Annotated in this window: 368 protein-coding genes, 1 tRNA gene, 3 rRNA genes, 10 pseudogenes and 1 riboswitch (2 of these 383 cut by a window edge); of the genes and pseudogenes, 145 read left to right on the forward strand and 237 right to left on the reverse strand. The window is 70.8% G+C overall.

What is annotated here, in order from left to right; genetic code table 11:
* Positions 1-66, reverse strand: the start of a protein-coding gene (locus OG542_RS08945) for a GMC family oxidoreductase (RefSeq protein ID WP_328409730.1). It extends 1506 nt beyond the left edge of the window; the window shows 66 of its 1572 coding nt (coding positions 1-66); it begins with the start codon at positions 64-66; the stop codon falls past the left edge of the window.
* 97 nt (positions 67-163) lie between these two features.
* Positions 164-1630, reverse strand: a complete 1467-nt coding sequence (locus tag OG542_RS08950) for an aldehyde dehydrogenase family protein (protein WP_328344672.1) — start codon at positions 1628-1630, stop codon at positions 164-166.
* 384 nt (positions 1631-2014) lie between these two features.
* Here OG542_RS08950 and OG542_RS08955 point away from each other — a divergent pair, with 384 nt between their 5' ends.
* The 3 genes from OG542_RS08955 (at position 2015) to OG542_RS08965 (ending at position 5313) form a co-directional block, all read left to right on the forward strand.
* Entirely contained in the window at positions 2015-2731 is a 717-nt protein-coding gene (locus OG542_RS08955) for a DUF4142 domain-containing protein (RefSeq protein ID WP_328409732.1), read from the forward strand.
* An 86-nt stretch (positions 2732-2817) separates the two neighbouring features.
* Entirely contained in the window at positions 2818-3588 is a 771-nt protein-coding gene (locus tag OG542_RS08960) for a TIGR04222 domain-containing membrane protein (protein ID WP_328409734.1), read from the forward strand.
* Between the two features lie 114 nt (positions 3589-3702).
* A complete protein-coding gene (locus tag OG542_RS08965) occupies positions 3703-5313 on the forward strand; it encodes an alpha/beta hydrolase (RefSeq protein ID WP_328409736.1) in 1611 nt (536 codons plus the stop codon).
* Here the strand turns inward: OG542_RS08965 and hemQ are convergent, their stop codons facing one another.
* Both hemQ and hemG read right to left on the reverse strand, forming a co-directional pair.
* Entirely contained in the window at positions 5314-6045 is a 732-nt protein-coding gene (hemQ, locus tag OG542_RS08970) for a hydrogen peroxide-dependent heme synthase (protein WP_184589318.1), read from the reverse strand.
* A 4-nt stretch (positions 6046-6049) separates the two neighbouring features.
* Positions 6050-7562 (reverse strand): annotated as a pseudogene (gene hemG, locus OG542_RS08975) (protoporphyrinogen oxidase).
* Positions 7563-7720: 158 nt separating this feature from the next.
* On the opposite strand from hemG, the gene OG542_RS08980 reads away from it, so the two are divergent.
* Both OG542_RS08980 and OG542_RS08985 read left to right on the forward strand, forming a co-directional pair.
* On the forward strand, positions 7721-8722 hold the full coding sequence (locus OG542_RS08980) for a DUF4349 domain-containing protein (protein ID WP_328409740.1): 1002 nt from the start codon (positions 7721-7723) through the stop codon (positions 8720-8722).
* A gap of 27 nt (positions 8723-8749) precedes the next feature.
* Positions 8750-10147: an FAD-dependent oxidoreductase gene (locus OG542_RS08985; RefSeq protein WP_328409742.1), complete on the forward strand. Its 1398-nt coding sequence runs from the start codon at positions 8750-8752 to the stop codon at positions 10145-10147.
* A 105-nt stretch (positions 10148-10252) separates the two neighbouring features.
* On the opposite strand, the gene OG542_RS08990 is transcribed toward OG542_RS08985, so the two are convergent.
* Entirely contained in the window at positions 10253-10582 is a 330-nt protein-coding gene (locus tag OG542_RS08990; protein ID WP_261682668.1) for a hypothetical protein, read from the reverse strand.
* A 122-nt stretch (positions 10583-10704) separates the two neighbouring features.
* Between OG542_RS08990 and OG542_RS08995 the strand changes: the two genes are divergently transcribed.
* Positions 10705-11322 carry a DegT/DnrJ/EryC1/StrS family aminotransferase gene (locus tag OG542_RS08995; protein ID WP_328409745.1) on the forward strand — a complete coding sequence of 206 codons (618 nt, stop codon included), beginning with the start codon at positions 10705-10707 and terminating at the stop codon, positions 11320-11322.
* Positions 11323-11395: 73 nt separating this feature from the next.
* On the forward strand, positions 11396-11650 hold the full coding sequence (locus OG542_RS09000) for a hypothetical protein (RefSeq protein WP_328409747.1): 255 nt from the start codon (positions 11396-11398) through the stop codon (positions 11648-11650).
* Positions 11651-11660: 10 nt separating this feature from the next.
* On the opposite strand, the gene hemE is transcribed toward OG542_RS09000, so the two are convergent.
* Positions 11661-12728, reverse strand: coding sequence for a uroporphyrinogen decarboxylase (gene hemE / locus OG542_RS09005; protein WP_193476582.1), 1068 nt, complete (start codon positions 12726-12728; stop codon positions 11661-11663).
* A gap of 102 nt (positions 12729-12830) precedes the next feature.
* On the opposite strand from hemE, the gene OG542_RS09010 reads away from it, so the two are divergent.
* The 3 genes from OG542_RS09010 to OG542_RS09020 all read left to right on the forward strand — a co-directional run bounded on the left by OG542_RS09010 (position 12831) and on the right by OG542_RS09020 (position 15977).
* Positions 12831-13505: a DUF3000 domain-containing protein gene (locus OG542_RS09010; RefSeq protein WP_328409750.1), complete on the forward strand. Its 675-nt coding sequence runs from the start codon at positions 12831-12833 to the stop codon at positions 13503-13505.
* A gap of 333 nt (positions 13506-13838) precedes the next feature.
* On the forward strand, positions 13839-14501 hold the full coding sequence (locus OG542_RS09015; RefSeq protein WP_184589340.1) for a response regulator transcription factor: 663 nt from the start codon (positions 13839-13841) through the stop codon (positions 14499-14501).
* 186 nt (positions 14502-14687) lie between these two features.
* Entirely contained in the window at positions 14688-15977 is a 1290-nt protein-coding gene (locus OG542_RS09020) for a ribonuclease D (protein ID WP_328409752.1), read from the forward strand.
* A 144-nt stretch (positions 15978-16121) separates the two neighbouring features.
* On the opposite strand, the gene OG542_RS09025 is transcribed toward OG542_RS09020, so the two are convergent.
* Genes OG542_RS09025 through OG542_RS09035 form a run of 3 tightly spaced genes read right to left on the reverse strand, consistent with a single transcriptional unit; the run spans position 16122 to position 19140 of the window.
* Positions 16122-16952, reverse strand: a complete 831-nt coding sequence (locus tag OG542_RS09025) for a carbohydrate ABC transporter permease (protein WP_328409754.1) — start codon at positions 16950-16952, stop codon at positions 16122-16124.
* Entirely contained in the window at positions 16949-17827 is an 879-nt protein-coding gene (locus OG542_RS09030) for a carbohydrate ABC transporter permease (protein WP_328409756.1), read from the reverse strand. The genes OG542_RS09025 and OG542_RS09030 overlap by 4 nt, the downstream gene beginning before the upstream one ends.
* Positions 17827-19140: an ABC transporter substrate-binding protein gene (locus OG542_RS09035; protein ID WP_328409758.1), complete on the reverse strand. Its 1314-nt coding sequence runs from the start codon at positions 19138-19140 to the stop codon at positions 17827-17829. The genes OG542_RS09030 and OG542_RS09035 overlap by 1 nt, the downstream gene beginning before the upstream one ends.
* Before the next feature lie 165 nt (positions 19141-19305).
* On the opposite strand from OG542_RS09035, the gene OG542_RS09040 reads away from it, so the two are divergent.
* From OG542_RS09040 to OG542_RS09055, 4 genes are all read left to right on the forward strand, one after another.
* Entirely contained in the window at positions 19306-21696 is a 2391-nt protein-coding gene (locus OG542_RS09040) for a glycoside hydrolase family 2 protein (protein ID WP_328409760.1), read from the forward strand.
* Positions 21693-22727, forward strand: coding sequence for a LacI family DNA-binding transcriptional regulator (locus OG542_RS09045; protein ID WP_311128265.1), 1035 nt, complete (start codon positions 21693-21695; stop codon positions 22725-22727). The genes OG542_RS09040 and OG542_RS09045 overlap by 4 nt, the downstream gene beginning before the upstream one ends.
* Positions 22728-22849: 122 nt before the next feature.
* Positions 22850-24067 carry a thiolase family protein gene (locus tag OG542_RS09050; protein WP_193476570.1) on the forward strand — a complete coding sequence of 406 codons (1218 nt, stop codon included), beginning with the start codon at positions 22850-22852 and terminating at the stop codon, positions 24065-24067.
* Positions 24064-26193 carry a 3-hydroxyacyl-CoA dehydrogenase NAD-binding domain-containing protein gene (locus OG542_RS09055; RefSeq protein ID WP_328409762.1) on the forward strand — a complete coding sequence of 710 codons (2130 nt, stop codon included), beginning with the start codon at positions 24064-24066 and terminating at the stop codon, positions 26191-26193. The genes OG542_RS09050 and OG542_RS09055 overlap by 4 nt, the downstream gene beginning before the upstream one ends.
* Positions 26194-26247: 54 nt before the next feature.
* On the opposite strand, the gene OG542_RS09060 is transcribed toward OG542_RS09055, so the two are convergent.
* The 3 genes from OG542_RS09060 to OG542_RS09070 all read right to left on the reverse strand — a co-directional run bounded on the left by OG542_RS09060 (position 26248) and on the right by OG542_RS09070 (position 28182).
* The gene (locus tag OG542_RS09060; RefSeq protein ID WP_328409764.1) at positions 26248-26394 is read right to left on the reverse strand and encodes a hypothetical protein; all 147 of its coding nucleotides are present in this window, start codon (positions 26392-26394) and stop codon (positions 26248-26250) included.
* 10 nt (positions 26395-26404) lie between these two features.
* Positions 26405-27103 (reverse strand): hyaluronoglucosaminidase, encoded by a 699-nt coding sequence (locus OG542_RS09065; RefSeq protein ID WP_311128262.1) that lies wholly within the window; start codon positions 27101-27103, stop codon positions 26405-26407.
* Positions 27104-27165: 62 nt separating this feature from the next.
* Positions 27166-28182, reverse strand: a complete 1017-nt coding sequence (locus OG542_RS09070) for a PLL family lectin (protein ID WP_328409766.1) — start codon at positions 28180-28182, stop codon at positions 27166-27168.
* 82 nt (positions 28183-28264) lie between these two features.
* On the opposite strand from OG542_RS09070, the gene OG542_RS09075 reads away from it, so the two are divergent.
* Positions 28265-28636, forward strand: a complete 372-nt coding sequence (locus OG542_RS09075) for an NTP pyrophosphohydrolase (protein WP_328409768.1) — start codon at positions 28265-28267, stop codon at positions 28634-28636.
* A gap of 334 nt (positions 28637-28970) precedes the next feature.
* On the opposite strand, the gene OG542_RS09080 is transcribed toward OG542_RS09075, so the two are convergent.
* The 9 genes from OG542_RS09080 to ngcE all read right to left on the reverse strand — a co-directional run bounded on the left by OG542_RS09080 (position 28971) and on the right by ngcE (position 40971).
* Positions 28971-30464, reverse strand: coding sequence for an amino acid permease (locus OG542_RS09080; protein WP_311128259.1), 1494 nt, complete (start codon positions 30462-30464; stop codon positions 28971-28973).
* Between the two features lie 165 nt (positions 30465-30629).
* Positions 30630-32570, reverse strand: a complete 1941-nt coding sequence (gene dxs / locus OG542_RS09085; RefSeq protein ID WP_311128258.1) for a 1-deoxy-D-xylulose-5-phosphate synthase — start codon at positions 32568-32570, stop codon at positions 30630-30632.
* Between the two features lie 209 nt (positions 32571-32779).
* Positions 32780-34081, reverse strand: coding sequence for a sugar ABC transporter permease (locus OG542_RS09090; protein WP_193476561.1), 1302 nt, complete (start codon positions 34079-34081; stop codon positions 32780-32782).
* Complete coding sequence (locus tag OG542_RS09095) at positions 34078-34869, reverse strand: ATP-binding cassette domain-containing protein (RefSeq protein WP_193476560.1); 792 nt, start codon at positions 34867-34869, stop codon at positions 34078-34080. The genes OG542_RS09090 and OG542_RS09095 overlap by 4 nt, the downstream gene beginning before the upstream one ends.
* A 127-nt stretch (positions 34870-34996) precedes the next feature.
* Positions 34997-36097 carry a substrate-binding domain-containing protein gene (locus OG542_RS09100; RefSeq protein WP_328409774.1) on the reverse strand — a complete coding sequence of 367 codons (1101 nt, stop codon included), beginning with the start codon at positions 36095-36097 and terminating at the stop codon, positions 34997-34999.
* Between the two features lie 133 nt (positions 36098-36230).
* Complete coding sequence (locus OG542_RS09105) at positions 36231-37442, reverse strand: ROK family transcriptional regulator (RefSeq protein ID WP_328417844.1); 1212 nt, start codon at positions 37440-37442, stop codon at positions 36231-36233.
* Between the two features lie 183 nt (positions 37443-37625).
* Positions 37626-38549: a carbohydrate ABC transporter permease gene (locus OG542_RS09110; protein WP_261677951.1), complete on the reverse strand. Its 924-nt coding sequence runs from the start codon at positions 38547-38549 to the stop codon at positions 37626-37628.
* Entirely contained in the window at positions 38549-39475 is a 927-nt protein-coding gene (locus tag OG542_RS09115) for a carbohydrate ABC transporter permease (RefSeq protein WP_193476557.1), read from the reverse strand. Before OG542_RS09115 ends, OG542_RS09110 begins: the two co-directional genes overlap by 1 nt.
* A gap of 41 nt (positions 39476-39516) precedes the next feature.
* On the reverse strand, positions 39517-40971 hold the full coding sequence (ngcE, locus tag OG542_RS09120; protein ID WP_328409776.1) for an N-acetylglucosamine/diacetylchitobiose ABC transporter substrate-binding protein: 1455 nt from the start codon (positions 40969-40971) through the stop codon (positions 39517-39519).
* 367 nt (positions 40972-41338) lie between these two features.
* Between ngcE and OG542_RS09125 the strand changes: the two genes are divergently transcribed.
* Both OG542_RS09125 and OG542_RS09130 read left to right on the forward strand, forming a co-directional pair.
* A complete protein-coding gene (locus OG542_RS09125; protein ID WP_328409778.1) occupies positions 41339-45136 on the forward strand; it encodes a GH92 family glycosyl hydrolase in 3798 nt (1265 codons plus the stop codon).
* A 20-nt stretch (positions 45137-45156) separates the two neighbouring features.
* The gene (locus OG542_RS09130; protein ID WP_328409780.1) at positions 45157-47145 is read left to right on the forward strand and encodes an alpha-glucuronidase; all 1989 of its coding nucleotides are present in this window, start codon (positions 45157-45159) and stop codon (positions 47143-47145) included.
* On the opposite strand, the gene OG542_RS09135 is transcribed toward OG542_RS09130, so the two are convergent.
* The 5 genes from OG542_RS09135 to OG542_RS09155 all read right to left on the reverse strand — a co-directional run bounded on the left by OG542_RS09135 (position 47139) and on the right by OG542_RS09155 (position 53444).
* Positions 47139-49145, reverse strand: coding sequence for a beta-galactosidase (locus tag OG542_RS09135; RefSeq protein ID WP_328409782.1), 2007 nt, complete (start codon positions 49143-49145; stop codon positions 47139-47141). The genes OG542_RS09130 and OG542_RS09135 overlap by 7 nt on opposite strands.
* A complete protein-coding gene (locus OG542_RS09140) occupies positions 49142-49825 on the reverse strand; it encodes a hypothetical protein (protein ID WP_328409784.1) in 684 nt (227 codons plus the stop codon). Before OG542_RS09140 ends, OG542_RS09135 begins: the two co-directional genes overlap by 4 nt.
* Positions 49826-49889: 64 nt before the next feature.
* Positions 49890-51545, reverse strand: a complete 1656-nt coding sequence (locus OG542_RS09145) for an ABC transporter substrate-binding protein (protein ID WP_328409786.1) — start codon at positions 51543-51545, stop codon at positions 49890-49892.
* A gap of 40 nt (positions 51546-51585) precedes the next feature.
* Positions 51586-52458: a carbohydrate ABC transporter permease gene (locus OG542_RS09150; RefSeq protein ID WP_328409788.1), complete on the reverse strand. Its 873-nt coding sequence runs from the start codon at positions 52456-52458 to the stop codon at positions 51586-51588.
* Positions 52452-53444 (reverse strand): ABC transporter permease, encoded by a 993-nt coding sequence (locus OG542_RS09155; protein ID WP_328409790.1) that lies wholly within the window; start codon positions 53442-53444, stop codon positions 52452-52454. Before OG542_RS09155 ends, OG542_RS09150 begins: the two co-directional genes overlap by 7 nt.
* Before the next feature lie 230 nt (positions 53445-53674).
* Between OG542_RS09155 and OG542_RS09160 the strand changes: the two genes are divergently transcribed.
* Positions 53675-54688: an acetylxylan esterase gene (locus tag OG542_RS09160; protein ID WP_328409792.1), complete on the forward strand. Its 1014-nt coding sequence runs from the start codon at positions 53675-53677 to the stop codon at positions 54686-54688.
* 340 nt (positions 54689-55028) lie between these two features.
* Here OG542_RS09160 and OG542_RS09165 read toward each other — a convergent pair whose 3' ends face one another.
* The 5 genes from OG542_RS09165 to OG542_RS09185 all read right to left on the reverse strand — a co-directional run bounded on the left by OG542_RS09165 (position 55029) and on the right by OG542_RS09185 (position 58585).
* The gene (locus tag OG542_RS09165) at positions 55029-55280 is read right to left on the reverse strand and encodes a hypothetical protein (RefSeq protein ID WP_328409794.1); all 252 of its coding nucleotides are present in this window, start codon (positions 55278-55280) and stop codon (positions 55029-55031) included.
* A gap of 53 nt (positions 55281-55333) precedes the next feature.
* Positions 55334-55903, reverse strand: a complete 570-nt coding sequence (locus OG542_RS09170) for a TetR/AcrR family transcriptional regulator (protein WP_328409796.1) — start codon at positions 55901-55903, stop codon at positions 55334-55336.
* Positions 55904-55992: 89 nt separating this feature from the next.
* Positions 55993-57291, reverse strand: coding sequence for an SNG1 family protein (locus OG542_RS09175; protein WP_328409798.1), 1299 nt, complete (start codon positions 57289-57291; stop codon positions 55993-55995).
* On the reverse strand, positions 57288-58418 hold the full coding sequence (locus OG542_RS09180; protein ID WP_328409800.1) for a 4Fe-4S binding protein: 1131 nt from the start codon (positions 58416-58418) through the stop codon (positions 57288-57290). The genes OG542_RS09175 and OG542_RS09180 overlap by 4 nt, the downstream gene beginning before the upstream one ends.
* Before the next feature lie 35 nt (positions 58419-58453).
* On the reverse strand, positions 58454-58585 hold the full coding sequence (locus OG542_RS09185; protein WP_328409802.1) for a hypothetical protein: 132 nt from the start codon (positions 58583-58585) through the stop codon (positions 58454-58456).
* 484 nt (positions 58586-59069) lie between these two features.
* On the opposite strand from OG542_RS09185, the pseudogene OG542_RS09190 reads away from it, so the two are divergent.
* A pseudogene (locus OG542_RS09190) lies at positions 59070-59239 on the forward strand (alpha/beta fold hydrolase); the annotation flags it as partial.
* Positions 59240-59277: 38 nt separating this feature from the next.
* On the opposite strand, the gene OG542_RS09195 reads toward OG542_RS09190, so the two are convergent.
* Positions 59278-59919 (reverse strand): TetR/AcrR family transcriptional regulator, encoded by a 642-nt coding sequence (locus OG542_RS09195; protein WP_328409804.1) that lies wholly within the window; start codon positions 59917-59919, stop codon positions 59278-59280.
* Positions 59920-60075: 156 nt separating this feature from the next.
* On the opposite strand from OG542_RS09195, the gene OG542_RS09200 reads away from it, so the two are divergent.
* The 7 genes and pseudogenes from OG542_RS09200 to OG542_RS09230 all read left to right on the forward strand — a co-directional run bounded on the left by OG542_RS09200 (position 60076) and on the right by OG542_RS09230 (position 67221).
* Positions 60076-60987 (forward strand): SDR family oxidoreductase, encoded by a 912-nt coding sequence (locus OG542_RS09200; RefSeq protein WP_328409806.1) that lies wholly within the window; start codon positions 60076-60078, stop codon positions 60985-60987.
* 4 nt (positions 60988-60991) lie between these two features.
* Complete coding sequence (locus tag OG542_RS09205) at positions 60992-62128, forward strand: MBL fold metallo-hydrolase (RefSeq protein ID WP_328409808.1); 1137 nt, start codon at positions 60992-60994, stop codon at positions 62126-62128.
* Positions 62125-63054: an alpha/beta fold hydrolase gene (locus tag OG542_RS09210; protein WP_328409810.1), complete on the forward strand. Its 930-nt coding sequence runs from the start codon at positions 62125-62127 to the stop codon at positions 63052-63054. Before OG542_RS09205 ends, OG542_RS09210 begins: the two co-directional genes overlap by 4 nt.
* A 70-nt stretch (positions 63055-63124) precedes the next feature.
* The gene (locus tag OG542_RS09215) at positions 63125-64036 is read left to right on the forward strand and encodes a metal-dependent hydrolase (protein ID WP_328409812.1); all 912 of its coding nucleotides are present in this window, start codon (positions 63125-63127) and stop codon (positions 64034-64036) included.
* A gap of 23 nt (positions 64037-64059) precedes the next feature.
* Positions 64060-65160 carry a PDR/VanB family oxidoreductase gene (locus OG542_RS09220; RefSeq protein ID WP_328409814.1) on the forward strand — a complete coding sequence of 367 codons (1101 nt, stop codon included), beginning with the start codon at positions 64060-64062 and terminating at the stop codon, positions 65158-65160.
* Between the two features lie 15 nt (positions 65161-65175).
* A pseudogene (locus OG542_RS09225) lies at positions 65176-65762 on the forward strand (radical SAM protein); the annotation flags it as partial.
* Positions 65763-66129: 367 nt separating this feature from the next.
* Positions 66130-67221, forward strand: coding sequence for a lytic polysaccharide monooxygenase auxiliary activity family 9 protein (locus OG542_RS09230; RefSeq protein WP_408057738.1), 1092 nt, complete (start codon positions 66130-66132; stop codon positions 67219-67221).
* A 78-nt stretch (positions 67222-67299) separates the two neighbouring features.
* Here OG542_RS09230 and OG542_RS09235 read toward each other — a convergent pair whose 3' ends face one another.
* Positions 67300-68220: an aminoglycoside phosphotransferase family protein gene (locus OG542_RS09235; RefSeq protein WP_328409816.1), complete on the reverse strand. Its 921-nt coding sequence runs from the start codon at positions 68218-68220 to the stop codon at positions 67300-67302.
* Between the two features lie 779 nt (positions 68221-68999).
* Here OG542_RS09235 and OG542_RS09240 point away from each other — a divergent pair.
* From OG542_RS09240 to OG542_RS09260, 5 genes and pseudogenes are all read left to right on the forward strand, one after another.
* Positions 69000-71264: pseudogene (locus tag OG542_RS09240) on the forward strand (SpoIIE family protein phosphatase); the annotation flags it as partial.
* A gap of 563 nt (positions 71265-71827) precedes the next feature.
* Positions 71828-72910: a substrate-binding domain-containing protein gene (locus tag OG542_RS09245; protein ID WP_328409818.1), complete on the forward strand. Its 1083-nt coding sequence runs from the start codon at positions 71828-71830 to the stop codon at positions 72908-72910.
* A gap of 15 nt (positions 72911-72925) precedes the next feature.
* Positions 72926-73705: an ATP-binding cassette domain-containing protein gene (locus tag OG542_RS09250; protein WP_311128234.1), complete on the forward strand. Its 780-nt coding sequence runs from the start codon at positions 72926-72928 to the stop codon at positions 73703-73705.
* The gene (locus tag OG542_RS09255) at positions 73696-74988 is read left to right on the forward strand and encodes a sugar ABC transporter permease (RefSeq protein WP_408057856.1); all 1293 of its coding nucleotides are present in this window, start codon (positions 73696-73698) and stop codon (positions 74986-74988) included. Before OG542_RS09250 ends, OG542_RS09255 begins: the two co-directional genes overlap by 10 nt.
* Positions 74989-75050: 62 nt before the next feature.
* A complete protein-coding gene (locus OG542_RS09260) occupies positions 75051-76403 on the forward strand; it encodes an ABC transporter substrate-binding protein (protein WP_328409819.1) in 1353 nt (450 codons plus the stop codon).
* Between the two features lie 199 nt (positions 76404-76602).
* On the opposite strand, the gene acnA is transcribed toward OG542_RS09260, so the two are convergent.
* Entirely contained in the window at positions 76603-79320 is a 2718-nt protein-coding gene (gene acnA / locus OG542_RS09265) for an aconitate hydratase AcnA (RefSeq protein ID WP_311128232.1), read from the reverse strand.
* A gap of 398 nt (positions 79321-79718) precedes the next feature.
* On the opposite strand from acnA, the gene OG542_RS09270 reads away from it, so the two are divergent.
* The 3 genes from OG542_RS09270 to OG542_RS09280 all read left to right on the forward strand — a co-directional run bounded on the left by OG542_RS09270 (position 79719) and on the right by OG542_RS09280 (position 82835).
* Positions 79719-80924, forward strand: a complete 1206-nt coding sequence (locus OG542_RS09270) for an esterase/lipase family protein (RefSeq protein ID WP_328409822.1) — start codon at positions 79719-79721, stop codon at positions 80922-80924.
* A 96-nt stretch (positions 80925-81020) separates the two neighbouring features.
* Positions 81021-81221 carry a DUF4236 domain-containing protein gene (locus OG542_RS09275; protein WP_033308449.1) on the forward strand — a complete coding sequence of 67 codons (201 nt, stop codon included), beginning with the start codon at positions 81021-81023 and terminating at the stop codon, positions 81219-81221.
* An 84-nt stretch (positions 81222-81305) separates the two neighbouring features.
* Entirely contained in the window at positions 81306-82835 is a 1530-nt protein-coding gene (locus tag OG542_RS09280; protein ID WP_184589454.1) for a helix-turn-helix domain-containing protein, read from the forward strand.
* A 16-nt stretch (positions 82836-82851) separates the two neighbouring features.
* Here OG542_RS09280 and OG542_RS09285 read toward each other — a convergent pair whose 3' ends face one another.
* Entirely contained in the window at positions 82852-83481 is a 630-nt protein-coding gene (locus OG542_RS09285) for a hypothetical protein (RefSeq protein ID WP_328409824.1), read from the reverse strand.
* A 279-nt stretch (positions 83482-83760) separates the two neighbouring features.
* Here OG542_RS09285 and OG542_RS09290 point away from each other — a divergent pair, with 279 nt between their 5' ends.
* From OG542_RS09290 to OG542_RS09320, 7 genes are all read left to right on the forward strand, one after another.
* A complete protein-coding gene (locus tag OG542_RS09290; RefSeq protein WP_328409826.1) occupies positions 83761-85212 on the forward strand; it encodes a serine/threonine-protein kinase in 1452 nt (483 codons plus the stop codon).
* Positions 85213-85309: 97 nt separating this feature from the next.
* Positions 85310-86776, forward strand: coding sequence for a Y4yA family PLP-dependent enzyme (locus OG542_RS09295; protein WP_328409828.1), 1467 nt, complete (start codon positions 85310-85312; stop codon positions 86774-86776).
* A complete protein-coding gene (locus OG542_RS09300; RefSeq protein ID WP_328409830.1) occupies positions 86773-88092 on the forward strand; it encodes a pyridoxal-phosphate dependent enzyme in 1320 nt (439 codons plus the stop codon). The genes OG542_RS09295 and OG542_RS09300 overlap by 4 nt, the downstream gene beginning before the upstream one ends.
* Positions 88093-88097: 5 nt before the next feature.
* Positions 88098-89294, forward strand: coding sequence for an aminotransferase class V-fold PLP-dependent enzyme (locus tag OG542_RS09305; RefSeq protein ID WP_328409831.1), 1197 nt, complete (start codon positions 88098-88100; stop codon positions 89292-89294).
* An 88-nt stretch (positions 89295-89382) separates the two neighbouring features.
* A complete protein-coding gene (locus OG542_RS09310; protein ID WP_328409832.1) occupies positions 89383-90147 on the forward strand; it encodes a class I SAM-dependent methyltransferase in 765 nt (254 codons plus the stop codon).
* A gap of 149 nt (positions 90148-90296) precedes the next feature.
* Complete coding sequence (locus OG542_RS09315) at positions 90297-90596, forward strand: hypothetical protein (RefSeq protein WP_328409833.1); 300 nt, start codon at positions 90297-90299, stop codon at positions 90594-90596.
* Between the two features lie 65 nt (positions 90597-90661).
* Positions 90662-90973: an ArsR/SmtB family transcription factor gene (locus OG542_RS09320; protein ID WP_328409835.1), complete on the forward strand. Its 312-nt coding sequence runs from the start codon at positions 90662-90664 to the stop codon at positions 90971-90973.
* 6 nt (positions 90974-90979) lie between these two features.
* Here the strand turns inward: OG542_RS09320 and OG542_RS09325 are convergent, their stop codons facing one another.
* The 6 genes from OG542_RS09325 to OG542_RS09350 form a co-directional block, all read right to left on the reverse strand.
* On the reverse strand, positions 90980-91633 hold the full coding sequence (locus tag OG542_RS09325) for an ABC transporter ATP-binding protein (RefSeq protein ID WP_328409837.1): 654 nt from the start codon (positions 91631-91633) through the stop codon (positions 90980-90982).
* Positions 91626-92552, reverse strand: coding sequence for an ABC transporter ATP-binding protein (locus OG542_RS09330; protein ID WP_328417849.1), 927 nt, complete (start codon positions 92550-92552; stop codon positions 91626-91628). The genes OG542_RS09325 and OG542_RS09330 overlap by 8 nt, the downstream gene beginning before the upstream one ends.
* Before the next feature lie 95 nt (positions 92553-92647).
* Positions 92648-93547 (reverse strand): ABC transporter permease, encoded by a 900-nt coding sequence (locus OG542_RS09335; RefSeq protein ID WP_328409839.1) that lies wholly within the window; start codon positions 93545-93547, stop codon positions 92648-92650.
* Positions 93537-94505 (reverse strand): ABC transporter permease, encoded by a 969-nt coding sequence (locus OG542_RS09340; RefSeq protein ID WP_328409841.1) that lies wholly within the window; start codon positions 94503-94505, stop codon positions 93537-93539. Before OG542_RS09340 ends, OG542_RS09335 begins: the two co-directional genes overlap by 11 nt.
* Before the next feature lie 20 nt (positions 94506-94525).
* A complete protein-coding gene (locus tag OG542_RS09345) occupies positions 94526-96112 on the reverse strand; it encodes an ABC transporter substrate-binding protein (protein WP_328409843.1) in 1587 nt (528 codons plus the stop codon).
* Between the two features lie 117 nt (positions 96113-96229).
* A complete protein-coding gene (locus OG542_RS09350) occupies positions 96230-96670 on the reverse strand; it encodes a DUF6299 family protein (protein ID WP_328409845.1) in 441 nt (146 codons plus the stop codon).
* A 243-nt stretch (positions 96671-96913) separates the two neighbouring features.
* On the opposite strand from OG542_RS09350, the gene OG542_RS09355 reads away from it, so the two are divergent.
* Complete coding sequence (locus OG542_RS09355) at positions 96914-97108, forward strand: DUF5999 family protein (protein ID WP_193476516.1); 195 nt, start codon at positions 96914-96916, stop codon at positions 97106-97108.
* Between the two features lie 12 nt (positions 97109-97120).
* Here the strand turns inward: OG542_RS09355 and OG542_RS09360 are convergent, their stop codons facing one another.
* A complete protein-coding gene (locus tag OG542_RS09360) occupies positions 97121-97519 on the reverse strand; it encodes a RidA family protein (protein WP_328409849.1) in 399 nt (132 codons plus the stop codon).
* Complete coding sequence (locus tag OG542_RS09365) at positions 97516-98643, reverse strand: acyl-CoA dehydrogenase family protein (RefSeq protein ID WP_328409851.1); 1128 nt, start codon at positions 98641-98643, stop codon at positions 97516-97518. The genes OG542_RS09360 and OG542_RS09365 overlap by 4 nt, the downstream gene beginning before the upstream one ends.
* A gap of 127 nt (positions 98644-98770) precedes the next feature.
* On the opposite strand from OG542_RS09365, the gene OG542_RS09370 reads away from it, so the two are divergent.
* The 3 genes from OG542_RS09370 (at position 98771) to OG542_RS09380 (ending at position 101873) form a co-directional block, all read left to right on the forward strand.
* The gene (locus OG542_RS09370; protein ID WP_328409853.1) at positions 98771-100393 is read left to right on the forward strand and encodes an AMP-binding protein; all 1623 of its coding nucleotides are present in this window, start codon (positions 98771-98773) and stop codon (positions 100391-100393) included.
* 15 nt (positions 100394-100408) lie between these two features.
* On the forward strand, positions 100409-101221 hold the full coding sequence (locus OG542_RS09375) for a PaaX family transcriptional regulator (RefSeq protein WP_311128200.1): 813 nt from the start codon (positions 100409-100411) through the stop codon (positions 101219-101221).
* 82 nt (positions 101222-101303) lie between these two features.
* Positions 101304-101873 carry a cysteine hydrolase family protein gene (locus tag OG542_RS09380; RefSeq protein WP_328409856.1) on the forward strand — a complete coding sequence of 190 codons (570 nt, stop codon included), beginning with the start codon at positions 101304-101306 and terminating at the stop codon, positions 101871-101873.
* A 10-nt stretch (positions 101874-101883) separates the two neighbouring features.
* On the opposite strand, the gene OG542_RS09385 is transcribed toward OG542_RS09380, so the two are convergent.
* Positions 101884-104259 carry a bifunctional salicylyl-CoA 5-hydroxylase/oxidoreductase gene (locus OG542_RS09385; RefSeq protein WP_328409858.1) on the reverse strand — a complete coding sequence of 792 codons (2376 nt, stop codon included), beginning with the start codon at positions 104257-104259 and terminating at the stop codon, positions 101884-101886.
* Positions 104244-105071 (reverse strand): enoyl-CoA hydratase family protein, encoded by an 828-nt coding sequence (locus tag OG542_RS09390; protein WP_311128197.1) that lies wholly within the window; start codon positions 105069-105071, stop codon positions 104244-104246. The genes OG542_RS09385 and OG542_RS09390 overlap by 16 nt, the downstream gene beginning before the upstream one ends.
* 309 nt (positions 105072-105380) lie before the next feature.
* On the opposite strand from OG542_RS09390, the gene OG542_RS09395 reads away from it, so the two are divergent.
* Positions 105381-105848, forward strand: a complete 468-nt coding sequence (locus OG542_RS09395; protein ID WP_311128196.1) for an ATP-binding protein — start codon at positions 105381-105383, stop codon at positions 105846-105848.
* A 7-nt stretch (positions 105849-105855) separates the two neighbouring features.
* On the opposite strand, the gene argF is transcribed toward OG542_RS09395, so the two are convergent.
* The 12 genes and pseudogenes from argF to OG542_RS09455 form a co-directional block, all read right to left on the reverse strand.
* Positions 105856-106863: an ornithine carbamoyltransferase gene (argF, locus tag OG542_RS09400; protein ID WP_328409862.1), complete on the reverse strand. Its 1008-nt coding sequence runs from the start codon at positions 106861-106863 to the stop codon at positions 105856-105858.
* Positions 106864-106924: 61 nt separating this feature from the next.
* Positions 106925-108148 carry an arginine deiminase gene (locus tag OG542_RS09405; RefSeq protein ID WP_311128195.1) on the reverse strand — a complete coding sequence of 408 codons (1224 nt, stop codon included), beginning with the start codon at positions 108146-108148 and terminating at the stop codon, positions 106925-106927.
* Positions 108149-108267: 119 nt separating this feature from the next.
* Positions 108268-109977 (reverse strand): HEXXH motif domain-containing protein, encoded by a 1710-nt coding sequence (locus tag OG542_RS09410; RefSeq protein WP_328409864.1) that lies wholly within the window; start codon positions 109975-109977, stop codon positions 108268-108270.
* Between the two features lie 85 nt (positions 109978-110062).
* Positions 110063-110296, reverse strand: coding sequence for a hypothetical protein (locus OG542_RS09415; RefSeq protein ID WP_328409865.1), 234 nt, complete (start codon positions 110294-110296; stop codon positions 110063-110065).
* Between the two features lie 66 nt (positions 110297-110362).
* A complete protein-coding gene (locus tag OG542_RS09420) occupies positions 110363-111472 on the reverse strand; it encodes an effector-associated domain 2-containing protein (RefSeq protein WP_328409867.1) in 1110 nt (369 codons plus the stop codon).
* Positions 111473-111516: 44 nt separating this feature from the next.
* Positions 111517-112668, reverse strand: a complete 1152-nt coding sequence (locus OG542_RS09425) for a hypothetical protein (RefSeq protein ID WP_328409869.1) — start codon at positions 112666-112668, stop codon at positions 111517-111519.
* A 64-nt stretch (positions 112669-112732) separates the two neighbouring features.
* Positions 112733-116959, reverse strand: a complete 4227-nt coding sequence (gene fxsT, locus OG542_RS09430; protein ID WP_328409871.1) for an FxSxx-COOH system tetratricopeptide repeat protein — start codon at positions 116957-116959, stop codon at positions 112733-112735.
* Positions 116960-117049: 90 nt separating this feature from the next.
* On the reverse strand, positions 117050-118111 hold the full coding sequence (locus OG542_RS09435) for an AAA family ATPase (protein WP_328409873.1): 1062 nt from the start codon (positions 118109-118111) through the stop codon (positions 117050-117052).
* On the reverse strand, positions 118108-118980 hold the full coding sequence (locus tag OG542_RS09440) for a VMAP-C domain-containing protein (protein ID WP_328417851.1): 873 nt from the start codon (positions 118978-118980) through the stop codon (positions 118108-118110). The genes OG542_RS09435 and OG542_RS09440 overlap by 4 nt, the downstream gene beginning before the upstream one ends.
* Positions 118981-119088: 108 nt before the next feature.
* Positions 119089-119787 (reverse strand): annotated as a pseudogene (locus OG542_RS09445) (effector-associated domain 2-containing protein); the annotation flags it as partial.
* A 39-nt stretch (positions 119788-119826) separates the two neighbouring features.
* Positions 119827-122403, reverse strand: a complete 2577-nt coding sequence (locus tag OG542_RS09450) for a polynucleotide kinase-phosphatase (protein WP_328409875.1) — start codon at positions 122401-122403, stop codon at positions 119827-119829.
* Complete coding sequence (locus tag OG542_RS09455; protein WP_328409877.1) at positions 122400-123863, reverse strand: 3' terminal RNA ribose 2'-O-methyltransferase Hen1; 1464 nt, start codon at positions 123861-123863, stop codon at positions 122400-122402. Before OG542_RS09455 ends, OG542_RS09450 begins: the two co-directional genes overlap by 4 nt.
* Before the next feature lie 184 nt (positions 123864-124047).
* Here OG542_RS09455 and OG542_RS09460 point away from each other — a divergent pair, with 184 nt between their 5' ends.
* The gene (locus OG542_RS09460) at positions 124048-124860 is read left to right on the forward strand and encodes an SAM-dependent methyltransferase (protein ID WP_328409879.1); all 813 of its coding nucleotides are present in this window, start codon (positions 124048-124050) and stop codon (positions 124858-124860) included.
* 64 nt (positions 124861-124924) lie between these two features.
* Here OG542_RS09460 and OG542_RS09465 read toward each other — a convergent pair whose 3' ends face one another.
* Positions 124925-125848: an LLM class F420-dependent oxidoreductase gene (locus OG542_RS09465; RefSeq protein WP_328409880.1), complete on the reverse strand. Its 924-nt coding sequence runs from the start codon at positions 125846-125848 to the stop codon at positions 124925-124927.
* Between the two features lie 238 nt (positions 125849-126086).
* Between OG542_RS09465 and OG542_RS09470 the strand changes: the two genes are divergently transcribed.
* The gene (locus OG542_RS09470; RefSeq protein ID WP_184589512.1) at positions 126087-126260 is read left to right on the forward strand and encodes a hypothetical protein; all 174 of its coding nucleotides are present in this window, start codon (positions 126087-126089) and stop codon (positions 126258-126260) included.
* A gap of 359 nt (positions 126261-126619) precedes the next feature.
* Here the strand turns inward: OG542_RS09470 and OG542_RS09475 are convergent, their stop codons facing one another.
* From OG542_RS09475 to OG542_RS09490, 4 genes are all read right to left on the reverse strand, one after another.
* Entirely contained in the window at positions 126620-127090 is a 471-nt protein-coding gene (locus OG542_RS09475; protein WP_328409882.1) for a DUF6099 family protein, read from the reverse strand.
* Between the two features lie 173 nt (positions 127091-127263).
* Complete coding sequence (locus OG542_RS09480; RefSeq protein ID WP_261684231.1) at positions 127264-127593, reverse strand: nucleotide pyrophosphohydrolase; 330 nt, start codon at positions 127591-127593, stop codon at positions 127264-127266.
* On the reverse strand, positions 127586-128770 hold the full coding sequence (locus tag OG542_RS09485) for an AAA family ATPase (protein ID WP_328409884.1): 1185 nt from the start codon (positions 128768-128770) through the stop codon (positions 127586-127588). Before OG542_RS09485 ends, OG542_RS09480 begins: the two co-directional genes overlap by 8 nt.
* A 72-nt stretch (positions 128771-128842) precedes the next feature.
* On the reverse strand, positions 128843-129238 hold the full coding sequence (locus tag OG542_RS09490) for a cell division protein SepF (RefSeq protein WP_031134653.1): 396 nt from the start codon (positions 129236-129238) through the stop codon (positions 128843-128845).
* Between the two features lie 194 nt (positions 129239-129432).
* Here OG542_RS09490 and OG542_RS09495 point away from each other — a divergent pair, with 194 nt between their 5' ends.
* Positions 129433-133485 carry a bifunctional nitrate reductase/sulfite reductase flavoprotein subunit alpha gene (locus OG542_RS09495; protein ID WP_328409886.1) on the forward strand — a complete coding sequence of 1351 codons (4053 nt, stop codon included), beginning with the start codon at positions 129433-129435 and terminating at the stop codon, positions 133483-133485.
* 122 nt (positions 133486-133607) lie between these two features.
* Here OG542_RS09495 and OG542_RS09500 read toward each other — a convergent pair whose 3' ends face one another.
* Positions 133608-134123 carry a YceI family protein gene (locus OG542_RS09500; RefSeq protein ID WP_328409888.1) on the reverse strand — a complete coding sequence of 172 codons (516 nt, stop codon included), beginning with the start codon at positions 134121-134123 and terminating at the stop codon, positions 133608-133610.
* 119 nt (positions 134124-134242) lie between these two features.
* On the opposite strand from OG542_RS09500, the gene OG542_RS09505 reads away from it, so the two are divergent.
* From OG542_RS09505 to OG542_RS09525, 5 genes are all read left to right on the forward strand, one after another.
* Positions 134243-134746 carry a MarR family winged helix-turn-helix transcriptional regulator gene (locus OG542_RS09505; RefSeq protein WP_328409890.1) on the forward strand — a complete coding sequence of 168 codons (504 nt, stop codon included), beginning with the start codon at positions 134243-134245 and terminating at the stop codon, positions 134744-134746.
* A gap of 228 nt (positions 134747-134974) precedes the next feature.
* Positions 134975-136309: a hemolysin family protein gene (locus OG542_RS09510; RefSeq protein WP_328409892.1), complete on the forward strand. Its 1335-nt coding sequence runs from the start codon at positions 134975-134977 to the stop codon at positions 136307-136309.
* The gene (locus OG542_RS09515; protein ID WP_328409894.1) at positions 136306-137328 is read left to right on the forward strand and encodes a hemolysin family protein; all 1023 of its coding nucleotides are present in this window, start codon (positions 136306-136308) and stop codon (positions 137326-137328) included. The genes OG542_RS09510 and OG542_RS09515 overlap by 4 nt, the downstream gene beginning before the upstream one ends.
* Positions 137329-137728: 400 nt before the next feature.
* The gene (locus OG542_RS09520) at positions 137729-137956 is read left to right on the forward strand and encodes a hypothetical protein (RefSeq protein WP_184589531.1); all 228 of its coding nucleotides are present in this window, start codon (positions 137729-137731) and stop codon (positions 137954-137956) included.
* Between the two features lie 191 nt (positions 137957-138147).
* Positions 138148-138315 carry a hypothetical protein gene (locus OG542_RS09525; RefSeq protein WP_184590291.1) on the forward strand — a complete coding sequence of 56 codons (168 nt, stop codon included), beginning with the start codon at positions 138148-138150 and terminating at the stop codon, positions 138313-138315.
* Here OG542_RS09525 and OG542_RS09530 read toward each other — a convergent pair.
* The 13 genes and pseudogenes from OG542_RS09530 to OG542_RS09590 form a co-directional block, all read right to left on the reverse strand.
* Positions 138284-138370: pseudogene (locus OG542_RS09530) on the reverse strand (DUF3140 domain-containing protein); the annotation flags it as partial. The gene OG542_RS09525 and the pseudogene OG542_RS09530 sit on opposite strands and share 32 nt — an antisense overlap.
* Positions 138371-138438: 68 nt before the next feature.
* Complete coding sequence (locus tag OG542_RS09535; protein WP_328409896.1) at positions 138439-138672, reverse strand: hypervirulence associated TUDOR domain-containing protein; 234 nt, start codon at positions 138670-138672, stop codon at positions 138439-138441.
* 55 nt (positions 138673-138727) lie between these two features.
* Positions 138728-139819 (reverse strand): acyltransferase family protein, encoded by a 1092-nt coding sequence (locus OG542_RS09540; RefSeq protein WP_328409897.1) that lies wholly within the window; start codon positions 139817-139819, stop codon positions 138728-138730.
* A gap of 141 nt (positions 139820-139960) precedes the next feature.
* Positions 139961-141613, reverse strand: coding sequence for an ABC transporter ATP-binding protein (locus OG542_RS09545; RefSeq protein ID WP_328409899.1), 1653 nt, complete (start codon positions 141611-141613; stop codon positions 139961-139963).
* The gene (locus tag OG542_RS09550; protein WP_328409901.1) at positions 141610-142404 is read right to left on the reverse strand and encodes an ABC transporter permease; all 795 of its coding nucleotides are present in this window, start codon (positions 142402-142404) and stop codon (positions 141610-141612) included. The genes OG542_RS09545 and OG542_RS09550 overlap by 4 nt, the downstream gene beginning before the upstream one ends.
* On the reverse strand, positions 142401-143360 hold the full coding sequence (locus OG542_RS09555) for an ABC transporter permease (RefSeq protein ID WP_328409903.1): 960 nt from the start codon (positions 143358-143360) through the stop codon (positions 142401-142403). The genes OG542_RS09550 and OG542_RS09555 overlap by 4 nt, the downstream gene beginning before the upstream one ends.
* Positions 143357-144931, reverse strand: coding sequence for an ABC transporter substrate-binding protein (locus tag OG542_RS09560; RefSeq protein ID WP_328409905.1), 1575 nt, complete (start codon positions 144929-144931; stop codon positions 143357-143359). The genes OG542_RS09555 and OG542_RS09560 overlap by 4 nt, the downstream gene beginning before the upstream one ends.
* Positions 144932-144946: 15 nt before the next feature.
* A complete protein-coding gene (locus OG542_RS09565; protein WP_328409907.1) occupies positions 144947-145735 on the reverse strand; it encodes a class I SAM-dependent DNA methyltransferase in 789 nt (262 codons plus the stop codon).
* Positions 145732-146955, reverse strand: coding sequence for an MFS transporter (locus OG542_RS09570; protein WP_328409909.1), 1224 nt, complete (start codon positions 146953-146955; stop codon positions 145732-145734). The genes OG542_RS09565 and OG542_RS09570 overlap by 4 nt, the downstream gene beginning before the upstream one ends.
* Positions 146939-147991: a dipeptide epimerase gene (locus OG542_RS09575; protein ID WP_328409911.1), complete on the reverse strand. Its 1053-nt coding sequence runs from the start codon at positions 147989-147991 to the stop codon at positions 146939-146941. The genes OG542_RS09570 and OG542_RS09575 overlap by 17 nt, the downstream gene beginning before the upstream one ends.
* A complete protein-coding gene (locus OG542_RS09580) occupies positions 147988-149085 on the reverse strand; it encodes a PLP-dependent cysteine synthase family protein (protein WP_328409913.1) in 1098 nt (365 codons plus the stop codon). Before OG542_RS09580 ends, OG542_RS09575 begins: the two co-directional genes overlap by 4 nt.
* On the reverse strand, positions 149082-149921 hold the full coding sequence (locus OG542_RS09585) for a Rossmann-like domain-containing protein (protein ID WP_328409915.1): 840 nt from the start codon (positions 149919-149921) through the stop codon (positions 149082-149084). Before OG542_RS09585 ends, OG542_RS09580 begins: the two co-directional genes overlap by 4 nt.
* On the reverse strand, positions 149918-151174 hold the full coding sequence (locus OG542_RS09590; protein ID WP_328409916.1) for an ATP-grasp domain-containing protein: 1257 nt from the start codon (positions 151172-151174) through the stop codon (positions 149918-149920). The genes OG542_RS09585 and OG542_RS09590 overlap by 4 nt, the downstream gene beginning before the upstream one ends.
* Positions 151175-151321: 147 nt before the next feature.
* On the opposite strand from OG542_RS09590, the gene OG542_RS09595 reads away from it, so the two are divergent.
* Positions 151322-152812: an alpha/beta hydrolase gene (locus OG542_RS09595; RefSeq protein WP_328409918.1), complete on the forward strand. Its 1491-nt coding sequence runs from the start codon at positions 151322-151324 to the stop codon at positions 152810-152812.
* Positions 152813-152824: 12 nt separating this feature from the next.
* Here OG542_RS09595 and OG542_RS09600 read toward each other — a convergent pair whose 3' ends face one another.
* Entirely contained in the window at positions 152825-153886 is a 1062-nt protein-coding gene (locus OG542_RS09600) for a peptidoglycan recognition protein family protein (protein ID WP_328409920.1), read from the reverse strand.
* A gap of 249 nt (positions 153887-154135) precedes the next feature.
* Between OG542_RS09600 and OG542_RS09605 the strand changes: the two genes are divergently transcribed.
* Positions 154136-155863 carry a hypothetical protein gene (locus OG542_RS09605; protein ID WP_328409922.1) on the forward strand — a complete coding sequence of 576 codons (1728 nt, stop codon included), beginning with the start codon at positions 154136-154138 and terminating at the stop codon, positions 155861-155863.
* Here the strand turns inward: OG542_RS09605 and OG542_RS40705 are convergent.
* From OG542_RS40705 to OG542_RS09630, 6 genes and pseudogenes are all read right to left on the reverse strand, one after another.
* Positions 155753-156262 (reverse strand): LysR family substrate-binding domain-containing protein, encoded by a 510-nt coding sequence (locus OG542_RS40705; protein WP_408057857.1) that lies wholly within the window; start codon positions 156260-156262, stop codon positions 155753-155755. The genes OG542_RS09605 and OG542_RS40705 overlap by 111 nt on opposite strands.
* Positions 156217-156498, reverse strand: a pseudogene (locus tag OG542_RS40710) (LysR substrate-binding domain-containing protein); the annotation flags it as partial. The pseudogene OG542_RS40710 and the gene OG542_RS40705, both read right to left, overlap by 46 nt.
* Before the next feature lie 39 nt (positions 156499-156537).
* The gene (locus OG542_RS09615) at positions 156538-157002 is read right to left on the reverse strand and encodes a helix-turn-helix domain-containing protein (RefSeq protein ID WP_328409926.1); all 465 of its coding nucleotides are present in this window, start codon (positions 157000-157002) and stop codon (positions 156538-156540) included.
* Between the two features lie 219 nt (positions 157003-157221).
* Positions 157222-158496 carry a phosphatase PAP2 family protein gene (locus OG542_RS09620; protein WP_328409928.1) on the reverse strand — a complete coding sequence of 425 codons (1275 nt, stop codon included), beginning with the start codon at positions 158494-158496 and terminating at the stop codon, positions 157222-157224.
* 203 nt (positions 158497-158699) lie between these two features.
* The gene (locus OG542_RS09625; RefSeq protein WP_328409930.1) at positions 158700-158939 is read right to left on the reverse strand and encodes an isocitrate/isopropylmalate family dehydrogenase; all 240 of its coding nucleotides are present in this window, start codon (positions 158937-158939) and stop codon (positions 158700-158702) included.
* Between the two features lie 116 nt (positions 158940-159055).
* Positions 159056-159970 (reverse strand): SDR family NAD(P)-dependent oxidoreductase, encoded by a 915-nt coding sequence (locus OG542_RS09630; protein ID WP_328409932.1) that lies wholly within the window; start codon positions 159968-159970, stop codon positions 159056-159058.
* A gap of 149 nt (positions 159971-160119) precedes the next feature.
* Between OG542_RS09630 and OG542_RS09635 the strand changes: the two genes are divergently transcribed.
* Complete coding sequence (locus tag OG542_RS09635; protein WP_328409934.1) at positions 160120-160986, forward strand: helix-turn-helix transcriptional regulator; 867 nt, start codon at positions 160120-160122, stop codon at positions 160984-160986.
* Between the two features lie 172 nt (positions 160987-161158).
* Here the strand turns inward: OG542_RS09635 and OG542_RS09640 are convergent, their stop codons facing one another.
* Entirely contained in the window at positions 161159-162028 is an 870-nt protein-coding gene (locus OG542_RS09640; protein ID WP_328409936.1) for a helix-turn-helix domain-containing protein, read from the reverse strand.
* Between the two features lie 239 nt (positions 162029-162267).
* Between OG542_RS09640 and OG542_RS09645 the strand changes: the two are divergent.
* From OG542_RS09645 to OG542_RS09660, 4 genes and pseudogenes are all read left to right on the forward strand, one after another.
* Positions 162268-162432, forward strand: a pseudogene (locus OG542_RS09645) (IMP dehydrogenase); the annotation flags it as partial.
* Positions 162433-162458: 26 nt separating this feature from the next.
* Positions 162459-163124, forward strand: coding sequence for an SDR family NAD(P)-dependent oxidoreductase (locus tag OG542_RS09650; RefSeq protein WP_328409938.1), 666 nt, complete (start codon positions 162459-162461; stop codon positions 163122-163124).
* A 186-nt stretch (positions 163125-163310) separates the two neighbouring features.
* Positions 163311-163661 carry a cyclophilin-like fold protein gene (locus tag OG542_RS09655; protein WP_328409940.1) on the forward strand — a complete coding sequence of 117 codons (351 nt, stop codon included), beginning with the start codon at positions 163311-163313 and terminating at the stop codon, positions 163659-163661.
* Positions 163662-163686: 25 nt separating this feature from the next.
* A complete protein-coding gene (locus OG542_RS09660; protein ID WP_328409942.1) occupies positions 163687-164454 on the forward strand; it encodes an SDR family NAD(P)-dependent oxidoreductase in 768 nt (255 codons plus the stop codon).
* Positions 164455-164984: 530 nt separating this feature from the next.
* Here OG542_RS09660 and OG542_RS09665 read toward each other — a convergent pair.
* The 4 genes from OG542_RS09665 to OG542_RS09680 all read right to left on the reverse strand — a co-directional run bounded on the left by OG542_RS09665 (position 164985) and on the right by OG542_RS09680 (position 167688).
* Entirely contained in the window at positions 164985-165572 is a 588-nt protein-coding gene (locus tag OG542_RS09665; RefSeq protein WP_328409944.1) for a hypothetical protein, read from the reverse strand.
* A 150-nt stretch (positions 165573-165722) separates the two neighbouring features.
* Entirely contained in the window at positions 165723-166325 is a 603-nt protein-coding gene (locus OG542_RS09670) for a response regulator transcription factor (protein WP_328409946.1), read from the reverse strand.
* Positions 166322-167434 carry a sensor histidine kinase gene (locus OG542_RS09675; RefSeq protein ID WP_328409948.1) on the reverse strand — a complete coding sequence of 371 codons (1113 nt, stop codon included), beginning with the start codon at positions 167432-167434 and terminating at the stop codon, positions 166322-166324. The genes OG542_RS09670 and OG542_RS09675 overlap by 4 nt, the downstream gene beginning before the upstream one ends.
* Positions 167434-167688 (reverse strand): hypothetical protein, encoded by a 255-nt coding sequence (locus OG542_RS09680; RefSeq protein WP_328409950.1) that lies wholly within the window; start codon positions 167686-167688, stop codon positions 167434-167436. The genes OG542_RS09675 and OG542_RS09680 overlap by 1 nt, the downstream gene beginning before the upstream one ends.
* A 164-nt stretch (positions 167689-167852) precedes the next feature.
* Between OG542_RS09680 and OG542_RS09685 the strand changes: the two genes are divergently transcribed.
* The 6 genes from OG542_RS09685 (at position 167853) to OG542_RS09710 (ending at position 171993) form a co-directional block, all read left to right on the forward strand.
* Positions 167853-168737 (forward strand): ABC transporter ATP-binding protein, encoded by an 885-nt coding sequence (locus tag OG542_RS09685; protein WP_328409952.1) that lies wholly within the window; start codon positions 167853-167855, stop codon positions 168735-168737.
* Positions 168738-168804: 67 nt separating this feature from the next.
* The gene (locus OG542_RS09690; protein WP_328409954.1) at positions 168805-169524 is read left to right on the forward strand and encodes an ABC transporter permease; all 720 of its coding nucleotides are present in this window, start codon (positions 168805-168807) and stop codon (positions 169522-169524) included.
* Between the two features lie 455 nt (positions 169525-169979).
* Entirely contained in the window at positions 169980-170513 is a 534-nt protein-coding gene (locus OG542_RS09695) for a DUF4232 domain-containing protein (protein ID WP_328409956.1), read from the forward strand.
* Positions 170514-170716: 203 nt separating this feature from the next.
* Positions 170717-170935 (forward strand): hypothetical protein, encoded by a 219-nt coding sequence (locus OG542_RS09700; protein ID WP_328409958.1) that lies wholly within the window; start codon positions 170717-170719, stop codon positions 170933-170935.
* Between the two features lie 227 nt (positions 170936-171162).
* Complete coding sequence (locus OG542_RS09705; protein WP_328409960.1) at positions 171163-171444, forward strand: hypothetical protein; 282 nt, start codon at positions 171163-171165, stop codon at positions 171442-171444.
* A 57-nt stretch (positions 171445-171501) separates the two neighbouring features.
* Positions 171502-171993: a CinA family protein gene (locus OG542_RS09710; protein WP_328409962.1), complete on the forward strand. Its 492-nt coding sequence runs from the start codon at positions 171502-171504 to the stop codon at positions 171991-171993.
* A 208-nt stretch (positions 171994-172201) separates the two neighbouring features.
* Here the strand turns inward: OG542_RS09710 and OG542_RS09715 are convergent, their stop codons facing one another.
* Complete coding sequence (locus tag OG542_RS09715; protein ID WP_328409964.1) at positions 172202-173251, reverse strand: DUF6183 family protein; 1050 nt, start codon at positions 173249-173251, stop codon at positions 172202-172204.
* Between the two features lie 104 nt (positions 173252-173355).
* Here OG542_RS09715 and OG542_RS09720 point away from each other — a divergent pair.
* Positions 173356-173811: pseudogene (locus tag OG542_RS09720) on the forward strand (substrate-binding domain-containing protein); the annotation flags it as partial.
* Between the two features lie 103 nt (positions 173812-173914).
* Here OG542_RS09720 and OG542_RS09725 read toward each other — a convergent pair.
* Positions 173915-179995 carry a hypothetical protein gene (locus tag OG542_RS09725; RefSeq protein WP_328409965.1) on the reverse strand — a complete coding sequence of 2027 codons (6081 nt, stop codon included), beginning with the start codon at positions 179993-179995 and terminating at the stop codon, positions 173915-173917.
* Between the two features lie 89 nt (positions 179996-180084).
* Positions 180085-182316: a hypothetical protein gene (locus OG542_RS09730; RefSeq protein WP_328409966.1), complete on the reverse strand. Its 2232-nt coding sequence runs from the start codon at positions 182314-182316 to the stop codon at positions 180085-180087.
* A 251-nt stretch (positions 182317-182567) separates the two neighbouring features.
* On the opposite strand from OG542_RS09730, the gene OG542_RS09735 reads away from it, so the two are divergent.
* Positions 182568-183071 carry a hypothetical protein gene (locus tag OG542_RS09735; RefSeq protein ID WP_328409968.1) on the forward strand — a complete coding sequence of 168 codons (504 nt, stop codon included), beginning with the start codon at positions 182568-182570 and terminating at the stop codon, positions 183069-183071.
* 48 nt (positions 183072-183119) lie between these two features.
* Here the strand turns inward: OG542_RS09735 and OG542_RS09740 are convergent, their stop codons facing one another.
* The 7 genes from OG542_RS09740 to OG542_RS09770 all read right to left on the reverse strand — a co-directional run bounded on the left by OG542_RS09740 (position 183120) and on the right by OG542_RS09770 (position 193373).
* A complete protein-coding gene (locus tag OG542_RS09740; RefSeq protein ID WP_328409970.1) occupies positions 183120-183347 on the reverse strand; it encodes a hypothetical protein in 228 nt (75 codons plus the stop codon).
* A gap of 279 nt (positions 183348-183626) precedes the next feature.
* The gene (locus tag OG542_RS09745; protein ID WP_328409972.1) at positions 183627-184100 is read right to left on the reverse strand and encodes a hypothetical protein; all 474 of its coding nucleotides are present in this window, start codon (positions 184098-184100) and stop codon (positions 183627-183629) included.
* Positions 184101-184108: 8 nt separating this feature from the next.
* Entirely contained in the window at positions 184109-187900 is a 3792-nt protein-coding gene (locus OG542_RS09750) for an SGNH/GDSL hydrolase family protein (RefSeq protein WP_328409974.1), read from the reverse strand.
* Positions 187901-188973: 1073 nt separating this feature from the next.
* Positions 188974-190275 (reverse strand): MFS transporter, encoded by a 1302-nt coding sequence (locus OG542_RS09755; RefSeq protein ID WP_328409976.1) that lies wholly within the window; start codon positions 190273-190275, stop codon positions 188974-188976.
* A complete protein-coding gene (locus OG542_RS09760; RefSeq protein ID WP_328409978.1) occupies positions 190272-191408 on the reverse strand; it encodes a PLP-dependent cysteine synthase family protein in 1137 nt (378 codons plus the stop codon). The genes OG542_RS09755 and OG542_RS09760 overlap by 4 nt, the downstream gene beginning before the upstream one ends.
* A 139-nt stretch (positions 191409-191547) precedes the next feature.
* Positions 191548-191730, reverse strand: a complete 183-nt coding sequence (locus OG542_RS09765) for a hypothetical protein (protein WP_229845194.1) — start codon at positions 191728-191730, stop codon at positions 191548-191550.
* 1274 nt (positions 191731-193004) lie between these two features.
* A complete protein-coding gene (locus OG542_RS09770; protein WP_328409982.1) occupies positions 193005-193373 on the reverse strand; it encodes a VOC family protein in 369 nt (122 codons plus the stop codon).
* A gap of 63 nt (positions 193374-193436) precedes the next feature.
* On the opposite strand from OG542_RS09770, the gene OG542_RS09775 reads away from it, so the two are divergent.
* Positions 193437-193895, forward strand: a complete 459-nt coding sequence (locus tag OG542_RS09775) for a MarR family winged helix-turn-helix transcriptional regulator (RefSeq protein WP_311128132.1) — start codon at positions 193437-193439, stop codon at positions 193893-193895.
* Between the two features lie 218 nt (positions 193896-194113).
* Here the strand turns inward: OG542_RS09775 and OG542_RS09780 are convergent, their stop codons facing one another.
* Positions 194114-194491 (reverse strand): VOC family protein, encoded by a 378-nt coding sequence (locus tag OG542_RS09780; protein ID WP_311128131.1) that lies wholly within the window; start codon positions 194489-194491, stop codon positions 194114-194116.
* Positions 194488-195264 carry an arsenate reductase/protein-tyrosine-phosphatase family protein gene (locus tag OG542_RS09785; RefSeq protein WP_328409985.1) on the reverse strand — a complete coding sequence of 259 codons (777 nt, stop codon included), beginning with the start codon at positions 195262-195264 and terminating at the stop codon, positions 194488-194490. Before OG542_RS09785 ends, OG542_RS09780 begins: the two co-directional genes overlap by 4 nt.
* Positions 195265-195345: 81 nt before the next feature.
* Between OG542_RS09785 and OG542_RS09790 the strand changes: the two genes are divergently transcribed.
* On the forward strand, positions 195346-196617 hold the full coding sequence (locus OG542_RS09790; RefSeq protein ID WP_328409987.1) for an APC family permease: 1272 nt from the start codon (positions 195346-195348) through the stop codon (positions 196615-196617).
* A 29-nt stretch (positions 196618-196646) separates the two neighbouring features.
* Here OG542_RS09790 and OG542_RS09795 read toward each other — a convergent pair whose 3' ends face one another.
* On the reverse strand, positions 196647-197045 hold the full coding sequence (locus OG542_RS09795) for a DUF6223 family protein (protein ID WP_328409989.1): 399 nt from the start codon (positions 197043-197045) through the stop codon (positions 196647-196649).
* A 232-nt stretch (positions 197046-197277) separates the two neighbouring features.
* Here OG542_RS09795 and OG542_RS09800 point away from each other — a divergent pair, with 232 nt between their 5' ends.
* Together OG542_RS09800 and OG542_RS09805 are read left to right on the forward strand one after the other, a co-directional pair.
* Positions 197278-198405 (forward strand): sensor histidine kinase, encoded by a 1128-nt coding sequence (locus OG542_RS09800; protein ID WP_328409991.1) that lies wholly within the window; start codon positions 197278-197280, stop codon positions 198403-198405.
* On the forward strand, positions 198402-199061 hold the full coding sequence (locus OG542_RS09805; protein WP_328409993.1) for a response regulator transcription factor: 660 nt from the start codon (positions 198402-198404) through the stop codon (positions 199059-199061). The genes OG542_RS09800 and OG542_RS09805 overlap by 4 nt, the downstream gene beginning before the upstream one ends.
* A 177-nt stretch (positions 199062-199238) precedes the next feature.
* On the opposite strand, the gene OG542_RS09810 is transcribed toward OG542_RS09805, so the two are convergent.
* From OG542_RS09810 to OG542_RS09840, 6 genes are all read right to left on the reverse strand, one after another.
* Entirely contained in the window at positions 199239-200597 is a 1359-nt protein-coding gene (locus tag OG542_RS09810; RefSeq protein ID WP_328409995.1) for a TIGR02679 family protein, read from the reverse strand.
* On the reverse strand, positions 200588-204832 hold the full coding sequence (locus OG542_RS09815; RefSeq protein ID WP_328409998.1) for a TIGR02680 family protein: 4245 nt from the start codon (positions 204830-204832) through the stop codon (positions 200588-200590). The genes OG542_RS09810 and OG542_RS09815 overlap by 10 nt, the downstream gene beginning before the upstream one ends.
* 8 nt (positions 204833-204840) lie before the next feature.
* Positions 204841-206115 carry a TIGR02678 family protein gene (locus OG542_RS09820; RefSeq protein WP_328410000.1) on the reverse strand — a complete coding sequence of 425 codons (1275 nt, stop codon included), beginning with the start codon at positions 206113-206115 and terminating at the stop codon, positions 204841-204843.
* Positions 206112-207740: a TIGR02677 family protein gene (locus OG542_RS09825; protein ID WP_328410002.1), complete on the reverse strand. Its 1629-nt coding sequence runs from the start codon at positions 207738-207740 to the stop codon at positions 206112-206114. The genes OG542_RS09820 and OG542_RS09825 overlap by 4 nt, the downstream gene beginning before the upstream one ends.
* Before the next feature lie 295 nt (positions 207741-208035).
* Positions 208036-208692, reverse strand: coding sequence for a response regulator transcription factor (locus OG542_RS09835; RefSeq protein WP_328410004.1), 657 nt, complete (start codon positions 208690-208692; stop codon positions 208036-208038).
* Entirely contained in the window at positions 208689-209918 is a 1230-nt protein-coding gene (locus OG542_RS09840; protein WP_328410006.1) for a sensor histidine kinase, read from the reverse strand. The genes OG542_RS09835 and OG542_RS09840 overlap by 4 nt, the downstream gene beginning before the upstream one ends.
* 296 nt (positions 209919-210214) lie before the next feature.
* Here OG542_RS09840 and OG542_RS09845 point away from each other — a divergent pair, with 296 nt between their 5' ends.
* From OG542_RS09845 to OG542_RS09865, 5 genes are all read left to right on the forward strand, one after another.
* A complete protein-coding gene (locus OG542_RS09845; protein WP_328410008.1) occupies positions 210215-211201 on the forward strand; it encodes an ABC transporter ATP-binding protein in 987 nt (328 codons plus the stop codon).
* Entirely contained in the window at positions 211198-212232 is a 1035-nt protein-coding gene (locus OG542_RS09850) for an ABC transporter permease (RefSeq protein WP_328410010.1), read from the forward strand. Before OG542_RS09845 ends, OG542_RS09850 begins: the two co-directional genes overlap by 4 nt.
* A 551-nt stretch (positions 212233-212783) precedes the next feature.
* Positions 212784-213674, forward strand: coding sequence for a terpene synthase family protein (locus OG542_RS09855; RefSeq protein ID WP_328410012.1), 891 nt, complete (start codon positions 212784-212786; stop codon positions 213672-213674).
* Between the two features lie 71 nt (positions 213675-213745).
* On the forward strand, positions 213746-215557 hold the full coding sequence (locus OG542_RS09860; RefSeq protein WP_328410014.1) for a prenyltransferase/squalene oxidase repeat-containing protein: 1812 nt from the start codon (positions 213746-213748) through the stop codon (positions 215555-215557).
* A 46-nt stretch (positions 215558-215603) separates the two neighbouring features.
* Positions 215604-215918, forward strand: coding sequence for a hypothetical protein (locus OG542_RS09865; RefSeq protein ID WP_311128115.1), 315 nt, complete (start codon positions 215604-215606; stop codon positions 215916-215918).
* Positions 215919-216313: 395 nt separating this feature from the next.
* Here OG542_RS09865 and OG542_RS09870 read toward each other — a convergent pair whose 3' ends face one another.
* From OG542_RS09870 to OG542_RS09920, 11 genes are all read right to left on the reverse strand, one after another.
* The gene (locus OG542_RS09870) at positions 216314-216898 is read right to left on the reverse strand and encodes a hypothetical protein (protein WP_328410017.1); all 585 of its coding nucleotides are present in this window, start codon (positions 216896-216898) and stop codon (positions 216314-216316) included.
* Between the two features lie 202 nt (positions 216899-217100).
* Positions 217101-217814 (reverse strand): ABC transporter ATP-binding protein, encoded by a 714-nt coding sequence (locus OG542_RS09875; protein WP_328410019.1) that lies wholly within the window; start codon positions 217812-217814, stop codon positions 217101-217103.
* Positions 217815-218592: 778 nt separating this feature from the next.
* Positions 218593-220257, reverse strand: a complete 1665-nt coding sequence (locus OG542_RS09880) for a phytoene desaturase family protein (protein WP_328410021.1) — start codon at positions 220255-220257, stop codon at positions 218593-218595.
* A 339-nt stretch (positions 220258-220596) separates the two neighbouring features.
* Entirely contained in the window at positions 220597-222348 is a 1752-nt protein-coding gene (locus OG542_RS09885) for a class I adenylate-forming enzyme family protein (protein WP_328410023.1), read from the reverse strand.
* A complete protein-coding gene (locus OG542_RS09890; protein ID WP_328410025.1) occupies positions 222345-224168 on the reverse strand; it encodes a CoA transferase in 1824 nt (607 codons plus the stop codon). Before OG542_RS09890 ends, OG542_RS09885 begins: the two co-directional genes overlap by 4 nt.
* Positions 224165-224986, reverse strand: a complete 822-nt coding sequence (locus OG542_RS09895) for a class I SAM-dependent methyltransferase (RefSeq protein WP_328410027.1) — start codon at positions 224984-224986, stop codon at positions 224165-224167. Before OG542_RS09895 ends, OG542_RS09890 begins: the two co-directional genes overlap by 4 nt.
* A gap of 263 nt (positions 224987-225249) precedes the next feature.
* Complete coding sequence (locus OG542_RS09900) at positions 225250-226833, reverse strand: class I adenylate-forming enzyme family protein (RefSeq protein ID WP_328410029.1); 1584 nt, start codon at positions 226831-226833, stop codon at positions 225250-225252.
* Positions 226820-228190 carry a protoporphyrinogen/coproporphyrinogen oxidase gene (locus tag OG542_RS09905; protein ID WP_328410031.1) on the reverse strand — a complete coding sequence of 457 codons (1371 nt, stop codon included), beginning with the start codon at positions 228188-228190 and terminating at the stop codon, positions 226820-226822. Before OG542_RS09905 ends, OG542_RS09900 begins: the two co-directional genes overlap by 14 nt.
* Positions 228187-229161 (reverse strand): UbiA family prenyltransferase, encoded by a 975-nt coding sequence (locus OG542_RS09910; protein WP_328410033.1) that lies wholly within the window; start codon positions 229159-229161, stop codon positions 228187-228189. The genes OG542_RS09905 and OG542_RS09910 overlap by 4 nt, the downstream gene beginning before the upstream one ends.
* A 113-nt stretch (positions 229162-229274) precedes the next feature.
* Entirely contained in the window at positions 229275-230417 is a 1143-nt protein-coding gene (locus tag OG542_RS09915; RefSeq protein WP_328410035.1) for a DegT/DnrJ/EryC1/StrS family aminotransferase, read from the reverse strand.
* Entirely contained in the window at positions 230414-231508 is a 1095-nt protein-coding gene (locus tag OG542_RS09920; protein ID WP_328410037.1) for a DegT/DnrJ/EryC1/StrS family aminotransferase, read from the reverse strand. Before OG542_RS09920 ends, OG542_RS09915 begins: the two co-directional genes overlap by 4 nt.
* A gap of 356 nt (positions 231509-231864) precedes the next feature.
* Between OG542_RS09920 and OG542_RS09925 the strand changes: the two genes are divergently transcribed.
* The 6 genes from OG542_RS09925 (at position 231865) to OG542_RS09950 (ending at position 237715) form a co-directional block, all read left to right on the forward strand.
* Positions 231865-232941: a Gfo/Idh/MocA family oxidoreductase gene (locus OG542_RS09925; RefSeq protein ID WP_328410039.1), complete on the forward strand. Its 1077-nt coding sequence runs from the start codon at positions 231865-231867 to the stop codon at positions 232939-232941.
* A gap of 1 nt (position 232942) precedes the next feature.
* Entirely contained in the window at positions 232943-233848 is a 906-nt protein-coding gene (locus OG542_RS09930) for a sugar phosphate isomerase/epimerase family protein (protein WP_328410041.1), read from the forward strand.
* Positions 233845-235137: a M20/M25/M40 family metallo-hydrolase gene (locus tag OG542_RS09935; RefSeq protein WP_328410043.1), complete on the forward strand. Its 1293-nt coding sequence runs from the start codon at positions 233845-233847 to the stop codon at positions 235135-235137. The genes OG542_RS09930 and OG542_RS09935 overlap by 4 nt, the downstream gene beginning before the upstream one ends.
* Positions 235138-235200: 63 nt before the next feature.
* On the forward strand, positions 235201-236328 hold the full coding sequence (locus OG542_RS09940; protein WP_328410045.1) for an Ldh family oxidoreductase: 1128 nt from the start codon (positions 235201-235203) through the stop codon (positions 236326-236328).
* Positions 236325-237272, forward strand: a complete 948-nt coding sequence (locus OG542_RS09945; RefSeq protein ID WP_328410047.1) for a Gfo/Idh/MocA family protein — start codon at positions 236325-236327, stop codon at positions 237270-237272. Before OG542_RS09940 ends, OG542_RS09945 begins: the two co-directional genes overlap by 4 nt.
* Positions 237273-237298: 26 nt before the next feature.
* Positions 237299-237715, forward strand: coding sequence for a DUF6917 domain-containing protein (locus OG542_RS09950; protein ID WP_328410051.1), 417 nt, complete (start codon positions 237299-237301; stop codon positions 237713-237715).
* Between the two features lie 112 nt (positions 237716-237827).
* On the opposite strand, the gene OG542_RS09955 is transcribed toward OG542_RS09950, so the two are convergent.
* The 3 genes from OG542_RS09955 to OG542_RS09965 all read right to left on the reverse strand — a co-directional run bounded on the left by OG542_RS09955 (position 237828) and on the right by OG542_RS09965 (position 240175).
* A complete protein-coding gene (locus OG542_RS09955) occupies positions 237828-238358 on the reverse strand; it encodes an EF-hand domain-containing protein (protein ID WP_328410053.1) in 531 nt (176 codons plus the stop codon).
* 199 nt (positions 238359-238557) lie between these two features.
* Positions 238558-239817 carry a nucleotide sugar dehydrogenase gene (locus OG542_RS09960; RefSeq protein WP_328410055.1) on the reverse strand — a complete coding sequence of 420 codons (1260 nt, stop codon included), beginning with the start codon at positions 239815-239817 and terminating at the stop codon, positions 238558-238560.
* Between the two features lie 49 nt (positions 239818-239866).
* Positions 239867-240175: a hypothetical protein gene (locus tag OG542_RS09965; RefSeq protein WP_328410057.1), complete on the reverse strand. Its 309-nt coding sequence runs from the start codon at positions 240173-240175 to the stop codon at positions 239867-239869.
* 706 nt (positions 240176-240881) lie between these two features.
* Between OG542_RS09965 and OG542_RS09970 the strand changes: the two genes are divergently transcribed.
* Both OG542_RS09970 and OG542_RS09975 read left to right on the forward strand, forming a co-directional pair.
* Positions 240882-242111 (forward strand): flavin-containing monooxygenase, encoded by a 1230-nt coding sequence (locus OG542_RS09970; RefSeq protein ID WP_328410059.1) that lies wholly within the window; start codon positions 240882-240884, stop codon positions 242109-242111.
* Positions 242112-242892: 781 nt separating this feature from the next.
* A complete protein-coding gene (locus tag OG542_RS09975; RefSeq protein WP_328410061.1) occupies positions 242893-244632 on the forward strand; it encodes a SpoIIE family protein phosphatase in 1740 nt (579 codons plus the stop codon).
* A gap of 467 nt (positions 244633-245099) precedes the next feature.
* Here the strand turns inward: OG542_RS09975 and OG542_RS09980 are convergent, their stop codons facing one another.
* The 3 genes from OG542_RS09980 to OG542_RS09990 all read right to left on the reverse strand — a co-directional run bounded on the left by OG542_RS09980 (position 245100) and on the right by OG542_RS09990 (position 249811).
* Entirely contained in the window at positions 245100-246428 is a 1329-nt protein-coding gene (locus OG542_RS09980; protein WP_328410063.1) for a class I SAM-dependent RNA methyltransferase, read from the reverse strand.
* 151 nt (positions 246429-246579) lie between these two features.
* Entirely contained in the window at positions 246580-248631 is a 2052-nt protein-coding gene (locus OG542_RS09985) for an APC family permease (protein ID WP_328410065.1), read from the reverse strand.
* 265 nt (positions 248632-248896) lie between these two features.
* Positions 248897-249811, reverse strand: coding sequence for an adenosine kinase (locus OG542_RS09990; RefSeq protein WP_328410067.1), 915 nt, complete (start codon positions 249809-249811; stop codon positions 248897-248899).
* Positions 249812-250082: 271 nt separating this feature from the next.
* Between OG542_RS09990 and OG542_RS09995 the strand changes: the two genes are divergently transcribed.
* Together OG542_RS09995 and OG542_RS10000 are read left to right on the forward strand one after the other, a co-directional pair.
* A complete protein-coding gene (locus tag OG542_RS09995) occupies positions 250083-250754 on the forward strand; it encodes a potassium channel family protein (protein WP_114255765.1) in 672 nt (223 codons plus the stop codon).
* Positions 250754-251431 (forward strand): potassium channel family protein, encoded by a 678-nt coding sequence (locus OG542_RS10000; protein WP_189721784.1) that lies wholly within the window; start codon positions 250754-250756, stop codon positions 251429-251431. Before OG542_RS09995 ends, OG542_RS10000 begins: the two co-directional genes overlap by 1 nt.
* Before the next feature lie 87 nt (positions 251432-251518).
* Here OG542_RS10000 and OG542_RS10005 read toward each other — a convergent pair whose 3' ends face one another.
* The 8 genes from OG542_RS10005 to OG542_RS10040 form a co-directional block, all read right to left on the reverse strand.
* The gene (locus OG542_RS10005) at positions 251519-252250 is read right to left on the reverse strand and encodes a DUF3159 domain-containing protein (protein WP_189721785.1); all 732 of its coding nucleotides are present in this window, start codon (positions 252248-252250) and stop codon (positions 251519-251521) included.
* A gap of 3 nt (positions 252251-252253) precedes the next feature.
* On the reverse strand, positions 252254-252652 hold the full coding sequence (locus tag OG542_RS10010; RefSeq protein WP_078602751.1) for an OB-fold nucleic acid binding domain-containing protein: 399 nt from the start codon (positions 252650-252652) through the stop codon (positions 252254-252256).
* A 136-nt stretch (positions 252653-252788) separates the two neighbouring features.
* The gene (locus tag OG542_RS10015; RefSeq protein WP_328410071.1) at positions 252789-253472 is read right to left on the reverse strand and encodes a response regulator; all 684 of its coding nucleotides are present in this window, start codon (positions 253470-253472) and stop codon (positions 252789-252791) included.
* Complete coding sequence (locus OG542_RS10020) at positions 253469-256012, reverse strand: sensor histidine kinase (RefSeq protein WP_328410073.1); 2544 nt, start codon at positions 256010-256012, stop codon at positions 253469-253471. Before OG542_RS10020 ends, OG542_RS10015 begins: the two co-directional genes overlap by 4 nt.
* 131 nt (positions 256013-256143) lie before the next feature.
* Positions 256144-257310: an alginate lyase family protein gene (locus OG542_RS10025; RefSeq protein ID WP_328410075.1), complete on the reverse strand. Its 1167-nt coding sequence runs from the start codon at positions 257308-257310 to the stop codon at positions 256144-256146.
* Between the two features lie 159 nt (positions 257311-257469).
* Positions 257470-258219, reverse strand: coding sequence for a DUF3710 domain-containing protein (locus OG542_RS10030; protein WP_261683169.1), 750 nt, complete (start codon positions 258217-258219; stop codon positions 257470-257472).
* 1 nt (position 258220) lies between these two features.
* Entirely contained in the window at positions 258221-258790 is a 570-nt protein-coding gene (gene dut, locus OG542_RS10035) for a dUTP diphosphatase (RefSeq protein ID WP_193477476.1), read from the reverse strand.
* 68 nt (positions 258791-258858) lie between these two features.
* Positions 258859-259443, reverse strand: coding sequence for a PaaI family thioesterase (locus tag OG542_RS10040; RefSeq protein ID WP_328410077.1), 585 nt, complete (start codon positions 259441-259443; stop codon positions 258859-258861).
* A 58-nt stretch (positions 259444-259501) separates the two neighbouring features.
* Between OG542_RS10040 and OG542_RS10045 the strand changes: the two genes are divergently transcribed.
* Positions 259502-259960, forward strand: coding sequence for a DUF3093 domain-containing protein (locus OG542_RS10045; RefSeq protein ID WP_193476437.1), 459 nt, complete (start codon positions 259502-259504; stop codon positions 259958-259960).
* A 42-nt stretch (positions 259961-260002) separates the two neighbouring features.
* Here the strand turns inward: OG542_RS10045 and OG542_RS10050 are convergent, their stop codons facing one another.
* From OG542_RS10050 to OG542_RS10065, 4 genes are all read right to left on the reverse strand, one after another.
* Positions 260003-260986, reverse strand: a complete 984-nt coding sequence (locus OG542_RS10050; RefSeq protein ID WP_328410079.1) for a hypothetical protein — start codon at positions 260984-260986, stop codon at positions 260003-260005.
* Positions 260987-260999: 13 nt separating this feature from the next.
* Positions 261000-261296: a DUF4193 domain-containing protein gene (locus OG542_RS10055; protein ID WP_003993510.1), complete on the reverse strand. Its 297-nt coding sequence runs from the start codon at positions 261294-261296 to the stop codon at positions 261000-261002.
* A 406-nt stretch (positions 261297-261702) separates the two neighbouring features.
* Positions 261703-262935 carry a sensor histidine kinase gene (locus tag OG542_RS10060; protein WP_328410081.1) on the reverse strand — a complete coding sequence of 411 codons (1233 nt, stop codon included), beginning with the start codon at positions 262933-262935 and terminating at the stop codon, positions 261703-261705.
* Between the two features lie 6 nt (positions 262936-262941).
* Positions 262942-263595: a response regulator transcription factor gene (locus OG542_RS10065; protein WP_016432179.1), complete on the reverse strand. Its 654-nt coding sequence runs from the start codon at positions 263593-263595 to the stop codon at positions 262942-262944.
* Between the two features lie 426 nt (positions 263596-264021).
* Between OG542_RS10065 and OG542_RS10070 the strand changes: the two genes are divergently transcribed.
* The gene (locus OG542_RS10070) at positions 264022-264195 is read left to right on the forward strand and encodes a hypothetical protein (protein WP_167537460.1); all 174 of its coding nucleotides are present in this window, start codon (positions 264022-264024) and stop codon (positions 264193-264195) included.
* Between the two features lie 120 nt (positions 264196-264315).
* On the opposite strand, the gene OG542_RS10075 is transcribed toward OG542_RS10070, so the two are convergent.
* Positions 264316-265131, reverse strand: coding sequence for an inositol monophosphatase family protein (locus OG542_RS10075; protein WP_328410083.1), 816 nt, complete (start codon positions 265129-265131; stop codon positions 264316-264318).
* Positions 265132-265139: 8 nt separating this feature from the next.
* Complete coding sequence (locus tag OG542_RS10080; RefSeq protein WP_328410085.1) at positions 265140-266267, reverse strand: ferrochelatase; 1128 nt, start codon at positions 266265-266267, stop codon at positions 265140-265142.
* Positions 266268-266437: 170 nt separating this feature from the next.
* Between OG542_RS10080 and OG542_RS10085 the strand changes: the two genes are divergently transcribed.
* The 3 genes from OG542_RS10085 (at position 266438) to sepH (ending at position 270534) form a co-directional block, all read left to right on the forward strand.
* Positions 266438-267679 carry an MFS transporter gene (locus tag OG542_RS10085; protein ID WP_311128101.1) on the forward strand — a complete coding sequence of 414 codons (1242 nt, stop codon included), beginning with the start codon at positions 266438-266440 and terminating at the stop codon, positions 267677-267679.
* Positions 267639-268958, forward strand: a complete 1320-nt coding sequence (locus OG542_RS10090) for a D-arabinono-1,4-lactone oxidase (protein ID WP_328410087.1) — start codon at positions 267639-267641, stop codon at positions 268956-268958. Before OG542_RS10085 ends, OG542_RS10090 begins: the two co-directional genes overlap by 41 nt.
* A 529-nt stretch (positions 268959-269487) precedes the next feature.
* Positions 269488-270534, forward strand: coding sequence for a septation protein SepH (sepH, locus tag OG542_RS10095; RefSeq protein ID WP_311128099.1), 1047 nt, complete (start codon positions 269488-269490; stop codon positions 270532-270534).
* Positions 270535-270611: 77 nt separating this feature from the next.
* Here sepH and OG542_RS10100 read toward each other — a convergent pair whose 3' ends face one another.
* Positions 270612-271463, reverse strand: coding sequence for a sulfurtransferase (locus OG542_RS10100; protein WP_311128098.1), 852 nt, complete (start codon positions 271461-271463; stop codon positions 270612-270614).
* 252 nt (positions 271464-271715) lie between these two features.
* Between OG542_RS10100 and OG542_RS10105 the strand changes: the two genes are divergently transcribed.
* Positions 271716-272519, forward strand: coding sequence for a VOC family protein (locus OG542_RS10105; RefSeq protein WP_328410090.1), 804 nt, complete (start codon positions 271716-271718; stop codon positions 272517-272519).
* A gap of 47 nt (positions 272520-272566) precedes the next feature.
* On the opposite strand, the gene OG542_RS10110 is transcribed toward OG542_RS10105, so the two are convergent.
* The 4 genes from OG542_RS10110 to OG542_RS10125 are packed head-to-tail and all read right to left on the reverse strand — an operon-like array spanning position 272567 to position 277919.
* Positions 272567-273217: a thymidine kinase gene (locus tag OG542_RS10110; RefSeq protein WP_328410092.1), complete on the reverse strand. Its 651-nt coding sequence runs from the start codon at positions 273215-273217 to the stop codon at positions 272567-272569.
* Positions 273218-273261: 44 nt separating this feature from the next.
* On the reverse strand, positions 273262-274458 hold the full coding sequence (locus tag OG542_RS10115; RefSeq protein WP_328410094.1) for an alkaline phosphatase family protein: 1197 nt from the start codon (positions 274456-274458) through the stop codon (positions 273262-273264).
* Positions 274458-275045, reverse strand: coding sequence for a DUF5998 family protein (locus OG542_RS10120; protein WP_184589709.1), 588 nt, complete (start codon positions 275043-275045; stop codon positions 274458-274460). Before OG542_RS10120 ends, OG542_RS10115 begins: the two co-directional genes overlap by 1 nt.
* 51 nt (positions 275046-275096) lie before the next feature.
* The gene (locus tag OG542_RS10125) at positions 275097-277919 is read right to left on the reverse strand and encodes a bifunctional acetate--CoA ligase family protein/GNAT family N-acetyltransferase (protein WP_328410096.1); all 2823 of its coding nucleotides are present in this window, start codon (positions 277917-277919) and stop codon (positions 275097-275099) included.
* A 179-nt stretch (positions 277920-278098) separates the two neighbouring features.
* Here OG542_RS10125 and OG542_RS10130 point away from each other — a divergent pair, with 179 nt between their 5' ends.
* The gene (locus OG542_RS10130; protein ID WP_003993478.1) at positions 278099-278380 is read left to right on the forward strand and encodes an HPr family phosphocarrier protein; all 282 of its coding nucleotides are present in this window, start codon (positions 278099-278101) and stop codon (positions 278378-278380) included.
* A gap of 147 nt (positions 278381-278527) precedes the next feature.
* Here OG542_RS10130 and OG542_RS10135 read toward each other — a convergent pair whose 3' ends face one another.
* From OG542_RS10135 to OG542_RS10150, 4 genes are all read right to left on the reverse strand, one after another.
* The gene (locus tag OG542_RS10135; RefSeq protein WP_328410098.1) at positions 278528-279223 is read right to left on the reverse strand and encodes a GntR family transcriptional regulator; all 696 of its coding nucleotides are present in this window, start codon (positions 279221-279223) and stop codon (positions 278528-278530) included.
* A 192-nt stretch (positions 279224-279415) separates the two neighbouring features.
* Positions 279416-280201 (reverse strand): M23 family metallopeptidase, encoded by a 786-nt coding sequence (locus OG542_RS10140; protein WP_261677358.1) that lies wholly within the window; start codon positions 280199-280201, stop codon positions 279416-279418.
* Between the two features lie 12 nt (positions 280202-280213).
* Positions 280214-280378, reverse strand: a riboswitch (cyclic di-AMP (ydaO/yuaA leader).
* A gap of 203 nt (positions 280379-280581) precedes the next feature.
* Positions 280582-281970 (reverse strand): M16 family metallopeptidase, encoded by a 1389-nt coding sequence (locus OG542_RS10145; protein WP_328410100.1) that lies wholly within the window; start codon positions 281968-281970, stop codon positions 280582-280584.
* The gene (locus OG542_RS10150; RefSeq protein WP_193476422.1) at positions 281967-283349 is read right to left on the reverse strand and encodes a M16 family metallopeptidase; all 1383 of its coding nucleotides are present in this window, start codon (positions 283347-283349) and stop codon (positions 281967-281969) included. The genes OG542_RS10145 and OG542_RS10150 overlap by 4 nt, the downstream gene beginning before the upstream one ends.
* Positions 283350-283600: 251 nt before the next feature.
* On the opposite strand from OG542_RS10150, the gene OG542_RS10155 reads away from it, so the two are divergent.
* Positions 283601-286057 carry a DNA gyrase/topoisomerase IV subunit A gene (locus tag OG542_RS10155; RefSeq protein WP_311128090.1) on the forward strand — a complete coding sequence of 819 codons (2457 nt, stop codon included), beginning with the start codon at positions 283601-283603 and terminating at the stop codon, positions 286055-286057.
* Between the two features lie 59 nt (positions 286058-286116).
* On the opposite strand, the gene OG542_RS10160 is transcribed toward OG542_RS10155, so the two are convergent.
* Positions 286117-287175 carry a CobW family GTP-binding protein gene (locus tag OG542_RS10160; RefSeq protein ID WP_328410102.1) on the reverse strand — a complete coding sequence of 353 codons (1059 nt, stop codon included), beginning with the start codon at positions 287173-287175 and terminating at the stop codon, positions 286117-286119.
* Between the two features lie 321 nt (positions 287176-287496).
* Here OG542_RS10160 and OG542_RS10165 point away from each other — a divergent pair, with 321 nt between their 5' ends.
* Positions 287497-288054, forward strand: coding sequence for a DUF6082 family protein (locus OG542_RS10165; protein ID WP_311128088.1), 558 nt, complete (start codon positions 287497-287499; stop codon positions 288052-288054).
* 62 nt (positions 288055-288116) lie between these two features.
* On the opposite strand, the gene OG542_RS10170 is transcribed toward OG542_RS10165, so the two are convergent.
* A complete protein-coding gene (locus tag OG542_RS10170) occupies positions 288117-288356 on the reverse strand; it encodes a hypothetical protein (protein ID WP_193476418.1) in 240 nt (79 codons plus the stop codon).
* A gap of 279 nt (positions 288357-288635) precedes the next feature.
* The gene (locus OG542_RS10175) at positions 288636-289799 is read right to left on the reverse strand and encodes a citrate synthase/methylcitrate synthase (RefSeq protein WP_328410105.1); all 1164 of its coding nucleotides are present in this window, start codon (positions 289797-289799) and stop codon (positions 288636-288638) included.
* A gap of 110 nt (positions 289800-289909) precedes the next feature.
* Between OG542_RS10175 and OG542_RS10180 the strand changes: the two genes are divergently transcribed.
* The 4 genes from OG542_RS10180 to OG542_RS10195 all read left to right on the forward strand — a co-directional run bounded on the left by OG542_RS10180 (position 289910) and on the right by OG542_RS10195 (position 294655).
* A complete protein-coding gene (locus OG542_RS10180) occupies positions 289910-291166 on the forward strand; it encodes a citrate synthase (protein WP_328410107.1) in 1257 nt (418 codons plus the stop codon).
* A gap of 53 nt (positions 291167-291219) precedes the next feature.
* Entirely contained in the window at positions 291220-292164 is a 945-nt protein-coding gene (locus OG542_RS10185) for a sucrase ferredoxin (RefSeq protein WP_328410109.1), read from the forward strand.
* Between the two features lie 140 nt (positions 292165-292304).
* Positions 292305-293975: a sensor histidine kinase gene (locus OG542_RS10190; protein ID WP_328410111.1), complete on the forward strand. Its 1671-nt coding sequence runs from the start codon at positions 292305-292307 to the stop codon at positions 293973-293975.
* A complete protein-coding gene (locus OG542_RS10195) occupies positions 293975-294655 on the forward strand; it encodes a response regulator (protein ID WP_328410113.1) in 681 nt (226 codons plus the stop codon). Before OG542_RS10190 ends, OG542_RS10195 begins: the two co-directional genes overlap by 1 nt.
* Positions 294656-294692: 37 nt before the next feature.
* Here OG542_RS10195 and OG542_RS10200 read toward each other — a convergent pair whose 3' ends face one another.
* The 6 genes from OG542_RS10200 to OG542_RS10225 all read right to left on the reverse strand — a co-directional run bounded on the left by OG542_RS10200 (position 294693) and on the right by OG542_RS10225 (position 301716).
* Positions 294693-296285: a solute symporter family protein gene (locus tag OG542_RS10200; protein ID WP_328410115.1), complete on the reverse strand. Its 1593-nt coding sequence runs from the start codon at positions 296283-296285 to the stop codon at positions 294693-294695.
* Complete coding sequence (locus OG542_RS10205; protein WP_328410117.1) at positions 296282-296842, reverse strand: DUF485 domain-containing protein; 561 nt, start codon at positions 296840-296842, stop codon at positions 296282-296284. Before OG542_RS10205 ends, OG542_RS10200 begins: the two co-directional genes overlap by 4 nt.
* A 69-nt stretch (positions 296843-296911) precedes the next feature.
* A complete protein-coding gene (locus OG542_RS10210) occupies positions 296912-297589 on the reverse strand; it encodes a response regulator transcription factor (RefSeq protein WP_328410119.1) in 678 nt (225 codons plus the stop codon).
* Positions 297586-298737, reverse strand: coding sequence for a sensor histidine kinase (locus OG542_RS10215; RefSeq protein WP_311128080.1), 1152 nt, complete (start codon positions 298735-298737; stop codon positions 297586-297588). Before OG542_RS10215 ends, OG542_RS10210 begins: the two co-directional genes overlap by 4 nt.
* Positions 298734-299258 (reverse strand): DUF1453 domain-containing protein, encoded by a 525-nt coding sequence (locus OG542_RS10220; RefSeq protein WP_328410121.1) that lies wholly within the window; start codon positions 299256-299258, stop codon positions 298734-298736. The genes OG542_RS10215 and OG542_RS10220 overlap by 4 nt, the downstream gene beginning before the upstream one ends.
* Positions 299259-299592: 334 nt before the next feature.
* A complete protein-coding gene (locus OG542_RS10225; protein WP_193476407.1) occupies positions 299593-301716 on the reverse strand; it encodes a DNA gyrase/topoisomerase IV subunit B in 2124 nt (707 codons plus the stop codon).
* A 440-nt stretch (positions 301717-302156) separates the two neighbouring features.
* Between OG542_RS10225 and OG542_RS10230 the strand changes: the two genes are divergently transcribed.
* Positions 302157-302384 (forward strand): DUF7455 domain-containing protein, encoded by a 228-nt coding sequence (locus OG542_RS10230; RefSeq protein ID WP_193476406.1) that lies wholly within the window; start codon positions 302157-302159, stop codon positions 302382-302384.
* Between the two features lie 135 nt (positions 302385-302519).
* On the opposite strand, the gene OG542_RS10235 is transcribed toward OG542_RS10230, so the two are convergent.
* From OG542_RS10235 to OG542_RS10265, 7 genes are all read right to left on the reverse strand, one after another.
* Positions 302520-303356, reverse strand: coding sequence for a S1 family serine peptidase (locus OG542_RS10235; RefSeq protein ID WP_328410123.1), 837 nt, complete (start codon positions 303354-303356; stop codon positions 302520-302522).
* 140 nt (positions 303357-303496) lie between these two features.
* Positions 303497-305038, reverse strand: a complete 1542-nt coding sequence (locus tag OG542_RS10240; protein WP_261677345.1) for an RNA polymerase sigma factor — start codon at positions 305036-305038, stop codon at positions 303497-303499.
* A gap of 428 nt (positions 305039-305466) precedes the next feature.
* The gene (locus OG542_RS10245) at positions 305467-306354 is read right to left on the reverse strand and encodes a FadR/GntR family transcriptional regulator (RefSeq protein ID WP_193476403.1); all 888 of its coding nucleotides are present in this window, start codon (positions 306352-306354) and stop codon (positions 305467-305469) included.
* A 161-nt stretch (positions 306355-306515) separates the two neighbouring features.
* Positions 306516-308918 (reverse strand): ATP-binding cassette domain-containing protein, encoded by a 2403-nt coding sequence (locus tag OG542_RS10250; RefSeq protein WP_328410127.1) that lies wholly within the window; start codon positions 308916-308918, stop codon positions 306516-306518.
* Between the two features lie 110 nt (positions 308919-309028).
* Positions 309029-309787, reverse strand: a complete 759-nt coding sequence (locus OG542_RS10255) for an NUDIX hydrolase (RefSeq protein WP_184589838.1) — start codon at positions 309785-309787, stop codon at positions 309029-309031.
* A gap of 131 nt (positions 309788-309918) precedes the next feature.
* Entirely contained in the window at positions 309919-311838 is a 1920-nt protein-coding gene (locus OG542_RS10260; protein ID WP_328410129.1) for a glycogen debranching N-terminal domain-containing protein, read from the reverse strand.
* 632 nt (positions 311839-312470) lie between these two features.
* A complete protein-coding gene (locus OG542_RS10265) occupies positions 312471-314147 on the reverse strand; it encodes a DUF4192 domain-containing protein (RefSeq protein ID WP_328410131.1) in 1677 nt (558 codons plus the stop codon).
* Positions 314148-314290: 143 nt separating this feature from the next.
* Between OG542_RS10265 and OG542_RS10270 the strand changes: the two genes are divergently transcribed.
* Positions 314291-316456, forward strand: coding sequence for a RecQ family ATP-dependent DNA helicase (locus tag OG542_RS10270; RefSeq protein WP_328410133.1), 2166 nt, complete (start codon positions 314291-314293; stop codon positions 316454-316456).
* 344 nt (positions 316457-316800) lie between these two features.
* Positions 316801-317415 carry a hypothetical protein gene (locus OG542_RS10275; protein ID WP_193476398.1) on the forward strand — a complete coding sequence of 205 codons (615 nt, stop codon included), beginning with the start codon at positions 316801-316803 and terminating at the stop codon, positions 317413-317415.
* A 235-nt stretch (positions 317416-317650) separates the two neighbouring features.
* Here the strand turns inward: OG542_RS10275 and OG542_RS10280 are convergent, their stop codons facing one another.
* From OG542_RS10280 to OG542_RS10290, 3 genes are all read right to left on the reverse strand, one after another.
* On the reverse strand, positions 317651-318280 hold the full coding sequence (locus OG542_RS10280; RefSeq protein ID WP_193476397.1) for a hypothetical protein: 630 nt from the start codon (positions 318278-318280) through the stop codon (positions 317651-317653).
* 68 nt (positions 318281-318348) lie between these two features.
* On the reverse strand, positions 318349-319050 hold the full coding sequence (locus OG542_RS10285) for a ribonuclease HII (protein ID WP_193476396.1): 702 nt from the start codon (positions 319048-319050) through the stop codon (positions 318349-318351).
* Positions 319051-319132: 82 nt separating this feature from the next.
* Positions 319133-319753 (reverse strand): TetR/AcrR family transcriptional regulator, encoded by a 621-nt coding sequence (locus tag OG542_RS10290; protein WP_328410135.1) that lies wholly within the window; start codon positions 319751-319753, stop codon positions 319133-319135.
* A 187-nt stretch (positions 319754-319940) separates the two neighbouring features.
* On the opposite strand from OG542_RS10290, the gene OG542_RS10295 reads away from it, so the two are divergent.
* Positions 319941-321488, forward strand: coding sequence for an MFS transporter (locus OG542_RS10295; protein WP_328410137.1), 1548 nt, complete (start codon positions 319941-319943; stop codon positions 321486-321488).
* Positions 321489-321779: 291 nt separating this feature from the next.
* On the opposite strand, the gene OG542_RS10300 is transcribed toward OG542_RS10295, so the two are convergent.
* The 3 genes from OG542_RS10300 to OG542_RS10310 all read right to left on the reverse strand — a co-directional run bounded on the left by OG542_RS10300 (position 321780) and on the right by OG542_RS10310 (position 324190).
* Positions 321780-322685, reverse strand: coding sequence for an ADP-ribosylglycohydrolase family protein (locus OG542_RS10300; protein ID WP_328410138.1), 906 nt, complete (start codon positions 322683-322685; stop codon positions 321780-321782).
* 12 nt (positions 322686-322697) lie between these two features.
* Positions 322698-323357 (reverse strand): histidine phosphatase family protein, encoded by a 660-nt coding sequence (locus OG542_RS10305; RefSeq protein ID WP_189721838.1) that lies wholly within the window; start codon positions 323355-323357, stop codon positions 322698-322700.
* A 227-nt stretch (positions 323358-323584) separates the two neighbouring features.
* Positions 323585-324190 carry a YdbC family protein gene (locus tag OG542_RS10310; RefSeq protein WP_193476392.1) on the reverse strand — a complete coding sequence of 202 codons (606 nt, stop codon included), beginning with the start codon at positions 324188-324190 and terminating at the stop codon, positions 323585-323587.
* Positions 324191-324345: 155 nt separating this feature from the next.
* Between OG542_RS10310 and OG542_RS10315 the strand changes: the two genes are divergently transcribed.
* Entirely contained in the window at positions 324346-324879 is a 534-nt protein-coding gene (locus OG542_RS10315; RefSeq protein WP_328410140.1) for a TerD family protein, read from the forward strand.
* 100 nt (positions 324880-324979) lie between these two features.
* On the opposite strand, the gene OG542_RS10320 is transcribed toward OG542_RS10315, so the two are convergent.
* Positions 324980-327862: a vitamin B12-dependent ribonucleotide reductase gene (locus OG542_RS10320; RefSeq protein ID WP_311128069.1), complete on the reverse strand. Its 2883-nt coding sequence runs from the start codon at positions 327860-327862 to the stop codon at positions 324980-324982.
* Positions 327863-328026: 164 nt separating this feature from the next.
* Positions 328027-328587: a transcriptional regulator NrdR gene (nrdR, locus tag OG542_RS10325; protein ID WP_328410144.1), complete on the reverse strand. Its 561-nt coding sequence runs from the start codon at positions 328585-328587 to the stop codon at positions 328027-328029.
* A 631-nt stretch (positions 328588-329218) separates the two neighbouring features.
* On the opposite strand from nrdR, the gene lexA reads away from it, so the two are divergent.
* Entirely contained in the window at positions 329219-329998 is a 780-nt protein-coding gene (lexA, locus tag OG542_RS10330; RefSeq protein WP_184589888.1) for a transcriptional repressor LexA, read from the forward strand.
* A 173-nt stretch (positions 329999-330171) separates the two neighbouring features.
* Here lexA and OG542_RS10335 read toward each other — a convergent pair whose 3' ends face one another.
* The 4 genes from OG542_RS10335 to OG542_RS10350 form a co-directional block, all read right to left on the reverse strand.
* Positions 330172-332148: an ATP-dependent DNA helicase gene (locus OG542_RS10335; RefSeq protein WP_328410146.1), complete on the reverse strand. Its 1977-nt coding sequence runs from the start codon at positions 332146-332148 to the stop codon at positions 330172-330174.
* A 312-nt stretch (positions 332149-332460) separates the two neighbouring features.
* Positions 332461-333381 carry a GNAT family N-acetyltransferase gene (locus tag OG542_RS10340; protein ID WP_328410148.1) on the reverse strand — a complete coding sequence of 307 codons (921 nt, stop codon included), beginning with the start codon at positions 333379-333381 and terminating at the stop codon, positions 332461-332463.
* Between the two features lie 79 nt (positions 333382-333460).
* Positions 333461-335377 (reverse strand): IucA/IucC family protein, encoded by a 1917-nt coding sequence (locus OG542_RS10345; RefSeq protein ID WP_328417853.1) that lies wholly within the window; start codon positions 335375-335377, stop codon positions 333461-333463.
* A 186-nt stretch (positions 335378-335563) separates the two neighbouring features.
* The gene (locus OG542_RS10350; protein ID WP_328410149.1) at positions 335564-337099 is read right to left on the reverse strand and encodes an aminotransferase class III-fold pyridoxal phosphate-dependent enzyme; all 1536 of its coding nucleotides are present in this window, start codon (positions 337097-337099) and stop codon (positions 335564-335566) included.
* A 331-nt stretch (positions 337100-337430) separates the two neighbouring features.
* On the opposite strand from OG542_RS10350, the gene OG542_RS10355 reads away from it, so the two are divergent.
* Together OG542_RS10355 and OG542_RS10360 are read left to right on the forward strand one after the other, a co-directional pair.
* The gene (locus OG542_RS10355; RefSeq protein ID WP_328410151.1) at positions 337431-338654 is read left to right on the forward strand and encodes a trypsin-like serine peptidase; all 1224 of its coding nucleotides are present in this window, start codon (positions 337431-337433) and stop codon (positions 338652-338654) included.
* Between the two features lie 194 nt (positions 338655-338848).
* Positions 338849-340051: a trypsin-like serine peptidase gene (locus tag OG542_RS10360; protein ID WP_328410153.1), complete on the forward strand. Its 1203-nt coding sequence runs from the start codon at positions 338849-338851 to the stop codon at positions 340049-340051.
* 68 nt (positions 340052-340119) lie between these two features.
* Here OG542_RS10360 and hflX read toward each other — a convergent pair whose 3' ends face one another.
* The 6 genes from hflX to miaA form a co-directional block, all read right to left on the reverse strand.
* Positions 340120-341613 (reverse strand): GTPase HflX, encoded by a 1494-nt coding sequence (gene hflX / locus OG542_RS10365; protein ID WP_184589900.1) that lies wholly within the window; start codon positions 341611-341613, stop codon positions 340120-340122.
* A gap of 126 nt (positions 341614-341739) precedes the next feature.
* Complete coding sequence (locus tag OG542_RS10370) at positions 341740-343266, reverse strand: M1 family metallopeptidase (RefSeq protein ID WP_328410155.1); 1527 nt, start codon at positions 343264-343266, stop codon at positions 341740-341742.
* 93 nt (positions 343267-343359) lie between these two features.
* The gene (locus OG542_RS10375; protein WP_328410157.1) at positions 343360-345555 is read right to left on the reverse strand and encodes a RelA/SpoT family protein; all 2196 of its coding nucleotides are present in this window, start codon (positions 345553-345555) and stop codon (positions 343360-343362) included.
* Positions 345556-345849: 294 nt separating this feature from the next.
* Positions 345850-346728, reverse strand: coding sequence for a diaminopimelate epimerase (dapF, locus tag OG542_RS10380; RefSeq protein ID WP_328410159.1), 879 nt, complete (start codon positions 346726-346728; stop codon positions 345850-345852).
* A gap of 159 nt (positions 346729-346887) precedes the next feature.
* Complete coding sequence (locus tag OG542_RS10385; protein ID WP_328417855.1) at positions 346888-347421, reverse strand: hypothetical protein; 534 nt, start codon at positions 347419-347421, stop codon at positions 346888-346890.
* A gap of 107 nt (positions 347422-347528) precedes the next feature.
* Positions 347529-348467: a tRNA (adenosine(37)-N6)-dimethylallyltransferase MiaA gene (miaA, locus tag OG542_RS10390; protein WP_261677326.1), complete on the reverse strand. Its 939-nt coding sequence runs from the start codon at positions 348465-348467 to the stop codon at positions 347529-347531.
* Between the two features lie 182 nt (positions 348468-348649).
* On the opposite strand from miaA, the gene OG542_RS10395 reads away from it, so the two are divergent.
* Both OG542_RS10395 and OG542_RS10400 read left to right on the forward strand, forming a co-directional pair.
* Entirely contained in the window at positions 348650-348922 is a 273-nt protein-coding gene (locus tag OG542_RS10395) for a hypothetical protein (protein WP_328410161.1), read from the forward strand.
* Between the two features lie 27 nt (positions 348923-348949).
* Complete coding sequence (locus tag OG542_RS10400) at positions 348950-349273, forward strand: antitoxin (protein ID WP_328410163.1); 324 nt, start codon at positions 348950-348952, stop codon at positions 349271-349273.
* Between the two features lie 131 nt (positions 349274-349404).
* On the opposite strand, the gene OG542_RS10405 is transcribed toward OG542_RS10400, so the two are convergent.
* The 3 genes from OG542_RS10405 to OG542_RS10415 form a co-directional block, all read right to left on the reverse strand.
* Positions 349405-350118: a class III extradiol dioxygenase subunit B-like domain-containing protein gene (locus OG542_RS10405; protein WP_328410165.1), complete on the reverse strand. Its 714-nt coding sequence runs from the start codon at positions 350116-350118 to the stop codon at positions 349405-349407.
* Between the two features lie 83 nt (positions 350119-350201).
* Positions 350202-351737, reverse strand: coding sequence for a tRNA (N6-isopentenyl adenosine(37)-C2)-methylthiotransferase MiaB (gene miaB / locus OG542_RS10410; protein ID WP_261677322.1), 1536 nt, complete (start codon positions 351735-351737; stop codon positions 350202-350204).
* A 46-nt stretch (positions 351738-351783) separates the two neighbouring features.
* Complete coding sequence (locus OG542_RS10415) at positions 351784-352569, reverse strand: DeoR/GlpR family DNA-binding transcription regulator (RefSeq protein WP_328410168.1); 786 nt, start codon at positions 352567-352569, stop codon at positions 351784-351786.
* Positions 352570-352660: 91 nt separating this feature from the next.
* On the opposite strand from OG542_RS10415, the gene OG542_RS10420 reads away from it, so the two are divergent.
* From OG542_RS10420 to OG542_RS10430, 3 genes are all read left to right on the forward strand, one after another.
* A complete protein-coding gene (locus tag OG542_RS10420; protein ID WP_328410170.1) occupies positions 352661-353308 on the forward strand; it encodes a bifunctional 4-hydroxy-2-oxoglutarate aldolase/2-dehydro-3-deoxy-phosphogluconate aldolase in 648 nt (215 codons plus the stop codon).
* A 98-nt stretch (positions 353309-353406) separates the two neighbouring features.
* Entirely contained in the window at positions 353407-354717 is a 1311-nt protein-coding gene (locus OG542_RS10425; RefSeq protein WP_328410172.1) for an MFS transporter, read from the forward strand.
* Positions 354714-355331: an AAA family ATPase gene (locus OG542_RS10430; RefSeq protein ID WP_328410174.1), complete on the forward strand. Its 618-nt coding sequence runs from the start codon at positions 354714-354716 to the stop codon at positions 355329-355331. Before OG542_RS10425 ends, OG542_RS10430 begins: the two co-directional genes overlap by 4 nt.
* Here the strand turns inward: OG542_RS10430 and OG542_RS10435 are convergent.
* A complete protein-coding gene (locus OG542_RS10435; RefSeq protein WP_328410178.1) occupies positions 355318-355977 on the reverse strand; it encodes a response regulator transcription factor in 660 nt (219 codons plus the stop codon). The two genes, OG542_RS10430 and OG542_RS10435, sit on opposite strands and share 14 nt — an antisense overlap.
* A gap of 34 nt (positions 355978-356011) precedes the next feature.
* A complete protein-coding gene (locus OG542_RS10440; protein ID WP_328410180.1) occupies positions 356012-357055 on the reverse strand; it encodes a sensor histidine kinase in 1044 nt (347 codons plus the stop codon).
* A 141-nt stretch (positions 357056-357196) separates the two neighbouring features.
* Between OG542_RS10440 and OG542_RS10445 the strand changes: the two genes are divergently transcribed.
* Together OG542_RS10445 and OG542_RS10450 are read left to right on the forward strand one after the other, a co-directional pair.
* Positions 357197-357682 carry a cation:proton antiporter regulatory subunit gene (locus OG542_RS10445; protein WP_184589929.1) on the forward strand — a complete coding sequence of 162 codons (486 nt, stop codon included), beginning with the start codon at positions 357197-357199 and terminating at the stop codon, positions 357680-357682.
* A 4-nt stretch (positions 357683-357686) separates the two neighbouring features.
* Positions 357687-358910 (forward strand): cation:proton antiporter, encoded by a 1224-nt coding sequence (locus OG542_RS10450; protein ID WP_184589931.1) that lies wholly within the window; start codon positions 357687-357689, stop codon positions 358908-358910.
* Positions 358911-358939: 29 nt separating this feature from the next.
* Here OG542_RS10450 and OG542_RS10455 read toward each other — a convergent pair whose 3' ends face one another.
* The gene (locus OG542_RS10455; protein ID WP_328410183.1) at positions 358940-359347 is read right to left on the reverse strand and encodes a pyrophosphohydrolase domain-containing protein; all 408 of its coding nucleotides are present in this window, start codon (positions 359345-359347) and stop codon (positions 358940-358942) included.
* Positions 359348-359445: 98 nt separating this feature from the next.
* Here OG542_RS10455 and OG542_RS10460 point away from each other — a divergent pair, with 98 nt between their 5' ends.
* The gene (locus OG542_RS10460; RefSeq protein ID WP_311128051.1) at positions 359446-360447 is read left to right on the forward strand and encodes a TAXI family TRAP transporter solute-binding subunit; all 1002 of its coding nucleotides are present in this window, start codon (positions 359446-359448) and stop codon (positions 360445-360447) included.
* Here the strand turns inward: OG542_RS10460 and OG542_RS10465 are convergent.
* Both OG542_RS10465 and OG542_RS10470 read right to left on the reverse strand, forming a co-directional pair.
* Positions 360437-361843: a sensor histidine kinase gene (locus tag OG542_RS10465; protein ID WP_328410185.1), complete on the reverse strand. Its 1407-nt coding sequence runs from the start codon at positions 361841-361843 to the stop codon at positions 360437-360439. The two genes, OG542_RS10460 and OG542_RS10465, sit on opposite strands and share 11 nt — an antisense overlap.
* Positions 361844-361852: 9 nt before the next feature.
* Positions 361853-362539 (reverse strand): response regulator transcription factor, encoded by a 687-nt coding sequence (locus tag OG542_RS10470; protein WP_328410187.1) that lies wholly within the window; start codon positions 362537-362539, stop codon positions 361853-361855.
* Positions 362540-362827: 288 nt separating this feature from the next.
* Here OG542_RS10470 and OG542_RS10475 point away from each other — a divergent pair, with 288 nt between their 5' ends.
* The 8 genes from OG542_RS10475 to OG542_RS10510 all read left to right on the forward strand — a co-directional run bounded on the left by OG542_RS10475 (position 362828) and on the right by OG542_RS10510 (position 369205).
* On the forward strand, positions 362828-363604 hold the full coding sequence (locus OG542_RS10475) for an amino acid ABC transporter ATP-binding protein (protein WP_328410189.1): 777 nt from the start codon (positions 362828-362830) through the stop codon (positions 363602-363604).
* A 78-nt stretch (positions 363605-363682) separates the two neighbouring features.
* The gene (locus OG542_RS10480; RefSeq protein WP_328410191.1) at positions 363683-364522 is read left to right on the forward strand and encodes a glutamate ABC transporter substrate-binding protein; all 840 of its coding nucleotides are present in this window, start codon (positions 363683-363685) and stop codon (positions 364520-364522) included.
* 75 nt (positions 364523-364597) lie between these two features.
* Positions 364598-365263, forward strand: a complete 666-nt coding sequence (locus OG542_RS10485; RefSeq protein WP_193476363.1) for an amino acid ABC transporter permease — start codon at positions 364598-364600, stop codon at positions 365261-365263.
* A complete protein-coding gene (locus tag OG542_RS10490; RefSeq protein ID WP_193476362.1) occupies positions 365260-366156 on the forward strand; it encodes an amino acid ABC transporter permease in 897 nt (298 codons plus the stop codon). The genes OG542_RS10485 and OG542_RS10490 overlap by 4 nt, the downstream gene beginning before the upstream one ends.
* A gap of 176 nt (positions 366157-366332) precedes the next feature.
* The gene (locus OG542_RS10495) at positions 366333-367940 is read left to right on the forward strand and encodes an FAD-dependent monooxygenase (protein WP_328410195.1); all 1608 of its coding nucleotides are present in this window, start codon (positions 366333-366335) and stop codon (positions 367938-367940) included.
* A 110-nt stretch (positions 367941-368050) separates the two neighbouring features.
* Positions 368051-368122: a putative leader peptide gene (locus tag OG542_RS10500; RefSeq protein WP_310851512.1), complete on the forward strand. Its 72-nt coding sequence runs from the start codon at positions 368051-368053 to the stop codon at positions 368120-368122.
* A gap of 97 nt (positions 368123-368219) precedes the next feature.
* Positions 368220-368780: a cupin domain-containing protein gene (locus OG542_RS10505; RefSeq protein ID WP_328410197.1), complete on the forward strand. Its 561-nt coding sequence runs from the start codon at positions 368220-368222 to the stop codon at positions 368778-368780.
* A complete protein-coding gene (locus OG542_RS10510) occupies positions 368777-369205 on the forward strand; it encodes a rhodanese-like domain-containing protein (protein ID WP_408057743.1) in 429 nt (142 codons plus the stop codon). The genes OG542_RS10505 and OG542_RS10510 overlap by 4 nt, the downstream gene beginning before the upstream one ends.
* Before the next feature lie 43 nt (positions 369206-369248).
* Here the strand turns inward: OG542_RS10510 and recX are convergent, their stop codons facing one another.
* From recX to OG542_RS10530, 4 genes are all read right to left on the reverse strand, one after another.
* Entirely contained in the window at positions 369249-370085 is an 837-nt protein-coding gene (recX, locus tag OG542_RS10515; RefSeq protein WP_328410199.1) for a recombination regulator RecX, read from the reverse strand.
* Positions 370086-370088: 3 nt separating this feature from the next.
* The gene (gene recA / locus OG542_RS10520) at positions 370089-371216 is read right to left on the reverse strand and encodes a recombinase RecA (RefSeq protein ID WP_311128041.1); all 1128 of its coding nucleotides are present in this window, start codon (positions 371214-371216) and stop codon (positions 370089-370091) included.
* A gap of 236 nt (positions 371217-371452) precedes the next feature.
* A complete protein-coding gene (locus OG542_RS10525; RefSeq protein WP_311128040.1) occupies positions 371453-372724 on the reverse strand; it encodes an AI-2E family transporter in 1272 nt (423 codons plus the stop codon).
* Between the two features lie 125 nt (positions 372725-372849).
* Complete coding sequence (locus tag OG542_RS10530; protein ID WP_193476359.1) at positions 372850-373044, reverse strand: DUF3046 domain-containing protein; 195 nt, start codon at positions 373042-373044, stop codon at positions 372850-372852.
* An 80-nt stretch (positions 373045-373124) separates the two neighbouring features.
* Between OG542_RS10530 and OG542_RS10535 the strand changes: the two genes are divergently transcribed.
* Entirely contained in the window at positions 373125-374072 is a 948-nt protein-coding gene (locus OG542_RS10535; protein ID WP_328410202.1) for a hypothetical protein, read from the forward strand.
* Here the strand turns inward: OG542_RS10535 and OG542_RS10540 are convergent, their stop codons facing one another.
* The 3 genes and pseudogenes from OG542_RS10540 to OG542_RS10550 form a co-directional block, all read right to left on the reverse strand.
* On the reverse strand, positions 374073-374384 hold the full coding sequence (locus tag OG542_RS10540) for an AzlD domain-containing protein (protein ID WP_328410204.1): 312 nt from the start codon (positions 374382-374384) through the stop codon (positions 374073-374075). It lies immediately after the preceding gene.
* Positions 374381-375124, reverse strand: a complete 744-nt coding sequence (locus OG542_RS10545) for an AzlC family ABC transporter permease (protein WP_385867040.1) — start codon at positions 375122-375124, stop codon at positions 374381-374383. The genes OG542_RS10540 and OG542_RS10545 overlap by 4 nt, the downstream gene beginning before the upstream one ends.
* A gap of 23 nt (positions 375125-375147) precedes the next feature.
* Positions 375148-375969, reverse strand: a pseudogene (locus OG542_RS10550) (AraC family transcriptional regulator); the annotation flags it as partial.
* A gap of 129 nt (positions 375970-376098) precedes the next feature.
* On the opposite strand from OG542_RS10550, the gene OG542_RS10555 reads away from it, so the two are divergent.
* The 3 genes from OG542_RS10555 (at position 376099) to OG542_RS10565 (ending at position 382770) form a co-directional block, all read left to right on the forward strand.
* Positions 376099-381024 carry an ATP-dependent helicase gene (locus OG542_RS10555; RefSeq protein WP_328410207.1) on the forward strand — a complete coding sequence of 1642 codons (4926 nt, stop codon included), beginning with the start codon at positions 376099-376101 and terminating at the stop codon, positions 381022-381024.
* 118 nt (positions 381025-381142) lie between these two features.
* On the forward strand, positions 381143-381973 hold the full coding sequence (locus OG542_RS10560) for an Fpg/Nei family DNA glycosylase (protein WP_328410209.1): 831 nt from the start codon (positions 381143-381145) through the stop codon (positions 381971-381973).
* 32 nt (positions 381974-382005) lie between these two features.
* A complete protein-coding gene (locus tag OG542_RS10565) occupies positions 382006-382770 on the forward strand; it encodes an SDR family NAD(P)-dependent oxidoreductase (RefSeq protein WP_328410211.1) in 765 nt (254 codons plus the stop codon).
* A 395-nt stretch (positions 382771-383165) separates the two neighbouring features.
* On the opposite strand, the gene OG542_RS10575 is transcribed toward OG542_RS10565, so the two are convergent.
* The 9 genes from OG542_RS10575 to OG542_RS10615 all read right to left on the reverse strand — a co-directional run bounded on the left by OG542_RS10575 (position 383166) and on the right by OG542_RS10615 (position 397753).
* Positions 383166-383636: a Dps family protein gene (locus OG542_RS10575; protein ID WP_189721884.1), complete on the reverse strand. Its 471-nt coding sequence runs from the start codon at positions 383634-383636 to the stop codon at positions 383166-383168.
* Positions 383637-383860: 224 nt separating this feature from the next.
* Positions 383861-384241 (reverse strand): helix-turn-helix domain-containing protein, encoded by a 381-nt coding sequence (locus tag OG542_RS10580; protein WP_003993396.1) that lies wholly within the window; start codon positions 384239-384241, stop codon positions 383861-383863.
* Positions 384242-384350: 109 nt separating this feature from the next.
* The gene (locus tag OG542_RS10585; protein WP_328410215.1) at positions 384351-384896 is read right to left on the reverse strand and encodes a CinA family protein; all 546 of its coding nucleotides are present in this window, start codon (positions 384894-384896) and stop codon (positions 384351-384353) included.
* Complete coding sequence (gene pgsA, locus OG542_RS10590) at positions 384893-385741, reverse strand: CDP-diacylglycerol--glycerol-3-phosphate 3-phosphatidyltransferase (protein ID WP_311128031.1); 849 nt, start codon at positions 385739-385741, stop codon at positions 384893-384895. The genes OG542_RS10585 and pgsA overlap by 4 nt, the downstream gene beginning before the upstream one ends.
* Positions 385738-387216, reverse strand: a complete 1479-nt coding sequence (gene rimO / locus OG542_RS10595; RefSeq protein WP_328410218.1) for a 30S ribosomal protein S12 methylthiotransferase RimO — start codon at positions 387214-387216, stop codon at positions 385738-385740. Before rimO ends, pgsA begins: the two co-directional genes overlap by 4 nt.
* Positions 387217-387309: 93 nt before the next feature.
* On the reverse strand, positions 387310-388158 hold the full coding sequence (locus OG542_RS10600) for a helix-turn-helix domain-containing protein (protein WP_311128029.1): 849 nt from the start codon (positions 388156-388158) through the stop codon (positions 387310-387312).
* 257 nt (positions 388159-388415) lie between these two features.
* Entirely contained in the window at positions 388416-391172 is a 2757-nt protein-coding gene (locus OG542_RS10605) for a DNA translocase FtsK (RefSeq protein WP_311128028.1), read from the reverse strand.
* Between the two features lie 127 nt (positions 391173-391299).
* A complete protein-coding gene (locus OG542_RS10610) occupies positions 391300-391980 on the reverse strand; it encodes a response regulator (RefSeq protein WP_328410223.1) in 681 nt (226 codons plus the stop codon).
* 307 nt (positions 391981-392287) lie between these two features.
* The gene (locus OG542_RS10615) at positions 392288-397753 is read right to left on the reverse strand and encodes a HAMP domain-containing protein (protein WP_328410225.1); all 5466 of its coding nucleotides are present in this window, start codon (positions 397751-397753) and stop codon (positions 392288-392290) included.
* Positions 397754-398131: 378 nt separating this feature from the next.
* On the opposite strand from OG542_RS10615, the gene OG542_RS10620 reads away from it, so the two are divergent.
* Positions 398132-400885, forward strand: coding sequence for a SpoIIE family protein phosphatase (locus tag OG542_RS10620; protein WP_311128026.1), 2754 nt, complete (start codon positions 398132-398134; stop codon positions 400883-400885).
* A gap of 43 nt (positions 400886-400928) precedes the next feature.
* Here the strand turns inward: OG542_RS10620 and OG542_RS10625 are convergent.
* From OG542_RS10625 to thyX, 8 genes are all read right to left on the reverse strand, one after another.
* Positions 400929-401004: transfer RNA gene (locus tag OG542_RS10625), tRNA-Thr, on the reverse strand.
* Positions 401005-401076: 72 nt separating this feature from the next.
* Positions 401077-401739: a DegT/DnrJ/EryC1/StrS family aminotransferase gene (locus OG542_RS10630; RefSeq protein WP_328417860.1), complete on the reverse strand. Its 663-nt coding sequence runs from the start codon at positions 401737-401739 to the stop codon at positions 401077-401079.
* Positions 401740-401853: 114 nt separating this feature from the next.
* Positions 401854-401970 (reverse strand): 5S ribosomal RNA (rrf, locus tag OG542_RS10635).
* A gap of 91 nt (positions 401971-402061) precedes the next feature.
* Positions 402062-405183, reverse strand: a 23S ribosomal RNA gene (locus OG542_RS10640).
* A gap of 310 nt (positions 405184-405493) precedes the next feature.
* Positions 405494-407019 (reverse strand): 16S ribosomal RNA (locus tag OG542_RS10645).
* The 16S, 23S and 5S rRNA genes sit together here, the layout of an rRNA operon.
* Before the next feature lie 505 nt (positions 407020-407524).
* On the reverse strand, positions 407525-409210 hold the full coding sequence (locus tag OG542_RS10650) for a ribonuclease J (protein WP_193482035.1): 1686 nt from the start codon (positions 409208-409210) through the stop codon (positions 407525-407527).
* Between the two features lie 157 nt (positions 409211-409367).
* Positions 409368-410267 (reverse strand): 4-hydroxy-tetrahydrodipicolinate synthase, encoded by a 900-nt coding sequence (dapA, locus tag OG542_RS10655; protein ID WP_193482034.1) that lies wholly within the window; start codon positions 410265-410267, stop codon positions 409368-409370.
* 211 nt (positions 410268-410478) lie between these two features.
* The gene (thyX, locus tag OG542_RS10660; protein WP_184598358.1) at positions 410479-411219 is read right to left on the reverse strand and encodes an FAD-dependent thymidylate synthase; all 741 of its coding nucleotides are present in this window, start codon (positions 411217-411219) and stop codon (positions 410479-410481) included.
* A 176-nt stretch (positions 411220-411395) separates the two neighbouring features.
* Here thyX and OG542_RS10665 point away from each other — a divergent pair, with 176 nt between their 5' ends.
* Positions 411396-411635 carry a hypothetical protein gene (locus OG542_RS10665; protein WP_193482051.1) on the forward strand — a complete coding sequence of 80 codons (240 nt, stop codon included), beginning with the start codon at positions 411396-411398 and terminating at the stop codon, positions 411633-411635.
* 112 nt (positions 411636-411747) lie between these two features.
* Positions 411748-412302, forward strand: a complete 555-nt coding sequence (locus OG542_RS10670) for a hypothetical protein (protein WP_193482033.1) — start codon at positions 411748-411750, stop codon at positions 412300-412302.
* 70 nt (positions 412303-412372) lie between these two features.
* Here OG542_RS10670 and OG542_RS10675 read toward each other — a convergent pair whose 3' ends face one another.
* The 5 genes from OG542_RS10675 to rpsO form a co-directional block, all read right to left on the reverse strand.
* Positions 412373-412828, reverse strand: coding sequence for a tetratricopeptide repeat protein (locus OG542_RS10675; protein ID WP_193482032.1), 456 nt, complete (start codon positions 412826-412828; stop codon positions 412373-412375).
* 13 nt (positions 412829-412841) lie between these two features.
* Positions 412842-413594 carry a 4-hydroxy-tetrahydrodipicolinate reductase gene (gene dapB, locus OG542_RS10680; RefSeq protein WP_311128025.1) on the reverse strand — a complete coding sequence of 251 codons (753 nt, stop codon included), beginning with the start codon at positions 413592-413594 and terminating at the stop codon, positions 412842-412844.
* Positions 413595-413628: 34 nt separating this feature from the next.
* Positions 413629-415008 (reverse strand): M16 family metallopeptidase, encoded by a 1380-nt coding sequence (locus tag OG542_RS10685; RefSeq protein WP_261682804.1) that lies wholly within the window; start codon positions 415006-415008, stop codon positions 413629-413631.
* Positions 415005-417221 (reverse strand): polyribonucleotide nucleotidyltransferase, encoded by a 2217-nt coding sequence (locus OG542_RS10690; protein WP_193482029.1) that lies wholly within the window; start codon positions 417219-417221, stop codon positions 415005-415007. Before OG542_RS10690 ends, OG542_RS10685 begins: the two co-directional genes overlap by 4 nt.
* Before the next feature lie 294 nt (positions 417222-417515).
* Positions 417516-417803 (reverse strand): 30S ribosomal protein S15, encoded by a 288-nt coding sequence (rpsO, locus tag OG542_RS10695; protein ID WP_010042739.1) that lies wholly within the window; start codon positions 417801-417803, stop codon positions 417516-417518.
* A gap of 298 nt (positions 417804-418101) precedes the next feature.
* Between rpsO and OG542_RS10700 the strand changes: the two genes are divergently transcribed.
* From OG542_RS10700 to OG542_RS10730, 7 genes are all read left to right on the forward strand, one after another.
* On the forward strand, positions 418102-418404 hold the full coding sequence (locus OG542_RS10700; RefSeq protein ID WP_189728195.1) for a DUF397 domain-containing protein: 303 nt from the start codon (positions 418102-418104) through the stop codon (positions 418402-418404).
* Between the two features lie 411 nt (positions 418405-418815).
* Positions 418816-422616 carry an SCO5717 family growth-regulating ATPase gene (locus tag OG542_RS10705; protein WP_456243530.1) on the forward strand — a complete coding sequence of 1267 codons (3801 nt, stop codon included), beginning with the start codon at positions 418816-418818 and terminating at the stop codon, positions 422614-422616.
* 297 nt (positions 422617-422913) lie between these two features.
* Positions 422914-424764, forward strand: a complete 1851-nt coding sequence (locus OG542_RS10710) for an ABC transporter substrate-binding protein (protein WP_328410232.1) — start codon at positions 422914-422916, stop codon at positions 424762-424764.
* 19 nt (positions 424765-424783) lie between these two features.
* A complete protein-coding gene (locus OG542_RS10715; RefSeq protein ID WP_311128021.1) occupies positions 424784-425830 on the forward strand; it encodes an ABC transporter permease in 1047 nt (348 codons plus the stop codon).
* On the forward strand, positions 425827-426741 hold the full coding sequence (locus OG542_RS10720; protein WP_328410235.1) for an ABC transporter permease: 915 nt from the start codon (positions 425827-425829) through the stop codon (positions 426739-426741). Before OG542_RS10715 ends, OG542_RS10720 begins: the two co-directional genes overlap by 4 nt.
* Positions 426738-427757, forward strand: coding sequence for an ABC transporter ATP-binding protein (locus OG542_RS10725; protein ID WP_328410237.1), 1020 nt, complete (start codon positions 426738-426740; stop codon positions 427755-427757). Before OG542_RS10720 ends, OG542_RS10725 begins: the two co-directional genes overlap by 4 nt.
* Positions 427754-428785 (forward strand): ABC transporter ATP-binding protein, encoded by a 1032-nt coding sequence (locus tag OG542_RS10730; RefSeq protein WP_328410239.1) that lies wholly within the window; start codon positions 427754-427756, stop codon positions 428783-428785. Before OG542_RS10725 ends, OG542_RS10730 begins: the two co-directional genes overlap by 4 nt.
* Positions 428786-428848: 63 nt before the next feature.
* On the opposite strand, the gene OG542_RS10735 is transcribed toward OG542_RS10730, so the two are convergent.
* The 9 genes from OG542_RS10735 to rimP form a co-directional block, all read right to left on the reverse strand.
* Positions 428849-429802 (reverse strand): bifunctional riboflavin kinase/FAD synthetase, encoded by a 954-nt coding sequence (locus OG542_RS10735; protein WP_328410241.1) that lies wholly within the window; start codon positions 429800-429802, stop codon positions 428849-428851.
* Between the two features lie 164 nt (positions 429803-429966).
* A complete protein-coding gene (locus OG542_RS10740; protein ID WP_328410243.1) occupies positions 429967-433434 on the reverse strand; it encodes a serine protease in 3468 nt (1155 codons plus the stop codon).
* 260 nt (positions 433435-433694) lie between these two features.
* The gene (truB, locus tag OG542_RS10745; RefSeq protein WP_328410245.1) at positions 433695-434600 is read right to left on the reverse strand and encodes a tRNA pseudouridine(55) synthase TruB; all 906 of its coding nucleotides are present in this window, start codon (positions 434598-434600) and stop codon (positions 433695-433697) included.
* Entirely contained in the window at positions 434597-435049 is a 453-nt protein-coding gene (gene rbfA, locus OG542_RS10750; protein WP_189728170.1) for a 30S ribosome-binding factor RbfA, read from the reverse strand. The genes truB and rbfA overlap by 4 nt, the downstream gene beginning before the upstream one ends.
* 45 nt (positions 435050-435094) lie before the next feature.
* Positions 435095-435388, reverse strand: a complete 294-nt coding sequence (locus tag OG542_RS10755; protein WP_184598380.1) for a DUF503 domain-containing protein — start codon at positions 435386-435388, stop codon at positions 435095-435097.
* Positions 435389-435724: 336 nt separating this feature from the next.
* Positions 435725-438841, reverse strand: coding sequence for a translation initiation factor IF-2 (infB, locus tag OG542_RS10760; RefSeq protein ID WP_328410247.1), 3117 nt, complete (start codon positions 438839-438841; stop codon positions 435725-435727).
* A gap of 148 nt (positions 438842-438989) precedes the next feature.
* Complete coding sequence (locus OG542_RS10765) at positions 438990-439286, reverse strand: YlxR family protein (protein WP_261684166.1); 297 nt, start codon at positions 439284-439286, stop codon at positions 438990-438992.
* A gap of 115 nt (positions 439287-439401) precedes the next feature.
* Positions 439402-440400 carry a transcription termination factor NusA gene (nusA, locus tag OG542_RS10770; RefSeq protein ID WP_311128013.1) on the reverse strand — a complete coding sequence of 333 codons (999 nt, stop codon included), beginning with the start codon at positions 440398-440400 and terminating at the stop codon, positions 439402-439404.
* 2 nt (positions 440401-440402) lie between these two features.
* Positions 440403-440903 (reverse strand): ribosome maturation factor RimP, encoded by a 501-nt coding sequence (gene rimP / locus OG542_RS10775; protein WP_184598386.1) that lies wholly within the window; start codon positions 440901-440903, stop codon positions 440403-440405.
* Between the two features lie 206 nt (positions 440904-441109).
* On the opposite strand from rimP, the gene OG542_RS10780 reads away from it, so the two are divergent.
* From OG542_RS10780 to OG542_RS10790, 3 genes are read left to right on the forward strand one after another with little or no spacing between them, the layout of a single operon-like run.
* Positions 441110-441637, forward strand: a complete 528-nt coding sequence (locus tag OG542_RS10780; protein WP_328410250.1) for a hypothetical protein — start codon at positions 441110-441112, stop codon at positions 441635-441637.
* Positions 441634-442098, forward strand: coding sequence for a ferritin-like domain-containing protein (locus OG542_RS10785; RefSeq protein ID WP_193482015.1), 465 nt, complete (start codon positions 441634-441636; stop codon positions 442096-442098). Before OG542_RS10780 ends, OG542_RS10785 begins: the two co-directional genes overlap by 4 nt.
* A 47-nt stretch (positions 442099-442145) precedes the next feature.
* The gene (locus tag OG542_RS10790; RefSeq protein WP_328410252.1) at positions 442146-443048 is read left to right on the forward strand and encodes an aminoglycoside phosphotransferase family protein; all 903 of its coding nucleotides are present in this window, start codon (positions 442146-442148) and stop codon (positions 443046-443048) included.
* Positions 443049-443087: 39 nt separating this feature from the next.
* Here OG542_RS10790 and OG542_RS10795 read toward each other — a convergent pair whose 3' ends face one another.
* The 7 genes from OG542_RS10795 to OG542_RS10825 all read right to left on the reverse strand — a co-directional run bounded on the left by OG542_RS10795 (position 443088) and on the right by OG542_RS10825 (position 452677).
* Entirely contained in the window at positions 443088-444788 is a 1701-nt protein-coding gene (locus OG542_RS10795; RefSeq protein ID WP_328410254.1) for a proline--tRNA ligase, read from the reverse strand.
* A gap of 104 nt (positions 444789-444892) precedes the next feature.
* A complete protein-coding gene (locus tag OG542_RS10800) occupies positions 444893-445423 on the reverse strand; it encodes a GNAT family N-acetyltransferase (RefSeq protein WP_311128008.1) in 531 nt (176 codons plus the stop codon).
* 131 nt (positions 445424-445554) lie between these two features.
* Entirely contained in the window at positions 445555-446403 is an 849-nt protein-coding gene (locus tag OG542_RS10805) for a GNAT family N-acetyltransferase (RefSeq protein ID WP_328410257.1), read from the reverse strand.
* Between the two features lie 178 nt (positions 446404-446581).
* Positions 446582-447739 carry a flavodoxin-dependent (E)-4-hydroxy-3-methylbut-2-enyl-diphosphate synthase gene (gene ispG, locus OG542_RS10810; protein WP_193482010.1) on the reverse strand — a complete coding sequence of 386 codons (1158 nt, stop codon included), beginning with the start codon at positions 447737-447739 and terminating at the stop codon, positions 446582-446584.
* 168 nt (positions 447740-447907) lie between these two features.
* Positions 447908-449200, reverse strand: coding sequence for a M50 family metallopeptidase (locus tag OG542_RS10815; protein ID WP_193482050.1), 1293 nt, complete (start codon positions 449198-449200; stop codon positions 447908-447910).
* A gap of 8 nt (positions 449201-449208) precedes the next feature.
* Positions 449209-450462 carry a 1-deoxy-D-xylulose-5-phosphate reductoisomerase gene (dxr, locus tag OG542_RS10820; protein WP_230529583.1) on the reverse strand — a complete coding sequence of 418 codons (1254 nt, stop codon included), beginning with the start codon at positions 450460-450462 and terminating at the stop codon, positions 449209-449211.
* Between the two features lie 274 nt (positions 450463-450736).
* Positions 450737-452677: an acyl-CoA dehydrogenase family protein gene (locus OG542_RS10825; RefSeq protein ID WP_328410260.1), complete on the reverse strand. Its 1941-nt coding sequence runs from the start codon at positions 452675-452677 to the stop codon at positions 450737-450739.
* A 322-nt stretch (positions 452678-452999) separates the two neighbouring features.
* On the opposite strand from OG542_RS10825, the gene OG542_RS10830 reads away from it, so the two are divergent.
* From OG542_RS10830 to OG542_RS10840, 3 genes are all read left to right on the forward strand, one after another.
* A complete protein-coding gene (locus OG542_RS10830) occupies positions 453000-454049 on the forward strand; it encodes a LacI family DNA-binding transcriptional regulator (RefSeq protein WP_328410262.1) in 1050 nt (349 codons plus the stop codon).
* 70 nt (positions 454050-454119) lie between these two features.
* Positions 454120-456162, forward strand: a complete 2043-nt coding sequence (locus OG542_RS10835; RefSeq protein WP_328410264.1) for a glycoside hydrolase family 31 protein — start codon at positions 454120-454122, stop codon at positions 456160-456162.
* Positions 456163-456260: 98 nt separating this feature from the next.
* Entirely contained in the window at positions 456261-457448 is a 1188-nt protein-coding gene (locus tag OG542_RS10840) for a sulfotransferase family protein (protein ID WP_328410266.1), read from the forward strand.
* 29 nt (positions 457449-457477) lie between these two features.
* On the opposite strand, the gene OG542_RS10845 is transcribed toward OG542_RS10840, so the two are convergent.
* The 3 genes in view from OG542_RS10845 to OG542_RS10855 are tightly spaced (at most 35 nt apart) and all read right to left on the reverse strand, a layout consistent with a single transcriptional unit that may run on beyond the window.
* Positions 457478-458191, reverse strand: a complete 714-nt coding sequence (locus OG542_RS10845; RefSeq protein ID WP_328410268.1) for a glycoside hydrolase family 12 protein — start codon at positions 458189-458191, stop codon at positions 457478-457480.
* Positions 458192-458226: 35 nt separating this feature from the next.
* Positions 458227-460416, reverse strand: coding sequence for a glycosyl hydrolase family 95 catalytic domain-containing protein (locus OG542_RS10850; protein ID WP_328410270.1), 2190 nt, complete (start codon positions 460414-460416; stop codon positions 458227-458229).
* Positions 460413-461373, reverse strand: the 3' portion of a protein-coding gene (locus tag OG542_RS10855; RefSeq protein ID WP_328410272.1) for a beta-galactosidase. Its footprint extends 1019 nt past the window's final position; 961 of the gene's 1980 nt are visible here — the last part of the coding sequence; its start codon lies off the right edge, out of view; it ends in the stop codon at positions 460413-460415. Before OG542_RS10855 ends, OG542_RS10850 begins: the two co-directional genes overlap by 4 nt.

The following is a 461373-nucleotide window of genomic DNA, read 5'->3' on the forward strand; positions in this document are numbered from 1 at the left end:
GGTGCCACCGCCGACGATGACGTAGTCGTAGGCGGTCTCGGCGCCCTGCGCGGTGGTGGGGGCCATGCGGTGCCTTTCTTCGGTGGCCTTTGCGCCACGGGCGGGCGGGCGGCCGGTCTTCGGTGGTCGTCGCGCCACGGGCGGACGCTGTGCTGCCAGAAGGTCAGCCCTTGAACCAGCCGGAGGGGGCGGGGGCGAGGTTCTGGTAGATGTGCTTGGCCTCCTGGTACTCGCGCAGCCCGGTGGGGCCCAGTTCGCGCCCGACGCCGGAGCGGCCGAAGCCGCCCCACTCGGCCTGCGGCACATAGGGGTGGAAGTCGTTGATCCACACGGTGCCGTGCCGCAGCCGCTGGGCGACGCGCTGGGCGCGGCTCGCGTCGGAGGTCCACACGCCGCCGGCCAGGCCGTAGCGGGTGTCGTTGGCCAGTTCCACCGCCTCGTCCTCGGTGCGGAAGCGCTCGACGGTGACCACCGGGCCGAAGACCTCCTCCTGCACGATGCGCATGGACCGGTCGCAGTCGGCGAAGATCGTCGGCAGCAGGAAGAAGCCGCGGCTCAGGGCGGGGTCGTCGGGGCGGGTGCCGCCGGTGACGAGCCGGGCGCCCTCCTCCTTGGCGACGGCGATGTACCCCTCGACCTTCTCGCGATGCTCGGCGGAGCTGAGCGGGCCGCTCTCGGTGCCCTCCTCCAGGCCGTTGCCCAGCCGGATCGCCCGCGCGCGGGCGGCGTAGGCCTCGACGAACCGGTCGTGCAGCGAGTCTTGGACCAGCAGGCGCGAACCGGCCGAGCAGACCTGCCCGGAGTGCAGGAAGGCGGCGTCCAGGGCGAAATCCACGGCGGCGTCGAAGTCGGCGTCCGCGAACACGATGTTGGGGTTCTTGCCGCCCAGTTCCAGGGCGATGTTCCTCGGCCCCTCGGCGGCGCTGGCCATGATGGACCGTCCGGTGTTCAGGCCGCCGGTGAAGGACACCAGGTCCACGTCGGGGTGGCTGGTCAGGGCCGCGCCGACGGTCGCCCCGGAGCCCAGCACCAGGTTGGCGACGCCGGGCGGGGCGCCGGCCTCCTCGATGAGCTTGACCATGGCGATCGTGGTGAGCGGTGTGGTCTCGCTGGGCTTGAGGACGAAGGTGTTGCCGGCGGCCAGCGCCGGGGCCACCTTCCAGGAGGCCTGGAGCAGCGGGTAGTTCCAGGGGGCGATGAGCGCGCACACGCCGACCGGCTGGTAGACGACGCGGCTGAGGACGTCCGGGCCGACGTCCACGACCCGGCCGCCGTCCTTGCCCGCGAGTTCGGCGAAGTAGCGGAAGGCGTTGGCCACGTCCTCCACGTCGATACGGGCCTCGGTCAGCGTCTTGCCGGTGTCGAGCGTCTCGGTGCGCGCGATGTCCTCACGGTCGCGCAGCAGCAGGTCGTGGACGCGCAGCAGCAGGTCGGCGCGGCGGCGGGAGGGGGCGTTCGCCCAGTCCTCCTCGGCGAAGGCGCGCCGGGCGGCGCGTACGGCGCGGTCCACGTCAGCGGCGTCGGCCTCGTCGACGGTGGTGACGACGGAGGCGTCGTAGGGGTTGACCACCTCCCGCCGTCCACCGGCCGTGGCCTGTGTCCACTCGCCGTCGATGTACAGCTCACCCACCGCGGGGCCTCCTTCGCATCCGGCCGGTGCCGATCGGCTCGACGGTCAGCAACATGGCCCATCGGGAGGTCGGCGGCCACGGGGCACACCGCCGCGACGGCGTCCGGGCGGCCCAGAGGACCCGGGTGGGCTAGTCGCCCGGCCCCGCGCCTGCGCGCCCGAGTGTGCCGGGACTAACACCCGGGTCACGCCCGCCCGGAACCTGGGAATGTTTTGCGTCTCTTTGCCCCGGCGAGTCCTCCGTCACGACTCCCACAATCGCCCCTTCCCACCCCCGATGGAACCATTCGCCCCTGTACGGCACTTGGCGTAGACCCCGAAGTAACATGTCAACTCCGCACCCGAAGCGCACTAGCGTGCGGTGCCGTACCAGGAGGCACCACCATGCGACCCCGACCCCCCGTCAAGGGCCGAGGCATCGTCAGCGGCACGGGGCTCATCGTCACGTGCCTCGCGGCGACGCTCGCCGCGCTGGTCTTCTCGCTCTGGCCCTACACCGGCCGGCCGGAGACAGCGCCGGACGCGCTGAGCGCGCAGACGCTGCGGACGAGCTACGGCCCGCTGTCCGCCCTCGATCAGGACTTCCTCGTCAAGGTCCGGCTGGCCGGGCTGTGGGAGCCGGCCGCAGGGCGGCAGGCCCGGACGAAGGGGACCACCCCGGCCGTGCGGACCGCCGGCCGGCATCTCGTCGAGGGGCACCGCTTCCTGGACGAGCGGGTCCGCGGTGCCGCCGCCCAGCTGAATCTCACCCTGCCGGACACGCCCGGCGACCAGCAGAAGCAGTGGCTGGCCACCCTGAACGAGACGCGGGGCGCGGAGTACGACCGGCAGTTCGCGACCGTGCTGCGACTGGCCCAGGGCCAGATGCTCCCCGTGGTCGCCCAGGTCCGTGCGAGCACCCGCAACTCCCTGGTGCGCGCCCTCGCCGACGACGCCACCACGACCGTCCTCGACCACATCAAGGCCCTGGAGGCGACGGGGGACGTCGACTACGACGCCGTGGCCCGCGACATGGCCACCGGCAGCGGTTCCCCTGCCCCGACCTCGGCCCCGTCCCAGACGCTCCCGCCTCCCGCCTTCCGCCCACCACCGGGGCAGTGAAACGGAACGTCACATACCGACAACACTCCGTCCGGATTGTGAACAAGGCATGGTGTTTTCGGGACCGTGTCACATACAAACAACATATGCTCTGGGCTCTTTTCCTGCTGACGGCCTGGGCCGTGGCGGGCACGGCGTGCACGCGGCTGTGCCTGGCCGCCGTGCGCGCCGCGGCCGGCGACACGGACACCGGCCAGGTCCGTGAACTCACCCTGTACGAGGCCGCGTTCCTCTCCGGCGGACCGCGGCGGGTCGCCGACGTGACCCTCGTCGCCATGGCGCGTCAGCGGCGCCTGCTGCTGGCCCACACGGGCTGGGCGACGGTCGTCGACCCGCGCGGGCGGGACGCGATGGAGCGGTCGGTGATAGGAGCCATCGGCCCCGAGGGCCAGTCCCGGATCGCTCCGGTGCGGGCCACCGCCGCCACGGCGGACGCGGTGCGCGGGATCGCCGACGGGCTGGTGCGCGCGGGCCTCGCGGTGCCCGACAGCGCCCGTACGACGGTCGCGGCGGGGGTCCGGCAGGTGCGCGTGGCGGCGGTCGCGGTGCTCGGTCTCGGCGTCGCCGCCCTGCTGACGCCCGCCCCGCCGGACATGCCGCGCACCCTGGTCGCCCTGTGGTTCGCGCTGCCGCTCGCCCTGACCCTGAGCTGCCTCGCCATCGCACGGGTCGAGATCCACCCGTACTCGCGCTGGGCCTCCCCGGCGGGTCAGCGGCTGCTCGGCGCGCTGACCCGGAACGCGGACGGCGCCGCCGACGACCGTACGTACCTCACCTCCGTGGCCGTACGCGGTGTGCGCGCGGTCGGCGAACCGGATCTGCGCGCCGCCTTCGCGCACCGCGAGGCACACGACTGACAGGCCGGGGGCGCACGGGAGCATTGACGCCGACACCGGCGTACGGTGCTTGCCTTCCTCAATCGACGCACCAAACATCCCTTTTGTCGCCACCGTGCACCGAAGGGATACGCGATGAGAGCCGCCCTCCTCTACTCGGCCGCAGGGTCCTTGCTGTTGAGCGCCCTGACCGCGGCCCCGGACACCGAGGGCCGATCCGCGGCGCCCGAGCCGCACGGCACCGCGGTGGCCGCCGCGCGCGCGAAGGCGGCCGGTGTCCGGTTCGGCCGGTGCGGCGACGCACAGGACCTGCCGGGCAGCATGCAGTGCGGCACCGTGACCGTCCCACTGGACTACGCCCGGCCGAACGGCCGGCAGATCCGACTCGCCGTCAGCCGGACCCGGGCCACGCAGAAGGACCCGCACAACAGCAAGCGCAAGGTCCGCCGGCAGGGTGCCCTGGTCTACAACCCCGGCGGGCCCGGAGCCACCGGCCTGTACTTCCCGGTCGTCGGACTGCTCCCCGAGTGGAAGCGGATCGCGGCCGCCTACGACCTCGTCGGCTACGCCCCGCGCGGCGTCGGCCGTTCCGCGCCGCTGTCCTGCCAGGACCCCGAGCAGTTCTTCAAGGCGCCCACACAGGCGCAGACGCACCCCTCCACGGCGTTCAAGAAGGAACGCATCGCGCAGGCGAAGGCGTACGCGCGCGGCTGCGCCGAGCGGGCCGGCGGCACACTGCGGCACTACCACTCACTGAACAACGCCCGCGACCTGGACGTACTGCGCGCCGCGCTCGGCGAGACGCGCTTGACGTTCCTGGGCTCGTCGTACGGCACCTACCTCGGGGCCCTGTACGCGACGCTGTTCCCCGCACATGTACGGCGGATGGTGTTCGACTCGGTGGTCGATCCCGACCCGGCGGAGATCTGGTACCGCAACAACCTCGCCCAGTCGGCGGCGTTCGAGGGCCGCTGGCGGGACTTCCGGAGGTGGACCGCCCGGCACGACGGCGTGTACGGCCTGGGCAGGACCGCGCGGGAGGTACAGCGCGGCTACGAGCGGGCAAGCGCCCGGCTGGCCGCCGAGCCGGCCGGCGGGAAGGTCGGGCCGGGGCAGTTGCAGGAGGCGTTCCTGCAGGCCGGGTACTACGACGACCATTGGCCACTCCTCGCGCACGCGCTCTCGGCGTACCTCAAGGGCGATCCCAAGCCGCTGGTCGAGCAGGCGAGCCGGTATCCGGAAGCGGCCGCCGAGGCGGAGAACACCCGCGCGGTGTACCTGGCCGTCGAGTGCAACGACGCCCCCTGGCCGACGGACTGGAGGGTGTGGGACCGGGACAACACCCGGCTCGCGCGGACGGCGCCGTTCGAGACCTGGGACAACGTGTGGACGAACCTGCCGTGCGCCTACTGGCAGGGGCCGCGGCAGCGGCCGCTCGATGTCGGTACCTCGCCGGGCGAGCTGCCGCCCACGCTGATCCTGGCCGCCGAGCGGGACGCCGCCACGCCGTACGACGGCGCCCTGGAACTCCGCCGCCGTCTCGCGGGCTCGGTCCTGGTCACGGAGCGGAACGCGGGCGCGCACGGCTTGGCGGGCGGGCCGAACGCCTGCGTCAACGGCCACCTGGAGGCGTATCTGCTGGAGGGCCGGCTGCCGGGGCGGCGCGCGCAGTGCGCACCGCACGCCGAGCCCGAGCCGCGGTCGACGGCCCCGGAGAAGCCCGGGGCCGAGCGACGGCTGCGCTGATCAGGCCAGACCGGCGACCAGTTCGGCGACGTCCTTGCGGCGGCCCGTGAAGAACGGGACCTCCTCGCGGACGTGCATACGGGCCTCGGAGGCGCGCAGGTGACGCATGAGGTCGACGATGCGGTACAGCTCGTCGGCCTCGAAGGCGAGAAGCCACTCGTAGTCGCCGAGGGAGAACGAGGCGACGGTGTTGGCGCGCACGTCCGGGTAGCCGCGGGCCATCTTGCCGTGGTCGGCGAGCATGCGGCGGCGGTCCTCGTCGGGCAGCAGGTACCAGTCGTAGGAGCGCACGAAGGGGTAGACGCTCACGTAGTTGCGGGGCGTCTCGTCGGCGAGGAACGCCGGGATGTGCGCGCGGTTGAACTCGGCGGGGCGGTGCAGCGCCATGTTCGACCACACCGGTGTGAGCGCCCGGCCCAGCTTCGTGCGGCGGAAGAGGTTGTACGCCTCCTGCAGCGCGTCGCTGGTCTCCGCGTGCCACCAGATCATGAGGTCGGCGTCGGCGCGCAGGCCCGAGACGTCGTACGTGCCGCGGATCGTCACGTCCTTCGCGGCGAGCTGGTCGAACAGCTCCTGGACCTCGTCGGCGTACCCGGCGCGGTCCTCGGGGAGCACGTCCTTCAGCTTGAAGACGGACCAGAGCGTGTAGCGGATGACCTCGTTGAGGTCCTTGGCCAGCTTGCCCTTGTTCGGGATCCTGCCGGTCTCGGGGGTTGAGGCGTCGTTGCTCATGTCCTCATTCTCCTGCTCCGCCGTGCAGGCTCTGCACCGGGTGGGCGGTGAGCTCCTGCACGCCCGCCCGTCGCCCACCACCGCCCTCGAAGCGCTTCGCGCTGCTCCTTTCATTGCCGGTCACCGTGGATCTGGTCGACGGCGGCGTGCGCGCTCGCGATGCACGCCGGGATGCCGACGCCGTCGTACGGAGCGCCGCACACGGCGATCCCGGGCAGTGCGGCGATGTGCTCGCGGACGCGGGCCACGCGCGCGTGGTGGCCGACCGGGTACTGGGGCAGGCCGTCGTCCCAGCGGGTGACGCGGGTGGCGACGGGTGTGGCGACCAGGCCGGTCGCCGCCTTCAGGTCGTGCCGGGAGACGTCCACGAGCTCGGTGTCGTCACGGTCGAGGATCTCCCTCTCGGCGTACCGTCCGACGGAGGTGCGCAGGACGAACAGGTCGGGGTTCTCGTCGGCGATCCAGCCCCATTTCCGCGAGGCGAAGGTGGAGGCCTTGATGGTGCGCCCGTCGACCGGCGGCACCAGGAAGCCGCTGCCGTCGGGCAGGGCCGCCTCGGCACGGCGGTAGGCGAGGGTGACCAGGGCCATGGAGGCGTACTCGACGCCGCCGAGCTCGGCGGCGGCCCCGGGGCTCTCGGTGCGCAGCAGGCCGGCGGCTGCCGGGGCGGGGACGGCGACGACCACCGCGTCCGCGTGCCACACGCGCACACCGGAGACGACGCGCCACCCGCCGTCCGCCGGGGTGCGGCGCAGCTCCGTCACCGGCGTTCGAGTCAGGATCTCGCCGCCGCGGGCCCGGACCGACTCCGCCACCGCGAGGGGCAGGGTGCCCACGCCGCCCTGGAGGCCCATGAACACCGGGCCGGTCTGCTGGTCGGCGGCCGCCTTCGCCTGGATCTCGCGGACCCCCTCCGTCAGGGAGGTGTGGCTGCGGGCAGCCTGGAAGAGCTGGGGGACGGCCGAGCGCATCGAGATGCGGTACGCGTCGCCCGCGTACACGCCGCCCAGCAGGGGCTCCACCAGGCGGTCGACGACCTCGCGGCCCAGGCGCTCGGCCACGTACTCCCCGACGGCCACGTCGTCCCCGACCTCGGTGCGGGGCAGCTCTGCGTCACGCTCGATGCGGGCGAGGCCCTCGTCGGACAGCAGGCCGGACAGGGCGGCGGCGGTGCCGGGGACGCCCATCACATGCCCCTTGGGCATCGGACGCAGCGCGCCCCGGGTCCAGATCGAGGCCGTGGCGGTGGCCGGGGGCTGGAGACGGTCGGCGAGGCCCACCTCGCGCGCGAGCGCCACCGCCTCGGGGCGGCGGGCCAGCATCGACTCCGCGCCGAGGTCCACGCGCGCGCCCGCGATCTCGCCGGGCAGCAGCTTCCCGCCGACCCGGTCGGAGGCCTCCAGCACGGTCACCCTCGCCCCGCGCTCCAGCAGCCGGTGTGCCGCGGCCAGGCCCGCGATGCCCGCCCCGATGACGATGACCTGCCCCGTGCCCGCACGGGCTTGAACTTCGCGCATGCCCCCAGCCTCTCAGACCCCACTGACAGCGCCGCCGTGCCCCGGTGTCCTGCACGAGTCCCGACCGTGACCGCATCGGAACCGTCCCGGGCCAAACGTTCGGCACCGCCCGGACGTCGAAGAAGCGTCAGCAAAATCGAACCCCGGGGGAAGCCCGCATGCGCACACGACGACCCGCACGCCATCCCGTACCTGCCCTGGCCGCGCTTCTGCTGGCCGCGGCCCTCGCACTCACCGGGTGCAGCGGCGCGGGCGAGGACTCCGCCGGCAGCACCGCCGACCGCGGAGTCGCCGCCCCGCAGGCGGACGGCAAGGGCGCCGCGAACGAGGCCGCCCCCGGCGGTGCCGGAAGCGGAGCCCGGGCGACCGCCCCGCCGAAGCTCACCGCGAGCCACATCATCCGTACGGCCTCGCTGACCGTGCGGGTCAAGGACGTCCCGAAGGCCCTGGAGAAGGCCCGCACCGGCACGGAGAACGCGGGCGGCTACGTCGGCAACGAGACCACCACCACCCGGGACGAGGAGGGCCACGAGCGGACCCGGGTCGTGCTGCGCGTGCCCGTCGAGAAGTACGACGAGGTCCTCGCCGAGCTGGAGGGCGCCGGAAAACTCCTCGACCGCAGCGCCAAGGCCGAGGACGTCACCGATCAGGTCGTGGACGTGGAGAGCCGGATCAAGTCGCAGCGCGCCAGCGTGGCCCGGATCCGCGAGCTGATGGACCAGGCCACCAAGCTGAGCGACGTGGTGACCCTGGAGGGCGAGCTGAGCACACGCCAGGCCGACCTGGAGGCGCTGCTCGCCCGGCAGACGTCCCTGAAGGACCGCACGAGCCTGGCCACCATCACCCTCTCGCTCTCCGAGACCCCAGTGAAGAAGAAGGAGGCGAAGGACGACGACCCGGGGTTCGTGGACGCGCTCGCGGGCGGCTGGAACGCGTTCGTGACGATGCTGCGCTGGCTCGCGGTGGCCCTCGGCGCGGTCCTGCCGTTCGCCGCGGTGGCGGCACTGATCGCGCTGGTGTGGCTGCGTGTCGTACGGCCCCGCCTCCCGCGCCGCCCGCGGCCCGAGCCCGCACCCGTGGCGGGCGCGCTGGGCCCGCTGCCGACGGCCCGGCCGGCCCCGGAGTCCGCGCAGCCGCGCACGCCCGGCGAGCAGGACTGAAATGACCTGCTCCCGTAGCGTGTTCGCATGAGCATGAGCCGTACGCGGGGTACACGGGAACGACTGGTCGTGATCGGCGGCGACGCCGCGGGGATGTCCGCGGCGTCGCAGGCACGCCGTCTGAACAAGCCCGACGAGCTGGAGATCGTGGCGTTCGAGCGCGGCAACTTCACGTCGTACTCGGCGTGCGGCATCCCCTACTGGGTGGGCGGTGACGTCCCCGACCGGGACCGGCTCATCGCCCGCACCCCCGAGGAACACCGCGCGCGGGACATCGATCTGCGGCTGCGCACCGAGGTCACCGAGCTCGACCCCGACCTTCAGCGGGTACGCACCCGTGACGTGGACTCCGGCGCCGAGTCCTGGACGTCGTACGACAAGCTCGTGATCGCGACCGGCGCCCGGCCGATCCGGCCCGACCTGCCCGGAGTGGACGCGCCCGGGGTGCACGGGGTGCAGACGCTGGACGACGGCCAGGCGCTGCTCGACACGCTGGCACGCACGCCTGGCCGCCGCGCGGTGGTCGTGGGGGCCGGCTACATCGGCGTGGAGATGGCCGAGGCGCTCATCAACCGCGGCTACGAGGTGACGGTCGTCAACCGCGGCAGCGAGCCCATGTCGACCCTGGACCCCGACATGGGCCGTCTGGTGCACGAGGCCATGGAGGGCCTGGGCATCACGATGGTGAACGACGCCGAGGTCACCGGGATCCTGACGGATGACGGCGGCCGGGTGCGCGCGGTGAGAACGAAGGACCGGGACTTCCAGGCGGACGTCGTCGTGCTCGGCATCGGCGTACGCCCCGAGACGACGCTCGCGCGGGCGGCAGGCCTCCCGCTCGGCGCCCACGGCGGACTCCTCACGGACCGCTCGATGCGGGTGCGCGGGCACGAGAACATCTGGGCCGGCGGCGACTGCGTCGAGGTCCTCGACCTGGTCTCCGGCCAGCAACGGCACATCCCGCTCGGCACCCACGCCAACAAGCACGGCCAGGTCATCGGCACCAACGCCGGCGGCGGCTACGCCACCTTCCCGGGCGTGGTCGGCACGGCCGTCAGCAAGGTCTGCGACCTCGAGATCGCGCGCACGGGACTGCGCGAGAAGGACGCCCACCGCGTGGGCCTGCGCTTCGAGACGGTCACCATCGAGTCGACCAGCCGCGCCGGCTATTACCCGAACTCCTCACCCATGACGGTCAAGATGCTCGCCGAACACCGCACGGGCCGCCTCCTGGGCGTCCAGATCGTGGGCAGGGAGGGCGCGGGCAAACGCGTCGACATCGCGGCGGTCGCCCTCACGGCGGGCATGACGGCAGAACAGATGACCACCCTGGACCTGGGCTACGCCCCACCGTTCTCCCCCGTCTGGGACCCGGTGTTGGTAGCGGCCCGAAAGGCGGCGGCAAAGGTCCGCGAAACATCGTAGGGACGGCGGGGCGACGCCCTTCTTTCCAGGGGCGCGGGGAACCGCGCGAACGGCCACGCCGGCCCCGCACCCGGCAACGAACCCGCACCCCCTACGGCAATCCCCCTACGCGGTCCCAACAGTCCCGTTGATCCGGTCGATCGCCTGCCGAGCCTGCTCCGCCGGCGGCCGGGACGGCAACGACGACACCGACGCCGAAGCCGTCACAGCCGGCGGCTGCTCCCCCGCCGGCTTCGCGTGCGCAGCGGCCCGCGACGAACGCAACCGATGACTCACCGCCTCCTCCAGCGTCACGGGCCGGCGCATCTGGGAGGCCAGTCGCCCGGCCTCCTGGCCGAGACGGGCCACGTCCTCCCAGGGCAGCCGCACCACCAGCGTGAGCTCCGCCTCGCCGTCGGGCAGTGCGTGCATCGCGGGAGTAACTCGGTCGTTCATCGCCTGTTCCTCACGTCGGCCCCGCGACCCGCCTTCCCCGCGCCGCGGGCGGTTGCCGACACATACGCACGCCCCGACGGCAGCGTTCACCGAACTCACCGATTCACGGGCAGCACCAGGACATGGCGAAGCTCCTGCCGGTACGCGGGAAGCAGCACCTGCGAGGTGACGGTCAGGACGGGGCACCAGCGCGAAAGCAGGCAGCGCGAGGTACCGCGCGGCGTGCAGGGGCCAGTCCTCGATCTGCTCGCGGGCCACGGTCGTGGTCAGTGCCCAGCGCGTCAGGTTGGCGCCGGGCCCCAGGACCCAGGGGAACCAGCGGGCCATGGCCGCGTTGTGGTCGAGGAGGTTCCACGCCTGGTCGGTATCTCGCCCGGCGCTATGCGGAGGCGCTGCGGCCGCCGGCCGAGGAGGGCGTGATCGAGACGCCCGCCTTCGCTCCCGACCACTCCTGGCACCTGTTCCCCGTCCTCGCGGCCGGCGGTGCGGCGGTCCGTGACGCGCTGCTGGAGCGGCTGGCGGGGGCGAGCGGGGCGGAAACGGACGTCTACTACCCCGTCCTGACACACCGGCAGAAGACACCGGTGCGCGAGCGGTTCTTCGGGCAGGCGGACCTGCCGCGGAATCAGTGGCTGCACGACCGGGTGCTGCATCCGCCGTTGCACGCGGGGCTGCCCCTCGGCGAGCTGGACCGCGTGGTCGAGGCCCTGTACGCGGCGACGCGCCGGACGGCGGCATGACCAACACCCTGCCGTTCGGGCCGGCGGCGGCCGGGACCCCGGTCCGCCGCCCCGTCTGCGCCTGCCGGACCCGGTGGGCTGGGCCGCGTTCTCCGACTTCGACGAGACTTACCTGGCCCATGCCGCGACTCCCGGGCAGCGCGCCCACCTCACCGCGCTGGAGGCCGCCTCGATGATCGGCGGGGTCGCGGCCGGGCCGGTGCTGGGCAAGGGGATCGAACTGGCCGGTGTCGACGCCGTACCGGTGCTGCTGGCCCTGCCCACGGCCGGTTGTCTCGCGGCCACCTGGTGGCTGATCCGGGCGACCCGGGAGGGCCCGTCGTCCTGACGGAGTTCCGTCAGCGTGCCGTGTGCGTGTGGACGTACTCCACGAGCCGCGTCAGCGCGTCCGGGTCGGTGGACGGCATGACGCCGTGGCCGAGGTTGAAGACATGGCCCTCCAGGCCCGCCGCCGCTTCCAGGACCTCCCGGGTCTTCGCCTCGACGGCCTCCGTCGGGGCGAACAGCACGGTCGGGTCGAGGTTGCCCTGGAGCGCCTTGCCGGGGCCGACGCGGCGGACGGCCTCGTCCAGCGGGACGCGCCAGTCGACGCCGACGACGTCCGCGCCGGCCTCGCCCATGAGGCCCAGCAGCTCGCCGGTGCCGACGCCGAAGTGGATGCGCGGGACGCCGTAGCCGGCCACGGCCTCGAAGACCTTCGCCGAGGCGGGCAGCACCGAACGCCGGTAGTCGACGGGGGCCAGGGCGCCGGCCCAGGAGTCGAACAGCTGGACCGCGGAGGCGCCCGCCTCGATCTGCACCTTCAGGAAGGCGGTCGTGATGTCCGCGAGGCGGTCGAGCAGGTCGGCCCACAGCTCGGGGTCGCCGTACATCATCGCCTTGGCGTTCTCGTACGTGCGGGACGGGCCGCCCTCGACGAGGTAGCTGGCGAGGGTGAACGGGGCGCCGGCGAAGCCGATGAGGGGCGTGGCGCCGAGTTCGCGCGTCAGCAGGCCGATGGCCTCGGTGACGTAGGAGACGTCCTCGGGGGTCAGGTCGCGCAGCTGCGCGAGGTCCGCGCGGGTGCGGATCGGGCGCTCGACGACCGGGCCGACGCCGGGCTTGATGTCGAGGTCGACGCCGATGGCCTTGAGCGGGACGACGATGTCGCTGAAGTAGATCGCCGCATCCACGTCGTGCCGGCGCACCGGCTGGAGCGTGATCTCGGTGACCAGCTCGGGCCGCATGCAGGACTCGAGCATCGGAATGCCCTCGCGCACCTTGCGGTACTCCGGCAGTGAGCGCCCGGCCTGCCGCATGAACCACACCGGAGTGTGCGGCACGGGCTCGCGCCGGCAGGCCTTGAGGAAGGCCGATTCGTACGTGGCGGACGGCTGCTGGGCCCGGGGGGCGTCGTTGGCACTCACGGGGCCAAGTTTCGCACGCCGTCAAGGAGCGCGATTCAGCCCCTGGAGAGGCGCGGGGTGTCTAGCCCGGCGCCCGGGGCCCGGTCCCCGTAACCTTCCCGCATGGCTGCGGCTCAGGGACGACTGTCGGACGGCGCTGGCGGAATGGACGAAGGGAAGGACACCGAGAACGACCGGAGGGAGGCGGACACCGCCCCGCTGCCCTTCCGGTCCGCCGTCGACGCGCTCAGGACGGCGCGGCTGCGGCCCCAGATCGAGATCGAGCCGACGCGCCCGCCGCAGCGGCTCGCCCCCTACACCTACGCGCTGGAGGCGGCGGTCGTCGACGGCGACCAGGACCTGGCCGACGGCCGGCTGGTGCTGCTGCACGACCCCGCGGGGCACGAGGCCTGGCAAGGCACGTTCCGGCTGGTGACGCTGGTGCGCGCGGAACTGGAGCCGGAGATGGCGTCGGACCCGCTGCTGCCGGAGGTGTGCTGGTCCTGGCTGACCGGCGCGCTCCAGGCGCGCGGGCTGACGTGCGGGGAGCCGAGCGGCACCGTCACGCGCGCGAGCTCGCACTACTTCGGCGGTCTGTCCGCGCGGCCGGCCGCCTCGCAGATCGAGATCCGCGCGTCGTGGACGCCGCGCGAGGGCCTGGGCGGAGTTCCGGACACGGCCGCGCACCTGGCGGCCTGGTGCGATCTGCTCGCCCAGGTCGCGGGACTGCCGCCGGCCGGGCCGGGGGACGCGTCGGTGGTGACGCTGCCGCAACGGCGAGGGCCACAGTCCCGCTGATCGAACCCGCACCACCTGCACCGCCCCCGCACTGATCGACCCTGTGCGGGGGCGGTCGGCGTTGTCCTGTCGACGATCACACCCGCGTCCCCCTCTTGGCCGAATCACTTTGTCGATACGGCCACTTTCGACCGCGTATCGATGCAGAGTGAAACCGTTCGACCTTCGAATGATCGACCGCGTGTCCGAATTGCACGGATTGTTATCACCGAATCGTGATCATTCTCTAAAGGCGGACGGGTTCGGTGCCGAAGACGACTGTGACCTTGAAAGCACGGTTCGTCCCGGCTTCATCCCCACGAGCCGGCCCCGTCCCGCACCCCAGGAGGCCTGGTGTCCGTTCTCCTCGAGCAGCCCGCAAGCCTGGTCGCCTACCGCCCGAACAAGCCGACCGCCATGGTGGTCGTGGCCGACCCGCGCGTCCGCTCCACCGTCACCCGCCACCTGTGGGCGCTCGGTGTGCGCGACGTCATCGAGGCCTCGTCCATCGCGGAGGCTCGTCCCCGCATCGGCAACCCCCGCGACATCTGCGTCGCCGACGTCCATCTGCCGGACGGCTCCGGCCTCACCCTGCTGTCGGAGACCCGCGCCGCGGGCTGGCCCAACGGCCTCGCCCTCTCCGCCGCCGACGACATCGCCGCCGTGCGCAACGCGCTCGCCGGCGGGGTGAAGGGCTACGTCGTCACCGGCACCCGTACCAACGTCGGGCTCCCCACCCGGCCGGGCGCCGCCCCCATCGGCGCCGCCGCCGCGCGTCTGCACCGCCGCCCCCCGGGTGCCCCGAGTCACCCGGGCGGCTACCGCGAACTGTCCGGCCGCGAGGTCGAGGTGCTGCGACTGGTCGCGGAGGGCCAGTCGAACAAGGCGATCGGCGTCTCGATGGGCCTGTCCGCACTGACCGTCAAGAGCCACCTCGCCCGCATCGCCCGCAAGCTCGGCACGGGCGACCGCGCCGGCATGGTGGCGGTGGCGCTGCGGACCGGGATCATCCACTGATCCGCTCCGCCATGACCCTTTGTGATCATTCACTCACGTGAACGGGATCGGCCGCCGGTCCCCGTCACCCCACGCGCGGCTCGCGAACCCCGTACTTCCCCGACGTGACTGGTTTGCGACCCTCGGGCGCCCGCCGACGGAACGTTCCGTCGGCGGGCGCTGTCCATACATGGATACCCTTGACATGTGACCGACGCCCACGACACCGCAGCAGACAGCTCACTGCGAACCACCGGAGGCGCCCCTCCGGACGACGGCGGATCTTCTGCTACGGAGGCGCCGATCCCCTTGCTGGAACCGCGCGAGGGCATTCCGCCCGTGATCGCGGACGAGACCGCCCTGACCCGGATGATCGCCGCCTTCGAGGCGGGTACCGGCCCCGTCGCCGTCGACGCCGAGCGGGCGTCCGGCTACCGCTACGGCCAGCGTGCCTACCTGGTGCAGCTACGCCGCGAGGGCGCCGGCTCGGCTCTGATCGACCCCGTGGCCTGCCCCGACCTTTCCGCCCTGGGCGAGGCCCTCTCCGGCGTCGAGTGGGTGCTGCACGCCGCCACCCAGGACCTGCCCTGCCTGCGCGAGATAGGCATGGTGCCGACACGGCTGTTCGACACCGAGCTGGCCGGGCGGCTCGCCGGATTCCCCCGGGTCGGCCTCGGCGCGATGGTCGAGGGCGTGCTCGGTTTCGTCCTGGAGAAGGGACACTCCGCAGTCGACTGGTCCACCCGGCCGCTGCCCGAGCCCTGGCTGCGGTACGCGGCGCTGGACGTCGAGCTGCTCGTCGACCTGCGCGACGCGCTGGAGAAGGAGCTGGACCGGCAGGGCAAGCTGGAGTGGGCCCGCCAGGAGTTCGACGCGATCGCCTCGGCCCCGCCGCCCGAGCCCCGCAAGGATCCCTGGCGGCGTACGTCCGGCATGCACAAGGTGCGCCGGCGGCGGCAGCTGGCCGTCGTCCGGGAGCTGTGGCAGACCCGGGACCGGATCGCGCAGCGCAGGGACGTCTCGCCCGGCAAGGTGCTCGGGGACACGGCCATCGTGGAGGCCGCGCTGGCACTTCCGGCCAACGTGCACGCGCTCGCCGCGCTGAACGGCTTCGGACACCGGACGGGCAAGCGGCAGCTGGAGCAGTGGCAGGCTGCCGTGGATCGGGCGAAGGCGCTGACCGAGGCGCAGTTGCCGCAGCCGGGGCAGCCGGTTGCGGGGCCGCCGCCGCCGCGGGCCTGGGCCGACAAGGATCCGGTCGCCGCGGCGCGGTTGTCCGCGGCGCGGGCGGGGGTTTCGGCGCTGGCCGAGCAGATCAACATGCCGCAGGAGAATCTGATCACGCCGGATACCGTGAGGCGGGTTTGCTGGGAGCCGCCGGTGGCTGTGGATGCCGAGTCCGTAGAAGCCGCGCTTACGGGGCATGGTGCGCGGCCGTGGCAGGTGGAGTTGGTGACTCCGGTGCTGGTGGAGGCTCTGTCCGTCAAGGAGGCCTAGCCGCCGTAGGGCTTCGCGCGTACGGCGGCTGCGGGTGGTCTTCGGCTTGTCGCGCAGTTCCCCGCGCCCCTGGGGGGTGTCCGCAAAGTCCCGCTTCCCCGCGGGCGGACGACGGACTTTGCGGACACTCCCAGGGCATCGTCATCACTTGGTCGCTCCCCTGGTGAAGCCGTTGTAGATGAAGCGCTGCAGGAGCAGGAAGACGACCAGCGTCGGGGCGATGACCAGGATCGCGCCCGCCGAGATGGTCTCCCAGTGGGCACCGAACGGGCCCTTGAAGCGGAACAGGGACGTCGAGATCACGCCAAGATCTTCGGAGGGCATGTAGAGGAAGGGGATGTAGAAGTCGTTGTAGACGTTGATCCCCTTCACGATCACGACCGTCGCGATCGCCGGCTTCAGGAGCGGGAAGATGATCTTCCGGTAGACCGTGAAGGCGTTGGCGCCGTCCAGCCGGGCCGACTCGTCGAGCGAGACCGGGATCGATCGTACGAACTGCAGGAAGATGTAGATCGAGACGATGTCCGTGCCCATGTAGAGCGCGATCGGCGCCCAGAGGCTGTCGAACATGCCGACGCTGTTGACGATCTGGAAGGTGGCCACCTGGGTGGTCACCCCGGGGACCAGCGCGGCGACCAGGAACAGGGCCAGGACCAGCTTCCGGAAGCGGAACCGGAAACGGTCGATGGCGTACGCCGTCATCGAGCCGATCAGGACCGTGCCCCCGATGGCGACGACCAGGATGATCGCCGTGTTGCCGAAGGCCGAGAGCATCCGGCCGTCCTGGAACGCGGTCACGTAGTTGGAGAAGTTGAGCGGGTCGTCGGGCAGCGTGAGGGCGCCGCTGTCGTCGGCCATCTCCCCGGAGGTCTTCAGCGAGGTCAGGAAGACCACGGCCAGCGGCAGGAACACGACCAGTGTCGCGAGGATCAGGGACAGATGCACGAGGGCGCGGGCCACCGTACGGCGCGTCATACGAGGTCCACCTTGTCGTCCGGGACGAGGCGCCGCTGCACCCAGGTCACCGCCAGGATGATCAGCAGCAGTACGACGGCCGCCGCCGAGGCGAGGCCCGTCTTGTTGAACTGGAAGGCCAGCTTCACCGTCTGGATCACGAAGGTCTCGGTGCCGGTCGCGCCTCCGGTCATGATGTACGGGATCTCGAAGACCGACAGCGACCCGGAGACGGACAGGATCACCGACAGACTCAGCACGGGCCGGATGCCGGGGGCGATGATGTGGCGGAACTGCTGCCACCGGTTCGCCCCGTCGATCTCGGCCGCCTCGTACAACTCCCCCGGGATGGACTGGATCGCCCCGAGGAAGAGGACGAAGTTCAGGCCCATGTAGCGCCAGACCGAGACGCCGGCGAGGGAGACGTTGGCCGAGGCGGGTGTACCGAGCCAGGCGCGGTCTCCGTCGTAGCCGACGAGGCCCAGGATCGCGTCCAGGGTGCCGCCGTCCTGGAAGAAGTACAGGAAGACGAAGCCGATCGCGACGCCGTTGATCAGGTACGGGAAGAAGAGCACGCCCTTGAAGAAGTTGCGGAAGCGGACGTTGAAGCTCAGGACGGTGGCGAAGTAGAGCGCGGCAACGATCTGCACCACGGAGGCGGCGAGGTAGTACCCGCTGACGAAGAACACCTCGAACAGCTCGGAGCGGGTGAAGAGTTCGGCGTAGTTCTCGGCGCCCGTGTAGTGCAGCTCGGGGCTGACACCGTCCCAGTCGGTGAAGCTGTACGCGACCATGTTGACGATCGGCGCGTAGGTGAACGTGATCAGCAGGACGAGCGGGGCGAGGAGGAACAGCCAGGGAGTCACGCCCCGCCACCGCCGGGTGGGGTGGGCCATCAGGACCCCAGGTTCCGCTGCGCCTCGGTCCACTTGTCGCCGAGCCCGGCCAGGAAGTCGTCCAGGCTCCCCTTGCGCGCACCCCGGGCGAGATCGACGAGGTCCTGGCGGTAGTCGGGCTTGTAGATGCCGACCTCGGACTGGTTGTCGAGGGACTTGACCTCGGCGCCCTTGGTGTCGTCGATGTCGAGGAGCTTCACACCCGCCTCCTCGTACGGCTTCAGGACGTCGGGCAGCGGGGCGTCCTTGAGAGGCGAGAGGGCGAGGTTGGCGCCCGCGTAGCCGGACTTGTCGGTGAACCAGTCGATCCAGGCGCGGGCGGCGGCCTTGTGGTCGGAGTTGACGTTGACGGCCTGCTGGTAGTCGGGGGACGTCACCGCGCAGAACGTGCCGTTCTTCTGGGCGGGGAAGGGCATGAAGCCGATATCGGCCGGGTCGGTGCCGGCCTGCTTCGCCGCGGCCTGCATCTGCACGATCGCCCAGGATCCCAGCCACATCGTGGCGATCTCGCCCTTCGCCAGGCGGGGCTTGGACGCCTCCCAGTTGGTGGTCGTCGGGTCCTTCTCGATGAGGTCCGACTTCACGATGTCGTGGAGCAGCGTGTCGGCGACCCGCAGGTCGGCGCCGTCGGCCCACGGGTTGCCCTCGGCGAGGCGCGTGGTGGCCCCGGTGTCGCAGCCGACCGAGCCGTTGACGTTCGTCCACTGGGTCAGCGGCCACATGTCCTTGAAGTTGGTGTAGTACGGGACCGCCTCGGACTTGGACTTGATCGCCTTGAGGTCGTCGAGGAACTCGGCAGGTGTCGTGGGCCAGTCGGTGATGCCGGCCGCGCTCCAGACCTTCTTGTTGTAGACGAAGCCGGGGACCACGCCGATCGGGCTCTGCCCGTAGACCTTGCCCTGCACGGTGGTGTAGTCGGTGAAGCGGTACTTCTTGCTCCGCTCGGCCCGGGTGCCCAGCGAGGCGAAGAACTTCGGGTAGTCCTTCTTCTCGATCACGGCCGGGATCATGAGGACGTCGCCGTAGTTCTCCGTGTTCATACGGATCTTGACCTCGCCCTCGTAGTCGGTGAGGCCCTCGAACTCGACCTTCACCTTGGGGTAGGTCTTGTTGAACTCGGCGGCGTACTTCTTCATCGTCCCGTCCTGCACGAGGTCGGTCCGGTGGGTGAGGACGGTGATGGTCCCGCCGACCTTGGCGGGATCGTCGGGCGCCTCGGCATCAGCACCCTTGGAGGTGCCTCCGGTGCCGGTGCAGCCCGAGGCGAGCATGGCCGCGCCCACGGCGAGGGCGAGGACGGTACGGCGATTCATGTGCGTCAGCTCCGTTCGCGGAGAGGAACTCGGGACGGAAGAGCACGTGCGGTATGGCTGGTTCGGCACTCTGACAGCGCTTTCCTCAACCGGTAAAGTCCCATTCCCGCCAACGATGCGAAAACCTGAACACGACACTTCACTGGACCGGTTAAGGGAGTGCGCATGCTGGAGGCCACACCGCTCGGCGACGGATGGATCCTGCGGCACGAGTCGGACCCACTGCCGGCCTCCGTGCCGGGCTGCGTGCACACCGACCTGATGGCGGCCGGGGTGATCCCGGATCCGTTCCTGGGCCAGGGCGAGTCCGAGGTGGCGTGGGTGGGGCGCCGGGACTGGACGTACGAGCGGGAGCTCACGGGGTCGTCCGCGTCGTCCGCGCAGGAGCAGACGGACCTGGTCTTCGACGGGCTCGACACCATCGCCGAGATCTCCCTGGACGGGCGGCTGCTGGGCACGGTGCGGAACATGCACCGCTCGTACCGGTTCGATGTGACGGGGCTCTCCGGGCTGCTGTCGGTGCGGTTCGTCTCCGCCTACGCCGAGGCCGAGGCCGTGCGGGGACGGCTGGGCGAGCGGCCCGCCGCCTACGCCGAGCCGTACCAGTACCTCCGCAAGATGGCCTGCTCCTTCGGCTGGGACTGGGGGCCGACCCTGGTGACGGCCGGCATCTGGCGGCCGGTGCGCCTGGAGCGCTGGTCGACGGCCCGGATCGCCCGGGTGCGTCCACTGGTCACCCTTGAGGAGGGCGTGGGAGTCGTCGAGCTGGCCGTGGACGTCGAGCGGACCCGGGTCGAGGTGCCGCTGGCCGTGGAGGCGACGGTGGGCGGGGTGCGGGCCCGGGCGGAGCTGGACGGGGCGCGCGGGGTGGTACGGCTGCGGGTGCCGGACCCGGAGCTGTGGTGGCCGCGCGGGTATGGCGAACAGCCGCTGTACGACGTCGAGTTGAGCTTGCTGAGCGAGGACGCCGCCCTGGACGTGTGGCGGCGGCGGATCGGCTTCCGGACCGTCGAGCTGGACCAGCGGCCCGACGCGCACGGCACCGGGTTCACCCTCGTCGTCAACGGCGAGCGGCTCTTCGCACGCGGCGTCAACTGGATCCCCGACGACGTCTTCCCGTCCCGCGTCACCCGCGAGCGCTACCGGGAGCGGCTGGGGCAGGCCGCCGGGGCGGGCGTGGACCTCGTACGGATCTGGGGCGGCGGGCTCTACGAGAGCGAGGACTTCTACGACGCCTGCGACGAACTCGGGCTGCTGGTCTGGCAGGACTTCCCTTTCGCCTGCGCGGCCTACCCGGAGGAGCAGCCGCTGCGGGGCGAGGTGGAGGCCGAGGCGCGGGAGAACGTCGTACGGCTGATGCCGCATCCGTCGCTGGTGCTGTGGAACGGCAACAACGAGAACCTGTGGGGCTTCCGGGACTGGGAGTGGGAGCCGAGGCTGGCCGGGGACTCCTGGGGCGAGGGCTACTACCTGGGCGTGCTGCCGCGTGTGGTGGCCGAGTTGGACCCGACCCGGCCGTACACGGCGGGCAGCCCCTGGTCCGGGTCCTGGCGGCACCACCCGAACGACCCGGCGCACGGCACCCACCACTCGTGGGAGGTGTGGAACCGGGAGGACTACGCCGACTACCGGCTGAGCGTGCCGCGGTTCGTCGCCGAGTTCGGCTGGCAGGCGCCGCCCGCGTACGCCACCCTGCGCCGCGCGCTGCCCGGGGAGGAACTCGCGCCGGACTCCCCCGGCATGCTGCACCACCAGAAGGCCGACGACGGGAACGGCAAGCTGGAGCGGGGGCTGGCCCGTCATTTCGCCGTACCGGACGGGGACTTCGACCGCTGGCACTACCTGACGCAGGTCAACCAGGCGCGTGCGGTCGCCGCCGGGATCGAGCACTGGCGCTCGCACTGGCCGGTGTGCGCGGGCACGGTCGTCTGGCAGCTCAACGACTGCTGGCCGGTGACCTCGTGGGCGGCGGTCGACGGCGACGGCCGGGAGAAGCCGCTGTACCACGAGCTGAAGCGACTGTACGCGGACCGGTTGCTGACGCTCCAGGAGGAGGACGGCGGGCTGGTGCTGGCCGCCGTGAACCAGGGCGCGGAGGACTGGACCGGGACCCTGACCCTGCGCCGGATGTCCGTCGAGGGCGAGGTGCTGGGGCAGGCGGCCGTGCAACTGGCTGCCGATAGGCGGACCGTGGCCCGGGTCGGTGTCCCGCTCGAGCTGACGCCCGCCGGGCCCAAGGAGTTCCTGGTCGCGGACGCTGATCTCGGCGCGGACGGGCCGCGGGTGCTGCACTTCCCGGTGCCGGACCGCGAAGTCCTCTATCCCGCACCGCGGTTCGAGGTCGCGCTCGCCCCGGGCGGCATCACCGTGACCGCTCGCACCCTGGTCCGGGACCTGCTGCTCCAGGCCGACCGGCTGGATCCGGCGGCCCGGGCCGACCGAGGACTGGTCACGCTGCTGCCGGGTGAAGAGGTGACCATCGGGGTGCGCGGCTGGAAGACTCCGGACGCCCGGAGTGCCCGTTCGGCCCTGTACTGCGTGGAGCCCACCCGATGACGGCAACGCCGGCCTCCCGCGTCACCATCAAGGACGTCGCCGCGCGTGCCGGTGTGTCCAAGGGTGCCGTGTCGCTCGCCTTCAACCACAAACCGGGCCTGTCGGAGGCGACCCGGGACCGGATCTTCCGGGCGGCGCGGGAGCTGGGCTGGGCACCGAACCTCACGGCGCGGACGCTGGCCGGTTCGCGCGTGGACGTGGTGGGTCTCGCGGTGTGCAGGCCGGCGCGGGTGCTGGGGCTCGAGCCCTGGTACATGGAGTTCATCTCGGGTGTCGAGAGCGTGCTGGCCGAGCACTCCTGCTCCCTGCTGCTGAGGCTCGTACGGAATATGGACGAGGAGATCGGGGTCCAGGAGTCGTGGTGGCGGGGGCGGCAGATCGGCGGGTCGATCCTCGTCGACTTCCGCGCCGACGACCCCCGGGTGGGACTGGCGGAGCGGCTCGGGCTGCCGGTGGTCGCGGTCGGGCATCCCTCGCTGACCGGGGGGCTCACCTCGGTGTGGACGGACGACGCCACGGCCGTGACGGAGGCGGTGCGGTATCTGGCCGCGCTCGGGCACCGGCGGATCGCCCGGGTCGGCGGGGCGGCGGCCCTCGGGCACACGGCCATCCGGACGGCGGCGTTCGACGAGGCGGCGGGGGCGCTGGCCGGGGCGTGGCAGGTCGCGACGGACTTCTCCGGCGACGCGGGGGCGCGGGCGACGCGGTCGCTGTTGACCGCCTCGGCGCCGGATCGGCCGACCGCGATCGTCTACGACAACGACATCATGGCGGTGGCGGGATTGTCGGTCGCGGCGGAGATGGGGCTGCGGGTGCCGGACGATGTGTCGCTGCTGGCGTGGGACGACTCGCAGCTGTGCCGGCTGACGCATCCGACGCTGTCCGCGATGAGCCATGACGTGCACGGGTTCGGGGCGGAGGTGGCCCGGACGTTGTTCGGGGTGATCACCGGAGAGGGGACGGCCGGATCGCATCCCGTGCCTACGCCGGTGCTGACGCCTCGGGGGTCCACGGCACCCCCGAAGGTGTGACCTTCACCGCTCCGCCTGTCAGGGCTGTGCAGCTACGTTACCCATAAGTAGCATGGGCCTGAGCGCGCGCTCAGCGCCTCTCGCAGCAGCAATGCAGTTCCGGACCCTGGAGGAGAGCCATCGTGCCTCGTACCGTCAGGGACGTCGTCTTCGTCGACGGCGTCCGCACCCCATTCGGCAAGGCGGGACCGAAGGGCATCTACCACGAGACCCGTGCCGACGACCTCGTCGTGAAGGCGATCCGGGAGCTGCTGCGCCGCAACCCCGGTCTCGACCCGAAGAAGATCGACGAGGTCGCCATCGCCGCGACCACGCAGATCGGCGACCAGGGCCTCACCATCGGCCGTACCGCGGGGATCCTCGCCGGTCTGCCGCAGTCCGTGCCGGGTTACTCCATCGACCGCATGTGCGCGGGCGCCCTGACGGCCGTGACCGCGGTCGCCGGTTCCGTCGCCTTCGGTGCCTACGACGTCGCCATCGCCGGCGGTGTCGAGCACATGGGCCGCCACCCCATGGGCGAGGGCGTCGACCCGAACCCGCGGTTCGTGAGCGAGAAGCTGGTCGACGAGTCGGCCCTGTTCATGGGCATGACCGCGGAGAACCTGCACGACCGTTACCCGCAGATCACCAAGCAGCGCGCCGACGAGTACGCCGTGCGCTCCCAGGAGAAGGCCGCCAAGGCGTACGCCGACGGCAAGATCCAGGCCGACCTGGTGCCGGTCTCCGTACGCCGTACCTCCCCCGAGGCCGGCGAGACGGGCTGGGGCCTGGTCACCGCCGACGAGCCGATGCGCCCGGGCACGACCCTGGAGAACCTCTCCGGCCTGAAGACCCCGTTCCGTGTGCACGGCCGGGTCACCGCCGGTAACGCGGCCGGTCTGAACGACGGTGCCACCGCCTCGGTCATCGCCTCCGAGGAGTTCGCGCGGGAGCACGACCTCCCCGTCAAGATGCGCCTGGTCTCCTACTCCTTCGTGGGCGTCGAGCCGGAGGTCATGGGCTACGGCCCGATCCCGGCGACGGAGAAGGCGCTGGCCCAGGCGGGCCTGTCGATCTCCGACATCGGCCTGTTCGAGATCAACGAGGCCTTCGCCGTCCAGGTCCTGGCGTTCCTCGACCACTACGGCATCGCCGACGACGACGCGCGCGTCAACCAGTACGGCGGCGCCATCGCCTTCGGCCACCCGCTGGCCTCCTCCGGCGTCCGTCTGATGACGCAGCTGGCCCGCCAGTTCGAGGAGCAGCCGCACGTCCGCTACGGCCTGACCACCATGTGTGTCGGCTTCGGCATGGGCGCGACGGTCATCTGGGAGAACCCGCACTTCGAGGGGGACAAGTGAGCACCACCGCCGAGCTTCTGAAGCAGGCTTCCGAGCTGTTCCCGGACGAGGTCGTCACGCAGGCGCACGTCCGCCACTTCGACCTCCCCCTGGGTGCCGGGCGCTTCGCCCTGATCACCCTGGACAACGGCCTGGACCACACCAAGCCGACCACCTTCGGCCCGGCCTCGCTGGCGAATCTGAACGCCGCGATCGACCAGGTGGAGAAGGAGGCCGCGGACGGCGAGATCGTCGGCGCCGGCCTCACCGGCAAGCCGTTCATCTTCGCGGTCGGCGCCGACCTCAAGGGCGTGGAGATCCTCAAGGAGTACGAGCACGCCCTCGCCATCGGCAAGGGCGGCCACGAGGTCTTCAAGCGGCTGTCCAAGCTGGCGGTCCCGACCTTCGCGTACTACAACGGCGCCGCGATGGGCGGCGGTGTCGAGGTCGGTCTGCACTGCACCTACCGGACCGTCTCCGCGGCCCTCCCGGCGTTCTCACTCCCCGAGGTCTTCCTCGGTCTGGTCCCCGGCTGGGGCGGCTGCGCCCTGCTGCCGAACCTGATCGGCCCGGAGAAGGCCGTCTCGGTGATCATCGAGAACAGCCTCAACCAGAACAAGCAGCTCAAGGGCAAGCAGGTCTACGAGCTCGGGATCGCCGACGCCATCTTCGAGGGCGCGGACTTCCTGGAGCAGTCGCTGATCTGGACCGCGACCGTCCTCAAGGGCGAGATCGAGATCGAGCGCCCGGTGATCGACCGCGGCGAGGCCTGGGACCAGGCCGTCGCCAAGGGCCGTTTCATCGCGGACTCCAAGGTGCACGGCGCGGCCCCGGCCGCCTACCGCGCCCTGGACATCATCGCCGCCGCCAAGAACGGCGACCTCCAGCAGGGCTACGACGCCGAGGACAAGGCGCTCGCTGACCTGATCATGGGCGGTGAACTGCGCTCCGGCATCTACGCCTTCAACCTGGTGCAGAAGCGCGGCAAGCGCCCGGCCGGCGCCCCGGACAAGAACCTGGCCCGCCCGGTCACCAAGGTCGGTGTCGTCGGCGCCGGTCTGATGGCCAGCCAGCTCGCGCTGCTGTTCCTGCGCCGCCTCGAGGTGCCGGTCGTACTGACCGACATCGACCAGGAGCGCGTCGACAAGGGTGTGGGCTACGTCCACGCCGAGATCGACAAGCTGCTCGGCAAGGGCCGTATCAACCAGGACAAGGCCAACCGCCTCAAGGCGCTGGTGTCCGGTGTGCTGGACAAGGCCGAGGGCTTCGCGGACGCGGACTTCGTCATCGAGGCCGTGTTCGAGGAGATCGGCGTCAAGCAGCAGGTGTTCGCGGAGGTCGAGGCGGTCGCCCCGGCGCACGCCATCTTCGCGACGAACACCTCCTCCCTCTCCGTCTCGGAGATGGCGTCGAAGCTCAAGAACCCCGAGCGGGTCGTCGGCTTCCACTTCTTCAACCCGGTCGCGGTCCTCCCGCTCCTGGAGATCGTGCGCGGGGAGAAGACCGACGACGCCTCCCTGGCCACGGCGTTCGCCGTCGCCAAGAAGCTGAAGAAGACCGCGGTCCTCACCAAGGACGCCCCGGCGTTCGTCGTGAACCGCATCCTGACCCGCTTCATGGGCGAGATCCAGAGCGTCATCGACGAGGGCACCCCGGTCGCCGTCGCCGAGAAGGCCGTCGAGCCGCTCGGTCTGCCGATGTCGCCGCTGGTCCTGCTGGAGCTGGTCGGCCCGGCTATCGGTCTGCACGTCTCCGAGACGCTCAACAGGGCGTTCCCGGACCGCTTCACGGTCTCCCCGAACCTCGCGGCCGTCGTCAAGGCCGGCAAGCGCGGCTTCTACGTCTACGACAGCGGCAAGCCGGAGCTGGACCCGGAGGTCGCCGCGCTCCTCAAGCAGGGCGACAGCGTCCTGACGGAGGAGCAGGTCCGCACGCGCGTGCTGGACGCGGTGGCACAGGAGATCGGGATCATGCTCGACGAGGGCGTCGTCGCGGAGGCGCAGGACATCGACCTGTGCCTCATCACGGGCGCCGGCTGGCCGTTCCACCTGGGCGGCATCACGCCGTACCTGGACCGCGAGGGCGTCTCCGAGCGGGTCAACGGCAAGAGGTTCCTCGCGCAAGGTGTCGCGAGCGTCCCGGCGTGACTCCCCCCGTGGGGTGAGTGAGGAGGGCCTCCGCGGTGCGCGGAGGCCCTCCTCTCATGTGCCGCGCTGTTCGGCGGCTTCGAACCGTGTCCTCAACGCGGCGTTCTCCGCCTCCAGGACGGCGATGCGCTTACGAGCGAAGTACAGCTCCATCACGGCGTCCTGGAACTCCGCTACGAGCTGCTCGGGTGTCAGTTCCATCGCGGTCCCCCTAGGCCTGGGCCAGGAGGGTGACCTTGCCGTTGCCGCCCTTCCAGTACAGGGCACCGCCGCGTGCGAAGAGGGAGCCGCCGCCCTGCTCCTTGGCCGGTTCGGCGGCGACGTCGTCGAGGCGCGCCGTACCGTCGAGCCGCGTCGTGCCCTCGACGAGCAGGGCGGGCGCCTCGGACCGCTGGACCACGTGGAGCTGGCCGCCGGGAGTGGCTCCGATGCCGATGCCTATGCCGGTGCGTCCGCTGCCCTTGACGACGAAGTCCTCCAGGCCGGGGTTGTTGCGCAGCACTATCAGTGCGCCCTTGGTCGGGGCGTCGGTCGCGGTGACGAAGATGCCCTGGGCGGCCGTCCCCTCCGTCCTGAGGTTGATGGAGATCCCCGAGGCGCCGTGGTCCGAGCCGTCGGCATACCCGTTGTGGGTGATCTTCAGTGTGCCGCGCTGGGCCCGCTCTGCACCACTGAGGTACATCGCGGACGACTCCGGGTTGACCGACGTCACGTTCAACGCCGCCTTGTCGCCGGACGTTGCCGCGTAGTTGATCTTCACGGCGTACTCGGTCGGCGACGCGCCGTAGAACGCAGCGGGGGCGGCGTACTGGGTGTACCCGTCGTCGGCCGCTGCCGCCTCCGATCCGGTGGCGACGGTCACGGCGCCCGCGGTGAAGGCGCCAAGGAACAGTCTTCGTCCCACTGTCATCTGAACTCCCTTTGTCTGCAACGTGCAAAGTCGATCGACTGCTGGTGGAGCTCTGAGAAGTCTCAGAGCTCCTGCCACGCGGTGAGCGCCAGCCCCGGTTCGTCCTTGCGGCGGGCGAGCAGGAGCGTCCCGGTCATTGGGGACACACTCGCGGCAACGACCTGGTCGTGCTCGTCGAGCGCCAGCGACACCGTCGCCTCGACAGGCAGTCGGGGGCCCGACTCGGTCCACCAGGCGCCGGCCGACTCCTGCTCCGTGGGATAGGCGGCGAAGGCGACCCGGCCGCTCGCCGAGCGCTGGGCGAGGACGACGCAGTCGTGCCCCTCGATGTCACAGCGCACGGCGGACACCGGCCCGGGCCCGGCGGACGCGATGAGCGTCACCGGCTTCTTGCCCGGCCGCCAGGCGCACAGGTCGCCCGAGGTGTCCGTGAAGAAGAGGGTGGTGTGCTCGGCGGAGGTGGCGAGTGCGGCCAGGGTCCCCGGACGGACGGCCACGTCCACCCCCTCGGTCCGCACCGGCGTCTTCCCGTCCGCTTCCTGCCGCCAGTGCACGATCCCGCCGGGACCGGAAGCGTACACCTCGACCAGCCCCGACTCCCCCGTCACCGCGGCCAACTTCCCCTCGACACCGCTGCCTTCGAGATTCTGCCAGGCCCCCCAGCCGCCTTTCACCTTCTGGTTCCGCAGGCTCACCCCACCCATCCGGTTCCGGACAAAGACGTAACCCCGCCCCGCGGCGTCGACGGCGACGGCCGGTGGTCCCGTCCGGTCACCCTTCTTGTCCGGGTGCCCGATCGAGACCCAGTCCAGGGGCGCGAGCCGGGGCCGGAAGTGCGTCGAATGCACGAGCCCCGACTCGCCGGGCACCGTGGGCCGCCAGGCGGCCAGATGGGTGTACCCGTCGGCACCCTGGCCGATCGCCGGGCCCGGGTGCAGCTTCTGGCCGCCGCCGACGGTGCGGGGAGCGTCCCAGGAGCCGGCGGGGCCGCGTTCCGCACGGCACAGGACGGCGTCGCCGGAGGGGAGATAGACGGTGAGGCGGCCGTCGCGGCCGCGGATGAGCCAGTCGCCGTTCACCAGTTCACTTTATGCGGGTGGGACGGCTCCGTGCGCGGCCCGCCCCCTGCCTGGCCGACAACCGCCGTGCGACCCTGGCCGCATGAACGACAACACGCCCCTCCTCGTCGTCGTCGACGCCGCGAACGTCGTCGGATCGGTACCGGACGGCTGGTGGCGGGACCGACGGGGTGCCGCGGAGCGGCTGCGCGACCGGTTGGCGTCGGACGGGGTGCCGGGGGTTTCCGGGCCGGTGGAGATCCTGCTCGTGGTGGAGGGGGCCGCTCGGGGGGTGGAGTCGGTGCCGGGGGTGCGGGTGGAGTCGGCGCCGGGCAGCGGTGACGATCACATCACCGAGGTGGTCGCGGGGGCGGCGGAGCGGTCCGTACTGGTCGTCACGGCGGACCGGGAGCTGCGGCGGCGAGTCGGGGAGCTGGGGGCGGACGTGGCGGGGCCGCGTACGGTGCGTCCGTAGGAGCCGGGCGTTGTGCAACTCGGCGCGACGGAGCGCTCGGCGTCGGTGCTCAAGCCGGGTGGGTCCGCAGCTCGGCGCAACGAGGTGCCGCTGCGCCCACCCGTGCCGCCCCCAGCGGCACGCATGCCCGCAGCTGAGCGGACCCGCACCCGCCGACGCACGGAAGGGGACGTGTCGGGGGGTGTCCGCCCGCAGCTGGTTGGCGCGTCAACGGACAGCGAGTCGGCGTCCGACCCCATCGCGCCTTCCGAGGACGGACACCCCCCGACACGGCCCCGACCCACCACCCGGCATCAGGCGCGACGCGCACCCCGCCGCAGGCATCCGGCGGCGACTACGGCGTGTTCTCGGCTTCCTCTCCCTTCCCGAGGCGGCTGTGCGTGCGGCCGTAGAGGAAGTACACGATGAACCCGGCGGCCATCCAGATCCCGAACCGCACCCACGTCTCGGCGGGCAGGTTGATCATCAGCCACAGCGAGGCGCACACCGACAGGATGGGGATGACCGGCACCCACGGGGTCCGGAAGGCCCGCGGCAGGTCGGGACGCGTCTTGCGGAGGATGATCACACCGATGGCGACGACCACGAAGGCGAACAGCGTGCCGATGTTCACCAGCGCGGCGAGTTCGGTCAGCGGCGTGAAGCCCGCCAGCACCGCGATGATCACGCCGAGCAGGATCGTCGGCCGGTGCGGGGTCTTGAACCGCGGGTGGACGCGCGAGAAGAACCGAGGCAGCAGCCCGTCGCGGCTCATCGCGAAGAACACCCGGGTCTGGCCGAGGAGCAGGATCATGCACACCGTGGTCAGGCCGACCGCGGCCCCGAAGCTGATGAAGCCCGCGAACCACGGATGCCCGGTCGCCTTGAAGGCGTCGGCGAGCGGCGCGTCGACCGACAGTTCGCTGTAGTGCTGCATACCGGTGACGACGATCGACACGAGGACGTACAGCGTCGTGCAGATCACGAGGGAGCCGAGGATGCCGCGCGGCATGTCGCGCTGCGGGTTCTTGGTCTCCTCCGCGGCCGTGGCCACGACGTCGAAGCCGATGAAGGCGAAGAACACGACCGAGGCGGCGGTGAAGATGCCCATCACGCCGAAGTTGGAGGGCGCCCAGCCGAACATGAGCTGGATCAGCGGGGAATCGAGACTGGCCCCGGCCTCTACGGGCTGCTCCTTCGGGATGAACGGGTCGTAGTTGTCGCCCTTGATGAGGAACGCGCCCGCGATGATCACGACGAGGACAACCGTCACCTTGATGGCGACGACGATCGACGTGATGCGCGCGGACAGCTTCATACCGACCACGAGGATGCCGGTGAGGACGAGGACGAGCGCGGCGGCGAGGATGTCGAAGCCGAAGGCGTCGGCGCCCTCCCGGCTGCCCAGGGCCGCGGGCATCGTCCAGCCCGCGTTGTCCATGAGCGACTGGATGTAGCCCGACCAGCCGACGGCCACCACCGCCGTCCCGAGCGCGAATTCCAGGACCAGGTCCCAGCCGATGATCCAGGCGGGCAGCTCGCCGAGGGAGGCGTACGAGAACGTGTAGGCGGACCCGGCGACCGGGACCGTGGACGCGAACTCGGCGTAGCAGAGCGCGGCCAGCGCGCAGGCGACGCCGGCCGCGACGAACGCCAGAGCCGTCGCGGGCCCGGCGTTGTCCTTGGCGACGGTGCCGGTGAGGACGAAGATGCCGGTGCCGATGATGACGCCGACGCCGAAGACGGTCAGATCCAGCGCGGACAAGGATTTCTTGAGCGCGTGCTCTGGCTCCTCGGTGTCGAGGATGGACTGCTCGACCTTCTTCGTCCGGAAGAGGGTGCTGCTCACGGAGTACCTCCCACGCTTGTCGTCCTCGACATGATCGAGAGGGGGCAACCATCCGTATGCCCCGGCGGGGAAGATTTCACGCCAACGGGCCGGTTTCACCACCCTTCACGGTGGTGAAACCGGCCCATCCGAACCCGTTCGGCCGTGTCGGCCGCCTGAGCCGCGTCAGTCGCGCACGGACTCCACGGAGTCCACCGCGTCCACGGAGTCAACGGCAGCCCGCTCGTACCGCCCGTCCAGCTTGGCGACCAGCCCGGTCACCTGCCGGGCGATGTCCGGCGCGGTGAGGCCGATCTCGGCGAGGATCTCGGCACGCGTGGCGTGGTCGAGGAAGCGCGGCGGGATGCCGAAGTCACGCAGCGGCACATCCACACCCGCGTCACGCAGTGCCTGCGCGATCGCCGATCCCACACCACCGACCCGGCTGTTGTCCTCGACGGTGACGACCACGCGGTGCCGCTCGGCGAGCGGGGCCATGGCCTCGTCGACGGGCTTGACCCAGCGCGGGTCGACGACGGTGGCGGAGATGCCCTGCTTGTCGAGCAGACCGGCGATCTCCAGGCACATCGGGGCGAGGGCGCCGACCGAGACCAGCAGCACGTCCGGCCGGTCGGTGCCGGGCTCGCGCAGCACGTCCATGCCGCCGACGCGGCCGACTGCGGGTACGGCGGGACCTACGGCGCCCTTGGAGAAGCGGACCACGGTCGGCGCGTCGTCGACCGCGACGGCCTCGCGCAGCTGTGCGCGGACCTGGTCGGCGTCACGCGGCGCGGCCAGCCGCAGGCCCGGCACGACCTGCAGGATCGACATGTCCCACATGCCGTTGTGGGAGGCCCCGTCGGTGCCGGTGACACCGGCCCGGTCCAGCACGAAGGTGACACCGCACTTGTGCAGGGCCACATCCATCAGCACCTGGTCGAAGGCGCGGTTGAGGAAGGTGGCGTACACGGCGAACACCGGGTGCACTCCGCCGCTCGCCAGGCCGGCCGCCGACACGGCGCCGTGCTGCTCGGCGATGCCGACGTCGTAGACCCGGTCAGGGAAGCGCTTGGCGAACTTCTCCAGGCCCACCGGCTGGAGCATCGCGGCCGTGATGGCGACGATGTCCTCGCGCTCCTTGCCGAGTTCGACCATCTCGTCGCCGAAGACGGAGGTCCAGTCGGCGCCGGAGGTCTTGATCGGCAGGCCCGTGTCGGGGTGGATCTTGCCGACGGCGTGGAAGCGGTCGGCCTCGTCCTGGAGGGCGGGCTGGTAGCCGCGGCCCTTCTCGGTGAGGCAGTGCACGATGACCGGCCCGCCGAACCGCTTGGCCTTGGCGAGCGCGGACTCCAGGGCCTCGAGGTCGTGGCCGTCGATCGGGCCGACGTACTTCAGGCCGAGGTCCTCGAACATGCCCTGCGGCGCGATGAAGTCCTTCAGGCCCTTCTTGGCGCCGTGCAGGGTGTCGTAGAGCGCCTGGCCGACGACGGGCGTGCGCTCCAGCACCTCCTTGGTGCGGGCGAGGAAGCGCTCGTAGCCGTCCGTCGTCCGCAGCGTCGCGAGGTGGTTGGCGAGACCGCCGATGGTCGGCGCGTAGGACCGCTCGTTGTCGTTGACGACGATGACGAGGGGCCGGTCCTTGGCGTCGGCGATGTTGTTCAGCGCCTCCCAGGCCATGCCGCCGGTCAGGGCCCCGTCACCGATCACGGCGACCACGTGGTCGTCGCGGTCCATGATCTGGTTGGCCTTGGCGATGCCGTCGGCCCAGCCGAGGACGGTCGAGGCGTGCGAGTTCTCGATGACGTCGTGCTCGGACTCGGCCTGCGAGGGGTAGCCGGACAGGCCGCCCTTCATCTTGAGCTTGGAGAAGTCCTGACGGCCGGTGAGCAGCTTGTGGACGTAGGACTGGTGGCCGGTGTCCCAGAGCACCTTGTCCCTGGGCGAGTCGAAGACCCGGTGCAGGGCGATGGTGAGCTCCACCACGCCGAGATTGGGGCCGAGGTGACCGCCGGTCTTGGAGACCGCTTCGACGAGGAAGCTCCGGATCTCCTCCGCCAGCTGGTTCAGCTCCTCCAGGCTGAGCCGGTCCAGATCGCGCGGTCCCCTGATACGGGTCAGCAGCGGCACCCGTGCCTCCTTGCAGTAGAGCTGATCGAGCTGTTGCCGGGCGTGTCGAGTCTAATGTTCCGCTCCTGAGGGCTGCGCCGAGGCCGTGGGGCATACATCACGCTTTCGGCTGTACCCAAGTTGTGCCACACCTACGACACAACTGTGCCCGGCTACGACACAACTGTGCCCGGCACCTCTCGATGCCGGGCACAGGGGGTCGGTCAGCGCTACGCGCGCCCCGCGGTCTTCTGCGTCTTGCGCGTCACCGCGTCGATCACGACCGTGGCCAACAGCACACCACCGGTGATCATGTACTGCACCGGAGAGGCGATGCCCTCCAGGGCGAGCCCGTACTGGATCGACACGATCACCAGCACACCGAGCAGCGCGTTCCACGTCCGCCCGCGGCCGCCGAACAGCGACGTACCGCCGATCACCGCGGCGGCGATCGCGTTCATCAGCAGGTCACCGCCGCCCGCGCCCTGGTTCGCCGCGGCGATCTTCGACGCGATGAACAGACCGCCCACCGCGGCGAACGTCCCGGAGATCGCGAACACCGAGATCCGGACCAGCTCGACGTTGATACCGGCACGCCTCGACGCCTCGACGCTGCCGCCGAGCGCGAACACCTTCCGCCCGTACGCGGTCCGCCGCAGCACGAAGTCCGTGACCAGGAGCACCACGATGAAGATCACCACGGCCAGCGGCAGGCCCTTGTACTGGTTGAAGACGATCGCGACGGCGAAGGCCAGGACGGCGAGCAGGACCGTCCGCACCACCGTCTCGCTCAGCGGCCGCGACGGCACGCCCGCGGCCTCGCGCCGCCGGTTGCCGAGGAAGGAGCTGAGGAAGTACCCGGCGGTCACCACCGCGGCCAGACCGTAGGCGGCGGCCACGTCGGAGAAGTAGTAGCTGGTCAGCTGGGCCACGACCCCGTCCGGGTCGAGGTTGATCGTGCCGTTGTCGCCCAGGATCTGGAGCATGAAGCCGTTCCAGAACAGCAGGCCGGCCAGCGTGACGGCGAACGCGGGAACGCCGATCTTCGCGAAGAAGAAGCCGTGCAGCGCGCCGGCGACCGTGCCGGTGACGATGGCCAGCGCGAAGGCGAGCCACTCGTTCATGCCGTTGGTGACGTTGAGCACGGCGAAGCTCGCGCCCGCCACACCGCTGACCGAGCCGACCGACAGGTCGATCTCGCCGAGCAGCAGCACGAACACGATGCCGACGGCGATCATGCCGGTGCCGACCATGGCGACGGACATGTCGGACAGGTTGCCCGCGGTGAGGAAGTTGGAGTTCAGGCTCTGGAAGATGATCCAGATGATGGCCAGGCCGACGACCACCGGGATGGAGCCCAGGTCACCGGACTTCATCTTCCGCTTGAACTCGGTGACGTAGCCCGCGAAGCCCTGCTCGCGCACCAGCAGCCGGGGGTCGACCACCGTGGTGGCGGCCTTGGCCGCCTCGGGGTTCTCCACCACGTGGTCTTCGGGGGCTCCCGGAGTCGCGGAGGTCTTATCGATACTCACTTGGAAACCTCCCCGTTCGTGCGCGCCGCACGGCGGGTCACGGCGTTTTCGGTGGCGCCCGTAATGGCGGAGATGATCTCTTCCTGCGAGGTCGACTTGACCTCGAAGATGCCGTTGTTGCGACCGAGACGCAGCACGGCGACCTTGTCCGCGACGGCCTTGACGTCGGCCATGTTGTGGCTGATGAGGATGACGGCGTGGCCGCGCTCGCGCAGCCGCTCGACGAGGTCGAGGACCTGCGCGGTCTGCTCGACGCCGAGGGCGGCGGTGGGCTCGTCGAGGATGACCAGCTTGGGCTCGCCGAGCATGGACCGCGCGATGGCCACCGTCTGGCGCTGGCCGCCGGACAGCGAGGCGATCGGGATGCGCACGCTGGGGATGCGGATCGACAGCGTGTCGAGCAGCTCGCGGGAGCGGCGCTCCATCTCCACCTCGTCCAGGACACCGCGCTTGCGGATCTCCCGGCCCAGGTAGAGGTTGCCGACGACGTCGATGTTGTCGCACAGCGCGAGGTCCTGGTAGACGGTCGCGATGCCCAGGTTCTGGGCGTCGTGCGGCTTGTTGATCTGGACGGACCTGCCGTCCCATTCGATGACGCCCTCATCGATGGGGTGCACGCCGGCGATCGTCTTGACCAGCGTGGACTTTCCGGCGCCGTTGTCGCCGACCAGGGCGACCACCTCACCGGCATGGACCTCAAGCTCTACGTCGGTGAGCGCCTGTACGGCACCGAATCGCTTGGAGACCCCGCGCAACGCCAGCACGGGCGTAGCGGACACGTGAACCATCTCCTTCGCCGCCTGACCAGCGGGAGGTTGTGCAGAAGTGTGGGAGGAGTGATCACTCCGGCGCCCCGCGTAGCTTGCGGGGCTGGTGTGCGGGGCGCCGGAGGAACTCGGGGGAACCGACCGGCTGTTACTTGAGGCCGATCTTGTCGCACGCGGCCTTGTACTTGCCGGTGCAGATCTCGCTCACGGTGTAGATGCCGTCCTTGATGACGGTGTCCTTGATGTTGTCCTTGGTCAGCGACACGACCGGGACGAGGACGGAGGGGACGGCCTTGGTGGTCGGGCTGTCGACCTTGTCCTTGGCGATGGAGTCGAGCGACTCGCCCTGGGCGAGCGCGACGGCCATCTCGGCGGCGACGTCGGCCTCCTGCGGGTAGGGCTTGTAGACGCTCATGTACTGCTCGCCGGTCACGATGCGCTGCACACCCGCGAGTTCGGCGTCCTGGCCGGTGACCGGGATGTCGGCGATGCCGGCGGCCTTCAGGGCCGTGATGATGCCGCCCGCCATGCCGTCGTTGGCGGAGTAGACGCCGACGATCTTGTCCTTGCCGAGGGCGGAGATGGCGCCCTCCATGTTGGCGTTGGCGTTCTCCGGCTTCCACTCCTTGGTGTCGTACTCGCGGCCGACCTTCACCTTGCCGTCGAGGACGGAGTGCGCGCCCTCCTTGAACTGGGCGGCGTTCGGGTCGGTGGAGGACCCGTTCATCATGACGATCTGGCCGTCCTTGGCCTTGTCGCCCAGGGCCTTCAGCAGGGCCTCGCCCTGGGTCTTGCCGACCGTGACGTTGTCGAACGAGGTGTAGGCGTCGATCGGGCCCTCGGCCAGGCGGTCGTAGGCGACGACGGGAATGTTCGCGCCCTTGGCCTTCTTCACCGAGCCGGCGATGGCCTTGGAGTCCACCGCGTCCACGATCAGCACGTCGACCTTGTTGGACACCATCGTGTCGACCTGCTGGTTCTGCTTGGCCGCGTCCTGGTTGGCGTTGGCGTAGACGACCTCGCCCTTGCCGCCCGTGAGTTCCTTGACCTTCTTCTCGATGAGCACCCGGTCGAACTTCTCGTAGCGGGCGGTCGCGTTCTCCGGAAGGAGCAGACCGACCTTGATGTCGTCGCCCTTCTTGGCGGACCCGCTGGAATCGGCGTTGTCGCCGGACTCCTTGGCGCTGCCACAGGCAGCAAGCGAAACGGCCATCGCACCGGCGGCAATCGCAACAGCGGCGCGACGCATACGCGTATTCACTTCAGAAACCTCCCTGACGAGGCCGCGACATTGCGGCCGAGGTGGCTGGAAGTCAACTCGGCCGCACGTGCGACGTCAAGAAGTAAATCCTTAACGAGATGGCAACGGTGCCATCCGTTCTCTAAGTGAAGGCGGGCGTCGCTGTCTGTAGCACTCCAGGGGCAGTTCCGTCCAAAAGCGTCGAATCGCCCATCTCGCTGAGGGCGAGAGCGAGCGCTCCGAGGACCTCCGCACGGCCGCCGAGGGCACCCGGGAGAACGGACAACTGCCGGGCCGCGCTGGGGATCGCGTAGCGCCCCACGGACTCCCGGATCGGCCCGAGCACCAGCTCACCGGCCTCGGCGAGATCGCCGCCGAGGACCACGCGGCTGGGGTTCAGCAGATTGCAGAGGTTGGCCACTCCGCTGCCGATGTGGCGGCCGACGTCGGCGACCACCCGACGGCAGCCCGGGTCCCCGTCCCGCGCGAGCCGCACGACGCCTTCCATCGTCAGGTCGGTGCCGTGGCTGGACTGCAGGAGCGGGAGCACATAGCGCGCGGCCGCGAAGGTCTCCAGGCAGCCGCGGTTCCCGCAGCGGCAGACGGGGCCGGATTCATCGAGTGTGATGTGCCCGATCTCCCCGGCGGTACCGCCAGGACCTCGGTAGATCTTCCCATTGATCACCAGACCGGCGCCGACACCGCTGGCGACCTTGATGTACGCCAGATCGCGCACCCCGCGACCGCTGCCCCAGACCATCTCGCCGAGGGCGCCGAGGTTGGCGTCGTTGTCCACGTGCACGGGCACGCCGAGCCGCCCCCGCAGCTCCTCGGCGGGCTTGGTGCCGGTCCAGCCGGGCAGGATGGCGGTCGAGCCGAGGGTCCCCGACTCGACGTCGATGGGACCGGGCACGCCGAGTCCGACCCCGGCGATCTTGGACCGGTCGACCCCGGTGGCCTCGATCAGCCGGCTGACCAGCTGTTCCGCCCGGTCGAAGCCCTGCGTCGAGGAGGCGTCCACGTCCAGCGGCTCGGACTCCTCGGCGAGCACCTGGTGGGCGAGGTTCCCGACCGCGACGCGCAGATGGGTGTGCCCGAAGTCGACCCCTATGACGATCCCGGCGTCCCCGCTCAGCGACACGCTGCGGGCCCGGCGCCCGCCCGCCGACGTCGGCGTGACCTCGACGGTTCCGCCGTCCTTCAACTCCCGGACGATGTTGGAGACCGTCGCAGCGGACAGGCCTGTCGTCCGCGCGATCTCGGCCTGGGTGAGGGAGCCCGCCAGACGCACGGCTCGTACGACCCGCTCCAGGTTGGCTCGGTGCAGCGACGACTGCGACCCCGGAGTCTCCACGACGACCTCCTGCGCGCGGGGCCGCTTCGATGAGACCCCGTCCATGTCCAACTAGTGAACTCTAAGCTGAGCTGTTCGGGTCGCCTCCCGTCAAGAGGTTGAACCGTTTCCGGGTCCTTGGACACACGCCTGCACGCCGCCCCCGCGACCGGGGGCGGCGTGTACGCGAGCGAACGCGCAGCGTTATTTCAGCGCGCCGGCCGTCAGTCCCTGCACCACCTGCCGCTGGAAGACGATGTACGCGGCGAGCACCGGCAGCATCGCCATCACCAGGCCCGCGAAGAGCCCCGACCAGTCGCCCTTGTAGCCCTGGCTGACCGCCAGCTGCACGAGGCCCTGGGTGAGGACGCGCTTGTCCGGGTCCGTGTTGAGGACCGTGGGAAGCATGTACTGGTTCCACTGGCCCAGGAAGTTGAAGATGCCGACGCTGATCAGGCCCGGCTTGGCCATGGGCAGCATGATCTGGAAGAAGGTGCGGCTATGGGAGGCCCCGTCGACGAAGGCCGCCTCCGCGATGGACGTCGGCAGGGTCCGGAAGAACGCCGTCAGGAAGAACACCGTGAACGGCAGCGAGTAGGCGATGTAGACCAGGATCAGCCCGTGGATGGTGTTCAGCAGGCCCATGTTGTTCACGACGTAGAACAGCGGGACCAGCGCGAGCATGATCGGGAAGCTCATGCCGCCGATGAACAGGAAGTAGATGAAGCGGTTGCCCGGGAAGTCGAAGCGGGCCAGGACGTAGGCCGCCATCGAGCCCAGGACCAGCGTGCCGATGAGCGAACCGCCCACCACCAGGACGGTGTTGAGGAAGTAGTCGCTCATGTTGGCTTCGGTCCAGGCCCGCGACCAGTTGTCGAAATGCAGCGTGTCCGGCAGCGACCAGGGCGAGGAGAAGATGGACCGGTCGTCCTTGAAGGACGTCATCACCGCCCACAGCAGCGGCATCACCACCATGAACGCCCAGATGACGAGGACGCCGTGGGAGAAGACGTTGAGGACCGTGCCTTCCTTCTTCGGCTTCGGCGGCGGGCCCGGCGGGGTGTCCTCCTTGGTGACGGGCGCGCCGGACTCGGCCGGCACGGGCGCGGGGGTCTGCGTCGTCTTCATCAGTACTCCAGCCGCTCGCGACGGCCCAGCCGCATCACCACGGCGGCGAAGGCCAGCGTGACGACGAGCAGGGCGACACCGATGGTGGTGGCGTAGGCGGCCTGCCCGTCACGGAACGCCTTCTGGTACACGTACAGGACCATGACGGTGGTCGAGTAGTCGGGGCCGCCCGGCCCGGTCGTCATGATCTGCACGACCGCGAACGACTCGGCACCCAGGGCGAGGATGCCCATGTAGACCCAGCCGGACTGCACGGTGTCCCACAGCAGCGGCAGGGTGACGCGGAAGAAGGTCGTGGCGCGTCCCGCCCCGTCCAGCAGGGCCGCCTCGTACATCTCCGCCGGGATGGAGGCCATGCCGGCGGAGAAGAGAACCACGAAGAAGCCGACCGTGGACCAGACGAGCACCGCCATCACGGCCCACAGCGCGAGGTCGGGATCGCCCAGCCACAGCGGCTGGACGTCGTCGAGCCCGATCCCGCGCAGGATCGAGTTGATCGCACCGCTGTCCGGGTTGTACGCGAACGCGAACAGCAGCGCGACGATGGCGATGGACAGCACCTGCGGAAAGAAATAGACGATCTTGTAGAACGAGGAGCCCCGGACGCCGGTGACCACCGGTCCGTTCCTTCTCTTCCGTCCTCCGACATTGATCATGAAGGCGAAGAACAGCGCCAGGCTGATCGTCACGACCGGCAGCAGCAGCGCGAACAGCAGGCTGTGCTGCAACGACTTCCAGAAGATCTCGTCGTCGAGCATCCGGCTGTAGTTGTCGAAGCCGACCATCTTGAATTCTGGGCTCAGGCCGGTCCAGTCCGTGAACGAGTAATAGATGGACTGGATGAACGGCCAGACCACGAAGAGCGCGTACAGGCCGAGGGGCAGCGCGAGGAACCCCACGATGAACCGGTACTTGCCGTGCTGCATCGCCACTCCGGTGCCGTTGCGGAAATGAGTTTCCGGTGCCGTTACTGGTGCTTGTAGTGCTTGATCGAGGAGTCCTTGGCGGTTTCGTCCGCGTAGGCCTGGATCTTCTTGATGGCTTCGGCCGGAGTGAGCCGGCCGGCCATCATCTCGCCGAGGCCGGAGACCCCGATCTTCTCCTTCTGGAGCTGCACGTACCAGTCCTGCATCCGCGGATTCAGCACGTTGTCGCCGGCCTTCTCCAGCGCCGCGACCCCCGACTTGAGGCCCGGGGTGAGGGTGATGCCGTCAGTGCCGCCGTTGAACGCGGTGAGCGACTTGACCTTGCTGGTGAAGTTCTTCGAGGACGCCTCGCTGAGCATGATGCGCAGCTGCTCCATGCCACCCTCGGCGTTCTTCGCCTTGGCCGGGACGATGAAGGGCTCGCCGCCGGAGGCCCAGATGGTGCCGAAGGGCATCTTGTCGGAGGAGTCGATACCGGTGGGCGCGGAGACCGCCAGGTTGAAGTCCTTCGGGATGACGTTCGCCGACTCGTTCTCCACCCAGGAGCCGTTCGGGATGAACAGCGCCTTGCCCTGGGCCCAGGCGGTCTGCGACTGGATGTGGTCCAGGCCGGGGGTGCCCTTGAGGATGTAGCCCTTCTTGAAGAGCTCGTAGTAGGCATCGAAGCAGGCCTTGACGGCCGGGTGCTTCCAGGCGTTCGGCTCCAGGTTGTCGATGGCGTCGAGGACCTCGGCACCGCCGACCTTGCCGATCATCGGGTAGAGCGAGAAGGGGAGGTAGTACGGGTACTTGCCCGCGTACGTCCAGCCCGCCATGCCCTTCTTCTTGGCCTTCTCGCACACCGCGAGCATCTGGTCCCAGGTCTCGGGATAGGTGGCGTCGAGCGAGTCCAATGCCTTCTGCGAGTACCAGACGCCGTACACCGTGTAGGCGTAGTACATGATCCAGACCGGGTCGCCGTCGAGCTGGCCCATCTCCACGATGCCGGGGCGCAGCGTGTCACGGACCTTCTTGGCCGGGTCGTCGTAGGAGGGCGCGTCCAGCAGCGGAGTGAGGTCGGTGAGCTGCTTCTTTCCGGCCAGGACGCCCATGTCCATCTGCTCGGCGCCGGAGTTGTCGATGAGGTCCGGCGGGGTGCCCTGATTGAAGCGGGGCTGGAGCGTGGACTGGATCTTCTGCGTGGCGGAGAACTTCACCTTCACCTTGGGGAAGTTCTTCTCGTAGATCTTCACCGCGTCCTCGGCGTACTCCTTGCCGAAGCCGCCGTCGAACAGGACGAATTCCATGCCCGCGGTGTCGTTGACGCCGAGCGGGTTCTTCGCGGTCTTCTTGCCGGCCTTGGCCTTGTCGCCGCTGTCGTCGCCGCCGCTGCTGGCGCAGGCGGACAGGAAGCTCATCGTCGGTACGGAGATCAGCCCGAGCGCGGCCGACCTCTTGATCAGATCACGGCGGCCGACACCCTCGGTGCCGCGGTTCTCGGCGGAAGTGGATCCCATGCTCAAGTCCTCGCCTTCTCCAGGACTCAGGCGGTGAACCGGATCCTCCCGGCACCGCGATCGGGTCACGCTGGGTCGTGCAGGAAAGTGCGGGTGGTGATGTGCGGATGGTGTGAAGCGTCCGACAGGTATAGTCCACTTCCCGCCAGCGGATCAAGATCGAACACAGACTTGGCCGTGGGTCTTATCCGAGTTGAGACCTCGCGGAAAGACGAGCGGTCCGTGCACTCCTCAGCGGAAATACCCCGGCTGTCGCCCCTGAATGCCACAGCCAACACCCTTGACACTCCTCACTACTTGGGCAACTACTGGTCCTTGCGCCTCGAAGTTGACAACGTTGTCCACTGCGCAGGGAGGGTACCCGTTGATGCAGCGGAAAGCTCGGCACAGATGGGGTTCGGCGGTCGTGTCGGCGACCGCCTTCACTTTGGCCCTGAGCTCACAGGGCGTTGCGGTCGCACTGCCTCAAGCCCCCGAGACCCCCGACCGGAGGTTCGCTTCCTCCTTCGAGTCGGACGACCCGGTTCCGGACTGGTCGAACACCGTCGACACCGCCCCCGACGGCAGCAAGCGGGCCTCGGGTGTCGACGGCGGCTACAGCAGCGGCATACCGGGCAATGTGACCGACCAGGTCACCGATGTCCGGGCCAGTGACGAGAACACGGGCGGGGGCGAGGTGAAGGAGAACCTCGTCGACGGCGAGCCGAGCACCAAGTGGCTCACCTTCGAGCACACCGGCTGGGCCGAGTTCGATCTGAACAAACCAGTCAAACTGGTGCGTTACGCACTGACGTCTGCCAACGACCACGACGAGCGCGACCCGAAGGACTGGGCCCTGAAGGGCTCCGCCGACGGCAAGGACTGGAAGACCCTCGACACCCGCTCCGGCGAGTCCTTCTCCGAGCGGTTCCAGACCAAGACGTACGACCTGGCGGAGCCCGCCGAGTACCGGCACTTCCGGCTCGACATGACCGGGAACAACGGCGGCGACATCCTCCAGCTCGCCGACCTCCAGCTGTCCACGGGCGGCGGCGAAGGGCCCGTCCCGCAGGACATGCTCTCCCTCGTCGACCGCGGCCCGAGCGGCTCCCCCACCGCCAAGGCGGGCGCCGGGTTCACCGGAAAACGGGCCCTGCGTTACGCCGGCCGGCACACCGCCGACGGGCGTGCCTACTCGTACAACAAGGTCTTCGACGTGAACGTGGCCGTCGGCCGGAACACGCGGCTGGCCTACCGGATCTTCCCGTCGATGGCGGACGGCGACCTCGACTACGACGCCACCCACGTCTCCGTCGACCTCGCCTTCACCGACGGCACCCACCTGAGCGAGCTGCGCGCCTCCGACCAGCACGGCTTCCCGCTGACGCCGCGGGGGCAGGGTGCGGCGAAGATCCTCTACGTCAACCAGTGGAACAACGTGGCCTCGCGGATCGGGTCGGTGGCGGCCGGCAAGACCGTGGACCGGATCCTGGTGGCGTACGACTCCCCCAAGGGCCCGGCGAAGTTCCGGGGGTGGCTGGACGACGTGACCCTCGAGTCCGCCGCTCCCGAGCGGCCGAAGGCGCATCTGTCCGACTACGCGGTGACGACCCGCGGCACCAACTCCAGCGGCGGCTTCTCACGGGGCAACAACTTCCCGGCGACGGCGGTGCCGCACGGCTTCAACTTCTGGACGCCGGTGACCAACGCGGGCTCGCTGAGCTGGCTGTACGACTACGCGCGGGCGAACAACGCGGACAACCTGCCGACGATCCAGGCGTTCAGCGCGAGCCACGAGCCGAGCCCCTGGATGGGCGACCGGCAGACCTTCCAGGTGATGCCGTCCGTCGCCGCCGGCACTCCGGACCTCGGCCGGGAGGCCCGGGAGCTGGCCTTCCGGCACGAGAACGAGACGGCGCGGCCGTACTACTACGGGGTGCGGTTCGAGAACGGGCTGAAGGCCGAGATGGCGCCGACCGACCACGCGGCGGCCCTGCGCTTCACCTACCCCGGCGAAGACGCGAGCGTACTCTTCGACAACGTCACCGACCAGGCGGGCCTGACCCTGGACAAGGAGAACGGGATCGTCACCGGCTACTCGGACGTGAAGTCCGGGCTGTCGACGGGGGCGACCCGGCTGTTCGTGTACGGCACGTTCGACAAGCCCGTGACCGAGGGCTCGTCGTCCGGAGTGAAGGGCCACCTGCGCTTCAAGACCGACGACCGGACCGTCACCCTGCGCCTGGCGACCTCGCTCATCAGCGTCGACCAGGCGAAGGACAACCTCCGCCAGGAGATCCCGGCCGGCACCTCCTTCGAGGCCGTGAAGAGGAGCGCCCAGCGGCAGTGGGACCGGCTGCTCGGCAAGGTGGAGGTCGAGGGCGCGACACCGGACCAGCTGACGACGCTGTACTCCAGCCTGTACCGGCTGTACCTCTACCCGAACTCCGGTTTCGAGAAGGCCGGCGGGAAGCACCAGTACGCCTCGCCCTTCTCCCCCATGCCGAACCCCGACACTCCGACGCACACCGGCGCGAAGATCGTCGACGGAAAGGTGTACGTCAACAACGGCTTCTGGGACACCTACCGGACGACCTGGCCGGCCTACTCCTTCCTCACGCCGAGCAGGGCGGGCGAGCTGGTCGACGGGTTCGTGCAGCAGTACAAGGACGGCGGCTGGACCTCACGCTGGTCCTCCCCCGGCTACGCGGACCTCATGACGGGCACGTCCTCGGACGTGGCGTTCGCGGACGCGTACGTCAAGGGCGTCGACTTCGACGCGAAGGCGGCGTACGACGCGGCCGTGAAGAACGCGACGGTCGTCCCCCCGAACCCGGGCGTCGGCCGCAAGGGCATGACCACCTCCCCCTTCCTCGGCTACACGAGCACCGAGACGCACGAGGGCCTGTCGTGGGCGCTGGAGGGCTACCTCAACGACTACGGCATCTCCCGCATGGGCCGGAAGCTCTACGAGGAGACCGGCGAGCGGCGCTACAAGGAGGAGTCGGAGTACTTCCTGAACCGCGCCCAGGACTACGTGAACCTCTTCGACACGAAGGCCGGCTTCTTCCAGGGCAAGGACGCCAGGGGCGACTGGCGGGTCGAGTCCTCGAAGTACGACCCGCGCGTCTGGGGCCACGACTACACCGAGACCAACGGGTACGGCTACGCGTTCACCGCCCCGCAGGACAGCCGGGGCCTGGCCAACCTGTACGGCGGCCGGAAGGGTCTCGCCGACAAGCTCGACGACTACTTCTCCACGCCCGAGACGGCCTCCCCCGAGTTCGTCGGCTCCTACGGCGGTGTCATCCACGAGATGACGGAGGCGCGGGACGTGCGGATGGGCATGTACGGGCACTCCAACCAGGTCGCCCACCACGCGATCTACATGTACGACGCGGCCGGGCAGCCCTGGAAGGCGCAGGAGAAGGTCCGCGAGGTGCTGTCGCGCCTGTACACGGGCAGTGAGATCGGCCAGGGCTACCACGGCGACGAGGACAACGGCGAGCAGTCGGCCTGGTACCTGTTCTCCGCGCTCGGCTTCTACCCGCTGGTGATGGGCAGCGGCGAGTACGCGATCGGCTCACCGCTGTTCGAGAAGGCGACCGTGCACCTGGAGAACGGGCGCGAGCTGGTGGTGAAGGCGCCGCGGAACAGCGCGAAGAACGTGTACGTGCAGGGGCTGAAGGTCAACGGCCGGACCTGGGCCAAGACCTCCCTGCCGCACTCGGTGGTCGCCAAGGGCGGTGTCCTGGAGTTCGACATGGGCCCGCGGCCGTCGTCCTGGGGCACGGGGAAGCACGCCGCACCCGTGTCGATCACCCGAGGCGACAAGGTGCCGGCACCCCGCGCGGACGTGCTGGAGGGTGAAGGCGCCCTGTTCGACGACACGTCGGCGACGGACACGGCGGCTACCTCGGTGGATCTGCCGGTCCCCGAGCGTGCCGAGGCGGTCCAGTACACGCTGACGTCGTCGTCGGACCGGGCGAAGGCACCGACCGGCTGGACGCTCCAGGGCTCCCCCGACGGCACGACCTGGCGGACGCTGGACCGGCGCTCCGATGAGTCCTTCGCATGGGACAGGCAGACACGCGCGTTCACGGTGAGGTCACCGGGTACGTACGAGAAATACCGCCTGGTCCTCGACGGCGAGGGCACGCTGGCGGAGGTCGAACTGCTCTCCTGAGCAATCGAGTTGGGGGTCCCATGCCGCTTCCCGTGCCCGTCCTGCCCGAGGGTGTCGACCCGGCCTGGCTGCCGCCCGCCGCCTTCCGGGCGGTCGGCGGCCGGCGGACGCTGATCCGTGGATCGGGTCCGCTGGTGGAGACGGTGCACGGGGAGGTGGCTGAGGCCTGCCTGCGGTTCGGGGGCCGGGTCGTGCGCGACGCCGAGCCGGAGGGGGTCGCGTTCGACCTGGTCCTCGACCTCGGCGGTGCCGACGACCCGGAGCTTCTCGGTGAGGAGGGGTTCGCCTTTGCGCGTGAGGGCGGCACGACGACCGTCACCGCCTCCGGCGGACGTGGGCTGCTGTACGGCCTGTTCCATGTCGTACGGCTCGGGGAAGCGGCGTTCACCGGCGAGCGGGCACGGGAGAGCCATCACCCCGCTCTCGCCCTGCGCATGCTCGACCACTGGGACAACGTCGCCGTGCACCCGGTCATGGGCCAGGTGGAGCGCGGGTACGCGGGCGGCTCGCTGTTCTGGGAGGACGGGCGGGCGCGAGGGGACCTGGAGCGGGTGCGGGCGTACGGCAGGCTGCTGGCGGCGTGCGGGATCAACGCGGTCGCCGTCAACAACGTCAACGTGCACGAGGCCGAGGCGCGTCTGCTGACCGACCGGATCGGCGAGGTCGCCGCGATCGCCGATGTGCTGCGGCCCTATGGGGTCCGCACCCACCTGTCCGTGTCCTTCGCCGCGCCGGTGGTGCTCGGCGGGCTGCCCACGGCCGACCCGCTGGACGAGACCGTGCGCGACTGGTGGGCCACGACCACGGGAGCGGTGTACGAGGCGATACCCGACTTCGGCGGGTACGTGGTGAAGGCCGACTCGGAGGGCCGGCCGGGGCCGTTCGCCTACGGCCGCAGCCACGCCGACGGGGCGAACCTGCTGGCCGCCTCGCTGGAACCGTACGGCGGCTCCGTGCACTGGAGGGCGTTCGTCTACGACCACTGCCAGGACTGGCGGGACCGCGGGACGGACCGGGCCCGGGCCGCGTACGACCACTTCGTGCCGCTGGACGGGGCGTTCGCGGCCAACGCCGTGCTCCAGGTGAAGCACGGGCCGATGGACTTCCAGGTGCGCGAGCCGGTATCGCCGCTGATCGGGGCGATGCCGCGCACCCGGCTGGCGGTGGAGCTGCAGGCCACCCAGGAGTACACCGGGCAGCAGCGGCATGTGTGCTGGCTGGGGCCGATGTGGAGCGAGGTGCTGCGGTTCCGGCACCGGCCGGAGTCGTCCGTGGGGGAACTGGCGCGGGGCGGGCTGATCGCCGTGTCCAACGTGGGCGACGACCCGTTCTGGACCGGGCATCCACTCGCCCAGGCGAACCTCTACACCTTCGGGCGGCTGGCCTGGCGGCCCGATGCCGACCCGGGCGGAATCCTCGACGAGTGGATCCGGCTCACCTTCGGACCGGGGCCGGAGGCGGGACTGCACGCCGTGCTCGACGGCTCGTGGCGGACGTACGAGAAGTACACCGCTCCCCTCGGCGTGGGCTTCATGGTGCAGCCGGGGCACCACTACGGGCCGAGCGTGGACGGGTACGAGTACAGCCCGTGGGGGACGTATCACTTCGCCGACCGGGACGGCATCGGGGTGGACCGCAGCGTGGCGACCGGCACGGGCTACGCAGGGCAGTACGCCAAGCCGTGGGCCGAGCTGTACGAGTCGCCGGACACCTGTCCCGACGAGCTTCTGCTGTTCTTCCACCACGTGTCGTACGGGCACACCCTGCACAGTGGAAAGACGGTGATCCAGCACATCTACGACACGCACTTCGAAGGCGTGGAGGAGGTCGAGGAAGCCCGGGAGGTGTGGGACTCGCTGGCCGGGCTGGTGGATCCCGTGCGCCACGCGCGGGTGGCGGAGCGGTACGAGGAGCAGCTCCGCGGCGCCCGCGAGTGGCGCGACCAGATCAACAGCTACTTCTTGCGCAAGTCCGGGGTGCCGGACGAGCGGGGGCGGCGCATCTACTGAAGGATCGCCACGCCCAGGGGGTCGAGGACCAGGGGTTCGCCCTGGTCCACCCGCTTGCCGGTGAGCAGATCGGTGGCGGTGGTGTGGGCGGTGAGGTGGGCCGGTTCGGGGGCGTGGTTGAGGAGGAAGAGCAGGCGGGTGCCGTCGGGGGCGACACGGGTGGCCGTCTCGACCGCCGGGTGGCCGGCGTAGGGGCCGAGCAGGTCGTGGCGGGCCAGGATCCGGCGGACGACCTCGTCGACGCCCGGCTGGTCGAGGGCGGTGGCGATGTACCAGCCCTCGCCGTCGCCGTAGGGGTTGCGGGTGACCGCCGGGGTGCCCGCGTAGAAGTCGGTGCCGTAGGTGGCGATCGGTTCGGCACCGCGCGGCCGCACGATCTCGAAGACGAGTCGTGCCTCTGCCGCCAGCTCGGGGATGGTCTGGGTGAACTCCGGTGGCCGGGCGTCCCATTCGTCGACGCGGACGCCCATGAGGGGGGCGAGCGGGCCGGGGACGTCGGTGAGGAAGGCGCGGTCGTGTTCGTCGACGCGGCCGGAGAGGAAGGTGGTCAGGACCGTGCCGCCGCGTGCGGCCACGGCTTCGAGGCGAGTGGCGAGGTCACCCTTGACCATGTGCAGGGCCGGCGCGAGCACCACGTCGTAGGGCGTGAGGTCGGCGGTCTGCGGGACGACGTCCACGTCGGCCCCGGCCTCCCGGGCGGCCCGGTAGTAGGCGTGGACCACGTCCGGGTACTTGACCAGCCGGGACGGGCCGTCGGAGATCTCCAGGGCCCACCAGCTGTCCCAGTCGAAGAGAAGGGCGGTGCGGGCCGGGGTGCGGGCGCCGAGTGTCCGGTCGCCCAGAGACTCCAACTCCCGCCCCAGCTCGGCGACTTCACGGAAGACGCGGGTGTCGTCCCGGCCCGCCTGGCCGATGACCGCCCCGTGGTACTTCTCGCAGGCGCCCCGTGAGGCGCGCATCTGGAAGTAGAGGGCGGCGTCCGCGCCGTGGGCGACGGCCTGGAAGGTGGCGAGGCGGAGCTCGCCGGGCCGCCGGAGCGGGTTGACGTCACGGCAGGCGGTGGTCGACGGCGTCTGCTCCATCAGCCAGAAGGGGGCGCCGTCCTTCAGGCCGCGCATCAGGTCGTGGGCGAGGGCGGGCCGGGTCGGCGGGGCGTCGAGGGGCGGGTAGCTGTCCCAGGAGGCGAAGTCGAGGTGGGGCGCCCAGCGGTGGTAGTCGAGGGGGCGAAAGGTGCCCATGAAGTTGGTGGTGACGGGCGTGTCGGTGTCGTGGGCGCGGATCACCTCCTTCTCGGCCAGGAAGCAGCCGAGGAGGGCGTCGGTGGTGAAGCGGAAGTAGTCGAGGGTGATGCCCTGGAAGGCGGTGTGGTCGGGGCCGCGCCAGTGCTCGGTGAGGGCGTTCGGCGGCTCGATCTGGTCCCAGTCGGTGTAGCGGTGCGACCAGAAGGTGGTCCACCAGGCGTCGTTGAGGGCGTCGAGGGTGCCGTGCCGTTCGCGCAGCCACTCCCGGAACGCCTCGGCGCACAGGTCGCAGTAACAGGCGCCGCCGTACTCGTTGTTGATGTGCCAGGCGAGCAGGGCCGGGTGGTGCGCGTACCGTTCGGCGAGGCGGGAGGCCATCGCGGTGGCGTGCTCACGGTACGCCGGTGAGCTGGGGCAGAAGTTGTGGCGCTGGCCGTAGCGGTGGCGGCGGCCCTCGAAGTCGGTGCGGTTGACCTCGGGGTGCCGCTTGGCGAGCCAGGGCGGGAGGGCGGCGGTGCCGGTGGCCAGGCAGACCTGGCGGCCCTCGGCCGCGGCCCGGTCCAGGATGCGGTCCAGAACCGTGAAGTCGTAGGTGTCCGGGGCCGGTTGGGTGAGAGACCAGGTGAAGACGCCGACGGTGAGGGTGTCGATGCCGGCCCGGGTGAACAGGCGGTGGTCGTCGTCCCGGACGTCCTCGGGCCACTGCTCGGGGTTGTAGTCGCCGCCGTACGGGATCTTCGGGGTGCGGGGCGCGGTCATGCCGTGAACTCCTCCTGGGTCTCGGCGATCACCGTGCGGCTGCCGTGCAGCAGGGACAGCAGCAGCGGGGCGGCCAGCAGGGCGGGCAGGGCCTCGGTCAGCAGGGCGGTCAGCGTGGCCGTCAGGATCAGCAGGGAGGCGGCGGCGAGGGTGGCGCGGCGGTGCCGGAACAGGAAGTACCCGGCGAGGCGGGCGGTGTCCCGGGCGCGGAAGGCGAAGAGCGAGGTGAGGACGAGGGCGTGGGCGCCCCAGAGGAGGGCGCCTGCTCCGATCGCCGCGAGCAGCAGCGCCCACCAGCCGGGCAGGCCGGTGGCGGAGAAGTGGGTGAGGGTGAAGGTGATGACCGTCAGCCAGGCCAGCAGGGGCGTCCACAGCTTCAGCGCCGGTAGGGCGTTGAGCCGCCAGCCGCGCAGGAAAACCCGGGCCGGGTGCAGTTCGGTGAGGTCGCGGCTGCGGTGGTGGAGGGCGTAGAGCGCGGCGGACAACGCCGGGCCGAGGGGCAGCAGGCACAGGGCCGCGAGCGGGAGGTTGGCGGGGTCGGGGCCGAGCAGGAGCAGGCCTGCCAGGCCCGGGAAGGCGGTGAGGAGCAGCAGCGCCTCGACGGTCAGGACGGTGTGGATCAGGGCGGAGGCGCGGGAGAGGGCCCGGGTGCCGAAGTCCGACGTCCGTACGGTGCTCATGCCGTCACCTCCCGGCCGAGCGGCCGCCGCTCGTCCCACCAGGGCGGCGAGTCGGGGACGCGGATCACCCGTTCTCCTTCTTGAACCGCTCGTACGCCTTGTTGTGCAGGTCGACGAGCTGCTGCATGTTCTTCGACTTCAGCTCGGCGAGGTAGGCGTCCCACTGGGACAGCGGGCGTTTGCCGAGGACGAACTGCAGGGTGTTCTGGATGACGGTGTCCTTGAGCGGGGTGTCCCAGAGGGTCGCCTGTTCCTGCTCGAAGGACTGGAGCGGGTGAGCCGGGTCGATGGGCAGCTCCTTGCGCTGGGCCATGGCGGCCTGGAACTTCTTCTCGTCCGGGCTGAACATGGAGGAGACGAGCTCCCAGCTGCCGCCGTAGGCGAAGACGCCGTTGTAGAAGCCGTAGTCCTTCTGCATGTCCTTCGGGGCGTCCGGGTCGGACCCCATGAGACTGATGCCGGGCTTGAGCTTGTACTGGTTTCCGGAGCGGGTGTACGTGACGCCCTCGACACCCCAGCGGGCCAGCCGCTGGCCCTCGTCCGAGTACCAGAGCCAGTCCACGAACTGCATCATGGCGACGAAGCTGTCGCTCTTCAGCGCCTTGCTGGAGATCATCACGCCGTTCTCCAGGCGGCTGCCGCCCAGCACCACGGGACCGGCGGGCCCGACGGGCGCCGGGATCATCTCGATCTTCGCACCCTTGACCTGCTTCTCCAGGTTGTAGCGGTAGTTCTGCACCAGCTCCTGGGGGTTGGCGCTCATGGCGTAACACTTCTCGGCGAGCAGCTTCTGCACCGCCTGGTCGTCGGTCTGGCTGAAGCTCTCGGGGTCCATGAGCTTCTCGGCGACGAGTCTGCGCAGGTACTCGACCATCTGGCGGTAGCCGTCCTGGGCGCCGGTGAAGACGAACTTCCGCGCCTTGTGGTCGAAGCTGATGTTGTCGTACGCCCAGCCGGCTCTGACGCCGAAGGCCTGGCCGAGGTAGAGGAACAGGGCGCCGCAGGGGAACGGGGTGTTGGTGCTCCAGCGGTCGGAGAAGGGGTACTTGCCGGGGTACTCCTCCTTGAGCGCCTTGAGGACGTCGTACACCTCGTCCCAGGTGGTGGGCAGGCTCAGCCCGTGCTTGTCGAGGACGTCCGTGCGGAACGACAGCGAGTAGCCGGCCTTGACCTTCTCGTGCAGGCCGGGCAGCAGGTAGTACTTGCCGTCGGACTGGCGGATCGAGTCGAGCTCGGGCTCCAGCTTCCACTTGCGCACCTTGTCGCGGAAGTTGGGCATCAGCTTCACGTAGTCGCTGACCGCGAGGACCGCGCCCGACGAGACGAAGGCGACCTCGGAGGGGTGATACGTCTTCGGGATCAGGAACGGAGCGTCCCCGGCCCCGATGAGCACACTGCGCTTCTTCTCATAGTCGGCCAGCGGGACGTCGACCGGCTTGAGGGTCACCCCGGTGCGCTTGGTGAGCTCCTTCCAGAACAGCCAGCCGCCCTTCATGGGGTACACCGGGTTGTTGTTGTGCAGTACCGAGAAGGACAGCGGCTCGGCTGCCTTGAACTGCTGCCCGGCCCGGTAGTTCTTCATCGCGCCGTTCTGCTTCTTGGACAGGTCCTTGGAGTCGCCTCCGTCCTCGCCGCTGCCACAGCCGGTGAGCGTGGCGAGCCCGATGAAGCCGGCGGCGGCGAGGATCTGGCGCCGCGAGAGCTGTCCTGCGTTCTGCACGGAGACTCCTTTGTTCCGTAAGCGAGTTGAGGAGGCGGCGTCAGCCCTTGACCGCGCCGAGCATCACGCCCGAGACGAAGTAGCGCTGGACGAAGGGGTACACGCAGAGGATCGGCAGGGCGGTGAGGACGATGGTGACGGACTGGATGTTCGCGCCGACCTGGCTGAGCTGCTCCGTGCCGGCACCGGCGTTGCCGCCGCCGGTGGCGCCCTGGATGAGGTTGCGGAGGTAGACGGTGACCGGCATCAGATCGGTCTGGTCCATGTAGAGGAACGCGCTGAACCAGGAGTTCCAGAAGGACACCGAGTAGAAGAGCACCATCGTCGCCACGACCGCCTTGGACAGCGGCAGGACGATCCGGAGGAGGATGCCGTACGTGCTCAGGCCGTCGATCTGCGCGGCCTCCTCCAGGTCGGCCGGCAGGTTCTCGAAGAAGGCCTTCATCACCAGCAGGTTGAAGACACTGATCGCGTTCGGCAGCGCGATCGCCCAGACGCTGTTCTTCAGGCCGAGGCTGGTGACCAGGATGTAGTTCGGGATCAGGCCGCCGGTGAAGAACATGGTGAACACGGCGACACCGACGAGCACGCCGCGGCCCTTGAGGTGCTTCTTCGACAGCACATAGGCGTAACACGTCGTCAGCACCATGGCCACGGCCGTCGCCACGACGGTGTACAGCACGGTGTTGCCGTAGTTCCGCCAGAACATCTCGTCCTGGAACACGATCTTGTACGTGGTGAGGTTGAACCCCTTGGGCAGCAGGGTCACCTCACCGGCCCGGATCTGCCGCTCCCCGCTGAAGGACCGCGCCAGGATGTTGGTGAAGGGATACAGCGTCACCAGCACGACCAGGGTGAGGACCACCCCGTTGACGCCCTGGAAGACCCGGTAGGAACGACTCGGCTTCACCACAGACTCGTCCCCACTGTGCGACGCGAGAGCTGGTTGGCGGACGTGATGAGCACCAGGCCGATGATCGCCTCGAACAGTCCGATGGCGGCGGCGTAACTGAAGCTGTTGGACTCCACACCGGCCCGGTAGACATACGTCGAGATCACGTCGGCGGTCGGATAGGTCAGCGGGTTGTACAGCAGCAGCACCTTCTCGAACCCGACCGCCATGAACGTGCCGATGTTGAGGATCAGCAGCGTGACCATGGTGGGCCGGATGCCGGGCAGGGTGACGTGCCAGATCTGCTGCCAGCGGTTGGCACCGTCGATGCGCGCCGCCTCGTACAGGTCCTCGTCGATCGTGGTGAGGGCGGCGAGGTAGAGGATCGTGCCCCAGCCGGCGGTCTGCCAGATCTCAGAGCCGACGTAGATGGTGCGGAACCACTCGGGCTCCTGGATGAAACGGATCGGTTCGTGGCCCAGCCAGCCGAGGACGTGGTTGACGGGGCCGTCGCTGGCCAGCATCTGCATCGTGATGCCCGCGACGATCACGATCGACAGGAAGTGCGGAAGGTACGACACCGACTGCACGAACCGCTTCAGGGAGCGCCGGCGCACCTCGTTGAGCAGCAGCGCGAGCACGATCGGAATCGGGAAGCAGAAGACGAGCGTGAGCCCGCCCATCCACAGGGTGTTGCGGAACACCTGCCAGAAGGTGGGATCGCTGAGGAACATCCGCACATAGCGCAGCCCCACCCACTCCTCGCCGAAGATCGACCCTCCGGGCTCGAAGCGACGGAAGGCGATCACGTTGCCGATCATCGGCAGATAGCGGAAGACCAGGAAGAACAGCAGCGGCAGGATCGCCAGTGAGTACAACTGCCAGTCGCGGCGCAGCGCCCGCCGCCAGCCGGTCCGGGCGGAAACCCGTGTGCCGCGTCGGGGTGCGGCCCGTGCCGGAGGGGGGTCCTGGGTGCCCGGCGGGGCCGACGTGGTGGACGTGCTCATTGCTCGGGCCTCCCGTGGGCAGGGACGCGGAACCGAAACTTTCGAGCTCTTACCGGTAACTTCGCGGCAACCTAAGGGCACCAGAAAGCGCTGTCAATGGGTGCTGCGGCAGCCAGGTGGGGCGTCTGTGCCGCGTTGCAACCCAGTCGAACCTGGGTAGGCCCCTGGGGCTACCGCCCGTTGTCCGTCGCAAGTTTCTGGATGCCCACCGACTCCTGCGAGGTGCCGCCGTGCCCGCGTTCGACCTGCCGCTGACGGAACTGGAGCGCCATCACCCGGACTTGGAAGAGCCCGCCGACTTCGACGCGTTCTGGCTGAGCACGCTGAAGGAGGCCGGGCAGGCGGATCCGCTGGTGTCGGTGCGGCCGGTGGAGACGGGGCTCCGGCTGACGCGGACCTGGGACGTGACGTTCCGGGGTTTCGCGGGCGACCCGGTGCGGGCGTGGTTCAGCCGTCCCACCGGCGTCGACGAACCCCTTCCCGCCGTGGTCGAGTTCGCCGGGTACGGGCGCGGACGCGGGCTTCCGCATGAGCGTCTGACGTGGGTGAACGCCGGGTACGCGCATCTGCTCATGGACAACCGCGGCCAGGGCGACCAGTACGGGTGCGGCGGGGAGACCCCGGATCCGCACGCCGGGGCGCCTGGCGGGCCCGGGCCGGCCGTGCGCGGGCTGCTCACGCCCGAGGACTATCACTACCGGCGCCTGATCACCGACGCGGTGCGGGCGGTAGCGGCGGTGCGGGTACTGCCCGGCGTGGACGCCTGGCGGATCGTCGCGGCCGGCAACAGTCAGGGGGGTGGGGTGGCGTTGGCTGTCGCGGGGCTCGTTCCCGATGTGGCGGCGTTGCTGGTCACGGCTCCGCTGCTGTGCGGGATCCGACGGGCGCTGGACCTCACGGATGCGGGGCCGTACGGGGAGATCGCCGCGTATCTCTCCGTCCACCGGGGCGCTGAGCGCGAGGCGTATCGCACGCTGTCCTACATGGAGGGCATCTCCTTCGCCCGACGGGCCTCGGCCGCCGCCCACTTCGGCGTGGGGCTGCGGGACACGGTGTGTCCGCCGAGTGGGGTGTACGGGGCGTTCAATCGCTATGGGGAGTTGGCGGGGGCGGAGGCGGGGGCAGAGACGGAGGCGCGCAAGGAGATCCACGCGTATCCGTTCAATGGGCATGAGGGTGGGGACGCGGTGCATGTGCGGCGTCAGCTGGGGTGGTTGGCGGGGGTGATCGAGGGTGCTCCGTAGGGTGCGGTGGTGCGGTGCCGGTTCGGAGGCGACTTGAGACTTGGCCGACGCAGCAGGTAGAGACCTCGCGCACCCGGACGACCAGAACGGCCCGGACTCCGTGCCCTTCGACGAGCCGGTGACGCTTGGCGCGCTACGTGCCGCGGGGACCTTCCATCCTCCGCAGAGCCATCGCTACCTGGAGAGCGCTGACCTGCGTCAGGTATCAGAAGCCGGGCCGACCGTGGGCAGCGCGCTTCGCCGAGTACTGCCGGACAAGGTCCACGCGTAACAGGGCGGGGCTCCGGACGATCGATCGCTGGAGCTCCCGTTCTCGTTCTGCCCCGGACCGGTCAGCGGCTCAGGCAGCCGCCAGCTTCCGGATGCGCGGATGATTCTCCAACGCCCAGCGCACGGTCTTCGGCGGGCGTCCGAGCAGGGTTTCCAGCTGGTCGGTGGCGCCCCGGTAGCCGCCGCCCATCAGCCGGGTCAGGGTCTTCAGGTGCTCCGCGGTGAGGATCTGGGAAACCGTGCACCAGCCGCTGGGTGCTGATGCCGACAAGACCGCGAGCTTCTTCGCCTGCGGCATGCTGGGCAGCACGCTTACGGCCATCGGGCTTCCCGCGAGTGCCGGGAAGTGAGGGAGTTTCCTGAACGGGCGATGCGTCAGCGCACGCCCGCCGTGTCGAGCAGGGTGGTCAGTGTGGGCGCGACGAGCCCGGTCAGGTTGTCGGCCTGGATTCCCGCGCGGGCGCTCGCGCCGTCGAAGACCAGGCTGAGCTGCCGGGCCAGCAGATCGGGATCGCCCGCCCCGCCCTGCTCGGCCTCGGCGCGGAAGAAGCCGGTCAGGTTCGCCTTGACCTGATGGGCGACCCGGCTCGCGGGGTGACTCTGGTCCTTGAGCTCGATCTGCACGGCCAGGTACCGACAGCCTCGGAACTCGGGCGTCCCAGCCTGCGATTCCATCCGCTCGAAGACGTGCAGGATCCGCTCGCGGGGTGACCGGCCGTCGTCCGCCGCAGGCAGGAGGGTTGCCACGTAGGCGGAGGCGCGCTCCTTCAGGCTTACCGCCAGCAGTTCATCCTTGCTCTCGAACAGCTGATACATGGAGCGCTTCGACACCCCCGCCGCCTTGCACAGTGCCTCGACGCCGATGCTGACGCCGTCTCGGTAAGTGAGCGTGGCCGCCGCCTCCAGAAGTCGCTCTCTGGGGCTTGGTTTCACTTCGGTGGTCATACCGCGAGGTTAACCCGAAGCGGACGAAATGAAAACCGATCGGTTTCCGGGATCGCTCCGAGTAATGGCTCGTCTTGGGTGACCTGCCGTTACGCCGGGACGGCGGTCTTCTCGGGCTTCGTCTCCGCCGGGATGCGGTGCAGTCCCTCGCGGTCGTACCACCCCAGTACGCCGAAGCCGAACAGTCCGGCCGCCACGAGACCAACCGCCATCATGACCCAGCCCCGGGTCAGCCCCGCGTCGCCCTGGGCGTCGTAGTAGAGGATCGAGCGGATACCACCGGTGATCTGCCGCAGGGGCTCGAACTCCGCGAGGAAGCGGTAGAAGCCGGGCAACGCCTCGATCGGGGTGGTGGCGCCGGACGTGGGCACCGCCATGCCGATGAAGACCAGCGTGACCACCAGCATGCCGGGCGTGCCGAAGGCCGCGAGGAGGGTGAGTGCACCGATCCCGGAAACCGCGACGGCGCACACCGAGTACACCCACAGCAGCGGCAGGTGGGAGGCGTCCATGCCCATGAGGCCGACCGCGCCGGCCATGACCAGGGTTCCCATCAGCAGAGACAGACCGGCCATGAGGGTGATGCCGATGGTGAGGGTCTGCACCCGGGTCGCCCGGATCAGTGGACGGTGCAGGCGCACGGGGCCCATGTCGTTGTGGGTGTAGCCGAGGGCGTGGTCGACCTGGCCGCTGATGACGTTGGCGGAGAGCATGCCGACGACCACGAGGGTGAGCGCGTAATAGAACGCCGTCATGCCCAGGCCGCTGTGCGAGTCGAGGGGGTGGCCGTCCTCGACCGTGACGGCGGCCGGGTCGGTGAGCAGGACGCGTGCCGCGGCGGGCAGCTTCGCCTGCGCGGTCCCGGTCTGGGCGGCCAGCTCCTTGCCCACCTGGAGCGAGGCGTTCTCGGCCGCCTGGGTCGTCGCCGTTCGGGCCAGGCCGGAGCCCAGGCTGCCGGCGGACTGGTTGGTCAGCACCGTCAGTGTCGGGCGGGCCGGGGTCCCGGTGGGCGCGGTGCCGGTCAGTGCGGTGGTGGAGGAGGTGAAGTCGGCGGGCACGACGAGCGCGCCGAACAGCTTGCCCTTGCCGAGCTCGTCCTTCATCTCCTTCTCGTCCATCACCTTCCAGTCGATCTTGTCCCCGCTCGCGGTCGACTTCTTGATGGAGTCGGTGATCTGCGCCCCGAGGTTGACGTGCTTGCCGCCGGCAGCGGCTCCCTTGTCGGCGTTGACCAGACCGACGGGCAGTTTGGTCAGGTGATCGGCCGGATCGATGTTCGCGCCGACGTAGAACACGGCGAACAGCAGCGCGAGTACGCCCGTGATGACGCCGTTCGCGATCCACAGGGGCTTGGCGCGCAGGACCCGGGAGGGGTGAATGCCACTCATGGCGTACGTGTCTCTCGGTCGGTGGACGCGGAACGTTTCGCCGGGGGCTGCCAGCCGCCGGTGACTTCCTTGACGGGCTTGTGGGGGAAACGGCGCCGGGCATACTCCTGCGCGTGGGAGTCCGGCAGGACGTACAGGGTTTCCTTCTTGTCCTGGAGCGGCCGCAGGACGGTGTCCATGAAGTTCTTGCGGTCGTCCAGGTAGGGACCCAGGACGTCCTCGCCGGCGGGGCAGACGGCGAGGCAGTAGCCGGACTTGTAGCCGGGGGGTGAGCTCAGGCTCTGCCACATGGAGGCGCTCTCGGAATCGGTGACCCGGGAGCGGTAGTCGGCGGCGTCCTCGCTGTCGGCCACGGTCTGCGCCCAGTCGGTGAACCCGCTCATGAACTCGCGGTAGTTGTGCGTGGTGCAGGCGAGCGCGTCGAAGGCGCCGTCCTTGGCGATGGCGCCGACCGGACAGGCGGCGACGCACAACTTGCAGTCGATGCAGGGGTTGTAGTCCAGCGGCTGCCCGTACTCGCTCACCTCCGCGTCCACCAGGACGGTGACCAGCAGGATGAAGCTGCCGAACTTCGGGTGGATGACGTTGCGATGCAGGCCCATCACGCCGAGCCCGGCGGCCACCGCGACCGTCTTGTGCGCCACCACCCAGATCCGCTCACTGGGGAAGCGGTCCATCTCCTGGGGAAAGCCGACCGATGGATTGAGTGCGCGGTAACCGATGTCCTGGAGTGCCTGGGTGACGCTGCGGGCGGCGTGGTTGGCTTGCTCGTCGGTCTGGTGGTACTCCTGGTTGGCCACGCTGCGGGCCGGGGTGCGCAGGTTGTCGCGGTTCATCCGGACCGCCATCGCGATCAGGGTGCGGGTGCCGGGCAGCGCGGACTGTGCGTGCTCGCGCTCTCCGGCCAGGTCAGGGTGGTCCAGGCTGACCGCCGCGGCGTCGTCCGCACCGGCCGCCAGACACAGCTCGCGCAGCCATTCCGCGTCGATCACCGCCGGCGGACTCACCGCGTCACCGGCCCTGCGCCGGGCCAGTACAGCCTGTACCGAGGGGTGGGCGGCCAGCTTCGCCGGAAGCCTGGGAACGGGGGCCGTCGGTTGCCCTTCGGCGTCGCGCGCGGCAGTCATCCGTACTCCTCGGGATTCGGGTTCGAGACTCGCCTTCACGGCGAGAAACCGATCAGTTTCCCCACCGTAAACTGATCGGTTTCCGCACGCAAGCCCGAGCCGGAGAGGTTCAGGCGGAGACGAGTTGACCGGATGGCGCCTTCGCCTTTTCTGAGCTCGAAGATCACTTGAGGCAGGGCCTCCTGGCCCTGGCGTGGGGCCCGTGAACACGTCCGACGACACCGAGGAGCCGTCGGGGAGGGCCGGGGAATGACCGACCGGTCGCCCGACCTGTGTGGCGAGGCCATAGGACCCCACTACGTCCGGCCGACGAGAGGCCGCCACGCCGTTCCCCGTACGTCCGTGCCGATCCGCCTGCGCCTGCCGCTCGGGAAGGCTCTCGCACTGACCGCGCTGCCGACCGTCCTCGTCCTGGGAAGTCAGCGTCCGCCCTCCGCCTCCACCTCACGCCCGACACCGTCCCGGAGTGGCTCTACGACACTGTCGGGAAGCTGGGCCTCAGCTCCAACTCGACCTGGACGAAGCCGACATCGATCAGGCGGGACAGACAGGAGGAGAGCTCGTCATACCAGGGATCCACGGGTACGGAACGCCCCGGTGAAGCCGGGTGCTCTGGCGGGCTTGCGCCCGGAAACCGATCGGTTTACCGTACTGCGGGCGGACTACGCGGACGAGCTCCTCGAGGTGGGCAGCCGCCCCGGCTGACCGAACGTCGCCATGGCCGTGCGTACCAGAACCTGCCCAGCCTCATCGCTGCCCGCTCGCGCCATCCCGAAGTCAAGGGCCCCGTCCACCTCGTCTACGGAGAGAAGGACTGGTCCGGCGCGGAAAGCTCCTGAAGGAATCCGGGCCTGAGTGATCAGGGCTGATCGCTGACGGCTCGGTAGGCCGCGATGAACAGGGTGTGGCACAGGTCGACCAGTTCTTCGACGGTGGCGTTCTGGTGGCCGAGTGTCCAGTCCACGAGGAGTTCGTTGACTCCGCCGACCAGGCTCATCGCGGTCATGGTGAGCCGGTTGGAGGAGGCTTCCGGGCCAGGGAGCGGTGAGACGACGGCAGCGACCATTGCGGCGAATTCGTGCAGAACCTCGCGGCGGCGCACTTCGAGGCGAGGGCTGGCGCCCACGACCTCGATGAGCACCAGGCGGGCCTTGCGGGCGTCGCCGGCCAGTGTGCGGATGAACACCTCGAGGCCGGCGCGCAGCTGGGCGTCGACATCGGGTGCGGCAGCGGCTGCGGCCTGCGCGGTTTCGGCTGTGATCGTAGAGATCAGCTCGTTGTAGACCCCGGCGAGAAGGTCTTCGCGATCGCGGAACGACTCGTAGAAGTAACGCTCGGTCAGTCCGGCGTGCGAGCACACCTGCTTGACGGAGACCGAGGCGTACCCGGCCGTGCCGAACAGGTCGAGGCCCGCCTGGATGAGGCGGGTGCGGCGCTCCTGCTGTCGTTGCGCCGCATCGCGTCCGCCGTAGCGCCGCCCGGCGGTCTGTGTGCCGGTCATTTTTCCCCTTCGCAGAGGTGTTGACACCGGTGTGCTCTGAACTGACACTCTAGCTTGTCAGTTCATCTGACATAGCATCGTGTCAGAATGCGCTTGGGGGCCGCTTGCCGCTCAGCGTTCCGCTCATGCTCAGGGCAAGGAAGGGGCTCGACGACCGTGGCAGCACCGCCCAGGTACCCGTACACGTCCAGCCGGAGAGACCGCGACAGGCTCCCCCGCACGCAACCGCTGACCGGCCGAGTGATCGCGGTCACCGGGGCGGGCCGCGGAATCGGGCGTGCCGTCGCGGCCCGGCTCGCCGCGGCCGGAGCCGCCGTGGCGATCGGCGATCTCGACGCGGAGCTCGCCAGGGAGACGGCCGGCGCCCTCGGCGCGCGTCCCGGTGGCCGACTGCTCGGGCTGTCTCTCGACGTCACCGACACACATTCCTTCGAAGACTTCCTGCGCGCCGTCGAGACCCGGCTGGGGCCGATCGACGTACTGATCAACAACGCCGGAGTCATGTGGGTGGGCCCCTTCGAGGAGGAACCGGAGGAAGCCGCCCTGCGCCAGTTCGACGTCAACGTCCACGGCGTACTGCGTGGGATGAAACTCGTGGTCCCGGGGATGCGGAAACGCGGTCGCGGCCACGTCGTGAACATCGCCTCCGCCGCCAGCAAGGTCGCCCCGGCCGGCGAGGCGACCTACGCGGCGACGAAGCACGCCCTCCACGGCTACAGCACAGCCGTCCGCGCCGAACTGCGCGGCACCGGCGTGCACGTGTCCCTGGTGATGCCCGGCGTCGTGGACACCGAGCTGGCCGTGGGCACCGCGACCGGCCCCACCCGACGCCTGACGACGGATCAGGTGGCCGACGCGGTGCTCGGCGTCGTGCTGCGCCCGCGGTTCGAGGTCTTCATCCCACGTCAGGTGGCCGCCCTGACCCGGTTGGCCGCGCTACTGCCGGGCCGTGCCCGCGACGCCCTGCATCACCTCCTTGTCCCCGACCAGCTCGCCGCCCTGTCCGACCGGTCGGTCCGCGCGGCGTACGAGCAGCGCACCCGGACCGCCCGCCTGCCCGAAGGATGAGCCCGTGACCACCACGCCCAAGCCGGCGCCCAGCGCGACGAAGGCCCAGGACGTCGCCGCTCCGCGTCCCATCCCCGAATTCGAAGGTGTCCACGACGTATGGCCCCGCGGTGACCGGCTGCGCGCCGTGCGCGGCGCCGCGGCCACCTACCGCGAGCGGTTCGTCCAGCAGGGCCGCATCCACGCCGTCCGCAGTTTCGACATCGCCGCCGCCCCGTACCCGACCCGGTTCGGCTTCCACGGCGCCGCGCTCGCCGTCAACCCGTTCGTGAGCATCGTCAACCGGATGCTCGTCGTGCAGTTCGACGGCTTCGACGGTGAGCCGAGAACACTGGTGTGGGAGCCGACCGTCGCCGCCGGAACGGCTCAAGCGCCGTTCTACGCCCAGCTCAAGCGGCTGGCCGGGGACTTTCTCACCGAGCACGTCTTCGCCCGCTACTACCAGGACCCGAACACCGTCCTGCCCTCCTGCGGTCTACGACCCGAGGACGTCGACTTCGTCAGCTTCGACCACCTGCACGTCCAGGACGTGCGCATGATCACGGGAAGTACCAGCACGATTCCCGGCGAACGGGCGCCCCGCGAAGCGCTGTTCCCGCGCGCCCGGTTGTTGGTGCACCGCAAGGAGCTGGGAACTTTCGAGTCGATGCATCCGATGCAGTGGGCCTGGTACGTCGACGGAGGCATGGACGGGGTACCGCCCGAGCGCGTCACCGCCTTCGACGGCGATGTCGAACTCGGGGTCGGCGTCAGCCTGTTGTGGACCCCCGGCCACACGGACGGCAACCACTCCCTGGTGCTGAACACCCCCGACGGGGTGTGGGTCTCCTCCGAGAACGGCATCTCGGCCGACAACTGGCAGCCCGGGCTCTCCCGCATCCCCGGGGTGCGCCGCCACGCCGCGTTCTACGGCCATGAGGTGGTGCCCAACGCCAACACCCTGGAGGACTCCCTCGACCAGTACGACTCGATGGTCAAGGAGAAGACCCTCGCCGACCCCGGCCGGCGCGATCCGCGCTGGCTGCAGATCCTGCCCTCCTCGGAGCTGGCCCCCTTCAAGCGGCAGTGGCCGGTGCTGCCCAGCTTCTTCCACGGCGGCCTGAACTACGGCGAGTTGACCGCTGCCCGTGGTGGCCGGTGACCAGCCCGGCCGCCCGCCGGATCGCCGTGGACGGCGCGGACGGCGTGGAGTTGGCCGCCTACCAATGGGGAGCGTCGACGGCTCCTCCGGTGGTGCTGGTCCACGGCTATCCGGACACCAGCGCCGTGTGGCGCCCGGTCGCCGAGCGCCTGGCCGATCGCTTCCACGTCACCGCCTTCGACGTGCGGGGAGCCGGTGCCTCCCACCGGCCCAGGGGGCTGCGCGCCTACTGGATGTCCCGCCTGGAAGCCGACCTGGAGGCGGTTCTCGACGCCGTGAGCCCCGACCGCCCGGTGCACCTGGTCGGACACGACTGGGGATCGATCCACTCCTGGGAGTCGGTCACCGGCACGCGCCTGGCCGGGCGGATCGCCTCGTTCACCTCCCTCTCCGGGCCCTGCCTGGACCACGTCGGACACTTGATCCGGGCCCGCCTTCGCCCGCGGCATCCGGATCTGCCGAAGATGCTGCGGCAGGCCGCACGGTCCTGGTACATCGCCTACTTCCATCTCCCACTCCTGCCCGCCCTGACCTGGAGAGCACTGGGACATCGCTGGCGCGCCTTCCTCACCGGCTCCCAAGGCATGCCCGGGCACACCCCCTACCCCGCGCCGACGCTGGCCCGCGACGCCGTGTCCGGCACCGCGCTGTACCGCGCCAACATGCTGCCCCGCCTACTGCGTCCCCGGGACCGGCCGACCACCGTCCCGATCCAACTCGTCATCCCCACCCGCGACTTCTGCGTCACCCCGGTGCTGTCGTACGGAGTGGAGCACTGGACGCGCCGGATACAACGGCGCCCGATCGACGCCGGGCACTGGGTACAGCTCAGCCACCCCGAGGAGGTCGCGTCCCGGATCGCGGAATTCGCCCACCGCATCGAAGACGGCTCCCGCCGCAATCCGGACACAGCGCGCCCCATCTGACACACCGGCAGTACGGGACGACTGCCTGACCGCCCCTTCGCACACACTGATCGCTGATGGAGGACCTGCCATGTTCCGAGCCGCACATGCCCGCCCGCAGCATCCGTCCGAGCCCATCGACCACCACGACCTGGTGCTGCAACCCCGGGACGTCACCTTCGACTGGGGCACCACCCCCCTGCACTGGCTACCGGGCGAGCCCTTCGCGACCCACACCTTCGATGTGCTCCACCTCATGCTCCCCGAACTCGAACGCTGGTTCGTGCGTACCTTCGAGCAGGCGCTGCCACTGATCACCGATGACCGGCTGCGCGAGGACGTACGCGGCTTCATCGGCCAGGAAGCGGTGCACGCCGAGGCGCACCAGGAGGTCCTGGAGCACCTGCTCACCAAGGGGCTGGACCCGGCTCCGTACACCCTGCAGTCCGAATGGATCTTCCGAAGGGTGCTCGGAGACCGGCCGGAGCTGACGCCGGCCGCCACCCACGAGCACCTCCTCCAACGGCTCGCCCTCATAGCGGCCTTCGAGCACTTCACCGCGTACATGGGTCACTGGATTCTCAGCAACGGGCACTTGGACCAGGCCGGCGCGGACCCCGCGATGCTCGATCTGTTCCGCTGGCACGGCGCGGAGGAGGTCGAGCACCGTTCGGTCGCGTTCGACCTGCTGGTGCACCTCGATCCCCGGTACCGGCGCCGAGTGGTCGGCATGCTCGTCACCGCTCCGGTGCTGACCCGGCTGTGGATCCGCGGAGTCCGTTTCCTGATGAGCGCCGACCCCGAACTCGACGATCAGGTCAAGGTCCGCTTCCGCGACTACCTGGCCGCGGCCCGCAAGGACCTGTTGCCCCGGCCGGGCGCGTTCGCCCGCTCGGTGCTGCGCTACTTCCGCCCCGGCTACCACCCGACCCAGGAGGGCTCGACTCAGCAGGCGGTCGCCTACCTGGCGGCGTCCCCCGCTGCCCGAGCGGCCGCCCGATGACCCAGCAACCAGCGAGGCATCCCATGGACATCAGCACACCCCTCACTCGGCCGCCGGATCTGTACGGCAGGCCGCGCAGCGACTCCTTCATGCAGAAGCTGGCGGCTTTCAGCGACAACGCGGTCACGGCCCTCGCGCGGCGCAGCACTCCTCCCAGGCGCCCGCCGGCCACCGAGATGCCCTTGACCCGGGAACTGGTGGTCGCCACCAAGCACCAAGAGGCCGAGGATGTCGTCTCCCTGCGTCTGGCAGCACCCGACGGCGGGACACTCCCGCCCTGGCAGCCCGGCGCCCACATCGGACTGCACCTGCCCTCCGGCCGCAAGCGGCAGTACTCCCTGTGCGGCGACCCTGCCGACCGGTACGGGTACCGCATCGCGGTGCGCCGCATCGCCGACGGCGGGGGCGGTTCTGCCGAGGTACACGACGCCCTCGGAGAGGGTGTGCGGGTCGCCATCACCGGGCCCCGGAACGCCTTCCCCTTCGCCGCCGAAGCTCTCATCCTGCTCATCGCGGGCGGCATCGGAATCACGCCGATCCTGCCGATGGCTCGGGAAGCCGCCCGGCGCGGGCTGGACTGGAGGCTCGTGCACACCGGCCGCAGCCGCGGCTCGATGCCCTTCGCGGCAGAGCTGGCCGAACTCGCGGCCGCAGCCCCTGGCCGGGTCTCCATCCGTCCTGACGACGAGTCCGGCATGCCCGAAGCAGCCGGTCTGTTGAGCTTGAGCCCGGCGGCGGGTGCGGTGTACTGCTGCGGGCCCGCGCCCATGATCGACGGCGTCCGGCGCGCGTTCGGTGGCAGCCGCGCGTCAGCCCTGCACTTCGAGCGGTTCGCCCCGGCCCCCATCACGGACGGCCGTCCCTTCGAACTTCAGCTGGGCGACACCGGACGGGTTCTGCCCGTGCCGTACGACCGCTCCGCCCTGGATGTTCTCCACGAGGCCCTGCCGGACATGCCGTTCTCCTGCCGCCAGGGGTTCTGCGGCACCTGCCGGGTACGGGTGGCCCAGGGCAATGTCGATCACCGTGACCACAGGCTCACCGCCGCCGAACGCGCGGCCGGCGCCATGCTGCCCTGCGTCTCGCGTGCACCGGAGGGAGAGCGGTTGGTGCTGGAGGTGTGAGCGAGGGCTGAGGGCCACAACGAGGGAACACCCGTCGCCACGCCGGGCCGCTCCGGACGCGTCTCCAGCTATCTCCGCACCAACGGCGCCGACTTCCTGCCCGGCCGGATCGCCGCCGACGCCGACTTCGCCCTGGCCCTCGCCGCCGTCCGCGGCAGCCTGCCGAGGAATGAAGTGCGTTTCACGGGCGGTGAGCCGACCCCGCACCCCGACCTGCCCGGTCTGATCGCCATCGCCCGGCGCCTCGGACTCACGGTCGGACTCACTTCGAACGGCGAAAACGGCGCCGCGGTCCTGCCCGCCGCCGCGGCAGCCGGCCTCGACCGCATCAACCTGTCCGTGTTCGGCCCACCCCGGCCGAACTCGCTGCCGTACCGGCTCCGCGTTGTGCCTCGCCGAAGCTCGCCGAGCGCAAGCTGGCCGCCCTCGACGCGACGATCGAGACCGCGGTCACGCACGGCATCAAGATCTCCGCCAACGTCGTGGTCCCCGACCGTGGCCACGTCGACCGTGTGCTCCGCGTCATCGAGCGACACGGCCGGTCTGTCGTGGTCCGGATGCTCGCATCGCCGGACGAGAGCGCCCTGCCGCTGATCGCCATGGGGCAGGGGATCCAGTTGCCGCCGGACGCGACCCGCCGGCTCTACCCCCGCCACGGTGTCGCGTACGTCGACGTCACCGACCTCGAACCCTGGACCGCCGCGCTGGGCCGGCTGCCGAGGCGCCGGGACGAACCGCTCGTCGCGGCCCCGCTGCAGGCGGCCGAGCGCGTCCTGCGCCGGGCCTGACCGGCAGGTCCCGGTGTGACAACCGTTTACAAGCGCGCCCCTCGGCGCTAACTTCCGCAACAGGCGGAGTGGGAGCGCTCCCATCACGGTGGACCGGAACCCGCCCTTGAGTCGCTCCCACTCCGCGCATCCCCACACACGCATCCGCAGGCCCGTATCCCAAGGAACGGATGATGCTGTCATGATCCTGACAAAAGAGCCGGGAAGGCTCTCGATGACCCGATTAACGCTCCCCACCCGGGCCAGGGCCCTCTTCCTCGTCCTGCTCTCCCTGCTCGTCACGGTCCCGGCCCTCGGTCTGGTCATGACGGCCGGTGGTGAGGCGGAGGCCCACGGCACGCCCATGAAGCCCGGCAGCCGTACCTTCCTGTGCTGGCAGGACGGCCTGACCGACACCGGTGAGATCAAGCCGGTCAACCCGGCCTGCCGGAATGCCCAGCAGGTCAGCGGCACCACACCGTTCTACAACTGGTTCTCGGTGCTCCGCTCGGACGGTGCCGGCCGCACCCGGGGCTTCGTGCCGGACGGCGAGCTGTGCAGCGGCGGCAACACCAACTTCACCGGGTTCAACACGCCCAGCAAGGACTGGCCGCTCACGCACCTCACCTCGGGCGCGACGGTCGACTTCTCGTACAACGCCTGGGCGGCGCACCCGGGTTGGTTCTACGTCTACATCACCAAGGACGGCTTCGACCCGGCCAAGCCGCTCACCTGGAACGACATGGAGGAGCGGCCGTTCCTGAGCGTCGACCACCCGCCGCTGAACGGGTCCCCGGGCACGGTCGAGGCCAACTACTCCTGGACCGGCAAGCTCCCCGCCGACAAGGACGGCCGCCACATCATCTACATGGTCTGGCAGCGCTCCGACAGCCAGGAGACCTTCTACTCCTGCTCCGACATCGTCTTCGACGGCGGCAACGGCGAGGTGACCGGCATCAAGGAGCCAGGCAACCCGTCCGAGCCGGTGCCCGGCACGTGCACGGCCACCCGCAAGACGACCGGCAGCTGGAACGGCGGCTACCAGTCCGAGGTCACCGTCACCAACACCGGCACCGTCCCGATGCTCGGCTGGATGGTCGACTGGAACCTCCCCGCCGGCCACAAGATCGAGAGCTTGTGGAGCGGCAACGCGACCTACAACGGCCAGTCGGTGATGGTCCACAACGCCGGCTGGAACGGCTCCCTCGCTCCGGGCAAGAGCACGACCTTCGGCTATACCGCCTCCAGCCCAGGCGGTGACAGTACGACGAGCCTGCCCTGCCGGCTGGGCTGAACCGTCACTCCATGCGGGCCCGGTGACCGGTGAGCCTCGGTCGCCGGGCCCGTTGCCGGGTGACGGCACCGCCCCGGGTCACCAGGGGCCGGCCGTGTCCAGGAGGCGCCGCAGGGCGGCCTGGGCCGGTGGGCCCCAGGTGGGCTTGCCGCCGGGGCGGCCGTGGACTCCGGCGTCTCCGATGATCATGCAGACGAGGGCGCGCGCGACGGCCCAGCCCCGGGCGCGGCGCCGGGTCGCTGGGTCCGCGGCCGGGCGGTAGAGCTCGAAGAAGCGGTCCGCGGCGCCGTCCGGCAGCAGGTTCCAGGCGGCGGCGAGATCGCAGGCGGGGTCGCCGGCGCAGAGGTCGCCGAAGTCGATCACACCGCAGAAGGTGCCGTCGGCGGTGAGGACGTTGGCCGCGTGCAGGTCGGCGTGGAGCCAGACCGCGGGGCCCGTCCAGTCGGGCGCGGCGACGGCGTCGTCCAGGATCGCGCGGACCGTCTCCGGGTCCGCGACCAGGCCCAGCTCCGTGGCCGTGGCGAGCTGGTGGGCGAACCCCTCGGCGTGCTCGGACAACGGCCCGCCTCGGCTCCGGCCCACGGGTGCGTCCTCGGGGGCCGGGCGGTGCAGAGCCGTCAGGAAGGCGGCCAGGGCCTCGGCCGATTCCTCGGCGCGGGTGGCGGGGGCGCGGTCGGCGGGGGCGCCCTGCACCCAGGTGGTGACGATCCAGGCGTGCGGAAAGCGGTCGGAGGGCTCACCGAGGCGCTGCGGGACCGGCACCTCGAGGGGCAGCGTCGGGGCGAGTACGGGGAGCCAGGTGTGCTCCTTGCGCAGCAGCATGTCCACGGAACCCGTCGCCCAGGGCAGCCGCACGGCCAGGTCGTCACCGAGGCGCCAGAGCTGGTTGTCCCAGCCGCGTGCGCCGAGCCGCAGGGGGCGATCGGCCAGGTCGGGGTGCTGGTCGCGCAGCAGCTCCCGAATCAGTTCCGGCGTGATCTCGATCTCGGTGTGGGTCATGCGGCGCAACGGTAGCCGGGCGGCGGCACGGAGGGGCACGAGTGGCGGGAAGTCGCGGGGTGTGCCGACCAGGCCGGGCCACCCGCCCCATATGTCGCGGTTATCCAGGTGTGCGATTCTGTTGTGTGGGTGCCCTGCCGCTCATGCGCGGCGTGGATCCGCCGTGTCGTCGTCGCCTGAGTTCCGGGACTCCCACCTGCCGGTGGACGCGGCACGGACGGGAGGTGGATACGGAGATGCCCCATTACGGCGATGCCCGGGCCGCGGTCCCCGGTCTTCGGGCGCCGGGGAACGGGGGCACCGGTCCGCCTCGTCCCGCGCCGGAGCTCGCCGCGCGGGAGCGGGTCCTGGCGTTCGCCGGGGTGGCACTGGCGGCGGTGTACGTACGGAGCGAGGACGGTACGGAGCTCCGCTCGGTGGAATCGGCCGGCGCCGAGCCGGAACGGTACGGGTTGCCGGCTCGGGTGCCGGTTTCGGAGAGCTTGCCTGGGGTGGGGGGTGGAGGTTCGCCGGTGGCGGGGGGTGAGGTGCCCGGGGTCGGGGGCGAAGGTCCGGGACCTGACCCGACCGAGCCGGGACCAGGCGGCCCCGCCGAGCCGGGCGGTGACGACGCCTCCAGGCCGGAGCGAGGCAGCGCCCTATCCGGGCCGGAGCGAGGCAGCGCCCTATCCGGGCCGGAGCGAGGCAGCGCCCTATCCGGGCCGGAGGGAGGCAATTACCCATCCAGGCCGGGGGGAGGCAGCCCTCCATCCGGGCCGAAGGGAAGCAGCTCCCCACCCCTGTCCTCCCCCGGTGGCGCCCCAGGGGCGGAACGCGGAGGGGCGGCCGTCGCCAAGGCCTTCCGGAGTGGGCGGGCGCTGTGGCTCGGGGATGTGGTGTTCGCCGGCCGGGAGGAAGGCTCAGCCTTTGCCGCACCGCTCGGGGCGTTGCCGCTGGGGGCCGCGGGTGGGTGGCTGGGGTGTCTTGTCGTGGTGGGAGAGGCCGGGGAGGGCTTCGGGGCCGAGCAGCGGGAGTTTCTGGAGCGGTATGCCGAGGCGGTCGCCGGGCGGCTCCGGGGCGAGGCCGACCGGTGCGCCCCCTCACCCCTGCTGGATTCGGCGCTGCGCGCCATGGGCGTCGGTTCCTTCGCCCTGGCGCCGGGCACCGGCCTGGTCGAGACGGACCAGGCCCTGCTCGAACTCGTCGGCATCCCCGAGAACGGCTTCGACGGCAAGACCGACACCCTGCTCTCGTACAGCGTCCCGGAGGACGTCCCCGCCCTGATGTCGGTGATCGAACCGTCCGCGCAGACCCCTGGACGCCGCGAACTGGAGTTCCGGATCCGCCGGCCCACCGGTGAACTGTGCTGGCTGCGCCTGAACTGCCGTGTGCGCAAGGGGCCCGACGGCGCTCCGGAGCGGGTGCTCGGCGTGGTGACCGCCGCCCCCGTGCTGCGCCGGAGCGCCAGCGACGTCGCCCGGATCCAGTGGCTTACGGCCGCGCTCGACGACGCCGTGACGGTCCGGGACGTCAGCCGCGTGGTGGTCGCCGCGCTGCGCGAGCCGCTGGACGCCGACCGGGTGGCACTCGCCGAGCTGCTGGAGGACCGGCTGGCGGTCACCGTGCTCGATCCGCCGGGTGCCGGCGCGTGGCCGGAGCTGTGGCGTGCCGAGTGGCGCTCGGAGTGGCCCGACGCGCCGGTCGCCGCCCTGCCCACGCTCCAGGCGGCGCTGCGGGACGGGCGGATGAGCCTGTGGCCGGCGGGTGCCGTACTGGAACCCGGGCTCGAGGGGATCGGCCCCGGCGGGCTCGCGGTCCTGCCGCTGCCGGCCAAGAGCAGGGTGACCGGGGTGTGCCTGGTCGGCTGGGACGCACCGCACGAGTTCGCCCCCGAGGAGCGGGCCCTGCTGACGGCGACGGCGGGGCTGGTGGGGCAGGCCCTGAAACGCGCGCACGCCTACGACGCCGAGCAGGAGCTCGCGACGATGCTGCAGCGCAGCCTGCTGCCGCGCCGGCTCCCCCGGCTGCCCGGCGGCACGGCCGTGGCCCGCTATCTGCCCGCCCGGCGCGGGCTCCAGGTGGGCGGCGACTGGTACGACGTGATCGCGCTGTCGGAGGCCAAGGTGGCCCTGGTCATCGGTGATGTGCAGGGGCACAGCGCCGGGGCCGCGACGATCATGGGCCAGATGCGTACCGCGGTCCGGGCCTACGCCGTGGAGGGCCACCCTCCGGACGTGGTCGTCGGACACGCCAACCGGCTGCTCGTCGGCATGGAGACCGACCTGTTCGCCACCTGCTGCTACGTCGAACTGGACATGGAGGAGGGCAACGCCCTGTTCGTGCGGGCCGGGCACCTGTCCCCGCTGGTGCGTCTTCCGGACGGCGGCACCGAGGAGATCGCGGTGGAGGGCGGGCTCCCGCTGGGCGTCCTCGCGGACGCGGAGTTCCCGCTGACGGCGCTCGCCCTGGCCCCGGGCTCGGTGCTCGCGCTGGTGACGGACGGTCTGGTCGAGTCGGCCGATCTGCAGGTGGACGAGGGCATGCGGCTCGTGCGTGAGGCACTCGCCGCGGCCGACCCCTCCGACCCGGGGCGGATGGCCGACGAACTGCTGGGCGACGCCGGCCGCCGTGAGGACGACGTGGCGTTGCTGCTGCTGCGCTACGACGGGATGCGGATCCGGCCGGTGCGGGCGGGCTGGGTGGTGTGGCGGCTGCCGGACGCGGTCATGCACGCCCGCCGGTTCAGCGCGCGCACGCTGCGCTCGTGGGACGTCGTGGCCGAGGCCGACACCGTCCTGCTGGTGGTGTCGGAACTGGTCACCAACGCGCTGGTGCACACACAGGGCGCGGTCCGTGTCGACCTGACCCTGGCCGCGGACCGGCTGCGGGTGACCGTGAACGACTCCTCGCCGCGCGCGCCCGCCAAGCCGGTGGTGGTGGACTGGGAGGCGACGGGCGGCCGTGGGCTCTTCCTGGTCGAGGCGATGTCTACGGCCTGGGGCTCGGTGCCGGTCGGCGGCGGCAAGCAGGTGTGGAGCGAGATCGTCGTGTCCCGGCCGGATCCGGAAGAGGAACCGAAGTCGGCACCGGAACCGGAACCCGGGCAGGGAGCGGAACCGCCGCGGGTCGAGCCGGAGCGGGTGCCGGAGCCGGGCCGGACCTGGGAGCGCGGCTGGGGCCTGGTCCGCGACCGGAGCTGGGGCATGGGCCGCAACCGCGACCGGAACAAGGGCCGGAACCGCACTCCGGACCCGCCCCCAGGCCGCCGAATCCACGGCCGGCACAGAGACCGGGACCAGCCCCCAAACCCGCCCCCGAGCCGCCGAGACCACGGCCGAAACAAAGACCGGGACCGAACCCCGGACCCGAACCCAAGCCGGCCCCGCGACCACGACCACGACCACGACCACGACCACGACCACGACCACGACCACAAGCCTGACCGGAACAGGCCCAGCGACCAGACCCCTAGCCGGAACCCGGACTGGACGCCGGAGCCAACCCCGAGCCGGACCCCGGACCGAAACCCGGAGCCAACCCCGAGCCGGAACCCGGACCGGAGCCCCGACCGAAACCCCGGCCGAAACCCCGGCCAGGGCCGGACGCGGCCCGACGAAGGAGGTCCGCCGTGAGAGGGCGCAGATGGCGCGTGTTCGTCGCCCTGATGGCCGGTGTCCTGGCCACGTCCCTGGCCGGCTGCACCGAGAACGGCGAACAGGGCGACGACAACCTGACCGTCGGCCTGCTGCTGCCGAGCCGCGCGGTGCCCCGCTGGGAGCAGTCCGACAAGCCACTGATCGAGAAGCGGGTGAAGGAGCTGTGCCCCGACTGCACCGTGATGTACGCCAACGCCGAGAACGACGCGGCGAGCCAGCGGCAGCAGATGAACTCCATGATCACCAGGGGTGTCTCGGCCCTGATCCTGGACGTCGTGGACCCCAAGGCCCTGCGCTCCTCGGTCCGGGCGGCGGACCGCGAGGGCATCCCCGTGGTCGCCTACGACCGGCTCGCCGAGGGCCCGATCTCGGGTTTCGTCAGTTTCAACGGCGGCCAGGTCGGCCGGCTCCAGGGTGCGGCACTCCTGAAGGGCATGGGAGCCAGGGCCGACGACGGCGGCGTCGTCATGATGAACGGCGATCCCTCCAGCCCCAACGCCGCCTGGTACGAGGGCGGGTCCCGGGCCGTCCTCCAGGACAAGGTGCGGATCCTCAAGTCCTACAGCACCCTGGGGTGGCGCACGGAGAACGCGCACGACCACATGTCCGCCGCGATCAGCGACCTCGGCCCGAATCAGATCGACGGGGTGCTGGCGGCCAACGACTCGATCGCCGCCGGCGTCATCGCGGCGCTCAAGAGCGCCCGTATCTCGCCGCTGCCCCCGGTCACCGGCCAGGACGCCGATCTCGACGCCGTGCGACGCATCGTCGAGGGCGAGCAGTACATGACCGTCTACAAGCCCTTCCGGCTGGAGACCGAGGCGGCCGCCGCGATGGCCGTGGCCCTGGCGCGCGGCAACGACCTCGAATCCCTCGTCACGCGGAACGTGGACACTCCGACCACGAAGGACGTCCCGGCGGTGCTGCTCACCCCGATCGCCGTGACGGCCGAAACGATCGGGCGGACGCTCGTCCGGGACGGTGTCTACACGATCGACCAGATCTGTACCCCGAAGCTCCGGCCGGCCTGCGACCGGATCGGGCTCACCCGGTGAGGGGCGTGATTCTCCGTGGCCCATCCCCCTGTTCTGGCGTTGCGCGGCATCACCAAGCGGTTCGGCGGCGTGCAGGCGCTCGTGGATGTCGACCTTCAGGTCCGGGCCGGTGAGGTCGTGGCCCTGGCGGGCGACAACGGCGCCGGCAAGTCCACGCTGATCAAGGTGGTCTCCGGGGTCAGCCCCGCCGACCGGGGCGTCATCGAGTGGGAGGGGCGGCTCGTGCAGATCAAACGCCCGCACGACGCCCACGCCCTGGGCATCGCAACCGTTTACCAGGACCTCGCCATGTGCGACAACCTGGATGTCGTAGGCAACCTCTTCCTCGGCCGTGAGATCGACCGGGTCGGTGTCCTCGACGAGGTGGAGATGGAGCGCCGCTCCCGTGACCTGATGCGCACCCTGTCGATCCGGATCCCCGATGTGCGGGTGCCGGTCGCGGCGCTGTCCGCCGGTCAGCGGCAGGCCGTCGCGATCTCCCGCTCGCTCATGGGCGCGCCCAAGGTCCTGCTGCTCGACGAGCCCACCGCCGCCCTGGGCGTGGAGCAGACCAGCCATCTGCTCGACCTCATCGAGGAGGTGCGCGACCGCGGTATGGCGATCATCCTGATCAGTCACAACATGGGCGACATCAAGGCCGTCGCGGACCGGGTCGCCGTGCTGCGGCTCGGGCGCAACAACGGTCTGTTCGACGTGAGCACCGTGACGCAGGAGCAGATCATCTCCTCCGTCACCGGGGCGGCGGACAACGCCGTGGCCCACCGTTCGAAGGGCGACGAGGAGGCCTGGCCGTGAGCCGGAGCGGGCCGCACCGGGACGGCGGGCCGGGCAGCGCCGGGCCGGTCGCGCCCGACCGTGGGCCGCGCGCCCGGGGCTGGTCCGGCAACCTGCGCGACTACGCCCTGGAGGTGCGCGGCAGTGTGCGGGTCGGTGAGCGCGGGCCGCTCCTGGTCATCGCCGGGCTGATCGTGATCTGGTGCGTCTTCCAGGGTCTTGACGACAAGTTCCTCTCGCCACGCAACCTGTCCAACCTCGGCGTGGGCATCGTCGGGACCGGTCTGGTCGCCGTCGGTATCGTGTTCGTGCTGCTGATCCGGGAGATCGATCTGTCGGTCGGCTCCGTCAGCGGCCTGGCGGGGGCCTCGTTCGCCGTGCTGAACGTGAACCACGGGGTGCCGGAGTGGCTCGCGGTGGTCGTGGCGGTGGCGGTGGGCATGGCCGTGGGCGCCTTCCACGGGTTCTTCTTCGCCTCGCTGGGCGTGCCCGCGTTCGTCGTGACGCTGGCGGGCCTGCTGATCTGGAACGGCCTGACGCTCTACCTGCTGGGCGCGAGCGGCACGATCAACATCGACGAGGAGGGTCTGGTCGCCTCCCTGACCAGCCGCCATTTCGAGGACGACGCGGCGGCCTACACGGTGGCGGCACTCGGCACGGCCGGGTACTTCCTGGCCGCCCGCCGCAAGCACGCCCGCCATCTGGCCGCCGGGATGCCGCACCGGCCGACGGGCGACATCTGGCTGCGCACCGGTCTTCTCGCGGGGATCGCCTTCGCCGCGGCCTACACCCTCAACCGGTTCCAGGGGCTGCCGCTCGCGCTGCTGATCTTCCTGGTGGTCCTGGTCGTCTCGGACTACGTGCTGCGCCGCACCCGCTACGGGCGGCGGGTGTACGCGCTCGGCGGCGGGGTCGAGGCGGCGCGGCGGGCGGGGATCGGGGTGGCGCGGGTGCGGGTCGCGATGTTCATGGTGTCGGGGACGCTGGCCGCGTTCGGCGGGCTGTTCGTGGCCTCGGAGCTGACCTCGGCGAGCCCCACGACCGCCCGTGCCGCCGGTTCCGGGATGCTGCTGATCAACGCGATCGCGGCGGCCGTCATCGGCGGTACGAGTCTGTTCGGCGGGCGCGGCTCGCCCTGGTCGGTGCTGCTCGGGGTGCTGGTCATCCAGTCGATCGCCTCGGGCATGGGGTTGCTGGGGGTCGAGGACGCCGTGCAGTTCATGATCACCGGCGGGGTGCTGCTGGCCGCCGTGGCGGCCGACGCGCTCTCCAGACGCGGAGAGGCCCGCCGGGACCGTCCGTAGGCCTCCCCCTTTTGCCCTCATATGCCTAATAAAAGGCAAAGGTGGGTAGGGGCGGGGTTGTCATGAAACGCAGCCGCCTCGCCCAGATGGCCATGGCAGCCACGGCCGTCCTAGGCCTGGTTGTCGCCGGGTGCGGTGACACGGACCCGCCCGGTGGCGAGCAGGCCGACCTCAAGGTGCTCGCGATGGACGCCTCCCAGGTGCAGACCCTCAAGAAGCTCACCAAGGAGCACTTCACCGCGGAGACCGGCATCACGGTCGACTACACCCTGCTGCCGGAGAACGAGGCGCGGGAGCGGATGAACCGCGAGTTCGCGACCCAGGCCGGCACCTACGACGTCGCGAGCCTCAGCGCCTACGAGGTGCCGATCTACGCGGACAACGGCTGGCTCGCCCCGCTGGACTCCTATGTGAAGGCCGACGAGGACTTCGACCAGGGCGACGTCTTCCCCAACCTGGTGGCGTCGCTGACCGGAGAGGACGGCAAGATCTACGCCGAGCCCTTCTACGGCGAAGGCTCCTTCCTGATGTACCGCAAGGACCTCTTCCGCAAGGACGGGCTGGTCATGCCGCCGAACCCGACCTGGAAGCAGGTCGCCGACCTCGCCGCCCGGGTCGACGGGACCGACGGCACCAGCGGCGTCTGCCTGCGCGGCCTGCCCGGCTGGGGCCAGAACCTCGCCCCGATCAACACGGTCGTCAACACCTTCGGCGGCGCCTGGTACGACATGGACTGGAACGCGCGCCTGAACTCACCCGAGTTCAAGAAGGCCGTCGCGTTCTATGTCGACCTGCTCCGCTCCCACGGCCAGCCCGGCGCCGACCGGATGGGCGTGCTGGAGATCCTGGACCGCTTCGTCGAGGGCAAGTGCGCCATGATGTACGACGCCACGTCGCTGGCCTCGTCGATCGAGGCCGACGGATCCTCGGTCAAGGGCAAGGTGGGCTACGTCCCGGCCCCGCACGACAGGACCGGCAAGGCCGGCTGGCTGTGGACCTGGGCGTGGGGCGTCCAGAAGGCCTCCGACGACAAGGACGCCGCCTGGGAGTTCATCTCCTGGGCCTCCTCCAAGGAGTATCAGGAGCAGGTCGGCCAGGAAATGGGCTGGACCTCGGCGCCCGCCGGGAACCGCAAGTCGCTCTACGCCAACCCCGAGTACCAGCAGGCGGCCGGCGCCTGGTACCGGCAGGAGTACACGGCGGCGACGGACTCCGCCGACCCGAAGAGCCCCGGCGTCGGCCCCCGCCCCTACACCGGCATCGGCTTCCTGGGCATTCCCGAGTTCGCCGTGCTCGGTACGGCGGTCTCCCAGCAGATCGCCTCGGCCATCGCCGGCCAGCAGTCGGTGGACACGGCCCTGGACAAGGCGCAGGACCTCGCCCAGGCCGCGGCGGCGAAGTACCGGGGCGAGTGAGCCGTCGGTCAGCACTGCCCGGAGAGCCCCGACACCTCGGCAGGCAAGGGCAGTTCACCCTCCAGCTCCGATCCTGTCCCGGTCCGCTGGGGGAACCCTGTGTTCAGGCTGAGCACCGGCGATGTCCCCGCACGAACGGCGAAGGCCGCGCCCCCGGGTCACCCGGGAACGCGGCCCTCGAACTGCCCTACTGGTCCGCTTACTTGCGGATCAGGCTGCGCAGCACGTACTGCAGGATGCCGCCGTTGCGGTAGTAGTCCGCCTCACCGGGGGTGTCGATGCGGACGACCGCGTCGAACTCCACACCGGTGTCGGTGGTGACCTTGACCGTACGGGGGGTGGTGCCGTCGTTCAGCTCGGTGATGCCGGCGATGGAGAAGGACTCCTCGCCGGTCAGGCCGAGGGTCGCGGCGGACTGGCCCTCCGGGTACTGCAGCGGGATGACTCCCATGCCGATGAGGTTGGAGCGGTGGATGCGCTCGTAGGACTCGGCGACGACGGCCTTGACGCCGAGGAGTGCGGTGCCCTTGGCGGCCCAGTCACGGGACGAACCGGAGCCGTACTCCTTGCCGGCCAGGATGACCAGCGGGGTGCCCTGCTCGATGTAGTTGCGCGAGGCGTCGTAGATGAAGGCGACCGGGCCGCCGTCCTGCGTGAAGTCCCGGGTGTAGCCGCCCTCCGTGCCCGGCGCGATCTGGTTGCGCAGGCGGATGTTGGCGAAGGTGCCGCGGATCATGACCTCGTGGTTGCCTCGGCGCGAGCCGTAGGAGTTGAAGTCACGCCGCTCGATGCCGTGCTCGGTGAGGTACTTGCCGGCCGGGGTGTCGGCCTTGATGGCGCCGGCGGGCGAGATGTGGTCCGTCGTCACCGAGTCGCCGAGCTTGGCGAGCACGCGGGCGCCGGAGATGTCGGAGACCGGGGTGGTCTCCATCGTCATGCCCTCGAAGTACGGGGGCTTGCGGACGTAGGTCGACTCGGCGTCCCACTCGAAGGTGTTGCCGGTCGGGATCGGCAGCGCCTGCCACTGGGCGTCGCCCGCGAAGACGTCCGAGTAGGACTTGGCGAACATGTCCTCGCCGATGGCGTTGGCGACGACGTCGTTCACCTCGGCCTCGGAGGGCCAGATGTCCGCGAGGAAGACCGGCTTGCCGTCCTGGTCGACGCCCAGGGCGTCACGCGTGATGTCGACCTTCATGGAGCCGGCGATCGCGTAGGCCACGACCAGCGGCGGGGACGCCAGGTAGTTCATCTTGACGTCGGGGTTGATGCGGCCCTCGAAGTTCCGGTTGCCGGAGAGGACCGAGGTGACGGCGAGGTCGTGGTCGTTGACGGCCTTGGAGACCTCGTCCGGCAGCGGGCCGGAGTTGCCGATGCAGGTGGTGCAGCCGTAGCCGACGAGGTTGAAGCCGACCTTGTCGAGGTACGGGGTCAGGCCCGACTTCTCGAAGTAGTCGGTGACGACCTTGGAACCCGGGGCGAGGGTGGTCTTGACCCACGGCTTGCGGGTCAGGCCCTTCTCCACCGCCTTCTTGGCCACCAGGGCGGCGGCGACCATGACGTACGGGTTGGAGGTGTTGGTGCAGGAGGTGATGGCCGCGACCGTCACCGCACCGTGGTCGATCTCGTACGACGTGCCGTCGGGGGCGGTCACGGTGACCGGGTTGGACGGGGCGCCGTTCGGGGCGACGGCCGGGGAGTCGGAGGCCGGGAAGGACTCCTGGCCCGCCTCGTCCACGGAGTCGACGTAGTTGAGGACGTCCTGCTTGAACTGCTCGGCGGCGTTCGCGAGGACGATACGGTCCTGCGGGCGCTTCGGGCCGGCGATGGAGGGGACGACCGTCGACAGGTCGAGCTCGAGCTTCTCGGAGAAGTCGGGCTCGGCGGCCGGGTCGAGCCAGAGGCCCTGCTCCTTGGCGTACGCCTCGACGAGCGCGACCTGCTGCTCCGAGCGGCCGGTGAGCTTGAGGTAGTTCAGGGTCTCGCCGTCGATCGGGAAGATCGCCGCGGTGGAGCCGAACTCCGGCGACATGTTGCCGATGGTGGCGCGGTTGGCGAGCGACGTGGCGGCCACGCCCTCGCCGTAGAACTCGACGAACTTGCCGACGACGCCGTGCTTGCGCAGCATCTCGGTGATCGTGAGGACCAGGTCGGTGGCGGTGGTGCCCGGCTTCAGCTCGCCGGTCAGCTTGAAGCCGACGACGCGCGGGATGAGCATGGAGACCGGCTGGCCGAGCATGGCGGCCTCGGCCTCGATGCCGCCGACGCCCCAGCCGAGGACGCCCAGGCCGTTGACCATGGTGGTGTGCGAGTCGGTGCCGACGAGGGTGTCGGGGTACGCCTGGCCGTTGCGGACCATGACCGTGCGCGCCAGGTGCTCGATGTTCACCTGGTGGACGATGCCGGTGCCGGGCGGGACGACCTTGAACTCGTCGAACGCGGTCTGGCCCCAGCGCAGGAACTGGTAGCGCTCCTTGTTGCGGCCGTACTCCAGCTCGACGTTCTGCTTGAAGGCGTCGTTCGTGCCGAACTTGTCGGCGATGACGGAGTGGTCGATGACCAGCTCGGCCGGGGCCAGGGGGTTGATCTTCGCCGGGTCGCCGCCCAGCTCCTTGACGGCCTCACGCATGGTCGCGAGGTCCACGACACAGGGAACGCCGGTGAAGTCCTGCATGATCACGCGGGCCGGCGTGAACTGGATCTCCTGGGCCGGCTGGGCCTGCGAGTCCCAGCCACCAAGGGCGCGGATGTGGTCGGCGGTGATGTTCGCGCCGTCCTCGGTGCGGAGGAGGTTCTCCAGCAGCACCTTCAGGCTGTAAGGGAGGCGCGCGGCGCCCTCGACCTTGTCCAGCCGGAAGATCTCGTACGACTCGTCGCCCACCTGCAGCGTGCTGCGGGCGTCGAAGCTGTTCGCCGACACGACAGTCTCCTTCATTGATGTGCGCGTACCACCACGATCCTGCCGCCACGACTACTTGGCCGATCCGCTAAGGTAAGGCTAAGTTAGGTAGCCCTTACCGCCGGACCGGTGGTGCCGCGCGGCTGCGGTGTCACCTCGGCAGATATCTCGATGTCGAGATAACTCTAGTACACGAGGGCCGGATGGTCATGCCCGGACCCGGATGTCCTGTCGGCGGCCGCTCCGGGCGTGGCACAGGCGAGCGATGAGATCAGGCCAACGGCACATGCCGGGCTCACCAAACAATTCCGTGCACGCTCCATTAAATGGGGTGAACCTCGCAGCTCGGAAGCGCGATATGCCTGGATTGCCCACAGAATGACGTCGTCTCGTCCACCTCTCCCGCAAGGAGTCCCCACATGTCCGAGACGACCGAGCCCAACGTCGGTTCGTTCACCCTCGGCGGTCCGCTGACCGCCGAACCCGCCGGACCCATCGAGGTACCGGAGCACGACGAATGGCCCCTGCCCAACGGCTTCGCCTGGGTGTTTCCCGGCGAGGGCGACCACGAAGGTCTCGTCCGGCCCGTGATCATGGCCGACGGCTTCAGCCTCGGCCGCAGCAAGCTCGACCGGCTCTACCACGGACTGGAGAGCGGCTACCCGTTCATCAGTGAGCTGCGCCGGCGCGGCAGGGACGTGATCCTGCTCGGCTTCGACGAGCGCAGCGCCTCGATCCTGGACAACGCGCAGGCGGCCGAGGCCGCCATCATGCGGGCCATCGCCGAGCAGCGGAGCGAGGCCCGTCTGGTCGTCGGCGGCTTCAGCATGGGGGGCATCGTCACCCGCTACGCGCTCGCCGACCTGGAGAGCAGGCGGATCGATCATCGGACCGGGCTGTACTTCTCGTACGACAGCCCGCACCACGGCGCCTCCATCCCGGTCGGCGTACAGGCGTTCTCGCACTTCATCCCGTTCCCGAACGACTTCGCGAAGCAGATGAACAGCCCGGCCGCGCGCCAGATGCTGTGGCAGCACTACGACAAGGACACCGGCAAGATCGGCGTCGCCCCGGAACGCACGGAGTTCCTGGCCGCCCTGGACCGGGTCGGCGGATGGCCGCAGATCCCGATCAAGATCGCCGTGGCGAACGGTCGCGCCGACGGGGTCGGCCTGCCGGAGGTGAAGCCCGGCGATGTCGCGCTGCGGATCGAGCGGATCTACCCGGGCACCACCTTCTACACCCAGGCCCAGGGCGACGACGTCACCGTCGCCTACCTGAACCGCAGGCTCCCCAAGGCCGAGAAGACCATCACGACCAACGGCTTCCCGGAACTGGACGGCGCGCCGGGCGGAACCCTGCACACCTACCAGATCCTCGCCGAGACGCTGCGGAAGCTCGGGGGCAAGGCGGACCTGCGCCACGAGGACGTGTGCTTCGTCCCCTCGGTCAGCGCGGTGGCGATCCGCGGCATCGAGAAGCAGGACGATCTGTACGCGGACATCAACGCGCTGAACCCGGACGAGAGCGCGCTGGACGAGTTCCGCTGTTCGTCCACGACCACCGCGCACACGGCCATCACCGAAGAGCTGTGCACCTGGATCATGGACCGCCTCCACGACTGATCCCCGCCACGCGCCGGCCGCCTGCCATCAGAGGACGAAGCCGGGGTAACCGAACGGAGTCGGGGGAACCCGGCGCACCCCGAAAGGAGACCCTGAATGCCCCTCACATTCCGCAAGAGTTTCCGGATTCTTCCCGGCGTGCGGCTCAACATCAACAAGCGCTCCTGGTCCATCACCACCGGCGGCGGGAAGAACGGCCCGCGATACACCCGCAGCAGCACGGGACGTCGTACGACATCGATGGATTTGCCCGGACCTTTCGGGTGGCGGCGCACCACGAAGGCGCGGCGACACTGAGCCCACCGGGCGGGATTGACGTCCCGTCACCCGAATGGACCCCCCGGTCGGGCACCATCTCATATCTGAGATAACCTCAACCTCATGGCAGACGACTACCTCGTACGCATCGGCAAGCTCATCCGTGACGCTCGGCAGCACCGGGGCTGGACTCAGTCGCAACTGGCCGAGGCGCTCGGAACCAGCCAGAGCGCCGTCAACCGGATCGAGCGCGGCAACCAGAACATCAGCCTTGAGATGATCGCGCGCATCGGGGAGGCCCTCGACAGCGAGATCGTGTCGCTCGGCTACGCCGGTCCGATGCATCTGCGGGTGGTCGGCGGACGCCGGCTGTCCGGTGCCATCGACGTGAAGACGAGCAAGAACGCGTGCGTGGCGCTGCTGTGCGCCTCACTGCTCAACCAGGGGCGCACAGTGCTGCGTCGCGTCGCACGCATCGAAGAGGTGTACCGCCTCCTGGAGGTGCTGGGCTCCATCGGCGTCCGCACCCGGTGGATCAACGACGGCGTCGACCTGGAGATCGTGCCGTCGGCAGAGCTGGACCTGGCGGCGATCGACGCGGACGCGGCCCGCCGCACCCGCTCGATCATCATGTTCCTCGGCCCGCTGCTGCATCGCATGGACCACTTCAAGCTGCCGTACGCCGGCGGCTGCGACCTCGGCACGCGCACGGTCGAGCCGCACATGATCGCGCTGCGCCGGTTCGGGCTCGACATCGCCGCGACCGAGGGTCAGTACCACGGCATGGTGGACCGCTCGGTCCGCCCCGACCGGCCGATCGTGCTGACCGAGCGCGGCGACACCGTCACCGAGAACGCGCTGCTCGCCGCCGCCCGGCACGACGGCATCACCGTCATCCGCAACGCCTCGTCCAACTACATGGTCCAGGACCTGTGCTTCTTCCTGGAAGCGCTGGGCGTCAAGGTCGACGGCATCGGCACCACCACGCTCACCGTGCACGGCGTGCCCACCATCGACGTCGACGTGGACTACTCCCCCTCCGAGGACCCGGTCGAGGCGATGAGCCTGGTCGCCGCGGCCGTCGTCACCGAGTCGCATCTGACGGTGCGCAGGGTGCCGATCGAGTTCCTGGAGATCGAGCTGGCCGTGCTCGAGGAGATGGGCCTCGACCACGACCGCACACCCGAGTACTTCGCCGACAACGGCCGCACCCGGCTGGTGGACCTCACCGTCCGGCCCTCCAAGCTGGAGGCGCCGATCGACAAGATCCACCCCATGCCGTTCCCCGGCCTGAACATCGACAACGTCCCGTTCTTCGCGGCCATCGCGGCGGTCGCCCAGGGCCAGACCCTCATCCACGACTGGGTCTACGACAACCGCGCCATCTACCTGACCGACCTGAACCGCCTCGGCGGACGGCTGCAACTGCTGGACCCCCACCGCGTCCTGGTGGAGGGCCCGACCCGCTGGCGCGCCGCCGAGATGATGTGCCCGCCCGCCCTGCGCCCCGCCGTGGTCGTCCTCCTGGCGATGATGGCGGCCGAGGGCACGTCGGTGCTGCGCAACGTGTACGTCATCAACCGGGGTTACGAGGATCTGGCGGAGCGGCTGAACTCGATCGGGGCGCAGATCGAGACGTTCCGGGACATCTGAGACCGCCGGAGCGCGGTCAGTACAGCTTGTTGACCGCCGTGACGGTGGTCTTCTTGAAGTCGGCCACCTGGGCGTGCTGGAAGTTGCCCATCTGGCCCCACAGGACGACCGTCACGGTCCTGCCGTCGCGGCCGACCGAGAACAGGCCGATGTCGGAGGAGCCCCACGCCGAGGCGGTGTGGAGGCCGTAGACGTGGGCCCCCTCCTCGACGTTCAGCCGGCCGTAGGACTTCTGCGTCGCCGTCAGGTCGGGGTCCTGCTCCATCGGCTTCTTCGCGCAGCCGGCGATGTCCTTGCGCAGCAGCGCAGCGAAGTCCTTGGCTCGCTGCGCCGTGCGCTCCACGACCGTGATCTGCTGGGCGTTGGTGTCGAACTCGGTCCCGTACGAGCGGTGGGTGGCGATGGACGGCAGGGCCTCGCCCACGCAGACCGGCAGCGGGTCCGGCTGACCGGCCGTGACGGGACCGGCGTACCAGGGCGAGGTCGGGTGCGGCGGCAGTTCGGCCGGCTCCAGGAACCGGGGTGTGGCGGAGGCCGGTGTGGTGGCGGCGGCCGGTACGGCGACTGCGGCGACACCGGCCACGGCCGCCAGCGCGGCCACGGTGGTACGGATACCTCGGGCGCGAATCTGCATGATCTCCCCCATGTTTCCCCCATGGTTTCTTCGTCGAATGCGCGGGCTTCAGCCCTTGCACCCCCTACGCCCCGCCACCGCCCATATACGTTGCCCTGTCCGCCTGCTACGGGTCCGTCCCGAATGTCACCGGCGCGCTACAGAAGATCGACGTCAGGGGCGGGGACCAAGCCGATCATGAGAGGGCCGTGATCCCCCTCACTCCCCGCCCAGGTCGACCCAGGGTCGGCAGTTATGGTGACCAGGGCGCATCAAGGTGCCCAACACGGACAATGCGGCGGAGGGCACACGGTGTCGGACCAGGGGCGACTCGTCGCCGGGCGCTATCGGCTCGCCGAGCGGGTCGGCCGGGGCGGCATGGGCACGGTGTGGCTCGCCGACGACGAGGTACTGGGGCGCCGGGTCGCCCTGAAGCGGCTGCACGAGCGGCCGCACCTGTCGGCCGACGAGCTCGGCACGCGTGACGAGCGCATGCGCCGTGAGGCGCGCAGCGCCGCGCGCATCGTCCACCCCAACGTGATCGTCGTCCACGACGTCGTGGAGGACGAGGGCCGCCCCTGCGTCGTCATGGAGTACGTCCCCGGCCATACGCTCGCCGACCTCCTCCAGGAAGGCCGCACCCTCCCGCCCCACGAGGCGGCCCGGATCGGCCTGGCCATGGTGTCCGCCCTGCGCGCCGCGCACGAGGCCGGAGTCCTGCACCGCGACGTCAAGCCCGGCAACGTGCTGCTGAGCGCGGGCGACCGGGTCGTGCTCACCGACTTCGGCATCGCCACCACGGCCGGCTCGTCCACCCTGACCAGAACCGGAGAGATGGTCGGATCCATCGACTACATGGCCCCGGAACGGGTCAGGGGCCTCACCCCCGGCCCGGCCTCGGACCTGTGGGCCCTGGGCGCGACGCTGTACCAGGCGGTGGAAGGACGCCCCCCGTTCCGCCGCGCGACGGCGATGGAGACGGCGTACGCGATCGCCACGGACCCCGCGACCCCACCGACCCAGGCCGGCCCCCTGGCCCCCCTCATAGAGTCCCTCCTGGCCAGGGACCCGGAGGGACGCCCGTCGGCGGAGGAGACAGAACACTCCCTGCGGGCAGCAGTGAACGCCCGGAAGGGGCGCGGGGAACTGCGCGATCAACCACAGACAACCCGCACCCGCCGCCACCGCCGCATCACCACCATCGCCGCCGCGCTCACCGCCACCCTCGCCGCGGCCGCCACCCTCTACGCAACAGCCCCACCCCAATCCGACAAGCCACGCAAATCCGCAAGCCACCCTACAGCCACACCCAGCCCCGTCCCCCAGGGCTACCACCTCGTCCACGAGAAAGAGCTCGGCATCTCCTTCCCCATCCCGGACGACTGGACAGCCCGCACCCGCACCGCGGAACAGGTCACCTACGCCGACCCCACCGGCCTGGCCGGCATCACCATCGGCACGGTCACCCCGGCAGGGCCGAACCCGGCCGACCACTTCGCCGACATCGAGGCGAACACGAAGCTCAACTACCCCACGTACCGCCGGCTGCGCATGCAGCGGACGACCTTCCGCGAACAGCCCGCCGCCATATGGGAGTTCACCTTCCACGGCCGCGCCCGCCCGTTCCGCGCCATCGACCTCGGCTACGGCCGTGAAGGCGGACGCGAGTACGACATCTACCTCTCGGCGCCCGAGGCGGAGTGGGACAACCACCGCCCCGTCTTCGACCATGTCAGGGACGGCTTCAGGTCTTTCAGGGCGTAAAGCGACCGAAGAATGGATAGGGGCTATACGGCGAAACGCGGGGAGTGTCCGACGTGCCCGGATGCCGGGCGCAGCGGCTTCAGGGGAGGGAGCGCGCATGGACGGACGGCCCTTGTATCTCGAACCGCGGCTGGAGCCACGGCTGAGGTCGCTCGTGGCGGCGACCGGGACACTGCACACGCTCACCGACGCGCTCGGTTCACCGCTGCACGTCGTGGTGCCGGACCAGATCGCCGAGAACCTGGAGCGGTTCCGGTCCGTGTACCGCGCGCACCATCTGTCGGGCCAGGTCTTCTACGCCCACAAGGCCAACCGGTCCAGCGCGCTGCTGCGCCGCCTCGCGGCCACGGACGCGGGCGTGGACGTCGCGTCGCTGGGCGAGTTACAGCACGCGCTCGGTGCCGGTCTCACCGCCGACCGGATCACCGCCACCGGGCCCAAGAACCCCGAGTTCCTGTGGCTCGCGGCCCGTGCGGGGGTCACGGTCGGCGTGGACGGCGTGGCCGAGCTGGACCAGCTCGGCGCGCTGGTGCGGGGGCACGCGCTCGCCCCGGTGCGGGTGCTGCTGCGGCTGTCGGGGTTCGAGACGTCGGGGGTGAGAGTGCTCAGCCGGCGCAGCCGGTTCGGCACGCCCGTACGGGAGTTGGAGCTGCTGCTGAAGGCGGTCGAGCGGCACGGCGACGCGGTGGACCTCACCGGGGTGTCCTTCCACCTGGACACGACGAGCGTCGCGGAGAAGGCGACCGCGCTCGAAGGGTGTCTGGCGGCCCTGGAGGCGTGCCGGAGCCGGGGGCTGCGGCCCCGGGCCGTGGACATCGGCGGCGGGTTCGGCGTCAATTACCTCGCCGAGCGGGAGCAGTGGGAGGCGTACACGACGGCGCTCACGTCCGCCGTCCTGGGCCGCCGTCCGCCCCTGACGTGGGGCGGGCACGGCTACGGGCTGCGGAACGAGTCCGGCACCCTGCGCGGCACGCTCGGCCTCTACCCCGCGCACCGGTCCGTCGCCGGCGCGGCCTACCTGGACGAGCTGCTGGCCCAGCCCGCGGCCTCCCTGGGCGGCCGTCCACTGGCCGGACTGCTGCTGGAGCACCTGTACGACCTGCACACCGAGCCCGGCCGGGCCGTGCTGGACCAGTGCGGGCTGACGCTGGCGAAGGTGCTGGAGGTCCGCGACCAGGACACCGGCGGGGAACTGCTCGTACGGCTGGCCGCGAAGGCGGACGACATCGCTCTGGAGGACCACGGAGTGCTGATGGACCCGGTCGTCATCCCCAGAAGCGGGGCCGGGCCGGGCGAGGGGCCCGTCGCCGTCCACCTCTTCGGCAGCCTCTGCCTGGAGACCGACCTGATCACGAGGCGCACGGTGTTCCTGCCCTGCCGTCCGGTACCCGGCGACCTGCTGGCGTTCGCCAACACCGCCGGGTACGCCATGGACTTCCACGCCACCCGCGCCCAGCACCAGCCCGCCGCCCGCAAGGTCGCCGCCTGGCAGGACGGCGACGTGTGGCGCTGGTGCCTCGACGACCAGTTCTGGCCGATCACGCCCTCGGGGGGAGCCCAGTGAGGTACGACAGCATCACCGAGGCGATAGGCAACACTCCGCTGGTGCGGCTGGACCCGGCCGTGCACGGACTGCGGAACATCGACCTGTTCGCCAAGCTGGAGATGCTCAACCCCTGGGGCTCGGTCAAGGACCGGGCGGCCTGGAGCATGGCCCGCCCGCTGCTCTCCGAGGCCGTCGAACACGACAGCCAGGTCGTGGAGTTGTCCAGCGGGAACACGGCGAAAGCGCTGGCGGTCGTCGCGGGCATGCACGGGCTGGGCTTCAAGAGCGTCACCAACCGGATGCGGGTGCCGGAGATCAAGGATCTCCTGCTGCTGCTCGGCGCGGAGATCGAGGAGCTGCCGGGGCAGAGCGAGTGCCTGGACCCGTCCGCGACGGACGATCCGCTGACCCTCTTCCACCGGACGCTGTCCGCCTCCGGCAGCGCCTGTCTGCACACCGACCAGTACTTCAACCCGCGCAACACCGAGGCCCATCTGACCGGGACCGGCCCGGAGATCGTCAAGGACCTGGACGGCCGGGTGCCGGACTGGTTCGTGGCCTGTGTGGGCACGGCCGGTTCCTCCACGGGCGTGGCCCGCGCGCTGCGGGGGGAGGACCCCTCGGTGCGGGTGGTCGGGCTGGTCGCGGCCAAGTCCGACTTCATCCCCGGGATCCGCACGATCGACGAGGTGCAGGAGGTCGGCCTGTTCGACCCGGAGACGTACGACACGATGGAGCCGGTGAGCGCCGACGAGGCCATCGAGGGGATGCTGACCCTGAACCGCCGCTGCGGCATCCTGGGCGGCCCCACCGGAGGGGCGGCCTACTTCGGCGCGGTCCGTCATCTGCGCGCCCTCGACGAGGAGTCGAGCGAACGCCGGACGGCGGTGTTCATCGTCTGCGACCGGGTCGAGAGCTATCTGAGCTACGTCCGGCAGCGGCGGCCCGACCTGCTGGGCCGGCCGGCCCGGAAGAACTCCCCGGCCGACCTGACCGAGGCCGAGGTGCGCGGGGCGCCGTCGGTCACCGTGGCCGAAGCCCAGCGGTGGATCGAGAGCGACCGGCCGCTCGTGGTCGACCTGCGCAGTCCGTTCGCGTACGCGGCGCTGCACATCGACGGGTCGGTGAACATCGTCGACGAGCTGTTCGCCGAACTCCTGCGGGGCGGCCTGCCGTTCAGCCGGAGCCGGCCGGTGCTGCTGGCATGTCCGGTGGGCGAGCAGTCCGCGCGGTACGCGGCGCTGCTGACCCGGATGGGGCATGCCGATGTGCGCAGCCTGACCGGCGGCATCATCGCCTGGCGGGACGCGGGCGCGCCCCTGGTGCGGGACTGACGCCCATGTCCGCACCGATCACCCGCGAGGACCTGCCCCAGTGGCAGCGGGCGCTGCGCGCCCAGTTCCCCATCGTCACCGGGCACCCGGAGCTGGCGTACCTGGACAGCGCGGCCACGGCCCAGAAGCCGCAGGCCGTCCTGGACGCCGTGCAGACGTACCTCACCACCAGCAACGCCAACTCGGCGCGTGGCACCTACACCTGGGCCAACCGGACCACGGAGCTGGTGGAGCGGACCCGCGAGCGTGTCGCCCGGTTCCTCGGGGACGGCCGGCCGGAGCGATCCGCCGTCCACTTCACCAGCGGCACGACCGAGGGGCTGCGCACGATCGCCCGCGACTGGCTGCCGGGGTTCCTGCGCGACGGCGACGAGATCGTCGTACCCGACGCCGACCACCAGGCCAACATCACGCCCTGGCTGGAGGCCCAGCGGCTGCTCGCCCGGGAGGGCCTGCACGTCCGGGTGCTGCCGATGCCGTACCAGAGCGGCTCCGGGGACTACGACCACACCGCGCTGGCCGAACGGGCCGGGCCGCGCACCCGGTTCGTCGCCACGACCCATGTGCACCACGTGTACGGCGGCGACATGAATGTGCAGCGGATCCGCCAGGCGGTAGGACCGGACGCGGTCATCTGTCTGGACGCGGCCCAGAGCGTCGGGCATCTGCCGGTGTCCGTGGCCGAGTCGGACGTCGACTTCGTGGTCTTCTCCGGGCACAAGGCGCTGGCCCTGCCCGGCTCCGGGGCCGTGTGGGCCCGGCAGGAGCGCGGCCCGGCGTTCACGCCCGGCGGGTGGAGCGGCACGCCGAACACCGTGGGCATCGCCTCGCTCGAAGCGGCCCTGGACTGGCTGGACGCCGCCGGAGTGGAGCGCATCGAGCGGTGGACCGTCGCCCTGGCGGCCCGGCTCACCGACGGGCTGCGCCGTCTGGACGCCTACGACATCCTCGGCTGCCCGCTCAGCCTGGCGGCCGACTCGACCGTGCAGCGGCGCCAGAGCATCGTGACCCTGCGGCACCGCGCCATCGACTCGGGCGACCTGGGCTTCATCCTGTTCAGCCACGGTTTCATGGTCCGCTCAGACCACCACTGCCAGGGCGACGCGGGCGAGAAGACCGGTTCGGTGCGGGTGAGTCTGCATGTGTACAACACCGTTGAGGAGATCGACCGACTGTTGTCCGTTCTTGCGTCACTCCAGTGACTCCGCCGACTATGCGTAATGGGAACCGTTTCCACCTGTAGGCTCGGGCCGGCAGAGTCAGGTGCGAGACGGCAAGGTGGCGCGACCGGTGGGGCTGAGTCTGGCGACGGCGGAGCGATGGGTGGAGCGCTGGGAGCTCCAGCAACAGCGGTACGCCGTCGACCGCGAGGAGCGCTTCACGGTGATCGCCGATGTCGTCGAGCACGTGACGGTGGGGCGCACGGCCCGGCCGCTCGTCGTCGACCTGGGCTGCGGGCCCGGGTCCCTCGCGGCCCGGCTGATCCGGCGACTGCCGGACGCGGAGATCGTGGCCGTGGACCGGGACCCCGTCCTGCTGGAGCTGGGCCGGACCCACCACCCGGACGCGGCCCGCTACGTCGACACGGAGATCGGCACACCCGGCTGGACCTGGGCCCTGGACCTGGACCGGCCCCTCGACGCGGCCGTCTCCACGACGGCCCTGCACTACCTCGACCGCGAGACCCTCCTGCGCACCTACCGGCAGCTCGCCACACTGCTGCGGCCCGGCGGGGTCCTCGTCAACGGCGACCATCTCCCCCAGGGCGACGCGGGCCCGGCCGGGATCGCCGCCCATGTCGGGCGGTGCCGGGCCGACCGGCAGCGGGCGTTCGCCCACGAGGACTGGGGCTCCTGGTGGGCCGCCCTCGCAGACGACCCCGAGCTGGCCGACCTCCTCGCGGAGCGCCGCCGCCGCGAGGAGGCCCTCGACGGCGGCCGCCCCACGGAGCTGCCCCTCTCGGCCCATCTGGAGCTGTTGAGGCAGGCGGGATTCGACACAGCGGCGCCGGTCTGGCAGTACGGCGACAGCCACGTGGTCGTCGCGGTCCGTTAGGCCCGGCATCACCCCTTCGCACCCCGCCGGGTGGCGGGCACCTGCGGCCGCTCCGACAATACATGCAGGAATCGCTATATGTTAATGTCGCCATACCGCCCCGGCCGAAGAGCCAGGGGCGGCCACGAGTACACGCAAGGAGTCACCCCATGACCACCGCCGAGCACATCACCCACGAAGGCCACACGCACGCCCACGGCGACGACTGCGGGCACGTCGCCTTCACCCACGGCGATCACACCGACTACGCCCACGACGGCCACATCCACCGGATGCACGACGGTCACGTCGACGAGTGCGCGAACAGCGGTCACGCGGTGCACCAGAACCACGACCACCAGCACGGCGACGACTGCGGCCATCTGGCCGTGCGGCACGACGACCACACCGACTACGTGCACGACGGTCACCGTCACGCCGCGCACGAGGGACACTGGGACGACCACTGACGAGACCCGTCCGCGGCAACCGCTCCATCGAATTGGAAATCGTTGTCATATGCTAATATATGCATATGATGACGACGCCCTCTCCCCCGACGGACGAGCCTGACCAGACCCTGCAGGCGGCCAGCGAGCTGCTGCGCGCCCTGGCCTCGCCCGTACGGCTGGGCATCGTGCGGGAACTGGCCGGTGGCGGGAAGTACGTCCATGAACTCGTGACGGCCCTGGGCGTGAGTCAGCCGCTGGTCTCCCAGCACTTGAGGGTGCTGCGCACCTCCCGGATCGTCACCGCCCGGCGTCAGGCCCGCGAGACGCGGTACACCCTCGCCGACGACCATGTGGCGCACATCGTGCTGGACGCCATCCGGCACGCGCAGGAGTAGCGCCTCTCAGGACAAGCCATCCCAGTCGACCGTGCGGTCGCACCAGCGCCCGAGCAGCGTGCGGTCGTGGCCGACGGCCAGCAGGGCGGCGCCGGTCGCGGCCCGGTAGTCCTCGACGGCCGCGACCAGGGCGGCGGCGGTGGAGGCGTCGAGCATGGCGGTCATCTCATCGCACACCAGCAGGCGCGGGCGCAGCACGAGGGCGCGGGCGAGGCAGGCGCGTTGCAGCTGGCCGTCGCTGACCTCGTGCGGCCGTCGGGTCAACAGGTCCGGGGTGAGGCCGACGACGGGGGCCAACTCGGCCACGCGGTCCGGGATTTCCTTGCTCCGGCCGGTGGCGCGCAGGGGTTCGGCGATCAGGTCGGTGAGCGGCAGCCGGGGGTCGGCGGAGAGTCTGGCCTGCTGGAAGACGACCCCGAAGGCGGTGCGCAGGGCGCGCGGGGCACGGTGGCGCCAGTGCCGTACGGGGTCGCCGTCGAGGACGAGCGTTCCTGAGTCGGGCCGGTGCAGCAGCGCCGCGACCCGCGCCAGGGTGGACTTGCCGCAGCCGCTCGGGCCGAGCAGACCGACGGACTCGCCCGGTTCCACGGTCAGGGAGACATCCCGGACCACCGGCGCGTTCCTGATGTATCCGGCGGTGATGGAGCGCAGTTCAAGCACGGACGTCCTCCGGCGGGTGCGGGTGGTGGCAGGCGACCATGCCCGGGGGCGGCGGAGCGGCGCAGGTGCCGGTGGCCCGGTCACAGCGGGCGGCGAAGGCGCAGCCGTCGGGGAGGTCGCCGAGTTCGGGCGGCATGCCGGGGATGGACGTGAAGGCGCGGTCGGGAAGGGCTTGGAGCAGGCCCCGGCTGTAGGGGTGGCGGGGCCCCGGTGAGCCGAAGAAGTCCTCGGCGGCGGCCAGTTCGACGATCCGGCCCGCGTACATCACGGCGACCCGGTCGGCGATGCGCTCGGCTGCGACCAGGTCGTGGGTGATCATCAGCAGGCCCCGTGCGCTGCCGCCGGCCTCCCCCGGCTCGTCGACGTGCCGCCGCAGTTCGTCGACCGTACGGTCCACCAGGTCGCGATCGAGCCCGGTGGTCGGTTCGTCGGCGAGGAGCAGAGGCGCATCGCCGACGAGGGCGAGGGCGGTGGCGGCGCGCTGAGCGAGACCTCCGGAGAGCTGGTGAGGGTGGCGGTCGAGGTGGTCCGCGGGGAACGCGGCCCGTTCGGCGGCGGCCTCGGCGGCGGCGCGCAGGGCGGAGCGCCCCCGGGTCGCGGTCAACGCGGCGGCGGTCTCCTCCAGTTGGGAGCGGACGGTGCGCACGGGGGTGAGGTGGGCGGCCGGGCTCTGCGGTACGAGGCCGATGAGCCGGCCGCGTACGGCACGGGCGAGGGTCCGCTCGTCGGCCGCGAGCAGGTCCAGGTCGCCGAGGTGAGCCGCTCCCGCGGTCTGCGCGTTGCCGGGGAGCAGGCCGAGCAGGGCGGAGGCCAGCACGGACTTGCCGCAGCCGCTCTCCCCGATCAGGGCGAGACACTCACCGGCCGCCACATCGAACCGGGCATCGGTGACAGCGGCGACAGGACGCCCGCGCGGCATGAGGAACCGCACGGAGAGACCGCGCACGGACAGCACGGGCCGGCCTCCGGCCGCCACCGCGGCGACGTCGCCCGGCCCGGTTTCGACTCCGGTGCTCACAGCATCAGCTCCGATCGATGGCGGGGATGGATCCGCTCCCGCCATGCTCCGGCGAGGCCGGCGATCGCGAGGGTGGGGACGATGAGGAACAGGCCCGGGAACAGGGTCGGCCACCACTGCCCGGCGAGCAGGGAGCCGCGGGCCGTCTGGATCAGGGTGCCGAGGCTCGCCGTGTGGGTGGGCAGTCCGAGTCCGAGGAAGGACAGCGCCGACTCGTGCCACATGGCGTGCGGCACCATCAGCACGGCGGCCAAAGCCGCTTGGGGAAGGACGGCGGGCAGCAGATGCCGGACCGTCACCCGCCACCGGGACGCCCCGCCGGAGACCGCGGCGTCGACGTACGGCCTGGACCGCAGGGACAGCACCTCGGCGCGGACGATCCGCGCGGTGGACAGCCAGTGGGTGAGCGCGACGGAGATGACCACCGGCCAGACACCCGGGCGGAACATCGCGACGATGAAGATGCCGAGCAGCAGATGCGGCACGGACGAGAACGCGTCGACCACCCGCATCAGCGCACGGTCGGCCCAGCCGCCCAGGGCACCCGCCGTCGCGCCCACGGCGGTACCGACCACCGTCGCCGTCAGTGCCGCCGCCACTCCGACGAGCAGCGAGACGCGCAGGCCGTAGACACAGCGCAGCAACAGGTCACGGCCGACGTCGTCGGTGCCGAAGGGGTGGGCCCACGAGGGCGCTTGGAGCTTGGCGGCCAGGTCGACGGCCTGCTGGTCGAGCTGTACCAGCGGCGGTACGAGCAGCACGGCGAGGACGGTCGCGCCCACCAGCACGGCGGAGGTGCGCACGCGCAGCGTGCGGGTGGAGCGGCGTCTCGGGCCGTGCGAGCGCCACTCGGTCTCGGCCGGGGCGCCGACGGGCGCCGGTGCGTCACATGTCACTGAGCTTCACCCTCGGGTCGAACAGTCCGTAGAGCAGGTCGGCGAGCAGGTTCCCGGCGAGGACGGCGGCCGTGGCAAGGGTCGTCAGGGCGGCGAGCAGCGGGAAGTCGACAGCGGTGGCCGCCTCGACGGTCGCGGCGGCGATGCCCGGCCAGCTGAAGACGCTCTCCACCAGCAGGGCCCCGGTGATGAGTTCGGGCACGCGGGAGCCGATCAGGGTGAGCACCGGCAGCACCCCGGAGCGCAGGGCGTGGCCGAGCAGGACGGTGCCTTCGCTCAGGCCGCGTGCGCGGGCGCCGCGTACGGGGTCCTCCGCCAGGGCGTCCCCGACGCCCTGGCGGACGTAGAGCGTGAACCAGGGCAGTTGGGAGACCGCGAGGACCCCGGCCGGCAGGACGAGGTGGTTCGCGACCTGTCCCGCGGTGACCTGTTCGCTGGCGGTGTCCGTCAGACCGCCCGCCGGGAGGACGTCCCACTGGAGGGCGAACAGCCAGACGGCCAGCAGGGCGATCCAGAAGACCGGGGCCGCCTCCAGGGTGTAGGCGAGGGAGGTGACGATCCGGTCGAGGAGCGACCCTGGCCGACGGGCGGCGAGCACGCCGAGGAGCGTGCCCACCAGTACGGCGGCGGCGAATGCGACCGCGCACAGCAGCGAGGACCACACGAGCCGTTCGCCGATCACCTGGGCGACCGGCTGCCGCAGCACGCTGGAGTGGCCGAGATCGCCGGTGAGCGCGGAGGTCAGCCACTGCCACCAGCGGGCGGCGAAGGGCTGGTCCGCGCCGAGGTTCTCGCGCAGCCGGTCCAGGGTCTGCTGGTCGGCGCCGAGCGCGGCGGTTCCGGCGTACGCCTTGACGGGGTCGAACGGGGAGGCGGCGGCGATGGCGAAGACGCCGAAGGTGACGACGAGCAGGACGGGGACGGCGAACAGCGCCCGCCGTCCCGCCAGCCGTGCCATCGCTCCCCAGGGGAGACGGTTCACTGCTTCGGCTGCCAGTCCTCGATGTTCCACCAGGGGCCGCTGGCGAAGCCGTGCTCGTGTGGTTCGAGCTGGGTGCTCAGGCCGTCCCAGCGGTCGGCCAGGACGTAGAGGTGGTCGATGTGGGTGAGGAAGGTGTAGCCGGGGTCCTGCACCAGGGCGCGCTGGAGCTTGTCGTAGGCGGCCTCGCGCTCCGCCGGGTCCTGGCTGCGGCGGCCGTTGTCGAGGGCGCGGTCCACGGCCGGGTTCTCGTAGCGGGCCATGTTGTTGAACCCGTCGCCGGCGAGGGAGGAGTGCAGCAGGGTGTACAGGCCGAAGTCGGGGTCGCCGGTGCTGCCGAAGCCCGCGAGGACGGCGGTGTCCTTCATCCGCGGCTCGATGACCTCCCAGGTGGCGCTCTGCGCCCTCACTTCGATGCCGGCCTTCTTGGCGTCGGAGGCGTAGGCGAGGGCGTGGTCCTGGCGGACCTTGTCGCCGGAGGGGTAGAGGAGGGTGAAGGACGCCCGCTGTCCGTCCTTGGCGCGGATGCCGTCGGCGGTGGGCTTCCAGCCGGCCTCGTCCAGGATCCTCCTGGCCTTGCCGAGGTCCTGGGCGCGCTCGATGGCCTTGGTGAAGGCGGGGTCGTCGACGGGCAGCGGCCCGTACGCCGGGCGGCCGGCCCCGTCGAGGATCTTGCCGACCATGGCCTCGCGGTCCACGGCGGCGTCGAGCGCCTGCCGCACGGCGCGGTCGCCGGTGACCTTGTTCGGGGTGGGGAGGGTGACGGCCCGGAAGTCGTAGGACCTTGCGTCGTGGGTGCGCTTGCCGTCGTCGCTCTTGAACGTGGCGGCGAGGTTGGGCGGGAGGACCGCGCCGTCGAGGTCGCCGGAGCGCAGCCGGGTGGCGCGGACGTTGTCGTCGGCGATGACCGCCATGGTGAAGGTCCGCACCTTCGGTTTGGCGCCCCAGTACCGAGGGTTGGCCTTGAAGGTGAGCTTCTCGCCCTTGCTCCACTTCGAGAGGACGTACGGGCCGGTGCCGACCGGCTCGGTGTTGAAGGAGCCGGTGTTGGGGTCCTGCTCGCCGGCGAGGTGCTCGGGGACGATGGGCAGAACGGTGCGGGCGGCGAAGGCGGCGTAGGGGTACTTGAGGGTGAAGACGACCTTGTCGTCGCCGCTCACCCGGACCTCCTTGACGGCGTCCAGCTCGCTCTTGAAGGTGTTGTTGGTCTTGGTGTCGAGAGCGGTCCGGTACGTGTAGACGACGTCGGCGGCCGTCAGGGGCTCGCCGTCGCTGAACTCCACCCCGTCGCGCAGCGTGTAGGTGTACGTGCGGCCGCCGTCGGATATCTCGGGGAGCGCTGCCGCAAGGGCGGGCTTCAGCTTCAGATCGGCGTCGCGGGCGAGCAGCCCGTCGAAGATCTTGGAGTTGCCGTCCTTGCCGTAGCCGAGCAGCGGGCTGAGGGTGTCCGGCTCGGAAGCCACCCCGATGACGACGGACCCGGACTTGGCGTCGTCCCGGCCGCCGCTGCCGGGGGCCGAGCAGGCGGTGACCGCCGCGGCCAGCGCCGCCGTGACGGCGGCTCCTCGTATCCGACGGGTCGACATATGACCTCACCCCGTTGTTGCTGTAGTCATGCTCTTGCATAGACCTCGCAATTAAACAGTCAAGGAGGGCCTCCGCGCACCACCGCGGTGCGGGAGGCCCAGGTCACCGGCTCGTGCTCAGCGCCGGGTCAGGCTGATGTCCCGTCCGTGGACCGCGTGGAAGCTGGGCAGCGGCAGGCCGCTGAAGGTGCGCAGTTCCATCAGGGTGGCCTCGACGTGGGCCGCTCCGGGCGCGAGTACGCCCGGCGTGGGCCGGCCCGTGTTCACCCAGCGGTGCTTCACGCCGTCGCACACGGCCCGGGTACCACCGATGCCGTAGCGGGTGGTGGAGACGCCCTGGCTCACTGAGGAGCTGACGAAGACCGGGCCGATGGCGCTCCGGCAGCGGTAGGTGCCGGTGAGGGTGACGGTGCCGTCGGCGGTGATCCGGCCCACCGAGTCGACCGTCACGGTTTCGTACGGGGCCGCGGCGGACGCGGTGGCGGGTGCCGCGGTGGCACCGGTGAGCAGGAGCAGCGCGGCACCGGCCGTCGTGCCCAGCAGGGGACGTACACGCATGGGGGGAACCTCCCGGAAGGAGTGGTTTTTTGTTCCACTCGTACCCGGCACCCGGGCCCACGCCCGAGCCCCTCACTCCTTCGGCGGTGAGGCCGCACCGACCGTCGTGGAACCGTCCTGGGAATGTCCGGGGCGTGTCACGCTTCCCTGCGGGCCGTTCCGATGTGTTCGAGTCGGGAGCATGGTCTGTACGTAAGAGTCATACGAATCCTCCGGATGGCCCTACCGACGTGGAGGTGCGCCATGTGTGCCCACCAGACCCAGTGCCCCGCGACCGACTCCTTCGCGGCCCATGTCGTCGCCGCCCACCCCGAGCAGGGCTGGAGCCTGCTGTGCGACGGCGCGATCGTCTTCGACGACACCGGTGAGCTGCTGCCGGACGGGCGCGTGGTGGAGCCGCACCGGGTGACGGCGCAGCGGCTGGCCGTCGCGGCCTGACCGGGACCGTCCCTAGGGCAGCACCGCGAAGCCGTCGAGCTCGACCATCGCCTCTTCGTCCCACAGCCGGACGACCTCGACGACGGCCATGGCGGGGTAGTCGCGCCCGGCCGCCTCGCGCCACAGCCGGCCCAGTTCGGGGGCGTGGGCGCGGTACGCGGCGACGTCCGTGGCGTAGACGGTGACGCGGGCGAGGTCGGACGGTGTACCGCCGGCCGCCGTGAGAGCGGCCAGCAGGTTCGCCAGCGCCTTCGCGAACTGTTCCGGCAGGGTCCGCCCCACCACCTTGCCGTCGGCGTCGAGGGCGGTCTGACCCGCCAGGAACACCACCCTCGACCCGGAGGCCACGACGGCGTGGGAGAAGCCGGCGGGCGGGGACAGGTCGGGCGGGTTGACGCGCTCGGTGGTCACCGGGCCTCCTGGTGGGCGTACAACTCCTTGGCGATGATGCCGCGTTGCACCTCGCTGGCCCCCTCGTAGACGCGCGGCGCGCGCACCTCGCGGTAGAGGTGTTCGAGCAGATGACCGCGTTGCAGCGCCCGGGCGCCGTGCAACTGGACGGCCGTGTCGACGACGTACTGCGCGGTCTCGGTGGCGAGCAGTTTCGCCATGGCGGCGCGCTGGGGCACGTCCGGGGCGCCCGCGTCGTACGCCGTCGCCGCCGCGTAGACCATCAGGCGGGCCGCCTCCGTGCGCAGGGCCATCTCGGCGACCTGGTGGGAGACGGCCTGGAGGTCCTTCAGCTTGCCGCCGAAGGCGTCCCGCCCGGCGGTGTGGGCGAGGGTCGCGTCGAGGGCGGCCCGGGCCATGCCGACCGCGAAGGCGCCGACGCTGGGGCGGAACAGGTTGAGCGTCCCCATCGCGACCCGGAACCCCCGGTCCACCTCTCCGAGCACGTCCTCGGCCGTCACCGGTACGGCGTCGAAGTCGAGCGCGCCGATGGGGTGCGGGGAGAGCATGTCGAGGCCGGTGCCGGTCAGCCCCGGGCGGTCGGCGGGCACCAGGAAAGCCGTGACGCCCCGGGCCCCGGCATCGGGGGCCGTCCGGGCGAAGACGGTGTAGAAGTCGGCCTCGGGGGCGTTGGAGATCCAGCACTTCTCGCCGGTGAGGCGCCAGCGGGCCGGGCCGTCCCGTTCCGCTCGCAGGCTCAGCGCCGCCGCGTCCGACCCCGCCCCCGGCTCGCTCAGCGCGAACGCCGCGACCGCCGTTCCGTCGGCCACCCGGGGGAGCCAGCGGGCGCGCTGGGGGCCGGTGCCGTGGGCGTGGACCGGGTGGGCGCCGAGGCCCTGGAGGGCGAGGGCCGTCTCGGCCTCCGTGCAGCCGCGGGCCAGGGACTCGCGCATCAGGCACAAGTCGAGGGCGCCGGAGGTGAAGAGCCGTTCGAGCAGGCCCAGTCGGCCGAGTTCGGCGACCAGCGCGCGGTTCACATGCCCCGGTTCCCCCTTCTCGGCCAGCGGGCGGAGCCGCTCGGCGGCCAGGGTGCGCAGCTCGGCGCACCAGGCGAGTTGTGCCGGTTCGAGCGAGAATGCGGTCATCGCCGGTCCCTTCTCCGCCACCCTGCTTCCCGGCTGGGCCACTCCGAGGCTATCGCGGACCGTTGACTGTCGTCACCAACACGATACGCTCCAGGGGCGAGCCCACCACGCCAAGGGGGCGAACCGTATGAATCCACGGGACACGGCGCACGTCGACACCTTCGCCCGCGACCATCTGCCACCCCCGGACCACTGGCCCGAGCTCCGTTTCGACCTGCCGGAGCTGCGCTACCCCGAACGGCTCAACTGCGCCGCCGAACTGCTCCACGGACCTCCCGACGACCGGCCCGTGTTCCTCACCCCCACCGGTGAGCCATGGACGTACGGCGAGCTGCGCGCCCGGGTCGACCGCATCGCGCACCTGCTCACCGGTGACCTCGGCGTCGTCCCCGGCAACCGGGTGCTGCTGCGCGGCCCCACCACGCCGTGGCTCGCCGCCTGCTGGCTGGCCGTGCTGAAGGCGGGTGCCGTGGCGGTCACGGTGCTGGCCCAGCAGCGCCCGCACGAACTGGGCACGATGTGCGAGATCGCCCGGGTCCGGCACGCGCTGTGCGACATCCGGGCCGTCGACGACCTCGCCAAGGCCGAGATCCCGGACCTGCGGATCACCACGTACGGCGGTGACGCCCCGGACGACCTGCTCAACCGCCCGGCGCCCGGCACGCCGTACGAGGCCGTCGGGACGGCGGCCGACGACGTGGCGCTGATCGCCTTCACCTCCGGCACCACCGGCCGCCCCAAGGGCTGTATGCACTTCCACCGGGACGTGCTGGCGATCGCCGACACCTTCTCCCGTCATGTATTGAAGCCCCGCGCCGACGACGTCTTCGCCGGCAGTCCGCCCCTGGGCTTCACCTTCGGGCTCGGCGGGCTGGTGGTCTTCCCGCTGCGGGCCGGGGCGAGCGCCCTGCTGCTGGAGCAGGCCGGCCCCAGGCAGCTGCTGCCCGCCATCGCCCGGCACCGGGTCTCCGTCCTGTTCACCGCGCCGACGGCGTACCGCGCGATGCTCGACGAGCTCGACGGCCACGACGTCGCGTCCCTGCGCCGCTGCGTCTCCGCCGGCGAGAACCTGCCAGCGGCCACCTGGCGGGCCTGGCACGAACGCACCGGCGTGCGCGTCATCAACGGCATCGGCGCCACCGAGCTGCTGCACATCTTCATCTCAGCGGCCGACGAACGGATCCGGCCCGGGGCGACGGGCGTTCCCGTACCGGGCTGGCACGCGCGTGTGCAGGACGCGGACGGCCGGCCGGTGCCCGACGGGCAGCCGGGGCTGCTCGCCGTGCGCGGACCGGTCGGCTGCCGGTATCTCGCCGACCCGCGGCAACGGGAGTACGTGCGCGGCGGCTGGAACATCACGGGCGACACCTACGTCCGCGAACCCGACGGCTACTTCCGGTACGTCGCACGCGCCGACGACATGATCATCTCAGCCGGGTACAACATCGCCGGACCCGAGGTCGAGGACGCGCTGCTGCGGCACCCGGACGTGCTGGAGGCGGCGGTCGTCGGACGGCCCGACGAGGCGCGCGGGCAGGTCGTGGTGGCCTACGCCGTCCTCAAGGAGGGCGCGGAACGGGACGCCGGGGCGCTGCGCGGCTTCGTGAAGAGCGAGCTGGCGCCGTACAAGTGCCCGCGCGAGATCGTCTTCCTGGACGCGCTGCCGCGCACCGCCACCGGCAAGCTCCAGCGGTTCCGGCTGCGCGGCGCGGGAGTCCCGGACGGCGGCACCGCGGGCGACCAGGATTGATCCGTACGACCTAAGATGATCAACGTGTCCGACCAGCATGCACCACGGTCTCTCATCGTCACGCTCTACGGCGCGTACGGCCGCTTCGTACCGGGCCCCGTGCCGGTAGCCGAACTGATCCGGCTGCTGGCCGCGGTCGGTGTGGACGCCCCGTCCGTACGCTCCTCGGTGTCGCGGCTCAAGAGACGCGGACTGCTCGTGCCCGCCCGCACCGCGCAGGGTGCGGCCGGGTACGAACTGTCACCGGATGCCCGGCAGTTGCTCGACGACGGCGACCGGCGCATCTACGCCACGGCACCGCCCGAGGACGAGGGCTGGGTGCTCGCCGTGTTCTCCGTGCCGGAGTCGGAGCGGCAGAAGCGGCACGTGCTGCGCTCCCGGCTGGCCGGCCTCGGTTTCGGCACGGCCGCTCCGGGCGTGTGGATCGCGCCCGCGCGGCTGTACGAGGAGTCCCGGCACACCCTCCAGCGGCTGCGGCTCGACGCGTACGTCGACTTCTTCCGCGGCGGCCACCTCGGCTTCGCGCCGACCGCCGAGGCCGTCACCCGCTGGTGGGACCTGGCCGCCATCGCCAAGGAGCACGAGGCGTTCCTCGACCGCCACGGGCCCGTGCTGCACGGCTGGGAGAAGCGCGAGGACACCCCGCCCGAGGAGGCCTACCGCGACTACCTCCTCGCCCTGGACTCCTGGCGCCACCTCCCCTACACCGACCCCGGCCTGCCGTCCGCACTGCTCCCCCGGGACTGGCCCGGGGAGCGCTCGTCGGCGGTGTTCCGGGGGCTGCACGAGCGGCTGCGGGACGCGGGGGCGGGGTTCGCGGGGGTGTGAATCACGTTAGGCCCGCCAGACCACCGGGTACTCGGCAGGACCTTCCCCGAACCCGCACCACACGCTTCACTCGGGAGACGCCATGGAACGGCCGGCAGGCCCGACGCGGCCGGCTCTGATCGTGGTCGACATGATCAACACGTACGACCACGAGGACTCCGAGCTGCTCGTGCCGTCCGCCGAACGGGTCGTGCCCGTCATCGCCGAGCTGATCGGCCGGGCCCGCGAGGCGGACGTGCCGGTGGTCTACGCGAACGACAACTTCGGACTGTGGCGCTCGCACCACGGAGAGCTCGTGGACACCGCGCTGGCCCGGCCGCACGCCGACCTGATCGAGCCGATACGACCGGACGACCAGTCCCTCTTCGTGGTGAAGGCCCGCCATTCGGTCTTCTACGAGACACCCCTGGCCTACCTCCTGTGGAGCCTGGGCGTCGGACACGTCGTGCTGACCGGCCAGGTCACCGAGCAGTGCGTCCTCTACTCGGCCCTGGACGCGCACATCCGCCATCTGGAGGTCACGGTGCCCAGGGACGCCGTCGCCTCGATCCACCCGCATCTGGCGTCCGCCGCCCTGGAGATGATGGAACGCAACATGGGCGCCCGGATCACCTCTGCGAAGGAAACGGACTTCACGCTCAGCACTTCCTGAAAGCCGGGCCTCACAGGCTCAGCCGCGGCTTCGGGGCGTCCGTTCGGCCCGTCTGGGGCCGGCGGCTGCCCGCACGGTACGGGGCGGGCCAGGCGACACCCGGGCCCGTGTAGCCCTGTTCGGCCGCGGCGTGCAGGGTCCAGTGCGGGTCGTAGAGGTGCGGGCGGGCCAGGGCGCAAAGGTCCGTGCGGCCCGCCAGGATCAGCGAGTTGACGTCGTCCCAGGAGGAGATCGCGCCGACCGCGATCACCGGGACACCGGTGGCGCGGCGGATACGGTCCGCGAACGGCGTCTGGTACGACCGCCCGAACTCCGGCCGCTCGTCCGCCACGACCTGCCCCGTCGACACGTCGATCGCGTCGGCGCCGTGCGCGGCGAAGGCCCGGGCGATCTCGACGGCGTCCTCGGCCGTGGTCCCGCCCTCGGCCCAGTCGGTGGCGGAGATGCGCACGGTCAGGGGGCGCTCCCCCGGCCACACGTTCCGTACGGCGTCGAACACCTCCAGCGGGAAACGGAGCCGCTTCTCCGGCGAGCCGCCGTAGGCGTCGGTCCGCCGGTTGGTCAGCGGGGAGAGGAAACCGGAGAGCAGGTAGCCGTGGGCGCAGTGCAGTTCGAGCAGGTCGAAGCCGGCCCGGGCGGCACGGCAGGCGGCTGCCGTGAACTGCTCACGGATGTCGGTGAGCTGGGCTCGGGACAGCGCGCGCGGGGTCTGGCTGTACGGCTTGTACGGGAGCGCCGACGCGGCCACGAGCGGCCAGTTGCCCTCCTGGAGGGGCTCGTCCATGCCCTCCCACATCAGCTTCGTGGAGCCCTTGCGGCCACTGTGGCCGAGCTGCACGCCGATCGCGGTGCCGGGAGCCTGGGCGTGCACGAAGTCGGTGATACGCCGCCACACCTCGGCCTGCCGGCCGGTGTAGAGGCCGGCGCAGCCGGGCGTGATCCGGCCCTCCTCGCTGACACACACCATCTCGGTCATCACCAGCCCCGCCCCGCCCAGCGCCCGCGCGCCCAGATGGACGAGGTGGAAGTCGCCGGGGACGCCGTCGACCGCCGAGTACATGTCCATGGGCGAGACGACGACCCGGTTGCGCAGGGTCAGACCGCGCAGCCGGAACGGGGTGAACATCGGGGGCGTGCCGGGCGGGCAGCCGAACTCGCGCTCCACCGCCTCCGTGAAGCGCGCATCGCGCAGTCGCAGGTTGTCGTGGGTGACGCGGCGGCTGCGGGTGAGCAGGTTGAAGGCGAACTGGCGGGGCGGCTGGTCCAGGTACAGGCCGAGGTTCTCGAACCACTCCAGACTGGCGCGGGCCGCGCGCTGTGTGGAGGCGACGACGGGCCGCCGCTCCGCCTCGTACGCGGCGAGGGCCTCCTCCAGCGAGTCCCGCTCCTCCAGGCCGGCGGCCAGGGCCAGGGCGTCCTCGACGGCGAGCTTGGTGCCGGAGCCGATGGAGAAGTGGGCGGTGTGGGCGGCGTCGCCGAGCAGGACGACGTTGCCGTGCGACCAGCGGTCGTTGACGACCGTGCGGAAGGTCGTCCACGCCGAGTTGTTGGACCGCAGGGGGCGGCCGCGGAGTGCTTCCGCGAAGATCTTGCCGCAGCGTTCGATCGACTCGGCTTCGTCGAGCTCGTCGAAGCCGGCCTCGTGCCAGACCTCCTCGCGCATCTCGATGATCACGGTGGAAGCGCCGGGCGCGTAGGGGTAGCCGTGCAGCTGCATCACGCCGTGTTCGGTTTCGGCGATCTCGAAGCGGAAGGAGTCGAAGGGGAAGTCGGTGGCAAGCCAGATGTAACGGCAGCGGTGGGTGGTGACCTGGGGATGGAAGACGTCCGCGTGGGTCTCGCGGGTGGTGCTGTGGATGCCGTCCGCGGCGATGACCAGGTCGTGGGTCTGCGGGAGGTCCTTCGGGGCCTCGGTGTGGAAGCGGAGGGCCACGCCGAGTTCGCGGCAGCGGGTGTGGAGGATCTCGAGGAGCCGTTTGCGGCCGAGGGCGGCGAAACCGTGGCCTCCGGAGGTGTGGCGGGTGCTGCGGTGGACGACGTCGATGTCGTCCCAGCGCACGAAGTCCCGCTGGAGGGCCTCGTAGACCTGGGGGTCGGCGTGTTCTATGCCGCCGAGGGTTTCGTCGGAGAGGACCACGCCGAAGCCGAAGGTGTCGTCGGGGGCGTTGCGTTCCCAGACGGTGATGTCCCGGGTGGGGTCGAGGCGTTTGAGGAGGGCGGCGGCGTAGAGGCCGCCGGGGCCTCCGCCGATGATTGCCACGCGTAGGGGGTGGCTTGTGTCGTTGTGCGAGTGCGGGCCGGTTGTGGCCGGTCGCGCCCCGCGGCGGAGCCGCATATCGACACAGCCCCGCGCCCCTGAAGGCGAAGCGCTCACCGTCCGCTCCATTTCGGGGGGCGTTTTTCTGTGAATGCCGCGTGGAACTCCGCGTAGTCCTCCCCGGTCATCAGGAGGGCCTGAGTGGAGGCGTCCAGTTCCACTGATGCCGCCAGGGGCATGTCCAGCTCGGCCGTCAGCAGGGCCTTCGTCTGGGCGAAGGCCAGGGCCGGGCCGTCCGCCAGGCGGTGGGCCAGTTGTTGTGCGGCCTCGTCGGCTCCGCCCTCCTCCGTCAGTTCGCTGATCAGGCCGATGCGCTCGGCCTCGGGGGCCCGGACCGGGTCGCCCAGCATCAGGAGGCGGGTCGCGTGGCCAAGGCCCACGACCCTGGGCAGGAGGTAGGCCGCGCCCATGTCGCCGCCGGACAGGCCGACCCGGGTGAAGAGGAAGGCGAAGCGGGCCGAGGGGTCGGCGACACGGAAGTCCGCCGCCAGGGCGAGCACCGCTCCGGCGCCCGCCGCCACCCCGTGCACCGCCGCGATCACCGGGAAGGGGCACTCCCGGATGGCGCGCACCACCTGGCCCGTCATGCGGTTGAAGTCCAGGAGCCGGGCGGTGTCCATACCGAGCGTGGCGCCGATGATCTCGTCGACGTCGCCGCCGGAGCAGAAGCCGCGTCCCTCGCCGGCCAGCACCAAGGCCCGTACGGACCGTTCCCGGGACAGCTCCGCGAGCAGATCCCGCAGGTCGGCGTAGGCGCCGAAGGTGAGCGCGTTGAGCTTCTCGGGGCGGGCCAGGGTGACGGTGGCGACGCCGTCGGTGAGATCGACGCGCAGGTGCTCCCAGCGGGGGGTGCGGGCGGCGGAGCCGGTGAAGGGACTCATGACGTGCGGCCTCCTCGGGCGGGCACTGTCTCACTGAGCTCTACCCCACGAAGCTATCACTCATCCGTGACTGTCGTCATGAGTGCGCGATAGACCGTTCGGGTAGGACTTCTGTGTGGATCCGGGGTGACCCGGGCCGGTTACATCCGTCACAGATCATCCACACCGGCGTAACGGCGGGAGCAGCGGTGCGCGGCACCGCGTTCACCTGGGTAAGCCGTCCGGCAAGGGGGCGAAGGCGCCCCCGGCGACGGCCCCTCGGACGCCTCTGAAGAGCGGCGCCGTACCATTCATCAGGTTGAAAGCAGGATGTCCTGCTCCATGAACGGACCCGCCTTGTACGAACTCCCCTCAGCCCCCGCCTCCTGGCGCATCGCGCTGCCGCACACCGTCGCGGCCGTGCCCGTGGCCCGTGCCCTGGTCCGTACGGCGCTGGCCGAGCTGGAGTACGGGGCCGACTGCGACACCGCGGAGCTGCTCACGGCGGAGCTGGTGGCCAACGCCGTGGAGCACACCACCGGTGAGGCACCGATAGAGCTGGTGGTGGAGCTGATGCCGTCGGGATGTCAGGTCGAGGTACACGACACCGACCCGGCACCGCCCGGCGATCTCACCCGCCCGGCCGGCGGGCCGCCCGACCCCTGGCAGGAGCACGGGCGCGGGCTGCTGCTGATCCGCACGCTGAGCTCGTCGTGCGGGCACCGGCCGACCGAGTCGGGCAAGGCCGTCTGGTTCAGGCTGTCCGCGGTACCGGCTCAGCGGCGCCGGTCAGCGTAAGGCCCGTTCAGGCCAGGGTCGCGACCAGGACCGCCTTGATGGTGTGCATCCGGTTCTCCGCCTCGTCGAAGACCACCGAGTGGGCCGACTCGAAGACCTCGTCGGACACCTCGAGGTACGCCAGTCCGTGCGACGCGTGGATCTCGCGGCCGACCTTGGTGCCCAGGTCGTGGAAGGCGGGCAGGCAGTGCAGGAACCGCACGTCCGGGTTGCCGGTGGCGCGCAGGACGTCCATGGTCACGGCGTACGGGCCGAGGGCGGTGATGCGCTCGTCCCAGACCTCCTTCGGCTCGCCCATGGAGACCCAGACGTCCGTGGCGACGAAGTCGGCGCCACGGACGCCGTCGTCCAGGGTCTCGGTGAGCGTGATCCGGGCACCGCTGCTCTCGGCGAGCGCGCGGGCCCGGTCGATGACCTCCTCGGCGGGCCAGTAGGCCTTCGGCGCGACCAGACGCACGTCCATGCCGAGCAGAGCGCCGGTGACCAGGTAGGAGTTGCCCATGTTGAAGCGGGCGTCGCCCAGGTAGGCGAAGGAGATCTCGTTCAGCGGCTTGGCGCAGTGCTCCGTCATGGTCAGCACGTCGGCCAGCATCTGGGTGGGGTGCCAGTCGTCGGTGAGGCCGTTGAAGACGGGCACACCGGCGTGGGCCGCCAGCTCCTCGACCTTCTGCTGGCTGTCGCCCCGGTACTCGATCCCGTCGTACATCCGGCCCAGCACCCGCGCGGTGTCCCTGACCGACTCCTTGTGACCGATCTGCGAGCCGGACGGATCGAGGTACGTGGTCGAGGCGCCCTGGTCGGCGGCCGCGACCTCGAACGCGCAGCGGGTGCGGGTGGAGGTCTTCTCGAAGATCAGCGCGATGTTCCGGCCCCGCAGGTACTGGGCCTCGGTCCCGGCCTTCTTGGCGGCCTTCAGCTCGGCGGCCAGCTCGACCAGACCGCGGAACTCCTCCTCGGTGAAGTCCAGCTCCTTGAGGAAGTGGCGGCCGGCGAGGGCGCTCGGGGCTGTCGCCATGGGGGCGCTCCAGGGATACGGGGACACAGACTCCTGGAATACTATACGAAGCTCAGCATGTCTATACGGGCTCCCTCTCGACGGGACAGCTCATGCAGCGTGGCCCGCCCCTGCCCCGCCCCAGCTCGCTGCCCGGGATCTCTATCACCTCGATGCCCTGTTTGCGCAGGTGGGTGTTGGTGGTGGCGTTCCGTTCATAGGCGACCACGACGCCCGGTTCGACGGCCAGCACATTGCAGCCGTCGTCCCACTGCTCGCGCTCGGCTGCGTGCACGTCCTGGGTGGCGGTCAGCACCCGGATCTCGTTCAGGCCGAGAGCGGCGGCGATCGCGCGGTGCATGTGCTCCGCCGGATGGTCGGTGACCTTCAGCTCCTTCTCGCCGACGCCCGGCTCGATGGTGTACGAGCGGAGCATGCCGAGGCCCGCGTACTGGGTGAAGGTGTCGCCGTCGACCATCGTCATCACGGTGTCGAGGTGCATGAAGGCCCGCCGCTTGGGCATGTCGAGGGCCACGATCGTCTCGGCGGAACCGGCCGCGAACAGCTTGTGCGCCAGCATCTCGACGGCCTGCGGTGTGGTGCGCTCACTCATACCGATGAGGACGGCCCCGTTGCCGATGACCAGTACGTCCCCGCCCTCGATGGTCGACGGATAGTCGGCCTGTCCCTCGGACCACACACGGAAGGTCTCGTCCCGGAACAGCGGGTGGTACCGGTAGATCGCCTCGAAGTGCACGGTCTCGCGCTGCCGGGCGGGCCAGCGCATGGCGTTGATGGAGACGCCGTCGTAGATCCAGGCGGAGGTGTCGCGAGTGAAGAGGTGGTTGGGCAGGGGGTCCAGCAGGAAGTCGTCCAGGTCCATGACGTGGAAGCGCACCGAGGTCGGCTCCGGGTGCCCGTCCAGGAACTCGCGCTTCGTCATGCCGCCGACCAGGAGCTCGGCCAGTTCCCGCGCGGGCAGGTTCTCGAAGGCGGCTCTCAGGTGGTCGGTGGCCAGGGGGCCGTACTCCTTCTCGTCGAAGACCCGGTCCAGGACGAGGGTTCTGGCCGCCGGGACCTGAAGTGTCTCGGCCAGGAGGTCACCGAAGAGGTGGACGGCGACGCCCCGGTCGCGCAGCACGTCGGCGAATCCGTCGTGCTCGGCGCGGGCCCTGCGCACCCACAGCACGTCGTCGAAGAGCAGCGAGGTCTTGTTGCTGGGGGTGAGCCTTTTGAGCTCGAGATCGGGCCGGTGCAGGATGACGCGGCGCAGCCGCCCGGCCTCGGAGTTGACGTGGTATGCCATGCCTCCATCCTGACCATCGCAGCGCCGGTTGACGCGCTGCTCGCGCGTTTCCACGAACTCTTGTTTGTGTCTGCCTGACGACAATCAGCTGGGCCGGGACGCCCCCGCCCATCCCACGGTCAGCCGCTGGGCAGCGGCTGGAGCAGTTCCGGCCGGGCCAGCATGCGCCGCGTCGCCCGGCCCGGGTCGAGCACGGCCCGGGCCACGATCCAGCCGGCCAGGGCGTGCGGCTCGGCAGGGTCGGCGGCCAGCTGTCCGGCGTACCCGGCGAGCGCGGCTGCGGCGTCCCCGGCGGCGAGCTGCTCGTCGGCGGTGCGCGGGGCGACGGGGCGGGCGGCGAAGGCATGGGTGCGGACATCGGGCCAGGAGGCGCGGTCGGCGCGGAAGCGGGGGCCTTCGGAGCCGGAGGAGGGCGGGGCGACATTGCGCAGGCGCCACTCGGTGCGGTGCAGTGCCGCGGCCGTCCTGGCACGGGTGAGCGCGGCGTACGGGACCGGTTCGCGCAGCCAGCCGTCGAGCGTACGGGCGAGCCCCGCCACGAGGGCCCGGCCCTGTGGGGTGAGACACCCCTCCACCAGCAGAGTGCGTACGACGAGCCGGCTCTGCAGGCGGCGCAGCGCGAAGTGGTACCCGGCCGTGTCGGCCGCCTCCTCGTCCCGCGCCACGGCCATGCGGTCCCGCCAGAAGCCCGCGACACCGGTGAAGGCGTACGCCCCGTGCAGCAGACCGGTGAGATGCCGCGGGTCGGGCCGCCAGGGGGCGTAGTAGCACTCCTCCCGGTCGTCGTCGAGCAGCGGGAAGAGGTGCAGGAGGGCGGCCAGTTTGCTGTGCTGGAACTCGTGGACGAGGGTCTCGGCGAGCGCGAGCGGGCAGGAAGGGCGGGCGATGACCATGGCGCCGAAGGAGTCGCCGCTGGTGGCGGACACCCGCACGGTCGGCGGAGCGGGGGGCGTCGTGCTGGTGCGGCCCCAGGGCACGATGGCGCGGATCGAGGCCGGGTCCAGCCGTCCGGGCCCGGTACCGCCCGGCAGGGCGAGCAGGGCGACGGCCTCTTCGAACAGCCGTTGCCAGGTTTCCGCCTCCGCCGCGTCCAGCCTTGCCGGAGGCAGAGGGTCGTCGAGGTCGCGGTAAGGACCAAGATCGTCGAGAGGGATGGGGACGGGGCCCCCGGGACCGCTGTGGGTCAGAGTGCGCAGGGGGAGGAAGGACGTCGTGGGTGTCGGAGACGGCCCGGAGGTGCCGACCGGTAGTGGTAACGCGCTCGGGCGGGTCGTTGAGGACGTGGTACAACCGTCCCGATCCGTTCCCGTGAGTGTCAGTTCTCCGTCACTAGTACGTGCTCGACCGACCGACGATCCGGATGCTACGTCCGGGAGTCCGGCGAGCCCCAGGCCCGGCAGGTACAGCTGCCCGTCCGTGAGGGGTACTCGGAGGTCCGCCACCGTACCGGCATGCAGGGCCGCGGTGACAGCCAGCGCGCAGAGCTGTCCCGCTTCCGCCCACACCGGGGGACCGTCCGCGGTGCCGTGCAGCCGGCGCAGCAGGTGGGCGATCCAGCCTCCGGTGGCGGGCGCCAGCAGCATCCGGTCGACGGGCTCCGGCGCCAGCGCGGCCGACTCCTTGATGACGCGCCAGGCCTCGGCCGGCGGAGTCAGCGGCGACGGCAGTCCTTCGAGGCGGTCCAGCAGCGTGCGCAGGAGTAGCAACCGGCGTGCCCGCTCGGCCCGTTCGAGAAAGGCCACGGCCTGCTCGGAGCCGCCCCCCTCAGCCAGCTCCATGAGGAGCCGCACAGGCATGCGGAACGGCGACCCTGTCGGCTCGCTGGTCATGGGCAGAAACCTCCGGCAGGACAGGCGCACTTGGCCCGGTCAAGGTACTCGGGTCCGGTGAAGGGCCCAGCGCGGCGGGCGGGGGCTATTCGGCCCGGGCAGTCCCTTCGCCGCCACCTGTCATGCTGCTGCGCGCCCGCAGGACCTCGGTGAGAAGACGCGCATCGGACCGGAGCGGATCCAATGCGTCCACGGCGGTGAGGGGCAGACCCGACAGATCAACGAGATCCGATTCCCATTCATGGGCTTGGCCCGTACCGGAGGACGACGACTCGGGGACGGCGGTATCAGCCCTGTGGTGGGTGGTCGACTGCTCCACGGTGTCTCCCCCTTCTCGGTCCATGGTGGCACACAGGGCACCAGGGCCCGTGCGCAGTCCGCCAGATCATCGCACATGGTGCCCCCTGTCTCCGTGTCTGCTGCCCGACCGGGCGAGCAGGCGCAGCGCGGTGAACAGTTCGGACTGTCTGTCGGGGTCGTCATCAACGAGAGTCACGGCGTCGTACAAGTCCCAGAGCGCCTCAGGCCGTCGGCGGACGAGCGACGTGATGATGCCGACCGCGTCGGTCCGGGCCTTGCTGTGCCGAGGCAGCGTTCTGACGAGGGACGGGCTCAAAGCCGCGACCACGGCCTGCCGTTCGATCGGGTCCTCCATCAATGGGTAGGCGAGCAGCGCTTCCACCGCCCGGAGCAAAGCAGGGACGGACCGCTCCCCCGGCCCCGGGGCGTCGTCCGAGACGGCCAGATCCTCCGTGCGCCCTGGACCGCGGAGTTGTATCTCGGGGTGCTGGAGGGTTCGCCCGGCCTCCCGGAGCACCGCGATCCGCTCCCGGACCTCGTCGAACAGTTCCTCCGGGTCGGGCACAGCGGGCAGGACGTCCGCATGACGCACCAGGATGTCGAGGAGTCCGTCCGAGAAGAGACCGGTGGCCCGGACGGGATCATTGGCGGCTCTTCTGCCCCGGCCCGCCGCTCGTATCAGCGTCTGCCGGTGGGTGAGCGTGCGCCGTCCGGCCGGCAGAGCGTCGGACGGCAAAGGGTCGCGGAAGGCAAGAGCCTCCTCGAACGTTTCGCACGCGTCCACGATCCAGAGCTGCTCGGTGAATCCCGGCACGGCGTCACTGGCGTAACGGGCAAGCGCGGACTCCAGGTCGAGGCAGACCTTGTCGCTCGTGGTGGCATCCGAGCAGAACAGCCGAGTGTGCCCGGCCCGGTCGAGGACCCCGTGCCCACCCCACCACACCCAGAGGACCTCTCCGTGAGCTTGTGCCAGTTCCCGCACCAGGGTGCGGCGCAGCGTGGCATGGTCCGCGGGCCGGTATTCGACCTGTGGTTCATAGGACGGCAACGGCGCCAGGTGCAGGCGCAGCTGATGCTCGGGCACTCCCGCCGAACGCAGCATTCGATGGAAGGCGACGGCGTCACGGGCGGGCCCGGGCAGATCCCAGGCGGAGCCCGCCTCGTACGCCTCGATGCCTACGATCAAAGCGTGCACCCGGGCAGGGTCCACAGGCAGTACCGGCGGCCGGTCGCGGCCGGTCACGGGAGGCGCTCCGCGATGCTCCGGTACACATCCAGGTTGGTCCAGTAGGCGCTGTGGGCCGCCGGGAAGGGCTGGCCGTTGTCGACGGGCGTATCGGTGATCCGGCCGGGAAAGAGACGAGCCCCGACGTAACTCAGCAGGTCTCGGGGGTCGTACAGGTTCAGCCAGTCGGGGAACTGCGCGGGCAGTTCTTGGGGGTGAGTGAGAGACGGCAAGGAGCCGGATTCGTAGAGGAAGGGAGCCTGGGAACCGACGGTCACCAGGAGCCGGACCTGCGGCAGTGGAGCGGCGACGAGGGTGTCGAGGGCGATGATCCCGCCGAGACTGTGCCCGATGAGCGCTACCGGGGGGTGCAGGTCCGCGACCAGGTCGCGCAGTTCCGTGCGGACGCCCTCCCCTCGGCAGAGGTAGCGCAGCACGTCGCCCGCCGCCGGATGGGCGGCTTGGCTGAGCGCGTGACGGCGCGAAAGGACGACTCTCGAAGCCACGGCTCCCGCCGTCCCCAGCAGGATGGTGCGCAGGCCGCGTTCGAATCCCCTGGGTCCCGCGCCGAGGTACCGCGCGAGGCTGTCGAGGAGTTCATCACGGCTGCGGCCGTCCGGAACGAGGGGATGACCGGCGTCGAGGGCTGTGGTGACCGCCTCGGCGACGAGGGCCCGGGCCGCGAGGACGGCGAGTTCGTCAGCGGATACGGACGCCGCGGCGGGGCCGAGGAGTGGGTGCCCGTGCAGACGCGCGGCGGCGTCGGCCACCCCGGCGGCCAACTCGGGTGCGACGTCGCTGGCTTCGGCTCTCAGTGTGGTGAGGCGGTCCTGGAGCCGCTGTTCCGGGAGTACTGAGCCCGGTGGCCGCTCACCGGGCCGGTGCGCCGCCGCGAGACGCAGTTCGGCGTCTGGGTCGGCGTAGAGGGCGGCCCAGGCCGCCGCCGAGTCGTCAGGCAAGCCGCCGATCCCGCGGTCACCGCCTGCCTCCGGCGGGATGCTGGCTCCTCCGGCGGCGAGTTCGGCGCCGTGGGTATCACCCCAGTAGTAGGGCACGAAGCGCAGGTCGTCGCGCAGAGCGGTGAGCCCGGCGGTGACACGTCCGACCAGCACCGAAAAGCCTGTCCGGCGCACTCCTGTCCCGTGCACGAGCACCACTGTCGTCATGAGCCTTCTCTCTGCTCTTCCGGTGAGGAAGCAATTCCGGGGTGCGGGTGGTCGTCGGCAGCCTCTAGAGCGGCATGGGCGCCATGTCGCACTCGATGCGGCGGCGCTGTCCGGCCGCGAGTAGCCAGGGATGGTCGGCACGGAGCGCGCGGGAGAAGCCCTCCACCGCCTGCCGCTGCAGCTCTTCCGCCTCCGGCCCCCGGCCCAGCCCGCGTAGGTCGAGCGCGAGGTTCGCGGTGCCGGCGAGCGCCAGCGGATGTTCTTCGCCCAGAACCTCGGCCAGCAGCGGCACAGTCGCCCTGTCGATCTCGTGTGCCTCGTCGAAGTCGAGCCGGAGGTAGGCCGTGTTGGCCCGGCCGAGCGCCGCGGTCAGAGTGATCACGTGACCGGGCCCCACTGTCTCGCCGAGCCTGCGGGCCGCGTCGTCCTCCAGCTCCCGCGCCTGGTCGAGGCAGCCGAGCGCACGCAGGGTGGCGGCCAGGTTGGCCCTGGTCAGCAGGGAGTAGGCATGCTCCTCACCGAGGAGGTACGCATACCGTCCCAGCGTCTCCTCGGCCAGCCCCTGAGACTCCTCGAGCTGGCCGGCCAGGCGCCGGTCGACCGAAACGTTCGTCGCCGTCTGCAGCGTGTCGAAGTGGTCAGGTCCGTAGCGCGCGTTGAAGCGCCGCAAGGTGGCCTCCGACAGCCGGGCGGCCTCGGTGAGCGCACCGTCACGGCGTCGGCAGACCGCGAGGGTACGGGCGATACGCAGGCTGAGCGGGTTCTCCGCTCCGAGCGCTTCACGCACCCGGCGGTGCACGTCCTCCTGGAAGCCTCGTGCGCCCGCGTAGTCGCCGGCTTCCAGCATGTCCAGGGCAAGGGCGTTGAGGCTGTTGAGGGTGAAAAAATTCGCGGGACCGAACATCAGATCCCTCAGTCGGGCATTCTCCTGGTCAAGGCGCAGCGCCTCCTCGAACTGCCCGCACCAGCGCAACGTCACCCCCCAGCTGTGGGTGGCACGCAGGGTCATGGGGTCGTCCGGACCGAATTGCGACCGTGCCAGCTCGGCGGCTTCCCTGCACAAGTCTCTCGCCTCTTGGAATCTGGCCTGGTAGCCACAGGCGTCGGCCATCTCGCACAGGGAGTCGATCAGGTCCTCGGACTCGACCCGCATCCGCCGGGAGACCTCCAGCGCCCTCTCGGTGAGCGGGATGGACTCGGGAACCTGACCGATCTGGCGCAGCAGGAACCCGAAACTCTTCATCACGCGGATGACGTGGAAATTCTCCTCTCCCGAAGCCGCCAGCCAGGCGCTCCAAGCCTGCCGGGCCAGGTCCGCCGCGCCTTGGTGATCGCCCCAGGTGTAGAGGAACCAGACGGTGTCGAAGACCAGTTCGCGCACATAAGTGTCGATGCTGGTCACCGCTTGCGAGGTGAGTACGTGGGGAAGCAGCGCCTGGTAGGCACGCCATTCCAGGGCTGATCCGTACGGTCCCGGCTTCGCGGCCGACAGCAACTGGTGTGCCGCGTCCCGCATGTGCTCCCTTTCCTCAGGGCTCAGCTTGGCCAGGAGTACCGTCTGCAGCAGGCGGTGCATCTGCAGGGTGTCGGTCCGCGGGTCGACCTTGACCAAGGAGAACTGGCTGAGATCCCGGACTGCGCGGTTCAGCTTGATCGACTCCCGCAGCAGCGGGTCGATTTCGGGCGTGATGGTGACGCCGCGGCTGCCACGCAGGATGGACCTCGGAATGGGCTCAGGGGCCATGCTGGCGCAGATGTCGAGAAGCTGCCGGGCACCGGGGTTGCTCTGCCGGAGCCGTTCCAGTGAGATGTCCCAAGCAGCGGCGACGGAGACGGGGTAGTCAGGTGCCGGGTCGAGATCGAGGATCTCGGGGCTGCGCCGGTCGAGCAGGTCGAGATACTCATCGACCTGCATGCCCGTCACGGCGTGCCAGGTACCCGCCTGTTCCACGGCGAGGGGCAGATCGCCGAGAGCCTCGGCCAGCCGGTCGGCCTCCTCGGTCGACAGGTCGGGGGACCGTTTCTGGAGCAGCTCGACGGACTCCGCACGTTCGAAGACGTCCACCGGCAGGGGCGTGGCCACCCGCTCCCAGGTTCGGTTCCGGGAGGTGACGATGATCTTCCCGGGCCCGTTGGCAGGGAAGTAACTCCGCACCATTTCGACGTCCTCGGCATTGTCGAAGACAAGCAGCCAGTCGTCGTACGGCACTCCGGTGCGCAGCGCTTCCAGGGCCGCGGGGACGGCCGTGCCCGCGGCAGGGACGCCCACGCTGTCCTGATCCGTCGGGGCGACGCCCAGTTGAGCGGCGAGAGTCGCCAGTGCGGCGAGGACCAGACTCTCTCGCTCGGCCGCGATCCAGCAGATCACCTTGTAGTCGTACTGATGGGTGTAGACGTATTCCAGCACAAGCTGAGACTTGCCCACGCCACCTAACCCGTGCAGCGCATGAGGCAGTACGGCCGCAGTGTCCTGGGCAGCGAGTTGTTCCTCCACCGTCCGCAGCAGTGCCTGACGGCCGACGAACGTCGTGTTCCGCAACGGAACGTTCACCAGGAGGGCAGGCGATGCCGCCGAAGTCCTGTTCATTGCCTGCCGTGCCTCCGTCGGGTGCTGGTTGAGGTCGAACGGTCCTGCCGCCGTCTGCGCGGCCGGTCCCTCGTGTGCGGGCCCGTGCGTCAGCCCTGTGGAACGCTCTGCGGGCCGGTCGCCGACCATGCCCGGCGTGCCTCGCTCGGCCTCGATACGGCGGGCCCGTTCGGAGTACGAGCCGGCCAGCGCCCGCATGACCGCGAGCTCGGACTGCTGCCAGGCCGCTGCGTTCGAGTCGGGCAGAGCCGCGCCGTAGGGGTCACGCAGGGCGGCCCGCAGCGCGACGCCGCGTTCTCCTGCCGCGGGCAGTTCGCCGAGGATCTGGATGATGCGGGCCAACTGGGAGCGGGTCGTGGTGGCGAGCAGTGCTTCACGGATTCCTGCGGCGAACTCGGGAGGCTCCGTGTCGTGGCCGTCCCAGTCGATCAGGCCGCCCATGAGGATCTCGGCGAGGTGTTCAGGGCCGGCGGACGGCATGGTCCGCTTGCGCAACTGCTCGATGAGCTCGAACTCGAGGGGGATCGCGGCGATCTGCGTCGCGAGCCTACGGGCCGCTGGTGTGGCCAGAGTGAAGAAGCGGCCCACCGTGTCGCTCGCTCCTGATCGGCTAGGGGCGCGCAGTCCGGGCGCGGGAGTTCCCCGGTGCAGCGATCCCACGACTACGGCGGGCAGCGCACGGCGCACGCCCCGTTCTCCCATGACCAGGTCGGCCCAGGCAGCGAAGGAGCCAGCCTTCAACGACAGTACCGGGACGGGCACGGCTTCGTCGGACAGGTGAGGCAGGGGACGCATCGGGTCGGGCCCGCCCGCCGACGGCCCGAGGCCTAGGCGGTGGTTGGCCTCGCCGAAGCCTCCGGCCTCCAGCTCCGCGGGGTGGGGATACAGGGAGGAGCGGTGTCGCATGTGCGGCGGCAGCAGGTGCACGAGGGCGGTGGGGCCGGCCCGGCCGAGGCGATCGAGGAGGTGGTCGGCGCCGGATGCGGCCCAGCCATGGGCGAGCCCGTCGGTGACGACGAGGAAGACACGGTCTCTTCGGCCGTTGAGGATCTCCCCTGGGTCGAGTGCGGTCCCCGCCGCGCTCCATCGCAGTGTCGGTTCACCGCTCGGGGTCACCGCCATCCTCACTGTCCGTACGGCCCGGAAGGCACCGCTGTGTTCGGCTGCGGCGGCCACAGCGGCCGTCTCCTCACCCCAGATCGCCATGGTGGGGGCGTCGTCGACGAGGAGCACCAACTCGAACGCGGTGGCGTCGGCGGGCTGGAAGGTGGGGATCCAGAGCTCGTCGAAGACGCCCCGTTCGGCGGTGGCCTCTTCGTCCAGTCGCACGGCGTCGTGGGAGGGCACCTGGCGGGCGAGGCGGTGCAGGGCCCGGGCGAGCGCGGCGGCAGGGCGGTTCCGCTCCGATGTGCGGGACGCTGTCCGGGGGAGGACGGGTCTGCCGAGCTGCACCCGGTCGTAGCCGTCCGGGTCGGGCGTGAACAAGGAGGGTGGGGGTGTGCTCGTGTCGTCCCTCGGCGGATCCGCGGGCTCCTCGGGCGGCGGTGGGCTCGCAAGTCCCGCTGTCCCGCCTTCCCGCTGCTCCTTGTCCGGCGGGTTTGCGTCCGTGCGGACGGGGCGACCGGTGCGCGTCCAGTGGGCGCTCAGCCAGACGGCGTCCGCGAGGTCTTGCCAGCGGGGGGTGGGCGATTGCGGAGCGGACAATGAGGGTCCCGGCGGGGGCTGCGCCGCGGTTCTCGTGCCGGCGGCGCCCGCGTCGGGCCCCGGTGCGGGCTTGTCGGGCACCCCGTCCACTCAACGGCCCTTCGCCAGGTCACGCAGCAGCATCTCCAGGAGCTTGCGGCCACCCTCATCGGCCCGGAAGGTACCCGCGGAAGTGAGCTGGACAGCATTGAGCAGCTGGTCCAGGGAATGCATTCCTCCCGCCTCGATCCGTTTGACGAACAGGTCCACGAGGGCCTCGGCGTCCGGCGGCCGTGCCCTCAGGTGGCTTTCCACGATGGCGAGCAGTTGCTCGCGGCTGGGGGTGCGCATCGCAAGCGGAAGACAACGCCGACGGAATGCGGCCGGGAACTCCCGTTCCCCATTGCTGGTGATCACCACGACAGGGAACTCCCGGCATTCCACCCGGCCTCGCCGCACCACGGCGTGCACCCCTGGATCACTGGTGTGCACAGTCGCGCTTTCCTGCGTGTCCCGCACCAGCTCCGGGATGTCATAGCTGCCGTTCTCCAGCACGTGCAAGAGGTCGTTGGGCAGGTCGATGTCGCTCTTGTCGAGTTCGTCGACGAGCAACACGCGAGGACGCTCGTAGGGCAGCAGGGCTGTGCCGAGGGGGCCAAGCGTGATGAAGTCACCGATGGTGGGGGGTGGTGGTCCGTCGCCGGCTCCGGCGGCATCGCCGGCCGCTCCTGCCGAGCTCAGCCCGGCTCGCCATGCCGCGATGGCCTGAGCACGGCCAAGCGCGTCATGGGCGTACAGCCCGTCGCGCAGGGTGGTCCGGCTGACGATGTTCCACTCCAGCACGCGCCCGAGACCGAGCTCGCGAGCCATGAGGTAGGCGAGTGTCGACTTGCCCACGCCGGGTGAGCCGGTGACCAGCAGGGGCCTGCGCAGCAGCAGGGCGGCATTGACGATGTCGGTACTCTCGCCGTCGAGCTGTGGAACGGCATCGACCTGACCGAGGCGGCGCGTCGCGGACTCCTCGTCCTCGGGTGGTGGAGGCTGCGGTGGGTCGCCACGGAACCGGCGCCAGGGCGGCACCGGCGGCAGCGGGGGCAGCGTCCCTCGCGGGGCGGCTCCCGTGGCTCGGAAGACTCGCCAGTTTTCCGCCTCCGCCGGTTCCGACCCGCTCATACCGGGGCCTCCTCACTGTCGGTGGTGTTCTTGCTGTCGGGCTGACCGATGGCGGACTCGTCCGCCGGGTCGTGGTCGGCGGCTGTCTGGATGTCCACGAGCCTGTTCGGGTCGTCCCAGAAGAAGGCGATGTGCCGACCGAGCAGCAGGGGCCCGGCGGCGTCGAGTTCCGCCCTGCGCCGGAGTCGATGGATGACCAGGGGGAGCTGTGTCGGCCGCTGCACGGCGGCGAAGACGGCCGTGACCACCTCGCGGCGCTCCTCGAGGAACGTACCCCTGCGGTCCCAGACGGCGAGGGCGATCCCTTCGGCGATGGCCGCCTTGAGGGCTTCCGTGGCCGGGCCTCCGTCAGGAGCATCGAGCACCGCGGCCGTGCGGCCGGGTTCGGCGGCGAGGGCGGCCTGCCACTCGTCAAGTGCGTCGGTATCGGACACCCGCCAGCCGTGGACGGCGATGCCCTGGCTCTGCAGTCTGATCCACCGTTCCTGCCACTGAGCCCTGACCAGGACATCGTCGGTGCGCATCCGCTCCAGGCTGCGGAGGTGCACTGCGTACTTCAGCCCGAGGGGCAGCGGTTTACCGTCTCCCGAACGGATGGTCAGACCCGCCACGTTGTGATTCAGCAACGTGTACGGGAGGACGAACTCGACGTAGGGCGGCGAGGCTTCGGCGCCGTCCGGCGCGGTATCCGGAAGCCCTGAGGCGAGCCGCACCACCTGGCGCAGAGCACGCTCCACCGCGTCGCCGAGTCCGTCGAGGCTGATCGTCTCGGGCAGGGACGGCTGTGGTTGCCAGTAGCCGGGGACCGTGTTGAGCCAGGGACGGACCACGATGTCTCCGGATCCGTCGCCCGCTGGTTCCACGGTCACGACCAGGCTTCGGGGAATCGTCGGGTCGGGAGTGGCTCTCACCCGGTGAGCCCGGCGCCGTTCGAGTGCCGTGAGCAGGCCCGACCTCTCTGCCCAGCCCCGGGCCCAGGAGGACAGGGCGTGTTGCCAGCCTGGCGCCCGGATCAGCCCCGCCGCGTGCTCGATGAGAAGCACGGCCGGCGGTAAACCGTCCGGCTGCACGTTCAGCTCCGTGAGGTGCACGAAGAGCCGACCGGGGGTAAGCCGTGGTGGCATCTCGAGGTGCAGCTCTCTGGCGAGTCCGTCGCGAAGTGCTGCCCCGGGCAGCTGCCCGTCCACAGCGTCCAGAAGCGCGAGAGCCGCATCCGTGTCACGCCGGGTCAGCGGTCCGGGCAGAGGTAAGGAGAGACTCTGCTGATGTCTTCCGGAAGTCAGCAACTGCTCGAACTCGGCGGCGACCGACGAACCTTCGAAGAGCCGCACCACGTCGACCAGCGCACGCTCGCCGTCGGGTACGCTCAGCGAGGCTCGCACCAGAGCGATGACGTCTTCGCGCTGCCTGGTTCCGCGCAGATCGACGTGCACGTTCAACTGATCCGCGAGAACTCCGGCGAAGAAGACCCGCCCCGGCTGATCCTCGACACAGTTCAGTTCGCACAGCGCCTCTGTCAGGCGGAACAGCAGAGATCCTCCCGGCGCACGCCCGAACTCGCCTAATCCAGCCGCTGTCTCCACCGACCTTCCCCCACGAGCCGGTACACCTGACTGACCAGCGAACGTAGCACGTCGATCCCTCTCTAACCAGGGTCGCTCGGCATCGGGCGTCACAAAGCGCAGGTGGGCGACAGTAGTTCATCGCCCACCTGCTCACAGCCTCGGGTCCACCGGTTCCGATTCCAGGGCCAGCACGCCGAAGACCGCCTCGTGCACCCGCCACAGCGGTTCGCCGTCGGCCAGCCGGTCCAGGGCCTCCAGACCCAGGGCGTACTCGCGGATCGCCAGGGACCGCTTGTGGTTGAGGAACCGCGAGCGCAGACGGGCCAGGTTCTCCGGGCGGGTGTACTCGGGGCCGTAGATGATCCGCAGGTACTCGCGGCCGCGGCACTTGATGCCGGGCTGGACGAGACGGCCCTGGGGGTCGCGGACGAGTGCGCCAGCCGGCTTGACGACCATGCCCTCGCCGCCGCGGCCGGTCATCTCCAGCCACCAGTCGACACCGGCCTGGACGGACTCGGGGTCGGCCGTGTCGACGTACAGCCGCCGGGTGGTCCGGAGCAGGCCGCTGCCGTCGTGTTCGACGAGCCGGTCGAGCAGGGCGAGCTGCTCGTCGTGGGGCAGGGCCGTGAGGCTGCGGCCCTGCACCGCGAGGATCTGGAACGGTGCCAAGTGGACGCCGTCCAGGCCGTCCGTGGTCCAGCAGTAGCGGCGGTACGCCTCGGTGAACGCGGCGGCGTCGGCGGACCGTTCGCGGGTGCGGGCCAGCAGGCCGGTCACGTCCACGCCCCGCGCGGCCGCGCCCTCCAGCGCGGCCCGCGCTCCCGGCAGCACCGCGCCGGACGCGGCACCCACGGCGGCGTACTGCGACCGCAGCAGCCCGGACGCCTTCAGCGACCAGGGCATCAGCTCGGCGTCCAGCAGCAGCCAGTCGGTCGCCAGTTCGTCCCACAGGCCGGCCTCGCCGATCGCCGTGCGCACCCGGTCGAGGATCTCCGAGGTGAGGGCGTCGTCGTCGAGGAACCGGCGGCCGGTGCGGGTGTAGAGGGACCCGGTGGGGCCTCCCCCACTCCCGGCTGCGCTCGAGCGGGAGGTGCCTCCCACCCCGAAGCGCCTGCGGGCCGTCTCCGTGTCCCTGCACACCAGGACCACGGCCCGCGATCCCATGTGCTTCTCCTCGCACACGACCCGCTCGACACCGTCCGCCGCGTACTGCGCGAAGGCCTCCACCGGGTGTTCGAGGTAGCCGTCGACCTTGCTGGTCGCCGTCGGTGCCATCGTCGGCGGGAGGTACGGCAGCAGCCGTGGGTCCACCGCGAAGCGGCTCATGACCTCGAGGGCCGCCGCCGCGTTCTCCTCACGGATCGAGATACGGCCCTGGTGGCGGGTCTCCACGATCCTGCGGCCGTGCACGTCCGCCAGGTCCAGCGGGCGGCCGTCGTGCCCGCCGGGGGCCTCGGTGCGCAGCGGCTTCGCCGGCTCGTACCAGACGCGCTCCGCCGCTACGTCGACCAGCTCTCGCTCCGGCCAGCGCAGCGCGGTGAGCTTGCCGCCGAAGACGGCGCCGGTGTCCAGGCAGATGGTGTTGTTGAGCCAGGTGGCCTCCGGGACGGGGGTGTGGCCGTAGACGACGGCGGCCCGGCCTCGGTAGTCCTCCGCCCACGGGTAGCGCACCGGCAGCCCGAACTCGTCGGTCTCCCCGGTCGTGTCGCCGTACAGGGCGTGGCTGCGGACCCGGCCGGACGTGCGGCCGTGGTACTTCTCGGGCAGACCGGCGTGGCAGACGACCAGCCGGCCGCCGTCGAGGACGTAGTGGCTGACGAGGCCGTCGAGGAACTCCCGTACCTCGGCGACGAACTCCTCGCTCTCGCCCGCCATCTGCTCGATGGTCTCGGCGAGGCCGTGGGTGTGCTGGACCTTGCGGCCGCGCAGGTGGCGGCCGTACTTGTTCTCGTGGTTGCCGGGCACGCACAGGGCATTGCCGGACTTCACCATCGCCATGACTCGGCGCAGCACGCCCGGGCTGTCGGGGCCGCGGTCGACCAGGTCGCCGACGAAGACGGCGGTACGGCCCTCGGGGTGGACTCCGTCGGTGTAGCCCAGCTTGCCGAGCAGCGACTCCAGTTCGGCGGCGCAGCCGTGGATGTCGCCCACGATGTCGAAGGGGCCGGTGAGGTGGGTCAGGTCGTTGAAGCGCTTCTCGGTGACGATCGTGGCGTGCTCGACCTCGGCGGCGCCCCGCAGGACGTGCACCTTGCGGAAGCCCTCGCGCTCCAGGTGCCTGAGGGAGCGGCGCAGTTCCCGGGTGTGGCGGTGGATGACGCGGCGGGGCATGTCCGCGCGGTCGGTGCGGCCCGCGTTGCGCTCGGCGCACACCTCCTCGGGCACGTCGAGCACGATGGCTATCGGCAGGACGTCGTACTGCCTGGCCAGGTCGATCAGCTGGCGGCGGGCGTCGGGCTGCACGCTGGTCGCGTCCACGACGGTGCGGCGGCCGGCGGCGAGGCGCTTGCCCGCGATGTAGTGCAGGACGTCGAAGGCGTCCTTGGTGGCGCTCTGGTCGTTCTCGTCGTCCGAGACGAGGCCGCGGCAGAAGTCGGACGAGATGATCTCGGTGGGCTTGAAGTTCCTGCGGGCGAAGGTGGACTTGCCGGAGCCGGAGGCGCCGACGAGCACCACCAGGGAGAGGTCGGTGACGGGCAGGACGCGCCCCTCGCGTACGTCGGTCATGCCGCCTTCGCCTCCTTCGGGGTGGTCAGGGTGAACACGGCCATCTGGGTGGGCGGCCCCACCTCAGGGTCGTCGGGGCCGACAGGTACGAACTCCGCGCCGTACCCGTGCCGTTCGGCCACCGCCTCCGCCCAGGCCCGGAACTCGGCGCGGGTCCATTCGAAGCGGTGGTCGCCGTGCCGGACCTGGCCGGCCGGCAGGCTCTCCCAGCGCACGTTGTACTCGACGTTCGGGGTCGTCACGAGGACCGTACGCGGGCGGGCCGAGCCGAACACGGCGTACTCCAGGGCCGGCAGCCGGGGCAGGTCGAGGTGCTCGATCACCTCGCTGAGCACGGCGGCGTCGTAGCCCTTGATCCGCTGGTCGGTGTAGGCGAGCGAGCCCTGGAAGAGCTTGACGCGCGCGGCCTGCCGCTCCCCCATGCGGTCCAGCTTGAGCCGCCGGGAGGCGATGGTGAGCGCCCGCATCGACACGTCCACTCCCACGATTTCGGTGAACGCCGGGTCCTTGAGCAGCGTCTGCACCAACTGGCCCTGGCCGCAGCCGAGATCCAGGACACGGGCGGCCCCGGACGCCTTGAGTGCGGCGGTGATGGCCTCCCGGCGCTGCACGGCCAGCGGGGTCGGCCGTTCCTCGGTCTCGGTCTCCGCCCCGACCGCGTTGTCGATCTCCTCCACCTCGCTGTCGTCCGTCTCGGCCAGCCGTACCAGCTCCAGCCGCTCCGTCGCGGCACGGGTCAGCGACCAGCGGCGCGCGAGGTAGCGGCTGGTGATCAGCTTCTGCTCCGGGTGGCCGGGCAGCCAGCCCTCGCCGGCGCGCAGCAGCTTGTCCACCTCGTCGGGGGCGACCCAGTAGTGCTTGGCGTCGTCCAGGACCGGGAGCAGGACGTAGAGGTGGCGCAGGGCCTCGGCGAGGGTGCGGTCCGTGGACTCCAGTTCGAGGCGGACGTAGCGCGAGTCCCCCCACTGCGGGAACTCGGTGTCCAGGGGCACGGGCTCGGCGGTGACCGTCCAGCCCAGCGGCTCGAAGAGCCGCCGTACGAGCCCGGGGCCGCCGCGGGCGGGCAGCGCCAGCACCTCGATCCGCAACGGCCGGGGCAGGGCGGGCAGTTCGGGCCGGGCGTTGCAGACGCCCTTCATCGCGCTGGAGAAGACGCCGCTCAGTGCCACGGCGAGAAGGGAGGAGGCCGCGTACGGGCGGTCGTTGACGTACTGCGCGAGTGCCGCGTCCGGGGCTCCGCCCCGGCCCTTGCCCTTGCCACGCCTGACCAGTGCCACCGCGTCCACCTCCAGCAGCAGCGCCGCCGTGCAGCGCTCGGCGTCCGCCTCGGGGTAGAGGACGTGGGCCGTGCCGTAGGAGGTGGAGAACGCCTGGGCCTTCTCGGGGTGCTTGTGCAGCAGGTAGCCGAGATCGGTGGCGGGGCGCTCCGGGGTGCCGGTCGTGGTGATGGTCAGAAACACGGTAGGTCGACCTTTGATCAGTGGTCTGAACTGCGGATACGGCCACCGTACAGAGAGGGCGCCGACGGGACCCGGGAATTTTCGCTAGCCTCCCGGTCGACCGGGCGTTCGAGGGGATGCGGACATTGCGCGAGGGGCGCCCACGCACGTACAGATCACGCACGTACAGATGTGGAGGCCTCACGTGACAGACGCCGGGCGCAGCGCGGACGACATCGACACCGGAAAGCCCCACTCGGCGCGGATGTACGACTACTTCCTCGGCGGGAAGGACAACTACCCGGTCGACGCGGCAGCGGCCGAGCAGGTGACCTCCCTCTTCCCCGCCGTCAGCACGATGGCGCGGACCAACCGTTCGTTCATGCAACGCGCCTCCCGGCTGCTGGCCGAGCGAGGGCTCCGTCAGTTCCTCGACATAGGCACCGGCATACCGACCGAGCCGAACCTCCACCAGATCGTCCAAGGGGTCGCCCCGGAGGCCCGGGTGGTGTACGCGGACAACGATCCGATCGTCCTCCGGCACGCCGAGGCCCTGCTGCACAGCACGCGTGAAGGTAAGACCGCCTATGTCGCGGGCGATGTACGGGAACCGGGAAAGATCATCGCGGCGGCACGGGAGACCCTCGACTTCGGCCGGCCGGTCGCGCTGTCCCTCGTGGCTCTGCTGCACCTGGTGGCGGACGAGGACGAGCCCCGCCGGATCGTGCGCGAGCTTCTCGAACCCCTGGCGTCCGGGAGCTGCTTGACGCTGTCCCATGCGACGGGGGACTTCGACCCGGAGACCTGGGAGCGGGTCGTCGAGGTGTACCGCAAGGGCGGCACGGCGGCACAGGTGCGCAGCCTCGGAGAGTTCTCGGAGTTCTTCACTGGCCTCGAGCTGGTGGACCCCGGTGTGGTCCTGGCCGCGCGGTGGCACCCCGAACTCGGCGAACCGCGCGAAGGCGACGGCGGGGGCGAGGAGATCCCCCTCTACGTGGCGGTCGCACGCAAACCCTGACCCAGGCCCGGCGGATCGCGCTCCACGGCCCGATCCGCCGGACGGCCGACGTGCCGTGCCGGCCTTACGGCAGCTGCGACCGCACCTGCGAGGAGATCAGCTCCAGGTGGTCGAGGTCGTCCAGGTCGAGGATCTGGAGGTAGATCCGCCGGGCGCCGATCTCGGCGTAGCGGCCGATCTTGTCGACGACCTCGGACGGGGAGCCGGCCAGGCCGTTGAGCCTCAGCTCGTCGGCCTCACGGCCGATCGCGGCGGCCCGGCGGGCGACCTCCGCCTCGTCCCGGCCGACGCAGACGACGAGGGCGTTGGAGTAGGTCAGGTCGTCGCCGTCGCGGCCGGCCTCCTCGGCGGCGGCGCGTACCCGGCCGAACTGGCGCTCGCTGTCCTCGACGGAGGCGAAGGGGATGTTGAACTCGTCGGCGTACTGTGCGGCCAGCCGCGGGGTGCGGGTGGCGCCGTGTCCCCCGACGAGCACGGGGATCTTCTTCTGCGCGGGCTTGGGCAGCGCCGGAGAGTCCGTGAGGTCGTAGTGGGTGCCGTGGAAGTCGAAGGTCTTGCCGAGTTCCGTCGCCCAGAGGCCGGTGACGATCTCCAGCTGCTCCTCGAGGCGGGAGAACTTCTCCTTGGGGAACGGGATGCCGTAGGCCTTGTGCTCCTCCTCGAACCAGCCGGTGCCGAGGCCGAGCTCGACGCGGCCGCCGGACATCTGGTCGACCTGCGCGACCTGGATGGCGAGCACGCCGGGCAGCCGGAAGGTGCCGGCGGTCATCAGGGTGCCGAGCCGGATGCGCTTGGTCTCGCGGGCGAGTCCGGCCAGGGTGAGCCAGGCGTCGGTGGGGCCGGGCAGGCCGTCGCCGGAGCCCATGCGGAGATAGTGGTCGGAACGGAAGAAGGCGTCGAAGCCGAGGTCCTCGGTGGCCTTGGCGACGGCGAGCAGCGTGTCATAGGTGGCCCCCTGCTGGGGCTCGGTGAAGATGCGGAGATCCATGCTTCCATCCTGCACGCCGGGGTGCGGGGCGACGTGGTCGGTCCCCTGTCCCGCGCGGTCCCCGGTCGGGTGAAATTACGTGCATACCGCGGGTGCCGCCTGCCCCGGCCAGTGACCGGCCCCGGTGGTGATCGTTGGCTCGGGCGGAGCCGGAGCCCCCGGCTTCCGCACCGGCCGACGACCGCCGGGGCGTCACCCGCGTCGGCCTCCCCGGGGGCCATGGGCCGAGGAGGCCGTCATGTCCGAAGAGACCGTGCCGCAACAGGGCGGGACCGGGCAGCCGAAAGGGCTGTTGCAGCAGATGGAGGAGCTGATGGCGGCGTTGAACGCGGACCTGTCGGCGTTGGACGCGGATCTTCAGGCAGCGGGGGACGCCGGCCGGGGGCCGGGCGAGGAGGGCCCGGTCGGCTGAGGGCCGGGGTGGGGGTGTTCGGGGTGGGGGTGTCCGGGGTGGGGGTGTTCGGGCGGGGGTGTCCGGGGCGGGGGTGTCCGGGGCGGGGGTGTCCGGGGCGGGGGCGACGTTCGTCGGCGGGGCTTGTGCCGGGGCGTTCGGCCTGAGGCGGTGTCGTCCGGGATCGCTCTCAAGGGGCGCGGGGCTGTGTCGATATGCGGCTCCGCCGCGGGGCGCGCCCGGCCACAACGGCGCCGCGGCAAAGGCAGGGGCCCAGCAATGACCCGGCCCCAGGGGGCGCGGGGAACCGCGCGAACAACCCCCACCCGCCCGCACCGGGCACTCCCCCGCCGGCCGGCACGCCAGGAACGGTTCCTCTCCTAGCCCGCCTCCCTCTCCGGTACCACCTGCTCGCGGTCCGCGAGTCTGCGGAGCATTTCGAGGACGCGGTCGCGGGACTCGTCCGCCGCGTCGATGGCCTCCATGCACTGCCAGTACGTGCCCTCGTCGTCCGCGGCGCAGGCGAGGCCGACGAGGGCGATGCCGACCTCGCCGAGGAGGCCGCCGAGGAACATCAGGGTGTGGCGGGCGTCGCCCAACTCGGTGAGCTGGCCCGCCCGCAGCTCACCAGGGGCCAGTTCGGGCGGGTCGAGGACGCCGCAGCCTCGGCCCGCCAACTCCGTCAACCCCAGTGCCTCGCCTCGCAGTTCGGGCGGTCCGGCGACCGCGAGACGGCTGCCGATCGCCTGTGCGAGGGCCTGCGCCTGCCACACCTCGGCCAGGACCTCCCGCACGTCGCCGCCCGCGGCCAGGGACCGCCTGCTCGTCACGATGAGCCGCACCGCGTCCATGCGCTGCCCCCGTCTGTCCCGACGCGCTCCCGCGCGTACGCCTGCCCGAACTCCCTAGTTCACTACCCAGAGTGAAGGGGTGTGAGACCAAAAGCCAGAGGAAGACGGAAAATTGCGGACAACAATTCGGATTCGAACCGCATTTTGGTTACACAGCGTACAAACGGACTTGGCTACTCCTGGGCCGGGAACCTCCGCTCGTTCCGGTCGATCTTCGCATCCAGCGCCGCCAGTGGGTCGATGCCGAGCACCTCGCACAGCTGGAGCAGATACGCGAGGACGTCGGCGACCTCGTCGGTGACGCGGGGCGCGGTGTCGGGGTCGGTCATGACGCGGGCCGACTCCTCGGGGGTCAACCACTGGAAGATCTCGACCAGTTCGGAGGCCTCCACGCTGAGCGCGGCGACCAGGTTCTTGGGGGTGTGGTACTGCTGCCAGTTCCGCGCGGCCGCGAAATCGGCCAGGCGGCGTTGCAGTCCGGCCACGTCCAGGGGATCAGTCACGGTTCAGGTGTACCACCGTGACACCCTCCGTCCCGGCGGCCCATGAGGCGTCGCTGACGGCGCCGACGAGCCGGATGTGCCCTCGGTCGCACATCCGGGCCGCCAGTCGCAGCAGTTCCAGCCGCTGCCGTCCGTCCAGGCCCCGGTCGAAGCCGTCGGCGAGGACGGTGAGCGTCTGGAGCGCGGCGGGCACCTCGCCGGCCGGGTCGACCTCCAGCACGCCCGGTCCGGTGAGCAGGACCAACGCGAGTGCTACGTACCGCAGTTCGCCGTCGCCGAGCCGTCGCAGGTCGGTACGGACACCGTCACCCCGGTCGAGCGTCGCACGGACCGTTCCCGTTCCCTCCTCCGCCCGGGCGAGGACGTCGGCGACCGGCCCGGCGCAGCCAGCGCGTACCGCCGCCACGAACAGCGCGTGCCGCCGTCCGCACTCGGTGCGGGTGCGCTCCAGTACGTCGGCCAGATTGCCGCAGCCACCGAGCAGCCGGCCGGAGCCGGACGGTACGGTGCCGCGCATCCGGGCGGGCTGGGGGTCGCAGGCGAAGACGGCGCGCAGGGCGACCACCATCTGCTCGGCCGCGGCAAGCACCCTGCGCTGGCCGGGTGTCTTTCCTGCCACGCGCAGTGGCAGCAGGGCCGTGCCGAGCCGGTCGTCCGGCAGCGGGCCGCGGGTCACCGGCGTCGGCCCGGCCGTGTGCCAGGCGGCCTGTACGGCGCGTTTCCCGGGGTCGCGCAGGGCGGTTTCCAGGAGGATCAGACCGTCGGCCGTCAACCGCTCGCCCACGATCCGCAGTTCGGGTTCGGCCTGCACGGCCACGTCGAGCCGGACCGGGCCCGCGGGGCCGTCGGCCGTGCAGCCGATACGGAAGCCGCGGCGGCGCTGCGCGTCGGGCCGGGCCCGCTCCGGCACGCAGGCGACGGCGTCCGGGAACGCCTCGCCGAGCCCGGCGCCGCCGCCGAGCCGGGCGAGCGCCTCGTACGCCCGCAGTGCGCTGGTCTTGCCGCAGCCGCTGGGGCCGGCGAGGAGGGTGAGCGGCCCGAGCGGGAACGCGGCGCGGCGGTGGGTCGTGAAGGCGGCAAGGCGCAGTTCGGTAAGGCGGGGGCGGTCGGGATGCCTGAGGGGTGCGGAGGGCGTGGACGTGGGGGCGGGGGATGTGGGTGCGGGGGGCTGGCTCATATCCGGACCGTAGGGCTCCGGCGACAGGACGAACCGTTCCGTCTCCGGGGCGTTCCTACGATCGAGCTACCGTCACACCCCTGGAAGCCCGGCCCCCTCCATCAGCCCCGTCACCTCGGTGCCCGCCGGTGTCAGCAGGAACACGTTGCGGTCCACGCGGTGCATCCCGCTCGCCAGGCCGAAGACGACGCCCGTGCTGAAGTCGAGGACGCGTTTGGCGACCTCCGTCTCCGCGCCGGTCAGGTCGAGCAGCACGGGCACCCCCGCCATCAGCCTCTCGGCGACGTCGCGGGCGTCGGCGAAGACGTTCACCCGCAGGACGACGAAGCGGCGGCGCGTCTCCGTCTCGGCCTCGGGTATGGAACGGTGGCCGACGGAGGACGGCCAGGCGTCCCGGCCCCGCAGCGGCACGACCTGGGCGAGCCCCTCCCACTGTTCGTCGGTGACATCGTGGCTGTTCACCGGCATGCTCCGTCCTGGCTCGCGCTGACTGTCTGCATCGGGCAATTCTTGCGCAGAGTCACCCGTTCGGCCCAACAGCGACACGCTCCGCGACCTCAATGCACCTCACAACGGCCAGAAGGCGGCTGTGTGACGGGCGTAACCCCTGTTGATCAAGCGGTGTGACAGCGGCGTAACGGGCGATTCGTACCCTCAGGGGCATGACCACGACCCCTGAGACCCGGCAGGAGACGCGGCAGGTGCGCACCGTCTGCTCGTACTGCGGTGTGGGCTGCGGTCTCGTACTCGATGTCGGGGCGGGGCCGGACGGCCGGCGCACGATCTTGAAGGCGTCCGGCGACAAGGCGCATCCGGCCAACGCGGGGCGGCTCTGCACCAAGGGCGCGACCACGGCCGACATGCTCGCCGCTCCCGGGCGGCTGACCAGCGCGCTGGTGCGGGACGACCGGGGCGAGGAGGCGGTCCCGGCGCCGGTGGCCGGCGCGATCGCCGAGACCGCGGCGCGGCTGCGGGCGATCGTCGACGAGCACGGGCCGGACGCGGTCGCCTTCTACGTCTCGGGGCAGATGAGCCTCGAGGCGCAGTATCTGGCGAACAAGCTGGCCAAGGGGTTCGTGCGGACGAACCTGATCGAGTCGAACTCGCGGCTGTGCATGGCGAGCGCGGGCACCGGCTACAAGCTGTCACTGGGGGCGGACGGGCCGCCCGGGTCGTACGAGGACTTCGATCAGGCGGATGCCTTTCTCGTCATCGGGTCGAACATGGCCGACTGCCATCCGATCCTCTTCCTGCGGATGATGGAGCGGGTCAAGGCGGGCGCCAAGCTGATCGTCGTCGATCCGCGGCGGACCGCGACCGCGGCGAAGGCCGATCTGTTCCTGCAGGTCAGGCCGGGGACTGACCTGGCGTTGCTGAACGGTCTGCTGCATCTGCTGCACGAGGGCGGCCACACCGACCCGGAGTTCGTGGCCGCGCACACCGAGGGCTGGGAGGCCCTGCCCGGGTTCCTCGCCGACTACGCCCCGGCCGCGGTCGCGGAGATCACCGGGATCGCGGAGGACGAGCTGCGGACCGCCGCCCGGCTGATCGGCGAGGCCGGCCGGCGGTGGATGAGCTGCTGGACCATGGGGCTCAACCAGTCCACGCACGGCACCTGGAACACCAACGCCCTGGTCAATCTGCATCTGGCGACGGGGGCGATCTGCCGTCCCGGCGCCGGGCCGTTCTCCCTCACCGGTCAGCCCAACGCCATGGGCGGGCGCGAGATGGGGTACATGGGCCCGGGTCTGCCGGGGCAGCGGTCGGTGCTCGTGGACGAGGAGCGGGCGTTCGCCGAGGACGTGTGGGAGCTGCCGCCGGGGACACTGCGCAAGGACGGCGTCGGGAAGGGCACCGTCGAGATGTTCCGGAAGATGGCCGACGGGGAGATCAAGGCCTGCTGGATCATCTGCACCAACCCGGTCGCCTCGGTCGCCAACCGCCGTACGGTCATCGAGGGCCTCGAGGCAGCCGAGTTCGTCGTCACGCAGGACGTGTTCACCGACACCGAGACGAACGCCTACGCCGACGTCGTCCTGCCGGGCGCGATGTGGACGGAGGCGGAGGGCGTCTTCGTCAACAGCGAGCGCAACCTCACGCTGACCCGGCCGGCCGCGGACCCGCCCGGGGAGGCGATGGCCGACTGGCGGATCATCGCGGAGGTGGCGTGCGCGATGGGGTACGAGAAGGGGTTCTCGTACGACAGCGCCGAGCAGGTCTTCGAGGAGATCCGGCGGTTCTGGAACCCGAAGACCGGGTGGGACCTGCGCGGGGTGTCCTACGAGCGGCTTCGTGAGACGCCCGTGCAGTGGCCGGCCGCGCGTGAGGACGGGCCGGAGCGCAATCCCATCCGGTACGTCGGTGACGACGGGCTGCGTTTTCCGACGGCCTCCGGTCGGGGCGTCTTCTTCGCACGCCCGCATCTGCCCGCCGCCGAGATGCCGGACGACGACTATCCGTTCGTCCTCAACACCGGGCGGGTGCAGCACCAGTGGCACACGCTCACCAAGACCGGCAAGGTCGCGAAGCTCAACAAGCTGAACTCGGGGCCCTTCGTGGAGCTCCACCCGCAGGACGCGGAGGCGCTAGGCGTCGCGGAGGGCGATCTGGTCGAGGTCGCCTCGCGGCGCGGGCGGGCCGTGCTGCCGGCGGTGGTGACGGACCGGGTGCGGCCGGGGTGCTGCTTCGCGCCGTTCCACTGGAACGACCTGTTCGGCGAGTATCTGAGCATCAACGCGGTGACGAGCGACGCGGTGGATCCGCTGTCGTTCCAGCCGGAGTTCAAGGCGTGCGCCGTCTCACTGGCGAAGGTGGCCGCACCGGCACCGGCGCCGCCCGCAGAGGCGCTCGTACCGACGGAGGTGACCCCGGGCGCCGCCGATCCCTTCGGCCTGGAACCCTCCCCACCGCCGGTCCTCTCCTCCCAGGAACGCCGGTACCTCACCGGTTTCCTCGCCGGGCTCGGCTCGGGCACCCTCGGCGGTGTCCCGGTGCTGCCGCCCGACGCGCCCTTCTCCGCCGAGCACGCCCTGTGGGTCAACGGGGTCCTCGCCGGCATGTACTCCCGGACGTCCCGGACCCCGACCGCGGCGCCGCAGGAACCGGCCGGCCGCGAGATCGTCGTGCTGTGGGCCTCGCAGACCGGGAACGCCGAGGAGTTCGCCTCCGCCACCGCCGAGCGCCTGACCGCGACAGGGCACCACGCGACCCTCGTCGGCATGGACGAGGCCGACATCGGGACGCTCGCCCGCACGGCCGACCTGCTCTTCATCACCAGCACCTTCGGGGACGGCGACGCGCCCGACAACGGCAGCGGCCTCTGGGACGCGCTCTCCGGCGACCCCGCCCCGCGGCTGGACGGGGTGCGGTATGCCGTCCTCGCCTTCGGGGACTCCTCCTACGACGACTTCTGCGGGCACGGGCGGCGGCTGGACGCGCGGCTCGACGAGCTGGGCGGGGTGCGGCTGGCCCCGCGTACGGACTGCGAGCCGGACTACGAGCTCTCGGCCGGGGAGTGGCTCGACCAGGTGCTCTCGGCGCTGGGCGGCACGGGCACGGCCCCGGCACCTGCCCCGGCCGAGAAGCCGAGGACCAAGTCCAAGCCCGCCGCCACCGCCGCCCGGCTCGTCGGCAACCAGTTGCTCAGCCGGCCCGGCGCGGGCAAGGAGGTCCGCCGGTTCACGTTCGACACGAGCGGGACGGAGCTGGCGTACGAGGCCGGGGACGCGCTCGGTGTGCGGCCGGTCAACGCGCTTGCCCTCGTGGAGGAGTGGCTGGCGGTGACCGGCCTGGACGCGACAACACCCGTGCAGGTCAAGGGCGTTGGTGAGGTGCCGTTCGCCGAGGCCCTGCACCGGCACTTCGACATCACGAGGATCACGCCCGACCTGCTGCGCTTCGTCGCCGAACGCGCGCGGGACAAGCACGAGTTGCGCAGGCTGCTGCGGCCCGACAACAAGGACGGGCTGGCGCAGTGGAGCTGGGGCCGGCAGGCCGTGGACGTGGTCGCCGAGTACGCGGTGCGGGCGAGTGCCGAGGAGTGGGCCGGGGTGCTGCGGGGGCTTCAGCCGCGGCTGTACTCCATATCGTCCAGCCCGCTGGTCGACGCCGGGCGGGTGTCGCTGACGGTGTCCGTGGTGCGGTACGAGAACCTGCACGGCCGGGCGCGCGGCGGAGTCTGCTCGCCCTTCCTCGCGGATGCCGAAGCGGAGACGGAGGTACCCGTGTTCGTGCAGCGCTCGCCGCACTTCCGGCCCCCGGGAGACGCCTCGACGCCGATGGTCATGGTCGGCCCGGGCACCGGTGTCGCGCCCTTCGTCGGCTTCCTCCAGGAGCGGCGGGCGCTCGGCCACCGGGCTCCCAACTGGCTGTTCTTCGGCGAGCAGCACCGCGCGACGGACTTCTACTACGAGGACGAGCTGGCCGCGCTGCTCGACGAGGGCACCCTCACGCGTCTGGACACCGCCTTCTCCCGTGACCAGCGCAACAAGGTGTACGTGCAGGACCGGATGCGCGAGCACGGACCCGAGCTGTGGCACTGGCTGTGCGAGGGGGCCCGCTTCTACGTCTGCGGTGACGCCTCCCGTATGGCCAAGGACGTGGACCGGGCGCTCAGGGACATCGCGGTGACGCACGGCGGGCTGAGCGAGGCGGAGGCCACCGCGTACGTGAAGCAACTCGCGGCGGACAAGCGGTATGTGCGGGACGTGTACTGACCCACGGGCCCACGGGGAGTGACCCACGGGCCGACGGGTGCTGCCCCTGCTCGCCGGCATCAGTCTGCCGCACGGTACGAACTCCCCCCTCGGGCCGGTTCGTTCTGCCCCGGCCCAGCCTGTCAGCCCGTGGCGCGGACGAAGCGGAGGGCGGCGGTGACCGTGGTCCGGCCGCGGATCATGCCCAGCTGGTTCCAGCCCAGGCCGAACTGGTCACGGTCCACGCTGAACTCGGTGTCCAGCGTGAGCCCGGTGGCGTCCCCCTCCGTCAGGCGGGCGGTGAGCGACAGCGGCCTGCTGATGCCGCGCACGGTCAGCTGGCCGACGACATGCACCTGGTCGCCGTCGCGGAGCTCGGCGCCGCGGGCCGCGAAGGTGATCTCGGGGTGGTGGTCGGTGTCGAAGAAGTCGGCGGACCTCAGATGGGTGTCGCGCTTGGCGTTGCCGGTGTCGAGGGAGGCGGCGTCGAAGGTCAGGGTGCCGACGGCGGAGCCGTCGGGCCGGACCTCGCCCGTGCCGCTCAGTGCCCCGAAGCCGCCCTTCACGGTGACCAGGCCCCACATGGTCTTGTGCCGGATGCCGACGGTCGAGGCGGTCACGTCGAGCTGCCACAGTCCGGTTTCCACAGCGACGGTCATGATCCTTCTCCCACTCGTATGGTCCAAATTTGGATTACTGCAACGATTGCACGCTAGCCGCTAGTCCAAAATTGAACAACCCCCTGCTCCAAATTTGGACGACAGGTACGCTGTAACGCATGGCCGACCCCCAGGAGCACCCCGCCGACCTGCCCGGATGCCCGTCCGGCGAGGGCAGCGGGCTGCTGCCCGCCGAGCTGCGCGCCTGGATGCTGCTGCTCGCCGCGACAGGGGCGGTGGAGCAGCGGCTGCGCGCGGTCGTGAAGGAGAAGCTGGACATCTCGCACGACGAGTTCCTGATCCTGTGCCTGCTCGCCGAGCAGCCCGAGGGCGGCCTGCGCATGACGCGCGTCGCGGAACTCCTGGGCCGCCCCAAGACCCGCCTCACCTACCAGATCGCCTGCCTCCAGCACGCCGGCCTCGTCACGCGCAGGTCGGTGTGCGGCGACAAACGCGGTATCGAGGTCGCCCTCACGGACAAGGCCCGGGACCTCCTGACCGAGGCCTCCGGCCCGCTCGCCGAGACGGTCACGCGGGCGCTCACCCGATTCATGGGCCCTGACCAGCGCGCGGCGCTGTGCGGGCTGGTGCCGGATCTCGCCGAGGAGTCCCGCTCGGAGTGAGGGGCACTCGGAGAGGGTCACCGTTCTCTACAGCGCCTCTCTACAGCGTCGTAGAATTCGGGAACACGGGCGCGACGACGGTCGTTGACCCGAGTACACACCACACATGAGGAGCGAGTTCTTGTCCGCCAGACCGACGGACCCTCCGGGGCACAGTCCCCGACCATCCCGCCACGGAATCAGTGATCGCGGCACACGGCGGGGCGCCCCCTCCCGATCGATGCGCGGGTGAGTGTCGCCGAGGCCCTGCTGGGCCTGCTCGCCGTGTTCGTGCTGACCGCCGGCACCGGCTACTTCGTGGCCCAGGAGTTCGCCTACGTCTCCGCCGACCGGCTCGCCCTCGCGCGTGCGGCCGAGGCCGGGGACCGCAAGGCCGCCCGGGCCCTGAAGGTGCTGGAGCGGCTGTCGTTCATGCTGTCGGGCGCGCAGCTCGGCATCACCGTCACCGGCCTGGTCGTCGGCTTCATCGCCGAGCCGTCGGTGTCCGCGCTGCTCAGGCCCGCCCTGTCCGGACTCGGCCTGCCCGACGCGGCCGTCAGCGGTATCGCCGTCGTCCTCGCCTTCGTGCTGGCCACCGTCGTGCAGATGGTGCTGGGCGAGCTGGCCCCGAAGAACCTCGCGATCGCGGTTCCCGAGCGGCTGGCGAAGGCGCTGGCCCCGTCCACGCTGGCGTATCTGAAGGTCGTCGGCCCCATCGTGCACATCTTCGACAGCGCGGCGAACAAGCTGCTGCGCAAGGCCGGTATCGAGCCGGTCGAGGAACTGCACCACGGCGCCACGCTGGAGGAGCTGGGCCATCTGATCGGCGAGTCCCACGAGCGGGGCGCGCTGCCGAAGGACACCGCCGCCCTGTTGGACCACGCGCTGGAGTTCTCCGAGCGCACCCTCGACGAGGTGATGGTGCCGCGCGCCGACGCCGTCTTCGTCCGCAAGGACGCCGGTGCCGAGGAGGCGATCGGCCTGATCGCCGAGCACGGCCACTCCAACTACCCCGTCCTGGGCGACCACCCGGACGACATCGCCGGTGTGCTGGGCGTGCGCGAGCTGATGGCGCTGTCCGCCGCCCGCATCGCCGGCGCGAGGGCCGGTGAGGTGGCCCGGCGGCCCCTGCTGCTGCCCGACACGCTCGCGCTGCCCGACGCGGTGACACGGATGCGGGAGCAGGACGACGAGTTCGCGGTCGTCCTCGACGAGCACGGCGGCGTGGCGGGCATCGTCACCTACGAGGACATCGCCGAGGAACTGGTCGGTGACATCGCGGACGAGTCCGACACCGTCACCGTGCTCGCCGTCGCGGACGGCGACGGCTGGCTCGTGGACGCCGGCCGCCGGCTGGACGAGGTGGCCGAGGCCACCGGTGTCCGGCTGCCGGAGGACGACGACTACGACACGGTGGCCGGCCTGGTCGTGGACCGGCTCGGCCGCTTCCCCACGGTCGGCGACCGGGTCACGGTCGAGCTGCCCGAGGGCGGCCGGGCCGCGATCGACGTCCGCACGCTCGACCGGCACGTGGCCGACCGGGTGCGGATCAGCCCGCTCGTGGAAGCCGAGGAGATGGCGTGAGTTTCCCCATGGCGGTCTTCGTGACCGTACTGCTGCTGATCGGCAGCGGTTTCTTCGTGGCGGCCGAGTTCGCGCTGGTCGCCGCCAAACGGCACCGTTTGGAGAAGGCTGCGGCGGAGGGGCGGAGCGGGGCCGGGGCGGCACTGGCCGGAATTCGCGAGCTGTCGCTGATGCTGGCCGGCGCCCAGCTGGGCATCACCGTGTGCACGCTGGGCCTGGGCTCGGTGTCGAAGCCGGCGATCTCGCACGAACTCGACCCGCTGCTGCACAAGCTGGGCCTGCCCAGTGCCGTGAGCTACGGCGTCGCGTTCGCCGTGGCGATGGTCGTGGTGGTGTTCCTGCACATGGTGGTCGGCGAGATGGCGCCCAAGTCGTGGGCGATCGCCCACCCCGAGCGTTCGGCGATGCTTCTCTCCCCGCCCTTCCGGGCCGTGGTGCGGGCCGTGCACCCGCTGATCCGGCTGCTCAACGCGGTGAGCAACGCACTGGTACGGCTGTGCCGGGTGGCCCCGCGCGACGAACTTGCCTCGGTGCACGACCGGGAGCAGCTGACGCGGCTGGTGGAGGAGTCCGAGCGGCTGGGCCTGATCAGCGCGACCGACTCGGAGCTGCTGACCCGCTCGCTGACCGAGCCGGAGACGCCGGTCGCGGCGCTGCGGATCCCGGCCGCGGAGATCACCTGGGTCGAGGGCGGCGCGGACGTCGACGCGCTGTTGCGTTCCGCAGCCGAGCACGACCGCACCCGGCTGCTCGTCCGGGAGAACGGCATTGTCCTCGGCTCCGTCCATGCCCGTGACGCCCTGGTCGCCCGGGCCCGGGGGCGTGCCACGACCGCGCGCGAACTGGCCCGGCCGGTGCCCGAGCTGACGGAGTCGACCACGGTCGCGGACGCGATCGAGGTGCTGCGCCGCCGCCGCTCGTCCCTGGCCGTCGTCCGCGACCCCGCCGGCGGGCTCACAGGACTGGTCATCCTGGACGACCTGCTGGCCCGTCTGATGCAGCCGGCCGCGGCGGCCTGACGGGGCGACCTGACAGGGCGGGACCGAACATCCAGCACATCTGCACACCGCCCGCCGGGACGTCCTGGGGTGGCGCGCCCGGCGCCAAGTCCGTCCTGGGGCATGAGAACTTGGCACCGAAGTGCCCGCTTCGGAATTCGGGGCGCAATGCACCTGTGTGCCGCCGGGCGACGGGATGTGTGAAGGAGTGTGCGCAATTCGGCGACCCCGTGGTCATGGCGGTGAAGGCGGTCACCTAAATGCCGGGTGCGGCGACGGCATGCGGCTGGCCCTCCGCTCAGCGGAATGTTTTGATCCTGCGCACGGCGGCACCGCGGATGCGGGATCCCGGCCCCCGGAATCCCGCGATCACCCGCGCCGCTCCGCCATTGCGCACATTCACGCGAAGGGAAACACCCCCATGAACCTCACCCCCCGGGTCGACATCGCCGAGCTCTCCGACGCGGACCTGGAGCAGGTCTCCGGCGGCAACGCGGGTGGCGCTGCCTCCGCGGGCCTCGCGGGCGGCCTCTCCGCCGGCCTGGTCGGTCCGCTGACCGCCGAGGTCTGCGGGAACCTGCAGGCGGCGCTGTCGACGGAGGGCGCCGCGGCGGGCGCGAACGCGGGCGTTCACACGACCTCGCTCTGACGAACCCCCGCGAAGGGCCCCGGGCACGAATCCCGGGGCCCTTCGCGCTGTCCACGGTCGCAATGTTGGGGAATTCGCGAAGCACGTGACGGAAATATGAGCATGACGGGGGTGGGTAACACCGCAGAGGGTCATGACGCAGACTTACACGGGCCCCTCAGACCCGGCAGTAAAGCGATAGGACCAACCCTGTGAAAACCGACTCGATCCGGACCGAAGAACTTCCGATCTACGAGAGCCTCATCCGCGAACGCGGTGACGTCGTCGAGGAGGCCCGCGTGGTGGCCGAAGAGACGCAGCACCAGATGACGGAGGCGCTGAACGGTCTCACGCCGACGGGTCGTGGCCCCAGTTCATGAGTGAGGGGCGCCACCGGCTGTCCTCCACGTCGCCGGAGGGCCGCCGAGCCAGATGCGGGAAGCGTGCCCGGTGGACTCGCCCCGCCCTGCTGCTGGCCGGCGCTCCTCGCCGTCCACGCCGGCTCACTTCTTCCTCTTGAGCGCGGACGGCTTGTGCACGGCGGACCTGCCGGACTTGTCGCTGCGCACCTGGTACCGCGGATCGTCGGACGAGGCGTCGACGGTGCGGCCCGCTGCCCGGGTCCGCTCGGTGATCTCCTTCTCCACCTCGCCCTCGGTCCGGCTGCCGTGACTGCTCCAGGTGACCTTGTCGCCCTTCTTCTTCGGCTTCCCGCCCTCACTGCGGCGCCTCGCCATGCCCGTGCTCCCTCGCGGAGAAGTGTGCTGTCTCTCCAGCGTGCGGGCTCGACGCTCACCCCGCAGCTCGGCGGAAGGCCCCCTCCATCCCCGGTTCCGTCACGCAGCGGAAGAGACGCCGTACGGACGGCGTGCACAGCGCTGTCATGACCGCGGCGGCCACCAGGGTGGCCGTGAGCGCGCCGACGGGCCCCTGGACCCAGGCCGGTTCGTACCAGCCCCAGTGCTTGGCGGCCTGCGCGACGAAGCCGTGCAGCAGATAGCCGCACAGCGTGCCCGCGCCCAGCACGGTGAACCACATCCGGCGCCCCGGCACCCAGGCGAGGAAACAGACGACCAGGACGACCGAGCAGCCGAAGGCGGCCAGGGTCATCAGGGGCCCGTACCAGAAGGGCGCGGCCAGGGCCCGGGCGCTGTCGGCATGGAAGAACCAGGCGTAGTTCATCCGCGGAACCGCCCAGTACGCCACGGCGAGGGCGCAGAGGGCGACCGGCACGGCGAGGATGCGCACCTTGCGCCGGCGCACCAGCCGGAAGTGCTCCGGCCGCAGCAGCAGCCCGAAGACGAAGTACGGCAGGAACTGCAGGGTGCGTTGCAGGTCGAGGTCGTTGCCGAGGGACGGCGAGAGCGTCGCCAGCATCGCGATGACGAAGGCCAGCGGCAGCGGCCACCGCACATGCCGCCACACCGGCGTGGTCAGCCGCCAGATGAACAGCGCCGCGAGGAACCAGGTCAGGTAGAGCGGGTCCAGCAGGCTGATCGGCCGGTCCGGGTCCTGGCTGGTCCAGCGGGTGAACAGGGTGTACGCCGTCTCGAACACGACGTACGGGACGACGACGCCGGTGACCAGGCGCTTCAGCTTCCCCGGGCTTCCGTCGAAGGTGCGCGAGAAGTAGCCGGAGATGATGATGAACGCCGGCATGTGGAAGGCGTAGACGAGCATGTAGAGAGCGGTGACGGCCCTGCTGCCCGGCCGCAACGGCTCCCAGGCGTGCCCCACGGCCACCAGTACGATCGCCAGGTACTTGGCGTTGTCGAAGAACGCGTCCCGCTGCCGGACCGGTCGGGCCGGCGTGTCCTGCTCTTTCGTCCGGGTAGCCCGGGCCTCTTCGGCCGCCGGGCGGGCCGTTGCCACCGTGTCACTCACGGGCCCTCCCCCAGCGACTCGAAGCGGCTGTGCCTCGTCTGGCCCGGGGTAAAGGTGTGGTGTCTGCGCAGAACATCGCCCGCACCTTAATCACAGGGCCGTGCCCTCGTTCAACTCGTAACGGGTGTGACTCGCTTCGGTTCATGCCCGGGTATACGTATCGAGACGGGCGATCGTCTCCGCGAGGGCGGCGGTGAAGGGATGGCGCGGCTCGGTCAGGACCCTTCGGGCCGGGCCCTGTTCGACGACTTCGCCCGCGTCCAGCACGGCGATGCGGTGGGCGAGCGCCGCCGTGTCCAGGTCGTGGGTGATGAGCACGAGGGCGAGGTCGTCGCGGTCGCGGACGAGTGCGGTGAGCAGGTCCAGGATGCCGCGGCGGGTGACGGTGTCGAGGCCGGAGGTGATCTCGTCGCAGACCAGGACGCGGGGGCGGGCGAGGAGGGCGCGGGCGAGGGCGGCGCGCTGGAGTTCACCGCCGGAGAGCTCGCCGGGGCGGCGGCGGACGAGGCCGTCCGGGAGCCCGAGGCTCGCGAGCGTGGTCAGGGCCTCGTCCGTGGCCGTCTTCTCGTCGGTGCCGCGCAACCGGACGGCGGTGCGGGCGACCTGGGCGAGGACGGGCCGGTGCTCGTCGAAGGCGGCCCGGGCGTCCTGGAAGACGTACTGCACGGCCGCCAGTTGGGCACGGCTGCGCTGCCGCAGGCTGCGCGGCAGGGCGGTCCCGTCGAGCAGGATCTCGCCGTCGTGGTCCCGGTGGAGTCCGGCCAGGCAGCGGGCGAGGGTGGTCTTGCCGCTGCCCGAGCGGCCGACGACGGCGAGGCATTCGCCGGGGTGCAGGTCGAGGTGCGGGGCGCGCAGGACGGTGGTGGTGCCTCGACGGCCGCCGCCGTGGTGCCGGGCGATGAGGTGGCTTACGCGCAGGACGGGGGGACGGATCAGGTCGGGGGTGTGCTCGGCGGCCTGGGCACGGGCAGGGCGGTCGGGTACCGGCCGGGCGGGGGCGGGGCTGACGTCGTCCTGCGCCACGTCAGTGCCGCTCTCGTCAACGAGAGCTGTGCCGGGTTCGGTGAGGAGACGGCGGGTCCATGCGTGGCGAGGTGCGTGCCACAGGCGTTGGGCGGGGCCCGACTCGACGACGCGGCCCGTGTGCAGGACGAGGACCTCGTCGGCGAGGGCGCGGACCACGTCCAGGTCATGGCTGAGCAGGACGACCGCGATGCCGCGGGCCGCGACCGCCGCCAGCTGGTCGACGACGCCGCTCTTGGTGAGCGCGTCCTGGCCGGTGGTGGGTTCGTCCGCGACGATGACGCGGGCGCCGAGGAGGAGGGCCTGGGCGAGGACGACGCGTTGCTGCTGGCCGCCGGAGAGCTGGTGGGGATACCGACGCAACAGGGCGTCCGCGTGGGGGAGCTGGGCCGCTGTCAGGGCTTCGAGCACCCGTTCCCGGGCCGCCGTGCGGCGCTGCGCGCGGGGCAGGTGACGTACCTGGGCGCGGGCGATGTCGTCGAGCAGGGCGCTGACGCGGCGGGCCGGGTTGAGGACGGCGGCGGGATGCTGCGGCACGTACCCGACCGGGCCGTCCCCGGACCGGCGGACCTCCCCGGTGACCCGGGCCCCGGCCGGATACTCCCCCAGCAGCGCGAGGCCTGTGGTGGTCTTGCCGCTCCCGGAGGCGCCGACCAGGGCGGTCACCCGGCCGGGGACGACGCGCAGGTCCACCCCGTCGACGATGGCCCGGCCGGCGATCTCGACGCGCAGGTCACGGATCTCGGCGACCAGGTCGGTCTCATGGCTCACGGGCGTCGCCCTTTCTTGTCCAGTGCGGCGTCGAAGAGCAGGTTGGTGCCCGTCGTCAGCGCGACGATCAGCAGGGCGGGCACGACCACGGCCCAGGGCTGGATGAACAGGCCCGTGCGGTTGCGGTCGACCATGACGGCCCAGTCGGCGGCGTCCGGGGCGACGCCCACGCCGAGGAACGCGGCCGTCGACACCAGATACAGCACGCCGGTCAGCCGGATACCGGCGTCGGCGGCCAGGGTGCGCAGGGCGCAGCGGCCGACGTAGCCGACGGCGACGCGCCACCACGACTCGCCCTGCATACGCAGGGCCTCCACGGCGGGCCGGGCCGCCGCCTCGGCCGCGGCGGCCCGTACGATCCGGGCGGCGTCGGGCACGTTCACCAGCGCGACGAGCAGCGCGAGGCCGGACGTGCCCGGCGAGAACACGGACGCCACGAGCAGGATCAGCAGCAGCGACGGTACGGCGAGCAGCACGTCCAGCGGCCGCATCAGCAGCTCCTCCAGCCACCGTGCGCGGGTGACCGCTCCGGCGAGTCCGACCGGCAGGGCGACAAGGTAGGCGAGGGCCGTCGCGGCGAGCGCGGTCAGCACGACCGTTCGGCCGCCGTGCAGCACCTGCTGCCAGACGTCCCGGCCGACGAAGTCGGTGCCGAGCCAGTGGCCGCCGCCGAGGGTGAAGGAGACGGCGCGGGTGCCGGGGTCGTCGGCGAACAGGGGCCCCAGGAGGGCGAGAAGCAGGGGGACCGCGACGACGGCGAGGCCGAGCAGCAGTCGGCGCGGGGCCCTCACGCCGCCACCCCCGCCCGCGGCGTCAGCCGGTACGCCACCACGTCCGCGCCCAGGTTCAGTACGACGGTCAGCACGCCGAACACCACCGCCAGCCCCTGCACCACCGGCACGTCCCGCTCGGCGACCGCGTTGAGGAGGACCGTGCCCAGGCCGGGGATCACGAAGAGCGCCTCCACGACGATGACGCCGCACAGCAGCCAGTCGACGGTGCGGGCGAGTTGCTGCGCGGCCGGGGCCAGGGCGCCCGGCAGGGCGTGGGCGTAGCGGACACGGGCGCCGGAGACGCCGTAGCGGCGGGCGTGGGCCACGTAGGGCGAGGCGAGGGCGTCGACCATGCCGGCCCGGACCAGGCGGGACAGGGAGCAGACCGGGCGGGACAGCAGGACCAGCACCGGCAGGACGAGCACGGCCGGGTGGCCGAGCAGGTCCGTGCCGTAGCCCACCGCCGTCGGCGGCAGCCAGGCCAGCTTCAGCGCGACGACCGTCACCAGCAGCACCCCGAGGGCGAATTCGGGCACGGCGTACACGGCGAGCGTCACGGAGCTGACCAGCCGGTCGACCAGTCGTCCCTCGTGGTGGGCGGCGAGCACGCCGAGACCGAAGCCGAGCGGGACGAGCAGGGCGACGGTGAGCGCGGCCAGCAGCAGGCTCGGGCCGAAGCCGTCGGCGATGTAGTGGGCGACCGGGCGGCCTGAGGTCAGGGAGGTGCCGAAGTCGCCGTGCAGGAGGCCCGTCGCCCAGTCGGCCAGACGTGCGTAGGCGGGCCGGTCCAGCTCCAGGGTCTCGCGGATCGCCGCGATGCGCGCGGGGTCGGGCTGGTCGCCCGCGAGGGCCACGGCGGCGTCGCCCGGGAGGGCCTCGGTGAGCGCGAAGACCAGCAGCACCACGGCCACGGTCTGGACGAGGCCGAGGATGAGCCGCCGGACGACGAACGAGCCCAGGCCGCTCTCTTTCACGCGAGCCACACCTTGTCGAAGCGGGCCCAGTCAAGGGTGTTGGCCGGGGCCTTGGTCTCGACTCCCCTGACCTTGCGGGCCGTTCCGAGGATCCAGTCGGCGAAGCCCCAGACGAGGAAGCCGCCCTCGGCGTACAGGCGCCGCTGCATCCGCTCGTAGACGGCGGCCCGCCCGGTCTTGTCGCGGGTGGACTGCGCCTGCTGGTAGAGGGCGTCGAAGTCCTTGTGCCGCCACCGGGTGGCGTTGGTCGTGGAGTCGGTGAGCAGCCGCTGGGAGATGTGGGCCTCGATGGGCATGGCGCCGGAGCGGTAGCAGCACAGGGTGCCGCTGTCGAGGATGTCGCTCCAGTAGGAGTCCTTGCTGCCCATCCGCACGTCGATCGTGACGCCCGCCTTGGCGGCCTGGTCGCGGAAGATGCCGGCCGCCTCGGTGAAACCGGCGGCGACGGCCGAGGTGTCCAGGGTGACCTTCAGCTTCTCGGCGCCGGCCCGCTTCAGCAGGGCGCGGGCGCGGTCGAGGTCCTGCTCGCGCTGGGGCAGACCGTCGGCGTAGTACTCGTAGCCCTTGCCGAACAGGTCGTTGCCGGCCTCGCCCGCGCCGGACAGGGCACCGTCGACGAGTTCCTTGCGGTCGGCGATGAGGAAGAACGCCTCGCGCACCCGCTTGTCGTCGAAGGGCGGCCGGTCGGTCTTCATGCAGAACGCCTGCATGGCGCTGTTGCGCAGCCGGACGATCTCGATCTGGCCCCGGCCCTCGTGGGCGCGGGCGGTGGTGGGGTTGAGTTCGTGCGCGTACTCGACCTGGCCCGCGAGGAGGGCGTTGACGCGCGCGGACTCCTCGTTGGCGACCACGAATTCGAGCTCGTCGAGGTAGGGGGCACCGTCCCAGTAGTCCTCGTGGCGGCGGAAGACTGCGGAGCGGCCGGGCGCGAAGGAGACGAAGCGGAAGGGGCCGGAGCCGATCGGCCGCTGGTCGAAGTCTTTGCCCGTGGCGTTCTCGGGGACGATGTAGGCGCCGAACGCGGCCAGGACGTTGGGGAACTCGGCCGTGGGGCGCTTGAGGACGAACTCGACGGTCCGCTCGCCGGTGGCGCGGCTGGCGTCGAGGTCGATGGGTTCCAGGGACGCCTTGGCGCGGAACGCCTGCTTCGGGTCGGCGATACGGCGGTAGCTGTAGAGGACGTCCTTGGCGGTGACCGGCTTGCCGTCGTGGAAGGTGGCCTTGCGCAGGGTGACCTGCCAGCGGTCGAGGGCCTTGTTCGCCTGCCACGCGGCGGCGAGGCGGGGGCCGGCGGAGAGATCGGCGTCGTAGTCGGCGAGCTTGTCGTAGAGGGCCTTGGCGCGGGCGACGTCGGCGAACAGGTTGGCCAGATGCGGGTCGAGGGTCTCGCTCGCGCCGCCTCCGGCGAAGGCGGCGCGCAGCCGTCCGCCGCGCTTCGGCGTTCCCCCGCTGCCGCTGTCCGCCTTGTCGTCCGTGCCGCCGCCGCAGCCGACGAGGGCGAGGGCGGCGGCGCCGGTGGTCGCTGCGAGGAAGCCGCGTCGGCGCAGAGCGGGGAAGCGTTGGTCGTTCATGACTGGTCCTTCGTGTCAGTGGGTGTGGTGGCGCGCGACGACGTGCAGCCGGTCCCCGTCGGTGGCGGTACCGGGCAGTTCGCCCTGCCGCCACAGGGGTTCGGTGCGCGGCCCGGGGCCGTCGTGGAGTTCGAGCACCTCGAAGTCGTGCGCGGCGAGGAAGTGCCGTATCTCCTGCGGGAGGAGCAGCCGCCAGGCGGAGTGCTGTTCGACGGGCAGGGATCCGTCGTCGGTCGTCCACACCCGGGTGCGGCGGAGCAGTTGGGCGGTGCGATCGACGGTCAGCGTGGTGTGCGACCGGTAGGCCGTCCCCTGCCAGACGAACTCGTTGACGGCCGGCCGGTCGAGCAGGTCGGTGCGGCCGAGGAAGTACGCGCCGTTGCGCATCTCGGCGACCAGCAGCCCGCCCGGTGTGAGGGCGCGGCGGCAGGAGGCGAGGAAGCCGTCGAGCTGGTCGTTGGTGTGGCAGTACAGCAGGGAGCTGTCCAGGCAGACGACCGCGTCGAAGGTGTCACGGCCCAGGTCGAAGCCGTGCAGGTCGGCCCGGACGTACTCGGGGCCGGGATGGCGGGTGCGGGCGTGGGCCAGCATCGTCTCGGAGAGGTCGGCGCCGGTCACGGTCCGGCCGGACCGGTGCAGGGCGGCGGCGTCGCGGCCGGTGCCGCAGCCCAGGTCCAGCACGCGCGGCCCGGCCCCGTGGCGGCGCAGGCAGTCCTCCGTCCACCGGGCGGCCAGCCGTCCGGGGTCGGGGAAGCGGGCCTCGTACAGCTCCGGGTTGTCGGTGAGCAGGTTGGCGCTGGTCATGCGCTTCTCCGCTCACGCACCGGGTCCGTATGGACCGGCAGCGCACCGCGGCGGTACAGCCACGCGACCCCACCCGCCGAGGCCAGCCCGAACAGGGCACAGCAGACCCACGGCAGCCAGCTGTGCCCGCCGCTCTCGCCCGTGTCCATGGCCCAGCCGACGGCCGTGTTGCCGAGGGCGGCGGCGACGCCCGAGACGACGTAGAAGATCCCGAAGTACGTGCCGGTCAGCTCGGGCCGGCCGAAGCGAGGAATCAGCTCCATCACGAACGGTGACGCGATCATGATGCCGAGGTAGAGCAGCAACGCGCTCACCAGAACGGGTACCACACCCGCCGCGATCGTCGGCGGCAGGAACGCGAGACCCATCACCGCGAGCCCGACGGCTATCCAACGCGCCCTGTCGCCTCGCGACTTGAGCCGCTTGGTGATCCTCAGCTGGAGCGCCAGGTTGGCGACCGTGCCGACGAGGAAGACGATGCCCGCCGCCCCGTCCCAGCCGGTCGCCTCCCTGGCCCCGTCGGGCAGCAGCAGATACAGCTGGTTCTCCAGGGTGAACATGCCGACCATGGCGAGCGCGAAGGCCACGAAGGCCCGGTTGCCGAGCACCTCGCGCCAGTCCCCGAGGACGCCGCCGCCGCTCGGCTCGACCTTCCGGGCGGGCAGCACCAGGGCCTGCGCCACGGTGAGGACGGCGAAGATCCCGGCGGCGGTGAGGGCGGAGGTGCGGAAGTCGACGAGCAGCAGGGCGCTGCCCAGCAGTGGGCCGATCAGCGCGCCGGTCGTGGCGAACACGTTGAACAGCGCGAAGGCCTCCGCCTTGCGCTCCCCGGCCTCCTGCGCGAGATAGGCCCGCACGGCCGGGTTGAACAGCGCCCCCGCGAGCCCGCTCAGCACGGACGCGGCGAGCAGCACCGCCAGCCCGTCGCCGAGCGCGAACAGCGCGAACCCGAGGGTGCGCAGGGCACAGCCCGCGATGATGACGCCGCGTGCGCCGAGCCGATCGGAGGCGGAGCCGCCGATGATGAACAGGCCCTGCTGGCTGAGGTTGCGGACTCCGAGGACGATGCCGACGACTGCCGCCGACAGGCCCAGGTTCTCGGTGAGGTGGGTGGCGAGATAGGGGATGAGCAGGTAGAAGCCGGTGTTGACGCCGAGCTGGTTGACCAGCAGGAGCCGCACGGCGAGCGGGAAGCGCCGTATCTCATGCCACGTCCGCACGGACCGCCACCTCCTCGATGCCCAGGCCGGGGAGGCCACTGGCGCGGACGACGCCGTCGGCGCCGCCGATCCCGGTCCACGGGTCGTGGGCGAGCAGCAGATGCCCGTCGAGGTCCGCCCAGCGGGCCCGGTCGGCGAGGTGAACGGCGGGGGCGAGTCCGAGAGTGCTGGCGGTCAGACAGCCGAGCATCAACTCGGTGCCGCTGCCCTCGATCAGCTCGGCGATGCGCAGGGCCGCGTGGACGCCGCCGCACTTGGCGAGCTTGACGTTGACGCCCTGGACGCGTCCGGCGAGGCGGCGGACGTCCTCCAGGGTCGCGGCGTCCTCGTCGGCGATGACGGGCAGCGGTGCGCGCTGCGCGAGGGCGCCCAGGGCGTCCGGGTCGCCGGGCGGGACGGGCTGCTCGACAGCTGCCACGCCGAGGGCGGCGAAGCGCGGCAGCAGGACATCCGTCTGGGTGACGGACCAGGCGCCGTTGGGGTCGAGGAGCAGCCGGGCCCGGGGGGCGGCGTCGCGGATGACGCGCACGCGCTCGATGTCGTCCTCGGGGTCGGGGGCGCCCGCCTTGACCTTGATGACCTCGAAGCCGCTCGCGGCGAGGCGACGGGCCTCGGCCGCCGCACGGGCCAGGGCCGTGATGCCGATGGTGCGGGCGGTCGCGGCGACGGGCGGGGCGGTGGTCCCGAGGAGGCGGTGCACGGGGACGCCCGCGCGCTTGCCGGCCAGGTCGAGCAGCGCCGACTCGACGGCGGCGGTGACCGCGGGTGGCACGTCACTCGCGGTCAGCTCCCTCGCCCGCAGGGCCTCCAGGGCACTTTCCGGATCGGCGAAACGGCTCACGTCCACGGCGGTGAGGAGCCGTACGAGCGTCTCGGTGCCGAGCCCGTAGTACACGCTGGTGACGGCCTCGCCGTGGCCGCGCAGCCCGTCGTGCTCGACGGTGAGCCATACGGCGTCGCGTGCGGCCATGGTGGAACGGGAGATGCGCAACGGCTCGGTGAGTTCGAGGCGTACGGTGCGCAGGCTGGACTTCACGGGCTCTCTTTCTTCACGTTCTTCGAGGCAGGGGCGGCGAGCGGGTCGCTGACGCGGGTGCAGCGGACCCAGCCGGCGGCCTCCGCCGCGCAGGGGTGCGGTATCTCGACGGGCCGGGTGGCCGCGGCGGCCGGGTCGAGGCCGTGGGCGGCGGTGAAGTCGTCGTCGTAGACCGTGCCGAGGTAGCGGTGCGGGCCGTCGGGGAAGACGGTGGCGACGACCGCCCCGGGGTGGACGCGGGCGGCCCAGGCGGCGACCCGGGCCGCGGCGCCGGTGGACCAGCCGCCGCTGACGAAGGCGCCCCGCGCCAGTCGGCGGCAGCTGTCGACGGCCTCGGCGGGGCCGACCCAGTGGACCTCGTCGAAGGCGTCGTAGGCGACGTTGCGCGGGTGGATGCTGCTGCCCAAGCCGCGCATCAGCCGGGGCCTGGCCGGCTGGCCGAAGATGGTGGAGCCGGTGGCGTCGACGCCGATGAGCCGCAGAGCGGGCCAGTGCCGGCGCAGCGGCCCGATGATGCCCGCGCTGTGGCCGCCGGTGCCGACGCTGCACACCAGGATGTCCAGATGGTCGAGCTCGACGGCGATCTCGGCCGCCAGGGAGGCGTAGCCGGCGGTGTTGTCGGGGTTGTTGTACTGGTCGGGCCAGTAGGCGCCGGGTAGTTCGGCCAGCAGTTCCCGCAGCCGGGCCAGGCGCGCGGCCTGCCAGCCGCCCCGCTCCGCCGGACGGTCGGCGATCTCCAGCCGCACCCCGTGGGAGCGCAGCAACTGGCGCATGGACGACTCCAGTTCCCGGTCGCCGACCAGCACGACGGGATGGCCGAGGGCCTGTCCGGCGAAGGCGAGTCCGATGCCGAGGGTGCCTGAGGTGGACTCCACCACCGGGGCACCGGGCAGCAGTTCGCCGCGCTCGCGGGCACCCAGCAGCATCGACACGGCGGCCCGTGCCTTCATTCCCCCTGCGGCGAGCCCTTCGAGCTTGGCCCAGAAACCGGGGTGCGGGCCGGGCAGGTCGGCGGCGATGCGGGCCAGTGGGGTACGGCCGACCAGGGAGAGCAGTTCCCGTCGCGCGGCCGGACGGAGCACGGTCGCGGTCATCGCCCGCCTCCCGGACAGGAGCCGTCGTAGCGGTGCAGGACACCGGGGCCGCCGTCGAGCCAGAAGAACGGGTACGGCTCCGCGCACACCGCGCTGACGCCCTGCCCGAGGAAGCGGGGCAGCACGGCGCTCCCGGTCTGGGCGAACATCACCAGCTGCTTGCCGTGCGCCAGCGCGTGCCGCCGCAGCGGTTCGAAGGTGCCGTTGCCCAGGGTCATGCCGGAGACGAGCAGCGCGTCACACCGGCCGGCCGCGGCGAGCGCGTCGGCGACCACCGGCTCGTCCCACTCGGTCGCGCCGCCCTTGAGGTCACAGGGGATGTACCGCAGATCGCGCGAACGCAGCGCTTCGAGGAGGGAGTTGACCACGCCCACCACGAGCACCGTGGCACCGGGCGGCAGGTCGAGCAGGCCCACGACGGTCTTCGCGCGGGCCCGGGACTTCTCCAGCGACGAACCGGCGGGCACGGAGACGGGGCGGGCGCCGTTCGCCGGGGTGTGCGGCAGGACGTGCATCAGGTAGGCGTCGAGGGCCGCCACCCGCACCGGCAGCAAGGGATGCTCCAGCAGCCGGGCCACGTCCGCGCCCACGCACTCCTCGACCGCGCTGTCCGGCAGCGCCCCGGGCTCGACCGCGCAACTGCCCACGGCCTCGGCGAGGCGCAGGCTGAGCACCTCGTTGCGGTAGCCGGTGCCCCGTCCGTCGTGCCGGACGGCCTGCCGGGTGGTGAAGGCGACGGCGACGCGCAGCGTGCCCGGGTGCGGCCCGAGGGCCCCGGCGAGCACCAGGTCCACGAGGCCGTCGTACGAGGTGCGGGTGCCGGTGGGCGCGGTCATCGGATCACCAGTCCGGCCCGCAGCCCGTCCAGCAGGGTCTCGACGCGTGCGCGGGCGCCGAGTCCGTCTGCGTCGCCCGCCATGACGTGCCCCAGGTACTCGTTGTTGCTGCCCGCCGCCTTCACCGCCCGCCCGGGCTCGGCGAGTTGCACCTCCAGCACACCGGGCAGGTCGCGCACGCTCATGCCGTCCAGGGCTTCGAGGGTGCCCGAGGAGCCGGGCACCAGGAAGCCGACGGCCGCGCTGCGCAGCCCGGTGTCCGTGTGCCGCAGGTCGGGTGCGCGGCCCAGGGCGACCTCCACGAAGGCGGCGGCGAGGTCGATCCCGGTGACGTGCCGTACGAGTTCGGTGATGCGGTTCCCGGCGGGCCGGGGGTTGACCTCGACCACGCGCGGCCCGGCCGAGGTCAGTTTGATCTCCGTGTGCGCCACGACCCCGTCGGTCAGGCCGAGGGCCTTGAGGGCGGCCAGCGCGGTCTGTTCGGCGGCCTCGGCGTCGGCGAGGGGCAGCGCGGCCGGGAACATGTGCCCGGTCTCGACGAAGGCGGGCGCCCCGCCGACGCTCTTGTCGGTCACGCCCACCACCTGGACCGCACCCGCGTACGACACCGTCTCGACGCTCACCTCGGGACCGTCCAGCAGCTCTTCGAGCAGCACCACGGGGGTACGCCGCTGTCCGCGGGCGTTGACCGGGAAGTCGGCCAGTGCCCGGCAGGCGGCGGCGAGTTGGGCCTCGTCGTCGACTCGGCGCACGTACATGCCCGCGCACAGGTCGACGGGCTTGACGACCAGCGGGTAGCCGATGTCCCGCGCGGCCCGCGCGATGTCGGCCCACTCCTCCCGCACGGCGAAGCGCGGGCCCGGCGCCCCGGCGTCGTCGAGGACGCGGCGGGTGGTGTCCTTGCGGCAGGCGTTCTGGACCGCCTCGGGCCCGGGGCCGGGCAGACCGAGCCGCTCCGCGATCCGCGCCACGGTCGGCAGGTAGTAGTCGCAGGAGGTGACGACCCCGTCGAAGCCGAGCACCCCGCGCAGCCGCTCGACCTCGGGCAGCAGCGCCTCGATGTCGTTGGTGTCGGCGGTGATGACGTTGCGGGCGCCGAGCAGCGGATGGGCCGTCCCCTCGGGTGCCGAGCGCAGGTAGTGGTGCAGGTCACGGGTGAGGAACGTGAACGCGTGCCCGTTCTCCCGGATCGCCCGCGGCAGCAGTCGGCTCATGGAGCCGACCCAGCTCTCGACCACCAACAGATGAGCCACAACTCCCCCTTTCTTGCAGTGAGTCAGAGGCGTGCGGGCAGCCCGGCGAGCCCTCCGGGAGGAGGGTGCCGGGGGTTGCCCGCCAGAGACGTTATCGATAATCATTTTCATTGTCATCTGATTGGGCGAAGATTTTCTGGAGACCCCTTGACCCGTCCCGCACGCCGCACCGCACTGCTGTGCGCCCTCGCGGCCGCCACCGCCCTGCTCCCCGCCGCCCCCGTCCGGGCGGCCGAGCCGCGCTCCCCGCTCCGCTTCACCGACTGCCCCGACTCGGTCCCCCGGCCGGCCGCGCCGGAGCTCGTCGAGTGCGGGCGACTCAGCGTGCCGCTGGACTGGCACCGCCCCCGGGGGCCGCGCATCGAGGTGGCGGTCTCACGGGTCCGCGCCTCGGGAACCCCCGCCGAACGCCGCGGCATCCTGCTGGTCAACCCGGGCGGCCCGGGCGGCTCCGGGCTCCCCTACGCGGTCACCAAGCGGGCCAAACTCCCCGAGAGCGTGCGGCGTGCGTACGACGTGGTCGGCTTCGACCCACGCGGCGTCGGACGGAGCACCCCGGTCTCCTGCGGCCCGATGGGCGGCCTCTTCGACAGCCCGGGCAGCGACCCGGTGCCGGCCGGGGCTCCGGCGGAGCGGGCGCACCTGTCGTCCCTGCGCGCCCTGGCCGACGACTGCGCGACGCACGCCGGCCGCCTGCTGCCCCATCTGTCCACCGAGCAGACGGCGTACGACATGGACGCGATACGCGGGGCCCTCGGAGAACCGCGGACCAGCTTCCTCGGCGTCTCCTACGGCAGTTGGCTCGGCGCGGCGTACACCGCCCGCTTCCCGCACCGCGTCGGCCGGATGGTGCTGGACAGCGTGGTCGGGCCGTGGGACTGGTACGACTTCGATGTGATCCAGAGCCGGGCGCTGCTGCGTCAGCGCGGGACCTTCTTCGCCTGGACGGCGGACCACGGCGAGCGTTTCGGGCTGGGAGGGACACCGGGAGCGGTGCGGGAGGCGTATCTGCGGGTGCGCCGGGGTCTCACCGCGCGGTCGGTGGCGGGTTTCGGTCCGGCGGAGTTCGACCGCGCGGTGTACCGCGCGCTGGGCCGCACCGAACGCTGGGAGGGCCTCGCCGACGGTCTGCGGGGCTATTTGACCGACGGCGACCCGGACGGGCTGCGCCCGGCCGCCGCCTTCGACGGCCCGGACTCCCGCAACTACGAATCGGCCAACCGCGTCGTCAAGTGCGCCGACGGGCCGGGCCCCAGTGCCCGCGACATCGTCACGGACATCCGCCGCACCCGCCGTCTCGACCCGCACCCGGTCCTGACGGGCATGGAGGCGAGCACCTGCGCGTACTGGCACCACCGGCCCGGCCACCGCACCCCGCTCGGCAGCCCGGACGCGCCGCCGGTCCTCCTCGTCGCCTCCACGCACGACCCCGTCACGCCCGTCGAGGGGGCCCACGGTCTACGGCGCCTGCTGCCCGGCGCACGCCTGGTCACCATCGACAACGACTACTCCCACGGCGTGTTCGCGAGCCGCGGCGACGCGTGCGTGGACGACACCGTGGCGGCCTATCTGCTGCGCGGAACGGTGCCGTCGGCGGACGTGCGCTGCACGGGCCCGGGCCTGCCGACGGTTCGGTAGAGAGCGCCGGCCTCAGGTCTCCTTCCACACCAGCACGGTCAGCACCGCGTTCGCGACGGTGACGGGCACAGCGGCCTGGCTCAGCAGCCGCACCCGCATGCTGCGCCCCGAGGCGAGCCGCTTCGTCAGGGGCAGGACCACGAAGGAACCGCCCCCGGTCCCGGTGATCTCGTGGATCGGGTGGTCCGCACGGTGCTCGTCGCCCTCGTACTCCGACATGCGCGCCTGCACGACCGCCCCCGCCGGCAGACCGTCGATCTGGAGGCTGACGGTCCCGCTGAACCGGGCCGGGCCACGGGCGAACACGCTCCCGCCGGTGGCGTGGTGGCCGGTCTCGTCGGTCCACTCCGTGGTGAACTCGACCGAGTCCCAGGCGCCGGGCGCGAGCTCGTACTCCCCGGCGACACCTAAGTTGACGTACTGGGGCATGGGGTCCTCTCCTTCCCACCGGCCCGCCGGGAGGGCCAGGGCGTCGGCGACATCACGGCGGAAGTCGGCCATGCCGAATCCGCGCGGGTCGACTTTCCAGTCGCTCCATTCCAGGTGGCCGATCGCGCTCTTGTGGCCCCAGCCGTGCGCGCGGCAGACCGCGGCGGTGGCCTTGACCATGGCGAGGTACTGCTCGCGCGGCCACGGGTCCTTGCCGTCGCCCTTGTTCTCGCACTCCCAGCCGTAGAACCGGGCGTTGCCGTCGACCGCGCCGGCCGAGCCGTCGTGCTCGTGCGTGGCCGGCGGGTACGTGCCGTACGACTCTCCTATGACGGCGTTCAGCACGTCACCGTCACCGCCGCCGGCGTGGTTGGCCCGGCCGTTGCCGGTGAGGTGGACGACACCGTCCTTGGTGATGCACCCGGTGGCGAGCGGACCGGGCAGGGCGCTGTGGCCGTGGTAGATCAACTCGACGACGTCCGTGCCGGGCCCGGTGACGGTGTGGTGGATCATCACGCCGTGCACGGGGCCCCAGGGGCCCTTGTGATTACGGTTGTTGGTGCGCCAGCCGCCGACCTCGTGGACGGCGCAGCCCTCGGCCTTCAACGCGGCGACGAGCCGGGTGGCGGTGAGTGGTGTGGCCATGCTTCGGTCCTCCGTTTCGGCGCGCTCACGCCGGTCCGAAGACTGCGGGCCCGGCGGCGGAGCGTGCCTGCGGAACGCTTCGCCCGAACCTGCCCTGGAAACTCGCCAGGCCCTCACTCACCATTGTTCCGCCGCTTGCCTCCCCGCTCACCTCGCCGTGCCCCCGCACACAAATTCGGCGTGATTACGCCCCTGCCGCGGCAGGCGGGGCAGGGGCACTGTCAGTGGCCCGGCGTAGGGTCCGCTGCCATGAGCATCCCCGCCGTCGAGGAGTCCTGGGCCCGCATCGACGCCTGGCTGACCCGGCACGCTCCCCTCACCCACGCCACCCTGCGTCCACCGGCGGCCCAGGCCGACATCGAGGCGGCCGAGCGCACGCTCGGGGTGGCGTTCCATCCTGACCTGGTGGCGTCGCTGCGGTGCCATGACGGGGTGGAACTCGGTGGCGCCGCACTGGAGTTGACGTATCACGGGCCGCTGTCCGGAGTCGCGGGCATCGTGCGGAGCACGGCATTCCTCCGAAGCATCACAGAGGAGGGCCGTGAGGACGGCCTGCCCGTCACCCTGGGTATCGCCGGGAGGTCCTCGGACAGCCTGTTCCTCTGCTGCCGTCCCGGACCCCACCACGGCCAGGTGGGCCGCTCCTTCGACGAGGACATGCTTTCCTACGCGCACTGGCCCTCGCTGCGTCATGTTCTGGCCGACTTCGCGGACGCTCTGGAGCGGGCCCGCCCGTTCTTCGGCCGTATCCCTCTCGTCGTGGACGGAAAGCTGCTGTGGGAGGAGGGGAGGACCGTGCCCGCCGACCCGGTCTCCCCGCTCTCCCAAGCCACCACGCTCACCGAGCCGGAGTCGGAACCGCCCGCCCCGCGACACCCGGTCTTCGCGTACCCCGAGGGGGACTCCCCGCCGCAGGCCCCGGCCGCGCACGGATCGCAGCGCCTCTTCTTCATACGCACCGGCCGCCCGCGCCCCGAACCGCTCCCGGACCAGCCGGACGTGGCGTTCGCGGAGGGTCTGACACCGGCCGAGATGCTGCGCCGGCTCGGCGCGATCCCCGCCACCGTCCGGCCACGCGACCGCCGCCAGGCCCAGCGGGCGGTGGAGTCGCCGTGGGCCGCGCACCGGCCCCTGGTCCGTGCGGGCACGGCCGGCGGATGGGCGTACGCCACGATCGAGGGCGGCGCCGCGCAGTTCGCCCGGCCCGGGGTGCTGCGCGCCCTGTCCGCCGGCACGCGGGTGGTGGTCCTGACCAGGCAGGGTCCCGAGGTCGCTCTCGCCTTCGCGGAGGACGGCGTGCCGTGCCCGGCGGAGGACACCCGGCGCGTCATGTCACCACGCGAGGGCAACCACGCCGGCGGACCGTGGGCACGGCGCGCCGGTGTGGACCTCTGGCCCGGCTCCACCGCCGCCTACACCGACTTCCTGGCCGTCCTGGAAGAGGAGTTCGGGATCGCCTACGACCCGGACGAGGAGGGGCCGACGGAGCTGACCAGCGCTCTTGTGCTGCCCCTGCTGGACGACCTGCCGGAGCGGGAACCCGAGGCGTGCGTACGGGACTTCGACCTGGCCGGGCTCGTGGAACGCACGCCGCCGCGGCGGCTGCGTACCGCCGTCGCGGCCCAGCTGGCCCGACTGGCGGCCGAGACGCACCTCGACGCCCACCCGGAGGTGACCGAGGCCCTCGACAGGTTCCGGCACGGCCTGCCGGTCGACTGCGACCAGGACGATCCCCTGGCCGTGCGGATGCGGACCCTGGTCGCGGAAGTCCACGCGACCAGGACGATGCTGTACGGCGCCGACAGGGGACCCGTGTCCGAGGATGACCTCACCGCATGGGTCGCGCGCAGCGACGCGGCCGACGCTCTACGGGCCTTCCTCCGGCTCCCGTTGCCCGTCGCCGCGCAGGCGGTCCTCCAGCGGCGGATCTCCCTCCACTGGCGGGACGAACTCGCCGCCGACCTGCGCGGCACGTGAGCCGGCGGCGTGGCGCAGGAACTCCTCCACCAGCGGCTCGTGCCCGCCGTCCCGTGAGACCAGGGAGAGTTCGACGATGTCGGCGGTGTCGCTGAGGGGCCGGTAGGCGATCGGGCCCTGGATCGAGCGGACCGCCACGTTCGGTACGAGGGTGACGCCGAGGCCGCAGGCCACCATCGCCAGCTGGGTCAGGATGGAGTTGGCGACGTGCCGCGCCTCCGGGGTGAAACCGGCTCTGCGGCAGGTCGCCATGAGCTGGTCGTGGTAGTCGGGGGACGCCTCGCGGCGCAGCCACACCCAGGGCTCGTCCGCGAAGCCGGAGAGGTCGACGGGTCCGTGGTGTCGCCGGTCAGCGGGTGCCCGTCCGGCAGCGCGATCACGAACTGGTCGTGCCGCCAGGGCCGTACACGCAGGCCGCGCACCGGGGCGCTCGGCCGGATTACGGCGAGATCGATCTCGTGCCGGGCGACGGCCTCCTGTCCCTCCCCCGTGTCGACCTCCGTGAGGTGCAGGTAAACACGGGGCCGGGCGTCCCGGAAGGCCGCCAGGGTGCCCAGCAGCGGCTCGCTCAGCGCCGAGGTCACCACGCCGATCCGCAGTGTGCCCACCAGGCCGGCCTCGGCCTGGGTCGCCACCTCGTGGGCGTGCCGGGCGGCCGCGACCAGTCTGCGGCACTACTCGGCGAACGCGCGGCCGGTCTCGGTCAGCCGTACCCTGCGCTCACCGCGGTCGAACAGCCGCACACCCAGCTGTCGTTCGAGCTGGAGGATGGCCCGGCTGAGGGGCGGCTGGGACATCCGCAGTTGCTCGGCGGCCGACCAGGACAGCTCACGCTCCAGGACCTGGACGGGGCCGTCCTCGCCGGAGACGAGGCGCACCCGTAACGCGTCGGTCTCGGCGACGACCTGTCGCAGCGCCGCCTCGAAGAGGTCCGGATCGATCGGTCCGTGGATCTCCAGGTACTCGCCCAGGCGCAAGGCCGGGCGCAGGTCCGGGGAGTGCTGCTCGGCGAGCCAGACCTCGCGCTGGCCCGCGGTCACCGGAAGGATCTCGGCCGGCGTGCCGGGTCTCTGGTCCGGGGTCTGCGCCGGGTCATCGACATGCTGTGCGGGAAGCTCGGGAAGCTGACGACGGGACAACGAGGAACCTCCTGTGGTGCCGGCGCCCCCTGATCACGACCGGTCTTCGCCAGATCACCCATCGTGACAGCTACCAGGGCATTCTCCGCGTCCGGAGCAAAATAGCCACCCGGAGGAATGACGTCGGGATCACGTACCGGCATCAGCTGCGCTCGGCCCGCGGCAGGTGCCTCCCGGGTCACGGCGCCAGGAGATCAGGACGTGAACTCCTGGCCGCGCTCAGGCCATTTCGGGTTGCGGCTCCGGCTGGGGCGCCGGGGCGGTCTTCGGCTCCCACAGCCTGGTGGTCCGTACGTAGCCGTAGATCACCGAGGCCATCGCCAGCAGGAGAAGGGGCCCGAATATCCGCGGATGCGCGGCCATCTCCACCGGCAGATAGCGATAGGACACCAGGAGCGCGCCGAACACCGTCGTACCGTAGGCGACCAGCTGGATTCCCGGCCGGTCCCAGCCGCGTGCCTGGGCGCGCATGCCTGCCTCGATGGTGAGCGTGAACACCACGCCGGCGACGAGGTCCACGCCGTAGTGGTAGCCGAAGCCCAGCGTCGCGGTGAGCGTGGCGATCAGCCAGAACGTTCCCCCGATGCGCAGCACGCGCGGGCCCCGGCGGGAGTGGAGGAAGATCGCGGTGGCCCATGCCGTGTGCAGGCTGGGCATGCAGTTGCGCGGGGTGATCCCGTCGAACGGCATCGCCTGCGGGGCGCCGATCGGCGGGGGCAGGTCGGGCCACAGGTTGGCCAGCGCCCAGTGCCCGCCGTCGGCACCGTAGGCGTAGACCGGCCCGACCACCGGGAAGATCATGTAGATGCCCGGCCCGAGGAGGCCTATCACCAGGAACGTGCGCACCAGATGATGCTTCGGGAAGCGGCGCTCGGCCGCCACGTTGCGCAGCTGGTACAGCGCGACGACGACCGCGCCCACCGCGAGCTGTGCGTAGACGATGTCGAGCAGACGGGTGCCGACCGGGTCGGTCGCCGTGACGATACGGCCCACCAGCCACGACGGGTTGCCGAGCGCGTGATCGGCGGACGCCAGGTACTGGTCGAGAACCAGCGGGCGCGTCTTCGACGTGATGAGCAGCCAGGTGTCGCCGGTCTTACGGCCGGCCACCAGCAGCAGGCCGAGCCCGACGCCCTTCAGCAGCAGCACACGCTCCTGGCCGGTGCGGCGTGTGACGGCCATGACCGCGATGCCCAGGATCACCCACAACGCGCCGTTGCCGAAAGGGTGGCCGTCGGCCAGGAAGGGGGCACCGATCGCCCACCGCACCAACTGGAAGACGGCGTCGATGCCGACCGCGATACCGACCGCGATGAACCGTTGCCGCCGGTTGAGGACGATAAGCGCCATGGCCAGGCAGGCATACAGCAGCCAGCCCGATTTGGGAGGGAGTATCACCTCTTGCACCTGGCAGGTGATCGGCCCCGGCACTCCGTAGCGACGCGCGGCGATCTCCAGCGCGATGAGGAATCCGAGGGTGATCACCCCCGCCATGGCCCATAGCAGCACTCGCGGTTGACGCCATGCGGCGAACGTCGTTCTGCTGCTTATTCGCGCAAACAACCGCGATGCCATGGGTATCAATTTTTTAGTCTGTTTTCCGGTGAAGAAGGGCGATGAGGCAACTCGTCACAAGCTCGAACATGCTAGCGGAGCGATGCGGATGAGTCTCGCGATTACGGGTGATTCGAGCCGACTCAGATGGTCAGGGCATCGATGAGGGCCTTGGTGACGTCCTCCGTGGCGGCGGTGCCGCCGACGTCGCGGGTGAGGATGCCCGCGGCCGTGGTCGCCTCGATCGCCTTGTTCAGCCGGGCCGCTTGGTCCGGCAGGCCGAAGTGCTCCAGCATCAGGGCCGCGCTGCCGACCGCGCCGACCGGGTTGGCCAGGCCCTGGCCCGCGATGTCCGGGGCGGAGCCGTGCACCGGCTCGAACATGCTCGGGAGGCGGCGCTCCGGGTCAAGGTTGGGCGCTGGCCGCGAGGTGCGGGCTGCCGGCCAGGGCGCTGCCGAGGTCGGAGAGGATGTCGGTGTTCAGGTTCCGTCCTGTCCGGTCACGCCGCAGTGAACCGTTCGACGGCATCCCAGAGTTCGCCTTCGCGCCGTGGGTCGTAGGACTCCTCCGACGAGCGGTCCACGCGGCTGCGGTCGACGTAGGAGCCGGTCGGCGCCTGGGGCGTGCCGAGCACGACGTCAGCGAGGTAGCGACCCGCGGTGTCGCGGCTGGTGGCGAACGGGGTGAGGGTCATCACCGGCAGGATGCGCCGCATCGCGAACCGGGAGACGGGGTCGGCGTTGCGGGCGAGGCCGGTGCCGGGGACGAAGCCCGGGTTGTAGGCGACGGCGTCGATCCCGGCCGGCAGGCGGCGCGCGTACTCGTGCACGAGGTAGATGGCGGCCAGCTTGCTCGTCGAGTACGCCGTGCGCCCGGCGACCACGGTGTCCGGCTCGGGGAAGGCGCCGGTGCGGGCGAGGAGGTCCGGGGACTTCCAGTCCGGGCCGGGCACCATGCCCATGGTGTGCTTGAAGTCGCCGAAGTGGGTGTCGCTGGCGGTGATCACGATCCGGGCGGGAGCGGCGAAGCGGTCCTGGAGCAGGCGGACGAACAGGTGGTTGGCGAGCACGTTGACCGTGAAGGTGGACTCGAACCCGTCGGGTGTCTCGGTGAGCGCGTTCGTGTACTGGATGCCCGCGTTGCCCACGAAGCCGCGCAGCGGCGGAAGGTCACCCCGATCGAGCCGGTCACGGATCTCGGTGGCGGCCGAGCGGACGCTGTCCAGCGAGCCGAGGTCCGCCGAGACGTGCGAGACCGTGCGCCCGCGCGTGGCGAGTTCCGCGGCGAGCTGTGCGCCGGAGGATCCGCGGGTGACGACGAGGAGGCGCACGTCCGGCGACTGGCGCAGGATGTGCCTGGCGGCGACGCGGCCGATCCCGCGGCTCACGCCCGTCATCACGACGGTGTGCTTCATGGAAGGCTCCTTCACTGGTCAGCCGATGGCGTCCGGCTCGGGCACAGGTCCACGTTCGCCGGGCGGGCCACCGCCAGCCAGTGCCGTCCCCGTCAGTAGGACTGGCAGTACCCAGGCTCGTCCTGGGCCGCTCGGCGAGAATGACCCCCATGGCTTCCCCCCGCTCCGATTTCGGCGCCCTCGTGCGCGCCTGGCGAGACCGCCTCGCTCCGGCCGACGCCGGCTTCGCCGTGACGGACGGCCGTCGTGCCCCAGGACTGCGCCGCGAGGAGCTCGCGCAACTGGCCGGGCTTTCCGTCGACTACGTCCTGCGCCTGGAACAGGGACGCGCGAAGAACCCCTCGGCCCAGGTCGTCGGCGCCCTCGCACGGGCCCTTCAGCTCTCCCGCGCCGAGCGCGACCGGCTGTTCCGAAGCGCCGGGCTCCTGCCGCCGCGGGACGGGATGATCAGCACCCATGTGCCCGCGGGCATCCAACGGCTCGCCGCGCGTCTGGGCGACGTCCCGATCGGCGTGTTCAGCGCGGACTGGACCCTGGTGTGGTGGAACACCATGTGGACCGCCGTGTTCGGCGACGCCGCCGTCGCCCCGCCCGCCGAACGGAACCTCGCGCGTGCGCTCTTCGGCAACGGCCTCGCGCACGCCGCGATGCTGCCCGTCCGGTCCGAGCGCGGACCAGACGTCTTCGAGGCGTCGATCGTCGCCGACCTCAAGGACGCGGTGTCCCGCTACCCCGGTGACGCCCAGCTCGATCGTCTCGTGCAGGAACTGCGAGGCGTGTCCGACGCCTTCGCTCGGCACTGGGCCACGCAGACGACCGCCGCCCGACACACCACCGACCGCAAGACGATCCGGCATCCGGAGATCGGCGACATCCAGCTCGACTGCGACGTCCTCATCGTCCCCGGCGCCGACCTGCGCATGGTCACCTACACGGCAGCGACCGGAAGCAGCGACGCGGGGAAACTGGATCTTCTTGGCGTCACAGCTGTCCATAACGGCATCCCGCTCCCCTGACCGGCCTGACCAGCGCCATGGGCATCACCCCCCGCAAGGGCATGTACGCGGCCTTCGGAGCCGAGCGCCCTAGGTGCCCGCGCAAGCGTGTCGCGCCACCCGAAGCGCGGAACCGCACCCAAATCAGTGGCATCGCCCGTCTGCACAGGCCCGGTCGCCCGAGGCGGTGCCGTCAGCCGGGGGGTTGTGAGGCCGACAGGTCCTGGTCGGTGGCCCAAGAGGCGAGGATGCGCAGGCGCTCATGGGTCGGGGAGCCGGGCGCGGCGGTCCAGACGGTCAGGTGCTGGTCAGGGTCGGTGTTGGCGGTGAGAGTGTCCCAGTCGAGGACGAGTTCACCGACGACCGGATGATCGAGGGTCTTGGTGCCGACGGTGCGGGCGGCGACACGGTGGTCGCCCCACCACTGGGCGAACTGTTTGTCACGCAGGGACAGTTCACCGACCAGTTCGATCAGACGCGGGTCCTCGGGATACTTCGCGGCCTCCATCCGCAGCTGGGCCACGGAGATGTGCGCGGAGGCCTCCCAGTCGGCGTACAGGGTGCGCATGGCCGGATCCGTGAAGATGATCCGCGGGTAGTTGCGGTGCTTCTCCGGGATGCGGGAGAAGTCGGTGACCAGGGCGGCGGCCAGCGCGTTCCAGGCGAGGATGTCCCCGCGCCGGCCCTGCACGATGGCCGGGGTGGCGGTGAGGTCGTCCAGGACCCGTTGCAGTTGCGGCTGGACCGTCTGCCGGCCGCGGCGCCGGGTGCGGGTGGTGGTCTTGCCCGCGAGCTGGAAGAGATAGCCCCGCTCGTCGTCGTCCAGGTGGAGGACCCGGGCGAGGACGTCCAGCACGGGCGCCGATGCCTGCATACGGCCCTGTTCGAGGCGGGTGTAGTAGTCGGTGCTGATGCTGGCGAGCTGGGCGACCTCCTCGCGGCGCAGCCCGGCCACCCGGCGGGGCCTGCCGCTCTCGGGCAGGCCGACCGTGCGGGGGCTCAGCTCCGAGCGGCGCTTCTTGAGGAATTCTCCCAGCTCATTGAGGGGGACGTTGCCGGTCATGCTTCCCAGAATGACATCGATCGCGCCCGGGGAAGGGGGGAGAAAACACTCCCAGGATGTTCCTCTCCCAGGATGGATCTCTCCGCTTCCCGCGCGCGCCCCGCGGTGTGAGGCTCGACCGTGAGCAGCCGTGCCCGACCCCGGCTGCGGCACGTAGATCCTCGCGGTAAGGAAGGTCCACCCATGCGCGGAGCAGTCATCCACTCCCCGGCGACGTGCGCTTCGAGGAGCTCGACGACCCCGCACCCGTACGCCGCTATCTGCCCGGCCTGATCGACCGGTTCCTCTCCGGCCGGATCGAGCCGGGCAAGGTCTTCGACCTCACCCTGCCCCTGGAACAGGTCGCCGAGGGGTACAGGCCGATGGACGAGCGCCGCGCCATCAAGGCCCTCCTCAAGCCCTGACCCGTACGCCCCAGAAAGGACTCATCATGACCACCTTTGCCCTCGTCGGAGCCGGCCCCGGCCTCGGACTCGCCACCGCCCGCCGCTTCGGGACCGCCGGCCACTCCGTGGCCCTCGTCTCCCGCGACGCCCGGAAGCTGGAGGAGCTGGCCGCCGAGCTGGCCCGCGACGGCATCCGGGCCCACGGCTTCGCCGCCGATGTCCTGGACCCCGCTTCCCTCACCACTGCTCTTCGGGAGGCCTCCGAAACGCTGGGTCCCATCGAGATCCTCCAGTACAGCCCCGTGCCCCGCGCCGACTTCATGAAGCCGGTCCTCGACACGAGCGCCGACGACCTCGAAGCGCCCCTGTCCTTCTCCGTCAAGGGACCCGTCACAGCCGTGAACGCCGTGCTGCCCGGCATGCGCGCCCTTGGCCGCGGCACCCTGCTGTTCGTCAACGGCGGCAGCGCCGTACGCCCCCACCCCGACCGGGCCGGTACCTCGGTCGCCTTCGCCGCGGAGAGCGCCTACGCCCGCATGCTGCACGAGGCGCTCGCCCCGGAGAACATCCACGCCGCCCAGCTGATCATCCCCGGAGCCATCCGGCCCGACGCCGAGCACAGCAGCCCCGAGGTCCTGGCCCGGCGCCTGTACGACCTCCACGCAGAGCGCGACGGCTTCCGGCACTACGCCCAGCCGCTGCCCGACTGAGCTTCCCGGACGGCATCCATGATCCCGGCCACCCTCGCCCGTGCCGTACCGGCCGCCGCTCTGCTCCTGGCCGTGACCGCTTGCGCTCAGGACACGCGGGAGTCGTCCGGACCCACGTCGCCCGCACCGCGACAGCGGACAGCGACAGGCCCCGCACCCACCCAACCCTCCGGCAGGACCACCACCGTGACCATCCGGCTCACCCTCGACGGCCGTCCGGTCGACGCCACCCTGAACGACAGCGCCGCCGCCCGCGACTTCGCCGCGCTGCTCCCCCTCACCCTGGACCTGAGCGATTTCCACGGCACGGAACGGATCGCCGGCCTGCCCCGCGGGCTGGACACCTCCGGCGCGCCGGACGCTGCCCGGGCCAGGGCCGGTGACCTGGCGTACTACGCGCCCTGGGGCAATCTGGCCCTCTACTACCGCGACGGCGGCTCCAGCGACTCCGGCCTGGTCATCCTCGGCCACGTCGCCGACGGCGACACCGAGCGCCTCGCCACCGCCGAGCACGTCACCATCGAAGCCGGCTCCTGACCGGCCCTCAACGGAAGAACACCGCATGAACCCCACCTACGACTTCACCGGCCAGGTCGCCCTCGTCACCGGGGCCGGCTCCGGCATGGGCCTGGCCACCGCCCGCGCCTTCGCCGAGTCCGGTGCCGCCGTCGCCCTCACCGACATCGACGGGGCAGCGCTCGACGCGGCCGCGAAGGAACTCACCGACGCCGGCCACCAAGTCCTCGCCCTCCCTTGCGACGTCACCGACGAGGACCAGGTCGCCGCGGCCGTCGACCGCACCGTCGAGACCTTCGGCCGCCTGGACATGGCCTACAACAACGCCGGTATCCAGATCCCGCCGAGCGACGCCGCCGACGAACCCGCCGAACGGTTCGACCGCGTCAACGCCATCAACCTCCGCGGCGTCTGGGCCGCCATGAAGCACGAGCTGCGGCACATGCGCGCCCAGGGCAGCGGAGCCATCGTCAACTGCTCCTCGCTGGGCGGCCTCGTCGGCCTCCCCGGCCGTGCCTCCTACCACGCCTCCAAGCACGGCGTCATCGGCCTGACCACCAGCGCCGCCCTCGAGTACGCCCCGCGCGGCATCCGCGTCAACGCCGTCTGCCCCGGCACCATCGACACACCCATGGTCAGCGACATGATCGCCAAGGGAGAGCTCGACCGCGCCGAAGCCGAGGCCAACCAGCCCGTCAACCGGCTCGGCACCGCCGACGAGATCGCCCAGGCCGTCCTGTGGCTGTGCAGCCCGGGAGCCGGCTTCGTCGTCGGTGTCGCCCTTCCCGTCGACGGCGGCTACGTCGCCCGATAGCCGGCCCTCACCGCTACCGGTCCGCCGCTGCACAGTCACGACGCCGAGGAGCCGGTGCCCATCCTCGAGGGCGAGGCCACCGCCGGGATCGACGGCGAGTTCCTCGACCTGGAGGCCGGCCGGACGACCTGGGCCCCCGGCCGGGACGCCCCTCCGATCCACGCCTACTGTTCGGCGCCACCAAACGCGGCCGCTGCGGCCGGGAGCCGGCCGCCGCCGGCGCCCGCGAATTCATGCGCACCTACTGGGTCAGTCCGTTTGTTCAGGACGGGGATGCCGCTCGGTGGCCCGATCGCCCCGGCCACGGGGATGCCGCCGGCGGCCCGGGCCATCGCTCCGGCGTCGTACCGGTCGGCCATGGCGTCCTCGGTCGGCGTCCCCGGCGCGCCTGCCGCCGGGGGCCCCGGCCCGCCGGGCGGTCGTCCCCGCCGCGTGCCCGTCAGGCAGGCAGGGACCACCGGTCGGCATCGGCCGGAGAAGGGGCAGGACGAACGGACCGCGCCCGTGACGCGGAGGCGACCTGCCCTCGTTCAGCCGCACCGGCAGCGCCGGCACCGGCGGAGCGGCACTCGCGCGCCCCGCGACCCGGGGACCGTTTGCCGTGGCGGCCGCTCAGCAGTGGCCACAGGAACAGCAGCAGACGCCGTACGACCGCCCGGAGCGTCCTGCTCTGCCACAGCAGCCGCTCGGCGAGGGCCCAGCAGACGGGCGGCGAGCAGCAGCGTGACCGTCTGACCGGCCGACACCACCCCGGGCGACGGCCCGGCGACCGCGTCGTGTTCGACCAGCCGGGCCAAGCCGCCGACGGCGCCGCCCTGTTCCGCCACCGCCGCACACGCGCCGGGCAGGGAGTACGCGGCGTGGCAGGCCAGTTGCGCGGCGGCGAGCACGGCCAGCACCTGGGTGTCCGTCAGCCTCCGCCGCGTCAGCACCGTCGCGCCCGGCACCGCCACCGCGGCCGTCCCGGCCACGATGATCCACCGAGGAGCGTGGCACTGCGCCAGCACGTGCCCGGCCAGCGGCAGCAGCACACACAGCACGGCGAGCACACCCGCCCTGAGCCCGCGAAACACGCCGGCCGCCGGGGAGGCGAGTCCTCGCGGGCGGTGCGGTCGCATCAGGTTCGGCCTTCGGGAGCCGTCCGGGATCGGACGGACGGGTGTGGACGTCAGGCTGGATGCGGACATCGGGCGGCGAGGGTCGGGACTCCCCGCACGCCTCGGCAGCGGACCGGCCCACTGCTGACGCCCCTCTCGCAGTGCCCGCCGCTACAGCCAGTCGTGCTCCCGCGCGTAGCGCGCCGCCTCGTGCCGGGTCCGGGTCTGGGTCTTCTGCATGGCGTTCGAGAGGTAGTTGCGTACGGTGCCTTCCGCCAGGTGGAGACGGGCGGCGATGTCGGCGACGGAATAGCCGTCGCGCGTGACGCGCAGGACGTCGATCTCCCGGTCGGTGAGGGGGCAGTCGTCGACGACGGCGAGCGCGGAGACGTCCGGGTCGATCCAGCGTTTGCCGTCGTGCAGCATGTTGATGACCGACGTGATGTGCGCGGGTTCCGCCGACTTGCTGACGAAGCCCTGGACGCCCAGTTTCAGAGCCTTGCGGAGAATTCCGGGCCTGGCATGGCGGGTCAGCATGAGGATCACCTGCTCCGGCCGGGCACGGCGGATCTCCGCGACAGCGCCCAGTCCGTCCACACCGGGCATCTCCAGATCGATGACGAGCACGTCGGGCTGGTGCCGGAGCGTGGCCCGTACCGCCGATTCGCCGTCCTGCGCTTCGGCGAGCACGGTGATCTCGTCTTCGAGGCTCAGCAACGCCGCCAGCGCCTTGCGCAGCAGAGCCTCGTCGTCGGCGAGCACCACGGTGGTCATCGGTCGGTCCTCCCGTACGAAAACGCCGCGGCCGTGCGGAAACGCCCGTCCGTCCGCTCCACCGTCAGCTCACCGCCGTGGTCGCCCACCCGCTCCCTGAGCGTGGACAGTCCGCTGAGCCCGGAAAGGGGAGCCGTCCCCGCGCCGTCGTTGACGATGGTGATGCCCGCCTCCGCGAGAGTGATCCGCACCTGCGTGGCCTGCGCGTGGCGCAGGATGTTGGTCGTCGTCTCCCGCAGGACCTGGCCGAGCAGCTCGTTGACCCGCTCGTCGACGTCGGCCTCACGGTCGACCCGCACGCGGATGCCCGCGGCTTCGAAGAGGTTCTTCGCGTTCTCCAGCTCCACGGACAGATTGAGCCGCCGCTGTGCGTACGCCAGCTCCTTGGTCTGGGTGATGGTGTCGCCGACCAGGGCGCGCACCTCCCGCAGTTCCTCCTCCACCCGCCCGATGTCACTGCGCACCAGCTTCTCGGCCAGCGCGATCTTCAGCTTCACCACATGCAGTGTGTGGCCCTGGATATCGTGCAGATCACTGGCGAAGCGCACGCGTTCCCTGACGACGGCCAGCTCCGCTTCGCGCTCCCGTGACTGCTCCAGCTCTTCGACGAGGTCGTAGAAGACCTGCCCGGCGAACATGCCGCCGGTCACCACGACCATGACGCCTGCCGGGATGAGGACATAGAGGAGCAGGACCTCCGGCACATCCGCCGGTGCGACCAGCGGCCGGGCCGCGCCCACGGCGGCGACGAAGGCGATCAGCCCGACGGCGGCCACGATGCGGTGGCGCGGCAGCTTGGGCGCGTACAGCGGGCCCAGGACGGAGATGCCGTAGAACGCCGTATGGCCGCCCACCACCAGCACCCCGGCGATCCACACCATCGCGGTGATGATCAGGCACGGGAGGACGACCCGCGAAATGCCGTCCGCTGTCCACCGCGCGGAGGCGACCAGCGCCGCTGCCACGCCCAGGCTCAGGACGACGGCGTCCCACCACGTCCGGGCGTCGACCGCCACCAGCAGGGTTCCCACGGAGGCGTTCACGGCGACCATCGTGGTGACGTTCAGCCGGCGCAGCCGTTCCCTTGTTCCCCCGCGGTCCTCGGGCATCAGGTCCTGCCCCGCGGCGGCCTCACCGCTGAGTCCGCACACTGGGTCCGCACGCTGAGCAGCGGGATCGCCGAGGCGCTCGCCACGGTGAGGACCGCGGCCGTCCACATCAGCCACTGGTTGTTCTCGAGCCAGGACTCCATGTCGTCAGGGTAGAGACCGACGCCGAGGTGATGGACGAGGAAAACCACGCATACCAGGATGAAGGCGGCCGTATTGGCCGTCAGCAGTATGCGCAGGGGTCTGGTGTCCATGTACGGCGCTCCGGGGTCGAACAGCAGAGTCTCCCCGCAGTGTTCTGGCTGCTCACGGGCGGCACCAGTGACACCGCGTCATGAGTTCACCCCCCGAAATGTCACGCCGCGACGGTGACACCACGGCACTGCCGGACGAGCGTGACAACGGCTGAGATCGACGCATGACCTCGACACCAGTCATCGACGTTGAACGCCTCAACCTCAGCTACGGCGACTTCCACGCCGTGAAGGACCTGTCGTTCCAGGTGAGGAAGGGGGAGCTCTACGCACTGCTCGGCACGAACGGGGCCGGTAAGACCTCGGCCCTGGAGACCGTCGAAGGCCACCGCGCGGCCACCTCGGGCACCGTACGGGTCTTCGGCCAGAGCCCCCGCGACCGGCGGTCCGTGCGGCCCAGGATGGGCATCATGCTCCAGGAGAGCGGGTTTGCCCCGGACCTGACGGTGAAGGAATCCGTCCGGATGATCGGAACGCTCTCCCGGCGCGGGGACAGGGTCGAACGCGTCCTCGACGTCGTCGACCTCACGCACAAGGCCGGCACCAAGGTGTCCCAGCTCTCCGGCGGCGAGAAGCGGCGTCTGGACTTCGCCACGGCCGTGTACGGGAAGCCTGAGCTGATCTTCCTCGACGAGCCCACCACCGGATTGGACATCCAGTCCCGGGACGCCCTGTGGGAAGCCGTGGACAAACTGCGCGAAGACGGATCCACCATCGTGCTCACCACGCACTACCTGGAGGAGGCCCAGGCGCGCGCCGATCGCGTCGGGCTCATGCACAAGGGCGCCTTCCACCAGGAAGGGACCGTCGCCGAGCTGACGCGGACCCTGCCGGCCGTCATCCGCTTCTCCCTTCCGGCCGCCGCACCGGCGCTGCCGCTGCGGGCCGCGCGTGAGAGTGACGGACGGGTTCTCGTCGAGACCTTCGGCCTGCAGGAGACCCTCTACGCCCTGCTCGACTGGGCGCACGCCAACGGGCTGGAGCTGCGGGAACTCGAAGCCGGGCCGACCCGGCTCGACGACGTCTTCCGCGCCATCGGCGACGACTAGCCCCTCCCCCAACGGCAACCGGCCCCAAGCCCTCCCCCCGGAACCTCCCAGGAAAAGGCCTTTCACCATGCTCTCAATCGCTCTCGGCGAGCTGATCCAGATCTTCCGGAACCGGCTGGTTCTGGTCACCAGTTTCATCATGCCCACGGCGGTCAGCGCGTACTTCATCCGCCAGCACGAGGTCTTCGCGGACCTGGGCAGCCTCGGATACATCGCGGCGGTGGTGGTGTTCACCGTGGGGGCGTTCGGGCTCTACACGACCACGGTGACGACTCTGGCCTCGCGCCGTCAGAACCTCTTCCTCAAGCGGCTGCGCTCCACCCCGGCGGGCGACGCCGGCATCCTCTCCGGGCTGATGCTCCCGGTCACCGTCCTGGCGCTGATCCAGGTGGTGGCGATCCTGGTGGTGCTGGCCTCGGTCGCCGGCGAACCGGCCAACGTTCCCCTCCTGGCGGCGGCGGTCCTCTCCACGGTCGTCATGATGCTCGGCCTGGGACTGGCCACGGCCGGACTGACGAACTCCCCCGAGCACGCCCAGGTGACCACGCTGCCGGTCAGCCTCGGCACCATCGCCGTCGCCAGCTGGGTAGGGATCACCGGCACCGAGGAACTCACCCTGCTCAAGCGGCTGCTCCCCGGCGGCTCGGCCACCGAACTGGTCCTCAACGCCTGGAACGGCGGCGTCCCCGTGGCGGACTCCCTCCTCCTGCTGGCTCCCACACTGAGCTGGGTCGTCGTCGCCATCGCGCTTGCTTCCCGCCTGTTCCGCTGGGAGCCACGCCGGTGAGCGCGGACAGCGCGGAAGGGGATCAGGCCTCGCGGGATCAGGCCTCGCTTCCCCTGAGGCCGCTGCGTACCAGCCCGACCACCTCGTCCTCGGACAGGCCGAGGGCGTTCGCCTCGGACTCACTTCGCCGTCCACCGGACCGAGATGTGCGTTCCGTTCGGGAGAGGCGCTCGGCTCCGGCGGAGGAAAGGCCCGGGCGACCGTGCGTTGCCATCCGGCCGGGCCGGTGACGGCGCGTCACCGCGAACAGGACGGAACAATCCCGTATTGCGTCGGCCTCCCCCGTCCCAGCACACCGTTCCAGGCGGTCAGCGTCTCTGCTGGTCAGCACCCGTTCCAGCGTTCCGGCGTCCCATCATCACCGTGACTTGTGGCGGGCGGGACGGATCGCGGAACAAGCTGCGGTCGTCCCAGCAGCCCGCTGGGCGACCCACTTCTGCACGATGGAGATCTCGATGCGTTCGCGCTTTGCCGCCCGCCCCGCCCGCCTCGCCCTGGCCGCCGTCGCGGCGGTGGCCCTCACCGCCACCGCGACCGCCACCGCCACCGCCACCGCCACCGCCGACAGCCGAGGCAGCGCCGCGCGGGCCTGTGGAACCAAGGACCTGACCTTCAAGCTCACCACGGAGACGCAGGCGGGTGGCTACTTCCTCGTCACCGCCAAGGCCAAGTCGGGCGTCACCTGCTACCTGAAGGGCGTCTTCCCCTCCGCGTCCTTCGGCTCGGCCGCCGATACGGAGGTGGCACCGGCCGAGCACGCTGTCAGCGAGAACGTCGTCCTCTCCGGCTCCACCCGGGCCTACGCCGGCATCAACCCCAAGACCACCAACAACGACTACGGCAAGGAGTTCGACCGGCTCCACCTCTCCATCGCGGGCGACGAGGCCAACTCCATCAGCCTCGACCTCCCCGAGACCGCCCTGGTCGACAGGCCCGTCGCCACCAACTGGCACGCCGACCCGGCCGACGCCGTCCCCTTCTCCGACTGATGCGCACACCGGGCGCCTCCTACGGGGCGCCCCCGACCAGGTGATGACCACCGACGCGCACGCAGTGCCCGCGAAGCGATGAAGTGAGCCCGAGCTTGTGGAAGATGCTCGCTGAGCAGTTGGCTCAACGCTCTGAAGAAAAACAGCCGAGTAGCGCCGATTTGGCCTAGTTACGCATACGGCCCGTGATCGTTCAGCAGTACATGACCAACACGCGACGCACGCTCGCCGCCCTGGCTCTCGCGGGTGCTGCCCTGACCACCACCGGCACCGCTCATGCCGCCGCCCCCGGCGACAAGGGCGACCAGACCAGCAGCACTGCCGTGAGCACGAGCGAGAACAACCTTTTCCGCAGAGCAACCAACGCCCTCAGCCCGCTCACCAGTCTCCTTCCGGTGAACCTCAACGACCTTGGCCACTAGACGAATGTCTCGGCCGTGACTCCGGGCCCCGGGGATCTCATGGAGATTCCCGGGGCTGACCCATGGGGTGTTCGGCAACAGACCACGCACGGCACGGTCCACAAAGGGCGTTTTCCCACCGGCTCGGAATCCTCCGGGTCCTGGAAGCCCTGGAACGCGATTGCCGGTTCAAGGTCTATTACGCGGGTGAGCGGCGCCCGACCAAAGCCAGTTTCGAACGGCCGGATGTGGGGGCGCACCGCGACTCCGCCGCCCTGCGCGAAAGCGCGCGCTTCCTGCTGGTGATGCCGAAGGACCTGGTATCGAGTTCCTACGTCGAGGCCGGATACGCTTTGGCGCTCGGCATACCGTCCGTCTACTACCACCAGAGCGACATCCGGCTGCCGTTCATGCTCCGCCAGGCCGCGCAGTACAGCCCGGACTTCCCACGCTGCAAGGAGTACGAGTACCAGCGGATCGACGACATCGTGCGCGACATCGAGGAGAGCGGGACCTCCCGCTGCGACTGATTCAATGAGCACTCGCGCGACGGGCACCCCGGCGCAGCCCGCAACGGAGGAGTCTTTGTGACACTGCAGGACATCGCGGCACGGCTCGGTTCGCTGCTCCGCGCCGGCGGTCTGTCCGTCAGCACGGCGGAATCCCTCACCGGCGGCATGCTCGGCGCGACGATCACCGGCACGCCCGGCGCATCGGACTACTACCGCGGGGGCGCGATCACCTACGCGACGGACTCCAAGGCGACGGTCCTCTCCGTCGCCGAGGTGACCCTCGCCTCCGACGGCCCCGTGAGCCCGGCGACGGCCGAACAGATGGCGCGCGGTGTACGGGAGTTGTTCGGGAGTTCCCTCGGTGTCTCGACAACCGGCGTCGCCGGACCCACCGGCCAGGACGGCAAGCCCGTGGGACTCGTCTACATCGGCGTCTCCGACACGGAGCGCACGGTCAGCCACGAGTTCAGAAGCACCGGATCGACGCGCGACGAGGTGCGCCGCCAGGCCGTGGAGCGGGCACTGAGCCTGCTTGTCGACCATCTTGACCGGCCGGAGAAGAGCTGACGGAGCCGTGCGGCAATGTGTACGGCCGTAGCGATCATCCTTGAGACAACTGGCCGCCGAGCGCGCCCTCAAGCCCGGCTGGTACTACGGCGACGAGTTCACCACCCCCGAGAACGCCCTCTCCCCCACCCCACATAACCCGACCCACAAGGTGGCGTGAGCCCACGGCAGCTCCTCCTGACGAGGCGGGAGGAGCCGCTTGGTCACCTCACCCGAGGAAGTCGCGGTCGGCGTCAGTATCGGTCGCCGCCAGCACCGCGACCCGGGTCCGGGTGGGATCGAGTACGGCGAACGCCGCATCCGAGGTGTCGTGGTGGAACCAGTCCGTGAACGCCATGAAGCGCAGCCACCGGTAGTCCGCGGCGCGCCGCACTGCATCGACGAGCGGTGTGGCGACAGGCAGCCCCAGCAGCGCGTAGAAACTCCCCCAGGCGTACAACCGTGCGTACGCGCCGCCCTGCCCCTGGCCATTCGCTCCCCCATAGTACGAAGCCGAGAACAGTTCGTTGAGCACGTCGTCGGGTGTCGTCGCGCAGGCGAGCGCGCTGCCCCGGCGGGTGCCTTCTCCTCCCATGCAGTCCAAGGGCAGTCCCTTGATGAAGGAAATGTTGAAGTCCTCAGGGCTGAGCGGGCGCGACAGCGTGAAGAACCGTGCCTCGGGCTGACAGGCCCATCCGCCGGTCGTGAACGGCCGGGCAGCCTCCTTCTCCCGCCCGTCGTCACGTACGTCACCGGCCATGCGACCGGCGACGGCCCCGCTGTCGGTCGGGGGGACTTCCGGGAATCGCGACCGGAGCTGCTTCGCTGTCTTGATCGAACCCAGTCCCCGGACCCGAACCGTGAACCGATGCTCGATGTCGAGTCGCGTCCTGGGCAGCCGAGCCAGCGGGTGTCCCCTCTCACGCAGCCTTTCGGCGTAGGCGTCCAGGGGACGCCGCCCACTCCCCGAGCCGATCAGCGCCAACTCTCCGAGGAGGCAGGCCCGCAGCTCGAGCGCGGGGCCCTCGATTCCCTCCGGCAACTCGCCGAACAGAGGCTCGAGATCCGGCAGATGCTGAGTCCTGACCAGCTTCGCGGCCACCGAGCGCATGAGCGAATCAGCTTCATTGCGATCCAAGGCCTCAGGGGGCAGCAGCTGATCCACGATATCCACGGCAAACGCCGCACAGTCCCGCGAGCGCGTGTCGGCGAGAGTCTCGGCGATTCGCCGGACGGTCCTTGCCGCAGAGACGCCGGGCGTCACTTGGTTGTGGCTCACGCGCCGAGTCTACGAACAGGAGATCAAGTAACTTTGCTGAGGCATAAGTGCCTTGGTAGAGCAATGCGACGGGGGAAGCGCGTGCCATACCGGCCGACAGATACAGCATTGTCAGCTCCAACCGTGCCGGGGCCCAGGACGGTGTCGCCCATCTGATCGCCCACGGGCACCACCGCGTCGGATTCGTCGGCGACCTGCCCGTCAAGCTGTACACCCGCCGCGAACGCCTCGCCGGATACCGCGCCGCCCTGCGAGAAGCCGGCACCCCCCACGACCGCTCGCTCGTCGCCAACGCCCACGACCAGCCGGGCGCCGAGGCCGCGACCGCCCAACTCCTCGAACTGACCGATCCCCCCACCGCCCTGTTCGCCGGCAACAACATCATGGCGCTCGGCATCGTCGCCGAACTCGCCCGCGGCAAGCGCAAAGACGTGGCCGTCGTCGCGTTCGACGACGTATCACTCGCCGAGGCGCTCGAACCGGCCCTGACGGTCGTCGCGCAGGACCCCGAGGAACTCGGCCGCAGCGCCGCCGCCACCGCCCTGGCCCGGCTCGACGGCGCGGCCCAGCCGGAGGAGGCCGGGTCCGGACCGGCCTCCTCCTCGCACCGCGCTCGCCGACCGCTGGGCACGGAGCCGCACCCCCCGGTAAGACCGTCTGGGCCTACCCGCGGAGCGCCACGCACTCACGGAGCAACGGTTCCAAGCGCAACTGGGTGTCCTCGCGATCGAAGACCTGGAGAGCGTCGAGGCAGGTGACGATCCACTCGGCCTCGGCCTCGTCCTCGATCCTGGCCCGTACGGCGACGGCGGTCACCGCGCTCTCCATGTCGAACGGGTCCTCCTTGAACTCGTCGGCGAGGGCCCGGTAGCCCGTCGCGAGCACCGGGTCCGCGTACACACCGGTGGCCTCGGCGAAGGCGCGGGCCTCGGTCCGGTCCGCGCGCAGGCCTGCCAGGCGGCGCAATGCCTCTTCAGGGTCGCCGAGTTCGCCATGCAGTCGGTGCGACCGGTCGACCAGGAGCGGCCAGCCGCCGGTCAACTCGTGGAGCCGGTCCAACCGGTCCTCGCGCTGGAACATGTCGACGCGCTGGGCCCAGCCGCGCAGGCTGCGGCGGTCGTGGCGGCGCAGCACCACCGGGGCGGCCGAGGTCGGCTCGTCGCCGGTCAGCAGGGGGCGCCACAAGGCCAGCTGGGTGGTGTCGATGACGAGGACGACCGCGCGGGTCACGCCGGGGGTGAGAGGCAGCAGCGTCTCGGTGAGGTCGACGGCCTCCCGGCAGGTCTCGGGACGCACCGCGTCCCGGTAGTTGACGAAGTCACTGATGACGACGCGTCGTTCGCGGGGGCGGCCGCCGGTGAGTTCCTGCTTGTAGACGCTGGGTTTGCCGACGGGCGGCAGCGTCCAGTCGGCGATGCCCGCGGTGAGTGCCCGCAGGGCGTGGGTGACGTCGCCGACGCCGGTGGCGGGGGTGCCGAGGACGACCCTCGTCTGGTTGGACCGCCGGCCGAGGAGGTCGTCCAGCTGGGTGTTGGTGAGCGGTGCGGGCCGGCCGTCGGGCAGCTCGGGACGGCCTTCCTGCACGATGCTCTCCTGGAGTTCGCAGTCCTCTTCGGCCCTGAGCAGGCGGGCTTCCACCTCGTGGGAGGTGCCGATCATGCGCAGGGCATTGGGGCCGCGCAGGTGCCAGCCCAGGCCGTCGTGGTTGGGCGCGAGGATGCCGAGGCCGACCATCTCGGAGAGGTAGGCGCGGAAACCCTCGGTGTCCAGCTGTTCGAAGCCCTTCCGCCAGTACGTCTCGCACTCCTCGCGCAGCTCGGTGTCGCTCAGCCGCACCTCGAGGCCGCGGTGGCGGGCGTGGTACGCCAGCACGTTGGCGATCACGTCGTAGCGGTGGTCGAGGCTGAGAGTGTCCTTGAAGGCCGCCGAAATGCTGTCCCTGAGTCCGGCGTCCGACTCCACGATCTCGATGTCGGCGAGCTCCACCGGGTACGGAGGGCCCTCGGCGCCGCGCCGCGCCCGCTTGCGGTGCATCACCTCGACCAGCCTGTGCCCGAACATCTGGAGCAGGAAGGGCTGGTAGGAGCAGTAGCCGAGCACCCGGTTGACGAGATCCAGGTCCTGGATCTCGAAACCGAGTGCACGCATCGGCTCGAGCAGCAGATCGGCGGCGGACTGAGGGGCGAGCGGGCCGATCACCTTGGGGGTCTGCGCGAGATGGCCGAACGGCCCATTACTCGCGAGCTTTGAGAACCGCTGCACGGAGTGCAGACCGGCGAAGACGACCTTGGCACGGTCCTTGGTGTCGGAGCCGAGGCCCTTGAGCTTCTTGGTCTGGTCGAAGCGGGGAGCGTCCGCCTCGAAGAACTGGTCGCACTCGTCGAGCAGGATCAGCAGTCGTCGGCGCGAGTCCCCGTCGAGCCAGGCCCCGATGCCCGTGCGTACCCGTTCGGAGATGTCCTGTCCCGACTTGCGCCCCTGCGGCCGGCCGAGTACCTGCGCCTTGGTCAGCTCCCTGTGCAGGACGCTCCACAGGGCCTCCGGTCCCAGCGAGCTGCCCTTGCCGATGTTCTCCTGGTCGAGGTTGACGTACACCGTCTGGTGGTAGCCCGGGCGTTGCTCCTCGAACAGATCGCCGGCATCGCTGAGCAAGGCCGACTTGCCGAGGCCCCGGCCACCGAAGATGACCTGGGTGCCGCGCGGGTCGAGGATGCTCTTGCGTTCGGCGTCACGGCCGTAGAACATCTCGCCACCGATCCGGCCACGCTTCTCCCTGATGTAGGGGTTGACACCGGAGAACGGCAGCAGGGTGTGGGTGGTCGTGCTGACCTGACGGTTGCCGCGGGCCGCGAGGTAGGCGAGGGCGGCGTCGTCCACCACCAGCAGCGGCTGCGACAACCGGTCTGAGCCGACGGCGAGTTCGACGCGGGACTCACGGCTCAGCGTGCCGAAGTAGACGACGAGGAGACTCGCTCCGCTGGTGTCGCGCTCGGCCCAGCTCATGACGACCTTGGCGGGCGGCCGGCCCCAGACCATCAGCACCCGCAGGTTGCCGCCCTGCTCCCTGATCTGCGAGCCGAACGCGGGCGCCTTCGCCCTGCCGTTGATCTCCACTTCGGTCGCTTCGAAGAGTCGGTACTCACGTCGGCGCAGGTGCGGGGACCGCTCGTCGAGTGGCCTGGCGCTCTTGGCGTCGTAGCCGAGGAGCTTGAGGAGCGGCGGCACCCGCCGCGTCGGGGCCACCTGAAGCCGGTCTTTCGGCTCGGTGGCGCTCAGCACCCGCCACTCGTCGAGGGCGTCGGCCGCCAGTGCCGCCTCGTCGGTGGACAGAGCACTGTAGTCCAGGACGGGGATCGTCGGGTGCTTGCCGCCGGACCGGACGAGGTCGATGAGGTCGCGGTCGATACCCCTTGGCAGGCCGTCGGGTACGGCCGGGAAGAACTCGGTCAGATGGGACTCGCCGGTCTCGATCTCCGGGACGGGTTCGCCGATCTCCAGGAAGTAGACGAGGTCGGCGGCGGTGGCCAGGCCGCCGGTGTCCAGGTGCCGCAGAACCTGGGCGCGCTCCTCCGCAGTGGTGTCCAGGGCGTCGAGCCGCGCCCTGATCCGGTCATCCGCCTGCTGCCGGAAGGCGGGCAGGGCGCTGCGTACGGTGTCGAGCGCCCGTCGCACATCCACCAGGTCATGTGTGTGGGTGCCGTCGAGCCGCTCGCGGACATCGGCCAGCAACTCCTGGAGGCGCAGATCCTGGTCGTCGGTCACCGCGCCGTCGGCCTGTGCGCGGTGCAGCTCGGCGACGAGTTCGTCGTGTGCCGTGCGCAGTTCCGTACGCCTGTTGGCCTCCCGTTCCTCGATCTCGGCAAGCGTGGGCGGCGTGAACTCCTCGGCCTGTGCGGCAGGCAGCAAACCGCGTCCGGCCAGCTCGACGATGGTGCGGGCCGCGGTGAAGGCATCGTGGTCAAGCCGCTCGGCGAGGCCGTCCTGCCAGCTCCGGTCGACCGCGGTGAGCAGCCCGTCGAGTGATGGCCGTTCGTCCGGGGTGTCGCAGACCTTCAGCAGTTCCGCGTCCAGCACGAGCTCAGGGGCGAGCGAGCCGGTGGGGCGCGTGGTCGCGGTGTCACCGGTCAGCAGCGCGAACAGCTCCTCCATGGAGGCGCGTGCCGCCCACGCCGTCGCGTCGGCGACGGCGCCTGAGCGCCGTGCCGGCTGCTCCAGCTCAGCCAGTGCGGCCTCCTTGCCGTCCAGCAGGGAATGACGCAGGGAGGAGATCTCCTTGACCGCCCGGCCGCTGTCGGACCGGTCGCCGCGGCGGGTGCCGTCCACCGCCAGACACCACTCCCTGACCAGGCCGGCGGCGCGCTCCACGACGTGCACCAGGTCCTGGCGCCCGGAGCCCTGGAGCGGTTTGCCGCTGGGCGAACGGTGCTTGCGGTCCATGCGGTCGATCTCGTTGTTGACCTCGGCCGGTTTCGACAGGCGTTCGGCCTGCTCCCGCACATGCGGGAGCGCATCGCGGTTGTCGCGGACCACGGTGATGAGCAGCGATCCGAGCATCCCGTCGGGGGCCAGCCATCGCTTGGCGATCTCCGTCGCCCGCGCGAACCGCAGCCTCTGCGGGGCCAGCAGGGCACCGCACTGCTCGCGCAGCTCCCGCAGCCGGGCATCCCGCTCCGCGTCGTCGGCGATGACGACCAGTGGTGAGGCGAGCAGGGCGCCACTGAGGGCACGGTCAGCAACTGCGGTGGCCGCCTCGCCGAGACGGTCCGGGAGCCGGGGCACCAATGCCTTGAGCTGAGCGCCCGCCAGATGGTCACCGGTGATCAGCGCGGTGCGCAGCAGGGCGGGCAACAGCAGGAGTTCGCTGCCCTCCGTGTCACGGCCCGCGTATCCGCCGTAGCTCTGGAGCAGATCCGCGGTCAGCCGGGCTCCCTGACTGTCGCCTGAGGTGAGCAGCGCGGCGGCACCGGCCAGGCGGAGCGCCGCCGCCTGCGGCTCGGGGTGGCCGGCGGCGCTCGCCACGTGGTGGGCTAGTCCGAAGCGCCGCTCGACTACCAGCCGCGCCAGGGCCCGCTCCGCAGCGGTCTCGTCGGCACCCTCGTCCTCGTTCGCCTCGTCTTCCTGCTCGGACGTGGCCGGGGCGGAGGCCGTTACCGGGGCGGGTACGTGCTCGTCGCACGGTCCGGCGGAAGTGAGCCCGGGCGCGGAGGACGGGGCGGGCGCGGAGCCGGCGTCCGGGGGCGTGAGCGGTGCCTGGTCGCTGTCGGCGGGCGCCGTGGCCCGTGCGTCGTCGGTATCGAGCGGCTCGGAGGCCGTCGTGTCGGGCGCGGCGGCTTCCGGTTGGGGGGCGGGGTGGGCCGCGGACTCCTGGGTGGGGTGGCCTGAGGTCTCGCTCTCCGGGGTCCCGTCTGCCTGCTCGGTGGGCTGTATGCCTCCGTGTTCCCCGATCGTCGGACCGTCGGCAGGCTCCGCAGCCTCCGCCTCCGCCCCGAAGGGCTCGCGGCCGACGGCCTCCGGCTGCGGCAACGTCAGTTCGGGAGCCATGACCGCCGCCATGGCACACGCCGGCAGCACTCGCACGACCTGCTCCTGCAGAGCCAGGATCTCCGCCGCGGCGTCCGCCTGCCGCCCCAGCCGGATGAGCCGGGCCAAGGCGGCGAGCGCAGCGCTCTCCTCTCGTTGCGCCTGCTCCCACACCGGCGCGTCCAGCAGGCGGTGGGCCACACCTCGCACTGCCTCGGCGGCCGAGGCAGCGGGGCTGTCCGGGCGGCAAACGACATCCAGCAGTTCCCGCAGTGTCTCCCGTGCCCGGAGGTCATGTTCGTGTGCCGCCCGGTGCGCACCTGCGGCGCGTGCCATGTCCTCCAGGCGTCGGGGCACCCTCTCGATCCCCGCCGCACGGAACACCGCCTCGGCACCGTCGAACACAGAGGCCAGCGCAGTCAGCGGAGCCAGCGCCTCGTCCTGCGGAGGACAGCCGTCGGCGACCGCGCCTGCCACCTTCTCCACGGCTTGCCGGGCCAGGGAGAGAGCGGACTCCAGCTCTCGGCAGACCGCGTCCGGCTCCGTCACCCGGGCGTCCCGGGCGTCCTCGGACGCCGTCCCGGCCACGTCGTTCGAAGCTGCCGCGAGCGGCGGCTCCGGCTCCTCCGCCGCGCCGGGTGCGAAGCCCGGGTGCGCCACCACAATCGACCGCGCCGCGTCACCGGCAGCGGTGAGTCGTACCGCCTCATTCTCGTCGGCCGTGTCCGCGAACCAGTCCTGGTCCGCCGCCCAGGCAAGGATGCGGGCATCGGCGACGGAGGCGTTGCACCACGCGAACACCGTGGCCCGGACCAGCTTCGCTCCCCAGCGGGAAACCGGGTCGGAAGCCGTCTCACCGGCATGTGGGAAGACGAAACCGCCCACCTGATTCATCACTGTGACCGTGAGTCCCCTGACTCCGCACGTGCAGGTGTGCAGCCGTGCCTCGCGCTGCAACCTGGTGAGAACGTCCCGGCACAGGGACCTGCCCGCCCGTCGAGGAGCCGCCATGCGAATGCCCAGGCTGCCGAGCAACTTCTGTCGATCCCTGGGCGACAGTGAGTTGAAAGCGAGTTCCACCATGTCGACCGTGAGGTCGTTCAGGGCGGTGACGGCCGGGTTTGTCAAGGCGTTGAGCGCGTCGGCCAGGCCTTGGAGTTCCTCGGCCGAGACGCTCGGCGGGGACAACGGCGGCCCCGTGACGACGCGGTAGCAGTCCTGCATGTACGCGTACTCCTTTTCTTCGCTGTTCAGGGATTGGGCGCGTGATCGGCCCACTCGACGCCGAGGAGCCTGGATGAGGGAGGAAGGGATCAGTGACCGCGCGTGTGCTCGGTGACGAAGGTGTATCCGTAGGGCAGTTCCCAGCCGTCCGCCTTGCCGAGCCTGCGGCAGTGCTCCCGAAAGGCCATGCGCTGAAGCTCGCTGGGCGAGCACCCCGGCCGCAGGCGGCGCAGATGGCCGGGGACGAACTGGATACCGCGCAGCCCCCCGCCGCCCGGTTCCGTGCCGCCCCATGGACGTATCACCCGCCGCCGGGCGGGGCGGTAGCCGAGGAGGGGGATGGCCGACTGCCCGTCGAGTGCCGGGAAGTGCGGCTGGCCCCAGGCATCGCGGCTGCCGAGGGCCGGCTCCAGGACCCGCTCCGCAAGCAGTTCCGCGACCGCCGCTTCCAGGGCGGCTGTCTGTGACCGTGCCGGCCGGCTCCCGTAGGCCGCACTCGGCAGGACCGAACGGTCCAGCAGGGCATGGCCGTCGAGGGTGAGCAACCCGCAGCGGCGCAGGGTGCGCATCACCAGCTGCCGGGGGCCGAGCCCGACGGCTGAGTCACCGTCGCGGTCACTGCCGGGAGCATCCTCCCGAGTGAGCACACAGGGGTCGTAGCAGTGCCCGATGACACGGTCGCCGACCTGCACCGGCTCCTCGAGCCGTGTCGTGGTCACCCAGATCACCATGCTGCCGCGGGGCCGGCGCATCTCGAGCATCAGGCCCGGGAAGAAGGCATCGGGCCAGGAGACTCCGGTCAGCCGACCGGTGTCGTCGCCGAGTTCGGCGGTGACGAGCTGAACTACTTCGGTCTCGTCCGATACCTCGCCGACATGGTCGAGTTCGAGGCGTGTCGTGGGGCATCGGCCATGGGACCGGCGAAGTTCTCGCGCCACGTCCGGGTGCAGGGGTAACCAGCCGTCCATGAGCTGGACCAGCCGCAGGGTCGACCGCCAGACGATCTCCTTCGCGTCGCTGCGCACGAGTTCAATGGGGCCGAGGGAGGCATCGTCGGCGAGGGGCAGGTCGACCGGATGCAGCTCCGGCTCCGGCTCCGGTGGCGCGGGGAGCGTGGACGCCCAACCGCGTCCCGCCGGGACCAGCGGATCTTCCGGGGTCTCCGCCTCACCGGGATGATGGGACCGCCACACGCCCCCGCTCTCGAAGGCGTCGTCGAGCATGATCCGGGCGCCGTTCTGGAACAGGCCCTGGTCGCTGTCTCGCTGGACGACATCGGCTAGCGTCACATTGGCCCGGCACACCGCCGCGGCGTACCCCGTTCCCGTGAGCAGTTCCGTCGCCCCGGGAAACCCGCGAAGCCGCGGACCGACGGCCGTGTACACGGTGACCGGTGAGACGAGCCCGTAGCGCCGCTTCGCCGGGATGGCCGCGTGTTCCACCGCGGCCACGAGGGACTTGAGGTCATCACCGCCCAGCGGTCCGCTGTCACGCCAGCAGTTCGCGAGGGAGGTCCGGGTCATGGCGTAGTGGCCCCAAGTGCGCAACGTGTCACTGGAGTCGAGGGCACCCCGCACCGTGTCGAGGAGACCGAGCAGACCCGCCCGCAGGTCCTGGTCGTGTGTGCCGCCCACCAGTTCGGCCAGGGAAACGGGAACGAAGGGACTGAGCAGTTGTTCCCGTGCCGTCGTCAGGAGATGGTCCGCATATGCCGTCAGGTCGTCGCGCCGGGCGGCCTCCGGGGACGGATAGCAGACGTCGACGACGACATGGCCATCCCCGTTGATCCAGCGCTGGCGCGCACGTAAGCGGTGGAGCTGGGCCGGTGTCAGTCTCAGGGCCGGTCCGAAGGCCTGCAGATCCGGGACCAGGAGCTCCCTTCGCCGTGGAGCGGCCCCGCTGTCCGACTCACCCGGCCCTCCGGCCCCCGCCGGCGCCCCCGACACCCAGGCCGGCACATCGCCGTGGAGGCTCACCCCCGGGTGGGCGCCTTCCCGATAGACGATCTCGGCATAGAGCGGGTCCGACCCGGTGGCGACGCACACCATGGCGCCGACCGGCAGCACGGGCGCGCACTCACCGAAGGTGATCACGGGGAAGTCGTCGAGGCGCAGCGGGCTGCCGCCGTACCCCTCGCCGCCGAGGTCGTACCCGAAGTACACGGCGTTGAAGGCGACAGCGGTGTGCACCGGCGCCGAGCGGGCCGCGACAACGGCTTCGAGATAGCGCAGCAGCCGATCCCGCTCCTGCTCGGGCACCGCGTCGTACCCCCTTGTCATGGCGGAAGTCAGCAGGGCCCGGTCCCCGTAGGGATCAGGCACCTCCGTCCCCCCGCGCTCGCCGACCGTCGCTGACACAAAAGGGTCCCCACCCATGACACCTCCGCCGCACCGCGGGCCACCCCGGCCCGGCGTGGGGTAATCCCCGCAGATTAGGCCTACGTATGGCGTTCCAGTGGCACTTTCATCACTTTGCGTTGGTTGACGGTGACCTCACGCCGAGCCCACTGAACGTGCGGCTGCTGGTCCTGGCCCGCATCGACCACGACGCGTCTCAATGAATGAGATCGACGATGATGGATGCCCAGTCGCACCAGAACGACGACAAGGGGGGTGACGTGGCCAGTCTGATCAGGCGCCAGGAGTGTCCGGTGAACGTGGACCACAACGGGTGGGCCTTGCAGGACTTCGACGATACGCAGGTTCCTGTGCTGTTCCCGGAGGGCTTCGACGGCGGCACGTTCCTCACTGGCCACCCTGGGCGCCTTGATTTTTACAGTGCCGGTCACACCCACACCGCGTCTCTGACGGTGGAGATCTGGGACGGGGAGCCCGCGGTGCCCGCCGGGGAGTGGGACGAGGTAGCACTGGCCGGCATCGTTTGTTCCTCGGGCAAGTTGCGCGCCAGGGGGATGGCGGCAGGACCGATGCCAGGGGCGATCGAGTTGTCGGACGGGCCGGGCGTCTGGGCGGTTCGAGTGGTGTGCACTGGCCGTGAGGCGGTGTTCGCGCAGACGCAGCAGGGTGTAGTGCACGGTGCAGAGCGGTACGTCGCACAGTTCTGGCCGAACGCCTAGGTTGCTGAGGGGTGGCTCGCGATCTCGCGAGCCGTCATGGGCGCAGGGTCAGCACGAAGACGTCGGAACCGCTGTGGCGGAACCCTGGCCGTCGGCGCCGGGGACGGGCCGGGTGAAGCGGTAACACTGGTCGACTGCTGCCCCCGAACTCGAGACGAGGACGGAGACGGTCATCGTGTCGCCCTCACGCACCACGTTCTTGACGTCGAAGGAACGCCGTCCGGTGGGGTCGAGGGCATCCTGTACCCCGGCGCGCGTCAAGTCCTCGGCGTACATGCTCGAGATGCGCGTCAGCGCCAGACGGACCCGGCTGCCGATCTGGGTGCTCGGACGGCATACATCGTCGTCCCGTTCGGAAACCCTCGAAGTCCACGCCTGGCCCGGGCGATGGGTGTAGGTGACGACGAAACACCGGGTCACCTGTACGGACCGCCACCGGGGAGCACGACCGCGTGGTCGTACCGCCGGTTCTGTCAGGTCCCACTAGCTGCCTTTGCATCCGATGCCGGCCAGTGGAGCACGATCTGTGCGTACGGCACGGCATGGTCGGCTGGATCAGTCGGCATCGCACTTCTCAAGCCGGCTTGTCTTCGACTGCGGATCGCCTGCGGCGTCCTCACGAAACACGATGGAATAGCAGCGATAGGCACGGGAGTATGAGGTGCCGAACATGGTGGTGTCCTCGAACTCCCCGAAGAAGCGGACGGTGGTGGCCAGTCGGCCTTCCGACCGGGCGTAGGAGGTAAGCCTGCCGTCGTGCCGTTCGGCGATGCCGCGCACGACTTCGCGGCCGGGGAAGCCGTCTGGGGCCGCCGCCACGTCACGCGCGTACGACCGAGCCAGGGCTGCTGTCCTGTTCAGGGCTTCTGCCTCGTTCTGGTCGTTCGCGCGTTCCTGGCGGTAGAGCATGGTCATGAGAACCGCAGCGACGATCAGCACCGTGACAATGGGCACCATGATGGCGGCGAGACACCCTGGGGACGGCACCGTGACGCGGTCGTGCCGCGCCACGGTGCCGTGATCGGACATACTCGTCCTCACTGATCCTCTCGTGTGACGGCCGCCATCGGGCCGGCCGTCATGAATGCCTGTGCGTAAGCGCTGGTCCCCGTCTGGTTCGGGTGGTAGCTCTCCCGGCTGAGGCAGGTGTCTCCCGTGAACCACCAGCAGAGCTGGGTGTTCTTGTCGCCGTGGTGGAAATCGCCGTCGCCGTTCGGCCCTGCCACGACCCCGTTGATTCCTTCCGGCGAATCACAGATACGCTTTCCCTCGAACGCCGACTGCGGGGACCGGTACCTCACGTTGTCTGCGTTCATGGAGAGGGCCAGCTCACGCTGTTCGTTCTCGAAGTACTCGGCCATGTCGTTGAGAATGACACGCTGGGATGCGCTCACCAAGGTCGAGCACGCCTGAGTGCGGCTGAAGAGCAAGGGGTAGCCCATCAGCGAGATCGTAGCGTTCGACGCCTGGGCATGGATCTGTTCCAGCACCGTCCGAGTCTCGGCTACAGCAGAGTCGATGTCTGCCTTCATCGAGGCCTCCGACGGGCACCCATTCCTCACACACGTCTGAATCTTGTTGTCGAATCGCGCGTCGTTTCCACCGATGGTCAGCATGACCGAAGTGGTGTCCGCACTGAGCGCCCCCGAGTCGATCTGGGTCTTCTCGTGGAAGTTCCCGTCAAAGCCCCAGGCATTGGGGTTTCCCTGGGTCATCTGCTGCGTCTTGGCTCCGGAGCATGCGGTGAACTGGAAGTCCAGCGCCGGATCGAAGCTGTCCGCGAGCGTGCCGACGCTTTTCGTCTGGCCCGGGAGAATCACCTTGCGCGGCCAGGAGTTGTCGCTGCGCCGGCAGGCGTTCCAGCTGCTCTTGCCGTGGCCCCTGTCGGACTCGGGCGAATAGGCTCCGGCACCCTCGCCGGAGGTGTAGGAGTCGCCCATGGCGACGACCATGTGCTTCGGCTTGCCCGAGAGCGGCTGGAAGGCGACGGCGTCCCAGGCGACGTCCTCGTCCGCGGTGCCGTCGTCAGTGGTGTTCGTCAGCTCCACCCGTGGGGTGCCGGTGAAGCGGTAGACGCCGAGTTCGACCCAGGTGTTCTTGCTGAAGTGGGTGTTGACGTAGCGGTGGCGGTCACCGCCCGCGACTCCCTTGATCACATAGTGGGCCTGCTGGGTGTGCGCCCCGGTGTCCGGCATGTGCGCGAAGACGCGGGCCCACTCGACGCTGCGGCCGAGGGTCCAGGTGCCGTCGATGGTCATCCGTGCTTTGGGGCCGCCGAGATGAGCGGTGTCGCGGGTGTGGGTGTACCAGAAGTGGCCGCCGTGCCCACCGCCGATCTGGTGCAGGTCACCCTTTGCCTCGAACGGGCCCAGCCCCGGGCCGGTCGCCGCCGGGTTGGGATGGAACGTGAACTGGAAGTTCCCGGCGTCGGTGCCGGACGATCCGCAGTCGCTGTAGGTGTCGACGTTGTCGGGGAGGGAATCCACGATCAACGCCCCGGCGGGGGCAGCGCCGCACTCCGGCGTGCCGTACTTCAGCCGATAGCCGCGGCCCGGCTCCTCGCGCAGCGTGACGTACTTGATGCTCTCGTTGCCGCAGTCGGCGTCGCAGTTCGGCTTCCACGTCACGTTCGAGCCGCGCCACCAGTACCTCTCGTAGCACTTCGCGTCGGGACAGTCCGGCGGGTTGGCGGCGTCGCAGTTGTTGGTGGCGTTGCAGAACGCGTCCAGCGGCGGCTTGACCCGGTCGCGCTGCCCCGGGTTGATCCACCAGGCGGGCCGGAAACCGGCGGAGGAGAACCCGGACTCGCCGGGCCAGTCCTGCCGCCCGGAGGTTGCGTAGGAGAGGCCGGTGTCCATGGACCACGCGGACCAGCCCATCACCTTCTCCTGGTACGGCCAGTTCTGAGGCTTCGCGGCGTCACGCGGGTCGGACATGAACGGATCCCGCGAGGGCGGGTAGACGGGGTTCGCCGGGTTGTTGTACCAACCCAGGCCCCACGGCTTGCCGTCACCGTTGTTCTCGTTGAAGCCGAGGTTGTAGTTCCACAGCGCGGCGAACCAGTTCTCCGGCTTCGAGGGGTCGTCGTTGTTGACGGTGATGGTCTGCCCGGCGGTGTGCACCTGGTTCCACTTGTCCGCGAGGATGTACATCGACGCGGCGATGTTGACGGAGTAGTCCAGGGCCACGGCCTTCTGCTTGGCCGGAGACAGGGACGTCTCGCCGGGCTTCTCGAGTCCGGCCAGGCGCATGCCGTCGGTGACCTGGCCGACACCATAACCGCAGTCCGACAGGTGCCAGTTGATCCTCCAGTAGGCCTCGGAGGTCTCCCCCTTGTGCCCGTAGAACCCCGCGATCGCCGCCTGCGGGTTGCCCATCTGGCCGGGAATGGCACCCCCTTCGGCCTGCCACAGGTTCGACTCCTGGGCGAGTACGCCCAGCAGCACCTGCGCGGGGATACGCGCGCCGGCCTTCCCCTTCAACGTGGGGGCCGGGAACAGTCCCTGCGGGTCGACGGTGCCCAGGCCTGAGCGCCAGCCGCCCTGCTTGATCCACTTGGCGCGCAGTTCGCCGCGGATGGCCATGTTGACGGCCCACTCGACCTGGTTCGAGGTCGGCTGCAGCGCGAGCGCTTTGACGTCGTTTCGGGGAATGGAGCACCAGCGGTCCGTGTCGACCGGATTGTGCGGGTCGGCCGCCTGTGCCGCCCGCCCGCTCTTCCCGGGTGCCCGCCCGGCCCCGTCGGCCGCACGCAGGGCCGGAGAGAAGGCCCCCTTCCCTGTGCCGCTGGTTGTGTCGGTGACCGCCTGGGTGATCTTCTCACCGGTTGCCGTCGCGATACTGCTGATGGTCAGCGGCGCGGCATCCTCATCCGTGGGGTCCTGGGACGTGCGCGCCCGGGGCGAGGGTTCGGCCTTGGTGAAACCCTTCCCGGCATTCCCGATCCGGTCCAGGCCCGCACGCACGCCGGGCATCAGCACAGGGTCGACGGCCAGTCGGCCGTGGCTGGACACATCCGTATCCGACGGCACCTTCAGGCGGGCCACCGCTGTGCCCGTGAGCTTCGCGTTCGTGGTGTCCCCGGTGAGGAACGCCCGCCCACCGGCGCCCTGTTCGAGGGCCAGGTCTCCGAGCTTCCCCGACGCGAGCGTCGACGGCGTGCCCCGGCCCTTCCACAGCTTGGCACGGGCCGTGCTGCCACTGCGGTCGAGGAACGCGATTCCCGTGCGGGTGGGGCGGATGTCGAACGGCACCCCGTCCGCGGCAGCCAGCCTCTGGAGCTTGCTGTCCGCCGGGTCGACGTGCACCAGGTGACGGCCGTGTGCGGCGACGAGACCGTCCTTCGTCGGGACGGCCGAGGTCACCTGACCAGTGACGGTGGTATCGGTGGTCGTCTTGCCGCTGGTATTGACCGTGACGAGCCGGGTCTTGTGGTCGCGGAACGCGGTGAACGCGGCCGTCCGGGTCTCGGGGTTGCACGACGGGTCGAAGTAGGCCAGTGAGCCCGTGAAGGGCAGTTTCGTCACGCGGCCGGACTTCAGGTCGACGACCGCGGTGAACGCCCCACCCTGCATCAGATCCGGCTTGTTCGTGAACGTGCGCGGCGCATACACGACCGCGGCGTGGTCACGGTCCATGACGCAGGAGTTACCGATCCACGAGTCCGCCGGCATGCCGGGCTCCGCCAGCGTGGCAACAGTCCGCCACTGGTAGGCGTCCTTGCTGTCCGCCACGAGGACCTTGAACCCGCCGCTGTCCGCCGCGGTGGTCACCGCCCGGTCCACCGAGGTCTTCCAGTCCTTCCCGAGCCTCTTGCCGGGATTCGGCACACGCGTGGGCGGATCGGACGACGGACTGCCCGAGGGCTTCGGAGACGACTTCGGGCCGGGAGAGCTGGAGTCGGCGAACGCCGGCGCGACTTGTATGAGCCCGGCCAGGACCGCAGTGGCCGCAAGGCCCGCGATCCCGGTAAGGGCAGATCTGAGAACTCTCAACTGCTCTCCTCCAATGGGGAGCTTTCGAGCATGGGTGCCAGGACTGCTTGCGGGCCGGCCGTTGGGGGACGACGCCTTCGCAGTCGGCGAGGATGTCCTGCAGGATCACGAGCTGGTTCGGGAAGAACTCGCTGCACTGCCCGGAGGGGTAGCGGCAGGTCGGATCTGTACCGCAGCACCAGAGGCGAGGCTCGACTCCGCGAGCTCCTCAGGGAACTGCCGGGATGTCGGCATTGCCCATGCGGACCTGGACACCGTCGAGCAGGGGTGCCAGGGACAGAGCGGGGCCGGATGCTGCCGCCGCTCCTGTTGGTCACGTCCCCTGCGACGGCGCGGCGCTCCGGAAATGCCGCGAAGGCAGGAGAGTCTCTTCTGTCAGGGCCGAGCGATCTCGGGCACGCTGAGACAGATCGACCTTGAAGGCGACTGCTGGCATCGCGGCATGACGAACCCCCATTCCCCCGTAACGACGCTGGTTCCCGCGGTCGCTGGCCGAAATGCGCTTGAGTGGGTCGTCATGCCCCGCCCAGCACGACAGTCACTATAGGCACAGGCCAACAGCGGGTAACAAGCGGTAACTTCCGTATCACACACGCTGGTTGGCCAGATATGGCCGCCCGTCGCCACTCGCCATCCGTGAGTTACCTGAGTGGCTCCTGTGAAGCCATGGCGCAGGTCGACCGAAAATCAATTGCGGAAGAGGGGAATCCAAGGTCCTGTCGTCCAGAGTGACAGCCGTGACTCAGGGTCCGCAGTCGACGCCTGTGACACTCCTGCCTGACTGGGGCGGATGCCGCTGTTTTCCTTCTCGAGGCTCTGACCTCGCCCGGGGCACGTAGCGGTCGGCTCGAAAAGGAGCAGGGGTGGGGCGCCGTGTGGCGCCCCACCCCCAGGCCGAAGGGTCAGTGTCAGACGGTGGCGTGAAGCGGCTCGGAGCCGGAAGCCGCCGTCAGGCGGCCGGTCCGGTACAGGCCGTAGAGGGCGGCCGCACATGCCAGGCCGAGCGCGAACAGCGTGATCCATGGCAGCGCGGGAACCCCGGCTGCCCGTGCTGCATCGAGTGCGGCGCCCGTGCCCAGGTTCCCGACGGTGATGCCGACACCGCAGATCGTGTTGTACAGACCGTAGTGGGTGGCGACGAGGCGGTCACCGGAGAGGCGGACGATGGTGTCCATCTCGAACGGGTAGGCGATCATGGTGCCGATGGCCAGCAGCAGCGCGGCAAGCGTCGGTGGTACCGCCGCGAGCAGCCACAGGCCGACTCCGGATTCCGGTACCGGCACGGCGGTGGCGAGCAGTAGGGGCACGAAGGCCAGCCCCATCGCCGCCAGCCCGCGCACGAGCGCCTGTCCTGGCTCGTACCGCGCCTTGCACCACGCCGTCACGCGTGTCTGTCCGAGGATCGTGGTCAGCCCGGAGACGGCGAAAAGCATCGCCACCGCCGCCGTACCGAACTCCCCGTCGCCACCGAGCCGACGCACTTCCAGCGGAAGCGCCAGGTAGACCTGGAAGGACAAGACGTACGAACCGATCATGGCGACGGAGAAGAGGAGGAACGGCCGGTTGGCGAGAATGCCACGCCATTGCGCGAGCACACCTTGGCCGACGCCGTCCTCCTGCCGCTTGGCGTCCTCGGATCGCCGGGCGGGCAGCGCGCGGATCTGCACGACGCTCAGCACCGCGAAGATCGCGGCGGACACCAGGCAGGTGATGCGGAAGTCCACGCCGGTCAGCACCATGCCCGCCAGCGGGCCCAGCAGGATGCCTGCCTGGTAGAACACGTTGAACAGGGCGAACGCCTCGACCCTGCGCTCGCCGGCATCGGCCGCGAGGTAGGCCCGAACGGCCGGGTTGAACAGTGCTCCGGCCAGCCCCGTCGCCGCTGAGGCGGCGAGCAGCGCGGGCAGCGAGTTGACCAGTCCGAGGGTCGCGAAGCCGAGAGTGCGCAGCACGCATCCGGCGACGATCAGCGGCTTGTAGCCGAGGCGGTCGGCCAGCGTCCCGCCGACCAGGAACATGCCCTGCTGGCTGAAGTTGCGTACGCCGAGGATGAGTCCGACGAGCCAGCCGGCCAGCCCGAGCGTTCCGGAGAGGTGGGCGGCCAGATAGGGCATCAGCATGTAGAAGCCGAGGTTGATGGTGAACTGGTTGACCATCAACAGCTGGACGCTGCGTTCGTACGACCGGACCTGGGTGAGCAGCCCCTTCACCGGCCCACCTCCGAGGAGCCGGACTCGGCGCCGGGGACGTCCTCGGCGACGTCTTGCTCCGCGCCCTGCAGAGTGAGGGGATCGACCACGGTGGTGCACCGGGTCCAGCGAGCGGCCTCCTTCTCGTCCAGGCGGCCGATGAGCTCGGGTTCGGGCGCGGGTGGTGAGTTCAGCAGGCCGTGGGCGGCGCAGTAGTCGTCGTCGTAGACCGTCCCCAGGTAACGCTGCGGGCCGTCAGGGAAGATCGCGACGATCCGCGCGTCCGCGGGCATCGTCCGTGCCAGCCAGCCGGCCACCAGCGCGACCGCGCCCACGCTCCACCCTCCGGTGGCGTAGTGGGAGGCTGCCAGTTGACGGCACGTCCACACGGCCTCGTGCGGAGCCACCCAGTGAACCTCGGAGAACTGCTCGTAGGCGACGTTGCGGGGGTAGATGCTGGAGCCGAGTCCGCGCATCAGCCGAGGGCGGGCGGGCTGACCGAAGATCGTGGAACCGGTCGTGTCCACCCCTACGACGGTCACCTCCGGGTAGAGCTGTCGCAGAACTCGAGAGACGCCGGCCGAGTGGCCGCCGGTGCCGACGCTGCACACCAGCACGTCGATGTGGCCCATCTCCGAGGCGAGTTCGAGTGCCAGTGGGGTGTAGGCGGCGACGTTGTCCGGGTTGCTGTACTGGTCCGGGCACCAGGAGCCGGGGTGCTGTTCCAGCAGCCGCTGCACGCGCTCGCGGCGGGCCTGCTGCCAACCGCCGGTGGGATGAGGCTCGGAGACGACGTTGACCTGGGTACCGTACGCGGTCAGCAGCCGGGTCATGGACAACTCCAGCCCCGGGTCGGTGACCAGGGTGACCGGGTGGCCGTACACCATCCCGGCCAGAGCCAGCCCCAGGCCGAGGGTGCCGCTGGTGGACTCGATGATCCGTCCGCCGGGTCGCAGGTCGCCACGGGCCCGGGCCCGCTCCACCATGTGCAGCCCGGGGCGGTCCTTGATACCGCCGGGGTTGAACCCTTCAAGCTTCGCCCAGAAGCCACGTCCGGCCGGAGCCAGTGGCTCTGACACCCGCAGCAGCGGAGTGTTGCCCACCAGCCCGGACAGGGCGGGCTGGCCGGACTCGGCCTTGGTCAATGACTGCATGTCTGTGTTTTCACTCTCGCTCGATGAATGCACGGTGCAGGGTTCATCTCGCGCCCTGCGGCGACAGGGCGGACCGCGGTCCGCGTGCAGGCCTTGGGTGCGCGGCAGCGACGGGGTCCGTCAGCTGCGAGCGAGTGGTCTAGATCCGCCACCGGGACGTACGGGCGAGCGCCACGCGGCCGGTGCGTGTGCTGCGGCGTCTGCGCAGTTCATGCCGTGCCGGCGGTCTTCCCACCACCGCGGACGCGGCGACCAGGACGACCACGGCCATCGCGCCGAGGGGAAGCTTCTCCAGCGACTGGGCCGCCGCACGGACGACCATGTTCGACGCACAGTCCTCGGCTCCGTGGGGGCCGTGGGAGCCGTGGGGCTCACCACCCGCGGCAATCGTCGAAGCAGCGGCGGGAACGGGTCTCGAATCGTGCGTCTCCTCGGCCGTGCCATGAATGACGGCGCACATCATGAGCGCCATGACGAGGGCGCCGCGGATGGCCGAGACGAGTCGGCGTGGCCAGGATGAGCCACCTGGGGCCCATAGGGCATGAGCGGGGATACGGAAGCGTGTCGGCACAGGTCCTCCGCGCTGCTGCCTCATCTCCAAGGAGGATGGAGTGAGGCGCAGACATGGGTTGGGGGGCAGGACGGCATCGACGAGCGTGACGACCCATCAGGAGTACGGGACACGACGCTCGTCTCGTGGTACCAGCGGAACCGGCGACAACCGGCGGGCTGGTCGGAGAGTTCCGTCCTTCTAGACCTGCTGCACCACTGAGGCTGCTCTCAAAGCCGCGGGTGGGGCACCGTCCAGGGGCCTACCAGCCGCGGGAAAACGCGCGGTGGAAGCGTTATCCGCGCTGGCTGATTCGCGAACCGACGCTGCAAAGCAGGGCGATACGAACGCAGAACCCTGCTGAGGCTGCCCCGATGCACACTGCTCACCAGGATGTGACGGCTCATGACCGCCGTGGTCATCGTCGACTTCCCCGGCGATCAATGGTGACGGCTCCGCGGTTGCACGGCGGACGTCATTAACCGAGGGTGCAGCGGATGCGGTTGCACTGGCGGAGAGGTGTCCACTGACGCTTTCGACGTGCACGCCGTGCGTCACGACGACCCCGAACAGCAAAACGGCCAGGGCCAGCACGCGCAGCACCTGGCCCGCGGAGCGTACCCCGAGCATGCGCGAAGGCGACCAAGCCGTAATCATGCCGTGATCCTAACGGCTTGCCGGCAGTGCTCGACCACCACTCTTGAAACACCGGATTAACTCGTCAGACGAATGGCTTGTTTGCTGTGGCGAGCGCATTGGGGCCAGGTTGATGGCTGCACGGGTCAGGCGGCCTCTCCGACCTCCGGCGGTTCGGCCGGCTTCCGCCCATTCAAGACCTGCCGCACCCACCCCTCCGACAGGCACAACCGGGCCGCCAGGTCCGGCACCAGCACCCCACGCCGGTTTGTGTGTCCGACCGTGCCGCCTCGGCCGGCGCTTGCCCAACGGCGGTTATCGCCAGCCGTCTCAACCGGACAGCCGCGTCGGCTCCGAGAAGTCGAGCCTGGGGCGCAACCGCTGGTGATCGTCCGGTGGCGTTCGGTCGATCAAGCGCGGTCGTGGAGCGTGACCTGGTAACCGTCGGGGTCGGCGAAGGTGAAGGTCCGGCCGAAGGGACCGTCGACCGGTGCGGAGACGATGGTGTGACCGTCGGCGACGAACGCGTCGTGGATGGTCTGGACGTCGGTGGCGTGGAGCCAGATCGCGGCACCGATGCCGGGCTGAGCGACGGATGCGAGGTCGGTGCCGGGAATGACGTCGCGAAGTGCGAACGCGATCGGCTTCGTCTCGAAGACGACGGCGTGCGGAGGTCCGGCCGGCGAGCGGACGAGGCCCAGGTACTGCTCGTAGAACGCCTGCGAAGCGTCGAGGTCGCGTACTTGGAGCGAGATGAAGTCGGGGCCGGTGGCGGGCATGATGACGCTCCTTCTTTCCGTGTCAGTTTTCTGACACGCATCAAGCTATGTCAGAATACTGACATGGGTCAAGAAGGTGTCGGCGTCGACCTGGAGACGTCACTGGGCTACCTGCTCAAAGAATCGTCGAGCGCCCTCCGCGCGGCCATGGAGGAAGTGCTGCGGCCGCTCGGGATGAGCGTGACGCACTACTCCTGCCTCGAGCTGCTGGCGCAACGACCGGGCTTGTCGAACTCCGAGCTCGCGCGGGGCGCGTTCGTGACACGGCAGACGATGAACGTGCTGCTCCAGGCGCTGGAACGAGACGGCTACGTGACCAGGCCTGCGGAGGCACCCGTCGGGAAGGTGCTTCCCACGCGGCTCACGCCTCGCGGCCGACGAAGCCTCGAGCAGGCGAGCGCAGCCGTCCGGTCCGTCGAGGCCAGAATGCTGGCCGGCCTGACCGAGACCGAGCAGTCAGACGCGTTCCGGATCCTGCAGAGCATGATCCATTCCCTGCGCGGTGACAACGAGAGTGCATAGCTCGTTCCGCGGCGCACATCTCGTCGCGCTCGGACAGGAGTGCAGCCGAGACTGAAATCCGCGTCGGCGACCTCGAAAACCGACATACCGACAAAACCCTCTACTGCGATAGCGGAGGCCCGGTCGATCTCACGGGCGGTGAGGCGTTCGCCCTCAGAAGGGGACAACGGAGCGTTCAGCACGTCCGCGACGGCAGGCAACAGGTGAATGCGTTTCGCCTAGCGCGCAGGTTCGAACAGTTCGATGAGGTTGCCGGCGGGGTCGGTGAGCAGGATCTGACGCCCGCCGGGGCCCGAGACGACATCGCTGAGGAAGGTGAGTCCGGCGGTGCGTAGCCGGTCGGTCTCGGTGTCGAGGTCGTCGACGGTCAGGTGGATGCGGTTGCCCCCGGCGCCGAGGTCGCTGGGGGTGGCGCGGGCGCCGGAGCTGGCCGGGCCGGACAGCAGCAGCCGCAGCGGCCCGCGGGTCACGTCGGCGAAGGCGGGGGCGGGGTGGCTGCGGAGGGTGAAACCCAGGTGGCTGGTGTAGAAGTCGATGGCCGCCTGGACGTCGTCGACGAGGTAGCGGACGCTGGCGAACTGGTCGGGCGTGGTCACGGCTGAACCTCCTGTGGCGTGAGGGTGAGCAGCGGCAGCAGGTAGCGGATGCGGGTGTCGATCTCTGCTGCCGTGCGGACGAATGCGGGGTGGCCGACCGGGCCGGGGCTGGTGGCCGCGGCGGGGTCGGGGATGCTCCAGTGGACCAGCCGTGGCAGGTCGCCGAAGTCGGGGCAGACCTCGCGGACCTTGTCGCACAGGCTGATCACGTAGTCGAACCGGCGGCCGAGCACGGTGTCCAGGTGTCGTGGACGCTGCCCCGAGATGTCGATGCCGTGCTGCTCACGCAGGACTTGCACGGCGTCGGAATGGAGGCGGGGTTTGGGATGGCTGCCGGCGCTGGCCACCTCGACCCGACCGTCGGTGCGGTGGCGCAGCAGCGCCTCGGCGATCGGGGAGCGGGCGCTGTTGCCGGTGCAGACGAACAGGACGGCGGGCCGCCCTTCCGGCCGAGGCGAGGACGGCGGGGCGGGGGCGAAACCCAGCGCTGGGTGCAGGGCGCTACCGGCGTGGGCGAGCCCGTGGGCGCACTGCCGCAGGTCCAGGTGGTAGTAGCTGTCGCGGGCGTCGAAACTGCTGCGGCGGGCGGTGACCAGCCCGCCGCCGCGGAGCAGCCGCAGATGGTAGGAGACCAGGTTCTGTGGCTGGCCGACCCGCTCCACCAGTTCGCGGACCCGATAGTCACTCGCGGCGAGTTCCGTCAGCAGCTTCCACCGCAGCGGGTGGGCGGCCAGCTGCACGAACGCCGGGGCGGCGGGATCCGAGGCCCTCATGACGCCAGAATACATCAAACTGAATTGATGTACCTTGCTGTCGGGAGTCCGACGCTCAATGCCGGAAGACGGAGGCACGTCATGAGTCAGCCCGCCGAGACCGCGTCACCTCAGCTCCAGCGGCGGCTCGGCGTCGGCGACTCCGTCCTCATCGGACTGGGTTCGATGATCGGCGCGGGCATTTTCGCCGCGCTCGCCCCGGCCGCCCGCGCGGCCGGCTCCGGGCTGCTGGTCGCTCTGGCGTTGGCCGCGGTGGTGGCGTACTGCAACGCCACCTCCTCCGCCCGGCTGGCCGCCCGCTATCCGGCTTCGGGCGGCACCTACGTCTATGGCCGCGAACGCCTCGGCGACTTCTGGGGCTACCTGGCCGGCTGGGCCTTCGTCATCGGCAAGACGGCCTCCTGTGCGGCGATGGCGCTGACCGTCGGCTCGTACGTGTGGCCCGGTCATGCCCACGCGGTGGCGGTCGCCGCGGTGGTGGCGCTGACCGCCGTGAACTATGCCGGGATCCAGAAGTCCGCTTGGCTGACACGGGTTGTCGTCGTCGTCGTGCTGGCGGTGCTTGCGGCGGTCGTGGTCGCGAGCCTCACCTCGTCGGCAGCGGACACCGTCCGGCTGGATGTCGGCTCCGATGCCACCGTCACCGGCGTGCTGCAGGCGGCGGGCCTGCTGTTTTTCGCCTTCGCCGGGTACGCCCGCATCGCCACCCTCGGCGAGGAAGTCCGCGATCCCGCGCGCACCATCCCCCGCGCCATCCCGCTCGCCCTCGGCCTGACCCTGGTCGTGTACGCGGCCGTGGCCCTCGCCGTCCTGATGGTGCTCGGCCCCCGGGGGCTGGGCGAGGCGGCCGCGCCGCTGTCGGATGCGGTGCGGGCCGCGGGTGCGGACTGGCTGGCGCCCGTCGTGCGGGTCGGGGCGGCCGTCGCCGCGCTCGGCTCCTTGCTCGCTCTGATCCTGGGTGTCTCCCGCACCACCCTGGCGATGGCCCGCGACCGGCACCTGCCCCACGTCCTGGCCGCCGTTCATCCGCGCTTCCAGGTGCCGCACCGCGCCGAACTGCTGGTGGGCGCCGTCGTCGTCGTGTTCGCCGCCACCGCCGACGTACGTGGCGCGATCGGCTTCTCCTCCTTCGGCGTCCTGGTCTACTACGCCGTCGCCAACGCCTCCGCCTGGACGCTCACGCCGGACGAGAACCGCCCGCCCCGCATCGTCCCCGCGGTCGGCCTGGCCGGCTGCCTGCTGCTGGCCTTCACCCTGCCCGCCGACTCCGTCGGATGGGGGACCCTGGTCCTGGCCGTCGGCATCGCCGCCTACGGCATCCGCCGGGCCATCAGCGCCCGCCGGGCGACCTGAGCCGCTCACCTGCACGAGCGAGGTGTCGCCTAGGAGGTGGCCCCGAACTCCCGCTCATGTCCGACGCTCCCGGCGCTCCGCTCGGTGCGCCGGGAGCGGGCGAGAGCGCGCCGGCCGAGAGCCATGGCGATCAGCCCCAAGGGGATGGCCGCGATGGCTCCCACCATCCCGTTGCCCGTACCGGGGCCACCGCTGGAGGTGGCCAGATGCAGCGCCGCGAGGGCCGTGCCGACCAGGCCCACCGCCATCGCCGCCTTGGCGCCGGTGCGCGCGTTGCCGGTGCTGATACGGCCGGCGACGCGGGCCAGGGCCAGCCGGCCGATGGCCACGCCGATCAGCCCCACCCCGAGGGCCAGGTTGGCCCCTGTCCGCCCGTCGCCGATGACTCCGCCCTCGGCGGCCACCGTCAGGACATCTGTTGCGCTCATGCCGCTCTCCTCCTTCGTGCGTGGCGAATTCCGCGGTTTCCGTTGTGCCTCGAGATTGCCTGGCGACCGCCCTGCTGGTCGTCCGGCGGCTGCGGTCTTTTCGAGCTGCCGTCGGCATGGCAGTCGACTGCCGCGCGTGCGGCAGGCGGCGGGCGTGTACCGCGGATGCGGTAGCCGGCCGCTCGTCCGCGGGCGGGACTCGCCCGCAACGGGGTCCGGCTAGGGTGCGCGCATGGACACAGGGCGTTTTCGTGTCCCGGCCGGTGCCATGGACTGGGTGATTGCCGTCAGCGTGGCGGCACTGCTGCTGGGAACCGGGCTGTCGGGGCGGCACCCGGCCGGGGAGCGCGAGCTGATCGGTGCCGTGCTGCTGGCGGCGGGCGGTCTGGCGCTTGTCGCGCGTCGTAGGGCTCCGATTGCCGTGCTGGCTGTCACCGGCCTGTGCGCGGTGGGGTACGAGGCGGCGGGTTTTGAGGTGCTCGCCGTCTCGTACCTGGTTGCGGTGTACGGCGCCGTGCGGGCTGGGCACCGTGTCCTGACGGTGGCGGTATCCGTGTCCTTGCTCGTCGTTCTCCCTCTCACGGCGCTGGTCTTCCGCGACGGGCCGGCACGCGAGGCGTTCGCGCAGGCCCGGAACGTGCTGGAAATCGCCTGGCTGATTGCCGCCTTTGCCGCCGGGGAGGCGCTGCGGCAGGCCGAGCGGCGGGCGGACGAAGCCGAGCGCACCCGGGAGGAGACCGCTCGGCGCCGCGCGGATGAGGAGCGGCTGCACATCGCGCGGGAGCTGCACGACTCCCTCACCCACCAGATTTCGATCATCAAGGTGCAGTCCGAGGTCGCCGTCCACGTAGCCCGCAGGCGCGGCGAGCAGGTGCCCGAGACGCTGCTGGCGATCCAGACGGCCGGCCGGGAGGCGACCCGGGAGCTGCGCGCGACGCTGGAGGCCCTGCGCGACGACGACACGACCCCGCCGCAGAGCCTCGAGCAGGTACCGGAACTCGTGGAGCGCGCCCGTTCGATGGGCCTGGACGCGACGCTGACGATCGAAGGGCAACGGCACGACCTGCCGGCCGCGGTGGGCCGGACCGCCTACCGCATCGTCCAGGAAGCACTGACCAACACCGCCCGGCACGCCCGTGCCACCACCGCGACGGTCCTGATCGAATACCGGCCCGACGCCCTTGCCGTCCAGGTCGACGACGACGGCAAGGCCACCCCCGACGACACCCCGGCTCCCGGCCTCGGGCTGCTCGGCATGCGCGAACGCGTCACCGCCCTCGGGGGCCGGCTGCGCGCGCAGCCGCGCACCGAGCACGGCTTCACCGTCCAGGCCGAACTCCCTGTGGAACGAGCATCATGATCCGTGTCCTGCTGGTCGACGACCAGCCGCTCATCCGCAGCGGCTTCCGCGCGCTGCTCGACCTCGAAGACGACATCGAGGTGGTGGCCGAAGCCGCCGACGGCGACGAGGGGCTGGCGCTCATCAAGGATCATCTGCCCCACGTAGCGCTCATCGACATCCAGATGCCGGTCATGGACGGCATCGAGGCGACCCGGCGCATCGCCGCGGACCCGACCCTGGCCGGCGTCCACGTCGTCATGCTGACCAACTACGGCATGGACGAGTACGTCTTCGAAGCGCTGCGCGCCGGCGCCGCCGGGTTCCTGGTCAAGGACATCGTGCCGGAGGACCTCCTGCACGCCGTACGGGTAGCCGCCCGCGACGACGCTCTGCTCGCCCCGTCCATCACCCGCAAGCTGATCCACCGGTACGTCGCCCAGCCGCCCCCCGCCTCCAGTGCCGCGCTGGAGGAGCTGACCGGCCGCGAGCGCGAAGCGGTCGCCCTGGCCGCACAGGGCCTGTCCAACGACCAGATCGCCGGCCACATGGTGATCAGCCCGATGACCGCGAAGACCCACATCAACCGGGCCATGACCAAACTCCATGCCCGAGACCGGGCCCAACTCGTGGTTCTCGCCTACGAATCCGGCCTGGCCGCCCCGCGCAAGGGCTGACAGCCGGCAGTGGCGTCAAGATATCGCCCGTAACACCCACACCGCACATCACACGCACACACAAAGCCACAGGTCAGGGGCCCTCTGTCGCCGGTTCAAGGACAGGACGACAGCGCGCTGCTCACCAATGGTTCGGTCCTCGTCGGATCTGCGCCCACCGCGCTCTCGGGACGCGGCTCAGTGGGGACCCGATCCGAGGTCCGTGAGCAAGTCGTCCAGCACCATCTCCTCCTCGACCCGGACACCGCGCTCGGCGAGAGCGACGGCCAGGGCAGGGTCCCAGGGAGTTGCCGCGGGCGGGCCCATCAGGTCCGGGGCTTCGGCCGCTTCGGTCACGGCTGTTCGGTAATCGGCTGCCGTGTAGCGCCACGGCAGCCAAGGGACGCTTCGCGCCAGCGCTGCGGCGATGCGCACCCCGCCCCAGTCGAAATCGCCGTGGTAGAGGAGGCGGGCTCCCCGCATGGACAGGTCGCGCAGCAAGGTGAGCGCGGCGGCCGACGGTTGCCCCTGGAGGCACACCATGGGCGGGCACTCCGGGCCGAGGGCGTCGGCGGCGGCGGACAGCACGGCCGGGTTCTCGCAGATGTGCACGGTTCCCGCCGCCGCAACGGAGGCGACCGGTGCGAGACGGGTGAGGGAGCGGAGCGTCAGGACGGCCGGTTCCCCCGCGTCGGCCATCCAGTCGAGGGCGGGAGTACCGCGCAGGTTGAGGGTGAGGACGGTCGATGACAGGTCGTCCTTGAGCAAGCCCGCCGAGGCCCACGCCTCCCGCCGCCACTGCGCACCGGATCCGTCGGGGAAGCCGGTGAGGCAACGGATGCCGGACAGCACGAGAGTGGCGAGCGGCGTCCCCTCGTCCAGGGCATGGGCGCCCGAGAGGTTCCGTGCCGCGAACGTCGCCCGCGATGTCGGGGGTGACGCGGGCAGCGCACGCAACGCGCGCACGGCAGCTTCCACCAGGGGGGCCGCGGCCTCCGGTGTACGGGCGAGGCGCCGTACGAGACCGTCACGGCGGATCCGCTCGGCCCAGCGGGCCAGCTCCGCGTCGAGGTTGACGAGCGGGGCGTAAGCCTCCTCCCAGGCCTGTTCCTCCCTGTTCCGTGTCTCGGCGTGGAGTATGACCGGGCCGGTGAGGGCGATGACGGCCGCCGCCAGTCCGTCGGGGCTGACACCGGAGCGACGCAGGATCTCGTCCACGGTGGCGAGGCGCACGCTGAGGGAGCCGCCGGATCGTGGTGCCCGTCCCAGCAGGCGTTCGGCGGCGCGCCGTTGGGACTCGTCGGGGTCGGACAAGGTGACGGAGCCGGTGAGCGGCCGGCCGCGTGCCATGCGCTGCCGCAGGCGGTCCACGAACCAGGTGAGGCCGGAATCGCCGAGCAGACGTCCGAGGCGCTCGGCATCGACGTCGGTCCGGGCTTCTGCCGGTGACGGCCCGGTCTGCACCGCGTCCGCGGTGGCGTCGGGCGGTGTCGTGCGTCCGGCCGCCGCCCGGCCTCCGTCGCGGTCGGGCCAGGTCGCTGAACGGTCTACGTCCACAGGGAATCCTGTCCGCCGACGCTGTCGACCACGGCGGCCCGCTCTGGCTCACCGAAGGGACCCACCGGCCCGTCGGGCCCCTCGTCACAGTCACCGCCAGCGGCACCGGCAGCCGCCGCGAGCGCGTCCGGCCGGGCACCGGGCTGCGTGCCGCGCCGCCGCTCGCTGCCGTCCCATTCCCAACGCGTCACCAGTACGGCGTCGATGTCGTCGACGCGGGAGAGCTGGGCGATGGCGATGCCGGGCACCTGGGGGTAGCAGGCCCATTCGCGTTCGCTGGTCATCACGACGTCGAGGTCGAAGGCGCGCAGCAGACCGAGGCACTTGGCGCGCGAGTCGTCGTCGACGCCGGCGAACGCCTCGTCCAGGGTGACCAGGCGCGGGGCGTGCGCGCCGCCCGCACTCGCGTAGTGCGACGACGCGGCCGCGAACAGGGGCACGGACGCGGCCAGAACCCGCTCCCCGCCGGAGGCCGGTCCGGTGGCCGGAACCCACTTGCCGTGCTGGTGGCGTTCGACGCCGAACTCGTGCCAGGACCGGTAGTCGAGGGCGGCGGTGAGGTCCTCAAGCCAGCTGCCGGCGCTGTCGTCGGCCTGCCGGTGGGCGATCTGTTCCTGGAGGAACGCGCCGACCGCGGCCCGGTCCTCGGCCGACCACGCGTCGGCGGACTGACGCAGCCGTTCGCGGGCCTGGGCCAGTCCCTGCGGGGCCCGGCGGGACGCCCTCCACACCAGCCGCAGTTTCATGCCGGTGGAGGTCGGGCGCTCTTCCAGCTCCCTGTTCATGGCGGCCACCTGCCGTTCGGCCGCGCCGATCAGTTCCTGGAGCGTCCCGGCGACCTCGGTGATCAGATGGGTCTGGAGGACCTCGCGCTCGCGTGCGGACAGGATGCGGGTCAGTTCCGCGACCTCCACGGCCAGTGCCTCGGCGAGTTCGGGCACGGCCCGTTCCCGCCCCTGGTAGACGATGGCGACCCGCATGCCGTCCTCGCTCGGTCGGGCGGTGGCGGTGTGGCCGTGCCGCGACAGCGCGTCCTGGAGCCTGCCGAACTCCTCGCTCAGCCGCTTCTGCACGCGCTCCCAGGCCGCGTCGGTGTCGTCGATCGAGGAGAGCCGTGACTCCACGGCCCGCGCGAGGGCGATGGCGGGGGTCGCCGCCCACGTCCCTCCCCCGTCGTCCGGTACATCGACGTCGGGCAGCGCGACGGCGAGCAGTCCCGTCGCCGCGAACCGCTGGAGCGCCGCGACGGCCTCCTCACGCGCGGCGGTCGCTTCGGTGACGTCCTCGGCGAGCCGCTCGATGCGTCCCTCGGCGCGGCCGGCCCGCCGGTCGGCGTCACCGTACTCCGCCCGGGCCTGCCCCCGCTCCTGCTCGCAGACCCGGGCCGCCTCGGCCGTCTCCTCCAGTTGCCTCTGCAGCTCGGCGACGGCCGCTCCGACGGTGGAGCGCAGGGTCGTGAGGTGTTCGTCGGCCGCCGCGGCCATCCGAGCCGCCTCCGTGGCGCGCTCCGCGAGTTCGGACACGAGGCGTTCGGCCCGGTGGGTCTCCTCCTGTTCGCCGGTCACCGCGCGTTCGGCGTCGACGCGTTCACGCAGAGCGGGCCACAGGGCCGCCAGGAGAGCGGTGTGGTCGGCGAGCGCCTGGCGCACGGCGCCCAGTGCCGTGGGGTCGGTGGGGAGGTTCAGGGCGGCCGCCGTGTCGGCCAGTTCGGCCGCCGCGCGCTCGGCCCTCGACGTGGCCGGAGCGAGTTCCGCGGCCCGTTCGTCCCTCCGGGCGCGGACGCGGCGAACCGCCTCGGTCGCGGCGGTGACGCGGGCGTGGGCGTGCCGCAGGTCGTCGTCGTCCGGCAGTGCGGCGAGTTCGGCGTCCAGCACGGCACGGCGCCCGGCCACGGCGCGGGCCTCCTCGGCCAGCCGTTCCCGCTCCGCCGTCAAGCCGTCGACCTCGGCGCGCAGTTCCCCGATCCGGACGCGACGCGCCTGTTCCCGCGCTCCTTCCCCCACGTACTGGGCGCTGTCCTTGGCCCAGCTCCCGATGAGCGCCCCGACGCGGAAACGCCCGTCCGCGCAGATCCAGGTGTCGTGGCCGCCGTCCTCCCAGGCGGCTTCGCCGGGCCCGTCGGCGTCGCCCGCGGCCAGTCCGATCGAGGCGAGCAGGCGCGCGACTGTCTCCTCCCCCACGGCTGCGGCGCCCGCGTCGGCGGGGTCGACCGCCGGACACAGCGCGCGGTCGAGGCCGGTTCCGCCGAGCAGCCCGACCGGGTCGAGCAGCACGTCATGGCCGTCCGCCGCGACCGCGGAGCCGTCCGGCCGCACCCACGCGTCGAGGAGCCCCGATGCCTCCAGCGCGGCTTCCAGTCCCGCGCGTTCGGCCTCGGTGACGTGCGGGCGGAAGTCGACCAACCGCCACAGCGGAGCGCCGGGGCCCCTGTCCCGCACGCCGGGTGTGCGCGTCGGGGGAGCCGCGGGGCCGCGCTCCCCACCCGTTTCGAGGGCGGTCAGTTCCTCCGCCGCCAGCCGCTGCCGCTCCGCCGTCACCGCCGCGCGGTGGGCCAGTCCGGCCGCCTGTTCGGCCAGGCGGGAGGCGGCGGCGCGATGCGCCTCGCCCGCCGCCGTACGGGCCGGCGGCGGGCCGTCCAGACCGCCGACCCAGTCCTGTACGGCGTCCAGGACCCCGGGCAGCCCGGGCACCCGCAGCTCCACGCACCCGGAGAGGTGCTCCCGTACGGCCGTGACCAGCGCCCGCCCCGCCAGAGCGACGTCCTCCTCCGCCTCGGCCAGCCGCTCCTCGCCGTGCACGACCTCCTCATCGGCCTCGTCGGCGCGCAGCCGGGCCGCCCGGTGCTGCTCTTCGGCCTGCTCGGCGCGCGTGGCGAGTTCCGCCACGTGCTCGACGGCGCGCCGCCTGCTCGCGGTCGCCTCGTCCGCCTCCCGGCGCAGAACCGTCTCGGGGGCTCCCTCCGTCCTGGGGACATCGAGCCGGGCGGCCGCGGCGCTCTCGGCCACCCGGTCCCGGATGCCGTCCAGCGTCTTACGGGCGGCCGTGAGCCGGTTGTCCGCGGTGGCGAGCCGGCCCAGAGCACGGGTGTGCGCCTCGGCCGCCGTACGCCGGTCCGCCTCGGCCCGCTTCAGCTCTCCGGCCGTGCGGGAGGCGTCGTCCGCCGCTCGGTCGAGCGCACGGGCGTCGCGCATCTCGGGCCGGGACCGCAGTGCGGCTTCCTGGGCGGCCAGCCGCGCGGCGCGCTCGTCCAGGGCGCGGCCTCTCTCCCCGGCCTCCTCGCGGTCCGCCTCGGCCCGCTCCCGGTCCGCCTGCGCCCTGACGAGTTCCCTCTGCAGGTTCTCGTACCGGGCGTGTTCGCGGCGGGGCAGGCGGGCGCGCCGCCGGGAGGCGAGGCGGGCATAGCGGCGATAGTGGTCGAGGAACGCCGAGGATGCCTGTTCGGCCTCGCGGGCCGCCCGCAGTTCCTCCTTCTCCTCGTCCAGTGACCGGAACGCCTCCGCCGCGTCGGCGACGACCGCCTGGTCCATCGGCGGCAGCGCCTCGGTCAGTGCCCGGGACAGGGCGGCCTCGCTCGGGCGCTTGGACAGCTGGGGCTGGCGCAGCTGGATCAGGAGGTCGACGAGGGCGCCGTAGCGCCGCTCCCCGAGACCGAAGAGGGCTTCGTCGACCGCCCTGCGGTAGGCCTTCGCCGTGTCGTACACCATGCCGTGGTCGCCGACGGCCTCGGCGAGCCGGTCCCGGGACAGTGCCGTCCCGGTCGCGTCCAGCAGGTCGAGGCCGGCACCGATCCGCTGGTCGGTGACCGCGTACCAGTGGCGGGCGATGCCGCGTCCGGCGACCGCCTTCAGTCCGCACAGCAGCGTGCGGAAGTGCGCCTCGCCGGTGGCGGCGTCGAGTCGTCCGAACTCGATCCAGGTGTAGCCGAGCCGTTCGGGATGCGGGTGGGCGCCGCCCAGGAGCAGGTTCCACTCCATGCGCTTGCCCGGGTCTCCGTCGGGTTCGACACGGCGGGCGGAGAGGTCGCCGTCCAGGAGGAACGGCAGGGTGAGGGCGAGCACCTTCGACTTGCCGGTGCCGTTGTTGCCGCGCAGCAGCAGTCGGCCGTCGCGGAACCAGAACTCCTCGATGTCGTAGTGGAAGAGATCGACGAGTCCGATGCGCAGGGGTCGCCACCGGCCGGGCGCGGGAGCGGGGAGCGCGGGGCCCGGCGACTCGGGGCGGGAGGGCGCGGTCACGGAACGGTTCACCTTTCGTCCTGCACGGGCTGCACGTCCTGCATGGGCTGGACGGGCTGCGCGGTCGCGGCGGCGGGCCGCCGGGCCTGTCCGGGTTCCCTGACGACGGGCTCGCCGACCGCGTACCGGGCGAGGGCCGGCCGCGGTACGACACCCCGTTCGGTGCGCTCGGCCAGTCCCAGCGCCACCAGCTTGGTCAGTGCCCGCTCGACGAGTTCGGGCTCGGCTCCCGGTTCCCGCGCCGACTTGGACCAGAACCCGCCGTGCTCCACGGCCAGTTCCCGTACGAGGGCCGCCAGCTCCGCCGGTTCGACGGGCTTGGGCGCCCGTGCCAGGTGTCCCGCCAGCAGCAGGGTGATGTGACCGTGGGTGCCCTGCTCCGGCATGCGCACGTCTGTGAGGTCGTCCAACGGGTCGACCATGGCGATGCCCTCGGCCCGGACCTCCGGGACGAGTCCCGTCAGCTCGTTGATGCGGGCGGTGATGAAGCCGCGCTGCCGGGTGAGGTAGGCCAGTTCGTCGTCGGTCAGGTCGTCGTAGTACAGCACCGGGTCGTCCAGGAGGATGCGGGTCAGCTTCCAGCGGACCGCCCGGAACCTGAGCTCGTCGCTGTCGAGGGCGGTCCAGGCGGTCATCTCCACCAGGCGCTCCTCGCAGCCCTCGGCCTCGACCATGGACGGGCCCCGCAGGGACGCCGGCATCCCGGCCAGCACGCGCCGCCGCACGTCGTACAGCACGTCACCCGATCCGCTGACGTAGGCGTCCTCGTCGCCGGCCACCCGCCGCAGTACCCCGAGCCGCAGCAGCAGGCGGACGACGGCCGCGAGGTCGAGGCGTTCGTCGCGCCGCTCCAGAGTGAACGTGATCCCGGCGGCGACGAGTTCGGGATCGGCGGCGGCCAGGACGACCTGCTCGGCGAGGCGTCCGAGCGCCACCTGCGACTCGCCCCGCTCCAGCGCGGCCAGGGCCAGGCAGAGCAGGACGTAGCGGCGGCGGGTGAAGGGCAGGGCGCTGCGGCCGGCCTCGCGCGCCGGGTGCGTGGCGTCGGTGAGGGTGCCCGGCGTCTTGCGCAGCCGTACGGCGTCGGCGTCCGTGCGCAGTGTCCAGCCGACGTTGCGTTCGAACCACTCCCGCAGCTCGGCGGTGTGCCGGCGCACCAGCCGGAACTCGTCGGCGTACGGCCCGTCGACGGTGAGCAGCGGCTCCTTCAGCAGGGCGCGTGCGGCCTTCTGGAGGTCGGCCTGCCGCTGGCCGTCAAGGACCTCGGCGAGAGGGCCGCTCATCGGTCCTCCGTGAACTGGGGAGCGGTGTCCCGCCGCGGGACGGGGACGGGGACGGGGACGGGGACGGGAACGGGTGCCGATGCCGGTGCGGTGCGGTCGCCGTGCCCCGACGTGAGGTCGACGATGTCGACCAGGTGGTCGGGACCGCTGAACACACCGTCAACGGTGTGCACTTCGGCCGTCGATCCGTCGTCGAGGGCGGTCAACCGGATCTCCATCGATCCGTCCCCGCTGGTGGCCGCGGTGGTCGTCGTGCCCGGCCGCCAGGTGGCGAGCGCGTCACCGAGCAGCCGCAGGAACAACTGAAAGGCGAGCGGGTCGAGTTCGCCGAGCCGGGACAGCCGCACCGGTCCGCCCGTCACAAGCCGGTCCCTGGCCCGCCTGGTCTCCTCCGACTGCCGGGCCGCGACTTCGGCGAGCCTGCGCTTGGCCAAGCTCCGGTCGGCCACCTTGCGCGGCTTGCCACGCCGCTCGTAACTGCCCGTTCGGCGCAACTGAGGGCTGATCCTGAGCGGTCGGGCCTCGCCCCACGGGGTGGAGGCCGGCTCCGGGGAGGCCGTCCGCTCGACGAGGGTCTCGGCGTCGACGGTGAGGTGCCGGGAGGAGTGCAGCCCGAAGGCGACCCGCCACAGCCGGTGCCGCGCCTCGTCGTCCGGCGCCTGGGCGAACCAGCGCGCCAGCGTACGGAAGTCGGCCGACCGGTCCGAGCGTCCGGCCCGCCGCTCATTGAGCTGCCGTACGACGGCCAGGAGCTGCGGGATCGAGCCCAGCGCCCGCCCGCGCAGCAGCCTGGCCTGCGACTCCCGGCCCTCCCCCGACACGAACCACTCGGCGAGCCCGGACCACCGCGCGACCCACCGCTGGTACGCCACCGCCGCCGCCCGTTCGGCCTCCCCGGGGGCGGCGTCGGCGGCCTCGCGGGCGGCGGCCAGCCGCAGCAGCGGACCGACCCGCTCCTGCTCCTCCAGCCCCCCGATCAGCAGGGCGATCCGCCCGCCGAGGGTGATGAGATCCTGGATGAAACGCTCCAGGTACTGGATCAGCCGGTCCTTGTAGGCGAGGAACGCCTCGACCTCGATGTCGTGCAGGTCGATGGTGCGCTGCAGCGAGCCCATGAAGGCACGGGCGTTGTCCGCGAGGTCGGTGAAGCGCGCCGTCAGCACGGACAGCGCGACGTACGTCTTGGCCGGGTCGGGCTCGTCCTCCGCGGCGATCACCAGCAGCGCCCGCAGCTGCGTGACGATGTCGTGCAGCGCGACCGCCTGGAGTTCCCCGCGCCGCCCCAGCACCTCGTCGTACGTCCCCAGCGCCGCCTCGGCCGCCTCACCGGCCCGGGTGAGCTGGTAGATGAACCGCCTGCGGTAGAAGTCCTCGACCGCCGTCACCCGCGCGTGATCCGGGTCGGCCCGCAGGTTGCCCCACTCCACGAGCTTGTCCAGCGCCTGCGTCACCGCTTCGAGTTCGGCGGGCCGGCTCCCCGCGTCCAGGGCGGCGTACACGTCCTCGGGCCGCAGATGTACGGCGAACCGCTCCTTCGCGGCGAGGAAGGCCCGCATGACCTGGCGGTAGAGAGGGGCGTTGGGGGCGGTGAGGTGGGCGAACGGGCTGTAGTCGCTGGAGGTCATCTCGCCACATTCTTCCACCGCGGTCACGGGCTCACGTGAGAGTTGCGAACACCCACTCCGCCCAGACCGTCTTGCCCAGACCTCCGTGCCGGAGGTGCCAGCCCCAGCGGGTGGCGAGCGCGGCGACGAGAAGCAGCCCCCGGCCGCCGGTGTCCTCCGAGCCGGGGGCGGACAGCGCTTCCGGTTCGGGCGGCGTGCGTTCGCGATGCTCCGCGACGGCACCTTCTACGAACCCAGAACCCCACGCCTCGCTTGAATAAAGACATGGAGGCCCCCCCTAAGCGGGCCCACTTTCTCACCCTCGCCCGTCGACGACCCCGGATTCCCAGGCCCAAGCGGCGATCTCCACACGGTTGCGGGCTGAGAGCTTGATCTGCACGTTGGAGAGATGAGTCTTCACCGTGCCGACCGAGATGGTCAGTTCGGTGGCGATCTCGGCGTTGGTCAGTCCTCTGGCCACCAGGCGCACCAGGTCGTTCTCCCGTGCGGACAGTGCGGTGTGCGGTTCCCGGGGGGCGGGCACGGCGCTGTTGAGGCGCCGCAGCAGCCGGACGGTGATAGCCGGGCTGACCAGCGCCTCGCCGGAGGCGGCCGCCCTGATGGCCTCGACGAGGAGGGCGGGCCCCGAGTCTTTGATCAGGAATCCGGAGGCGCCTTCGCCCAGAGCGAGCTGGACGTACTCGTCGTCGTCGAACGTCGTCACCACGACGACCTTCGGCGGATCAACGGTGCCGGGGCGGGTCAGTCTGCGCAGTGCCTCCAGCCCGTCCATGCGGGGCATGCGGATGTCCATCAGCACCACGTCGGGCCGGTTGCGCTCGGCGAGTTCCACTGCGTGTACCCCGTCCGTGGCCTCGCCGACGACCTCGATGTCGTCCTGCGCGGCGAGGATCATCGCGAACCCGGCACGGACCATGGCCTGGTCGTCGGCGATCAGCACACGGATCGTCATGACGCCGCCGCCTTCGCCGGGGAGGCGGCCGGGGACACGGGGAGGGTCGCCTCGACGGCCCAGCCGCCGGCCGTCACCGGGCCGGCCTGGACGTCTCCGCCGATCAGGCCCACCCGCTCGGCCAGGCCCTTCAGCCCGAAGCCGCTCTGGGAGAGGTGACGCGGCCGTCCGTCATCGCTGACCCGTACGGTGAGCCGGTCTCCCGAGCGGTCCACACGCACCCGCACCTCGGTGCACCCGTGGGCGTGTTTGCGTACGTTGGTGAGGGCCTCCATCACCACCCGGTGCGCGGTGGTGGACACCTCGACCGGCAGGTCGTCGAGGTTCCCCTCCAGTTCGAGCCGAGCATGGGCGCCGCCGACGGCCGAGAACTCCTCGACGAGCGTACGCAGTTCACCGATGCCCGCCAGCGGCGTCAGTGTCACGTCGCCGTCGGCGTCACGCAGCATCCCCACCATGTGCCGCATCGAGGTCAGTGCCTCCGAGCCCGCCTGTTCGATCCGCTGCAGCGCGGGCGGTACGAGTTCGGGCCGCCGGCCGGCGATCGCCTGGGCCCCCTGCGCCTGCACGACGATGCCGGTCACGTGGTGGGCGACGAAGTCGTGCAGGTCCCTGGCGAACTCTGTCCGCTGCTCAAGGCGGAGGGCCGCCGCCTGCCGCCGCCGGTCCACCAGGAGCAGGCGCATGCCGAGGCCGATGCCCAGCGCCGTGACCGCTGCCAGGGCGAAGAGCAGCGCCATGATGGTGGTGGACTGCCGCACCGAGACCGACACCGGCCGCAGCACGATCGCCATGCCCAGCAGAGGGACGGCGAGCGCCACCCACGAGGGCTTCCCCCGTCGGGCGGCAAGCAGCAGGAGCCACACGAGCGCCGCCGGCTCGGCGAATCCCAACGGCTGCGAGGCGCCCACCATTTCCAGGTGTATCCAGACCGAGAGGCACAGCGACCCGACCGCGCTCACGCAGGCGGCCACCGGCAGCGCCCGGCTGTTGAGCCGGGGTGAGACGACGGCGAGAGCGACGATCACCAGGGCGCCGATCAGCTTGGCGGGGCCGTGGTAGGGGATCCAGTAGAGGCCGCCTGCCCAGTCGAGCACGACAAGGCCGACCAGGGCTCCGCCGAGCAACATCCACGCCGTGACGGGCACCGTGACGGGCAGTAACTGCGAACGTCCCGTCTCCCTTGTGGCCGTGGGTGTGGGCGCTTCGTCCGCCGCCTGCACCATCTCTCTCACCGTCCTTCCGGCGGACCGGCCGAAAGTCGGAGCCGGCCTCGCATGATCTGTCTTTCGCCCGATCCGCCGCGAGACGCCGCGGAGGAGAGTCGTGGTCACCGGGCGGCGTTCGCCATTCATCACGCAAGGACCACGTCATGATCACGGCCGACATCACCTTAGTGGGGAGCCCCGGAGGATCTGGAGCCCGCGTCGGCGGCTTCCCGGCAGTGGTCGACCGTACCCAGCCGGCCCTCTCCCCCACACGCACAGGGCCGACCCTCCTCCCACACGCACAGGAGCCACACATGGACCACCCAGGGACGCATCGCGGAAACGGAACGGGATTCGCACCCCTCGTCGGCGCATCGGCGATCGAGGCCCATGGGCTCGGCAAGCAGTACCGGCGCGGCTGGGCATTGCGGGACGTTTCCTTCCGGCTGCCGGCCGGGCGGGTCTGCGGCCTCGTCGGCCCCAACGGCGCCGGCAAGAGCACCCTGATGGGACTGGCCACCAACATGATCCGGCCGACGACCGGCAGCCTGCGGGTATTGGGCGCGGCACCGGGGTCGACGGAGTCGGTCCTGCGCACCGCGTTCCTCACCCAGGAGAAGCCGCTGTTCCGGCGCTTCACCGTGACCGAGACCTTGCGCCTGGGCCGTGAGCTCAACCCCCAGTGGGACCAGGAGGTCGCCGAGGGCATCGTCCACGCGGGCCGGGTGCCGCTGAAAGCGAGGATCGGCACGCTGTCCGGCGGGCAGCGCACCCGCGTCGCCTTCGCCCTGGCTTTCGGCAAGCGCCCCGACCTGCTCATCCTCGACGAGCCGATGTCCGATCTGGACCCGCTGGTGCGCCGAGAACTCATGGCCACGCTGACGGCGGAGGCCGCCGAGCACGGCACCACGGTCCTGGTGTCCTCGCACATGCTCGCCGAGCTGGAGTACATCTGCGACTACCTCCTCGTCGTCGCGAACGGAGGTCTGCGTCTCGCGGGCGAGGTGAACGAACTACGCGCCGCACACGCCCTTCTCGACATCCCCGGGGGCGGCTCGTTGCCCGCCGTCGCACCCCACACCGTCATCGAGCCCCACCGCGGCGAGGGCCGGCCGGGCGTCCTGGTGCGGCTGGGCGCTCCGATCACGTCCGGCGGGCCGGTCAGGCCTCCCACCCTGGAAGAGCTGCTGCTCGCCTATCTGCGTGCACCCGACGCGCCCTCGCTGATCGCCCCCAGCGCCCGCGTCGGCGACATCCACGACATCATCACCCGCGACCGGCAGAAGGCTGTGACCGCATGACCACGCTCACTGACGACCTGGCCCACACGGCGCCCGCCGGGCGCCCGCAGAACGCACCGGGCTCCCGGCAGGCCGGCCCGAGGCTCGGCGGTACGACCTGGCTCGTCTGGCGCCAGCACCGCGCCGCGTTCTGGACCCTCATCGCCCTCACCCTCCTGTGCGTGGTCGTGATGGTCTTTCTGCGCGGGCAGGTGGTGGACTACCTGGACGCGCACCCGCAGAAGTCCGGCGGCCTGCCGCCCGATTTCGAGAAGTACACGGCCCGCCTTTTCAGCTTCGGCGGATACCTGGGCTACGTCCCCCTCCTCACGGGTGTCCTGCTCGGCGCCCCGCTCATCGCGGGCGATCTGGAATCCGGCACCGCCAAGCTGGTGACCTCGCAGTCCGTCAGCCGGTTGCGCTGGCTCACCACGAAGCTCGCCATGCCCGCCGCACTGATCGCACTGTCCACCGCGGTACTCGCCGCCGTCTTCAACTGGTGGTGGAGCCCGGTCAAGGGGCGGTCCGGCACACTGGAGTGGACCAGCGGCGCGTTCTTCGACGTCACCTGGGTGATGCCGGTCGCATACGCCCTGATGACGTTCGTCGTGGGCGTAGCGGTCGGCATGCTCCTGCGCCGCACGCTGGTGTCGATGGTGGTCACGCTCGGCATCGTCGTGGCGATCGGGGTCGTCTGGGACCGATTCCGGCTGGACCTGGGCAACCTTCTGTCGGTCAGCACGGACAAGGGAGTCGGACCCGGCGCCGCACGGCCGAAGCTGCCCGCCGGGGCGGTGCAGCAGGGAGAGGGCACCTACTTCCTCACCAGCTCCGGAGCCCGTCTGGACTGGACCGCCTGCATCGACAAGATCGACAACGACCGGGCGCACACCGCCTGCCTGGAGTCCAAGCACGTCATCGGCTGGTCCATCGACTACCTCCCCATCTCCCAGATGCACTCGATGCAGTGGCTCGGAGCGGGCATCATGCTCGCCGTCGCCGCCGCCGTCGTCACCTTCATCATGGTCTGGGGCCGCAAGCGCCTGCTGTGACGTCCCGGCAGGAAGAAGTCAGGGGCCCGACTCCGAGGAGTCGGGCCCCGTCATTCCGATCACCAGCACCTGTCGGGGGGCGGACGGTGGAGATTTCGCTGTCGGTCACTACCGTGACGATGGCGCCCCGATCGAGGTCTCCAACACGCCGAGGTCGGTCCGCCGCGCCAATCCCTCGCAGCCCCGGGAACCACGCGGCTGATGCGCCCGCACCGGCATGCTGCACGCCGCACTGATCTGGCCGACCGATCAGAGCCCATTTCGCGGCCCGCTGTACCGCCCTGCGGGCGTCCAGAGCGTCATGACCAACAGCCCCTCCCCCTCTTCGAAATCCGGTCCTGCTACCGGGCCCTGGGGTGCCGTTCTTCTGCTGTCGCCTCCCGAAATGACGGATCGGGGTAGGCGGTGATCATCCATAGGGGTTAATTCAGGCGCCTGGCCTGCCGCCCAGGAAGCGGTTCGGTCACCGTGGGGGCATGGACGCCCCGCAGACAAGTTCGGTCAGTTCCGGGCCCGGGACGGTGCTGCGGTGGGCTCGGACAGTGGGACTGGTGGGGGATGAGGTTGAGCAGCGGCGGCTTGCCGCGATGAGGTTGGAGGCGCTCGCTGAAGGAGCTTTGCCGCGGGCCGGCGCCCAGGACGTGGCCCTGACGGCCCAGTGGGCGGTGTTCATCTGCTGGGTGGACGACATGATCGACCGGCGAGGCATGGGGCTGGTAGCCGGCGAGGTGGAGGAGTTCACTGCTCCTTTGCGCGAGGTCCTGGCCTCCGGCGGTGGTCTGATGCCCGCGGCAACGGCCGCCCCGCATGCCGCAGTGCTGAGAGGGCTGTGGGAGCGCACGACCGAGGGGATGTCCGCCCGATGGAGGGAGCGTTTCACCGCGGATTACACCGACTTCCTGGATGCGACCGAGGAGGAAGTGGCCCTGCGCCGCAACGGTGTCCGGCTGCCCCTTGAGCCGTATGTGCGGTTGCGCCGCCGAACGATCACCCTGCTTCCGCTTCTCGACGTGCTGGAACGCACCGGCAATGCCCCGCTGGTGGAGTGTCCGCAGGTCAGTGCCCTACTGGGCGAGCTACGGCAGGCGTTGGCCGATGTGGCGGGATGGGCGAATGATCTGGCCTCGGCGGCCGACGACGCCGCTGCCGGTCAGGACAACTTGGTGACAGTCCTCGCCCGGCAGGACGGCTGCTCCCTGCCTGCAGGCCGCGCACGGGCGGCTGGCATGGTCGCCGGCCGCCGCAGCGACTTCCACACCGCCGCCACCGCTCTGCGCATGGGCCACGGCGTGCCCCCTGAGCGGCAGGTAGACGTGTGCCGGTACGTGGACCTGACGCAGACGTTCATGGCCGCCACGCTGCGCTGGCTGGCCCGCACCGGGCGCTTCACCCCCGAACCCGGGCCGCCCGCACCCCCTCAGGTGTCAGGGCCGCAGCTCTGACCCGAAAGGACCATTCCACCGGACGCACCCAGTACAGGCCGGACACGACGAAGTGGAGGAACTGGCCCCCGATGAGAATCGCTGCCCCGGCCGCGTGCATGCCCCGCTGGCCACATTCCGCGCTGCCTGCCGAACTAGCCCCCGCCACCGCACGGCTGCGCTCTCAGGTCCTGGACCTGATCCGGCCGGACGGAACCCTGCACAGTCCGTGCCGCAGCCGCGTCCTGGAATCCGCACTGCTGTTGGCCCTCTTGGACCGCGCCCGCCTGGAACCCCCCGCCCGCAGCCGCCTGGCCGCCTACCTGTCCTTGCACTGCAACTCTCCCGAACCGCTGGACCGGCTCATGGCCCGGGCCGCCCTGCACCACAGGCCCGGCCCACCCGGCCTGTTGGATGTGGAACAGTTCCTCGCCCGGGCCCCGGACTTCACCGGCCCCCGCAAACGCGCCCTGTTGCATGCCGTCCTGACGCTCCTGGACGCCGCCCCCACCGCCGACGAGATCGCCACCGCCCCCGAGGCGTCCAGTCTGCACGGGCTGCACACCTGGGCGCGCGTCCAGGTCACCGCGGTCAAAGCCGTCCTCGCCCACGCCCGGGGACACCGCCTGATCGACAATGGCGACCTGGAACTGCTGCGCTCGACGCAGCGGCCCGGAACCGTCTGGGAGGCCAACCTGCTCATCCACCTCTCGGTACTGCACGCCCTGCTACCCGTCCCCGGCCAGTACCCGGTGGTCGTCGAGGGAGTGAAGACCGCACTGCAGCACCAGCGTCCCGATGGCGGGATGCCGTTCATCTGCGACGAGGACACCTGGGTCACCGCCACCGCCGGAGTCGCCCTGCACGCCGCCGGAGCCGCCGCATCGGTCATGGACCTCATCGCCCGGCGTCTGGTGGCCCTTCAGCACCCTGCAGGCGGCTGGTCCTACACCGACGGCGTCCAACTCCCCGACGTGGACTGCACCTCGGTGGCCGTCGAAGTCCTCCACCTCGCCGACCCCGACGCCTACCGCGCACCGCTGCGCCGCGCACTACGCGCGCTGCACGCCCTGCGCGGCAAGGACGGTGGCTTTCCGACCTACCTGACCGGCGCGCCATCGGAAGCCTGCATGACCGCCGCCGCGGCCAACGCCCTCAGCACCCAGGGCCCGGCCTACCACCATGAGTTCGAAACAGCCATGAGCTACCTCGCCTCCCAACAGCGCCCCGACGGCTCCTTCCCGCCGGACTGGAGCAGCAGCCGCCTGCACACCGTCTCGCGCGCCGTCCTGGCGGCCTCCCACCACCCCCGCAGAGGCCCCGACAGCCCCGCGCAGCACATCATCAGAAAGGCCGTGAGGTTGGTGGCAGACTGTCAGAACGCCGACGGCGGGTGGGGCCAGCAGGACGGCGACGCGAGCGACGCGCTGAGCACCGCCTACGCCCTGACGGCCCTCACGACGCAGAACACCCCCGGCCCCGCTACCCGGGGCGCCGCCTACCTGCTCACCCAGCAACAATCCGACGGATCGATCGCAAGTATCCCGGACTCGATCGGCCCCCGCCCGTTCGGTTTCACCGTTCCCGCGCTCGCCGATGTCTTCACCCTGCTCGCCCTCGGCCACCTCACCCCCCGCCTGGAACCCGCACCATGCCGAATACCCCCGGTGACCAATGCTGACAAGGGTGAAGGCGTCATTCGTTCATCTCCGGCCCGTCACGGGCCTGCGCAGGCCGTCCCTGAACGCGGCGTCAGAGGTGGCAGTGAGGGAACGAGGTCAGCTGTGGCGAACTCCGCAGCTGGCCGACGGCCACCCTGTTCGACCCCACCAGGCCGCCGGCTCGCCGATCGGGCTGCACACCCACCAGTAACTTTCCGACAGAAGACCGGCATGCGAAGGTGACGAAAGGGAAATATCCCCCCTTCTCCCGCAGTGAAGGAGATTCACCATGACCACGGTTGCAGAACTCCAGCCCGACCCGAATCGGGAGGTGCGCATCGTCAGCCACCGCCAGAGCAGCAACGGCGTGTACCACGACGGGATCGTGCGCACGGTCACCTGCGCGAACGCCGACGAGAACCTGTACGCCGTCACGCTGTACAGGCCGACGTACGGCAGTGAGTCCACGTGCTACGTCTACGGCACGGACCAGGTGACCGAGCCCACCCGGAGGGCAGCGCCCGCGGACACTGAGCGGTCCTACGCCGATCGCCAGCGGGCATTTGACCGGCAGAACTTCGGGTTGCCCCCGGAGGGCAACTAGCCGCTCACAGGTCGTTTTCTTCCTGCCGGGCCGCCGCCCGGGTCTGAGACCACATCGCAGGTGATTCCCTGTCAGGCGGCCGTGTCGTTTCCCAGCCGATCGGTCCAAACCCGTCACGGCCGTCTGTCGTCAAACATCGTTTGACGACAGACGGCCGGCGCGTCCGAGGAACACGGACAGACGGAGGCCAAGCTGGTCGGTCGGGACTGTTTGGCCGTCTGCGACCGGGCGGCGAACTGCGGCGCATCGGCGGTGAGCCATACCGCCGGTGGCCTGGGCCCCCAGCGGGCGCAGCGCAGCACGGCACTGACCTCAACAACCCTGTTCACACGGCTTGATTGGACAGCCTTGGGGCCAGCAAGCAGGGCCCGGCAGGAAGGCCGTCCTCACTGTGATCACCCTGCCTGGACTCTCGCCCTGCGGGGCCGCGGTGAGCGGGAAGTGCGGTGGGTGTGGAGGACGAGCAGCGCCAGGGCGCCGGTCGCTGCGGACCAGGTGAGGGAGAGCAGGCCGTGAGACCAGGGGATGTGCGGGGTCAGGGTTGAGCTCAGCGCCAGCTGGTTCACGCCGTACAGAGGAAGCGCGGACACGCCTGCCACATCCATGAGTGTGTTGAAGACGGGATTCTGCAGGCCGGTGTCTACCAGGCTGAGCATGATGATGAGGAAGAAGCCCTCCAGCTCGCCGCGGACAAGAGAACCGAGCAGAAGACCGATGCCGCCATAGGCGAGGCCGGCACCCGCAAGGGCCAGCGCCAGGGGTGCTGCGTGGCGGACGGGCAGAGAGATCCACAGCAGGATCGTGGTGTAGAAAGACAGCAGGGCGGCAGTAAGGGCGACGGCAGCAAGTTTGGCCAGCAGTATCGGCAGCCGGGGGTAGCCGGCCAGCAACAGACGGCGGTCCATCTCCCGCGATTGGAAGGTCTCGGTGAAGGCGATGAAGCCGGCGACCATGGTGATGGCGCCCAGCGCGCTGGCCACTGGCCCACCTGGCTGGCCGGAGCGGAGACGGGGCCGCTGATGGCGTCCAGCCGGATACGCACCACCTGGTCGGAGGTGCACAAGCGCGCCACGAAAATCCAGATGGGGATGAACGCGACCGCCAGAACCAGGGCCAGCCGGTTGCGCAGGTGGCCCCGAAGAGTGCAGCGCAGCAGTTCGATGAATGCCGTCCAGGAGAGCCTCAACGGTTCGACTCCTCGAAGTGCAGACGCCCTTGGCGCAGATGAGCGATCGCATCGAAGTGGTGCAGGTCGTGCAGCAGGTGCGACACCACGATGATCGACCGGCCCTGATCACGCAGATCGGCGGCCAGGGACCAGAACCGCTGATGGGTGTCCCAGTCGAAACCCTGGTAGGGCTCGTCCAGGACCAGCAACTGCGGATCGTGCATGAGAGCGATCAGCAGGTTCAGCTTCTGCCGCGTTCCGCCACTGAGCTCGCCGACCTGCTGTCGCCGGCAACTGGTCAGCGCCAGCAGCTCCATCAGCTCGTCGGCGCGCTCCAGCGTCGGCAGCCGGTAGGCCATCTGGAACAACCGCAGATGCTGTCCGACGGTGAACGCGTCGTTCAGTACCGCCCGTTGCGGGCAGTACCCGACCGCCCCGGTCCGTGTCACCGTTCCGCGATCGGGCGCAAGGTTTCCTACAGCGATCTGTAACAGAGTGCTTTTGCCCGCGCCGTTCTCGCCGACGACTCCCACCAGCGTCCCGGCGGGCACATCAAGGTCGACGTCGCACAGGACCTGCCTGCCGCCGAACGCCTTGCGGACTCCGCGGATCCGCAGCCGATGGCGCGTCGTTACTGCCTGCACATGAGCCCCTCGAAAGATCGGACAGAGGTAACGAGCAGGCCCGGAGGAAGGCCCGGCACGGAGGCCGGGGCCCCACAGGCGCATGCCTCCCTGACCCGTCCGCTGCACCCGGATCGCACGGTCCGGCCTGGGCGCACCCCTGCCCCGGGGGGCGCTGCCGCCCGGTGTCAAACGAGTCCGTACCGCCGGTGTAACGGCGGCCACCCGCTGTTCCGGTGACGGCCCCGGGACTGGTGGGCTTGCATGTTGAGGTGTCGCATTATTCGCGAGCCGCTCGATGCACTGGGCACGGTGGGTGATCGCCGTGGATCGTGGCGGTCGCGGGCAACTACCGGAGCCAGCGGTCGAGTAACTCGGCCCAGATGAACCCGTGGTAGCCGTCGAACGCAGGTGGATCGATCTTCTTGAGTTCGTCAGCGAGACGCGTGGCACCGTCGGGGACGACACACTCCTCAGTGGCCGCCGGGGCGTATCGGGTCCAGGAAACGCCTCTCAGGCGCCCTCACCCATGTCCGCGCAGGTCACACCCCAGATTCGCGACTTCAGGCGGCGGATTACGCGGAACGCAGCGGAGCGGGCGGGAGGCAGGGAGTACCTCGGGGGTCGGGCGCGCGCCGGCCCTCTCGCGCGGTCGTCGGGGCCGCCCGCGGCACAGGGGCGTCCCGGGCCCGAGCGGAAAGCAAGGTCAGCGACGAGTGACGACGATGCCGACGGCTGCCATGAGCACCCCCGCCACACCAGCTGCCACCGTGGGCTGAACCAGGGCGGGGTCAGGACGGGATGCCGATAGGTCACGTACATCGCAATGCCACTGATCAGCAGGATGACCAGGACGGCCACCAAGCCCAGCAACGCAAGCACATCACCGTTCCTGGACGGCCGGGGTACGCCCGGAACGGGTCGATCGGGGCCGCACGCCATGGCGCAACAGCCCTGCCCACAGGCGGGCCCGGCCGGCCCGGTCCAGGGCCTCGTGGGCGGCCAGCAGGCCGCTGGTGACCGCGCCGAGGAAGCCGCCGGCCAGGCAGTCCTGGCCCGAGAGGTACAGGCCCTTGGCCTCGGTTCGTGGGCGCAGCCAGTCCGCCAGGCCGGGGCGGTGGCCGTCGCCGAAGCCGGCCACGTCCTTGGCCAGCCCGTACAAGCTGCCGCCGGACCAGTCGGCGAAGTGCTCGGCCGTCAGCGGGGTGCCGAGCTCGTGGTAGGCCACCCGGCCTGTGGTGCGGGGCAGCTGGCGGTGGAGTTGGTCAAGGAGCTGTGCGGTCAGCTCGGCTTTCAAGGCCAGGTAGGCGGGGTCCCGGTGCTGCCATCGTGAGCCCTGGAATGGCTCGAACAGCTCTGGCCGTACGTAGGTCAGGATCTCTCCGGTCGACCGGCCGGGGTGGCGCGTGGTCCAGGTCGGGTCCTTGGCGCAGGAGAACGAGAAGAAGTAGCCGCTGGTCCGCCCGCCCGTTCCGTCGAAGAGGGCGTCGCAGTCCTCGTCGGTCACCATCAGGTTGTGCCGCGGCAGCCCGAGTTCCGCGGGGTCGCCGTCCAGTCCGAGGAAGAGCACCACGAACGGGAATCCGCGCCGCATGCCGTCCAGCCGGTCTGCGATGCGGTCGGGTTGGCGTGGCAGCAGGGTGCGGTACGTGTTCTGGGCGCCTGCCGCGCTCACCACCACCGGAGCCCGCACGCGGGTGCCGTTCGCCAGCACCACGCCCGTCGCGCGCGACCCGTCCAGCTCGATCCGGGCCACCGGCGCCCGCACGAAGACCTCGCCGCCGGCGGCGCGGATCGGTTCGAGCATCGCGCGTGCGATCGCGGCACTGCCACCCACCGGGTACCAGGCACCGGTCCGGAAGTGCTCGAACAGCACCGCGAGGAGGAAGAACGGCAGCCTTGCCGTGGAGTCGGCCAGCAGCAGCGCGCTCGGGGTGAGCACAGCCTGCCGCAGCCTCTCATCGCGAACCAGCCCTTCCACCACCTCCCGGGCCGGACACAGCGCCTGGGGCGGCACGGCCGTCGCCCGCAGGACCCGGGCCAGCCGTCGCACCACCGGGCCTGTCAGCCGTCCCAGTGCGAGCGCGGGCAGGACCGCCCGGCACCGCCCGATCAGCCCGAACAGCGCCTCGATGCCCGCTCGTTCGGCCGGGAAGCGCGCGATCAGACCGGACCGATAGGCCGAGAAGCCGACCGGCGCCTGGTACACCTCCCCCGCCAAGCGGTACTCGTCGTACGGGTCCCCCAGCGGGGCCCATTGCAGCGTGCCACCGGTCAGATAATCCGAGAGCACGCGGACCGGCTCTCGCTCCGTCAGCTGTCCCACGTAGTGGATTCCGACGTCCCACTCCCAGCCGCGCCGCCGGTAAGCGTGGGTGTAGCCGCCCGCGGTGTAGTGCTGCTCGAACACCGCCACCCGCCGGCCCTGGCGCGCCAGGCATACCGCGGTGGTCAGCCCGCCGGCCCCGGACCCAACCACCGCCGCGTCGTACTCGTCCGTCAGCCCGCCCGCCGCCAACGGCCGGCCCACCAACACGCGATCCGTCACAGCCACCACCTTCGCTGCAGTTCTACATGCCTACATACACCGGGAAAAACGAGCTGTTCGCCCCCAGTCACGCAACCGCATCGCTGCGGGCCACGGCCTGTGGCTGGCCGAGGCATCCGGCTCGAGCCATGGCCGGGAGGAGCTCGGTGCCGGCCATGTGGAGCCACGCACGCGGTGGTGCTCGCGGAAAGCCGCCGACCCCAGCTCCTCGCCGTGTACGCGCTGGTGCTCGCGCGGTATCTGACCTCCTTGTCGATGGTGGGCATCCCACCTGCCGAGAAGTCGCCCCCGACGACGGTGGCTGCGCTGCCGGGGTCTCCCATCCCCGGGAAGCCTCCCCTACGTCGGCTCCACAGGTGGCAATCTGGGGGATCTGCCCCGGCGGCTCTCATCAGCCTCGCGAGCGCCCTGCGGTCTTTCCCGGGCTGAGCGCGCGGTCGCTCGGGACATCAGGGTGCGGTAGCAGACCTTCCCGCTGTGCGCGAGAGGGATCTCGTCCACCACCAGGAGACGTTCGGGGTGTTTCCGGCGGGCCAGGCCACGGTCCCGCAAGTGGGTCGTGAGGTCGGACAGCGTGAGAACGGGTGTGCCCGGGACCGGGCGGATGCAGGCGCACAGTCGTTCCCCTAGGTCCGGATCGGGCACCGGGACGCAGACCGCCTCGGCCACCGCTGGATGGGTGCCCAGTTCGCGTTCGACCTCGGCGAGACTGATGTTGAGACCGCCGCGCACGGCGATGCGTTTGAGCCGGCCCAGGACGTGCAGCCTTCCGCGCTCGTCCAGCCGACCGAGGTCGCCCGAGCGCACCCAGCCGTCGGAGGTGCGGTAACGGGCGTCCAGTTCAGGCGCGTTGACGTAGCACAGCGGCGTCATGGGGCCCAGGGCCTCGATCTGACCGGTCCGCCCGGTGGGGAGCGGCGCGCCGTCGGGTCCGGTGATCCGGATGCGGGCCACCGCGGGGTCCGGAGTGCCGACGCTGTCGCCCGGCGGGGTGCGTTCTCCGGCCGTGTGGCAGTTCACGCCGTCCGACGAGCCGTACACGGTCACCACCGGGCGGCCGAACCGTTCACGGCATGCCTGGGCGGTGGCCGCCGGCAGAGGGGCGCCGCTGGCGACAACAGCACGCAACGACGATGTGTCCTCGTCCGGCCGCGCCGGGAGGTCGGCGATGCGGCGGAGCATGGTGGGCACCGCGAAGAGGTGGGTGGGACGATGCTCGGCGACCATCCGCAGCGCTCCGGCCGGGTCGAAGGCCGACTGCACGATGAGGGTGCCGCCGAGGGCGGCGAGGGTGACCGGTGTGCCCAGGGAACCGAAAGAGGAGGCCAGCGGGACGAGGACCAGGTGGCGGGGCGGCACCGTGGTGTCGGGGTGCAGGCTCCCGACGTACCGGGTACGGCCGCCGGCCAGGGCGTGATGGCTGTAGGCGACCATCTTCGGCTCGGCTTCGGAACCGGACGACACCAGGATGCGGGCGGGCCCGTACGGGTCGGCCTGCCGCGGCCGCCAGGGCCAGGCCGCGGTCGGCGAGGAGTGCAGCCCGTGCGTCCGTCCGTCACCCGGGCCGGGGGCGAACACGGTGCGCAGATGCGGAAGATCCGCGACGGCCTGTGCCCGGCAGGCCGATGTGAGGACGGCGCCGCGGGCCCGCGAGCGGGCGAGCAGCGCCCGGACGTCCCGGTCGTCGCCGCCCGCGGGGATCGGGAGGGCCACCGAGCCGATCGCGTAGACGGCTAGTTCCGCGGCCACGGCGTCGCCTCCGTTGGGCAGCAGGAGCGCCACCACGTCCCCGTCTCCCAGGTCCTCCTGGGCGAACAGGGCGGCGATCCGGCGCACTTCGGCGTCCAGCGCCGCGTAGGACAGCACTCCGGCGTCGTCCACCAGCGCCTGGTGGTCCGGGTGTTCGCGGACCCGGCCGGTGAACAGTGCGTAGAGGTCGGTGTCCGGGCACAGGCCCGCCGTCACCCAGGCACGTCGTTGGGCGCGGGGCACCAGATCCGGGAAGCGCACTCCGGCGCGTGAGATCCACACCGGCTGCCCGCCCCGGCTCGCGGGTGGGGCGGTACGCCGGGTCGTGGGGGCGGCGGTCATGCGAACTCCCAGGGAGCGTACGGGCGTGCGTGGCCGGTGGACAGATCAGGGGGTGCGACGGCCGCCCGGAAGGCCGGGGCGCGGGCCAGAGCCGTCAGGTCGGTGAGCACGGGGGTCGCGGTCAGACCGGCCTCGGCCAGCCGTACCGTCCACTCCTCGGTGGTGCGGCGGGCGAAGCGGGCCGCGAGGTCCTCGGTGGCCGTGGGGCCGGCGCCGTCCAGCAGGCGGAGCACCGCCTCGGGGCGCACCCGGGCCTCGGGACCGAGGCACAGCTGGCCGTCCGCTGTGCGCAGCGGCCGGTCCAGTGCCGTCCAGCGGGGCCGGTGCGCGGGACGGGGGACGAGAGCGGCCGCGGAGACCAGGGAGGAGTCGACGCGGCTGCCCCGGCCGGTCGCCTCCCGAGCAGCCAGCGCGGCCAGCGCCCCCTGGGCGCACACCAGCCCGCCGAGCACGTCGGTGAGGGTCATCAGGGAGGGGGCCGGGGGCTGGTCCGCCGGCCGTACCGCCGCGGCGAGGCCGCTGTGCACCTGGGCGAGGTAGTCGGTGCCCAGGGGCGGCGGCCGGTCGCCGAAGGCGTCCCCGAAGCCGGATGCCCAGGCGTACACCAGGGCGGGGTGGCCGGGCAGCAGGTCGGACGCGTCCAGGCCGAGCCGCGCGGCTTTTCCGGGGGCCCAGTTGTGCAGGAAGACGTCGGCCTCGGCGGCCAGCGCGCGGGCCATGTCCCGGCCCGGCGCGGTGGTGAGGTCGGCCTCGACCACCGGCTTGCCCGCGTTGAGAGCCGAGAACCGGGCCGAGCAGTCTCCCGCCAGCGGAGGGAGCCAGCGCATCGGATCGCCGCCGGGCGGTTCGATCCGGACCACCTCGGCACCCAGCATCCGCAGGACGTGCCCGGCGAGCGGGCCCTGCACCCTGCGGGTGGACTCCACCACCCGCAGGCCCGTCAGCGGCAGGACGGCACCGGAGAGCGGGACGGCCGGGCGTGGGCCGGGCACGGCGGTGCAAGGGTGCGCCCGGGCCCTGGGGAAAGGTGCCGGTCCCGGAGTGAGGCACCAGGCGGCCGGGCGAACCGCGGGGGCCGGGTCGGAACCGACGGTGAGGAGGCTGACGCCGGTATGGTGCGCGGCGGCCCGCAGCTCCGCCAGCGTGCGGCGGCGGGCGGCCCGGCGCAGTTCGTCGGGCAGCGGGCAGACGGCGGTGGCGAACCGCTGCTGGAACGGCAGCCAGCCACGGCCGGCGAGCACGGGGGCCACGCCGAGCCGGACCCAGAACTCCCGCCACGCCAGGGGGTCGAGGGTCTCGACCTCTACTCGGGCGTCGTCGGACGTCTCCAGGGTCGCCAGACCGCCCGTCGGCAGCGCGTCCGGTCCGGCCGTCGACGGAGCCGGCGAATCCGGCTCGGGCGGACCCGAGTTGTCGCGGGCCGTCTCGGCGGCGAGGTACTGACCGACCGCCAGAAGCGCCCCCTGCGCCACAGAGGTCCGCACCTCGCACAGGTCAAGGCCGCGGGCCCGCGCGAAGCGGAGAGCGGTGACGCCCTGGGCGGCGAGCACCCCCGCCACCACCGAGGCGTAGTCGACGGCCAGCGGGAGCGGCCCGCCCGTCGCCCGGCCGTGGACCTGCATGAGACCGCAGGCGGCCTGTACGGCGCGCTCGTCCGGCAGGTCCGCACCGACCGGCCCCGCCCAGTCGACGGTGTACCGCGGCGTATCCCGGCCTGGGCCGCTCGTCTCCGGCAGGTCCCGCGCGGCGTGCCGCAGCAGCCGGCCGGCGATCGCGGCAGCGACGTCCGGCCGGGCCGCGGCGCGCAGGTGTGGCGTCACGATCGCCCCCGGCCGGGCCGGCGGCCCTGCACCGAGTACAGGACGCTGGATGCGGCGCGGAAGGACGGGTCCTGCATCAGCCGCCCCACGCGGTCCAGGTCCTCCTGGGTCATGCCCTGTTCCGTCAGCCGGTCCCGGAGGTTGTGGGTGTGGTTCAACTGAAGTCCGAGGCCGGGGTCCTGGGCGTGCCGTACGCCGATGTGGAGGTGGACGTCGATGGCGGTCAGCCCCGCCGCCCGCACTGCCGCCGGCACCTTGCGTCCCCAGTGCGGATCGCCGCCCGCGGCGCGCAGCGCGCCAGTCTTGGCCCGCAGGAACCGGACATAGAGCGCCTCCGCCTCCGCGTCCGGGGTCAGCAGCGGCGGCTCGTAGGAGGCGTCGAGCTCGTCGATCTGCAGCAGGCCGCCGGGCTTGAGAGCGCGCACCAGCTTGTGCAGGACGGCGTCCCGGGTGGGTAGGTGCTGCAGGACCAGGCGGGCCACCACCAGGTCGTAGGCCGCCTCCGGCAGCGGGTCGCGGGCCACGTCAAGGGCGGCGACCTCCAGGCGCGGGCCGGGTGCCAGGTCGCGCGGGTCGAGGTCGGTGGCGAGCACCGAGCCGCCCGGTGCCACCCGGCCCGCCAGCCAGCGCGCGATGCTGCCGCCGCCGGCGCCGACCTCCAGGCAGTGCCAGCCCGGGCCGACACCGGCGGCCGCCAGGCGGGGCAGGGTCACCGGATCGTAGGCGGCAGCCAGGCAGGAGTGCTGGTCGCGGCTGTGCGCGGTGCCGTTTCCGAAGACCGCGTGGGTGCCCTCCCGGACGGGAGCGGGCTGGGACACGGTGTGGTTCCTCTCGTGAGAACGCTGCCCGGTCAGGCCCGGCGTCGTCAGGTGCGGCCCGGACGGGGCCCTGCGGCCGACACCGGCGGGTTCGACACCGTCGGCACGCGCCCGGTGGGCGAACGCCGGCCGGGGCGGGAGCCGGCCGCTCCGGCGAGACCTGTCATCGGAGCGGCCCGGACAGCCGCCGCCGGACAGCGGCCCCGGCAGGCCGACGCCGTCGAACGGCCCGGGCCGGCCGGCCGCGTCGAACGGCGCCCCGGTCACGTCCACCGGCCGGTGCCGGCAGGTGCGGCGCCGGTGAGCTGCCGGGCCAGGGCCGCGCGGCGGACCTTGCCGGTCCCGGTGCGGGGCACCTCGTCCCAGGTGAGGACGGTCGGGTCGCGCAGCGCGGGCAGTTCATGCGTGGCCTGCTTCCAGGCATCCGGGTCCAGTCGGCCGTCGGCGGTGACCACGACGGGCAGCGGGTCGCCGTCCGGGGCACCGAGGATCACGCATTCCAGGGCCTGCGGCAGTCGCTGCTCCAGTACGTCCTCGGTCCGCAGGCAGCTCATACCGGGCAGGGTGTCGGCGGCGCGGTCCAGGACGCTGACGCTGCCGTCACGGTGGTGGACGCCCATGTCGCCCGTGGACCACCAGTCGCCGACGCGTTTGGCGTCCCAGCGGTCCTCTTCGCCGACGTAGCCCAGGGCGAGGGCGGGGGTGCGGACGAGGAGCAGGCCGGGACGGCCGCGCGGCACCGGGCGCAGCGTGTCCGGGTCCACCGCGCGCAGCCGGGTCCGGCCCGGCACGGGACGGCCGAGCCGACGCGCCGTGGTCTCCGCGTCCGGTGCGAGCGCGGAACGCCGCGTGTGGAAGCGGAAGGTCAGCGGTCCGGTCTCGGTCTGGCCCCAGCCCTGCATCCACAGCGGGCGGGCGCGGCGGCTGGCGGTCAGGTACGCGCGCAGGGCGGGCGGGTGCACGGCGTCGTAGGTGCTGATGTACAGGCGGACGTCCCGGAAGGGGTTGTCCAGCCGGGTGGTGAGCGGCCGCAGCCGGATGTAGGAGGCGGGCAGGGCCTCGACGACGGTGGGCGGGTGGGCCCGCAGGAGCGGGTCGGCGGCCTCCGGGTCGTTTCCGGTGAGGATGAGGATTTCGGCGGGCGCGAGTGACACGACGACGGCCGTCCAGCAGAAGGTGCGCCCGTGGCCGTACGCGCTGGCGTTGGCCAGAACGTCGTCCCGGCGGATGCCGATGCCCGGGTAGCGCACCGCTTCGAAGCGGGCCAGCTTGTGCACGAGTGTCCGCGTGGAGTGGACCACCAGCTTGGGCACGCCGGTCGTCCCCGAGGTGTGATGGATGACCAGAGGTTCGTCGTCGTGGCGCCGCACCGGTACGCGAGGGCGGGACGCGTCCAGCGCGGCCAGGTGGACCGCGCCGGGCGCGGCGGAGTCGACGGTGACGAGGATCCGGGCCGGTTTGCGGGCGGCGGTGTCCCGGCAGCGGGCCAGCACCGCTGAGGTGGTGACCAGCGCGGCGGGCCGCAGCCGCTCCAGCAGGGTGACGAGGTTCGCGGTGTCGAGGCGGGCGGACAGCAGCGCCGGTACGGCGCCGAGACGGACCGCGGCGCAGGCGAGCAGGTCGTAGTCCCAGTGGTTGTCCTTCACGATCGCCACGCGGTCCCCGGGCCCGACACCGGCGTCGGCGAGGCGGGCCGCGGTGGCGCGGACCAGGCCGGCGAGTTCGGTGACGGTCCACCGGGTGCCGGCGTGCGGGGCGATGTCGAAGGGCCGGTCCAGGTGGACCACCGTCCGGGCGCCGCCTGCCGCCGCCTCGTCGAACAGGGTGCCCATGTCATGCGGTCGCATGGATCTCCTCCGCTCGGTCGTGGCCGGCCGGAGTGTTCCGTCCGAGCCTGCTCAGGACGCGGGACGCGGCCAGCGCGCCCGCCCGGACGGCGCCCTCGGAGGCGGGCCGCAGCATGAGCCAGTCACCGGCGTACTCCACCGCGCGCACCGGCCGGGACAGGAAGCCGGCGCGTTCCCGCAGGGCCTGAGGTGTGGCTTCCGGCAGGCCGTGGCGGAAGGCGTGCACGAGACGGTGGCGGCAGGCGTCGCCGATGCCCGGGACATAGCGTTCCGCCGCGCGGACGAGGAGGTCGGCGGCCTCTTCGGGAGGGCCTTCCAGCAGCTCGGGCACCCGGTGCGGACCGGCCACGAGGGTGACCAGGCCCCGGCCTGCGGGTGCCCGGCCGGGGTGCTTGGCGTGGTCGACGACGACGCCGGAGAGCACGTCCTCCTCGGCGGCCGGGGTGAGCAGGATGTGCACCGGCCGCCGGGCGGCCGGTGCGAGGGGGCGGTCCAGCAGACAGCTGACCTTCATCATGGGCGTGAAGGTGCACGCGGTGAGGAACGGCTGCTCGTCGGCGGGGGCGTCCGGGCGGAGCGCCACCGCGACGGGTGCCGGTACGGCGAGCACGGCGGCCCGCGCGGTGACCTGCCCGTCGTCGAACCGCAGTACGGCGTGCCCGCCCCCGTCGGTGACCTCGCGTACGGCCCGGTGGGTGACGACCTCGGTGCCGGTGGCCAGGCGGCGGGCCAGGAAGTCCATGCCGTCGCGGTAGGTGCGCCAGGAGGCGGTGGAACCGGCCTCCAGCAGCAGGCTGACCATGGGGGCGGCCGTGGACCGGGCGGTGTCCCAGCCGAAGAAGCAGCCGGCGACCGGCTGGAAGAGGTAGTCGTGCAGGTCGCGGTGGTAGCGGGCGGCCACCTCCCGCACGGTGGCGGCGCCCAGCGGACTGTGCTCGGGGCGGTCGCCGTCGAATTCGGCGCGGCGGCGGCCGGTCCATGCGGAGAAGGCGGCCAGGTCGAGCCGCGCCCGGGGGGACAGGCCCGCTCCGGTGACCACGGCCGTGCTCTCGCCGACGCCCAGGTGGGCGCGTCCGCCGCGCCAGACGGCGACCCCGCCGCCGACCCGGGGCACGTCCGCGGGGGCGACGCGCAGCCGGCGCAGCAGCTCCCAGGTCGCGCGGTAACCACGGGAGGGGACCTGCTCGGCGCCCGTGTCCACCGTCCAGCCCTCCTGGCGGATGCTGCGCATCCGGCCGCCGACGTCCGGCAGTTGCTCGTAGACCCGGACGGCCAGCCCGGCGCCGCGCAGCTCGTGGGCGGCGGTCAGACCGGCGATGCCCGCGCCGACGACGGCGACGTCGAGTTCGGGCTTCACTGGGCGGCTCCCGTTCCGACGACGACGTTGGCCACGGTCATCAGCACCACGCTGAGCCGGTGCACCGCGAAGCCCGTCCGGCGGGCGGTCATGATGTCGCCGCGGACGAACCCGGTCAGGTACTGACGGGCCCGCAGCGCGGTCGCCGGCAGCATCAACAGCACGAACCACCAGGGGGCCACCCCCGTGGCCGAGGCGACCGCGCCGATGAGGAGCTCGGCGACCGACAGGGCCCCGATGAAGACGGCGTTGCCCCGCTCGGAGACCAGGGCGGCCACGGTCGGGCGGCCCACGGCCCGGTCGCCGGCCACGTCGTTGGTGTTGGAGTAGACGCCGAACATCAGCGGCCCGAACCCGAACAGCACCGCCTGCACCATCAGGAATCCGGAGAAGCCCCCCGTCACCAGGCCGTACGGAACGATCACCAGCACGGCGCCGAGGGCGACCAGGAACACCTCCTGGAAACCGTGGTAACTGATCTTCAGGCCGTACGAGTACTGCAGCGACACCACGAACAGCGCGCCCGCCGTCAGCAGCGCCCACAGCGGATGGTGCGGCGCGAGCGCGGCGGCGCCCGCCCAGAGCACCGCCCCTGCCGCCGCGCAGGCCCAGGCGAAGCGCAGCGCCTGGGGCACCGTCAGTGCCCCGGCGACCAGGGGTTTGCGTGCCTTGTTGCGCAGCGGGTTGTCAGGGGCGTAGTTGGCGAGGTCGCTGCCGTCCCGGAACCCGGTGACGTCGTCCAGGGCGACCATCGCCATGAGAACCGCGACTTCGCCGGCCAGGAACATCGCCATCACCAGTGCCTGCCGGGCAGTGAAGGCGCCGGCCGGGAACAGGGCGGCGGTCAGGGCGAGGAAGATGCCGAGGTAGTAGTCGTACACGTCCAGCTTGCCGAGCCGCGCGTAGGCGCGCAGCCGACTCTGGCCGTGGACGGTGGCGGCCGGACGGCCGGCCGCGATGCTGTCCGTCATGGGTGACCTCTTGGGGGGTGTCTGCGTCCGAAGGGGGGTGCCGCTCGCCCGGGCAGTGGGATGGGCGAGGCGGGCGGTCGCGGGTCAACGGTTCCGAGGCGGGCGGGCGCGCGTCAGCGGTGCTCGGTGGCGAAGGCGCACACGAGGTCGGCGACGTGCTCGACCTGTGCGTCGGTCAGCAGGTGGTGCACCGGAAGGGCGAGATGGCGGCGGGCGGCTTGTTCGGCGCGCGGCCAGCTGTCACCGGGCGGCGCGTAGGGAGCGAAGGCACGGTGGGCGGGCAGGGGGTGCGGATAGTAGACGTGCGTGGCCACCCCCCACTCGGCCAGGTGGGCGCCGAGAGCCTCCCGGTCCTCGGCGAGGACCGTGTACACGTAGAAGCACCGGCCGTCCGGGCCGGGCGGCGGCGGTACTACACCACAGTCGGCCAGCGGCGTGAAGCGTTCGGTGTAGTACGCGGCGATCTCCGCCCGGCGCGCCAGCCGCGCCGGGAAGCCGGAGTAGCGATGCGTTTGGAAGGCGGCCTGGATCTCGTCGAAGCGGCTGTTGAGTCCGACGGCGTGGTGGACGAACCGCCGCCCGGCGTACTGGCCGTGGTTGCGCAGCATCCGCACTTTCTCGCCCAGTGCCGGGTCCCGGGTGACGACCACGCCGCCCTCTCCGGGCATGCCACAGGTCTTGACCTGCACGAAGGAGTAGAGCCCCGCGTCGCCCCACAGTCCGGCCGGGACGCCCCGCAGTACGCCGCCCTGGGCGACCGCCGAGTCCTCCAGCAGGCGCAGTCCGTGCCGCCGGGCCAGTTCGGCGAAGCGTGGCATGTCGGCCATGACGGAGAACATGTGGGCCGGCATCACCGCCTTGGTCCGCTCGGTGACGAGCCGCTCCGCCTCGTCCGGGGCCATGGTCATGGTGTCCGGCCGGATGTCGGCGAAGACCGGTGTGGCCCCGCAGTCGACCACCGAGGCGGCCAGGGGCGCGCAGCCGAACGCCGGCACGATCACCTCGTCACCGGGGCCTACGTCCATGGCCCGCAGCACCAGCGAGAGGGCCGACGTGCCGCTGGAGCAGGCGACCACGTCGGCCGCCCCCAGGTCCTCGCGCAGCAGGTCCTCGAAGGCGGCGGTGCGCCTGCCCAGGATGAACCGCTGCTCCGGGTCGAGGCCCACCTCGCGGACCAGCCCGATCAGTGCGGAGCGGTCGGCTTCGAAGAGGGCGGGAGGGAAGAACGGGACGGCGGGAGGGAGCGTCGCGGTCATGCGGTCGTCCTCGTTCCGGCGAGGAAGGAGCGGATGGTGTCGCAGACGAGGTCCAGGTCGTCGGACCGGAGATCGGGGTGGAAGGGCAGGGCGACGGCGTGCCGGGCCGCCGCCTCGGCGTGGGGGAACTCGCTCTGGCGGTGGCCCAGGTGCGCGAGGGCGGGCTGGTGGGGCAGCGGCAGCGGGTAGTAGACCTCGGTGCCGATGCCGTGCCGACCGAGGTGGTCGACGAGGGCGTCCCGGTGCTCGGTCTCGATCAGGTAGACGTAGTGCACGTCGCGGTCGTCCGGTGTTCCGGCGGTGGTCCGCGGCAGGCGGAGGATCCCCGGCGTGTCCCGCAGACGGGCGGTGTACGCGTCCGCCAGTTCGGCCCGGCGCGCGATGTGCTCCTCCAGGAGGGACAGCTTGACGAGCAGGACGGCCGCCTGCATGTCGTCCATCTTGCTGTTCGCGCCGGGCAGGGCGCTCTCGGTGGAGATGGCCGGGAAGTTGTTGAGCGTGCGGCCCGTCCTGCCGTGGTGGCGCAGCGCCGCGACGGTGGCCGCCACCTCCGGGTCGTCGGTGAGCACGGCTCCCGCGTCGCCGAGCGCGCCGAGCGTCTTGGAGGGGAAGAACGACAGGGCGCCGCCGGTCCCGTGCAGGCCCGCGTGCACTCCGTACCGGCGCATGCCGATCGCCTCGGCGCTGTCCTCGACGACTGTCAGGCCATGCCGCCGGGCGACGGCGGTGACGGCCGCCATGTCGGCCATCGTGTGGAACAGATGCACCGGCATCACGAACCGGCTCCGCTGGGTGACGGCCGCCTCCAGGGCCGCGGGGTCCATCGCGTACGTCTCCGGGTCGATGTCGACGAACTGCGGTGTCCCGCCTGCCAGTACGACAGCCGAGGCGGTGGCGAAGAACGAGTACGCCGGCACCAGGACACCGTCACCGGGGCGCACTCCGCAGGCGCGCAGCAGCAACACCAGCGCGTCGGTGCCGCTGTTGACGCCGATCACATGCCGGGCTCCGGTGTAGTCCGCGAGCGCCGCTTCGAGTTGCCCGACCTGTTTTCCGTGGGAGAACTTGCCGCTGTGGAAAACGTCATCCAACGCCTTTTCGATGGAAGGCCACAGTCGTTCGAAAGTCGCGGCCTGAGAGAAGAAGGGAATTCGATCGGCCGTTCCTGGCGCAGTCGGTAATGCATCCCCGGCGCGCGCCGGAATCTGTCCACTGGAAGGCAATCTCTCACCTGTCTCCGTCGTGTCAGTGGAATGCCCACGCTAATCGGACTTCCGGTCGACGGAGAAAGGAAAGGATCATCTTCACACGTTCTGGGGAATGACGTTCCGGACGTCTTGACCATTTCCACACGGGGCCGCAACAGTGGTGCGACGCACCGGAGTTGTGCGCGGCGCAGCGAATTGAGCACGCCCGTTTCCTTCCCGTTCCCCTCTCAGGAGGCCCTGTGCTGCAGCCCCTCGTGGTCGGGCTCGGCCGGTCCGGATCAGGACTGCATCTGAACACGCTCGTCCGTCTGGCCCGGCGGACCGCGGCCACGGGAGATCCGCTCGTCGCCCTGCCCGCGGTCGGCTGCGACCCGCGCGCCGGCGGTATGCGGCCCCTGGGCATGCCCGGCGAGGTCACGGCCGTCACCACGCTGGAACAGGCCCTGCGGTACGTGGACCCCGCCACCGCAGTGGTCCACGTGTGCACACCGCCCCGGCTGCGCTACGACCTCCTCGCGGAACTGGCCGGACACGGCTTCCGCCGGATGATCGTGGAGAAACCCCTCGCCGCGTCCGCGGACGAACTCGACGCCCTGATCCGGCTGCGTCAGGAGGCCGGGCTCGATCTCGTGGCCGTTGCCCACTGGATCACCTCCCGGCTCACCGACCGGTTGCGCCGGCTGGTGCGCGGTGGACGACTCGGCTCCCTGCGCCGTATCACCGTCGACCAGCACAAGCCCCGCTTCGTGCGGTCCCTGGCGACCGACGGACATCCGTCCGCCCTGGACGTGGAGATCCCCCACTCCCTGGCGCTCGCGCTCGATCTGGCCGGGCCGGCCGAACTCCGCGCCGCGCGCTGCTGGGACCTGCGCTGCGAAGACCGTGGATTGCCCCGCCTGGGCGGCGCGCACGTCGAACTGGAGCACCGTTCGGGCGTGGTGACGCTGCTGCGCTCCGACCTCGGCGCACCCGTCCGGCAACGCAGCGTCGTCTGCTCGTTCGAGGGCGGGACGGCCACGGCCCACTTCCCGCTCAGCGAGGACGACGACCACGCGCAGTTGGTCATCACCCCCTTCGGCCCCGGTACGGCGGCCCCGCCGGCCGGAGTCCTCGACGCGGACGGGGTGCCCGGAATCGGACACCACGTCTTCCGGGACGACGCCTTGACCGACTTCCTGGACGGCGCCTACCGCGGCTTCGTCTCCGGCGCCAGGGGCGTCGGGAACTTCCCGCTCGCCTGCGCGACCGCCCGGCTGCTGTGCGCGGCCCGTGAGCACTGCGCCGTCACACCGCACTCCCGCGCCGGGAGCCGCTGACATGTCCCGGCACAGCGCCGCCGGACCTCGCGCCCTTGGATTCGGGCCGCTCACCGGCATCGGCGACGAGGCGGCGCCCGGCACCGACGGGCAACTGGCCGCCCTGCGACGCCTGGGCTGGAACGCCATCGAACTGCGCACCGTCGACGGCACGGCCCTCGCCGACCTCTCCGCGGCCGCCTTCGGCACGCTGACCCGACAGCTCGCGGAGGCCGGCGTCACCGTGACCGCCGTCGCCTCCCGGATCGGCAACTGGTCCCGCCCCATCACCGGCGACCTCGGCCAGGACCTGGCGGAACTCGACGTCCTGGCCGAGCGCTGCGCCACCCTCGGCTGCCGTCTGGTGCGGATCATGTCGTACCCCAACGACGGTCTGACGGAGACCGAGTGGGCCGACCGCGTCCTGGCCCGCACGGCCGTCCTGGCGGACCGCGCCGAGCGCGCCGGCCTGGTGCTGGCGCACGAGAACTGCGCGGGCTGGGCCGGGGACCGGGCCGACCGCGTGCTACGACTGCTGCGCGCCGTGGACAGCCCCGCCCTGCGGCTGCTGTTCGACACCGGCAACGGCGTCCCGTACGGCTACAGCGCCCCGGACATGCTCCGCGACCTCGCCCCGTACGTCGTCCATGTGCACATCAAGGACGCCGTCCGCACGCCGGACGGCGGCACCGCCTACACCCTGCCCGGCGAGGGTGAGGCCGGCGTGGCGGAATGCCTGGGGCTGCTGACCGCCCACGGCTACACCGGAGCGCTCTCCCTGGAACCCCATCTCGCCGTGCGCCCCCACGAGGGACTGGCCCGGGCCGGTGAGGACGCCGCCGACCTGTTCGTACGGGCCGGACAGGCGCTGGCCGGGCTGCTGGGCGCCGGACAACTGGCCACTGGCCCGCTGGACGGCTCGGTGTGAGCGGCCTGTTCACCGACCGGCACCGGGAGCTGCTGCTGGACCTGCTGCGCCTGCCGAGCGTCAACCCCCTGGAGGCCGGCCCGGACGATCCGCCGTCCCGGCTGCCCGAGATCCTCCAGCGGTACGCGACGGCCGCCGCCGAAGCGGGGTTTCGCACCGTCCGCCTCGCCAGTCCGCCCGCCGCCTGCCTGGACCGTCCGGGCGTGCCGTCCACGGTCCGCGCCGCCGCCCGCGATCCGCGCTTCCTCGCGGACCAGCCCAGTCTGCTGCTGCGACTGGGACCCGAGCGTTCCCGTGCGCACACCGTGATGTTCAACGTCCATCTGGACACCGTCGCCGGACACGCCCCGCCCGCCTTCGACGGCGTGCGGTTCACCGGCCGGGGCGCGGTCGACGCCAAGGGGCCCGCCGTGGCCCTCCTCGCCGGGCTGCGGGCCGCCACGTCCCACCCCGCCGTCGGCCGGGACGTCACCGTCCTGCTCCAGGCCGTCGCCGGGGAGGAGGGCGGCGCCCTTGGCACCTACGGCACCCGCCCGCTGCTGGAGGCCGGGCACCACGGCCGACTCAACGTGTTCTGCGAACCGACGGGACTGCGCGCGCTGACCCGAGCCACCGCCGCGATGACCGCCCGGATCACCGTCGAGGGCGCGGACTCGGTGGACGACCATCCGGACGCCGGACACAACGCCACCGTGCTGCTGGGATTCCTGGCACAGCACCTCGCCGCCCGCCTGGACGGGGCCGTACCCGGTACGCGGGTGTGCGTCGCCGGACTGCACACGGGCCGCACGCACAACCGCGTTTACGGCACCGGCACCCTGCTGATGAACCTGTCGTACCGCCGCACCTCCGACGGCGACCGCCTGAAGACCGAGGTCACCCGGCACGTCGCCGAAGCCCTGCGCCACTTCACCGAACGGTTCGCCCGCACCCGGGAGTTCGCCCACACGGCGCGGAACGCGGAACGGATCATCCGGCTCGGCTGGGACAAACAGGGCCTGCCCGCGCTGGACGACTCCGATCCGTGGGCCGAGGAACTCCTGGCCCGCGCAGGGGCCCGGCCGGCGGCTGAGGACCCCGGCTTCACGTGCGACGCCATCTGGGCGGCCGACCTGGACGACGCCTTCACCACCGTGCTCGGCCCCGGCTGTCTAGCCGCCAACCGCGCCCACGCGCCCGGTGAGTTCGTCGACCTCGCCGACCTGGAGGAGTTCGCCGGCGTGGTCCGCCGGCTCGTCATGTTCTTCGCCGAAGCGGTGCCGGCGGCGTCAGTGCAGCGGCCTCCGTAGAGCACCACACCCCCAACCGAACGACCTACGAAGACAACTGGCCCGCCCTGTAAGGAATCCCGTATGACGGCACCCACCGCCCCGCGAGCGGCGGTCGAGCGCGCACCCGTCCTCGTCGACCACGCGGAGCTGCATGCCGCGCTCACCCACCTGTTCACCGGCCACGGCATCCCTCAGGCGCGGGCCCGGCTCGCCGCGGACGCGCTGTGCCACGGCGACCTGACCGGGCTCGACTCGCACGGCGTGTTCAACCTCACCCGGCTCTACCTGCCATTGCTGGAGTCCCGCCGCTGCGACCCCCGCGCCGAACCAGAGACGCTCACCGACCTGGGCGCCTGCGCGGCCGTCGACGCCCGCCGCGCCCTGGGCCTGTGGGCCGCGGCCGAGGCCATGGACGACGCCGTGGCACGGGCCGGCCGGCACGGGGTCGGACTGGTGTCGGTGCGCGGGGCCACCCACTTCGGGTGCGCAGGCTTCCACGCCGTACGCGCCGCGCACGCCGGGATGATCGGCGTGGTCGCGAGCAACTGCGGCGGCCAGCGCATCGCACGCCCCCCGGGCGGTGCGGTGGCGATGCTCGGCACCAACCCGCTGAGCGTCGCCGCGCCGGCCCTCGACGGACACCCGTTCCTGCTGGACATGAGCACCACCGTCGCGCCCACCGGACGGGTCCGCGTCGCCGCCCGCCGCGGCGCCTCGGTGCCCGCCGGCTGGCTGGAGAACGCGGCGGGCGACCCGGTGACCGACCCGTCCGCCTTCGACCGCGGCGAGGCCTTTTTGCGCTGGCTGGGCGGCACGGCCGAGACCGGCGTCCACAAGGGCTACGGGCTCGGCATCGCCGTGGAACTGCTGGCCGCCGTGGTGTCCGGCGCGGCCGTGGGGCCCGCGCCCGCCGCACTGGAAGGCGACGGCCGGGCACGCGGCACCGACGACGACATCGGCTTCTTCCTCCTCGCGATCGCCCCGGAGGTGCTGCGACCCGACGCGGACGTGGCCGCTGCGACCCGGTCCCTGTTCGGCACGCTCGTCGACTGCCCGCCGGTGCCCGGCGGCGAGCCGGTGCGCTATCCGGGCTGGCGGGAGGCGGAACTCGCCACCGAGCGCCGCCGCCACGGCATCCCCATGCCCCCGCACCTCCATGCGGAGCTGACCGCCCTCGGCCTCCTCGGCGGTCCCGGGAGCCCGCGATGACCGGGCCCTTGCGGCTCGGCCTCGTAGGTCTCGGCGCCATCTCCCCCTACTACCTGGCCGCCGCGGAGCGGCTGCCCGAGTGGCGGCTGACCGCCGTGTGCGACGCCCGTGCCGAGGTCCTGGAGCAGTTCCCCGGCCGGGCGGCACGCTTCAGCGACCTCCGCACGCTGCTGGACCGGGCGCGACCGGACGCCCTTGTCGTGGCCGTGCCCAACGACGTGCACCTGCCCCTGTGCCGGGATGCCCTGGCCGTCGGCGTCCCGGTCTGTGTCGAGAAGCCCCTCGCCCTGACCGCGGCCGAGGGGTCCCTGCTGGTGGAGCTGGCACAGCGCGGCGGGGTCCCGCTGATGACGGCGTTCCACCGCCGCTACAACGACGCCGTCCGCGCACTGGCACGCCGGACGACGGGCCGGGAGATCCGCTCCGTCCGGGTGCGCTATCTGGAGCGCATCGAGGAGCACCTCGGCGGCGAGGACTGGTATCTGGACCCGGCCCGCTGCGGCGGCTGTGTGGCGGACAACGGCCCCAACGCCCTCGACCTGGTGCGGCTGCTGCTCGGTGAACTCTCCGTCACCGGCTGCGACATCCGCCGCGACGGCTCCGGCATCGACCGTCAGGCGGTGATCCGCCTGCGTGGCCGCACGGGAACCACGGCCTCGGTCGAGCTGGACTGGTCGTACCCGGGGGAACTCAAGGACATCGAGGTGGAGCTGGCCGACGGAGAGGTCCTGCACGCCGACATGCTGGCCGTACACACCGGCTTCAAGGCGTCGCTGTGGCACGAGTACGAGGCGATCCTCACCGAGTTCGCCGCGCTGGTCCGTACCGGTGCCCCGGCCGGCCCGGGGGCGCACGGTGGCCTGCCCTCGCTGGAACTGGTCGAGGCGGCCTACCGCTGCGCCCGGCCCGCACCGCATGCGACGGCAGCAGAGGCGGACCGGTGAATCCGGCGGAGGACGGTCCGAAGCGCATGGTGCGCGGATCACTGGTCAAGGTGCTCGTGCACCGCCGCACGGACCGCGGCATGCGGTTGGAGGAGCACGCGGCACGCTGCGTACGCCAGGGCGAGGTGCACGAACTGGTCACCACCGACCAGTGGGACCCGCACCCCGGCGCACGGATCGACCGGGTCGGTTTCCTGGGCTTCACCGAGTTGCTGTGCGGCGGTGTGATCGACCGGGGTGATCTGGTCCGGATCGCGGACACGACGGTCGGCACGGTGCTCGGCTTCGACGCCTGCCACCTACCGAACCACTACAACATCCTGATCCACGCGGCGCGTCCGGTCAGCGGCAGGGATTTGGGCCTGCGGCCGGAGACCGCCGTCACCTTCGTCCAGGGCCGGGCCGGGGACCAGGGCACGGTTCCCGCGCCGCCCGGTGCCTGAAGGGCATCAGGTCGCGCACCGGATGGCCCCGGCCCGGTGAACGGGCGGCGCCATCCGGTGGCGGTGGAGCCCGGGTGGTTACCCACCCGGGTCACAGCTGCCGCTCGGCAGGTCAGCCGAGCAGATCGACCTCCAGGCTGCCGAAGTGGAAGTCACGGACGACCTGCAGCAGTTCGTCCTCGGACAGCCTTCCGTCGCCGTTCGTGTCCACCTTCTGGAACATCTTCCCGGCCTGGGAGGCCGGCACGCCGACGGCGGACAGCCACGCCTGGAACTCACGGGCGTCGATCTCACCGTCGTGGTTGTCGTCGCACAGGCGGACCAATGCCTTCACGATGGGAGAGAGCGCACGGTTGAAGCTCGCCTCACCCTCCTTGAACAGCAACTCCCCCGTGGCGTCGAGGAACTGCTCCCGGCTGATGGCGCCACCGGGGACGCCGGCCTTCTGGGCGAGGTGCTCGTACAGCCCCTGGAAGGCACTGTGGAGCTCCTGCACCTCAGGGGAGTCGGCGCTCTTGCCGAGGTTCTGGGCGATCCGGGCGGCCTCGCCCTGGAAGTCGCTCGCCTCCAGGACGCCGTTGCCGTCGGTGTCCCACTTCTCGAAGCGCTTCACCAGGCGGTCGTTGGCGACAGCGGTGCTCATGTGTCTCTCCTAGTCTCGGACGGTGTCCGATGATGTCGAGTGGTGTCGGGTGGATGACGGACCGCGGCACCTGGGCAGGGCCGCGACCGCGCAGGGCGGTACCGCCCTGCGCGGGCTCTGGGGCCGGCGACGGCCGGCAGGGGGGACGCCGGCTCAGGCGGGCGCGAGGAGGCACCGGCTCAAGCCGGAGCGAGGGGGGTCAGAGATGGGTGACCCGGCTGCCCACGGCCGTGCCGCGGGTGTCGAGCAGGGCGCAGCGAGCCTGGCCCAGTGCTTCCCTGGCGTAACAGGCGTGATCCTGCAACAGGATCGCCACATCGGCCTGGGCCATGGCTTCCTGGAGGTTCTCGGCGCGCCGCAGAGACCGGTCGCCGACAGTGAACTCGGCTATGTACGGGTCGTGGTAGTACACCTCGGCACCGGCGGCAAGCAATCCTGCCGCCACCGGGTGCGCCGGCGTCTCCCGGACGTCGGCCACATCCGCTTTGTAGGTGATTCCGAGGAGCAGGGCCCGTGCGCCCTCAGAGCGGCCCCGGGCATCGGTGAGCAGGGCCAGCGCCCGGTCCACGACATGGTTCGGCATGCGGCCGAGGACCTCGTGTGCGGCTGCCAGCGTGCGGAAGGCGAATCCCTGGGATTCGGCCCGCGCGGTGAGATAGCGGGGGTCGACGGGAATGCAGTGCCCACCGACGCCGGGCCCGGGCCTGAAGGGTGCGAAGCCGAACGGCTTGGACGCGGCACAGTGCAGCACGTCCCAGATGTCGATGCCGGTCTCGTGGCAGAACAGTGCCACTTCGTCGACCAGGGCCATGTTGACGTACCGGTAGGTGTTCTCGAGAAGCTTGGCCATCTCCGCCTCCCGCGTGCCGCGGGCGAGGACGAGGTGGTCCACGAACCGGGAGTAGAACGCGACGGCGTACTTGGCGCACAGAGAGCTGCAACCGCTCACGACCTTGGGCGTGTTGCGGATGGTCCACATCTCGTTGCCGGGGTCGATGCGCTGCGGCGAATACGCCAGGTGGAAATCCTCGCCCGCCCGCAGCCCGCTGCCGTGCTCCAGCAGCGGCCGCACGACGTCCTCCGTGGTGCCGGGATAGCTGGTGGACTCCAGGACGACGAGCATGCCGGGGCGCAGCCGGGCGGCGACGACCCGGGCTGCGTCCTCGACCGCGGACAGGTCGGGTAAGCCCTCCGGTGTGAGTCCGGTCGGCACACAGATCACCACGGTCTGCGCGCCGTCCAGGACCGCTGGGTCGGTCGTGGCATGAAAGCCCGCGTCCAGCATGACCGCGACCTCGCCGTCGAAGACTCCGCCGACATGGGAACGGCCTGCGGCGAGTCCCGACACCACCGTGCCGGACACGTCGTACCCCATGGTCGCCAGACCTGCCGAGACCGCGGCTCTGGAGAGCGGCAGCCCGACATGCCCCAGCCCGATGACGACGAGATCTGTGGCCATGTGCGTACGTTCTCCTGAGTGTGTGGGGGTGAACGGGAACAGCGGTGTCTCAGGCGGAGAAACTGCCGCTGCCGGGCGCCACGTGCGAGCCGTGTCCGGGCTCCACGGTGAGGCCGGGGGTCAGACAGAACGGGTCGGCGTGGACGGTGACCGGACGATCGGTGTGGTTCGTCAGCACATGCGCGTCGGGCGGAAGCTTCTGGCACCCTTGCGGATCGCGATAGACAGTCAGTGGCGTCGCTTCCGTAGTGAACACCACAACGTCGCCCTGCTCCGCCGCGGCAGCGGTGCCAGTGGCGGCGCTCGCCGCGAGCAGCGCACCGGCAGCGGCGAACATGAAGACCGTGGCGCAGCGCATGAATTGGCCCTTTCGGCAGTGTGTTGTCGAAATGATTCTTTTCGGGAGATGCACCCGCTAAGCACGGCCCAACCCTGATGCGCCCGAACCAGTGATGCAGTCAAATGAAATTGACGCCACGGTCGGTGATCCGCGCGCCCCGTCGGTGTCTGACGCGCACGGGGCCGGGCACCGGTTCACCGTCTCGGCGAGAAACCGGTTGTGGCTCAGGCGATCCCAAGTCGGCTGCCTACCAGCGGCCACCCGGGGAAGATCGTGCCCCCCGCACGGCAGCGTTGCCTGCGAACTCGGGTGCGCCGAAACACCGATCCGCCGTCCCTGTCCGTCTTTCGCATCTGACGCGAGATTTTCGCATCAGATGCGACTCGGGGCGTCTTCGCAGTTCAATCGCTCGCTGGAGTGAGGTCCGCAGATGTCCGCCAACAAGATCGCTACCGTGGCTCGGAGGCCAACGGCCCAGCTTGTCGACGTTCGGCTTCACCCGCCCGTCGTCCTGCACCTCAATGGAGACCTTCGCCGCCGACCCCGCCTCCTCGAGACGCTCGGCGAGCTGTTTCCACCCGGCGTCCATGCCCCGCACCGGCTCCGCCGGGTGCTCCTCGGCTGTTCCTTCAAGGCCGGGTGAACAGCCGACATCGCGACCCCACAGGCTTTGATGCCTTCCGTCGAGCGTGACGTGAGCCGCATTCCGCCGTTGTAAGAGGCGATGCTCCCGACACCACAGCGAGACCTCAGCGCTCCCACGATCGTGATCGGAGCGGGCCCCCACGGCCTGGCGGCCGCCGCACTACTGCGCCGCTCCGGGGTGCTGGCCGTGATCCTGGAACGGTCGGACCAAGTGGGAGCAAGCTGGGCGCAGCGCTACGACCATTTGCGCCTGCACACCACCCTCGGCGCCTCGAAACTCCCCGGCCTGTCGGTGCCGCGCCAAGCGGGCCCGTGGGTAGGCCGTGACGAGTACGTGCGATACCTGGAGAGCTACGTCGCCCATCACCGACTCGACGTCCGGCTGACTACCCTGGTGCAGCGCATCGAACGGGCCGAGCCGGGCTCAGGGGCACAGTGGCTGGTCCACACCCCCGACCGCCCAGTGACTGCTGGTGCGGTCGTGGTGTCCACCGGCCGCTGCCACACCCCGAACATCCCCGACTGGCCCGGACGTTCGACCTTCACCGGCACGCTGCTCCACTCGGCCCACTACCGATCTCCGGCCCCCTACCGCGGGCGGGACGTCCTGGTGGTCGGCGCCGGTAACAGCGGTACCGAGATCGCGAGTGTCCTCGCCGGGGCGGGAGCCGAACGGGTACGAATCGCGGTCCGTACCCCACCCAACATTCTTCCCCGCTCCAGCGCCCGATGGCACGCGGTCGGTCGGCTGACGGAGGTCCTCCCACTCACGTGGCGCGACCGCACCTCCCTGCTCACGCAACGTCTCGCGGTGCCCGACCTGACCTCCCGCGGACTGCCGCGGCCCCGCACGGGCCTGTACACCCGCAATGCCCGCGAAGGGGTCAACCCGGTGCTCGACCACGGCTTCGTGGACGCCGTCCGGTCCGGGCAGGTCGAGCCGGTCGCAGCCGTCCAGGCGTTCGAGGGCCCCGACGTGTTACTGGCCGACGGCACCCGGCTGCGACCCGACACGGTCATCGCCGCCACCGGGTACCAGCCCAACCTGCACAACCTGGTCGGGTCCCTGGGCGTACTCAACGAGGACGGGCAACCCCTCGCCGTAGGGCCAGAAACCCATCCCGCAGCCCCGCGCCTGTACTTCACCGGATACACCAATCCCCTCACGGGTGTCCTTCGCCAGGCCGGCATCGAAGCGCGCGCCATCACGCAGGCGTTACGGCGCGAGACGGCGCGGGTCCCCCTTCCCTCCCCCCGCGTCGGCGACCGCACGGCCGACACACTCCACAGAGGGCACGCTTCAAGTTGACGGGGCCTCGGAATCTCTGTCCTTCAGCGGCGTGCCCGGCAGGGCGAGTGGATGGCCTCGCGCCTACGGCGACACAGTCCCTGCCTCCTAGGCCGCCGGCAGGGGGCGGAACAGCAGGTGCGGTGACCCATAAGGCTCCCCCCAGGACCTGCCGGCCTCCTTCTCGTCAGCTGACGGCGCCGGGCCGCCGCCATGGAGGCGGCCGGTGGATCGCAACCCATGCCCTGCAGCGGGTGGAGGCCGTCCCGGCGAGGAGAAGGTGGCTGTCCCGACGTGGGAAAGAGTGCGGATGCTCCTCCCGTTTGATGTGAGCGTCAGGACGGTTTCCCATACGCCCCAATGGACGAGGAGAACGCGTCCATCACCTCGCGAGACGACCCACGAAGCCGCAGGTCAAACCCACACCCCGGCACCAGGACACATTCCACGCCGTGTATTTCGGGGAACACGTCCAGCGCACCCGGACGCGCCTGAGCAACCAGGAAAACTGCAGGTCAGAGCCCCTTTGTAGCAGGCTCGAGAATCGCCACGCACTCCACGTGCGACGTCATCGAAAAGAGGTCGTCCCGGACGAGTCACGAAGAACACCAACTCAGGGACCGTTTTCCGATAGTTCACTCCTCCTCATCACTCGCGACCGGCATTCGGAACTTCAAGGACGGCTTCCTCCGGCGCCACCAGGATGTGCTCGGGCAGTCGCAGCAGGGAAGACAAGCCTTCGATGCATGCCGGACTCCGGTTGGGGTACTCGGCTCGATTCGGACTTGAACAGAGGAGGGACATGGACGACGTCGCCCTTCCCGGCAGGGAAAGTGTTCCCCTGTCCGGGCATCAGCCGCGTTCTGGCGCCCTGCTCGACGGAACGCTGGAAAACCTGCGGGCGTCCGCCATCGCGGTCGATGACGATGGCCTCATCATCGCGGTCAACAGCGCGGCACAAAGCCTGCTGAGCAGGGAAGCCTCAGAACTCGTCGGTCAGGACTTCCACGACCTACTGCACCGGGACAGATACGGGCACTCGGTGCCGCGCACGCGCTGCCGGATGAGGAAGGCGCTCCTCACGGGGGACACCAAGCATGGCGACGCCGAGTGGTTCGCTCGCGGGGACGGCACTCTCGTCCAGTTGTCCTGGCTGGTCACGCCCTACTCACCCGGCCCGGGCGGGACAGGTGCGCTGGCGATGCTGTACGAGCCGAAGCCAGAGGACGTGCGCCACAGCGACGGCGGGCACTCCGCGCCGCTGACGGAACTGGACCGCCTGGCCCTGCTGGCGGAGACGACCACGCAGCTCACATCCACCCTGGACGTCGACGAGGCGCTGCACCGACTGGCGGCCCTGACCGTGCCCCGGCTCGCGGACTGGGCAGTGTTCGACCTGCTCACCGAACGTGACGAAGTACGACGCGTTCTCGTGATGGAGCACAAGGACGGCATTCTCGTCGAGCGGGACGACCTGCAAGGCCCGATGCCTCCGGTGCCGGCAGAGTCACCGATGCCCCTGTCACGGGCCCTGCGCGGCGCCGCCTCCTCCCTCGCCGGCCCCGCCACCTACCAAGGTCCGCCCGACTCCGGCATAGCGGTCGAGCAGCAGCGCCTGTTCACCGCGACAGGTATGCACTCCGCCGTCATCGCACCCATTCGCGGACTGCGCGACGTACTCGGCGCCCTGACCCTGGGCCGCGCCCAGCGTCACGACGCCTTCACCCCTGCCGACCTGCCGCTGCTGGAGGACCTCACCCGCCGGGCGGGCCTGGCGCTGGACAACGCGCGCCTGTACCAGCGCCAACGCAAAGTCGCCGAGACCATGCAACGCCACCTGCTGCCCCAGCTGCCCGTCCTGCCCGGGCTGGAGATGACCGCGCGCTACGTACCCGCTCCGGACGCCTCCTCCGTGGGCGGTGACTGGTACGACGCCTTCGCTCTGGCCGCCCACGCCCACGCACTGGCCATCGGCGACGTCGTCGGACACGATCTCGACGCCGCAGCCGGCATGGCGCAGGTCCGCAACATGCTGCGCGCCTTCGCCTGGTCCCACCCCGAGGCCGCACCCAGCGCCGTCGTCACACGGCTCGACGATGCCGTGATGCACATAGCCGAGGTACCCATGGCCACCATGATCCTCGCCAGGCTCACCCTCGGGAATGACACACTGTGGCGCCTACGCTGGACGAACGCCGGCCACCCGCCACCCCTGCTCATCACCCACGACGGCCAGACCCGCTACCTCGACGAGGCTCACGGCATACTCCTCGGAACCGGAGTCACCAGACCTCGCCCCGACGCCGTCACCGTCCTGCCACCCCAGGCCACGCTCCTGCTCTACACCGACGGACTGGTCGAATCCCCGCACCACTCCATCGATCACGGGCTTGACCGCCTGCGCCGACACGCGGCCTCCCTCGCCCACCGCCCCCTCGACTCCTTCTGCGACCTGCTGCTGGATCAGGTCCGCCCCAGCGACAACGACGACGACGTCGCCATGATCGCGCTGCGCACACCCCCTCACGTAGGACCCGCCTGACCGGGGCGTGGGGCAGATCGAGTGGGCGGAACGGGAGACGGTCGAAGCTCCTGAGCCGGTGGGCTGAGGCTTCGAACGCCTCGCTCCGCCGCGCGAGAACTTCGCGCGCTGCGGGCCCCGCACTGCTCCGCCGGGGAGCGGGGCCAGAACGCAGTCCTTGACGTCACCCGGGAAGTCGCCCTACCGACGAAGGCCGCCCCCGCGCTTCGCCTTCCCCTGCTCGTCGACCTCCGGACCACCCAGCGAAAGTCCCTGACATGCCATCAGAACGAGCGTCAGGTGAGCGTCACGAGTGGCACCGGACGTCCATGTGAATATCGCATTCCGGAGCCCGGGGCCCTCCTGGCAGCTGTCGACACCGCAGGTCGGAAGCCCTCCCGGACATACGGCAAGACTCCACACCATGCACCTTGGAGAACAGCTCGAGGAACCACCGGCGATCCTCAGGAATCCAGAGGAGCAGCAGGTCAGAGCCCCTTTGCTGCAGGCTCCAAGATGGCCACGCACTCCACATGCGAGGTCATGGGAAACAGATCAAACGCCCGAAGCGTCCGCACCCGATACCCCCCGTCCCGGAAATACCCCAAGTCCCGCGCCAACGCAGCGGGATCGCAAGCGACATACGCAATCCGCCGCGCCCCCAGCGACGACAGATGCTCCACCGTCTTCCGCCCCGCCCCGGCCCGCGGCGGGTCAAGCACAATCAGGTCGACCTCCGTGATGCCCGTGCGCGGCAGCACGCTCTCGACCTTGCCCTGCTCGATACGCACGCGGTCGAACTCGGCGAGATTGTGCCGCGCGTCCTCCACCGCCCGCTTGCCGGACTCGATACCGAGGACCGCCCCGCCGTCGCCGACCCGGTCGGCGAGGGCGCCCGCGAAGAGGCCGACGCCGCAGTACAGGTCGAGGGCCATGTCGCCCTTGCGCGGCAGCAGGCCCTGCATGACCGCCGTCACCAGGGTGTCGGCCGACTTCGGGTGGACCTGCCAGAAGCCGCCGTTGCCGACCCGGTGGGTCCGGCCGTCCGCGCGTTCGCGGACGAAGGGGCGGCCGTGGACGCGGTGGACGCCGCCGGTGCGTTCGTCCACCCTCAGGACGGACACGGGGCGGTCCAGTTCGACCAGCGGCAGGCGCGCGCCCGGCTTCGGCGTCAGGACCACCTGGCGGTCCTGCGAACCCGTCGCCGCGATCGCCTCGACGGAGTCCATGCCGGTCCAGTCGCGCTTCTCGATGCCCAGCTCGCTGACCTCCTCGGCGGCGATCATGCAGTGGTCGATCGGCTCGACCTCGTGGGAGCGGTGCCGGCGCAGGCCCGCCCGGCCGTCGGCGGTGACCGCGTACTGGACGCGGGTGCGCCACGCGGGGACCTGGCCCGCGGGCAGCTTGTCGCCCTCGGCGGGCAGCACCGTGCCGTCCCAGCCGGCCTCCTCCGGCGTGAGCCCGGCGAGCCGCTGGAGCTGTTCGGCGATCACGTCGGCCTTCAGGCGCCGCTGCGCGCCCGGCTTGGCGTGCTGCCAGTCGCAGCCGCCGCAGCGGCCGGGGCCGGCGAACGGGCAGGGCACGTCGATCCGGTCCTTGGAGGCGTCCAGGACGTCCACCGCGTCCGCGCGCAGGAACCGGGCGCCCTCCTCGCCGTCCGTCACCCGCGCCACGACCCGCTCACCGGGCAGCGCGTGCCGTACGAACAGCACCTGGCCCTCGGACGTACGGGCGATGCAGTGGCCGCCGTGGGCGACGGGGCCGACCTCGACCTCGTACTCCTCCCCCACCAGCGACTTCCTCGGTTCTGCCTGCATGGCGGGGTGACTCCAAAAGCGTGAGGGGAAACGACCAAAAGCGAACGGCCAAAGAGAATCGGCCGGACAACAGCCCACCAGTCTACGTGGGTGTCGTCCGGCCGATTCACGCCCGTTTCACACAAGCCTCAGGTCCGTCGGAGCCCTGGTCTCAGCCCTTCGGTTCGGAGGAGTCCTTCGACCGCACCTGCGCCGGCCCCCGCCGTACCGAACCCGGCGCGTTCCAGTCCTGCTGCCTGCGGGCCCGCCGCTTGGCCGCCTCGGAGGACTGGAGCTGGTACGGCACCGAGGTCACCATGATCCCCGGCGTGAACAGCAGCCGGCCCTTCAGCCGCAGTGCGCTCTGGTTGTGCAGCAGGTGCTCGTACCAGTGGCCGACGACGTACTCGGGGATGATCACGGACACCGCGTCCCGCGGCGACTCCTTGCGCAGTCCCTTGACGTACTCGATGATCGGCCGCGTGATCTCGCGGTAGGGCGAGTCCAGAACCTTCAGCGGTACGTCGATGCCGCGCCGCTCCCACTCGGCCCGCAGCGCCTTGGTCTCCTCCGGGTCGACGTTGACGCTCAGCGCCTCCAGGCTGTCCGAGCGCATCAGCTTGGCGTAGGCCAGGGCGCGCAGTGTCGGGCGGTGGATCTTGGAGATCAGGACGACGGAGTGGATGCGGGAGGGCCGCACGGTGTCGTCGTTCGGGCCGTCGGGGGCGGCGATCTCCTCGGCGACGCGGTCGTAGTGCTTCCGGATGGCCGTCATCACCGCGTAGAAGATCACCATGCCGAGCAGGGCGACCCACGCGCCGTGGGTGAACTTGGTGACGAGGACGACCACGAGCACCAGGCCGGTGAAGAAGGCGCCGAAGGCGTTGATCGCGCGCGAGCGGATCATGTGGCGGCGCTTGGCCTGGTCCCGCTCGGTGGCCAGGTGGCGGTTCCAGTGCCGGACCATGCCGGTCTGGCTGAGCGTGAAGGACACGAACACGCCGACGATGTACAGCTGGATAAGGCGCGTGGAGTCGGCGCCGTAGATCCCGACGAGCAGTCCGGCGGCGCCCGCGAGGAGCACGATGCCGTTGGAGAAGGCCAGGCGGTCGCCGCGGGTGTGCAACTGGCGGGGCAGGTAGCGGTCCTGGGCGAGGATCGAGCCCAGCAGCGGAAAGCCGTTGTAGGCGGTGTTCGCGGCGAGGAACAGCACCAGCGCGGTGGCCGCGGCCAGGATGATGAAGAGGAAGCTGCCCTTGCCAAAGACGGCCTCGGCGACCTGGGAGATCACCGGGTTCTGGACGTAGTCCGCGCCGAGCGGGACGCCGTTGTGGACGAGGTCGGTGGCCGGGTTCTCGGCCATGCGGACGTCGGTCGCCGCGGCCAGCGCGATGATGCCGCAGAACATGGTGACGGCCAGCAGGCCCATCGCCGCGAGGGTGGTCGCGGCGTTCTTGGACTTGGGCTTGCGGAAGGCCGGGACGCCGTTGGAGATCGCCTCGACGCCGGTGAGGGCGGCACAGCCGGAGGAGAAGGCGCGCAGCAGCAGGAAGACCAGGGCGAAGCCCGCGAGGCCCTGGTGCTCGGGCTTGATGACGTAGTCCGCCGTCGGGGCCCGCATGGTGTCGTCCAGGACCAGTCCCCGGAAGGCGCCCCAGGCGATCATGGTGAAGACGCCCGCGACGAAGATGTACGTCGGAATCGCGAACAGCGAGCCCGACTCCTTCACCCCGCGCAGGTTCATCAGCGTCAGCAGCACGATCACGCCGATCGCGCAGAGAACCTTGTGCTCGACCACGAACGGGATCGCCGAACCCAGGTTCTCGATCCCGGAGGAGATCGACACCGCGACGGTGAGGACGTAGTCGACGAGCAGCGCGCTGGCGACCGTGAGGCCCGCCTTGGGGCCGAGGTTGGTGTTCGCCACCTCGTAGTCGCCGCCGCCGCTGGGGTAGGCGTGCACGTTCTGCCGGTACGAGGCCACCACGGTGAACATCAGTACGACGACCGCGACGGCGATCCACGGACTGAAGTGGTACGCCGTCACGCCCGCGATGGACAGGACCAGCAGCACCTCCCCGGGCGCATACGCCACAGAGGACAGCGGGTCGGAGGCGAAGACGGGTAGAGCGATGCGCTTCGGCAGGAGAGTCTCCCCCAGCCGGTCACTGCGCAGTGCGCGCCCGATCAGGATCCGCTTGGGCACGTCGGTCAGTTTGGACACAACAGAGGATCGTAAGCGTTCGATTGCGGGCTCGCCCACCCGCCACCCCTCATCGGCCTCCCATCTGCTCTCCGAGTGAATTCAGAGGCCGCTGCGGCTGCGGATTCCGCAGGTCACCTGGTTCCCGTGCCTATATGACTAAGCCCCGTCCGTCTTCCGGCCGTTGTCGACCCTGGAGGCCCCATGCACACGCCCGCAGAACTGATCGGCGCCGCGGCCACCGTCATCGCCCTCGGAATCCTGACTCTCGCGAGCGTGCGCAGCATCAACCGCCGCTGACCAGGCCGGTGACCCGGGCACACAGTTCCGCCCGCCCGATGCTGTCGGCCCGGGTCGACGGCACCGTGCAGGCGTAGGCCCCCGCCACCGTGCCGTACAGGGCGCAGCGGCGGGGCGGCTCGGCGTTCAGCCAGGCGTAGAGGAACGCGGCGGCGAAGGCGTCGCCCGCGCCGTTGGAGTCGACGACCTGCGCCGGGGGTGCGGCGGCGGGTACGTGGGTCAGCCGGCCGTCGGCCAGCAGGTACGCCCCGTCGGCCCCGGCGGTGGCGACGACCGTCCGGGCCCGGCCCCGTTCGGTGATCCGCCGCATGGTGCGCTCCGGGTCGGCCAGGGCGGCGCTGGACAGGAAGACCAGGTCGGCCTGGTGGGCGAAGGTCTCGTGGTAGGGGTTGGACCCGTCCCAGTCGTGGAGATCGGTCGAGACCGTCACGCCGGCCTCGCGCAGGGCGGGCAGCGCGTGACCGCACGGCTGGGTGATGACGACGTGGGCGTGCCGGCTGACGGCGGCCAGTTCCCGCACCGTGGCCTCGGGCAGCCGGTCCGTCTCCGCCGCGCGCGTGGCGTCGTAGAGGGAGAGCCGCCTGCCGTCCGGGCCGACGAGGTTGACCGCTCGCTTGGTGCCGAGCGGCTGGGGGACGGCGGTGAGCGCGATCCCGCGGTCGCGGTGCAGGGCGCGGACCAGGTCGCCCTCGGGGTCGTCGCCCAGCATGTCGAGGTGGTGGGTGCGCAGGCCCAGCGCGCTCGTCCCCAGGGCGACGAAGTCTCCGCTCTGGCCCGCGCGCGTCACGATCCCGGGCTGGATCATGTGGCTGTCGGCGAGCGGCAGGGGCAACTCGGGCACGTGCACGATCGTGTCCACGCCCGCGCCGCCCAGGACCAGTACGTCGATCTCGGTACTCATGGTGTCTTCCTCCCCCGCCGAGGGCCGGGTCGAAGCCGGCTCCGGCCCGGGCAGGGCCGTCGGCAACCCCCTCGACTTTGCCGATACGTTGGAGTCGGGCAGTCGAACGCGGCACCGCCCCCGCAGGGCATCATGGCCTGATTCCACCGGCATGATGTTGCCCGGCGGCCCGCACGCAGGCCGCGTTTGTGATGCCCGGCGAGCCGAAAGAGAGACATGATCACGACATTCATGAAGGTCAGAGGGCCTGCAGGAAGCGCGGTGTGACGCGATGCATATTGTCATCATGGGTTGCGGGCGGGTGGGCTCCGCCCTGGCCCAGAACCTGGAGCAACAGGGCCACACGGTCGCCGTGGTCGACCAGGACCCCACCGCCTTCCGCCGACTGGGGTCCTCCTTCGGCGGCCGCCGGGTCACCGGGGTCGGCTTCGACCAGGACACCCTGCGGGAGGCCGGCATCGAGGAGGCCGGCGCCTTCGCCGCCGTCTCCAGCGGTGACAACTCCAACATCATCGCCGCCCGCGTGGCCCGCGAGATGTTCGGCATCGAGAACGTCGCCGCGCGCATCTACGACCCCCGCCGCGCCGAGGTCTACCAGCGCCTGGGCATCCCCACCGTCGCGACCGTCCGCTGGACGGCCGACCAGATGCTTCGCCGGCTGCTCCCGTCCGGCGCCGAGCCGCTGTGGCGCGACCCCACGGGCGGCGTCCAGCTCGCCGAGGTGCACGCCTCCACCGCCTGGGTCGGCCACAAGATCAGCCGGATCCAGGAGGAGACCGGCGTGCGCGTGGCGTTTCTGACCCGGCTCGGCGAGGCGGTCCTGCCCACCTCGCAGACGGTGTTGCAGGAGGGCGACCTGGTGCACGTGATGATGCGCACCGACGAGGTCGACACGGTCGAGGCGGCGTTCGCCAAGGGTCCCGAAGAGGAGGGCGGTCACTGATGAGGGTCGCCATTGCCGGAGCCGGCGCGGTCGGCCGCTCGATCGCGGGCGAGCTGCTGGAGAACGGCCACGAGGTCCTGCTCATCGACAAGGCGCCGACTGCCATCTCGGTCGAACGCGTCCCGCAGGCCGAGTGGCTGCTCGCCGACGCCTGCGAGATCACCTCCCTGGACGAGGCGGCGCTCCAGCGCTGCAACGTCGTCATCGCCGCGACCGGCGACGACAAGGTGAACCTGGTCGTCTCGCTGCTCGCCAAGACGGAGTACGGCGTGCCGCGGGTGGTCGCGCGGGTGAACAACCCGAAGAACGAGTGGCTCTTCAACGAGTCCTGGGGCGTGGACGTCGCCGTCTCCACCCCGCGTCTGATGTCGGCCCTGGTCGAGGAGGCGGTGAGCGTGGGCGACCTGGTCCGCCTGCTCCGCTTCAGCCACGGCGACGCCAACCTGGTCGAGCTGACCCTGCCGGAGGAGTCGGCCCTGGCCGGCACGCAGGTCGGTGACGTCGAGTGGCCCGAGGACACGTCCCTGGTCACGATCATCCGCGGCACCCGCGTCCTGACCCCGTCCCGGGAGGACTCCCTGGAGGCGGGCGACGAACTCCTCTTCGTGGCCGCGCAGGCGCGCGAGGAGCAGCTGGAGGACCTGCTGTCGGTGCGGCGGGACAGCGCGAAGAGCTGAGGCGGTGCCCTTCGGGGCAAGCAGGAGGGGGCGCCCTGGGCTACCAGGACGCCCCCTCTCTCAGCTCTCGAGGTCAGCTCTCGGAGATCACTGCTCGGCGGACCGGGCGGCGGCCTCCCGCTCCCTCTCCTCGGCGGCCTTCTCCTCGGCCTCCATCTCCGCGAACACATCGATCGGCGCGGGCGCCTTCGCCAGGAACACCCACGTCAGCCACACGGCGAGCAGGAACGGCGGGATCTTCAGGGCGATCAGGACCCAGCCCAGCTGTGTGGTGTCGGCCCACCAGTACAGCGGGAAGAGGATCGCGCACTTGGCGAGCAGGATCGCACCCCACGCGTAACTGGCCTTCGCGTACGCCTTCTTACGGCCGGGGTTCCGCGTACGCCAGGAGAGGTTCTCCTTGAAGACCGGGCCGAGGATCAGCCCGATCAGCGGGACACCGCACAGCGTGGTGACGATGTACGCGAGTCCAAGGCCCAGCGTGTAGAGCATGCCGGGCAGGTAGAAGTCCTTGGCGTTGCCGGTCATCATCGCGAAGACGACACCGAAGGCGACACCGAAGACACCGCTGAAGGCGTGTTTGACGGTGTCCTTCATCACCAGCCGGACCACGACCAGCACCAGCGACACGGCCAGTGCCGCGATCGCCGACAGATGCAGGTCCTTGTTGATCGTGTAGATGGTGACGAAGAGCAGGCCGGGCAGCACCGTCTCGACCATGCCCCGGACGCCGCCGAACGCTTCGAACAGGGCGGCCTCGGTCACCGCCCGGGCGTCGTCCGCAGATGTCTCTTCGGTCGGCTTGTCGAGCGACGTCACCGGCTACTCCCGTCCGAGGGGTCTCAGTTCGTACTTGGGGTTGAACAGCACCCGGCGGCCCCGGCTCATCGAGATCCGGCCCGATGCGATCAGCTTGCGCCCCGGCTCTATTCCGACGATGGAGCGCCTGCCGAGCCACACCACGTCCAGTGCGGCGGAGCCGTCGAACAGCTCGGCCTCCAGGGCCGGGACTCCCGCGCGCGGTCGCAGGGTGACCGTGCGCAAGGTACCAGTAACCGTCACTATCTGCCGGTCCTGACAGTCTCCGATCCGGATACAGCCGGTCGTCTCGGTGTCCTCGCGCAGCTCCTCGGACTCCAGGTCCTCCTGCGACGAGGAGAGCCGGTCGAGCATGCGCCGGAACCGGCCCGCCGGCTTCTGCGAACGAGGAACAGCACTCATGACTAGAGCGTACCGGGGCCCGCTGACAGCTACGCAGCCCTGGGGCACAGGCCCCGCTTCTCGAAGCGGTAGCCCATCCCCGGCTCCGTGATACCGCATCCCCCGGGGGCCGACGCCCGGCCGGGCGCCGCACCGCTCACTTCTCGAAGCGGTAGCCCATCCCCGGCTCCGTGATGAAGTGCTTCGGACGCGAGGGGTCCGCCTCCAGCTTCCGCCGCAGCTGTGCCATGTACACGCGCAGATAGTTCGTCTCCGTGCCGTACGACGGCCCCCACACCTCCTGGAGCAGCTGCTTCTGCCCGACCAGGCGGCCGCGGTGGCGCACCAGGACCTCGAGCAGATGCCACTCCGTCGGCGTCAGGCGTACGTCCTTCCCAGCACGGTTGACCTTCTTAGCGGCCAGGTCGACGGTGAACTCGTCGGTCTCCACGATCATGTCGTCCTCACCTCCTCCGGCCGGCTCGGCCCGGCGTACGGCGGCCCGCAGCCGGGCCAGCAGCTCGTCCATGCCGAACGGCTTGGTGACGTAGTCGTCGGCACCCGCGTCCAGCGCCTCGACCTTCTCGTCGGAGGAGTGCCGGGCGGACAGCACCAGGATCGGCACCCGCGTCCAGCCGCGCAGACCCCTGATCACCTCGACGCCGTCCATGTCGGGCAGCCCGAGGTCGAGGACGACCACGTCGGGGTGGCGGGCGGCGGCGAGCCGGAGGGCGGTGGCGCCGTCGTGGGCGGCGTCGACCTCGTACTTGCGTGCCTTGAGATTGATCACGAGAGCGCGCACGATCTGGGGCTCGTCGTCGACCACCAGCACGCGGGTCATGAGGCCTGCCTTTCGGGTTCCGCCGTGTGGAGCGGCTCCGGGCGTGTTCCCGCCGCGCGGAGGGTGAGGACCATGGTGAGCCCGCCGCCGGGCGTGTCCTCGGCGTTCAGGGTGCCGCTCATGGCCTCGGCGAAGCCGCGCGCCACCGCGAGCCCCAGACCCACGCCGGCGCCGCGCGGGGCGTCGCCGTAGCGCTGGAAGGGTTCGAATATGCGGTCCTTGGCCTCGTCGGGGACTCCCGGCCCCCGGTCGACCACCCGCACCTCCACCCGGTCGGCGAGCGCGCTGGCGGCGACCAGCACGGGCGACCCCGCCGGACTGTACTTGACGGCGTTCTCGACCAGGTTGGCCATCGCCCGCTCCAGCAGCCCCGGGTCCACGGCGACCATCGGCAGGCTCTCCGGCACGTCCAGGCCGGCGCTGCCCTCGGGCACCCCGCCGAGCGCCATCGGCACCACCTCGTCGAGGTCGATCTCCCGGATCAGCGGGGTGACCGTGCCGGTCTGGAGCCGGGACATGTCGAGCAGGTTGCCGACCAGGTGGTCGAGACGGTCGGCGCTCTCCTCGATGCCCTCCAGCAGTTCCGCCCGGTCCTCCTCGGACCACTCGACGTCCTCGGAGCGCAGGGAGGACACGGACGCCTTGATCCCGGCGAGCGGGGTGCGCAGATCATGGCTGACGGCGGCCAGCAGCGCCGTACGGATGCGGTTGCCCTCGGCGAGGGCGCGGGCTCGGTCGGCCTCCTCCTGGAGCCGGCGGCGGTCCAGTACGACGGCGGCCTGGGCGGCGAAGGCGGCCAGCACCCGGCGGTCCTCGGCGGGCAGGACACGGCCGGTCAGCGCGAGCGCCATGTGGTCCCCGACGGGCATGTCCACGTCCGCCTGCTCGGGCCGCTCCACGGGGTGCCCCTGCCCGACACGGCCCGCGCAGGTCCACGGCTCGACGTCGCTCGCCCTCTCCAGCAGGGCCGCCGACTCCATGCCGAAGGTCTCCCGGACCCGTTCGAGCAGCTCCTCCAGGCCGGTCTCGCCGCGCAGCACGTTGCCCGCGAGGAAGGACAGGATCTCGGACTCGGCCCGCAGCCTCGCCGCCTGGTGGGTGCGGCGGGCCGCGAGGTCGACCACGGAGGCCACCGCCACACCGACGGCCACGAAGATCACGATGGCGACGATGTTCTTCGGGTCGGCGATGGCCCACCGGTGCAGTGGCGGTGTGTAGAAGTAGTTCAGCAGCAGGGACCCCACCGCCGCCGAGGCCAGCGCGGGGAGCAGCCCGCCGAGCAGGGCCGCCGCCACCGTCAGCGCCAGGAACAGCAGCATGTCGTTGGCGAGGCCGAGGTCGACGGTGCTGAGCAGCACCGCCAGGACCGGCGGGCCGGCGACGCCGACGATCCAGCCCCACACCCGCCGGGAGCGCCCGAGGCGCGCCTCCCGTGCCACCGGAAGGCCACGGCCCTTGGCGACCTCGTCGTGGGTGACGATGTGCACGTCGAGGTCGGGCCCGGACTCCCGGGCGACCGTGGCGCCGACGCCGGGCCCGAAGACGTACTGCCAGGTCTTGCGGCGCGAGGAGCCCAGCACGATCTGGGTGGCGTTCACGCCCCGGGCGAAGGCGAGCAGCGCGGCCGGTATGTCGTCGCCCACGACATGGTGGAAGGTGCCTCCGAGATCTTCGGCCAGGGTCCGCTGCATCGCCAGTTCCTTCGGCGAGGCCGAGGTCAGCCCGTCACTGCCGGCTATGTAGACGGCCAGTACCTCGCCGCCGGCGCCCTTCTCGGCCAGACGTGCCGCCCGGCGGATCAGCGTCCGTCCCTCCGGACCTCCGGTCAGGCCGACGACGATCCGCTCGCGCGAGCCCCAGATCCTCGACACCCGGTGCTCGCTGCGGTACTGGGTGAGGTAGGCGTCGACCCGGTCGGCCACCCACAGCAGCGCCAGCTCGCGCAGGGCGGTCAGATTGCCGGGCCGGAAGTAGTTCGACAGGGCCGCGTCGACCTTGTCCGGCTGGTAGATGTTGCCGTGCGCCATCCGCCGCCGCAGCGCCTCGGGCGACATGTCGACAAGCTCGATCTGGTCGGCCCGCCGTACCACCTCGTCCGGCACGGTCTCCTGTTGCCGGACCCCGGTGATCGACTCGACGACGTCGCCGAGGGACTCCAGGTGCTGGATGTTGACGGTCGAGATCACGTCGATGCCCTCCGCCAGCAGCTCCTCCACGTCCTGCCAGCGCTTGGCGCTGCGGGAGCCGGGGACGTTCGTGTGGGCGAGTTCGTCCACCAGGGCGATCTGGGGGCGGCGGTCCAGGACGGCGTCGAGGTCCATCTCGGGGAAGACGCCCCCGCGGTACTCCAGCGTCCTGCGCGGCACCTGCTCAAGGCCGTGCAGCATCACCTCGGTACGGGGCCGGTCGTAGTGCTCGACGAAGGCCACCACGCAGTCGGTGCCCCGCTCGACACGGCGGTGCGCCTCGGACAGCATCGCGTACGTCTTGCCGACGCCCGGTGCCGCACCGAGGTAGATCCGAAGCTTGCCGCGTGCCATGGCCTCATTGTCTTCCGGTCTGCTGACTGCGCAGCGTCGACCCTACGACCAGCAACTGCGGCAAATGGGTGCCGGGCGCGGCTCCGGGTCCGTCTTTGACGGAACTCTGACGCGCCCGGCCGGTCAGGTGTTCACGCGGGGTTGTCGCCGTGGCTGAGGGTCTCCCAGGCGACGAAGAGGTTGTTGGTGCCGGCCGGGCGGCCCCGCATGGTCAGCGTCTCGGTGTTGGTCATGGCGTGTCCGAGGCGGTTGGCCAGGGCGTTGTGGCCGACCTCGGGGACGGGCCCGAGCCCGAGCTCGAGCGAGCCGCCGCACAGCCGGCCCGGGGCGGCGGCGCCGAGCTGGTACTTGGCGTGGAAGCCGAGCCCGTGCCGCAGCCGCGCGCCCACGTCGGTGCCGTAGAGGTCCTGGCCCTGTATCCGGCTGGTCTCGGCGATGTGCGAGATGGCGGAGAGTCCGTAGCCGGTGTGGGTGAAGTCCCGGCAGGTCTCCTGGCTGAGCCCGTCGACGAAGGTCGACTGCCCCTGCCAGTACCGGACGATCTTCTGCCGGGTGTTCAGGTTCTGGCTCGGCACGGTCTTGGGCAGCTCACCGTCGGAGGCCAGGTAGACGTAGGCGGCCGTACGTGTACGGAACGTGGCCATGGCCTTGTCGTACGACGACTTGTCCTCCAGGAAGACGGAGATGCCGACGGCGGCCTCCATCATCGACAGCTCCCAGTTCCCGTTGGAGTGGGAGCCGTTGATCACCTCGGGGAGGTAGACGTCGCGGAGCATGGTGGCGAAGCGGCCGGAGTTCGCCCAGGTCCCGGTGTACGTGTACTTGATGATCTCGGCGGCCTTGGGCCAGGAGGAGCCGGCCCAGCCGGTCTGCAAGGGCGCGTTGCTGTTGGTGTGGTCCCTGATCACGGCCGACCAGGCGTCCATCAGCTCGATGGCCTTGCGCGCGTGCCGTTCGTCGCGGGTGACGTACCAGGCGAGGGCCTGGGTGTAGGCGGCGATCGCGTCCTCGCGTTCGTCGGTGCAGCCGTGATTGGGATCGGAGTAGGAACCGCACTCGACGACAGCCCGGGGCTCGGGCCTGCGGTTCAGGTCGGCGTACTTGCTCGCGATCATCCGGTCGAAGGCGCCCTTCCAGGGCTGGGCACCGGAGTCGACCTTGGAGCGGGTGAAGTCCAGCTGCCCCTTGGAGACGGTGACTCCAGGGTGGACGAAGCTGCCGGGAGCGGCGTCGGCGGGCCAGGCGAGGACACCGGCGACCAGGGCCGCCGCGGCCGCTAACAGTGCGGTTCTGCGCATGCGTGAGGGGCCTTCCGTTCTCGTATATGAACGTGAAGCGCCTTTATGAACAGACGCGTGGATCGGAGACAGTAGGTACAGGCCAATGACTCGTCAAGGCGTCTCGCATGAGAAAGGGCCGCACCCACTGAGGGTGCGGCCCTGCTGTCTCTACGAGTCTCAGCGGACCTCGGTGATCTCCGGTCCGCGCTGGAGCTGGCCCATTCCGCCGGCGAAGCGGGAGCCCTCCTCCTGCTGGACGCCCTCGGGGACCATCTGGGCGTCGTTCGGCAGCTTCAGGACGATCGGGTCGCGAGGCGCCATCGGGCCCTCGCCGCGGACCACGACGGTGTCCCGGAAGATCTGCTCGAGCAGCCCGGCGGCCTGCGGCTGCACCGCGCCCTGACCCGAGATGACCCCGCGCAGGAACCACCGGGGGCCGTCCACGCCGATGAACCGCACGACCTGGAAGCCGCCGGTGCCGTCCGGCAGCTGCACCGGCACCTGGGCCCGCAACTCCCAGCCCAGCGGCCCCTCGACCTCGTCGACGATGCCGCCCTGCTGGGTGATGCCCGAGCCGATCTCCTCGCGCACCTCGCCCCAGATGCCCTCACGCTTGGGCGCGGCGAAGCCCTGCAGCTGGACGGCGCTGTCCCGCAGCACGACCGTCGCCGCCACGATCGCGTCGCCCGCGACCTCGACCCTGAGCTCCATGCCCTCGACGCCCGGCACGAACAGACCGCCCAGGTCGACCCGGCCCTCGGCCGGATCGTGCACCTCGGAGCTGTCCCAGGGCCCGTCGGGCCGCGGTGCCGGCTCGAGCCTCAGGCGCTCGCCCTCGGCCGCCTCACTGTCGACACCGTCGACGACCTGCTCGGCCTCGCCGGCCGCGTCCTCGGCGGCATCCCTATTCTTGCGACGTCCGAACACGTCACTGTCCTTCCCGGTCGGATACGACCGAAGCGTATCGATTCCCACCCGTCCGACCGCCCAGGGCGGCCTGACCGCTTGTGCCGCTCGTCCCGTCCACCGCCGCATGGCCTCCGGTGGACCCGAAGCCCCCCTCGGCCCGCGTCGAGTCGGGAAGTTTTGCCACCTCTTGGAAGCGAACCTTCTCGACCTGCTGGACTACCAGTTGGGCAATCCGGTCGAAGCGCTCGAACCGCACGGCCTCGCGCGGGTCGAGATTCACCACGATCACCTTGATCTCCCCACGGTACCCGGCATCAACCGTCCCCGGGGCATTCACCAGGGCGACGCCGCAGCGGGCGGCCAGACCGGATCGCGGGTGCACGAAGGCCGCGTACCCCTCCGGCAGCGCCACAGACACTCCTGTGGGAAGCACGGCCCGCTCGCCCGGCTCCAGTTGACACGCCTCGGTGGTGCGCAGATCGGCTCCCGCGTCACCGGGCTGCGCATACGACGGAAGGGGTACCTCCGGATCGACGCGCCGGATCAGCACGTCCACGGGCTGACGGCTCGCGGGGCTCGTGGGAGTCATGGGGCTTTCCGTGCTCGGGGGGTCGGTGGGGCTCATGGGGCCGGCTGGGCTCACGTGGCTTTCCAGGCTCACGGGTTCACCTCGAAGGCACGGGCGCGCCGGATCTGGTCCGGGTCGTTCATGGCCGCCTGGATCTCCTCCTGGCGGCCGTGGTCGACGAAGTGGTCGACCTTCACCTCGACGAAGAGCGCGTCGGCGCGCACGGCGACGGGCCCGTCGGGGCCTCCCACGCGTCCGGTCGCGGTCGAGTAGATCTTCCGCCCGGCCACCGCCGTCACCTCCGCCTGAAGGTGCAGCGTGGTGCCGACGGGCACGGGACCCACGAAGTCGGTCTCCAGCCGCCCGGTCACGGCGATCGTGCGCAGCAGCCAGTTCAGCGAGCCGAGGGCCTCGTCCAGGGCGGAGGCGAGCACCCCGCCGTGCGCGAGGCCCGGGGCGCCCTGGTGGGCGGGCTGCACGGTGAACTCGGCGGTGAGCGACACGCCCTCGCCGGCCCGCGCCTCCAGGTGCAGCCCGTGCGGCTGGTCACCGCCACAGCCGAAACACTGGCCGTAGTGCGCTCCGAGGAGCTCGCCGGGCGCCGGAGCGTCCGGGTGCCGCACCGGTCGCACGGCGTCGGCCGGAGGCTGAAGAGCTGCGGAAGTACGACTCACAGCCGGAGACCTTACCCGCGCGTCGGCCCGTTCCGGACACCGTGTCAAGCTTGGCTCCATGCAGCTCTCCGCCGCCCCGTACGAAGAACGCCTCACCGCCCCCCGGACCTGGTGGCTGATCTCGTTCCTCGTCGGCGTCTCGATGGCCCTGATCCTGCTTCCGTTCGGCACGCTGCCCATGCTCGGCGGCTTGGCCGGAGGCACCGCGGTCGCGGCTGTCGCCGCCAGTTCGTACGGCTCGGTCCGCATCCGTGTGGTGGGCGATGCGCTGATCGCGGGCGAGGCGAAGATCCCGCTGGCGGCGCTGGGCGAGGCGGAGATCCTGGACGCGGAGGAAACCCGTGCCTGGCGCACCCACAAGGCCGACCCGCGCGCCTTCATGCTGCTGCGCGCCTACATCCCCACGGCCCTGCGCGTGGAGGTCACGGACCCGGAGGACCCGACTCCGTACCTGTACCTCTCCACGCGCGAGCCGGAGCGTCTGGCGGAGGCGCTGAGGACCACGAAGTCGGCGTAGCACATCCGAGCGGCGCTTCACCCGGCGGGCGGCCGGGGGGCTTCAGCGCCCGTCGTGCTTGTCGTCGCCGTTGAATTCGTCGCCCTCGACGTCGTGTTTCGCGTCCGCACGGCGGCCCAGAGGGTCGTTGGTGATCTCGCCCATCTCCAGGGCGTCCGCCGGACGTTCCAGGGCGGGAAGCGCCTCGAGGGCCTCCCAGGGCACCTGGGTCCTGCGCAGGTCCTCACGGATCCGTGCGGCGAGCTTTCTCGTCTCGCTGCGGTTCATGGCCGCCCCCACGGCCGCGCCCACCAGGAACGGGATCAGGTTCGGCATGCTGCGGACCATCCGCTTCATGATCCGCTGTCGCAGCTCCCGCTTCATGCGGCTGTTCAGCGCCACGCTCAGCGTCGACGGCTTGGTCGCGTCGATCCCGCGCTCCCCCGACCACGAGTCGAGATACGCGGTGCTGCGCTGCTTGAGGTTGCCGGGCGGCCGTACGCCGTAGACCTCGTGGAGTTCGGCGATCAGCTTCAGCTCGATCATGGCGACGCCGGTGACCTCGGCGGCCAGTTCCGTCGGCAACGCGGGCGGCACGGGAAGCATCGCGGCCGCGCCGATGCCCGCTCCGACCGTCGCCGTCGCGCTCGCCGCGCCCGCCACGAGTTTGTCCGCGAGCTCTTCGGGCCCGAGACCCGGGAACTGCCTGCGGAGCGTCGCCAGGTCCCGTACGGGGACCCGTGGTGCCAGATCGATGATCCGGTCGGCGAGGTACGCAAGCCCCGCCCGGGCCCGGGCACCGCCCTTGCGGGCGCTCTCCCTGGCCCTCTCCCGGATCGTCCCCGCCCGCCGTCGGGCGACGGGCGCGGGGACATCCACGGACGCCGGGAGGTCAGCCCGGTCCGCGGCCGGTTCGAGCGAGGCCGCCCCCGTACCGGTTGGGCCTCGCTCGTCGTCACGCACGCCGTACTGCGGGCCGTCCATCGGCCCTTCGTCCGCTTTCCGCTTGGAGAAGCGGCGCTTCCAGGGAGGGGTCGAGCCAGTCACGGCCGACCCGTCCTCAGTCGCAGTCGCGGCAGATCGGCTGACCGTTCTTCTCCCGGGCCAGCTGGCTGCGGTGGTGCACCAGGAAGCAGCTCATGCAGGTGAACTCGTCCTGCTGCTTCGGGAGCACCCGGACGGCCAGCTCCTCGTTCGAGAGATCGGCTCCGGGCAGCTCAAGGCCTTCGGCGGCCTCGAACTCGTCGACGTCCACTGCGGAGGCCGACTTGTCGTTCCGCCGAGCCTTCAGTTCTTCGAGGCTGTCCGAGTCAACGTCGTCATCGGTCTTGCGTGGAGTGTCGTAATCGGTTGCCATGGTCGCTCTCCCCCTCTGGGTGTCTGCGGTGTCTCCAGCGCACGTAACGCGTGAGAGGCCGGACTTGTGCCCGACCTGAGGCGGAGATTTTGCCTCACATCAAGGTCTGTTACTCAATCGACACCCAACCGGACTCCTCACGAGTGATCGGCTTGGATGGCGATGGGGACCGTACACGGTCCGAATGCCGCACCTCAAAGGCGTCTCACCCTGTACTTCCCGTGATCAAGACCCCCGAAAACCGGGATTTTCCCGGCTTTACGACAGGACACATGATCACGGAGAGTAGATGACCGGAAAGGCGCCCCTGTGATCGATCCCACACGGGGTGCACGAGGTGAGGCCTCGGAAATTCCGCGTAAAGCGAACATCCCCGTGCACCGCCGAGTTGATCGGCGACATGATCTCAGATGGGCAGCGTGACCCGCATCACGAGCCCACCTCCCTCGCGTGGCTGGGCGTAGATGTGGCCGCCGTGCGCCCGGGCCACGGACCGGACGATGGACAGACCGAGTCCGACGCCCTTGTCGCTGCCCGTGCGCTCCGTGCGCAGCCGCCGGAACGGCTCGAAGAGATTGTCGATCTCGTACGCCGGCACGACCGGGCCCGTGTTCGAGACGACCAGGAGCGCCTGGCCGTGCTGGATCTCGGTGGTGACCTCGACCCAGCCGTCCTCGGCCACGTTGTAGCGCACGGCGTTCTGCACCAGGTTGAGCGCGATCCGCTCCAGCAGCACGCCGTTGCCCTGGACGACCGCGGGCTTCTTTTCGCCACGGATCCGCACGCCCTTGTCCTCGGCCTCGCCGTGCACCTGGTCGATGGCCTGCGAGGCGACCTCGGCGAGGTCCACCGGCCCCCGCTCCACGATCTGGTTGTCGCTGCGGGCGAGCAGCAGCAGGCCCTCGACGAGCTGCTCACTGCGCTCGTTGGTGGCCAGCAGCGTCTTGCCGAGCTGCTGGAGTTCCATCGGTGCGCCCGGGTCGGACAGATGCACCTCCAGGAGCGTGCGGTTGATCGCCAGCGGTGTCCTCAGTTCGTGCGAGGCGTTGCCGACGAAGCGCTGCTGGGCGGTGAAGGCGCGCTGCAGCCGCTCCAGCATGTCGTCGAAGGTGTCCGCCAGCTCCTTCAGCTCGTCGTCCGGGCCGTCCAGCTCGATCCGGCGGGACAGGTCGGAGCCCGCCACCGCGCGGGCGGTGCGGGTGATCCGGCCCAGCGGCGACAGGACCCGGCCGGCCATGGCGTAGCCGAAGGCGAAGGCGATGACCGCCAGGCCCAGCAGGGCCAGGAGCGAGCGACTGAGCAGGTTGTCCAGGGCGGCCTTGCGCTGGTCGTTCACGCACTGGTTCATTGCGTGGTTGAACTCGGCGGGCGAGGCCTGGCTGGGCAGGTTGCAGATGTCGCTGGTGACCTTGCCCTCGACGATCTTGAACGGCAGTTCGCTGCCCACGTTCAGCGCCTCCGCGGCCAGCAGGTAGATGATCGACAGCAACAGGATGCCGGCGATCAGGAACATGCCGCCGTACAGCAGCGTGAGCCGTATGCGGATGGTGGGGCGCAGCCACGGGAAGGGCGGCGCGGGCCTTCTGGGGTCCCAGGTGGGCTTCGGAGGCGCCTGCGGGGGCGCGGGAGTCGCTGCCACGGGGTATCAGATCCGGTAGCCGGAGCCGGGGACGGTGACGATGACGGGCGGCTCGCCGAGCTTGCGGCGCAGGGTCATCACCGTCACGCGCACCACGTTCGTGAACGGGTCGGTGTTCTCGTCCCAGGCCTTCTCCAGCAGCTGCTCCGCCGAGACGACGGCGCCCTCGCTGCGCATCAGCACCTCCAGGACGGCGAACTCCTTGGGCGCGAGCTGGACCTCCTTGCCGTCGCGGAAGACCTCGCGGCGGTTGGGGTCGAGCTTGATGCCGGAGCGCTCCAGGACAGGCGGCAGGGGCACGCTGGTGCGCCGGCCGAGGGCCCGCACGCGCGCGATGAGCTCGCTGAACGCGAAGGGCTTGGGCAGATAGTCGTCGGCACCGATCTCCAGGCCCTCCACACGGTCGCTGACGTCACCGGAGGCCGTGAGCATCAGCACGCGCGTGGGCATGCCCAGCTCGACGATCTTGCGGCAGACGTCGTCGCCGTGCACGAGCGGGAGGTCGCGGTCGAGGACGACCACGTCGTAGTCGTTGACGCCGATACGCTCCAAGGCGGCCGCACCGTCGTACACGACGTCGACGGCCATGGCCTCCCGGCGCAGTCCGGTGGCCACCGCATCGGCGAGCAGTTGCTCGTCCTCGACGACGAGTACGCGCACGTTCCTGGTCCTTCCTCATGTCCACCCGCACGGCGCTTCACGGGCGCATGCGGGCAGGGGCCTTCGACGGTCTGTTGGTGTGTTGCCCTCCATCCTGCCCTTTTCGGCCATAAGTCGGAGGTAAGGCGGGTGAGGAAGAGGTCGGGCGCGGGTGTGGGTGCGGGGAATAGGAGATTTTCTCCTCCGGTTAGGTTTCCCCGGAAGGGAGCTTGGGGAGGACGGCTTTACATCCCACGATCACACTCTGCTGGTACCGCACCACCATGCGGTGCGCATCAATCCGCTTTTCCGCAGGGCGGGCGTGGGTGTCCGGCACCGCCGCCGCCCAGCAGAGCGGCGCTGGGCATCCACCGGAGACGTGATCGTCCCTTCCGAACGGCACACCCCCGTGCCATCGACCCACGACCCAGGACGAGGGGGCGCAGCATGGACGCATTCACCGCAGGACTTCTGCAGCGCATAAGGGCGACCGAGTCCGATCTCGACCGGGCTCGCGACGAGGGCGACGACTTCCTCGTCGAGGTGGAGCAGGGCGAGCTCGACGACCTGCGCCGCCTCGCCGCCGAGCACGGTGTGGAGGTCGGCGCGACGAGCGTCTGATCAGGCCGTACGAAGCGGGCCCCGGCGAATCCAGCGCCGGGGCCCGCTTCGTCGTCGTGCGGGCCCGTTCACGTGGTGTTCAGCGTGCCGCCGGCCGTCGTACGCCGGGCCGGGGCGTCCTCAGTCGTGCCAGGCGCCGAAGTCCTCCAGGAGGCGCTGGAGGGGTTCGAACACACCGGGGGTCCCCGCGACTGCCAGATCACCGGACGGACGCTCTCCGGGGCGTCCACCGGTCAGGACGCCCGCTTCCCGGGCGATCAGGTCACCCGCCGCCAGGTCCCAGGCGTGCAGACCTCGCTCGTAGTAGCCGTCCAGGCGTCCCGCGGCCAGGTCGCACAGGTCGACCGCGGCCGAGCCGCCGCGCCGGATGTCGCGCAGCAGCGGGATCAGCCGCTGGGCGACCTCGGCCTGGTGGGCGCGGACCTGGGCGACGTAGTTGAAGCCCGTCGAGACCAGCGCCTGGTCCAGGGGCGGCGCGGGGCGGCAGGCCAGCCGGCGCTCACCGTCCCAGGCGCCCGTGGCCCAGGCACCGCCGCCGAGCACGGCGTGGAACGTCTCGCCGCGCATCGGGGCCGTGACGACGCCGACGACGGTCTCTCCGTCCTGCTCGGCGGCGATGGAGACGGCCCAGGTGGGGAGCCCGTACAGGTAGTTGACCGTGCCGTCGAGCGGGTCGATCACCCAGCGGATGCCGCTCGTGCCGTCGCTGGAAGCGCCCTCCTCGCCGAGGAAGCCGTCGTCCGGGCGGCGCTCGGCGATCAGGCCGGTGATCAGCTTCTCGGCCGCGATGTCCATCTCCGTGACGACGTCGATGGGGCTGGACTTGGTCGCGGCGACCGCCAGGTCGGCCGGGCGCCCGTCCCGCAGCAGCGCGCCCGCGCGGGAGGCGGCCTCCTGGGCGAGTTCGAGCAGGTCCGTGTGCAGGGGGTCGGTCACGGGGCTCCTCACGCGTAGGTGCTGTCGGCGCCCGCCGCGGCGGGCCGGGGGGCGCGGGCCGGGCAGCAGCCGACCGGGCAGAGGTCGTGGCTCGCCCCGAGGGCTCCGAGGGCACAGGGGGTGACCTCCTGCCCGCGCTCGGCGGCCGCGCGCTCCGCGACGAGTTCGCGGATCGCGGCGGCGAACCTCGGGTCGGCGCCGACGGTGGCCGAGCGGCGCATGGGCAGCCCCAGCTCCTCGGCCTTCGCCTTGGCCTCCGTGTCGAGGTCGTACAGGACCTCCATGTGGTCGGAGACGAACCCGATGGGCGCGATCACGACGGCCGGGACACCGGCCGCGTGCCGCTCCTCCAGGTGGTCGCAGATGTCGGGCTCCAGCCACGGGATGTGCGGGGCGCCGGAGCGGGACTGGTAGACGAGCTGCCAGGGGTGGTCGACGCCGGTGCGCTCGCGGACGGCGTCCGCGATCAGCTTCGCCACGTCCAGGTGCTGCCTGACGTAGGCGCCGCCGTCGCCGTGGTCCTCGACAGGCCCGGAGGTGTCGGCGGAGGCCGTCGGGATCGAGTGGGTCGAGAAGGCGAGGTGCGCGCCGTCCCGGACGTCCTCGTCGAGCTCGGCGAGGGACCGGAGCACACCGTCGATCATGGGCTCGAGGAAGCCCGGGTGGTTGAAGTAATGCCGCAACTTGTCGACCTCGGGCGGCTCCAGGCCCTCGCTCTGCACGGCCGCGAGCGCGTCGGCGAGGTTCTCGCGGTACTGGCGGCAGCCCGAGTAGGAGGCGTAGGCGCTGGTGGCGAGGACCAGAATGCGGCGGCGGCCGTCGCGGACCATCTCGCGCAGCGTGTCCGTCAGGTACGGCGCCCAGTTGCGGTTGCCCCAGTAGACCGGCAGGTCGAGGCCGTGGTCGGCGAAGTCCTTGCGCAGGGCGTCCAGCAGGGCGCGGTTCTGGTCGTTGATGGGGCTGACCCCGCCGAACAGGAAGTAGTGCTGCCCGACTTCCTTGAGGCGTTCCTTGGGGATGCCACGCCCGCGCGTCACGTTCTCCAGGAACGGGACCACGTCGTCCGGGCCTTCCGGGCCGCCGAAGGAGAGCAGCAGCAGGGCGTCGTAGGGGGTGACATCGCGCGCGTCTGGCATGGGTCGATCCTGCCACCCTGCACTGACACCCGGGAAACGGCGGGGTGACACCCGCGCGGCAGCCGGGTCGGGGCGGATCCGTGGCTGGGCCGAACGGGTACCGCGGGGCGTTCCGGGCCGTAAGCTGTGTCGACTGCGTTAGCAACTTACTGAGCCCTACGGAGACCCCGCTGCCCAGCCCCTACCGCGCTCTGTTCGCAGCCCCCGGCTCCAAGGGTTTCTCCACCGCGGGCTTCCTCGGTCGCATCCCCGTGTCGATGATGGGCATCGGCGTGGTCACGATGATCTCCCAGCTCACCGGGAGGTACGGCCTGGCCGGTGCTCTGTCGGCCACCATCGCGCTGTCCGCCGCGGTGGCCGGTCCGCAGGTCTCGCGGCTGGTCGACCAGTACGGACAGCGGCGGGTGCTGCGCCCGGCCACCCTGATCTCGCTGACCGCAGCGGCCGTGCTGCTGTTCGCCGCGCACTACCGGTGGCCGGACTGGGTGCTGTTCGCGGCGTGCGCCGGCATCGGGTGCGTACCGAGCGTCGGCGCGATGATCCGGGCCCGCTGGGCGGCCCTGTACCGGGGCACGCCGCAGCTGCACACCGCGTACTCCTTCGAGTCCGTGGTGGACGAGGTGTGCTTCGTCATCGGGCCGATCATCTCCATCGGCCTGTCCACGGCCTGGTTCCCCGAGGCCGGTCCGCTGCTCGCCGCCTGCTTCCTGGCGGCCGGCGTCTTCTGGCTGACCGCGCAGCGCGCCACCGAGCCCGAGCCGCACCCGCGCGAGCGACACGGCGGCGGCGGTACGGCGATCCGCGCGCGGGGTCTTCAGGTCCTGGTGGCCACCTTCGTGGCGACCGGGGCGATCTTCGGGGCGGTCGACGTGGTCACCGTGGCCTTCGCCGACGAGGAGGGGCACAAGGCCGCCGCGAGCATCGTCCTCGCGCTGTACGCGGCGGGTTCCTGCGTGGCGGGCATGATCTTCGGGCTCCTGCACTTCGCCGGGGCGCCGGAACGTCGGTGGTTGCTGGGCGTGTGCGCCATGGCCGTGAGTATGATCCCCCTCCTACTGGTCGGAAACTTGCCGTTTCTGGCCGTGGCGCTGTTCGTTGCGGGACTGTCCATCGCTCCGACGATGATCACGACGATGTCCCTCATCGAAGAGCACGTACCACGTGCGCAGCTCACCGAGGGCATGACCTGGGTGAGCACCGGGCTCGCGGTGGGGGTCGCACTCGGCTCCTCCGCGGCCGGCTGGGTGATCGACGCGGCCGGGGCGCGTGCCGGGTACGGGGTTCCGGCGGTGGCCGGGGCCGTCGCGGTCGCGGTGGGTTTCCTGGGATTCCGTCGGCTCAAGCGGCCGGCTACGGGTCGGGGAGGCTCCGTTGAGCAGCACAGCGAACGGAAAGAACGGCACGTGGCGTAACTGGGGCGGCAATGTCTCCGCGCGTCCCGCGCGGGAGGTCACCCCGGCCTCCGTCGACGAGCTGGCGGCCGCCGTGCGGCGGGCCGCCGAGGACGGCCTGAAGGTGAAGGCCGTCGGCACCGGGCACTCCTTCACGTCCATAGCCGCGACAGACGGTGTGTTGATCCGCCCTCAACTGTTGACCGGCATACGCGGCATTGATCGCGACGCCATGACGGTCACGGTGGAGGCAGGCACCCCGCTCAAGAGGCTCAACATGGCCCTGGCACGTGAGGGCCTGTCGCTGACGAACATGGGCGACATCATGGAGCAGACGGTCTCCGGGGCCACCAGTACCGGCACGCACGGCACGGGCCGCGACTCCGGCTCGATCGCCGCCCAGATCCGGGGTCTGGAACTGGTCACTGCTGACGGCTCGGTGCTCGTGTGCTCCGAGAAGGAGAACCCGGAGGTCTTCGCCGCCGCCCGCCTCGGCCTCGGCGCGCTGGGCATCGTCACCGCGATCACGTTCGCCGTCGAGCCCGTCTTCCTGCTCACGGCCCGCGAGGAACCGATGCCGTTCGACAAGGTCCTCGCCGACTTCGAGGAACTCTGGGCGGAGAACGAGCACTTCGAGTTCTACTGGTTCCCGCACACCGGCAGCACCAACACCAAGCGCAACAACCGCAGCGCGGGCCCGGAGAAGCCCGTGCCGCAGCTCAAGAGCTGGTTCGAGGACGAGTTCCTCTCCAACGGCGTCTTCCAGGTGGCCAACTGGGTGGGCCGCGCGGTGCCCGCCACGATCCCCGCGATCGCGCAGATCTCCAGCAAGGCCCTGTCGGCGCGGAGCTACACCGACATCCCTTACAAGGTCTTCACGTCACCGCGCCGGGTGCGCTTCGTGGAGATGGAGTACGCCGTTCCGCGCGCGGCCGTCGGCGACGCACTGCGCGAGCTGAAGGCCATGGTCGACCGCTCCGGCCTGAGGGTCAGCTTCCCCGTCGAGGTGCGCACCGCCCCCGCCGACGACATCACACTGTCCACCGCCTCCGGCCGCGACACCGCGTACATCGCCGTCCACATGTTCCAGGGCACGCCCTACCAGCGGTACTTCACCGCGGCCGAACGCATCTTCACCGCTCACGAGGGCCGTCCGCACTGGGGCAAGGTCCACACCAGGGACGCCGAGTACTTCTCCCGGGTGTATCCACGCTTCGGCGAGTTCACGGCGCTGCGGGACCGTCTCGACCCTGATCGGCGGTTCCAGAACGACTACTTGCGGCGGGCTCTGGGGGCGTAGGCCACGCGCTGAGGGTCGCTCGGAGTCCCCCGAACCCCGGGCGGGTAGACGGTTCCCCAAGGAACTCGCCGGGCACCAAAGGTGCTTGTTCCGCAGGCCCGGCCGCTGGCCTGCCCCCTGACCGAAACCAATAGTTCCGTTTCTGGCGATTACGTGAACTTCCCCACGTTCAAGATCACGAATTGCGGGCATGGGGCGACCGAGTCCTCACTCTTGCCAGAAGTTGGACGGCGCGCCAATCCACGCACGTGGCCCAAATGGAGTACTGTGGCGAGCCCTGGGTCCGGTCTCCCACCAGGGTGTACGGGGCCTTTAAGGACCGCCGGGAGGGGGCTAGTTGCACAGGGTGACAGAGTTCGTCACTTAGCGTTGCGAATAGGTAACCGTGCCATAACGGCGATCCAGGGCCTGTGCCCGACACGCCGGGCAACTCGGCAAGGTTGTGGCAGGCTGCACCCGGGCAGGCCACACTCGACTAGCGGAAGCAGCGACGCACGTGACGTCGGCAGGCACCACCCGGGAGGTCCCCATGCCCGAACTGCGTGTCGTGGCCGTCTCGAATGACGGCACACGGCTGGTGCTGAAGGCTGCGGACAGCACGGAGTACACGCTTCCGATCGACGAACGGCTCCGCGCCGCCGTGCGCGGCGACCGTCCCCGCCTCGGCCAGATCGAGATCGAGGTGGAGAGCCACCTCCGCCCCCGCGACATCCAGGCGCGTATACGAGCCGGCGCGACCGCGGAAGAGGTCGCGCAAATGGCAGGCATCCCCGTCGACCGGGTGCGCCGCTTCGAGGGTCCGGTGCTCGCCGAGCGTGCGTTCATGGCCGAGCGGGCCCGCAAGACCCCGGTCCGCCGCCCCGGCGAGAACTCAGGTCCACCGCTGGGCGAGGCCGTGCAGGAGCGGCTGATGGTGCGCGGCGTCGACAAGGACACCGTCCAGTGGGACTCGTGGCGTCGCGACGACGGCACGTGGGAGGTCCTGCTGGTCTACCGCGTCGCCAGCGAGCCGCACTCGGCGAGCTGGACCTACGACCCGCCCCGGCGGCTCGTCCAGGCCGTCGACGACGAGGCGCGCATGCTCATCGGCGAGTCCGACGACCTGGCCGCGCCCGAGCCCAGCTTCCCGTTCGTCCCGCGGATCGCCCGGCTGCCGCGCGACCGGCCGCTGGACCGGCCCGCCGATCGCGAGCGGCCCAGCCTGCCCGCCCAGGCGTCCGAACCGCTCGAGGAGAGCACGGCCACGGGCGAACGGGACTCGCTGACCAGCCTGCTGGAGGCGGTACCGAGCTTCCGTGGCGACCTGGTGGTGCCGGAGCGCCCGGCGCCGGAGCCCGAGGAGGAGGAGCCCCTCGTCGTCGAACCCGAGGAGGAGGAGCCCCCGGCCCCTGCCGCCTCGGCCGGTTCCGCCTACGCGGACGTCCTCATGCCGCGCTCCGTCGGCAGCCACCGCGACCGGCTCATCGGTTCCACCGACCGCCAAGCCGAGGCCGACGGCGTCCGTCCGGGTCGCAGAGCCGCCGTCCCGAGCTGGGACGAGATCGTGTTCGGGACGCGGCGCAAGAAGCAGGAGTAGCCGGGACACACGGCGTTGATCGACCGTACGGACATGAGGGCCGCGCCTTTAGGACGCGGCCCTCTGTGTACGCCGGGCTACTGAGGATCCGGCCCCACCGCGACCGGCCGGTCCGGGTCCGAGGACCACTCCGACCACGACCCCACGTACAGCTCCGCCGGAAGGCCCGCGACCGCCAGCGCCAGGACCTCATGGGCCGCTGACACCCCCGATCCGCAGTACACGCCGACCCGCGAACCTTCGGACACCCCGAGCCCCTTGAAGCGCTCCCGCAGCTCCTGCGCGGGGAGGTAGCGTCCGTCCGCCCTCACGTTCTCGGTGGTGGGCGCCGACACCGCGCCCGGAATGTGCCCGGCTACCGGATCGATCGGCTCCACCTCGCCCCGGTACCGCTCCCCCGCCCGCGCGTCCAGGAGCACCCCGGACCGCGCCAACTCCGCGGCGGCGTCGGCGTCGAGCAGACCCGCCGCCCCGGGCTCGGGCACGAAGTCGCCCTCCGCCGGTGCGGGCACGGACTTCTCCAGCGGCCCTTCCCAGGCCGGCAACCCGCCGTCCAGGACCCGCACGTCCGGGTGACCCGTCCAGCGCAGCATCCACCACGCCCGGGCGGCCGCCCAGCCCTGGCCGCCGTCATAGACGACCACCGGCGTTCCGGACGACACACCCGCCCTGCGCATCGCGGCACCGAAGTGCGCGAGGTCGGGCAGTGGATGCCGGCCGCCCTCACCCGGCGCGGAGGCCAACTCCCGGTCCAGGTCGACGTAGACGGCCCCGGGCAGGTGCCCCGTCTCGTAGTCGGCCCGGCCGTCGTACGGCGGCTCACCGGCCGCCTTGGCCGCGGTGAGCTGCCAGCGGACATCGAGCAGGACCGGAGGGTTGGCACCCGCCAGATCGTTCGCGAGGTCGGATGCGGAGATGATGGCGTTCATGGCCCCATCCTCGCGCACGGGGGTGGCCGAGCCGTCCGTGTCCGGCTACTCTGCTCGGCCGGACCAGGACGATCACGTGGCGTACGGGAACGAGCACATGCTGTACAGCTGAACGACACGTGCCGATAAGCGCGCCGCCAGGGACAGCGCCCAGCACATCGGGCATTCTCCCGGACACGGGTCGCCCCACAGGGCGGGCCCCACAAGGGCTGCGGAGAGCACGGCCACCGCGAGGCCGAGAAGAGAGTGACAATGACCGACGCACGGGAGTCCGCCGGCCCGAACGGCGAAACGCCCGCACGGCACGCGCCCGGCACGCCCTGCTGGGTGAGCCTGATGGTGCACGGACTGGCCTCGACCGAGGAGTTCTACGGGGCGCTGTTCGGCTGGGAGTTCCGGCCCGGCCCTCAGCAACTCGGCCCGTATGTGCGTGCGCTGCTCGACGGGCGCGAGGTCGCGGGCCTCGGCCAGCTGCCGCCCGACCGTCAGCTGCCCATCGCCTGGACCCCCTACTTCGCCTCCCGGAACGCGGACTTGACGGCCGAGACGGTGCGCAGCCGCGGCGGCACGATCGGCGTCGGCCCGCTCGACGCCTCCGACGCCGGCCGCCTCGCCATCTGCTCCGACCCCTCGGGCGCGGTCTTCGGCATCTGGCAGGCCGCCGAGCACCTCGGCACGGCCGTCTCGGGCGTCCCCGGGACGCCCGCCTGGAACGAGCTGCTGACCTTCGAGTCAGCGAGCGTCGCCAAGTTCTACCAGACGGTGTTCGGCTACGAGGAGGAGCCGGTGGTCTCCGCCGACTTCGACTACGTGACCCTGCTCCGCGGCGGCAGGCCCGTCGCCGGCATCCACGGCCTGGGGCAGGCCCTGCCCCGCGATCAAGGCCCGCACTGGGTGACGTACTTCGAAGTCGCCGATGTCGACGACGCGCTGGATCACCTGGTGCATCTGGGCGGGCATGTCCTCAAGCCGGCCCACGACACCGCCCACGGCCGGGTGGCGACGGTGGCGGATCCGGAGGGAGCGCGGTTCGCGCTACTGCAACGGAAGCGCTGACGTGCTGCCGAGCGGTCAGGCGGTCAGGCGGTCAGGCGGTCAGGCGGTCAGGCGGACGACATCGGCAGTACGTCCGGTGACAGAGCCGCCGCGCGGGCCGTCGCCGCGGTCATCCGGCGGCGGTGGTGGCGTCGGCACAGGACCTCGTATCCGACCTCGTCGGCGGAGTGGGTGACGTCGCCCACGACCACCTGGGCACCCTCGACGACCATGGCGCCGCCTATGGTGCGGGCGTTGTGCGTGGCGCGGGCGCCGCACCAGCACAGGGCCTCGACCTGGAGCACCTCGACCCGGTCGGCCAGTTCGACCAGCCGCTGGGAGCCGGGAAACAGCTTGGAGCGGAAGTCCGTCGTGATGCCGAAGGCATAGACGTCGAGGCCCAGGTCGTCGACCACGCGCGCGAGTTGGTCGATCTGCTCCGGCGCGAGGAACTGCGCCTCGTCGGCGATCACGTAGTCCGCCCGGCCGCCCTGCGAGAGGTGGTCGACGAGATAGGCGTAGAGGTCCTGCCCGTCCCCGACCTCCACCGCGTCCGTGACGAGGCCCAGGCGCGAGGACAACTTGCCCTCGCCGGCGCGGTCGTCGCGCGAGAAGATCATGCCCTGGAGGCCTCGCGCCGAGCGGTTGTGCTCGATCTGGAGAGCCAGCGTCGACTTCCCGCAGTCCATCGTTCCGGAGAAGAACACCAGCTCGGGCATGGGAAAGTGAGCACCTTTCGGTGAAGCGGGGATGGGGCGGGACGTCAGGAGCGTACTTCGAGCAGGGGGACCAGCTGCTCGGCAGGGGTCATCGAACCGTGGTTGCCGACCATCGCCGACTCGTTCGGCTCCCGCTCGGAGGCGATGATCAGGACATCGTCCCGGGCGGCGGCGACCACGTCGCCGATCCGGCCGTACACCCGCTCGTCGACCTTCGGGCCGAACCAGCCCGCCGCGATGGCCTCGTCGCGTGAGGCGACCCAGAACTGCTCGCCGAGCACCTCGCGCCAGCAGGTCAGGACGTCGTTCGCGGCACCGGGTACCGCGTAGACATGCCGGGCGCGGCCCTCGCCGCCGAGCAGGGCGACTCCGGCGCTCAGCTCCCAGTCCTCGTCGAAGTCGATGCGGTGCTCCTCGTCGAAGGGCACGTCGATCATGCCGTGGTCGGCGGTGATGTAGAGGGCGCTGCGGGGCGGCAGTTGCTCGGCGAGACGCTGGACCAGGCGGTCGGTGTACATGAGCTGGCCGCGCCAGGTGTCGGAGTCGACGCCGAAGCGGTGGCCTGCGCCGTCGACCTCGGCGAAGTACGTGTAGACCAGGGAGCGGTCGCCCGCGGCCAGTTGCTCGGCCGCCAGGTCCATGCGGTCCTCGCCGGTCAGCCGCCCGAGGAACCTTCCGCCGCTGAGCGCGACCTTGGTCAGCGGGGTGTTCTCGAAGGTCGGGGACGACACCTGCGCGGCGTGCACGCCCGCCTCGTGCGCCAGCTGGAACACCGTCGGGTACGGCTGCCAGGGGCCGGGCGGGGCCCACGGCTGCCAGCGCAGCTGGTTCATCAGCTCGCCGGTGTCCGGATTGCGCACGGTGTAGCCGGGCAGGCCGTGCGCGCCGGGCGGCAGGCCGGTGCCGACGGAGGCGAGGGAGGTCGCGGTCGTCGCCGGGTAGCCGGCGGTGAGCGGGCGCCCGGTGCCGCCGCGCGAGGTGGCGAGCAGGGACGTCATGAACGGGGCGTCCTCGGGGTGCGACCTCAGCTGCTCCCAGCCGAGGCCGTCGATCAGGAAGACGCAGTTCCGGTCGGCGGGGGTCAGCTCGGAGATCGCGGCGCTCATCCCCGGCACGCCGAGGCCGGCGGCCAGGGTGGGCAGCAGGTCGGCGAGGGAGCCGCTGCCGTACTCGGGGACCGGTGCGGAGGCGACGGCGAGCGGTTCGGGATGGTGGTCCCAGGCCGTGTCGGGCAGTGCCATCAGCGGGTGGTGTCCGCGGTCGCCTCGGAGAGGGCCTGCGCGAAGGCGAGTGCCTGGCGCACGGTCTCCGGTCCGTCCCCGGCCTCGCTGACGCGCAGGCTGAGGTCGTCCGCCGTCGAGTTGCCGGTGTAGCCGTGGTCCGCCTCGCAGTTGGGGTCGCCGCAGGCGGCCGGCTCCAGGTCGATTCGGGAGACGGCGCCCCAGCCGATGGTGAGGACGACCTCGCGGGGCAGGGTGCCCGGCTTGTACGACTCCGGGTTGGCTACGACACGGCTGACCACGATCGACGAGATGCGGCCGATCTTCACGGACTCCGTCGACGTCGTGGCGTACGGCGTCGGGGAGGTGCTGTCGGCGGCCTGTTCGTCGGTGTGGCTGACGATGAAGCGGTTGTCGGTGAGGACGAGCACCGTCACGTGCCGCCGCACCTCGTTCTGGTCGAACGTCGTTTCCTGGTGGACCAGGTACGACCGCATGGGCTCGCCGCCCACGGCGGCCTCCACCGCCTCGGCCACGAGAGCCGGGTAGTAGCCGCTGCGCTCGATCGCCGCCCGCAGCCCCTGGGTCGTCGTACTGGTCTTGGCCATGACGCCCATCCTACGGGGGCCCACTGACTGCGAGGCACAGCTCGCCCCCTGTCAGTACGCGGGGAGGGTCCGTGGGCCGAGGTCGTCGCGGGCCGGCGGTGTCGCCAGGCGGACGGAGGCGCCCAGGACACTCAGGCCGTGCGCGGCGACGACGACCGGCTCCAGGGTGACGGCGACGACCTCGGGGTGGTCGTCCACCAGCCGGGACACCCGCAGCAGCAGCTCCTCCAGGGCACGGGTGTCGGCCGGTGCGGAGCCGCGCCAGCCGAACAGCAGGGGTGCGGTGCGGATCGACCGCACCAGCGAGCCCGCCTCCCGGTCGGTGACCGGGATCAGCCGGTGTGCCGTGTCCCCGAGCAGCTGTGAGGCGGCACCGGCGAGCCCGAAGGAGAGCACGGCCCCGGCCGCGGGGTCGATCACGGCCCGTACGACGACGTCCACGCCGCGTGGCGCCATCCGCTGCACCACGGGGCGCAGCTCGTCCGGTGCGCCGAACAGCTCGGTCAACTCGGTGTACGAGCGCCGTAGTTGGTCCTCGTCCGCGAGGTCGAGGCGGACGCCGCCCAGGTCGGCGCGGTGGCGCAGGTGCGGGGCGGTGGCCTTGAGGGCCACGGGATAGCCGAGGCTGCGGGCGGCCTCGGCGGCGGCGTCGGGAGTCGGGGCGGGCAGGGTGCGGTGGACGTGGATGCCGTAGTGGCCGAGCAGGTCGCAGGTCTCTTCCGTGCCGAGCGTGAGTCCCTGCCCGCGCGCGAGCAGCCCGTCGATCAGCGTGGCGGCGCCCCTCTCGTCGATGTCCTCGTACTCGGGCACCTTGCCGGGGTCGGCGGCGTCGCGCCGCCACTGCGCGTAGGTGACGGCCTGGGCGAGGGCGCGGACGGCGCGCTCGGCGGCGGGGTAGGCGGGGATGAGGTGGGCGCCGTCGGGGGCCTCGACAGCGGGGGGCCGTTCTTCGGTGGGCGACGAACGATGGGCGGTTTGTGGAGGTATGCCCGACTCTGCTTGTGGTGCCGTACTCGCCGCCGCCGACAGGGCTTCGGCCAGGCCGCCGAGTTCCACGTGCACGACCAGGACGGGCTTGGCCGGAGCTGCGGCCGCTGCCGAGCGCAGGGCCTCGGCGAGGGCCGCGTCCGCGACCGAGACCTCCCCGACCGCCGGTATGGCCGTGACGACGACCGCGTCGCACCGGTCGTCGGCCAGTGCGCGCGAGAGGGCCGCGTGGAAGTCCGCCGCGGAAGCCGCCGTGGTCAGGTCCTGCGGGGGGTGCGGCCTCAGGCCCTCGGCGAGGCACGCGTCGTACGTGAGCAGACCGAGCGACTCGGAGTTGCCGAGGATCGCCACCCGGGGCCCGGCCGGCAGGGGCTGGCGGGCGAGGAGCAGGCCCGCGTCCACCAGGTCGGTGATGGTGTCGACGCGGATGACGCCGGCCTGCCGCAGCAGGGCCGAGACGGTCTCGTGCGGCAGCCGGGTCGCCCGGACGGCATGCCCCTGGGGAGCGGCTCCGTGCCGCGCGCCCTGGACCACGACCAGCGGTTTCGCCGCGGCCGTCCGGCGGGCGAGGCGGGTGAACTTGCGGGGGTTGCCGATGGACTCCAGGTACATGAGGACGACGTCGGTGTCGGGGTCCTCGTACCAGTACTGGAGTACGTCGTTGCCGGAGACGTCGGCCCGGTTGCCGGAGGAGACGAAGGTGGAGACGCCGGTCACACCCGTGACGCCGCCGCCGCGGCGGTGCAGCCGGGACAGCAGGGCGATGCCGATGGCGCCGGACTGGGCGAACAGGCCGATCCGGCCCGGGCGGGGCGTTTCGGGGGCGAGGGAGGCGTTGAGCCGCACCCGCGGGGAGGTGTTGATGATGCCGAAGGCGTTCGGCCCGATGATCCGCATGCCGTACGTGCGCGCGTGCCGCACGAGTGCGCGCTGGCTCTCGCGCCCCTCGAGGCCGCTCTCGGCGTACCCGGCGGAGACCACGACGAGCCCCTGCACGCCGTGCTCGCCGCACTCGGTGACGACCTCGGGGACGTACTCGGCCGGTACGGCGACGACCGCGAGGTCGACCGGGCCGTCGATGTCGCGCACCGAGCGGTGGGCGGGCACCCCGTCGAGTTCCTTCTGCTCCTCGGGGAGGGCCTTGTTCACGGCGTACAGGCGGCCGGTGAACCCGGCGTCGCGGATGTTGCCGAGGAAGCTGCGGCCCACGCCGCCCGGCGTGCGCCCGGCGCCGATGACGGCGACCGAGCCGGGCGCGAGCAGCCGCTGCACGGACCGGGCCTCGGCGCGGTGTTCACGCGCGTACTGCACGGCGAGGGAGCGGTCGGTGGGTTCGAGGTCGAACTCCAGACGGACCACGCCGTCCTCGAAGCTGCGCTTCTGGGTGTACCCGGCGTCCGTGAACACCTTGATCATCTTGTTGTTGGCGGGCAGCACTTCGGCGGCGAAGCGGCGGATGCCGCGCTCCCGGGCGACGGCGCCGATGTGCTCCAGCAGGGCGGAGGCGACGCCGCGGCCCTGGTGGGCGTCCTGGACCAGGAAGGCGACCTCGGCCTCGTCGGCCGGTGCCGACGCGGGCGTTCCGTCCGCGCCGATCCGGTCGTAGCGTACGGTGGCGATGAACTCGCCGCCGACCGTGGCCGCGAGTCCCACCCGGTCCACAAAGTCGTGGTGCGTGAAGCGGTGGACGTCCTTGGCGGACAGGCGAGGGTACGGCGCGAAGAAGCGGTAGTACTTCGACTCGTCGGAGACCTGCTCGTAGAAGCTGACCAGACGATCGGCGTCATCAACGGTGATGGGCCGGATGCGCGCGGTACCACCGTCGCGCAGCACCACGTCGGCTTCCCAGTGGGCGGGATACTCGTGCCGGTCCGGCGAGGTCTGCATGGGCCCCAGAGTACGGCTAGCGTCCGACAGCGGACGCGAGGCAGTCTGTGGAGGGCGTCAGTCGGGTCGAGGCCGCGATCCGACGGCACCCCGGGGCGGGTCATGAGGACCGCTCCGGCGCAACTTCACGCTATGGGAAACTGGTCTAGACAACCCTGAACACCGAAGGGCAGCAACACATGGCTGAGCGCCGCGTCAACGTCGGCTGGGCCGAGGGCCTCCACGCCCGCCCCGCTTCCATCTTCGTCCGAGCCGCCACGGCCGCAGGCGTCCCGGTGACGATCGCCAAGGCAGACGGCAACCCCGTCAACGCGGCCTCCATGCTGGCCGTCCTCGGCCTGGGCGCCCAGGGCGGCGAGGAGATCGTCCTCGCCTCCGACGCCGAGGGCGCGGACGCCGCCCTGGACCGGCTGGCCAAGCTGGTCTCCGAGGGGCTCGAGGAGCTTCCCGAGACCGTCTGAGTATTTCCCCGCGCCTGACCCGGCGCACCCTGAAGAGCTCGTCCGAATTCATCGGGCGAGCTCTTCGCCTTTCCGGTGAATTCCCTGTCGGCGGGCAGCAGAAATAATCCCCCGCGAATTTCCCGCTCTTTGTATACGGCTCCCGTGTTAATGCCGCAGGCTCGCCGTGTTTACGGCATGTTGCGAGTTCCTCACACGCTCGGCGCGCTCCCCGGCGGAGCCGAAACGCAGCCGGTGCGCGGCCGTCGCGCGCTCGGTGTGCAGCGCCGTGACCGCCCGCGCACGCTCGCTGTCCCCGCGCGCCACCGCGTCCACGATCGCGCCGTGCTCGGCCCAGGACTCCACGGGTCCGGCCGGCACCTCCACGGCGTACATCCAGGCGATCTTGTGCCTGAGCTGGGTGAGCATCGAGGTCAGCGCCGGACTGCCGGAGGCCTGGGCGAGCGTCTCGTGGAACCAGCCCCCCAGAGAGCGCAGGTCGTCGCTGTTGCCCCGGCGGGCGCGCTCCTGGCCGAGCCTGACCAGGCCGCGCAGCACCTTCAGATGGGCCTCGGTGCGGCGCTGGGCGGCGCGAGCGGCACCCAGCGGCTCCAGCAGCATGCGCATCTCCAGCAGGTCGGCGGCCTCCTGCTCGGTGGGTTCGGCGACGCACGCGCCCGCGTGCCGCCGGGTGACCACGAAACCCTCGGCCTCCAGGGTGCGCAGGGCCTCCCGGACGGGGACACGCGAGACGCCGTAGCGGCGCGCGAGGAGTTCCTCGGTGAGCCGGCTGCCGCGCTCGTAGACACCCGCGACGATGTCGTCCCGGATGGCCGTGCACACCGAGTGCGCGGGAATACGCATGACCGACCTCCGCTTAATCCCCGTGAAACGTCGACTGGTGACGTGTGTTCCGTGACTCTATTGCAATGAGCCGGAATTTCCGACGGGAGGCAGGAAACCAGGGATATTTTTTGGACAGCCGGCCGTGGCGCACGCCGAAAGCCCCGGCTCGGGGAGCCGGGGCTTTCGGGGAGAACAGTCGCCGTCAGATGTTCAGACGTTCACGCCGTGCGAGCGGAGGTAGGCGACGGGGTCGATGTCGGAGCCGTACTCGGGGCCGGTGCGGGCCTCGAAGTGCAGATGCGGGCCGGTGACGTTGCCGGTCGCGCCGGACAGGCCGATCTGCTGGCCGGGGGTGACCTTCTGGCCCACCGAGACGCTGCTGGACGACAGGTGGCCGTACTGGGTGTACGTCCCGTCGTTCATCTTGATCACGACCTGGTTGCCGTAGGAACCGCCCCAGCCGGCCTCGACGACCTCACCCATGCCGACCGAGTGGACGGCCGTGCCACTGGAGGCGTGGAAGTCGACACCGGTGTGACTGCCGGAGGACCAGACGGCGCCGCCGGACTTGTAGCCGGTGGAGACGTACGAGCCGGAGATCGGGGACACGAAGGTGTTGAGACGCTTGCGCTCGGCCTCGCGGGCGGCGCGCTCCTTGGCCTCGCGAGCCTTCTCGGCGGCCTCCTTGGCCTCCTTGGCCGCCTCGGCGGCCCGCTTGCGGGCGGCCTCCTCGGCCTTCTTCTTGGCGGCGGCCTCTTCGGCTGCCTGCTTCTGGGCGACGGCCTGGGCGTCGATCTTCTGGGCCACGGTGTCGCCCATGGTGACGACCGGGGTGAGACCGGTCTGCTCGACAGCGGGCTCGGCGGCGAAGGCCGGGGCGGCCACGGTGCCCACGACGCCGGTGGTGGCGAGGGCCGCGACGCCGGCCGCGCGGGCCGTGCTGCGCTGGATCCGGCTGGGACGACGGTGCTTCCCGGTGGCGCGTGTGAACGCCATGTAGTGGCTGGTCCTTTCCTTCCCTCTCGCCTACCGGGTTAGCTGACGGGTTCGGAGCAGGAAGGTCTCCTACGGACCCCCTCGCGACTCGCGCGGGCGTCCGATTCACCCCAGGGACTGCGGTGGGTCCCCGGCTCCCCTGGCTCGCGCCGTACGGGGACTCGGCGATGACTGTCCGGTGCCGCGGGTGCGGCGCACTGCCTGACGAACAGCCCGGACGACGCTAAGCGGCGCCACTTTCAATTCCCAAACGGATCCCGGCTTTTGTAGCGCATCCCACAGGGCAGACGGGCAACTCCTACCTCAATTCGGGCATAAAGGAGCCCTGGTGCCTTAGAAGACAACCAGGGCCCCTACGCGCGCGTGCCGCTCGCCTCCCGCTACTCGGCGGCGACGACGGCGACTTCGCCGATGCCGAGGGCCTCCACCGGGCCCTTGATCTGCGCCGCGTCGCCGACGAGGACGGTCACCAGACGGTCCACCGGGAAGGCGCTGACGGCCGCCGCGGTGGCCTCCACGGTGCCGGTCGCGGCGAGCTGCCGGTACAGCGCGGCCTGGTAGTCGTCGGGCAGGTGCTGCTCGACCTGATCCGCCAGCGTGCTCGCTACGGCCGCCGCCGTCTCGTACTTCAGCGGCGCCACGCCGACCAGGTTCTGCACGGCGACGTCCCGCTCGGCGTCGGTCAGCCCCTCGGCGGCGAGGGTGCGCAGCACCGTCCAGAGGTCCTGCAGGGCGGGGCCGGTGTTGGGCGTGTCCACGGAGCCGCTGATGGCGAGCATCGCGGCACCGGTCCCGTCCGGGGCGGACCTGAGGACCTGGGCGAACGCCCGCACGCCGTAGGTGTAGCCCTTCTCCTCGCGCAGGACGCGGTCCAGGCGGGAGGTGAGGGTGCCGCCGAGGCAGTACGTGCCGAGCACCTGGGCGGGCCAGACACGGTCGTGCCGGTCCGAGCCGATCCGGCCGATCAGCAGCTGCGTCTGGACGGCGCCCGGGCGGTCCACGATGACGACCCGGCCGGTGTCGTCGGCGGTCACCGGCGGCACCGGCCGCGGCTCGGCCGAGGAGCCGGTCCAGGCGCCCAGCGTGTCGCCGAGCAGCGCGTCGAGATCGATGCCGGTGAGGTCACCGACCACCACGGCGGTGGCCGTCGCCGGGCGGACGTGCTTCTCGTAGTAGGCGCGTACGGCCGGGGAGTCGATCGCGGCGACCGTCTCCTCGGTGCCCTGCCGGGGCCGCGACATGCGCGAGCCCGCCGGGAACAGCTCCTTGGAGAGCTCCTTGGCGGCACGGCGGGCGGGGTTGGCCAGCTCGTGCGGGATCTCGTCCAGGCGGTTGCGGACCAGCCGCTCGACCTCGCTGTCCGCGAACGCCGGCGCCCTGAGGGCGTCGGCGATCAGGCCGAGGCCCTTGGCGAGCCGGGAAGCGGGGACCTCCAGGCTCAGCCGGACGCCCGGGTGGTCGGCATGCGCGTCGAGAGTGGCGCCGGCGCGCTCCAGCTCGGCGGCGAACTCCTCGGCGGAGTGCTTGTCGGTGCCCTCGGAGAAGGCCCGCGCCATGATCGTGGCCACACCGTCGAGGCCGGCCGGCTCGGCGTCCAGGGGGGCGTCCAGCAGCACCTCCACGGCGACGACCTGCTGGCCGGGGCGGTGACAGCGCAGCACCGTCAGGCCGTTGTCGAGCGTGCCGCGCTCGGGGGCCGGGAAGGCCCAGGGCTTGGCCTCGCCCGCCTGGGGCCGGGGGTGGAAGTCCATCGTGGCGAGCTCGGTCACTTGGCCGCCTCCTCGTTCTCGTTGGTGGCCGCGGCTGCGGTGTCCTCGATGGTGTCGGCGTCCTCGCCGGTCTCGTCGGCGACGGGCTCGTAGACGAGCACCGCGCGGTTGTCGGGCCGCAGGCGGGCCTTGGCGACCTCCTGGACCTCCTCCGCCGTGACGTCCAGGACGCGCTGTACGGCGGTCAGGGCGAGCTGCGGGTCGCCGAACAGCACGGCGTACCGGCACAGTTCGTCGGCTCGGCCGGAGACCGTGCCGAGCCGGTCCAGCCACTCGCGCTCCAACTGGGCCTGGGCGCGCTCCATCTCCTCGGCCGTGGGGCCCTCCTCGGCGAACCGGGCGAGCTCCTCGTCGATGGCGGTCTCGATGACCGGGACCTCCACGTCACCGGACGTCTTCACGTCCAGCCACCCCAGGGAGGGCGCCCCGGCGAGCCGCAGCAGGCCGAAGCCGGCGGCCACGGCCGTACGGTCTCGCCGTACGAGGCGGTTGTAGAGACGGGAGGACTCGCCGCCGCCGAGGACGGTGAGGGCGAGGTCGGCCGCGTCGCACGCGCGCGTGCCGTCGTGCGGCAGCCGGTAGGCGGCCATCAGGGCGCGCGCCGGGACCTCCTCCTCGACGACCTCGCGCAGCTGCTCGCCGATGGTCTCCGGCAGCGTGCCGTCACGCGGCGCGGGCTTGCCGTCGTGTCCCGCGACGGAGCCGAAGTACTTCTCGATCCAGGCCAGGGTCTGCTCCGGGTCGATGTCGCCGACCACGGAGAGCACGGCGTTGTTCGGGGCGTAGTAGGTGCGGAAGAACGCGCGCGCGTCCTCCAGGGTCGCCGCGTCCAGGTCGGCCATCGAGCCGATCGGGGTGTGGTGGTAGGGGTGGCCCTCCGGGTAGGCGAGGGCGGTCAGCTTCTCGAAGGCGGTGCCGTAGGGGACGTTGTCGTAGCGCTGCCGGCGCTCGTTCTTGACGACGTCCCGCTGGTTCTCCATCGACTCGTCGTCGAGCGCGGACAGCAGCGAGCCCATCCGGTCGGCCTCCAGCCAGAGGGCGAGCTCCAGCTGGTGGGCGGGCATGGTCTCGAAATAGTTGGTGCGCTCGAAGCTGGTGGTGCCGTTCAGCGAGCCGCCCGCGCCCTGGACGAACTCGAAGTGGCCGTTGCCCTTCACCTGGGCGGAACCCTGGAACATCAGATGCTCGAAAAGGTGAGCCAGGCCGGTACGCCCCTTGACTTCGTGGCGCGAGCCGACGTCGTACCAGAGGCACACCGCCGCGACCGGGGTCAGGTGGTCCTCGGAGAGCACCACGCGCAGGCCGTTGGCCAGGCGGTGCTCGGTCGCTGTCAGGCCCCCGGAGCCTGCCTGGGCTGTGGCCGTGTGACCCATGGGCATGTACGTCCCTTCGATCGCGGTGCGGTCGTTCCGACCGCGGATTCCTGCCGGTCCTGCCACTGTATGCAAGCGCGCGAAGCGCTGGTGAAGTTCCCGGGGGCGTACGCGGAGAGCGAGACTCGGTGACCCGCCGTGCCGGGTCCGGACGGCGCGGCGGACGTCAGAGACCGGGTGGTGGTCCCGGTTGTCAGTGCGGCGGTCCACAATGGTCGGCGTCAGATCCGGATCGCAGAGGCAAGGAGCCGGCAGCGATGGCCCGCCGCAGCACGAAGACCCCGCCGCCCGACGACTCGTACGAGGAGCGGATCCTCGACATCGACGTCGTCGACGAGATGCAGGGCTCCTTCCTCGAGTACGCGTACTCGGTCATCTACTCCCGCGCCCTGCCGGACGCACGCGACGGCCTCAAGCCGGTGCACCGCCGCATCGTCTACCAGATGAGCGAGATGGGCCTGCGCCCCGAGCGCGGGTACGTCAAGTGCGCCCGCGTCGTGGGCGAGGTGATGGGCAAGCTGCACCCGCACGGCGACGCGTCGATCTACGACGCCCTCGTGCGCATGGCCCAGCCCTTCTCGATGCGCGTCCCCCTGGTAGACGGCCACGGCAACTTCGGCTCGCTGGGCAACGACGACCCGCCGGCCGCCATGCGGTACACCGAGTGCCGGATGGCCGAGGCGACGAGCCTGATGACGGATTCCATCGACGAGGACACCGTCGACTTCAATCCCAACTACGACGGCCAGGAGCAGGAGCCGGTGGCCCTGCCCGCCGCCTTCCCGAACCTCCTGGTCAACGGCGCCTCGGGCATCGCGGTCGGCATGGCCACGAACATGCCGCCGCACAACCTGCGCGAGGTCATCGCCGCCGCCCGCCACCTGATCAGGTATCCGAACGCGGATCTCGACGCCCTGATGAAGCACGTCCCGGGCCCCGACCTGCCCACCGGCGGCCGCATCGTCGGCCTGCCCGGCATCCGGGACGCGTACGAGACGGGCCGCGGCACGTTCAAGATGCGGGCGACCGTCGCCGTGGAGACCGTGACGGCCCGCCGCAAGGGCCTCGTCGTCACCCAGCTGCCCTTCACGGTCGGTCCGGAGAAGGTGATCGCCAAGATCAAGGACCTGGTCGGCTCGAAGAAGCTCCAAGGCGTCGCCGACGTCAAGGACCTCACCGACCGCGCGCACGGCCTGCGCCTGGTCATCGAGATCAAGAACGGCTTCGTGCCGGAGGCCGTCCTGGAGCAGCTGTACAAGCTGACGCCGATGGAGGAGTCCTTCGGCATCAACAACGTGGCCCTGGTCGACGGCCAGCCGCTCACGCTGGGTCTCAAGGAGCTCCTGGAGGTCTACCTCGACCACCGCTTCACCGTCGTACGGCGGCGTTCGGAGTTCCGCCGCGGCAAGAAGCGCGACCGGCTGCACCTGGTCGAGGGTCTGCTGACGGCCCTGCTGGACATCGACGAGGTCATCCGCCTCATCCGCTCCAGCGAGAACTCCGCGCAGGCGAAGCAGCGCCTGATGGAGCAGTTCTCGCTGAGCGAGGTGCAGACGCAGTACATCCTCGACACGCCACTGCGCCGCCTGACCAAGTTCGACCGCATCGAGCTGGAGTCGGAGAAGGACCGGCTCAACGCGGAGATCGAGGAACTGACCCGGATCCTCGATTCGGACGCCGAGCTGCGCAAGCTGGTCTCCTCCGAACTGGCCACCGTCGCCAAGAAGTTCGGCACCGACCGGCGTACGGACCTGCTGGAGGCGGGCGGCACCCCGGTCGCGACCGTGCCGCTCCAGGTGGCCGACGACCCGTGCCGGGTGCTGCTGTCCTCGACGGGTCTGCTGGCCCGTACGGCGAACGGCGAGCCGTTCGCGGAGGACGCCGGCGCCGAGCGCGTGAAGCACGACGTGATCGTCTCGGCGGTGCCGGCCACCGCCCGTGGCGAGGTGGGCGCGGTCACCTCGGCGGGCCGGCTGCTGCGGCTGAACGTGATCGACCTGCCCCAGCTCCCGGAGTCGATGTCGACGCCGAACCTCGCGGGGGGCGCCCCGCTGGCGGAGTTCGTCTCCCTGGAGGACGACGAGACGCTGGTCTGCCTGACGACCCTCGACGAGTCGTCGCCGGGCCTGGCGATCGGCACGGCACAGGGGGTCGTCAAGCGCGTGGTGCCGGACTATCCGTCCCACAAGGAAGAGCTCGAGGTGATCACCCTCAAGGAGGGCGACCGCATCGTCGGCGCGGTGGAACTGCGTACCGGCGACGAGGATCTGATCTTCATCTCCGACGACGCCCAGCTGCTGCGCTACCCGGCCGCACAGGTCCGCGCCCAGGGCCGCGCGGCGGGCGGCATGGCGGGCATCAAGCTCACGGAGGGCGCGAAGGTCATCTCCTTCACGGCGGTGGATCCGGCAGCGGACGCCGTCGTCTTCACCGTCGCGGGCTCGCGCGGCACGCTGGACGACTCCGTCCAGACGACGGCCAAGCTGACCCCGTTCGATCAATACCCGCGCAAGGGCCGCGCCACGGGCGGCGTCCGCTGCCAGCGGTTCCTGAAGGGCGAGGACTGCCTGTCCCTGGCCTGGGCGGGCCCGACCCCGGCCCTCGCCGCGCAGAAGAACGGCACCCCGGTCGACCTCCCGGAGATCGACCCGCGGCGGGACGGCTCGGGGGTGTCCCTGGCCAAGACCGTGTGGGTGGTCGCGGGGCCGGTCTAGGCGGGCTCCGGCCGTTCCAGGCAGGCTCCGGCCGTCCTGGGGGGCGGCGTCCTGCCGTCCTAGGCAGGGTCCGCGAGATCCTCCTCGGTGCCCGGTACGTACCGCAGGACGCCCCACATGCCGTGCTCGTCGGCGTGTGGGGCGTCGCTCCGGCACGCGTCGAGCTGCTTGTCGAGGGCTGCGGTGTCGATCCCGGAGCCGATGAGGACCAACTGGGAGAGGTGTTCGTCGCCGGCCGGCCAGGGCTCCGGGTAGAAGCGCAGGAACCGTCCGACGGCGTGGACGGCGTAGCGGTTCCGGTCGTCGTAGGGGCCGAAGTCGACGTACCCCTTGATCCGGTACAGCCCCTCGGGCCGACTGTCGAGGAACTCCATCAGCCGGCGTGGGTCGAGGGGCTCCCGGGAGACGAACGACAGGCTGTCGAACGCGCTGTGCAGATGCCCGGCGTGGTCGTCCGCCCCGGTCTCGTGCAGGTCGTCGAAGGACAGTTGCCCCACGCGTTCCTCGCTCGGCCTGCAGTCGAAGAGGAACTCGGGGTCGATCCGGCCGTAGGTGGCCGGGACGACGGCCGCGCGGTCGACGAGGGACCGGACCAGCCCGAGGACGCGCTCGCCGTCCGCCGCCCGGTCGAGCTTGTTGACCACGACGAGGTCGGCCAGCGCGAGATGCCGGTCGATCTCGGGATGCCTGGTCCGGGTGTCGTCGAACTCGGCGGCGTCGACGACCTCGACGAGCCCGCCGTACACGATGCCCGGATCCTCGCTCGCGAGCACCATCCGCACGAGTTCCTGCGGCTCGGCGAGACCGCTGGCCTCGATGACGATGACGTCGATGCCGAGGGACGGCTCCGTGAGCCGCTCGAGATAGAGATCCAGTTCGCCGGCGTCGACGGCGCAGCACAGGCATCCGTTGCCGAGCGAGACAGTCGAATCGCCGAGCGCGCCCGCGACGGCCATCGCGTCGATCTCGATGGCCCCGAAATCATTGACGACCGCGCCGATCCGGCTGCCTCCGCTGCGGTGGAGGAGATGGTTGAGCAGCGTGGTCTTTCCGGATCCGAGGAATCCGGCCAGGACCACGACCGGGATCTGCCGCGGACTCGGGCTCGGCTGGCTCACCGTGCGACCTCTCTCACGCCGACGCGTGCACCGGCTCGCGTTCTCGGCTCAGGGACGAAGAATGAATGCCGACCCAGGATACGAGCCGCAAGAATCGCGCCGAAGTGAACGATTGTTAGCAGCACTTGCGGGGCAGACGTTCGGCAAGGCGCCGGATCGTGCGACCCTCGCTTCCCTCCGTGCGCCGCCTCTCCGCCTCCCCGCCGATCAGAGCCGCTCGGCACTCTGGGAGACGGCAAGCGCCGCCCACTGCTCGCCGGTCCCCTCCAGTCGACCCTCATCCCGACGACCGGCGGACGGCCGCCTGACTCGGGGGTTGACATGGCCACACGGAATATTGGGATACAGGGACTGCGCTCCGCTGCCGCGGCCGGCCTCGGCATGGTGGCCGGCGCTCTCGTCGCCATGGCGGCACAGAAGCAGGCGATGGACACGCTGCACGAACGCCTGGACCAGCTGGAACAGCACGCCCGTACGCAGCGGCGCTCCAATCTGGCCAGGCAGCAGCGGCAGCACTGGGAGCTGTTGAGCAAGGCGATCGACGACACCGAACTCGCCGAGGTCCTGGACATCTTCGAGAGGCCCGTCACCCCTGAGCGGCGTCGGCAGTACCTCTTCGCCAACGCCCTGTACACCAACCTGCTCTGCTACTACCGCATCGGCAACATGGGAAGGGACGAGTTCTTCAAGCACGTCCGGGGCATCTTCCAGAACCCGATCGTCAGGGAGTACTGGTACGCGACCCAGCAACAGCGCGCGAGTCTGACGGGCACCGAGGAGGCGGAACTCGGCCGGCTCGTCGACGACCTGCTACTGCAACTCGAGGAAGCGGACACCGATGAGTGGTGGGTGGTGGGCGAGCCTCCCACCGACCCGTGACGGGAAAAGCCGGCCCAGCGGCACCGCCGAGACGGACCGGCCCCTTCACGATGACGACACCACTAGGCGTCGGGGATGTCCTTCTTCGCCTTGACCAGGGTCTCCCGGGTGATGACGACGATGCGCTCGTAGTCGGCACGTCCGGCATCGTCGGGCAGCTGGGTGTCGAGGGAGTCAGTGACATCCGTGCCGATGACCGCGAAGTTCCCGTCGGCCAATTCAAAGATGTCGGGACATGTCCCGCCACCGGCACTGCCTCGAAAGCGGGGAGCGACACCAAGGCGGCGGATGATCTGACTCACTGTTGAATTCCCTCTGTTCTCAAGGCACAAGCGCCTGCGCCCGCGGCCGCGCGAGCGGTGGCATCCTCGCAGGCCCGAGCCTTGGCCGCCGTGCGACACGCGCACAGTCCGCCCCCGCGCCCCAAGGAAGCAAGGCATCTTTGCGGCCCTGTTTTATCACCCGCGAGGGTGGGGCCACTCACGTTGCTGAAGAACATCCGCAAGAGTGACGGAAGGCAGTGAAGAATCGATCATCAGCCCGTTTAAGACAGTTGTGACTGTTTATGCAGTCGGCACCGATTACGCAGTCGGCACCGACACCGGCGCCGGTGGCCCCACATACCGCGCCACCGGCCTGATGATCTTCGTGTCCTCCGCCTGCTCCAGGATGTTGGCGCTCCAGCCCACCGCGCGCGCGGCGGCGAAGGTCGGAGTGAACATCTCTCGGGGCAGGCCGCAGAGTTCCATGACCACGCCCGCGTAGTACTCGACGTTGGTGTGCAGTTCACGGCCGGGCTTCAGCTCCGCCAGGATCGCCTCGACATGACGCTCGACCTCCACGGCGAAGTCCACGCGCGGCCCGCCGAACGCCTGGGCGACCTCGCGCAGCATCCGGGACCGCGGGTCCTCCGTGCGGTAGATCGCATGACCGAAGCCCATGATGCGATCCCCCGCGAGCACCCGCCGGCGCACCCAGGAGTCGATCCGGTCCGGGGTGCCGATCGCGTCCAGGGTGTCCAGGGCGCGGCTGGGCGCACCTCCGTGCAGCGGCCCGGACAGCGCGGCCACCGCACCGGCGAGGCACGCCGCCACGTCCGCACCGGTCGACGCGATGACCCGGGCCGTGAAGGTTGACGCATTGAACCCGTGATCAATGGTTGAGATCAGGTACTGCTCGATCGCCCGTGCGTGCTGCTCGGTCGGTACCGAGCCGGTCAGCATGTAGAGGTAGTTCGCCGCGTACGACAGGTCCTCGCGCGGCTCCACGGGCTCGAGCCCTTGCCCCAGCCGGTGCAGCGCGGCGAGCAGGGTGGGTACGGCGGCGGCCGCCTCGAGCGTGTCGCGCAGGCGCTGCTCGGCGTCGACGTCGTACACGGGACGGAACCCCTTCGCCGCACCCAGCAGCGACAGCGCGGTACGCATGCCGGCGAGCGGGCCGGAGCGCCCGCCGGCGGCCGCTATGGCCGGCAGAGCGGCTCGCACCTCGTCGGGGAGCCGCCGCAGCGCGGCGGTCTCGGCCGCGAAGGCCGCACTCCGCCCGGCGTCCGGCAGTTCGCCGTGCACGAGCAGGTGCCAGACGTCCTCGAACCCGCGGGTGCGCGCGAGGTCGACGGCCGAGTACTGCCGGTAGTGGTAGAAGCCCTCGAGACCGCGGACGTCGCCGATCCGGGTGTCGGTGACGACGACCCCGGCGAGTCCCCGTGGCACGTCGAGAAGAGTGGCTGCGGACCTGTTGACGGACATGACTTCCTCCCTGGACTTGATTCGACTGTCCACGATTGACTGAAGTCGTGTCAATATTGATTGAATCAATGCATCAATCAATAGGCCGCTAGGCGGATACGGTGACCCCCATGCGCGATCAAGAACCCGTCCCCCGCGACGCGGACAGGCGGCTGAGCACCAAGGAGGCCGCCGAGCTGCTCGGCGTGAAGCCGGAGACCGTGTACGCGTATGTGAGCCGCGGTCAGCTCAGCAGCCGGCGGGTGACCGGCGGCCGGGGCAGCACCTTCGACGCCGGGGAGGTCGAGGCGCTGGCCCGGCGCAACAAGCGGGAGAGCGCGGGTGGTTCCGCATCCGGCGGCGAGCTGTCCGTACGGACCCGCATCACACTCATCGAGAGTGACCGCTATTACTTCCGCGGTGTCAACGCGGTCGACCTGGCCGCACGGCACACCTACGAGGAGGTCGCCGAGTGGCTGTGGACCGGCCGGATGCGCCCGGGCGCCACGTTCACCGCGCCCGCCGACTCCGTCGCCGTAGCCCGCCGCGCCGTCGAGGCACTGCCGGAACACGCCGCGCCCACCGACCTGCTGCGCGTCGCGACGATCGCCGCCGCGACCACCGACCCGCTGCGGTTCGACCTGTCCGAGGACGCCGTGCTCGGCACGGCGCGCACGCTCATTCCCACGCTCGTCGCCGCTCTGCCACCCGTGCGGCACGACCGCCGTGACGAGGGCCCTCTGGCCCACCGACTGTGGACCCGGTTGTCCGGGCAGGACGCCGACGAGGCGTCCCTGCGCGCCCTGGACGCCGCTCTCGCCCTCCTCGTCGACCACGACCTGGCCGCCTCCACGCTCGCGGTGCGCGTCGCCGCGTCGGCCCGTGCCCACGCCTACGCGGCGGTCTCCGCAGGTCTGGGCGTGATCGAGGGTCCGCTGCACGGCGCGGCCAGCGGGCTCGCCCACCGTCTGCTGCTCGATGTGCTCGACCAGGGCGACGCGGCGCCGGTGATCGCGGACGAACTGCGCGCCGGCCGCCGTATCCCGGGCCTCGGCCACCGGCTCTACCCGGGCGAGGATCCACGCGCGCGTGCCCTGTTCACCCTCCTGGAACGGATCCCGCGCGCGGAGCCCGCCCTGCTCGCGGCCCGCGACATCGTCGAGACCACCGCCCGTCACGCCCCGCTGCACGCCAACGTCGACCTGGCGCTCGCCGTGCTCACCACGTCTTGCGGCATGCCCTCGACCGCGGGAGAGACGGTCTTCGCCGTGGCCCGTATGGCGGGCTGGATCGCTCACGCCCTGGAGGAGTACGGCGAACGCCCGCTGCGCATGCGCCCGAGCGGTCTCTACGCGGGCCCGAAGCCGCCTCAGCCACTGCCGGAGTAGGGCCGGGCGGGCCCGGACGTCGCCGCGAGCCAACTCAGGTTAGGCTCACCTGTGTGAGTACGTGCACGAGCGTCTCCCGGGACTTCGACGAGCCCGTTTCGGCGACCGCGGCCACCGCGAAAACCTGGCTGTTGCTGGAACAGCCCGGCCCGTGGGGTGCCAAGGCGCTCACCTCGAGCCACCTGGACCCCGCGCTGGGCCGTGCCCTGGAGGCGGCCGCTAAGGACACGGGTGTGCGGATCGTGCTGATCCGCCGCCCCGGGCGCCACGCGGACCGCCGTATGCCCGCCTCGCGCCGGGTGTACGCGGCCCACACCGTTCCGGGAAACGTCTGGCTGCACGGCGCCACGACCTCGGACCCGGAGCAGCTGCTCGATCTCGACTTCGCCGCGCTCGCCCGGGGCGACCACCACACCTTCGACGCCGTCCTCAGCGGCCGGCCCCACGACGGTGATCCGCTCGCCCTCGTCTGCACCAACGGCAAGCGGGACCGCTGCTGCGCCCTCCTGGGCCGGCCCCTCGCGGCCGAGCTCGCCACGTCGGGGGTCGAGGGCGTCTGGGAGGTCACCCATCTGGGTGGTCACCGCTTCTCCCCGACCGTGCTCGTGCTGCCGTACGGATACGCGTACGGCAGGGCCGAGGCCCACACCCTCAAGGAGGTCCTGCACGGCGCCCGGGAGGGGCGGATCGTCGTGGAGGGCTGCCGGGGCAGCTCGGCCTGGGAACGGCCCGGTCAGGCGGCCGAGCTCGCCGTGCGCACCGGGACCGGCGAGTATGCGGCGGAGGCGCTGAGCGTCGTACGGACGTCGGGCGCTGCCCCGCGCTGGGAGGTGACCGTCGCCCACACCGACGGGCGCCGCTGGCAGGTCGAGGTGGCCCAGGGCGCGGCCCTGCCGCCCCGTCCGGAGAGCTGCGGGGCGTCCGTCCTCGGTTCGCCCGCGCGGATGGCCGTCGTGGCGGTGCGCGAGATGAGGGTGACGACGGCACTCGCGAGCTGACCGGCCGGTCTCCGTGGCGGCTACCGTCCCGATCAAGCATTGATGCCACCTTCGCTCGGTGCCGCCTTCGCAAGCAGTGATCAAGAGATCCACGCCACACCCGTTACGGCAGGTAGGCAGCCGCACGTACGGTCTTGGGTATGAGCCCCACTCCCCCCGCACGCCGCCTGCGCCTCGGCCTCCCACGGCGGGTGTTCTCGCAGGTGCTGCTGATGCAGGTGGCGATCGCCGCGGGAGTCGCGGTCCTCGCGACCGGGCTGTTCCTCGCACCTCTGAGCAACCAGCTGGACGACCAGGCGATGCGCCGCGCCCTTGCGATCGCGCAGACGACCGCCCAGCAGCCCGATCTCGCGCGGGACCTGAGGGACACCCCTCCCTCCCCGAACGGTCCGGTGCAGCAGGAGGCGGAGCGGATCCGTAAGGCCACCCAGGCCGAGTACATCGTGGTGATGGACTGGCGCGGTGTGCGCTGGTCGCACACCGACAAGAAGCAGATCGGCGGCATCGTCTCGACCGACCCCGGCCAGGCCCTGGCCGGCAAGGAGGTCATGGAGATCGACAGCGGCACCCTGGGCCGCTCCGCCCGGGGCAAGGTGCCCCTGCGCGACAGCGACGGCTCCGTCGTCGGCGCCGTCTCGGTCGGCATCGCCTACGACAGCGTCCGGGCCCGGCTGATCCACGCGATCCCCGGGCTGCTCGCGTACGCCGGCGGCGCCCTGGCCGTCGGTGCGATGGCCGCGTGGCTCATCTCCCGGCGGGTCCACAGGCAGACCCGGGACCTGGCATTCTCCGACATCGCGGCGCTCCTGTCGGAACGCGAGGCGATGCTGCACGGCATCCGGGAGGGCGTCGTCGCCCTGGACCGCACCGGCCGCATCCGTCTCCTCAACGACGAGGCGCAGCGGCTGCTGAGCATCGGTGACGCGGCGGTGGGCCGTTCCCCGGACGAGGCGCTGGGCGGGGGTCGCACGGCCGATGTGCTGGCCGGGCGCGTGACCGGCACGGACCTGCTCACCGTGCGCGGCCAGCGCGTGCTGGTCGCCAACCGCATGCCCACCGACGACGGCGGCGCCGTGGCCACCCTGCGGGATCGCACCGAGCTGGAGCAACTGGGCCGCGAACTCGACTCCACCCGTGGTCTGATCGACGCCCTGCGCGCCCAGGACCACGAACACGCCAACCGTATGCACACGCTCCTGGGACTGCTCGAACTGGAGATGTACGACGACGCCGTCGAGTTCGTCGGCGAAGTCGTCGGTGACCACCGGGCCACCGCGGAGCAGGTCACCGAGCGGATCGAGGACCCGCTGCTCGCCGCCCTGCTGGTCGGCAAGGCGACCGTCGCGGCCGAGCGGGGCGTCGCCCTGTGGGTGTCGGACCGGACCCGGCTGCCCGACCGGCTGGTCGACCCCCAGGGGCTCGTGACCGTCGTCGGCAACCTCGTGGACAACGCCCTCGACGCCGTGGCGGGCAAGCCGCACGCGCGCGTGGAGGTCGAACTGCGCGCCGAAGGGCGTACGGCGATCCTCAGGGTGCGCGACACCGGGCCGGGAATCCCTCCGGAGCACCGGGAGTTGATCTTCACTGCGGGATGGTCTACGAAGAAGCCGCCGGCGCACCGCGAGCGGGGCATCGGCCTCTCCCTGGTGCGCAGGCTCGCCGAGCGGCAGGGGGGCAGCGCGACCGTCGACGAGGCCTACGGCGGGGGCGCGGAGTTCACCGTCGTCCTGCCCGAGGCGCTCGCCGATCCGGGCCCCGAACCGGCCCTGACCGTGCCGTCAGCTCCGCAGACCGCCAAGAAGGAGTCGTGATGTTCGAGGTCCTGGTCGTGGACGACGACACCAGAGTCGCGCGGGTCAACGCCGCCTACGTCGAGAAGGTGCCGGGCTTCCATGTCGCCGGCGAGGCCTACAGCGCTGCCGAGGCGCTGCTCCAGCTGGAGGCGCTGCCCCGGCTGGACCTGGTACTCCTGGACCACTACCTGCCCGACGAGACGGGGCTGGCGGTCGTCCAGGAGATGCGGCGGCGCGGCCACCAGACCGACGTGATCATGGTGACGGCGGCCCGGGACGTGTCCACCGTGCAGGCGGCGATGCGACAGGGGGCACTGCAGTACCTGGTCAAGCCGTTCGCCTTCGCCGGCCTGCGCGCCAAGCTGGAGGCTTACGCGGAGCTGCGCCGCACCCTCGACGGCGGCGGGGAGGCCGAGCAGGCCGAGGTGGACCGCATCTTCGGGGCGCTGTCGACCCCGTCGGAGCCCGATCTGCCCAAAGGGCACTCCCCCACCACCGCGGAGCTGGTCCGTCAGTCCCTGATGCACGCCGACGGGCCCCTGTCCGCCCAGGAGATCGCCGAGCGCACCGGAGTGAGCCGCCAGACCGCCCAGCGCTACCTGAAGCTCCTGGAGCGCACAGGACGGGCCAGGCTGACCCTCAAGTACGGGGACGCGGGCCGCCCGGAACACCGTTACGTGTGGGCGACCCGCGCCTAGTCGGAACAGTCCGGCGAGGCGGGGGAAGGCACCGCCCCTACGCTGCTCCCGCCCCGGTCAGCGACCGCACCTCGGTCTCCGCGTGCTTGGCCTCGTCAGGGACCTCCGACGCGGTGACCGTGCCCAGCCAGCCCGCGAGGAAGCCCAGCGGGATCGAGACCAGGCCCGGATTCTGCAAGGGGAAATACTGGAGGTCGACGCCCGGGAACAGCGAGTCCGGGCTGCCCGAGACCACGGGTGACAGCACCACGAGCACCACAGCCGGAACGAGACCGCCGTAGACGGCCCACACGGCGCCCCGGGTCGTGAAGCCGCGCCAGAACAGGGAGTAGAGCAGCACCGGAAAGTTCGCCGACGCGGCGACGGCGAAGGCGAGACCCACCAGGAACGCCACGTTGAGATCCCGCGCCAGCAGACCGAGGACGATCGCCACCACGCCCACTCCGACAGCCGCGACGCGGGCCACCGCCACCTCGCTGCGCGGCTTGCCGCCCCGGCGCCGCAAGGACGCGTACAGGTCGTGGGCCACCGAGGCCGATGACGCGAGCGTGATCCCGGCGACCACGGCGAGGATGGTGGCGAACGCGACCGCGGCGACGATCGCGAAGAGCACTGTCCCCCCGGTGGACCCGGCACCGCCGCCCAGATCGAGCGCCAGCAGCGGAACCGCCGTGTTCCCGGCCGCGTTCGACCCGCGTACGGCGTCCGGCCCCACGATGGCGGCCGCACCGAACCCGAGCACGATCGTCATCAGGTAGAAGCCGCCGATGAGTCCGATGGCCCAGACGACCGAGCGGCGAGCGGCGCGCGCGGTGGGCACCGTGTAGAAGCGGGACAGGATGTGCGGCAGACCGGCCGTACCAAGCACCAGGGCCAGTCCCAGACTGATGAAGTCGAAGCGAGCGGTCCAGTCCCCGCCGTACTTCAAGCCGGGCGCCAGGAACGCCTCCCCGTGACCGCTGCGCTCGGCCGCCGTGAGCAGCAGCCGGTCAAGGTCGCCGTGGAAGCGCATCAGGACCAGCGCCGTCAGCGCGATGGTGCCGCCGAGCAGCAGAACGGCCTTGACGATCTGAATCCACGTGGTCGCCCGCATCCCTCCCAACGACACATAGATCACCATGAGCGCGCCCACACCGATGACGGTCCAGGCCCGCGCCGCCTCGCTCGTACCCCCCAGCAGCAGCGCCACCAGGCTGCCCGCGCCGACCATCTGCGCCACCAGATACAGAACGGACACGGTGACCGAGGAGGTTCCCGCCGCGATCCGTACCGGCCGCTCTCTCATCCGCGCCGCCACGACGTCGGCGAGCGTGAACCGGCCGCAGTTGCGCACCAGTTCGGCGACGAGGAACAGCACCACCAGCCAGGCCACGAGGAACCCGACGACATAGAGCAGCCCGTCGTAGCCGAACAGCGCGATGAGCCCGGTGACTCCGAGGAAGGAGGCGGCCGACATGTAGTCGCCCGCGAGGGCAAAACCATTCTCCATGGGTGAGAAGAGCCGCCCCCCCGCGTAGAACTCCTCCGCCGAACCGCGCCGTTTACGGCTTACCCACGTCGTGATCGCCAGCGTGACCGCCACGAAGGCGCTGAACAGCAGCAGTGCCAGCGTCTGGTGTTCCCCCGTCACGAGACGCCGCCAGTCACGCCGCGCGTCAGTTCCTGTGTGTCCCAGCGCAGTTCGAGCGCCGCCCGGTCCCTGCGCAGCCGCGCGTGCCGCGCGTACGCCCAGGTGAGCAGGAACGTGGTCAGGAACTGCCCGAGCCCCGCAGCCATCGCCACGTTCACCGCTCCCGCCACGGGCCGGGCCATCAGCTCCGGCGCGGTCGTGGCAGCGACGACGTAGCCCACGTACCAGGCGAAGAAGGCCAAGAAGGCCGGCACCACGAACCTCCGGTACCGCCGCCGCACCTCCTGAAAGGCGGCGCTGCGCTGCACCTCCAGGTACACCTCGGCCGGCGCGGCCCCGGTCTCGCCCTCCCCTCGCGCCGACGGCACCACCGCCGGAGCGGGCACCCCGGCGCCGGCCGACTCGCCCCAGCCGGAGGCGAGGGCGTCGTACCAGGGGTCGTCGTACCTGAGGTGCCGGGCCTCTTCGGCCGGGACCGGGTCATGAGCGTCGAGAGACTCGACCCAACTTTCCTGACCGGCCCCGCTTCCGCGGGGACGGCCCTTGCTTGGCTGCATGCCCAAGGATGGACAGAACGGGAAGATCCCTGACTCTTCTTCCCTTTCCTCTTCACTCCTTCAGGTGACTCAACCCGCTGGTGGCCGCACCAGGCCCTTTTCATAGGCGTAACGCACCGCCTGGGCACGGTCCTTGATTCCCGCCTTGGTGAAAAGGTTGTTGATATGGGTCTTCACGGTCGCGGTGGAGATATGGAGTCTGCGGCCGATCTCCTGGTTGCTGAGCCCGTCGGCGATGAGGACCAGCACCTCCGTCTCGCGCACGGTAAGCCCGTCCGGTGCCTCAGCGGGCGCCGCCGGTCTCGGGTCCGCCAAGCGCTCCAGCAGCCGCCTCTGGATGCTCGGCGAGAGCCCAGCCTGCCCGGACAGCACACTGTGCACGGCCCGCACGATCTCGTCTCCGTCCGCGTCCTTCGTGAGATAGCCGCGCGCTCCGGCAGCCAGCGCCGGGAACAGGGACTCGTCGTCCGCGTAGGTCGTGAGCACCACGACCTGCGTCCCGGGGTGCTGTGCGCGGATCCTGCGGGTCGCCTCCACTCCGTCGCAGCGGGGCATGCGCAGGTCCATCAGCACCACGTCCGGGGCCAGTTCGGCGACGAGCCTCACCGCCTCCTCACCGTCTCCGGCAGCGCCTACCACCTCGATCCCGGGCAGCAGACCGAGCAGCATCACGATGCCCTCCCGCACCACGGTCTGGTCGTCCACGACCACCACCCGAGCGGGCTTCCGCTCGGCCTCCTGCGTCATACCGGCACCTTCAACGTCACCACGAACCCCTCCTCGCCGGGCCCGGCCTCGAGCGAGCCGCCCAGCAGTTCGGCACGCTCCCGCATGCCCAGCAGACCGTAACCGGCGCCCGTCCGGGTCAGCTCGCCCGGCGAGCCGCCCGAGTCCCGCACGTCGAGGGTCACTTGGTGCGGACGGTAGTCGAGCCGCAGGCGCACCTTGGCGCCCCGAGCGTGCTTGCGGACGTTCGTCAGAGCCTCCTGGGCGGCTCTGCGCACGGTCTGCGAGGCCTCGGCCGGCAGCGCCCTGCGTTCACCCGTGATGGTGATCTCGGCGCCGTCGACCGAACCCACCAGCTGGTTCAAAAAGTCCTCCAACGGGGTCAGCTCCCCACGCAGGGCCGAGAGCGCCTGCCGGGTTTCGGAGAGTCCGCCACGCGCCATCTCGCGTGCCGCCACCACTCGTTCGAGCACCTGCTCCCGTTCCCCTCCGCGCTCGATCAGTAGCCGGGCCGCCTCCAGGTGTACGAGCTGGGCCGAGAGGCTGTGCGCCAGCACGTCGTGGATCTCCCGCGCTATGCGGGCTCGCTCCGCGAGCGCCGCCGTCTCCGCCTCGGCCGCGCGTGCGGCCCGCTCCTGAGCGAGCAGCCGCTGAGCGCTGCCACGGGCCTCGGCGTCGAGACGCAGCGTGTATCCGGCGAGCGCGAGGCCGACTCCGGTGACCACGGCGGTCAGTACGTCGTCGTTGTCGACGGCCCCGTACGAACCGAGTGCCACGCCGGCCGCGGTGAGGGCGACTGCCGGGGGAAGCCGTTCCAGCGCCGAGACGGCGCACCCGCACCACATGACCAGGGCCGCCACCTTGAACCCCGACATATGGGCCGCGACGGCAAGACCCTGGAGCAGCGCGAGCGATGCCAGCGACAGCCACAGGCGGTGCTGGAGTGTGGTCCGGAAGAACGCCCATGCGAGCAGCGCCGCCAGCAGCACTCCGCCGGCGCCGGCAGTCGCCCTCCAGCCGCCCGCGTGGCCGTCGGAGAAGGCACCCCACAGCAAGAGGCCCAGGACCAGGGCCCTCACCGTCCAGGCCAGCATGCAGCGGGAGCGTGAGATTCCCTCGCGGCTGAGCGCCTCCCGGGAAGGCCAGCGTGTCCAGGCGTTCTTCTTCACACGCGTTCCTTCCCCGCAGGTCGGTCCGTGCTTTCACGGTACGCCCCGCGCATGTTCGCGGCAGGGCGCAGCGACTGACCGCGCCAGGCCAGGACTCCGGCTCGGACGAGGAGGGTTCCGGCCAGCCCCAACAACAGGGCCGAGCTGTCCTGGTGAGCGCCCACCGCGGCCCCCAGCGCGAAGAAGCCGACACGCAGTCCGATGCCGACGACCCAGAGGGCGGCACTCGCCATGCTGCTCCCGCTCCACACGGTGCCGTCCGGCTCCACCCATATGCGGGTGGTCCAGGCCCAGACGGCTCCGGTGGCCAGGCCGACGAGCAGTTCGGCGCCGAGCAGGAGCACCGAGGCCGTGTGGTGATGCGGATCGAGTATGCCGGGCTCGCGCAGCGCGACGACGGCCAGGATCGCGGGCAGGAGCCACCAGCGGCGCTCGCTGTCGATCCGGCTCGCGCGGAACTGACGGGCGATCACCACGAGGGCAGCGGCCACGATCACCAACGCGTCGACGAGCCCGGACATCACGACCTCCGTGAGCGAGAAGGGGGCTGCCGGCAGCGGGTGCCGCCGGCTCCTTCGACGCTACGGAAATCGCCAGGTCACAGGATCGGAGCCAGGGTGGATCACGGGTGGATCCCAGACCGGGCGTCTCTCCACCCACGGGTGGAGAGACGCCTCGTGCGAGCATCGTGACGGGCGGGAGCGGCGCTGGCGGGCTCGGCCGGGGCATGTCCGGACGCCTCATTCGGGCACCGCTGGTGCCGCACCTGAACCAGGGCGGCACAGAGATGTCCCCGAGCGGTTCACGCCGGTCAGCGACGCCCCGCCCCTGCCCGGCTACGGTCCGGAGCAGCGGCTACGCATCGATCCGCGACCGGTCCAGCGTCGCCGCTGAGTTGGAGATGAACTCCTTGCGCGGCGCGACGTCGTTGCCCATCAGCAGGTCGAAGACCTGCTCGGCCGACTCCAGGTCGGAGAGGTTGATCCGGCGCAGGGTGCGGTGGCGCGGGTCCATGGTCGTCTCGGCCAGCTGGTCGGCGTCCATCTCGCCGAGACCCTTGTAGCGCTGGATCGAGTCCTTGTAGCGGATGCCCTTGCTCTGGAACTCCATGAGCTTGTCCCGCAGTTCCCGGTCCGAGTACGTGTAGACGTACTTGTCCTGGCCCTTCTTCGGCTGGACGATCTCGATGCGGTGCAGCGGGGGCACCGCCGCGAAGACCCGGCCGGCCTCGACCATGGGCCGCATGTAGCGGTGGAACAGGGTCAGGAGCAGGGTGCGGATGTGCGAGCCGTCGACATCGGCGTCGGTCATCATGATGATCTTGCCGTAGCGAGCCGTGTCGATGTCGAAGGTCCGGCCCGATCCGGCTCCTATGACCTGGATGATCGCGCCGCACTCGGCGTTCTTCAGCATGTCCGTCACGGACGACTTCTGGACGTTGAGGATCTTGCCCCGGATCGGCAGCAGCGCCTGGAACTCCGAGTTCCGGGCGAGCTTGGCCGTACCGAGCGCTGAGTCGCCCTCGACGATGAACAGTTCACTGCGGTCGACATCGTCGCTGCGGCAGTCGGCGAGCTTGGCCGGCAGCGAGGAGGACTCCAGAGCCGTTTTGCGCCGCTGCGCGTCCTTGTGCTGGCGGGCGGCGATGCGCGTACGGGCCGCGGCGACGGCCTTCTCCATGACCACCCGGGCCTGGGCGGCGGCGTCCCGCTTCGTGGAGGTCAGGAACGCCTTGAGCTCCTTGACGACCACGTTGTTCACGATCCGCCGCGCCGCAGAGGTGCCGAGCACCTCCTTGGTCTGGCCCTCGAACTGGGGCTCGGCGAGGCGCACCGTGACGACCGCGGTGAGGCCCTCCAGGGCGTCGTCCTTGACGATGTCGTCCTCGGCGACGCGCAGCAGCTTCTTGGTGCGCAGCACCTCGTTCATCGTCTTCACGACGGCCTGCTCGAAACCGGCGACGTGGGTGCCGCCCTTGGGGGTGGCGATGATGTTCACGAACGACTTGAGCGTCGTGTCATATCCCGTGCCCCAGCGCAGCGCGACGTCGACGCCGAGCTCCCGGGTGACCTCGGTGGGCGTCATCTGGCCGTGGTCGTCCAGGACGGGGACTGTCTCCTTGAAGATGCCCTGTCCGGAGAAACGGAGGACGTCGCAGACCGGCTTGTCGCTCGCCAGGTACTCGCAGAACTCGCTGATACCGCCGTCGAAACGGAAGGACTCCTCGCCCTTGCTGCCGCCCTCGCCGAGTCCGTACTCGTCGCGCACGACGATGGTCAGGCCGGGCACCAGGAAGGCCGTCTGGCGGGCACGCTGATGCAGGTTCTCCAGGGAGAGCTTGGCGTCCTTGAGGAAGATCTGGCGGTCGGCCCAGTACCGCACGCGCGTGCCGGTACGGCTCTTCGGGATCTTCTTGGCCTTGCGCAGCCCGCCCTTGGCGTCGAACTTGGCGTCCGGGCCGTTCCCGGCGAAAGCCCCCGGGACGCCGCGCCGGAAGCTGATGGCGTGGGTGTGCCCGCCGCGGTCCACCTCGATGTCCAGGCGGGCGGAGAGGGCGTTCACCACTGAGGCGCCGACGCCGTGCAGGCCACCGGAGGCGGCGTACGAGCCGCCGCCGAACTTGCCGCCGGCGTGCAGCTTGGTCATGACGACCTCGACACCGGAGAGGCCGGTCTTGGGCTCGACGTCGACCGGGATGCCGCGGCCGTTGTCCCGGACCTCGACGGATCCGTCGTCCTGGAGGATGACCTCGATGTGGTCGCAGTAGCCGCCCAGGGCCTCGTCGACGGAGTTGTCGATGATCTCCCAGAGGCAGTGCATGAGACCGCGGCTGTCGGTCGACCCGATATACATGCCCGGGCGCTTGCGCACGGCTTCGAGCCCCTCAAGGACGAGCAGGTGCCGCGCGGTGTAGTTGGATCCGTCCCGGTCTGCTCCTGCCAGCAGAGCTGTGGACGGCACGGACGTTTCGGCGGTCACGCGGTTCGCTCCTCGCTGAATTTCAGATGGGGCCCTCATGGGTAAGGGCACGGCTTCAGTCACCGGTGAGAGGGTACCGAGGCCTGGTAGAGCCGTTGTAACGCCACCCTGCCAGAGACTCACACTAGTCCAGGCTCGCATGCGTGTTCGATCCCTCGTTGGAGTGAAGTACACATCACGTTCCCTTCCAGGCATGAACCATTTAGGCTCCGGGCACGTCCTCATGAACAACCGGCAACCCAGCCGGGAGGACCGACCACCGAAACAACGCGAAGCCCCGTAAGACACATAGACACGCAATACGGCACATTCGCCGCCAACCGGCAGCAGACAGCCGCCTCGCAAGATTTTTTCGAGGAAAAGCCACGAGCGGGAACGTTTTATGGCTGGTTGGATGTTGACCCTGGTACGACAGCTCGTCGAGCTAGAGAAGAGGCGACGTGACTACTGTTCTGACCCCCGCGAGCCCGTTGACGGCCGCTGATCGCTGCGACCGCTGCGGCGCCCAGGCGTACCTGCGCGTCGTCCTGCTCAGCGGCGGAGAACTGCTCTTCTGCGCCCACCACGGTCGCAAGTTCGAGCCGGAACTCAAGAAGATCGCCGCTGAGATACAGGACGAGACGGAGCGGCTCACCGTTCCCGCGACCGCCTCCGAAGAAGAGCGCTGACACCTCGCGTTCCGACGACGAGCCAGCCCGGCACAGGCCGGTGAATGGGCGGCTGCCTCTGAGAGCAGAGGCAGCCGCCCGTCCTCGTCCTCCACAAGCCCGCCCAGGCTCCGCCGGACGCCCCCGCGAGTCTCCTCAGCCCCGTGTCCAGCCGAGCGTCCGCATGATGTCGGACACACGCATGTACACCCCGGGGCTGCCGGACCGCCCGCAGCCGATCCCCCAGGACACGAGCCCGATCAACCGCCCCCGGGCCACCAGCGGCCCCCCGCTGTCGCCCTGGCAGGCGTCCCGGCCTCCACCTCTCTCCCCCGCGCACAGCATGCTCCCGGCTTCGTAGGTGCCGTCGGACCCGCCCGGATAGGCGTCCTCGCAGAGCTCATCGGAGAGCACGCGCACGCGCGCAGCGCGCAGACTGTTCGGATACTCGCCGGCGCCGGAGGTGTCGCCCCACCCGTACACCGTCGCAGCCTCACCCACCGCGTACGCGGGATCACCGTCGGCCGCCATACCGATCACCGAGCCGGCGGGCAGAGGTTCGGCCAGGGTGAGTACGGCGTAGTCCCCGAAGTTGCTGACACCGTCGTACACCGGATTCACCCAGGAACGCCGCACGGCGATCTCCCGGCCGCTGCGGTCCGAGAGCAGGTCTGTGCGTCCCGCTATGACCTTGAGGTCACGCACACGCTCCGGCGCTACACCCAAGACCTCCTTGTCCAGGCAGTGGGCGGCGGTGAGCACCGTGCTGCGACCGACCGCCACGCCGCCGCAGAACTGCCCAGCTCGCGTACCCCCGAACCGGTCACGGCTGGACAGGGCGACCGTCCACGGACTCTCGGACACATCTACAGGGAATCCGCCTATGACCACACTGTCGGCGGCCACAGGGGCACTGGAGGCCACTGATATGGCGGATGCCGCGGCTGCCAGGACCAGCGGTCGGGCCAGGGCCCGGGCAAGGCGACGACGCATACCCACTCCTCACTCCGTGGTGTCCACTGAACACCCAGAGTGATTCACCCTGCGCCGCGCCGCACCCCCGGGGAGACACGGCATGGCGGAAGGCCCGGTCCCCTCAGGGAACCGGGTCTTCCGCGTCGTACGACCGGCGACTAGTCGAGGTAGTCGCGCAGTACCTGCGAACGGGACGGGTGGCGCAGCTTCGACATGGTCTTGGACTCGATCTGGCGGATCCGCTCACGCGTGACGCCGTAGACCTTGCCGATCTCGTCGAGGGTCTTCGGCTGACCGTCGGTGAGACCGAAACGCATGGAGACGACGCCCGCCTCGCGCTCGGACAGCGTGTCCAGGACGGAGTGCAGCTGCTCCTGGAGAAGGGTGAAGCTGACCGCGTCGGCCGGGACGACCGCCTCGGAGTCCTCGATGAGGTCACCGAACTCGCTGTCGCCGTCCTCGCCCAGCGGGGTGTGCAGCGAGATGGGCTCGCGGCCGTACTTCTGGACCTCGATGACCTTTTCCGGGGTCATGTCGAGTTCCTTGGCCAGCTCCTCCGGGGTGGGCTCGCGGCCCAGGTCCTGGAGCATCTGACGCTGCACGCGCGCGAGCTTGTTGATGACCTCGACCATGTGCACCGGGATACGGATGGTGCGGGCCTGGTCGGCCATGGCGCGGGTGATCGCCTGACGGATCCACCAGGTGGCGTACGTGGAGAACTTGTAGCCCTTGGTGTAGTCGAACTTCTCCACCGCGCGGATCAGACCGAGGTTGCCCTCCTGGATGAGGTCCAGGAAGAGCATTCCGCGGCCCGTGTAGCGCTTGGCCAGGGAGACCACCAGACGGAGGTTGGCCTCCAGGAGGTGGTTCTTGGCGCGGCGGCCGTCCTCGGCGATGATCTCCAGCTCGCGCTTGAGCTTGGGGGCGAGCTTGTCGGCGTTGGCCAGCTTGTCCTCGGCGAACAGACCGGCCTCGATGCGCTTGGCGAGCTCGACCTCCTGCTCAGCGTTGAGCAGCGGGACCTTGCCGATCTGCTTGAGGTAGTCCTTGACCGGGTCGGCGGTGGCGCCGGCGGCGGCGACCTGCTGGGCGGGCGCGTCGTCCTCGTCCTCGTCGGACAGCACGAAGCCCGCGTTCTCCGGCGTGCTCTCGGGCTCCTCACCGGCCTTGACCGGGGCTGCTTCCTCGAGCACCTCCTCTTCGAGGAGTTCGGCGTCGTCCTTCTTGGCGCTGGTCTTCTTGGCCGCCGTCTTCTTGGCGACGGTCTTCTTCGCGGCCGCCTTCTTGGCGGTCGTCTTCTTGGCGGCTGCCTTCTTGGCAGGCGCCTCGTCCTCGACGGCGGGCTCGGCGGCGGGCGCCGCCGGCGTGGCGGTGGCGGTGGCCTTCCTGGTGGTCACCGCCTTGGCCGCGACCGTCTTGGTGGCGGTGCGCTTGGCGGGACTCTTCGCTGCGACGCTCTTTCGGGTGCGCTTGGGCTCTGCGGCACTGACCATCAGCGTCACACCCTCTTCCTCGAGGATCTGGTTGAGGCTGCGCAGTACGTTCTTCCACTGAGTGGCCGGAATCTGGTCAGCTTCGAAGGCCCGACGCACGTCATCGCCGGCGATCTGCCCCTCAGCCTTTCCCCGCTCAATGAGCGCCATGACAGAGACGGACTCGGCGATCTCCGGCGGGAGCGTACGGGATGTGCTGGCCGACACGAACAACCTCTCGGAACGTTGGAAAACGGCTTCCGGCCCCGTCCACAGTGGACAGGAGCCGACCGCCGGCTTGGGGATGGGCCGACGGCGCGGGCGGGGGCCGGGAAGATGCACAGCGCCGTGAACGACGTCCGTATTCCCTCCGCGGCTGCCACCTCTTAGGTCATCGCGTTCTTCCCGCGAGCGTTACGCCCAATCCGCGTGGCCCGAGTCACACCACGTAAGCGGATAAAAACGGTCAGATACGGATAGAGGCTGTCACTCCTGGACGTGACCTTACCGCTGCGGCGGATGGGTGGCCCCTTCGCGCCGTCGGACCCCGCAGGATCACAAAGGATCCTGCGGGGTCCGACGGGAGGCGGTTCATCGATCGGGCGCTGCCACAGGAGGGGGGTGGCGCACCCGGCCGCGCCGCCCGCGGAACGCGGTCAGTGCTCGCGCGGGGCGGGCACTACCCGTTCCACCTCGGGGTGGACCGTGAGGAGTTGGCGCATCGCCGTCTCGGCCGCGGCTCCGTCACCGGCGGCGAGGGCGTCACAGATACGGCCGTGGTGCGCCAGCGACGCCTCGTTCGGCCGGTCACAGCCCGTGACCGGGCCGCCCGAGACCTGGAGGGCCGAGGACACGATTCCCGAGAGGTGCTCCAGCATGCGATTGCCCGCGACCTGGATGAGAAGCGAGTGGAACTCGGAGTCGGCGCGGGAGAACGTGAGCGCGTCACCCTGGGCCATCGCGTGCCCCATGATCTCGACCATGTCCATCAGGCGCTGCTGGACGTCCTCGCGCCCGTGGCCGGCGGCGAGGCGGGCGGCGAGCGGCTCGATCGTCCACCGCAGCTCGCTCAGCTCGCGGCGCTGGTCGTCGCGCTGCGGCCCGAAGGCCCGCCACTCGATGATGTCCGGGTCGAGGAGGTTCCAGTCGCTGACCGGGCGCACACGCGTGCCGACGTTCGGGCGGGCGCTCACCAGGCCCTTGGCTTCCAGGACGCGGAGCGACTCTCGGACGACGGTACGGGAGACCTCGAAGCGCTGGCCGATCTCCTCGGGCACCAGCGGGCGGTCGGCGCCCAGGTCACCGGAGACGATCATCTGACCCAGCTGCTGAACGAGTTGGCCGTGCAGCCCGCGTCCGCGGCTGCCCGCGGCGCGTCGGCCCACACGGCCCAGCTCGGGGTCCGCGCCGTCCCAGGCAGAGACCCCGACGCGGTCGACGGCGGGCGCCTCGGCGTACGGGTAGCGGTCGAGTTCGCCCGGGCTCGCGAGGCCGGAGTCAGCGGAGCGGGCGGCGGTCATCATGGTGTGCGCAAGGGTACTCACGCTTCCTTTGTCGGCGCCGTCTCCAACTCCCTTGAGGTCTTTGGTGAAAAGCACACGAAAGGGTGATCGCTCACCCCGTCGCAATTGACGCCTTATCGGAAAGAAATGGGCGTTCTGCGGGGAGTTGTGCGCATGGCTGGACGGGGGGTTACGGACAGTCGTCACCGGAATCTGCTCCGCAGGGTGGTGAGCAGGTACGCGCAGAGCAGCGCGGTCAGCGACAACGTCAGTGCGCCGCCGACGGGTTGGGACAGCACTCCGAGCGCGGCTTCCAGATAACGCTCTCCCCCGAAGGGCCACCGCGGTACGAGGACCTCTCGCAGCCGCATGGGCAGTCCGGCCGCGGTTCGAACGGACGGTCCGTCCAGGACCTTGTGCACGACGGGTACGACGAGGAGGGGTACGGCGGCCACCGCGGCGAGCCCGGCCGTGGTGGACCGGAAGACTCCGGCGGCCAGCACGCCGGCCCAGGCACAGCCGATGACGAGACCGATCCAACTCGCACTCAGCGGCAGCCAGTCGGCGGGAACCTGCGCGAGTTCCCGTCCGTAGACGAGATAGAGCACCTCGGTGTCGCAGCCGACGGTGAGGACGGCCAGCACCAGCGCGGTGGCCGAGGCGACGAGCAGTTTGGCGGCCAGCAGCCCCAGCCGGCGGGGCACGGTGCCGCGGTCCGCGGCCAGAGCCGGGTGGCGGAACTCGTCGCCGAAGGCCAGCGCGCCGAGCAGTCCCGCACCGAGCGCCGCGGGCGGCAGGGGCAATTCCCGCGGCCAGGCGGCCAGCAGACGCGCCTGCGGAGTATGCCCGATACGGGCGAGCACGACGGCGGTCACCGCGGACACGACCAGCACAACGGCCCCGGTGAGAAAGCCGGTGCCGATCCCGGCGGCACGGCGGATCTCGTAGCGGAGAGGGCGGAGCGGACTGGGGGCGGGGCGGACGGAGATGGGAGGCGGCAGAGGGGGCAGTGCGTCGAGGGTGCGAGCCATGCGGGCTTCGACGGGGTGCGGCGCAGGGCGTGGGGAGGGGGCGGTCGTCTCCTCCTGGGGAGAGGCGGAGGCATTGTCCACGTGGTCGGCCGCGGGCACGTCTGAGCGCTCGTGAGGCTCGGCGGCGGGCTGCGCCTGGCCGGAGTCGTCCAGCGGCTCGTCGGCGACGGGTTCCGGTGCGTCAGCGGTGAGCCGCAGTTCGAGGGTGGGCCGCAACTCATGGGAGGGCTGCGCCTGGCGAGAGTCGGGCAGCGGCTCGTCGGCGGCTGGTCCTGGTTCGTCAGCGGTGGGCTTCAGCTCGATGGTGGTTCGCAGCCCAGGGGCGATGGCCACGGGGTCCGCTGTGTTCGGCATCGACACGTCGAGGGAAGGCTCCGGCTCACCGGCCCGGGGCGCAGCGGTTGGCCAGGGGGCGTCGGTGACGTGCCTCGGCTGGGCAGGGACTCGCTCCGGCTCGCCACTGGAGGCCTCCGGCTCGACGCTCTCGTGATCCGGCTCGACTCTGTCGCCGTCCGGCTCGACGCCGTCATGATCCGACTCGACTCTGTCGTGGTCCGGCTCGACTCTGTCGTGGTCCGGCTTGTCGGCGGAGGTTCGCGCCGTGGCGACCCGCCGCCGCTCGTCCGCCGGTTGCCCCGAGCCGACCAGGCCCCCATCGCGGTCGCTGTGCGGATCGCCTGGCTGCGCGGCGCCCGCACCGGGACCCATGTCGCCGATCTCGTCGGCGAGTTGGTGGACGACGATGCCGTGGCGGAACGCGGCCTCCCCGACGTCCGCGCAGGTACTTCCGTACACGGAGAGACGGTTGTTGCCCTCGCGTACGATTTCGACAGAGCGCTGCGCTGTGCGGGCCTGCTTGGTCAGGAGAGCCGCCAGACGGGCCGCGTGCGGGCTGCGTACGGCTACACGGGGACGCAGGCGGGTGCGCGAGAACTCCGCGGCCTCCTGGTCGGCCACGAGCCTGCCCTGCTCCAGCGTGACGACGCGGTCGGCGGTGCGTGCGGCTTCCTTGGGGTCGGCCGTCGTGAACAGGACCGTGCCGCCGTGGCCGGCGTGTGCGCGAAGCATGCCGTGCAGCCAGCCGCCCTCGCGGACGGAGAGCCCGTCGGCAGGGTCGTCGAGGACGAGGGTGTGTGGGTCGGCCAGCAGGACGCAGGCCAGGCCGAGGCGGCGGTCCATGCCGCGCGAGAGGGCACCGAGGCGTTCATCGCGCAGGCTCACGAGTCCGACCGCCTCGAGGACTTCGTCAGCGCGCCGGACCGGAACACCCGCGGCGGCACACAGCATGCGCAGGTGGCCACGGACCGTGCGGGCCGGGTGCCCCGGCACGTCGCCCAGCAGCACGCCGACCTCGCGTGAGGGATGGGCGATGCGATGCAGGGGGCGGCCCCGGAAGTAGGTGATGCCACGGCCTTGTTGGAGCTCGAGCATGAGCCTGAGGACTGTCGTCTTGCCGGCGCCCGGCGCTCCGAGCAGCGCGGTGACGCGGCCCGCTCGCGCCTCGAAGGAGACGTCGTCGGCCGCGGGCGGAAGCTCTTTGCGAGGGTTGCTGGTCAGTCCGAAGGCCTGGATCACTCACAGCAAGATAGCGCGCTATGTCCGTTTTTTCGGGCAGCGCAAGGCCGTCTCGGGCAGGGCAATCACCCGAGTTCGGGCTGGGGGCAGGTCGCGTTCCAGGCCCGGCGTCACACCTCGGGGCGCAGCATCGGAGGGTTGAGCAGCGTCGCGCCACCTGCCCGGAAGAGCTGTGCCGGGCGGCCGCCCTGGCGGGTGGTAGTCCCACCTGTGGGCACCAGGAAGCCCGGGGTGCCCGTCACCTTGCGGTGGAAGTTGCGCGGGTCGAGCGCCACGCCCCACACGGCCTCGTAGACACGACGCAGCTCTCCGACCGTGAACTCGGGCGGGCAGAAGGCTGTGGCCAGCGACGAGTACTCGATCTTGGAGCGGGCTCGCTCCACGCCGTCCGCCAGAATCTGCGCGTGGTCGAAGGCGAGCGGGGCGACCGGCTCGGCGTCACGCCCGTAGCCGCCCTGCTGCAGTAGTTCCTCGACCGGAGCCCAGCGCGCGTTGCTGGCGTCGCCGCCCGCCCTGGGCGCGGGCAGGTCGGGAGCCAGGGCGAGGTGAGCGACACTGACGACCCGCATCCTGGGGTCCCGCTTGGGATCTCCGTAGGTGGCGAGCTGCTCCAGGTGTGCGCCGTTGTCTTGGGCGGGGACGGCCGGGTCGTGGACGCGCAGCCCTGTCTCCTCGGCCAGCTCGCGCGCCGCGGCCTGTGCCAGGTCCTCGTCGGCCCGTACGAAACCGCCGGGGAGTGCCCAACGCCCCTGGAACGGTGGTTCGCCCCTCCGTACCGCCAGCGCGCACAGGGCATGGCGACGCACGGTCAGTACGACCAGGTCCACGGTGACGGCGAAGGGCGGAAACGCTGACGGGTCGTAGGGCATGCGGCGATCATAGTCGTCTGCCTGACGATAAACACTCTCTTCGCGACTCGCTTCGCTTACTGATCCACTTCGGTCGGATGTGGGCTTCACTGTCGATTCCCGGTGGTCCAACGGTGATCTGTCGTGGCTGGTCAAGCCCCCAGCTGCAGTCCGTCGGCCGCCTCCTCGACCATGACGAGGCCGAGCCGGCTGACCCGCACGGAGAACGGGGCGCCCACCACACGCAGACCCGTGAAGCCGACCTCGCCCAGGGGTGCGCTGCGCACAGGGCGCAGGGTGACAGTCCCGGCCGGGGCATCGGGCCGGATGCCGGCGAGCGTGGTGAGCAGCAGGACTCCAGCCGCCGCCGGGGTGGCCGCGGGGCGGCAGGCCGCCGGGTGCGGGAGGGGAGCGCTTCCCTCCGTACGCTGTTCCCCCGCGTACATCTCGGGCAGGCGATGGGCGAAGGTCTCGGCGGCCTCGAGTGCGCCGCGCAGGAGCGAGCTCGCCTCCTTCTCGTAGCCTGCGGCGGCCAGACCGGCGACGGCGAGTGCCGTCTCCTGGATCCGTACGGCCCCGGCGCGGTGGCCGAACGGATTGAATCCCGGTTCTTTCGCGCCCAGTCCACGCAGGCCCCAGCCCGAGTCCATGACGGGGCTGCCGAGCAGCCGGGCGAGCTTCTCGGTCTGGACCTTGTCGAGCAGACCGGGTGCCACCGCGCCCCCGCCCAGCAGGCCGGTGTCAAGGAGATGGACGGCGGCCGCGCCCATGTGAGGCACGAGCCTGCCGTCCGGGGCACGGGCTGCCGCGGGCCGGCCGCCTCCGCGGTCGTCGAGCCAGAAGTCCTCCCGGAACGCGGGCCGTAAGGCCTGCGCCCACTGCCGGAGTGCCGCTCCTCCGGTACGGCCGCAGGCATCGAGCAGATCGGCACCGAGCAGTGCGGCACGGTGGGCGTGCGCCTGTGTCTCGCAGCGGATGGGTCCGCCGGGGTGCGGGTCGCGCAGGTATGCGTCGTCGCCCACGGTGGTCCGCAGCCAGGTCAGGCAGCGCTCGGCGGCGGGCAGCAGTTCCTCCGTCTCCTGCTCGCCGAGCCCCCAGCGTCGGGCCTCGGCGAGCAGTACCGGGAAGAGCAGCGTTGCCTCCGTACCGGTGCACTGCGGCGGAAGGTACGGCCCGGCGTCCCGTCTCGGGCCGGGGATCATCCCGGACTGCGGTCCCGGGCCGGTGAGTTGGGTCCGGGCGAGGATCCGCAGCGTCCCCGCTGCCAGGCCGGTGCCGAGCGGCAGGGCCATCCGGGCGGCGACGAGCGCGTCGGCGGGTGCCAGACCGCAGCGCCAGGGTGCCCCGGCCGCGAGATGGGTGTCCGCGGGGTTCGCGGAGTCACGCAGCAAGAGGGCCTGGAGGTCCTCGATGCTCGTCCGCAAGAGGGCGGAGACTCTGGGGTCGTCGCCTTCCGCACACGCCGCAGCCAGGGGGCTGGTCGCGGCGCGGCCCACGGCTCGGAGAGGCCCCGCACCGTCCGGCCGCACCCGCAGTTCCACACTTCTGCTTCCGCCCGGCGGCAGGTCGAACTCCCACCGCAGCAGCCCGGCCGAGGCCAGGGCGTCCGAGGGAGGCGGTTCGGCTGTCACGGACGCGTTGCCGGTGGGACAGGACCAGCGCAGGCCGGAGCCGTGAACGCTGGCGGGGAGTTCGGGTCCCGCGGTGCCCGACGCGATCGAACCGAGGTCGGCCAGATCCGTGCCCAGGACCACCTCGACCGTCAGGCGCATCGGGCGGGGAGCCGCGCTGTGCAGGGTGATCCGCTCCCTGCCGTCCGCGAAGCGGTTGCGTTCCACGACCACGTCCGGGTCCGGTCCGGCCTGCGGGGACGTGCGGAGCGTGCCCACGAACCTGGCGCGGTCGGCCGAGGCCATGCGGGCCTGCACTGCGAGGGGCTCCCGTCCGCCCACGCGGATCTCGCACCGGGAGAGCACGCGCCGGCCGCCGCGATAGAACCCTTCCAGCCCCCGGCCGGTCATCTGCCCTTCCTCCGTCGAGATGGCCAGGCCGGGAAGGGCGACACAGATCATCGCCGTGTGGGCGGGTGGCAGGTCTGCGGACCATCGCAGTCCGGGGATCGTCGCACCACGGGACGGGGGCGGAGGCGTGTGCCCCGTGGGCGCCGATGCCCGGCCCTGAGCCGAGGGCGGTGCGGGTGAGCCGTACCCCGACGTGGATCCGGGGCCACGGCTCTGGCCCGCCCATCGGGGCGACGAACGGCCCGGGCGCGGCGGCGAGGGGGAGCGAGAGTCCGGGCCGGTGGGCGGCGAGACGTGTGAGGCAGCTCCAGGGAACCTGGGCCCGTAACCATCGACCCGGGCCACTGGTCGCGAAGGGGCATCCTGGTCCCCCGACCGCGGAGCGCCGCCCCCGGACAGGCCCAGGCCCGGCACGAAGGGCGGTCGGGGCCCGTCTGCAGAGCGGCGGTCGCCGGCGGCGGAGGGCGGAGTCGGCTGATGCATGGGAAGGCTTCCTCTGCGCTCTGTGCGCCTCGATCGAGTTCGGCGCCGGTGCCGGAGGGCTCCGACGGGGCAGGGGCGGTGGGGCGTCACACGCCGTTCAGGCGTTCCGCCACTCAGGTGAACGCCGTGGACGTCCTCCGAGTCACGCCCGTCCCCCGGCCCTTGTGCGCCAGGGCCACCCGGTTGCAGGGGGCGATGGGTCACTCCTCCCCCTCCGTATCGTGGCCGGGCTGCACGCCTTCCTGCCCCGCGTCCCGGCAGGGCATGGCTGCTTTCCGCGCAGTGCGCGCACGCGTGCCGCCCGTGCGCGCACTGCCGGATCGCGCGGGACCCGTCGTCGCACGTTCGGGGCGCAGGCCGGCTTCCGCGGCACCGGCAGGGCGCGTGGTGCCTGCCGGCTTACGCCCGGGCGAAGTAGGCGTGCTCGTGTCACGGCCGGCACGGGTACGGCCGGAGCCGGTGTCGACAGCACCGGCGGTACGGGAGCGGCGGCGACGGCGTGAGGACGTCGCTGTGGGCGTGGGTTCGGGGTCGGGCTGTGACACCACTGTCTCTCGCCCGACAGCCTCGGCATCGTGCGCACGGATCATGGCGTGGTCGACCACCGCTCGCCCACGGCCTTCGCGCTCCGCTCGCAAGCAGGTACGGATCGACTCCGGGTCGAGGCCTTCGTTGCAAGCCTGGTGCAGAAGACGGGCGAAGAGGTAGTCAGGATCAGCACCCAGGGCCATGGCGAGAGCTTCCCGGGCCTCCAGTTCGTCGCCGGTGGACCATGCGACCCAGCCCGCGAGAGTGAGCGGCGCAGCGGCATGTTCGCCGTAGGGTCCGACGCAGCGGCGGGCCAGCGTCCGCCAGAGACGAAGGGCGCGCGCGGCCTCGTCGCCCTCCATCCACTCGGCCGCGCGGTCGCGGGTCGCGCGGTCCTGCAGACCGAGAATCAACCGGGCGGCCTCGTCGCACCCGAGGAGTTCGTCGTCGCGCAGGTCCGCCAGGAGCATGCCGGAGACGGGCCGCGCCTCGGCGAAGCGATCGAGGATCCTCCCGGCCAGTTCCAGCGTCTCGTCGGCCACGGAGGCGCGGCCCACGTCGTCCAGGAGCCTCGGGACCAGCGTCATGCTGGCGGTGTCGAGGGCGGCCTCCTGTTCGAGGGCGGCGGCGTTCTCCCAAGGCAGCAGCCTGGCCCGCAGCTCCCGCAGCGTGCCGCGCACCTGGATCCCCGCGTAGGTGGCCGCGGCGGCCAGCACGGAGGTGCCGGGCAGGCCCATGGGCGCTCCCTCGGGCGGGCAGCATGCCGCGTTGTCACAGCAGTACGACCAGTAGCGCCCCTCCGAGATGCACAGCGCCTCGACCACCACCACGTCCAGGGAACCGCACTCGACGCGCAGCCTCTGGGCCAGAGGCCTCAGCCGCTCCATGACGTGCTGCCCGGACTCGCCCTTCTGCGGCTCCTGGCACAGGAAGGCGACCATCGATTCGGGCCTGGCTCCTCGGCGCTCGCTGCCCGTCACCAGACCGTGGGCCAGTTGTCCGGCTGCGGACGGCCAGTCGTCCGCGTTGGCGGGGATACCGAGCCGGGCCCGCCCTCCGAACCGTCCGCGTCCGTCCCTGTCGTGCAGGGCGACCAGGACAATGCTGTCCTCGGGACGGTAACCGAGCAGATACGGCAGGGCATCGGCCAGTTCGGCCGGGGTGCGCAGGGTGACCTGATGTTCGCCGCCGTGACTGTCGTGCGCGGGGCTGGGGGCGTGCAGTCCGGCCGCGTCGCCCGCGTTCGGCTCCCGCTTCTGCCGACCGCCGTCCTTGTGCCTGCCCGGTGCATCGGGCCCGGTGATGTCGCCGTTTTCAGAGGATCCAGTCGCTTCGCTGTGGTTCGTCATGCCGAGACGATCTCGCGGAATCCGAAGCTCCGGTTTTCCTTGTGGATAACTTCGATCAGGGACACGTCACCAGAGATCTCCCGACTCTCGCGTCTCCCGGTGCACCGCTCCCGTTGTCACTGCCGTCCTGTTTCATGGAACGCATGGAGCACACGAGCAACGCGGATCTCCGGGCGGCGGCCGACACGGTCCTTGCCCGTCTCGTCGGGGACGTCTCGGGAGCGGCCCGGCTGCGCGAGGACCAGTGGCGGGCGATCGAGGCACTGGTCGCCGACAGACGACGTGCCCTGGTCGTCCAGCGCACGGGCTGGGGCAAGTCCGCGGTCTACTTCGTGGCGACCTCGCTGCTGCGGGCGCAGGGCAGCGGTCCGACGGTGATCGTCTCCCCGCTGCTCGCTCTCATGCGGAACCAGGTCGAGGCGGCGGCCCGGGCCGGCATCCACGCCCGGACCATCAACTCCGCGAACACCGAGGAGTGGGAGTCTGTTCAGGACGAGATCGCCGCGGGTGAGGTGGACGTCCTGCTGGTCAGTCCGGAGCGGCTCAACAACCCGGACTTCCGGGACCAGGTGCTGCCCCGGCTCGCGGCCGCCACCGGGCTCCTGGTGGTGGACGAGGCCCACTGCATCTCCGACTGGGGCCACGACTTCCGGCCGGACTACCGCCGGCTGCGCACCATGCTCGCCGACCTCCCGTCCGGTGTGCCGGTGCTCGCGACCACGGCCACCGCCAACGCGCGCGTGACGGCCGACGTCGCGGAACAGCTCGGCACCGGCGGCAGCTCGGACGCCCTCGTGCTGCGGGGCCCGCTGGACCGCGACAGCCTGAGTCTGAGCGTGCTGCGGCTGCCGGACGCCGCGCATCGGATGGCCTGGCTCGCCGAGCACCTCGACGAACTGCCGGGCTCCGGCATCATCTACACGCTCACCGTGGCCGCCGCCGAGGAGGTCACCGCCTTCCTCCGGCAGCGGGGGCACACGGTCTCTTCGTATACGGGCAAGACGGAGAACGCCGATCGGCAGCAGGCCGAGGAGGACCTGCTCGCCAACAAGGTGAAGGCGCTGGTCGCCACCTCCGCACTCGGCATGGGTTTCGACAAGCCCGATCTGGGCTTCGTGGTGCACCTCGGCTCGCCCTCCTCCCCCATCGCCTACTACCAGCAGGTGGGCCGCGCGGGACGCGGTGTCGAGCACGCCGAGGTGCTCCTGCTCCCGGGGAAGGAGGACGAGGCGATCTGGAAGTACTTCGCGTCGCTCGCCTTCCCCTCGGAAGACCTGGTGCGCCGCACGCTCGATCTCCTCGCGCAGGCGGAGAAACCCTTGTCGCTGCCCGCTCTGGAGCCCTTGGTGGAACTGCGCCGATCCCGCCTGGAGACCATGCTCAAGGTCCTCGACGTGGACGGGGCGGTCAGGCGGGTCAAGGGCGGCTGGATCTCGACCGGGCGGCCGTGGACGTACGACGCCGAGCGGTACGCGTGGGTGGCGCGTCAGCGGGAGACCGAGCAGCAGGCCATGCGCGCGTACGCGTCGACGACGGACTGCCGCATGGAGTTCCTGCAGCGTCAGCTTGACGACGAGGCCGCCAAGCCGTGCGGTCGATGCGACAACTGCACAGGCCCGCGCTTCGTGGCCGACACGTCCGAGGAGGCACTCGACGCCGCGCGCGTGGACCTGGGCCGGGCGGGGGTCGAGGTGGAGCCCCGCCGCATGTGGCCGACAGGGCTGCCGGCGATCGGAGTGGACCTCAAGGGACGTATCCCGGCGGGAGAACAGGCCGCATCGGGACGCGCATTGGGGCGTCTGTCGGACATCGGCTGGGGCAACCGGCTGCGCCCCCTGCTCGCACCCCAGGCCCTCGACGGGCCCGTTCCGGACGACGTGGCGAAGGCGGTCGTGAGCGTGCTGGCCGACTGGGCCAAGGGTCCCGGCGGCTGGGCTTCTGGCACGTCGGACGCCCAGCCGCGCCCGGTCGGCGTCGTCACTGTGGCGTCCCGCACCCGCCCCGCGTTGATCCACTCCCTGGGAGCGCGCATCGCGGAAGTCGGCCGACTGCCACTGCTGGGTGCCATCGAGTACACCGGTGACGCGCGCCCCGGTTCCCGGAGCAACAGCGCCCAGCGGCTGAAGGCACTCGACGGCGCTCTGACCGTGCCGCCCGCCCTCGCGTCCGCCCTGGCCGATGCCCAGGGCCCGGTCCTCCTCGTGGACGACTACACGGAGACCGGATGGACCCTCGCGGTCGCGGCCCGCATGCTCCGACGCTCCGGTGCGCAGGGGGTGTTGCCGCTCGTGCTGGCCTTGCAGGGCTGACGACCGACGCCCTGGGCGAGGTGTCCGTCCCGGAGCACGGGGCACCCGCCACCTGACCACGTGCGCACACCCCTGGACGCCGCACACTCCCGTGACGTACGAACGTGTCGTGCTCGAACGCCCCATGGGGGGCTCGGCGGCGCACAGGGTGGGGATATTAGCCGCGCATCATCTGATAACGGTCGGCGGCCTCAATTGCTCGTTGCCGCATTCAAGTTCGACAGGAAGAATTGAGGTCCGCTCCCGCACGGCGCGCCCGCCGATCCGGTAGGGCTTCGCTGCGGTGCGCGCTCCCAGGAATCCGACCTCGCCCGCAGTGTGGGCGCGTAGCCGAAGGGAGGACCGTGACCTTCGGATTCGCTCCGGCCTCGGCAGCGGCGTCGACGTCCGCCGCTTCCGCCAACCGCTTGCTCGAACCCGCGGAATGGGCCGCCGCCGGGATCCCACTGTTGCGCGACCCCCGTGAGGTCGTCAGCGGTCTGCATGCCCGGCACCACCCGCAGCCGGCGACCGCTGTCGTCGCCGTGCTCGACCCGGACGAACGGCTGCGGGCGAGCGCCTCGTTCGTACGCCGCCCGGCCCCGGCCGACGGCTGGATGTTCCGCAATGTGCTGCTCGCGCAGCTGCGCCGGATCATCCCGCACGATCTGCGGCGCCGCACTCCGGTACGGACCGCGGTGCTGCTCTACTGCCGTGAGGGCGACGCGCGTTGGACGGAGGAGGACGGCGCGTGGATGTGGGGCCTGCGCGACGCCTGCACCCTGCACGGGCTGCGCTGCGGGGCGTACATCACGCTGACGCGTGACGGCTGGCAGGTCCTCGGCGAAGGCCGCGGTGGACGCCGCCCCCACTCGGCCTCGGCACCGGAGCCGTTCGCCACGTCCGAGGCGGCGCCACCGTTGCCGCGCACCGGTGGCGCCGCCTCGGAGGTCCTGCGCCGCGCAGCGGCGGCACGCTGAAGCCCTCTGGCCAGAGCATTTCGCACGGGTGCTGTGCGCGCCTCCAACGCACGGCATGCGAGCCCGTGTGCCGCCCCGCGACCCACGCAGGGCCGCAGGACGCGCTCCCCAACCGGCGAGGCCCGTACGCAACCACGGCGTCCAGTCCTTCGGGCATGCCGAACCGCCCACCCTGCGGAGCCGCCGTAGCAGCATCGGAAGCCCTCAGCGTCCGACCGGACGCTGAGGAAGCGACTCAGACGCCCGCGCCCAGCACCGAGTTGATCTGCTGCGGGTCACCGCAGACGATCAGCAGGGTGTTCGCACGGGAGTGGGCCAGGGACAGCGCGCTCGCGGCTGCGGCCTCGGTACCGCCGTTAACGGCGACCACGACCACCGGACGCGACGCGGCGCGGGCCGCGATGGTGGCGTCCGTGTAGAAGACGTCGTCGCGGGCGTCGTGCTGGGCCCAGTAGGAGGTTTCACCGAAGGACAGCTCATGGGTGGCCCACGGGTGCTGTTCGCCGGTCGTGATCACCAGGACGTCGCTGGGGGCGCGCCCCGCGTCCAGGAGCAGGTCCACGGCCTCCTCGGCGGCGTCGAGCGCGCCCTGTGCGGAAGCCGGGATCAGCTGGATCTGCGGGGCGGCCGGAGCGGCGGCACCGGCGGCGGGCCCGGACGGACCGGGCTTGGCGGCTGCGTCACGCGGCGTACGTTGCACCGGCGGCGCTGGCCGGAGAGGGCCGGGACGACCGGGACGCGACGGAGCCGCGGGACGGGGGCCGGGTACGGGACGGGGGGTCGGCGCGGTGCGGCCGCTGGCCGGAGTGGCGCGGGGACCCTGGGCACTCTCGTGAATCTGAGGCTCCTCGGGAATGAGAGGCATGAGTTGATATTTATCAAACGCTGGTACGGCCCGCGTCGGCGGGTGGCGCATGCGTGCGAACGAAACCGTCAGAAATCGAAGCCGAGCTGACCCTCGATTTCCGGAACACTTCCGTCCGCCCAGCTGCGGACCTTCTTGAGGTGCCGCCACTGGGGCAGCGCATCAAGATACGCCCATGACAACCGGTGGTAGGGGGTGGGGCCCCGCTCCGCCAGTGCGGCCTTGTGCACGGGGGATGGATACCCGGCGTTGTCCGCAAAACCGAAGTCTGCATGGTCGATACCCAGTTCGGCCATCATTTTGTCGCGCTGAACCTTGGCGATCACCGACGCCGCGGCTACCGCCACGCAGGACTGGTCGCCCTTGATCACCGTACGAACCCGCCAGGGAGCACCGAGGTAGTCGTGCTTGCCATCGAGGATGACCGCGTCCGGACGGACCGGCAGGGCATCCAACGCACGCCCCGCAGCGAGCCGCAGGGCGGCCGTCATCCCCCGTTGGTCTATCTCCTCCGGGGAGGCGTGACCCAGGGCGTACGACGTCACCCACGTCCGCAGGGCCTCGGCGAGTTCGGTGCGCCGCTTGATGGTGAGCAGCTTCGAGTCCGTGAGGCCCTCGGGCGGCCGACGCAGTCCGGTGATCGCCGCGCAGACGGTGACAGGGCCGGCCCACGCACCGCGCCCCACCTCGTCGACACCTGCAACGATCTTCGCTCCGGTCGTGGCTCGAAGGGAGCGCTCGACGGTGTGAGTAGGTGGTTCGTACGGCATGGCGCCCCTAGGTTACGCCGCCCGGAAGCGCCCGCGACACCCTGGGCCACCCTGGCGGCGTCACACCCTTCGCGAGCCCCCGTCAGGAGCCGCTCGGCCGCAGCAGCGGAACCATCAACTGGTCGATCATCTCCTCCACTTCATGATCCCGCCATTCGCAGCCGCACATCTTGGAGCGGTACATCATCATCGCCGGGACGGCGTCGAAGACATAGCCGTTAGCAGCGTCAGAACGCACCTCTCCTCGCTGAATCCCACGCTCGATGACCTCCCGCAGCATCTGAATGGTGGGCTCCACGACCCCCTCGAAGATCACGGCATGAAACCGCTCGGCCTGCATTGTGTCGCATTCGTGAATCACTGAGCGAAGCGCGACACCGGGGCGGGAGAACATCGCGTCCCGGGCTCGCAGACACAGCGCCAAGAGGTCCTCACGCACCCCACCCTCGTCGGGTGCCGCGTCGAAATGCGGCAGACCGGCACGCAGAGCGTCGGCGACAAGGTCCTCCTTGGACGGCCAGCGCCGGTAGACCGCGGCCTTGCCGGTCTGGGCGCCGGCGGCGACACCCTCCATCGTCAGGCCGTTCCAGCCGACGGTGCTGAGTTGGTCCAGTGCGGCATCGAGGATCGCTCGCTCGAGCACGGCGCCGCGGCGGCGGGCGGCTGTCTGAGCGGGGGCATCCGCCCAGCTCGGGGTAACCATCTGACTCTCTCCAACGAACAGAGAAGCGGGGATTTCGGGGATGTGAAGGCGTGCTGGACGGCGGCAGAGGGGGACATACCGAACGACAACGCCGTGAGTGAACGCTTGCGTTCACTGTTGGGGACTCACTACCTTTGACGCGGCAGTGAACGCGAGCGTTCACTAACGCACTCGTGGGGGACCCATAGTGACAACCTCTCCATTGCTCCAGGACCAGAAGCCAGGTGCGGCCCGCCGGGAGGGACATCCCGGCATCGCACTCACCGTCATCGCGGCCTGCCAACTGATGGTGGTACTCGACGCGACGATTGTGAACATCGCGCTCCCGCACATTCAAGACGCGCTCAAGTTCAGCACCACCGACCTCACCTGGGTCGTCAGCTCCTACACACTCACCTTCGGCGGTCTGCTGCTCCTCGGCGGCAGGGCCGGTGACATCCTCGGCCGCCGCCGCGTCTTCATGACCGGCATCCTGCTGTTCACCCTTGCCTCGCTGCTCGGCGGGCTCGCCCAGGAGCCCTGGCAGTTGCTGGCCGCACGGGTCCTGCAAGGCGTGGGGGGCGCCATCGCGTCGCCCACCTCGCTGGCGCTCATCACCACCACGTTCCCCGAGGGCCCGCAGCGCAACCGGGCCTTCGGGGTCTTCGCCGCGGTGTCGGCGGGCGGTGGCGCCATAGGCCTGCTCGCCGGCGGCATGCTCACCGAGTGGCTCGACTGGCGCTGGGTGCTCTTCGTGAACGTACCGATCGGCGTGCTGATCGCCGTGCTCACACCGCTCTACATCAGCGAGTCCGACCGGCACACCGGCCGGTTCGACATCGCGGGTGCGGTGACCTCGACCACGGGCATGGCGTCCCTCGTCTACGGCTTCATCCGTGCTGCGGACGAGGGCTGGCGGGACAGCCTCACCATCGGGTCCTTCGGCGCCGCGGTGGTCCTGCTGGTGGCCTTCGGGATCATCGAGTCCCGGGCCAAGGAACCGATCACCCCGCTGCGGATGTTCGCCGACCGCAACCGCTCCGGCACGTACGTGATCATGCTGAGCCTGGCCGCGGCGATGTTCGGCATGTTCTTCTACATCGTGCTGTTCGTGCAGAACGTGCTCGGTTACAGCCCGATCGAGGCGGGGCTCGCCTTCCTGCCCGTGACGGTCGTGATCGCGCTCGGCGCGGGTCTGTCGCAGCGGTTCCTGCCTGTACTGGGCCCCAAGCCGTTCATGCTCGCGGGCTCGGCGCTCGCGATGACCGGACTGGCCTGGCAGGCGCTCATCAGCTCCGACAGTTCCTACGTCGGCGGGGTCCTCGGTCCGATGCTGGTCTTCGGCTTCGGTATGGGGCTGAACTTCGTGACGCTGACGCTCACCGCCGTCTCCGGTGTCGCCCCGCACGAGGCGGGCGCCGCGTCCGGGCTGCTCAACACGACGCAGCAGGTGGGCGGATCGCTGGGCCTGGCCATCCTGACGACGGTCTTCGGCACGGCGACCCGGGACGAGGCGGAGAAGCAGCTTCCGCAGTTCATGGCCGAGGGCTCCGCGGAGCAAAAGGCGGAATTCGCCCGTACGCAGCAACTGCCCGCACCGTGGGGGCACGAGGTGCTGGCCCAGGGCATCTCGACAGCCTTCATCCCGGCCGCGGCGATGGCCGTCCTCGCCCTGGCCACGGCCTGGCTGGTGATCCGGGTCCGCAAGAGTGACCTGGAGGCGCTCGCCGGGTCGGCCGGGCCGGGACTCGGCTGACACCACAGCATCGCGAGCCGGCCTCGGCGGCTCGCCGACGGGCGTGACACGTGCCTGGCGGCGGCTGTCGGGCCGGTTCGCGACCGGTTCGTTCCCCGGACGGCGCACGAAAACGCCCCACCAGTGGATCAGAACCGCGAGCAGGACGCCCATGTTCACCCCCATCGCTCCACTCCGGTGCCTGCGCGCCCTGACGGCTCGCGCAGCGGATGTCCCGACAACGAGCGGTCGATTACACAGAGTTCCCGCGATGTACGGAGAGTTCCCGAAGAGGTGAAAGAGCCTTTGCCGCTAGGCCGACGCGGGCACCCAGTCCGGGAGCGGTTCCGTCCGCCCCACCCACTCGGCGGGTGGTGTCCCGACCTTGCTCGCGGCGATCACGCCGCCGACGATGGCGCAGGTGGTGTCGACATCCCCGCCGACCTGCGCGGTCGTCCAGAACGCCTGCTCGTAGTCACCGAGGCTTCTCGCCGCTGACCAGATGGCGAAGGGCACGGTGTCGTGGGCGGTCGTACGCCGGCCGCACCCCAGTACCGCCGCCACCGTGGCCGGGTCGCCGTAGTCGAGCATGTCCCGGGCCCGGCGCAGCCCCGCGCCCACCGCGCTCTTCGGCACCAGGTCGATGACCCCGTCGAGGAGGGCCTCGGCGCCGGGCGGCCCGCCGGGGGCGGCCGCGAACGCGGCGGCCGCGGCGACGGCCATCGCACCGACGACCGCCTCGCGGTGCTGGTGGGTGGTGTAGGCCGAGATCTCCGCCTGGTGGGTCGCCTGCTCCGGGTCGCCCGCGTACCAGGCGCCCAGCGGGGCGATCCGCATAGCGGCGCCGTTACCCCAGGACCCCTGTCCGTTGAAGAGCGCGGCGGCGAGTTCGCGCCAGTCCCCGCCCTCCCGGACGAGTCGCAGCAGGCGATTGACCGCGGGACCGTAGCCGCGGTCGAAATCGTGGTGCTCTGCGAAGGAACGGGCAAGGGCGTCCTGGTCGACGCGATGGTGGGCGGCCAGGACGGCGACGACGGAACCGGCCATCTCCGTGTCGTCGGTCCATCGCCACGGGCCGGACGGCACCTCGCGGCGCTTCAGCAACGGGTAGTTCACCGGCACGAAGTACTGGGAACCCAGGGCGTCCCCGACGGACAGTCCGCGCAGGCTGGCCAGGGCGCGGTCCAGGCGCCCGTCGGGGGAGAAATCAGCGGTCATCGCCCTGCCACTCTATCCGGTGATCCCGTAGGGTTCGGGATCTCGCCAGCGGTCGAACGGCCGGTCAAGCGTGTACTTGCCGTCGTCTCCCAGAACGAGCATCCGCACCTCGCCGTTCCCCGGGTTCGACAGCGACTCGAACTCCGCGACCGTCCAGTGGAACCACCGCATGCAGAACAGCCGCATGGCCAGACCGTGGGTCACGATGAGGACGTTCGGCGGATGGTCGGGGTCCTCGAAACTACGGAACAGGCTCTCCAGGAAGCCGCCGACCCGGTCGTAGACATCGGCGCCGGACTCGCCTTGGGCGAAACGGTAGAAGAAGTGGCCGTACGCGTCCCGGTAGGCCTTCTGGAGGCGGACCTCGTCCCGGTCCTGCCAGTTGCCCCAGTCCTGCTCGCGCAGCCGGGGCTCCTCGCGTACGCGTATGAGTTCGGGGTCGAGATGGAAGGAGCGCAGCGTCTCGTGCGTACGGCGGTACGGGGAGACGTACACACTGACGCGCTCACCACCGAACCGTTCACGCAACCGCTCGCCCGTCGCCTCCGCCTGCCGCCGACCCCGTTCGGTCAGCGCCAGGGCGTGGTCGGGTTCACGCTCGTACACGGAGTCATCAACATTGCCCGTTGACTCGCCGTGCCGGACAAGGACGATGCGCCGTGGTCGTGCCATGCCAAGACCCTAGATCGGGTGAGGGCTCGTGGAGCACTCCTACCCCACCCATACAGCGTAGGTCACACAGATCCTGCATCACAGGTCACACAGGTCACGCCCCTCGCCGACCAGGAACCTATCCCCCAGACCACTCTGAATCAGACTGTTCTGAAATCGGACCGTTCCCGCGCGGCTCAAGCTCGGCGACCTGGTCCTCGAAGGCCAGACCCTCCGGGCCGGCCCAGTCAGACAGTCCAGCTCGGCTCCATGCCCACGATGTCCCCGGTGAGCGCCGCCACGTCCGCCTCCGTCTGGGCCCTCAGGGCGAGCCGCTCCACTCGCTCGGTGCGGTACTTGCCGTGCTCGGCATCCGAGCGCCACATCGACAGCACCAGGAACTCGTGCCCGGGCGCCTCGCCGAACAGCCCGCGCACCATGCCGGGAGAGCCGGCCATCGCCGGGTTCCAGACCTTTTCCTGCATCAGCACGAAATGCTCGGCCCGCTCCTCGTGAACACGGCAGAGCGCCACCCGCAGCAGGTCGGCGTCCGTGAAGCGCGGTTCGAAGCCGGTCTTCACGTCGAAGCGGTAGTCGAAGAGCCTGACCTGGGCGCCCTTGAAGGTGCCCGACTGGGCCGACGCCAGCCGGTCGTGGGACCGTGCCATGAAGGAGTCGTAGAAGGCGCGGCTCTCCCAGAACGCGAATATGTGTGCCACGTCCGGCCGCCCCCGGCTCCAGCCACCCCCCTGCCCGCGAAATCCCGGCTCCCCCAGAAGCCCCGCCCACTTCCGCTGCCCCCGCTCGAAACCGCGGCGGTCCACCACGGTGCAGCGAATCCACTTGACCAGCACCGCGCCATGGTAAGGCCAGGGAGCGTGGCGCCGGTCACTCTCGGCCGGACCACTCCTCCACGCGCGCACCCGCACCCGTGGCAGGATGGACAAACAGTCGTAAGCGCCAGGCAGTTGGGGCGAACAGGCGGGTCGGTACGGGGAAGGGGACTCTGGTGGACGGGCTCAACAAGGGACTGGGCAAGATCGAGATCGCGATGAGGTGGGATCCCAGTCCGGCAGGGCAGCCGTCCACCGATCTGGACCTCGTCGCGGCGACGTATCTGGCGGACGATCCGCACGGCGATCCCGCCTATGTGGTGCACTTCGACAGCCGCTCCCCCGACGGCACCATCTACCTCAACCGGGACAGCAAGGACGGCCAGGGCTTCGGCTACGACGAGGTCATGACGCTGGAACTCGATCGGCTCGACGGCCGGTACGCGCGCGTGGTGGTCGGTGTCGTCATCCAGCAGCGCCCGGCGGAGCGCACCTTCGTCAGCGTGGTCAACCCCGGCCTGCGCATCCGCGAGGGGTACACGGTCCTCGCGGAGGACGACTTCGGCGGTGTCCTGGGGGCGACAGCCGCGACGGTCGCGGAGTTCGCCCGGGACGGCTCCGGTCCGTGGGCCTTCCACTCCGGCGTCCGTGGTTTCGAGGGCGACCCCGTGGCCTTCACCAGCGCGATGGGGGCGGCACGCCGGCCATGAGCTTGTCTCCGGCGAGTTCGGCGCGGAGACGGCCCTGTGACGACAAGAGGGGCACCGCCCGCAGGCGGTGCCCCTCCGTCATCGGCTCAGGCGCTCAGCGTCAGCTGCAGCCGCTGGTCGAGCCGCAGCCCTCGCAGATGTAGCACGAACCGGCGCGCTGCATCTTCGTACCGCAGGAGAAGCACAGCGGGGCGTCGGCCTGGATGCCCAGCTGCATCTCCACCAGTTCGGCATTGGTGTGAGCCTGCTGCGGGGCGGGCTGGGCCACCACTTCGTTCTTCGGCGCGGAGACGGCCTTCAGCTCCTGGGCGCGCGGCGCCGACTGGGCCAGCCCCTCGACGTCGACCTCGTCATCGCCGATGCTCTGCTCGTACGAACCCGTCTCCAGGTGACGCTGGCGCTCCTCGGCGGAGTGGATGCCGAGCGCGGAGCGCGTCTCGAAGGGCAGGAAGTCCAGCGCCAGGCGGCGGAAGATGTAGTCGACGATCGACTGCGCCATCCGCACGTCCGGGTCGTCCGTCATGCCGGCCGGCTCGAAGCGCATGTTCGTGAACTTCGAGACGTACGTCTCCAGGGGGACGCCGTACTGGAGGCCGACGGAGACCGCGATGGAGAAGGCGTCCATCATGCCCGCGAGGGTCGAGCCCTGCTTGGACATCTTCAGGAAGACCTCGCCGAGACCGTCGTCCGGGTAGGAGTTGGCGGTCATGTAGCCCTCGGCACCGCCGACGGTGAAGGACGTGGTGATGCCGGGACGTCCCTTCGGCAGGCGCTTGCGGACCGGGCGGTACTCGACGACCTTCTCGACCTTGGCCTCGACGGCGGCGGGCTCCTCGGCCTTCTCCTCCCACTTCTTGGTGGAGAGCGGCTGGCCGACCTTGCAGTTGTCGCGGTAGATCGCGAGCGCCTTGACGCCCAGCTTCCAGGCCTCGAAGTAGATCTCCTCGACCTCCTCGACGGTCGCCGACTCCGGCATGTTGACCGTCTTGGAGATGGCGCCGGAGATCCACGGCTGGATCGCGGCCATCATGCGGACGTGGCCCATCGCGGAGATGGCCCGCTCGCCCATGGCGCAGTCGAACACCTCGTAGTGCTCGGGCTTGAGACTCGGGGCGTCGATCACGTTGCCGTGGTCGGCGATGTGGGCGACGATCGCCTCGATCTGCTCTTCGAGGTAGCCGAGGCGGCGCAGGGCCTGCGGCACGGTGCCGTTGACGATCTGCATCGAGCCGCCGCCGACCAGCTTCTTGAACTTGACCAGCGCGAGGTCGGGCTCGACACCGGTGGTGTCGCAGGACATCGCGAGGCCGATGGTGCCGGTCGGGGCGAGCACCGAAGCCTGGGAGTTACGGAAACCGTTCTTCTCACCGAGGCGCACCACGTCCTGCCAGGCCTCGCTGGCGGCGGCCCACACCGGGGTGTCCAGGTCGTCCATGCGGACGGCCTTGTCGTTGGCGTCCGAGTGCTGCTTCATGACGCGCTTGTGGGCGTCGGCGTTGCGGGCGTAGCCGTCGTACGGGCCGACGACCGCGGCGAGTTCGGCGGAGCGCCGGTACGCCGTACCGGTCATCAGCGAGGTGATGGAGCCGGCGAGGGAGCGGCCGCCGTCGGAGTCGTAGGCGTGGCCGGTGGCCATCAGCAGGGCGCCGAGGTTGGCGTAGCCGATGCCGAGCTGGCGGAACGCGCGCGTGTTCTCGCCGATCTTCTGGGTCGGGAAGTCGGCGAAGCAGATCGAGATGTCCATCGCGGTGATGACCAGCTCGACGACCTTCTGGAAGCGCTCGGCCTCGAAGGACTGGTTGCCCTTGCCGTCGTCCTTCAGGAACTTCATCAGGTTCAGCGAGGCCAGGTTGCAGGACGTGTTGTCCAGGTGCATGTACTCGCTGCACGGGTTCGACGCGGTGATCCGGCCGGACTCGGGGCAGGTGTGCCAGTTGTTGATGGTGTCGTCGTACTGGATGCCGGGGTCGGCGCAGGCCCAGGCGGCCTCGGCGATCTTGCGGAAGAGCGCCTTGGCGTCGACCTCCTCGATGACCTCGCCGGTCATCCGGCCGCGCAGCCCGAACTGGCTGCCCTGCTCGACCGCGGTCATGAACTCGTCGTTCACACGGACCGAGTTGTTGGCGTTCTGGTACTGGACGGACGCGATGTCGTCGCCGCCCAGGTCCATGTCGAAGCCCGCGTCCCGCAGGATGCGGATCTTCTCCTCTTCCTTGACCTTGGTCTCGATGAAGTCCTCGATGTCCGGGTGGTCAACGTCGAGGACGACCATCTTGGCGGCGCGACGGGTGGCGCCCCCGGACTTGATCGTTCCTGCGGAGGCGTCGGCGCCTCGCATGAAGGAGACCGGGCCGGAGGCGTTGCCGCCGGAGGAGAGCAGTTCCTTGGAGGAGCGGATCCGGGAGAGGTTCAGGCCGGCGCCGGAGCCGCCCTTGAAGATCATGCCCTCTTCCTTGTACCAGTCGAGGATCGACTCCATGGAGTCGTCGACGGCCAGGATGAAGCAGGCGGAGACCTGCTGGGGCTGCTTGGTGCCGACGTTGAACCAGACAGGGCTGTTGAAGCTGAAGATCTGGTGCAGGAGGGCGTACGCCAGCTCGTGCTCGAAGATCTCGGCGTCGGCGGGGGAGGCGAAGTACTTGTGGTCCTCTCCGGCCTTCCGGTACGTCTTCACGATGCGGTCGATCAGCTGCTTGAGGCTGGTCTCACGCTGCGGGGTGCCGACGGCACCGCGGAAGTACTTGCTGGTGACGATGTTGACCGCGTTCACCGACCAGAAGTCGGGGAACTCGACGCCGCGCTGCTCGAAGTTGACCGAGCCGTCGCGCCAGTTGGTCATGACGACGTCACGGCTCTCCCACGCCACCTCGTCATAGGGGTGGACCCCAGGAGTGGTGTGGATGCGCTCGATACGCAGACCCTTGTTCGCCTTGGTGCCCTTGGCGCGGGAACTCCGTGCCGGACCGCTCGCCGTCTCTGTCATGCCGCCTCCCTGTACGGGCGAAAACGCCCTGAAGTGCCCCGTTGTTCCCGTGGCACGGTGTTCTGTCTGGTGTTGCGGGCACCCACTCACATCGCCCGCAACAGGTCTTCACATCGCCGCCGCCCGGCCGGGCCCGGAGCTGCCGTCCGGGTCCGGCCCGCCGGTCAGTCGGCGGCGCCTGCGGGCTCGGGGACCTGTGTCGTCCCTCCGGACCCGCGGTCGTCTTCCTGGCTCCCCGCGACCGTGTCCTCGCGGTCGCCGTCGTCCGCGTGGGGGCGCCCCGTCTCTTCCCTCAGTTCCGCGATGGCCGTCTCGAAGTCCTCGAGCGAGTCGAACGCCCGGTAGACGGAGGCGAATCGCAGATAGGCGACGAGATCGAGCTCCTGCAGCGGGCCGAGAATGGCCAGCCCCACGTCGTGGGTGGTCAGCTCGGCGCTTCCGGTGGCCCGAACCGCCTCCTCGACCCGCTGGCCGAGCTGGGCGAGCGCGTCCTCGGTGACGGGCCGCCCCTGGCACGCCTTGCGCACACCATTGATGACCTTGGTGCGGCTGAAGGGTTCGGTGACCCCGGACCGCTTGACCACCATGAGCGAGCACGTCTCCACGGTCGTGAAACGACGGGAGCAGTCAGGGCACTGGCGGCGCCTGCGGATCGATGTGCCGTCGTCGGTCGTACGACTGTCGACGACACGGCTGTCGGGGTGCCTGCAGAAGGGGCAGTGCATGAACTCCCAACCCTCCTCACAGCAGACTCAATGGCCTCGCCGGGCCTCTTGCGCCCCACGAAGCAGTCCCAAGCATAGGCGATGACCATGGGCACTGAGACCCGGGGGACCACAACTTGTGGGCTGCTGCTGCAATCCAACCACTAGATGTGGGGATTGGCTCATACATCCACACCGTCCACGCGTGTCGCATGCGTAGACGCAGGTGGGGCGCGACAGACCGCATCACGCCCGCCTTCACCGCACACTGCCGCCCCGCCGTTCACGTCCGATCGCACGCGCCACTCGCGCGCAGCGGCATCCGTCGGCGCACGGCCGTATCGCTACGGCACATGCGGAGATACCGTGGGCGCCGCGAGGAGGGGGCGTAGGACTCCCGCACAGATGAGGACTGATCCCAGGGCAGGGGAATGCCGGATGGCAGACTGGGGCAACAGTCCACAGACGATCATCCCGGCGGTGAAGAGTACAGCAATGGGCCCTTTTGCCCGCCAGGCCACGCGGTAGCCAATACACCCGGACACATGATCGCGACAGTCGATTCGCGATTTTTCACTCGAACGTGTGTTTGGCGCAACCTTTCGAAACCAACTACCGTTGTCCAGCAGGGAGACCATCGAGAGGGGCCGACGTGACCACCACCGCAGACAGTGCCACCATCACTGCCCAGGACCGCTCCCAGAGCCGACTCGAGCCGGTGCACGCGATGAACGAAGCCACGAACCCGGAGGGGCACAAGCGTTCCTTGCCCGGACGACCTCCCGGCATCCGGGCAGACAGCTCCGGACTCACCGACCGCCAACGCCGCGTGATCGAGGTCATCAGGGACTCCGTGCAACGGCGCGGCTACCCGCCGTCGATGCGGGAGATCGGTCAGGCTGTCGGCCTTTCCAGCACCTCCTCCGTCGCACACCAGCTGATGGCACTGGAGCGCAAGGGCTTCCTGCGCCGCGACCCGCACCGCCCGCGCGCGTACGAGGTGCGCGGCTCGGACCAGGCCGCCTCCGTGCAGCCCACGGACACCGCGGGCAAGCCCGCCGCGTCGTACGTCCCGCTGGTCGGCCGCATCGCCGCCGGTGGCCCGATCCTCGCCGAGGAGTCCGTCGAGGACGTCTTTCCTCTCCCCCGCCAGCTCGTCGGCGACGGTGAGCTGTTCGTCCTGAAGGTCGTCGGCGACTCGATGATCGAGGCCGCGATCTGCGACGGCGACTGGGTCACGGTCCGCCGCCAGCCGGTCGCGGAGAACGGCGACATCGTGGCCGCGATGCTCGACGGAGAAGCCACCGTCAAGCGCTTCAAGCGCGAGGACGGCCACGTCTGGCTCCTGCCGCACAACGCGGCCTACGAGCCGATCCCCGGCGACGACGCGACCATCCTCGGCAAGGTGGTGGCCGTACTGCGCCGCGTCTGACGCCACGCACCGCGTCGGGTGGGCCCAGCGGGCCCGCCCTCTGACCGGGCCCCGGGACCTCTGCGCCGGTTCCGGGGCCCTGTGCTGTCCGGGTTCGGTACCCGCGGGTCAGCCTGAGGCTGAGTGGTGGGGGCCGACGTGTGGCTCCGCCGCCGCGGACCGGCCCCCTGGACTCATCCGGCTTCCGTCTGCTGCGCCGCCGCATCGATCGCCGCCAGCGACTTCCGCACCTGATTGCGGTCGGCCGTGAACCAGAAGTCGGGCATCGAGGCCTTCAGATAACCGCCGTACCGGGCCGTCGCGAGCCGCTGGTCCAGCACGGCGACCACACCGCGGTCGCCCGATGCCCGTACGAGACGGCCGGCGCCCTGGGCCATGAGGAGCGCGGCGTGGGTGGCGGCGACCGCCATGAAGCCGTTGCCGCCCGCGTCCTCCACGGCCTTCTGGCGGGCGCTCATCAGGGGGTCGTCGGGGCGCGGGAACGGGATCTTGTCCATCACGACCAGCTGGCAGCTCGGCCCGGGTACGTCCACGCCCTGCCACAGCGACAGTGTGCCGAACAGACAGGTCTTCGGGTCCGCCGCGAAGTTCTTGATGAGCTCGCCGAGCGTTTCCTCGCCCTGGAGGAGGATCGGGAACTCCGGGATCCGGGAGCGCAGTTCCTCGGCGGCCAGCTGGGCCCCCCGCATGGAGGAGAACAGGCCCAGGGTGCGGCCGCCCGCCGCCTGGATCAGCTCCGTGAGCTCGTCGAGCATGTCCGCGCGATCGCCGTCCCGTGCCGGGCGCGCCAGGTGCTTGGCGACGTACAGGATGCCCTGCTTGCGGTAGTCGAAGGGCGAGCCGACGTCGATGCCCTTCCACTTCGGGAGGTCGTCGCCCTCGGTGCCCTCAGGGGCGAGGCCGAGGGAGGCACCGACGCCGTTGAAGTCGCCGCCCAGCTTCAGCGTCGCGGACGTCAGGACCACGGAGCGGTCCGCGAAGAGCTTCTCCCGCAAGAGGCCCGAGACGGACATGGGGGCGACGCGCAGGGAGGCACCGAAACGGTCGTGGCGCTCGTACCAGACCACGTCCCATTCGGAGCCGTTCGTGATCCGCTCCGCCACGTCGTGCACGTTCTCCACGGCTGCCAGAGCCTGTTTGCGGACCGCGTCCTCGTCCTGGACGGACTTGTCGCGGGTCGCGCCGATCGCGGAGATGACGGTGCGGCACGCATCGCGCAATGCCATGAGTGCGTAGCCGAGGTCCTCGGGGATTTCCTCGAGTCTGCCCGGCAGCGCCAGCTCCATCAGCCGCTCGAATCCCTCGGAGGCGGTCTGGAGCTGGTCCGCCGCCTTCTCGTTGACGAGTTTCGCGGCACGGCGCACCGCGCGGTTGACCTGGCCGGGAGTGAGCTCGCCGGTGGCGACTCCGGTGACCCGGGAGACCAGCTCATGGGCCTCGTCGACGATCAGCACCTCGTGCTGCGGAAGGACCGGAGCGCCCTCGATGGCGTCGATGGCGAGCAGCGCGTGGTTGGTGACGACGACGTCGGAGAGTTTGGCCCGCTCGCGGGCCATCTCGGCGAAGCACTCCGCTCCGTACGCGCACTTCGAGGCGCCCAGGCACTCCCTCGACGACACCGACACCTGGGCCCAGGCCCGGTCCGAGATACCGGGCGTGAGGTTGTCACGGTCACCGGTCTCGGTCTCGTCGGCCCAGTCGCGCACCCGCAGCAGGTCCTGACCCAGTTTGCTGGTGGGCGCGGCCGCCTCGAACTGGTCGAAGAGGCCCTCTTCCTCGTCCTGCGGGACACCCTCGTGCAGACGGTGCAGGCACAGGTAGTTCGACCGGCCCTTGAGCATCGCGAACTCCGGGCGACGGCGCAGCAGAGGGTGCAGCGACTCGACCGTTCTCGGCAGGTCGCGCTCCACCAGCTGGCGCTGCAGGGCCAGGGTGGCTGTCGCGACGACCACCCGCTCCCCGTGCGCGAGCGCGGGCACCAGGTAGCCCAGCGACTTTCCGGTGCCGGTGCCGGCCTGGACCAGCAGGTGGGAGCCGCCGTCGATCGCTTCCGCGACGGATTCGGCCATGGTCACCTGACCGGGACGCTCCGTACCGCCGACGGCAGTGACGGCAGCATGCAGGAGTTCGGGGAGTGAGGGCTTCGTCATAGCGCGACCACCCTACGACCCGGCACTGACAAACGGGTGATCAAGGCGGTGGCGGGGGACGGGATCAAGACCTTGGGCTCCTCGGCGGGGGTAGGGGGATAGGACGGGCGGGATGGATCGGGTGGTCCGTGGCCCGTTGAGGCAGAGCAGGTCGCAGCGGACCCCGACGGGCCATTGCGGAAGCACGAAGAGATCCGCGAAGAGATCGACGAACAGGAAGAGATCGTCGAACAGATCGAGAAAACCGTGCGACTCGTGGGAACCACGGCATCACGCGCCGCGTTCAATGAGTGACGGCGCGATGACACAGCGCTACAGCAGATGCCGAAGAGACCGGTCTCGGACCATGAGGGCGGCCCGCTTGGCGGGCAGGTCGACCTCGGCGGAGAACCGGAAACCGGCGGTCAGGAAAGCGGCGATGGAGGGGGTGTTGCGAATGTCGGGCTCCGCGATGACACGTGCGCAGGAGGACCGCTGCGCGAGAGCGAGATCGGCTACGGCTCGCAACAGCAGACCGCCCAGGCCGCGCCCCCGGTCGGCGACAGCACCGACGAGGAGGTGGAGTCCCGTGTCATGAGGCCGGGCGGGGTAGTGGCGGGCCAACGGGTCGAGGTCCGCCCGGTAGATCTCCCAGTAGCTCATCGGCGTTCCGTCCAGCACGCCGATACACGGGACGCTCCGTCCGTCGTCGGCGAGCTGGGCCCGCAGGTGGTTCTCGGTCACGTTCTGCGGTCCGGACAGCTCCCAGAACGCCGCGGCAGGGTCGTTCATCCAGCGGCTGATGAGCGGAAGATCACGGTCGACGCGCACGGGGACGAGGTGGAAGACGCCCGCGGATGTGTGGGCCGGGCCCCACTCGGCGACGCGGTCGAGGAGGTCGGCCTCGGTCGGGAGGAGCGAAGTGTCACGGGTCGCGGTGAGTGAGACGGAGAGTTGAGCGTTGCCCTGGTCCCGCCCCCGCACTCCGTGACGGTCGGACGCGTCGTCCGCGACGAGGGCAACGAGTTCCTCCGGGAGCCTCAGATCCATCGTGTCCTCGCCACGCCCGCCCTCACCCGCGTCCTCCTCACCGGCATCCGCACCGGGATGCGCATCGGCTCCGCTGCGGGGGTCGATGTCGGAACCGGCGCGGCAATGAGCACCGAAGGAGGCATCGAAGCCGGCAGCAGAGCCGAGGCCGGCTGTGACGGGAACAGCGGTGCCGGGATCGGTGGCGGGGTCGGCGAAGGGCACCGAACGCTCCTCTCAGTAAGGGGGCGGCAGGTCCTCAGGGATGAAGGAGGTCGGTTGTGGTCGGGGACGGTCAGGCTGGTCAGGAGTGCAGGGGGTTGGCGATGGTGACGTAGACGGACTGGGTGTCGACCGGGCCGACGAGTTCGTCGAGGCCGTGCAGCCGGGTCAGCAGGTTGGCCTTGCAGCGCAGGACCGGTGAGTCGAGCAGGCGGGCGGGAAGCGACGTGCGCAGCCGGGCCGGACCGGAGGCGACGTTTCCGAGGAAGCGGCGGAGGGCGGCGAGCAGCAGCCGCTCGTCGGCCAGTCCCTGGGAGCCGAACGCGCCGATGAGGCCGAGTACGTTGTTGACGGCCAGGTAGTACGCGAAGCGCTCGTCGGCTACCTCGTCACAGACGAATGTGTCACTCCGCTCTCCGATGCCGGGCAACCGGGCATCGAGCTCCGCGCGCCGGGACTCGCGGAAGTAGTAGCCCTGGTTGTCGCGGTAGCGGCCGCCCATGGGCCAGCCCTCGGCGTCCAGCAGGAGCAGGGTGTTCTGCTGGTGCGCTTCCAGAGCGATGCCGGCCTCGGCGTCCAGCCACAGGACGGGGCGCACGACGTGCTGGAGGTAGCGCAGGAACCACTCGGCGGCAACGGCTCCGAGCGGTCGGCCGGTCTGGCGGGCGAGACGCGTGACGACCTCGGCCAGCCTGGACCGAAGTACTGGGCCGTGTGTCTCCGGGCGGTCCGGAACGGCACCCGGCCGTGCCGGGGAGCTCGGGCGCGGCGAGACGAGTCCGGCAACACAGGAGACGTCGTCGGAGGGGGCGAACGGGTTGTGGCGGATCACCACGTCCAGTCCGGGCAAGGGGGCACCGTCGGGATCGTCGACAGCCAGCCAGGCCGGGTCGCGCACGATGTCGAAGCCCGGATGCGCGGCATGCCACTGCTGCGCGAGTCCGCTGCGGAGGAGACGGTGGACCTCGACGCCCCGGTGGAGTTCCTTACGGAGGTTCTCACGGCGGGAGTTGGTGATACGCAGGCCCAGCGACAGCTTGAGCATCGCGGGGGCATCGGTTCGGTAGACGGTTCGTACGGAGGAGGTGGGCTGCCAGGGACTGCCGTGAGTGCCTAGGTCACGGAGCAGTCCCGTGTTCAGCAGGGCAGCCGTCTCCGGACGGTGCCGGACCTCGCACGCCTGCCAGGGGTGCAGGGGCAGAAGGGCGTACCCGACCGGCAGCGACAGGCCGGTACCGGCCAGGCGTGCGGTGAGCCGGGCGGCGGGGACAGGGCGGCCGCGCTCGGTCCAGGCGGAGTCGGCGGCGAGTGCGGAGGGAGCGACAGCCATCCAGTGCAGGGGGAAGGAACCGCGCAACTCGGGTGAGTACAGCCGGGCTTCGGTCTCGGAGAGGCCCTCGCGGCTCTTCGGCGACGGATGCGAGGGGTGTCCGAGGACGAGTGCCTGTTCCGCGGCCAGGAAGAGGTCAGGGCTGTCGGCCGGATGTTCCCGGCGATCGCTGACGAAGGCGGCGACACGGCGGAGGGAGTCCGCGACACTCGCGACCAGCCCGACGCCTCCTAGGCCGTCATCGGCAGCGCGACAGGCGTCGGGGCTTTCCGCGAACGTCTCTCTGGTGAGCAGGGCGGCGACCGTGACGGCATCGACCGGCGGGGCGTGGTCGGGGGCGTCGGCCAGTCGCGGCAGGCCGAAGCGGTGCCAGCCCGTCGGGGACCAGTAGCGGACCGGGACGAGGAGGGCCGTGCCGCTGGCGGGAAGGGGGATGCGGAGGATCCCGTCGGCGGGGGCGGGCCGGTTGTTCTCACGCACCCAGCAGCGCAGCAGGTTCTCCACGGCGGCTGCCTGGGCGGCGATGTGCGGGTCGGGGTGGTCCAGAAGGTCGGCGACAGGGCCGGCGTTCAGCCCCTCGGCGGGCGGTGCCCCGCGCCTCTGACCGGGGACCGCCGATTTCACGGACGCGCCCGACAGCGGGGCTTCGGCGGAACCCTCTCCCCGCATCGTGGCGTGGTCGTCGGGCTCGGGGACGGCGTTCAACACGAGTACCTCATGGGGTGGTTCAAGGACGTACGGTCGGGGGTGCGAGCCGAGGAGTTCCATTCGGCTCGCCGGTCGGAGCCCGAGGGCTCAAGGCATGCAGCCTCACCGCATGCAGGCTCACGGCGTGAGCAGGCACGGCGTGGAGGGTCACGGCGCAAACGGCACTGCTGCCGCGCTCTCATGCCACCGGGCGGCTGCTCGGATGGCGTCGGTCAGGCGGTCCAGCACGGCGGCCGCCTGTTCGTCGGTGAGGGTCAGCGGCGGCAGCAGTCGTACGACGCTCGCCTGACGGCCGCCGAGTCCGACGATGAGGCCGCGCCGCAGGCACTCCCGCTGGACCGCGGCGGCCCGTTCTGGGGAGGCGGGAAGGGGCCGGCGCGCTCGGTCCGGCATCACCGATGCCCCCGGAACGGTGAACGCCTCCACCGCATCGTCCCGGCAGCGTGCCCCCGTCCCGCCGCCGACCCCATCACCACCTGCCGCAGCCTCGGGAATCCGCCCGTCTCCCCCGGTTTTCCCCTCGGGATCCACGAACTCCACGCCGATCATCAGCCCTCTCCCCCGCACGTCCCCTACGCAGGGGAACTCCCGTGTCAGACCCTGGAGCTGGCTCAGCATGCGCGCACCGAGAGTCGCCGCGCGCTCGGCGAGGCGGTTCTGCCGGACGTGGGCGAGGGTTGCCGTGCCGGCGGCCATGGCGAGCTGGTTGCCTCGGAAGGCGCCGGTGGGGGCGCCGGGTTCCCCGGTGTCGAGGTCGGCGTGGTGGACGACGACAGCCAGCGGCAGGCTGCCTCCGATGGCCTTGGAGAGGACCATCACGTCGGGGGTCACTCCGCTGTGTTCCACCGCCCAGAAAGCGCCGGTCCGCCCCACGCCCGTCTGGATCTCGTCGGCGATCAGCGGGACTGACCGGTCGGCCGTGAGCTGCCGCATGCGCCGCAGCCAGGCGTCCGGTGCGGGGATCACCCCGCCCTCGCCCTGGACGGGCTCGACGATCATCCCGGCGGGGAGTGACGTGCCCGACCCGGGGTCGTCGAGGACGGACTCGGTCCAGCGGGCGGCGAGGTCGGCCCCGGCCGCGCCGCCGACTCCGAAGGGGCAGCGGTAGTCCTGCGGGTAGGGCAGGCGGGTGACCCGCCCGTCGTGGGCGACCGTGGGCGCGTCGGGCGGCCCGGCGGTCCTTCCGTGGCAGGCGCCGGTGAAGGCGATGAGGCCGGTCCGCCCGGTCGCGGCGCGGACGAGTTCGCAGGCGGTCTCCACGGCGTCGCTGCCCGCCGGTCCGCAGAACCGGACCCGTGCCCGCTCGGCGAGTCCTGGCGGCAGGGTGTGGAACAACTCGGTGATGAAGGCGTCCTTGACGGGTGTGGCCAGGTCGAGGACGTTGAGGGGTGCGCCGGAGTCGAGGACCTTGCGGATGGCTTCCAGGACGACGGGATGGTTGTGCCCGAGCGCGAGCGCGCCGGCGCCCGAGAGGCAGTCCAGGTAGCGGCGACCGTCCGCGCCCTCGATGGTCAGCCCTCGCGCCCGCACCGGGACGATCGGCAGGGCCCGGGCATAGGTCCGGGCCGCGGACTCGCGCGCGGACTGGCGGCGCAGAATCCCCTCCTGTGCGACGCGCGTTCCTGGTGCCGTGTCGCTGTCGACCGCACCACCGGGGAGGGTTTTCACCGGCGTACGCCCCACAGCGGCCTCCTCTGACGCACATCCCCCACGGGTGGATTCCGCCACGACTTCCCTGACCTCCCACTGGGCACGGGCACAGAGGACCGCACACAGACAGCAGACCCCCCACCGCTACCAACCCCCGACCGCTCACCGGGTTACGGGTTGCCTCAAGATCCTTACCGTGACGGAACTGTTGCGGTCCCGTCGGAACGCCCCCACAGCCAGCGCATAGTGTGTGGTGCCGTTCCCGGGCGCCGGGAGGTCGGCCTGAACTCCCCGCGAGTTCGGCGGACACCGCGCCCGAGGCGCCAGTTCGTCCCAGTTCGTTCACATCAGGGGGAGTCAGATCATGCGATCCATACGGCCGTCGTCCACCACCAGCCGAAGGGGGTGGACGCGCCGCAGGAACTCCCCCACGCTGGCCGCCGTGGCCCTCGCCTCGGCGCTCGCGCTGACCGCCACCGCCTGCGAGTCGGGCGATGTCGCGGCGGGCGGTGAGGCCTCCGCCTCCGCCACCGCCTCCGACGACGGCAAGCTCAAGATCCCGGACGACATCAGGGACCGGCTCCGCGAGCACGGGATCGACGTCGACAAGTGGAAGAACGGCGCCTGGAAGAACTGGGACCGGGACGACTGGCTGCGCGAGGCCAACGAGTACATCAACCCGATCATCGAAGGCCTCTGGGACCCGGACCGCATGCGGGAGGCCGAGGAGCCCGACCAGGGCGTGGACGACAGCGACCTCGCCGGTGACCAGGGCGTGACCGACCCCACGCCCGAGCCCGTCGAGGCGCAGGCCGTGCCGCCGTCGTACCACGCCAACGCCCCCACGGCCGGGAAGGTGTTCTTCGACTCCCCCAAGGGCTCGGCCGTCTGCTCGGCGACGGTGGTGAAGGACCCCGCCCACCCGGGCAAGTCCAACCTGGTGTGGACGGCGGGTCACTGCGTGCACGCGGGCAAGAAGGGCGGCTGGTACCGCAACATCGCGTTCGTGCCGTCGTACAACGACGACGGCAAGCCGGTCGCGGAACTGGAGAACGCCACCCGTCAGGACGTGGCTCCGTACGGTGTCTGGTGGGGCGACTGGGCGCAGACCTCGGACCAGTGGATCGAGCAGGGCGGTTCGACGGGCGGGGACGGCGCTCCGTACGACTTCGCGGTCATCCATGTGACGCCGGAGAAGGGCAGCGGCGGCAAGTCGCTGGAGGAGATGGTCGGTTCGGCACTGCCGGTCGACTTCAAGGCTCCCGCCGTACCGAAGGCGAAGAGTGTGACGGCGATCGGCTACCCGGCCGCGCCGCCGTACGACGGGCAGAAGCTGTTCCGGTGCCAGGACCGGCCCGGCCGGCTCTCGGTCACGGCGTCGGATCCGACGATGTACCGCATCGGCTGCACCATGACCGGCGGTTCGTCGGGCGGCGGCTGGGTCGCGCCGGGGGCGGACGGCAAGCCGGCGCTGGTGTCCAACACCTCGATCGGCCCGGTGACGTCGGGGTGGCTGGCCGGACCGCGCCTGGGCGACGTGGCCAAGGGTGTGTACGACTCGGTGAGCGAGAAGTTCGCGGTCCGCTGACGGCAGGCTGATCAGCGCGGTGGTGGGGCCGGGGACTCACGGAAACCTTCACCGGCCCACCGCCGTTCGCACTCAACTCCCCGGGCATAGTGGGGTGTCGCGCATCGGAGGCCACGCTGCGGCCTCTGCGTGACAAGCACATGACATTCGCACGCAGCAGCACCTTTGCACGCACCAACGGGGGTCATCGCACCATGCGTTCCACACGTACGTCCGCGGCACCGAGGCGCGGGCGGCGCACCGCCCTCGCCGCCACCGGGCTCGTCGCCGCCCTGGCGCTCACGGCTACCGCCTGTGACGGTTCGGCGGACTCGGCGAGCGACAAGCCCGACGTCACGACCTCGCAGGCCGCGGACGGCGGCGGCAAGGTCCAGATCCCGGCCGAGCTCGCGGGCAAGCTCAAGGAGCACGGGATCGACGCCGACCGGTGGAAGGACGGGGGCTGGAAGGACTGGGACAAGGACAAGTGGCTCAGTGACGCCAAGGACTTCGTCAACCCGGTGATCGAGGGCCTCTGGAAACCGGACCGGATGCAGTCCGCGAAGGAGGCCGACAAGACGGTCACGACGAAGGACGCGTCGGCCGGTCAGGGCGTCAGCGACCCGGATCCCGCGCCCGTCCGGGCGCAGGCGGAGAAGACGCCGTACCACCGGAACGCGGCGCCGGTCGGCAAGGTCTTCTTCGACTCCCCCGACGGCCCGGCCGTCTGCTCCGGCACGGTCGTCAAGGACGTCAACCACCCCGGCAAGTCCAACCTGGTGTGGACGGCGGGCCACTGCGTGCACGCCGGCGGCAGCGGCGGCTGGTACCGCAACATCACCTTCGTGCCCGCCTACAACGACTACGGCAAGTCCGAGGCGGAGCTGACCAACGCGAACCCGACCGAGATCGCCCCGTACGGCAACTGGTGGGCGGACTGGGCCTCGACCTCGAACCAGTGGATCCAGGGCGGCTCGGAGACCGGCGGCGAGGGGGCCGCGTACGACTACGCCGTGCTGCACGTGAAGCCCGAGCGGGGCAGCAAGTCCCTGGAGGAGACGGTCAGCGCCGCGCTGGACGTGGACTTCTCCGCCCCCTCCGCGGCCGAGGCGCGCAAGATGGGCGCCTGGGGCTACCCGGCCGCGCCGCCCTACAACGGCCTGAAGATGTTCAAGTGCGTCGACATCCCCGGCCGGTTCTCGCTCAGCCCGACCCTGCCGACGATGCACCGCATCGGCTGCACCATGACCGGCGGTTCGTCCGGCGGCGGCTGGTTCCGGGTGCGGAACGGCAAGTCCGTGCTCGTGTCCAACACCTCGATCGGTCCGGCCGACAACAGCTGGCTGGCGGGCCCGCAGCTGGGCCGTGACGCCGAGACGCTCTACCAGAACATGAGCGAGACGTACGGCGGTCGCTGACCGAAGCACGCCGAAGGCCCGCTCCCTGCGGACAGGGAGCGGGCCTTCGGTGTGCTTGCGCGCTTACGTCAGAGCGCCGGCGCCGGGGCGTACGGCGTGAGCTCCGCCGCCAGTTCCTCGTGCACCCGCACCTTGAGCAGGGTGCCCTCCGGGGTGTGCTCCTCGGAGATCACCTCGCCCTCGTCGTGGGCACGGGCGACCAGCTTGCCGTGCGTGTACGGCACGAGCGCCTCGATCTCGACCGACGGGCGCGGCAGCTCGTTGTCGATGAGCGCGAGCAGCGTGTCGATGCCCTGGCCGGTGCGGGCCGAGACGGCGATGGACCGCTTCTCGACGCGCAGCAGCCGCTGCAGGGTCAGCGGGTCGGCCGCGTCGGCCTTGTTGATCACGACGATCTCGGGTACGTCGGTGGCGCCGACGTCCCTGATCACCTCGCGCACGGCGGCCAGCTGCTCCTCCGGGTTCGGGTGCGATCCGTCCACCACGTGCAGGATCATGTCGGACTGGCCGACCTCCTCCATCGTGGAGCGGAACGCCTCGACCAGGTGGTGAGGCAGATGGCGGACGAAGCCGACGGTGTCGGCCAGCGTGTACAGCCGTCCGCTCGGGGTCTCGGCCCGGCGCACGGTCGGGTCGAGGGTCGCGAACAGGGCGTTCTCGACCAGCACGCCCGCGCCTGTGAGGCGGTTGAGCAGCGAGGACTTGCCGGCGTTGGTGTAGCCCGCGATGGCGACCGAGGGCACCTTGTTGCGCTTGCGCTCCTGGCGCTTGATCTCGCGGCCGGTCTTCATCTCCGCGATCTCCCGGCGCATCTTCGCCATCTTCTCGCGGATCCGCCGCCGGTCCGTCTCGATCTTGGTCTCACCGGGACCACGGGTGGCGAGGCCGCCGCCCTTGCCGCCGCCCATCTGCCGGGACAGCGACTGACCCCAGCCGCGCAGCCTCGGCAGCATGTACTGCATCTGCGCGAGCGCGACCTGCGCCTTGCCCTCTCGGGACTTGGCGTGCTGGGCGAAGATGTCCAGGATCAGGGCCGTACGGTCGATGACCTTGACCTTGACGACGTCCTCGAGGTGGATGAGCTGGCCCGGGCTGAGCTCACCGTCGCAGATGACGGTGTCCGCGCCCGACTCGAGGACGATGTCCCGCAGCTCCTCGGCCTTGCCGGAGCCGATGTACGTGGCCGCGTCGGGCTTGTCGCGACGCTGGGTGACACCGTCGAGCACGAGCGCGCCCGCCGTCTCCGCGAGGGCGGCGAGTTCCGCGAGGGAGTTCTCCGCGTCCTGCATGGTTCCCGAGGTCCAGACGCCGACGAGCACGACCCGCTCCAGGCGGAGCTGGCGGTACTCGACCTCGGTGACGTCCTCGAGCTCGGTGGAGAGGCCCACCACACGGCGCAGGGCCGCGCGGTCGGAGCGGTCGAACTGTTCGCCGTCCCGCTCTCCGTCGATCTCGTGGCTCCAGGCGACGTCCTCTTCCATCAGGGCATCGGCCCGAAGACCCTCGGGGTGGCTCTGCGTGAAGCGCTTGGTGTCCTGGGAAGGGGAAGAAGAGGAGGTCATTGGATCCTTACGTAGCTGGGAAGCCGTTCACTGTTCGCAACGCACGAGCGGTCCGGGAGATTCCCGGCGCTCCGTGCCGCGCCGACCTGTCGATAGTCGCACGGCACGGGGCGTCTCGTCACCGTGTTATCGGGCGGCTCCCGGCGCGGGCGCGCCCTGCTTCGCCGGCGCAGCCGGTTTCGCGGGCGCCTGAGGCTTCCAGTCGGGGTGGCCCGGCATCGGCGGGGTCTTCTCGCCGTACAGCCAGTCCTTGAAGAAGCCGCTCAGGTCGCGCCCGGAGATCTCGGAGGCGAGCCGGACGTAGTCCGCCGTCGAGGCCGTGCCGTCCTGGTAGCGGCCGACCCAGGCGCGCTGCAGGCGATCGAAGGCGGCGCTGCCGATCTCCTCGCGCAGGGCGTACAGGACGAGCGTCGCGCCCTCGTACACGTTGTGCCGGAAGATGCCGGTCTTGCGGCCGGGCTCGGGAGCCTTCGGGGCGGCCGGCGGGCCGCCGACCGCCCGCCAGCCGTCGGAGGAGCCGTACGCGGCCTTCATGCGGTCCCGCATCGGCTTGCCGCCCCGCACCTCGGCGTACAGCGCCTCGTACCAGGTGGCGTATCCCTCGTTGAGCCACAGGTCCGACCAGGTGCGGGGGCTGACGCTGTCGCCGAACCACTGGTGGGCCAGCTCGTGGACCATGATCGACTCGACGTACCACTCCGGGTAGGCGGACTCGGTGAAGAGCTCCCGCTCGAAGAGGGAGAGCGTCTGGGTCTCGAGTTCGAAGCCGGTCGAGGCGTCCGCGACGAGCATGCCGTACGTCTCGAAGGGGTAGCGGCCGAGCTTCCTCTCCATCCAGGCGATCTGGGCGGGGGTCTTCCTCAGCCAGGGTTCGAGCGCCTTGCGGTCCCGGGTCGGTACGACGTCCCGTACGGGCAGCCCGTGCGGGCCGGTGCGGTGCAGCACGGTGGAGCGGCCGATGGAGACCTGGGCGAGCTCGGTGGCCATGGGGTGATGGGTGCGGTAGGTCCACGTGGTCGAACCGTCGGACCTGGCCACACCGGCGGGCAGGCCGTTGGCGACGGCGGTGAGGCCCTTGGGCGCGGTGACCCGGATGGTGAACATCGCTTTGTCGGAGGGATGGTCGTTGCAGGGGAACACCCGGTGCGCGGCATCGGCCTGGTTGGCCATGGCGAGGCCGTCCGTGGTGCGTACCCAGCCGCTCTCGCGGCCCTTGGCGGACATGGGGTCGCTGGTGTGCCGCACGGTGATCCGCATCCAGGTGCCGTCGGGCACCGCTTCCTGGGGCGTGATCACCAGGTCCTCCCCGACGGTGCTGAACCCGGCGGGCTCGCCGTCGACGTCCACCGAGTCGACCGTGCCGTGGGCGAAGTCGAGATTGACGCGGTCCAGGTCGGCGGTCGTCCGGGCCTTGATGGTGGTGACGGCACGCAGCGGCCGGCTGTTGCTGCCGGGATAGGTGAAGGAGAGGTCGTACGACGCCACGTCGTAGCCGGGGTTGCCCAGGTACGGGAAGAGGCGGTCGCCGACGCCGAGCGGGACGACGGGGGCGCTCGCGGCGACGAGGCAGACGGAGACGGCCGAGGCGAGCAGCGCCGCAGCCGTCTTGCGACGGCGTGAACGGGGGGCCTGGCTCTGGGGGGTGAGGAGCATGCCCCACGGCTATCAGCGCAGGCGAGCGCGATGTGGACGGCGCGCGTCCGGCCCGTCCGGGGCTCACCCACCCGGCCGTCCGTCCGTACCTGCTCAGCCGCCCTGCGTCTGCGGCTGCGCCCGGCTGACGTCGTACACCCCGGCCACGTTGCGCATCGCGCGCATGAGGGCGGGCAGGTGGGCCGCGTCCGGGAGTTGCACGGTGTATGTGTGGCGTACCTGCTGCTGGGTCGGGGGCTCGACGGTCGCGGAGACGATCTCGGCGCCCTCGAGGGCCATGGCCTCGGTGAGGTCCGCGAGCAGGTGGGGCCGGACGAACGATTCGGCGACCAGCGTGACCCGGCACTCGGTGGTGTCCCCCCAGCGCACGCCGACCTCTGGACGCCCCGCGTCCTTCATACGGGCCACGGCGGCGCACTCGACGCGGTGCACGGTGACCGCTCCGCCGCGTACGGAGAAGCCGGTGATCTCGTCGGGCGGTACGGGCGTACAGCAGCCGGCGAGCCGGACGGTCGCGTCGGGCAGGCCGGCGAGGACGTGGCCGGTGGCGGGGCGGACGGACGTCTGCTCGAGGGCCGTCCCGTCCGTGCCGGACACGTCGCCGGTGGCGGGCCGGGGAGCGGCCTCGCGTTCCTCGGCCTGCCGGTCCTCCCGGGCCTCCGTCCGCTGGGCCTCGGCTTGTGCCGGGTGGGCGGTCAGCCACCGCTGGATGGCGATCCGGGCCGCGGGCGTGTGGGCGTGCTCCAGCCATTCCCGGGACGGCTCGGACGCCGGGTCCTGGCCCATGAGGAGCTGCACGGTGTCGCCGTCCTTCAGGACGGTGCTCAGCGTGGCCAGGCGGCCGTTGACCCGGGCGCCGATGCACGCGTGCGCGTCCTCGCCGTACTGCGCGTAGGCGGCGTCCACACAGCTCGCCCCCTCGGGCAGGCCGATCGTGCCGCCGTCGGGCCGGAACACGGTGATCTCGCGGTCCTGGGCGAGGTCCTCGCGCAGCGTCGACCAGAAGTGGTCCGGGTCGGGTGCCGCCTCCTGCCAGTCCAGGAGCCGGGAGAGCCAGCCGGGGCGGGTGGGGTCGACACGCTCGCCGTCGGCGGGGTCGTCGGGGGCCGGTGCGTACGGGTTGCCGAGCGCGATCACGCCCGCCTCGGCGACCTTGTGCATCTGGTGCGTGCGGATGAGGACCTCGACGACCTGGCCGTTCTCCCGGGCTACGGCCGTGTGCAGGGACTGGTACAGGTTGAACTTCGGTACGGCGATGAAGTCCTTGAACTCCGAGACCACCGGCGTCATACAGGTGTGGAGTTCACCCAGGACTCCGTAACAGTCGGCGTCCTCGTTCACCAGCACCAAGAGGCGGCCGAAGTCGGAGCCGCGGAGCCGGCCGCGTTTGCGGGAGACCCGGTGCACGGAGACGAAGTGACGGGGCCGGATGAGGACTTCGGCGGGGATGTCCGCCTCGCGCAGCACGGTCCGCACCTCGTCGGCGACCTCCGCGAGCGGGTCGTCCGCGCGGGCGGCGTTGCGGACGATCAACTCCCTTGTGTGCGCGTACTCCTCGGGGTGCAGGATCGCGAAGACCAGGTCTTCCAGTTCGGTCTTGAGCGCCTGGACGCCGAGCCGTTCTGCGAGTGGGATGAGCACGTCACGTGTCACCTTGGCGATGCGCTCCTGTTTCTCGGGGCGCATGACGCCGAGGGTGCGCATGTTGTGCAGCCGGTCGGCGAGTTTGATCGACATGACGCGGACGTCGTTGCCGGTGGCGACGAGCATCTTGCGGAAGGTCTCGGACTCGGCGGCGGCGCCGTAGTCGACCTTCTCCAGTTTGGTGACGCCGTCGACGAGGTAGCGGACCTCCTCGCCGAACTGGTCGCGGACCTGGTCGAGCGTCACGTCCGTGTCCTCGACGGTGTCGTGGAGCAGGGACGCGGTCAACGTCGTGGTCTCGGCGCCGAGTTCGGCGAGGATCAGGGTCACGGCGAGCGGGTGCGTGATGTACGGCTCGCCGCTCTTGCGCATCTGCCCGCGGTGCGAGGACTCGGCCAGGACGTAGGCATGGCGCAGGGGTTCGAGGTCGGCGGCGGGGTGGTGGGCGCGATGGGCCTCGGCGACGTGGCTGATGGCGTCGGGCAGCCGGTCGCGCGTGGCGGAGCCGAGGAGCGCGGCACGGCCCAGGCGGCGCAGGTCGATCCGGGGGCGGGCCTTTCTGCGCGGGGCTGTCGGCGTCACCGGTGATGACACCGCGCCCGGCATCGGGCCTGGGGTCACGGAATTCGTGGCCTCCGCACTCATGGGCACCTCCGGCTGCGTGGACCGGCGGACGGGTGCCCCAGGGCGGACACGGCTCACGGGGCGGCTTCGGTCCCCCGTCCGGGCCGGTGCTTGATGCTACCGAGCCCACCACGCCCGGCTGACCGCCTCTCGCCGAGCGTGAAACTGATCACCCATTCGAGGGATGAATGTGAGGTTTGCGCCCCGCTATGGCGCGTGCACGACGGTCAGTTTCCGCCAAGTGGCCGGTTCCCGCGTCGGTTTCGGGTCGAGCGGCCGAGGCCGAGCGGCCGTTTCGGGCCGATGGGCCCCTGCTCACGCCCCGGTGACGGATTCCAGCCAGACCGAGTCGATCTCGCCCTCGGCCACGATCACGGCCGGGCCGGTCATCTCGATCTCGCCGTCGGGCCGCTCGGTGATCACCAGGGTGCCGCCGGGGACGTCCACGGTGTACGTCGCCGGAACGCCGGTGTCCGCCGGATCGGCACCGTCGCGCCGGGCGGTGGCCACGGCGACCGCGCACGCGCCCGTGCCGCAGGAGCGGGTCTCGCCGGCACCGCGCTCGTGCACGCGCAGCGCGACATGCCGGGGGCCGCGGTCGATCACGAACTCGACGTTCACACCGTCCGGGTAGGCGGCGGCCGGGCTGAACGGCGGCGGGGAGAGCAGGTCACCCGCGTGGGACAGGTCGTCCACGAAGGCGACCGCGTGCGGGTTGCCCATGTTGACGTTCCGCGCGGGCCAGGTGCGCTCACCGACGCTCACCGCGACATCGCCCTCGGGGAGCAGCGCCCTGCCCATACCCACGGTGACGTCACCGTCCTTGGCGATGTGCACGGCCTTCACGCCCCCGCGCGTGGCGACGGCGATGTCTCCTTCGGTCACATGCCCGGCGCGCTGGAGGTAGCGCGCGAACACCCGCACGCCGTTGCCGCACATCTCCGCGATGGAGCCGTCGCCGTTGCGGTAGTCCATGAACCACTCCGCCTCGGCCGCCATGTGCCGGGCCTCGGGGTGCGCGGCGGACCGCACGACGTGCAGCAGTCCGTCACCGCCGACGCCCGCGCGGCGGTCGCACAGGGCGGCGACGGCGGCCGGGGGCAGGTCGATGGTGTTCTCGGGGTCCGGGACGATCACGAAGTCGTTCTCGGTGCCGTGGCCCTTGAGGAAGGCGATCCGCGTGCGCGTGCTCATGCCTCGATCGTACGGGGCGCTCCGCCGGGAGGGCCGGGTGCGGGGTGGTGGGATCCCTGTGCGGTCCGTCGCGGGCTGCGGGTGCGTCGTGGCTGGTCGCGCCCACGCGGCGGAGCCGCACATTCGACGCAGCCCCGCGCCCCTTTGGGGGCGCTTGCTCTAGCGGAGCCTTGCCACCCGCCAGACGGCGAGGACCACTACGACGCCGACCACCAGGGCATACGCGAGTACGACGCGCCAGTCCGGTCTGCGGCCGGAGCCCCTGGCCGGGAGGCCCGGCCACGTGTAACCCACGCGGCGGGCGGCCATCATGCCCCAGCCGGCCGCGCAGGAGCAGATCAGCAGTCCGAGCATGGCGATGACGGCACCGCTGTCGCCGAAGTCGAAGGCGAGCGGGAAGGCGAACATCAGGGAGCCGAGTGCGGCCAGGCCCACGATGGGCGCGAGCTGCCAGATGCGCAGCCGCCGCTGCGGGCGCAGCTCGACCTCGACCTCCTCCGCGAACATCTCGTCGGGCTCGGGGCCGTCGTCCGTCACACCCTGCGACTCGTCGTCGGGCCCGTCGGAGCTGAGACGGTCCGTCTCCTGCTCGGGTCCGTCCCGGTGCTCCGGTTCATCCAGGCGCTCCGGTTCATCCCGGTCGGCGGTGATGTGATCGGTGCTGTGTGCGGTGTCGCGAGGGCCGGCCTCCATCGCCACGCGCCCTCCCAACTAGGACTCACTCGGTCGATCGAAGCTCGATGATGGCACGCCGCCGGAGGCCCGGATGACGGCCTGGGCGTCCCGATGCCATGACGTGATCAGGCTGTAACCGGTCGTTCGACCAAGGACAGCGCGAGCTGCGGAAGTTCTGTGAGATCGGCCGCGGCCCCACTCAACCAGTGCACCCGCGGATCGCGCCTGAACCATGAATCCTGACGGCGCGCGAAGCGCTTGGTGGCACGCACGGTCTCGGCCCGCGCTTCCTCCATCGTGCACTCTCCGGCAAGCGCCGCGAGGACCTGCTGGTAGCCGAGCGCGCGCGAGGCCGTACGCCCTTCTCGCAACCCCTGCGCCTCCAGTGCGCGCACCTCGTCCACGAGACCGGCGTCCCACATCCGGTCGACCCGGCGCGCGATGCGCTCGTCCAGCTCGGGGCGGGCCACGTCGACGCCGATCTGGAGGGTGTCGTAGACGGAGTCGTGGCCGGGGAGGTTGGCGGTGAAGGGCCTGCCGGTGATCTCGATCACCTCGAGGGCCCGGACGACCCGGCGGCCGTTGCTCGGCAGGATCGCGCGAGCGGCCTCGGGGTCGGCGGCGGCCAGGCGGGCGTGCAGGGCGCCCGGGCCGCGCAGCGTGAGCTCCTCCTCCAGGCGGGCGCGGACCTCGGGGTCGGTCCCGGGGAACTCCATCTTGTCGACGGCCCCGCGCACATACAGTCCGGAGCCGCCGACCAGGATCGGCCAGCGGCCCTCGGCGAGCAGCACCTCGATCCGCTCCCTGGCGAGGCGCTGGTACTCGGCGACGGACGCCGTGACGGTCACGTCCCAGATGTCCATGAGGTGATGCGGGACGCCGCCGCGCTCATCGGGCGTCAGCTTGGCGGTGCCGATGTCCATCCCTCGGTAGAGCTGCATGGAGTCGGCGTTGACGACCTCGCCTCCGAGACGCTGGGCCAGGAAAACGCCCAGATCGGACTTTCCGGCCGCAGTTGGTCCGACGACGGCGATGACGCGGGGGGCGGGGGGTGCACTGCTCACCGACACAGTCTCGCAAACCTCGGACCCCGCTCTCGAACGAGTTACGTGACGCCACTGCCCTCGGGTCGTTGCCCGTTGCGAGGTTCCTGCCGCCGGATCACAGAGGCGGCGGCCCGGGTCGCGCAAACAGACGCACCGGGCAACGCGGGATTTCGCCCGCACGAGTAACGTATGGAGTGGATATGGGCGTTTTTGCAAGACTTCTCCGGCGGTCGAAGGCCACGCCTGAGGCGCCTGCCGCCGAGGCTCAGACAGACACGGCGAAGGCCGGGCCCGAGGCGGAGGAGGCGGCCGAGACCTCGGAGGCGAAGGGGGCTGACGGAACCACGGAAGCGGCCGAGGCTGGTGCCGAGGCCCCCGCCGAGGCCACCGAGGGCGAAGGCGTCGACATCCCCAAGCAGCAGTCCACCGACAAGGCGGCCGACAACGAGGCCGGCGAGGGCGCCCGTACGTGACCGCCCCGCGCGAGGGAAGGTGAAGCGATGGGTCTCCTGCACAACATGAAGGCCAAGCTGGGACCGGCCAAGGGCAAGGTCTCGGACCTCGCGCAGCGGCACGAGGGCAAGGTCCATCACGGTCTCGAGAAGGCCGCGCATGCCGTCGACAAGAGGACCAAGGGCAAGTACAGCGACAAGATCCAGTCGGGCACGGGCAAGGCCAAGGGCGCCGTGGACCGACTCGCGCACAAGGGCGACAACGGACCGGACGCGGCGCACACGACACCGCCGCGCGACGCGGGTGGCGCGACGTCACCGCCGAGCGCGGGCGGCACCACGCCGCCGGAAGGACCACCGCCCACTTCCTGAGTGCGCATCGGCGCGCCGCAGGTTCTGAACGCAACAAGGCAACGACGCAATGCTGAAGGGCACATCGGCGGACGGCCGCGGAGCACAAGGGCTCCCGGCCGTCCGCCGTTTCCCGCGCCCTGCCCTGCGGTCTACGACCAAGTGGCCACGAGGTATCCCACGCCGTACGGCGCGTCCTCGTACAGCAGTGATCCGCCGAGGTTCGCGCCCTCGGCCGCACCCGCCAGGACCTGCCAAGGGGCCCGGCCGGACACCTTCAGTTCGTACGCCAGCCGTGCGTCCAGCGCCGTGAGGGCGGCCATGTCCGCCGCGCCGAGCGCTCGCGCGACCTCCGCGTCGAAGGGCGCCGCCCGTTCGTCCAGATAGCCCGGGGCCTTGAGCGTCCGGCACGCGCTGGCGTCCCCCATCACCAGCAGCGCGACCCGCTCGGCCGGTGCGGCGATGTCCCGTCCGGTCCGGACACACCTCTCGGGCGTGGAGGATTCCCCCACACCGAGCCCCTCGACCGGGGCGTCGCACCACCCCGTCCGCTCCAGCAGCCAGGCGGCCACCGCCAGCGAGTACGGCAGCCGCTGTTCGCCGTGTGGGCCCGCGCCCGGCCCCAGCCGTACCTCGAGATCGACACCGAAGCCCCGGAACGAGCCCCGTGTGCCCTCCTCGTAGGTCTTGAGCCCGGCGCTCTCCACCGGCCCGACGACCACGAGCCGGTCGGGCCGGGCGGCGGCGAGCACACCCAGGGCGTCCGTGCAGGCGGCCCGCGCCACGTCCAGCTCCGGTGCGGCGCCTGCGGCGACCTCGGGGACCAGAAGGGGCGGGCAGGGGCAGACAGCGGCGGCGACAAGCATGATCGGCAGGGTAACCCCGGGGACCCCCTCGCACGCATCCCGCGCCCGGCGAACCGGCTGTGGGTCTTGGCAGGTGGGACCGGTCAGTCCAGGCCGCAGCCGCTCGTCGCGACCGGCAGCGGCTCGGGCACGCCGATCTTCGGCAGGCCGAGCAGCACTCCGGCCTGCTGGGCCGGCTTGCCCGCCTTCTCGGCGTTGCGCTTCTCCCAGGCGTCACCCGCGCGCGTGCGGCGCACGTCCAGCGTGGGGCCCTCGGCGAGGAGGTGGTGCGGAGCGGCGTAGGTGATCTCGACCGTCACCACATCACCGGGGCGGACCTCCTGGTCCGGCTTGGTGAAGTGGACCAGGCGGTTGTCGGGGGCACGGCCGGACAGGCGGTGGGTGGTCTCGTCCTTGCGGCCCTCGCCCTCGGCGACCATCAGCTCCAGCGTGCGGCCGACCTGCTTCTTGTTCTCCTCCCAGGAGATCTCCTCCTGGAGGGCGACGAGACGCTCGTAGCGCTCCTGGACGACCTTCTTGGGGATCTGGCCGTCCATCTCGGCTGCCGGGGTGCCGGGGCGCTTGGAGTACTGGAAGGTGAAGGCCTGGGCGAAGCGGGCCTCGCGAACCACGTGCAGCGTCTGCTCGAAGTCCTCCTCGGTCTCGCCGGGGAAGCCCACGATGATGTCGGTGCTGATCGCGGCGTGCGGGATGGCGGAGCGGACCTTCTCGATGATCCCCAGGAAGCGCTCCTGGCGGTAGGAGCGGCGCATGGCCTTCAGGACCGGGTCCGAGCCGGACTGGAGCGGCATGTGCAGCTGCGGCATCACGTTCGGCGTCTCGGCCATGGCGGCGATGACGTCGTCGGTGAAGTCGCGCGGGTGCGGGGAGGTGAAGCGGACGCGCTCCAGACCGTCGATCGTGCCGCAGGCGCGCAGCAGCTTGCTGAAGGCCTCGCGGTCGCCGATGTCGGAGCCGTACGCGTTGACGTTCTGGCCGAGCAGCGTGATCTCGGAGACGCCCTCGGCGACCAGGGCCTCGATCTCGGCGAGGATGTCGCCCGGGCGGCGGTCCTTCTCCTTGCCGCGCAGGGCCGGGACGATGCAGAAGGTGCAGGTGTTGTTGCAGCCGACGGAGATCGACACCCAGGCCGCGTACGCGCTCTCGCGGCGCGTCGGCAGCGTCGAGGGGAACTCCTCCAGCGACTCGGCGATCTCGACCTGCGCCTCCTCCTGCACGCGTGCGCGTTCCAGCAGGACCGGCAGCTTGCCGATGTTGTGCGTGCCGAAGACGACGTCCACCCAGGGCGCCCTCTTCACGATGGTGTCGCGGTCCTTCTGCGCCAGGCAGCCGCCGACCGCGATCTGCATGCCGGGGCGGCTCGCCTTCTTCGGGGCGAGGTGGCCGAGATTGCCGTACAGCTTGTTGTCGGCGTTCTCACGCACCGCGCAGGTGTTGAAGACGACGACATCCGCCTCGCCATCGGACCCCTCGGGGGCGCGCACGTAGCCAGCGTCCTCCAGCAGACCGGACAATCGCTCGGAGTCGTGGACGTTCATCTGACATCCGTAGGTGCGAACTTCGTATGTCCTGGATGTCTGCTTATCCACTGCCGGGCTCCGGTCGCTGCTGATGGTCATGGCACAAGGGTAGGCGCTCCCGGGCGAGGGCCGTGTACGGACCGGCTCAGGACGCCTGCAGCACCGACGGCCCCTCCTCGGCGATGCGGTCGACGACCGCGGGCGGCAGACCGTCGTCCGTCACGATGGTGTCGAGCCCGCCCAGGGGGGTCACGTTGAACCGCTCGACGATGCCCCACTTCGTGCTGTCGGCGAGCAGGGCGACCGAGGTCGCCGCTCGCATCACGGTCTGCTTGAGCAGCACCTTGTCGGTCGAGGGACTGGTCACTCCGTGGGCCAGGTCCCACGAGCCCGCGCTCAGGAAGCAGACGTCGATGTTCAGTGCCCCGATGGCCTGGGCGGCGAGCGGCCCGCTGCTCGATCCGCTCGACACGTCGATCTCGCCCCCGGTGTGAATGGCGCGGATCTCCGGAAGGCCGCAGAGCGCGATCGCGGCGTGGAAGTCGTTGGTGACGACGGTGAGGTCCTTGCGGCCGGCCAGGAACGGGACGGTGGACTGGCAGGTCGTTCCCGCGTCGAGGAAGACCGCCATGCCGTCCTCGACGAGTCCCGCCGCGGTCTCGGCGATGGCCTGCTTGCGGGGAAGTTCCAGCTGGGCCCGGGACGCCCTCTCGCGGGGCGGGGCGTGCCCCGTCCAGTCCGCCAGCCTGACACCGCCCTGGACCGAGACCACCTGGCCGCTCTTCTCCAGGGCGGCGATGTCACGGCGCACCGTCATGTGGGAGACGTTCAGCCGCGTGATGAGCTCCCGGATGCTCAGCACGCCGGTGCTCCGCAGCAGGCGCAGGAGCTCCTGGTGCCGCTGTTCCGGAATCAGCGGTGCCCTGACCATCTCGTCTCCTCCAGAACGGTGGGGGATCAGATTAACTTCCCGCTCCGGACCTAGTGACAATGTGTTAATCCATGTTCTAGCGTGTTCCGCCATGGTAACGAAGTTTCAATCTCTTGACGCGATCGTCCGCACCGGAGCCCTGCTGATCGTCCGGCTGGACAGCGCGGAAGAGGCCCTGGCCGTGTCCGAGGCCGCGATCGAGGGCGGTGTACGCGCACTGGAGATCACGCTCTCGGTGCCGGGCGCGCTGGAGGTCGTCTCGAAGCTGTCCGAGCGCTACGGCAAGGACGGCGTGGTCGTCGGCGCCGGGACGGTCCTGGACGAGCAGGCGGCCCACGCCTGCGTCTCGGCCGGGGCGAGCCTGCTGGTGAGCCCCAATCTGAACCCGGCGATGATCGCGGCCGCCAACCGCTATCAGGCCGTCACGGTCAGCGGTGCCTTCACCCCGACGGAGATCGTCGACACGATGCAGGCGGGCGCCGACATCGTGAAGCTCTTCCCCGCCGAGTTCATGGGCCCCGAGTACGTACGGACCGTCAAGGCTCCCCTCCCCCAGGCACCACTCATGCCTGCGGGCGGCGTCTCGCCCGACAACGTCAAGGCGTGGTTCGACGCCGGTGTCGTGGCGGTCGGCGTCGGAAGCTCCGTGACCAAGGCCGCCCGTCCCGACGGTGACTACCGGCGGGTGACCGAAGCGGCCCGGACCGTCCTGCGGTCCATCGAAGAAGCCCGGGCCTGACGCCCGGGCCCCGACTCCGCCCACCCCCCACTCCTGACCCTTGCGGTGTCTCGTCCCCCTCCCCAACCCTTGTGGTGATCCCCCAGGAGCCCCCCCCCATGTCCCAACCGCTCTCCGATGCCCAGGTTTCCGAGAGAACTGACGCGGACGCCCCGCGGTCGATCAGGATCCGCTGGGTGCTGGTCGCCCTCCTGGTGATCGGCGGCGTCGTCAACTACCTCGACCGCTCCAACTTGAGCGTCGCGAACACGACCGTCGCCAAGGAGTTCGACCTGAGTTCCACCCAGATGGGACTCCTGCTCGCGGCGTTCGCCTGGCCCTACGCGCTGGCCAACCTCCCGGCCGGCTACCTCGTCGACCGCTTCGGGCCCAAGCGCATGTACGCCTGGGCGGCCGCGCTGTGGTCACTGGTGTCGATGCTCTCCGCGACGGCGAGTTCGTACGGCTTCATGTACGCGGCCCGGGTGGCTCTCGGTGTCGCCGAGGCCCCCTTCTTCACCGCCAGTCTGAAGGTCAACCAGAGGTGGTTCGCACAGCACGAGCGCGCGCTGCCGATCTCGATCGTCAACACGGGCTCGCAGATAGCCAACGCGATCGCCCCGCCGCTGCTCACCACGCTGATGCTGCTGCTCGGGTGGCGCGGCATGTTCGTCACCATCGGCGCGCTGGGCGTCGTGCTCGTGCTCGTGTGGCTGCGTGTCTACCGTGACCCCACGCTGCGCGAGCAGGCGGCCATCATGGGCGAAGGGTCCGCGCCCCCGGCGCCAGAGGCCGAGGCGAAGGCCGGGTGGGGGCAGCTGTTCCGGCAGCGGAACACGTACTTCATGATCCTCGGCGCCTTCGGCATCTTCTACACGGTGTGGGTGTACCTCACCTGGCTGCCCAGCTACCTGGAGACCTCCCGCGGCTTCAGTCTCACCGCGACCGGCTGGCTGGCGTCCCTGCCGTTCCTGTGCGGTATCGCGGGCGTGCTCTTCGGCGGCTTCCTCTCCGGGCGCCTGATCGGCCGGGGAGTCTCCGCCGTCACCTCGCGGAAGATCCCGATCGCCGGCGGCGCGGCCCTGGCGGCCGCCGCCGTGCTGCCCGTGGCCTACGTCGAGAGCACCCCGCTCGCGATGGTGCTGCTGTCCGTGGGGTACTTCGCGGCGCAGGTGCCGATCGGCTGTCTGTGGACCCTGGCGTCCGACGTCGCGGAGCCGCACCAGGTGGCCTCGCTGGGTGCCATCCAGAACTTCGGCGGATTCCTCGGCGCGACGCTGGCTCCCATCGTCACCGGGAGCATCCTCGACGCCACCGGAGGCAGCTACCACCTCGTCTTCCTGGTCGGCGGGCTGCTGCTGCTGGTCGGCGGTTCCTCGTACCTGTTCTTCGTCAAGGACCGCAGGTCCCCGAAGGAGAGCCGCACATGAGCGTTCCACGGGCCTACTTCGTGATCGGGCCGGCCGGGTCGGGAAAGAGCACCGTGGCCCGGCTGCTCGCCCGGCAGACCGGGGCCGCCTACATCGACAAGGACACCGCCTGCACCCGCTTCACCGAGGCGCTCCTCGAGCTCGCCGGCACGGACCGGTCCGAGCGGGACCTCAACCCGTACTACCAGTCGGCGGTGATGGACCTGGAGTACCTGACCATCCTGGACCTGGCGCGCGACAACCTCGCGGTGGGCCGTCCGGTCGTCCTGGACGCCCCGTTCGGCCGGTACTTCTCCCGCCCCGGCTACCTGGCCGAAGTGGCCGAGCGCCACTCCTGGCCCCGCCACGCCGAACCGGTGGTGGTGCGGGTCGAGACCGATTCCGACACCGCCCGGGCCCGCGTCCGCGCCCGCGGCTGCGCACGTGACCTCTCCAAGCTCGCCGACTGGGACGCCTTCTGGCAAAAGGCCCAGGACAACGCGTGCCGGTGGTCGAGCCGTCACAGCCTGGTGTTCGACAACCGGGCCGAGGGTGTCACTCCCGACGCGGTCGCCAGCGCGCTGGGCGGACTCGCCGGCGACGATTCGAGGGCGCCCGGGTTCACGGCTCGATGAGCCCGGCCCGGATCGCGTACCGGGTCAGCTCCAGGCGGTCGCGCATGCCGAGCTTCTGGAGGAGGTTGGCGCGGTGGCGTTCGACCGTCTTGGCGCTGATGAAGAGGAGTTCGCCGATCTCCTTCGAGGTGTGGCCCTCGGCGACCAGCTTGAGGATCTCCTCCTCGCGTTCGGTGATGGCCCGTTCCGGCAGGCCGTCGCCGCGGTGCAGCCGCTCCAGGTAGGAGCGGACGAGGGCCCGCTCGGCGCCCGGGTAGATGAAGGGCTCGTCGCGCACGGCGGCCCGGCAGGCCTCGACCAGGTCGCGGTCGGCGACGGACTTGAGGACGTAGCCGCTGGCTCCGGCCCTGAGCGCCTCGAAGAAGTACTCCTCGTTGTCGTACATCGTCAGGATCAGGATGTGCAGGTCGGGCAGCCTGCGGGAGAGTTCGCGGGCCGCCTGGAGGCCGGTCATGCGGGGCATGGCGACGTCGAGGACGGCCAGATCCACGGCGGTGTCCCGGGCCCGGGCGACGGCCTCGGACCCGTCCCCGGCCTCGGCGACGACCGTCAGGTCCGGTTCCCCGTCCAGGATGAGGCGCACTCCCCGGCGTACGAGGGTGTGGTCGTCGGCGAGCAGCACGCGGATCGGGGTGGGGGCGGACATCAGCGGGCTCCTCGGCCTGACCGGTGGGGACACATCAGCGGGCTCCTTCCGTAGCCGGTACGCGCAGGCGTACGTCGGTGCCCTGGCCGGGGGCCGGTTCGACGGTGAGGGCGGCGCCGATCAGGAGGGCGCGTTCGCGCATGCCCGTGATGCCGGCGCCCTCCGGGGCGTCGCCGACGCCCGTGCCGTTGTCGCGTACGAGGAGTTCGACGCCGCAGGGCACCGGCTGGAGGCGGAGTTCGGCGCGGTCGGCGGTGGCATGCCGGGCGGTGTTGGTCAGGCCTTCCTGGGCCACCCGGTACACGACGAGTTCGGATTCCGGGGGCAGGGCGGGGAGGTCGCCGGTGACATGGTGGCGCACGGTCAGCCCATGGGTCGTGAACTCGGCGGCGAGCGAGCGCAGGGCACTGGCCAGCCCGAGCTCCTCCAGGACACCGGGGCGCAGCCGGCGGGCGATGCGGCGGATCTCGTCCAGACCGGCCCGGGTCGCCTCCTGCGCCTGGCCCAACTCCTCGCGCAGGTCCTCGGGCGCCCGGTCGGCGACGCGCTTGAGCTGGAGCAGGACGGCGGTCAGGGTCTGCCCGACCTCGTCGTGGAGCTCGCGGGCGATCCGGTGCCGTTCGCTCTCCTGCGTGGACAAGGCCCGGGCGGCGCCCGCGGCCCGTTCGGCCTCCAGCCGGTCGAGCATCGTGTTGTACGTCGTGATCAGTGCGGCCGTCTCCGCCGGGCCGGCGACCACCGGGCGGGACCCCGGACGCAGCAGGTCGGCGGTGGCCATGGAGCTGCTGAGCCGTTGCAGGGGCGCGAGGCCGAAGCGCAGCACGAGCGCGTTGCCCGCCAGCAGCATCGCCAGCCCGCCGAGCAGGACGAGCGCCTCGCCCGCCAGGACGGGTGTGGACACGGTGACCGGGCCGAGCAGCAAGGCGGTGGCCACGACGAGGCCCGCGGCGTTGAGCGAGAAGATCCGCCAGAACAACGACACGTTCCTGGATCCGCCCCTTCCGGCCTTCGCGTACGGCCCCTCCCGCTCCACCTTCTCCGGCGACCGGCCGCTGTGTATATCCGTCACAACACCCATGTCGTCACCGTACGGCCGGATGGCAGCATGCGGACTTGACCGGTCCGTTGATCGACACCGTTGACCGGCACCGTCCACGACACCGACACAGCAACACCACCAAGACAAACAAACCAAACAAGACGAAAAAGGGGAAGTAACGTGTCAGCTCCGCGCCTGAGGGCGACGCCGCTGCCGGGTATCGGGGTCCAGTACGACCTGGAGACCCGGGAACACCGCCATCTGTCGGTGGTGGCGCACCGCGACGGCACGCGCACGGTGAACGTGTACCGGGCCGACGATCCGGACTCCTGTGCGCATTCGCTGCGGCTGACCAGCTCGGAGGCGGGTTCGCTGATCGACGCGCTGAAGCCGTCCCACCACAGCCCGAGCCTCCTGTACACCACCGACCTGGGGCTGGTGGCCGAGCGGATCGAGGTGGCCGCGACCTCGCGCTGGAACGGGCGGGTGCTGGGCGACATGCGGATGCGGACGGAGACGGGCGCGTCGGTCGTGGCCGTGCTGCGCCGGGCCGAGGCCATCCCGTCGCCCGCGCCGGACTTCCGGCTGGCGGGCGGTGACACGCTGATCGTCGTCGGGACCCGTGAGGGCGTCGACGCCGCCGCGACGATACTCGGGCGGGAGTGAGCCTGTGCACTCCGCGGTCCTGCTCATCGAGTTCGGTTCCATCATCCTCGGCCTCGGCCTGCTCGGCCGGTTCGCCGCCCGTTTCCGGCTCTCTCCGATACCGCTGTACCTCCTGGCCGGGCTGGCCTTCGGCGAAGGCGGTCTGCTGCCGCTGGGCGCGAGCGAGGAGTTCGTCGCCACGGGCGCCGAGATCGGCGTCATCCTGCTCCTGCTGATGCTGGGCCTGGAGTACACAGCGAGCGATCTGGTCTCCAACCTCAAGACGCACTACCCGTCCGGTCTGGTCGACTGCGCCCTCAACGCGCTGCCGGGAGCGGCCGTGGCGCTGCTGCTCGGCTGGGGGCCGGTGGCCGCCGTCGTCCTGGCCGGTGTCACCTGGATCTCGTCGTCCGGCGTGATCGCGAAGGTGCTCGGCGATCTGGGCCGGGTCGGCAACCGGGAGACACCGGTCATCCTCAGCGTGCTGGTGCTGGAGGACCTGGCGATGGCCGTGTACCTGCCCATCGTCACGGCACTGGTGGCGGGGGTCGGGCTGATGGCCGGCAGTGTGACCCTGGCGATCGCGCTGGGCGCGGCGGGGCTCGTGCTGTTCCTGGCCCTGCGTTACGGCAGGCTCATCTCGCGGTTCGTCTCCAGCGACGACCCGGAGAAGCTGCTGCTGGTGGTGCTGGGCCTGACGATCCTGGTCGCGGGTGTCGCGCAGCAGCTCCAGGTGTCGGCGGCGGTGGGCGCCTTCCTGGTGGGCATCGCGCTGTCGGGAGAGGTGGCGGAGGGTGCGCACACCCTCCTCAGCCCCCTGCGGGACCTGTTCGCGGCGGTCTTCTTCGTCTTCTTCGGACTGCACACCGACCCGTCCAGCATCCCGCCCGTCCTGCTGCCCGCCCTCGCGCTGGCCGTCGTCACCGCCCTGACGAAGATCGCCACGGGGTACTGGGCGGCCCGGCGCGCCGGGATCTCCGTCAAGGGCCGCTGGCGGGCGGGCGGTGCGCTGGTGGCCCGCGGGGAGTTCTCGATCGTCATCGCCGGCCTGGCGGTCGCGGCCGGCATCGAACCGTCCCTCGGCCCCCTGGCCACGGCCTACGTCCTCATCCTGGTCGTCCTGGGCCCCCTCACGGCGCGCTACACGGAGCCGGTGGCGATGTGGTGGAGCGGACGCCGCGAGGCCCGCCGGGGAACCCCGGAACCCGCGCCCCGGAAGACCGAGGCGGAGGCACCGGTGGGCGACTGAGGCCCTCCCGGGGGTGGCTTCTGGGACGGTCAGTCACCCCCACCCGGAGCCCACCCCTGCTTCCGCAGCACCCCCGGCACATCCGGTGCCTCGTAGTGCTCGCCCTTGAGGACCTTGCCGTCCTCGCGTCGGGAGACCGTGCCGTCAGGGCCAATCTTGGTCATGTTGGAGCGGTGGATCTCGGTCAGTACCGCGTCGAGGTCGATGCCGTGGACGAGGGCGGTGCCGTACGCGACGTAGACGACGTCCGCCAGTTCGTGGGCGAGCCGGTCGAGCGGGCCCCGGACCGACACCTCGGCGACCTCCGCGGCCTCCTCCGCGAGGAGTTCGCCGCGGTGGGCGGCGAGTTCCGGGGAGATCTCCGTCGGGATACTGCGGGCGTCCAGGCCGAAGGCGAGGTGGAATTCACGGACCAGGTCAGCGGGCGAGGAGCTCATGGGGACGACAGTAGCGGCCGCCACTGACACCCCTCCCCGCCCCGGTGCCGGGCCCCGCCCCTGGTCAGCGGGGCACCAAGGCTGGCAGGATCTCGCGCATGTCCAAGATGTTCCCCCGTATCGGCAGGCGCCGGGCGCTGCAGGGCGGCACCGCCTCCCTCCTGGTCCTCGGGCTGCTGCTGTGGTGGCTGCGCCCCTGGGCCGAGGAGCCCCCGGGCGGGGCGATCACCTTCAGCACGGGCACGAGGGCCGGGGTCTACCACGAGTACGGCGAACTCCTGCGCACCGAGATCGACCAGGACATGCCGGACCTGAGGGTGCGGTTGCTGACCAGCGCCGGTTCGCAGGAGAACGTCTCGGACGTGGCGACGGGCAAGGCCGACTTCGCGATCGCGGCGGCGGACGCGGTCGCCACGTACAGGCTCGACCACGGTGCGGGCGCCGACCGGCTGCGCGGTATGGCCCGCCTCTACGACGACTACCTGCAGCTCGTCGTACCGCCCGACTCGGACATCCGCTCCGTCGCGGACCTGCGGGGCAAGCGCGTGGCCATAGGGCTGCCGAACTCCGGCGTGCGACTGATCGCGAACGGGGTGCTCAAAGCGGCCGGGATCGACCCGGAGAAGGACATCAAGCCCTCGTCGGACGGCATCGACACCGGTCCCCGGCGGCTGGGGCACGGCCTCGACGCGTTCTTCTGGTCGGGCGGACTGCCCACGGACGGGCTCAGCCGCCTGGCCAAGCAGTCGGCCTCCGCCTTCCGGTTCGTGCCGATCGACGCCGGGCTCGTCGCCAAGCTGCACGACCAGGGCGGTGCCACGCGGTACTACCGCGCCACCAAGATGCCGGAGTCGGCCTACCCCACCATCCAGCGCGGTGACCCGGTGCCGACCCTGGCGGTGTCCAACCTGCTGGTCACGCGCAGCGACATGAACCCCCGGCTCACCGAGTGGCTGACCCGTACGGTGATCGACAGCCGGGACGGCATCGGCGCGACCGTCCACTCCGCCCAGCTGGTCGACGTCCGCACCGCGATCTACACCGACCCGCTCCAGCTGCATCGCGGCGCCCAGCGCTACTACCAGTCCGTCAAGCCGTAGGGCCTGTCCTCGGCACTGTCACCGTCACCCGCAGCCCGTGCGGCTCGTGACGGTCGTACGTGATCGAACCGCCGCCCGCCGTGAGCAGCGCCCGCGAGATGGACAGGCCGAGGCCGGAACCCTTGATGTTCTGGTGGCGGCCGCTGCGCCAGAAACGGTCGCCGATGCGGGCCAGTTCCTCGTCGGTGAGGCCGGGGCCTCGGTCGGTGACGACGATGGTGGAGGTGTCGCCGATGGAGGCGACGGTCACCTCGACGGTCTGGTCCTCGGGCGTGAACTTCACCGCGTTGTCGATGACCGCGTCCAGCGCGCTGGACAGCGCGACCGGGTCGGCCCACGCGGTCGTGGGCGGGCAGTCGCCGACCAGGTGTACGCCCTTGGCCTCGGCGGTCGGGGCCCAGGCCGCGAGGCGTTCGGCGGCGAGCTCGCCGATGTCGGTGATCCGCAGGTCCGCCTCGGTGTGCTCGGCCAGCGCCAGATCCAGCAGGTCGTCCAGGACCTGCGCGAGGCGCTTGCCCTCGGCCTGGACGGAGGCGATCTCCTTGTTGCCCTCGGGCAGTTCGAAGGAGAGCAGCTCGATGCGCAGCAGCAGCGCCGCGAGCGGGTTGCGCAGCTGGTGCGAGGCGTCGGCGACGAAGGCGCGCTGCTGCTCCAGCACGTCCTCGACGTTGTCCGCCATCTCGTTGAACGACCGGGCCAGACGCCTGAGTTCCGGCGGTCCGCCGGCGGCCGCGACCCGGGACTTGAGCCGTCCGGTGGCGATGTCGTGGGTGGTGGCGTCGAGGACCCGTACGGGCTTGAGCACCCAGCCGGTCAGCCGCAGGGCGGCGCCGACGGCCAGCAGCATCGCGGCGCCCTCGCCCGCGCCGATGACCAGCCAGCCGTGCAGGGTGCGCGAGCGCATCTGCCCGGTGGGCGAGTCGGTGACCACGACCGCGACGACGTCACCGTCCCGGATGACCGGCGAGGCGACCACGAGGTTGTGGCGCTGCCAGGGCCAGACCTGCTTCGGGTCGTGGCTGCGACGGCTGAGCAGCGCCTCGTCGAACGCGTCACGCACCTCGCCTTCTTCCGGCAGGGACCATCTGGCCGGTGCATGAGCCATGGCACTGCCACTGCGGTAGAAGACACCGGCCCGGATGCCGTAGACGTCGTAGTAGCTGTCGAGTTCGCTGCTGAGCGTGGCCAGCCGCTCGTTCTCGAACGCGCCGGTGGTCCCGTCGGGCGAGTCGGTGACGAACTGGGCCAGGGCTGCGAAGCGCGCGGTGTCGTCGATCCGGTCGACGACGACCTTCTGCTGCTGGGCCCCGGCCAGGCTGACGGCGAGCGGGACCCCGAGCGCGAGCAGCACGGCCGCCATCAGGATGATCAGCAGCGGGAGCAGACGAGTGCGCACCCGGCCCCGCTACCCGGCAGGCGCGACGAGCCGGTAGCCGACTCCGCGTACGGTCTCGATGAGGGTCGGCATGCGCAGCTTGGCGCGCAGGGACGCGACATGCACCTCGAGAGTGCGCCCCGTCCCCTCCCAGCTGGTACGCCAGACCTCGCTGATGATCTGCTCCCGGCGGAAGACCACTCCGGGCCGCTGCGCGAGCAGGGCCAGCAGGTCGAACTCCTTGCGGGTCAGCTGGATCACCGACCCGTCAACGCTGACCCGGCGGGTGGGCAGCTCGATGTGCACGGGCCCGAGGCGCAGCTCGGTCTCGATGCCGCTGGAGGTGTCCTCGTGGGACGTGCGCCGGCTCACGGCGTGGATACGGGCGAGCAGTTCCCCGGTGTCGTACGGCTTCACCACGTAGTCGTCGGCGCCGAGGTTGAGGCCGTGGATACGGGAGCGGACGTCGGAGCGCGCGGTGACCATGATCACCGGGGTGGCGGTGCGTTTGCGGATCTTGCCGCAGACCTCGTACCCGTCCTGGTCGGGCAGGCCGAGGTCGAGGAGGACGACACCGAAGCAGTCGCTCTCGGGAACGAGTGCCTGGAGGGCCTCCTCACCGCTGCGTGCGTGAGTGACGTCGAACCCGTGCCGCGCCAGGACGGCCGACAGGGCGGCGGCGACGTGGTTGTCGTCCTCGACGAGCAGCAGTCTCATCCGGTCCCCCTTCGGTTCACTGGCCGTACGATCTATCTGTGTACAAAAACGCGTGCACGCGCGCGTGCACGCATTGCAGTCACGCTGATGGATGAGGACGGCGTCAAGAGGGTTCCGGTTGCGGAGAGCTTCCGTTACCCGGCCGATATGAGCGCTGCTCACAAGTGCTACGACACGTGTCCGATTGCTATCGGATCGTGATGCTCAGATTCCCCTCAGATGTAATGACGCAGGTCGTAGAGGGTTACTACTGTCCTCCGAAACCGAGGAGGACGGAGCCTGAGAGCGATGACCGAAGTATCGGTGGTCAAGGAAGATCTGGCCGCGACCGGCGAACTGGTCGTCCTGAAGAGCGTCAACAAGCACTTCGGCGCGTTGCACGTACTCCAGGACATCGACCTGACGATCGCCCGCGGTGAAGTCGTCGTGGTCATCGGACCCTCCGGGTCCGGAAAGTCCACCCTGTGCCGCACCATCAACCGCCTGGAGTCGACCGACTCCGGCACGATCACGATCGACGGCAAGCCGCTGCCCCACGAGGGCAAGGAGCTGGCCAAGCTGCGGGCCGACGTCGGAATGGTCTTCCAGTCCTTCAACCTCTTCGCGCACAAGACCGTGCTCGAGAACGTGATGCTCGGCCAGATCAAGGTCCGCAAGAAGGACAAGAGGGCGGCCGAGGAGCGGGCTCGGGCCCTGCTCGACCGGGTCGGCGTGGGCGCGCAGGCCGAGAAGTACCCCGCACAGCTCTCCGGCGGCCAGCAGCAGCGCGTCGCGATCGCGCGGGCGCTGGCCATGGAGCCGAAGGTCATGCTCTTCGACGAGCCGACCTCCGCGCTCGACCCCGAGATGATCAACGAGGTGCTGGAGGTCATGCAGCAGCTCGCCCGCGACGGCATGACCATGATCGTCGTCACCCACGAGATGGGTTTCGCACGATCGGCCGCAAACCGCGTGGTGTTCATGGCAGACGGCCGAATCGTCGAGGAGGCTGCGCCCGACCAGTTCTTCAGCAACCCGCGCAGTGACCGTGCCAAGGACTTCCTGTCGAAGATCCTGCATCACTGACGGCGCACTCCGCGCGCGACACCACCTGCGTCGCCGCCTGACGGCCAGCATCTCTTCACCAGCCAAAGGATGTTCATCATGAAGCTCCGCAAGGTAACCGCCGCCTCGGCCACCGTGTTCGCCCTCGCCCTCACCGCCACCGCCTGCGGCGGCGACAACAGCACGGGCGGCGATTCCGGCTCCGATGGTGGCAAGACGATCACGGTCGGCATCAAGTTCGACCAGCCCGGCCTCGGCCAGAAGACGCCGCAGGGCTACGCCGGCTTCGACGTCGACGTCGCCACGTACGTCGCGAAGAAGCTCGGTTACAACGAGGACCAGATCGAGTGGAAGGAAGCGAAGAGCGCCGACCGCGAGACCATGCTCCAGCGTGGTGACGTCGACCTCATCGCCGCTACCTACTCGATCACCCCGGAGCGCCAGGAGAAGGTCGACTTCGCCGGCCCGTACCTGCTGGCCCACCAGGATGTGCTGGTCCGCGCCGACGACAACAAAATCAAGTCGCCGAAGGACCTGAACAACGCCAAGCTCTGCTCGGTGACCGGCTCCACTTCGGCGCAGAACGTGAAGGACGAGCTGGCGCCGAAGGCGCAGCTGCAGCCGTACCCGACGTACTCCGCCTGCCTGCCCGGCTTGCAGAACGGTGCCGTCGACGCGCTGACCACCGACGACTCCATCCTCGCGGGTTACGCCGCCCAGTCGCAGTTCAAGGGCAAGTTCAAGCTCGGCGGCTTCAAGCTGACCAACGAGAACTACGGCATCGGCGTCAAGAAGGGCAGCGACCTCAAGGCCGACATCAACAAGGCCCTCGAGGCCATGGTCGCCGACGGCTCTTGGCAGAAGGCCGTGGACAAGAACCTCGGCCCGGCGAACTACAAGAACGAGCCCGCGCCGAAGATCGGCGACATCAAGAGCTGAGGCAACGCCTGACGGGTGCGCCGCCCTACGGGGCGGCGCACCGGGGCATCCCTATACGCGGAAGCGCGGGAGATCGTGTTCGACTTTCTTGAGGATTACGACCTGCTGGGAGCCTTCTGGACGACAGTGCAACTCGCTGCGCTGTCCGCCGTCGGCTCTCTCATCTGGGGCACCATGCTGGCCGCCATGCGCGTCGGCCCGGTGCCGCTGATGCGCGGTTTCGGGACCGCGTACGTGAACATCGTGCGGAACATCCCGCTGACCGTCATCATCCTGTTCACGTCGCTGGGCCTGAACCAGACGCTGGGTGTCTCCCTCGGCGCCGATGACGTCGAGACGATCAACTTCCGGCTGGCAGTTCTGGGCCTGATCTTCTACACCTCGTCCTTCGTGTGCGAAGCGCTGCGCTCCGGCATCAACACGGTGCCGGTCGGCCAGGCGGAGGCGGCTCGGGCGATCGGTCTCAGCTTCCGCCAGGTGCTTGGGCTGGTCGTGCTGCCGCAGGCGTTCCGTTCGTCTGTCGTCCCGCTGGCGAACGTGCTGATCGCCCTCATCAAGAACACCACGGTCGCGGCCGCCATCGGTGTCGCCGAGGCGGCGGTACTGATGAAGGAGATGATCGAGAACGAGGCCCAGTTGCTGCTGATCGCTGCGATCATCGCGTTCGGTTTCGTGGTTCTGACGCTGCCGACCGGTCTGATCCTCGGTTGGGTGGGCAAGAAGGTGGCGGTGAAGCGATGAGCTCCGTTCTGTACGACGCCCAGGGCCCTCGGGCCAAGCGGCGCAACGCCGTCCTCACGGTGGTCTTCGTGGTTGCCGCCGCGGCCCTGCTCTGGTGGGTGTTCGGCACCCTCAAGGACAAGGGCCAGCTGGAATGGGCCCTGTGGGAACCGTTCTTCTCCGGCACCGAGGCCTGGTCCACGTACATCTGGCCGGGTCTGCTGAACACGCTGAAGGCCGCCGCCCTGGCGGTGATCATCGCGATGCCGCTCGGTGCGGTTCTCGGCATCGCCCGCCTCTCGGACCACGTGTGGGTCCGGGTTCCGGCTGCGGTCGTGGTCGAGTTCTTCCGGTCCATCCCCGTGCTGGTCCTGATGATCTTCGGCCTCGCTCTGTTCGCCGAATACACCAACGTCAGCTCCGACGACCGTCCGCTCTACGCGGTCGTCACCGGCCTGGTGCTGTACAACGCCTCCGTCCTCGCCGAGATCGTCCGGGCGGGCATCCTGGCCCTGCCCAAGGGCCAGTCCGAGGCGGCGCAGGCGATCGGCCTGCGCAAGGGGCAGCTGATGCGGCTGATCCTCCTGCCGCAGGCGGTCACCGCGATGCTCCCGGCCATCGTGAGCCAGCTCGTCGTCATCGTGAAGGACACCGCGCTCGGCGGCGCCGTTCTCACCTACTCCGAACTGCTCTCCTCGGCGAACACGATGAGCGGCTACTACGGCGCGAACATCATCGCCAGCTTCACGGTCGTGGCTGTCATCTTCATCGCGCTGAACTTCGCCCTGACGTCCTTCGCGAGCTGGCTCGAGCGCCGGCTGCGGCAGGCCAAGAAGTCGACGGGTGCGGTCGTGGGCGCGGACGAGGCACAGATCGCCGGCACCACCGGGACCGGCGCCGGAGGCACCGTCTGACACTCGGTCAACCCGGATGACATACTCAGGGGCAGTGGCATGATCGCCACTGCCCCTCGTCACTTGACGCAAGCACCGGCAATGGGTTGCATACGTTCTGTGATCGTGCACCCTGCTCCAACTTCGTGTTCACCTGCGTCCCTCAGGACGTCACCACGGGCAGGGGGCGCCGCGCCGTGGACCCGGTGATCGTCGTCGGAGCGGGGCCCGTCGGGCTCACGCTCGCCCTGGCGCTGGCGCGTCAGGAGGTGCCGTGCGTGGTCCTCGACGAGGGGCCGGGCAAGGACGAACCCCGTGCGTCGCGCACCGTTGTGCTGCGCGAGGACACCACTGCCCTCATCGAACGGCTGACCGGCGTTCCCCTGGACCGGGTCGGCGCGCACTGGGCCGGATGGCGGTCGGTGCGGCGCAAGCAGGTGATGCGCGAGGTCTTTTTCGACGGCACCGAGCCCGTGCCGCTGCACATCGCCCAGCACGCGCTGACCGGTGTCCTGCGCACGGCCCTCGCGGGCGAACCGCTCGTCAAGATCGCGGTGGAAAGCCGACTCGACGGCATGGAGCAGGAGTCCTCGGGCGTCACCGCCCACACGCGCGGCCCCAAGGGCACATGGTGGCGCGGCAGTTACCTGGTCGGCTGCGACGGCCCCCGCTCGACCGTACGCAAGCTCCAGGACATCCGCTTCCCGGGCCGTACGGCGGTGGAGCGTCACGCCGTCGCGGCACTGCGTACGGAACTGCCCTGGTACAACGAGGCGTTGCTGCACCGCATGCCGCCGTGGCGCATGTCGGGCCCCTCGGCCGGCGAGGTCACCGCGCGCCCCCTGCCGGACGGCGTCTGGCGTCTCGACTGGCTCCTGCCGCCCGGAAAGGACCTGGTCACCCCCGAGCTGCTGCTGACCCGCATCCGGGAGACCCTGGCGGGTTGGTCGGGCGGCACGACCCCGCCGTACGAGCTCCTGGACACCGGTGTGCACACCGTCCACCACCGGCTGGCCCGCCGTTGGCGCGCCGACCGCGTCTTCCTCGCGGGGGACGCCGCGCACCTCCACGGCTCACTGGGCACGCACGGGCTGGACGAGGGCCTGCGGGACGCCGACAACCTGGCCTGGAAACTGGCCCTGGCCTGGCATCACGGACCGCACGAGGCGCTCCTCGACAGCTACCAGACCGAACGCCGGGCGATCGTGGCGGCCCGGCTCCGCGCAGCCGACCAGGCCCTGCCACTGCTGCGCGGCGGCGGAGGCCTGCGCTCCTACGTCCCCGGTTCGGCCCGGGGCCATGACTCGCTCCTCACGGACGGCCACTTGGGGCACGGCCAACTCGGCGCGCCGGGGGCGTACGCCGACTCGCCGCTCGCACCCCCGTCCCTCGAAGGAGAGGTTCCGGTCCGGACATCGCCCGGCTCGTCGGTCATCGACGTACGGGTCACCGCGGAGGACGGCACCTTCGTCCGGCTGCGGGACCGGCTCGGCCGCGGAGCGCTGCTCGTCGTGCTGATCGCCCCCGGCACGGGCGTGTGGGAGCGCAGGCACTGGGTGAGCGCCGGCATCATGCCCCAGCTCGCTGCCGCGGTCATGGCTCTGCCCCACCACGCCGAGCTGCTGGTCGCCGAGAGCTACCCGGGCGCTGCCGCGCACACGGTGCTCCTGGTACGCCCCGACGGCCATCTCGTGACCGCGCTGGGCGGAGTGCGCCCGGCCGATCTGTACACGGCGGCCGAGGCCGCGGTGGGCGGGCCGGCGAAGGCGCAGGCAGAGGCCGGTGCCACGGCCGGTTCGCGCTGACCTCAGGTACCAGGAGGTACGTGCTCTCTGTCACAGTGCGTCCGCATGGTGACAGTGAGTTGACCGGTCCGGACGGCCGTGGTGTACTCCGGTGCGTGACCGACACCTGTGTGCGCCTGTGGCGGAGGGTCCATATGGACCTCCTCCGCTATGCGGGCTGCGTGTGTCGCCCGTCCTGCTGACTTCGCATCCTTCTTTTCCACCGCGCGCGCCGCGCTCTCCATGCCGGCCGACGCGCCTTCCGTGCGAACCCGCATCAGGACCTCCAGGACGGCACCCGTGTCTGTATCCCCATCCCCCTCCGCGTCCCCTTCCCCTGTCTCCACGTCGGTCTCCTCCGCCTCTTCCGGGCCCACCCAGGCCGACCTCTTCGACTTCGTCCGGCGTACGGCCGCCGACACCGAGCTGATCGACTCCCTGCCGCTCGACCCGGAAGGCCGTACCTGGGTGCGGCTGGAGGGGCCCGGCGGCAGCGAGGCCTGGCTGATCGGCTGGCCGCCCGGCACGGGAACCGGCTGGCACGACCATGCCGATTCCGTCGGCGCCTTCCTGACCGCGTCGGGCGAGCTCACGGAGAACTCGCTCGCCGCGCGGCTGCCCACCGACGGCTGGAGGACCCTGGAACTCTCCGACGGTGTGGACCGGGAACGCCGGCTGTCGTCCGGCCAGGGCCGCGCCTTCGGTCGGCACCACGTCCACGAGGTGCTCAACGAGTCCCCCGAGCGGCACGCGATCTCCGTCCACGCCTACTACCCGCCCCTGCCGCAGATCCGCCGCTACAGCCGCAGCGGACCGATCCTCCGGCTCGAGCAGGTGGAGCGACCGGAGGACTGGCAGTGAGCGCCGGCACACACGAGCCGGTGAGCGGCGGCAGCGATGTCCAGCCTCCCCTCGGCATCGACGAGTTGCTGGAGCGCGTACGCGCGGGCTACGAGCGGATCGAGCCGCGGCAGGCGTACGAGGCCGCCGAGGCCGGTGACGCGCTGCTGGTGGACATCCGCTACGCGGCGCTGCGCGAGCGCGACGGCCTCATCCCCGGGGCGCTAGTCGTCGAGCGCAACGAGCTGGAGTGGCGTCTCGACCCGCAGGGCAGCCACCGAGCCGCCGAGGCCACGAGCCACTCCCTGCGCGTCGTCGTGATCTGCAACGAGGGCTATGCCTCCAGCCTGGCGGCTCAGTCCCTGCACCAGCTGGGCCTGCACCGGGCCACCGACCTGGTCGGCGGGTTCCAGGCGTGGAAGGCGTCGGGGCTTCCGGTCGTGTGATCACGCCGGAGCATCCGAACGGCTCGTCTCGGAAGCGCAGATCTCAGAACTGCTCGTCCCCGAGAAAGTCCGTGTCCTCGCCCTCCTCCTCCAGTGCCTGCCGGACCACGCGCAGGGCCATGCCCTCGGAGTAGCCCTTGCGGGCGAGCATGCCCGCGAGGCGGCGGAGTCGCTTGTCGCGGTCGAGCCCACGGGTGGAGCGGAGCTTGCGCGCGACGAGTTCACGCGCGGTCTCCTCTTCCTGTTCGGGCTCGAGCTGGGAGACGGCCTCGTCGATCAGCGTGGAGTCGACGCCCTTGGTCCGCAGCTCCCGGGCGAGCGCACGCCGCGCCAGCCCCCGGCCGCGGTGGCGGGACTCCACCCAGGCGTCCGCGAAGGCGCTGTCGTTGATGAGGCCGACTTCTTCGAATCTCGACAGCACCTCCTCGGCGGCGTCGTCCGGGATCTGCCGCTTGCGCAGGGCGTCGGCGAGTTGCTTGCGGGTCCGCGGGGTCCCGGTGAGCAGGCGCAGGCAGATCGCCCGAGCCTGCTCGACCGGGTCCCCTGGAGGCTCCTCCTGCTCGGCCCTCGACGAGGAGGGGGAACCTCCGTCTTCGGTAATCACCTCACCGAAGCCCTGTCGGCGACGTCCACGCCCACGACTCGCCCCGCCGTCACGCGAGCCGTCCCTGCGTGAGCCGCCCCCGCGTGAGCCTCTGCCAGGTGAGCCGCCGCTTGGGGAGCCGCCCCCGTACGGCCCCTCGTCCTCCCCGTACAGCCGATCGCTCCCGTACTCGCCCTCACCGTCCACGGCTGAGGCCGCGTCGCCTCCGGTGCCCCTCCCCCGTGGGACACCGAAGGCGGCGTGGTCGTACTCCGCCCAGTCGGTTCGTCGTGTCACGGGTCAGCTCTTGGCTGCGGCGGCCTTGGACTTGACGGTCTTGGCCGCTGCCGGGGCGGGCACCGCAGGCGCGGCGTCGGCCGGAGCGGCGGAGACCGCGGCGTCCTTACCCGGCTCGGCGGCCGGCTCCTCGGGACGCACGCCGACGCCCAGCTTCTCCTTGATCTTCTTCTCGATCTCGTTGGCCAGGTCGGGGTTGTCCTTCAGGAAGTTGCGCGCGTTCTCCTTGCCCTGGCCGAGCTGGTCGCCCTCGTACGTGTACCAGGCGCCGGCCTTGCGGACGAAGCCGTTCTCCACGCCCATGTCGATCAGGCCGCCCTCGCGGCTGATGCCCTGGCCGTAGAGGATGTCGAACTCGGCCTGCTTGAAGGGGGGCGCCACCTTGTTCTTGACGACCTTGACACGGGTGCGGTTGCCCACCGCGTCCGTACCGTCCTTCAGAGTCTCGATGCGGCGGATGTCCATGCGCACCGAGGCGTAGAACTTCAGGGCCCGGCCACCGGTCGTGGTCTCCGGGGAGCCGAACATCACGCCGATCTTCTCGCGCAGCTGGTTGATGAAGATCGCGGTGGTCTTGGACTGGTTGAGCGCGCTGGTGATCTTCCGCAGCGCCTGGCTCATCAGACGGGCCTGCAGACCCACGTGCGAGTCACCCATCTCTCCCTCGATCTCCGCGCGCGGGACGAGCGCGGCGACGGAGTCGATGACGATGAGGTCGAGGGCGCCGGAGCGGACCAGCATGTCCACGATCTCCAGGGCCTGCTCGCCGTTGTCCGGCTGGGAGAGGATCAGGTTGTCGATGTCGACGCCGAGCTTCTTCGCGTACTCGGGGTCGAGGGCGTGCTCCGCGTCCACGAAGGCGACCTGGCCGCCGGCCTTCTGCGCGTTCGCCACCGCGTGCAGGGTCAGGGTCGTCTTACCGGAGGACTCCGGGCCGTACACCTCGACCACTCGGCCGCGCGGGATGCCGCCGACGCCGAGGGCGACGTCGAGCGCGGTCGACCCGGTGGGGATGACCTCGATGGGCTCGTTCGGCCGCTCGCCCATGCGCATGACCGCGCCCTTGCCGAATTGCCGTTCAATCTGTGCGAGCGCGGCATCCAGGGCCTTCTCGCGGTCGGTTCCTGCCATGGGTTCCACCCGATTTGCTTGAGTCGATCGCTTCACGTCAAAGACGCTAACGCCTGCCACTGACAATGCGCCCCGACGCACGTCCGGCCTGTGGATAACTCGGGCACTTCTCTACCCAAAGTACGTCGAAATGCTCGCCGTTGAGCCATGCCGGAGACTCCATAAGAATGGATGTTCGATTTTCGTGTCAAGCGCACCACACGGCACACCCGGGGGCGAGCCGGCCCGACGACGAGTCAGGCGGAGCCCTGCCCGGGCCCCCCGTCCTCCGGCCGTTCCGCACCTGGCCGCCGTGCCCACAGCCGCCTCGTGCGCGCCAGCAGGCCCGGCCCCTCCCCCCGCCAGCGATGGCCGTGCACGCGCGGGTCGTCCGTGACGTCGTAGCGCTTCACGTACGCCCCCAGGAAGGCCTGGAGCGTGGCGATGGCGGGGATGGCGATCAGCGCGCCGACGGCGCCGAGGAGCGCGGTGCCCGCGATGACCGAGCCGAAGGCGACCGCGGGGTGGATGTCGACGGTCTTCGAGGTCAGCTTGGGCTGCAGCACGTAGTTCTCGAACTGCTGGTAGACCACGACGAAGATCAGTACCCACAGCGCGTACCAGGGATCCACCGTGAACGCGATCAGCATGGGCAGGGCGCCCGCGAGATACGTGCCGATAGTGGGGATGAACTGCGACACCAGGCCCACCCACACGGCGAGCACGGGCGCGTAGGGCACATCCAGCATCTGCAGCAGGACGAAGTGCGCCGCGCCCGAGATCAGCGCCATCAGGCCGCGCGAGTAGATGTAGCCGCCGGTCTTGATCACGGCGATCTCCCACGCGCGCAGCACCTCGGCCTGACGCGCGGGCGGCAGGACGGAGCAGAGCGCGCGGCGCAGTCGCGGGCCGTCCGCGGCGAAGTAGAACGAGAACAGCGCGATCGTCAGCAGCTGGAAGAGACCACCGAGGACCTGGGCGGATACGTCCAGGACACCCGTGGCGCTGTTCTGCACGTAGTTGCGCAGCCAGTCGGAGCGGAGCACACCCTCCTGGATGTCCACGCGCTTCAGGTCGGTCTTGAAGTGTGTGTTGATCCAGTGGATGACGGAGTCGAGGTACTCCGGGAAGCCCTCGATCATCTTGATGATCTGGTCCGCGAGGATGGAACCGAGCAGCGTGACGAAGCCCGCCGACACGATCACCACGCCGATGAAGACGACGAACGCGGCCAGTCCTCTGCGCATGCCGCGCGAGGCCATCCAGCCCACCGCCGGTTCGATGGCGAGCGCCAGGAAGAACGCGATGAGGATGTTGATCAGCAGGCCGGTGACCTGGTGGAAGGCCCAGCTGCCCAGCTGGAACGCGGCGACGAGGGCGAGCGCGAGCACCATGGCACGCGGCAGCCAGCGCGGCATGCGGCCGTTCGGCCCGGTGGTTCCGCCGGCGGCGGGGGGCCCGGTCGGCGGCGTCGTACCGAAGGGGGAGGACTGCTGGGCTTCCTGCCCGGTCTCGTCAGTGGGTGCCACGGACCAAGTCTCACCCACGCCACCGACAGCCGTCTGCCCGCCTGCGATCTTCGTGACCCCTCAGCGATCTGTGCGACCGGTCGGCCGTCTGCCGCGACCGCCCGGCCCTCTCCGTGCCGGGTCGGTCAGCGCCTCTCCCGCGGCACGTCCATCACCGAGCAGACCACCTGCCAGACTTCCTTGGCGTCCCAGCCGGCGCCCAGCGCCTCGTGCACGGTGCGCCCGCCGAGCTCCGTCATCACGTGATCGCGCGCGAAGGTGTCGGCGTAGCCCGGACCGAAGTGCTCCGCCATTCGCTGCCAGAAGACCGTCAACCGCATGACTCCAGTATCCCGCCCCTGAGGGTGGGCCTGAGCCAGGACCGCCTGCCGGCACCGGTTTCCGCCCTACGGTCTGACCCATGGCCGAATCAGGAGCTTCCACACTCCCCCCGACGCCCGCGCCGCACAGCCCTGTCACGCGCGCGGAGCGCTTCGTCTGGCTCACCGCGCGCGTGCTCGAGCAGCGCCTCTTCGCCCACCGCTTCCGTGGCGCCGCCGCAGACCCCGTGGAGACCGCGCTGGACGCCTACCGCAACGAGGACGGCGGGTACGGCCACGCGCTGGAGCCCGATCTGCGCGGCCCGGTCAGCCGGCCGCTGCACACCGCCCACGCCCTGCGCGTCCTGGACGCCGTGGCGCGCTGCGCCGGCCAGCGCGTGGAACGCGTGTGCCGCTACCTGACGTCCGTCTCCACGGCGGACGGCGCGCTCCCGGCGACGATCCGCCCCAGCCGGCGCGACTGTCCGACGGCTCCCTCCGCGCCGGTCGTGGCCGACCCGCCCGGCGACCTCCTGACCACCGGGCAGGTGGTGGGGCTGCTGCACCGCAACGAGGTGTGGCATGCCTGGCTGTTCCGGGCCACGGACTTCTGCTGGCAGGCGGTCGAGTCCCTGGAGAGCTCGCACCCGTACGAGATCGAGGCCGCCGTGACCTTCCTGGACTCCGCCCCAGACCGCCCGCGCGCGGAGACGGCCGCCGACCGCCTGGGCCGCCTGGTACGCGCACACGGCCTCGTGGCCCTGGACCCCGACAACCTGGACGCGTATCCGGTCGCCCCCGGCTACGCCTCCGGCGAGCACCACTTCCCGTACGACTACGCGAGGACGCCGCGCTCCCTCGCGCGCGCGTGGTTCACGGACGACGAGATGGCCCGCTCCCTGGACCACCTCGCGGCCCAGCAGCAAGACGACGGCGGCTGGCCCGTCAGGTGGCGCCACCGGGCCCCGGCCCCCGCCCTGGAGGCCCGCCCGGTCGTGACGATCGAGGCCCTGCGCACCCTCAGCGCCTACGGCCGCACCATCGACTGATCACCACGCCCCCATGGCCCGCACCCCCGCGGTCACCACCACGGCCGCCGCGACGACGAGCAGGAACGGGGCGCGCAGGATCAGCGCCACGGCCGCGGCTGCGAGCCCGGCGGCCCGCGCGTCCAGCACCAGCGTCTGCCCGTCGGCGAAGGTCTGCTCGGCCGTGAGAGCCGCGAGCAGCGCGACGGGCAGCAACGCGGCAAGACGCTTGACGACGGGTCGTTCCAGGCCTCCGGCCGGCACCAGCAGCCCGGCCAGCTTGACGGCGTAGCACCCGAGGACGGTCACGCCGATCGCGATCCAGACGTTCACGCCTCGTCCTCCCGGGAAGCAGGCGCACCCCTGCGCCGGCCGTCCGCCCAGAGGACGACCGGCGCCGCCAGCGCGGCCAGCAGCACCGGCACCCCGGCGGGCAGTACGGGCAACAGCCCGAGTCCCAGCAGCACGGCCAGCCCGGCGACGGCCCGCTCGGTGCCGGTCTTCAGCATCGGCGCGAGCAGCGCCAGGAACACCGCGGGTCCCGCGGCGTCGAGCCCCCACGCGTCGGTGTCCCCGATGGCCCCGGCGCCCAGGGCACCGAGCAGCGTGGTGAGGTTCCACAGCACATACAGGCTCAGCCCGGTCACGACGAACCCGATCCGCGCACCGCGCCGCGTGGGCTGAGCCAGCGCGACGGCGGCCGTCTCGTCGATCACCCACTGTGCGGCGAACGGCCGCACCGCGCGCGGGAGGGCCAGCAGCTGTGACAGCCGCAGGCCGTAGAAGGCGTTCCGCACGCCCAGGAAGAAGGCCCCGGCAGCCGCCGTGAACGGACTGCCTCCTGCCGCAAGCGCGCCCACCAGGGCGAACTGGGACGCCCCGGTGAACACCAGCAGGCTGAGCGCACACGTCTGCATCAGGGTGAGTCCGCTGCCCGCCGACGTCACCCCGAAGGCGAACCCGGAGAGCCCGACGGCCACCCCCACGCCCAAGGCGTCCCGCACGACGGCGCGGTCCGCCTTCCCACCGGTCCCTGTATCTCTGAAAGCTGTCCGATCCACCACGCCCCGCACGCTACGAGCAGCCGCTACCCCAGGTCTTGTACGTTCTTGCGCTCGCGCTGATAAGCCCCCGGAGGCACGCCGACGATCCGGCTGAAGTGCCGGTTGAGGTGCGGCTGATCGGTGAACCCCACGGCCACGGCGACCTCCGAGGGCGCCGTCCCGAGGTCCAGCAGCCGCCGCGCCCGCCGGACTCGCGCGTCCGTGAGCCACGCGTGCGGGGGCATCCCGTAGGCGTTCCGAAACGCCCGCAGCAAAGCGAACGGACTGGTGCCGAGATCAGCCGCCAGCTGTTCCAGAGTCGGCGGCTGCGCCATCCGCTCCTCGAGCACCCCCCGCGCGCGTGCCGCGATCCGGGCCCCCGCCGCCCGCACCTGCCTCCGCGGCATGGGACCACCGTTCAACCGCAGCAACCTGGTCACGGCGACCCGCAGCAGCGTGTCCGCGGCCAAGGCGTTGCCCTCGTCGGCGGCCCGCAGCACCTGGTGCACCAGACCGACGGCGTACGGATCGTCCATCACCGGGCTGACGAACCCCGGCGTCCCCCGCAGGGTCGTCGTCTCGGCCGCGATCTCCGTCACCACGTCGACCGACGGATACACGGCCCCGTACCGCCACCCCTCGGGCACACCGGCCCGCCCGGTGTGCGGAGTATCGGGATTCACCAGCGCGAGAGCCCCTGCCCCGGCGTACTGATCACCCCCACCGTGGTGGAACACCTCCACCCCGTCGGCGATGGCGGCGATCACGAAGTTCTCGTGCGTATGCCGGACGAACGTCTTCCGCACGTACCGGGCCCGCAGCAGATCCACCCCGGGCAGCTCTTCGTACTGCCAGTGCCGCGCGCGCTCTGTCATACGACCATTGTCCGCGGGACGAGTGGAACCCACGCGCCCGCGTACGACCCCGACCCACCGCCCGGCATCAGGGCACCCGGCGCAACGGCCGCAGGCCCCGTTGTCAGTACCGAGGTGCACGATGGACGCATGCCCAGCAACGCGCACCGAGCCCTGGACGGCTTCTCCCCCGCGACCCGCGCCTGGTTCACGGGTGCCTTCCCCTCGCCCACCACCGCCCAGGCCGGCGCGTGGCAGGCCATCCACGAGGGATCGGACGTGCTGGTCGTCGCCCCCACCGGTTCCGGCAAGACCCTGGCCGCCTTCCTGGCAGCCCTGGACCAGCTCGCCTCGACCCCTCCGCCCGCCGATCCCAAGAAGCGCTGCCGGGTCCTGTACGTCTCGCCGCTCAAGGCCCTGGCGGTGGACGTCGAGCGCAACCTCCGCAGTCCCCTGACCGGCATCCGCCAGGAATCCGTGCGGATGGGCCTGCCCGAGCCCGAGGTCAGGGTGGGCATCCGCTCGGGCGACACCCCGGCGGCCGAGCGCCGCTCCCTGGCCACCCGCCCGCCGGACATCCTGATCACGACCCCCGAGTCGCTGTTCCTGATGCTGACCTCGGCCACGCGCGACGCCTTGACCGGTATCGACACGGTAATCCTCGACGAGGTGCACGCGGTCGCCGGCACCAAGCGCGGCGCCCACCTGGCACTCTCCCTGGAGCGGCTGGACGACCTCCTCCCGAAACCGGCCCGCCGCATCGGACTCTCCGCGACGGTCCGTCCGGTCGACGAGGTGGCCCGTTTCCTCTCGCCCCAGCGCAGGGTGGAGATCGTCCAGCCGGAGTCGGGCAAGGAGTTCGACCTGTCCGTGGTCGTCCCGGTCGAGGACCTGGGCGAGCTGGGTGGCTCCCCCGTCTCCGACGGCTCGGAGGGGGCCGAGCGCCCTTCGATCTGGCCGCACGTCGAGGAGCGGATCGCCGACCTCGTCCAGTCCCACCGCTCCACGATCGTGTTCGCGAACTCCCGCCGCCTCGCGGAGCGCCTGTGCAACCGTCTGAACGAGATCGCGTACGAACGAGCCACGGGCGAGCCTCTCGACGAGCATCACTCCCCCGCCGAGCTGATGGGCGGCTCGGGAGCCGCCCAGGGCGCACCCCAGGTCATCGCCCGCGCCCACCACGGCTCGGTCTCCAAGGAACAGCGCGCCCTGGTCGAGGAGGACCTCAAGGCGGGCCGGCTGCCCGCGGTGGTGGCCACCTCCAGCCTGGAGCTGGGCATCGACATGGGCGCGGTGGACCTGGTCGTCCAGGTCGAATCCCCGCCCTCGGTCGCCTCCGGCCTCCAGCGCGTGGGCCGCGCGGGCCACCAGGTGGGCGCGATCTCCACCGGCGTCGTCTTCCCCAAGTACCGAGGCGACCTGGTCCAGGCGGCGGTGGTCACCGAGCGCATGCGCACCGGCGCCATCGAGTCCCTCAGGGTCCCCGCCAACCCCCTGGACGTCCTGGCCCAGCAGGTCGTCGCCATGACGGCTCTGGACACCTGGCAGTTCGACGACCTGCTGGCAGCCGTCCGCCGGGCCGCCCCCTTCGCCTCACTGCCCGAGTCCGCCTTCACGGCGGTGCTCGACATGCTCGCCGGCCGCTACCCGTCCGACGCCTTCGCCGAGCTTCGCCCGCGGGTGGTGTGGGACCGCGTCACCGGCGAGATCACCGGCCGCCCCGGCGCCCAGCGACTCGCCGTCACCTCCGGCGGCACGATCCCCGACCGCGGCCTCTTCGGTGTCTTCCTCGCGGGCGCCGACCCCAAGAAGGGCGGCGGCCGGGTCGGTGAGCTCGACGAGGAGATGGTCTACGAGTCCCGCGTCGGCGATGTCTTCACGCTCGGCACCAGTTCCTGGCGCATCGAGGACATCACCCGCGACCGCGTCCTGGTCTCCCCCGCCCCGGGCGTACCGGGCCGGCTGCCCTTCTGGAAGGGGGACCAGCTGGGCCGCCCGCTCGAACTGGGCCGGGCGCTGGGCACCTTCCTGCGCGAGGTCGGCTCGCTGCCCAAGGACGACGCCCGCCTCCGCCTCCTCGCCGCGGGCCTGGACGCCTGGGCGGCGGACAACGTGCTCTCGTACCTGGAGGAGCAGCGCGAGGCCTGCGGCCATGTCCCGGACGACCGGACGATCGTCGTGGAGCGCTTCCGCGACGAGCTCGGCGACTGGCGGGTGGTGGTGCACTCCCCCTTCGGCGCCCAGGTGCACGCCCCGTGGGCGCTGGCGCTCGGCGCCAAGCTCTCCGAGCGGTACGGCATGGACGCGCAGGTCATGCACGCCGACGACGGCATCGTGCTGCGCCTTCCGGACGCCGACCTGATGGGCCTGGACCTGCTGGACCAGGAGCCGGTCAAGATGGGCCGGGAGTACGACGCCGAGCAGGCCCCCGTGGGCGCCGCCGACGTCGTCTTCGAGAAGGGCGAGGTCGACCAGGTCGTCACCGACCAGGTGGGCAGCTCGGCCCTGTTCGCGTCGCGCTTCCGCGAGTGCGCCGCCCGCGCGCTGCTCCTGCCGCGCCGCAACCCCGGCAAGCGCACGCCTCTGTGGCAGCAGCGGCAGCGCGCCTCCCAGCTCTTGCAGGTGGCGAGCGAGTTCGGCTCGTTCCCGATCGTCCTGGAGGCGGTCCGCGAGTGCCTCCAGGACGTGTTCGACGTCCCCGGCCTCGTCGAGCTGATGGGCGACCTGGAGTCCCGCAGGGTGCGCCTCGTCGAGGTCACCACAGCCGAACCGTCTCCCTTCGCGCGATCCCTCCTCTTCGGCTATGTCGCCCAGTTCCTGTACGAGGGTGACTCCCCGCTCGCCGAGCGCCGCGCCGCCGCCCTGTCGCTGGACTCCCGGCTGCTGGCCGAGCTGCTGGGCCAGGCGGAGCTGCGCGAGCTGCTCGACGCGGAGGTGCTGACCGAGCTGGAGCGTGAGCTGCAGTGGCTCACCGAGGACCGCCGCGTCAAGGACGCCGAGGGCGTCGCGGACCTCCTCCGCCTTCTCGGCCCGCTCACGGATACGGAACTGGCGGAGCGGGGCGCCGAACCCCAGTGGGCTCAGGAGCTGGCCGGTGCTCGCCGTGCCATCCGGGTTCGGATCGCGGGCAGAGAGCACTGGGCGGCGATCGAGGACGCGGGCCGGCTGCGCGACGCCCTGGGCACCGCCTTGCCGGTCGGTGTCCCGGAAGCGTTCACGGAGCCCGTCAAGGACCCGCTCGGCGATCTCCTCGCGCGCCACGCCCGCACCCACGGCCCGTTCACCTCGGCCACGGCGGCGGCCCGCTTCGGCCTGGGTGCGGCCGTCACCGAGGGCGCCCTCCAGCGGCTCGCCGCGGCGGGCCGGATCGTCCAGGGCGAGTTCCACCCGGCCGGGATCGGCCAGGAGTGGTGCGACGCGGCCGTGCTGCGCCGACTGCGCCGCCGCTCCCTGGCCGCCCTGCGGCACGAGCTGGAGCCGGTGGCGCCCGCCGCGCTCGCGCAGTTCCTCCCGCAGTGGCAGCACATCGGCAAGGGCCACTCCCTGCGCGGCATCGACGGGCTGGTGCGCGCCATCGAGCAGGTGCAGGGCGCGTCCGTGCCGGCCTCCGCCCTGGAGAAGCTCGTCCTGCCCTCCCGGGTCGTGAACTACACCCCGGCGATGCTGGACGAGCTGACCGCCGCGGGCGAAGTGGTGTGGGCCGGGGCCGGCTCGCTGCCCGGCAAGGACGGCTGGGTCTCCCTCTACCTGGCGGACACGGCCCCCCTGCTCCTGCCGCCCCCGCACCCCTTGGAACTGACCGCCCTCCACCAGTCCGTCCTGGACACCCTCTCCGGCGGCTACGGCCTGTTCTTCCGCCAGATCGCCGACCAGGTCCGCGCCACCACCCACCCCGACGCCACCGATCCCCAGCTGGCCGACGTGCTCTGGGACCTGGCCTGGTCCGGCCGCCTGACGAACGACACGCTCACCCCCATGCGCTCCCTGCTCGGCTCGGGCCGTACGGCCGGATCCACGGCCCACCGCGCCAAGCGCGCGGTCCCGCGTGGCCGGTACGGCTCCCTGACGGCCGCGGCCCGTCCCGCCGCGTCACGCTCCGGTCCGCCGACCGTGGCCGGCCGCTGGTCCCTGCTCCCGTCCCACGAGCCGGACCCCACGGTGCGCGCCCACGCCCTCGCCCGCACCCTTCTCGACCGGCACGGCGTGGTGACCAGGGGCGCGGTCTCGGCGGAGGGCGTCGAGGGCGGGTTCTCGGCGACGTACCGCGTCCTGTCCGTCTTCGAGGAGAGCGGCCAGGCCCGCCGCGGCTATGTGGTGGAGGGGCTCGGCGCGGCGCAGTTCGCGATGGACGGCGCCGTGGACCGCCTGCGCGCGGTGTCCAACGCCCGCGACCGCGGCGAGGACCTGCCCGGCCCTCCTCCGGCCCCCGGCCTCGATCCGTTCCCGGCCCATGACTTCGCCGAGCTGGACGACGCACCCCGCTCCAACGACCACACCGACGACCCCGGCCCCGACGGCTTCCCCGACTTCGGCTCCGCCTACGACACCCCGGCACCCCAGCCGTCCCCGGGCGACTACGTCTCGCCCCGCGACTACGCCCCGCAGGCCTCCCCCGCCTGGCAGAACGGCGGACGCGCGGCGTACGACCCCGGGTTCCCGGGCCGCCGCACCCGCCCGGACCCCGCCTCCCGGGCAGTCGTTCTCGCAGCCGCCGATCCGGCGAACGCGTACGGCGCCGCCCTGGCCTGGCCCGAGCCCCCGTCCGGTGCCGGGCACAAGCCGGGCCGCAAGGCTGGCTCCCTGGTGGTGCTCGTCGAGGGCGAGCTGACGCTCTACATGGAGCGCGGCGGCAAGACCCTGCTGGCCTGGGCCGCCGACCCGGACGGCGCCCCCACCGACGACCCCCGCCTGCACGCCGCGGCGGAGGCACTCGCCGCAGCCGCCCGCGCTGGCTCCCTCGGCACGGTCACGGTGGAGCGGGTCAACGGCACCCAGGCCCTGACCTCCCCCATCGGCACCCTCCTGGAAGAAGCGGGCTTCATCGCAACGCCCCGCGGACTCCGCCTCCGCGCCTGATCACCACCCGCCCACCAGCGGACGCCCACCAGCAGCCCCCGCCCAAGCCACCGACCACACCACGAGCCCCCGCCCAAGCCACCGGCCGCCCACCCCGCCCCCGTGCCACCCTTGACCCATGCCCGAAGGTGACACGGTCTGGCAGACCGCGAAGCGGCTGCACGGCGCGCTCGCGGGCAAGGTGCTGACCCGCAGCGACCTGCGGGTGCCCCGGTTCGCCACGGCCGACCTCACGGGCCGTGCGGTCCTCGACGTCGCCCCGCGCGGCAAGCACCTCCTGACCCGCGTGGAGGGCGGCCTGACGTTGCACTCCCACCTGCGGATGGACGGCTCCTGGAAGGTCTACGCGTACGGCCGGGGCTGGAGCGGCGGCCCCGGCCACCAGATCCGCGCGATCCTCGCAAACGCCGACAGCACAGCCGTCGGCTACCGCCTTCCCGTCCTGGAACTCCTGCGCACCACCGACGAGCACCGCGCGGTGGGCCACCTCGGCCCGGACCTCCTCGGCCCGGACTGGGACCCCGACCTGGCCCTCGTCCATGTCCTCCAGGATCCCGCCCGCCCCCTCGGCGAGGCCCTGCTCGACCAGCGCAACCTCGCCGGCATCGGCAATGTCTACAAGAGCGAGCTCTGCTTCCTGCTCGGCGTCACCCCCTGGCTCCCCGTGGGCGACCTGCCCGCCGAACGCGCCGCGAAGCTGCCCGCGCTGGCCAAGAAGCTGCTGGAGACCAACCGCGACCGCCCGGTCCGCAGCACGACGGGCCGCCGCGGCCAGGACCTCTTCGTCTACGGCCGGGCTCCCCGCCCCTGCCTGCGCTGCCGGACCTCCGTCCGCGTCGCCGACCAGGGCGACGGCTCCCGCGAACGTCCCACCTACTGGTGTCCCACCTGCCAGCCGGGCCCCGCCCCGGCCCCGGCCAGACGCATCCGGCCCACCCCAGGCAATTGACGGCCCGTCAGATCTGCTCGTACGGTCCCTGCATGCCCGTCACGGCGTACGACCTCACCGGCCGCACCGTCTTCGTCACCGGCGCCGCGAGCGGTATAGGCCGTGCCTCGGCCCTCCTGCTCGCCGAGGCGGGCGCGACCGTGCACTGCGCGGACCGCGACCCTGAGGGCCTGCACGAGACGGCGACCCTGATCAAGGACACCGGCGGCACCGCCCATCCGCACCCCCTCGACGTCACCGACCGCTCGCGGATGAGGCAGGCCATCACCTCCTGCGAACGCCTGGACACCCTGGCCGCGATCGCCGGCATCATGCACAGCAGCCCCGTACTGGAGACCCGGGACGAGGACCTCGACCGGGTGCTCGACGTGAACTTCAAGGGTGTGCTCTACGCCTGCCAGGAGGCGGCCCGTCTGATGATCGCCACCGGCACCCGGGGCAGCATCGTCACCATGGCCTCGGGCGCCGTCGACACGGGCGGCCCCGGGCTGCTCTGCTACGGCGCGGCGAAGGCGGCGGTGGTCCAGCTGACGAAGACCCTCGCGACGGAGGTCGGCAGGCACGGCATCCGCGTCAACGCGGTCGCTCCCGGCTGGATCCGTACGCCGATGACCGACCGCCACGACACCGAGGCCCAGAGGCACGCGGAGTCCGTCATGGCCCGTATGTCGCCCCTGGGCCGGGTGGGCGAGCCCGAGGACATCGCTCACGCGGTCCTGCACCTGGCATCCGACGCCTCGGCCTTCACCACAGGCCAGATTCTCCGCCCGAACGGGGGTGTGGCGATGCCGTGGTAGCGCGGGCCCCCTGATCACCCCGCACCCCCCAGGCCCTCCGCCACCGCCCCGAACCGACCACCCCACTCGCCCGCCCCTTCGGCACACAGTGCACCGGCAACACGCTCAACCCCCACCCCCCGGCCGCGACCGCCGCCTCCAGCATTCCGGCCCCGGGCACGACCGCCAGCCGGAGCACGGCCCACCACCACAGCACCCCCAGCCCGAGCACGGCCCCGCGGGCCCCCCAGCCCCAGACCCCCCAGCGCCCTATGCCCGCCATGGCCGCCACCTCCAGCCCGACGCTATTCGGCCGCTCGGACCCGCGGGCAGGGCGCACCAACGGCACACAGGCGCACCGCGCACCACTCGAAGCCGGGCGGCATCGCGCCCGGCCGTCCCATCACCCGGTTCCGTCACCCGTTCTCGGCCTGGAACATCCAGTGATGCTTCTCCAGGTCCGCTGTGATCCCGATGAAGATGTCCTGGCTCACCGGGTCCGGCTCGCCGGTCGCCTCGACCCGCTCCCGCATCCGCGCGATCACCGCGCCCAGCGCCTCGACGAGTGTCCCGACGGCGGTCGTGTCATCGACCCACCCTTCCGGGGTCACGCCGATTCCACTGCCGACGGCCACCGTCGCGGCCCGCCCGTCGGGCGAGACACCGAGCGCCGCGGCGCGCTCCGCCACGGTGTCGGAGTACTTCCGCGCGGTGTCGACGACCTCGTCGAGCTGGAGATGCACGGAGCGGAAGCGCGGTCCCACCACGTTCCAGTGGATCTGCTTCGCCACGAGGGCGAGATCCACCAGGTCGACCAGGGCACCTTGCAGCGCATCTGACACGGTCTTCAAGCTCGCGTCGGACAAAGGGCTCTTCACGACGTACATCCGCACCTCCGTGGACTGCCCCCCACCGTCCCCTCAACGATGACCGCCGTACGCCACACCGGCAAACGCACACGAAACGGGCAGCCGGTGCCGGACTGCCCGCGTGCAAGCAAAAACCCCGGGCGGGCACCCCTCCGGATCGCCCGGAGAGGCCCGGCCGGGGCCTCAGCACTACTCAACGCCTGGTCGGCGCCGTTCGTTTCATGCCGCGTAGGCGAAAACGCTCACGCGGCGACGACGTCCACCGCCTCGGCGGGCGCCTTGATGGTCACCCGTTCCGGTGGCACACCGGTCACCGAAACGGAACCCAGCATCGGACGAACCGGCGTGGGTACAGGCTCGCTGGGGGTGGCCGCAGCAGACTGGGCCAGCTCGGCGAGGGCGAGCTCGTCGCTCACTTCCCGCATGAGCTCGGACATCCGTACGTCCAGCGCGTCGCAGATGGCGGAGAGCAGCTCAGAGGAAGCCTCCTTCTGCCCCCGCTCCACCTCGGAGAGATAGCCGAGTGAGACTCGGGCGGACGAGGAGACTTCGCGCAGAGTACGGCCCTGGCGCTGGCGCTGCCGACGCAGCACGTCACCCAGCAGGCGACGGAGCAGAATCATCGGTGGCTCCCTCCTCGGACCGCGTAGCCGCATCCATTACGCCCCACCGTACCGCCTTGCGCCGCGGCCGTGCGGGGAGCGATGTCGTGTTCACTCAGGGCTGCAAACATCAAAACCCCCCGTTCCGTTCCGTATCCTGTGCCCGCTCATTCCCAGTCTGTTCGCCCGCAAGCTCCTTCAGGAGCAGTGCGAGTACGCTCCGTACACTCTCTCTACGAATTTCCTCGCGGTCGCCGTTCAACCGCAGAGCCTCCACTTTTCCGCCGCCGGCAGAACCGGAATCGACCCCGAAGGGCCCGCCCGCGGCGACGAAACCCGTCCCGACGACCCGTCCGTCCTGCGGCCCGGGACCCGCGACACCGGTGGTCGCGACGCCCCGGCCGGCATCGAGCGCCCTGCGCACGCCGACCGCCATCCGGCCCGCGACCTGCGCATCCACCGCCCCGTTCGCCGCCGGCGCGGTGGCGTCGACACCGAGCGGTTCATGCTCCCGTTCGGTGGCGCAGGCGGTCACGGAGCCCCGGAAGGCCCGGGACGCCCTGGGCACCGATGTGACCTCCACCGCGACGGGGCCACCGGTCAGCGACTCCGCGACGGCGAGCGTCCTGCCCTTCACCGTGAGTAGTCGCACCACGTCAGTGGCCGTGGAACTCACGCTTCCTTCTCCTCCAACGCGGCCTTGCGCTCGGCGATTCCCTGCCTGCGCAGCACAATGGCCTGTTTCACATAGTCGAGCCCGGTCACCACGGTCAGAACGACCGCCGCGGCCATCACCCACCACCTCAGGGTGGCCAGCCACCCCGTCAGTGCCAGCACATACATGCCCACGGCCACGCCCTGGGTGAGGGTCTTGAGCTTGCCTCCGCGGCTTGCGGGGATGACGCCGTACCGGATGACGACAAAACGCAGCAGGGTGATCCCGAGTTCCCGCCCGAGGATGATCCCGGTCACCCACCACGGCAGGTCCCCGAGCGCGGACAGACAGATCAGCGCCGCCCCCATGATCGCCTTGTCGGCGATGGGGTCGGCGATCTTCCCGAAGTCCGTGACCAGGTTGTACGTGCGCGCCAGGTGACCGTCGAAGATATCCGTGATCATGGCGATGGCGAAGGCAGCCCAGGCAAGGGCCCGCCACGCCGGGTCGTATCCGCCGTCCGCGAGCATCAGCGCCACGAAGGCCGGCACGAGGACCAGCCGGAGCATGGTCAGGAGGTTGGCGACGTTCCAGACACTGGCCTGGTTGACGGCCGCGGCCGTCAGCTTCCCGCCCCGCGCGCCCTTCTCCTCGCCCTGAGCGTCGAGGCCGGCGCTGTCCGAGCCCTCACCGACGACAGCCCCACTGCCACCCGCACCGTGCCCCGCACCGGACGTCCCGCCCTCAGCCGACCGCGCGGCCGTACGGCCGACCGCCGACCCGGGCACCTTCCCCGAGGCCGCACCGGCCCCGGCCCTCCTCGCGCCGGAGGCGCCTCCCGCCGCAGCTGCCGGGACACCGGTCATCTGCCCGCCTCCTCACTCCACGCAGGCGACGCGAACGAACCCTGCAGGGGCTCGGCCACCAGGTCGACACCCTCCGTACCGACCACCTTCGCCTCGACCATACGACCGCTGCCGAGCCCCGCGCCGCTCGTGAGCCGCACCTGGCCGTCCGTCTCGGGCGCCTGGTGCGCGGCGCGGCCGTAGACGCCCTCCTCGTCGACGGACTCGACGAGCACGTGCACCGTCTGGCCGAGGCGCTCCTCGGCGCGCTGCGAGACGAGTTCCTCGGCCAGCCGCGAGACCCGGGCCAGCCGCTCGGCGACCACGTCCTCGTCGAGCTTGTTCTCGTAGGTCGCCGCCTCGGTGCCCTCCTCGTCGGAGTAGCCGAAGACGCCGATGGCGTCCAGCCGCGCGCCGTTCAGGAACCGCTCCAGTTCGGCGAGGTCGGCCTCGCTCTCGCCGGGGAAACCGACGATGAAGTTGGAGCGCACGCCGGCCTCGGGTGCCTTGCTCCGGATGGTGTCGAGCAGTTCCAGGAAGCGGTCGGTGTCGCCGAAGCGGCGCATCGCGCGCAGCACACCGGGTGCGGAGTGCTGGAAGGAGAGGTCGAAGTAGGGCGCGACCTTCGGGGTCGAGGTCAGGACGTCGATCAGGCCGGGCCGCATCTCGGCGGGCTGGAGGTAGCTCACCCGGACCCGCTCGATGCCGTCGACCTCGGCGAGCTCGGGCAGCAGCGACTCCAGCAGGCGGATGTCGCCCAGGTCCTTGCCGTAGGACGTGTTGTTCTCGGAGACCAGCATGATCTCCTTCACGCCCTGCTCGGCCAGCCACCGCGTCTCGTTCAGCACGTCGCTCGGGCGGCGGGAGATGAAGGAGCCGCGGAAGGACGGGATGGCGCAGAAGGAGCAGCGGCGGTCGCAGCCGGAGGCGAGCTTCACGGAGGCCACGGGGGTGCCGTCCAGTCGGCGGCGCAGGGGCGCGCGGGGACCGGAGGCCGGAGCGAGGCCTTCCGGGAGGTCGGCCGGGGCGTGCCCGGGCAGCGCGACCCCGGCGGCGGACTCCTGTCGCTGCGCCGGGCTGATCGGCAGCAGCTTGCGCCGGTCGCGCGGTGTGTGCGAGGCGTGGATGCCGCCGTTGAGGATGGTCTGGAGCCGGTCCGAGATGTCCGTGTAGTCGTCGAAACCGAGCACGCCGTCGGCCTCGGGGAGTGCCTCGGCGAGTTCCTTGCCGTACCGCTCGGCCATGCAGCCCACCGCCACCACGGCCTGGGTTCTGCCGTGCCCCTTGAGGTCGTTGGCCTCCAGGAGGGCGTCGACGGAGTCCTTCTTGGCGGCCTCGACGAAGCCACAGGTGTTCACGACGGCGACGTCCGCGTCCTCGGCGGCCTCCACGAGGTGCCAGCCGTCCGCCTCCAAACGGCCTGCGAGCTCCTCCGAGTCCACCTCGTTACGGGCGCAGCCAAGGGTGACCAGTGCGACGGTACGGCGTTCAGGCATGGGCTCAAGAGTACTTCGTCCCGCTGACACCCCACGTCGACGGGGTTGGCCGATCCCGGCCAACCCCGTACGTCGGACACCCCTTCGGCGCGGTCACCCGGCCTCGGGGTCGCCCTTCGTGTACGTCAGGCGCTCCACGGAGCCCGGTTGGAAGTCGTCCTCGATCTTCTTGCCGTTGACGAAGAGGTCGATCGCGCCGGCGTCCCCGAGGACGAGGTGCACCTTCGAGCTGTCCTGGAAGGTCTTGGAATCGCCCTGCTTGAGGACGCCGTCGAAGATCATCCGGCCGTTGTGGTCCTTGGCGGCGATCCAGCTGCGGCCGTCGGCGGCGGCCACCCGGACCGTCACCTTGTCCTGAGGCGCGGCCGCGATGGCGCTGTCGGAGGGTTCGGGCTTGGGTTCGGCGGGCTTCTTGGACTTGGTGGTCGGGGAGGCGGACGCACCGGGCGTGGAGCCCTCGGCCACATTGGCCTCGCCGGCGCTGTCGTCACTGCCCTGGAACATGGTGAACCCGACGAAACCGATCACGACGACGATCGCGGCGACCATGGCCGCGGTCCAGTTGGGCCCCCGCCGCTCCGGACGGATGCGTTCCGCCTCGAACAGGGGAGCTGCCGGGGTCGGCGCCGGACGTCCGCCGTGCGTGTCGCCGTACTGGGCGAGCAGCGGAGCGGGGTCGAGGTGGACGGCCTTGGCCAGGGTCCTGATGTGCCCGCGGGCGTAGACGTCCCCGCCGCAGGCGGTGAAGTCGTCCGCCTCGATGGCGTGCACGATGTTCATGCGGACCCGGGTGGCGCTACTGATCTCGTCGACGGTCAGTCCGGCGGCGATACGCGCCTGCTGCAGGACACGGCCGATGGAGGGGCGGGCTTCCTCGTGGTCGTCTTCGACGCGCTCGTCTTCGAACGGACGCTCGTCTTCAGGGGAGTTGCCGATGGACACGGGGGCGCCTTTCGAGCGTGTAGCCGCCTGTGCTGGAAGTTCAGTCTAGGGGGGGTATGAAAGGGTGGGGCAACCGGGCGGTGTCACTTTGTACGCCATCGGAATGGCCCGACATTCCGATGGTGGGGTCGGTGCTTTTCGCCTCCCTCAACTTGACGTACGCCAGAGGGAAACGGTTGCTCAATGATCCCTAACGGGTGAGTCACGATCCGGACACCCGATCGGCGTACACGTCGCGCGAGGCGACCACCGCTTCCCTATCCTTCAGACTCCCCCCGGATCAGCGCGAGCACGCCATCCAGCTCATCAGGCTTCACAAGAACGTCACGTGCCTTGGAACCCTCGCTCGGTCCGACGATGTTGCGGGACTCCATGAGGTCCATCAGCCGCCCGGCCTTGGCGAAGCCGACGCGCAGTTTGCGCTGGAGCATGGACGTCGACCCGAACTGCGTGGAGACGACCAGTTCGGCCGCCTGGCACAGCAGGTCGAGGTCGTCGCCGATGTCCTCGTCGATCTCCTTCTTCTGCTTGGTGCCGACGGTGACGTCGTCCCGGAAGACGGGCGCCATCTGGTCCTTGCAGTGCTGGACGACGCCCGCGATCTCCTCCTCGGTCACGAAGGCGCCCTGCATACGCGTCGGCTTGCTGGCCCCCATCGGCAGGAACAGCCCGTCGCCCTTGCCGATGAGCTTCTCGGCGCCCGCCTGGTCGAGGATGACGCGCGAGTCCGCCAGCGACGAGGTGGCGAAGGCGAGCCGCGACGGCACGTTCGCCTTGATCAGACCGGTGACGACATCGACCGACGGCCGCTGCGTGGCGAGCACCAGGTGGATCCCGGCCGCTCGCGCGAGCTGGGTGATGCGCACGATCGCGTCCTCGACGTCCCGCGGCGCGACCATCATCAGGTCGGCGAGCTCGTCGACGATGACCAGCAGATACGGGTATGGCTGGAGCTCCCGCTCGCTGCCCTCGGGCGGCTTGGCCTTGCCCTCGCGCACGGCCCGGTTGAAGTCGTCGATGTGCCGGTATCCGTAGGCCGCCAGGTCGTCGTAGCGCAGGTCCATCTCGCGTACGACCCACTGGAGCGCCTCGGCGGCCCGCTTGGGGTTGGTGATGATCGGCGTGATCAGGTGCGGGATGCCCTCATAGGCGGTCAGCTCGACCCGCTTGGGGTCGACGAGGATCATCCGGACGTCCTCGGGGGTCGCCCGCATCATGATCGAGGTGATCAGGCAGTTGATGCAGGACGACTTGCCGGAGCCGGTGGCGCCGGCGACCAGCATGTGCGGCATCTTCGCCAGCGAGTGCATGACGAAGCCGCCCTCGACGTCCTTGCCGAAGGCGACCAGCATCGGGTCGTCGTCCTCAGCGGACTCCGCCAGGCGCAGTACGTCACCGAGGTTGACCATCTCCCGGTCGGTGTTCGGGATCTCGATGCCGACCGCGGACTTGCCGGGGATCGGGCTGATGATCCGCACGTCCGGGGAGGCGACGGCGTAGGCGATGTTCTTGGTCAGCGCGGTGATCCGCTCGACCTTCACGGCGGGGCCCAGCTCGACCTCGTAGCGCGTGACCGTCGGACCCCGGGTGAAGCCGGTGACGCTGGCGTCCACCTTGAACTCGGTGAAGACCGTGGTCAGCGACTCGACGACGGCGTCGTTGGCGGCGCTGCGGGCCTTGCCCGGGCCGCCGCGCTCCAGCAGGTCGAGCGACGGCAGGGAGTACGTGATGTCGCCGGAGAGCTGGAGCTGCTCCGCGCGCGGGGGCAGGTCGCGGGGCTGGGAGGGCGGGGCCTTGGTGAGGTCGCGGACGCCCGCCTTCGGCTTCTCCTGCCCGGGCTCGTCCTGCTTGAGCTTGTCCTGCTCGGGCTTGGCCCTGTCCTGCTGGGGGCGGGCGGCCGGGACGGGCGTCGGCGTGGTCGCCTCGCGGTCCCCCACCCTCACGCCCTGGGTGAGGTCGGCGACGATCGGCGAGGGCGGCATCCCGTGCATGACGGCACCGTCGAGCGCGGCGGCGGCCGCGGCGGCGACGTCCACGGCGTCCATGGGCCGGTCCATGTCGGGCTGCGGCACGGCGGACCGCCGGGGACGGCCGCGGCGCCGCGAGAGGGCCTCCTGCTCGGCGCTGTCGGGGTCGTACTCCGCTGGCGCCGGCGTGCGCCTGCCGCGCGGCCGGGCGGGCAGCGCCTCCCGCCACTGCTCCTCGTAGCGCTCGTCGTCCTCGCCGAACTCGTCCTCGGACGGGTCGCGGACGATCCCGAGCCGCACCCCGAGCAGCCGCAGCCGCTGCGGAATGGCGTTGACGGGAGTGGCCGTGACGACCAGCAGCCCGAAGACCGTCAGCAGGACGAGCAGCGGGACGGCGAGCACATGGCCCATGGCGTACGACAGCGGCGTCGCCATGGCCCAGCCGATGAGCCCGCCGGCGTCCCTTATGGCCTGCATGCCGGCGCCGCGCGCGGGCGAGCCGCAGGCGATGTGGACCTGGCCGAGCACGCCGATGACCAGCGCGGACAGGCCGATGACGATGCGTCCGTTGGCCTCGGGCTGCTCCGGGTGGCGGATGAATCGCACGGCGATGACGGCGAGCAGTATCGGCACGAGCAGGTCGAGCCGGCCGAAGGCGCCGGTGACCAGGATCTCGACCAGATCGCCCACGGGGCCCTTCAGATCGGCCCAGGTGCCGGCGGCGACGATCAGCGCGATACCGAGCAGCAGCAGCGCGACGCCGTCCTTGCGGTGCGCCGGGTCGAGGTTCTTGGCGCCCTGCCCTATGCCTCGGAACACGGCACCGACGGCATGCGCGACGCCGAGCCACACCGCGCGCACGAGCCGGTAGATGCCTCCGGTCGGGCTGGGTGCCGGTTTGGGCGCGGGCTTCTTCGCCGCGGCCTTCTTGGCGGGCGCCTTCTTCGCGGGAGCCTTTTTGGCAGCGGCCTTCTTCGCCGGAGCCTTCGCTGAAGCGGCCGCCTTCTTCGCGGGCGGCTTCTTGGCTGCGGAGGAACGTGAGGCCATGGGTGTGAGGTTACCGGTGCAGACGGCAGGGGACACGTGTGCCTACGGCTTCACCCGTTCGTGTCGCTCAGGAAGAGGCGCGAAACTGACGCGTGTTCATGGGCGGGCAACCACACACGCCCGCAGGTCAGTTCTGCGAAGGCACCGAAGACGTACTCCCGGTGCCCGGCTCCAGCGCGTCCAGCGCCCGCCGCAACCCCGTGAGCTTGCGCTCCAGATGAGCCGCCGTGGCCACCGCGGCCGCGTCCGTCGACTCGTCATTCAGCTGCTTGGTCAGCGCCTCGGCCTGCTCCTCGACGGCCGCGAGCCGCGCGGAGAGCTCCGCGAGCAGCCCGGCCGGGTCCTTGGCCTCGCCGCCCGCGCTCTTGTCGCCGCCCTCCAACTGGAGCCGCAGCAACGACGCCTGCTCACGCAGCTGGCAGTTCTTCATGTACAGCTCGACGAAGACGGAGACCTTCGCGCGCAGCACCCACGGGTCGAACGGCTTGGAGATGTAGTCGACCGCGCCCGCCGCGTAACCCCGGAAGGTGTGGTGCGGGCCGTGGTTGATCGCCGTGAGGAAGATGATCGGGATGTCCCGGGTCCGCTCACGCCGCTTGATGTGCGCAGCTGTCTCGAAGCCGTCCATGCCCGGCATCTGGACGTCCAGCAGAATGACCGCGAAGTCGTCCGTGAGCAGCGCTTTGAGTGCTTCCTCCCCGGACGATGCCCGCACCAGCGTCTGATCGAGCGCAGAGAGGATCGCCTCCAGCGCCAGCAGATTCTCCGGCCGGTCATCGACCAGGAGGATCTTGGCCTTCTGCACCATGGCCCGCCCTCCTCGCCCCGGCGTGGGGCCTCCCCTGTCCGCAGGACCTGAGGACGCACCGGTGGGTGCCGCCCCAGGGGACGACTCCCTTACGTCGCCCGTCCTTGTGCCGGTCATCGTAGCCGCACCCTGCCTGTCGCCACACCCTGTCACCGTGATGTCACTGTGCACGTAGCGGAAACGCAGCAGGAGACCAGAAGGTTCCCCAGATCTTGTACTTCTACACGACTATGCGCACATCGAGTCGGCAACTCCGCGTGAACACCGAACCTTCCCGCCATGGTTGCGTAACGGCCCAACGTTCCCCTCATTCCCCTCGCATCCACTGATCCATCACCGCGAGCAGGTGATCGGGATCGACCGGCTTCGTGACGTAGTCGGAGGCACCCGACTCGATCGCCTTCTCCCGGTCGCCCTTCATGGCCTTCGCGGTCAGCGCGATGATCGGCAGCCCGGCGAACTGCGGCATCCTGCGGATCGCCGTGGTCGTCGCGTACCCGTCCATCTCGGGCATCATGATGTCCATCAGGACGACCGCCACGTCGTCATGCTGCTCCAGCACCTCGATGCCCTCACGGCCGTTCTCGGCGTACAGCACGGACAGGCCGTGCTGCTCCAGGACGCTGGTCAGCGCGAAGACGTTGCGGATGTCGTCGTCGACGATCAGGACCTTCTGGCCGCCGAACCGGATGCCGCGCTGCGGCTTCGGCGCCGTCTCCGGCTCAGCGGGCGTCCACTGCTCCGGCTGCGCGGGGCGAGGCAGCTCGGGCATCCTGCGACGCCGCCGGAACAGGGCTGCCGGTCCGTTCTGCGTATCGCGGTACGACTTCACCTCGGCCGGCGTGTCGACCTCCACATCGGACAGCTCGGCAAGGTCGGACGACGTCATCAGGTCACCGGCCTCCAGGGCGGGCAGCTGCTGCTGGTAGCCCTGCGGCGGCAGTTCGCTGGGGTGCAGCGGCAGATACAGCGTGAACGTCGAGCCGCGGCCCGTCTCGCTCTGCGCGTGGATCTCACCGCCGAGCAGCTGGGCGATCTCCCGCGAGATGGACAGCCCGAGGCCCGTACCGCCGTACTTGCGACTGGTCGTGCCGTCGGCCTGCTTGAACGCCTCGAAGATCACCCGCATCTTGCTGGAGGCGATACCGATCCCGGTGTCCGTGACGGAGAACGCGATCAGCTCGGCGTCCGGGTCGGTCAGCGAACCGGTCTCCAGAAGCTGCTCCCGGATCCGCTGCGGCACGTCGTCCCGCGCCGGCCTGATGACCAGCTCCACCGACCCCGAGTCGGTGAACTTCACCGCGTTCGACAGCAGGTTGCGCAGCACCTGCAACAGCCGCTGCTCGTCGGTGTGCAGCGTGGCGGGCAGCTCCGGCGACACCCGCACCGACAGGTCCAGGCCCTTCTCGGCGGTCAGCGGGCGGAACGTGGCCTCCACGTAGTCCACGAGCTGGACGAGCGCGATACGCGTCGGGGAGACGTCCATCTTGCCCGCCTCGACCTTCGACAGGTCGAGGATGTCGTTGATGAGCTGGAGCAGGTCGGAACCGGCCCCGTGGATGGTCTCGGCGAATTCGACCTGCTTCGGGGAGAGGTTCCCCTCGGCGTTGTCGGCGAGCAGCTTGGCCAGGATCAGCAGCGAGTTGAGCGGCGTACGCAGCTCGTGCGACATGTTCGCCAGGAACTCGCTCTTGTAGCGCATCGACACCGCGAGCTGCTCGGCGCGCTCCTCCAGGACCTGCCGCGCCTCCTCGATCTCGGTGTTCTTCACCTCGATGTCGCGGTTCTGCTGGGCCAGCAGCTCGGCCTTCTCCTCCAGTTCGGCGTTGGACGCCTGGAGGGCCTTCTGCCGCTGCTCCAACTCCGCCGATCGCTCACGCAGTTGCTCGGTCAGCTCCTGCGACTGCGCCAGCAGCAGCTCGGTCTTGGTGTTGACCGAGATGGTGTTGACGCTCGTCGCGATCATCTCGGCGATCTGGTTGAGGAAATCCTTCTGGATCTGCGTAAAGGGAGTGAAGGAGGCCAACTCGATGACACCGAGCACACTGCCCTCGAACAGCACCGGCAGCACGATCACCTGCGCGGGCGGCGCCTCGCCGAGCCCCGAGGAGATCTTCAGATAGCCGCTCGGCGCGTTCTCCACCAGGATCGTGCGCTTCTCCTCGGCGGCCGTCCCGACCAGCGCCTCACCCGGCTGGAACGATGTCGGCATGGAGCCCATCGAGTAGCCGTACGAGCCGAGCATGCGCAGCTCGTACTGGTCGTCGCCCGCGGCGTTCTTGTCCTCGCCGTCGACGAGCGGCATCGCCAGGAAGAACGCGCCGTGCTGCGCGGACACCACCGGCGTCAGCTCGCTCATGATCAGCGAGGCCACGTCCTCCAGGTCGCGGCGGCCCTGCATCAGCGCGGAGATCCGGGCCAGGTTGCCCTTGAGCCAGTCCTGCTCCTTGTTGGCGATCGTGGTGTCACGCAGGTTGGCGATCATCTTGTTGATGTAGTCCTGGAGCTCCTGGATCTCCCCGGACGCGTCCACGTCGATCTTCAGATTCAGGTCGCCACGGGTCACCGCGGTCGCCACGCGCGCGATGGCACGCACCTGCCGGGTCAGGTTCCCGGCCATCTCGTTCACGGACTCGGTCAGGTCGCGCCACGTCCCGTCGACGTCACGCACGCGTGCCTGCCCGCCCAGCTGCCCCTCCGTGCCCACCTCGCGGGCCACCCGGGTGACCTCCTCGGCGAAGGAGGACAGCTGGTCGACCATCGTGTTGATGGTCGTCTTCAGCTCCAGGATCTCGCCGCGCGCGTCGATGTCGATCTTCTTCGTCAGGTCACCCTTGGCGATGGCCGTGGTCACCATGGCGATGTTGCGCACCTGGCCGGTCAGGTTGGACGCCATGCCGTTCACGGACTCGGTCAGGTCCTTCCACGTACCGGCCACACCCGGCACATGCGCCTGCCCGCCGAGGATGCCGTCCGTACCCACTTCACGGGCCACCTTGGTGACCTGCTCCGCGAACGAACTCAGCGTCTTCACCATCGTGTTGATGGTGTCGGCGAGCTGCGCGACCTCACCGCGCGCCTCGATGGTGACCTGGCGCGTCAGGTCACCGTTGGCGACCGCCGCCGAGACCTGGGAGATGTTCCGCACCTGCGTGGTGAGGTTCTTGGCCATCAGGTTGACGTTGTCGCTCAGGTCCTTCCAGATGCCCGTGACACCCGGCACGTGCGCCTGTCCGCCCAGGATGCCCTCGGTGCCCACCTCACGGGCCACCCGGGTCACCTGCTCGGCGAAGGAGGACAGCTGGTCCACCATCGTGTTGACGGTCGTGACGAGCTCGAGGATCTCGCCCTTGGCGTCGACGGTGATCTTCTTCGACAGATCGCCCCGGGCGACCGCGGTCGTGACCTCGGCGATGTTGCGCACCTGGATGGTCAGGTTGTTCGCCATGCCGTTCACGGACTGGGTGAGGTCCTTCCAGGTGCCGGAGACACCCTGCACCTCGGCCTGGCCGCCCAGGATGCCCTCCGTTCCCACCTCACGGGCCACACGCGTGACCTCCTGGGCGAACGACGACAGCTGATCCACCATCGTGTTGAGGGTGTTCTTCAGCTCCAGGATCTCCCCGCGCGCGTCCACGTCGATCTTCTGGGACAGGTCGCCCCGAGCCACCGCGGTCGCGACCTGGGCGATGTTGCGCACCTGGGCGGTGAGGTTGCCGGCCATGCCGTTCACGGAGTCCGTCAGGTCGCGCCACACACCGGCGACCCCGGGCACCTGCGCCTGACCGCCCAGCCGGCCGTCCGTACCCACCTCACGGGCGACCCGGGTCACCTGGTCGGCGAAGGCCGAGAGCTGGTCCACCATCGTGTTGATGGTGTTCTTCAGCTCCAGGATCTCCCCGCGCGCGTCGACGTCGATCTTCTGGGACAGGTCGCCCCGGGCCACGGCCGTCGTCACCTGGGCGATGTTGCGCACCTGGGAGGTGAGGTTCCCGGCCATGGAGTTGACGGAGTCGGTGAGCTCCTTCCACGTACCGGACACGCCGTCCACCCGGGCCTGACCGCCGAGACGGCCCTCCGTGCCCACGTCCCGGGCCATCCGGGTCACCTGGTCGGCGAAGCTCGACAGCTGGTCCACCATCGTGTTCACGGTGTTCTTCATCTTGAGCATCTCGCCGGAGACGTCGACCGTGACCTTCTGCGAGAGGTCACCGTTGGCCACCGCCGTCGTCACCTGCGCGATGTTCCGCACCTGTCCGGTGAGGTTCCGGAACGCCGTGTTGACGGAGTCCGTCAGGTCCTTCCATGTCCCGGCCACACCCGGCACCTGCGCCTGACCGCCCAGCTCACCCTCGACACCGATTTCACGTGCCACACGGGTCACTTCCGCACCGAAGGCGGACAGCTGGTCGACCATCGTGTTGACGGTGTTCTTCAGCTCCAGCATCTCGCCGGCCACGTCCACGGTGACCTTCTGCGACAGATCACCATTGGCCACGGCCGTCGTCACGGCGGCGATGTCCCGCACCTGAGTGGTCAGATTCCGGAAGACCGTGTTCACCGAATCGGTGAGGTCCTTCCACGTCCCCGCCGCACCCGGCACGTTCGCCTGACCACCGAGCCGCCCCTCGGCCCCGACCTCGTTGGCCACACGCGTGACCTCGTCCGCGAAGATCCGCAGCGTCTCGGTCATCTGGTTGATCGTCTCGGCGAGCTGCGCGACCTCGCCCCGCGCCTGCACGGTCACCTTCCGCGACAGGTCACCGTTGGCGACCGCCGTCGTCACCTCCGCGATGCCGCGCACCTGGGCCGTGAGGTTCCCGGCCATGGTGTTCACGGAGTCGGTGAGCTCCTTCCACACACCGTCCACACCGGGCACCTGCGCCTGCCCGCCCAGCGCGCCCTCGGTGCCCACTTCTCGGGCCACCCGGGTCACCTCGGAGGAGAACGCCGACAGCTGGTCCACCATCGTGTTGACGGTGTTCTTCAGCTCCAGCATCTCGCCGGCCACCTGAACAGTGACCTTCCGCGACAGATCACCCTTGGCGACCGCCGTCGTCACCAGCGCGATGTCCCTCACCTGGGCCGTCAGCCGGTACGCCATCGTGTTGACGGAGTCCGTGAGATCCCGCCACGAACCCGACATGCCACGTACGCGCGCCTGCCCGCCCAGCTTGCCCTCGGTGCCCACCTCACTGGCCACACGCGTGACCTCGTCGGTGAACGTCGACAGCTGGTCGACCAGGTTGTTGACCGTCCGCCCGACCTTCAGGAACTCTCCGCGCAGCGGATGCCCGTTCCCGTCCGGGGCCTGCGTCCGCAGCTCCATCCGCGGTGACAGATCACCCTCGGCCACCGCGGACAGCACCCGGCTGACCTCGGAAACCGGCCGCACCAGGTCGTCCACCAGGGCGTTCGAGTTGTCGATCGCCGTCGACCACGAGCCCTCACAGGCCCCGGTCTCCAGCCGCTCGGTGAGCTTGCCCTCACGGCCCACCATCCGCCGCACCCGGGCCAGCTCGCCCGTCAGATGCAGATTGCGGTCGGCCACTTCGTTGAAAACGGCCGCGATCTCGGCCATCACGCCGTCCCCGGACACCGTGAGCCGCTTGCGGAAGTTTCCGTCCCGCATCGACACCAGGGCCGCCATCAGACGGTTCAGGGCTGCAGTGTCCACCTCAGTGGTGCCATTGCGTGTTTTTCCCTGGTTGCTCGGGGACTGTCCGCCTTTCGCGCGCGTCTTCGTGCCACGCGTCGCTGCGCCAGACTCCACTGTGTCCCTCCCGCAGGGGTCGACCGTCACTGCTGTGCTCGGGTACCGCGCTCCGCGTACCAGTTACTACTGCGTATTCTCTGCCCTGCATATCAGGCTCTCGCCAGAGGGCTGCTGCCCGCCGTACGCCTTGGGCACTCAGCCTGCCCGGACCTTCACAAGAAGCTTGCCCAGTGTTTCACCCTGGCCGAACCAGGCCATAACAGTTCGGCAGCTTCGCACATCGTCCGCACACCCTCCGGACGGAAACACTGCAGACCGGCATCCGAATGGACCGCGAAGGTAAGTAACCTTGCATCCGGCTGTCCAGCCGCGCCGGTCCGTCCGGCCTGGGCGGTGGCACGAAGACGAGCGGGCATCGGAGGGGCGGCCGCACACATGACCACCGGACTGATCCCGGGGGGACAGCCCCCGGACCCCCGGCCGACGGGCAGCCTGCCGCACCAGCGGCGCGAGCCGGTCGGTCACGCAGCCCAGCACGTCGAGAACCGGTCGAGGAGTTCTGTGATCACCGCGCGCGCGGCCGCCAGTTTCGAGCCCGTCGGGCGATCTGTCGCGAGCGCCCGCTCCTTCGTCCGCGACACCCTCCAGGGCTGGGGCTTCGCCGACATCGTCGACGACGCCGTGGTTCTCACGAGCGAACTGGTGACCAACGCCGTGGTCCACGCCGGCACCTCCGCCGACCTGCTGTGCCTGCGCAGCGACGAGGGCGTGCGCATCGAGGTGGCCGACCGGTATCCCGAGCGCGAGATCCCGCTCCAGGGCGCGGCCATCAACATGGGCAGCCCCGACCGTGAAGGCGGCCGCGGCCTCCAGCTCTGCGCGGCCCTCGCCGGCCGCTGGGGCGTCGAGTACACCCCCACGCACAAAACCGTCTGGTTCCAGCTCGATCTGCCCGCACGCGCGGTGGGCACCCGAGCGGCCGGACCTGCCCTCCCCGCCGACCTCCTCCCCCTCGCCGACGGCCGGGTCCGCGTGGCCGTCATCCAGATCGACCGCACCGGCCACATCACCGCCTGGAGCGAGGACGCCGAGGAACTCTTCGGCTACCCGGCCGAGCAGGTCACCGGCAAGCCCCTGACCGACCTCGCGGCCTGGCCGCACACCCCGGGCACCAGCACCGGCATCGCCGAGGCACTCCAGCTCTCCCGCTGGGAGGGCAGTTACGGCATCCGCGCCGCCAGCGGCCGCGTCACCCCCGTCTACGCCTCCCACCTGCGCGTCCGCGACACCGGCGGCGAACCGTCAACTGTGTGCCTCCTCGTACGGGACCACGAACGGGCCGTTCTTCAGACGCCCCTGCGCGTCCCCGCCTCCGACACCTCGACCACCTCCGAGGGCCAGGGCACCGACCCCTTCGAGGTGTTCATCGGCTACCCCGCCCCGGACGACCTCGACGGCCTCCTCCAGCGCACGGTGGAGCGCGCCCGCGACATGCTCGACGGCGACTCGGCGTTCCTCCTGCTGGCCACCGACGACGAGACGGAGCTGGAGGTCCGCGCCTCCACAGGCCTGCCCTCGGCACGTCAGCGCTTCGCCCGCGTCCCCGTCGAGGCGGGCCCCGGCCGCTACGGTTCGGCCCGCATGCCGGCCGTACACGACGACCTGACGGCGGTCCCCGGCGCGGTGCCGTTGCTGAACGGCACGGGCATGCGCTCGATCGTCACGGTCCCGCTGAAGGTCGAGGGCCGCCTCACCGGCTCCCTCGGCGTCGCCGCCGAAGCCCCCGGCAGATACTCCAACGAGGAGGCGCTGCGCCTCCAGTTCGCCGCCGACCGCATCGCACTCGCCGTCGAATCGGCCCGCCTCGGCGAACTGGAACGCCTGCGCCGCGGCTCCCTGAACTTCCTGGTCGAGGCCTCCGACCTGCTCGCCGGCACCCTGGACCGCGACCAGACCCTGGCCTTGATGGCCCAGATGACGGTCCCCACCCTCGCCACCTGGTGTGCCGTCTACACGATCGCCCACCAGGCTTCGGAGCCGTACCTGTCGTACGTCCTGCACGAGGACGAGGAACTCATCGACGGCATCAAGTCCCTGCTGTCGAAGGTCCCCCCGCCCGACCCGGTCCCCACCCCCGGCGCGCGCGTCTGGACGGCCCCTGGCGAAGTGGCCCACCAGGCGGCCCTGCGCAGCTCCATGCGCAGCCTCGGCCTCAGCGGCGGCCCGACCCGCCAGGTCACGCCCGGCATCGGCCCGACCCTCGCCACAGCCTCGGCCGTGGGCGGCGAGACGGTCGTCCTCCCCCTGGTCGCCCGCAACCGCGTCATCGGCATGCTGACCCTCGGCAAGCCGACCGACGAACACTTCCGCCAGGAGATCCTGGAACTCGCAGAGGACCTCTCTCGCCGAGCCGCCCTGGCCCTCGACAACGCCCGCCTCTACTCGGAGCGCACGGCGATCAGCCAGGCCCTCCAGCGCAGCCTCCTGCCCCCGGAGCTCCCCGTGATCGCGGGCGTCGAGGTCGAGGTCATCTACCGCGCCGCCGGCGAGGGCAACGAGGTCGGCGGCGACTTCTACGACGTCTTCCCCATCCGCGACGGCGCCTACGGCTTCGCCATCGGCGACGTCTGCGGTACGGGCCCGAACGCGGCAGCGGTCACGGGCCTGGCCCGCCACGCCCTGCGCCTCCTGGCCCGCGAGGGCCTCAGCGGCCCGGCAGTCCTGGAACGGCTGAACTCCGCGATCCTCGACGAGGGCGCCCGCAGCCGCTTCCTCACCCTCCTGTACGGCGAGATGCGGCCCCAGGAGGACGGCAGCGCGGAACTGAAGGTCGTCTGCGCCGGCCACCCGCTCCCGCTGCGCCTGCGCCAGGACGGCTCGGTCGAACCGGCAGCCGAACCCCAGCCGCTCCTCGGCGTCATCGAGGACCTGGAGCTCTACGAGCAGACGGTCACCCTCGATCCGGGCGACGTCCTCCTGTGCGTCACGGACGGCGTCACCGAACGCCGCGAAGGCGCCCGCATGCTGGGCGACGACGGCCTCGCCGACGTCCTCACCAGCTGCACGGGCCTGACAGCCGGAGCGGTCGCGGCCCGCATCATGCGCGCGGTGGAACGCTTCGCGTCGGACGCCCCGTCCGACGACATGGCGATCCTGGCCATGCGCGTCCCGGGCCTCCACAAGGACTAGGACATGCGAAAGGCCCCACCCGTGAGGGTGGGGCCTTTTCTGCTGGAGCCCCCAAGCGGAATCGAACCGCTGACCTTCTCCTTACCATGGAGACGCTCTACCGACTGAGCTATAGGGGCCTGTCGCGTTGCGGTTTCCCGCGCGGCAACGGAATAGATCATACCCCGAACAGACCCGTGCTCCCAACCACGTCAGAAGGCGGGCTGCAGCAGCCCTCCAAGGGCGTTGCACGCGGACACGATCCGCTGCATGTCCCGCTTGGTCAGCGTCGCATCAACGGGCAACGCAAGCGTCTCGTCAGCAGCTCGTTCCGTTTCCGGGAGAGAGACACAGCGCCGGAATTCAGGCAGCCGGTGCACGGGGGTCTTCACCGGCACCCGGCATTCAACTCCCCTGGCCCGCACAGCCCGCGCGAAGGCATCCCGGTCCGGTCGCCCGTTGCCCGGAACCCGCACGACGTACTGCTGATAGGTGTGCCCGTCACCGTCGTCCGGCGTCCGCACACCCCTCAACTTCGCATCGAGATAGGCCGCGCGCTCCCTGCGCTGGGCTATCTCGTCGTACGGCGCCTCGGACTCTCCCTGCTCCAGTACGAGCAGTCCGTGCCGCGCTCCCAACGTGTGCAACCGCGCGAGGTCGGCGAGCCGCCCGAAGCGGTGTACGACAACCACGGCCGCGGTCCGCGGAGTTACCGCCGCTTCCACAGCGGCGGCGTCAAGACAGTAGGAGACAGGATCTATGTCGGCGAACACCGGCATCGCTCCGGCCATGGCAACGGCCTCGGCGACCTCGACGTTCCCGAAGGCCGGCACGACGACCTCGTCACCGAGTCCGACTCCGGCGGCCCTGAGCATTGCAGCAGTACCCATGCTTTGGATGCTGAGCGCGCAACGTGAACTTCAAGTGACGCGGAACAAAAAAGGGTTGGTCCCTTAACCGAAGTTACGGGACCAACCCATTCAATGATTGTTCGGCGGCGTCCTACTCTCCCACAGGGTCCCCCCTGCAGTACCATCGGCGCTGTAAGGCTTAGCTTCCGGGTTCGGAATGTAACCGGGCGTTTCCCTAACGCTATAACCACCGAAACACTATGAAACTGTAAACTGCCGCACCATACCGTGACCTGGCATGGGGCTGTTCGTGGTTTCAGAACCAACACAGTGGACGCGAGCAACTGAGGACAAGCCCTCGGCCTATTAGTACCGGTCAACTCCACACGTTACCGTGCTTCCATATCCGGCCTATCAACCCAGTCGTCTACTGGGAGCCTTACCCTCTCAAGGAGGTGGGAATACTCATCTCGAAGCAGGCTTCCCGCTTAGATGCTTTCAGCGGTTATCCCTCCCGAACGTAGCCAACCAGCCATGCCCTTGGCAGAACAACTGGCACACCAGAGGTTCGTCCGTCCCGGTCCTCTCGTACTAGGGACAGCCCTTCTCAATATTCCTACGCGCACAGCGGATAGGGACCGAACTGTCTCACGACGTTCTAAACCCAGCTCGCGTACCGCTTTAATGGGCGAACAGCCCAACCCTTGGGACCGACTCCAGCCCCAGGATGCGACGAGCCGACATCGAGGTGCCAAACCATCCCGTCGATATGGACTCTTGGGGAAGATCAGCCTGTTATCCCCGGGGTACCTTTTATCCGTTGAGCGACGGCGCTTCCACAAGCCACCGCCGGATCACTAGTCCCGACTTTCGTCCCTGCTCGACCCGTCGGTCTCACAGTCAAGCTCCCTTGTGCACTTACACTCAACACCTGATTGCCAACCAGGCTGAGGGAACCTTTGGGCGCCTCCGTTACTCTTTAGGAGGCAACCGCCCCAGTTAAACTACCCATCAGACACTGTCCCTGATCCGGATCACGGACCCAGGTTAGACATCCAGCACGACCAGACTGGTATTTCAACGACGACTCCACCCACACTGGCGTGCGAGTTTCAAAGTCTCCCAGCTATCCTACACAAGCCGAACCGAACACCAATATCAAACTGTAGTAAAGGTCCCGGGGTCTTTCCGTCCTGCTGCGCGAAACGAGCATCTTTACTCGTAGTGCAATTTCACCGGGCCTATGGTTGAGACAGTCGAGAAGTCGTTACGCCATTCGTGCAGGTCGGAACTTACCCGACAAGGAATTTCGCTACCTTAGGATGGTTATAGTTACCACCGCCGTTTACTGGCGCTTAAGTTCTCAGCTTCGCCACCCCGAAGAGTGACTAACCGGTCCCCTTAACGTTCCAGCACCGGGCAGGCGTCAGTCCGTATACATCGCCTTACGGCTTCGCACGGACCTGTGTTTTTAGTAAACAGTCGCTTCTCGCTGGTCTCTGCGGCCACCCCCAGCTCGAACAGCAAGTGTTCTCACCAGGTGTGGCCCCCCTTCTCCCGAAGTTACGGGGGCATTTTGCCGAGTTCCTTAACCATAGTTCACCCGAACGCCTCGGTATTCTCTACCTGACCACCTGAGTCGGTTTAGGGTACGGGCCGCCATGAAACTCGCTAGAGGCTTTTCTCGACAGCATAGGATCATCCACTTCACCACAATCGGCTCGGCATCAGGTCTCACCCTCATGTCACCCGGATTTACCTAGATGACGGGCTACACCCTTACCCCGGGACAACCACCGCCCGGGATGGACTACCTTCCTGCGTCACCCCATCACTCACCTACTAACCGCTTGGTTCGGCGGCTCCACCACTTTCCTTTCCCCGAAGGGTCCGGAACGGCTTCACGGCCTTAGCATCACGATGCTCGATGTTTGACGCTTCACAGCGGGTACCGGAATATCAACCGGTTATCCATCGACTACGCCTGTCGGCCTCGCCTTAGGTCCCGACTTACCCTGGGCAGATCAGCTTGACCCAGGAACCCTTAGTCAATCGGCGCAAACGTTTCTCACGTTTGTATCGCTACTCATGCCTGCATTCTCACTCGTGAACCGTCCACAACTCGCTTCCGCGGCTGCTTCACCCGGCACACGACGCTCCCCTACCCATCACAGCAGGCGTTGGCCCTTATGCTGCAATGACACGACTTCGGCGGTACGCTTGAGCCCCGCTACATTGTCGGCGCGGAATCACTAGACCAGTGAGCTATTACGCACTCTTTCAAGGGTGGCTGCTTCTAAGCCAACCTCCTGGTTGTCTCTGCGACTCCACATCCTTTCCCACTTAGCGTACGCTTAGGGGCCTTAGTCGATGCTCTGGGCTGTTTCCCTCTCGACCATGGAGCTTATCCCCCACAGTCTCACTGCCGCGCTCTCACTTACCGGCATTCGGAGTTTGGCTAAGGTCAGTAACCCGGTAGGGCCCATCGCCTATCCAGTGCTCTACCTCCGGCAAGAAACACACGACGCTGCACCTAAATGCATTTCGGGGAGAACCAGCTATCACGGAGTTTGATTGGCCTTTCACCCCTAACCACAGGTCATCCCCCAGGTTTTCAACCCTGGTGGGTTCGGTCCTCCACGAAGTCTTACCTCCGCTTCAACCTGCCCATGGCTAGATCACTCCGCTTCGGGTCTTGAGCGTGCTACTCCATCGCCCTATTCGGACTCGCTTTCGCTACGGCTTCCCCACTCGGGTTAACCTCGCAACACACCGCAAACTCGCAGGCTCATTCTTCAAAAGGCACGCAGTCACGACGCATTGAGTAAACTCAATGCGCGACGCTCCCACGGCTTGTAGGCACACGGTTTCAGGTACTATTTCACTCCGCTCCCGCGGTACTTTTCACCATTCCCTCACGGTACTATCCGCTATCGGTCACCAGGGAATATTTAGGCTTAGCGGGTGGTCCCGCCAGATTCACACGGGATTTCTCGGGCCCCGTGCTACTTGGGTGTCTCTCAAACGAGCCGCTGATGTTTCGACTACGGGGGTCTTACCCTCTACGCCGGACCTTTCGCATGTCCTTCGCCTACATCAACGGTTTCTGACTCGTCTCACGGCCGGCAGACCGTAAAAGAGAGATCCCACAACCCCGTATACGCAACCCCTGCCGGGTCTCACACGCATACGGTTTGGCCTCATCCGGTTTCGCTCGCCACTACTCCCGGAATCACGGTTGTTTTCTCTTCCTGCGGGTACTGAGATGTTTCACTTCCCCGCGTTCCCTCCACTTGCCCTATGTGTTCAGGCAAGGGTGACAGCCCATGACGACTGCCGGGTTTCCCCATTCGGAAACCCCCGGATCAAAGCCTGGTTGACGACTCCCCGGGGACTATCGTGGCCTCCCACGTCCTTCATCGGTTCCTGGTGCCAAGGCATCCACCGTGCGCCCTTAAAAACTTGGCCACAGATGCTCGCGTCCACTGTGCAGTTCTCAAACAACGACCAGCCACCCATCACCCCACTGGAAAACCAGCGAGTTTACTGGGGCCGGCGACTGAGGAAATTTCGTTCCCTCAGACACCCAACAGCGTGCCCGGCCACATCCCGCCCGGAGATCATGCGTTCCACGCTCTTACGAGCAGTACTAGCAGCCTCCGACCCGAGGTCTGGCCGAATAGTCAACGTTCCACCCATGAGCAACCAGCATCAGACATTCGCTGATGTACTGGCCTCTGACCTCACCCCGAAGGGATCGGTAAGAAGTGCTCCTTAGAAAGGAGGTGATCCAGCCGCACCTTCCGGTACGGCTACCTTGTTACGACTTCGTCCCAATCGCCAGTCCCACCTTCGACAGCTCCCTCCCACAAGGGGTTGGGCCACCGGCTTCGGGTGTTACCGACTTTCGTGACGTGACGGGCGGTGTGTACAAGGCCCGGGAACGTATTCACCGCAGCAATGCTGATCTGCGATTACTAGCGACTCCGACTTCATGGGGTCGAGTTGCAGACCCCAATCCGAACTGAGACCGGCTTTTTGAGATTCGCTCCACCTCGCGGTATCGCAGCTCATTGTACCGGCCATTGTAGCACGTGTGCAGCCCAAGACATAAGGGGCATGATGACTTGACGTCGTCCCCACCTTCCTCCGAGTTGACCCCGGCGGTCTCCCGTGAGTCCCCAGCACCACAAGGGCCTGCTGGCAACACGGGACAAGGGTTGCGCTCGTTGCGGGACTTAACCCAACATCTCACGACACGAGCTGACGACAGCCATGCACCACCTGTACACCGACCACAAGGGGGCGCCTGTCTCCAGACGTTTCCGGTGTATGTCAAGCCTTGGTAAGGTTCTTCGCGTTGCGTCGAATTAAGCCACATGCTCCGCCGCTTGTGCGGGCCCCCGTCAATTCCTTTGAGTTTTAGCCTTGCGGCCGTACTCCCCAGGCGGGGCACTTAATGCGTTAGCTGCGGCACGGACAACGTGGAATGTTGCCCACACCTAGTGCCCACCGTTTACGGCGTGGACTACCAGGGTATCTAATCCTGTTCGCTCCCCACGCTTTCGCTCCTCAGCGTCAGTATCGGCCCAGAGATCCGCCTTCGCCACCGGTGTTCCTCCTGATATCTGCGCATTTCACCGCTACACCAGGAATTCCGATCTCCCCTACCGAACTCTAGCCTGCCCGTATCGACTGCAGACCCGGGGTTAAGCCCCGGGCTTTCACAACCGACGTGACAAGCCGCCTACGAGCTCTTTACGCCCAATAATTCCGGACAACGCTCGCGCCCTACGTATTACCGCGGCTGCTGGCACGTAGTTAGCCGGCGCTTCTTCTGCAGGTACCGTCACTTTCGCTTCTTCCCTGCTGAAAGAGGTTTACAACCCGAAGGCCGTCATCCCTCACGCGGCGTCGCTGCATCAGGCTTTCGCCCATTGTGCAATATTCCCCACTGCTGCCTCCCGTAGGAGTCTGGGCCGTGTCTCAGTCCCAGTGTGGCCGGTCGCCCTCTCAGGCCGGCTACCCGTCGTCGCCTTGGTGAGCCATTACCTCACCAACTAGCTGATAGGCCGCGGGCTCATCCTGCACCGCCGGAGCTTTCCACCACCACAGATGCCTGCGGTGGTCAATATCCGGTATTAGACCCCGTTTCCAGGGCTTGTCCCAGAGTGCAGGGCAGATTGCCCACGTGTTACTCACCCGTTCGCCACTAATCCCCACCGAAGTGGTTCATCGTTCGACTTGCATGTGTTAAGCACGCCGCCAGCGTTCGTCCTGAGCCAGGATCAAACTCTCCGTGAATGTTTTCCCGTAATCGGGATGACACCACGAGAGCGGAACAGTCAGGCGGAATAAGCCCGACCGTTCACAGCGTCCTCGCTGTGTTTTTTCAAAGGAACCTCGTCCCAGCCTGATGGCCGGAGACGGGGTATCAACATATCTGGCGTTGACTTTTGGCACGCTGTTGAGTTCTCAAGGAACGGTCGCTTCCTTTGTACTCACCCTCTCGGGCTTTCCTCCGGGCGCTTCCCTTCGGTCTTGCGTTTCCGACTCTATCAGATCTTTCCGATCCGATTTCCTCGGTGCTTTCCAGGTTCCCGCTTCCGCGTTTCCCTTTCCGGCGGTTCCGACTTTATCAGAAGTTTCTGAGTCGGATTTCCCCTCCCTCGGCCGAAGCATGATCCCCGGCGCTTGAGTTGGCCGGGTGCCCCGTCGGGAGGAGTTGTAAACCTACTGGAGCGGGGCTCCTCGATGCAAATCGTGGAGCCCCGCTCCCAGTTGGCGCGTGCTCGGGTCCGACGGTCCGTCAGACCTCCACGACCACAGGCAGGATCATCGGCCGGCGCCGGTAGTTGTCCGAGACCCACTTGCCCAGGGTGCGGCGAACGAGCTGCTGGAGCTGGTGGGGTTCGACCACGCCGTCCTGGGCGGAGCGTTCGAGCACCTCCGTGATCCGGGGGGCCACGTCGGCGAAGGCGGAGTCCTCGATGCCGGAGCCGCGGGCCTGGATGTGCGGGCCGCCGGTGATCTTTCCGGTGGACGAGTCGATGACCACGAAGACCGAGATGATGCCCTCGTCGCCGAGGATCTTGCGGTCCTTGAGGGCCGGCTCGCCCACATCGCCCACCGAGAGGCCGTCGACGTAGACGTAACCCGCCTGGACCTTGCCGGAGATCTTCGCCTTGCCCTCGATGAGGTCGACGACCACTCCGTCCTCGGCGATGACGATGCGGTCGTGCGGGACGCCGGTCAGGGCGCCCAGCTCGGCGTTGGCGCGCAGGTGGCGCCATTCGCCGTGCACCGGCATGAGGTTCTTCGGGCGGCAGATGTTGTAGAAGTACAGCAGCTCGCCCGCGGACGCGTGGCCGGAGACGTGGACCTTGGCGTTGCCCTTGTGGACCACGTTGGCGCCCCAGCGGGTCAGTCCGTTGATCACGCGGTAGACCGCGTTCTCGTTGCCGGGGATCAGTGAGGACGCCAGGATCACCGTGTCGCCCTGGACGATGCGGATCTGGTGGTCCCTGTTGGCCATCCTGGAGAGCGCCGCCATGGGCTCGCCCTGGGAGCCCGTGCAGACCAGGACCACCTCGCTGTCCGGGAGGTCGTCGAGGGTCTTGACGTCCACGACCAGGCCCGGGGGGACCTTCAGGTAGCCCAGGTCCCGCGCGATGCCCATGTTGCGGACCATGGAGCGGCCGACGAAGGCGACCCGGCGGCCGTACTCGTGCGCCGCGTCCAGGATCTGCTGGATGCGGTGCACATGGCTGGCGAAGCTCGCGACGATGATGCGCTTGCGGGCGCCGGCGAAGACCTGGCGCAGGACGTTGGAGATCTCCCGCTCGGGCGGGACGAACCCCGGGACCTCGGCGTTCGTCGAGTCCGAGAGGAGGAGGTCGATGCCCTCTTCGCTCAGACGTGCGAACGCGTGGAGGTCCGTGAGGCGGCTGTCCAGCGGGAGCTGGTCCATCTTGAAGTCGCCGGTGTGGACCGCCATGCCCGCGGGGGTGCGGATGGCCACGGCCAGCGCGTCCGGGATGGAGTGGTTGACCGCGACGAACTCGCAGTCGAAGGGGCCGATGCGCTCGCGGTGCCCTTCCGCCACCTCGAGGGTGTACGGGCGGATGCGGTGCTCCTGGAGCTTGGCCTCGATGAGGGCCAGGGTCAGCTTGGAGCCGATCAGCGGGATGTCCGGCTTCTCGCGGAGGAGGAACGGGACGCCGCCGATGTGGTCCTCGTGGCCGTGCGTGAGGACGATGCCCTCGATGTCGTCGAGGCGGTCCCTGATGGACGAGAAGTCCGGCAGGATCAGGTCGATTCCGGGCTGCTCCTCCTCGGGGAAGAGCACTCCGCAGTCGACGATCAGCAGGCGGCCGCCGTACTCGAAGACCGTCATGTTGCGGCCGATCTCACCGAGACCGCCGAGCGGGGTGACTCGCAGGCCGCCTTCGGGGAGCGGCGGGGGCGAGCCGAGTTCGGGATGCGGATGACTCAAAAGACTCTCCTCACCACGCGCGCCACGTACCGGTAGGGCACGTGGCGCGCATGACGTTCGTGCAGAAGCAGTTGTCTGTGTGTGGGGTGCGCGGGCACCGGTGGCCCGCTTATTCAGTTGTGAAGCACGCGCGCGGGGGTCCGCGCGAAGTCTGGTGTCAGAGCTGTACCCCGCCGGCGGCAAGATCGATCTTGAGTTGCTCGATCTCTTCGGGCGCGCACTCGACCATGGGGGCGCGCAGGGGCCCGGCGGGCAGACCCTTCAGGGCGAGCGCGGCCTTGGTCGTCATCACGCCCTGGGTGCGGAACATGCCCGTATAGACGGAGAGCAGCTTCTGGTGGATCTCGGTGGCCTTCTGGACGTCGCCCGAGGTGTACGCGTCGACCAGGGCGCGCAGCTCGGGGGTGACCACGTGGCCGACGACGGAGACGAAGCCGACCGCGCCGACGGAGAGCAGGGGGAGGTTCAGCATGTCGTCGCCGGAGTACCAGGCGAGGCCGGAGGTGGCGATGGCCCAGCTTGCGCGGCCGAGATCGCCCTTGGCGTCCTTGTTGGCGACGATGCGCGGGTGCTCGGCGAGGCGGACGAGCGTCTCGGTGTTGATCGGGACGCCGCTGCGGCCGGGGATGTCGTAGAGCATGACCGGCAGTCCCGCGGCGTCGGCGATGGCCGTGAAGTGCCGGTAGAGGCCCTCCTGCGGGGGCTTGTTGTAGTACGGCGTCACGACCAGCAGGCCGTGTGCGCCGGTGCGCTCCGCCGCGCGGGCGAGTTGGATGCTGTGGTGGGTGTCGTTGGTGCCGACGCCGGCCACCACGTGGGCACGGTCACCGACCGCCTCCAGGACCGCCCGTACGAGATCCGCTTTCTCCGCGTCGCTGGTGGTCGGGGACTCGCCGGTGGTCCCGTTGATGACCAGGCCGTCGTTGCCTGCGTCCACCAGGTGGGTGGCGAGCCGCTGCGCGCCGTCGAGGTCGAGTGCGCCGTCCGCCTTGAAGGGCGTGACCATGGCGGTGAGGACCCGCCCGAAGGGGGTCTGCGGAGTCGAGGTCGGAGCCATGGGTTACACGCTACTCGTTGCTCAGGACCGGGTCTGCCCTAGGGGCAGGCGACAAGTCGCGACAAAGGTGGAGCCCGGCACTGCCTGCTCGGGGGTTCAAGCAGTGCCGGACCCGTTTGATCAGGCTAAGTGAACTTCTCGAAATGCCGCAATACGGACACTTCGCACGGCTGAACCGTACATCTGTGCCTGGTCGGAGAACCGGGCCGTGTTACGGCGCAACGCGGCCGTTCGCGTTGAAGGCGGCGTAGGTGAGCGGCATGAGCCGGGCCCACTCCGCCTCCATCTTCTCGCCGACCATCTCGATCTCACGCTGCGGGAAGGACGGGACCTTGGCCAGTTCGTGCTGGGTGCGCAGGCCGAGGAAGTGCATCAGCGAGCGGGCGTTGCAGGTGGCGTACATCGAGGAGTACAGGCCGACCGGGAGGACCGCGCGGGCGACCTCGCGGGCGACGCCGGCGGCGAGCATCTCCTGGTAGGCCTCGTACGCCTGCCGGTAGGAGTCCTCCATCACACGGCCGACCAGCTCCTGCTGGGCCTGGGTGCCCTCCACGAAGACGTACTTGCCGGGACGGCCCTCCTGGACGAGCTTGCGGGACTCGTCGGGGACGTAGAAGACCGACTGGAGCTCCCGGTACCGGCCCGACTCCTCGTTGTACGACCAGCCGACGCGGTGCCGCATGAACTCGCGGAAGACGAAGATCGGGGCGCTGATGAAGAAGGTCATCGAGTTGTGCTCGAACGGGCTGCCGTGCCGGTCCCGCATCAGGTAGTTGATCAGGCCCTTGGAACGCTCGGGGTCCTTGTCCAGCTCGTCCAGGGACTGCTCGCCGAGGGTCGAGACGCGGGCGGCGAAGAGGACGTCCGCGTCGGACGCGGTGTGCTTGACCAGCTCGACGGTGACGTCGCTGCGGTAGCTGGGCTTGGGGTCGTCGGCTGGGGTGTCGGTCACGGTTGGCAGGGCCTTCCCATCTCGTCGTGTGGCGACGTCACTCTACGGCCCGTCGAAATCAGAGCGATCGGTGGCGTGCCGCAATGAAGTCGGTGAAACAGGGCACCTCTGAGGGAGTTCTTTCGTCTCTATGGATGAGAGTGATCCGTTCCACCCCCGAAGGAGATACAGCCCTGATGTTCGGTCGGCGTGAACCCGTACCGTTTGCCTTCGTCGCCGAGGCCGACAGGTTCCGCAGCAATATCACTCCCCCACCGCGTGAGCGGCTGTCGGTCAGCCAGAAGGCCGGGCGCTGGCTGATGGGTCTGACCATCGTGGCGGGGCTTGTGGGTTCCCTGGTCATCGGGACACCCGCGTTGACGGTCGATCGCCCGGACTCGCAGCCGCAGCAGTCTCAGGCGTCCCAGAACCACTGAGCCACCACGGACCGGCGGTGACTCCGTCCGGCCCCCTGCCAGTGGTGACCGTGGAAACAGATCGGTAGCCTCACCGGGCACAGCCCACGCATGGATCGAGTGAGGACCAGCCGTGCCCCTGCCCTTCCTTACGGCCGACCGCGTTTTCGACGCGGCGGACGATGTTCCGCTGCCGCACGAAGACCGTGACACCTGGCGGCGGCCGTACCGCCCCGGGCCGTGGCGGGTGGGGGCGGCGGCGCTGGCGCTGCTGCTCGCCTCGTTCGTGCTGTTCGCCGCGGTCATCATCGCGGCGACGGCCGAACCGGCCTCGGCCGGGCTGGTCTTCGCCCTCGCGCTGCTCGTCATCGCCGGGGCGCTGCGGCTGCTGCGCATGGGCGTGTGGGTGAGCGCGCGCGGGCTGCGGCACGTGGGTTTCCTCACGACACGTACGGCGCCCTGGGCGCAGGTCGTCTCGGTGCGCACGGTGCAGCAGCCGGTGCGCTGGCTGGGGCTCCCCCGGACCCTGCAGGGGCAGGCGCTGCTGCTCGTCCGGCGGGGACAGGCCGCGGACGGTGTGCCGCCGCTGCTGACGACGCACAACGCGGACTTCCTGGGCCGGACGGAGGCCTTCGAGCGAGCGGCCGACGCGGTGGGCGCGTGGGCCGACGAGTACGGCCCGCGCTGACGTCCCGGTGACATGCCGGAGGGGCCGGACCGTTACGCGGTCCGGCCCCTCCGGCATGAGTGGGCGCGGCTCAGGCGGCTTCGGGCTGCTTGCCGTCGTGCAGGGCGATCGCGCGTTGCATCGCCTTGCGGGCGCGCGGGGTGTCGCGGGCGTCGTGGTAGGCGACTGCCAGGCGGAACCAGGTGCGCCAGTCGCCGGGGGCGGCCTCCGTCTCGGCCTTGCGCCGGGCGAACACCTCGTCGGCCGAGTCCCGGTCGATGCGCCCGCTGGGCGTGCGCCTCAGTTCGTCGACGGGCAGGCCGCCCTCGGCTTCGAGTTCGGCGGCGAGCTGGTTGGCCCGGCGGACGAACTGCGTGTTCTTCCAGAGGAACCACAGGCCGATGACCGGCAGGATCAGCACCGCGACACCGAAGGTGACGGTGAGGAGTGTGCCGGTCTGGATGAGCAGGAGGCCGCGGCTGCCGACCAGGACGAAGTAGACGACCAGGACGGCGGCCGTGAGGGCGTAGGTGAGCTTCGCGCGCATGACGGTCAGGGGCTCAGCTCAGGTCCAGGAAGTGTTCCAGGCCGAACGTCAGGCCAGGAACGCTCCCCACACGGCGAGCGCCGAGCAGGATGCCCGGCATGAAGCTGCTGTGGTGCAGCGAGTCGTGCCGGACCGTCAGGGTCTCGCCCTCGGCGCCGAGCAGGACCTCCTGGTGGGCCAGCAGCCCGCGCAGCCGGACGGCGTGCACCGGGACGCCGTCGACGTCGGCACCGCGGGCGCCGTCCAGGGCGGTGGTCGTGGCGTCGGGGGCCGGGGCGGTGCCGGCGGTCCGGCGGGCCTCGGCGATGAGCTGGGCGGTGCGCGTGGCGGTGCCGGACGGGGCGTCCACCTTGTTCGGGTGGTGCAGCTCGACGACCTCGACGGACTCGAAGTAGGGGGCGGCGAGCTGTGCGAACTTCATGGTCAGGACGGCCCCGATGGAGAAGTTCGGCGCGATGAGCACACCCGTCCGGGGGGACTGGTCCAGCCAGCCCTTCAGCTGCGCGAGGCGCTCGTCGGTCCAGCCGGTGGTGCCGACGACCGCGTGGATGCCGTGGCGTACGCAGTAGTCGAGGTTGGCCATGACCGAGTCGGGCGTGGTCAGTTCGACCACGACCTGGGCGCCGGTGTCGGCCAGCGTCTCCAGCTTGTCGCCCCGGCTCAGGGCGGCGACCAGTTCCATGTCCTCGGCGGCCTCGACGGCTCGAACGGCTTCCGAGCCGATCCGGCCCTTGGCCCCGAGGACCGCCACGCGCAGCTTGCTCATGTTGTGCTTCCTTGTCGGCTTGTGCAGGGGGTTGTCAGGCGACGGCGTCGTGCAGACGGGCCGCCTGTTTGTCCTTCAGCGGACCGATGACCGACAGGGAAGGCCGCCGTCCCAGGATCTCGCGGGCGACCGAGCGGACGTCGTCCGGGGTGACCGCCGTTATCCGGGCCAGCATGTCGTCGACGGACATCTGCTCGCCCCAGCACAGCTCGCTCTTGCCGATACGGTTCATCAGCGCGCCGGTGTCCTCGAGGCCGAGGACCGTGGAGCCCTGGAGCTGGCCGATGGCGCGCCCTATCTCGTCGTCGGACAGGCCGTGCTCGGCGACCTGGTCGAGTTCGTCGCGGCAGATCTTCAGCACGTCGTGCACCTGCGACGGCCTGCACCCGGCGTACACACCGAACAGGCCGCAGTCGGCGAAGCCGGAGGTGTACGAGTACACGCTGTAGGCCAGGCCGCGCTTCTCGCGGACCTCCTGGAAGAGGCGGGACGACATGCCGCCGCCGAGCGCGGTGTTGAGCACGCCCAGGGCCCAGCGGCGCTCGTCCGTGCGGGACAGGCCCGGCATACCGAGCACGACGTGCGCCTGCTCGGTCTTGCGGTCGATCAGCTCGAGGCGGCCCGCGGTGCGCAGGGCGCGCCGGCCGCTGCGCGGGGCGACGGGCTCGGCGCTCGCTTCCTTGAAGGCACCGGCCTTCTCGAAGGCGGCTCGGACCTGCCGTACGACCTTGGCGTGGTCGACGTTGCCCGCACAGGCGACCACGAGGTGGGTCGGGTCGTAGTGCTTCTTGTAGAAGCGGCGGATGCGGTCGGCGGTGAGGGCGTTGACCGTGTCGACCGTGCCGAGGACCGGGCGGCCGAGGGGGTTGTCGCCGAACATCGTGTGCGCGAACAGGTCGTGCACGCAGTCGCCCGGGTCGTCCTCGGTCATGGCGATCTCTTCGAGGATCGCGCCCCTCTCGACGTCGACGTCCTCCTCGAGGATGCGGGAGCCCGTCAGCATGTCGCAGACGACGTCGATGGCGAGAGGCAGGTCGGTGTCGAGCACGCGCGCGTAGTAGCACGTGTACTCCTTGGCCGTGAACGCGTTCATCTCGCCGCCGACCGCGTCGATCGCCGCGGAGATGTCCAGGGCGGACCTGCGGTTGGTGCCCTTGAAGAGCAGGTGCTCCAGGTAGTGCGTGGCGCCGTTCAGAGCCGGGGTCTCGTCGCGGGAGCCGACGTGCGCCCAGATGCCGAAGGTCGCGGAGCGGACCGAGGGGAGGGTCTCGGTGACGATGCGCAGGCCGCCGGGGAGGGTGGTCTTACGGACCGTGCCGATGCCGTTGGTGCCCTTGATCAGGGTTTGGGTACGGGCGACGGCCCGCGCCTCCGAGGAGGTGCGGGCCGTCGCCGTCGAGCTGCTCGACGTCACTTGTCGGTGTCGTCCTTCTTGTCGTCGTCGCCTTCGCCCTCGATCACGGGGATGAGGGAGAGCTTGCCGCGCGAGTCGATCTCGGCGATCTCGACCTGGACCTTGGAGCCGACGCCGAGGACGTCCTCGACGTTCTCCACGCGCTTGCCGCCGGCGAGCTTGCGGATCTGCGAGATGTGCAGCAGACCGTCCTTGCCCGGGAGCAGCGACACGAACGCGCCGAAGGTGGTCGTCTTCACGACCGTGCCCAGGTAGCGCTCGCCGACCTCCGGCATGGTCGGGTTGGCGATGCCGTTGATCGTGGTGCGGGCGGCCTCGGCGGACGGTCCGTCGACCGCGCCGATGTAGATCGTGCCGTCGTCCTCGATCGTGATGTCGGCGCCGGTGTCCTCCTGGATCTGGTTGATCATCTTGCCCTTGGGGCCGATGACCTCACCGATCTTGTCCACGGGGATCTTGACTGTGATGATCCGCGGGGCGTTCGGGGACATCTCGTCCGGCGTGTCGATCGCTTCCATCATCACGTCGAGGATGTGGAGGCGGGCGTCACGGGCCTGCTTGAGAGCGGCGGCCAGGACGGAGGCCGGGATGCCGTCCAGCTTGGTGTCGAGCTGGAGGGCGGTCACGAAGTCCTTCGTGCCGGCGACCTTGAAGTCCATGTCGCCGAAGGCGTCCTCCGCACCGAGGATGTCGGTGAGGGTGACGTAGTGCGTCTCGCCCTCGATCTCCTGGGAGATCAGGCCCATGGCGATACCGGCGACGGGGGCCTTCAGCGGCACACCGGCGTTCAGCAGCGACATGGTGGAGGCGCAGACCGAGCCCATGGACGTCGAGCCGTTGGAGCTCAGCGCCTCGGAGACCTGGCGGATCGCGTAGGGGAACTCCTCGCGCGTCGGCAGGACCGGCACGAGGGCGCGCTCGGCGAGGGCGCCGTGGCCGATCTCGCGGCGCTTCGGGGAGCCGACGCGGCCGGTCTCACCGGTGGAGTACGGCGGGAAGTTGTAGTTGTGCATGTAGCGCTTGCGCGTCACCGGCGACAGCGTGTCGAGCTGCTGCTCCATGCGGAGCATGTTCAGCGTCGTGACACCCAGGATCTGGGTCTCGCCACGCTCGAACACGGCGGAGCCGTGGACCCGCGGGATGGCCTCGACCTCGGCGGCCAGGGTGCGGATGTCGGTGACACCGCGGCCGTCGATGCGCTTCTTCTCCTTGATGACGCGCTCGCGGACCAGGGTCTTGGTCAGCGAGCGGTACGCGGCGGAGATCTCCTTCTCGCGGCCCTCGAACTCCGGCAGGAGCTTCTCGGCGGCGAGCGCCTTGACACGGTCCAGCTCGGACTCGCGCTCCTGCTTGCCGGCGATGGTCAGCGCGGAGGCGAGCTCCGGCTTGACGGCGGCGGTGAGGGCCTCCAGAACGTCGTCCTGGTAGTCCAGGAAGATCGGGAACTCGCCGGTCGGCTTGGCGGCCTTGGCGGCGAGGTCCGACTGGGCCTTGCAGAGCACCTTGATGAAGGGCTTCGCGGCGTCCAGACCGGCGGCGACGACCTCCTCGGTCGGCGCCTCGGAGCCGCCCTCGACCAGCTTGATGGTCTTCTCGGTGGCCTCGGCCTCGACCATCATGATCGCGACGTCGCCGTCCTCCAGGGTGCGGCCCGCGACGACCATGTCGAAGACGGCGTCCTCGAGCTCGGAGTGCGTCGGGAAGGCCACCCACTGGCCGTTGATCAGAGCGACGCGGACACCGCCGATCGGGCCGGAGAAGGGCAGGCCGGCCAGCTGCGTGGACGCGGACGCGGCGTTGATCGCCACGACGTCGTACAGGTGGTCGGGGTTGAGCGCCATGATCGTGGCGACAACCTGGATCTCGTTGCGCAGGCCCTTCTTGAAGGACGGGCGCAGCGGGCGGTCGATCAGGCGGCAGGTGAGGATCGCGTCCTCGGAGGGACGGCCCTCACGGCGGAAGAAGCTGCCGGGGATCTTGCCGGCGGCGTACATCCGCTCCTCGACGTCCACCGTGAGCGGGAAGAAGTCGAGCTGGTCCTTGGGGTTCTTGGAGGCGGTGGTGGCCGACAGCACCATGGTGTCGTCGTCCAGGTACGCCACGGCGGAGCCGGCGGCCTGCTTGGCCAGGCGGCCCGTCTCGAAGCGGATGGTGCGGGTGCCGAAGGCGCCATTGTCGATGACGGCCTCGGCGTAGTGGGTCTCGTTCTCCACTAGCGTTATCTCCTCGTCCTCGTCTCCTGCTGCCCGTGTGGCAGGGAGACGGTTGCGGAGAGCGCGCCGTGCTGTGCGGGCCGGTCTTCGATCGAAGCACCCGGGTCTCGCATTCCCCCGGGGGCCACTACCGAGGACCGGCGGCGGCTAGGTGCGCTTCTCCTCGTTCTGTGTCGCACGTCCTGTGTCGTACGACATGCGTTGTGCTACCACACTACAAAGCGGCGGTGACACTCCGCACGTACAGCAAAGGGAGCGGTCCCCTTCCCAGGGAACCGCTCCCCTCACGGCGTCTTACTTGGCGCCCGCCGCACCACGGCGGATGCCGAGGCGGTCGACCAGCGCACGGAAGCGCTGGATGTCCTTCTTCGCCAGGTACTGGAGAAGACGGCGACGCTGACCCACCAGGATCAGCAGGCCACGGCGGGAGTGGTGGTCGTGCTTGTGGGTCTTGAGGTGCTCGGTCAGGTCGGAGATCCGACGCGACAGCAGAGCGACCTGGACCTCGGGGGAGCCGGTGTCACCCTCCTTGGTACCGAACTCGGACATGATCTGCTTCTTCGTAGCGGCGTCGAGCGACACGCGTACTCCTCATGGTCTGTAAAGGGCCACCGAGTGCCCCCGGTCTGCATCTCGGGGGAGCTTCCGTGACTCGGAAGGCGGGGATCCGCTGGGCGCGGCCTCCAGGGCGGTGAGCTCCGGGGGTGCGTACACAAACGGCCGTCGACCAGGGTACCAGGCGGTCAGGGGCGTCTTTGCCCTGGTCTCCGAACCTCCCGGCCGGGGCGGAGGGGGCCACTAGGGTGAGCGGGTTCGGATCGTTCGCACGTCGATGATCCGCACTTCGGGAACGGGTACGTCGGGAAGGGGTCGCTGCGGCATGGCGGAGACGGCTGAGGAGATCAAGGCACGCAAGGAGCGGGAGCGGGACGAGCTCTACGCCCTCGACATCTCCGGTGTCGAGTGGCACAGCGCGCCGGGCACCGAGGAGCACGAGGAGCGGGTCGAGATCGCGTACCTGCCCGAGGGGGCCGTGGCGATGCGGTCCTCGCTCGACCCGGACACGGTGCTGCGCTACACGGAGGCGGAGTGGCGGGCGTTCGTGCTGGGGGCGCGGGACGGGGAGTTCGATCTGGAGCCGGGGGCGCACAACGGGGAGCCGCAGGCGGAGGCCGGGCAGTAGTTGTCGCGGAGCGCGACGAGGGGTGAGCCGGTGACCGGCCGCCCCTCGTCGCCTTTTTCCGTGACCTCGAGGCACCTTCAAGGCACCTTCCCGGCAAGGTGGTTCGAGGTTCTTCACGTTTATCGCCCTTTTTGTTCACCAAAGTGTGTGCTGCGTACGTCACTTCCGGGCAGCTTCTGAGCAGGTTGTGACGCGGCGGACAGGTGCTCGGGGGTGGACGGGCCTGCCGGGGCGGGGCTTGTGGTGATTAGGCTGGGACGGGGCGCCACGTCAGAACCCGTGGAGTGGGCGTCGGTGCCCCAGGGGGAGAGCGGGGGCGCCTGTGCATCGGACGACCTCGGACGACCTCGGTACGCCTCAAATCGACTTCGTACGACGTCGGACGACAAGCAAGGGTCGCCCCAGCACGGCATGAGGGTGCTCGACCACACCAGGAGGAAGACTGTGAGCAGCGATCGGGACGGGATCCGCGGGGGCTGGGCGACACCCGGCGATGACCAGCCCGACGCGGAGTCCGCAGCAGAGGTGACGGGCGAGTTCACCATCGACTACGCGCCGCCCGCCTGGTACACGCAGAACGCCTCGGCGAGTTCGAGCTCGGGACAGGGGGCGGGTGCGTCCGAGGACTCCAGCGCTTCCGGGGCGCCCGCGAATTCCGGGGGCTCGGGGGCGCCGAAGGGGCCGGTGCCGCCGCTGCCGGGGCTCACTCCGCCGCCGCACGCGAATGCTTCCGGCGGGACCTCGTCCCTTCCGGGGCAGACCTCCGGTCCGTCTCAGGCTCCGTCTCCGTCTCCGGCGCCCGGGGCGCCTTTCACGCCGCCCGCGCCGCCGCCCGCTCCGGGCGCTCCGTTCACGCCGCCCGCACCCGCGCCGGGTACGCCCTTCACGCCGCCCGCGCCCTCTGGGGAGGGTCCTTCCGCCGTTCCCAGGCTTCCGATGAAGGGCGGTTTCGAGCCGCAGGTGTCGCAGCCGCAGGGGCGGCCCGAGACGCCCGCGGCGGATCCGGCCTCCCCTACGGCCGTGCCGAACATCCCCGTCGGTGGGTACCAGGCGCAGTGGACGCCGTCGGCTCCGCCGGAGGCCCCGGCCGCGCCCGCCACTCCGGAGCAGCCTCCGGTGGCTCCTGCCGCGTCGGAGGTGCCGGCGACTCCGGATGCTCCGGACACTCCGGCCGCCGGGGAAGCCGAGTCGGGGAGCGGTGATCTGGAGAGCGGTGATCTGGAGAGCGGTGCCACCATGCGCTTCTCCGCCGTCGCCCTGAAGCGGGAGATCGCGGAGCGTGCCGCCGAGGCGGAGGCTGAGGCCGAGGCCCGGCTGGAGCCGGTGGACGAGGAGCAGGACAAGGACGAGGACGAGGGCGAGGACTCGGGCGGTGACGTCGAGGGGGCGCCCTCCGACGGTGCCGACGAGGACGGTGACGGCGTTTCCTCCGAGCCTGCGGATGCGGCGGACGCGGTTGACGTGGCGGACGTGGCTGACGCGTCCGGTGCGGACGCGCCCGCTTCCGATGATGCCGAGGACGAGGCTTCGGAGGATGAGGCCTCGGAGGATGCGGCAGCGGAGGCCGAGCCCGACGAGGCCGTGTCGCAGGATGCCGAACCTGAGGACTGGGTGCCTGCGCCCCCGGCGCCCGTGGATGCCGTGCCTTCGAATGAGGACTCTGCTGCTCCCGAGCCGGCCGACGCGCGGCCCGCCGACGCTCCGCCCGCCGACGCTCCTCTTGCGGACGCCCAGGCCGTGAGCTCCGAGCCCACCGACGCGGAGCCCTCGGACGCCGTGCCCGCCGACGCCGCTCCCGAGGACAGCGTTCCGCAGGACGCCGCCGGGCCGGGTACGACCGGCGCCCCGCCCGCCTGGACTCCCCCGGCCCCGCAGGGCGTGCCGCCGCTGCCGCCGTCGTACCAGCCGGCCGCGCCGGCGCCCGCGAGCCAGTGGCCCGCACAGCCGCAGGCACAGCCCACGGATCCGAACGCGCCGGCTCAGCCGCAGCCGACGGCCGCGCAGGGGCAGCCGCCCGTGCCGCCCCAGCCGTCGGTACCGGCCCAGCAGCCGCCGTTCCAGCCGCAGGCGCCGCAGCCCGCGCCTGCCGCCTGGAACGAGCAGGCCGCACCGATGCCGCCGCACCAGCAGCCCGCCCAGCCCGCACCGCAGCCCGGCGGTTACGGCTTCCCGCAGCAGGGCGGTCCGGCCCCGGCCACGCCCAACGCAGAGGGCGGATACGGCTTCCCCCAGCAGGGCGCACCCGCCCCGGCGACCCAGCAGCCCGGCACCCCGCCGGCGGCCGCGCCCAACCCGCAGAGCGGCTACGGCTTCCCGCAACAGGGCGCACCCGCCCCGGCCGCACCCAACCCCCAAGGCGGCTACGGCTTCCCCCACCCCGGTGCCCCGGCCCCGGCCGCTCAGCAGCCCCCGGCCCAGCAGCCGGAGGTCCCGCCTGCCCCCGCGCCCAACTCGCAGGGCGGATACGGCTTCCCGCAGCAGGGCGCACCCGCCCCGGCGGCCCAGCAGCCCGACACCCCGCCGGCACCCGCGCCCACCCCGCAGGGTGGATACGGCTTCCCGCAGCAGGGCGCACCGGCTCCCGCAGGGCCCAACCCCCAGGGCGGCTACGGCTTCCCCGGCCCCGGCGCCCCCAACCCCCAAGGCGGCTACGGCTTCCCGCAGCAGCCCCCGGCCCAGCCCGGCGTGCCCCCGCAGGCGCAGCCGCCGCACCCCGGTCAGGCCGAGCAGCCGGTGCATCCGAGCCAGCAGCCCGTGGACCCGCGGACCGGGGCAGCCTGGCCGCAGCCCATGCAGCATGACCAGCGGCAGCCGACCAACCCCGGTGCCGCTCCGCTCGGTTACACCGCTGCCGTGGAGCTGTCGTCCGACCGGCTGCTCAACAGCAAAAAGCAGAAGGCGAAGAGCAGCCGTCCGGCGGCCGGTGGCGGCCGGTTCAAGATCGGCGGCAAGAAGGAGGAGGCCGAGCGGCAGCGGAAGCTGGACCTGATCCGTACGCCCGTGCTGTCCTGCTACCGGATCGCCGTGATCAGCCTCAAGGGCGGCGTGGGCAAGACGACCACGACCACCGCGCTCGGCTCCACGCTCGCCACCGAGCGGCAGGACAAGATCCTCGCGATCGACGCCAACCCGGATGCCGGCACCCTCGGGCGCCGCGTGCGGCGTGAGACCGGGGCCACCATCCGTGACCTGGTCCAGGCGATCCCGCATCTCAACTCGTACATGGACATCCGGCGCTTCACGTCCCAGGCTCCGTCCGGGTTGGAGATCATCGCCAACGACGTCGACCCGGCCGTGTCCACGACGTTCAACGACGAGGACTACCGGCGCGCGATCGACGTGCTGGGCAAGCAGTACCCGGTGATCCTCACCGACTCCGGTACCGGTCTGCTCTACAGCGCCATGCGCGGGGTGCTGGACCTCGCCGACCAGCTCATCATCATCTCGACTCCGTCCGTGGACGGTGCGAGCAGCGCGAGTACGACGCTGGACTGGCTGTCCGCGCACGGTTACTCCGACCTCGTCTCGCGGTCCCTCACCGTCATCTCCGGTGTGCGCGAGACCGGTAAGATGATCAAGGTCGAGGACATCGTGTCGCACTTCGAGACGCGCTGCCGCGGTGTCGTCGTCGTGCCGTTCGACGAGCATCTCTCCGCCGGTGCCGAGGTCGACCTCGACATGATGCGGCCGAAGGTGCGGGAGGCGTACTTCAACCTCGCGGCGTTGATCGCCGAGGACTTCACCCGCCACCAGCAGGCGCACGGCCTGTGGACCTCCGACGGCAACCCGCCGCCGGTGGCCGCCCCGCCGCTGCCCGGCCAGCAGGTCCCGGGCCAGCTTCCGTACCCCGGCCAGCAGGTCCCCGGGCAGCCGATCCCCGGCCAGCCGGGCCCGTACCCGCAGCAGCCGCAGCAGCCGCAGCCCGGACAGCCGTACGCCCAGCCCGGGCAGTACCCCCAGCCGGGCCAGCCCCCGGCCCAGCCGGGTCAGCCGTACCCGCAGGCCGCGGGCCAGCCGCCGTACCCGCAGCCCGGCCAGCAGCCGTACCCGCAGCAGGGTCAGCCTGGACAGCCGTACGCCCAGCCCGGGCAGCCCCCGGCCGCACCCCCGCAGCCGGGCTACGGCTACCCCCAGCAGGGCCAGCCGGGTCAGCCGGGTCAGCCGGCTCAGCCCGACGGTCAGACCCCGCCGCCTCCGCCTCCGACGCAGTAATCGCCTCACCCGATCGGCCCCTTTCGAGGGGCCGATCCCCTTCCTGGCCCGCGCCGTTCGCACTCGGCGCGGGCTTCGGCGCGTTCAGGGGCGAAATCCGTTGCCAGCCCCTGGCCAGGAGGGCGTCAGTGGTCTCCACCAATGAGTGCGAAAAGCTCGCCAATTCGTTATTTCCGCAGGCCACAAGGGGTGAACGCGCCGTTGACGGGTGGAGACGGCCGCTGATACACACACATCAAACGTCTGACAGCTGATCAACCCGTCCTTCCCGTCCGAGCGATGACGCGAGGTCCGACCATGGGCACGAACGATCAGACACGCAGCCTCCCGCGCGGCCTCCGGCTCGTCGCCGTGGCCGGGGCGGCCGCGCTCACCCTCACCGCCGGGCTCGCGACCCCGCTCGACCCGGCGCCCCAGCAGGCCCGGGCGGCCGACGACGGCAAGGTGCTGACCGTCGCGGTGGCGCAGAGCGTGGACTCGCTCAGCCCGTTCCTGGCGGTCCGGCTGCTCAGTACGAGCATTCACCGGCTCATGTACGAGTACCTGACCAACTACGACCCCAAGGACAACCACGCCATCCCGGGTCTGGCCACCAAGTGGGAGTCGTCGCCGGACAAGCTGACCTGGACGTACACGATCCGCTCGAACTCCAAGTGGTCGGACGGCAAGCAGGCCACCGCCGAGGACGCGGCGTGGACGTTCAACAAGATGATGACCGACGACGGCGCGGCCACGGCCAACGGCAGCTACGTCGGCAACTTCAAGAAGGTGACGGCCCCGAGCCCCACCAAGCTGGTCGTCGAGCTGAAGAAGCCGCAGGCCACCATGACCTCGCTCGATGTGCCGATCGTGCCGAAGCACGTGTGGGAGAAGGTCTCGGACTTCTCCGAGTTCAACAACGACAAGAACTTCCCCGTCGTCGGGAACGGGCCGTTCACGCTGACCGACTACAAGGCCGACAGCTACGTCCGGCTCAAGGCCAACAAGAGCTTCTGGCGCGGGGCGCCGAAGTTCGACGAGGTCGTCTTCCGCTACTACAAGGACCAGGACGCGGCGGTGTCGGCGCTGCGCAAGGGCGAGGTGTCGTTCGTCGCCGGGTCGCCGTCCCTGACCCCCGCTCAGGCGGCCTCTCTGGAGGGCGCGGAGAACATTCAGGTCAACGACGCTCCCGGCCGCCGCTTCTACGCGCTCGCCACCAACCCGGGCGCGAAGGCGAAGAACGGCAAGAAGTTCGGCGACGGCCACCCGTCCCTGCTCGACCAGCGGGTGCGCAACGCGCTGTTCATGGCGGTCGACCGCGAGGCCATCATCGAAAAGGTGTTCCGGGGGCACGCCGTCGAGGGCGAGGGCTACATCCCGCCTCGCTTCTCGCAGTACTACTGGAAGCCGTCCGCGGACCAGAAGCTGGCGTACGACCCGGCCGATGCGGCCCGGCTGCTCGACCAGGCGGGTTACAAGAAGGACGGCGACGGCAAGCGCGTCGGCAAGGACGGCAAGCCCATCAGCTACCGCGTGCTGTGCCACGCCACCGACCCGAACGACAAGGCGGTCGGCAAGTACCTCCAGGAGTGGTGGGGCGAGCTCGGCATCGGCGTCCGGCTCAACTGCCTGGACAACGTGACCGACCCCTGGCTCGCCGGGAAGTACGACCTGGCGTTCGACGGCTGGTCGGTCAACCCCGACCCGGACTTCGTGATGTCCATCCACACCTGCGGTGCCCTCCCGGCGACCCCCGAGGACACGGGCGCCACCGACAACTTCATCTGCGACAAGAAGTACGACGAGCTCTACGCCCGGCAGCTCGCCGAGTACGACCCCGCCAAACGGGCGGACATCGTCCAGCAGATGGAGTCGCGGCTGTACGACCTCGGGTACATGAACGTCATGGCGTATCCGAACGCGGTCGAGGCCTACCGGACGGACCAGATCAAGTCGATCACCACCATGCCGGCGAAGGCGGGGAACATCTACGGCCAGGACGGCTACTGGAGCTGGTGGTCGGCGGTCCCGGCGGACTCCGGCGGGTCGTCGGAGAACGCGTCGTCGACGGTGGTCGTGGTCGGGGTCGTCGTCGTTGTCGTGCTCCTCGCCGGGCTCGGCGGTTTCGCTGTCGTGCGGCGGCGGGCCACCGCCGAGGACCGCGAGTAGCGCGGGCGAGCGGGTACACATGACCGCTGACGCGACACCCGCACTGGTCGAGGAGAGGGAACCGGCGGCCGGGCCCCGGGTACGCAAGACCTCCGCGTACCCGCGGTACCTGGCGGGCAAGGTGGCCGGGGCCGCCGTATCGCTGCTGGCCGTGCTCGTCACCAGCTTCTTCCTCTTCCGGCTGATCCCCGGCGACCCGGTGAAGACCATGACGGGCGGCCGTCAGGTGTCGGCCGAGCAGCTGGCCGCCTACCGCAGGGAGTTCGGGCTCGACCTGCCGCTCTGGCGGCAGTTCACCGACTACTGCGGCAAGGCGCTCACGGGCGACTTCGGGACGTCGTACCAGTTCCGCGCGCCTGTGGTCGACAAGATCACCGAGGCGCTGCCGAACACCCTGCTGCTCACCGGGACCGCCTTCGTCCTGTACACCGCGCTGGGCATCTTCCTCGGCACGCGCTCGGCGTGGCGGCGCGGCACGGTCGGGGACCGGGTCAACACCGGTCTCGCGCTGACGCTGTACTCCATCCCGTCCTTCTGGCTCGGGCTGCTGCTGATCATCGTGCTGTCGGTGGGCATCGGCCCGCTCCCCGGGATGTTCCCCACCGGCGGCATGGAGTCGGGCGGCGAGGAGGGCTTCGCGTACGTCCTCGACGTGGCGCACCATCTGGTGCTGCCGGTGGTGACGCTCGTGGCGGTGGAGTACGGGCAGACGCTGCTGGTCACGCGGTCGGCGCTGCTGGACGAGATGGGCAGCGACTATCTGACGACCGCGCGGGCCAAGGGGCTGCGCGACGACCTCGTGCGGCGCCGGCACGCCGTGCCGAACGCGCTGCTGCCGACCGTGACGCTGATCTTCATCAACCTCGGCCGGACGGTGGCGGGCGTGATCCTGGTGGAAACGGTGTTCTCCTGGCCGGGCCTCGGCGGGTTGTTCTACCAGGCGCTGAGCGTGCCCGATCTGCCGCTGGTGCAGGGACTGTTCTTCGTGTTCGCCGCCGCGGTGATCGTGATGAACACCCTCGCCGACCTGGTCTATCCGCTGCTGGACCCCCGGGTGGCCCGATGACGGCGACAACCGACACGGCCCTGAGTCCGCGCGCCCTCGCCCGGCAGCGCCGCCGGGCCTCCGTCGCGCGCTTCTGGCGGCAGTACCGCGCCGAACGGGCGGGGCTGTACGGCCTGACCGCGCTCGCGCTGTGCGCGCTGCTGGCGCTGTTCGCGCCGCTGTTCGTCGGCTCCGACGTGAGCAGTGTGACCGACGCGCCGGGACGTCCTATGCAGAGCCCGAGCGCCGAGTTCCCGCTCGGCACCGACCAGTTCGGCCGGGACCTGCTGGGCCTGGTGATCTGGGGCTCGCGGGTGTCGCTGCTGGTCGGGCTGCTCGCCGCCGTGCTGTCGGTGGCGATCGGCACCCTGATCGGGGTGACCGCCGGGCACTTCAAGGGCTGGTACGCGACGGTGATGATGCGGATCACCGACTGGTTCCTGGTCATGCCGACGCTGGTGCTGGCGATCGCCCTGGCCACCGTGATGTCCCGCTCGCTGACCACGACCGTCGTCGCGATCGGCGTCACCACCTGGCCGACCACGGCCCGGCTGGTGCGGGCGCAGACGCTGGCCGTGGAGACCCGGCCGTACATCGAGCGGGCCAGGGCGCTCGGCGGCGGGCACTGGCACATCATGTCCCGCCACGTCCTGCCCAACGTCATGCCGCTGGTGCTGGCCCAGACGACCCTGATCATCTCCTCGGCCATCCTCGCCGAGGCGACCCTCGCCTTCCTCGGGCTCGGCGACCCCACGGTCGTGTCGTGGGGCGGGCTGCTCCAGGACGCGCGTGAGGCGGGCGCGGTCAGTGCCGGGGACTGGTGGTACCTGGTGCCGCCGGGCATCGCCATCGCCGTGGTGGCGCTGGCGTTCACGCTGTGCGGACGGGCCGTGGAGTCCGTCCTCAACCCCAGGCTGGGGGTGTCGCGTTGAGTCTGCTCGACGTCAGGGACCTGACGGTGACGTACGCGGGCGGGGCGGCCGCCGTGCGCGGTGTCGATCTGCGCCTGGACGCGGGCCAGAAGCTCGGCCTGGCCGGCGAGTCCGGCTGCGGCAAGTCCACACTGGCGCTGGCCCTGCTGCGGCTGCTGCCGACGGGCACCCGGATCACCGGGGAGGTGCTCCTCGACGGTGAGGACGTGCTGACGATGAAGTGGGGCCGGGTGCGGGCGGTCCGCTGGGCCGGGGCCTCCGTCGTGTTCCAGGGCGCGATGCACTCCCTGAACGCCGTGCACCGCATCGGCGACCAGATCTCCGAGCCGATCCTGCTGCACAGGAAGGCGACGCCGGCCGGGGCGAGGAAGAAGACCGGCGAGTTGCTGGAACAGGTCGGCCTGCCCGCCGCCCGCGCGGACGCCTACCCGCACGAGCTGTCCGGCGGCCAGCGCCAGCGCGTGATGATCGCCATGGCGCTGGCCTGCGACCCCCGGCTGATCATCGCCGACGAGCCGACCACCGCGCTCGACGTGATGATCCAGGCGCAGATCCTCCGGCTCATCGAACAGCTCGTCGCGGACCAGGACCTCGGCCTGATCATGATCAGCCACGACCTGGCGGTCCTCGCCGACACCTGCGACCGGCTCGCGGTGATGTACGCGGGGCGGGTGGTCGAGGACGGCCCGGCCGTCGCGGTGTACGAGGACGCCCGGCACCCGTACGCCAGGGCCCTGTCGGCCGCGTTCCCGCGCATCGGCGACCCGGCGTCCCGGTTCGCGCCGCAGGGACTGGCGGGTGACCCGCCCGACCCGGCGGCGCTGCCGTCCGGCTGCACGTTCCATCCGCGGTGTCCGGTGGCACTGGAGTCCTGCGCCGATGAGGACCCGGTGCTGCGCGGGGCGGGGCCGGAACGCCGGGCGGCGTGTGTCCTGGTCGGCCGGCCGGCTGACGGAGCCGGCGAGGCCGACGAGAAGCCTGACGCCCTGGAGGAAGCGAGGCCCGGCACGCCATGACCATGTCCCCCACGGCATCAGACGTCACCACGGCACCCCTGCTGAGTGCCCAGGGCCTGTACGTCACGTTCCCCGGCCGGCACGGCGGGCCCCGGGCCCGCGCGGTGGACGGGGTGGGCCTCGACATCAGGCCCGGCGAGATCGTCGCGCTGGTCGGCGAGTCCGGCTGCGGCAAGACGACCCTGGCCCGCTCGCTGCTGGGCCTGGTCGAGCCGACCGCGGGCCGGGTCACCTTCGACGGCCGCCCGCTGGAGTACTCCGGCCGGTCCCTCAAGGCGTACCGCAAGCGCGTCCAGCTGGTCCTGCAGGACCCGAGCGGCTCGCTCAACCCGCGGCACACGGTGTACGACGCGGTCGCCGAGGGGCTGCGCATCCACGGCTACCGCGGCGACGAGCGGACCGCGGTCGCCGAGGCCCTGTCACGGGCCGGGCTGCGGCCCCCGGAGCGCTTCTTCCTGCGCTATCCGCACGAGCTGTCCGGCGGGCAGCGCCAGCGGGTCGTCATCGCGGGCGCGCTCGTCCTGGAACCCGAACTCCTCGTCGCCGACGAGCCGGTGGCGTCCCTGGACGCCTCCGTGCGCGGTGAGATCCTCGCCCTGCTGCTGCGGCTGCGCACCGAGCTCGGCCTGTCCGCGCTGGTCGTCACGCACGACCTGGGTCTGGCGTGGAACATCGCCGACCGGGTGGCCGTGATGTATCTGGGCCGGATCGTGGAGACGGGCGCGGTGGAACAGGTACTGACCGCACCCCGGCATCCGTACACCCAGGCCCTGCTGTCGGTGCTTCCGGAGGCCCCGGGCGCCCCGGTGGTCCTCACGGGCGAGCCCCCGGACCCGTCACGCGTGCCATCCGGCTGCCGCTTCCATGTCCGCTGCCAGATCCTCGCCGGCGGCGAGGCGGCCCGGGCGGGCGTGGCAGACGCGTGCAGAGGCCAGGACCTGGAGGTGCTGAGCGGGAGCGGGGAATCCCAGGTGGCCTGCCACTGGGCAGTTTCGACAGCGCCCTCAAGGGGCGCGGGGCTGTGCTGATTTGCGGCTCCGCCGCGTGGGCGCGACAAGCCACAAAGCACCCGCAGACGGCGCTCAGCAGCCCTAGGCAGTCCCCTCGGCCGCCACCAACTCCCGGCACTTCTTGACGTCCTGCCCCATCTGCTCCAGCAACGCATCCAACGTCTCGAACTTGGCCTGCCCCCGCACAAAGGCCAAGAAATCAACGGCGACATGCAACCCGTACAGATCCAGCCCGACCCGGTCGATGGCATACGCCTCAACCGTCCGCTCGGTCCCCTCGAACTGCGGATTCGTGCCGACGGAAATCGCGGCCGGCATCGCCTCGCCCTGGGCGTGCAGCCAGCCGGCGTACACACCGTCGGCCGGGATGGCCGTGTGCGGCAGGGTCTCGACGTTGGCCGTCGGGAAGCCCATTTCGCGGCCGCGCTGGGCGCCCCGGACGACCACGCCCTCCACCCGGTGCGGTCGGCCCAGGATCTCGGCGGCGCCCTGGACATCGCCCTCGGCGACCAGACGCCGGGTCAGTGTGGAGGAGAACGGCTCGCCGCCGCCCGCCTCACCGGTCACGTACAGGTCGACGACCTCGACCTCGAAGTCGTAGGTCTTGCCCTGCGTGGTCAGGAACTCCACGTTGCCGGCGGCCTTGTGCCCGAAGCGGAAGTTGGGGCCCTCGACGACGGCCTTGGCGTGCAGCTTGTCGACGAGCACCTTGGCGACGAAGTCGACCGGGGACAGCTTCGAGAACTCGGTCGTGAAGGGCAGGATGAGCACCGCGTCCACGCCCAGGCCGGCCATGAGTTCGGCGCGGCGGTGGTGCGGGGCGAGCAGCGGCGGGTGGCTGCCGGGGCGGACGACCTCGCTGGGGTGCGGGTCGAAGGTGACGACGACGGCGGGCACCCCCAGCTCCCGGGCGCGGTTCACGGCATGCCGGATGATCAGCTGGTGTCCGCGGTGGACTCCGTCGTAGGAGCCGATGGTGACGACGCTGCGCCCCCAGTCCTGGGGGATGTCCTCCAAGCCACGCCAGCGCTGCACTGTGCCTGCTCCTTGTCGAAAGCTCGTCGAACCGTGTCCGTGGTTGTCCGTGGTTGCCTCGTGCGCAGGTCTAAGGGTGCCATGCCGGGTGCCTCCGGCCCGCATCGGCATGGGCTGTGACAGGGCGCACGGCGCCCGGTCCGGTCCGGCCGGACGCCATCCTGTCAGGCGGGGACGCGTACGCCCGCCAGGTTCTCGATCATCCGGCGGGAGCTCGGCCCGACCACCGCCGCCCACCCCTCGGGCGCGTCGGCCAGCCAGCCGGCCGCGCGGGCGGCGAAGCCGGGCACGTGCCGGCCCAGATCGACCAGGGCGCGGTCGAAGCGGCCGGCGCCCTCCGGGGTGCGCGCGAGGAGCAGGCCGACGCGGTGGACGAGGTCGCGCAGGTCGTCGCCGCTGTTCCGGGCGGCGGCCTGGAGCAGCGTGTCCAGCACGTCCGTGTCGTGCTCGCGGGTCAGGAGCGCGTCGCGCAGTTCGCGGCGCAGCGGGCGGGAGGCGGGGATGCCCGGCGGGGTGAGGACGGCGGCGAGGGCGCACCGCAGCCGTACCGTCCCGCCGTCCAGCAGGCCGGTGACCAGGGGCAGCAGCACGGCCCGGGCTTCGGGTCCCCGGTCGAGCCGCTGGTCGACGTACGCGGCCACCTGCCCGGCGAGTTCCGGCCGCCGCTCCGCCGCCTCCCGGATCAGTGCGGCGACCCGCCGGGCCAGGCCGGGCGGGGTGGCGTCGGCGAGCGCCCGTAGTGCCTCCTCCGCGTCCGGCCGCCGCAGCCGCGACGCGAAGGCGCCGAGGACCGGCTCGGGATGGGCCAGGAGGGCACGGGCCGGCACGTCCTGAGGGAAGCGCGGGTCGCCCGCCGCGAAGCACTCCAGCGCCCGTGGGAGGTACTTGGCCCGGGTGTGCGGGTCCTGGACGAGGAGGGCGAGTGCGCCGCCGTGCAGGGCGTGGCCGGCGGGGCGGGCGAGCAGGGCGAGGGCCGCGTAACGCAGGAGGGCGCGGTCGTCCGCCGTGCTCACATGCGGTGCGACACGCAGTCCGTGCGTCACCGCGGCGTCCCGGCGCGCGGGCCGCTCGTCGAGCGCCCAGCGGTCCACGGCCCGGCACACCGCCGACGGTTCCTCCTCGGCCAGCACGGCGAGCAGTTCGTCGGCCCGCCGGTGCGCGCGGTCGACGAGCACATCCGTCAGCTCGTCCAGGGCCCACTCGCGGTGGGTGTGCAGCAGCGCCTGCGCGGCGGTGGCCACGGTCGCGTGCGGGGTGGCGGGCAGCGGTCGCTCGTCGTCGAACCAGTCGGCGAGCAGCGGTTGCACCCCCGTGGGGTCGGCGGTGAGCAGCATCGCCACGGCGTCGAGGAAACGGGGACCGGCCTCGCACGGCGGGCCGTCGGCGTGGACCAGCCGCCGCAGCAGCCCGAGGCGCACGTCCTGCGGCAGTCGTACGCCGGTCCAGAAGGCGGGCCCGACCTCCTCCGGCACGGGCCGCTCCTGCTGCCGCCAGGCCACGATCCGGTCGGCGAGCAGCCGCAGCACCTCGGTGTACGGCGTCGCGTCGGGCACGGCCGCCAGGGTCCCGACGAGCAGCCGGGCGGCCCACCAGGACCGCGGGTCGGCGTCCAGAGCGTGCACCAGGTCCGCCAGACGGGAGGCCAGCCGACCGGTGCCGTGCTGGCGGGCGAGGAACAGCAGGGCCTGGACGACGGGCCCGATGCGGTGGTGCGGGACGGGGTCGGACCGCGGTTCCCGGCGGCGGTGGACGAGGGCCCGCAGGGCCTCGTCGAGGTCGAGGTGCATGCCCTGGAGCCAGTCGGCGAGTTCCTCGTGGGCGAAGCGGTACCCGCGTCCGGCGGGCACGAGCAGACCCTCGGCGAGGACGGCACGCCCCCAGCCGGTGCCGCCGCCGAGCCGCGCGGGGGCGGGCCCCCACGGGAACACCGCCGCGAACGCCTCCCGGTCCACATCCCCCGCCCCGGGACCGAGACCGCGCCGGGCGGCCTCGTGCACCTGCCCCGAGACCTTGGCGGCCAGCCGGCGTACGGCGGTGCCGCACAGGCCGTTCCCGGCGGCCAGGCGCCCGGCGATGCGCAGGGACATCAGGTCCACGTAGGCCGCGAAGACGTCGTGCCGGTCGAGGGTGGCGGCGGGAACGTCGGGGGCATCGGCGAGGGCGGTCCGGATCTCGGCGAGCAGACGGAGGGCCAAGGGGTGCCGGGCGTCCGTGTCGACGAGTGCGCCGTCCGGGATGCCGTACCGCAGGCGGGCCTCCCGGGCCTCGTCCTCGGTGAGATCCCCGAGGCGTACACACGCGGGCCGCGCCTCCGCGCCTCCCGGCCGGTGCAGTACCTCGGCCGGGAACGGCACCCCTTCCCAGTACTCCGCCCGGCACGCCACCACCAGCCGCACTCCCGTCTCCCGCAGCCACCGCACCGTCCCCTCCGTCCACGAGGCCAGCCGGCGGGCCAGGGCCGGCGGCATCTCCTCGGGGCCGTCGAGGGCGATCAGCAGGGGGCGGCCGAGGGCACGGGCGAGGCCGGCGAGGCGATCGGGCGTGGTGTCGCCCAGGTCGGCCGGGAAGGGGGCGCGGTCGGCTGCCACGGCCAGGGCGGCCCGGGCCAGCGCCCGGCCCGCCGCGTCCGCCACCGACCCGTCGTCGTCCCGCAGTTCGGACCCGTGCAGCCACAGCGTGGGGTGCCCGCCACGGTCCCGGCGGGCCGCGAGCGCCGCGAGTTCCGTCGTACGTCCGCTGCCGGGCGGCCCGACGAGGCCGAGGACCGCGGCCGGGCCGGCCGTGAAGGCGCTGAACTCGGCCGCCACAGCCGCCACAGCCGCCCGTTCGACCGGTTCCGGGAGGCGGGCAGGGCCTTCCTGTGCCACCGATGTGCCGGTCAGCTCCAGCACCCCGGCCAAGTTGAGGTCGGCGCCGTAGGCGGGAACCGTCGCCGCGTTCTCGGCGAGCAGTTCGGCGAGCGGGCCCGCCGCTCCGGGGACCCGTGGACGCAGCGGCACGGCGAAGCCGACGTCGCGATGGTCGGAGCTGAGCGCCGTACCGAGCACACCGACGACGGCGCCGGTCGCGGCGTCGAGCACGGGGCCGCCGGCCGCTCCGCCGGCCGGCCGCAGTGCGTCCCGTCCCGCCGTGCCGACCGCCAGCTCCAGCGCGTCGAGGCGGTGGACCCGGTTCGTGGCCGTGTAGGTGGCGGCGGACGAGCCCAGGACGCGTGCCTCGCGCCAGCCGCCGGCGGCGATCCGCACATAAGTGCCCGTCCGGGTCCCGTCCCGCACGGTGACCGGCAGCGGCGGCACATCGAGGCCCTCGGTCCGTACGAGGGCCAGGTCCAGGGCGGGCATCGGGATGACCGCGTCAGCGGCCACGACGCGTCGGCGGTCCCCGGCCCCGCACAGGACGAACCGGGGCAATCCATCGACGGCCTCGTGGCTGGTGACGAGCGTGCCGTGGTGGTCGGCCAGGAAGCCGGTGCCGCGGGGGCGGCCGGCCAGGTCGTGGATACGGACGAGGGCTTCGTCGGGGGCCCGGCCCGCCTGCTCCGCCGCCACCGTTGCCTTATCCGCCGTTCCGGCGCTGTCCTGGGAGTCTCGTGCGCTGCCGTCCGACTCCCGGGACCGGTTCCGCGACGCCATCGTCGAGCCTCCCCGCCGTACACCCGTGCCCTCGCGTGCTCGACGGTAGGGGCGAGGTGATCAGCGGGACAGGCAGCTCTGCGAAAGCGCCCCCTTCCGCTCCCCCCGTTCACTCCGAGCGCCCGCACGGACGGGTGAACCAACGGGTACGGCTGGATACACCCTAGGGGTGGGGGAACCGAGGGGGGACCGTGGAGCGGCGGCAGTGGAGGTACCCCGTGGTCGCCGCTCCACGGGCGGACACCGGTCCGGTCGGTCCGTCAGCCGAAGACGGCCAGGCTCTTGGCCTTGCCCCGCTGCTCCTCGACGAGGGCGAGGAAGCGGCCCTCCGGGTCGAAGACGGCGACGGGGCCGGAGCCCCCGTACTCGTCGGGCATCTCCAGCCGTACGCCGTTGGTGAGCAGCTTGGCCCGGCGGGCGTCGACGTCCCACCGCGGGAAGGCGGCCGTCGCGGCCTCGGCGATCGGCATCACGGCCAGTTCCTGCTGGTGCTGGTCGAGCGTGCGGGCCGCGTCCAGCTTGTACGGGCCGACGCGGGTGCGGCGCAGGGCGGTGAGATGGCCGCCGACACCGAGGTCGGCGCCCAGGTCGCGGGCCAGGGCCCGGATGTACGTGCCGGAGGAGCAGACGACCGACACGACCAGGTCGAGTACGGGCGTGCCGTCCTCGGCGACGGCGTCCCTGACGTCGTACACGCCGAAGGAGGAGACCGTGACGGGCCGGGCCGGGATGTCGAACTCCTCGCCCTCCCTGGCGCGCTTGTAGGACCGCACCCCGTTGATCTTGATGGCGCTGACCTTGGACGGCACCTGCATGATGTCGCCGGTCAGCTTGGCGACACCCGCGTCGATGGCGTCGCGGGTGACCTTGGAGGCGTCGGCGGAGGAGATGAGCTCCCCCTCGGCGTCGTCCGTGAGGGTGTTCTGCCCGAGCCGGATGGTGCCCAGGTACTCCTTCTCCGTCAGCGCGAGGTGGCCGAGGAGCTTGGTCGCCTTCTCGACACCGAGGACGAGAACGCCCGTCGCCATCGGGTCGAGGGTGCCGGCGTGCCCGACGCGTCGTGTTCTGGCGATGCCGCGCATCTTGGCGACGACGTCGTGCGAAGTGAAGCCCGACGGCTTGTCGACGATGACGAGGCCGTCGGGCGTGGTGTGCTTCTGGGTCATTCGGCGGTGTCGTCCGTCTCGTCGTCCTCGTCCGGCTTCCGGTACGGGTCGGCTTCACCGGCGTACTTCGCGCCGGCGGACGCCTCGCGCACCTTCTCGTCGGACTGGCGCGCCTTGTCGAGGAGATCCTCGATGTTCCGGGCCGTGTCGGGGAGGGCGTCCATGACGAAGGTCAGGGTCGGCGTGAACTTCACACCGGCGGCCCGGCCCACCTCGGAGCGCAGGATGCCCTTGGCGCTCTCCAGGCCGGCAGCGGCCTCGTTGCGCTCCTCGTCGTCCCCGTACACGGTGTAGAAGACGGTCGCCTCCCGCAGGTCACCCGTGACCCGGGTGTCCGTGATGGTGACGTGCGAGCCGAGCCGCGGGTCCTTGATCCCGCGCTGCAGCTTCTGGGCCACCACCTCTCGGATGAGGTCCGCCAGCCTTTTAGCCCGCGCGTTGTCGGCCACTGGTCCGTCTCCCGTTCTTTCCTGTCTGGGTCGTTCTCTGGGTCGTCAGTCGTCTTCGCCGTGGAAGCGCCGCCTGACGGACAGCAGTTCCACTTCGGGGCGGGCGGCGACCAGCCGTTCACACCGGTCGAGTACCTCGCTCAGGTGCCCCGCGTCGCCGGACACCAACGCGAGGCCGACGACGGCCCTGCGGTGGAGGTCCATGTGGTCCACCTCGGCCGCGCTCACCGCGTACTTGCGCTGGAGTTCGGCGACGATGGGGCGGACGACGGAGCGCTTCTCCTTCAGCGACCGGACGTCACCGAGGAGCAGGTCGAAGGACAGAGTCCCCACGTACATGTGTATCCGGATGACCCGCCGGTACGGGATCGATGGCCCTGCGGATCGGGTGGCAGGGACATCAAGAACGGTACCGCGAACCTGCCAGTGGCTCGACGGGGTTTTCCTTTGCCCACCCGCCCGACACGGTCGGTCAGGAGGCCCGGCTCTCCGGGGCGCCGCCCCGGAGAGCGGCGGGGACTGCGTCCCCTGCACCCCTCGCAGGGCTTCGCCCCAGCACCCAGCCGACTCGCCTCGGCAACCCGCTCGGTGTGCCTCGGCACGCCGACCGGTATGCCAACGGCCAGCCGGCCGACGCGGCGTGTGCCGCGTCGGCCGGTCGGTGGAAACCGTGGGTCACACCCGCGGCTTCTCGCGCATCTCGTACGTCGCGATGACGTCGTCGACCTTGATGTCGTTGAAGTTGCCGAGGTTGATACCGCCCTCGAACCCTTCGCGGATCTCGGTGACGTCGTCCTTGAAGCGACGCAGGCCCTCGATGTTGAGGCTCTCCGCGATGACCTTGCCGTCGCGCAGCAGTCGGGCCTTGGTGTTCCGCTTGACCTCGCCGGAGCGGATGAGAACACCCGCGATGTTGCCCAGCTTGGACGACTTGAAGACCTCGCGGATCTCCGCCGTGCCGAGCTCGACCTCTTCGTACTCCGGCTTGAGCATGCCCTTGAGGGCCGCCTCGATCTCCTCGATCGCCTGGTAGATGACCGAGTAGTAGCGGACGTCCACGCCCTCGCGCTCCGCCATCTGCTGGGCACGCCCGGCAGCGCGGACGTTGAAGCCGATGACGATAGCGTCCGAGCCCATCGCCAGGTCGATGTCGGACTCCGTGACCGCACCGACGCCGCGGTGCAGGACCCGGATGTCGACCTCTTCGCCGACGTCCAGCTGGAGCAGGGAGGACTCGAGGGCCTCGACCGAACCAGAAGCGTCACCCTTGATGATCAGGTTCAGCTGCTGGACCTCGCCGGCCTTCAGCACCTTGTCCAGGTCCTCCAGCGACACACGGCGCGTGCGCTTCGCGAAGGCCGCGTTGCGCTCGCGCGCCGCACGCTTCTCCGCGATCTGACGGGCCGTACGGTCCTCGTCGACGACGAGGAAGTTGTCGCCCGCACCCGGGACGTTGGTCAGGCCCAGGACCTGCACCGGCGTCGAAGGACCGGCCTCGGCCACGCTGTTGCCGTTGTCGTCGTGCATCGCCCGGACTCGGCCGTACGCGTCGCCGACCACCATGGTGTCGCCGACCCGCAGCGTGCCGCGCTGGACGAGGACCGTCGACACGGCACCACGGCCGCGGTCGAGGCGGGACTCGATCGAGATGCCCTGCGCGTCCTGGTTCGGGTTGGCCCGCAGGTCGAGCGAGGCATCGGCCGTGAGGACCACGGCCTCCAGCAGGGAGTCGATGTGCAGACCCTGCTTGGCGGAGATGTCGACGAACATCGTCTCGCCGCCGTACTCCTCGGCCACCAGGCCGTACTCGGTCAGCTGACCGCGCACCTTGGTCGGGTCCGCACCCTCGACGTCGATCTTGTTGACCGCGACGACGATCGGGACCTCGGCCGCCTTGGCGTGGTTGAGCGCCTCGACCGTCTGCGGCATGACGCCGTCGTTGGCCGCGACGACCAGGATCGCGATGTCGGTCGACCTCGCACCACGGGCACGCATGGCGGTGAACGCCTCGTGACCCGGGGTGTCGATGAAGGTGATCTTGCGCTCTTCCTCGTTGACCTCGGTCGCGACCTGGTAGGCACCGATGTGCTGGGTGATGCCGCCGGCCTCGCCCGCGATGACGTTCGTCTTGCGGATGGCGTCGAGGAGCCGGGTCTTACCGTGGTCGACGTGACCCATGACGGTGACGACGGGCGGGCGGACCATCAGGTCCTCCTCGTCGCCCTCGTCCTCGCCGAACTCGATGTCGAAGGACTCGAGGAGCTCGCGGTCCTCCTCCTCCGGGCTGACGATCTGAACCGTGTAGTTCATCTCGCCGGCGAGGAGCTGGAGCGTCTCGTCGGAGACGGACTGCGTGGCCGTGACCATCTCGCCGAGGTTCATCATGACCGCGACGAGCGACGCCGGGTTGGCGTTGATCTTCTCCGCGAAGTCGGTGAGGGAGGCACCGCGCGACAGGCGAACGGTCTCGCCGTTGCCGCGAGGCAGCATCACACCGCCGACCGACGGGGCCTGCATGGCCTCGTACTCCTGACGGCGCTGCCGCTTCGACTTGCGGCCGCGACGGGCGGGACCGCCCGGACGACCGAAGGCACCCTGCGTGCCACCACGGCCACCGGGACCGCCGGGACGACCACCGAAGCCGGGACGGCCACCGCCACCGGGACCACCCGGGCGACCGGCGAAACCGCCGCCACCGCCACCGGGACCACCCGGACGGCCGGCGAAACCGCCGCCGCCACCCGGACGACCGGCGAAGCCGCCGCCACCCGGGCGACCGCCGCCGCCACCGGGACGACCGCCGCCACCGGGACCGCGGCCGCCGGGGCCACCGCCACCGGGACGCGGGCCGGCAGCGGGACGCTGCGGCATCATGCCGGGGTTCGGACGAGGACCGGCGGAGCCACCGCCGGGACGCGGGCCGCCGCCCTGCGGACGCGGCATGCCGCCCGGCGTAGGACGCTGGCCGCCCGGAGCCTGCGGACGAGGACCGCCCGCCCCACCCTGGGGACGGGAACCGCCCTGGCCCTGGCCCTGCGGACGCGGGGCGCCGCCGGGGGCACCGGGGCCGCCCGGACGCGGGGCACCGCCCGGACGGGGCGCCTGCGGGCGCGCCATGCCGGTGGAGCCACCAGAAGTGAACGGGTTGTTGCCCGGACGGGGACCCGCCGGACGGGCACCGGGACGGGGAGAGCCGCCACCCGGACGCGAGCCGCCGGGACGGTCGCCACGGTCACCGCGACCCTGGCCACCCTGGCCGGAGCCACCCGGACGCGGAGCACCCGGACGCGGCGCCTGGCCGGCCGGACGCGGAGCACCCGGACGCGGACCGGAGCCACCCTGACCGGAGCCACCCTGGCCGGAGGCCGGCGCGGCGGGAGCCGCCGGGGGTGCCGTGAACTCGGGCGTGGTGGGAGCCGGGGACGCCGGGGCGGGCCGCGGCGCGGGCTTCGGGCCCGGGGTGGGACGGGGGCCGGGAGTGGCCGGTGCGGCCGGAGCCTCCGGCTTCTCGGCGGCTGCCGGCTTGGGGGCCGCCGGGCGCGGGGCGGCCGGACGGGCAGCCTGCGCCGGGGAGGGGGCTGCCGGCTTCGCCGGGGCAGCCTTGCGGGCGGGGGCGGACTTGCCGCCTCCGTTGCCCTGCTGGAGGGCGTCAGTCAGTTTGCGTACGACAGGCGCTTCGATCGTCGAAGACGCCGAACGGACGAATTCACCGAGTTCCTGGAGCTTGGCCATGACGACCTTGCTCTCGACACCGAACTCCTTGGCGAGTTCGTAGACCCGGACCTTAGCCACTTCGCTCCTTTGAGGTCCGGGTTACGTCCGGACCGTCGCTAGTTCATGGGCGTACTCATCGCGTACTCATCGAGTGCTCATCGCAATCTCGACCTGCTTTCGACTCGCGAGGTACCAAGCCGCACGGTGTTCCGTGCGACACGTCTTCTTACCGTGTTGCCTGTTCGGCAACTGTTGTCTGCTCGACGTATCGGCGCAACGCCTTTGTGTCGAGCGGTCCCGGGGCGCGCAGTGCCCTCGTGAACGCCCGTCGGCGTACCGCCTGGTCGAGACAGATCTGGGCGGGGTGTACGTACGCACCCCGGCCGGGCAGCGTACCGCGAGGATCAGGGGCGCATGCGTCCTCGATCAACACGATCCGCAACAGATCGGCCTTGGCCGCTCGCTCCCGACACCCCACACAAGTGCGTTCAGGGCATGCGCGGACGCGCGTCCGGCCAGACACCGTTAAGTCTACCTCCCCGTACGCTCCTCACCCCTTTGGGGCAGGATTCGAACAGTTGCCGCGCACGAACCTGTCGCGATCTGAACGACCCGCGGCTTGGATCTATTCCCCGGCTCTACTCCCCGGAGCCGTCCCCGGCCGGTTCCGTGTCCGGGCGGATGTCGATCCGCCAGCCGGTCAGCCGGGCCGCGAGCCGGGCGTTCTGCCCTTCCTTGCCGATGGCCAGGGAGAGCTGGTAGTCGGGCACGGTCACCCGGGCGGACCGGGTCGCCATGTCCACGATCTCCACCTTGGAGACGCGGGCCGGGGACAGCGCGTTCGCCACCATCTCGGCCGGGTCCTCCGACCAGTCGACGATGTCGATCTTCTCGCCGTTCAGCTCGCCCATCACATTGCGCACACGGCCGCCCATGGGGCCGATGCAGGCGCCCTTGGCGTTCAGGCCGGACCGGGTGGAGCGGACGGCGATCTTCGTCCGGTGACCGGCCTCACGGGCGATCGCGGAGATCTCCACGGACCCGTCGGCGATCTCCGGCACCTCCAGGGCGAACAGCTTCTTCACCAGATTGGGGTGCGTACGGGACAGCGTCACGGACGGGCCGCGTACCCCCTTGGCCACCCGGACCACGTACGACCGCAGGCGCATGCCGTGCTGGTAGGTCTCCCCCGGCACCTGCTCCTGCACCGGCAGGATGGCCTCGAGCTTGCCGATGTCGACGAGCACGTTCTTCGGGTCGCGGCCCTGCTGGACCACGCCGGTGACGATGTCGCCCTCGCGGCCGGCGTACTCACCGAGCGTCGCGTCGTCCTCGGCGTCGCGCAGGCGCTGCAGGATGACCTGCTTGGCCGTGGTGGCGGCGATACGGCCGAAGCCCGTGGGGGTGTCGTCGAACTCGCGGGCCTCCTGGCCCTCCTCGAGGTCGTCGGGGTCCTCCTTCGCCCACACGGTCACATGGCCGGTCTCCCGGTTGAGCTCCACCCGCGCGTGACGGCGGCTTCCCTCGGTGCGGTGGTAGGCGATGAGGAGGGCCGACTCGATCGCCTCGACCAGCAGGGGGAAGGAGATCTCCTTCTCCCGAACCAAGCCCCGCAGGGCGCTCATGTCGATGTCCACGGCTACGCCTCCTCTTCCTTCTTGTTGTCCTTGCGGCTGAACTCGACCTGGACGCGCGCCCGGACGATGTCGTCGAAGGCGAGTCTGCGCGCGGTGGGCTTGCGGCCCTTGACTCCGGGGATCTCGGTGTCGACACCGTCGTCGTCGACCTTCAGGATCCGGGCGACCAGCTCGCCGCCCTCGGCCAGCTGGAACTTCACCAGGCGGTCCGTGGCGCGCACGTAGTGCCGGTGTTCCGTGAGGAGGCGCTCCGCGCCCGGGGTGCCGACCTCGAGGGTGTACTCCCCCTCGCCCATCGCGTCCGACTCGTCGAGCTTCGCCGAGAGCGCGCGGCTCACATCGGCGATCTGGTCCAGGTCGGCGCCCGTGTCCGAGTCGACGACCACGCGCAGCACACGCTTCCGTCCGACGGAGTCCACTTCGATCTCTTCGAGGTCCAGGCCCTGAGAGCTGACGAGCGGTTCCAGTAGTTCTCGCAGCCTCTCGCTCTGGGTGGTGCTCATCCGGGTGACTCCTCGGCCGCGTGTGCTGTTGTGGGATGGGGCGCGTGTCTGGTCAAAGGGTATCCGGTCGCAGGGAGTGTTGCCGTCCACCCGGTGACGAACGGTGCCGCTGAGTGGTCCCGGGCGAAGGCCCGGGTACCGTGATCACGGGCGTGCAGCCCTGCCAGTCGCTTCTTTCTCGCACGAGCCCCCCGAGGACGTCTGAAGTGCCGCTTCCCCCATCGCCGCGCGCCCGCTCGGGGCCGCGCAGAAGGAGTCTGCTCGCCGTCGGCTCGACGGCCCTCGCCCTGGCGGGCTGCACCGCCGGCGACGAGGACTCCGGTGACCCGGGCGACGGCCCGTCGGCCGCCGACCGCCGGGCACGCGCGCGTGCGGCTCGGGACAGCGAGGAACTGGCCGGGCGGTACAACGCGGTGATCGCCGCCCGCCCGGGGCTCGCGGAGCGGCTGCGGCCGCTGCGGGAGGAGGTCGTACGGCACGCGCGGGCGTTCGGCGGCGGCCCGAAGGCGTCTCCCTCTTCTTCTGCCTCCTCCGCTCCTTCATCCCCCTCGGCCCCCGCCGTACCGGGGAACGACCGGGACGCGGTCGCCGTGCTCGCCGCCGCGGAGCGGGAGCTCGCCGACCGGCGGGCCAAGGCACTGGTCGGGGTGCCGGGCGAGCTGGCGCGGCTGCTGGCCTCGGTGGCGGCCGCCGGGGCGGCGCACGTCTATCTGCTGACGGAGGGGGACGCGTGAGCGACGCGAAGGACCAGGAGCTGCGGGCCCTCCAGGCGGCACTGGCCGCCGAGCACGCGGCGGTGTACGGGTACGGCGTCGTCGGCGGGCGGATCGGCGACGGGCAGCGCGTCGAGGCACGGACGGCGTACGACGCGCACCGGGCGCGCAGGGATGCGCTGGCGCGCGAGGTGAAGGACCTGGGGGGCAGGCCGGCGGCCGCGGCCGCCGGGTACGCGCTGCCGTTCCCGGTGGCGGACGCCGCGACCGCCGTGCGGCTCGCCGCCGAGCTGGAGGACCGGGTGGCCGGCGTCTACTCCGACCTGGTGCGCGCGGCGGGCGGCGGGCGGCGGGTCCTGGCCGCCGAGGCGCTGCGGGAGGCGGCGGTGCGGGCGGTGCGCTGGCGCGGCGAGAGCGTAGCCTTCCCTGGGCTCGCCGAGCGGGCGGACACGGCTCCGCCCGCGGCGGCGCCCACGGCGTGACCCCGTAGGGCACGCACCGCGGACAGTACGAAGGGAACGACTCGCGCATGGTTTTCGAACCGCCGAAGCGCCTGGTCAGGGCGCTCGGTGAGACGGCACCGGACGGTGACGACTGGCTGGAGAAGCTGCCCGAGGCGGCGCAGCGGGCCGTCGCCCTACGCGAGTTGACCGTGGAGCGGGTGCAGGTGCCCGGCGGGCGCAGCAGCCTGGTCGTGCTGGTGCGGGCGGCCGACGGGACGCCCGCCGTGCTCAAGCTGGCGCCGGTCCGGGCCCGCCCGGAGGCGGAGCGGGCCGCGCTCGCCCACTGGGGCGGGCGGGGTGCCGTACAGCTGCTCGGCCCTCCCTCATCGGCCGAGGGCGTGCTGCTGCTGGAACGGCTGCATCCGGATCTGTCGGTGCGGTCGCTGCCGGAGGCGAAGGCGCTGCTGGAGGCGGCGGGGACGCTGCGGCGGCTGTGGGTGGAGCCGCCCGCCGGCTTCCCCTTCGAGACCGTGGCCGAGCGGACGGGGCGGCAGGCCGAGGCGATGCGGGCACGGGCGCGGGCCGATCCCGAGGTGGCCCCGCTCGTCGACCTGGCGCTCGCGGCGCGGACCGAGCTGCTGGCCGCGCCGCCCGAACACCGGCTGCTGCACGGCACGTTTCGGCAGAGCAAGGTGCTCGCCGGGGAGCGGATGCCGTGGCTGGCCGTGGGCCCCGACCCGGTGGTCGGCGAGTGCGCCTTCGATCTGGCCCGGCTGGTGCGTGACCGGGTGGAGGACCTGATCGCCCAGCCGTCCGGCGCGGCCACGACCCGGCGCCGGGTGAAGCGGCTGGCCGAGTCCCTGGACGTGGACCAGGAGAGGCTGCGGGGGTGGACGCTGTTCCGGGCCGTGGAGTCCGGTGTGCGGGCGGGGCGGGTGGGCCGGCCGCGCGACGCGGAGTTGTTGCTGGAGTTCGCGAGCTGGCTGTGAGCGCTCCGGAGGACCGGAGCGCTCACTGGGCGAGCACGCTCAGGCGGTGAGCCGGGCGATGGCCTCCTCGACCGTCAGCTCCTCGCGCTCGCCGGTGCGGCGGTCCTTCAGTTCCACGACGCCCTCGGCCGCGCGCCGGCCGGCCACCAGGATCTGCGGTACGCCGATCAGCTCGGAGTCCGTGAACTTGACGCCCGGGGAGACGCCGGCGCGGTCGTCGACCAGGACGCGGACACCGGCCTTCGCCAGCTTCTCGGAGATGTCGAGGGCCAGTTCGGTCTGCAGGGCCTTGCCGGCGGCGACCACGTGGACGTCGGCCGGGGCGACCTCCTTGGGCCAGCACAGGCCCTTCTCGTCGGCGCTCTGCTCGGCGAGGGCGGCGACCGCGCGGGAGACGCCGACGCCGTAGGAGCCCATGGTGACGCGGACCGGCTTGCCGTTCTGGCCGAGGACGTCGAGCTTGAGGGCGTCGGCGTACTTGCGGCCCAGCTGGAAGATGTGGCCGATCTCGATGGCGCGGTCGAGGACGAGGCCGGTGCCGCACTTCGGGCAGGGGTCGCCCTCCTGCACGACCACGACGTCGACGTACTCGCCGACCTCGAAGTCGCGGCCCGCGACGACGTTCTTCGTGTGCGTGCCGGCCTTGTTGGCGCCGGTGATCCAGGCCGTGCCGGGGGCCACGCGCGGGTCGGCGATGTAGGTGATCTTCTCCAGGCCCCGCGGTCCGACGTAGCCGCGGACCAGGTCGGGGCGGGTCGCGAAGTCCGTCTCGGTGACCAGCTCGACGGCGGCCGGAGCGAAGTGCGCCTCGACCTTGTCCATGTCGACCTCGCGGTCACCGGGGACGCCGACGGCGACGATCTCGCCGTCGACCTTGACCAGGAGGTTCTTCAGCGTGGCGGAGGCCGGGACGCCGAGGGAGGCGGCGAGGGTCTCGATGGTCGGGGTGTCGGGGGTCGGGATGTCCTCGGCGGCCGGGACCCCGGAGGCGTCGACGGGCTTCAACTCGTACGCGATCGCCTCGGTGTTGGCGGCGAAGTCGCAGTTCGGGCAGTCGGCGAAGGTGTCCTCGCCGGCCTCGGCCGGGGCGAGGAACTCCTCCGACTTGGAGCCGCCCATCGCGCCGGCGGTGGCGGCGCAGATGCGGTAGTCGAGGCCGAGACGCGCGAAGATCTTCTGGTAGGCCTCGCGGTGCAGGGCGTAGGAACGGGCCAGGCCCTCGTCCTCGGTGTCGAAGGAGTAGGAGTCCTTCATCAGGAACTCGCGGCCGCGCAGGATGCCCGCGCGGGGCCGGGCCTCGTCGCGGTACTTGTTCTGGATCTGGTAGAGGATCACCGGCAGGTCCTTGTAGGAGGACGCCTGGTCCTTCACCAGCAGGGTGAAGATCTCCTCGTGGGTGGGGCCGAGGAGGTAGTCGCCGCCCCTGCGGTCCTGGAGACGGAACAGCTCGGGGCCGTACTCGTCCCAGCGGCCGGTGGCGTCGTACGGCTCACGCGGCAGGATGGCGGGGAGCAGCACCTCCTGGGCGCCGATCGCGTCCATCTCCTCGCGGACGATGCGCTCCACGTTGGCCAGGACCCGCTTGCCGAGCGGCAGCCAGCTCCAGATGCCGGCGGCGGTACGGCGCACGTACCCGGCGCGGACGAGGAGCTTGTGGCTGAGGACCTCGGCGTCCGCCGGGTCGTCGCGCAACGTCTTCGCCATCAACTGGGACATGCGCTGGACCGGTACGTTCGCCATGGTTTAGCTCCTGCTGATGGGGGTCCCCCCGCTCGAGCGAAGCCGAGAGTGGGGGAGGGTGATGGCAGGAGGTTATCCGGGGGGCACCGGGCGGTGGAAATCGGTTAGCGGCGGTGCAGCGGGAGGGGAGCGCCCATCACGGCGTACGGCTTCGGGGCGCTGGGGAAGAGGACCTGGCGGGCCAGGTCCTGGTAGCCGAGGGAGCGGTAGAGGGCGCGGGCGGGGCTCTCGGTGTCGATCGCGGAGAGGATCGAGCGGGGTTCGGCGGCGCCGTCGGTGATGGTGGTGATCAGGGTGCGTCCGATGCCGCGGCTCTGGTGGGCGGGGTGGACGTGCAGTTCGGTGATCACGAAGGAGTCGTCGAGCCACTGGTCGAGGTGGTTCGCTCTGAGGTACGGCTCCACGACGGTGGACCACCAGTGGGTGCGGTCGTTGGGCATGCCGTAGACGAAGCCGACGAGGTTGCCGTCGGCCGTGGCACCGAGGGCCCTTGCACCCGGGTAGGTCATGTGGCGGAGGACGATCTGGCGGCGGACCGCGACTTCGTCGGGGCCGAGGCCGAAGGCCACGGCTTGGACGGCCAGGGCCTCGTCGACGTGGGCGGGGAGGTCGAGTGGGCCGATCACGAGGTCCATGGCGGGGAGCCTACAGGGGCGTTTCGGTTGTCACCCGGGTGCGGGTTGTATGTGGTTGCTCGCGCCCACGCGGCGGAGCCGCATATCGACAACAGCCCCGGGCCCCTGGGGCCAGTTCCCCTCACGCACGGTCAAAAGAGCACGCTCATGAAGGCGCCGACCTCCTGGAAGCCCACCCTCGTGTACGCCCGCCTGGCCGCCGTGTTGAAGTCGTTCACGTAGAGGCTCGCCACCGGGGCGACGTCGGCCAGCGCATAGCGCAGCACGGCTGCCATGCCGGGGGCCGCCACGCCGGTGCCCCGGTACTCGGGGGCCACCCATACGCCCTGGATCTGGCAGGCACGGTCCGTCGCGGCGCCGATCTCGGCCTTGAAGACGACCTTGCCGTCCGTGTCGAAGCGGGCGAACGCGCGGCCTGAGCCGACGAGTTCGGCGACGCGGGCCTGGTAGAGGAGGCCCCCGTCGCCGGCCAGCGGGGAGACCCCGACCTCCTCGGTGAACATCGCCACACACGCAGGCATGAGCGTTTCCATCTCGTCCTTGCGGACGCGGCGGACGTAGGGGTCCGGGGCGATGCCGGACGGCAGGCTGTCGGTGACCATGAGCGGCTGCCGGCGGCGGACGTCGCGGGCCGGGCCCCACTGGGGTTCCAGCAGCCGCCACAGGTCGGCGGTGGACCCGGCGGGCCCGACGATGGAGGAGCAGCGGCGGCCGGCCCGGCGGGCCCGGTCGGCGAAGGCGCGCACGGCGCGCGGGGTGGCGCAGATCGGGACCAGGTTGGCGCCCGCGTAGCACAGGGACGTCAGCATGCCGTCCTCGTACCAGCCCCACATCTCACCGCCGAGCCGCCACGGGTCGAGGCCGGCGATCCGCACCCGGGACGTCACAAAGGCGTTCGCGACCGGCTCGCGGTCGAGTACGGCGAGCGCGGCGTCCAGGTCGCTCGGTTCGAGGACCCGTGAGGTCGTCTGCGTCAACAAGTGCGGGGCCCTCACACACTGGGGTCGGCTGGTCTCCGCACTATAGCTGCGCTGCTTGGGCGGGGCGCCTCGGAGCTCGGGGCTTCTCGTCGGCGGGCGGCTGCGGGTTGTCTGTGGCTGATCGCGCAGTTCCCCGCGCCCCCAAAGGCAGGGCGCGGGCCCAACCTGCGTCAAATAGTCAGCCCGCGACTGCTACCGAGGGCTCGCCCGAGATCACGCCGTCCGCCTCCATCTGCTCGGCCAGCTTCATGGCCTCCTCGATGAGGGTTTCCACGATCTTGGACTCGGGGACGGTCTTGATGACCTCGCCCTTGACGAAGATCTGGCCCTTGCCGTTGCCGGAGGCGACGCCGAGGTCGGCCTCGCGGGCCTCGCCGGGGCCGTTGACGACGCAGCCCATGACGGCGACGCGGAGGGGGACCTCCATGCCGGTCAGGCCGGCGGTGACCTCTTCGGCCAGCTTGTAGACGTCGACCTGGGCGCGGCCGCAGGAGGGGCAGGAGACGATCTCCAGGCCGCGCTGCTTGAGGTTGAGCGACTCCAGAATCTGGTTGCCGACCTTGACCTCCTCCACGGGGGGCGCGGAGAGGGAGACGCGGATCGTGTCGCCGATGCCCTGCGAGAGGAGCGCGCCGAAGGCCACCGCGGACTTGATCGTGCCCTGGAAGGCCGGGCCGGCCTCGGTGACGCCGAGGTGCAGCGGGTAGTCGCACTGGGCGGCGAGCTGCTTGTAGGCCTCGATCATGACGACCGGGTCGTTGTGCTTGACGGAGATCTTGATGTCGCGGAAGTCGTGCTCCTCGAACAGCGAGGCCTCCCACAGCGCGCTCTCCACGAGCGCTTCCGGGGTCGCCTTGCCGTACTTCTGGAGCAGGCGCCGGTCGAGGGAGCCCGCGTTGACGCCGATGCGGATCGGGGTGCCGTGGTCCCGGGCCGCCTTGGCGATCTCCTTGACCTTGTCGTCGAACTGCTTGATGTTGCCCGGGTTGACGCGGACGGCCGCGCAGCCCGCCTCGATCGCGGCGAAGACGTACTTCGGCTGGAAGTGGATGTCGGCGATGACCGGGAGCTGCGACTTGCGGGCGATCGTCGACAGGGCGTCGGCGTCGTCCTGCGTCGGGCAGGCGACGCGGACGATCTGACAGCCGGAGGCGGTCAGCTCGGCGATCTGCTGGAGGGTGGAGCCGATGTCGGACGTACGCGTCGTCGTCATCGACTGCACCGAGACGGGGGCGTCTCCGCCGACCGCCACGGCCCCGACCTGGATCTGGCGGCTCTTCCGGCGCTCGGCGAGCTTGGTCGGTACGGACGGCATGCCGAGAGAAATCGCAGTCATCTGCTGTGCAACCCCAAGTCGTGGATCAAGGTCCGGTCCCGTGAGCAGCGGGCTCCGAGCTTCGAGATTACGGCACATGGCTGGGGCCGGGCACATCCCACCCGCATCGCCACCCCATGGGGGGCGGCCCGGCACGAAGTGTGCCGGGCCGCCAGAAACCGCGTACGACTAGGAGATTCTCACCGGGTTCACCACGTCGGCGATCAGCACCAGGATCGTGAAGCAGATGAAGATGCCCGCGACCACGTAGGCGACCGGCATGAGCTTCGCCACGTCGAAGGGACCCGGGTCCGGCCGGCGCAGCACCTTGGCGGTGTTGCGGCGCAGCGACTCCCACAGCGCGCCCGCGACATGGCCGCCGTCGAGCGGCAGCAGCGGGAGCATGTTGAACAGGAACAGGGAGAGGTTGAAGCCGGCGACCAGCATGAGGGCCATGGCCAGTTGCTGGGTCGGCGGGATGTCCAGGGTGAAGATCTCGCCGCCGACGCGGGCCGCGCCGACCACGCCCATCGGGGAGTCGGCCTCACGGGGCGCGCCGTCGAAGGCCGCGTTCCACAGTGCCGGGACCTTGCCGGGGAGGGCGGCGAGGGAGTCCACGGCGTCGCCCATCCGGTCTCCCATCCAGCCCACGGACTCACCGAAGTCCTGCTTGACCACTCCGGTGGCCGCGCTGAAGCCGAGGAAGCCGGCCTGGACGTACTGGCCCTCGACGATCTGCCCGCCGGAGTCCTTCTTGGCGACCTGGTTGGTGGCGATCTTCGCCTGCAGGGTGACGTCCTGGCCCTTGCGGTCGACGACGATCGGCACCTCCTTGCCGGGGGTGGCGCGGATGAGGTCGGACAGTTTGTTCCAGTCGTCGGTCCGCACGCCGTCGAAGGAGACGATCTTGTCGCCCGCCTTCAGTCCGGCGGCGGCGGCCGGGCTGGCCGCGTCGCCCTTCTCGCACTTGTCGCGGTTCTCGCTCTGGGCGATGACGCACTGGGAGACGGAGCTGACGGTGGTCGTCTGCTGGGTGATGCCGAAGCCCATCAGGATGGCGAGGAACAGCGCCACCGCGAGGACCAGGTTCATGAAGGGGCCCGCGAACATCACGATCACGCGCTTCCAGGGCTTGCGCGTGTAGAACAGGCGGTTCTCGTCGCCCGGCCTGAGCTCCTCGTAGGCGGCGGTGCGGGCGTCCTCGATCATGCCGCGCCACGGGGAGGTGGAGCGCGCCGTCAGCCGGCCGTCGGGACCGGGCGGGAACATGCCGATCATGCGGATGTAGCCGCCGAACGGGATGGCCTTGATCCCGTACTCGGTCTCGCCCTTCTTGCGTGACCAGATCGTCGGGCCGAAGCCGACCATGTACTGCGGCACGCGGATGCCGAACAGCTTGGCGGTCGACAGGTGCCCCAGCTCGTGCCACGCGATCGAGAACAGCAGGCCGACCACGAAGAGAACTATGCCGAGGATGAACATCAGGGTCGTCATGCACGGGCCTCCGCCGTCTGTGCCGCCAGTTCCCGGGCCCGGGCCCGCGCCCAGGTCTCCGCTTCGAGGACGTCCGACACGGTGAGTGAGGTTCCCGTACGCGGGGTGCCGTGCTCCTCGACGACCCGGGTGACGGTCTCCATGATGCCGTTGAAGGGCAGCGCGCCCTGGCGGAACGCCTCCACGCACTCCTCGTTGGCCGCATTGAACACCGCGGGGGCGGTGCCCGCGAGCTCGCCGACGTGCCGGGCGAGGTTCACCGAGGGGAAGGCCTCGTTGTCGAGCGGGAAGAACTCCCAGGTCGAGGCCTTGCTCCAGTCGAAGGTGGGGGCCGCGTCGGGGACGCGCTCGGGCCAGCCGATGCCGATGGCGATGGGCCCGCGCATGTCGGGCGGGGTCGCCTGGGCCAGTGTCGATCCATCCGTGAACTCAACCATCGAGTGGACATACGACTGCGGATGCACGACGACCTCAATGCGGTCGAAGGGAATGTCGTAGAGGAGGTGTGCCTCGATGACCTCCAGGCCCTTGTTGACGAGGGTCGCGGAGTTGATCGTGATGACCGGGCCCATGGCCCAGGTGGGGTGTGCGAGGGCGTCCTCGACGGTGACGTGGGCCAGCTCCTGCTTCGTACGGCCGCGGAAGGGGCCGCCGGAGGCCGTGACGACCAGCTTGCGGACGTCGGCGCGGGTGCCGGCGGCCAGGGCCTGGAAGAGGGCGGCGTGCTCGGAGTCGACCGGGATGATCTGGCCCGGCTTGGCGAGGCCCTTGACCAGCGGGCCGCCCACGATGAGCGACTCCTTGTTGGCCAGGGCGAGGGTGCGGCCCGCCTCCAGGGCGGCCAGGGTCGGGGCGAGGCCGATGGAGCCGGTGATGCCGTTCAGGACGGTGTGGCAGTCGGATGCCGCCAGCCGCGTGGCCGCGTCCGGGCCGGCGAGGATCTCGGGGAGCGGCTCGCCCGTGCCGTACTGCGCGGAGAGCGCCTCGCGCAGGGCCGGTACGACGTCCTCGCGGGCGACCGCGACCGTGGGCACCCGCAGCCGGTACGCCTGCTCGGCGAGAAGGGCGACGCGGCCGCCGTTGGCGGACAGGCCGGTGACCCGGAAGCGGTCGGGGTTGCGCAGCACGAGGTCGATGGCCTGCGTGCCGATGGACCCGGTGGAGCCGAGGATCACCACGTCCTTCGGGCCGTCGCCCGCTACGGGGTCGTAGACGAGGTGCGGGTCGGCCAGGGCACGGGGCGCAAGCACCGTCGTCCGCCCGGAGGGCGGGCCCTGCGGCGTCAGGTGCGTGCTCTCGGCGTGCCGGGCGTCGCCCCCTGTACTGGACGTACTGGGGGTGGCGCCCGGTGCGGCGAGAGTGCGTGCATGGCGTCGCGGGGCAGACGGGGCTTGCGGCCCGTGCCCTGAGGGGGCTGGACTGTCGCTCATTCCTCCATTGTTGCCGTAAGGGTGGCGTGTGAGGACAGCGCATCCCCTTCGCGGGGGCGTGTGCCGGTGCAGCACACGCCCCCTTGGGGGCCGGTCAGCGGATCGGCCGGTGGAGGTTCTCCCGCTGGGAGGCTCCCGGCGTCGCGTCCGCGATCCAGGGGCCGTCACCCGACGGGTCGACGATGCCCTGCTCCAGCCACTCGTACGTGCCGGACAGCACACCCTTGGCGACCTTGCGGTCGAGGTCGTCGGTGTTGGTCCACAGGCGGTTGAAGAGCTCCTCGACGCGGATCCTGGCCTGGCGGCAGAAGACGTCGGCGAGCTGGTAGGCCTCACGGCCGTTCTCGCCCCGGCCGCGCAGGAGTTCGGCGCGTACGCAGGCCGCGCTCATGGCGAACAGTTCGGCGCCGATGTCTACGATCCTGCCGAGGAAGCCCTGCTTGGACTCCATCCGGCCCTGCCAGCGGGACATGGCGTAGAAGGTGGAACGGGCGAGTTTGCGGGACGTGCGCTCGACGTAGCGCAGGTGCCCGGAGAGATCCACGCCGTGTTTGAACTCGCCGTAGGCGGTGGGGAGTTGGCCCGGGCCCGCGACGAGCTTGGGGAGCCACTTGGCGTAGAAGGCGCCCGCGTTCGCGCCCGCCTTGGCCTTGTCGCCCAGGGACTTCTCGGGGTCGATGAGGTCGCCGGCGACCGAGAGGTGGGCGTCGACGGCCTCGCGGGCGATCAGCAGGTGCATGATCTCCGTGGAGCCCTCGAAGATGCGGTTGATGCGCAGGTCGCGCAGGAGCTGCTCGGCCGGGACGCCGCGCTCGCCGCGGGCCCGGAGGGACTCGGCCGTCTCGAAGCCGCGTCCGCCGCGGATCTGGATGAGTTCGTCGGCCATCGTCCAGGCCATCTCGGAGGCGTACAGCTTGGCGAGGGCACCTTCGATGCGGATGTCGTTGCGGTCCTCGTCGGCCATCTGCGAGGCCAGGTCCGTCACGGCCTCCAGGGCGAAGGTGGTGGCCGCGATGAAGGAGATCTTGGAACCGACCGCCTCGTGGTGTGCGACGGGCTTGCCCCACTGCTCGCGGACCGCCGTCCACTCGCGAGCGATCTTCAGGCACCACTTGCCGGCCGCGACGCAGGAGGCCGGCAGGGAGAGCCGCCCGGTGTTGAGCGTGGTCAGGGCGATCTTCAGGCCCTGACCCTCCTCGCCGACGCGGTTGGCGGCGGGGACGCGGACCTGGTGGAAGCGGGTGACGCCGTTCTCGATGCCGCGCAGGCCCATGAAGGCGTTGCGGTTCTCCACGGTGACGCCCGGCGAGTTCGTCTCCACGACGAAGGCGGTGATGCCGCCCTTGTGGCCTTCGCTTCTCGGCACCCGGGCCATGACGACCAGCAGGTCGGCTACGACGCCGTTGGTGGTCCACAGCTTGACGCCGTCGAGGACGTAGTCGTCCCCGTCGGGCACGGCGGTGGTGGCGAGCCGGGCCGGGTCGGAGCCGACGTCGGGCTCGGTGAGCAGGAAGGCGCTGATGTCGGTGCGGGCGCAGCGGGGCAGGAAGCGCTCGCGCTGCTCCTGCGTGCCGAACAGCTTCAGGGGCTGCGGCACGCCGATCGACTGGTGCGCGGAGAGCAGCACGCCGATCGCGGGGCTTGCGGAGCCGGCCAGCGAGAGGGCCTTGTTGTAGTACACCTGCGTGAGGCCCAGCCCGCCGTACTTGGTGTCGATCTTCATGCCGAAGGCGCCGAGCTCCTTCAGGCCATCGATCACCTCGTCGGGGATCCTGGCGTCGCGCTCGATGACGGCCGCGTCGACCTTCGTCTCGACGAAGTCGCGGAGCTTGGCGAGGAACTCCTCGCCGCGCTGGGCCGCCTCGTCGCCGGGGAGGGGGTGGGGGTGGATGAGGTCGAGCCGGAAGCGGCCGAGGAACAGCTCCTTGGCGAAGCTGGGCTTGCGCCAGTGCTGTTCCCGGGCGGCCTCCGCCACCTCACGGGCCTCCCGCTCGGTGACGGCGGGACGGGAAGAGGGAGTGGTGGAAGCGGACATGAGGGGCACCTCGCCGCAACTAGGTTTATTGAGGACTGTACGTTACCGACCAGTGCTACTGGATCGTTGGTACCCGAAACCGGACGCTCCCACCAGTCCTCGCGCGTCCGTTCAGCCGAAGGCCCGGCCCTGTCGCGGGCTCCATGGCGGTGGTGCACCGGAACGCCTTCCGGGAGACTGACCCCCTCCCCGGAAATCGGTATCGAAGCGCTTCGACGACCTATGGACACGTACTCCTGCTGGAGCTACTGTCGAACCACCCTCACCCACCCGTATCAGCAACGCGCATTGTCGAAGCGCTTCACAAAGCTTGGAGAGCTGGATGGTCACCCTCGCCGAGGTCGCCCAGCACGCCGGAGTCTCGGCGAGCACGGTGAGCTATGTCCTCAGCGGCAAGCGGTCCATCTCCGCGAGCACCCGGCAGCGGGTCGAGCGGAGCATCCGCGAGCTCGGGTACCACCCGAACGCCGGGGCCCGCGCCCTGGCCAGCAGCAAGTCGAACATCATCGCGTTGATGATGCCGCTGCGCACGGACATGTACGTGCCCGTGATGATGGAGATCGCCATCGCGGTGGCGACCTCCGCCCGTACGCACGGGTACGACGTGCTGCTGCTCACCGGTGAGGAGGGTCCGGACGCGGTGCGCCGCGTCGCCGGGAGCGGGCTCGCCGACGGGATGATCCTGATGGACGTCGAGCTCGACGACGAACGGCTGCCGTTGCTGCGCGATGGGGGTGCCCCCGCTCGAGCGGAGCCGGGAGTGGGGGACGACCAGCCGTCCGTGCTCATCGGGCTGCCCGCCGACACCTCGGGTCTGACCTGCGTCGATCTGGACTTCCGGGCGACGGGCGCGCTGTGTGTGGAGCATCTGGCGAAGCAGGGGCACCACGACATCGCTGTCATCGGGGAGGCCCCGGCCGTCTACGAGCGGCACACCGGCTTCGCCGAGCGCACCCTGGACGGGCTGCGGACCCGTGCCCGGGAGCTGGGTGTGCGGCTGCTGCACCGGCCGTGCGAGGGCGGGTACGACGCGATGGCGGTGACCCTCGCCCGGATCCTCGACGAGCGCCCGGACACCTCGGGGATCATCGTGCAGAACGAGTCGGCGGTCGAGCCGCTGCTCGCGCTGCTGCGGCAGCAGGGCCGGGCCGTGCCGGAGGACGTGTCGGTGGTCGCGATCTGCCCCGACCAGGTCGCGACGCAGGCCTCCGTGCGGCTCACGTCGGTCGCCATCCCGGCGCAGGAGATGGGCCGGCACGCGGTGGAGCATTTGGTCGCCAAGCTCGAGGGGCGCGGCAGCGACGAGGTCGTGCTGATCGCCCCGGAGCTGACGGTACGGACGAGCACGGGGCCGGCGCCGACCCGGCCGTAGGCACCGCTTCCAAAGAACACCGCCCGTTCCAGGGCACCCCCATGTCTGCACTCCTTCAGGAGCACGCCTCGTGAATCAGCCTGCTGAAACCCAGCCCCAGGTGAGCCTGGCGCAGTCCTCCCCCACCGTCGGCACGTTCCGCGAGCGGGACGGCGCGCTGGAGTGGAGCGGCCGCCAGGAGACCGTACGGATCGAGCCGTGGGGTCCGGACGCGGTCCGGGTGCGTGCCCGGCTCGGCGGCCCGGTCCTCGAGGGGCTCCCGGGCGCCCTGCTCGAGGAGGCGCCCGCGACGCCCTCCACGGTGAAGATGGAGGACGGCCACGCACAGCTGACCGTCGGCGCGCTCACCGTCGAGGTGAACGCCGAGGGCCTGGTCCGCTTCCTGCGGACGGAGGACTCCGCCGAGCTGCTCGCCGAGGACCGCGCCCATTTCTGGTGGCCCGGCTCCCGCCTCTACACGGCCGTCGGCAACGGCCACCACCGCCTGGAACAGCGCTTCGCCGCGTACGACGACGAGAAGCTGTTCGGCCTCGGGCAGCACCAGCACGGGCGGCTCGACCAGAAGGGCCTGGTGCTGGACCTGGTCCAGCGCAACGCCGAGGTCGGCATCCCGGTGCTGACCTCCAGCCGCGGCTACACGCTGCTGTGGAACAACCCGGCGATCGGCCGCGTGGAGCTGGCGCACAACGGCACCCGGTGGGTAGCCGACTCGGCCCGGCAGATCGACTACTGGATCACGGCCGGCGAGCCGTCCGGTGCCCAGAGCCGCTACAGCGCGGTGACCGGCCGGACGCCGATGCTGCCCGAGTGGGCGGCGGGCTTCTGGCAGTGCAAGCTGCGCTACCGCACCCAGGACGAACTCATGGCGGTGGCAAGGGAGTACAAGCGGCGCGGTCTGCCCATCTCCGCGATCGTCTGCGACTTCTTCCACTGGACGCACCTCGGGGAGTGGAAGTTCGACCCGAAGGAGTGGCCCGACCCGGCGGCGATGGTGCGCGAGCTGGAGGAGCTCGGCATCAAGCTGGTGGTGAGCGTCTGGCCCTCGGTGTCGCCGCTGAGCGAGAACCACCCGGTCATGGAGCAGCGCGGGTACTTCATCGGCACCCAGTACGGCCCGATGGCCCACGCCGACTGGCCCGACAAGGAGGTCGCGTCAACAGTCCAGGTGGCCTTCTACGACGCCACCAACCCGGAGGCCCGGGAGTTCGTGTGGTCGAAGGTGAAGGAGAACTACCTCGACCCGTACGGCATCACGGCGTTCTGGCTGGACGCCGGCGAGCCGGAGCTTAAGCCGGGCTTTCCGGAGAACCTGCGCTACTGGGCGGGCCCGGGCCTGGAGGTCGGCAACGCCTACCCGGCCGAGAACGCCCGGACCTTCTACGAGGGTCTGGCGGCGACCGGCGAGGAGGAGATCGTCACCCTCAACCGCTCGGCGTGGGCGGGCAGTCAGCGCTACGGCGCCGCCCTGTGGTCGGGTGACATCGGCACCGACTTCCCGACCCTGCGCCGTCAGATCGCGGCCGGCCTCAACACGGCCCTGTCGGGCATCCCGTGGTGGAACACCGACATCGGCGGCTTCCACGGCGGGGACCCGGACGACCCGGCGTACCGGGAGGTGATGGTCCGCTGGTTCCAGTTCGGCGCGCTCTCCCCGCTGATGCGCCTGCACGGCTTCCGCGATCCCGGCATGCCGCTGGGCCCGGAGATGACGGGCGGCCCGAACGAGGTGTGGTCGTACGGCGAGGAGGCCGGAGCCGTCCTGGAGAAGTACCTGCGGCTGCGCGAGCGTCTGAAGCCGTACGTGCTGGACGTGATGCGCGCGGCCCACGAGGAGGGGCTGCCGGTGATGCGGCCGCTGTTCCTGGAGTTCCCGGCCGACCAGGCCGCCTGGTCGGTCGACGACTCCTACCTCTTCGGCCCGGATCTGCTGGTCGCCCCGGTGCTGACCGCCGGCGCCACCGCCCGTACGGCCTATCTCCCGGCGGGGGCCACCTGGACGGACGCGTGGACGGGTGAGACGTACGAGGGCGGCCGGGCCGTGACGGTCGACGCCCCGCTGGACCGCATCCCGCTGTTCCTGCGGGACGGGGCGCGGCTGCCTGTAGGGGAGTAGCCGCGCGAGGGGGCGGCCGGGGCGAGCGGCCTCCGGCCGCCTTCGCGTGTCCGCAACATGCTTGTCATGTACGGCAGTTCAGCGGATAAGGTCTCCGCGTGGCCTCATCACCGCTCGCCCTGACCCTGGCCAATCTGCTGGTGCGGCCGGGCTTCGGCTCCCGTCGTGACCCCAACCGGGTCTTCGACCGCATCGTGGTGGAGGCCGGTGAGGCGCCGGGCGACCGGGAGTTCGTCGACGGCTTCCGGGCCCTGCTGGGGTGGTGGGCGAAGGCCGAGACGCTCACCCCGGTCGGCTGGCAGTCCGCGCAGGTGCACGTCAGACGGCATCTCGCCAATCGCGCCCGGGTGCGGCGGCTGATCGCCGAGCATCCCGAGATCGAGGCCGAGCCGATCGAGAGGCCGGTGTTCGTCGTGGGTCTGCCGCGGACCGCCACCACCGTCACGCACGCCGTGCTGTCGGTCTCGGACGGGCACCGCTGTCCCCTGCTGTGGGAACTGCTCGCACCCGACCTGGAGTTGCCACCCCGGAAGCGGCGAAAGGCGATCACGACCGGGCGCCGGATGGTGCAGGGCACGGACCTCTTCGCGCCGCGCTTCCGCGACATCCACGCGATGGCCGCCGAGGGCCCCGAGGAGTGCACCTTCGCCCTCCCGCACGCCCTGATGCCGTTCTCCCAGGCCCGTATCCCCGAATACCAGGCCTGGCACTGCGCGCGGGACTTCACCGCCGACTACCGGTATCTCAAGCAGGTCTACCAGGTGCTCCAGTACGGCCGTCCGCGGCGGCGCTGGATGCTGAAGTCGCCCATGCACCTGGAGAACCTGGACGCGCTGCGCACGGTCTTTCCCGACGCCACGATCGTGTGGTGCCACCGCGACCCGGTCACCGTCGTGGCTTCCTTCTGCTCGCTGATCGAGCACGGCATGGCCGTCAGCTCCCGCCCTGTCGACCTGGCCGGCATCGGCGCCACCTGGCTGGGGCTGCTGAGCCGTGCCATGACGCGCGGTCTCGCCGCCCGGGCCGCCATCCCGCCGGAGCAGCTGGTGGACGCCCCGTACTCCTGGCTCGGCTCCGATCCGGCGACCGGCGCCCCGAAGCTCTACGCCGCGGTCGGCGCCCCCTGGACCGAGGCCGACGCTGCCCGCCTCCCCGCGGCCGTCGCTCGCCCCAAGGGCACGCGCCGCCACGCCTACGACCTGTCCCGCTACGGTCTGACCCGCGCCGACGTCGAGTCGGCCTTCGCGGACTACAACGCGCTGCGGGCCGAGGCCGACCGCGCTTGACGGCGGTCGGCCCCGGCCCCGGTACGGCGTCAGCTGCTGCTGACGGTCATGCTGTTGGTGCGGAAGTCCAGGCCGCCGGACGATGAGGTGATCTCGAAGCCGAACTGGACGTCACCGATGGTCTCGTTGCCCATCCAGCCCTTGGTGTCCTTGATCCACTTCAGGATCGGCAGGATGTTCACGGTGCCGGAGCTGGAGTTGGAGGTGCGGATGAACGAGAACACCTCGTTGGCGCCGTTGGTGCCCTTGAAGACGTTCCAGGAGTGGCCGCCGAGGCTGACGCTGCCCTGCGAGGTGCCGATCGGGCCGACGGCTCCGGTCTTGTTGACCCAGAGCATGATCTCGTAGTCGTGGTCCGTGTCCCAGATGTCGTAAGACGTGTTGTACGCGCCGGACGACGGGACGCTGACGTTGTAGCTGCTGGAGAGCGAGCCCAGCGAGGTGATGGACTTGTTGATCGCCTTCGTCTGGTTCGGGTAGGACTTGATGCCGCCGGTGTTGGGGTGGTTGGCGTTGACGCCCCAGTTGGTGCCGGAGTTGGCCCAGATGCACTGGGCACCGGCGCCGCCGCCCCAGATGTTGTTGTAGAGCGTGTAGCCGTTCAGGTTCGTGTTGGCCCACTGGCCGCAGGAGTTCCAGACAGCGGCCGAGGCGGGGGCGGAGGCGAGGCCGACGGTCGCGCCGAGTGCCAGGGCCGGGGCGAGCAGGGCCTTGGTGACCCTGCCGAGTGTGCGTGATGCCATGGTGTCCCTTCCATGGGGTGGGGGGATGGGGGGAACTACCACGCCCTCAAAGTGAGGACGTGGTCTTCTCCGGCGACCAGGTGGAGGGATTCTGTGCCGGTGGAAGTCCGCAGTTCGACGCGGTGGGTGCGGCCCGGCCTGATGACGGCGACGGCGCCGTCTTGGGTCCAGGTGAGGTCGATCTCGGCCCCGAAGCGGGTGCGCACACCGCGCAGTGCGCCGCTGGGGTAGGCCGCCGGAAGCGCGGGCAGCAGGACCAGCCGGTCCTGCGTCGACTGCACGAGCATCTCGATCAGTACGGCGGGCAGGGTGTGCGCGGCGTCCGCGTTGTAGACGTCACGGTTCGGGTAGTGGGCGCTCATCAGCGAGGTGTGGAAGAAGTCGCCGTCCAGAACCTGGCCGAGGGCGTGGGCGACGCGGTCGCCGTCCCTGAGCCGGGCCGCGATGAGCGCGTGGTGCAGATGGCCGTGCGCGGAGTCGTTCTCGGCGCCGCGCAGTTCCAGGGCGCGGTGGGCGGCCGTGGCGAGTTCGGGGCTGTCGTAGGGGGTGATCTCGTCGAGCGGCCAGACGCCGTAGAGGTGGCTGAGGTGACGGTGGTCGTAGGAGTCCTCCAGGCCCGGCCAGGCCCATTCGGCCAGCGCCCCGTCCGCGTTGATCCGGTGCGGCGGGAGGCGGTCGGCGAGGGCGTGCCAGCGGTCGGCGTCGGGGCCCGGATGGTAGGAGGCGGCCGTGCGCAGGGCGTGGCGGGCCGCCGAGAGGTCCATGGCCGCGTTGAGGGTGATCCAGCTCGCGTTGGCGGGCCGGTTCTCGGGTGAGTAGGACGGGACGACGACGAGCTGGCCGTTCTCGTCCGTGCGGGTCAGGAAGTCCTCGTAGAACAGGGCGACTTCGGCGAGTGCGGCGGCGGTGCGCGGATCGCGGGTGCCGTGGGTCTCGTCATGGTCGACGAGCGGCTTGAGCAGCCAGTCGGCGCCGGCGGTCCACAGGTGGTGGGGGTACTCGCGGGCGAAGTGGCACGTGTGGCCCGACTCGCCGTCGGTGTGTGTGGGCGCGACGACACCCCGGGCGCCGAAGACCGCGCCGGCATTTTCCCGCCAGTGCGGCAACTGGCGGTGGATCAGGGCGGCGTGGGCCTCGGTGACCTCGGGGAGGGCCGCGGCAGCCGCCGAGGCGGTCTGGAGGTTGAGGTTGGCGTTGGTGGTGAACGCCCCCGACCACGCCGTGTTCCAGTCGCCGGTCCACAGTCCGGTCAGGCGGGGCGGGAAGAGCCCACTGGCGGACAGCAGGTGGTAGCGGCCGGCTGCGAAGAGGCGTTCCAGCAGGGCCGCGCTGCGGGGCCGGTGCAGCAACTCGGAGCCCGGAAGAGCGCGTTCGGCGGGGTCGGCGGCCAGGTCGAGGGTGACGCGCTCGTAGGCGGTGCGGTGGAGGGCGACGTGGCGGTCGAGGAGCTCGTCGTACTCCATGGGCAGATCACGCAGGGCGCGGCCCTGCGCGACGACGTCCAGTTCGCCGGTGTGCCGGTGCACCCGGGTGAGGAGCAGCACGGACCGGGCGCCCTCGATGTGCACGCCGGGGGGCACGAGGGTCGTCGTGCCGCCCGTGACGGCGACCAGGGTGACGCCGGTGCAGGCCAGGTCGCTGTCCGGGTAGCGGGCGCGCAGGCTCAGCTGGGCTCCCTCGGGGGTGAGGACGGCTCCGTGGCCGACGCCCAGTCCGGCCGGGGCGCCGGGCAGCCGGTGGTCCAGGTCGATGTCGAGGGTGAGGCCGGGCCCGGTGACCTGCTGGACGATCACGTCGTCGGCGCGGGAGACGAAGACGCGGCTGGTCCAGCCGGTGCAGACCGCCCGCACGACACCGGTGGTGAAGTCGACGTCGCGCCGGTGGCCGGGGCAGTCGCCCGACGGCCGGCGCAGCCGGACCTGGAAGGCGGGGTGGAAGGGCTGCACCCACTGGAGCGGCCGTCCGTCCGTGAAGCTCTCGGCCGCGGTCGTGTCGCCCGCCAGGAGGCGGTCCTGGAGGGCGGGGAGCTCGTCGGCGAGCTGCGGGGGCCGGGGATCCCTGCCGCCCGGCCGCACCAAGGTGTGGTGGGTGACGACGACCCGCTCGTCGTTCGGGTCACCGAGCACAAGCGCGCCGTGGTGGCCGTTGCCGCTCAGGAAGCCGTCCTCCCAGCGGCCGGCCGGGTGCGGCTCCCACGTGCCGTGGACGGGGGCGGAGGCGGTCATGGCCGGAGCACCGCCGCCTCGTAGCGGCCGAGGGTGACCCGGTCGGTGACGGCCGTGCCCGTCAGCAGGTCGTGGCGGGTGCCGGGGACCTCGACGGTCACCGGCTCGCGGCCGTGGTTGAGCAGGAACAGCAGCTCTCCCCGGCGTACGGCCTCCACCTGCTCGGGAAGGCCGTCGAGCACCGGCCGGACGCCCGCGCCGTCGGCGATCCGGGCCAGCAGGTCCCGCAGCGCCTCCGGCTCCGGGAGGGTGGAGAGGTACCAGGCGTGGTCCTTGCGCAGGACGGCGGGCATGCCGTCCAGTTCGCCGCCCTTGTAGCGGGTCGTGTCGTCGGGGTCCGCGGGCTCGATCTCCTCGGACCACAGCGTGCCCCGGAAGCCCTCGCAGGCAACGGTCTCCCCCGCGTCCAGCGGCCACCACTCGTGCAGCGTGCGGATGCCGAAGAGCTCCCGCAGCCGGGCGTCCATGCCGCCGGGACGCACCCGGTCGTCCTCGTCCGCTACGCCGGTCAGGAAACCGCAGACGAGGGTGCCGCCGCCGCGGGCGTAGGCGAGGAGGTTGTCGATCGCCGCGTCGGTGAGCGCGTACAGCTGGGGCACGACGACCATCGGGTACGGCGTCAGATCGTGTTCGGGGTGGGCGAAGTCGGTGGTGAGGTGGGCCTGCCAGAGGGCCCGGTGCCAGGCGCGCAGCACGTCCGGGTAGTCGACCCGGTTGGACAGGCGGCCGTCCTGGGCGCCGGCCCACCAGGAGTTCCAGTCGTGCAGGACCGCGACCTTCGCGGTGATGTGCCGGCCGGTCACCTCGGGGGCGATCCTCGCCAGGTCCGCCCCGAGCTGCTTGACCTCCTGGAACGTACGGCCCTCCGCCCCGGCGTGGCTGACCATGCCGGAGTGGAACTTCTCCGCGCCCTGGCGGGACTGCCGCCACTGGAAGTAGCAGACGGCGTCGGCGCCC

It is taken from the genome of Streptomyces violaceus (genome assembly GCF_036014075.1).
GTDB classification, from domain to species: domain Bacteria; phylum Actinomycetota; class Actinomycetes; order Streptomycetales; family Streptomycetaceae; genus Streptomyces; species Streptomyces violaceus.

Excerpts from the sequence above, each read along its gene's own strand:
- OG542_RS08955 (WP_328409732.1), top strand. The coding sequence starts at position 2,015 with ATGCGACCCCGACCCCCCGTCAAGGGCCGAGGCATCGTCAGCGGCACG.
- OG542_RS08960 (WP_328409734.1), top strand. The coding sequence starts at position 2,818 with ATGCTCTGGGCTCTTTTCCTGCTGACGGCCTGGGCCGTGGCGGGCACG.
- OG542_RS08965 (WP_328409736.1), top strand. The coding sequence starts at position 3,703 with ATGAGAGCCGCCCTCCTCTACTCGGCCGCAGGGTCCTTGCTGTTGAGC.
- hemQ (WP_184589318.1), bottom strand. The coding sequence starts at position 6,045 with ATGAGCAACGACGCCTCAACCCCCGAGACCGGCAGGATCCCGAACAAG.
- OG542_RS08980 (WP_328409740.1), top strand. The coding sequence starts at position 7,721 with ATGCGCACACGACGACCCGCACGCCATCCCGTACCTGCCCTGGCCGCG.
- OG542_RS08985 (WP_328409742.1), top strand. The coding sequence starts at position 8,750 with ATGAGCATGAGCCGTACGCGGGGTACACGGGAACGACTGGTCGTGATC.
- OG542_RS08990 (WP_261682668.1), bottom strand. The coding sequence starts at position 10,582 with ATGAACGACCGAGTTACTCCCGCGATGCACGCACTGCCCGACGGCGAG.
- OG542_RS08995 (WP_328409745.1), top strand. The coding sequence starts at position 10,705 with ATGGCGAAGCTCCTGCCGGTACGCGGGAAGCAGCACCTGCGAGGTGAC.
- OG542_RS09010 (WP_328409750.1), top strand. The coding sequence starts at position 12,831 with ATGGCTGCGGCTCAGGGACGACTGTCGGACGGCGCTGGCGGAATGGAC.
- OG542_RS09025 (WP_328409754.1), bottom strand. The coding sequence starts at position 16,952 with ATGACGCGCCGTACGGTGGCCCGCGCCCTCGTGCATCTGTCCCTGATC.
- OG542_RS09030 (WP_328409756.1), bottom strand. The coding sequence starts at position 17,827 with ATGGCCCACCCCACCCGGCGGTGGCGGGGCGTGACTCCCTGGCTGTTC.
- OG542_RS09035 (WP_328409758.1), bottom strand. The coding sequence starts at position 19,140 with ATGAATCGCCGTACCGTCCTCGCCCTCGCCGTGGGCGCGGCCATGCTC.
- OG542_RS09040 (WP_328409760.1), top strand. The coding sequence starts at position 19,306 with ATGCTGGAGGCCACACCGCTCGGCGACGGATGGATCCTGCGGCACGAG.
- OG542_RS09045 (WP_311128265.1), top strand. The coding sequence starts at position 21,693 with ATGACGGCAACGCCGGCCTCCCGCGTCACCATCAAGGACGTCGCCGCG.
- OG542_RS09060 (WP_328409764.1), bottom strand. The coding sequence starts at position 26,394 with ATGGAACTGACACCCGAGCAGCTCGTAGCGGAGTTCCAGGACGCCGTG.
- OG542_RS09065 (WP_311128262.1), bottom strand. The coding sequence starts at position 27,103 with ATGACAGTGGGACGAAGACTGTTCCTTGGCGCCTTCACCGCGGGCGCC.
- OG542_RS09075 (WP_328409768.1), top strand. The coding sequence starts at position 28,265 with ATGAACGACAACACGCCCCTCCTCGTCGTCGTCGACGCCGCGAACGTC.
- OG542_RS09095 (WP_193476560.1), bottom strand. The coding sequence starts at position 34,869 with ATGGTTCACGTGTCCGCTACGCCCGTGCTGGCGTTGCGCGGGGTCTCC.
- OG542_RS09100 (WP_328409774.1), bottom strand. The coding sequence starts at position 36,097 with ATGCGTCGCGCCGCTGTTGCGATTGCCGCCGGTGCGATGGCCGTTTCG.
- OG542_RS09110 (WP_261677951.1), bottom strand. The coding sequence starts at position 38,549 with ATGAAGACGACGCAGACCCCCGCGCCCGTGCCGGCCGAGTCCGGCGCG.
- OG542_RS09115 (WP_193476557.1), bottom strand. The coding sequence starts at position 39,475 with ATGCAGCACGGCAAGTACCGGTTCATCGTGGGGTTCCTCGCGCTGCCC.
- ngcE (WP_328409776.1), bottom strand. The coding sequence starts at position 40,971 with ATGGGATCCACTTCCGCCGAGAACCGCGGCACCGAGGGTGTCGGCCGC.
- OG542_RS09125 (WP_328409778.1), top strand. The coding sequence starts at position 41,339 with ATGCAGCGGAAAGCTCGGCACAGATGGGGTTCGGCGGTCGTGTCGGCG.
- OG542_RS09130 (WP_328409780.1), top strand. The coding sequence starts at position 45,157 with ATGCCGCTTCCCGTGCCCGTCCTGCCCGAGGGTGTCGACCCGGCCTGG.
- OG542_RS09135 (WP_328409782.1), bottom strand. The coding sequence starts at position 49,145 with ATGACCGCGCCCCGCACCCCGAAGATCCCGTACGGCGGCGACTACAAC.
- OG542_RS09140 (WP_328409784.1), bottom strand. The coding sequence starts at position 49,825 with ATGAGCACCGTACGGACGTCGGACTTCGGCACCCGGGCCCTCTCCCGC.
- OG542_RS09155 (WP_328409790.1), bottom strand. The coding sequence starts at position 53,444 with ATGAGCACGTCCACCACGTCGGCCCCGCCGGGCACCCAGGACCCCCCT.
- OG542_RS09165 (WP_328409794.1), bottom strand. The coding sequence starts at position 55,280 with ATGGCCGTAAGCGTGCTGCCCAGCATGCCGCAGGCGAAGAAGCTCGCG.
- OG542_RS09170 (WP_328409796.1), bottom strand. The coding sequence starts at position 55,903 with ATGACCACCGAAGTGAAACCAAGCCCCAGAGAGCGACTTCTGGAGGCG.
- OG542_RS09175 (WP_328409798.1), bottom strand. The coding sequence starts at position 57,291 with ATGAGTGGCATTCACCCCTCCCGGGTCCTGCGCGCCAAGCCCCTGTGG.
- OG542_RS09180 (WP_328409800.1), bottom strand. The coding sequence starts at position 58,418 with ATGACTGCCGCGCGCGACGCCGAAGGGCAACCGACGGCCCCCGTTCCC.
- OG542_RS09195 (WP_328409804.1), bottom strand. The coding sequence starts at position 59,919 with ATGACCGGCACACAGACCGCCGGGCGGCGCTACGGCGGACGCGATGCG.
- OG542_RS09215 (WP_328409812.1), top strand. The coding sequence starts at position 63,125 with ATGTTCCGAGCCGCACATGCCCGCCCGCAGCATCCGTCCGAGCCCATC.
- OG542_RS09220 (WP_328409814.1), top strand. The coding sequence starts at position 64,060 with ATGGACATCAGCACACCCCTCACTCGGCCGCCGGATCTGTACGGCAGG.
- OG542_RS09230 (WP_408057738.1), top strand. The coding sequence starts at position 66,130 with ATGATCCTGACAAAAGAGCCGGGAAGGCTCTCGATGACCCGATTAACG.
- OG542_RS09235 (WP_328409816.1), bottom strand. The coding sequence starts at position 68,220 with ATGACCCACACCGAGATCGAGATCACGCCGGAACTGATTCGGGAGCTG.
- OG542_RS09260 (WP_328409819.1), top strand. The coding sequence starts at position 75,051 with ATGAAACGCAGCCGCCTCGCCCAGATGGCCATGGCAGCCACGGCCGTC.
- OG542_RS09270 (WP_328409822.1), top strand. The coding sequence starts at position 79,719 with ATGTCCGAGACGACCGAGCCCAACGTCGGTTCGTTCACCCTCGGCGGT.
- OG542_RS09275 (WP_033308449.1), top strand. The coding sequence starts at position 81,021 with ATGCCCCTCACATTCCGCAAGAGTTTCCGGATTCTTCCCGGCGTGCGG.
- OG542_RS09280 (WP_184589454.1), top strand. The coding sequence starts at position 81,306 with ATGGCAGACGACTACCTCGTACGCATCGGCAAGCTCATCCGTGACGCT.
- OG542_RS09285 (WP_328409824.1), bottom strand. The coding sequence starts at position 83,481 with ATGGGGGAGATCATGCAGATTCGCGCCCGAGGTATCCGTACCACCGTG.
- OG542_RS09295 (WP_328409828.1), top strand. The coding sequence starts at position 85,310 with ATGGACGGACGGCCCTTGTATCTCGAACCGCGGCTGGAGCCACGGCTG.
- OG542_RS09305 (WP_328409831.1), top strand. The coding sequence starts at position 88,098 with ATGTCCGCACCGATCACCCGCGAGGACCTGCCCCAGTGGCAGCGGGCG.
- OG542_RS09315 (WP_328409833.1), top strand. The coding sequence starts at position 90,297 with ATGACCACCGCCGAGCACATCACCCACGAAGGCCACACGCACGCCCAC.
- OG542_RS09320 (WP_328409835.1), top strand. The coding sequence starts at position 90,662 with ATGATGACGACGCCCTCTCCCCCGACGGACGAGCCTGACCAGACCCTG.
- OG542_RS09330 (WP_328417849.1), bottom strand. The coding sequence starts at position 92,552 with ATGCCGCGCGGGCGTCCTGTCGCCGCTGTCACCGATGCCCGGTTCGAT.
- OG542_RS09340 (WP_328409841.1), bottom strand. The coding sequence starts at position 94,505 with ATGGCACGGCTGGCGGGACGGCGGGCGCTGTTCGCCGTCCCCGTCCTG.
- OG542_RS09345 (WP_328409843.1), bottom strand. The coding sequence starts at position 96,112 with ATGTCGACCCGTCGGATACGAGGAGCCGCCGTCACGGCGGCGCTGGCC.
- OG542_RS09350 (WP_328409845.1), bottom strand. The coding sequence starts at position 96,670 with ATGCGTGTACGTCCCCTGCTGGGCACGACGGCCGGTGCCGCGCTGCTC.
- OG542_RS09355 (WP_193476516.1), top strand. The coding sequence starts at position 96,914 with ATGTGTGCCCACCAGACCCAGTGCCCCGCGACCGACTCCTTCGCGGCC.
- OG542_RS09365 (WP_328409851.1), bottom strand. The coding sequence starts at position 98,643 with ATGACCGCATTCTCGCTCGAACCGGCACAACTCGCCTGGTGCGCCGAG.
- OG542_RS09370 (WP_328409853.1), top strand. The coding sequence starts at position 98,771 with ATGAATCCACGGGACACGGCGCACGTCGACACCTTCGCCCGCGACCAT.
- OG542_RS09375 (WP_311128200.1), top strand. The coding sequence starts at position 100,409 with ATGATCAACGTGTCCGACCAGCATGCACCACGGTCTCTCATCGTCACG.
- OG542_RS09380 (WP_328409856.1), top strand. The coding sequence starts at position 101,304 with ATGGAACGGCCGGCAGGCCCGACGCGGCCGGCTCTGATCGTGGTCGAC.
- OG542_RS09385 (WP_328409858.1), bottom strand. The coding sequence starts at position 104,259 with ATGGAGCGGACGGTGAGCGCTTCGCCTTCAGGGGCGCGGGGCTGTGTC.
- OG542_RS09390 (WP_311128197.1), bottom strand. The coding sequence starts at position 105,071 with ATGAGTCCCTTCACCGGCTCCGCCGCCCGCACCCCCCGCTGGGAGCAC.
- OG542_RS09395 (WP_311128196.1), top strand. The coding sequence starts at position 105,381 with ATGTCCTGCTCCATGAACGGACCCGCCTTGTACGAACTCCCCTCAGCC.
- argF (WP_328409862.1), bottom strand. The coding sequence starts at position 106,863 with ATGGCGACAGCCCCGAGCGCCCTCGCCGGCCGCCACTTCCTCAAGGAG.
- OG542_RS09405 (WP_311128195.1), bottom strand. The coding sequence starts at position 108,148 with ATGGCATACCACGTCAACTCCGAGGCCGGGCGGCTGCGCCGCGTCATC.
- OG542_RS09410 (WP_328409864.1), bottom strand. The coding sequence starts at position 109,977 with ATGACCAGCGAGCCGACAGGGTCGCCGTTCCGCATGCCTGTGCGGCTC.
- OG542_RS09425 (WP_328409869.1), bottom strand. The coding sequence starts at position 112,668 with ATGACGACAGTGGTGCTCGTGCACGGGACAGGAGTGCGCCGGACAGGC.
- OG542_RS09435 (WP_328409873.1), bottom strand. The coding sequence starts at position 118,111 with ATGAGCGGGTCGGAACCGGCGGAGGCGGAAAACTGGCGAGTCTTCCGA.
- OG542_RS09450 (WP_328409875.1), bottom strand. The coding sequence starts at position 122,403 with ATGACCGACGTACGCGAGGGGCGCGTCCTGCCCGTCACCGACCTCTCC.
- OG542_RS09465 (WP_328409880.1), bottom strand. The coding sequence starts at position 125,848 with ATGGATCTCCGCATCTTCACCGAGCCCCAGCAGGGGGCCACCTATGAC.
- OG542_RS09470 (WP_184589512.1), top strand. The coding sequence starts at position 126,087 with ATGTCCGAAGAGACCGTGCCGCAACAGGGCGGGACCGGGCAGCCGAAA.
- OG542_RS09475 (WP_328409882.1), bottom strand. The coding sequence starts at position 127,090 with ATGGACGCGGTGCGGCTCATCGTGACGAGCAGGCGGTCCCTGGCCGCG.
- OG542_RS09485 (WP_328409884.1), bottom strand. The coding sequence starts at position 128,770 with ATGAGCCAGCCCCCCGCACCCACATCCCCCGCCCCCACGTCCACGCCC.
- OG542_RS09490 (WP_031134653.1), bottom strand. The coding sequence starts at position 129,238 with ATGCCGGTGAACAGCCACGATGTCACCGACGAACAGTGGGAGGGGCTC.
- OG542_RS09495 (WP_328409886.1), top strand. The coding sequence starts at position 129,433 with ATGACCACGACCCCTGAGACCCGGCAGGAGACGCGGCAGGTGCGCACC.
- OG542_RS09500 (WP_328409888.1), bottom strand. The coding sequence starts at position 134,123 with ATGACCGTCGCTGTGGAAACCGGACTGTGGCAGCTCGACGTGACCGCC.
- OG542_RS09505 (WP_328409890.1), top strand. The coding sequence starts at position 134,243 with ATGGCCGACCCCCAGGAGCACCCCGCCGACCTGCCCGGATGCCCGTCC.
- OG542_RS09520 (WP_184589531.1), top strand. The coding sequence starts at position 137,729 with ATGAACCTCACCCCCCGGGTCGACATCGCCGAGCTCTCCGACGCGGAC.
- OG542_RS09535 (WP_328409896.1), bottom strand. The coding sequence starts at position 138,672 with ATGGCGAGGCGCCGCAGTGAGGGCGGGAAGCCGAAGAAGAAGGGCGAC.
- OG542_RS09560 (WP_328409905.1), bottom strand. The coding sequence starts at position 144,931 with ATGAACGACCAACGCTTCCCCGCTCTGCGCCGACGCGGCTTCCTCGCA.
- OG542_RS09565 (WP_328409907.1), bottom strand. The coding sequence starts at position 145,735 with ATGACCAGCGCCAACCTGCTCACCGACAACCCGGAGCTGTACGAGGCC.
- OG542_RS09580 (WP_328409913.1), bottom strand. The coding sequence starts at position 149,085 with ATGACCGCGACCGTGCTCCGTCCGGCCGCGCGACGGGAACTGCTCTCC.
- OG542_RS09585 (WP_328409915.1), bottom strand. The coding sequence starts at position 149,921 with ATGACCGCGCCCACCGGCACCCGCACCTCGTACGACGGCCTCGTGGAC.
- OG542_RS09600 (WP_328409920.1), bottom strand. The coding sequence starts at position 153,886 with ATGGCCACACCACTCACCGCCACCCGGCTCGTCGCCGCGTTGAAGGCC.
- OG542_RS09605 (WP_328409922.1), top strand. The coding sequence starts at position 154,136 with ATGAGCATCCCCGCCGTCGAGGAGTCCTGGGCCCGCATCGACGCCTGG.
- OG542_RS09620 (WP_328409928.1), bottom strand. The coding sequence starts at position 158,496 with ATGGCGGGGGTGATCACCCTCGGATTCCTCATCGCGCTGGAGATCGCC.
- OG542_RS09625 (WP_328409930.1), bottom strand. The coding sequence starts at position 158,939 with ATGTTCGAGCCGGTGCACGGCTCCGCCCCGGACATCGCGGGCCAGGGC.
- OG542_RS09630 (WP_328409932.1), bottom strand. The coding sequence starts at position 159,970 with ATGAAGCACACCGTCGTGATGACGGGCGTGAGCCGCGGGATCGGCCGC.
- OG542_RS09635 (WP_328409934.1), top strand. The coding sequence starts at position 160,120 with ATGGCTTCCCCCCGCTCCGATTTCGGCGCCCTCGTGCGCGCCTGGCGA.
- OG542_RS09640 (WP_328409936.1), bottom strand. The coding sequence starts at position 162,028 with ATGACCGGCAACGTCCCCCTCAATGAGCTGGGAGAATTCCTCAAGAAG.
- OG542_RS09650 (WP_328409938.1), top strand. The coding sequence starts at position 162,459 with ATGACCACCTTTGCCCTCGTCGGAGCCGGCCCCGGCCTCGGACTCGCC.
- OG542_RS09660 (WP_328409942.1), top strand. The coding sequence starts at position 163,687 with ATGAACCCCACCTACGACTTCACCGGCCAGGTCGCCCTCGTCACCGGG.
- OG542_RS09665 (WP_328409944.1), bottom strand. The coding sequence starts at position 165,572 with ATGCGACCGCACCGCCCGCGAGGACTCGCCTCCCCGGCGGCCGGCGTG.
- OG542_RS09670 (WP_328409946.1), bottom strand. The coding sequence starts at position 166,325 with ATGACCACCGTGGTGCTCGCCGACGACGAGGCTCTGCTGCGCAAGGCG.
- OG542_RS09675 (WP_328409948.1), bottom strand. The coding sequence starts at position 167,434 with ATGCCCGAGGACCGCGGGGGAACAAGGGAACGGCTGCGCCGGCTGAAC.
- OG542_RS09680 (WP_328409950.1), bottom strand. The coding sequence starts at position 167,688 with ATGGACACCAGACCCCTGCGCATACTGCTGACGGCCAATACGGCCGCC.
- OG542_RS09685 (WP_328409952.1), top strand. The coding sequence starts at position 167,853 with ATGACCTCGACACCAGTCATCGACGTTGAACGCCTCAACCTCAGCTAC.
- OG542_RS09690 (WP_328409954.1), top strand. The coding sequence starts at position 168,805 with ATGCTCTCAATCGCTCTCGGCGAGCTGATCCAGATCTTCCGGAACCGG.
- OG542_RS09695 (WP_328409956.1), top strand. The coding sequence starts at position 169,980 with ATGCGTTCGCGCTTTGCCGCCCGCCCCGCCCGCCTCGCCCTGGCCGCC.
- OG542_RS09700 (WP_328409958.1), top strand. The coding sequence starts at position 170,717 with ATGACCAACACGCGACGCACGCTCGCCGCCCTGGCTCTCGCGGGTGCT.
- OG542_RS09725 (WP_328409965.1), bottom strand. The coding sequence starts at position 179,995 with ATGCAGGACTGCTACCGCGTCGTCACGGGGCCGCCGTTGTCCCCGCCG.
- OG542_RS09735 (WP_328409968.1), top strand. The coding sequence starts at position 182,568 with ATGATGGATGCCCAGTCGCACCAGAACGACGACAAGGGGGGTGACGTG.
- OG542_RS09740 (WP_328409970.1), bottom strand. The coding sequence starts at position 183,347 with ATGTACGCCGAGGACTTGACGCGCGCCGGGGTACAGGATGCCCTCGAC.
- OG542_RS09745 (WP_328409972.1), bottom strand. The coding sequence starts at position 184,100 with ATGTCCGATCACGGCACCGTGGCGCGGCACGACCGCGTCACGGTGCCG.
- OG542_RS09760 (WP_328409978.1), bottom strand. The coding sequence starts at position 191,408 with ATGCAGTCATTGACCAAGGCCGAGTCCGGCCAGCCCGCCCTGTCCGGG.
- OG542_RS09765 (WP_229845194.1), bottom strand. The coding sequence starts at position 191,730 with ATGGTCGTCCGTGCGGCGGCCCAGTCGCTGGAGAAGCTTCCCCTCGGC.
- OG542_RS09770 (WP_328409982.1), bottom strand. The coding sequence starts at position 193,373 with ATGCCCGCCACCGGCCCCGACTTCATCTCGCTCCAAGTACGCGACCTC.
- OG542_RS09775 (WP_311128132.1), top strand. The coding sequence starts at position 193,437 with ATGGGTCAAGAAGGTGTCGGCGTCGACCTGGAGACGTCACTGGGCTAC.
- OG542_RS09785 (WP_328409985.1), bottom strand. The coding sequence starts at position 195,264 with ATGAGGGCCTCGGATCCCGCCGCCCCGGCGTTCGTGCAGCTGGCCGCC.
- OG542_RS09790 (WP_328409987.1), top strand. The coding sequence starts at position 195,346 with ATGAGTCAGCCCGCCGAGACCGCGTCACCTCAGCTCCAGCGGCGGCTC.
- OG542_RS09795 (WP_328409989.1), bottom strand. The coding sequence starts at position 197,045 with ATGAGCGCAACAGATGTCCTGACGGTGGCCGCCGAGGGCGGAGTCATC.
- OG542_RS09800 (WP_328409991.1), top strand. The coding sequence starts at position 197,278 with ATGGACACAGGGCGTTTTCGTGTCCCGGCCGGTGCCATGGACTGGGTG.
- OG542_RS09805 (WP_328409993.1), top strand. The coding sequence starts at position 198,402 with ATGATCCGTGTCCTGCTGGTCGACGACCAGCCGCTCATCCGCAGCGGC.
- OG542_RS09820 (WP_328410000.1), bottom strand. The coding sequence starts at position 206,115 with ATGAGCGGCCCTCTCGCCGAGGTCCTTGACGGCCAGCGGCAGGCCGAC.
- OG542_RS09825 (WP_328410002.1), bottom strand. The coding sequence starts at position 207,740 with ATGACCTCCAGCGACTACAGCCCGTTCGCCCACCTCACCGCCCCCAAC.
- OG542_RS09835 (WP_328410004.1), bottom strand. The coding sequence starts at position 208,692 with ATGACGATCCGTGTGCTGATCGCCGACGACCAGGCCATGGTCCGTGCC.
- OG542_RS09840 (WP_328410006.1), bottom strand. The coding sequence starts at position 209,918 with ATGGTGCAGGCGGCGGACGAAGCGCCCACACCCACGGCCACAAGGGAG.
- OG542_RS09845 (WP_328410008.1), top strand. The coding sequence starts at position 210,215 with ATGGACCACCCAGGGACGCATCGCGGAAACGGAACGGGATTCGCACCC.
- OG542_RS09850 (WP_328410010.1), top strand. The coding sequence starts at position 211,198 with ATGACCACGCTCACTGACGACCTGGCCCACACGGCGCCCGCCGGGCGC.
- OG542_RS09860 (WP_328410014.1), top strand. The coding sequence starts at position 213,746 with ATGAGAATCGCTGCCCCGGCCGCGTGCATGCCCCGCTGGCCACATTCC.
- OG542_RS09865 (WP_311128115.1), top strand. The coding sequence starts at position 215,604 with ATGACCACGGTTGCAGAACTCCAGCCCGACCCGAATCGGGAGGTGCGC.
- OG542_RS09875 (WP_328410019.1), bottom strand. The coding sequence starts at position 217,814 with ATGCGCCTGTGGGGCCCCGGCCTCCGTGCCGGGCCTTCCTCCGGGCCT.
- OG542_RS09885 (WP_328410023.1), bottom strand. The coding sequence starts at position 222,348 with ATGACCGCCGCCCCCACGACCCGGCGTACCGCCCCACCCGCGAGCCGG.
- OG542_RS09900 (WP_328410029.1), bottom strand. The coding sequence starts at position 226,833 with ATGCGACCGCATGACATGGGCACCCTGTTCGACGAGGCGGCGGCAGGC.
- OG542_RS09910 (WP_328410033.1), bottom strand. The coding sequence starts at position 229,161 with ATGACGGACAGCATCGCGGCCGGCCGTCCGGCCGCCACCGTCCACGGC.
- OG542_RS09915 (WP_328410035.1), bottom strand. The coding sequence starts at position 230,417 with ATGACCGCGACGCTCCCTCCCGCCGTCCCGTTCTTCCCTCCCGCCCTC.
- OG542_RS09930 (WP_328410041.1), top strand. The coding sequence starts at position 232,943 with ATGTCCCGGCACAGCGCCGCCGGACCTCGCGCCCTTGGATTCGGGCCG.
- OG542_RS09940 (WP_328410045.1), top strand. The coding sequence starts at position 235,201 with ATGACGGCACCCACCGCCCCGCGAGCGGCGGTCGAGCGCGCACCCGTC.
- OG542_RS09945 (WP_328410047.1), top strand. The coding sequence starts at position 236,325 with ATGACCGGGCCCTTGCGGCTCGGCCTCGTAGGTCTCGGCGCCATCTCC.
- OG542_RS09950 (WP_328410051.1), top strand. The coding sequence starts at position 237,299 with ATGGTGCGCGGATCACTGGTCAAGGTGCTCGTGCACCGCCGCACGGAC.
- OG542_RS09955 (WP_328410053.1), bottom strand. The coding sequence starts at position 238,358 with ATGAGCACCGCTGTCGCCAACGACCGCCTGGTGAAGCGCTTCGAGAAG.
- OG542_RS09960 (WP_328410055.1), bottom strand. The coding sequence starts at position 239,817 with ATGGCCACAGATCTCGTCGTCATCGGGCTGGGGCATGTCGGGCTGCCG.
- OG542_RS09965 (WP_328410057.1), bottom strand. The coding sequence starts at position 240,175 with ATGCGCTGCGCCACGGTCTTCATGTTCGCCGCTGCCGGTGCGCTGCTC.
- OG542_RS09970 (WP_328410059.1), top strand. The coding sequence starts at position 240,882 with ATGCTCCCGACACCACAGCGAGACCTCAGCGCTCCCACGATCGTGATC.
- OG542_RS09975 (WP_328410061.1), top strand. The coding sequence starts at position 242,893 with ATGGACGACGTCGCCCTTCCCGGCAGGGAAAGTGTTCCCCTGTCCGGG.
- OG542_RS09980 (WP_328410063.1), bottom strand. The coding sequence starts at position 246,428 with ATGCAGGCAGAACCGAGGAAGTCGCTGGTGGGGGAGGAGTACGAGGTC.
- OG542_RS09990 (WP_328410067.1), bottom strand. The coding sequence starts at position 249,811 with ATGAGTACCGAGATCGACGTACTGGTCCTGGGCGGCGCGGGCGTGGAC.
- OG542_RS09995 (WP_114255765.1), top strand. The coding sequence starts at position 250,083 with ATGCATATTGTCATCATGGGTTGCGGGCGGGTGGGCTCCGCCCTGGCC.
- OG542_RS10000 (WP_189721784.1), top strand. The coding sequence starts at position 250,754 with ATGAGGGTCGCCATTGCCGGAGCCGGCGCGGTCGGCCGCTCGATCGCG.
- OG542_RS10010 (WP_078602751.1), bottom strand. The coding sequence starts at position 252,652 with ATGAGTGCTGTTCCTCGTTCGCAGAAGCCGGCGGGCCGGTTCCGGCGC.
- OG542_RS10015 (WP_328410071.1), bottom strand. The coding sequence starts at position 253,472 with ATGACCCGCGTGCTGGTGGTCGACGACGAGCCCCAGATCGTGCGCGCT.
- OG542_RS10020 (WP_328410073.1), bottom strand. The coding sequence starts at position 256,012 with ATGGCACGCGGCAAGCTTCGGATCTACCTCGGTGCGGCACCGGGCGTC.
- OG542_RS10025 (WP_328410075.1), bottom strand. The coding sequence starts at position 257,310 with ATGCGCAGAACCGCACTGTTAGCGGCCGCGGCGGCCCTGGTCGCCGGT.
- dut (WP_193477476.1), bottom strand. The coding sequence starts at position 258,790 with ATGACTCCCACGAGCCCCGCGAGCCGTCAGCCCGTGGACGTGCTGATC.
- OG542_RS10045 (WP_193476437.1), top strand. The coding sequence starts at position 259,502 with ATGCAGCTCTCCGCCGCCCCGTACGAAGAACGCCTCACCGCCCCCCGG.
- OG542_RS10055 (WP_003993510.1), bottom strand. The coding sequence starts at position 261,296 with ATGGCAACCGATTACGACACTCCACGCAAGACCGATGACGACGTTGAC.
- OG542_RS10070 (WP_167537460.1), top strand. The coding sequence starts at position 264,022 with ATGGACGCATTCACCGCAGGACTTCTGCAGCGCATAAGGGCGACCGAG.
- OG542_RS10080 (WP_328410085.1), bottom strand. The coding sequence starts at position 266,267 with ATGCCAGACGCGCGCGATGTCACCCCCTACGACGCCCTGCTGCTGCTC.
- sepH (WP_311128099.1), top strand. The coding sequence starts at position 269,488 with ATGCCCGAACTGCGTGTCGTGGCCGTCTCGAATGACGGCACACGGCTG.
- OG542_RS10100 (WP_311128098.1), bottom strand. The coding sequence starts at position 271,463 with ATGAACGCCATCATCTCCGCATCCGACCTCGCGAACGATCTGGCGGGT.
- OG542_RS10105 (WP_328410090.1), top strand. The coding sequence starts at position 271,716 with ATGACCGACGCACGGGAGTCCGCCGGCCCGAACGGCGAAACGCCCGCA.
- OG542_RS10110 (WP_328410092.1), bottom strand. The coding sequence starts at position 273,217 with ATGCCCGAGCTGGTGTTCTTCTCCGGAACGATGGACTGCGGGAAGTCG.
- OG542_RS10115 (WP_328410094.1), bottom strand. The coding sequence starts at position 274,458 with ATGGCACTGCCCGACACGGCCTGGGACCACCATCCCGAACCGCTCGCC.
- OG542_RS10120 (WP_184589709.1), bottom strand. The coding sequence starts at position 275,045 with ATGGCCAAGACCAGTACGACGACCCAGGGGCTGCGGGCGGCGATCGAG.
- OG542_RS10125 (WP_328410096.1), bottom strand. The coding sequence starts at position 277,919 with ATGCAGACCTCGCCGGACCGGCACGAGTATCCCGCCCACTGGGAAGCC.
- OG542_RS10130 (WP_003993478.1), top strand. The coding sequence starts at position 278,099 with ATGGCTGAGCGCCGCGTCAACGTCGGCTGGGCCGAGGGCCTCCACGCC.
- OG542_RS10135 (WP_328410098.1), bottom strand. The coding sequence starts at position 279,223 with ATGCGTATTCCCGCGCACTCGGTGTGCACGGCCATCCGGGACGACATC.
- OG542_RS10140 (WP_261677358.1), bottom strand. The coding sequence starts at position 280,201 with ATGGCGTTCACACGCGCCACCGGGAAGCACCGTCGTCCCAGCCGGATC.
- OG542_RS10150 (WP_193476422.1), bottom strand. The coding sequence starts at position 283,349 with ATGCCCATGGGTCACACGGCCACAGCCCAGGCAGGCTCCGGGGGCCTG.
- OG542_RS10155 (WP_311128090.1), top strand. The coding sequence starts at position 283,601 with ATGGCCCGCCGCAGCACGAAGACCCCGCCGCCCGACGACTCGTACGAG.
- OG542_RS10165 (WP_311128088.1), top strand. The coding sequence starts at position 287,497 with ATGGCCACACGGAATATTGGGATACAGGGACTGCGCTCCGCTGCCGCG.
- OG542_RS10175 (WP_328410105.1), bottom strand. The coding sequence starts at position 289,799 with ATGTCCGTCAACAGGTCCGCAGCCACTCTTCTCGACGTGCCACGGGGA.
- OG542_RS10180 (WP_328410107.1), top strand. The coding sequence starts at position 289,910 with ATGCGCGATCAAGAACCCGTCCCCCGCGACGCGGACAGGCGGCTGAGC.
- OG542_RS10190 (WP_328410111.1), top strand. The coding sequence starts at position 292,305 with ATGAGCCCCACTCCCCCCGCACGCCGCCTGCGCCTCGGCCTCCCACGG.
- OG542_RS10195 (WP_328410113.1), top strand. The coding sequence starts at position 293,975 with ATGTTCGAGGTCCTGGTCGTGGACGACGACACCAGAGTCGCGCGGGTC.
- OG542_RS10205 (WP_328410117.1), bottom strand. The coding sequence starts at position 296,842 with ATGCAGCCAAGCAAGGGCCGTCCCCGCGGAAGCGGGGCCGGTCAGGAA.
- OG542_RS10210 (WP_328410119.1), bottom strand. The coding sequence starts at position 297,589 with ATGACGCAGGAGGCCGAGCGGAAGCCCGCTCGGGTGGTGGTCGTGGAC.
- OG542_RS10220 (WP_328410121.1), bottom strand. The coding sequence starts at position 299,258 with ATGTCCGGGCTCGTCGACGCGTTGGTGATCGTGGCCGCTGCCCTCGTG.
- OG542_RS10235 (WP_328410123.1), bottom strand. The coding sequence starts at position 303,356 with ATGCGTCGTCGCCTTGCCCGGGCCCTGGCCCGACCGCTGGTCCTGGCA.
- OG542_RS10255 (WP_184589838.1), bottom strand. The coding sequence starts at position 309,787 with ATGCCCTACGACCCGTCAGCGTTTCCGCCCTTCGCCGTCACCGTGGAC.
- OG542_RS10260 (WP_328410129.1), bottom strand. The coding sequence starts at position 311,838 with ATGATCTGTGTCGCCCTTCCCGGCCTGGCCATCTCGACGGAGGAAGGG.
- OG542_RS10265 (WP_328410131.1), bottom strand. The coding sequence starts at position 314,147 with ATGACGAACCACAGCGAAGCGACTGGATCCTCTGAAAACGGCGACATC.
- OG542_RS10270 (WP_328410133.1), top strand. The coding sequence starts at position 314,291 with ATGGAGCACACGAGCAACGCGGATCTCCGGGCGGCGGCCGACACGGTC.
- OG542_RS10280 (WP_193476397.1), bottom strand. The coding sequence starts at position 318,280 with ATGCCTCTCATTCCCGAGGAGCCTCAGATTCACGAGAGTGCCCAGGGT.
- OG542_RS10285 (WP_193476396.1), bottom strand. The coding sequence starts at position 319,050 with ATGCCGTACGAACCACCTACTCACACCGTCGAGCGCTCCCTTCGAGCC.
- OG542_RS10290 (WP_328410135.1), bottom strand. The coding sequence starts at position 319,753 with ATGGTTACCCCGAGCTGGGCGGATGCCCCCGCTCAGACAGCCGCCCGC.
- OG542_RS10300 (WP_328410138.1), bottom strand. The coding sequence starts at position 322,685 with ATGACCGCTGATTTCTCCCCCGACGGGCGCCTGGACCGCGCCCTGGCC.
- OG542_RS10305 (WP_189721838.1), bottom strand. The coding sequence starts at position 323,357 with ATGGCACGACCACGGCGCATCGTCCTTGTCCGGCACGGCGAGTCAACG.
- OG542_RS10320 (WP_311128069.1), bottom strand. The coding sequence starts at position 327,862 with ATGACAGAGACGGCGAGCGGTCCGGCACGGAGTTCCCGCGCCAAGGGC.
- nrdR (WP_328410144.1), bottom strand. The coding sequence starts at position 328,587 with ATGCACTGCCCCTTCTGCAGGCACCCCGACAGCCGTGTCGTCGACAGT.
- OG542_RS10335 (WP_328410146.1), bottom strand. The coding sequence starts at position 332,148 with ATGACGAAGCCCTCACTCCCCGAACTCCTGCATGCTGCCGTCACTGCC.
- OG542_RS10345 (WP_328417853.1), bottom strand. The coding sequence starts at position 335,377 with ATGCGGGGAGAGGGTTCCGCCGAAGCCCCGCTGTCGGGCGCGTCCGTG.
- OG542_RS10355 (WP_328410151.1), top strand. The coding sequence starts at position 337,431 with ATGCGATCCATACGGCCGTCGTCCACCACCAGCCGAAGGGGGTGGACG.
- OG542_RS10360 (WP_328410153.1), top strand. The coding sequence starts at position 338,849 with ATGCGTTCCACACGTACGTCCGCGGCACCGAGGCGCGGGCGGCGCACC.
- hflX (WP_184589900.1), bottom strand. The coding sequence starts at position 341,613 with ATGACCTCCTCTTCTTCCCCTTCCCAGGACACCAAGCGCTTCACGCAG.
- OG542_RS10370 (WP_328410155.1), bottom strand. The coding sequence starts at position 343,266 with ATGCTCCTCACCCCCCAGAGCCAGGCCCCCCGTTCACGCCGTCGCAAG.
- OG542_RS10375 (WP_328410157.1), bottom strand. The coding sequence starts at position 345,555 with ATGAGTGCGGAGGCCACGAATTCCGTGACCCCAGGCCCGATGCCGGGC.
- dapF (WP_328410159.1), bottom strand. The coding sequence starts at position 346,728 with ATGAGCACGCGCACGCGGATCGCCTTCCTCAAGGGCCACGGCACCGAG.
- OG542_RS10385 (WP_328417855.1), bottom strand. The coding sequence starts at position 347,421 with ATGGAGGCCGGCCCTCGCGACACCGCACACAGCACCGATCACATCACC.
- OG542_RS10395 (WP_328410161.1), top strand. The coding sequence starts at position 348,650 with ATGGGCGTTTTTGCAAGACTTCTCCGGCGGTCGAAGGCCACGCCTGAG.
- OG542_RS10400 (WP_328410163.1), top strand. The coding sequence starts at position 348,950 with ATGGGTCTCCTGCACAACATGAAGGCCAAGCTGGGACCGGCCAAGGGC.
- OG542_RS10405 (WP_328410165.1), bottom strand. The coding sequence starts at position 350,118 with ATGCTTGTCGCCGCCGCTGTCTGCCCCTGCCCGCCCCTTCTGGTCCCC.
- miaB (WP_261677322.1), bottom strand. The coding sequence starts at position 351,737 with ATGACCATCAGCAGCGACCGGAGCCCGGCAGTGGATAAGCAGACATCC.
- OG542_RS10415 (WP_328410168.1), bottom strand. The coding sequence starts at position 352,569 with ATGGTCAGGGCACCGCTGATTCCGGAACAGCGGCACCAGGAGCTCCTG.
- OG542_RS10420 (WP_328410170.1), top strand. The coding sequence starts at position 352,661 with ATGGTAACGAAGTTTCAATCTCTTGACGCGATCGTCCGCACCGGAGCC.
- OG542_RS10425 (WP_328410172.1), top strand. The coding sequence starts at position 353,407 with ATGTCCCAACCGCTCTCCGATGCCCAGGTTTCCGAGAGAACTGACGCG.
- OG542_RS10430 (WP_328410174.1), top strand. The coding sequence starts at position 354,714 with ATGAGCGTTCCACGGGCCTACTTCGTGATCGGGCCGGCCGGGTCGGGA.
- OG542_RS10435 (WP_328410178.1), bottom strand. The coding sequence starts at position 355,977 with ATGTCCGCCCCCACCCCGATCCGCGTGCTGCTCGCCGACGACCACACC.
- OG542_RS10440 (WP_328410180.1), bottom strand. The coding sequence starts at position 357,055 with ATGGGTGTTGTGACGGATATACACAGCGGCCGGTCGCCGGAGAAGGTG.
- OG542_RS10455 (WP_328410183.1), bottom strand. The coding sequence starts at position 359,347 with ATGAGCTCCTCGCCCGCTGACCTGGTCCGTGAATTCCACCTCGCCTTC.
- OG542_RS10460 (WP_311128051.1), top strand. The coding sequence starts at position 359,446 with ATGTCCAAGATGTTCCCCCGTATCGGCAGGCGCCGGGCGCTGCAGGGC.
- OG542_RS10470 (WP_328410187.1), bottom strand. The coding sequence starts at position 362,539 with ATGAGACTGCTGCTCGTCGAGGACGACAACCACGTCGCCGCCGCCCTG.
- OG542_RS10475 (WP_328410189.1), top strand. The coding sequence starts at position 362,828 with ATGACCGAAGTATCGGTGGTCAAGGAAGATCTGGCCGCGACCGGCGAA.
- OG542_RS10480 (WP_328410191.1), top strand. The coding sequence starts at position 363,683 with ATGAAGCTCCGCAAGGTAACCGCCGCCTCGGCCACCGTGTTCGCCCTC.
- OG542_RS10490 (WP_193476362.1), top strand. The coding sequence starts at position 365,260 with ATGAGCTCCGTTCTGTACGACGCCCAGGGCCCTCGGGCCAAGCGGCGC.
- recA (WP_311128041.1), bottom strand. The coding sequence starts at position 371,216 with ATGGCAGGAACCGACCGCGAGAAGGCCCTGGATGCCGCGCTCGCACAG.
- OG542_RS10530 (WP_193476359.1), bottom strand. The coding sequence starts at position 373,044 with ATGCGGTTGACGGTCTTCTGGCAGCGAATGGCGGAGCACTTCGGTCCG.
- OG542_RS10535 (WP_328410202.1), top strand. The coding sequence starts at position 373,125 with ATGGCCGAATCAGGAGCTTCCACACTCCCCCCGACGCCCGCGCCGCAC.
- OG542_RS10555 (WP_328410207.1), top strand. The coding sequence starts at position 376,099 with ATGCCCAGCAACGCGCACCGAGCCCTGGACGGCTTCTCCCCCGCGACC.
- OG542_RS10560 (WP_328410209.1), top strand. The coding sequence starts at position 381,143 with ATGCCCGAAGGTGACACGGTCTGGCAGACCGCGAAGCGGCTGCACGGC.
- OG542_RS10565 (WP_328410211.1), top strand. The coding sequence starts at position 382,006 with ATGCCCGTCACGGCGTACGACCTCACCGGCCGCACCGTCTTCGTCACC.
- OG542_RS10575 (WP_189721884.1), bottom strand. The coding sequence starts at position 383,636 with ATGTACGTCGTGAAGAGCCCTTTGTCCGACGCGAGCTTGAAGACCGTG.
- OG542_RS10580 (WP_003993396.1), bottom strand. The coding sequence starts at position 384,241 with ATGATTCTGCTCCGTCGCCTGCTGGGTGACGTGCTGCGTCGGCAGCGC.
- pgsA (WP_311128031.1), bottom strand. The coding sequence starts at position 385,741 with ATGACCGGTGTCCCGGCAGCTGCGGCGGGAGGCGCCTCCGGCGCGAGG.
- rimO (WP_328410218.1), bottom strand. The coding sequence starts at position 387,216 with ATGCCTGAACGCCGTACCGTCGCACTGGTCACCCTTGGCTGCGCCCGT.
- OG542_RS10605 (WP_311128028.1), bottom strand. The coding sequence starts at position 391,172 with ATGGCCTCACGTTCCTCCGCAGCCAAGAAGCCGCCCGCGAAGAAGGCG.
- OG542_RS10610 (WP_328410223.1), bottom strand. The coding sequence starts at position 391,980 with ATGGTGCAGAAGGCCAAGATCCTCCTGGTCGATGACCGGCCGGAGAAT.
- OG542_RS10620 (WP_311128026.1), top strand. The coding sequence starts at position 398,132 with ATGACCACCGGACTGATCCCGGGGGGACAGCCCCCGGACCCCCGGCCG.
- OG542_RS10630 (WP_328417860.1), bottom strand. The coding sequence starts at position 401,739 with ATGCTCAGGGCCGCCGGAGTCGGACTCGGTGACGAGGTCGTCGTGCCG.
- dapA (WP_193482034.1), bottom strand. The coding sequence starts at position 410,267 with ATGGCTCCGACCTCGACTCCGCAGACCCCCTTCGGGCGGGTCCTCACC.
- OG542_RS10665 (WP_193482051.1), top strand. The coding sequence starts at position 411,396 with ATGTTCGGTCGGCGTGAACCCGTACCGTTTGCCTTCGTCGCCGAGGCC.
- OG542_RS10675 (WP_193482032.1), bottom strand. The coding sequence starts at position 412,828 with ATGCGCGCGAAGCTCACCTACGCCCTCACGGCCGCCGTCCTGGTCGTC.
- dapB (WP_311128025.1), bottom strand. The coding sequence starts at position 413,594 with ATGAGCAAGCTGCGCGTGGCGGTCCTCGGGGCCAAGGGCCGGATCGGC.
- OG542_RS10700 (WP_189728195.1), top strand. The coding sequence starts at position 418,102 with ATGGCGGAGACGGCTGAGGAGATCAAGGCACGCAAGGAGCGGGAGCGG.
- OG542_RS10705 (WP_456243530.1), top strand. The coding sequence starts at position 418,816 with ATGAGGGTGCTCGACCACACCAGGAGGAAGACTGTGAGCAGCGATCGG.
- OG542_RS10710 (WP_328410232.1), top strand. The coding sequence starts at position 422,914 with ATGGGCACGAACGATCAGACACGCAGCCTCCCGCGCGGCCTCCGGCTC.
- OG542_RS10715 (WP_311128021.1), top strand. The coding sequence starts at position 424,784 with ATGACCGCTGACGCGACACCCGCACTGGTCGAGGAGAGGGAACCGGCG.
- OG542_RS10720 (WP_328410235.1), top strand. The coding sequence starts at position 425,827 with ATGACGGCGACAACCGACACGGCCCTGAGTCCGCGCGCCCTCGCCCGG.
- OG542_RS10730 (WP_328410239.1), top strand. The coding sequence starts at position 427,754 with ATGACCATGTCCCCCACGGCATCAGACGTCACCACGGCACCCCTGCTG.
- OG542_RS10740 (WP_328410243.1), bottom strand. The coding sequence starts at position 433,434 with ATGGCGTCGCGGAACCGGTCCCGGGAGTCGGACGGCAGCGCACGAGAC.
- truB (WP_328410245.1), bottom strand. The coding sequence starts at position 434,600 with ATGACCCAGAAGCACACCACGCCCGACGGCCTCGTCATCGTCGACAAG.
- OG542_RS10755 (WP_184598380.1), bottom strand. The coding sequence starts at position 435,388 with ATGTACGTGGGGACTCTGTCCTTCGACCTGCTCCTCGGTGACGTCCGG.
- rimP (WP_184598386.1), bottom strand. The coding sequence starts at position 440,903 with ATGAGCACCACCCAGAGCGAGAGGCTGCGAGAACTACTGGAACCGCTC.
- OG542_RS10790 (WP_328410252.1), top strand. The coding sequence starts at position 442,146 with ATGGTTTTCGAACCGCCGAAGCGCCTGGTCAGGGCGCTCGGTGAGACG.
- OG542_RS10795 (WP_328410254.1), bottom strand. The coding sequence starts at position 444,788 with ATGGCGAACGTACCGGTCCAGCGCATGTCCCAGTTGATGGCGAAGACG.
- OG542_RS10800 (WP_311128008.1), bottom strand. The coding sequence starts at position 445,423 with ATGGACCTCGTGATCGGCCCACTCGACCTCCCCGCCCACGTCGACGAG.
- ispG (WP_193482010.1), bottom strand. The coding sequence starts at position 447,739 with ATGACTGCGATTTCTCTCGGCATGCCGTCCGTACCGACCAAGCTCGCC.
- OG542_RS10815 (WP_193482050.1), bottom strand. The coding sequence starts at position 449,200 with ATGTTCATCCTCGGCATAGTTCTCTTCGTGGTCGGCCTGCTGTTCTCG.
- OG542_RS10825 (WP_328410260.1), bottom strand. The coding sequence starts at position 452,677 with ATGTCCGCTTCCACCACTCCCTCTTCCCGTCCCGCCGTCACCGAGCGG.
- OG542_RS10830 (WP_328410262.1), top strand. The coding sequence starts at position 453,000 with ATGGTCACCCTCGCCGAGGTCGCCCAGCACGCCGGAGTCTCGGCGAGC.
- OG542_RS10845 (WP_328410268.1), bottom strand. The coding sequence starts at position 458,191 with ATGGCATCACGCACACTCGGCAGGGTCACCAAGGCCCTGCTCGCCCCG.
- OG542_RS10850 (WP_328410270.1), bottom strand. The coding sequence starts at position 460,416 with ATGACCGCCTCCGCCCCCGTCCACGGCACGTGGGAGCCGCACCCGGCC.